Genomic DNA, 461,373 nt, shown 5'->3' with positions numbered 1-461,373 from the left:
GTCTTGTTGCGGTGCTTGAACGAAATCAACCACGTTTAGCTCAAAACCTGATAACGCATAAAACTTCATTGGCGATGATAAAAGACGCATATCACGAACACCTAAGTGACGTAATATCTGTGCACCCACACCAACGCTACGATACGGCTGTTGAGTGAGCGTTGATTGCGATTCATTATCTGCGGCTTTATCTAATGCATCCCCTAAGTCAACAGGTTGGTTACTACCAATCCAAACCAATACACCGCGATCTGAGGCGCCAATTTCCTTTAATGCCGCTTGTACGCTCCAGCCACTACGCCCAGTCATGTCATTTTTAGCCGCAAACAAATCACGTAATGGATGGAAGCCATGAACACGTACCGTACTGATGCCTTCGCTGACATCACCTTTGACTAACGCTAAATGGGTCTCATCAGCACCAAACTCACGGAAGCGATGCAAGGTGAACGGACCATGTTCAGTTTCAAAAGGATATGATTCTACTTCTTCTACTGTCTGTTCATTCGCAATACGATAGTTGATAAGATCAGCAATCGTACCTATTTTTAGATCATGCTCTTTGGCAAAGATCTCAAGATCATCACGGCGTGCCATCGTACCATCAGCATTGATGATTTCGACGAGCACAGATGCTGGCTCAAGACCTGCTAAGCGTGATAAGTCACAACCTGCTTCTGTGTGACCAGCGCGATGCAATACGCCACCATCTTGCGCAATGATAGGAAAGATATGGCCAGGCTGTACAATATCTTCAGCTTTAGCAGTAGCAGAAACCGCTGCTTGAATCGTACGAGCGCGATCGGCAGCAGAAATACCAGTCGTAACGCCTTCAGCGGCTTCAATTGATACGGTAAAGTTAGTGCTGAATTTCGCTTCGTTACGTTCAGACATCAATGGCAAAGACAGCTGATGCGCACGAGCTTGTGAGATGGTTAAGCAGACTAAGCCGCGCGCGTGGGTAATCATAAAGTTGATATCTTCAGGGCGCACATGGGTCGCTGCCATGATGATATCACCTTCGTTTTCGCGGTCTTCATCATCCATCAAGACGACCATTTTACCAGCACGAATGTCTTCGATAATCTCAGGAATCGTATTTAAACTCATAGTAAATCTCAATATTTTATTATTTATAGATAGGTGTGATTTGGAATCTAAAGCATTATCTGTCTATTAGAGCAGTAGATAATACAAAGCGCTGTTACGGTCAAGCAAAGCGCTATTACGGTCAAGCAAAGCGCGCTATAAGCAATATCATTTGATATAAAGGTGACTCACTTAATTGCTTGTATGGTTCATTATGAGGTTATTTTAACGCTTTTCAGCACAACGTGCTGTGTCATCTTCCCACTATATCGTTCAGTATGTCAAAAATAGTCATAAGTATTATCAATGACTGCTACTATTTGTGCATTAAAGCGTACATTAGATAATGAACCGAGCCGTGTCATGCATGATTAGTCATTACTTGCTGCTTGGGTTTTTAGCCAGTCCATAAATTGTTTGCTATGCTGCTCTCGTTGATTATCTGCAAATTCATAAAAGCGTGTGCCGATTAAATTTTCTGGCAAATAAGACTGCGGATAGTAATGATTGGGGTAATCGTGAGGATAGACATAGTCCTGACCATAACCTTGATTTCGCATCAGCTTGGTCACGCCATTGCGCAGATGTAGCGGTACAGGAGACGCATCTTTTTCTGCCAATGCCATCGCAGCATTGATCGCTTTATATGTGCTATTGCTTTTGGCACTGGTCGCCAGATAAACCACCACTTGTCCTAAAATTAGACGTGCCTCAGGCATACCAATGGATTGCACGCTGCGCAATGCGGCATCAGCAAGAAGTAAGGCATTAGGGTTGGCATTACCGATATCTTCACTGGCTAAGATGACCAAGCGCCGCGCGATGAAGTCAGCAGGCTCACCGCCCACCAGCATCCGTGCCATCCAATATAGTGCTGCATCAGGATCGGAGCCACGCACTGATTTTATCATTGCTGAGACGATATCGTAATGCTGCTCACCATCTTTATCGTAGCGGATCAGTGCAGTCTGTGCTACCCGACCGACCAATGCATCATCGACGATAATCGGTGATTGCTTAGGGTCAGCCGTTTGAATAGCAAGCTCTAATAAGTTCAGCGCCTTTCTAGCATCACCATGTGCCAGTTGGCTGATAGTGTCTTTTGCTTGCAAGTCGACGGTCAGTTCTTTTAGCACGTTGTCTTCCGACAGTGCTCGCTGTAATACCACACTGATTTGCTCTGGTGTCAGAGGTTCTAGACGATACACTTGACAACGTGAGAGTAGGGCATTGTTGACACTGAATGAGGGGTTTTCGGTCGTGGCACCTATCAAGGTAATATCGCCAGACTCTACTGCGCCCAGTAGTGCATCTTGCTGTGCTTTATTAAAACGATGAATCTCGTCGATGAACACCACAGGTGACTCGAATACCAGTGAGTCCTTATTGTCTAATACTTCGCGTAACTGTTTAACCCCAGTATTTAACGCGGACAGCGCATGAAAGGAACGACCAACGGCATCTGCTAGCAGCATAGCAATGGTCGTTTTGCCGATACCTGCTTCCCCATGCAAAATAATTGATGGCAAATGCCCTTGTTCTACTAACCGCCGCAGAGGTGCACCTGCTGCCAGTAAATGCTCTTGACCGATAATGGCATTGAGCGTGTTTGGGCGCATGCGTTGAGCAAGCGGAGTATCGGCATGAAAACTAGGTGGCATAGGGCTTCTCTATTATCAATTTGAACAGCGATCAATTTGTCTGTCACAGCAATGGTGGATAAATTTTTATGTGTTCATTTAAACAGCTACACACCACGCTATATTCATCATTTTTATTGAAGCTGAACATTTCTGCTTGTTTGGCATGATTTTCGCATTAATGAATATTAGACCTTAAATGAAAATTAGATCTTAGCAATAAAAATAGGCTAATTGAATCGACTATATTCGCTATGTGTCTACACGATAGGTTAACGCAATCTTATGTTAATGAAAGCTCGCTAAGTGTATCGCTTATGTCCCAGCTACTTTGGTTTTCAGACTTTATCCCTATAACGGTTCAGTCATATTGATAAGCAGTATCAATAAGCATGGCTCACCAAGCATAATTTATTAGAAGTGGTCTATCAAGCATAAGGTATTAGAGTGATGACGTCTCAATCGATATTTAAGCGTTTTTTGAATCGATGTTTATATAGCGGTACACAGCAGCAATCACGCTTACTCACTGTGAGCGAGGTGACGCTAGCACGCTCAGTATTCGGTGACAGCATTGACCTTGATGGCGTTCAGCTTAAGACTGCTTGGTGGGTGCTAAAAAATTATGCCGTTAGCCCTAATGGCAATATATATTTTAATCCTGCAGATTGGATTACAGATTTTAGCGATGCTCCTTTAGGTAAGCAAAGCTGGTTGATACATGAGCTGACCCATGTCTGGCAGTTGCAGCAAGGTTTAAAAGTCGTGCGTGGTGCGGTTATCGATCGTCGTTATGATTACGTGCTTGAGGTAGGGAAACCCTTTTTTAAGTATGGTATCGAGCAGCAAGCACGCATGGTACAGGATTACTTTATTCGTCATCGGCGCGGGCAAGACTGCCAAGCTTTGGCAGTCTGTATTCCATTTTTGGTCACAAGCTCTATCGACGAAACAAAAAATACAGATAGCTCGTTCACAATTTAATTTTCTTATAGAGACAGATAGTGACTATAGCTGGTTCAATTTAAAAGTAGTACAAGGCAACCGAGTATAGATGTATGTGTAATACTTCAAGAAGGGTTAAAGCAGTGATACTTTTATGGTGGAATGACTATATGATAAGAATTAGTATAAAGCATGCTTTATGCTTTACAAGGTCACGATAACTCTGAGAAAAGTAAATTAGCAAAGGATTGCTACGATAACTATAGCTTTTAATATTTGTGCTTTAACAAGGATATTTACACTCATGTTTAAATTTTTGCCAGTAAAGCTCGCTCTGAGTGCCAGCCATAAAGCGAATAACCGTTCGGCTTATGATAATTCTCTTAATGAGAGTGTTCAGCCACGGCGCTCGTCCCCAACACTGCTAGCAGCAACACTGACCGGCATAATTTTATTGACAGGTTGTCAGCAGCAGTCAGATGTAGTCGACGCCAGTCAGACCAGTGATCCAGAAAACTCTCAAGACAGTGAGCCAATGGCACAAAGCGATGCGGCCGCTGCTCGTATAAAGCAGTTCCAGCCCATTTACGTCACACAGATGCAAGGGTTACAGCGCCGCTTACAAGCAGAGTATGAATCACTGGAAGTTGCTGATACCTCAGAAAATGCAGACTCGCTACTCAATACTAATATCAAGACCGATAATACTGACGATATCATTGATAGTAGTGATAAAAATGCAGCCGATCCTACTTCTTCAGTCACTGCACCTACTAATTTGGTCGATACTACCGCTGTAGATAGCGATGTTGATGCTACGGCTGATATTAATACCAGTACAGAAGTGGGTGAGCGAGATTTAACTGTCTTAAAACGTATCAGTCTTGAGCCACGTAAACCTACTATGATGACCGAAGATCAAATCATTGACAGCTATCAGCAAGCGATGGATGCCCTTTATCAGCCTGTGACGTCTCCGCTTAATGCAGAAGATATCAATACTTTAATTAATATAGCGACATTGGCGCCACAGTTGTTTGAAAGCGCAGAAATTGCTGGGAGAGTCAGTGCAAAAAGTCCAGCATTGGCACGGTTGATCATTCAGCATCAAGTTTGGGAGCAAATAGAGGCCCAACAAGTCATTGATATGCAGCAGATGAAAATTGATCAACAAAAAGAGTTTGAGTCGCTTATGTCTAAGTTCAATGAGACGATTGAAGGATACGATGAACAGATTGCCAAGTACGAGCAGACATTAGAATCATTTAAATGAATATTTTCAGCAATTAAGACAATTTCTAAGCAATAAAAAATCCCGCACAATGGCGGGATTTTTTATTGAGAAAATATTATCTCTATCTATTTACGGTCTTCAACTTTAACAAAATCACGATGCGACTCGCCAGTGTATAACTGACGTGGGCGACCGATTTTGAACGGTGCGCTGTGCATCTCTAACCAATGGCTGATCCAACCAGAAGTGCGAGCTAGTGAGAAGATTACAGTAAACATTGATGTTGGGATACCGATGGCTTTTAAGATAATACCAGAGTAAAAATCAACGTTTGGATATAGGTTACGCTCAACGAAGAACGGGTCTTCTAAAGCAATCTTTTCAAGCGCCATTGCCAATTCAAGCTTAGGATCGTTGATACCAAGTGCTGCAAGTACTTCGTCACAAGTTTCTTTCATGACTTGTGCGCGTGGGTCAAAGTTTTTGTAAACACGGTGACCAAAGCCCATTAGCTTCACTTCACGGCTCTTCACTTTTTCCATGAATGCAGGTACGTTTTCAACTGAACCGATTTCGTCTAGCATCTCAAGAACAGCTTCGTTCGCGCCGCCATGTGATGGACCCCAAAGGGCTGCGATACCAGCAGCGATACAGGCATAAGGGTTTGCACCAGTAGAACCAGCCAAACGTACAGTAGACGTTGAAGCGTTTTGCTCATGGTCAGCATGCAAAGTAAAGATTTTGTCCATTGCGCGAGTGATGACGTCGTTAGTTTTATAATCAACATCAGCAGGCGTAGCAAACATCATGTACAAGAAGTTTTCTGCGTAGTTAAAGTCATTACGCGGATACATGAACGGCTCGCCTTGTGAGTATTTATAACTCATTGCAGCAAGTGTTGGCATCTTAGCGATTAGACGAATAGCAGTGATTTCACGATGCTCTTCATTGCTCACATCTAGGTTTTCATGATAGAACGCTGATAACGCACCAACGACACCGACCATAATAGCCATCGGATGCGCGTCACGGCGGAAACCTTCAAAGAACTTACGTAATTGGTCATGAACACCCGTATGTTTACGGATTTTTTCAAAGAAGTCTGCTTTTTGCTCAGCGTTTGGTAGGTCACCATGAATCAGTGCATAAGCAACTTCTAAGTATTCAGCGTTGTTTGCTAACTGATCGATAGGGTAGCCGCGGTGTAATAACTCGCCTTTGCCACCATCAATATAAGTAATCTTTGATTCCACAGGGGCTGTTACTTTAAAACCAGGGTCATAAGACCAAAAGCCTGAGTCTTGTAGAGCAGCAATATCGATAACTGGGCGCCCTAAAGTACCTTCGATGATAGGAAATTCGTACTCTTTACCATTTACGGTTAATTTGGCATTAGTGTCAGCCATAAATTGCTCTCCATTGTTTTAGCTTGTTAGAATAAAATTATTGCAGACGCATACCCTCGCGTCGTCGATTATTACAGGCACATACCCTTGCGCCATCATCAGTCAAATGCTCAAAATACATCTAACTCGTTTAATACGCAGAGTATATTAGCAGCAATTCCCTATGATTTGAAAAGACTTTTACTGTCAACACTGCCAATTAGTATGGTTTTGACGTGTTTATTCACTGTAATTTTTGTATCAAAATATGTCTGGTAAGCTATTTGTCTTTTAAACCGCTTCTTTATAGAAAGTAATGATTATCATTAACATTATAATATTAAAGTGTTTTTAGCAATATTATAAGTTTAACGGTTTAGTCATATTAACTATAAAACAGACAGAGTATGAACAAACGACCATTTGGTTTAGATTTATGGTTCGTTAGGGGTGGGTCATACTAATGAATTAATATTGCAAATAGCCAGCTTTTTGTTAATTAATCTCTAATAACCAATATTTAGGGGATAAATTTGTAATTAGCGCCCAGTCATTTTATAATTAGAGGGATTTAACTGGCACTAGCTTTGCGCATATTGAGCGATCATCTTAATGGAATAATCAGTGAAGCTTTGCTTTGCTCATATTTTGTTACGATTGGACGACCAGTTTATAGACCAAAACCTAGCTTATCGTTTGAATATTCTTGTTAACTGTTCTATTTTTAGATAGCCAACAGTGAAGTTTACCTTAATAAATTGATCGTATAGAGATGACACAATGGCGTTATCTTTTTTTGTTAATGGGAATCAGTAAAAATAGAATAGTTAATCGATTGATCCCATGCTTCGTACTTATTGTCATAACGTAAGTAGAAGGCTCGTTAATAAAAGGGTGTATCAGTTCAACGAGTCAGGTTCGACCGTCTATAATGATCGTATAAGACATATTCGCCTTTTAACTTTAGCGCAAATTAAACTACGTCAGCTAGCCCTTCCTTACTTTATTCGTCTCATGTGTTGCTCGTCGCTGTTGTATAGCATTTATACAAAGCGTGGATAGCAGATACAGGAGTATAACCGCAAAAAGGATGCCCGCTGTGAAAAGCAACCGACCTATTGATCTGCCTTTAAGCCAAGTGATTAGCGTTAATCGCTCACCGATTGCAATTGCCTCAATTTTGCATCGTATATCTGGCATTATTTTATTCTTACTTATTCCTGTCATGTTGTGGTTGTTACAGAACTCTTTGGCATCGCCTGAGAGTTTTGCAACCGTATTTGACAACGTACTCGTGCGCTTTTTGGCATGGATATTTGTTGCCGCGATCGCTTATCACTTTGTGATGGGCATCAAGCACTTATTTGCTGATATGGGCATGAACGAAGAGCTACAATCTGGACGTGCCGCTTCTAAGGTCAGTTTTGTGATCGCAGCGATTCTAATTGTCGCGTCATTTGTATGGGTGATGTTCTAATGATTAAAAACGATTCAGGAATAAAAAGTGCTACTGGTCTGACCGGCTCAGGCTCACGTGATTGGATTATCCAGCGTATCAGCGCTGTTGTTTTAGCCGTTTATAGTGTGGTGTTGCTGGGTTTCTTTTTGACCCATGGCGACGTCACTTATCTTGAGTGGTCATCATTTATGACTAGCCTGCCTATGCGTTTGTTTAGCTTAGTAGCAGTACTTGCGCTAGCAGGTCATGCTTGGGTTGGAATGTGGACAGTATTTACTGATTACATTACTACTGGCAAACTAGGCTCAAGCGCAGCAGGTTTACGTTTAGTCCTACAGTCATTGATGATTATCGCTATTTTAGTATTTCTATTTTGGGGTATCATGATTTTTTGGGGTAGTGGCTTCAGTGTTGTTGCCGTTTAACCAATAATTTATACCTTTACTATCTATAAATAATAACGGATGCACTCAGCAGCATTATTGGCTGCTGAATGACTCCAAAGCCGTCCGTTATAGCCGATAATAGTCATAGCATTGGGCAATTTCTGACTTGAGCAGTCATTTAAAGACAGCTGAGTCAAATTGAAAGTGAATGAAATTAGCCCAATATAACGATAGATATGCAAATTAAGTGGTTAAAGGTTGTTTGCGTCACCGTCTTAAATAATTGCGTTTAATGACCGAATAAATATGACATTTGGCCCTGCAATGAGGTGACGCTTGATACAGCTTTTTTATTTAATTCTAAGCATTAACAGGCATTAGGAAAACCGTAATGGCAACTAGACAAGACAATACCATTAGTAATATTAAGACCCTAAACTACGATGCAGTCATCGTCGGTGGTGGCGGCTCAGGTATGCGTGCTTCACTACATTTGGCTGAAGCAGGTATGAAGGTTGCAGTCCTTACCAAAGTATTCCCAACGCGTTCGCACACGGTTGCGGCTCAGGGCGGTATCGGTGCAAGCTTGGGTAACATGAGTAACGATAACTGGCACTTTCACTTTTATGACACCGTTAAAGGGTCAGATTGGTTAGGTGACCAAGACGCTATCGAATATATGTGCCGTGAAGCGCCAAAAGTCGTTTATGAGCTTGAGCACATGGGCATGCCTTTTGACCGTAACGAAGATGGCACGATTTATCAGCGTCCGTTTGGTGGTCATACCTCTAACTATGGCGAAAAGGCCGTTCAACGTGCTTGTGCAGCTGCTGACCGTACAGGTCATGCATTGCTACATACGCTATATCAGAAAAACTTAGAGCAAGGTACTGAGTTCTTCATCGAGTGGATTGCACTTGACTTGATTAAAGATGAAGCTGGTAACATCAACGGCGTCATCGCACTTGAGCAAGAAACCGGTACTATTGCTGTATTCCAGTCACCGATTACTGTCCTAGCGACAGGTGGTGCAGGCCGTATCTTTGCGGCTTCCACCAATGCTTATATCAATACTGGTGACGGTATTGGTATGGCGGTACGTGCAGGTATTCCATTACAAGACATGGAATTCTGGCAGTTCCACCCAACGGGCGTTCATGGTGCAGGCGTACTATTGACCGAGGGTTGCCGTGGAGAAGGTGCTATCTTACGTAATAAAGATGGCGAAGCATTCATGGAGCGTTACGCGCCAACCGTAAAAGACTTGGCACCACGTGATCTCGTATCACGCTCTATGGACCAAGAAATCAAAGAAGGCCGTGGTTGTGGTCCTAATGCTGACCATATCGTTATGGATATGACGCATTTGGGTGTTGAAACTATCATGAAGCGTCTGCCATCAGTATTCGAGATTGGCAAAAACTTTGCCAACGTAGATATTACTAAAGAGCCTATTCCAGTTATCCCAACCATTCATTATATGATGGGCGGTATTCCGACAACGATTCATGGTCAAGTAATCACGCCTGATCTAGAAGCGGGTACGGATGAAGAAGGTCTATACACGAAGGGCAATGTCGTTAAAGGTCTTTACGCTATCGGCGAATGTGCTTGTGTAAGTGTCCATGGTGCCAACCGTCTAGGTACGAATTCACTACTTGATCTATTGGTATTTGGTCGTGCTGCTGGTAAGCATATCGTTGACGAATTCCATCATGCTGACCATAACTACAAGCCACTTGATCCTCGTGTGCTTGATTACACTATGCGTCGTTTGGACAAGTTGCAACAGTCTACTGAAGGTTACAATGCTCAAGACGTAGCTGATGAGATCCGTGCAGCTATGCAGATGCATGCTAGCGTATTCCGTACCCAAGCAATGATGGACGAAGGCGTTGAGAAAATTCTAGCGCTAGGCGACAAAATCGACCAGATTCATTTGGCTGATAAATCACAAGTCTTCAACACTGCGCGTATCGAAGCTTTCGAAGTTGCCAACTTGTATGAAGTGGCCAAAGCGACGATGATCTCAGCAGCGATGCGTCATGAAAGTCGCGGCGCCCACAGTGTCTCTGACTACGATCGTCCAGAAGATGATGACTATGCACCAAACGGCCGTAATGACCACGATTGGATGAAGCATACCTTATGGTATTCTGAAGGCAACCGCATTATTTATAAGCCAGTTCGCAAAGTCCCATTGACGGTTGATTATATCGAGCCAAAAGTTCGCGTCTATTAATCTTAGATGTTGCACCTGATATACAGCAGCAGAGTTAATGTTTTATCCTTTATTAATTTATTAAAAAGGTGACCGCCAGCTACATGCACCTGACAGCGCTAGCACACTATTAATTAGTGTTTGATATTTTTTATCAGTATCGATTAATAGTTAGCGTTATCCTGCTGCAATCTTTGTATGCCCGCCATCACCTACGTGTGGAGTTTAGCATTATGAGCCGAGGTACTCGCACCATCGAAATCTATCGCTACGATCCTGATCTGGACGCAGCGCCACGCATGCAAACGTATACGGTTGAGTTGTTAGACTCAGATCGTATGTTGCTTGACGTGTTATTACGCCTAAAAAAGGAAGATGAAACACTGACCTTCCGTCGCTCTTGCCGTGAAGGCATCTGTGGCTCTGATGGCATGAACATCAATGGCAAAAATGGTCTAGCATGTCTAATCAACATGAACACTTTGCCAGAAAAAGTAACTGTTCGTCCGTTGCCTGGTCTGCCAGTTGTTCGTGATTTGGTCGTCGATATGAACCAATTCTACGAGCAATATGAAAAAGTGCATCCGTACTTAATCAATGACCAACCAGCACCGCCAACAGAGCGCCTACAATCGCCTGAGCAGCGTGAAAAACTGAATGGTTTGTACGAATGTATCCTATGTGCTTGCTGTTCAACCAGCTGCCCATCATTCTGGTGGAACCCTGACAAATTCTTAGGTCCATCAGCATTGTTGCATGCCTATCGCTTTGTCGCTGATAGCCGTGATGGTGATACTCAAGCACGTTTGGCTCGTTTGGACGATCCATTTAGCCTGTTCCGTTGCCGCGGTATCATGAACTGTGTATCAGTTTGTCCAAAAGGCCTGAATCCAACCAAAGCAATTGGTCATTTACGTAATATGTTGATTGACCAAGCCGGTTAATCGTTTATAATCGCATGGTTTTTTTGCAGATTATAGTACGAAAAACACCACCTAATATATTAGGTGGTGTTTTTTATGATTTAGACTCTGAGAGAGAGTTTAACTTTTTCTTAAGATGCAAATAAGTTGTAGCGATGAGGAAAACGACCGACAATCAAAGGTAAGGCTGTGCTAACAATACGTTGGCCGTATGTAAGAAAGCATGATATATGCACAAGCAATCTATATAATTGGCAGTAGTAAAAAGCATTCATCGAGAGATATTGGCTACGTTAAATGCTAGAATAGTGCATAGTTGTATTGTTAGGATATTGCGATGAGCAAATATCAGTTATTGATAGTTTGCGTTACTGGTAATATACCAACTAGATATCCTATTGAGACAGAATAGGGTCAATATGAAGTGCCTAAGGTGAGAATAGTTATTCATTACCTAAATACCTAGTATTGAACAAACAAACTATGGCCTAAAATATAGGCGTGCTACTCTATACAGCAGTGTATGTTTGGCTGAAAAGCTGTAATATGTCAGAATTAACAAAAAATTGTAGTGAGAATTATTAGCCAAAATGCTGATGTTTTATTGATGGTTTTTCACCAACAAATTGGTTATGGCTAATAGTAGTATATATAAATTAATTTTGTGAAACGAGCCAGATAAGAAAACTGGACGTTCACAAATAATTGTATTTATACTATGAGTATTGTAGGCAACAGCACTTAACGTACGACAGATTACACAATAATAAGCACGATTCCATTCATTTATCTATCAAATAGACGATTATTATGAATAGTATAACTAAAGAAGCAAAAGGCTCGGGACATACAGAACTGGCCGCTGATAACGCCCAGTACATAGAAGCTCTTTATGAGCAATATCTGAATGATCCTAGTAGCGTCGATACCGAGTGGCAAACGTATTTTGCACAATACAAATCGCCAAATGATGCACCGCATAACGCTATCAAAGACCAGTTTTTATTGCTTGCTCGCAATCAGACTGCAGGCAAGAGTAGCGACCAAGCGACCAGCTCAGCCTCCAATGCTTTAGTAGATGGTGGTAACCCAAAGAAAATGGGTGTACAGCAGCTGATTTCAGCCTATCGCCGCCGTGGTCATCGCCGTGCTAGTCTCGATCCATTAAATCTAGAATCACGTGCAGAAGTAGAAGATTTAACCCTCGCTTACCACAACCTTTCAGAAGCTGACCTTGATACCGTATTCCCTACTAATGATCTAAGTATCGCTAAAGATTCAGCACCTTTACGTGAAATCATTGAGATTATGGAGCGTGTTTATTGCCGCCACATTGGTGTCGAATACATGCACGTGACCACCAGTGTAGAAAAACGCTGGATGGAAAAGTATCTAGAAACTAATTTAGGTCATATCAAATTTGATACAGAAAAACGTATCTCTATTCTCAAACGTCTCACAGCAGCCGAAGGCTTAGAAAAGTATTTAGCACGTAAATATACGGGTGTGAAGCGTTTCGGTCTAGAAGGCGGTGAAAGCTTTATCCCTGCTATCAATGAAATCATCCAACGTGCTGGCAGTTATGGTACCAAAGAGATGGTCATTGGTATGGCTCACCGTGGACGCCTAAACCTGTTAGTAAACATCCTAGGCAAAAACCCTGCGGACTTGTTTGACGAGTTTGATGGTAAAGTACAGCCAGAAAAAGGCTCAGGCGATGTTAAATACCACAATGGTTTCTCATCTAATGTGATGACACCAGGTGGCGAAGCTCATTTGGCTTTGGCCTTTAACCCGTCGCATCTTGAAATCGTTGCGCCAGTATTGCAAGGTTCAGTACGTGCCCGTCAGGTGCGTCGTAATGACCAACCTCTTTTAGACAATAAAGGTGGTAATTCAGTACTACCAATCGTTATCCATGGTGATGCTGCTTTTGCTGGTCAGGGCGTGGTTCAAGAAACCTTTCAGATGTCACAAACCCGTGCTTATACCACTGGTGGTACCGTACATATTGTTATCAACAACCAAGTAGGCTTTACCACTAGCCGTCAAGAAGATGTTCGTTCAACTGAATATTGTACTGACGTGGCCAAAATGGTACATGCGCCTATCTTGCACGTGAACGGTGATGATCCAGAATCAGTCGTATTCGCAGCTCAATTGGCATTAGATTATCGTCGTGAGTTTGAGAAAGACATCATTATTGACCTATTCTGCTATCGTCGTAATGGTCATAACGAAGCTGATGAACCATCGGCTACACAGCCACTTATGTATGCTGTCATCAAAAAGTTACCAACCACTCGTACACTTTATGCACAGCAGCTTATTAAAGACGGCATCCTGAATGCCGATCAAGAAAAGCAGTATGAAGATGAGTACCGCGAATCTTTAGATCGTGGTGACTATGTTGCTAGCTCGTTGGTTAATGAGCCTAACGAAGAGCTGTTTGTAGATTGGACGCCTTATCTGGGTCATGACTTGGTTGATGATTGGGATACCAGTGTCGATATCGAAGTCCTAAAAGGCTACGGACGCCGTATGGCCGAAATGCCAGAAGGTTACAAGCTACAACGCCAAGTTCAAAAAGTAGTCGAGCAACGCTTGGCTATGCAAACTGGCGAAGAGCCATTGAACTGGGGTGCCGCTGAGACATTGGCTTATGCTTCATTGGTCGACAACGATAAAGTATTGGTACGTATTACTGGTGAAGATGTAGGCCGTGGTACTTTCTCACATCGTCATAGTGAAATCTATAATATAAATGACGGTAGCATGTATGTGCCATTGGCTCATATGAGTGAAGACCAAGCTCGTTTTGCAACTTATAACTCATTGTTATCAGAGGAAGCAGTGCTAGCCTTTGAATATGGTTACGCAACGACTGTCCCTAACGCATTGGTTGTTTGGGAAGCGCAGTTTGGTGATTTCGTCAACGGTGCACAGGTTGTTATCGACCAATTTATTTCAAGTGGCGAAACCAAGTGGCAGCGTGTTTGTGGTCTGACTATGCTGTTGCCGCATGGCTTTGAAGGTCAAGGCCCTGAGCATTCATCTGCGCGTCTTGAACGTTTCTTACAGCTATGTGCTGAAGACAACATGCAAGTCATCACACCGACGACTCCAGCACAGATCTATCACGCACTACGTCGTCAAGCGGTACGTCCTATTCGTAAGCCGTTGATCGTTATGTCACCGAAGAGCTTACTACGTCATAAATTAGCAACTTCAAATCTGGAAGAGCTTGCCAATGGTAAGTTTGAAACCGTCATTTCAGAGATGGACGATCACAACGCAGATAAAGTGACTCGTATGGTGCTATGTGGTGGCAAGGTTTATTATGACTTGCTTGAGCAGCGCCGCGCATTAGGTCTAGATCATGTGGTTATCGTTCGTATCGAACAGCTTTATCCGTTGCCAGAGCAGCGTTTGATGGCTGAGATTGAAAAATATAGCAACTTGGCTGAGATCGTATGGACGCAAGAAGAGCCGCTTAACCAAGGCGCTTGGTACTACCTAGCACCGCATATGTACCGTATTGTCGTACCGCACCCAACCAAGGCGAAAGTCATGGAGCCGGTGGCACGTCCTTCTAGTGCAGCACCTGCAACAGGTTCACCAAAATTACACGCTCAACAACAGCAAGCGTTAATCGCTGGCGGTCTTGGTATCAGTGTTGATGAGTTGTCTAAGTAACAGATTATTGAATGCAAATGAATCAGGCGATAACAGTCAGTAAGCTGTAATAAAATCTAGATAGTATTATCTAAGATGGCTATACAAGATGTCACTGACTGTTTATCACGACTTAATAACAAATATGAATATCCAAATCTAAGGAGTATATCGATGGCTGATATCAAAGCCCCCGTTTTTCCAGAATCGGTTGCCGACGGTACAATCGTTGAGTGGCATGTTACTGAAGGTCAGCAAGTTAACCGTGATGACCTATTGGCTGAAATCGAAACTGATAAAGTCGTATTAGAAGTTGTGGCGCCTGACAACGGTGTTGTGACCAAAATCGTCAAACAAGTTGATGATACTGTTTTGTCTGATGAGCTTATCGCTCAATTTGAAGCGGGTGCGAGCGCTAGTGCAGACACTGCTACAGAAGCAGCAGCGCCAGCACAAGCAGCAGACGGCGGCGAGCCAGTACAAGCAACGGCTCAAAACGACAGCAATGATGCAGATCATAAAGATCAAAGCCCAGCGGTTCGCAAAGCTGCGAAAGAAAGCGGCGTAGATCCTAAAGAAGTTGAAGGCAGTGGTCGTGGCGGTCGTGTTACCAAAACTGATATGGCAAATCCAACATTGAAATCAGACAGCAGCATCAAGTCTGACAGCGGCCGTCCAGTTGCTGAATCAACGGGTGAGCGTACTGAAAAACGTGTTCCAATGACGCGTCTACGTAAAACAGTAGCGAATCGTCTATTGTCAGCATCACAAGATACTGCGATGCTAACGACGTTCAACGAAGTGAATATGAAGCCGTTGATGGATATGCGTGCTAAGTATAAAGACCAGTTCGAGAAACGTCATGGCGTACGTTTGGGCTTTATGTCATTGTTCGTAAAAGCAGCAACAGAAGCACTCAAACGCTTCCCAGCAGTCAACGCATCACTAGACGGCGATGATATCGTTTATCATGGTTATTATGATATTGGTGTAGCAGTCTCTTCAGATCGCGGCTTGGTTGTTCCAGTATTACGTGATACAGATCGCATGAGCATGGCTGATGTCGAAAGCCGTATTCGTGAGCTTGGAGGCCTTGCTCAAAAAGGTAAACTTGGTCTGAATGACATGACTGGCGGTACTTTCACTATCTCAAACGGTGGTGTATTCGGCTCATTGATGTCTACACCTATTTTGAACCCACCTCAAACTGCTATCCTCGGTATGCATGCTATCAACGACCGCCCAATGGCTGTCGATGGTAAAGTTGAAATCTTACCAATGATGTATCTAGCCCTATCTTATGATCATCGTATGATTGATGGTAAAGAAGCAGTACAGTTCTTAGTAACCATCAAAGAATTGGTTGAAGATCCAGCCATGCTTCTACTAGACCTATAAGCTTCTAAGCTTGTATTGGCAACCGCCGATACAAGCTTTTTAACTTTAGTCTAAACAGTGGTACTAGCTGTTTATTAATAAATAAGAGTGTCTTGCTGATATGGTGTATTGACCATTAGGCAAAAACATCGCTTATTTATTAACGAGATAATCCTCAGTTAAATGATATTTACAATTAGAATGATAATTAAAAATAGGAACGTACTATGAAAGACAATTATGATTTAGTCGTCATCGGCGGCGGTCCTGGTGGTTATGAAGCCGCTATCCGTGCAGGTCAGTTAGGTATGAGCGTTGCTTGTATCGAAAAACGTGTTTATAAAGGTGAGCCAGCGCTTGGCGGTACTTGCTTGAACGTTGGTTGTATCCCATCAAAAGCATTGCTTGATAGCTCACATCGCTATGAAGCGACCAAGCACGATCTTGCTGAGCATGGTATCAGCACTAGCGATGTAGCCATCGATATCGAAAAAATGATTGCTCGTAAAGAAGGCATCGTTAAGCAATTGACTGGTGGTGTTGCCGCTTTGCTAAAAGGCAATGGTGTTGATTGGCTGCAAGGCTGGGGCACATTAGTTGATGGTAAAGGTGCTGATAAAAAGGTTAAGTTCACTGCACTTGCAGATGAAAGCGAAACCACCATCACTGCAAAAAATGTCATCCTAGCGGCAGGTTCTGTCCCTATCGATATTCCTGTGGCCAAAACTGACGGCGATCGTATCGTTGACTCTACTGGCGCACTTGATTTCACTGAAGTCCCTAAGCGTTTAGGCGTTATCGGTGCTGGTGTTATCGGTCTTGAGCTTGGTTCAGTATGGCGTCGTCTAGGTGCTGAAGTTGTTGTCTATGAAGCGCTTCCAAGTTTCTTAGCAGCTGCTGACAAAGACATCGCAAAAGAAGCTGGAAAAATGCTGAAGAAGCAGGGTCTTGATATCCGTGTTGATACCAAAGTAACCAATGCTGAAGTTAAAGGCGATCAAGTTGTTGTCACTAGTGATACTAAAGGCGAGTCAAGTGAAGAAAGCTTCGACAAACTTATCGTTTGTGTAGGCCGCCGCGCATACTCTGAAAAATTACTTGGCGATGACAGTGGTATCACGTTGACTGAACGTGGTCTTATCGACGTAAACGATCAGTGTAAAACCAACCTTGATGGCGTCTATGCTATCGGTGACTTAGTCCGTGGCCCTATGCTTGCGCATAAAGCAATGGAAGAAGGCATGATGGCTGTTGAGCGTATTCATGGCGAAAAAGCTCAGGTTAATTATGATACTATCATCAACGTAATTTACACGCATCCAGAAATCGCATGGGTTGGTTTAACTGAGCAAGAAGCTGAAGCAGCTGGCTATGAAGTTAAAACGGGTTCATTCAACCTAGCAGCTAACGGCCGTGCACTTGCTCAAAGTGAAGCGGAAGGCTCTGTGAAAGTCGTCGCTGATGCCAAAACAGATCGCTTGTTAGGTATGCATGCTATCGCTGCTGGTGCTGGCGATATCGTCCATCAAGGTATGATCGCGATGGAATTTGTCTCTAGTATCGAAGATTTGCAATTGATGACATTTGCGCATCCAACTATTTCAGAAGCTGTGCATGAAGCTGCTCTGTCTGCTGATGGCCGTGCTATTCACGCCATTCAGCGCAAAAAGCGTAAGAAATAAGTAGTTAGTTTGATAAGTACTGACTTATAACCTGACTGTAGTGTCGCTGTCACAGCTATCACTACAGTCACGAGTGCGCCAGACGGATGTCTAATATATATGCGCACTCATTTTCACTTTTTATTAATTGTAAAAAATAAAGGATACAATCAATGAATTTACATGAGTATCAAGCAAAAGAGCTGTTAAAAAGCTATGGTTTGCCGATTCAAGAAGGCATCATCGCCCATAACGGCGACGAAGCTGCTGCTGCTTTTGATAAAACGCCAACTGACATTGCGGTTATTAAAGCGCAAGTACATGCTGGTGGTCGCGGTAAAGCTGGTGGTGTAAAACTGGTTAAAACTCGTGAAGAAGCGAAGCAAGTAACTGAAGAGCTAATCGGTACCAATTTGGTTACTTTCCAAACTGACGCTGATGGTCAACCAGTTAACTTCGTATTGGTTGCAGAAGACATGTATCCAGTACAAACTGAGCTATATCTTGGTGCAGTGGTTGATCGTGCGACTCGTCGCGTAACTTTCATGGCATCAACCGAAGGTGGTGTTGATATCGAAGAAGTTGCACACAGCACCCCAGAAAAAATCTTTAAAGTGCATGTTGATCCTTTAGTTGGTCTAATGCCTTTCCAAGCGCGCGATGTTGCGTTCAAACTTGGTCTAGAAGGTAAGCAAATCAATCAGTTCGTTAAATTGATGACTGGCGCTTATAAAGCATTCGTTGAAAACGACTTTGCTCTAATGGAAATCAACCCGTTAGCTGTTCGCGAAAATGGCGAAATCGTTTGTGTTGATGGCAAAATTGGTATCGATTCAAACGCACTATATCGTCTGCCTAAAATTGCAGCACTACAAGACAAAACTCAAGAAAACGAGCGTGAGCTTAAAGCTGCTGAGTTTGACCTAAACTACGTTGCCCTAGAAGGTAACATCGGTTGTATGGTTAACGGTGCTGGTCTTGCAATGGCAACGATGGACATCATCAAATTGTATGGCGGCAAGCCTGCTAACTTCTTGGACGTTGGCGGCGGCGCAACTAAAGATCGCGTTGTTGAAGCATTCAAGATCATTCTTGAAGACAGCAGCGTTGAAGGTGTTCTAATCAATATCTTCGGTGGTATCGTACGTTGTGACATGATTGCAGAAGCGATTATCGCTGCTGTTAAAGAAGTCGATGTACAAGTACCTGTGGTTGTACGTCTAGAAGGTAATAATGCTGAAAAAGGCTTACAAATTCTAGAAGAGTCTGGTCTTAAGCTGACTACAGCTCAAGGCCTAGCCGATGCCGCTCAAAAAATTGTCGATGCGGTTAAAGCCTAAGTCTTTAATGATTGGTATTTAGCAATAAATACCAAAGCATAGTAGTCAACGCGTGATGGTGGCTTTCATATAAAAACTAACCATTAATATTGAATAAAAATGGTGTTGAGAGTCGCTATCACAAGACAACCGAATACAAGGAATAAATAATGAGTGTATTAATCGATAAAGATACCAAAGTATTGGTACAAGGTTTCACTGGTAAAAATGGTACGTTCCACTCTGAGCAAGCGATCGAATACGGTACTAAAGTAGTCGGCGGCGTAACGCCAGGTAAAGGCGGTCAAACGCACTTAGGCCTACCAGTATTTAACACTATGTCAGAAGCCATGGAAGCGACTCAAGCTGATGCTTCTGTTATCTATGTACCTGCACCATTCGTACTAGATTCTATTGTTGAAGCAATCGATGCTGGCGTTAAGTTGATCGTAGTGATCACTGAAGGCGTACCGACTATCGATATGCTAAAAGCCAAACGCTATCTTGAAGAAGCGGGCGATGTGCGTCTAGTTGGTCCTAACTGCCCAGGTGTTATCACTCCGGGTCAGTGCAAAATCGGCATCATGCCAGGCCATATCCATCAGCCAGGTAAAGTGGGCATCATCTCACGCTCTGGTACATTGACTTATGAAGCCGTTGCTCAGACAACTAAGCTTGGTTTTGGTCAGTCAACTTGTATCGGTATCGGTGGTGATCCTATCCCTGGTATGAACCAGATTGACGCACTGAAATTGTTTGAAGCTGATCCACAAACTGAAGCTATCATCTTAATCGGTGAGATCGGTGGTACTGCTGAAGAAGAAGCTGCTGCTTATATCAAAGACCATGTAACTAAGCCAGTTGTTGGTTATATCGCTGGTGTTACCGCTCCAGAAGGCAAGCGTATGGGTCATGCTGGCGCTATCATCTCTGGTGGTCAAGGTACTGCTGAAGAGAAATTCAAAGCGTTTGAAGATGCTGGCATCGCGTATACACGTGACCCATCTAAGCTTGGCGAAAAGCTAAAAGAAGTTACTGGTTGGTAATATAGACATAAGTCTATTAAGTAACTACCAAAACTACATTGAAAAAAAGTAAAGACACCCCTACAATGGGGTGTTTTTATTTGCCTCAAAGAGCTATATTCTGAATATGTTGTTTAACTATAAAGTAAATATTTATTTTAATATCTTCTATTTTTATACGATGGATGACAGTTAAGGTTTATATAGAATATTTGATGACAACGCTTGCGAAGACCAACATAAGAACCCATTGCTCCCATAGTGTTCTGAATTGATAATGAGTATTAGATGATAAAAAACAAGTTAGTCGTTGTACTAGTGTCTAATGACTGTGAATATGATAACCGTGTACAGAAAACTGTCAAAGCTTTATGCTCCAATGGATACATGGTTATATTAAATACCGTATACAAGAAGAAAAATATAAAACTATCATTTCTTGATGTAGAACAGTTTAGTATTGAAAGCAAGTTTTGGAATCCTAGTTCATCTACTGATAAATTACTTAAATTAATTCCTAAAAAGATAAAGAAAAAAGTAAAACCTAGTTTTTTGAAGTACTATCGTTATTTGAGCTATACTAATCTCTGGAAGAATGAGGCATATCCTGAACTGCTCGAAGTAATAATTGCTAATGATTTAATTACACTTCCTGTAGGAGTTTTACTTAAAAAGAAGCATCCAAATTCTAAATTAGTTTATGACTCTCATGAGTATGAGCTACACAGAATGCCTCCTTTAACTAAAATGAACAAATTATTCGTCAGGATTTTAGAAGGTTTTTGTATAAGATACTGTGATGATATTATTACTTGCAGTCATTATATTGCTGATGAAATGCAGCAGATATATGGAACTTATCCGATCTCCTGTATTTATAATAGTCCAAGCAGAGATAAATTGCCTATTGGTAAAAATCCATTAAGAGATGATTTAAAGCTTGAAAGTGATAGCATCATACTACTGCATGTTGGAAAGCTCACTTATGGTAGAGGTATCGAAGTAATCGTTCGTTACTTAAAAGATTTACCGAACGTACACTTAGTAAACCTCGGAGGATGGGATAATACTTTTAAGGCGAACATTGATAGTGTTATCGATAATTTACATGTTAAAAATCAAGTTCACTTTCTTGAGCCAGTTCCACCTAATAATGTGGTTGATTATATTAAGGGAGTAGATATTGGCATTATTAGTATCGAGAGTATGACGAAATCATATGAGTACTCTATGCCTAATAAACTTTTCGAAATGTCATTCGCTAAAATTCCTATAATGGTTAATAAAGATTTAAAATGTGCTAGTTTAGTTAAAGAATATAACTTTGGTATTGAATTTGATATATATAATTTTGATAATTTTAAAGAAACAATCAAATCAATTTTAGAAAATAAAGAAAGCTTTTACAACCAAAAATCTTTTGATGACTTTACTAGAATCTACTCATTGGAAACCCAAGAAAGTAAATTAATAAATATTGTTAATACTCTAACTTATATTAAGTAGGAACAACTATGAAGTTCAAGCATCAAAATAGTAAAGAGTTAGAACCTTACCTAGAATTATCAGAAGTTATTGAATTAAATAATGACAAGAAAACTCATATCGTATTTCAGGTATTAAACGGTGTGGTAGGGGATAGTCGCGTCATTAAAGTTGCAGAAACCGCGCAAGATTTAGGTTACAAGGTTACTATACTAGGTATGTCCAGAACTAAGGATAACATTTATACAACTATAAATGATATTAATGTAATTCTAGTTCAAAATCCTAAGTTTGATCTTTTAAAAATGGGTAAGTTTGAACGAGATTTAAATAAACGAGACTATCGTATTTTTGTTAATCAATATTTTGAGTCATCTAAAAAACTATTAATAGAGTTAGAACCCGATATTTTACATACACATGATATGTATGGTATTGAAATTGGTTATTTAATGTGTAATTACTTAAGTGCTAAAGGATTTAATATACCTTGGATTCATGATATTCACGAATATGTACTAGGCCTTGATCATTTACCAAAAAATATAATGAATCATTGCTCTGATTTTGAAGGGAAACGTATTCATGACCCAGATTGCTTATTTACAGTATCTAATGCATTAGCAGATAAGCTAGAAGAACACTACGAATTGAAGGAAAGACCTTTAATAATAAATAACTCACCTAGGTTGGACAGCTTCAGAAGTGATTACCAGCCTACATTAAGAAAAAGCATTGGTTTAGATGACGAAAAAATTTTAGGAATATATGTTGGGCGCATAGGATTGAACCGCGGAATTCTAAATATTATCGAGGTTTTAGAAATTAATACTGACCTGAATATTGCGATTATAACCAACCAGGAAGATTCCTTTAAAGAAGAATGTATTCAATTAGCTAAAGACTTAAATGTTGATAACAGACTGTATTTTCATGGATATGTCGATAATTCTGAAGTATCTTCTTTTATACAAGATGCTGATTTTGGGCTAAATCCTTTATTAAGTTATGGCAACTCTGAAGTGGCTATTCCAACTAAGGTTTCAGAGTATGTCCATGCAAACTTGCCTATTGTGACCAGTTCTACGGCAGCAATGGTTAAGTTTATGGAAAAGTATCAGGTTGGTACTACTTTTGAGCCTGGTAATACCTATGAACTTAGTAGAGCGATTAACGATTTAGTTGTAAACTATAAAATGTTTAAATCTAACATTACGGAAGACCTAAAATATAGATATTCATGGGACTTTGCTGAACACCAGCTCAAAGAAGTTTATGAAAAGAGCCTTATAGTTTATAAAAATAGAGAGTTGTTTGAATTAAAACCTAAATATAAAATCGAAGAACTAAGAGTATTACACGGATTATCAGGAGCAGCCAATCAGCCTTATACAATTACCCGTGGGTTAAGAAAGGTAGGGTTTGAAGTTGCGGATAGTGTGTGCTTTAGCAGCGGCAATAAAATGCATTATGGTAGAGATTTTGAGTTGTCTGAAGGTTCTCAGATTAGAAAGAATTTTTACTATTTGAACAGGTTGTTACCAAAATATGATTTGTTTCATTTTCATTTTAGATCTCTATACCGTATGTCTAATATGGAATTTCCAACAGGGCTAGATCTTTTAGAGTTGAAAAGTGCAGGTAAGTTAGTCGTTATGAGCTTTAGAGGAGGCGAGATTCGTCTACATTCTAAATTTAAAGAAATAAATAAATTTAATTATGTGGATGAAAATCCAAATCGAATTATCGAAAGCAATCCTGAAGAGTACCAAAAAAAGTTTATAGATTACTGTAGAGCAGTCTGTGATCAGATAATTGTTTCTGATCCAGAGATGCTTACTTATGTGCCTGATGCTAAAATTGTACCAAGATCTATTAATTTAGAGCTTTTTCAATACAATGCAGATAACTTTTCTTCTGTTGAGACATGGGATAAAGAAGGTCCTCTGATAGTACATGTTCCTTCTAGAGAAGGTGTTAAAGGTAGTCATTATATTCAACAAGCTCTAGATGAGTTGAAAGAAGAAGGTCATAAATTTAGATTTGAATTTGTAACAGGTGTTTCACACGATGAAGTTATTGAAATGTATTCAAATGCAGACATTGTGATTGATCAGCTGAGAATAGGTTGGTATGGCGTTGCAAGTGTTGAAGCTATGGCCCTTGGGAAGTGTACGGTCGCTTATATTCGAGAAGATATAGAACATCATCTTACTCCCTTTAATAAGCCAATAGTTAATGCCAATCCTGAAAATATTAAAGATGTGATAAAAGAGTTAATATATGACCGGAATAAAGTAATGGAAAAGGGACGTACTGGTCGAAAATTCGTAGAAGACTATCATTGTATGAATAAGGTTGCGATAAAATATAAAAATATTTATCGTGATGCATATAATAATCCTAAAATAATTGATTCTCTAACGCTGAACAATACTCTTCTTAAAATGATGGAAAAGGAATTAATAAAGACAGGACAACTAAAAAATCTTCAGAAGGAAAAAGATTTACTTCTAAAAAAATTAAATCATTTGACAAAGAAAAGTACTCAAAAAATTAATTCAGACAGGAGTCTGCAGAGTAAAAATTCAAGAAGTGTACCTTTAGACATAATTGATAAAATGTCTTATTTTCTTAATGATGGTACTAATAATAAGCAAATTTTTGACAATCCGATTAGTAAGGCTCCATTCAGAGTATTAAGAAAATTAGGCCTCAAAAAATAGTAATAGTAGAAGAGTTTAGTTTACCTATATTGAATTTTATTTAGAGAAGGTAGTTATGAAAAGATTTGCATTAATCGGTGCTGCTGGATATATAGCACCGCGACACATGAAAGCTATCAAAGAACTAGGCGGTACTTTAGTTGCAGCTTATGATAAATCCGATTCTGTAGGCGTGATTGATAGTATTTCACCTGATTCTGAATTTTTTACTGAGTTTGAACGTTTTTCTCATTATATATATCAGCTGCAACGAAATGGGGCTACAAAAGTAGACTACATATCTATATGCTCTCCCAATTATCTGCACTTATCGCATATAACTCTTGCATTGAGAATGGGATGTGACGTCATATGTGAGAAGCCCTTAGTTTTAAATAAAGCGGATCTTGAAGAAATACAGTTGGTAGAGCAAGAAACAGGAAAACGTCTTTATAACATTCTTCAGTTACGTTTACATGATGCTGTTATTTCTTTAAAGTCTCAAATTGATCAAGAGTTGCTGGAAAATCCTGATAAGCAGTATGATTGCGAGATACAGTACATTACGTCTCGTGGTAAATGGTATCAAGAGAGCTGGAAAGGTGACATAAATAAATCGGGCGGTATAGCGACAAATATAGGTGTGCATTTCTTTGATCTTCTGTATCACCTATTTGGTGAGCCAATTATTAATGAGAATGATTTTCAAGGTTCGCACTCTTCAAAGGGTAAGTTGAAATTTAAAAATGCGAACGTAAGCTGGTTTCTATCAGTCAATTCAGATGATTTACCTGAAGAAGTCAAAGGTAAGCAACCAACCTTCCGTGCGATACAGATTGGCGATGAGTTGGTAGAGTTCTCCAAAGGTTTTACCGATTTGCATACAATAAGTTATAAAGAAATACTTGAAGGAAGGGGTTTTGGTGGAAAAGAAGCTGTTTGTTGTATTGAAATGACAGAATCAATTAGAAAACAGTCGTTGGTTTCTTAGGTAAGCTATAGGATCACTTATGAGTAATACAATCCATCCATCTGCTGTTGTTAATGAAAATGTCGTATTAGGCGATAATATATATATAGGACCAAACTGCACTATTGGTTTTCCCGCTGAGTACAAAGCAGAATTCGGTAAAGACTCAAATTATACGGTTAAGATTGAAGATAATGTCGTCCTTACAGGTAACGTTACTGTAGATGCAGGTTCTTGCAGAGATACTGTGATTGGTGAAAGCAGCTTTTTAATGAAGGCAGCTTATATAGCTCATGATGTGATAATTGGTAAGCAGTCTATAATTTCTGCACATGTTTGTTTAGGGGGGCATGTAGCAGTTGGTGATTTTGTTAATATAGGGATGGGCGCTATCGTTCACCCCAGACAAAAAATTGGTAGCTATTCAATGATTGGAATGGGTACAGTAATAACAAAAAAAGCTAAAGTTTTGCCAGGCCGTATCTATGCAGGTAATCCATCAAAGGAAATAGGTGTCAACAAAATAGGTTTAGACCGTAATAATGTCGATGGTTCAAAGCTTGAACAGTTAACAAATGAATTTGAGAATGATAATGCAAATTAACTTTATAGACCTAGAGCGCCAGCAACAAAGAATTGAAAAAGAGATTGCCGAAGCTATATCTCGAGTTCTGAAAAAAGGCCAATATATTATGGGTCAAGAATGCGTAGATTTAGAGCAGCAACTAGCTGAATATACAGGTAGGAAATATTGTCTTGGATGCGCAAATGGTACAGATGCAATTCGTTTGGCTTTAGCTGCGCTTAATATTAAGAAAGATGATTTAGTACTTACTACTAATTTTACATTTTTTGCTACTTCTGAAGTTATAGCGGAGTTAGGTGCTATACCTATTTTTGTAGATATTGATGAGACATACAATATATGTCCTATAGATTTAGAGAGAAAAATACTAGCGTTGAAGAATAGCAATAAAAAAATAGCTGGTATTTTAAGTGTAGACCTTTTTGGACTTCCAGCTAAACATAAAGATATTGATAGATTGGCAAAATCGTATGGATTATGGCATGTGGAAGACGCAGCACAGGGCTTTGGAGGGAAGATTGGTAATGATAGTGCATGTAGTTTTGGAGATATAAGTACTACTAGCTTTTTTCCAGCTAAACCATTAGGTTGTTACGGAGATGGAGGAGCTGTATTTACAGATAGTTTAGAGGTTGCAGAATATATCAAGTCCTTACGAGTACACGGTAAGGGAACACATAAATATGAAAATATAAATATTGGATATAATAGTAGACTTGATACTATTCAAGCAGCTGTTTTGTTAGAAAAAATTAAAATATTTGATAGTGAAGTGGATGAAAAAAATAAAATAGCTGTTAGATATTCTTCAGCTCTAGATGGAATTGATGAAATTATAGTACCTAAGATTCCGTCAGGATATACTAGTAGTTGGGCACAGTATACTTTGAGAGTGGAGAGAAGAGAAGAGCTAATGGACTATCTTAAAGGTGAAGGTATTCCGACTACCATATACTATCCTAAGACAATGAGTCAAACTAAAGCCTTGAATTCATTCTCAAAATATCAACTTGGTGATCTCAAAAACTCTATAGAATTTGCTGACTCTGTCTTAAGTCTTCCAATGCATGCTTATTTGACAGACGATGAAATTACTCACATATGTAATAAAATTTTAACATTTTATAGTTTTTAGCAAAAAATAGAGTAACCAACAAAAAATTTGAATAGAGCAAATGTAACAGGCTACATATGAATGTTAATTGAAGAAATAAATCTAGATGACATTAGTCATATTTATGAAGAAACAGAAACAGCAGCAATTGTTGAAGATTTTTTTAGCTATTTAATTGATTTTAATTTAGAACGTGTATTAATTGTTACAGATGAAGATGTAAAAACTGATATACGGGTATTAAATCAATTAAAAGCATTAAAAAAACTGACTAATGATATTACCATTCTAAGGGTAAAGCCAGATAATATTTACACTGAGAGTCAAAAGAAAAAGATTCTGAAGAAATTATATTGGAAAGCTTTAAGGAATATTATATATTTTCCATGGTTTATAATATTGGTGATTATTCATCACTCTTCGTTGGCTTTTAGAAGAAAAGCAAAACAAGGAATTTGTAATGATCACAATTATTTACTATCAAAGAAAATTGATACCTCCGGTTATACCTCTGTAATTTGCAATAACTTAGTGTCTGCAAGTATTGTCAATTCTTATGATCATGTAGATTATATATATGATATTCACGAACTTGAGGTTTTTAGAAATAGGAATAAATCTTCGATTCAAAGATCTTTTTATATCTACCTTAAAGAAATGGAAGAGTTAAAAGGTAGAAAAAATATAATAACTATAAGCAAATACCTTGCTGACACCTTATCAAATATGTACCACTGTAAGTCTGATTATATACACTGTATATATAACCAAAACTTCAAAAATGTAAAAACTATACCTAGTAAGAAGACTAATATAAATAAGTGTGTACTGATATATATAGGTAATGTATCTTTAGATCGAGGCCTTGAAGACATAGCTAGACTTTCTTTCGAGTATGATGTACTGGTTATTGCTTGTAATTACAGAAAGGAGGCTATTGTATACTTGGAAGAGAATAGTGACTCTAATCGTCTTAAAATATTTAAAGGCATGAATTATCAAAGTTTTCTTTTAAAGCATATTGTACATTATCAACACCCTTTTTTTCTAATTTTAATAAATCCTACCCACCCTAGCTATAGATATGCACTACCTAATAAGTTTTTTCAAGCTCAATCATTAGGGTGTCCTATAATTGCTTACGAAAAAACTTATCTTGCAGATATTATTGAAAACTTTGGATGTGGACTGGTTTTTACCAATAAAACTGGGACCAACTTTATAAATGATGTTACTGATATAGATTATAGGAATATGAAACAATCTATGGAACTAAATATAGCACAAGCTATAGAAAATAAGCTATTGTAAAAATAACATGTAATTTTTAGTAGAAAGCAAGGGTATTAATTATACTCTTGCTTTTTCTCTCACTGGTTTATATATTTATAAACGCCAATCTGGATTTACTAATGTGCCTTTAACATCGATGATTACTTTTGGTTTAGTACAAAAACTATTTATCTTGTCGTCTTCACCAACAAACTCTGAATGGTTCACAGCTACGATAACAGCGTCGAAACTATCTTTTGCAATACTTTCATAGTCTATATGGTCAACGTTTAGATTATTCCAATCCTCCTCAGTGACCCAAGGGTCAGAGTAAGTCATTTTCACGCCATACTTTTCAAGCTCGACACCAATGTCTGTTACTTTAGTATTTCTAACATCTGGGCAATTTTCTTTGAAAGTGACGCCTAAAAGTAGAATACGTGCATCCTTGATGTTCTTACCATATGAAATAAGTTTCTTAATAGTTTGCTCGGCAACAAACTTACTCATAGAGTTATTGATTGCACGCGAGGTCAAAATTAAATTAGGGTTTAAACCTAAAGAGGAAGCTTTATGAGCGAGATAATAAGGGTCTACACCAATACAATGCCCACCTACTAAACCTGGCATTAATTTGATAAAGTTCCATTTGGTAGCAGCTGCTTCTATTACCTCATGGGTGTCTATACCGACTTCGTTGAAAATAAGAGCCAGCTCGTTTATCAAAGCAATATTGACATCACGCTGAGTATTTTCAATAACTTTAGAAGCTTCAGCAACTTTGATAGATGAAGCTTTAAATGTACCAGCAGTAATTACTGAGCTGTATAGCTCATCTACTATATCTGTATAGTAAGAATTTGAACCTGAAGTAACTTTTAATATATTCTCTACTGTACGTAGTTTATCACCAGGGTTAATACGTTCAGGAGAGTAGCCCACACCGAAATCTGTATTTAGCTCAAGTTTTGACTTTTCTAATTCAGGAATACAAACCTCTTCTGTAGCACCTGGATATACTGTCGACTCATAGATAACGATATCGTTTTTCTTGATGATCTTGCTCAACATTTGCGAAGCTTTGATCAAGGGAGTTAGGTCAGGTAAGTTATTATCATCAATTGGCGTAGGGACGGTAATAATAAATACGTTTGCTGCAGCTATTTCTTTGACATCAGAAGAAAAGGTGAGGCGAGAAGTGTTTTTTAAATATTCACTAGTTACTTCTCTGGTTTTATCAATTCCATTAGTTAATTCATCAATACGTGTTTCATTTATATCGAAACCTATAACATCATATTGCTTTGCGAAAGCGCAAGCCAGTGGTAGACCTACGTAACCTAACCCTATGATCGCGATTTTCTTAGAATTCATTAAATGACCTTTTGATACGAATTAATTAGATGATAATATTCGGTTGTTTAAGTATTAGTTATAAGATTGTAGGCATAATAGCAGATATAAAATAACTGAGAAAGTAACGGTGTGTTGGATTTTGCATCATTAATACATAAGCTTTCATAAAAAGGTCGCCCTAATACTGTGACCTTTTTACCTCTCAATAACGCCTCGAAACCACCCAATGAAGTAATTGTATAGACATGGTCTATCGTCTCTAAGGCATCAACCAAATGGATGGGCTGGGTCAATATAAGACAATCTAGCTCAGTAAGTGTGCTAACAATGGATGAATCATCGAGTGTCATTGGATGTGGTTTTACGATGATTTGTGCGTCAGGGTTTTCCTCAATAGCCTGATTGACTACATCAAGCAGTGTAATGCCCATGCCGCCACCGTATTTTAATGAATCATCATGTGGTACCTGACCTAATACCAAAATGCGTTTTTTATTCTTAACACCATATATTGGTGCAACATCGACATAAGGCTGATGATTATATTTGCTTACCCTATGCGATATATAATAATCTAGCATCTCCCGTGCCAACACCTCATCATAGCCGTCCTGCTCAAAGTCAAAGTTGGCAATTAAATCTGTCAAATCATTTGGACGAGTCGTATCGAAGTATGGGGCTTGGCTATCCATCACGATAGATAATGGCGGAACGCTACTATCATCATCAGGCCCTGAACGAATAAAACCATCTTCTAAGAAGAAAATGTCTAAATTTTGCTCTCGTATATAATCAATGAAATACTCAGGTGCTTTATAACCCCAAATATAGATGACAGGATTGACGTGTTTAATAAAGGGTTTTAACCACAGGTTGAAGTAGCGTTGATCGAAATGCCGTTGTATTTGTACATGTGCCGATTCAAACACCCATTCGCTGACGATATCTTTCCATGGCAACATACCAACCACTAGCGCCAAACGTTGATTAGGGTAGCGATGGTGTCTATAGTAACCTGATAATAGTGGTTTGAAGTAGTTATTGAATTTCATGACGTAGTCGACGGCTTGGGTTGGTAGCGGAGGATTGGATATACATTATTAATATATTTACGTTGGCAATGTATTATAGTTCCCAGTATAGTTGCATTTATGAGCAAAGACGAATAACTAATTCATAAAGTAACGGATCGATGTTATGAAAAATAAAATATTAGTTACTGGCGGTGCTGGATATATCGGTTCCCATACTTGTATAGCATTACATGAAGCAGGCTATGATGTTGTTGTGTACGATAACTTATCTAATAGTAGCCGTGAAGCGATTAACCGTGTCTCTACTCTTATTGGACAGACAGTTGAGTTTATCGAAGGGGATATTCGAGATACTGAGTTACTCAGAGAAGTCTTTGCTTCGCACGAATTCTTTGGCGTGATTCACTTTGCTGGATTAAAAGCAGTTGGGGAGTCAGTAGCAAAGCCATTGCTGTATTACAATAACAATGTCAACGGCACCATAACCTTGTTAGAAGTTATGGCAGAATATAATATTAAAAATCTAGTTTTTTCATCATCTGCCACTGTCTATGGTGATCCTGAATCCTTACCTATCGATGAGAGCTCGAAGCGCTCTTGTACCAATCCTTATGGACAAAGTAAGCTTGCAGTTGAACATATCTTAGAAGATTTAGCTGTGTCTGATGACAGTTGGAACCTGATTGCTCTTAGATATTTTAATCCAGTAGGCGCGCATACATCAGGACAGATTGGCGAAGACCCCAATGACATTCCTAACAACTTGATGCCTTATATTTCTCAAGTGGCCGTCGGCAAACTTGATAAGCTCAGTATCTTTGGTAATGACTACCCTACCGTAGATGGGACAGGTATCCGTGACTTTATTCATGTTACTGATTTGGCTCAAGGTCACGTGGCTGCACTAAATTATCTAGATAAACAAACCAGTCTAAACGAAAGTGGTACGACAAAAAAGAACTCAGTAGGCTTTTTACCTATTAATTTAGGAACTGGTAAAGGAACTTCTGTTTTAGAATTGGTATCTGCATTTTCTGACGTATCTGGACAGGTTATTCCTTATCAGTTTACAGGTCGTCGAGCAGGTGACATTGCTAGTTGTTATGCCAGTGCCGATAAAGCGAAAATGCTGTTAGAGTGGCAAACTGAATTATCGATTGCTGATATGTGTCAAGATACATGGCGTTGGCAGAGCACGAACCCGAATGGATACAATGTATCTTGATACTTGTTAATCTATCATCGTTTATCTACTACCTTATTCTAACTTAACTTTTGAAACAATCTTATCCATATGAAAAAAATCACTCACGCCGTTATTCCTGTCGCAGGCTTTGGTACACGTATGCTGCCACTGTCTAAGTCTGTACCTAAAGAGTTATTGCCTTTAGGTAATCGTCCCGCTATTCATTATGTCGTTGAAGAGGCGATTGCTGCGGGTATCAAACATATTGTTCTAGTCGGTCATGCGCAAAAAAGTGCGATAGAAAACTACTTTGATATCAATGCTGAATTGGACAATCAATTACGCCACAAAGGCAAAGAAGCGCTGGCTGATAGCTTAAACTGGCTACCAGAGGATGTGACGGTGTCGATGATACGTCAGGGTAAAGCCTTAGGCTTGGGTCATGCAGTACTCGCTGCTCGACCAATCATTGGCGAGCATGACTTTGCTGTATTGTTGCCTGATGTCGTGCTTGATCCTTTTACTGGTAATATGACGGCTGATAACTTAGCCTTTATGATGGATGCTTTTGGCGCAGACAACCACTCACAGATATTGGTCGATAATGTTGCCGATGAAGATGTGCATAAATACGGTATTGCTAAGTTGAGCGATGCCAGTAATATTAATGAGCAATCAGACATTAACATTAGCTTTAAAGTTGAAGGGTTTGTAGAAAAGCCTAACTTAGCCGATGCACCTTCTAAATTAGCAGTTGTTGGTCGTTACGTTTTTAGCAATAAGATTTTTGATTATTTGGCAAATACTAAAGCCTCCGTCGGTGGTGAGATTCAGCTGACGGATGCCATTGATGCATTGATTAGTGAATACGGAGTGAATGTCACGACGATGCGTGGTAATAGCTATGATGCAGGTGATATGCGCTCGTATATGCAGGCGTTTATCTACTTTGCCGAGCAGCAATTAGCAGAAGATGAATAGCTGATGGTTGATATCAAAGACGACATAAGCTATCACAGTGCTCGCCGTTCTGAATACTGGCAGCAACTACAAACGCTTGCCAAGCAGCCATGGTCGCTTGCACAGCTGTTTGCGCAAGATGACAGTCGTGCTGCGCGCTTTAGTATGCAAGCTGGCGCGCTGTACATGGACTATAGCAAGCAATGTATTGATGAACAGGTGCTGGCAACTCTATTTCAGCTAGCAGAGAGCTGTGAATTGTCGACACGTATTGATGCGCTTATGCAGGGCGCTTTGGTGAATACCAGTGAAGAGCGTGCGGCGCTACATACGGCGCTACGCCTGCCAGAAACAGCCACTTTACAAGTTGAAAATCAAAATATCGTTGCTGATGTACATCATAGTTTAGCGCAGGTAGCGAGACTATCTGAGCGGGTTCGTAGTGGCACATGGCGTGGTTTTTCAGGTAAGGCTATCACTGATGTCGTTAATATTGGGGTTGGTGGCTCCGATCTTGGACCGCTCATGGCGACGACTGCGCTTGATGAGTGGGCAGATACAGAGATAGAAGTACATTTTGTCTCCAACATGGATGGCACTCAGCTTGATAACTTGCTGAAACATCTAAATCCTGAGACGACTCTATTTATCATATCGTCCAAATCCTTTGGTACTGTCGATACTTTATCCAATGCTAAGACGGCATTATCTTGGCTATTTGCCACTGCTAAGCTGCGCGCGGGTACTGAAGACAGTGTATTACGTCGCCATTTTATTGGAATATCAGCCAATAGTGAAAAAATGAGTGCTTGGGGGATTCACCCTGAGCATCAGCTGCAACTTTGGGAATGGGTCGGCGGTCGGTTCTCTTTATGGTCGGCGATTGGACTGGCGATTGCTATTCGTATTGGTATGTCTGGTTTCAAAGAGTTATTGGCTGGGGCTCACAGTATGGACGAGCACTTTGCGCAAGCTGACTTTTCGGAGAACTTGCCCGTATTATTAGGGCTGCTTGCCGTTTGGAACAGTACCTTTTTACAGGTGAACGCTCACACCGTATTACCCTACGATGGTCGTCTCAGCTATTTGCCAAGCTACTTAACTCAGTTAGAGATGGAAAGTAATGGTAAGTCCGTTACTCAGCATGGCGATCATATTGACTATGATACGTGCCCAATTCTATGGGGCGAGATTGGCTCCAATGCTCAGCATGCGTTTTATCAATTGCTACATCAAGGGACACAGCAAGTCTCTTGCGACTTTATTGCTTGCGTGCGGCGCTATAGTGGCGAAATGAAAAACGCCTCATTACAACAACAGCATGAACTGTCTTTAGCCAATTGTTTGGCGCAAAGTCGCGTACTGGCGTTTGGTAATGCTGCGCTCCAAGAGTCTGAGGTTCAAGTAGCTTCTGCTGCGGACAAGTATAAATATTACCGTGGCAATCAACCATCAACCACGTTGCTGATCGATGAGCTGACGCCGCATAGTTTAGGAGCGCTGATTGCGCTTTATGAACATAAGGTCTACGTCATGGCCAGTATCTGGGATATCAACCCGTTTGATCAATGGGGCGTGGAGATGGGGAAGCAAATGGCAGAGTCCGTACATCAAGCGATGCAACACACACAGCAAGAGTCTCAAGATCAATTTGATACCTCTACTGATCAGCTGCTACAACACATTAGACAGCTGTCTTAATTCTGCTGCCGATACATTAATAACGTGAAAAGGTAAGCTTATGAGCGCTGATTCTACAAACGATCGCACACCCACACATATACAGGCATCTAAGCCACAAGGTGCTCATGGCAATCAAGTTTGTGTGCTTATTGGTCATAGTATTGAAGCTATTACCAGTGCCGTGGTGCTGGCAAGTCTAGGTCAACGCGTCCATTTGTATGCAGATATGGATTTATTAACTCAGCAGATACAGCAATATGGCTTTGAGCATCATTTGCAAGCGCTGTGGCAGATGTATGAGCAGCAGCAGATTATTACCAGCAAAGCGTTGCCAGATAGTGCCAACACGTTAATAAAGTGCTATGAATCGGCAAGTCATGACGAAGTTGATAATCAAAGCACTGTGGCACTTTACTGGTTGTTTTTAGACAGCATCAAATTAGTATGGACAGAATCCAGTTGGATTACGGCATTCAATCATAGCCATCAGCAGGTGCTACCTGTGGTTATGAGTGGTATCGAGCAGTTAGGAAAGGTCTCAGCACTGGCTCAGCATTTACAGCGTGCTTGGGTATACTATCTGCCATTTGTCTTTTTACAAGACGGCGATGCTTATAGTTCAATGTTAAATCCTTCATTATGGCTACTGGGTGAAAAAACAGCCAATAGTAGCCAACATCTAGAAGTATTAAAACCTTTAATGCAGCACGCACGTGCCGCACATCACGCTGATATTGCTACGATAGAATTTGCTCGTAGTAGTATCATGGCGATGCTTGCGACGCGAGTGAGTTTTATGAATGAGATGTCACGCTTGGCGGATAGCCAACAGGTTGATATCAAGCAAGTTAGTCGTATCATGGGTCTGGACGAGCGGGTCGGTAGCAGTTACCTACAGGCCGGCTGGGGGTTTGGTGGTAATACGCTCCCTACTGAATTGTCTAAATTACAGCAGTCAAGCCAAACGCACAGTTTAAATATGCCGCTGTTGCAGTCAGTCATGCACATCAACGAAGACCAAAAAGAGCTGATATTCCGTAAGTTTTGGCAATATTTTGATGGTTTTATCGATAATAAAACCGTGATGGTCTGGGGTGGTAGCTATAAAGCAGGATCTGGACGTACGGCAGGATCAGCTATTCATCCATTGTTGGCTTTACTGTGGTCTTATAATATTCGTACTATAGTCTATAGTGACAAAGCGCAGGCCGAACTGGCTGTGCTTTATCAGCAGCAACCATTACTTGAGTTGATTGATAATCCTTATGAGCAACTTCGTGAGGCTCAGGCAATTTTTGTCGTGAGTTGGTCGCCACGAGATCAATTAGATATTGCCAAAATTAATCAACAAGCTATGCCGGTATTTGATGCGCAAAATACGTTGACACGGATGCAAATTAATAGCCTAGTGGGTGACTATATAGGCATTGGGCGCGCTAAATAGTTCTACCCAAGATTTTCTATCATCAAAAAATCTCGCTAATAACCAGCGAGATTTTTTTTGACTTATTATCACAAACGTCTTTGGTTAATTTCATGGTTTTATGCTAGTACAGCACCTTGTGCCGCTAACCATTCCTTTATTTCTCGACTCTTATTGGCTAACAATACTTGATTGCCGCGACTTTCAATGTTTAATCTGATAAGAGGTTCGGTATTTGATGCCCGCAGATTAAAGCGCCACTCGCCAAAGTTAAGACTAAGGCCATCAAGCATCGATTTGACTGGTTGCTCGTTGCTGAATTTGGCTTCAATTGCACTAATAATCGTTGGCGCATCGTGAGTGGTGAGGTGAAAGTTTAATTCGCCTGAGCTAGGATATGCTTGAATATAGCCTGTGACCAATTCTGATAAGGTTTTACTAGTGATAGACAGTAGCTCAATGGTTAGTAACCAAGGAATCATGCCGCTATCGCAATAAAAGAAGTCACGAAAATAGTGATGGGCAGACATTTCACCACCATATACAGCACCAGAGTCACGCATGACTTGCTTAATGAATGAGTGTCCAGACTTACTGATGACAGCCTTACCATGGTGTTCTTTAATCACCGCTTCGGTATTATAGATTACTCGTGGATCGTAGACGATTGATTCACTTGGATATTTGTTCAAAAACGCTTGCGCGAGCATACCAACGATGTAGCTACCATCGATAAATTCGCCACTTTCATCGAACAAAAAGCAACGGTCAAAATCCCCATCGAAGGCAATACCAAGATCGGCTTTACATTCTAAAACGGCTTGCTGGGTAGCCACTCTATTGGCTTCGATCATAGGGTTGGGAATGCCGTTAGGGAAGCTGCCGTCAGGAGTGTGGTGTAGTTTAATCACTTCAACTGGTGCATCAGCTCGTGCAAGTTTTTCAATCAATAAATCAACCACTGGGCCAGCACTGCCATTGCCTGAGTTAATGACCAGCTTAAGAGGCTTTAACTTATCCGTATCGATAAAGGTCATGACATGATCTATATAAGCCTTTTTATCGGTCAATAATTGCAGTTTTCCTGATGGATTGTCAGTCGTGAATTTGCCAGACTCAGCGAGTGCCTGAATCTCTGCCAAACCATCATCGGCACTGATTGGCTTTGAATGTTCCTTGACCAGTTTTAAGCCATTATAATTGATGGGGTTGTGACTGGCAGTGACTTCGATACCACCCAACGCCTGATAATGACTGGTGGCAAAATACACTTCTTCAGTACCAGTCATGCCTAAATCAATCACATCAACACCAGCATCAATAATACCTGCTATGGTGGCTTGTTTAAGCTGTTCACTAGAATGACGAATGTCGCTACCGATGACAATGGCAGGTTTTAGATTTGTCATATCACTGTCATGAGTCTCACTTACTGTACTATGACGCTGATATAAAATCTGCGCAAAGGCACGCCCGATACGGTAAGCAATGTCTTCATCCAGATTAACACCAAGCTCGCCGCGAATATCATAAGCTTTGAATGAGCTGATCGTAATAGGATTGAATTCAGTTTTTGGCTGATAGCTAATGGTCGCAGAAGTAGACATAATGGTAAAAATTCCTTGCGCGTGAGCAGTGGTAAAATAATAAAATAGATAGCACAATTATAGGCCAATCAGGGTTCAATGATACACTAACCACTCAATGATGAATCAAACGCGCGCCAATAGTTATTGATTAACTTTATACTAAGCTACCGAATAAAATAACAAACAAAACGATAAGAGCCTCCTTTATGAATACTCTCGACAATAAAATCACAGTGCCTGCACCAGTACAAGGAACACCAGAAGCCACAGGACAGCTTGATGATCTTTTAGCATTGATGGCGCGGCTGCGAGTTGATTGTCCGTGGGACAAAAAGCAAAGCAATCATAGCCTGATTCCTTATGCCATCGAAGAAGCTTATGAGTTAGGCGAAGCGGTACAAAGTGATGATGATGAAGATATCAAAGGCGAGCTGGGCGATGTGCTACTGCAAATTGTGTTTCATTGTCAGATGTATGCTGAGCAAGGGCGCTTTGACATGAGTGACGTCATTACTACTCTACAAGAGAAGCTGATTCGCCGTCATCCGCACGTGTTTGAGGCCGAAACCCTAACAGACGATGCAGCAGTAAAAGTACGCTGGGATGAGATTAAAGCGGAGGAGCAGCAAGCACGCGAGGCACGCGGTAAACCAAAGCGACGTTTGGATAATACCAAAGCGGGTAGTGCGCTCATGCAAGCACAAGATGTACAGAAACAAGCCTCAAAGTTGGGGTTTGATTGGGAAGGCATCGCAGGGGCAGTGGATAAGCTAGATGAAGAGATTGCCGAGCTAAAAAGTGAATTGACAGATAAATCTAAAGAAGCTGTTAAATACGACATAAGCAAAGCCAATATCAGAGAAGTCGAAAAAGAACTGGGTGATTGTATGTTTGCCCTAGTTAATGTCGCACGCAAATTAAATCTTGATGCAGAAACAGCAACGCTGACGTGTGTGCATAAATTTAAGTCACGTTTTGGTTATATTGAAACGCAATTGGCTGAGGCTGGCAAGCGTTTGGAAGACAGCGACATAACAGAGATGGATGCATTATGGGAAGCGGCGAAACAACATGAACGCTCATCCTAAAATCTCGTTTGCTAGCGTAGTCAAGACTGCTATTTTAGGTTGTGTTTTGGCTATTTTGATACTTAATAATGCTAATGCTGCGCCCTGTTTTGATAATCCTCAAAGCGCCTATGAGTACCTGTTGTCACAAGAAAATGCCAAAACTCAAGCACGTGAGCAATATACCATGAACATCAATCGTGCCAGTGAAGGTGAATTGGTTTCACTAAACGGTATTGGTAGTAGCAAAGCCCAAGCGATTATTTTATATCGTGAGATGTTTGGTAATTTTAAGACAGTTGATGAGTTGGCAAAGGTCAAAGGTATCGGTGCAAAAACCGTTGAGAAAAATCGAGGACGTTTAAGCGTACAAGATTAAGAGCATTATTTTGCTTTAATTAACCCCGATATTGACAAAATAGCACGTAAGTAAATGTCATAACACACCTACTGCGTCCAAAATTTGTTAAACTAGTGGGTACATCCGCCTGATAAACGCTGTGTTTATCAGGGGTGGTCAAAGAATACCGGCGAGGAGTAGATGCATGGCCGAGCGTGCCGCCAAGCAGTTAGAACTGAATAAATCTGAATTACCCAATTCCATTACTGAAGTAATTGCCACTTTAACCCGAGCTGGGTTTGACGCATATATCGTCGGTGGCGGTGTGCGTGACACCTTATTGGGTCTACGTCCAAAAGACTTTGATGCGGTCACTGATGCCAAACCGCATGAAATCAAAGACGTCTTTGGTAAGCGCTGCCGTATTATAGGTCGTCGCTTTCAGTTGGCGCACGTGTATTCAGGCAGAGAACTGATTGAGGTTGCTACCTTCCGTGGTCCGCCAACGAGTGATGCTAATACCAATCAAGATGGCATGATTCTGCGTGATAATGTTTGGGGTGATATCAAACAGGATTTCTCTCGTCGTGATTTTTCTATCAACGCACTCTATTATCAACCGCTTAAAGGTGTGGTTCATGATTTTTGTGGTGCGCTTGAAGATATTGATAACAAAATCATTCGACTGCTTGGCCATGCGCCCGTTCGTATAGAAGAAGACCCCGTACGGTTATTACGTGCCTTACGTTTTAAGGCCAAGCTTGGTTTTGAATTTGATGAGGCATTATCTGATCAATTTCATGATGGTAATTGGGCGTTGCTTGAGCAAATATCACCGCATCGCCTCTATGATGAAACGCAGAAGATGTTTACGGGTGGCTATCTAGTGCCATTGCTGCCGTTATTGTTTGAATCAGGTGCAATAGACAGCTTAATTATTTATCCACCGTCTGAGCCAAGTGCGCTCGTCAAACAAGTGGCTATCAATACGGACAAACGTATTGCAGCGGGCAAGAGTATTAACCCTGCGTTCTTTTATGCCGCGCTATTGTGGGAAAACTACCTCCATCAGTTGGCAAAAGCTAAAAAACGTAATATGCCATTTGCTGAAGCACAAATGCATGCTGCTGGTAAAGTGATTGATCGTCAACGTATCAAAACGGCGATTCCTAAGTTTGCAGAGCAGTTTATCCGTGATATTTGGGTATTACAGCCGAAACTTGCAGCCCCGCGTAGTAAACAAATCGTCCAGCTCTCTGAGCATCCACGTTTCCGTGCGGGTTTTGACTTTTTATTATTGCGCGAGCAGTGCGGTGATGCTGAGCATCCGCTATCAGAGTCTACCAATGGTATGGGCGACTGGTGGCAGACGTATCAGACATTATCTGAGCAAGACCAAGAGCAGGCTGTTGATGAGTTTGATGAGAATATCCGCCGTGGTGCCTACAAGCAGCAAGGACAGCGTGGTCGCGGGCGCAATCGTCAAAAGCCAGAGTCAAACAGTGGTGATAATACAGTCTCTCATCAAAAAAATACCAAGCAAAGCAAAGCCAGTAATGGTACTGAGCAAGGTAGGAATGATCAGACAATGGTAAATGACTCGTCGAATATTCCAGCACGCCGCCGTCGCGCTGCCAGTCAATCGGCTCCTGCCAAGCATTCCGGTAGCAACAAAAATAATAGCCATGAGTTTCAACAAGCAAAGCAAGACAGTAATGAGCTTGCCCAGCTACAGCAGTTATCTCTTGCCAGTGCCAGTAGTCAAACTGCAAATAAACGCCATCATTCTAAGCCTGCACCGTTATTTGTTATAGAGCATGAGAAAGTCGTGCCACCATTACAAAAGCAACTGTCAGGTAATGATAAGTCTAAACGTTCTAATGAACCTGTGCAGCAAAAAGCAGCAACTCAGAACACGTCGGCTAAGAAGGCGGAGCGAGTAGAAGGTACACGTCCGGCTCGTTCAAATAGTGTTCCATCATCTAGCGCTAAACCATCAGAGACTCAGCCTGTATCTACAACACATATTACTCGTTCGGTGGCCAGATCGCCTGCGCTAGTAAGTATGAATAACGAGCCAATACCGCATAAGCGCCGTCGTCGCGAGCCTACTGTAGACAATGCAACGCCTCAGATAGCAGCTAATCAAGAGCAAACTGCTGCGAAGTATGCGAAAAAAGCACCTAAGCCAGCAGCTCAGTCCGCTGATAAAACAGACACTAAAGCCAAAAATCCGCCAGAGCGTAAGCAAGCAGCGAAAGTTACGGCTCCTGTAAAAGCTAGAAAATCAGCGAAAGCGACAGAAAGTCAGGCTGCTAAAACCAGTCAAGCGGCTTATAGTAAGGTTACTGCTAATAATGTGAGTGACAATAAAGGTCCTGTACCATCGAAGCGTCGCCGTCGCCAGCCAAGTATTGAAAATGCCTAATATGGATAACAATACGGATAGTGCTAGTTGGGTTACCTGCTATGTAGGCTTGGGTAGCAATCTCGCTAATGAGCTGGGTTCACCAGCAGAGCATTTGCAGCAAGCAATTGCAACGATGCGAGAGCATGAGCAGATACGTGAAATTCAAGTATCCTCATTTTATGCATCGGCTCCTATGGGACCGCAGGATCAGCCTGACTTTGTCAATGCAGTTGTTGGATTCGAGACCACGTTGACAGCGCTTGAGCTGCTTGCATTTTGCCAGCAGTTAGAGTCGCAAGCCATGCGTGCACGCATACGACACTGGGGCGAGCGTAGTCTCGATGTCGATATTTTATTGTATGGTAACGTGCACATCACAGAGCCACAATTAAGCGTACCGCATGTTGGATTGACTGAGCGTAACTTTGTACTGATACCGCTCCGAGAGTTGGCGCCAAACTTGATAATCAAAGGTGCGCCGATCGGTGATTATCCACAGAGTGCAGATTGGACAGGCTTAAAGTTACTGGCAAATAACGCATGATTTTCAAATGTTAGAATAGTCGTCGTTAGCATTGTTAATGACTGATAAACAATATTAATGAGTAGCTGCACAGCAGAATAATTGAGGGTCATATGACGACGTTATCTACTTTAAATAAATTTAAAAAAGAAGGTACTAAGTTCACTTGCTTGACGTGCTATGACTCTATGTTTGCACGGATGATGGACAAGGTAGAGATTGATACCATTTTGATTGGTGATAGTTTGGGCATGGTCGTGCAAGGTCATGACTCAACGCTGCCCGTGACAGTCAACGATATGGCTTATCATACTGCCAATGTTGCCCGTAGCAATAAACACGCTCTGATACTGGCTGATCTACCGTTCATGAGTTATGTGACACTACCAGAAGCGATTGCTAATAGCCGTAAGCTGATGCAAGCAGGCGCGCACGTGATCAAAATTGAGGGCGGTAGCGAGCTCTGTGAGTTGGTCACGACATTAGCACAAGCAGGCACACCCACTTGTGTGCATCTTGGTCTGACTCCGCAATCAGTCAATGTATTTGGCGGCTATAAAATTCAAGGTCGCGGTGATGAAGCGGCTGATAAACTGCTTGCTGATGCCAAAGCAGTGGTTGACGCTGGTGCTGCACTGCTAGTATTAGAATGTGTACCTGCTGAGCTTGCAAAAGCCGTGACAGATGCGGTTGCCGTGCCAGTCATTGGCATTGGTGCTGGTGCAGATACTGACGGTCAAGTCTTGGTTATGCATGACATGCTAGGTATGGCTCATGGCCGTGTGCCACGCTTTGTTCACGATTTTCTTACAGATGAGCGTAATACTGCGCACAGCATTGAAGGGGCATTTGCCCTTTATCAACAGTCGGTACGTGAAGGTAACTTCCCTACTGAACAGCATCAATTCAATTAATAGTTAGTTTTACGATTATAAATAGAAGAATATTTAATCATGCCTATTATCCATCATCATATCTCAGCACTGCGTGCCGCTTTACAGTCTTATCGTGGTCAAAAAAATGAGAATCAAAATAGCCAGCCACGCATCGCGTTAGTGCCGACGATGGGCAATTTGCATGATGGTCATCTTGAATTAGTGAAAATTGCCAAGCAATATGCGGATATCGTGGTGGTTAGTATTTTCGTCAATCCTACTCAGTTTGGAGAAGGAGAGGACTTTGAGAGCTATCCTCGCACGCTCGATGAGGATGTGGCTAAGCTTGCGACAGTGGGTACAGATTACGTGTTTGCTCCTAGTATCGAGGAGATGTACCCAGTATTACCGCCACCGACCTCCGTTCTTGCTGGTGCTATTACGACTCAGTTATGTGGACAATCGCGTCCAGGACATTTTGATGGCGTTGGTATTGTCGTCTCTAAATTGTTTAATATCGTACAACCAGATATTGCTGTTTTTGGACAAAAAGACTATCAGCAATTAGCAATTATTAAGCAGTTGGTACGTGATCTAAGTTACCCCATTCATATTATCGGTGCACCTATTGTGCGTGCTGTTGATGGTTTGGCACTATCATCGCGGAACCAATACTTAAGCGCTGCTGAGCGTCAAGTAGCACCTATATTACATCAAGCGTTGCAGTATTTAGCAATGCAGTTAGAGAGTGGTGAGCAGAGCCAGCAGGGCGTTCAATTATTGCTAGTAGAAACGCAGCAGCGTATTACTGACGCTGGTTTCACAATTGATTATTTAGAAATAAAAACTGACACGCTAGACTCGGTTGTTAGTGAGACTGCCATTTTTAATGTAGAAAATAAAAACTTGATTATTCTGGTTGCTGCTTGGCTAGGACGTGCGCGTTTGTTGGACAATCAATTAGTGACAGTAGGTTAACGCTGTAATTCCTTTATAGTGGATTGAGTATACAAGGCGATTTGTTAGGTGCAATGGACTAAGGTAAGCGGATTATGGATATAAATCAAGGCGAAAACAACAATCAATCTGAGTCGGTAGCAGGTAAAGTAGCCACTGACAAGCTCAGTATTTTAGTTGTATCAGGTCGTTCAGGATCAGGTAAAACCTCGGTATTGAATATCTTAGAAGATTTGGGATATTACTCTATTGATAATCTACCGTTATCGCTATTGCCTAATGCCGCGCATAAGTTGGTGAACGAAAGTGGTATTCGCCGTATTGCACTCGGTGTCGATATCCGAACGCCGCGTGCCGATCTGTCCAATTTTGCAGAGACGTACGCATCGCTAAAAGAAATATATGGAACACAAGCAGTAAAAGTCGTTTATGTGACTGCACAAGAAAGCACATTGATAGCACGTTTTAATGCGACTCGACGGGTACATCCTCTGATGTCGCAGGATATTGATAGTGATAATGCAAAGCATATCGCTTTTAATTTGCCAGCGGCTATCAAAAAAGAAGTTGAGTTATTAGAGCCAATTGCGGGTCATGCCGATATTAGAATTGATACCAGCACGCTGAATATCCATCAATTAAAAGACAGTTTGCGCGAGCATACTGGTGTCGATAATCAGATAGTCATTAATTTGCTGTCTTTCGGTTTTAAATACGGCAGTCCTATTGATGCTGATTTTGTATTCGATGTGAGAATTTTGCCGAATCCCCATTGGAGCCCTGAACTACGTACATCGACAGGTTTGGATGCTGAAGTGGCAGCGTTCTTTGCAGATTATCCAGAAGTCGCCGAGATGACCAATGATCTCGAAAAGTTCTTAACACGTTGGCTACCAGATTTTTTACACAATAACCGCCATACGGTGACAGTGGCGATTGGCTGCACTGGTGGCAAGCACCGTTCAGTATTTATCACTGATAATTTACAGCGTCGTCTTGCTGATGTTATGCCGAAAGGCGTAAAGGTGCTGGCTAAACATCGCGAAAAAAGTCGCTGGTAATAGCAGCAGACACTATTCATTTTATTATTTATTATTTTGGAAAGCTTTTATGATCGACTGGAAAGAACAGGATATGCGCGTCTCGCGCACAGAACTCAAAAAAGCCCATGAGCGCTTGCAGCAGTTATCGATACCACTTGCTAGTTTGTCAAAAAAACAGCTAAAAGCCTTGCCTGCCAGTGATTATTTTATGGCAGAGCTGATGGCACTAGCTGATATCACTAGCGCCAATGCTCGTAATCGTCAGACTAAACGAGTTGGCAAGCTTATGATTGAAGAAAATCGCCATGAGCTGATTAAGGCACTATTCGATTCATACTTTCCTAAAGAGCAAGTTTCTAAGATAGAGAGCTGGTATGAGCGTCTAAACATCAATGATGAAGGTACGCTCAAGCAGTTTGTCAAACAATACAAAGCTTCTGAGCACCATAGTATGTATCAGCTATTGCTCTGGATTGAGTATGCTAAGCATACAAATGATGATGAGCTAATGTCAGAGTCAAAAGCAGATTTGGCCAGTTATATTCGTGAAGTGGCTATACTGTCACAGCTAAAAAAATAACGAACGTATAAACTTGATAGTCAGGCTTAGTTTATAGACACTACCATGTTTATAGACCTACAGGCTAGCCAAAATATTCAAACAGCAGTACTGAAATGCAAAAAAGCCAATCATTATATGATTGGCTTTTTTGTATGGCTTAATCTCTCTTTTATCTATATATAATAGATAGAAGCTATACTATTTTTTCTTTTCAGCACGAACTTTATCGACTAAAAAGTCAACGATCTTAGGTACAGTAGCGTCTTGACCACTGATGACATATTTACCTTGTACCACAACCGTTGGTACACCTGATACTTGATAGCGTTTAGCACCAGCTTGTGAGCGACCAATTTTTGTACCAACAGCGAATGAATTATAAAGGCTGTTGAATTTTTTCTCGTCAACACCTTGTGAACCATACCATTTGCTTATTGACTGTTGGTCAAACAGTTTTTTACCATCTTTGTGGATTGCATCAAACATGGCATCATGTGTTTTGCTTTCGAATCCTAATAACTGCGCTGCATAGAAACCACGAGCATTGGTTTCCCAAACAGGATTCATTGCTGCTGGAGTTTTGAAGAAGGCAACATCTTTATCTTTGTTCTTTGCCCATTTTTCCATATGTGGATTCAACGCGTTACAATGCGGGCAACCGTACCAAAAAAACTCACGAACAATGATAGCATCACCGCTAATTTTTTCTGGATTGTCTAGCACGCGATAGTCTTTTCCAGCGACATAATCAGCGGCTTGTGCGCCTGTAGTGGCAAGACCAATAGCCATGGCTAGACCAGTCAGTGTGATGACACGTTTCATACTTTATCCTTGAGATGTAGAGACTTAGGGTTTGTTAGTAGGCTTCTATAGCTATAGTTTTGAGTGTATAAACGATATAGCGTCGAGTATAATCTAACTATAATAGCGTATCGACTATGATAATGTAAAATGTGTGTACTTGTGAATCTGATTCTTAACCAATGGTTGTAAAGCTGTGAGCTATTATTTAAGGTATATTGCTTATTGTTATATACCCTCATCATTATTGATCTTTATGGCTTTTGATCTTGTTCTTTAGAGTCTGACCGTCTGAATGGTATGCTGCTTGAGCTTATTACCAAGGATGGCTACCTAAACGATTTAAAGTAGTGATTGGCTAGAGTTTGTGATCACACTTCACAATCGGTGACGATGTCCTCACAACAAAATTGCTGCTCGCATGCTAATATTAAACGCATAATTGCGTACTGTACATGATAATGACAATAAAGGAAAAACGCTATGAGTTCAGCTCTATCTTCCCAGCCTTCTTTGAATGAGCAAACGAATACCACCGTCAATGATACCCATGCTAATGCTATCAATGTCGATCCTAGCGAAGTTGAAAAATTTAACAACTTGGCCAGTGAATGGTGGAGCAATACGGGCGCGTTTGCAACCTTACATGAAATCAATCCATTACGCTTAAATTGGATAGAAGAAAATGTTAAGCGCAGTTATCAAAGCCATGATTCTAGCAAATCAGCTGAGACTGGATTAGCGGGCAAAAAAGTGTTGGATGTCGGTTGTGGCGGCGGTATATTGTCAGAATCAATGGCACGTCGTGGCGCTGATGTGACGGGGGTTGATTTAGGTACTGAAAATTTAAAAGCAGCAGCGTTACATGCAGAGCAGAGCGGCTTAGAGGATATTCTACGATATCAACATATCCCAGTAGAGACCTTAGCACAGACGCATGCAGGTCAGTTCGATGTGGTGAGTTGTATGGAAATGCTTGAGCATGTTCCTGACCCGAATTCAATTGTGCAGGCTTGTTTTGATCTGCTAGCACCAGGTGGGGTTTGTGTGCTTTCGACCATTAACCGTAACCCCAAGTCATACTTGTTTGCTATTGTTGGAGCAGAATATGTACTGCGCTTACTCGATCGTGGTACCCATGATTATGCCAAGTTTATTACCCCAGCCGAATTAGATAAAATGGCAAGCAATGCTGGATTTGTGCGTAAAGACATCATTGGGTTGCATTATAATCCATTGACCAAGCGTTACTGGCTGGCACAGAATGTCGATGTCAATTATATGATTGCTGTGCAAAAGCCAATGGCTTAGATCTCTGATACTGTGTTCGGTTGCTTTTGTGACATCATATTTTATTAATCTTGTTATTCACCTTGAGAGTATTTGCTATGGCCCAATTTGTAAAAGCAGTGTTGTTTGACCTTGATGGGACCTTAATTGATACTGCTGCTGACTTTGTCCGTATCATCGGTAAGATGAGCCTCGAAAACAACTGGCAAGCACCACCTGAGTTGGAGATACGTGAGCAGGTTTCTGCCGGTGCCTCAGCGATGGTACAGTTGATGTTACGACATAACGAGCAACTCGATGTCAGTGAAGAAACCTTGCTTGATTTTCGTCAGCAGTTTTTGGATGATTATGAGGCAGATATATGTGTCGATAGCTGTGTATTCGCTGAGTTAGAGGAAGTACTTACAGACCTCGAAGCGAAAAGAGTGCCATGGGGTATTGTGACCAACAAGCCGCGTTATTTGGCAGAGAAACTATTAAACACAATGCAATTGGACGAACGCTGTGCTGTGTTGGTCTGTCCTGATGACGTGTCTCGCCCAAAACCTGATCCAGAACCTATGTATATGGCACTCGAAAAGCTAGGTATACCTCGTGGTGCGGCTGGCTGTGTGATTTATGTTGGCGATCATATACGCGATATCGAATCTGGCAATGCAGCTGGCATGCCGACGATTTTGGCAGCATATGGTTATATCCCGCCGCAAGATCAAAAAAATCTAAAGAAGTGGGGCGCAGACTACATTACCGAGACACCTGAGCAATTAAGTAAATTGCTGCTGTCATCTGGTAAATTTGATTATTTATAAATCATTGAGCAAAGGTATGGATGTAAATAATATCCAATAAATAACTTTGAATCAGACAATGTAAGAAAATATCCCAACCTATTAAACGATAAGCAGTGAGCAATTACATGAGCGCAAATATTGACCAATCGGCTGACCAACAAGATATGAAAAACACCAAGCAACCTTTAACTCATGATGATATTCGTTGTTTTGTGCCATCTGATAACTGCTTAGATGGTAAAACTATTTTGGTGACGGGTGCCGGTGATGGTATTGGTCGAGTCGCTGCACTAACCTACGCTCGCTATGGTGCGACGGTGCTGCTGCTTGGACGTACTAGTAGCAAGCTGGAATATGTGTATGATGAGATAGAGAGTTTTGGTGGTAAGCAACCAGCGATGTTACCGATGAATCTAGAAGGCGCAAGTTATGCTGAAATGCAGCAGCTAGAAGGGCTGATCGATAAAGAGGTCGGTCAGTTAGATGGCATCCTACATAATGCAGGTGTGCTCGGACAGCTGACCCCCCTTGAGATGTATGACATCGATACCTTTGCTCAAGTCATGAAAGTCAATTTCACCGCGACTTTTATGCTCACCCAAGCGCTACTACCACTACTTAAAGATGCGGATAATGGCTCTATTGTCTTTACCTCTAGCACAGTTGGTACACATCCTCGTGCATTCTGGGGCGCTTACGCACTTTCAAAGCAGGCGGTAGAAGGTATGAGCGATATCTTTACTCAGGAGACGCAAAACACCACGAATCTGCGTTTTAACTGTATCAATCCTGGCGGTACACGTACCAACATGCGAGCCCATGCTTATCCAGGAGAAAGTCCAATGAGTCTAAAAACACCGGAAGACATCATGGCAGGCTATGTCTGTCTAATGAGTGATGAGAGTATTGGCGTACGCGGGCAAGTGGTCGAGCTGCAACCAAAAGATTAGCAGGGTGATTTTTGCTCGGGAATGTGGTTATTTAACACTTTTATACATGACTTTTGAACCTAGTAGTAGGTTGTAATCAATTATAAACAACCCCATCTATCTGTTATTAAAGTGATTTATAATATCTAATGATAATAAATAGGATGGAGTTATGGCAGGTGGTTGGTCAAGAGATGGTGCTGAGCACGAACAGATGGATGCGACCGTTAATGATGCATTAGAACGGGCACGACGTTCGTTGCCAACGGGTGTTAGTGCAGAGCTTTGTGATGAATGTGGCAATCCCATTCCAGAGGCAAGACGGTTAGCAGTACCTGGTATCCAACACTGCGTAGGTTGTCAGACAGAACTTGAACAAGAGGCTCATGCTGCTGAGATATTCAATCGGCGTGGTAGTAAAGACAGTCAATTACGTTAGTAAAAAAGACCCTGCTATATAAAATAGCAGGGTCTTTTTTTGTATATATAATTTGATCTAATTACGTATTCTATTGCTATGAGCTATACAACCATAGCCATCAGCTCGTGATCACAGGTATCCCAATCTATAGCGGTTGCTGATAATTCAGGTTTGTATTTAATCGCTACATCTTCTCTAGCTGTATTATCATTTTCGTCTAACTGCAAAATTATTTCTATTCGACTATCAATCTGCACGCTGGCTGTGCTGGTCGTCAGACTATCAGGGGTGAAGTTGATCTGTAGCCAACCCTCAGTAGTATTGACAACTCCTTTGATACGTAGCCAGTTGGGTAACTTTAATAACCAATTATGCAAGTTATCGGCATTTAGCCTATAGTGTGCGGGTAATCGCCAACCTGCCAGTAGTATGTCTTGTTGCTTTTCATGATAGCGGTAAGGTTGATCGGTATCTATGTTGCTCTGATCTTCGTCGCTTTCGGTTGAAAGCTCAGATAACGGTGACGTCGATATAGATCCGCTACGAGGCTGCAAGCCCATAACAGATTTGGGGGGGTGAGCGATATTTATTTTACGTTGTTTCGAAATTATTTGGCTAGAATTGCTCAGTTGATCGTTCAATGCCAATAGGTAAGTATTTTTAATATCAGATGTGGCTTGCTCAGACGGTACCCAGATGATCTTTACTTGCGAATTTAGCTTGGCTATCCACTCCACTAAGGCGTGTCTGTCGCCATCCTGCAATTGATCGTAACGATTAATCACCAGTGCATCTGCATCACGGACATGCGCTTGGAAACCTTCTTGAGTACGATACTTTTCTTGTTGCCATTGGCTGCCACTGAGTACTGTTATCACGGCTTGCATTTTTAGCGCTGTTTGCCAATGTGGGGCACCGAGTTGATTGATCAGTTCACGTGGATGAGCAAGCCCTGTAGGCTCAATGAGCAAGCGCTGTGGATGGTGCTCACTGAGTAGCCGGCTGATAGCTATTTGTAAGGGCAGCTGACTGGTACAGCAAATACAGCCACCATTGACTTCACGAATGGCAATTTTTTGTTGTTCAAGATTGCTGTCTTGTGAGCTTGCTAGTAGCGCGCCATCAATACCGATACGACCAAACTCATTAATCAGCAAAGCCCAACGCTCATCGGTAGGCTTTGTAGCCAGTAATTGATTGATTACGGTCGTCTTTCCGGCACCCAAAAACCCTGTCACTAAGGTGCAGGGTATGTTTTGAAAAATAATAGGTTTTTTCACAGAGATACTCATCATATAGGCCGTGTTTATGAGTAAGCAAACACGGCCTATATTAAAAGAAAATTATGTCAGTCAAAGGTTACTCACCCTTGACGGCTTCAATGTCTGCTTCGTCAGGGACGAATACATAGCCCACACCCCAAACCGTTTGGATGTAGCGTGCTTGTGAGGGATTGTCTTCGATCAGGCGACGTAAACGTGATACTTGTACATCGATAGAACGCTCCATTGCACCCCATTCTCGGCCACGTGCAAGGTTCATCAGTTTGTCACGGGTTAATGGCTCGCGTGGATGCTGTACTAGAGCTTTTAATACCGAAAACTCACCTGTCGTTAAGGTAACAACGTTGCCGTCACGTTTGAGCGTACGAGTCGATAGATCTAGTGTCCATGGCCCAAATTCAACCACTTCAAGCTGATGGCTTGGTGCTCCAGGTAACTCACGGTTTTGGCGGCGCAATACGGCTTTGATACGAGCTAGTAGCTCTTTTGGATTAAATGGCTTAGGCAGATAATCATCAGCACCCGCTTCGAGTCCTGCAATGCGATCTGCATCGCCACCTTTAGCAGTCAGCATAATGATAGGGATGTCGCCATTGTCTTCGCGCAGACGTTGGCAGATACTAATACCGTCTTCGCCTGGTAGCATCAAATCTAACACGACTAAAGAAAACAGTTCGCGCTGCATTAATTTGTCCATCTGACTGCCATCATGAGCAGTACGAACGACAAAACCATCGTCTTCCAGAAAGCGTTGTAACAACGAGCGCAGACGTGCATCGTCATCGACGACTAAAATACGCTGAGTCAAAGTGTCGGGGCTGGTATTATCAGGCATACAGGCATCCTCTTATAAAAATTATTATTAGCAGAAAATATACATAAAAACATGTGTAAAAAATTATAGGTAAAGCAGTCTCATTATCTAACTTCTGGTCAGGAGCAATATCTTCATTTAATTGAAAACTATTGTTCAATGTGCCAGAACATACCGATATTTTAGTTATTGATACTTTAGTGTATAAGATTGCACAACTAATTGCATCACTCATAAGGACAAATGCTGTATGCGTTTGTTTAACAAGGCGACAGAACCTATGATATTAGGCGATTTCTGCTATAAAACACGTGATAAATAACGAAAAGATAAAAAGGATTTTTATTCATGCAGCTTTTGCTATAATGCAAAACTACATTTCTCAACGATTGATACGTATATGAGTAGCACTGATACCTTAACGCCATCTCAAACCTCGACAAATGCAAAGGTTTTGGATGCAACCACACACGCGAATATTCACGACAAGCTTGCTCGCGCGCTTGGCATTAAGACTGCTCAAGTCAATGCGTTTGTCAAACTTTACGATGAAGGCGCGACTGTTCCGTTTATTGCCCGTTACCGCAAAGAGAAGACTCAGGATCTTGATGATGCTCAATTGCGAGCGTTAGAGAAGTCTCTCAATTACGAGCGTGACATGGCCACTCGTCGCCTAAAAATTACTGAGCTGCTCAGCACACAAGGTAATTTAACCGACGAGTTGCAGATGCGTATCGATAATGCGACGTCTAAGCTTGAGTTAGAAGATATCTATCTACCATATCGTCCACGTCGCCGTTCACCTGCTGCTAAAGCACGTGCTGCTGGTCTCGATGTTGCTGCCCAAGCGGTGCTAACACAAGAGATTACCCCAACAGAGGCACTAGCAGACTATCAAGTACAATCTAGCATTACCGATGATAGTGGTAATGAGATTGACGTTGATTTCAGCGATATCGAAAAACAATTGGCTGGTGTACAAGCCATCATCGTTGATGAATGGACGCAAGCGCTAGATTTGCTAGACAACTTGCGCAGTGGTTTTGCCAAGACGGCCAGTATCGTGTCGAGCGTTGCTAGTGATGAAAAACGTGAAGTCGGTGAAAAATTCAAAGATTACTTTGAGCACAGCGAAAGCCTAGCTCGTCTGCCTAATCATCGCCTATTAGCGATGCTACGTGGTCGCCAAGAAAACGTCTTAGGTCTGAAAATTGAAGGCGAAGACGCCCCATTTATTGAAAAAGCTATTAGCCATTTCAATGTTGATGCTACTGCACCAGCCGCTCGCCGTGAGTTTTTAACAGAAGCGGCTAGCAGCCTATGGAAAGACAAATGGCGTCCGCATATTGAACATCGCTTATTGACTGAAAAACGTCTGACTGCTGAAGCGGATGCCATTGATGTGTTTGCAAACAACCTGCAGCACTTATTAATGTCAGCGCCTGCTGGTCGCAAAGTTATTTTAGGTGTCGATCCTGGTATTCGCCATGGTGTCAAAATGTCGATTGTCGATGCTCAAGGCCATGTCATGCTAGACAGCGAAGACAAGCCTGTTGTTTCAACCGTCTATCCATTTGCACCTGACAATAAAATGGGTGAAGCCAAAAAAGTCATTGATGAATTGTTAAGCACTTATAACGTCGATCTAGTGGCTATTGGTAATGGTACGGCAAGCCGCGAAACAGACGCGATGATTAAAGAGATTTTAGCAGCCAATTCTGAGCTAAAAGCCAAAGCAGTTATCGTTAACGAGTCGGGTGCATCTGTCTATTCAGCCAGTGAGCTGGCTAGTGATGAGCTTGGCAATATGGATGTTTCTGTACGTGGCGCGGTATCTATCGCTCGCCGCTTGCAAGATCCGTTGTCAGAGCTCGTTAAGGTTGATCCAAAAGCCATTGGTGTTGGTCAATATCAGCATGATGTGAATCAGACTCAGCTAGCAGATAGTCTAGATAAAGTGACTCAAGATAGTGTAAACGCGGTTGGTGTCGACGTGAACACTGCTAGCCCTGCTATTTTGGCCCATATCGCTGGTTTAAATCGCAATGTCGCCCAACAAATAGTCACTTATCGTAAAGAACACGGTGCCTTTGACAGTCGCGAGTCATTGAAGAATGTACCACGCTTGGGTGCTAAGACCTTTGAACAAGCAGCAGGCTTCTTACGTATCCATGATGGTAGTAATCCACTTGACGCCACTGGTGTGCATCCAGAAAGCTATGCATTGGTCGATAGCTTACTTGCGCAAACGGGCAAAGCCTTGCCAGAAATTATCGGTAATGATGGAATATTAAATACTATCGATGCTACTGCAATTGCTGCTAATGATGACAATATCAGCATAAAAGCAATTTTAGACGAACTGGCTAAACCAGCACGTGATCCACGTCCTGAGTTTAAGACGGCGAACTTCCGTGATGATGTAAATAGCATCAAAGATTTAGAAGAAGGTATGCAGCTTGAAGGTGTCGTGACCAACGTGACCGCTTTCGGTTGTTTCGTCGATGTCGGTGTTCATCAAGACGGTTTGGTTCATATTTCACAGATGGCCAATGATTTCGTCGCTGATCCCATGAACCGTGTCAAGCCGGGCGATATCGTGTCAGTACGTGTCATCTCTATTGATGAAAAACGTGGTCGTATTGGTTTCAGCATGAAGCCTGAGTCTGAAAAACCAGCACGTTCAGCAGCAAAACCTATTGTTAAAGAAACTGGCTCTGATGAGAAAGTCAGTCGTCCTCGTAGCAGTCGCCCAAATAGCAGCCGTCCAGCTGCTGACAAGCGACCAAATAAGCCACGTAGCGAACGTCAGGACAAAGGTAGTGCTAGCAATAGTCGTAGCAAAGCGCCAAGAGCTGAGAAAACTGAAGCGCCTGGCAAATTGGGTACCCTCGGTGCACTGTTGCAAGAAGCTGGTGTAACCAAAACTAAGAAATAGCCTAATGGGCAATTAAGTTTTATAAGACAAAAAAAAGGCAGCCATTAGGCTGCCTTTTTTTTGTCTATCATTTATGTCATCCGCAAAAATAAAGTATTTTAAGATTATTTAGACGAGTGGTTATTAATACATTACCGCTGTCTTTTACTTTTGGAAGCACAACATAAGATTACGGCTTTACGTAATTCGTTAGCTAATATTGCCTAACTATCTGATGATAGGTTTTTGCATGCCTGGCTGTTGCATGCCTGGCTGTTGCATGTCTGGCTGTTGCATGCTTGGTTGTTGCATGTCTGGTTGCTGCATGTCTGATTGCTGCATGTCTGGTTGTTGCATTCCTGGTTGTTGCATTTCTGGTTGTTGCATTTCTGGTTGTTGCATGTCTGGTTGCTGCATGTCTGGTTGCTGCATGTCTGGTTGCTGCATGCCTGGTTGTTGCATGTCTGGTTGTTGCATGTCTGGTTGTTGCATGCCTGGTTGTTGCATGCCTGGTTGTTGCATGTCTTCTACTTGAGTAGCCATGCCTGCATTGCTATTGGTTCGCGCAATAGAAATAGTTTGAGTTTCACTGATTTGAAATGGGCTAGATTCAGCAGCAGCGATCTCACTCTCTGCACTTTCAACATTAGCTTGCATAGCGCTATCAGCAGCCGCTTTTTGCATGTCTACTGGTTTCACATTTGCAGGTGCTGCCATTGCCAAACTTGGGAGAGTCAGCGCTGCACCAATAAGTAGCGATAGAGGTAAAGTACGTTTTTGCATGGATTAATTCCTTGAATTACAAATTTAATATGCCAGTTCGAAGTAGTCTTATTAAAAACTCTTAAACTAACCAGTGTTCAATATTATTTCGCACAACTTGTTTTGTATAACATAGATCTATTTATAATTTTAAATATATATATTTAGTATAGTTAACAAATAATATATAGGTAAAATAAAATCATGATAACCGCTACGTTGGCTATCATGATTGAGTAAGATGATATTATTAACTGACTATTGACCAGTCATAAACTCTGTAGAGGAGAATACCAATTAAGCTCACATTAATTCAGTAGTACATAAATTAATAGTCTCACAGCTTAATGTTTTCATGTGACATCGTGCAATGACTGTATTTTTGTTGTTGTAATGGGCCATGTATTGGTAGTTGCGATGTATTTTTCTCTTCTTTAAAATCGTTATAAAATTCTAAAATTAAAAAACCATACCTTGATATCAAGATACGGTTATAAGAGTGCTAAAAATAAAATTTCTTATTAGCTATCGTTATTTCAAGAGAGTTGTAAGACAAAGAGACTAGGTAAGATTGCTACAGCTACTAACTTAAGCAGGCTTCATGCTATATCTCTTCTATATAGGGTTAACGACATTAATGGTCGACGACTTCGAAACTCAATCCTGCATGCTCTTCTAAGCGAGTAAGTAACTGATCACCCATCGCAGATGCTGGTGTCCAAAAACCACCACCAACAGTCTCTTTACTGACATCTTGCGCCAAACACAGTGCCGCTTGAGCCAGCATACGTGAGGTGCTACCGTAGCCAGGATCTTTATCACCTGTGACTTTGGTGTTGACCGTGTGTTTCTTGGTGGTTTGACCAAAGAGACGAATATCAAAATAGCCATTTTTCTGCTCTTCTTTAGACGGGCCAGAACCTGATTTAGGCAATACATGTTTGGATAATAACTCACGGCTCGGCGTAATCATCATGGCCGTGGCAAATCCAAACAACCCTGCGCTCAAGGCATAGCTTGATAGCTGACCTTGCACCCCATTTTTCATCCACATCGCTTCGTCATATTTAAAACCACGACCATATTCATAGCCGAGTAGCTGATTGCTACGATGTACGATACGAGTATTTATACTTGCCATCACAAAAGGCGCCAGCCAGCGCTTATGCTCACTATCGTATTCTGGCTTGCTCACATTGTCTTGGCGCACGTTTGGCGCATCTGTATCATCATTGAGTAAATAAGGGTTTGCTACCTGCTTACGACGTGATTTGTCTTTCCCGACTTCTTCAAATATAGTCGCCATTGAGGCAATGGTACCGCCCGATAGACCACCTTTTGCCGCTTTTACACGCATGTGAATCACATCGCACGCTTCACCAAACTTCTCTTCTGCTTTTATTTGTGTAAAGTAGACACCCAAGTCTGATGGAATAGAGTCAAATCCACATGAGTTGATGATACGAGCACCACTTTGTTTTGCTGCATCTTGATACTTATCCATCATGTCTTTGATAAAGATGGCTTCACCAGTGAGGTCGACATAGTCCGTACCATTAGCGCTACAAGATTTAATCAGCGGTTCACCATACTTAAGATAGGGGCCAACGGTAGAGATGATGACTTGGGCTTGTTTGGTCATCTCATCGAGACTCGCCGAATCATTACTGTTAGCAATAATAATATCTACTTTGCTTTCCAGCTCCGACTGTAGCTCATTCAGTTTTGCTTCGTCACGACCTGCTATTGCCCACGTGACGTTAGCCCCATTTGCATCTTCAGCATTGGACAAAAACTCTGTTAAATAATGTGCGGTAATTTTCCCAACGAAGCTGGTTGCACCGTATAGAACAACCGCGTAAGGACGGCTTTCACTGCTGCTTTGTAGCGTGTTATTTGAGGTTTCCGTATTGGTATCCATATTTATTATCCTTAATAGGTTAGGTTATTTGATGAGCCATTTTAAAATGAATGGTTTCTTGATGAATGACTTAGTACAACTAAGACTAAGCCAAACTATCCATAGAAGTTAAATGTTTATCTGACTATGGCTATCATAATTGGCATTTGTGTTTTGCAAAAAACGGTCACTGGGAGTAATGATGACGAATGAAAGGTATTTGCTACTTACTGTTTATAGCAGATTATATGATGAAAGTGGTAGCGGATAAAAAGCCACTCACCCTCTCTATACACAAGTCCTATAAATCTAGGAAAAAATGCCAAAATGCTAAGGTTTGCTACAAAGATTACATAACTTGCCGTTTTTATTACCAAAGTGAACGTTTTTTGAAGAGGAATATTGCTAATCTAAGGTCGTAAGCAGTTATCACTAATACTAAAAATATCATTAATACTAAAAACAAAAAAGGGAATATCAGATATAGCAGGACGAATATGAATAATAGCTATTGATTGTACTGGTCGATATTAGCCAGTTTTAATTGATACTTATCATAGGAGTCTTATGTCTGATTTTTCAATAATTATTTAAGGAGAAGGTTATGTTTCGCTGGGCTATTATTTTTGCTGTAATCGCATTGTTGGCAAGTTTTTTAGGTTTTGGCGGTGTCGCTGGACTGTCTGCTAATTTGGCATATATTTTCTTAGCTGTGGCTGTCATTTTGTTCATCGTCGCATTCATAAGCCGCAAGATGTAATAACTGATCATAGAATATTAAATAAAAATAAATCGTTGAAAAAAAGTCCTCATATACTATGAGGACTTTTTTATTGCCAGTTTTCTTGGAACTGTTTATTTAAATATTAAAGTATTCAAATATCAAAAATTATTCACACATCACTATAGGCGTTTAGGTTGAATAATATGTTCCATACGTTTGGCCAGACGGATATCATGGCTCGTAATGCCGCCTGTATCATCTGTGGTCAATCGTACCTCTACCACGTTGTAAGTATTACGCCATTCAGGGTGATGCTCAAGTGCTTCAGCATGGAATGCCGCTTGATTCATAAAGCTCATAGCTTCAATGAAATCGCTAAAGTGATATGTTTTCACGATAGCATCGCCATCACGCTGCCAGCCCGGTAAATCTTCTAACTGCAAATCCACTTGTTTATCAGATAGACTACTCATATTAATAACCTTTATTGTTATGTTGAATTGGTTTATTAAGAATTATATTAGATAATATTTTATACAATGCAATTGACGATATAAAATAAATTTAAGAGTGACTTATTCTATCAATCATTATAAGACATAAACCGTTATTATATTTGTCATCTTGCCATATATTTAAAGATAAATATACGAGCGCAGACAACAAATAAAAAGAAGATTAGGTTGGATTCTTACTCAAAATATATATGCCAATACTGGGTTGTATAGTCAGTTTGATATGATTTCGATACAGCTAGATCAATCACGAATGACGATGTAGCAGGTTTATATAAATTTGACTACAGCAAGTCTTTATATTCAGGATGCTTATTGATGTACGACGATACAAATGAGCATTGCGGTACCACTTTCTTATCATTCTTACGTGCATAATTGAGTGCGTGCTTGACCAGTGCTGATCCGACACCGCGTCCGCCTAAAGCTTGCGGTACGATAGTGTGATCATAGACCAGTTTGCCATTTTGCTCTTGATAGCTTATATAGCCAATATGACCGTCAATAGCGGTCTCAAATCGTTTGGCTTCTATGTCGTGGCTAATTTTCATAGGTTGTTCAGCAGTTTGATTACTCATAGCTACTCTCCATTATTATTAAGTGTCATTATTGTTAGTTATCGTTTGTGTCTATATTTCTACTTCTTATTATGCGTATTTTGTTATTTAATCTATAGCTCTTTACCGTAAGGGTAGATAGGGTAAATGTTAAGAGTCATTAGAATGACTGGTTATGTATGTCTATATTGGTCATGTCTTACAAGTAAAACAATGCTTGGCGCATGACAGGTGGAAGGTATTTCCCTAATCCACGGATGACTGGAGCATCATCTTGTTTTTCTTTGGCAGCATGAGTCGATTCAGTAGCTTGCGATTGTAAATATACTTGCCATTCCTTGGCGCTCGGTTTGCTAAAGTGCCGTATGCGACCGATGACCTGACGAAGCTGGCGACCAAAACGCCCAGTGTTGTAGGGTAGGTCGTATTTTCGGCATATGTCCTGTACTTGCGGTGATATGCGAGCGTAGTGGTTGGCTGGCATATCAGGAAAGATATGATGCTCAATCTGATGTGATAAATTGCCGGTCAAAATATGGAATAACTTGCTACCTTGGATATTACTAGAGCCGAGAATTTGCCGTATATACCAGTCACCTTTGCTTTCATTGGTATCAAGCTCAGTATAAATATGTGCTTGGTCTGTGAAGTGGCCACAAAATATCACTGCCCATGTCCACAAATTGCGCGCCATGTTGGCAGTGATGTTACCGCTCAAGGTAGTCATCGCACTACGTCGACCTAACGCCAGCCCTGCTATAGTAGGAAATGCGATATGGTCTTTGCTGACCTGCCTTGCAATTTTGGCAAATAAACCACGAGACTTTGGTTGCATGATCTCTGTGAGCTGCGGCGAATCAGCATATTCATCAGCACTAATTTGAATATCATGAAAGGCGACTGCCCACTCAAACCCCAAGGCCAATACCATGGTACTGAACAGGTTATAGCGGTCACTAGGTGTCCAAGGTTGCTCGTCAGTCACGCGAATTAAGTGATAGCCGACATCATGGTCACGGCCAACAATATTGGTAAACGTGTGATGCAAATAATTGTGCGAATGCTGCCATAGTGGGGCAGGACAAACGATGTCCCAATCAAATTTTTGACTGTTGAGATACGGATGCTGCATCCAGTCATATTGCCCGTGCATGACATTATGTCCAAGCTCCATATTGTTCAAGATTTTACTGAAGCTCAGTAAAGAAGTACCAAGTAGCCAAGTAGCGACCAGACTTCGTTTCGATGGCATGCGCCCAGCCGCTGCCAGTAAGCCACGCGAGATAATTTCGCTATAGACCACGGTGGCATATACACGTTGAATATAATGAGCATCATCGCTACCCAATGAATTCATGACACTTTGATATAGCGTGTTCAATTCATCGGCTAGTGCATCGCTTTGGTCTTTTGGTAATTGTGCACCCGTTAATGTTGGATAGCGCTTTTGTTTTGATTGCATATTCGTGTCTGTCGAAAATGCAGATACGGCAGATTGTGCAGTGAACATAGGCGGTAATAAACGCATAGAAACTCCTTAACTAAGGCTATTAATATCGAATGTCATAGGGTTGGTTTCATCAAGTGTCTAGATATTATTGGACAATCTAATTCATAGTCTTCAATCATCTTAGATATCTAATACTACGTCCGTCATGGCAATATTGATACAGGTTTGAATCGACTCATAGCCATTGCTACTTATTTTTCCCGTCTCAATATTTTTGACCACGCCGCTGGCTTTATTACAGCGACATAGCTGACAAATACCTTGCCTACACCCATAACTGAGAGTTATACCTGCTTGCTCGGCACCGATGAGCAATGTCGTACTGGTATCGAATTGTCGCTGTCGACCACGCAAGTAGACCGTTTGCATTGCTATATCGTTTTTTGCATTATCATTGTTGCCAATGCTAGCAGGCTCGTGTGACAGATTGCCAAAACGCTCGAATATAATATTGTCGCGCAACGAGCGTTTATTTGCTAATGAGTCCATATCTAACGATGTTATTGTTTGAACAGCATCATATAGTCCGGCTAATAATGCCTGCGACCCACAAACAAATATCCGAGTATCTGCTAATGGCAAACTAAGTGCTAACAAGCTTTCCGCGCTTAGATGTCGCGTACCTGCCAAATAACTATCAGGGTCTTCTGTATTGATAAAGTGATAAGTAAAGTTTGGATAACTGTCTTTTAATTGCTGCCAATGCTTCAAAAAAGGCGTCTCTGCCAGTGGCATGTGACTGTAATATAACAACGTGACCGTATGGCTTTGCGATAAGGCTTGTGTGATAAGACCTAGCATTGGAGTAATGCCGCTACCTCCTGCTATGAACAGTAGCGATGAAGGTGCAAGAAGTAAGCGGTTAGCACTTTGTGTATCAAGCTTTGCCTGTGCTAAGGTGAAGGCGCCGCTGGGCAAACTACTATCGAATATGGTGCCCAGTGGTGCTTGCTGTGTTAGATAGTTGGATACCAATCCTTGAGGTTTGATGGCAATGGTAATGATAGGCGACTGTAACTGTTTATTTTCACTACTCTCACTATTGTCGATGTCCGATTGCAAATATAAGGGTTGTTTTGGTAAGCCTACTAATGAGTAATGGCGCTGATGGTAAATGGCGTCAATAACGGCCGTTAAATTGATATGTTGACCACCATGCCAACCGCCGTCTGAATCAAGTACTTGCCGTTTAAAAGCATGATTGCCTTCGAACTGAACCACAATCAAATCGTCATTGAGAGCCTGCCGTGCAATCAACCGTAATTTAGGACGGGTCAACGACCAAAACGGATGCAAACGTGACCCAATGAAGTCAACAAACGCACGTTGGATAATTTCAGGGCGATAGCTAGTGGCCATAAACTCATTACCTTGTTTGATGCTTTTTAGAGATGAATATCATATGTTTTATAATCAGGTCTAATGACTTAGGTTTAATACTTCAGGTCTAAGGCTTCAGATTTAGAGATATCGTACTGAGTGTATCTCAAATCAAATGACGTTACCTTATTAAGATAAACTAATATTCTAAAGTCTATTCATTAATTTTTCGAAAGGTTTGATGCTATTTTTTGTGGTCTTTATAAAGCAGTAATGAGTCAAAATGTTAAACAAAGCGTTCTGATAATAGGTTTCGTTGATGCTTTTAGGTAGAAAGCGTCATGCTAAATGCCAAAAGCGGCAAAACAACCGCTAAAACAATCTGTTGGCTTGCAGGGTATGCGCCACAATGCGATAATGGCTTATAATTTGTAACCCTGATTTTGAGGTGCGGCACACTTGGCATCATTGCCGAGTATGATTTGCTTGCCTCTTCTATGCAGTCTATCGGAGTGTTAATGGCTCAATATATCTACACGATGAACAACGTGTCAAAACTTGTTCCACCTAAGCGTGAAATTCTAAAAAATATTAACCTATCGTTTTTCCCAGGTGCCAAGATTGGTGTATTGGGTATCAATGGTTCAGGTAAATCGACCTTACTACGTATCATGGCGGGCGTTGACACTGAGTTCAGTGGTGAAGCACGTGCACAAGCTGGTACCAAAGTCGGTTATTTGCCGCAGGAACCACAGCTTGATGACAGCAAAGATGTACGCGGTAACGTTGAAGACGGTATGCGTGAAGCGTTAGATGCATTGGCTCGTCTAGATGCGATCTATGCTGAATACGCTGAGCCTGATGCTGATTTTGATAAGCTTGCTGAAGAGCAGGGCAAGATGGAAGACATCATCCAATCGTGGGATGCGCACAACTTAAACAATCAGCTAGAAAAAGCGGCCGATGCGCTACGTCTGCCACCATGGGATGCGGATGTTAGTAAGTTGTCTGGTGGTGAAAAACGCCGTGTGGCACTATGCCGTCTACTATTGTCACGTCCTGATATGCTATTACTTGACGAACCGACCAACCATTTGGACGCCGAGTCTGTTGCATGGTTAGAGCAGTTCTTGCAGAACTACAGCGGTACCATCGTTGCTATTACCCATGATCGCTATTTCTTGGATAATGTCGCCCAGTGGATCTTAGAGCTTGACCGTGGCCATGGCTATCCGTATGAAGGTAACTATACCGAATGGCTAGAGCAAAAGAACACGCGTCTAGAGCAGCAGAACAAACAAGAAGAATCGTTTGCTAAAGCGCTGAAAAAAGAGCTTGAGTGGATTCGTAAAAACCAAAAAGGCCAACAGGCCAAGTCTAAATCTCGTGTACAGCGTTTTGAAGAATTGAACTCAACAGAGTTCCAACAGCGTAATGAGACGGCTGAAATTTACATTCCACCTGGTCCACGTTTGGGTAATAAGGTTATTGAGATTAATGACATCTCGAAATCATTTGGCGATCGTTTGCTTTATGAAAACCTAAGCTTCAACGTACCAGCAGGTGCCATCGTAGGTATCATTGGTCCAAATGGTGCGGGTAAAACCACGCTATTTAACATGATTACTGAACGCGATACGCCAGATACTGGAACCGTGGATTTGGGTGAAAGTGTTAAAGTTGCTTATGTCGGTCAGGTACGTGATCACTTAGATGATAGCAAAACCGTTTGGGAAGAAGTATCTGACGGTCTTGATATTATTACTGTTGGTGAATACACCACGCCAAGTCGTGCTTACATTGGCCGCTTTAACTTTAAAGGCTCAGATCAGCAAAAACGCGTTGGTCAGTTGTCAGGTGGTGAGCGTAACCGTCTGCAATTAGCAAAAACCCTAAAGCAAGGCGCGAACGTACTATTACTCGATGAACCATCAAACGATTTGGATATTGAAACCTTACGTGCACTAGAGGATGCGATTCAAGTATTCCCAGGTACGGTAATGGTTGTGTCGCATGATCGCTGGTTCCTTGATCGTATCGCTACCCATATCTTGGCATTCGAAGAAGAAGGTCCAGTTTGGTTCGACGGTAACTACTCTGAGTTTGAAACTTATCGCAAAAAGACCATGGGTGATGACGCCAGTCCTAAGCGTGCTAAGTATAAGAAAATCACGAACTAGTATGAATGCTTAGTGTTTTGAAATCAAAAAAAGACCTCTAATTGTTAGAGGTCTTTTTTTGTGCTTGATCTACTAAATATAGCTAGGAGCCAATTAGCGTTTGCGCCCAAATTTACGCTGCTTTTTATTACTAATTTCAGTAATGGCATGGTTAATTTCATTCTCGTCTAAGGTAGCGACTTGCTGCAAGATTTGCATCATATCAGGTGTTAGGACGTATTTAGCATGATGGGCAATGTCATTGATACGGTGATCAAATGTCAGTACGCCAGTCTCTTCATCCTTTTGTAAATAATCAAGACGTGTCAAAGCACCAATGAAACTTGTGAATAAAGCACGGTCAAAGAAGTCAGGAATGTCGTCTGCATATAGCACAGATAATCGCTGACCCAGCAGATGACACAGATCAACCACTTCATTTTCGGTCAAATTACCTGAGCCTTGCTGAGCAAGTAGAGCAAGTGTCATAAAGTAACGCTCAAGGCTTTGGCCAACTGGAGTCGCGAGTACTTGTAGCTGCTGATAGGACTTACTATTTGATTCAGGAACGCTAAGTATGCCGTCGCCCAATTCAACGATTAGTCCATGAGAGAGTAGGCTATCGACCTTTTTATTGAGCGTATCTGCTAAGCCATGTGCTGGATAATATAAGAATAGCTCACTTTGTAGGAACGGATACAGCTGCTCTGCAATACTATCTAGACGACTGCGTTTGATGCGACCATTGCGTGCAACTAGCGCTGACAAAAATGATAGCAGAATGAAGACATGCAAAATGTTATTACGGAAATAACTGAGCAAGGCAGCTTGCTTACCGACAACCTGAATGATATCACCTAGGATATGCGGTGTGCGCTCGATCAATTTGAGCTTAATACCATAATCAATGATTTGCTGCGGGGTCATGTCCGTGATGACGGTATCATCCGAATAAGCAAGCTGCTTAGCCAAACCTTGATAAAGCTCGATTTGCTCTCGGCAGCTGTTTTCATCTAGTGCCGCTTTGGGTGCTGACAATAACACTAGCGACAACAGTGATACAGGTGTGACCACAGCGGCTTTATTGATATGCTGCATAATTTTCACGCCGATATTATCGACCATTGCACTGGCTTTCTCATCGAGCGGGGTATCGGTACGGTCAGACGGTAAGCTGTCTGCAGACACATCAAACTTTGTCATAAATTCAGTGAGATGTAGTGGCGTCCCAAAGCTTAAGTGTACGTTACCGAAGATACGCTCAATTTTGCGACCTACCTTGAGCAGACCAAGCAAAGATTCAGATTCTTTGGGCTTGCCTTTCAGCTCACCAACATACGTGCCACCTTCCATAATACGTTCGTAGCCGATGTAAGTAGGAATGAACACGACAGGTTTATTGGTTTTACGCAATTGACTGTGTACTGTCATTGCAAGCATACCCATCTTAGGCGGTAGCAGACGACCTGAGCGTGAGCGACCACCTTCGATAAAGTATTCGATAGGGGTATTGCGCGTGATTAACGTGTGCATGTATTCGCGTAATACAGAGGTGTATAGGGCATTACCACGGAAACTACGACGGATAAAGAACGCCACGGCACCGCGTAACATAGGTCCTAATACTGGCACATCAAGGTTATCACCCGCAGCCACATAAGGAATACTCAAACCGCGTTTATAAATAACATAGGACAGTAATAGGTAGTCAACGTGGCTACGATGGCACGGCACATAGATGATTTCGTAGTCAGTTGCTAGCTCTCGTACTCGTTCAAAATGGTGTACTTCTACGCCATCATACAACTGCGTCCACAACCACGTTAAGAAGCGGTCGAATACTCGAATGATAGGATAAGAGTAATCATTTACCATCTCATTGGCATAGCCTTTTGCTAAGCTTCGTGCCTCGCGGGTAGTCGTGCCTTTTTCTGCCGCTTCCGCTTCTATTGCATGCTTGATAGCTGGCGAGTACACCAGTTTATCTACCAAATTGCGTCTGTCTGACAAATCAGGGCCGAGCATGCTGGCACGTTGTTTGTCTAAATAAATCGAAAGCTGCTGCTGCAACATACGCACCAGTTCGCGATTGCTATCGGCAGTCGCTACCAACGCGTAACTTGGTGCATCGTCAGTATCTTCCTTTATAGAAGCATCTTTTACAGAGCTATCTTGTAGGTCAGTGGCTAGCGAATCAAAAATAGAAGGCCCTTCTACATCGCCTTTGAGGCTATTATCGATAAGGGCGCGCAAATCTTGCGGTGGATGAAACTGTACAAAGGTATCACGTCCCATGACCCCAATATTAAATAACTGCTTAGTAATGCTTGGGTCTTCCCAGTTATCAGTAGTCAACAGCTTAAACAGTGAATCTTCTTTTTCTGGCGCACGTCCCCATAGGATAGAGACAGGGACCAAACGCACTTTTAGCTCTGGATATTGCAGTACAGCCGATACCAAGCGCGACAGGCGCGGTGATAACTGACTGTCTTTGGCACCTGGATGATTTAAAAAGATGATAGCCGCATTTTCTTTAATATTATGCTCTGCATCGTATACCCCAACCAATGCTGGCGGTAAATTGTGCTCTTGCGTCTGCAGATCGATCAAAATACTGTTGGATCGGGAATAGTCTTGTAGAACATAAAATCTTAATGTCTGATCGTCAGCATCAAAATCAGGCAACTCACCTAATAGTTTAGGTTTGACGGCAACGTCGAGCATGTGACCCGATAACTTGCGATATAGCTGATTGATCGGAGCACCCGAATAGGACTTGGCGGCGATTGGATTGACGTCAGTATTAGAGCCGCTGTCAGTAGTGACCGGCGCTTTAAAAATCCGTTTTTTTAGGAACTTATTCTTTAAGAAACTGGGTATCATAATGGATATCAAAAGTAGTTAAATATATTGCGCTTATGATGCCATAAAAGCCATCAAAGCGATATATAGTGTCTGTATATACTACTAATATTCATACGGGCTGTTTACTATCTTGTGAGCTAGCTGCATACGAAATACACTTAATTATTTGAAAAATAAGATCTTTAGCATAATAATATTGTGGTATAAAATACGATAAATACTATTTCTCCTACTCAATAACTTCACTTAATGATATGAAAGTATTATGACCCCAGCAATCAATCTTGCCAAAAAACGTGGCCTTGACTACCAATTGCATGAATATACTCATGACAGTAATGCGGCTTCTTTTGGCTTAGAAGCTGCCGAAAAACTCGGTGTAGATGTAGCACAAGTTTTTAAAACTTTGGTAGTAGCGACCGAAGTGGGTACGCTCGCTGTTGCTATTTTGCCAGTAGACAAGACTTTAAACTTTAAAAAAATGGCCAAAGCTTTATCCTCTAATAAAGTACTGCCCTGCAAAAAGGTACAAATGGCAGATCCCAAGCAAGTAGAGCGTAGTACAGGCTATGTACTGGGCGGTGTCAGTCCACTAGGACAAAAGAAACGCTTAGCGACAATCATAGATATCTCGGCTGAAGCGCATACAACGATGTATGTGAGCGGTGGTCGCCGTGGTTTAGAAATTGAGCTGCCACCTCTACAATTAGCTACGGCTCTATCGGCACTTTTTAGTAACATTACTGATGATTAAAAAGCATTGTCGCTGATATCAAATAAGTTTATCCTTTTGAGTGTTCAACAGACTCCAATCATTTAAGTCCTACCTTCACTTATATTTTATAAGGATATATTCATGCCACATTTAACCCTGCAAGTGACTCCTAATGTCAGTGTTCCTCACGAAGAATCATTGCTTAAGTCTTTGAATAAAGCGCTATGGGATACTGGACATTTTGGTAAACCAACGGATATCAAAGCCCGCATCGTACCTCTTGAGACTTTTTTGGTAGGTGTTGAGGATGATGAGCAAGCAAATGGCATGGTTTATGCGAATCTAAAGATGATGGCTGGTCGTGATATTGCGACTCGAAATCAACTTGCTGAGCTATTGATGACAACGATAGAAGAGCAGCTAAGCGCAGAGCAGTCAGGGCGAGCAGCACTGCAAGTATGTGTAGAAGTGGAAGAGCTTAGTGCGGTATATCACAAAAAAATGCTAGGTAGCTAGAAATTGGCTATCGGTTAATTATTTTTAGTTTGAGAGCACTGATTTTCATCAACCACAAAAAAAGCGCCTATATTTAGGCGCTTTTTTATGAATGATCTATTAACTTTGTAATCTTAGTCTTAATTTTAATCTAGGAAAGCAAAGCTTTCGATTGGCATTGCCATCATGCTTTCGCTTGGTGCAACCATACCTTCGGCGTGACCTGAGGTACGTGGTAACAGTTTATCAAAGTAGAATTCTGCCGTTTGGATTTTGGCTTTATAGAACTCTGGGGCTTCTACGCCGCCATTTTTGAGTTTGTCATGAGCCACTGCTGCCATACGTGCCCAGTGGTAACCCATCATTACATAGCCTGAGTACATTAAGAAATCGTCCGATGCTGCAGAGATAATTTCGCGGTCTTTACGTGCCATTAGCATCAAGCGTACGGTCAAAGTATTCCACTCAGCACATAGCTTGGTGAGTGCCCAAACAAATTTGCGCATATCTTTGTCTAGTGCATATTCACCACACCATTTCATGATGCTTGAAGTATAGTCGCGAATAATTTTACCTTTTGACTGCAAAATCACTTTACGGCCTAATAAATCTAACGCCTGAATACCGGTTGTGCCTTCATACATGGTGGCAATACGGGCATCACGAGCAATCAGCTCCATACCCCATTCTTTAATATAGCCGTGACCACCGTAAATTTGCTGACCATGTTTGGCCGCTTCAATACCAAGCTCGGTCAAAAAGCCTTTTAGAATTGGCGTGTAGAAGCCAAGCTTGTCATCCCATTTCTCAAACTCTTCGTCATCACCATTAATGATGCCTTGCGCCATCTTGTCCGCATAGCGTGCTGAATGATAAATCATTGAGCGGCCGCCTTCGGCAAAGGCTTTTTGAGTCAATAGCATGCGGCGTACATCGGCATGATTGATGATGGCATCAGCCACTTTTTCAGGCTCTTTAGTGCCTGATAACGCACGCATAGAACGGCGATCTATCGCATAAGGTAGGGCGTTTTGGAATGACAGTTCAGTATGTGCTAGACCTTGGATACCAGTACCGATACGTGCCGTGTTCATAAAGGTGAACATAGCTTTTAGGCCTTTGTTCGGCTCACCAATCAGGTAACCGATCGCATCATCAAAGTTTAGGACACACGTTGCTGATGAGTTGATACCCATTTTGTGTTCAATAGAACCACAAGTGACACCATTACGCTCGCCAATCTCGCCTTCTGCATTTGGCAAGAATTTTGGTACGATAAATAGCGAGATACCGCGAGTACCTTCTGGTGCATTTGGTAGACGTGCTAGTACAATATGCACGATGTTTTCTGTTAAATCATGCTCACCGCTTGAGATAAAGATTTTGGTGCCGCCAAGCTTATAAGTGCCGTCTTCTTGGGGAATGGCTTTAGATTTAACCTGACCCAAATCGGTACCGCATTGCGGCTCAGTCAAGCACATGGTGCCCGCCCAAGTACCTTCAATTAGTTTATGCAAGTAGGTCTCTTTTTGCTCATCAGTACCGTACTGCAATATGGTATTGATACAACCTGTTGATAGACCAGGGTACATTGCCCATGGCCAGTTAGCCGTACCAATCATTTCAGCTTTAATTAGGTTTAACGAGGTTGGTAAGTTCATACCGCCGTATTCTTCTGGGTAAGAAATACCTTGCCAACCGCCTTCTACAAACTGGTCATAGGCATCTTTAAAACCTTTAGGCGTAGTCACCACACCATTGTCAAAATGACAGCCTTCTGCATCAGCCGGTTGATAAAGGGGGGCAAGCACGTTTTCGGCAAAGTCAGCCATACCTTGCAAAATCATATCGATTGTTTCAGGGTCAGCATTTTCGCCATTGTCCAAATCTTTATAATGCGTTTGAAAGTCAAAAACATCATTTATCAAAAACTTGATATCACGTAAAGGCGCTTTGTAAGTTAACATAGTTGCTCTCTTTAATTTGTTGATGTCGATTTATAGGTGAGATATGCGTTAAATATAAATGTGTTCAGAAATGGGTTGGTTAAGGCAGTTTCTTCGATGCTTTTATTAGCTGATATGTTCTATTTGATAACGGGCAGTGGTGTATAATTTTTCTTATTATAAATCTTTCTTGGCAACAAATACATATTGTATAAATAATATTCATGAGTATTCTGTTAATTAATAAAAATTATTTATAATTAATAGTTTTTTGCTATGAATTAATCGTCATGTATCTGCTGAAAACTTAGATTCCTTATACTTCTAGGTAAGCTTAGCTTTTTGTAAAAGTCATTCATAGAATATCATCACATACTTATTAACCGCCATTGTGTTAATAACGTTACGTTATTTCGTAAGGACAGGGTTTCATGGTTGTATCCAAACCAATGTTGTCGCTCAAGCGACGGGTTGCTACCCTCAAAACTTTTATTATAAATCTGATCAGTAATGAGCTTACGCATTTAACAGCAGTCCACAGAAGCTTTCGACCGTGGCATATTCCATTATTTTCTGCGCTAACTATTAGCTTTCCTGTCTTTGTGGGTGCTTATTTTGAGGTGCTATCGGCAGGCATTATCAGCTCGTTAGGGGCGATGGTTGTTTTGAACTTGCCCCTAGTTGGTAAGCTGCCATATCGCTTGGTCACTGTGATGGCTTGGGGATTCAGTATGTCGCTATGCTTTGCACTTGGAGTGATAACGCAGCAGATTCCTATTTTAAGATTGCCTATATTTACTTTGATGGCATTTGGTATCATTATTTTCGGCCGCTATTATCAACAGCCGCCACCGGGAGGGCTGTTTATTATGATGGCAGGTGCAGTGGCATTATTTATGCCTATTCCGCTTGCTCAACTGCCACATACCGTTGGCCTTATCATGCTTGGTAGTGCATTCGCAGTGCTGATATCATTGCCATATTCTTTGTTTTTATTGCTGACACGTGAGTGTAAACCTTCGCCTATCTATACTTATCAGGCAGATACTATTAGTGAAAGTGTGATTGTGGCAGGGTTTGTGAGTTTGTCGCTAATCGTTGCAATGACCCTAAATATATCTAATCCTTATTGGGCGGCAGTTAGCTGTTTTATTATTATTCAAGGGATACATCTGCGTACAATATGGATTAAGCAAGTACATCGTTTGCTTGGGACATTGGTGGGTGCAGGGCTGGCCAGTTGGATGCTGTCTTGGAGTCTACCGATATGGGGAGTCGCTATTGCAGTATTGATTATGATTTTATGTATTGAATCCTTGGTTGACCGTCATTATGGCTTAGCCGTGATATTTATCACACCACTGACCATATTTATTGCAGAATATGGTAGCGGCTTACCGCATACGTATCAACAAGTCACCTACGTACGTCTGGTGGATACCGCCATTGGTTGTATGGTGGCTCTGGCTGGCGGAGTAGTAATGCACTCTACCAATTTACGTGTGCCATTACGACGTATGGAAAACTGGCTATTGGCACGTTTTGGATAAAAGCTAGATAAGAACTGGATAAGAACTGGATAAGAACTGGATAAGAAAAAGGCGTATAAATTGAATTTATACGCCTTTTTTATTGGTATAGCCTGTGTCTTTTATCTTAACGACCATTTAAGGTATTTGTGGCTTGCGTCACATCAACGGTATGACCCGTCCAACGCTCAAAGCTTAAGGCCGCTTGTCCAATCAACATGCCGTAACCTTCTGATGTCTGCGCGTCACGTGCCGCAAAATGCTGTAAGAATGGTAGCGTGCGACCGTACATCATATCGTAAGCATAGTGGCAGTTTAAGTCATTATCCAGTGGCAAGGTATCGCCTGACAGACCGATAGAAGTGGCATTAATAGTGATATCAAATTGTCCGGTCAATTCACTGGTCGCACAAGTCTCAATACTGTGTTTGCCAATGGTTTCACTCGCGGTACTTAGCTCATCTACTAAATTGGTCGCCTTGCTCAGTGTGCGATTGGCAATGGTTAATGCCCCAATATCTGCTTGAATCAATGGCAATACCACGCCTCGCGCCGCACCGCCTGCACCAATGAGTGCCACACGCGCACCTTTTAATGGCCAGCCTAAGCTCGTGATATGATTGACCAGACCTTGACCGTCGGTATTGTCACCATAGAGGGCGTCAGCGATTGGTGTGCCACTCTCTAATAGTGCTTTATTCAACAGTAGCGTATTGACTGCGCCTGCGACTTTGGCATGCTCAGACAGACCGCCACGCGCCACGCAGCAGTCATAAGCGATTTGCTTAAATGGCACCGTCACGTTGGCACCGACACCGCCACCATGAAAAAACGCTTCGACCACTGCGGTAAAACTGGCAGCATCGTCAGGGCAATACTGGCGCTGGTAGCTGATATCAATAGCTGCTTGCTCTGCAAATAGCGCATGGATTTCAGGGGATTTACTGTGGGCAATAGGATTGCCAATAACGATAAAATGCTGGGTCATATATGGTCCGCGAGCTATAAGAGGCAAAAAAGCATTAATAAGAGAGTCGTTGAAGCGCTATTATCATAAGGGATAACGCGATGTTTGACAAACCGAGGCTTTCGTGAATAAATGCTTGAATAGATGGCATTTTTTTATGCGTTAGGTATTTAACAAATATGTACTCTCTAGGAGTGTTATCCGTAACGTAAAGGGTGGTCAAGTATCAAGCAGTTGGGTAAACTATATGACACGCCCTATGTAGTCATTCCACTATAAAAGTATGACAGCGTTAACCTCGCTTGAAGTATCACATATACATCTACACTCGTTTGCCTTGTATTACTTTTAAATTGAATCGACTATAGTGGTTGTTACATTATAAAAAATTGGCTTTGAAAACGTGAAGCCATAAAAAAACATTATTCATTAGCAGCGGCATATTTGCTTGCGCGCTAATATTCTTTTGAGATCAATCTGAAAGTGTGAGTAAATTGCCCATGTGGAATAATAGCCTACAGACCTTTTTGGCCAGTACGATAATGGCAGTTGGTGTGTCGTTGAGTGGCTGTAATAGCAATACAGATAATGACCAAAGCGTCGATGCAGGAGCCAGTGAGCAGGCAGTCACTGATACGACTTCAGCAGATGATAGCGCTGCAACAAATACTGAGGTAGAAGCTGGAACGGCTCAGCAAGGCACACAAGTAAAGTATGACGTCTCGGCATGGGGCAACGAAAGCGTCAAATCAATCAACGTCGGTGACTTGGATGGTATCCAGTCGACTTTTGGTAAAGTTTTGAGCACTGATGAAAACAGCTTGGACTATGCCAGTAATCCAGCTGCCAAATATCGTTTTATGGATACCGAAGCGCCTTACTTAGACGTTATTGATTCTGAAAAGTATCTGGAGATGGGTTGGTATTTTGCAAATCCTACCGACTCTGATGAAGAGAAAGAACTGAGTCAAAATCATGCCAAAAAGGCCTATCAGCTCGCACGCAAGTTGATGGGTGATGAGGGCGGTAATCTCGTGGCTGATATGCTCAATGTACAAATTATCAAAAACAAAACCATCGGCGGTCAGAAAGTAGAGCTGGCGAAATGTGAGTTCTACAGCTGTATGCTGGTCATCAATAAAGCAGATGCCCAAACAGATAATAGCTAACTCATGATAGATACGATGTCAGTGCCGAACGGCTGGGTATGTCTGTACCCACAAGACAACAGGGTAATCGAAGATAATGGGGCGATTGACCCAACGGTAATGATGTCTCTAGATAATCGCGGACTGGCATACGCTGATGGGTTCTTTACTACTATGGGCGTCATCGATGGGTTGATACTGTGGTCAGACTATCATTATCAGCGGCTTGTCTCTCATGCCAATGCGTTGCAGCTAAATATAAACAGCGAAGAGCTATTAGCAGTATTGCAACTGTACGCCCAGCAATTACAGCAAGGAATGCTCAAACTGGTAGTAACCCGCGCTACGCAGGATGTGCGCGGTTATGGTTATACACCTAGTGCAAATGGCAGCGACTGTGAGATGTGGCTAAAGGCTGCGACCATGAGAGTCACTACGGCGCTGCAATTGTCTTTGCCCGATGGGAGCTTGGTACCCATCCAACCTAGTGCCTCTGCAATATGTTTGTCCTCTCAGATTGCTTGCTTACCGCCACCGCTGGCAGGTCTCAAAAGCCTCAGTCGTTTAGATAATGTCCTCGCTAGTGGTGAGCTACAGCGTATAAAAGCTGAGCCATTGGCATCTGAACTTGCTTCAAAACTTAGTGAAGGACTGCTGCGCGATATGAGCGGGCAGTGGGTTGAGGGCACGATGAGCAATGTATTCTATCAATTGGCAGAATCACCACTATCAGAATCCGAAACCACTTCTAGCGCTCATGAAGATAATGAAAATTACCTAACCACTGGCCAGTGGTATACGCCATCTATGACGCAATCGGGTGTCGCTGGCGTTATGCGGCAAGTGATTATCGATGCACTATCTACGACGGAATATCCAGTTGTGATAAGGTCGTTACAAGATGAGGATTTGCCCAAATTGACGCAGTTATTCTTTTGTAATGCATTACGCGGCATCATGCCAATGAATAATCTGACATTATTATCTGGTGAGGTTGTGGATTTTCAATCCGTTTAACTATTATTGAAAAATATTGAATTTGGTATCGATAAAATCATCGGGATATAAAACCACTTGCTCATTTCTATACATCTTTTGCGCTTTCATCAGAGCATCTTGCTCATCTTCAGCATTTACTTCCACGATATTACTCAGCGTTTCCACAATCTCTATTTGAAATTTTTGTGCTGCTTTCTCATCTTTTTTCATCGTATTCACTTCCATTTCTCACAAATAACTTCAGTCATCAATGCCAACTAGATTAGCAAAAGCGCTCAACAGAAGTGATCGTCTTTTGTTACGTGGTCTTGTGTCTTAAAGCAAATCGATCAATGCTGCTTATCTAACAAGGAGATAAGTCAATGTATGAAGTTTATGAAGATGAAAGTATCCCGCTACAAATCCGTCGTTTGATGGTTTTTGATGAAATCTGTAAATTAGCGAAGAAAGAACCTGATGAAATTATTCATTTATCAAAATTTACTCAGTTATCGCTAGGAGTTATGTATCTAAAGGATTTCAAGAAATTTATAGCCTTTGGTGGTGTGTTTGAGTATGCACAAACACCCGAAGAAGTTATTGAGCAACGTATTCGCATTTTTCCTAACGATGAGCCAGTAAAGTGTGCGCTAACTGTTAATTTAAAGCAGTTTACTCGCCCAGTTAGTACACCTATACAATTAGTATGGTATTGGAATAAATATGTAAAGAATAGAATGCATGCTTATGTTGACTATCGTGAAGAAATTTTTTTTCGGATAAATGATGAAATTGATTCGGATTATCCACCGCATAAGTTTCATGACCGTCTAGTTGCGACAGCTCGTCTGCCACTATGGGACGATAGAGATGAGTTAATTGCAGATGTATACCGTGACAATCAAGGCGAACCTAGACCTGAACGTTATAATGAAAGGCGTCTGATATAATTCGAAATAATTACTATGTTATACGAAACTCATAATCAAGTTACCACTTATAGTTATAGCTGCTAATAAATTTTAGCGGCTGTAATATTATGATCTTGATACTGTGTTTATATGACGTATCAGCCTTCTTACATAAATCATCACTAGCCTTTGCGGCTCCGTCAATTGAAGTTAATGCACTGGTACTTTCTCAAGAAGTCTATTGAGTGATGCATATCTCCAATAACGTTCTTCATAATTGATCGTCTTTTGTTAATGAGTATTGCGTACTGATGTTAATCGATCAATGATTGCATTCTATCCAATATTATCTAACAGGGGATAATAAATGCGTACTACATATGAAGATAAACGAATTCCACTACAAATTCGTAGATTGATGATATTTAATAAAGTTTGCTGTGCAGCGAAAAGAAACCCTGATGAAATAATTCACTTACCTTGTTATTCACAGATAGCATTTAGTATTGTTTATTCTAAGAAAGATAAAAAATACACAGCATTTGGGAGTGTGTTTAAGTATGCGCATACCCGTCAAGAAGTCATCGAACAAGGTTTAGATAAGCGGTTTCATGAAGACACTATGATGTGTGCAATTACAACCGAAAAACAAGCTTTTACTAAAGCTTCTCGCACTCCGTTAGGGCTGCTAATGAGCTGGAATAAACAGGTAAAAAATCGAGCTTATACTTGTATCGATGGCAATGTGAAGAACTTTTTTAAAGTAAATGATGAGCTAGAGCTAGATTACCCTCCTCATAAATTTTATGGTCGTTTGGTTGCTGCCAAGGATTTGCCATTATGGGATGATACGTGTTCTTAGTATGATTTTCGATAGTGACCACGGCTCACAAATTCAATAATGCCTTTATCTCGTAATACTTGTAATTGCTGACGGATTTTATCTAGAATGTGATTATTCTCAGGGTGTTTGCATCTTAACTCGTCAGCAAAAGCATAAACTTGCTTTAGCGAAAAATGAGTATCGAGTCTATCGATACACTGCCAGATATCGAGTGTCCAACCACGAGAAGCAACAGACTGTTTTCGTAAAAACAAGGTTTTTTGAAATTGTTGGCTGACATCTTTGCGTGGTATGACTTGCTGATTTTTGACCAAAAATACTTTGCCTGATTCTGGTACTTGGCGTAAGTCGATATTACAGCCGACCCAACCTGCGCGTTTGGCAGTCGCTGATAACGGCTTACGCTTGATAATAATATCTGGCTTAAAGAACTGCTTAGGGATAATTAAAAAGTTATTGACGGTATATTCTTTTGAGTACGTCAGGAAGAAAAAATTGGGATTGTCTTTACTGTTGATGCGTTCAATCATCGTCTTATAAGCACCATCGTTAATAATGTTACTTAATTTAGATTTTTTACTTTTTAGCTCATATTGCTCATTACAATTTCCGCAATAAAAATCGGCGACAGGTTTGTTATTAGCGAACTCAGCTAGAGATTGGACGCTACAATTGGTGCAGTAACCGTTTTCTTTCACCCATGCTTCACTGAGTACACGAACTTTTTGAGATTCAGAGTGATAGTTTTTGGCAAGACTTTGATTAAAATGTAGGTTCATAGGATGTTTTCATTCTTGATAGATAAGCTCAGAATACTGAAAAAAGGGTATGAGTATTAAGCCATATAAATGTGTATCAATAGCAAGATAATTCACAAGCTAAGCAAATACCATTGAAAATCGCACGGTTCAGTGCTAAATTCTAGCAAACATCTGCCTCGCGAGTTGCCATGAGCACGCCTACACCTGAAACGCCTCCTGAACGTCCTAATAATGAGCCATCGAATAAAAAAGATAGCAGCGTTGAGGAGCGTGTCGATACCACACTACCAGACTCGCAGCCGGTAGTGGATAGGGTGGAGGATAAGCCCGCGACTAATGTTTCACTGATCAGCGGAGAGAGTAAACCGCGTCAGTATAGAGTGGACAATCAATCGTTCTTTATGCAGCGTGGTTATCAGGTATTGCTCGTGCTTGGGCTGATTGCTGCTTTTTTCTTGGTGATGGTCTATCAGACATTGTTTGGACGTATCGAGCAGCCTGCAAAAAAGGTTACGATTGAGCAGGGTCAGACTTATTATGGTCTACTGCCGCAGTGGCAACAGCAGATTCCGCTGTTTTCTGCCAGCGTGGCCAAGCTTTACATCAAGTCGCAAGTCGATGCGCCATTACATTCGGGCATTTACCAGTTACCAGAAAACCCTACTATTGCCGAAGCGCTACAAGTGCTCGCACAAGGTGCAAAAGCGGCGATGGTAAAGGTGCAAATTATCGAGGGTAAAACCTCTAAAGACTTGTACCAAACACTACGTGATAATGATGGTATCAAAAAAGAGGTACTGACTGCTGATAGCGACAATGCCAGTATTGCCAAAGCGTTGGAGTTAGACGGCATCTTGCCAGCGTCGGTCATCAATGACAGTGATCCTATCGTCAATCACAATCTCGAAGGTTGGTTTGCCCCTGATACTTATTATTATGGTGAGGATACCACTGATAAGCAGGTACTGACGGATTTGTATAAGCGTCAGCAGCAAGCGTTGACCGAAGCATGGGAAGGTCGTGCGCCCAACTTGCCTTATAGCACACCTTATGAAGCGTTAGTAATGGCATCTATTATCGAAAAAGAAACCAGTGTGGCAGAAGAGCGTCCATTGGTGTCGGCGGTATTTAGAAACCGTCTGAATCAAGGCATGCGTATGCAAACTGATCCGACCATTATCTACGGTATGGGCAGTCGCTATGACGGCAATATTCGCCGCAAAGACATCAATGAAAAAACGTCTTATAATACCTATCAAATTGATGGCCTGCCACCAACACCAATCGCGCTACCATCAGCGGCTTCTATCGAAGCAACTTTGCACCCTGCAGACAGCGAAGCATTATATTTTGTAGCGACTGGTACAGGTGGACACAAATTCACCAATAGTCTGGCTGCACACAATCAAGCGGTAAAAGACTATCTAAAAGTCATGCGGGAAAAGAAAGCACAAGCAGCATCACAGTAAATTAGTCCGTCTCTCTTTTAAAACCTATCATTTACTGAGTGTTATGTAATTATCTACATAACGCTCATCAATGACATAAGGTCATATCATGTCAGCACCTATGCAAGACCATCTATCTCAAACAACCTTATCCAAACAAACCCATGACACCATGCCCAATCAAGGATGTTTTATCAGTTTTGAAGGTACCGAGGGTGTGGGAAAAACGACAGCAATTGAACAACTATGCTTACGATTAGAGGACAGTGGTATCCCGTATCTGCGCACTCGTGAGCCAGGTGGCAGTCCATTTGCAGAGCGTTTACGAGAGATACTATTAGACCCTGCGACCGATATTAATGATGATACAGAGCTATTGCTACTATTTGCCGCCCGCTGTGATCACCTACAGCAAGTGATTATACCCGCACTACAACGTGGCACATGGGTGATATGTGACCGTTTTACTGATTCAACCATTGCGTATCAAGGCTTTGGTCGTGCGCATGGCGATGAGGCAGTACGAGCCAAGATTGATGCGCTCATCGAGCAGTTTGTGCCACAGCTACCCGAGCTAACACTATGGTTAGATTTACCCGTACTAGAGGGTATGGCACGCGCCAACAAGCGCAGCGCTGCAGATCGTTTTGAGCAACAAGCGACCGAGTTTTTTACTTGGGTACACACAGGTTTTGATGTACTTGCCACCCAGTATCCTGAGCGCATACAGCGTGTTGATGCATCAGGTAATGCCGATGAAGTGGGTGCGCGTATATGGTCAACGGTACAGGATAATCTAGATATTAAATAGCCGTCCGATTAAGGAAATTCTGAGCTTCCAGATTTTGACTGCTTTCGATATTTGATTACCTTCAATAATAGGATGATTGTCAAAGTCATTGCCATAAAAAGCCCCAACATTACGTTGGGGCTTTTGTTTTTTTCGAACCATTAATATAGTCGGTAAATAGCCACTCAAAAAGTGGTCGTCATGGTTTATTTACTGGCTATTTACTCTTTGTTCTCTACCTTGCTATCTAAGCTCGTTGGCTTGGTATCATTAGCAGTTTCGATGTCAGCACTTGTGGCATTGTCTTGACCAGAGTCAGGTAAGCGATTTGGATCAAGCGCGCCTTTCTTGGTCTTAGGTGCATTACCATTACCATTGGTATTGCTATTGCTATTGCTAGATACCTTAGTTTTGGAGACAGCGGTTGAGTTCGCTGACATGACCCCTTTATTAGCAGATTCGTCTTTTGGTTCGATAATTTTGTCAGTAGTCGTTGCTGGCGACGTTGGAGAGTCTTTAGACTCAGCATCGATGCTTGAATGATTTGATGAGTCACTAGCGGTGTTTTGCTCAGTGCTTTTCTGCTCAGTGCCTTTTTCTTTGTCACTATCCGTCGCTTGCTCTGCTGCATTAGCACTCTCATCGCTCGGCTCTTTCTCTTTACGCTTTTCCGGTGCTTTTGAGCTGGATTCAAAGTTGGCATCTGCCGCCATGCGAGCTTGCTCTTGCTTCGGTGTCACATCTACTGGCTTAGGTTGCACTTCATCTTCTACTACTAGCGAGATGAGCTTGCGATCGCGTGGTACGATGCCATCGAACTTATCAGTAATAACGTGCAACTTGCCTTCTTTGTCTATGGTATAGAGCGGGACAAATTGTTTGTTATCCGCTTTATATTGTTCAAAGCTGTAGCTATCAGTGATGTTTGTAATTTTGATACGTGCCTTTTTAGACAGCATGCTGGCAAGCTTGGTATAAGTTGCATCTTTGCCGAATAGCCACTGCGATTGAAAGCTCGACTGCTTGTCTTCACGTTCGCTTCTGGCCTTTTCATCGCTGAATTTGAGACGATATAATTTGCGCTCACCAAATTCATGACGATAATGAATCTCGGACAAGGTATTCATTTCTTTGTCCATACTCATGGCAAACAAACGCCCAATACCGATAAGATCAAGGTGATGATCGGCATGGTCAGAGATGGGATTACCAAAATAAGTACGCAAACCACTCATGCGTGCACGGGCAATGTTGGTATAGTTGTTGTGCGCAACGATGACATCAAAGCCTTGGTCTTTTAAAGACGTGGCTATCAGTAGTGCGATAGGGTTTGAACCGACGATAAGAATACCGTTGGTCTCAGGCTCACGGACGCCAAGCAAGTTGCCGACCACTTTTGAGCCCAAGCCCTGAATCATAACGGTACCAATGATGACCATAAATACTAAGGGTACGAGCAGCTCAACGCCTTGAATATCATACTCTTGCAAGCGAATCGCAAACAGTGATGAAATAGCTGCCGCGACGATACCACGTGGGCCAATCCAACTGATCATCAGTTTTTCGTTGGTCTTTAAGTTTGAGCCGATAGCCGATGCCCAAACAGACAGTGGACGCGCCACAAACATAACGATAGCGAGTAGCACCAAGCCTGCAAAGCCCACACTCATTAAGCTTGCCAGTTCTACACGTGCAGCGAGAATAATAAAGAGCACAGAAATCAGTAGAATAGTTAAAGACTCGTTGAACTCTAGAATGGTCTCACGTGGGAATTTTGGCCAGTTTGCTAATGCCACACCCAATACTGTAACGGTCAATAGACCAGACTCATGCTCTAAATGGTTAGATATTGAGAATAGAACCAAGACAAAGGCAAGGGTAAAGACATTGCGTAAAAACTCAGGAATCATATGGCGGCGCATGAGGAACGCGAGCAGCCAAGCGCCCGCCATACCCATTGCTGTCGCCAACACAACGATTTTAGCAAACAGTAATATACTGCTGGCTTCGCCGCCAGAGATAATATATTCATAGACCAATACCACCGCAATGGCGCCGATTGGATCGATGATGATACCTTCCCATTTTAGGATGTTAGATATCGTCTTATTCGGGCGCACACTGCGCAGTAGCGGCATAATGACCGTTGGGCCAGTCACGCAAACCAGCGCACCGAATAGCAAGGCGATTAGTGGATCGACATCAAATAGTAGATAGGTCGATAACGCGACGATAGCGATGGTAATAAGTACACCGACCGATACTAGCATTTGCACAACAGTACCGTGTTGCTTAATCTCATCGAACTCCAAGGTCAGCGAGCCTTCAAAGAGAATAATCGCTACACCCAAAGAGATAAAGGGGAACATCAGCTCCCCCAATACCAAGTCGGGATCGAAGATACCCAGTACAGGGCCGACGATAATACCAATCAGTAATAAAAATAAAATGGACGGTTGCTTTAAGTACCAAGCCAACCATTGGGCGGCGATGCCAATCCCAACCACGCCAGATAATAATAGGGCGGTATCCATAAATTGATCCTTTTATAATCTTGTCATATTTTATATCTATCAATCGCTCTTTAGCACCTATCTATAGAGGCACATTTTACAAAAGCTGAACGACAACAATGGCCAAGTGACAATAATGGTTAAGTGACAACAATGACAACCATCATGAATCATAACGTGAGCCAGATATGATATATATACTATAAAGTAATAGAGACAAACGCATTCCTAGACAAATAATGCCCATCTCAAGAAATACAATTAGCAGTGTCAACCTTGCTTGTGCTACTGGCTTGGCTTACGAGCAGTAGTACCTGCACTTGTTTTACTGTTATTCAAATTTTTAGAAATGGTATAAGCGTCTCTAGACATGCAAAAGATGAAAAATAAGGGTGATGATAGCCAATTCTATAAATATATAGTCCGTAATAATAATGGCTATTAACCTACATTTTTTATAAAGTTATTAGGCTTGCCATCATAACATGATTTTATTTCATACCTACTAAGGCTGAGCTTACCACGATACAGTTTATCCACTATGACACTGCCACATCGTCAACTATATAAAGGTATTGCTTGTACTCGACTGTCTTGTATCGATATTATAGTGGGTTGATTGTAGTATTGAGCAACCACAACAGGATATAGAACCATTATGAAATAACCAATCCTTGGGTTATCCTGAATTACTGAAATGATAGCAAACTAACGTGATGGCTTATCATAAAGTAGCGGCATTTATCATGCATGTAGTTTGTATCGTGAATCCACTCTATGAAAGAGTTGCAGCAACGGTTGCCATGCAAAGGCAATAAAATATAGATATAGCATGCAGACAAGCTAAAAAATATTAAGATGGCTTAAGCTAAAGTCACATTTTTTACCTGTCTTATAATGGCTCTAGAGAATAACCAGAACCAATTTATTAACATTGACAATAATAACAATCATGATCACTCATATGGAGGATGGTATGCGTACAGATATGTCTACAGCACAATCTAAATTGAATATGCAGCATTGGTTACAGCGTAGTGCGTTGGCGCTTGCTGTTAGTACATCTATGCTCGTTGGTATGACCGCCACGACTATGACCAGTGCTCAAGCGGCGGTCAGCACGGCAGACTTCTCTGACTTGGTACAACAAGTGACCCCAGCAGTCGCCCGTGTGAACGTCACAAAAACGATTAGTGAAGCTGAGCTTGCCAAGGCACAGACAGCTGAGCTGCTACGTCAGTTTTTTGGCGATCGTCTAAGTATTCCTGAACAGGCTACCATGCCCGCGATTGAGCATGCTTATGGCACAGCTTTTTTTGTCAGCTCTGATGGCTACATGCTGACCAACCATCACGTGGTGGAAGGCGCAGATAAAATCACGGTCACGCTGAATGATAGAACGGAGCTAGATGCGGTTTTAGTCGGTAGTGATGAGCGCTCAGATGTGGCAGTGTTGAAAGTCGTGGGTAATAAATTCCCACCTCTCCCTATCGGTGACTCGAATGCGCTGAGAGTAGGGGAGCCTGTACTAGCGATTGGTTCACCATTTGGTTTTGATTACTCGGCATCCGCGGGTATTGTCAGTGCCAAGTCGCGCAGTTTTTCGCGTGAGACCAGTGTGCCATTTATTCAAACAGATGTGGCATTGAACCCCGGTAATTCAGGTGGTCCATTATTCAACCAGCGCGGTGAAGTTATTGGTATCAACTCGCGCATCTTTAGTGGTACTGGTGGTTATATGGGGCTGTCATTCTCGATACCGATTGATGCGGCAATGGATATCTATCAGCAGCTAAAAACAGATGGCGAAGTAGTGCGTGCTTATCTCGGTATTTATCCTCAAGATATCGATCGTAATCTAGCTGAGGCTTATAAGCTAGATCGCCCTCAAGGTGCTTTATTGACACGTGTGTCACCAGACTCACCGGCACAAAAAGCTGGTCTAAAACCTGGTGATATTATTTTGCAATATAACAATGTGCAGATTATGCAGGCCTCAGATTTGTTAAATCTGCTCAATAGAGCCAAACCAAGCGATGCATTCCGTGCACAGATTCAGCGTAATGGTAAGCAGATGATGGTCAGTGGCCAGCTTGCGTATGCACCCGATGATGTAAGAGCTCAAGGCGGTGATCAACAGAATGACGATGTACAGCTGGGCTTACGTCTACGTAACTTGACTGTTGATGAGCAAGCTGAAATCGCCGTGGATCATAAAACAGGCATTTTGGTGACGACAGTTGACCCTACTGGGCTTGCTGCACGTTCAGGTATATTAGCAGGAGATGTAATTACCAATTTTCATCAAAAACCGATTAAGGAAGTGACTGACTTTTCAGATGCTATTTCATCGCTACCTGAAAAAGGCGTAGTCACGATGGAAGTTATCCGTCAAGGTATCCCTGCGATTATCGGGTTACGGATTGAGTAATCAGTAAGGTAGCGATAATCAATGCATTATGAAAGAGAGATCAAGTGCATTTCGCTTGAAGTCGCTTATATACAGCGATACTTGGTTGTCTTGGCTCTCTTTTAAATTGAATGATCGATACGAGAGATACTATTAAAAACTGTATGAGTAAACAAATTGTGACAGTGAGCGTCGATAATTGTACTTGTCTATCGTAGAGACTGACCTCTATAATGGCTGATTTTTTATCCCATGATTGAAAGTGTGTCTTTAGCGAGATAGAAGATTGTTTCGATAGATAGTCACTTTGTTGGGTTAAACGCCCCATATTATGGTTGTTATTACAATCGAAGCACGCTCTTATAAACTATTACGACCTATGATAAACGTACGCATGGGGTGATTTATTCAGCACACCATGCGCTCTAATATAGGATTGATTATAAGCTGTTTGATAGGCTCATACTGTTACATAACCATCAGGTAATTATGACTGACCATGTTTTATATATACTAGGTATCTCTACGTCAGCAGCATTGCTAGCGTACATCGTACTGTGGTCAATATTACAAACGTTCAATGCTAATCCTACCAAGCGATTTTTGCGTATTTGGGTGAAATTGATACTCTATTACGCAGCCTATACCATGCCCGTTTGGATCGTATTAATGGTAATAGGTTGGTCGCAGAATATGCTACCAGTATTGGCAGCGTTGTCCGTACCATCATTGCTGTTAGCCATATTCGCAACGGGTATGTATTTTTATACCGTGGTGGTGCAGCCTAATTGTTTACGAGTAGAGCATCATGCCGTTGATTTAAATTTATCAAAACCACTGACCGTCGCTGTGCTAGCTGACTTACGCATTGGGATATATAGCGGTAAGCCGCGACATATTCGCAAGCTTGTTGCCACTATCAATGCTTTGTCAGCGGATGCTGTACTGATTACAGGCGATTGGCTGTATTATCCAAGTGCAGATTTGGTCGGGCAGCTCATGCTGTTTAAAGCGGTCAATAAACCTGTCTATACGGTGATGAGTACGTCGGATTTGTGCTATCAATCGATTAATACGACCAAGCAAGGTCAGCCGCTATTGGAAGATACGTTGGCCAGCACCTTCGATGTACTTGATATCAGTTATATTGGTCAGCAGTGTACCTCGTTGCCGCTTAAGACTATGGATATGGACACTGCAAATAGTCAACCATTTAACCAAGATATTCTTAGACAGCAAGATAGTGATGCCAATTCAGTGGTTGCAGCGCTCTGTGGCTGGCAAGATATCCCTCAGAGACTCGCTGATATTGATGACTCAAACACGGCTGCAAAAGCAGTACTTGGTGCTGAAATCGTTAATGCTATCAATCCTGTTATTATTTTGGCTTCACGGTTTGATAGTCTCAGTGACTTGCCCAAATCTTTACAGCCGCGACCGTTATTGATTACGGGCGCTGCGAAAGCCACTCAAGAGAACAGTTGGTGGGCACAAAAAACCCAAGACGTGCAACAAAGCGATGAGCAATCGACATTGTCAAATAATAGTCGGTTGGGTAAGCAGCGAGGATTGTACCAACATGCCAGTGCGCAGATATTTGTCAGTAGCGGTATAGGTACGCGAGGACTGCCTTTTCGGTTGTATCGCCCCACTATCGATGTGTTGACAATTCGTTAATATGTGCCAAAAGCCTTATAAGTACTAAGCCATTGCGCTAAACTGAATGTTAAGTAATAATGTCAGTATTGATGTGCTTTTTTGAGCGCTATATTGGCATTATAGGACAAGAGAAGCGACATGTTATTTGCTGCATAATAACCATATTGACCGTCAATTGATTGATAGCGGTCAAATTAAAATATGCTACACTAGCAGGCGTTTTTATTATTAAATTTTTATTGCTGAATAAGCCTTATCAGTCATTGGCAAACATAACGTCAATACGGATTTGAGCACATCATTATTTATATGGCGGCTGCTTTTGCAGTAGAAAAATATTTATCTTAAAAAGATTCTTATTTTAGAAGTATATTTGTTTTAGAAAGACGTTTATTTTAGAAAGATATTTAGCACTACCATCAGGCAAGACATTGCTAATTGCGTTTATGGTTACACATACTATTATGTACCATCATAAGCATGAGAATTGGCTCTTGCAAACGACCTATCATGTGACAGCTTTGACAAAAGCTAGGATAATACAGTAAGGCACGGTTATGAGCACAGCATACGACGAGATCAAAACCCGACTACAAGGCTCAATGGTAGCTTTGGTAACGCCCATGCATCCTGACGGCAAGGTTGATTATAAACGTCTGGCAGATCTCATAGATTGGCAGATTGAACAGGGCACCCATTGCTTAGTTGCTGTTGGTACCACTGGTGAGTCAGCGACATTGTCTATGCAAGAGCATAGCGATGTGATTCGCTACTTTGTACAGCATGTCAAAGGTCGTGTACCGGTCATTGCTGGTACAGGCGCCAACAATACAATGGAAGCCATCAAGCTGACTCAAGATGCAGCCGATGCTGGTGCAGACTGCGCATTGCTCGTAGCACCTTACTATAACAAGCCACCTCAAGAAGGTTTGTTCCAACATTATAAAGCCATCGCTGAAGCAGTGAACATCCCCCAGATGCTTTACAACGTACCAGGACGCACAGTCGTTGATATCGCCCAAAATACCGTTGAGCGTTTATGCGATATCGACAATATTGTGGCCATTAAAGATGCGACCGGCTCTGTCAGCCGCGGCGAGCAATTGATTAAAGCCGTTGGTGATAGGATGGTTGTGCTGTCAGGTGACGATGGAACTGCGCTAGAGTTGATGAAATTCGGCGGTAAAGGCAACATCTCAGTGACGGCCAACGTCGCACCGAAAGCGATGAGCGAGACGTTTACGGCTGCGCTCCGTGGCGACTTTGACGCTGCTAATAAAGTACATGATATCGTCAAGCACTTACATCGTGACCTATTCATCGAATCAAGCCCTATCCCAGCTAAGTACGCCTTACATAAAATGGGCATAATCGATAAAGGCATTCGTCTGCCATTGGTTTGGCTAGCGGAGCAACATCATGCGACTATTGATGAAGCATTGGTTCGTGCTAACTTAATATAGATTCGTTTGAATTTGCTATAAAATTGAGCATTATAAATGACTAAGTCAGTCACTGATGATAGGCTTAGCAATATCTATATGACCTCATACACACGATAAGCCAAATAAGCAATTATTGCTAACTCAGAGAGATAATATGATGAACAGCTCATCAAAGACCACAAAAATATTCCCTGCGATGCTGACCTTGATACTAGGAAGTACGCTAGTATTGAGCGGCTGCCAAGCGACTAAAAACTTACTTGGTAAGCGTGACAACGGTAGCTTAGAGTATCAGCAAAGCAAAAAGCTTGCGCCAATAGAGCTGCCAGCTGCTAAAGAAACAGCACCTTTCGTACCCTTATACGCCACACCTGACGCAGGTGCAAATACGCTAAAACTAGCGAACGAATCTGGTAGCCAGTATAAATTACCACAGCCTCAGCGTGCTGTAAGCGGTCTTCCGAATTAAAACTATTTCCCTATTTTTACCGTTGGTTTTTTATACTCGTTAATTCAACTATTAATACCGTCATATAAAAACTAGCGGTAGCTGCGCGTTTTTACCACATAAGCTTGAACGAACAGGAACTCTCATAATGCAAAAGCAACAACTGCTGTATAAAGGTAAAGCCAAATCTGTCTATGAAACAGAAGACAATGATCTTTTGATTTTACATTTCCGTGATGATACATCAGCGCTTGATGGTAAGCGTATCGAACAGTTAGCACGCAAAGGTGTGGTCAATAACCGTTTCAATGCTTTTATTATGCAAAAGCTGGCTGATGCTGGCATCGAAACGCATTTTGAAAAGCAATTGTCTGAAGACGAAGTATTGGTCAAACGTCTAGATATGATTCCGGTTGAGTGTGTCGTACGTAACTTTGCTGCTGGTAGCTTGGTTCGTCGTTTGGGTCTAGAAGAAGGCCAAGCATTGACGCCATCTACTTATGAGCTGTTCTATAAAGACGATGCGCTTGGTGATCCAATGGTCAATGCGTCACTGTCTGTTTCTCTTGGTTGGGCAACTGAAGCACAATTAGCAAGAATGGAAGAGCTGACTCATCAAGTGAATGATGTATTAAAAGCACTGTTTGATGCAGGCGATTTGATACTGGTTGATTTCAAGCTAGAGTTTGGTGTATTCCATGATCGCATCGTTTTAGGTGATGAGTTCTCACCAGATGGTTGCCGGATTTGGGATAAAGTCACCAAGAAAAAATTGGATAAAGACCGTTTCCGCCAGTCATTAGGCGATGTGATTGAAGCTTATGAAGAAGTGGCCAACCGTATTGGTGTGCCATTAAGCTAAGCAAATTAACTCTGACAACATAAAATAAAAGACTGAGCTATACGCTCAGTTTTTTATGGCATCATATTAATGTCGGTTCCTAGTAAGGACTCGAATCTTTGGCTGTAGCCCAAGTGATTCCAATGGGTATAGGTTTATATATTGAATCAGTATACATCTGAGTGTACTTGATGATTACTAAGATTCACCGCTAACCGCTTAGTGACCTTTGCTGTCAAATTCGTAGAAACAAACTTGGAGAATTACTATCTTAAAATAGTCTGATTAATTAAAAGAAGAAGAATACTCCCGTTCTTTTTTCATAAGCAACTTGGAACAAATCATTGAGATTTCTAAGTAGTATATTTCTTGGATTTTTACCAAGATAACACTTCATAAAATCTTCTAAATTTTTTAGCTTATCCTCTAATATTTCTTCGGATTCGTAGTCATCGATCATCAATCCTAATTTATCATTTAGTTCAGTGAAAAATCCTATATCATATAATTCATCAAATTCCTTCTCATTCAAATTATATTCAATTAAATCATTATCTGTACATTTATCATAATCTAGTCTTTGCTCCGCCTCTTTTGAGGTTGGTACGACTATTAATCTGTCCTTCATAGCATTAACTCTCTATTTGCTAACGTTTTACCGCGACATCTGTCATCGGAACAGTCGAGGAGTTTTGTATCCTCCATTTTAGACGGTAAAAAGGTAGTGATTTAACGTCATTATGGAAGCATGTTCAGTACGCTATACAGGCATCGAGCGTCTTTTAATAATTATAAAGGTAGTACAATGAATTCTGAAAACCGAAATATCGATGTTAATGCTACTCTTCGTTCGCTTAGCTCACTTAAATCTTCTGTGTATGACAGAGACCGAGATAAAGCATTAGCTATGATTAATAATATTACCAATCAATTAACTGATGAACCTCATAGTAAGCGTTGTGAACGTTGTAACTCAGTACTTGAACACCCTCATACTGGATGCTGTATATATTGTTGGGAGAAACTTACGAGGATTAAGTAATAATTGATGCTGACCATTTATTATAAAATCCATTAAGTGAAGAAGATAGGATAATGCAAATTTTTAATTTGAATTCTATTTTCTCAGGTAGTTCCAATAAGGCATACCCCAATGGAACCAGTTATCTCACTCCTCAAACCTATTAATAGACTACTTAAAATAGACTGGATTTGTGGAACTACTCAAAACAGACTGCGATTTTTATCTGTTTATCAGTAATACTTAATGATGAAATCCTCTTTATCCATAAGTATTGATGCTTACCACGCACTATCAATATTAGCCTTTTGGACACAGGTTTATAGCTTAACTCGTATAAAAATCAAACATAGCATAAACATTGTCCTCAATACCTTATCTTAATTTCATGTTAATTTATTAATACTTGTTTATTAGTATTTGGTCGTATCAATTAGATTATAAAAATAAGAAAAGGTTTCGCTAATGTCTACTGCCTCGTCAACTGTTTTAGCACCTGACTGGTTTACGCGTCCAACTTGTGTAGTCGCTGCTGACTTGGTTGGCAAAGTGCTCTGTAGAAAATTGATAGATACCGATGGCACGGTGAAAGTATTGCGAATGCGTATCTCAGAGACCGAAGCCTATATCGGTGAAAGTGACCCTGCCTGTCATTCCCATGCAGGCACACGAACGTCACGTACTGAAATCATGTATGAGCAAGGCGGTGTGTTCTATGTCTATTTAACCTACGGCACACATCATATGCTTAACTTAATCAGCGGTACTGCAGAGTCGCCAGAGTCGGTGTTGATACGGGCTGGGTTTTTGACAGAGGATAGTGATCGTCTAGTTGACGAGCAACTACTTAGCTCAGACAAACAGCTTAGCCACCCCAAGCAATTTTCTGGTCCTGGAAAATTAACCAAGCGATTGCAAATTGATCGTGATTTATATGGCAAAGTGATTGGTCCGGCGTCAGCTGTTTGGATAGAGGATGATGGCTGCCAGCCACCAATATCGCTGCGCCCACGTATTGGTATTGACTATGCAGGTGAAGCGAAAGACTGGTTATTACGTTATGTTTGGACTTACCATCCTTCTTTATCCAAAAAATAGTATCGCCTGTAGATTAGACAGTTTATCTTGAATGTATTTCATGAGATTAATGTAGAGAGGATAGACGATATGTATAAGCTCACAGTTTTTATCCCAGAATCTGCTTTAGAGCAAGTGAAGTCTGCATTGTTTGCGGCCGGTGCAGGTACCATTGGTAATTATGAGCAATGCTGTTGGCAAGTGAAAGGTATGGGGCAGTTTATGCCATTGGCAGGTAGTAATCCGAATATCGGCGCGCACGATAGACTCGAAGCTGTTGAGGAATGGCGAGTTGAGATGGTCGTTGCTGAAGAGGTTATTGGAACTGTCATCGCTGCGTTAAAAGACGCTCATCCATATGAGACACCGGCTTACGATGTGATAAAGGTCTTAGATTTTTAATATTAGGATTGAGGGCATGTCCTATTCTTGCGTAATAAAACGAAAAAAAAGGTCAAATATACCAAGAGCTGGTTTATTTGACCACAGGCATCATTAACTTCTTGATGCCAAAAGTTTATACTCGTATCTATGTTGTAAAATACGAATGTCATAAATAGTCGTGCTATAGAAAATCAGTCTTTTTTAACTTGAATGATATTTAGATTGGGATAGCCAAGTAGTATTTCATAATCTTGTGAACCACGTTTTGCTTCGATTTCAAACACACCGCGATTATTCTTTTCTTCAAGCTCAATATCTTTTACACGGTAGCCCATTGCGCTAACTTTTCTGACGGCTTGTTGTTTGATAGCTGGATAACGTGCTTCTCTTATAATACTGTCTTCGACATCATCGTTTTTATGATGTTTACTGTTTTTATGCTTACCGTTGTCTTTATATTTGCCCTCTTTACCATTAGATGACCATGATTTTTTGTCTGAACTGATAAGCCTCAAGTCAGGATACGTATACTTAAGCTCATAGGCTTGTTTACCTTTAATAGCATAAGCAGTAAGTATTTGATTCCCTCGATAATTGCTAGCTTGAATATCTCTGACATCATAACCATTGCGGCGTAAGTCTTGACGTAGCTGCTGACTAACGCGGTTGACGTTATTGTTACTCGTATTGCTATCACGGTATACAGGGCGATTGTCATAAGGGGAAGCGATAGTGGTACAGCCGACCATCGTGCCCAACAAAGCAACTGCAAGTCCTGATGAAAGAATCGTCTTTACGGTAGAGCGTTGTAGTGTTCTCATAATGAATCTTCATATTGTTTGGTAGGGCAAAGCGACTGTGTACTTTTAACTATGTATTTTTAACTTGGTATGCTTAATTTGAAAAATTTGACATCTAATATATTGGTACTCACTAGTGTAGTGTAGAAAATACCTTACCTAGCAACTACATCCTAATGGTTCAGCTAGTAGTGAAATATTTACTTACATTATCAATCATAAGGTATAAAACTTGGTGTTAGATGTCATTTACGTTAAGAAGTTGTAAATGAGTAGAATTTGGATACATTGTTGATGGGTTCAAAGCTAAGCTGTTGAGCGATATCAGCCAAAGACAATAAATTAATAAGATACTCAACCAACAATAAGAGAAAAAGATGCCACTCAAACTTATTTTGTTTTCAGGATTTGCAGGTGCAACGGTATTTATCGGTGGACTATTGGCCAATATGTTTGACCATCATATCAAAGACAGTCCGGTCAAATCGCAGTTGGTTCACACGTTAATGTCCTTTGGCGCAGGTATTATTTTGTCTGCACTAGCATTAGTTTTGGTACCCAAAGGTATGGATGAGTTAGGTGTTTGGGGAGTGATGGGATCATTTTCATTTGGTGCTATCTTATTTATGTTGATAGACCGAAAGCTAGCATCGTCAAGCAGTCAGCAGGCAACGTTACTAGCGATGATGATGGATTTTGTGCCAGAGTCTATTGCTTTGGGTGCTGTTTTCGCTATCGAACCACAAATGGCACTGTTGTTAGCTATTTTTATTGGTTTACAGAATCTGCCTGAATCTTTTAACTCGTTTCGTGACTTAGTGCGCAGCGGTTTCAGTGTGCGAAAAACATTGGCCATATTTTTTGGTTTAAGCTTTTTTGGGGTTATATCTGCCTTAGTCGGGCATTTTTTGCTGAGTCAGCATCCTAATATTACTGCACACTTAATGACGTTTGCGAGTGGTGGCATCCTTTATTTACTGATTCAAGACATCATTCCTGAAAGTAAGTTAGATAATAATTATCTGACGTCACTGGGTGCCTCACTAGGGTTTTTGGTCGGCGTAGTCGGTGAAATGGTCATTTAGCCATACAAAAGCAAGACGAAATAGCTCATTATTAAAACGCGTGTAAGCATATGCTTACACTCAATGACGCTTATGCGACTTAACATCAGGTTAGGAATTGGGCATTATAGTCACACGGCATTAGGAAATGTGACTCAAGGATTGAGTTGACGGCATTAAGGATAATGACTGACTCATTAACATCAGGATGATAATAATGAGTGAGGTAAGGACACATAACCTTTGCTGATAGCAGCAGTTAATGCTGTAGACGTAGTAAATAGGGCAGGATGCCCAGTATCACAATATGCTGAAGACTATGCAAGGATGTATAGGAAACGGTCGTGATAGGTAACATGGATAGTTAACAATAAAACCGCATAACAATTAATTGCTATGCGGTTTTATCGTGTCTGGACATTGAGAAAACTTATTAAGCTGAAGGAGGAATGGTTTTTTATCTGTCTACTTGTACTCAATATATCTATCAAGCTCTACAGAAATCATCAGCCAATAAAAAGCCGCATAGTTTATATGCGGCTTTTTATTTTTTATAATGAAAATAAATTAATATTTATTTTCACGGCGCCAGTCATCTACTTCGCGCTCGGCGTCGTCTTTGGCATGACCATAACGCTCTTGTACACGGCCGACTAACTTGTCACGGCTGCCTTCAATATGCGTTAAATCGTCGTCAGTTAATTCAGCCCATTTTTGCTTTGCTGAGCCTTTTAGCTGATTCCATTCACCTTTTAGCGTATGTTCATTCATTATTGTATTCCTTATTTTATTGAACGTTTTTGATTACTTTTTCATTACATCGTGTTTTTAACTAATCTTATTATTGGTTATTTTTATAATTATCTAATCACAAAAGCAGTTGGTTTTTATTAGTATTGACTGCCTTGTGGTAGTAAATATAATCAGTTTTGACAGTGGTGTCTGTACATCCAATGTTTATAGTGTTGCTTAATTATAATGAATGGCATAGGTCTGTTACCTATACCATCATTGTGTCAAAATCGCGCTCACTTGTGTTTGCAATACGTAGTAGCTACCAAGCCTTTTTTTGTGAAATTATGATTTTAAAGCCGTTTAAATTTATAAAATCACTCTGCTGCATGCTACATAATTAGAAGAATGTAGATGGTAAGGCAGCTACAATGCGGTCAATCATACGAATAACTTTTAACTTTGATATTATGGCGTAGGATTTTTTAAAGTGGCCAAATATGTGTGATAGCGTTTGGTCAGCTTTTTTAATCGAATGCGATCAGCAATGAGCGAGAATATCGGCGAAGCATCGGGTTTAGGTAGCTTGCCTTTACCCATACGCTGCAGTTGGCGCTTGATCACTGCCATAGTAGCAACAGCGCTTAAGGTTTTATCGCGCCATTGCACGACTGGATTATGAGCGCTAATGGTTTCATCTTTTTTCCAATCATTGGGTAACGAAGGGTTCATTGCGAGAGCGGTGCCCATACCAACGATATCAATCCCTTGTGCGAGTACATTTTCTGCAACGGCTAAACGTCTAACGCCACCTGTGGTCATCACTGGCATGGTAGCCACTTGCGCAATCTCTTTTGCAAAATCTAAAAAATAGGCTTCTCGTTGTAGTGTTCTGCCATCTGCCGTACTACCTTGCATAGCAGGACTTTCGTAACTGCCCCCAGACAGCTCGACTAAATCTACCGCCAGTTCATTCATAGCTAAGATAACCACTTTTGCGTCGTCTGCATCAAATCCACCACGCTGAAAATCTGCTGAATTTATTTTAACCCCGACCGCAAAACTGGGTGACACTTCAGCACGAACGGCTTTAATGATTGTAAGTAATAAGCGCATACGGTTTTCAATTGAGCCGCCATATTCATCTTGGCGCATATTGGTCAGCGGTGATAAAAATTGAGAAATGAGATAACCATGCGCGGCATGAATTTGGACGCCATCAAACCCCGCCTGTTCGGCTCTGACTGCTGTGTTTACGAAGCGTTGAATGAGCTGTTCAATATCTTGCAGCGTCATGGCTCGGGGTTGGCTAAATAAGCCAGAGTGCTTTCCCAAGTCGATGGCCACATCAGAAGGCGATAATACGTCACCTCTCATTGCTGCATACACTTGGCGGCCAGGGTGGTTGAGCTGCATCCAAACGTGTGTGTTGTTTTGCTTGGCAGCCTGCGCCCATGCTGTAAAAGGAGCAATATCGCTGTATTTATCTAATACGATACCGCCAGGGCCTGTCATCGCACGGCCATCCACCATGACGTTACCAGTGATCAAAAGACCTGTGCCACCTTCAGCCCAGCGCTGATATAAAAGCAATAGATCGGTGTCAGGAATTTGTCCTTCATCCGCCATGTTTTCTTCCATAGCAGCTTTTGCTAAGCGGTTAGGAAGGGTAGCGCCACAAGGCAATGTGAAAGGGGGAAAAACAGATGATGTCATGGTGGCAACCTAAAAATTTCGTTTTGTGAAGCACGAGTTCTACTACGGATTTCACTATAGACTTATGGTTTAAATGACTATAACCTTATAGTTGAAATAATATCTATCGGCGTGTGGCCGTCATCATCACATTTTTTCGGCGTAATAGCACTCAAGGTAAATTACTGGTGTGTCGATTTAATTATTTATCGAGTAAGTAAATAAAGAAGGATGCTTTTTCATTGACTGTACTAGCGCAATATTCAGATGTACCAACAGAGTCTAAACGCGAGATGGCGAAAGCCAAAACACGCCGTGCATTACTAAAAAGTGCATTAAGACTGTACAGCTTAGAGGGCGCTCAGGGTATGAGTATGAATAAAGTGGCCAAAGGTGCTGGTATTGCGCAGCCAAGCTTTTATAACCATTTTGATAGCCTAGACGCGCTGCAAAATGAATTGAGTGCTCAGCTAAAAGACAATTATTTATCGCCCATGCGACTGGCGTGGGTCGATATGCTCAAAGATTATGATGTATTAAGTAAAGCGCAGTTCAACGAGCGCTGTCAGCAATGTTTGGTGATGATTTTTGATTCGGCCTTTCAAAACATTGCACTGTTTCAGCATTTGTTAGAGGATCGCCCGCGGTTTACTGCCAATATAGAAAACCAGTCTTCGTTAAATAACGGATTGGGCAATTTAGTCATCGAGATACAAGAAGAGTGGACAGAGATATTTATTCAAGGATTGCAGCTATCCAATCGCTCGGTTGAGCGGACGGCTATCAATCTTTGTGTCGATATGGCAGCGGCACAAGTACACGAGTTGATACTGGGCTGTCATCAGCAGCGCTACTCAAGGCAACAAGCAATTGATACATTAAGCAGCAGCTTCGATGCGCTGTTCGCCAATTTTTTGCACGGAAGCAATCAGAGCAAGTAACGATAACACAGTAGTGATAATGGGTTTTTAGGTTTAGTCATTAAACTTAATCATTAGACTTAATCATGATTTTTGGTGATGACGTCTGGTAATTATGTCCACTCATGACGGTTATCGTGAAAACTAGGATGAATAACACACAAAAGGAAGAGTGATTATGTCTACAGCAACAGCTACATTAGTTACGGCCAATGAACAAACGCATTTTAGAACTTGCACATTGTGCGAGGCGATGTGCGGTGTTGAGATAAAGCATGATGGTGAAAAAGTATTATCGATTAAAGGTGATAAAAACGACCCTTTTTCTCAAGGTTATATTTGCCCAAAAGCCACAGCTTTACAGGATTTGCATGAAGATCCTGACCGTTTGCGTCAGCCTGTAGAGAGAACGGCCGATGGCTGGAAAACCATCAGTTGGCCCGAAGCATTGGATAAAGTTGCTGCAGGTATTCAATCCATACAGCAAAAGTATGGCCAAAATGCATTGGGGGTGTATTTAGGCAACCCTAACGTGCATAACATGGGTGGCATGCTGACTATTAAGCAGTTGCTTACCAGCTTGAAAACACGCAGTCGTTTTTCTGCCACCTCAATCGATCAATTGCCACACCATATTGTCAGCATGCATCTATTTGGCCATATGCTACGGATTCCTGTGCCTGATGTGAATCACACGCAATATATGCTCATTATTGGTGGCAATCCGCTGGCTTCTAACGGCAGTATCATGACCGCCCCGAATATGCGCCAAAAGCTAAAAGACATCAAAGCTCGCGCGGGCAAAGTGGTGGTGATTGATCCAAGACGTACAGAAACTGCTGACATCGCTAGCGAGCATCACTTTATTCGCCCTGCGACAGATGTATTGCTGTTACTAGCGATGCTGAATGAAATATATGCACAAGGCTATGCTAAGTTAGACAGCAAAGTCGCTGCTTTAGCACCTGAGATTGACCGACTTGCCTTGTTTGCCAAAGAGTACACGGCTGAATCTGTAGCAGAGATTACTGGTATTACTGCATCTGAAATCAAACGTATCGTCAAAGAATTTTGCGAAGCGGAAAGCTCGGTTTGCTATGGCCGAATGGGTATTTCGGTGCAAGAGTTCGGCCTATTGAGCCAGTACCTGTCTATGGTCATTAATATCGTCACAGGACGCTTAGATGAAGTGGGCGGACTTATGTTCCCTAACCCTGCGGTGGACGTTGTGAATAGCTCTGGCCCAGGCTATTTGGGTAAACGTCACAGCCGCGTGAGCAATTTGCCTGATTTTAATGGTGAGTACCCTGTGGTCGCGATGGCAGATGAGATGTTGGTCGAGGGCGAGGAGCAGTTAAAAGGATTCGTCACCGTTGCCGGTAATCCTGTGCTGAGTACCCCAAATGGTGAAAAGCTAGACGAAGCGCTGTCAAAACTAGAGTTTATGGTGTCACTGGATTACTTTGTGACCGAGACCAGTCGTCATGCCAATATTATCTTGCCGCCTGTATCGCCACTAGAGCGTGACCACTATGATGTTACGTTTAACGGTTTTGCAGTGCACAATGTCGCCAAATACTCGCCAGCTTTGTTTGAGAGATCAGAAGAGACGAGACATGATTGGGAGATTTATTTAGAGCTGGCAGATCGTTTGGATAAAGATGCGCCAGAAGCAACGCAAAAGGAACGTGCAGCGATAAAAGCATTTGGGCCAAAATTTGTTTTAGAGCAAGGTCTAAAGTATGGGCCTTATAAAGAAGTCACACTAGATGTGCTGATGGAAAACCCGCATGGTATCGATTTAGGGCCATTGCACAGTATGTTGCCAGATGCTATCAAGCATGCAGACAAGCAGATTCATCTTCATGTCGATTTTTATCAAGCAGATTTGGTACGGGTGAGAGAGATGGTACAGCAGTATAACGATAATGAGATTTTGCTCATTGGCCGTCGTCATGTTCGTAGCAATAATTCATGGTTGCACAATAGCCATCGATTGGTAAAAGGCAAATCTCGTTGTACATTGATGCTGCATCCTGACACAGCGGCACAGCATGGTATCGTTGATGGTCAATCTGTAAAAGTCACCTCACGGATTAGTAGCGTGGTCATTGCAGCAGAAGTGACCGACGAGCTAATGCCCGGCGTAGTCAGTATTCCGCATGGTTGGGGTCACGGTCGCAAAGGCGTTAAGCAGCAAATTGCTCAAGCACATGCCGGGGTGAGTGTTAACGATTTGACTGATGACACTTTGATTGACCAGTTAAGTGGTAATGCGGCCGTTAATGGCGTACCAGTACAATTGGAAGCCCTTGAATCAGTAACAGATGACACATTGGCTACGGCATCATAAACCTTGATGGACAGTGCAACAGCTTAATAATTGTTCTAAATTAAAAAGAAGGCGCTTACTATTATAGGTAAGCGCCTTCTTTTTTTGCACAATATATTAATATGCCGATCATCTGATTAAGTACTCATACCGACAAAGTCAAAATCAACGCTAGGGGTTTCGCCCTGTATCAATAAGCTAATGGCTTTTGCAGAACCACAAGAATGGGTCCATCCCAGCGTACCATGACCAGTATTGAGCCATAAATTGTCAAAAGTCGCTGAGGCGTTATGACTACCATGTTTGACTTGACCGCAGTGTGCGCGACCAATAAGGGGCACGTTCGATGGGGTCATCGGGCGCAGTCCTGTCCAATATTGCACAGAGTTTGCAATAATTCCTTTGGGGAACAACTGCTGCACGCGGCGAGTAATGGCTTCACAGCGCGTAGCATTTAGGTCTAGGTTATAGCCATTGAATTCAGCCGTACCAGCCACTCGTAATTTGTCACCCAATCGTGAGGTGACTAGCTTAAACTCATCATCAATTAAGCTCACAAAAGGCGCTAAATGTGGAGCCCGCGGGTTGACGGTATAAGTGGCAGAATAGCCTTTTGCTGGAAATATTGGCGCGTGTATGCCCAAAGGTTTTAGCAATGACACGCTGTAGCTGCCAAGCGCCAACACATAAGTATCCGCAGTAAAGGTCTGGGCATTTTCACCTGTTGGGCGAATGGTAATACTGTGCACGTGCGGACGCGCAGAGTCTGTATCGGTATTGAGTGCTAAAATCTCGGTATCATACAAAAACTGCACACCAGCATCGATGCAGCGCTGCGCCAAACGTTGAGTAAATAAATGGGCATTGCCAGACTCATCACGACTGGTATAGGTTGCTCCAGTTAGCTTATGAGCAATTGGATAGAGCGCTGGCTCTAAATTGACGGCGTTATTAATATCAATCACGTAGCGCTCACAACCGAGCGCTTGCATGCGCTCGGTTGGTTCGATGGCAGAATCAAACTCTGCCTGATTGGTATAAAAATGCATGATGCCGCGTGTTTGCTGTTCGTAATCAATACCGATATCCGCACGCAGCTGCTGCAAAGCATCTCTAGAATATAATCCTAAGCGTACCATTTGTACAAGATTGGCATCGGCTCTATCGGCGCGGCACTCTTGCAGAAACTGCATCGCCCATTTTAGTTGTGCTTTGTCGGCGCGCAAGCGATACAGTAGCGGGGCATCTTCTTTAAACAACCATTTGAGTGCTTTCAACGGAGTCGCAGGGTTGGCCCAAGGCGTGGCATGCGACACCGATATTTGACCACCATTTGCAAATGAGGTCTGCAAGCCTGCTGCGGGTTCACGCTCAATCACAGTCACATCATAGCCTGCTTGACGAAGATACCATGCGGTGGTCACACCGACCACGCCTGCTCCAAGTACTGCAACATGTGTCATAGGGTTCTCTACTGTGATTGTCTAATGGCTTGACATCAATGGGTTAAACTTCTAACACCATGGATAGGCAAGTTTTTATTTGGCGCGGGCAACATCAGCTTGCAGCGCGGCTGGCAAGTCTAGTGGCGTTAGTGCGCTATCAACAAGGTATTCTGGACGAGTAATGACCAATGCTTCAAAACCTTCGGCATTAGCAATCGCATTGACCACTTGGATTTTATCGATTTTATCACCCGCAGATGGTAGCTCACCAACGCCTTTCACATAGTGCAAAAATGCTTTGGGTGCTGATTTAAAATAAATACGAGCGATGACTTCTTGACCCAGATAGCAGCCTTTGTCGTAGTCCATGCCGCCGCGCTGATGTAGACGCAGCTCTTGCGGTTGGAATTCACCTTGAGTGGTAGCTACGATCCAATAGTTACCAGTGGCAATACTGCATTGCGTCCAAGCTTGTGTATCCTCAGTCGTATTATGGTCGTCTTTATGGCTAAAAGTTGGTACATTATCAAGGACACAAGGATAAATTGGCGTCGGCGCGCTGGTTTCAAATTTAGAAAATGCACCATATTTTTTAAGGTGGGCTTGTAGAGCATCCGCGCAGTCGCTACTTATGACCACATCATATTGCTTTTCTGCTTGCTTCTTAATCCAAATACCAAATTCAATACGGCCCTTTAAATTACCAATGGCAGCAGCTTGATAGCTAAGCCCGAGCTTGGTGACATCACAGGTCAACTGTCCTTGAAAGAACTTTTCGGCATCCTCACCTTGAATGGTTAATTGGGCAAACTTTGGTAATATCGATGCATTTGAAATTTGAGTCATTATTATTATCCTTTTAATGTCAGTGTATTCATTAAAGATATCGGTTTGGGAGTTAATTGATAAACGTGCATGCACATAAAACTAGATGAAGCTAAGAAGAGTACCACAAAAAACACGGTCATAAAAAAGCTCGTGGTTAAGTGGTAAGTTAAGCGTTAAATTGGGCTCAGTACCCAGTTTTCAACCGTACAAATTGGTTAAAATTGTCGAGTTACGGTACAATGTTAGCTCTAGAATAAACTTAATTTACAATGGCTGCCGAGGAAATTATGAGCTTACCCAATTGCCCAAAATGTGATGCTGAATATACGTATGAAGATGGTGCGTTACTGGTATGTCCGATGTGTGCTCATGAATGGACGGCGGCAGAGTCTGATGCTGCGCAAGCTGAAGAGCAAGATGCAGTTATTCGTGATGCAGTGGGTAATGAGCTACAAGATGGCGATGCCGTGACTGTAATCAAAGACTTAAAAGTCAAAGGCTCTTCAATCGTGATTAAAGTAGGTACCAAGGCGAAAAGTATTCGTCTATTGCCAGATGCGACCGATGGTCATGATATCGACTGTAAACTTGATGGCTATGGCCCGATGAAGCTCAAGTCTTCTGTCGTTAAAAAAGCCTAGCATTTCAGATATGCTTGAAAGATTAGATAATAAACAAATATAAAATCAACGACAGTCAAAAAATACAGAAGCTATTAAGACATAGAATTTATAAAACATAGAACCTATAAGTAGAGAATAACTATGAGTACCAAAAACGAACAGCTTTTTGTACAAGCCAGCAAACATATTCCAGGCGGCGTCAACTCGCCAGTCCGCGCTTTTGCAGGGGTCGGTGGTACACCAATCTTTATGCACCGCGCCAATGGTAGCAAGATTTATGATACCGAAGACAATGCCTATATCGATTATGTTGGCTCTTGGGGCCCAATGATTTTGGGTCATGCACATCCAAAAGTTATTGATGCGGTTAAAAAAGCCGCTGATGATGGTCTTAGCTTTGGTACGCCTACACCGTTCGAGACGACAGTTGCAGATAAAATTTGCGAAATCGTTCCTAGTGTTGAAATGATTCGTATGACTAGCTCTGGTACTGAAGCAACCATGAGTGCAATTCGTCTAGCACGTGGTTATACCCAACGTGACAAAATCGTTAAATTTGAAGGCTGCTATCATGGCCATTCAGACAGTCTGCTAGTAAAAGCAGGGTCGGGCATGCTTGATATCGGTGAGCCAACGTCAAAAGGCGTGCCTGCTGATTTTGCCAAGCATACGATTACGATTCCTTATAATGATCCGCAAGCGATTAAAGATTGTTTTGAGAAATGGGGCGAAGAAGTCGCTTGCGTTATCTTAGAGCCAATCGCTGGCAACATGAACATGGTCATTCCAACACAAGAGTTCCATGATACGTTGCGTGCAGAGTGTACTGCCAATGGTGCCGTATTAATCTTTGATGAAGTCATGACTGGCTTTCGCGTTGGTCTTGGCGGCGCGCAAGCACACTTTGGTATTGACCCTGATTTAACTTGCTTTGGCAAAATCATCGGTGCAGGTTTACCTGTTGGTGCTTTCGGCGGTAAAAAAGAAGTCATGTCTTGCATCGCGCCACTTGGCGGTGTCTATCAAGCTGGCACGTTATCAGGCAATCCACTCGCGATGCGTGCTGGTATTGCGATGTTTGAAGACTTAACGGTAGAGGGCTTCTATGATGAGTTAGCCGCGAAAGTTGATCGTTTAGTAGACGGTTTCCAAGCGGCGGCTGACAAGCATGGTATTGACCTTCGTACCAATAAATTGGGCGGCATGTTTGGTATGTTCTTCGTCAGAGACAATGCGACCACTGTGCCTCAGAACTTTGATGACGTGACAGAGTGTGACATGACGGTGTTTAATGCTTTCTTTCATGGCATGCTAGATCGTGGTATTTACTTGGCACCGTCAGCTTATGAAGCAGGCTTTATGTCTATCAAGCACAGCGATGAAGATATTGATGCGTCGATTAAAGCGGCTGATGAGATATTTACTGAAATGGCCAGTGCTTAATTTATTCTGACTCAACGTCATAAGTAGCATTGATCAAAGCAATAAAAAACCAGTACCTTTTAAGGTACTGGTTTTTTATTGCCATCTATTTTTTATTGCTACTTATTTTCTAAAGTCATCTATTTACTTTTAATGTTTTTAATATCGGCGTCTAACTGCACACGTCGTTGTTCTGTATAAGTGCTCAAACAACCATTGAGCGCCATTGGATAAGCACTACCGCCACGGACAGAACTGGCAGAAAACTGACAAGCTTTGTCTCTAAAATCAATCCATGCCAATTGCACCGTTTTTAATTGTTGTTTCTCAGAGCTGTTAAGTAAGCGCTGAAAATCACGGTAAGATTGATTCAATTTTTTGTCTTCTACTGCTAGCTGAGCTGCAACACAGTTGTTAAGGTCGGCTTGAGTACGGGCCTTATCGCAGGTAGTGGTTGCTGCAGACGCTTGAGCACTGACAAATAGTCCTGTTGACAATAAAGCAAGACAGCTGACTTTTTTAATATGACTCATGATAAACATATAATCTCGTTATTTATATTATTTTTATTAAAAGGAAATGAGCATAACATGGTTACATCTCAGCTATGTCTCGAATTTATGAGGGATTTGGTAAATGTGTGTATGTGATTGCACCTATGTTTTTAGGCTGATTCAGCTAAGTTTTTGACCTATATACTGGTCATAAAAGTCGATACATATGGCCCAAAAAATACTGCTAATAACAGAGCCCATAAAGTGACTCAGCCGCTTAAAAAATCGTTATTAGAGTGTGCTATGCTGAGAAAAACATACTCAGCAAGGACGCTAACTCATGACTACCAGCACCAATGATATGCCTAGCAGTAATACGCCACCGTTATGGCAAGCCTCGTATGAGAAACACGGACTAAGAAATAATCTAGATGTGCTAGAGGGCAAGCACAACCTGCTAGATTTATTGCAACCCAAGATAGATCAGCATAGTGATTCTGTGGCTTTTAGTATGGGGCCTGCCACGCTTACCTTCGCACAATTGGATATTGCCAGTCGCCGCTTTGCTGCTTTTTTACAAGCAAAAGGAATCAACAAGGGCGATCGTGTCGCGGTACAACTACCCAATATATTGCAGTATGCAGTCGTGCTGCTTGGCTGTTTGCGCTCAGGCACCGTACTGGTAAATGTCAATCCGATGTACACCCATTATGAATTGGCACACCAACTGACGGATGCTCAAGTTAGCGTGCTGGTTGTCCTTGATGGAATGACAGCCGCTTTCGATCAATTAGACGATGCAGTGAAATCGCAGCTATCACTGGTGGTACATTGTTCTGTCAATCCGAATGCTGAACCTACTGATAACGATATTGCCTTACTTACCCAACTTGAAGCCTCAGCTGATACTACTCGTCAATCCAGCCAACCCAATCAAACCACAACCGATAATGCTACAAACGATATCTCAGAGCAGAGTATAAGCTTTGCGCATATTATAAATACATACCACGCTGAGCAATATCAGCCTGTGACTATCGAGCGTGAGGATTTGGCATTATTACAATATACGGGCGGCACGACTGGTAAGCCAAAAGGTGCCATGCTGACACACTATAATGTCATGGCTAATATCTGTCAGTGTTATGCGATGTTTGGTAGGGCGATTGAAGCAGGTCGTAATGAGCAGATCAAGATACTGAATCCTTTACCGCTTTATCATATTTTCTCATTTACCGTTTGCGGTTTGCTCGGTATGTATGGTGGGTGGGAGGATATATTGGTTACCAATCCACGTGACATCGATGGGCTAGTCAATACTATTGAGCAGCATCGTCCGCATGTCATTCCTTCTGTGAATACCTTGTTTATTGGTATGCTCAATCATCCAAAATTTGCAGACCTTGATTTTAGTCGATTGGCATTATCAATCGGTGGTGGCACCGCCATCATCAAAGCGGTATCTGATCAGTGGCAACAAGTGACGGGCATGATGATTCATGAAGGTTATGGGATGTCTGAGACCGCACCGGTTATCTCATTCAATCCACCAGGGATTACGAGTTTTAATGGTAGCGTTGGTCTGCCGTTAGCAATGATGAATATCAAAATCATTGGCGAAAATGGTGCTTCATGTGCGATCGGAACACCTGGAGAAGTCGGCATCAAAGGACCACAAGTGATGCAAGGTTATTGGCAAAAAGATAATACAGATACCTTTACTAAAGGTGGGTATTTCAAATCTGGCGATATTGGCGTCATGGATCATGATGGTTTTTTGACACTCGTCGATCGTAAAAAAGACATGATACTGGTCTCAGGATTTAACGTTTATCCTAATGAAGTAGAGGCCGCATTAACTGAGCATCCAAAAGTGCTAGAAGTGGCCGTCATTGGTGTCGAAGACAAACACAGCGGTGAAGTACCCAAAGCTTTTGTGGTTAAAAAAGATCCAAGTTTAACGGCTGATGAGCTAGTGGCTTTTGCTATTGAGCGTTTGACTGGCTATAAGCGTCCGCAGTCTTATGTGTTTATCGATGAGTTGCCTAAGACAGCAGTAGGTAAAATATTACGTAAGTCTTTGCGATAAATAAATACGTCATTTGACTGATTAGAATGAAGTAACACGAATAAAATCTTCTAAACAAACAAAAAACTGGGCTGCTATTTTTAGCAACCCAGTTTTTTAATGCGTGCTGTATACAACGATTGAACCTTATCGTGCTTTATCAAATTTGCGATCCTTCAGGCTCAAGTTACCGCGCACCACATCGCTATACATTCGGAAATCACTGACAAAACTCTTTAGAGGAGATTTAAAAGAGGCTGGTTTGTTTTTTTCAAAGAAAAAATGTCCGACCCATGCGCAAGCATATCCAGCAGCAATACCTTTGAGCAATGGTTTGGGCGAACGGGTTTTGACAGATTTGGCCAATCCTAATAATCCAAAACTGCTACCTGCGAAATGCAAGCGACGGCAAGCCATGTTTTGATGCTCATCCAAATAGAAATCATAAAATTTCTGCTCAGTTGGTGTATTGTTTTTAACTACTGCTTTCTTGGCATTGCTGTTGATCTGCGTATCAGCAGTTTTGGCCATGTTCTGTGTGGCAGTTTCTTTCATTTTTAGCTTCCTTGCTAGTGGTGTATGCCATATAAAATTAAGGCAGACTTTAACATTGGTGAGTAAGTTGCTTTCTATTTAGATGCAGATTATAGGTGATAGTCTATTTACAAACAGACACCAAGTCACTGTTATTTATTATAATATTAGTGGCTTTCAATGTAGCAAACCAATATTATTAACACAAGCAATAGATGCTAACTGTGCCTCCATTACTGTATATATGGTGTCATAACACGTTCACTGTGGTTTTGTGTCGCTTGCCAGTGTTTGGCATAAATGCTTTAATGGCAAAAATACCGTCTATTCATATGGATAGCCTTATTTATGCATCTGTATTTTTTTACAGATCATTCGCCTGATTTTTGATAAGTATTCTTTTTCCTTTATCTAACATGGTAACGACCCCTCTTATGCCTATTGACTACCTTACGAATCCACCGCTTGCTGATGACGAAATGATGGCAGCCATTGATATTGGTTCCAACAGCTTTCACCTAGCCATTGCGCGTCTCGATCATGGTGAGGTGCGAAAAGTAGTCTCTATGTCTGAAAAGGTGCAGCTGGCCGCCGGATTAGATGAAAATAAAATCCTAAGTGCGGCAGCTGAAAAACGTGGCCTTGAATGCCTAAGTCGCTTTGTGGCGCGCTTGGATTCGGTACCACCTGAGCGTATTCGTATCGTCGCGACCAATGCGCTGCGACAAGCCAAAAATGCAAACGACTTTATTGCACGTGCCAATAAGATTTTGCCCAAGCCTATTGAAATCATTGCAGGACGCGAAGAGGCTCGATTGATCTATTTGGGGGTCTCGCATACCAATGCCAGTAGCGATAAACGCTTGGTAATGGATATCGGTGGTGGTTCGACAGAGTTCATTATTGGTCAAGAGTTCGATCCACTATTGACTGAAAGCCTACAGATGGGCTGTGTGTCTTTTACGCAAAAGTATTTTTCTGACGGATTGATTACCAAAGAAGCCTTTAATAATGCCATTTTGGATGCCCGCAAAGCAGTGTTGGCGATCAATGGGCGTTATCAAAAGACGGGCTGGAGTAGCGTGGTTGGCTCTAGTGGGACGATAAAAGCGGTGCGTAACGTCCTTGTGTCCAAAGGCTGGGCTGATGAGCAAGAGTGCATCACTTATAAAGGTGTCAAAAAACTAGAAAAACTACTGCTTAAAATTGGCAACGTTGATGATATTGATTTAGAAGGTGTTAAAGAACATCGTAAAGCGGTATTCCCAGCAGGAGTAGCTGTGCTGCTTGCTATCATGGATGTGCTGGGTGTAGAGAGTATTACTTACTCAGATGGTGCACTACGTGAAGGGGTGATGTACGACATGCTCGGCCGCTTTGTGAGCGAAGATGTACGTGATCGCAGTGTGATGGCATTGATTAAACGTTATTCAGGCGACAAAAAGCAAGCCAAGCAAGTGGTCAAGACCAGCCGTCATTTATTTGAGCAAGTAAAAGATAAGCTTACGCTGACCAACGATGACTGTGACTTGCTCAGGCGTGCGGCCTTCTTGCATGAGATAGGACTAGCGATCAGTCACAGCAGCTATCATAAACACAGTGCGTATCTGCTCGAATATTCAGATATTCCAGGGTTTTCGCAAGTCGATCAAAAACGAATGGCGCAGTTGATGCTCAATCATCGTCGTAAGCTCAAGGCGGATATGCTTGAGCAGACGTGCACTATCGGTGGTGATCAGCTCGTCTATCTCTGTTTGCTATTACGTCTGGCAGTATTGGCGCATCATAGCCGCAGCGATTATGAGTTACCCGAATTAGAGTTAAAGGTCATGGATGATAACTGTTGGCAAATTACCGTTATTGATAGCAGTGAGCACTATGCTTTCTTATTGTCCGATCTCCGTACTGAAGCGGATCAGTTCGCCAAGTGGGGCGTGAAGCTGAGCGTGGTTGAAGCTTAACGCTGATAGAAATTACGGTTGTAATTATTAAGCTAAAGATTCGCGTAACAAAAGCTGCTCTGTCGGTAATGTTATGCGATTTAAGATGTGCTACTATAGCCTCTATTGAGTTTACAACTGTACTTTTATTATCTGCAAACTCATTATCTGTAAACTGATAACGATGCCATTGTTAAATATAATTATTAAAGGGAAAGGTCTATGAGCACTGTCTGGGATAGTGTGCAGCTTGCACGACACGCCAAGCGTCCATTATTTATGGACTATGTTAATCAGCTGTTTACCGAATTTGATGAGTTGCATGGTGACCGTGCTTATGCCGATGACAAAGCCATACTTGGTGGCTTGGCTCGTTTTGACGGTCAGCCTGTGATGGTAATTGGTCAGCATCGTGGTCGCAGTACTCGCGAGCGTATTGCTCATAACTTTGGTATGGCCAATCCTGAAGGTTATCGTAAAGTTATTCGTTTGGTCAAAATGGCTGAGCGTTTTAATATTCCGGTGATGACCTTTGTAGATACCCAGGGTGCATATCCTGGCATCGGTGCAGAAGAGCGTGGACAAGCGCAAGCCATTGCAGAGAGTATCGCAGTATTTTCTAGCCTAAAAGTACCTATCATTGTCACGATTATCGGTGAAGGTGGTTCAGGTGGCGCATTAGCCATCGGTGTGGGTGATAAAGTAAACATGCTGCAAAACAGTATTTACTCAGTTATCTCTCCTGAAGGGTGTGCGTCTATCTTATGGAAGACCGCTGAAAAAGCACAAGATGCTAGTGAAGCATTGAAATTAAACGCCATTAACTTATATCAAATGGGCTTAATTGATGCTGTCATTGAAGAAGGTGAGGGTGCTCACGTGCAACCGCAGCCAGTCATGACCGCATTGAAAGCACTTATTGCTGAACAGTTAGATGAGCTTAAAGATTTAGATGCGCATGATCGTTGTGAGCTACGCTATGAAAAGCTCAAAACGTTTAACTCTGAAGTGATGTTGCCTGCTTAATAAGCTAATACTGTACCAACCTAATATTAAACGTCACGAATACGTGGCTTTTCATATTAGAGTTTGAGTCTTAGTGCTAAAATAAAAACGTGTCATTTAATGGCGCGTTTTTTTGTGGCTGTTAGGGCGTGTCTTCAATTCACTCGATAGTCATCTAAATGGGCTAAAAATGGCTAAATCTTGCCAAACATCGGCAAATAGTTGGTTAATATCCCGATATTATCTGCACTATTTTTCTTGTTTGACGACAATTTATCTCATTTTTATCACCATTTTTAAAATGAAGACACGCCCTAGTATATAAAGCACCTAACGTAGTCTAGAAATTAACGTAGGTGCTAATTTATTAGTATGACTGTTAACGTATAAATATATAACCACTCAATAAATAAGGCTGACTATGACTAGTAGTGCAATCCTTTCTTACTCTATTGAGTCAATCGCTGAATTACCCGTTGATGATAAGCTAGCCGCAGCATTATTGAGCAGTTTGGCTGAGTATGGTGAACAGCTGCATGGTCGACGACTTTGGCTAGCATGTAGTGGTGGGCGTGATTCACTGGCATTAGCAGCGTTATGTGTGCAGCTCTATCAACAAGAGAAATTGCCGTTTTTACCGCAGCTCTTACATGTAAATCACGGTCTGCAAGCGGATAGTAACGCTTGGGCATCACATGTCGCTGATTGGGCAGCGGCTCAAACGATACCGTGTCATATATTACGTGCGCAAGTGAACGGTCATGACGAGCAGGCAGCACGGCAAGCTCGCTATGACGTCATGCGCGCACATATCAATCAAGGTGATGTTTTGCTACTGGGCCATCATGCTGACGACCAAGCAGAAACCGTATTGATGCGATTGATTCAAGGCGCTGGCGTGAATGGTCTATCGGGCATGCAGCCGTGGCGCGTACAAAGACAAGGCGGGCAGCACAATATACTATGGCGACCTTGGCTAACTATTCAGCGTGCCGGCATTAGCGCCTATGCTCAGCGTCTACAACTGCCCTATATTGATGATCCCACAAATGACACAGGTGATAACGTGCGTAGTGGATTACGCCGTGACATCATGCCAGTATTGGCGAGATATAATCCCAATGTCGTTGACAATATTGCTCGTAGCGCGCAGCTATTGAGTGAAGCGCAGGCAAGTATCAGTGCACAAGCAGATGCGGATTTACAGCAGACAGCAGTTGCTTCATTACAATTGCCATCTGTACAGCAAGTCCTGAGTATTGATAAATTGCACAATCTGCCACTGTATCGCCAACGTCAATTATTACATTATTGGTTGGGTCAAGATGAGCCATTACCGCCGGCTAAGCAGCTCGTAGATGATGTATTACTTCTAAGTCAACGTGATGACCACGACCATCAGACGGAACTCTTTTGGCAAGGTCGTCAGCAGTCTTATACTATCCGTCGTTATCGGCATCAGCTTTATCGTCTAAGCAATGAGTGGCTGACTTGGCTGAGATTGCCGCTTATTGAACAGAGGCGAATACTAACTCAAAGTCTTTCGCCTGATATCGCTGTTGAGCCACACGACTCCATTACTTTGCGTAGTAGTCAACGTGCTATCTGGCAGTTGCAGATTCCGACGGATGCGTTGGTGCGATTTTTACTAGACGGTGATAAAGGCGACGCAGTACACGATACAGTACTTCCTATCTTACAAATCGCCCCATTGCACCGCAACCAACGCCTGAAGACAGCGTTGGCATCGCGTCTACAATCTGGTAAGAAACTTTATCAAACACTGGGAATCCCATTATGGCTACGTGAAAGTTTGATCGTGGTTAGTATTATTTGGCCAAATGAAAAAGATGAGCTGCCTATAGAATTACCCTTGTTACTAGTCTCTCCTTTTGATAGCTGGGCATTGAGCAGTGATAACTTAAGCAATAAGTATTCGAGTATTGCAGATAAAGTTATCCAGTTGTCCAAACTGTTAAAAAGCAGTGTGAATATAAAAGAGATGCTGTAAAAATGCGACAAAACTTGTTCTAAATACGGGATGAAGGTCTTTCAATTTACTGGGTTTTTTAGAGTCTGGTTCCTATGCTGACTTGTTCAATTTATCAAACAGCCCTAGTGGCAGTATGGTAAACTGAATGTCATTTTGCATAAGCTTATGTTAGTTTGAGTATCTTTGAATTTTTGAGCAGGAGACACATATGTCAGTATTAGATAATAAAAAAATCAGCTTTATCGGCGGCGGGAACATGGCACAAGCGCTTATTAGCGGGCTTGTGGGCTGCGGCATCAAACCAAATCTAATCACAGTCGCTGATCCTAGCAGCGATGCACGTGAGCAATTATCTGCCAAAGGTCTAAACACTGTTGATCCAATGGCTGATCCTAAATCTGCTGTGATCGATGCTGATATCGTGGTACTAGCAGTAAAACCACAGATGATGAAAGTGGTCGTTAGTGCCTTCGCAGATGTATTAGACACTCAATTAGTCATTTCAGTAGCGGCAGGCTTGTCGACTGATCTTTTGTCAAATATGCTAGGCGGCTATAGCAATATCGTTCGTGCGATGCCAAACACGCCTTCTATGATTCAAATGGGTGCTACTGGCCTTTATGGTACAGATAATATCTCAGCAGAACAAAAAGCATTGGCAACTGCTGTTATGGAAGCATCAGGCTTGGTTATGTGGGTCGAAAACGAAGAGCAGATGCATGCTGTAACAGCGGTATCAGGTTCAGCGCCAGCCTACATGTTCTACTTCCTCGAATCGATGATTGATGGCGCAGTGGCGTTAGGGTTAGACAAAGAACAAGCTTCAGCACTTGCTATGCAAACCATGATAGGTGCTGCAAAGATGGCGATGGAAAGTGATGATGCGCCTGCTGAATTACGCCGCAAGGTTACCTCACCGAATGGCACGACCCAAGCTGCGGTTGAGTCAATGCAAGCCAATGAAATTGGTCGTCAAATCAGCGAAGCCATGAAAGCCTGCTCTGATCGCAGCCAAGCGCTTAGTGAAGAGATGAGTAAATAGTTAGACAACACCCAAAAATACGATTGCTGGTGTCAAAATCTTTTTAGTCTGCAAGATGTAGTATTGATATTCGTCTCACTGGCTAATTATATTTTTAGGCGTGATATTACCTATATGTCAGGTGCTTATTTTTCCAAAGTTAATAACGCACCTGACTGGTAATATAGTCGGCTCCATATAATTTGGATACAAGGAAGGCGAGTGAAAGTACTACAAGTCGTAGACTAAGCGAGTCTGACACCGTATCCAATTTATAGAAGGTTGACTATACTAAGCATCTGATAATGACATTCGTCATCCTCTAACCTGTTAATAACGCCACATTGAGTAGCACTTCATGAACAACATGTTATTTCAAATCTTTGATTTGGTCACCACCTTTGCAATGATGTTGGTGTTTATTCGCTTTATGCTACAGTTTGCAGGTATGGATGCGAGCAATCCAATGATAGCCCCTGCTTATAAAGCGACCCATATTGTCGATGTTTTTGGACGTATTTTTCCAACGGTTGGTCAAGGTCGTATCAGTATTGCAGCGATTGTACTGATGTTTTTGATTCGTCTGATTGATATCTCTGGAAAGGCAGCACTGACCCATAAAGGTATTGCGCCCGTACCGTTATTTTTCACTGGTACTGTCAGCTTGATTTTAGATTTTTTGCGTATGTGTCGCTACTTGGTTATTGGTTCAATTATCGTCAGCTGGATTGTCGTGTTTACGCAATCTCAGCATCCGATTATTGGCATAATTATGAATCTTGCAGAGCCGATATTGGAGCCGTTTCGCCGTATCACGCCAAACATGGGCATGCTTGATTTATCACCGATGATAGCCTTTGTTGCTTTTATTTTGCTAGAAATGTTTATTGGCGGTTTGGCAGCGAGCTTCCTACCTATGTTAGGCTAAGCCAAGTTTCTTAAGCTAAAAGCTACATTGTCGAAAATACAATACATAAAAAAAGGCGCTCTATAAGACATAGAGCGCCTTTTTTTGTCACTGATAAAAGTCATCAGTATATAAATACATCAATCAGTCGGAATTAGATAAAACGATTGGGTATCAGTTGGGCTTGAGCATTGTCAGGGTGCGGTACATCAGCAGCACGCAGTGTTTGGGTAATCCAGCTATCGGCTGCCTTGACTGCATTAACAAGTAAGTCTCCCATTGCTAAGCGTCCAGCGATAAAGCTAGCCAGCGAGCAGCCTGAGCCATGAAATTCGCCTTCTAAGCGTGGCAAAATGCTTTGGTGCACCATTTCACCCTTTATATATAGATACTGCTCAATATCACCGCTATCAAAGTCATGTGACGTTTTTACCAATACGGCATGGGTACCTTGCGCGCATAGTTTTTGTGCTCCGATGTGCAAGTCCTGCTCACCACTTAATGCGCGTAGCTCGTGCGTATTTGGTGTGATTAGAGTGGCGTAGGGAAGAAGCGCTTTAAATGCAGTCACTAATGTCTTCTCATCGCCTAGGCTACCACCGCTATTGGCGACCAATACTGGGTCCAATACAAAAGGTGTCTCAGCAGCGATAACCTGCTCAGCAAACAATTGGGTCAACATCGCGATATTATCAGTCGTACCAAGCATACCTGATTTGATGACGCTAACAGGCAGATCATCGAGCACCGCTGTGGCTTGGTCTTTTACCAAGCTTGCGGCACAAGCCTCAAAGCCAAATACCTGTTGCGAATTTTGTACGGTGATTGCAGTACAGGCAATGGCGGCATGAGCACCTGCTTGGCCAACGGCTTCAATATCGGCTTGTAATCCAGCACCACCGGAGGGATCCAATCCTGAAAAGCAAAGAACCACTGGTCGCATAACACTTCCTTTGATATATTTTAAAATGAATAATAAATACTATAGCCATACACTGCTAAAAAAGCCATAGTAGGTGAGAGATTGTATCGTTGAGTTCAAATAATTTCGATACAAGGAAACCGAGTGTAAGCTATACATTGGTATGGTTAGCGAGGATGACGATGTAGCAAATTTATATGGGTTTGACTGTATATTGAAAATTCATACATCGATTAAATGTACCGATAAATAGTAAATGAGCGCGTATTGATTGTCTCAGACCTCGTTTCTGCTGGTTTTTAGAGATGCTTTAGTCGTTAAAAAAGGCATAAGACGATATAAACAAATAAATATCATAAAAATTTCATTAATTAGCTAGACAATGCTTGCAATTCTTTTTGGTTTTGCTATAATCATCGCCCACGGGATAAGACGTATTATCAGCAATAATACTATTTTTTAGAACTTAAAAAGTCTTAAGTCGTTTGGTGAAGTGGGTGAGTGGCTGAAACCAGTTCCCTGCTAAGGAACCATACGTTTGCGCGTATCGAGGGTTCGAATCCCTCCTTCACCTCCATTTATAGTGTTGTTTTTAGAGTAGCATCGCAAAAATTAGTTGTTAGTCTTTATAAGTTAAAAATTAATTTTATTTTAATGAATAAAGATGTTGACACAAGCGATATTATCTATATAATGACCAACCTAATTTACTGCAATTGTTATTAACAACGCAGTGGATGATGTGCAAAATACGCGCCTGTAGCTCAGTTGGATAGAGCACTTGGCTACGAACTAAGGGGTCGGGAGTTCGAATCTCTCCAGGCGCACCATTTGCATACTAGCTTATTTTAAGCTAAAAAATTAAATCAATCGCCTGTCTTATGACAATTTGGCGGTTTTTTTATGTCTGTTACTTTTGTATTAATACTTCCTGCCTTGATTACATGCATGACCAGATAGCATCTGAGGATAATGTACGATACAACCGTGAATTACGGTACAATGGAGCCATTATTCACTGCTTGCTATGAGCTTGTACCATGTCAAAAAGTTTATCTAAACGCACACCTAAAGCAACCACCAAATCAAAGCCGCAACGTAATGCTCCTATGCAGAAAATACCTGATGAAGAGCCAACGATCGCTAAGCCCACTACGCGTGTGGTGGCGGTACTCTACGATGGCATGTTGATTTTGGCATTGTTGTTTCTAGTGGGGACGATGCTGACCGTAATTGGCACACTGCTGACCATGAATACAGGTACAGACTCTTCTCAGGCCCAGTCGTTGCCAACTTGGTATCAGAACGTCATTATGACGCCGTCTTTTGTACTGACGCTCGTGGCGTTCTATGGATTGTTTTGGCGTCGTGGTGGGCAGACACTGGGTATGCAAACTTGGCGATTAAAAACTGTGAATAACTCAGGTCACTTACTGACATGGGGACAGTCATTTAAGCGTATTTTGGCGGCATGTTTGATGCCATTGCTGTTTGGTATTATCGGTAGCTTAATCGGTGGGTCGCGTGCGATATTATTAACCAGCGCCTTATTAGGTTGGGTTTTTAATTACGCATTTTGTTTGTTTAATCGTCGCGGTTTAGCAGTGCAAGACATGTTATCCAACACCATAACTCTAAAAATGCCAAAAGTAGCACACGAAGGGTTATGGCGTGGTTTTAGAAACCGCAAGCAGTCGCAAAATAAACCGTAATATATAACCATGATATATATAGCTACGTATTACTTATTATGTATTGGTATGTGCGAGCAATCACGTCAACACTTTATAAGTTGACGGTTTGAATCAGCCATCCGGTATAGCCCACAAAAAATAGCATTAACATGGCACCAGAGGTTCGTCCAAATGGTCGATTGGTGACAAAAGCAAATCCACAAAGTACCACCAGTAATACCGTAATCAGACCCATGGCCATCACGTCACGTGAAAAGATCACTGGGTTCACGGTGATAGGGGCAATGACGGTTGCCAAGCCAACCACGGCAAGGGTATTAAAAATATTAGAACCAATAATATTGCCCAGTGCCATGTCATGTTCACCTTTACGAGCAGCAGACAAGCTAGAGACCAACTCAGGTAATGAGGTGCCGACTGCAACAATCGTCAATCCAATGATCAACTCACTCAGTCCCCAAAATGTTGCGACCTCAACTGCGCCCCAAACAATGGCTCTTGAACTGGCAACCAACATCAACATGCCTAAAAACAAACTGCCCAAGCCTCTTATAACGCTGGGTTCTTCATGTTTGGTACTCGCATCATCGTCAGCTATGACATCGTTATCATGTTCATGGTTGCCTTCTCGAATGCTCAATACGATTTGAGTGGCCAATACCAATACTAGCAATACCAATAGCACGATACCATCAGCTTGGCTGAGTGAGCCGTCACGTAACTGCCATGCTGCAACAGCCGTAATCATCAGCAATATAGGCAAGTCGCGCTTGACGATGGCCTTACGGATGATAATAGGGCTTATTATTACGGTTGCGCCCAGTACCAACGCAATATTAATAATATTAGAGCCATAAGCATTACCGAGTGCCAACTCAGGGCTGCCTTCTAATGCAGCTAGTACCGATACCACCATCTCAGGTGCTGATGTACCAATACCCAAAATAAGCACTCCAATCAGGAAACTGGGTACTCGAAACTTTTGTGCCAATGCTGTCGCGCCATCGATAAAAACATCAGCGCTCCAAACCAAAATTGCTAGACCAATCAAAATTGCAATGACTGCCAACCACATTTAGATAACTCCTTCGTTAGGGATAAAAATAGATATTGGGTTTTGAATAAGCTTACATCATATAAAATGGCATAAAAAAAAGCTGAATCACAATCTGGATTCAGCTTCGATATAAGTACAAGTATTTTAATGGGATTTTGACAACCACGGCAACTGTATGACAACGTATTTACTCATACTTTATGTAACAAGCTCTTAAGTGATTTTCTTAAGCCACTTGTACAGGAATGATGTTTGCTGTGTCTTTTACGGTGTTGTCTTCATTACAATAAACCAGTTTTGGCTGATAAGTTTCTGCTTCAACCTCATCAAAATGAGCATAAGCACAAATAATCACGATATCGCCCAAATCAGCCATATGAGCTGCAGCGCCGTTTAGTGAGATGATGCCTGAACCTGCTTCAGCACGAATCGCATAAGTGCGAAATCGTTTGCCATTGGTAACGTTATAGATGTCGATAGATTCATTTTCGCGCAGACCTGCAAGGTCTAATAAGTCGCCATCAATACCGCAAGAGCCTTCATAATGAAGCTCTGCATGTGTGACGCGGGCACGGTGCAATTTGCATTTAAGCATATTAAGTAGCATGGATTGCTTCCTTAGCGTGATGAAAGTAATAAGTTAATGAGGGCAAATCTACCCAAAAAAAAGGCAGTATCGCCAAACCCTTAGCTGAATGAGCAGTGTTGGGTAAGTTATTGATTAACTGGGCAGAATTGGGATCAAAATACATCTGCCAGAGTAGGCGGTATCATACCGTGTTATTCAGGTAGTTTGAAACCGTTTATCTGAGAACGCGCGCGTTCAATATCGCCATCTAGCAGTAAGGGTAAAGCTTCAAAAGCAGCAGTTAAGGCGCTATCGATACCAATTTGCTCATCAGGAGAAGCTTTAGAGAGGACATGTCCACTGACCTTAGACTTGTGACCAGGATGACCAATACCCACACGCAATCGATGAAAATCGCTACCAATATGCGGTGTAATATCACGCAAGCCATTGTGACCACCGTGACCACCACCTGTTTTTAATTTAATGCTGCCAGCTGGAATATCGAGCTCGTCATGAGCAATGAGCAACTGGTCGTTATCAATACCATAAAAATTGACCATCGGCACAACCGACTCACCAGACTTATTCATAAAGGTGAGAGGCATTAGTAAGCGCACATCATGCCCATGAATTTGTCCACGCCCTGTCACTCCATGGAATTTTTTATCAGGAGAGAGAGTAATATTGAACTGTTGGGCCAAATGATGGACAAACCAAAATCCTGCATTATGACGCGTAAACATATACTGCTGACCAGGATTACCAAGACCGACAATAAGCTTTATGGCCATAAAAACACCTTGCTTGAATTTAATAAATGAGTGGTAACGTCCGAACGCATAAACGTTGAATAAATAATATCCGTATTATGCTCAAATCGTACTTACAAAAACAGCAGGAGATATTCATCACCTGCTGTTTTTTGACTAAAAGAACCGAGAATTATATAGCAGATAATAGATCGCTATATAGAAGTCGATTATTACTCGCCGTCTTTGCTGTCTTCGCTTTGCTCACTAGCAGGTACGTCAGCTGCGTCAACTTCTTCAGCATCTGCATCAACTTCTTCAACTGTTGGTGGCTGCATGTTAACGATAGTACGGTCATGGCCGTCTTCTAGCTCAAGCTCATGAATTACAACGCCTTCAGGAAGTGTAATGTCTGATAAACGGAACAAATCACCGATTTCCATACCAGATACGTCTACTTCTAAATATTCAGGAAGTAGTGATGGGATACAGATGATTTCGATATCAGATACTAGTGTAGATAGAACACCAGCAGCAGCAGTACCTGGAGCATCTTCACGACCAGTGAAATGCACAGGAACATTCATGTGGATTTTTTGACCTTTTACAATGCGCTGAAAGTCAGCATGCATTGGGAAGCCTTTGGCTGGATGACGTTGCAAGTCTTTGATAACTGCTTGATGCTCTACGCCGTCAACATTGATAGTCAAAATGTGTGAGAAGAACGCTTCAAATTCAAGCGATTTTACCAACTCGTTGATTTTGATAGAGATAGAGGTAGGCTCTTCGTTGCCACCATAAATAATAGCAGGAACTAGATTCTGCTTACGTAGGCGGCGGCTCGCACCTTTACCTTGTTGTTCAGCAGAACGATCAACTGCGTTTAGCTCAAAATGGTTAATGCTCATGGATATAATCCTATAAAAAGAATGATGAAGTGTCTGGTCATAAAAAAGTGGATTTGCGACCAATCCACTAATACGTGATGATAGCTAAGCATTGTCAGTGATAGTTACTACCAAAAACTCTAAGCTTAGCCATTTGCTTGTCATAACGATTTTTATGATAGTTATTATCATGGTCGTCGTTACTTCACAGCATGATCAGCACTTTCGATAATACCAACCTGATTGAATAAAACAAACGGGCGGCACAGGCGCGCATTATACGTGATTTTGTAGTAATAATAAAGACCTACGAAAAATGGCTATGTAAAATTATTAAGCAAAAAAAAGCGCCAAGTAATGAAACTTGACGCTATTTTTATGACGAGCAACACTGTTAAGTGTTAGCCATCAAACATTGCGCTAATAGATTCTTCGTTATTAATACGGCGTAGACTTTCAGCCAGCATTGGCGCGATGCTTACTTGGCGAATTTTGCTACATGCTTTTGCCGCATCAGACAGTGGAATCGTATCAGTCACAACCAGTTCATCTAACGCAGATTCACTGATGTTTTTCAGTGCATTACCCGATAGAACAGGGTGAGTAATGTAAGCTAAGACGCGACGTGCGCCGTTGGCTTTCAGTGCTTCAGCGGCTTTACATAGTGTGCCTGCAGTATCGACCATATCATCAACGATAACGCAATCACGGTCACGAACGTCGCCGATGATATGCATCACTTGTGATTCGTTGGCACGAGCACGGCGCTTGTCAATAATTGCCATATCGGTATCACCCAACTGCTTGGCCATGGCGCGTGCACGCACAACACCACCAACATCAGGTGAAACAACCATGATGTTGTCATAATCTTGTTTTTGTAGGTCGTTCAATAGCACAGGCGTGCCGTAGATGTTGTCTACAGGAATATCAAAGAAACCTTGAATTTGATCTGAGTGCAAATCAACCGTCATTACGCGATCGATGCTAACGATGTTTAGCATATCAGCGACGACTTTAGCAGAGATAGGTACACGAGCTGAGCGTGGACGACGATCTTGACGAGCATAACCAAAGTAAGGCATGACAGCAGTGATGCGACCAGCACTAGAGCGACGCAAGGCGTCAGCCATCATCATGATTTCCATCAAGTTGTCATTGGTCGGTGCACAAGTAGGCTGCATGATAAACACGTCTTTACCGCGCACGTGCTCTTTGATTTCCACGGCAATTTCGCCATCAGAAAAACGCGTGATGTCAGCTTTACCAAGAGGTATGTGAAGATGATCGGCTACGGTTTTTGCTAATTCTGGGTGGGCATTGCCCGTAAAAATCGCCAAATAAGGCATGACAGAAGTCCTATTGATTGACTCAAGCAGAGACCGCTAAGCAGTGTCAAACTGCTCAAATTCAGAAAAGAGTGGTGAAAAGTTTTGATGACTGCTATTACAGTAAAAAATGGCAGGGGTAGCTGGACTCGAACCAACGGATGTCAGGATCAAAACCTGATGCCTTACCAACTTGGCTATACCCCTGTAATGTCTAGGCTGTGTACGTCCGATTTCTAGCAGTAACTTTTAATAATTGTCACTTCTAAAATGGCGTTACGACCTTTCAGTTATCTACAAAACGGATAAACCGTTTAATATCTAACTTTCCCCTAGCGGCGTTCATTGCGAACTATACCGAAACTGGGATGGCGTTGTCAATGGTAATACCATAAGTGACGATTTATAATTCACTTATAATGTATACATATCAAACACTTCGAACTTAAAAATGGCAGGGGTAGCTGGACTCGAACCAACGGATGTCAGGATCAAAACCTGATGCCTTACCAACTTGGCTATACCCCTATTTAGGCGACCTATTATAAGTAATTTTTCAGATTTTGCAAGTCATTTGCGCCTTTTTATGGCTTTTATTCGTAATGAGGTGATTTTGGTAAGTAAGTGCCGAAAATTGAAGTGTTAATCAAAGTGATTATAGGGTTGTGTAAATGGATTTCAGCAGGGTGAGTCTGATGCGTAATTCTTGATATATATGTACTTTTGGCGTAATGGAAATACTTTAAGGGTGTCATATATAATGTGATTTAGGAAAAATCTCTAAACTCAAGTTCTATAATTTCCAAGATAGCTTACAATAGAAAGTAACTAAATATAGTTATGTAAATAGCCAGTGAGGAATGTTTTTTTGGATATAAAACAGTGGTTTATTCAACCAACACCGAAGCAATTTTTTTATACAAGTTTAATTTACGCAATAGTGTTTCCAGTGATAGGTATTTTGAGTGCTAACTCTATAGTTTCAGCTTTTATGCTTTTCTTTTTAGCTTTATCTGCTTTAATAACGCGAAACTACCTTAAGCCTAGTATTTCGAGCAAAGGATATAACATTGTCACTATTCTTGTACCTTTTATTATAGTTATTGGACTTATTGGATCTTGCCTTACCTCCAGTATATTTTTTACAAAAATTGTTGAAGATAAAACTAGTCTAGAACAAGTGAGTGGCACTATTCCAGATGAGCCATTTGACAGTCGAGTAGGTAAACACACTTCATCATCATTACTCATTAGAGATACAAGGCTACATTGTAAACATCATGACCGTGATAATTGTAGTAAAGTTTATGATTACTCTGGACAAACTGCGGATATTCTTTATCAGCCAGGCATCTGGATCGGTAATGTTGTATATGAAATCAGTATTGATGGCAAAAAACTATACAAATACGAAAATCAGCGCGCTGATTTTAAAACAAAACAGCGCACAGATCATCGTCAATGGTTTTTAACGTTTATGTTATTTGGCATTCCTAGTTACTGGTTTTATAAGCATGATAAGCGACTCAGAAAAGCCACACCTAAAATATCTATTGAAGAAGAGCAAGCATTAAAAAAACATCAAGAATTGGCTAGTAACGAAATGGGTTGTGCAGGTGCAGTTGGTTTTTTTATATTCTTTCCTATAGTAATTTTTGCTGGCTTGGCAGGCATAATGCATTTCGCTATTCAGAAATTTGGTTTATCGATGATATACTTTGGTATAGCTGGGATGTGTTGGTATGTGATAGGTATTTTATCGAAACCAAGCTCAGAGTTGTAAATAATAACTAGCTACAAGCTCCCAACCAAGTACCCATTACAAGGTGCTTCCGCAATCCACTTGGCTAAAAGTGCTTTGTCAGTAGTCACGCTTGCATCCAAAGGTAAAAACACTGCGCTACCAGAGCCAGTCATGCGTGCTGTACCCAGTACTTGCACCTCTAACCCTTGCAAATAATTAAAAGCCTCTTCAACAGCAGTTGCGAGGCTCGTCACCACTGGCGTAAAAACATTGTGATAGGGCGCAATAAGAGCCTGCAAATAATCATTGGACTGGTTTTTAATGGTTTCAGTCGATAGGTGCGTGATGTCTCGCTGTAGTTTTGGGTGCGCGAAAAGTTTGGCGGTATTCACATGAGCAGCAGGCGTTAAGATTAAATACTGCTGCTTTGGCAAATCAATCGCTGTCAGTTCTTCACCGATACCCATCGCAATCGCATCCTGACCAAAGATAAAGATTGGTACATCTGCGCCAATAGAGGTAGCAATGTTGATAAGGTCATGCTGATTAAAATTAAGCTGCCAAATCTCATTTAATGCCAATAAGGTAGTGGCAGCATTGGAAGAGCCGCCACCTAATCCTGCGCCCATTGGTAAATGCTTATCTACAGTGACAGCTACTTGTGCCAACTGCTTGGGCAAATGATTCGACTGCATGGCAGCAGAGAGCAATGCGTGTGCTGCTTTAAAAATGAGATTGTCTTCTATGCTGGTCGTTATCGCTTCTGCGCCAGTTAATGTCAGTAGTTGATGGCAAAGCTTCGTAGCTTCTAACGCGTTATCGCTAGTATCAATGACCACATCACTGTCTACTGAAAAATGTAAATAATCGCCCCAATCGAGCAGACGAAAGACTGTTTGCAAATTATGATAGCCATCAGCACGCTTACCAGTAATGTGCAAAAATAAATTAATCTTTGCAGGTGATAAGCGGGTGATAGTAGAGGCAGACGATGCGGCTATATTTTTAATCATAATGTACAGTCATAAAGTTTTCAGCCATAAACGGCTATCTTAATAAGCAATGGTGGCTTGATGGGTAATTGCTCTCATTAGTAAGTGATTAGCGATTGATAATTTAGTGATTGATTGTCATCACGACCTTGTTACCTTGAGGCTGCACAGCGCTGATTTTACTCGGTAGTTTGTCAGTACCCTTGTAAGTGAAGCTTGCTGTCCATTCACCATTAACTGAGCTGATTAAGCGCTTTTGGGCATCCATTTCTGGTGCACTATCTGAAGGTGCTGGGTGGCCAGATATCCAATAAGGCATTTGTGAGATAGGAGCCTGCCAGCCGGTTGCTTTTTTCAATAGAGTCTCAGGATCGTTGGCTGTCAATGACCCTGTTTTTTCACTGACTAGCGTGGCGGTTTGACCATCATATTCGATATTGGTTTTACCGATACCTAGCGCGCCAATCAGCTCGATAGCAAAGCGGTCTTCTTGTTGTCCCCACGCATAAAAGGCACTGCCACCTTGAGCACCTGTGGTGTCATTAGCAGGCATCGTTACACCAATTTTGCCAGTAATATTAAAGGTTTCAAGCTTTTGTGGTTGCTCTTGTATAGTCGTAGTTGGTTGGTTGGTAGTCGCACTCGCTGTTTTTAACGACTGGCAACCAGACGTTATCACGAGCGCCGCCGCCATGGCTGTGAATAGAGTGACTTTATTAAGCTTATAAGAAGTGGCTACTGCTGACATGATGTTTCCCCAATAATGAACAAATTTACAAAGATATTAGCTTAAATGTTATTTGTTACTCAGTTATGCGTGGCTGTTAGCTTCTTATAAGTGCCTTGTAATTAAGTGCTCTGCAATCGTAGAACTGCTATGCCTACTATCAAAATGATTTGTTGACCATGCATCTAATACAGCTGTATGCGGTCATTGATATTATGCTGTCCGAATGAAAAGCGTTTCTGCAAATCTGTGAGTAGTGTCTCGACTCTGGCATTATTGCCTAGGCCTTGATACGCACGCAGCAGTAAAGCACCTGAACGTAGCGTAGGCAATACGTCATAAGGCGTTTGTAGGTAGTCGATCACTTGCTGGTAGTTTTTGTTAGCCAGCGCATTGCTTGCTAGGATATTGAGTGCTTGTAGATGTAGCTCATTATCGTAACGTGGGTCATCATAGTGAATTTTAATGATAGCTGTCGCAAGCGCAAGACCTTGCTCTGAGCTGCGTTCGTTAGCCAGTAGTAGCTGTGCATAACTGAGCTTATAAGATAGATTGCTAGGATCTAAAGCCTGTAAGTGGTTGAGTAGGGGCCGTTTTACGATATAGTCTTCTTTGTCATCGAGGAGCTGGGCGCGTGCAAACAAGAGCATTTCATTATCGGGATAATTACGCGATGCTTTAGTTAGCAGGCTCAGGGCTTCGTCAGGTTTGTTTTGCTGCCATAAGATATCGGCTTGCATCACAAACGTGTCAGGTGCAAATACTTCAAAATCTTTACGCAGCTTTTCTAAGACTGACATTGCCGCCTTAGTATTGTTATTGAGTAATTCAAATGCGACGACTTTTCTACGAGCTTCTAGCACCAAGTCTTCTTGCATGACGCCATTGAGATAGTATTTGGCTTGTTCAAATTTCTGCTGGCGCTCGGCACTGATACCAAGGTAGTAATAAGCCTGATTAAGATAAGCGGGTGTCTTTGCCAGCATATTGAGTAACTGATCGGCACTATCATATTTTTCGATATCCAAGCTTACTAATGCTGCTAGCAAGGTAATCTCGGCATCATCATTGAAATGCTTATGCGCTTCAATCAGTAACTCCCACGCTTTTTGGCTTTGCTTTAGGTCCAACAAATAGCGGATTTCATACAAGTATAAGTTCTTACTGTCTGGGTTACGCAGCCGTGCTTGGCTGACATAATTGATCACTGTCTCAGCAGTGACGATTTTGCGCAATATATCAGCCTTTAAAGTAATAAAGGGCACATAATCAGGTTGGCGTTCTAAAGCGCGATTGATATGGACAATGGCATTTTCAGGCTCATTAAACTGGTAAAGCAAGCCTGCTTTTAATACGGACAATGAGGCGTTTTGCTCACTATCTAACGGCTGTAGCGCGGCAAGTAATTCGCGCTTATCTTCATCATCGTTTGGATAGATACCGATAAGGATTTCGCTTAGGTCTGCTCGAGGATCGTAACGCAAGATACGATTCAATGTCTCGCCAGCTAGCAAATAGTCGTGTGCTCGTAGCGCCAAATGCGCCACATAAAACCAAGCAGGCACGTGATCGGGGTTTTGGTCTTGCCATGTCTTGGCAAATTGTAATGAATCCTCAACCCGCTCATTACGTAAGGACAAACTCAGTGCTCGCTCAAACACTGCCGTTGCATCTTCTTTAAAAGATTGCTGCTTGTAGATAGTAATCGCGCGTCTCTTGTCATCACGATCTGCTGCAAACTCGGCATCTAGCAGCGCATATAAACTTGGCTCTTCGAGATCAGATTGCCATAAGCTTGCTGGGGCTAAGCCATTAATATTGGCAACCTTGCCTGTGGGCTGTATGCTTGTCTGAATAGTTGTTGTAGTATGACTCGTCGCATGGTTATTCGATGCATTGTTGCTGTATGCATTGTCGTCTACGATAGCTGCTGATACGCTGGGTCCAGTAGTCTGCAATAAGACGTTAGAAGAGTTTGCGTATACAGAAGAAGATCCTAGGCACAGACAGACGGCCAACGATAATGTTAGCTTATAGTGTTGCCATAGACGTTCAATAATGTCATGCCATAAAGCATGAAGGGTAGATTGGGCGTCATGCGCAAGTTTTGATCGAAGTAATGACCCGAAAAAAATCATAGATAACCGTATTTGCCCGTTATTTATCTATATCGATAAGTAAGCTATTTTTTAATTATTTTAAACTAAATATTGGTAACGAGTACCCATAGCAAACATTATAAGAGTAGATAGCTGGTATAAACAATAGTGACCGTGTTACTCAGGTAGTGGCATTAACTATTCTATTGATAGCTATTCAGGAAAGCATGGCTCTTTGACTGTCTATGTCGATAATCCGTTATCAATATTAGTCAGAATATTATGGAAATATAACAAGTTAATACAAAGTAAGCGAATGATTTGTGAGCATTTTTTAAACATTTGCTCAAATTCAAACATTGGCTTTACCAATCGTATGAGCAGTTGATTTGTGACAGGTGTGCCCAGATACAAGCAAATAGTTATCATCGGTAGGCGAGTGTTAATTAAAGCTGGCAATAATGATATAATAAACGGTTTTCAGATTATTTCTTTTAACGCTGTCACCCAAAACTGTCTTTTACAAATAATAAGATAGAGCGGCTGGCAGATGAGCATCATTTTTATGGTCTATCAATAATGAGATTAGTGGTCATTGGGGTCAATCACAAAACTGCACCAGTCGCTCTACGAGAGCGCTTGGCGCTAGTAGGTGACGATGTGAATGTCGCGCTCAAACAGTTAGAAGCATTTACAGATGGTAGTGTGATTGTCTCTACCTGTAACCGGACTGAGATTTACGCCCTTGTACCACAAACAGCATCGCAAAATCCGATCTTACCGTCGTTAGGTTCATCATCGTCAGAATCCCAAACAGATGAACCTACTGGGCAGGAAGTGGCTAGTAATGCTTTTACCAGCAGTAGCAAGCTCTCATCTGCCGCTATCAGTGCTCATATTATCAAAATTAAAAGTTGGCTGGCTACTTTCAAGCAGCTGTCACTGTCTGAGATTGACTCGTATCTCTATGTGCATCGTGATACGCATGCTCTGACCCATTGGCTCAGGGTCGCCGCAGGGCTAGATTCTATGATATTAGGTGAGCCGCAGATACTCGGTCAAATCAAGCGCTCGGTACACCTCGCACAAGAGCAAAAAGTATTGAGTAATCAGCTCGGCTGGGTCGTCGATCAAGTATTTGCGGCTGCTAAGCGTGTGCGTAACGAGACCAAAGTAGGTGCACAAGCGGTATCGCTCAGCTTTGCAGCGGCCAAACTCGTCACGCAAATATTTGATGATTTGCCTAGCCGCACTCTATTGGTCGTGGCAGCAGGCGAGATGAATAGATTGGTCGCGACACACATTGCTGGGCTTGGGGTCGGGCGGGTTATCATTTGCAATCGTAATCCTGAACGAGCGGAAGCTTTAGCGGCTGAGCTGCGCAATCCTAATCGCCGTGTGGAAGTCAGAACATTGCAAGAGCTACCGCAAGTGTTGGCAGAGGCTGATATTGTCAGTAGCTGTAGCGGCAGTATGGATTTGTTGATTGATAAAACCATGACGTTGCAGGCGCTCAAGCGCCGCCGCTATCAGCCAATGTTGATGATTGACTTAGCAGTGCCCCGCGATATTGACTCTACCATTAGCCGCATAGATGACATCTATCTGTATTCTGTCGACGATCTGCAGCACGTGATTGCTGGTAACATCGAGCAGCGCAGACAAGCAGCGGTAGATGCGGAGCTACTGGTCAGCCAACTGGTCGTTGAGATGGATCGTAGTTTTCAAGTGCGCCAAGTCGGTAAAGACATAGAGCAGTACCGTGCACGTACTCAGGATCAAGTAGACAAACTACTGCATGACTCTATCGCTCAGCTACAGCAGAGTGATGCCAGTCCTGAAGATATCCTCACCGAGCTGTCACGCCGTCTGACCCAGAAACTCACACATGCACCATCGAAGCTGATGCGTAAAGCTGCTCGTGAAGGTGACAGCGAGCTGTTAGACTTTGTGGTAGCAGGCTTGAACGAGTCACATCGCGGCCGTCGATAGTAGCCATTCCTTTATCAAAAAATCATAGATTCGCCAGTGCACGCATTGCGCGAACATATCGTTGTCAACCTGCATTATCAGTGCTAATATCGAGCTGTCATAAGCATGTTAAGCGATGATAATCTGTCGGGATACGCTAGCCGCTATTCTATAAAAACCTTAGCGCATTTATGCTGGCTCAGTATCTATTTATGTCATTCATCATCCGAGACCACTATAATTAGTCTACCACTGCGTAGCATTTATATTGGTGCATATGTTTTGTACGGTTTTGTCTCAAGTTAATAAAATAAATGCATGCAAGACACAATCATCAACGGCAATAGCACTAGGATAAAGCGCTATATCGTCAACCCTGCGTCGTACTCCCGATTATTACTCGATATTATATCCAAATGAATATTAGCTATAGTAGTCTCTAGCAACATTGCTATTTCACTATAAAAGTATTACTGCTTTAACCTCGCTTGAAGTATTAAACATACATCTACACTCGGTTGCCTTGTACTACTTTTAAATTGAATCAACTATAGTCTCTAGCAATAGTGCTATTTCACTATAAATAGTATTTGGCTAGGGTGGCATTTAGATTTTTGCACTTAGACTTTAGTATCTGCATTCTAATATTGAGGTTTTAGTGTCTGGAGCTTGCTGTAGCTACAGCTTAAGAATTATTAAATCATCTAACAATAAACTAGGAGCGCCCTATGACTGCATTACGTCAAGATATTGATCCAAACGGCTTATTAGAATACTCAGTGGTCTATACTGACCGCGCCCTCAATCACATGTCAAAAGTCTTTCAACAAGTGATAAATGACCTATCTAGCGACCTAAAATCAGTTTATAACGCTGATGCAGTCGTGATTGTTCCGGGTGCTGGTACTTATGGTATGGAAGCGGTTGCGCGTCAGTTGGCAAACGATGAAGATTGCCTCATTATCCGTAACGGTTGGTTTAGCTATCGTTGGTCGCAAATCCTAGAAAAAGGCAAAATTGCCAAATCGACTACGGTCTTGACTGCTCATCGTGCAGAAGGCGATTCTCCAAAGCCGTTTTCACCTGTCGATATCGATGAAGCAGTGGCAAAGATTAAAGCAGAAAAACCAGCAGTGGTATTTGCTCCGCATGTCGAAACCTCATCAGGGATTATTCTATCAGCGGACTATATCAAAGCCTTGAGCGCGGCCGTGCATAGTGTTGGTGGTTTACTGGTTATTGACTGTATTGCCTCAGGTTGTGTCTGGTTGGATATGCAAGATTTGGGGATTGATGTCCTTATTAGTGCCCCGCAAAAAGGCTGGAGTAGTACGCCATGCGCTGGCCTAGTCATGCTCAGCGATGCTGCTATCAAAAAAGTAGACAGTACAGAGTCTGATAGCTTCAGCTTAGATTTGAAGCAGTGGTTAAACATCATGCGTGCCTATGAGAATGGCGGTCACGCCTATCACGCGACTATGCCAACCGACAGCTTACGCCAGTTCCGCGATACCATTCTGGAGGCTAAAAAAATCGGCTTCGATACATTGTGTGATGCACAATGGGAGCTGGGCAATCGCATCCGTCAGGTCTTTGCTGATAAAGGTATCGAGAGCGTGGCAGCTAAGGGTTTTGAAGCACCAGGTGTTGTCGTAGCTTACACCGATCGTGATGACATGCATAAAGGCAGTGCTTTTGCGGAAGCCGGTATGCAAATCGCCTCTGGTGTCCCTCTCAAAGTAGGTGAGCCGGATAACTTTAAGACCTTCCGTTTAGGGCTTTTTGGTCTAGATAAATTGACTGACGTTGATGGCGCAGTGACGCGTTTTGAGTCAGCACTCGATAAAGTATTGGCTAAATAAGCCCAAATAATACGTTGTTTTTGAGATAAGAAAAATACTGAGCCACAGAATAATACTGGGTTCAGTATTTTTTTACCTTTTTATTATATTTTATAATATAATGTATTTATGTAAAATAAATATAAGACTGGGTAATCAATATGAGTATACAAATTGACTGGCAGGCCTTTACACCAATCTCCTTAGTGGGTGGCCTAATACTAGGTCTGGCGACGGTCATACTGCTACTGGGTATTGGACGTATTGCTGGTATTAGCGGCATATTCTCAAGCCTGCTAAAGCCCAAGCGTGTTGAAATGTGGCAGGTGTTATTTATCGTTGGTCTAGTCATCTCGCCAGTACTATATAGTCTGGGAAGACCGTTACCCGATATAGACATCAGCACTTCTTTGCCGTTGTTAGTCGGCGCGGGATTGTTGGTTGGCTTTGGGACGCGTTTGGGATCAGGCTGTACCAGTGGTCACGGTATCTGTGGCAATGCACGCTTGTCTCCACGCTCTATGGCAGCGACGGCGACCTTTATGTTCTTCGGTATTGTGACGGTTTATATGGGTCGGCATGTCTTAGGTTTAATCTAGGTAGAGTCATAATTATACGTATAGGCCGTAGTATGTTGCATAGACAGCATGCTGCACAGACAGCGCTTAATAGTATTCATAAGAAATGATAGTGAGAGACAACGATGCTAAGAAACATAATTGGATTACTGGCAGGATTATTATTTGGTTTTGGACTGCTGATATCTGGTATGACCGATCCTGTGAAGGTACAAGGGTTTTTGGATGTCTTTGGTGCATGGGATATTTCCCTTGCATTAGTCATGGGTGGTGGATTAATCGTGGCAATCGTTGGTGTGCAATTGGCCAAGCGTCAGCAGGCGAGCTGGATTGGCACATTGATAGAGATGCCAAGCAAAACCGTTATTAATAAAAAACTCCTTATTGGTGCGATGTTATTTGGTATCGGTTGGGGTTTGGTGGGTATTTGCCCAGGACCAGGAATCGTACTGCTTGGAACAGGACAATGGCAAGCGTATGTATTCATCCCTGCCATGATAGTTGGCATGTTGGTTTATCAATGGGTGGAGCCAAAACTTGGCTGATATAGTTAGCTCTTTATAAATTGGATACAGTGTCAGCCGCGCTTAGCCTACTATAGTCACAGGACTTTAAAATGGGTACAAGGCAGCCGACTGCAGATTGTACAAGTAGTACATCTAAGGAGGGTAACGCCGTAGCGGTTTAGTAGTTCACCGACTATACTTGTAGTACTTTTACTCGGCTTCCTTGTCTCCAAATTACATTGAACCAACTACAGTATAAATAGGCTAGCGCTTAAAAAAGGGTCAGCCTAATATGATTAAGCTGACCCTTTTTATAAAAGACATTTTACTTATAAGAAATGTTTTACACTTTCAAAACGCTATTTCGCACTGACCGTGACTTTCGGGGTTTCGTGTGCCAATGATTTAGCCGCTTGTCGCAACTCAAATTTCTGAACTTTGCCCGTACTGGTCTTTGGTATTTCAGCAAAGATAATATATTTGGGTACTTTAAATCCCGCTAAATGCTGCCTGCAATGTGCCATTACGGTATCACGCTGCAAGGTGCTATCAGCATGAATCTCGATAAAGGCAACGGGTACTTCGCCCCATTTTTCATGTGGTGCAGCGACCACAGCGCAGCTTTGAATCTCAGGCATTTTATATAGGATGTTTTCCACCTCGATACTGGAGATGTTTTCACCGCCTGAGATGATGATGTCTTTAAGCCTGTCCATAATTTTGATATAACCATCAGCGTATTTGACGCCCAAATCACCCGTGCGAAACCAGCCATCAGCAAAGGCTTCTTCGGTGGCTTTACGACTTTTGAGATAGCCTTTCATCACCATATTACCACGTAGTGCTAGCTCGCCCATCTCTTCACCATCGGCTGCGACAGGTTCAGTCGTACCTTGTTTAAAGACCTCAAACCCAGTCATCAGGTGTGAAGTCACACCCTGTCTTGATTTCTTTTGCGCACGTACAGTGACATCTAGCTCATCCCATTCTGTTTGTTCGGCACAGACCGTCACTGGCCCATACACTTCAGTGAGACCATAAACATGAGAGATGTGAAAACCCATGGCTTCCATTGCGGCTAGCATGGTTTCAGATGGCGGCGCACCGGCGACCCAACCATTGACTTCATGAGTAATCGTCTCTTTATATTCAGACTTACCACCTGCGATCATATTGTGTACCACAGGCGCTGAGCAATAATGGCTGACTTTGTACTTGGCAATTAGTTGTAAAATCAAATCCGCATCAATATTACGCAAGCAGACGTTGATACCGGCACGCTCAGCGATGGTCCATGGAAAGCACCAACCGTTACAGTGAAATAACGGCAGCGTCCAGAGATACATAGGGTGCTTCGGTAGGTCCCAATCTAGAATATTGGACACAGCATTGAGCGTGGCACCGCGATGGTGGTAGACCACACCTTTAGGTTTGCCTGTGGTACCAGAGGTATAGTTCAGCGCAATCGCATCCCATTCGTCTGATGGTTTTTCCCAGTTGTCCAGACTGTCTGAGCTGGCAACCAATTCTTCATAGCTCATTTGCCCAAATCTATCGACTTTGAGTGCCGCATCTGTTGCATGGATGACGATTAGGTTGGGAAAGGTTTCGTCGATAATCTCGGCATATTCAGCAAACTCACTGTCCAAAACCAGAACTTTGGCTTCGGAATGTTGTAGACAGAAAGTGAGTGCATTGATATCGAGTCGGGTATTCAATGTACAGAGTACGCCACCTGACATTGGCACACCAAAGGCGCATTCAATCATCGCTGGCGTGTTCGGAATCATCACTGCCACGGTATCGTTTTTATCAATGCCCAACTTACGCAGCCCATCGGCTAACTGCCTGCAACGATTATAGGTCTGTTGCCACGTTTGGGTGAAGTTATTGTATTCTAGGTCGTCATAGATGATGGCGGTCTTGTCAGGATATACCTGCGCACTGCGAATGATAAAATCAATAGGGGTAAGCGGTTGATGGTTGGCTGCATTTTTGCCAAGACCAGTATGGAAGTCTGTCATTGTGATAATCCTTTATCGTATGTTTGAGATTTTCTGAGATAATGCCTTAGCCGATCGACTTTATCAGGGCATGTCATCAATTGAAAGTCTTTGTATTTTTGTCTACATAATCTAATCGATTAATCCAATCGATACTACGTCTTAATATCTAACTATTATAGACAGTCGCCATCGATAATTGGACTGGTTTTGTCGTGTTTTTTAACCGAATACTAGGGAGTCAGCTACTAAGCAGAGCCATTTAGTATGGTAATTAATAAATGTCCACTCATCAGTCGTTTGTCTGCGTAGCTGATGATAATAGCGGTGTGGTACGATATCAGTAACGTTAAACCCCGCAAGCCATTCATAAGGAAAATGATATGACCGCCAGCCGCACTGCCGCGCCGATTGAAACTGCCACTACCAATGAACATTACCCGCATTTATTTGAGCCACTCGATTTGGGTTTTACCACGCTCAAAAACCGTCTAGTGATGGGCTCTATGCATACGGGTCTTGAAGATCGTTTTTATAATTACGGCAAGTTGGCGGCATATTTCGAAGAGCGTGCCAAAGGCGGTGTGGCGATGATGATTACTGGCGGTATCTCGCCCAATCGTGAAGGGTGGTTGCTCCCTGCGGGTGGTACGATGAATACAAAGGCCGATGTCATCAATCACCAACGCGTGACCCGTGCTGTGCATAAACATGACAGCAAACTCATCATGCAAATCTTGCATAGTGGTCGTTACGGTTATCACCCCTTTGTACTGTCATCAAGCCCGATTAAATCGCCAATCTCACCATTTAAACCGCGCAAGATGAGTATTAAAAACATCGAGCAGACGGTAAAAGACTATGCCCGTTCAGCCAAGCTTGCTAAGCAGGCAGGATATGACGGTGTCGAAATCATGGGGTCAGAAGGATATCTGCTGAACCAGTTTTTATCGCGTCATGTCAACAAGCGTAAAGACATTTATGGTGGTGACATCGAAGGCCGTATGAAGTTCGCCGTTGACGTGGTTAAAGCGGTTCGTGCTGCTGCCGGTGAAGATTTTATTATTTTATTCCGCCTGTCAGTGATTGACTTGGTCAAAGACGGCAACGTCATGGATGAAGTCATCACGGTGGCTCAAGCGCTAGAAGAAGCGGGCGTGACCATCATGAATACTGGTATCGGCTGGCATGAAGCGCGTGTCCCAACTATTGTAACGAGTGTGCCACGGGCTGCTTTTGTTGATTTTACTGCTGAAATTAAAAAGCACATCAACATTCCAATGATGGCAGCGAACCGTATCAATATGCCAGAAACGGCTGAAGAAATCGTCGCGACTGGTCAAGCTGATATGATTCAAATGGCGCGTCCATTCTTAGCTGATGCACATTGGGTCAATAAAGCCAAAAATGGTCAAGCAGACCGTATCAATACTTGTATCGCCTGTAACCAAGCCTGCCTAGACCATACTTTTGAAAATAAACGTTCGACTTGTTTGGTCAATCCACAAGCCTGTTATGAGACTGAACTGGTCTATAAGAAAGCGAAAAAACCGAAAAAAGTAGCAGTCATCGGTGGCGGTGTCGCTGGTATGTCAGCGGCGCATGTGGCAGCACTGCGCGGTCATGAAGTGACATTGTTCGAAGCAAAAGATGTCTTAGGCGGTCAGTTCAACTATGCCAAAGTCATCCCTGGTAAAGAAGAGTTCTTTGAGACCATTCGCTACTATATCAATGAGCTTGAGCACTTGGGTGTCGACGTAAAACTGAATACCAAAGTCAATAAAGACATGCTTGAGAAAGCTAAATTTCATCATGTCATCGTTGCAACAGGTGTCGTGCCTAGAAGCTTAGAAGGAAAGCTTGAAGGTGCGGATTTGCCACAAGTGATGAGCTATGCTGAGCTGCTATCTGGTGAAAAATCAGTTGGTAATACAGTTGCCGTCATCGGTGCTGGTGGTATCGGCTTTGATGTGAGTGAGTATCTGACTGCCAACCACGGTAAATCGCTTGATGAGATCGGTCCTGATGGGCTAAAAGACCCAAGCTATCGTCCTGAACCGCAGTCCATCAGCGAGTGGCGCGAGGAGTGGGGCGTGACAAATGAGGTTGACTATCAGAGTGAGGGTGGTTTGGTTAAGCCTAAAGCCATCAAGCCAATTCGCCAAGTTTACCTCATGCAGCGTAGCAAAGGCCGTTTGGGTAGTGGTTTGAATAAAACCTCTGGTTGGGTGCATCGTGCTCATATCAAATCACATGGCGTCATCCAAGTCGCTGGTGTGCAGTATGATAGAATCACTAACGAAGGTATTTGGGTCACTAACAGTCAAGGTCAAAGCCAGCTATTACGTGTTGATAGCGTCGTGGTCTGTGCAGGTCAAGAGTCAGTCGTTGAGCTGATGCCAAATGTCGGTGATGCACCAGACGCGCAATATCACTTAATTGGCGGCGCTAAGCTCGCGGCTGAGCTAGATGCTAAACGTGCTATTCGTGATGGGGCTGAGGTTGCTGTTGGGATTTAAAGATTAGATCAAAATAAAAAGGCGGCGAGGTTTTTTACCTTGCCGTCTTTTTTGTATAAAAAATCTGCCTATTTGGAAATGTTCAGCAAAATCTGTTTTTTAATTAGAAAACCTAACTCACCTCACGTTCTAATATAATCCCGTCAAAATACCCTCGCATACCACAATGCAGCCTTCTATATTGATCATCCACATCTCTTAATAATAATTGAGTCTGGCCTTTATAAGTCGCTGGATATAAACGCAGCTCAACGTTTTTATCTGATTGATCATCATTGATGACCCAATGGTTTTCTGACCATATGGCTTTACTCTCTCCCAAATCACAGGTATGAGCATTGGTAAAAATCAAAATGCCCTCGATAATGGAAAGATAAGGCTTATTAGCGACACTATGAATCGATACGGTGTTTGTTGCCTCTCCTGAATCCTCCCAACGCTGCGTGTCTGAATTGTATATTGAGATTTGAGATTTTTGAGAAAACTCACCGAATGCATCTTTGCTCGGTAAATCAGAACGACTTAACTCATCTGAAAAATACCAAGACACACCGTAATTGGTTTGCTCTTCGATATACTCTTTATACTCACGTATCAGACATTCTTCACTTTTACAGGTATTACGTTGAAAATTTAGCCACGTGCGTTGATTGGCAATGAGCCTATCTTTAAAAGCTTTGCTGTCTTCATAGTCAGAAGAAGTGGCAAGATTGCTTTTATACTTTTTTGCCATGGTGTCATCAAGTTTAGAAAGCTCAGGACTGTCACAAACGGTTTTTTCTACCCAGCTAGCCGCTTTGTCGCAATCAAAACTTGCTGCATTTGCATAAGTGGAGAGTAGACAAGCGCCTAAAATACTGATGGTAGTGATGCGTAACTTTTTCATATTATCCTCGTTTCTAGCGCTTGATTGTATTTTAAGAAAGCTATAACTGCGATATACGTGTCATCATCACTTTCTACAAAAAATGAATCAGCCTAGCCTGCCTCACTTATCTACCAACTGCCAATATTTTCCATCGAAATCCAAGGATCAATAGGCTCTAAGTCTTCGCCACTTTGTAGCAGCTCAATCGAGATATTGTTAGGGTCTTTAACAAAAGCCATATGACCATCTCTAGGTGGTCTTAATATCTCGACCCCTGCTTGTATAAAGGTGTCACACTGCGCGTATATGTTGTCGACTCTAAAGGCAAAATGCCCAAAATTATCGCCATTGGAATACTCTTTTTCATCCCAGTTGTGCGTTACCTCAATCTCTGGCGCACCCTCATGTGTTGCTAAAAAATATAAGCTGAATCTGCCAGATTCAGAGTCTCTCTTTCTTAGCAGTTGTAAGCCCATAAGATCACAATAGAAAGATAACGTTTCTTCTAATTTGTTGGTTCTAATCATTGCATGTAAGTACTTCATAAAAATGCCTTAATGTTTTTTTCATAAAAAATGGAGTAATGGTAGGGTGCTTGTCATTGATATTTATTACAGTCAATGCTTGAAGAGTATTCAGCTTTTTTAATATCGATAGCATTATCACCACTCATCCAGTTTCTTTTATCTTTCGGTATTTGTTTGTTATTCAAATAATTTGCAAATTCTAGAAAGCTATCAATTTCAAACCTATTACCATCACATACATTAATAAAAAAATAAATGAGATCGTCGCCTGTCGATGTTTCAAAGTCTGTAGTTGATCCATAAACGTAGGGTTTTTGGATATACCAACTGTCAAGAGCCGTCACTTTACCTGCAATTTTTTCACCTTTATAAGTTAAGTAATAGTTCTGACTAGAGATATACCGCAGTTTTAACTTACCCAAGATTGGAGGTTGATAAATCTTATGATTAAGGAGCCATAAAGTAAGAGGTATAAGTATGATTAGAATGATTTTTTTTGACAATTTATAGTCTTATTATTGTATGGTTTGATATGAGTAGTATTTAGAGTGTACTGCTTTACTCCCCTAAGCTATCTTCAAGATCACCTAATGTGAGACCAGTTTCTTGGGTACTATAGATAGTGATACCAGTATCGTCGATTTTATCATTCATGACCAATCTACCAATGCGATTGCTGGCTTCTTGGTTGCCTTGATCGGCAGCCTTTTTATACCATTCAAAAGCTGTGTCATAGTCTTGCGGCACGCCATAGCCACTCTCGTAGAGACCACCCATATTAAGTTGTGCTAAGTCTAACCCTTGATCAGCGGCTTTGGTATACCACTCTAAAGCCTTATTATAGTCTTGCGTCACGCCGTAGCCGTTTTCATAAAGAGTGCCAAGATTATTTTGGGCATCAAAGTCTCCATTGTCAGCTGCCAATGCAAACCATTCAAAAGCTGCGTCATAGTCTTGCGGCACACCATAACCGTTCTCATAGAGACCACCCATATTAAGTTGTGCTACACCTACCCCTTGATCAGCAGCTTTTTTGTACCATTCAAGAGCTTTATCATAGTTCTGATCTACGCCCTTGCCAAAATAGTATAGTGAACCTATATTATTTGGAGCCTCAAAGTCTCCATTATCAGCTGCTAACAAATACCATTGCATTGCTTTTTCATAGTTTTGATCAACGCCTACTCCATTTTCGTACATAACACCAAGATTAAATTGAGCATCAGAGTACTTCTGGTTAGCAGCTTTTTGAAACAGTTCAAAAGCTTTTTCATAGTTCTGAGGAACTGAGTCGCCTTCATAGTAGGCTGCTCCAAGTTCATATATTTCAGCAGCAGTGTTTTGATTGGAGAGTAGCTCTGTATTTGATGATTCTGCTGAGCAAGCAGCAGTTATCAAACTACTGGATAGCATTGTCGCTAGTAGTAAAGACTGAATTGAAGAAGCAAATTTTCTTTGATACATCGAAGCTCTGGTAGGAAATACTATTGAATTGGCTAATTCGGACTCACTTGCTCATACGTTTTGCCTTCTGATACTGGTATGCAATCGACTTCTTTTTGAGACTCGGTAGGTTTACAGTATCTCATCGTCTTAGTATATTGATATACCCTATCATAGACATGCTCACCTTCTGCTAGTGGCGTGAGGTATACACTCCCCATATTTATTGACACTGGTATATTAATATCCAAAGCTGGCGTAGGTAAGGTCATGCCATCGACATTAAATAAGCGGCGCTGATACCCGTCGCCTTCAACCATGATATCAGCGTATTCATAAATGAATTGTAGCTGTTCTTTATTGCGCCTGTGTCTTTTATCATCTGAGACAACCATAGGTGGCAAGACAAACTTGCCTGTGCTGTCAGAAGTCGTTTGATGTTCATCCGTTAAGTAAATACTTACATCAGTAACAGGTTGCTGAGTGACACTATCTAGTAATTGGCCTGAAAGTGCTGGGGTGACGTAGTAATCAGTAGGCTCTGGTATCAAGCACGCACTTAATGGGACCGTTAGTACACCGATGAAGGCAAATAGTTTATAAGGCTTCATTTGTAACTCCATCTGGTAGTGGCATGCAATTGACATCTTTTTGAAATTCATTAGGCTGACAAAATGTCATGTCATCAATGTACTCAGTTTCCAGATCGTTAATATCCACACCTTCTGGTAGCGGCTCTAAAAACACCTTACCCAAATGAATATGATATGGTACTTCTTCGGTATACTTGACTTCTAAAAATTTGAAGCCAGAATTGCTAAAGACTTTTCTTCTATAGCCTTCTTTATATAAATCAAAACCACCTTCAGTCATGAGGTTTATCCCCCTGCCAGTATCAGAGGTGGTATAATCTTCTTTATAAGAAGGTAGTCTAAAGTACCCATTATGATCAGTCATTGTTGTATCTGCACTGGTTTGAAAAAGAGAAACGTTTTCTATAGGCTTATTGGTGGTTTTATCCAAGACTTGCCCAGTAATAATTGGGGAGGCATAGCCATAGATGTCCTGTCCTGCTGAGCAACTTAGAAGGCCTAAAGAGAAAAATGTACCGATAATTAAACCGCTCGATTTGCTAAATATGCTCATAAACGTGCTACCTTATTATAAAGTAAGTTGCGATATCGCTAATAATCCAAGTACGTCTTCTTCACTAGCGACCACTTTATCGTCATAATCCTGTGGATTCTGTTCAGCATATTTCATTAAATCATACTCACTACCTGTAGCAGTGTATGTGCCATTTACTGCTTGTAAGATAGTAGACGAGCCTTTATGAGTTTTGGAATAATGCTGCCCGCCATTGACCAGTAATATCTCATGACCTATTTCATGTGCAAATACTCTTTTGAAAATCTTATCAGCGCTACTTTTCTGCCGGAATCTCCATACTTGCTTACCGTGCGAATCAATGAGTAGCAAATATCCAACATTATAATAAGTCATCCTTGATGCTTCCCAGTATCTAGAGCGTCCAGATACACTATTGGTGTTAAAGATAATATTCATTTTAGGCATGCTATTACGATCAGTAATTTCACACTTGGTAAATACTTGAAATTTCTCTCCATGAATATCGATATCAAGTCGTTTGTTTTTAATTGTATTGTGCTGACGGCTCCAGTAGCGGCTGACTCCTTGCTTAACCAAACTCTTAACCTCACTGTTAGTCAAATAATCAGACATCTTATCCCTAGAGATTATAGATTCTTTGTTTTGATTTTGAGTGTGATTGCTAACTACCCTGTCAGGGACTATATCCCATTTCAATTCAGATATACTGACTCTGAGATTTGCAACTATGCGCTTTGCTTGTTTATCTATACTAATATCTATCCAATCTTGTTTTTTAAACTTAAAAACAACTTTTTCTATATCGCTAGCTATAGTATTGCTACTCAAATCTGTAGCAGACACTTTTAGAACGACTCCAGCTAATAGAGCCTTGCTAGCATAGATATCACCAATAAAGCCATCCCACTCTAACGTAACAATATCATCTTTGTTAAAAGTGCCAGATTTGGATGCTAGGGGCGTTGGTGTCCCTGATACATCCAGCTTGAAGTTTTTGAATGAACCACTCTGTACTTTGACTTTGATATATATTTTGTCATATTTATCAGGAGCTGCATTTCTTGATGATTGTCCATGAGGTCCTACATGGTTACGTGCTTTAATACCATAAGGAGCAAACAAGTTATGATTTAAATAGACATCCTCAATACTAAAGTAATTATCGCTATCACTCCCTTGATTCACATCACCATAAGTCGCCATGTATTGCTCAGGTTGTTCAACTCCCATTACATCAAAACCCGACTCCGAAAACGCTTGTTGACTAGCAATCAGCTTTGAGCCGCAGCTGGTCATATCGCCTGCACGAGCAACAGGCGCACCATCCACTATATAGGACGGGTCACCCGTGATAATCGTGACGACTTTTTTGCATTTTTTACAGACAACTTTGTCGCCCTTGCGAGCGATAGGAATACCATAATGAGTGGTTTGTGATGAGCCAGTTATTACTGTACCGCCATGTGTGGTCTTTGCGCCAACTGTGATATAGGCTGCCATAGTGCTACCTTGCTTGAATGACCAAAGTTTAGACTCTTATAGCGAATCTATTATTTGCATGACATTATAGATGGCTAAAGCATTTAATATCAAACTTAAGTTCATCAGGAAATGTAATGCATATAGCAAGCTTGGTCTGCGCACAGTATAGAAGCGTTTGAACGATTGACTTTGCTAAAGGTTTGAATATTTTGTCCAGCATGAAAAACGAGCAAAAATCTAACCTTCCATCTCACCAATCAACCACTCAGACACGTCATTAATTTGCGTTGCTACATCAGGATGCGCTGTGCCTAGTTCATCGAGCTTAGTTTTTACGTCATTGCGATTGTATTTGCTATCAGTCAGAGTCTCCTTTAACAGATCAATCAACTCAACATTTAGCGCATCAGAGAAGATAACGACTTCACGAATCACTGCTTGTTTTACATCAAGGTGCAAATCGATAATGCCCCAATCAAAGCGTGTCTCGATATGATGGGTAAACTCAGGAGTCTTGCCAAAACGCCAATCCCAATCCGCCATTTGCTGATAGTATTTATTCAAACTAGGCTGCTTAGATAGACTGGCTTCATCTAACGCTTCTATTGGTGCAGTGTCGCCGTAATATTCACAAAACGCCTCAATAATCGCATCAGACAGCGTGTCATGATTGATGTCTTTATTAAACTCAACCAAGTTAGCCACACGAGCACGCACGGATTTTATACCTTTGGCTTTTAGCTTAAGTGGATGCGGATTGAGATAATCGCCCAGCTTTTGCATATTGGCATTGACGAGTAATGTCCCGTGATGAAAGCTTCGATCCGCTGCATGTTTAAAGGCGCTACCTGAAATTTTCTTATCACCCACTTGCATATCATTGCGTCCAGATAAGTCTGCATCTATGCCTAATTTTTTCAGCGCATTGATGATGATGGTAAAGTTCGCTGCTTGGTCATAGTCGTTTTTAGGAGATAAAAAGGTAAAGTTGGTATTGCCCAAATCATGAAACACTGCACCGCCGCCACTCTGACGCCGCGCCAAAAATACATCATCGGCTTCCATTTTGTCGATTTTGCATTCTACCCACGGATTCTGCGAGCGTCCGATGACCACGGTCTCAGAATTACGCCATAAGAATAGCGTGTGCGAGTCGGGATTGAGGGTATTGAATATCCAATCCTCGGTTGCAAGGTTAAACCAAGGGTTGGTCACGGCAGATTTTAAGATACGCAGTTTCATTATTCATCCTTTTGAGTAGAAGATTATTTATTAGGTTTTATAAATTGGCTTTTATAAATAGCTACTGTCATTTTTACCGATGCGAATCTTTAATTCAATGGCTGTGTAGTAGATAAGATTGCTAATTAAAGCCAGTATTGCTAAAAATTAATACTCCATCTATAGGCTCTACCATATATCAGAAAATAAATATTTGTTGATACAGCAATGACTGGCATGGCTGTTTGCGTTTAGTTGTATTCACAGGCTTGATCTTCAATAAAACATCATCTAGAATATGTTTCAATGTACTAGAACGTAAATACAATAACTCTATAATTAAAAACTCATCAATAAGTGATTAAACATAACAAGGTTCAAATATGAAAACAGAACATACAGCAGCTGGTTACGGATTACATCAATCAATCCTGCCCAACGACGATGGTTTATATGGGGAGTTTGGTGGCAAAATTGGACATCCTGAGCTTGCCAAAGCCATGGCGGAAATCGAAATAGGCTTTCGTGAGATTATCAAAGATGATGACTTTATCACTGAGATGAAGCGCCTGCGTGAGACATATGTGGGTCGTCCAAGTCCTATTTATCATGCGCAGCGCTTAAGCAAACATTGCGGCGGGGCACAGATTTATTTTAAGCGCGAAGACCTCAATCACACGGGCGCGCATAAGATCAATCACTGTTTGGGTGAGGTATTATTAGCCAAGAAATTAGGCAAAACCAAAGTCATTGCTGAAACTGGTGCGGGGCAACACGGTGTAGCACTAGCAACAGCGGCTGCGCTGATGGGTCTGGAGTGCGAGATTCATATGGGTGTCGTCGATATTGAAAAGGAGCATCCCAATGTCAGCCGTATGAGAATTTTAGGAGCCAATATCGTTCCTGTATCACGCGGGGCAGGGACGTTAAAGGAAGCAGTGGATAGCGCTTTTGAAACGTATCTAAATGAGCTTGATACCAGTATGTTTGCCATTGGCTCAGCATTAGGGCCTGCACCATATCCAGAAATGGTGAGCTATTTTCAGTCCGTTGTCGGGCATGAGGCACGTGCGCAATTCATAGCAACGACAGGTCAGTTGCCTAATAAAGTGGTTGCTTGTATCGGTGGTGGTTCCAATGCTATCGGTATGTTCAGTGGGTTTTTTGATGATGCAGGTGTAGAAAAAATAGGCGTAGAACCAGCAGGAGAGGGTTTGGATACGCCTAATCATGCAGCGACCATGTCGTTAGGGGTCAAAGGTGAAATTCATGGTTTTAAATGCTATGTATTGCTCGATGAGAAAGGTGAGCCAGCCCCCGTGCATTCGATTGCATCTGGTTTAGACTATCCTGGTGTTGGCCCACAGCACTCACATTTACGAGATCTCAAATTAGCGACTTATGAGTCAGCCACAGATGCAGAGTGCCTAGAGGCATTTATGGCATTGTCTCGGCTTGAAGGTATCATTCCAGCTTTGGAGTCTGCACATGCTATTGCCTATGCGATGAAAATTGCTAAGACTATGTCAGCGGATGAGACCATTTTGGTTAATTTATCAGGTCGCGGTGATAAAGATATCGACTTCATTTTAGATAAGGTAAATTTATAAACAAAAGTGAGTGATGAGTATAGAAAAATAATCCCTTTTAAGCGATTAAAAAGTTATCATCGTGGTATTTTTTTACGATATAACCTTTTTACGACTGAGACCTTTTATAACGGTACATTTATCATAAATGACCATTTCTTATAAATAGAGAACAGCCGTTCCATGTTTGATAGGATTGTTCCATGACTAACCGCGACCTCATTATTTTCATCACGCTGTCTTTTATGTGGTCGCTGTCTTTTATATTTTATCGCGTGGGCGTGCCGGAGTTTGGCTCGTTGACCTTTGCCAGTTTACGGGTCATATTTGCTGGGTTGGTCATGCTGATTTTTGTATTAATTAGCAAGAAAAACAGAGAGGGCATCCGCGAAAATTGGAAAGTGTTGGCGCTTGTTGGATTATTCTCCGCTGCAGTGCCATTTATGCTGTTTTCTTTTTCAGCCCAATCTGTAAACGCTGGTGTGTTGGCAGTGCTCAATGCTTCTGTACCGATGCTAAGTGGATTTATCGCCAGTACGTTCTTTAAAGATAGGCTGTCAAAAAAGCAAATTCTTGGCCTAATCATTGGTGTTATCGGTGTGGTAATTTTGATGAGTGAGAGTTTGTTTGGTGGGCAGAATGCGACGTCGGGTTCGAGTCTGTTGCCGATGGGTTATGGGTTATTGGCCTGTGTTGGTTATGCGCTAGGGGCGAACATTACTAGGAATTACTTGAATGATGTCTCTCCAGTGGCGATTACCGCAGGGTCACTCATTATTGCCAGTGTGATTATGCTGCCGGTTGCAATATATGAGTTCCCTTATGGCAAGAGTATCAGTGCCCAGGCTTGGGCTTCTGTTATCTGTATTGGTGTGTTTTCTACTGCCATTGCGCTGATTTTTATGAATCAATTAATCAAAAGTATCGGCCCTATGAGAGCGACGAGCATTACGCTAGTGATTCCAATTTTTGCGATTATTTTGGGCTATTTATTACTGGGTGAAGCACTGGATACACCTGCCATTATCGGTTCGGTGGTGATATTGTTTGGGACGTATTTGTCTTTAGAGTTATCTGTTACTAGGATGATAAAGTCGTAAACTATGCATGTAATAATGTGGGTGTTTTGACTTTATTGGGCATTGTCATCCACACAAATAATGCCATTCAAACAATTTCTATTTTGAGTGTCGGTCCATGGCGACGATAGGTCTAATGCTTTATGCAATTGATAGGGTGTGATGTTTCGCTCATCTATTTCACGACCGTTTTCATCTTTGTCAGGTATAGGGTATCGCTTAAGACGTTCGGTATCGGATTGATCCATAAATATTAAAAAGTTTTGCACATTTTTAGCCAGTTTACTATCAGAGCGTTGAGTCAGCTGCACCATCAGTTGTTCGTTATCTAAGTCATAGAATTCGCGCATTTCCTCATCTGTCCACTGGGTGTTCTCTGACCCAAAAAACAGTAGATAACGATAACTATTAAACAATACGTTAGCATCGTTATAAAAGATACTCTGTGGATAATGGTGCATGAAATCTTCCCAGAAGACGGTACGCTCTACCAACTCCTCAAAAGAAAAAGCTATCGCTGCATCAAACCAAAATATTCCTTGATTGTCTTGAGCCATTCGCTGGACGAAGGCCGCTTGATCCTCTGGTAGATAGGGGCTGAATGTATCTGCCATAGCCGTTAGGTCGTGATGAAACTCATAATCACCTTCGCCCAAATAGCGCACACTGACGTCAGACCTACTCATGATTAAACTAACCAAATATCGAACATGAGGGTTCACTGCTTTTAATTGTGTCACTGAAACCTTTTTACCTTGTTCAATACTACTCATCAAGTCATAAAATGCGCTGTTATCTATATCACTATCAACGCTCAGAAAACGGGTATACATCGCCTGATATTCTGCTAACCACTCCAGTATCTCAGCGTTATTGGCCACTGGTAAGCAAGCGGTTAACTGGTGCTGAACCGCATGAATGTCTTCGATTTCATTTTTATTGTCGATTTCATTTATCGTGTCATTAAGCTTGCTACAAATCAGCCGCTCTTTTAATGTTTCTTCCGATAGCTCCACCAATGCTTTAGTGAGTTCTTTTGGCGTCTTCGCTTCTGCGACAGGCTGTGTGCTTTGGATGGTCGTTGATTGTGCTTCTGATGAGGTCGCTTTATCTGAGGGAGGCTGGCAAGCGGTAAGGGCAAACACTAAGCTTGAACCTATAATGAGCGGTAATTTTTTGTTTTGGATAAGTGATAACGACTTCATTTTTTATTTCTATACCTGTAGCAGGAAAGAGTGAGTAGGGCATGTCCCAACAGTCTAACAGACCCTAATAAAACAGCCATCTTGTATTTTATTTTAGGGCAAGCTCACAATCTTCTAAATTCTCATAAACGTTTTTGTATGCCTCTCTGTCGCTATAAATATCAATATTTGGGTTCTGGTGCCAATCAAGGCTGAGGTTGCATTCAAACTGCGAATACGCTTTTAGATTTGAAGGTTTGCAGCTTGACGCTTGCTCGATAGATTCAGTGTCGAGTTCCCAAACTTGCAAGTCGCCTTCAAGCTGCATCGCTCCCTGCATAGCAGAAGGGCAGGCATAAGCGAAATCTGATGAGACGTCTAGGCTATCAAGGTCTATCTGGTCAGTGCAAGAAATACCATTTAGGCAATCTCTATCATGCCGCACATCCCAAGGAGAGGGTATTTGTAATACTTGGTGTAATTGGTAACGCACTTTGGACCAATCATGTATTTCATAACCATCTTCATCTGTGCTGGGTACAGGATATTTAGTCTGTCGTTCGCTATCGGGTAACGCTAAGAAGCCAAGAAAAAGCTGAGCATTTTTGGCTAATATACTGTTGGGACGTCTGGCTAAATCAAGCATGATTTTTTTATAATTAGGTTCCATAAACCGATGTATAGCGTCATCTGTCCATTGTGTATTGTCTGCGCCATAGAAAAGCACATAGCGATATAAGTTCAATAAAATCTTGGCATCTTGCACAGCATAGCCATTTGGATATTGCTGTATATAATTTTCCCAAAATGTTGCACGTTCGACCAACTCCTGAAAAGTAGTAGTCACCGATGCATCCATCCAAAAACTCTCTTGATTGTCCTGTGCCATACGTTGGATAAATGCTGCTTGGTCTTTTTGTAGATAAGGTATAAATATGTTTACCATCGCTAGCATGTCATGATCAAATGAAAATAGACCTTCTCCCAAGTCACGGAATCTCACATCGCCACCACTTTGTATTAGCCCAATCAAGTATTGTGCACGTGGGCTTAGGGTTGCTAGCTGCTTTGATGTTGCACTTTCTTCATAATATAAGTCATAGACAATGCTGTTAAAGTTTTCATCGTCTATATCAATATCACCTACTAAAAACTGTTTATACATTGACTCATAACTGCTCAATAATGCCATTACTTCAGCATTGCTGGCCGTCGGTAAGCAAGCATCGAGTTGCTTTTGAATGGCGTAAATATTTTCAATTTTGCTAGTACCATCCACTGTTTGCATTGTCTGATTCAGCTGTACACAAGTTTTCGCATCTACGCCTAAGCTCTTTTTACTAGGCTCAGGTTTCTCTACGACAGTTGGTATGTTTGACTCCTCAACAGCTTGTGTTTGATCTGATGGGATATTCGAGGTTGGCTGGCATGCAGTGACAGTAACAGTGATAACAAGCAGTAAGCTTGCAACTATGATGAATGACACTTGATTCTTTTGCACAGACTACATCCTCTTAACATGCCGTAAAATATAAATATTTATAGTTTAAAATAAGTTCTCATAGACAAATAATAGAACTATTGTTTGCCTGTGGTGATTTTACCCTTTAATAGGCTGTCGAGATAGTAGGTATTGTCCTTTATTAAATAAATATAAAGCAGTGTTTCTGTTTGTAAAGTTTACTTGAATAATAACGGACACTCCCTATAAAGATAACGGTCGTTCAATATGCATCTTTGCTTAGCGAATAGGCAATAATATATTCTATTGACCCATTACTATTGATTCAATAGCTCGCAATTTTTCACAGTTCTAAGCCAGTTATTTGCGAGCACTTTAACTAATAGTTGAGAACTCTAATGAATAGTCGAGCACTTTAATTAGTAGTAATGAACCTCATAATAAAGAACACCAATTTATAACGACAAACATAATAAGGCATAACATGGCACACGATAATTTATTTGAACCCGTAAAAATGGGCACGCAAACGCTAAAAAACCGTATCATTATGGCACCGTTGACGCGCCTGCGTTCAGTTGAGCCGGGTGACGTACCGACTGTACTTGCTAGCGAGTACTATTCACAGCGTGCTAGCTCAGGGCTTGTGATTACTGAAGCGACGCAGGTTTCTTTTCAAGCAAAAGGCTATGCAGGTGCACCTGGCGTTCACACCCAAGACCAAATCACCGCATGGAAAGCCATCGTTGATAATGTCCATGCTAAAGGTGGCAAGATTGTGGTACAGCTATGGCATACCGGTCTAGTCTCGCATGAGAGCGTACAGCCGGATGGCAAAGCACCAATCTCTGCCTCTGATGTCCATGTCGGTATACGTACCTCGTTGCGTGATAGCAACAACCAAGCCATTCGTGTTGAAGCGACTACGCCACGCCCAGCCACACTTGATGAAATCAAGCAAGTCATCGCTGATTTTGCGCAAGCGACCAAAAATGCTAAAGAAGCAGGTTTTGATGGGGTTGAGATTCATGGTGCTCATGGTTATCTATTGCATCAGTTCTGGGTTGAGCAAACCAACCAGCGTACTGACGAATACGGCGGTAGCCGTGAGAACCGTGCGCGCCTAACACTAGATGTCATCGACGCCTGTGTGGATGCTTGGGATGCTGATCACGTTAGTATCCGTATCTCACCGCTTGGAACATTTAATAATGTAGAAGCTGGCTATAACGAAGATGAAAATATCTGGCTAATCGAGCAGATTAACAAACGCGGCATCATGTATTTGCATCTATCAGAGCCTGATTGGGCTGGTGGTACGCCTTATAGCGATGGATTCCGTCAACGTGTCCGCGCTGCTTTTGATAACTTGATTATCGCTGCTGGTGGTTATACTGCCGAAAAAGCAGAGAAAAATGTTAAAGCTGGCTACATCGATGCCGTTGCCTTTGGTCGCGATTATATTGCCAACCCTGATTTGGCCGAGCGTATTCGTGAAGGTGCTGCGCTAAATGAGCAGCATCCTGATAGCTTTTATGGTGGCGGTGCTGAAGGTTACACCGACTATCCGTTTTTAAACCAAGCGTAATATATAGTCGGTGAACTACTAAACGGCTACGGCGTTACCCTCCTTAGATGTACTACTTGTACAATCTGCAGTCGGCTGCCTTGTACCCATTTTAGAGTTCTTTGACTATAGTTAGTTCTATATAACTGACAATCGAAAGCCACCAGACAATTATCGTTTGGTGGCTTTTTTTGTGCATCGTGATAAATGAATTTCGGCTACTTGAGCTATTTAATAAAATTACCCGTTTGATAATCTCGAAACGTTTGGCGCAGCTCTTCTTGCGTGTTCATGACAAAAGGCCCATAACCTGCCACTGGCTCACCAATAGGCTCACCACTGAGTAGCAAAAGTTTGATAGGGTTTGGTGTCGGTTCTTCAGAGATGGTAATAGAGCAGTGCAGCTCAATGGTATCAGTATCAGGTGCTTGCTCATCTTGCATATCAGCACGATGTTGCGTGGGTGCCTCAAACTGAATCAGACTGCCTGCGCTCACAGGCATATCATTTACCCGTAGTTCGCCTTCTTGCACTAGCAGCAGCGTATTGTGCGTATTGGGTATTTGCAGCGTCGTTGAACCAGAGGCATGGAGCTCGATATTCCAAACATTAATGGGCGTAAAAGTACTGGCTGAACCTGTTACTCCTTGCCATTCGCCAGCGATGATAGCGGCTTTGCCAATAGTGGTTTGATTATTAACATCACTATCGTCGCTGTTATCTATCAAGTCAACGAGAGGTATCTCCGCCCGTTTGATGCTTTGGTATTTTGGATGGGTTAGTTTGTCTGCGCTCGGTAGATTGACCCACATTTGTACCATACTAAAGACGCCACCACGCTGCCCAAACGCTGCTGAATGGAACTCCTCATGCATAATGCCGCGTCCTGCGGTCATCCACTGCACATCACCTTCTAGGATATCACCGCACCCACCGGTCGAGTCTGCATGGCTGATTTCGCCCGAATAGGCGATGGTGACCGTCTCAAAACCTTTATGTGGATGTTCTCCAATACCATGTGGCTGTGACTTATAGTCAGGGTTTGGCTCAAAAACGGTGGGCACGCCATAATCGAATAACAAAAACGGGTCGGTATGCGTATAGTTAAAATCGGCATTGTCATCGAGGTGGTTAATTAAGGTTTTTACATAAAAGCCATCACCCACCCAATACGGTGCTTTTTTAACATGAACGTTCTCAATCGGACGCATGTATTACCTCGTAAGACGAAATATATTTTTACTACTGGTGGAGCAGTGATACCAAGCGAGAGAATTATTACCTATTTCTATTCTAGCAGTTATTGAACCTTTATTGAGTTAAAAGGAAACTTAAGTAGAATAAAAAATAAAGTCGCAATAATGCTTGCGTGTTCAGTAGGTTTTAAAAACACGCTCTAATGCATGATAAAAAATATTGAACACAACTGATTGTTAAACCGACTAATAGACAAACAGATGAGTTGTTAAAAAATGAATCGTTAGACAATCTCGCCACTGACGAAACCGCTTGCCCACGCCCATTGGAAATTATAACCACCAAGCCAGCCTGTGACATCGAGCACCTCACCGATGAAATACAGACCATCTTGCAAGTTACTCTGCATAGTCTTTGAGGATACTTCGTCTGTTTTGACACCGCCGCGCGTGACTTCAGCGGTACGATAGCCCTCGGTACCAGATGGCTTAAGTTGCCAACCATTTAGACTCGCACCAAGCTCTGCCAAACGCTCATCTTTAATATTAGCAAGCTCGGTATCTTTTATATCTTCCCACAGGTGAGTCTGTAGCGCGGTCAGTAGCTTTTTTGGTAATGCATTGTCGGTAAAGTCCGCCAACACCGTGCGAATCAGCTGCTTGGGATGTGATTTTTTATGAGCCAATAAGAGCGCTGTCGTATCTGTCTCTGGTAGCAGGTTAATACTGATGGTTTCACCTGTATGCCAATAGTTAGATAGTTGCAGCATAGAAGGACCGGACAGTCCACGATGAGTGAACAGCAGCGGTAATTTAAAGGAGATACGCTCGTTGCTAGCAATAACTGGCAAGCTAATACCTGACAATGCTCGAATCAGCTCACCTGTTTTATCAGTGAATGTAAAAGGCACGAGACTAGCATCAGTCGGTATGAGTGTATGCCCAAACTGCTGTGCCACCTCGTAGCCCAAGCCACTAGCACCCATGGTGGGGATAGATAGTCCGCCAGTAGCGACGACCAATGACTCACAGCTATAGCCTGTTTGTGGCAGCTTGGTTTGATTGGCGGTATCTTTTCTTTCTTGCTTTTCTTTCTTGCTGAGTTGCTTGGTTGTTAGCAATTGAAAACGAGCATTTTTGTCGTTTTCGACAGTTTGAACGCTTTCAATTTGAGCATTCAGTTTGACTTGGACGCCTGCTGCTGCACACTCATCAAGGAGCATGCTCAAGATATCTTGTGCAGAGTCATCACAAAACAGCTGACCGTGCTCACGCTCATGGTAAGGAATTTTATGCGCCTCAACCATACCGATAAACTCCCAACTGGGATAACGGCTGAGGGCTGATTTACAAAAATGCTGGTTGGCACCAAGGAAATGCTCAGGCTCGACGAAGTAATTGGTAAAGTTGCAGCGGCCACCGCCTGACATGAGGATTTTTTTGCCTGCTTTATTGGCATGGTCTAATACCAGTACGCGGCGACCACGGCGACCCGCAGTGAGCGCACAGTATAACCCTGACGCGCCAGCACCGATAATAATGACATCGTAGTGGGCGTATTGTGATGTATTGCGTTGATTGCTCATTGTGGTCTCATAAAATGATAGGGTCTGTACACTATAAAATCGCTACAGGTATCAACTTCGCTCACTATCTAACGATATCGTGGGCACTCAGTTTTCTTGTATCGATCATAGGGTGAATTGACTATAGATATAAAATAGTAAAAATAAAGCCGATTGCTTATATTTAATAAAATCGTGCTTTAAAAATTGTGCTTTAAAAGAGTCAGTCGCTCTTAGCGTTCGCTTTAGAGTAGCTATTGTCCATATTTTATTTAAGGTTACAAGGATTAAATAGCTTATTGCCCTGTCCATAAATTTTATCATGTATGACCAATTATACAGCTGTACAGTGATATTGTTATGAATGGCAGTCGATGCCTTGCAACCATCCGGCTTATTTGTCAAACTAACCTTACGTGTCACGCATTATGGAAGATGGCTCTTATTACCTGTACAGACGGTCATTATTGACGATTGGTACAGGTCATAATAATTAAAAAGGATGACTATTATGACTCAGAAATCATTTCCCCTTGCAGCCGAGTTCATCGCTGCTGCCAATACGACAGCTGAACAATATCGCACCGACTATCAGCAGTCTATCGAATCCCCTGAATCTCATGATGCCTTTTGGGCGAAGCGTGCAGAGCTGATTGATTGGATAAAAAAACCCACCAAAATCAGCGACGTTAATTATGATTTAGAGGATTTTCGAATCAAGTGGTTTGAAGATGGCGAGCTGAACATTTCTGTCAATTGCCTAGACCGACACCTACAAAACAACCCTTACAAGCCAGCGATTATTTGGGAAGGTGATCATCCTTCCTTACATAAAATCATTTCCTTTAAAGAGTTGCACGAATCGGTCTGCCGACTGGGTAACGCAATGCGTAAGCTTGGAGTCAAAAAAGGCGATCGCGTCACCTTATATATGCCGATGATACCGGAAGCGATGGTGGCCATGCTGGCATGTACGCGTATCGGTGCCGTGCATTCAGTGGTCTTCGGTGGATTCTCTGCTGAGAGCTTGGGTAATCGTTTGATAGACAGTCGCTCAAAACTGGTTATCACTGCTGATGAAGGTTTGCGTGGTAACAAACGTACACCGCTCAAGGCGAATGTCGACCGTGCACTCGATATGGATGGCACTGATAGCGTGACCAACGTCATTGTCGTCCATCGTACGGGCAACTCCGTACCGATGAGTGGTCGCCGCGACCTTTGGTACCATAGCTTAGTAGATGGTGAGTCGCAGTATTGTGAGCCTGAAGTGATGAATGCCGAAGATCCGCTATTTTTACTCTACACATCTGGCTCGACTGGTAAGCCTAAAGGTGTGTTGCATACGACTGGTGGCTATATCACTTATGCGCTCTCTACGTTTCGAGATGTTTTCGATATCAAAGATGACGATGTCTACTGGTGTACAGCTGATGTAGGATGGATTACAGGTCATACTTACTTAACTTATGCACCGCTCGCCAATGGCACAACGACAGTGATGTTCGAGGGTGTACCAGAATATCCAACATGGGCACGTATCGGCCATATCATTGATAAACACAATGTGACGATCTTATATACCGCGCCGACAGCGATTCGAGCGATGATGAAGGAGGGAGATGCCTTTGTCCGTGAGTCTAATCGTTCTAGCTTGCGCTTGCTCGGAACCGTTGGGGAGCCGATCAATCCAGAAGCATGGGACTGGTACTATCATGTCGTCGGTGATAGCAAATGTCCAATCGTTGATACGTGGTGGCAGACGGAGACTGGCGGTATCTTAATGGCGCCGATACCAGGGGCGGACGCACTCAAACCGGGTGCAGCGATGAACCCTCTATACGGTATAAAACCAGAAATCGTCGATAGGGATGACACTATATTAGAAGGCTCTGCTGAAGGTAACTTGCTGATTAATAGTAGCTGGCCGGGACAAATGCGTACCATTTATAATGACCATGAGCGTTTTTTAGAGACCTACTTTAGCGATTATCCAGGCTATTATTTCACCGGTGATGGTGCGCAGCGTGACGAGGACGGACATTACTGGATTACGGGGCGTGTCGATGATGTGCTCAATGTTTCAGGGCATCGTCTAGGCACAGCCGAGATTGAAAGCGCCGTGGTCGCACATCCTGCCACGGCTGAGGCTGCGATTGTCGGTATGCCACATGAGATTCGAGGCACGGGTATTTGCGCCTTTATTATTCTAAAGTCAGGTGAGAAAGAGACAGAGTCACTGAAGGCTGAATTGAATCGACACGTGCGCTCTGAGATTGGCCCCATTGCCAATTTGGATACGATTCATATCGTCAATGTGTTACCAAAAACGCGTTCGGGTAAAATCATGCGCCGTATCTTGCGTAATCTAGCGGCAGGACAGTATGTCGGTTTAGGTGACTTATCCACCCTTGCAGACAGTTCTGTAATTAATCAGTTGGTTGAGGTAGTCAAAGCTGAGCGTGAAGAATAGTCACAGCTATATCCTCGTTAGGCAATTAAAAAGAAGCCATGTTATAGAAATAGCATGGCTTTTTTACGTAGACGATATTGATATGAATAGATTTTAAAGGTTCAATGCTATTTAAAAGCTCAATGCTATTTAGCCGTGCATCGACTAACAACAAACTGTTATTTTTATAAATACTATTTTCTGAACACTTACTTTATAAGGCTTTCTGTCATTATGACTCATCATTCTTTAAATCCGACTGAGACCACTTCACCTAAAATCGCTGTCATCGGCGGTGGTTTGACTGGGCTGTTTACCGCCACATTATTGGAGCGTGCTTTTAGCCAAGGTAAAGACAAAACCTTAATACCTAACATTACTATTTTTGAAAAGTCTCGCAGTGTTGGACGTTTAGCCACTCGTTATCGTACCGACAGTCAAACTGGTAAGAACTGGCAATGGGCATTTGGGGCACAGTTTTTTACGGCTAAAACAGCTAGCTTTCAACATTTCATTGCGCCTTGGCTAGAGTCGGGTTTATTGCAACCATGGTGTGCACAAGTGGTCAATCTAACACCAGCAAACGATAGCATTGAGTCATCCGATCTCCAAAGCAAAGAGCAATGGAACATCACGCAAGCACGCTATATCAGTACCCCCAAAATGACCAGCTGGGGACGTGAATTGGCTGATGAATTGCAGCACACCACGATAAAATTTAAAACCCGCGTTGCACCGCTGGCTCAATATGACAGCTCTCTAGCAGAAAAGGTCGATAAAAAAACAGAATTATTTGACGATACTGGTGCTAGTCTCGGTTACTTTGACTGGGTGATTTGTACTGCACCTAATGGTCAGGCAGCCGAGCTGATGGCAGATAGCAACTTTGCTGCGCAATCAAAAATTACTGAGCCACAGATGCAGGCTTGTTATACGTTGATGTTGGGGTGGCGTGATATTGCCGCATTACCGAAAACGCTAAGTAATCTAGCAGCACAGCAATGGGATGTTGCTTATCTGAACAATTCTATTCTCGATAGAATATTCATCGAGCATCAAAAGCCTGCTCATGATGATCTGCTACCCAGTGTTACCATTCATGCCAGCAATCATTGGTCAGAGCAGCATGTCGATGATGATATCGAGATCGTCCAAGCACAATTGCTACAAGCCGCACAGCAAGCATTAAACTGGAATGAGGAAAGCGCACCTAGCCAAATAGACAGTCATCGCTGGCGTTATGCGGCAACGGTGGTTAATGACAACAACGATAAAGATGCGTCAGGTATTTTAGTCGATGAGACGTATCAGTGGATTGTCAGTGGTGACTGGTGTACACAGGGTAATATTGAAAGCTGTTATCAAATGGCACAACAGACGATTGAGGCTATTTATAATCTTCGTAAAGTAATATAAGAGTGAAGGAGTTGCTCATTGACCAGTGAGGTCTATCGGCATATTCAAGATATTAAATATGCATTTAAATGATCTAAACGCATTCGATAGAACTAATAGACCACCTCATGACGGGACGGGTAACGTCATAAGAGATTGATGAGTGTTGCATTACTAAAATTATGTATATTAAAATTAATCCTTAAATTAAAAATAATGCTATTAAAACCTCTAATAAACAGATATATTTACCTATGGTAATATATGGAATGGTATAAAGCTAGAGGTGAATAAAGTGCTGATAGGAAGTGATTTAACCCGCGTGATGCTCGAAAATGGTTGTCAGGATATATGGTGTGCGGTAGATGATAATAGCGATGAAGATGCTATGAGAGATCAAATCGAGAATGATTTTACAGCGAGAATTGTGTCTTGTGACAATGAAAAATTCTACTGTACGGCAGGTATGGCATGGTTATGTGCTGTGCCAATCAAAGTGTTGCCAATGACGTTAAGTGATGTGAAATTCGAAATATCGTAATGTATGCTGTATCAGCTCAACAGGTTTATAACCTGTATTAAGAACCCACCATTAAGTGGGTTTTTTAATTTAGGGCAGAAAAGATTCTGATAGGAATTTTATAACCAAAATGCTCAGATGGTTATAAAAGGGCACTGTATGGATATAAATAGTAAAAATTTCTATTAATGAATAAATGTGGACAAAAAAGAGCCCACAAAGGAGGAGCTGTGGGCTGAGGAAAACTGATCGTGTAGTAATAATTATAATCACTACAAGGGCAGTGATTGGACGTTGTTGTTATTATAAAACTTCTACTATCTATCTCTAAGATTAAAGGAATAGCAGGTAAATCAATAGGTAGGTGTAGTTGCTTATTTATTTAAGTGTACAAGTGTTTTATTGGAATGGCTATCATAGCGTAAACAGTCACTGTTTGGCTGTTTTGGTTACATGATATTACGTTTAAAAGGACATTCGGAGGAGGTATGGGATAAACCATACTGCTGATATGATGTCGAATAAAGGTAGATGCTTTTGTGATTTTATGCGCATTACTAATAAATAGTGTTAATAATTCGTAGTTATATGACGATTAAGGATGGATTTTAATATAATTAGTAACTGAGTAGCTAAAGAGATGGCATGACGACCTGCCTGAAAAATGCTAAGCTATCTGCCATTATTATGTCTATATGAAACTGGGTTTGCCATGACTGAAAATACGCATTTGCATACGCAGGAGCCATCAAGTACGCAAAATACCAAGAGTATTTTTAACTTGCCCAATAATCTGACGATTGCGCGAATATTAATGATCCCGCTATTTGTCGCCATTGCTTATTGGCCACCTTCCATGGGTATCGGCATGCCAGCCATCTCAGACAATGTGATTGCGCGAGTAGGCATGAGCGAGTTTAGCGATAGCTTAGTACGTCATTTATTATTGACGGGCGTTTTTATTATCGCTGCGATTACCGATTGGTTAGATGGCTATTTTGCGCGTAAGCTCAATGTGATGTCAGCTTTTGGGCGATTCTTGGATCCCGTCGCTGATAAACTGATGGTCGCGGTAGCGCTTATCATCTTAGTACAATGGCATCCCAATATCATAATGGCGATCGCTGCCATCGTGATTATCTCGCGTGAAATCGCGGTATCTGCATTGCGTGAGTGGATGGCAGAGTTGGGTAAAAGTACCAGTGTGGCTGTGTCTTATGTGGGTAAGCTTAAGACAACATTCCAGATGGTGGCGATTACCGTGCTATTGCTCAATTGGGAGTCACTTGAAACCATTGGCTATGTGTTGATGGTAGCAGCTGTTGTTCTAACCCTATGGTCGATGATGATTTATCTAAGAGCCGCTTGGCCATATCTCAAGCAGAGTGGTTAAGCCATATTATTGATTGTAGTAGCATAAAATTTAGATAAAAACGCCAGTCGCATTAGCCACTGGCGTTTTTTGTTATCTAGTGTTCGCTTATGGGGCGATCGATTTATTTTACTCTTTGATTGTACATACTGTTGATATATACTCAAAATTAGTAAACAAAACATAAGAAAATTGGCCGAAGTATGACGAGAGGTCATTCAAATAAGGAAATAGGCATGACATCACATCAGAAAAAGTCGGGCGCTGCCGTATTACTATTGGCATTATTGACAGGGTGCTCTTCAGGCTCAAATATGCAAGAGCAGTCCACTTCAACTATTCAGCAAGAAAAATCCATTCAAACAGACTCTGTTGCAGAACGTTCTATTCAGGATGCTGCTGAATCAGAACGCTTAGGTACCAAATGGGGCGATGATGTTAACTCAGAGGTCACTACTGTTGATTTGCGCCGTACCAATCCTGAGCCTATTGAGCAAATGCAGGTTCGTTATGCAGACAAATCCTATACTGGCCGTGCTGTAAATAGCATGTCATTACTGGCTGGTAAGGTGGAGTTTTCGGCGGCAACCGATGCTGGAAAATTATCGCTCTATCGTAATGCTGGCAACTACTACCTTCAAGGTCAGGCGGGTCAGGCCTATCGTTTGGTATATCATAACAACAGTGCCAACACTTATGAAATCGTTGCCAGTGTCGATGGTCTAAATGTACTGGATGGCAGTGCTGCCAGTCGCTATGACAGTGGCTATGTATTAGAGCCAAATGACGATTTGGTAATTGAGGGCTTCCGTAAGAGTCAGAGTTCGGTTGCTTCTTTTATATTTAGTAAGCCAGATGATGCTTATGCTGCCAATACTCAGTCAGGCTCTATCAGTAATACGGGTGTAATTGGGACGGCTATTTATGAGCTGTATGATCCTACTAAGCCAAAGCCTCAACAGCCACAAGCCTATCCAGCAGACAATGGCTATGCAAAACCGCCACAATAATTATAACTTTTATTTTACTGTGAAATAAGAGACAAACTACCAAACATAAAAAACGCCAGTCGCATTAGCCACTAGCGTTTTTGTTTTTTCTATTTATGATTTAGCCAACTTATACCATTTACAAAAGTTAGAGTAGCAAGGAAAACGAGTGCAAGTACTACACATTATAGACTAAACAAGTTTGACACCGCTAATCGTATTTTTTGGGATTGGTATTACAGCGTGACTGAGTTGTTTTCACCTAAGTTTGTCGCTTTCTTACCATCCATTACCGCAGCGGTGGTCATCTTAAACATGTTAACCACTGAGCTACCGCTTAGCCAGTATTCTGCACCATGTGGTACGACTTTAATTAATTGTATATTTGGATCCTCTTTACCTTGCTCATAAAATGCATTGTAGATCGGTGACCATAGCTCATCGAGCTTTTCTTGGTCTTCGACCAATTCTGCCTTACCATTGATAGAGACATAATTCTTAGCATCTTGACTGACGTAGGCCAAGTTGACTTGCGGATTTCTTTCGATATCTATGACCGTTTCAGTGGTCTTATCGCCGATGAACCAAATTTCTTTTGCACCGATACTAGTTTCGCTGGTTGTCATTGGGCAGGCATGTAGATGGTCTTCATGAGTGCGTGTGGTCATCATGGCAAATTTGATGTCTTTTACCAGTTCTTGCACTTTATCGATATGGTCTTGTCTACTCATAGTAAATTTCCTTTTCTTTATAGTATTTGATTAATAGTTATGAAGTTTTTGTTAGGTAGGTTTCTATTTATTAATTTTTGGCTTTTTGATAGTTCGTATTTAGAATACCGACAACCAGTAGTCTATTTATATAGGTTGCCAGTAATACGATGTGAAAGTTTGTAAGGAGTATAAGGGTTAAGTAAAAATTGTGACGTTATACTCATTTCACTATGAAAGTGTTACTGCGTTAACTTCGCTTGAGGTATTCAATGTATAGTTAATCCTTTATAAAAGAGCTACAGCGTTAACCTCGCTTGAAGTATCACATATACATCTGCACTCGGTTGCCTTGTATCTCTTTTAAACTGAATCCACTATACATCTACACTCAATTGCCTTGTACTGCTTTTAAATTGAGTCGGCTGTATGCGCTCAAGCTTTCTGCTCTAAAAAAACGGTATGCAATATGATGTCGCAGATAGAAGCCCAGAAAATAGCTCAGAGAGAAGGTCAAAGGGAAGAACAAGGCAATTATTTGCTAACCGTTTGCGAGTTCAATAAATGCGCTTTTCGGCAATTTATCTTGGTTTAGACCTGCTTATTACAGGGCTTCTTGTTATAATACGCAGACCATTTACTTAGCATGGCAGAGATGCCTTGATCTTACGGATTATGCCTTTATGATGACCATCGCCGGACAACCGTTTCTTACCGATTTTCAGACGCAGCAACTCATCAGTCAGTTCCAGCAAAAAACCGAGCTCAATGTCAGTCAAATAAGTACCCAGCAAGTGTATGTGCTATCACGCAAGCTCGAAGGTGATGAACATAAAAAGGCGTTAGACCTACTCGCTGTTGACAGTGCGACAGTGCTGACTGGCCCGCAGGACAATCAATTACAAGTCATCGTTGGTCCACGTTTTGGCACGATTTCGCCATGGGCAAGTAAAGCGACTGATATCTTTAATAACTGTGAAATTGAAATCAATCGTGTTGAACGCGTGGTTGTTTATACGTTAACAATTGATAGTGAAGCAGGCGAAAAACTACCAGTAGACGCTGAGCAATTATTGTTTGACCGTATGACGCAGAGCTTGGTCTATGATTTGAATGATTTGAACAAATTGTTTGATGATGAGCAGCCAGCATCATTGAATCATATTGACGTCATCGGACAAGGTCAGTCAGCATTAGAGTCTGCCAATACCCAGTTTGGTTTTGCATTATCAATTGAAGACATTGATTATTTGATGAATGCTTATGTCAATGAGCTAAAGCGCAATCCAACTGACGTTGAGCTGATGATGTTTGCACAGGCCAACTCAGAGCATTGCCGTCATAAGATTTTTAATGCTGAGTGGACAGTGGACGGCGAAGTACAGCCAAAATCATTGTTCCAAATGATTAAAAATACTTACCAGTCGAATCCACAAGGTATCTTGTCTGCCTATAAAGACAACGCTGCGGTGATGGCAGGGTCTGACGGCATGCGTTTTTACCCAATTCCGACTGACGCGATGGATGCAAATTCTGCCCATCCTTATGACTTCCATCAAGAAGCAATCGACATTCTGATGAAAGTCGAAACGCATAACCATCCAACGGCTATTGCCCCGTATGCGGGTGCAGCGACGGGTGCTGGTGGTGAGATTCGTGATGAAGGCGCAACAGGTCGTGGCGGTAAGCCAAAAGCAGGTTTGACAGGCTTCCACGTATCACACCTACATATCCCAGAGCTCGCTGAGAAGTGGGAGCAGTCAGGTCAATTGAGTACTCAGGCTTATGGCACGCCAGACCGTATGGCAACCAGTCTTGAGATTATGACTGAAGCACCATTGGGCTCAGCCAACTTCTCAAACGAATTTGGTCGTCCTAACCTATGCGGTTATTTCCGTAGTTTCCAATTAGATACGTCAGCGGCAAAAGATGGCAGCGAGATGCGCGGCTATCATAAGCCAATCATGCTGGCAGGTGGTTACGGCAATATCAAACGCAACCTCATTGAAAAAAATGCCATTCAGCAAGGTGATTTGTTAATCGTCCTTGGTGGCCCTGCCATGCAGATTGGTCTGGGTGGTGGTGCGGCATCTTCAGTTGATAGTGGTTCACTCGATGAAGGCTTAGATTTTGCCTCAGTTCAGCGTGACAATGCTGAGATGGAGCGTCGTTGCCAAGAAGTGATGGATCGCTGCTGGGCACTAGCGGGTAGTGATGTCGATGCGAGTAATAATGGTAAAGACGGCAACCCTATCGTGTCATTGCATGATGTGGGCGCTGGCGGTATCTCTAATGCAATGCCTGAGTTGGTCAATGACCACGAGATGGGCGCGGTACTAGATCTGCGTAAAGTTCCATCGTTAGAAGCTGGCATGTCGCCAATGGCCATTTGGTCAAACGAAGCGCAAGAGCGTTATGTCCTCGCGATTCGTCCAGAAAGCGAAGCCCAATTCGATGCGATCTGTGCACGTGAGCGTTGCCCATATGCTATCTTGGGAACGGCCACGGATGTGCGTCAGCTAGTCGTTGATGATACATTGCTCGCTGAGCAGCCTGTCGATATGCCGATGCAAGTATTGCTAGGTGGTACGCCGAAGATGAAGCGTAGCTTTGAGCGTTCTGAGCGCACGTTGCCAGCACTAGAGCTTGGCGATGTTAATTTAGCTGAATCTATTACTGATGTGCTGCGTCATCCAACCGTCGCTAGCAAATCATTCTTGATTAGTATCGGTGACCGCTCTATCACCGGTATGGTGGTGCGTGATCAGTATGTGGGTCGCTATCAAGTGCCAGTATCTGATTGTGCTGTGACAGCGTCAGGCTTGATTGCGCTAGATGATCAGGTGATGAGCGGTGAAGCGATGAGTATCGGTGAGCGTACACCAGTTGCGCTAATCAGCCCTCAAGCGTCAGCACGACTTGCAATTGGCGAAGCGATTACCAACATCGCTGGTGCGCGTATTGCTCAGTTGTCTGATATCACGATGTCAGCGAACTGGATGGCAGCATGTGGCGATGATGCAGAAGATGCTGCATTGTTTGACGCGGTCTATACAGTCGGTGAAGAGCTGTGCCCAGCACTGGGTATCGCGATTCCAGTTGGTAAAGACTCGCTATCGATGCGTGCCAACTGGACTGACAGCAGTGAAGCAGGTGAGACGGATAAATCAGTCGTATCACCAATGAGCTTGGTAATTACTGCCTTTGCTCCTGTGGTTGATGTGGCAAAAACGCTAACGCCTGAGCTAATCAATGGCGACAGCGCGTTCTACCGTATCGACTTGTCTAAAGGCAAGCTACGTTTAGGTGGTTCAATCCTTGCGCAAACGCTGAGCCAATTGGGTAATGATTGCCCAGATTTGGCGCAGCCAAGCGATTTGGTCGACTTCTTTAACTTTGTCCAAGCGGGTAATGCACAAGGCGTCATCAGCGCCTATCACGATATCGGTGATGGCGGTCTATTGGCGACCATCGCTGAGATGCAGTTCACCAGCCGTCAAGGTATCAAGCTGTCGTTAACTGATGATAACTTACTCGGTCAGCTGTTCAGTGAAGAGCTAGGCGCAGTCATCCAAGTATTGCCAGAAAACGTCGCTGCTCTCATGCAATTGGCAGAAGAGTTTAACGTTGCTGATATGCTGAGCCTCGTCGGTCAAAGCTCAGAAGAAGACAGCTTACTTATCCAAACGCCAACGCTCATGGGTGATGATACTTTACGCTTTAGCCGTACTGAATTACAGCAAGCGTGGACTCAGGTCAGCTATCAAATCGCGCGTCGCCGTGATAACCCAGCGTGCGTACAGCAAGAGTATGACTTGATTGCTGATGCTAGCCATCAAGGTCTGATCGCTGCGCCGAACTTTGATCTCAATCAAAAGGTTGAAGAGCCATATTTAGCCAGTCGTGAGAATAAACCAAGAGTCGCTATCTTGCGCGAGCAAGGCGTCAATGGTCAGACGGAAATGGCAGCAGGCTTTACGCAAGCTGGCTTTGAAGCGGTCGATGTACACATGAGTGATCTGCTCAGTGGCCGTATCAATCTACGTGACTTCGACGGTCTGGTCGCTTGTGGTGGCTTTAGTTATGGTGACGTGCTCGGCGCAGGCTCTGGTTGGGCGAACTCTATCTTGTTCCATGACGAGCTACGCATGCAGTTTGTCCGCTTCTTCGCCCGTCCTGATACCTTCTCACTAGGTGTCTGTAACGGTTGTCAGATGATGGCTCAGTTAAAAGACCTCATCCCAGGTGCAGATAACTTCCCACGCTTCATCGCCAACCAGTCAGCTCGTTTTGAAGCGCGTACGGTCAACGTAAAAGTTGAGCGTACCAAGTCTATCCTGTTCAAAGGCATGCAAGACAGCATCTTGCCAATCGCTGTGGCGCATGGCGAAGGCTATGCCACACTAGATAACAACGAAATCGACGGTATGGCAAAACACGGTCAGCTTGCGATGCGTTATGTCGATAGCCAAGGTCATCCAACTGAGACGTATCCGCTCAATCCAAATGGTTCGGTCGGCGGTGTCACGGGTCTGTGTAGCACTGATGGTCGCGTCACGATCATGATGCCGCATCCTGAGCGTAACCTAAAAGCTTATAACCACAGCTGGAAACCAGAAGAGTGGGATGAAGACGGCGCGTGGATGCGTATGTTCCGTAACGCTCGTGCTTGGTTAAGATAGGCTAGTTTGAGTTATTTTAGATAGCTGTTTTTTAGAATAAAAAGGTGGGCTTAGGCTCACCTTTTTTGTGTTTAAGATTTGAGTGTTTGGAGATAAGGGCTAGCGTTTGGCTCGTTTTTTCACAAGTATAGGTAATGACACCCATGCTAAAATTGCAGTCAATAAAGATTAGAATTAAGCAAAGTAAGGAAGATTAAAATGTCAGGAATTACAGATATCAATGAGCTATTGAATTCGATGCAGCCAGAACTGGTTGATGAGTTATTTGTGTTTTGTACCGTAAAAGGGGAACTAGCAGAATACGCAAACTTAGCACCAATCGCGACGTTTGTAGAGCCAGAAGGGTTGACTTTGGTGCTAACAAAAGACAAAGCTGATGAAGCAGGTTTACATTACGAGGGCGTGTTTCGACAAATCACCTTAACGGTGCATTCAAGCCTAGAAGCGGTAGGTCTAACCGCAGCCGTGTCAACCAAACTGACCTCAAAGGGTATCAGTGCCAATGTGATAGCTGCCTATTATCATGACCATATATTTGTATCGGATGATAAGGCAGAGCAGGCGCTATCGGCGTTAAAAGAGCTGAGTAATATATAAAATATTTTGACGTCTTAAGTTGCTTCGTTATGATCGACTAAGTTAGTTTAGAATATTGTTTTAGATAGCTGTTTGTTAAAATAAGAAGGTGAGCTTAAGGCTCACCTTTTTTGTGTTTGGGATTTAGGTTTTTATAAATAGGGAGCTAATCCTGCTTTTTGCTACTATCTTGGTCGTCCACTGGGCGGTGGCTAAGGCTAGAGGCGTTCCAACATTCGAGCGACCATCTCTAGCCAAGCCTCCGCAGCCCAGTGACCAACCAAGTATATCCGCTGCAATCAGGGCTAAAACTCGCTTCTGAATGACCATTTTATGATAAATTATTCTGAGATTTAATTTAACGGTGGATTGAGTGAACCCTACGAATTATAGGGCTAAAATGTATGCTCTAATCTTATAATTCAAATAGCTACTATAAAACTATATATGTAGTTGGCAATAATACTTAAAACTATAGTTCCAACTATGGATAGAGCCCATATTTTATTTTTATGACTGTTCAAAATCTCTTTTTTATATTCTACTGTTCTATTTGTCAAAACAACAAAAGACTTAGAAGGGTTAATGAATTCTTGTACAATATAGATAAAGGCAAAAAACAAAACTGTTATACCTACAAATACACCGAAATCCTTTATCAAAGAGGAATTTAATATATTAGAGTTAGTTGTTAAGTTATTTGCGACAAAATCTATTTTTTGATGAAGTGTGTTCATGTCTTTAGGTGCTTTCTCGAGAGTATCAAGATATTTTACATTTTGAAGACTTTCATGCTCACCTATATTAACGAGTAGCACTATCATGAATAAAGTAGCAAAAATCATTGTAAAGAAAGAACTATCAAGTCTTATAAAAGAAAATATAGATCTAGTTATTTTTTTAAAATTCGACTCTTTTATCCATATTTCGTTGAATGAATTTTCGATTATGGCTAGCATGTCATCAGCCCATGTACGCTCAGTATGATTTAACTCAACTGCTATAATTCCTGATGTATATTCTTTATTTCTAAGTGCTAAATCAAATATACTTCTAGCGTAATATCTTTTTTCATTTGTTGATGTGCTGAAATTTATATCTATTTCTTGTTTCTCTGGTATTTGTTTATTTGGAAAATGTATAAGTATTCCAAACTTAAAGTTTAAATCTGTGCTAATGAGGCTCAAACTTTCCGAAAAAGTCTTGAAGGCTTCTATTGTATTAAGTTTTCTTCTTGTATTGTCTTTATATCCTATTGTCGCTTGGAATGAAACAAGCTCATAATTATTTTGTTGATCGAGTCTTTGTTTTATCAACTCAATTAGATGAGTAAAGTAATTGTGATTAGCATCAAATGGAATAGTAAAAACTTTATCTATTGATTGAGGTTGACCTAATAGACTTGATACGAAATTACCTAATTGCTCATTCTCAACTGTTAGAACTATTTCTTGATTATTATGTTCTACCCTAAGTAAGTTACTCATTTGTCTCTCATTAATTAATTTTCATACTAAGTATATTGAATCTGACATAGAAGTGCTATATATAATCATGATATCTCATTATTATAATTGCCCTATTTTTTTCAAGAATGAAGGATATTTCGAAAAAATCACCCTAATAGAATCATCACTTCTTAAAATAAGTTTATTATATACAAAGTGTTAAGAACGATAGGTTGTCTTATAATGTTGCTTTCTATAATAGTCTCGAGCAAAATATATTTTATTTGTCTTTCCACTAGCGCTCCTCAAATTCATTTCCTAGCCTCAGCAATCAACTCATGAATCTTAGCACTTTCCTTTAGCACGCAAGCATCATAGGCAGAGAGCGGCTTCAATTCCTGCTCTTTTTCCTGATCTTGTTTGGCTTTTTCTGCTAAATACTTTTCAAGTTTTTCGGCTTCAGAATTACTCATCGTTTATCTCTCTTATCACTTTTTAATATAAAAAAAACGGCACTGAAATCAGTGCCGTTTTATCAGTCGTGACAATTTAAACCCTCACCACGACTTCTCAAGTACTGACGCACCACGTTATCAATCCCAGCTTAAAATCACCTTGCCGCATTGCCCACTTTCCATGATATCAAAGCCTTCTTGAAAGTCATCAATGTGCATGCGATGGGTAATGATTGGTGTCAAATCAATACCGCTAATCAGCATTTGCTCCATCTGATACCACGTCTCCCACATCTCACGACCATAAATACCTTTTAGGGTTAACGCCTTAAAAATAATCTTGCTCCAATCCACCGTAGTGGTGTTAGGCAAAATGCCCAAGAGCGCAATTTTAGAGCCGTTATACATATTACTAATCATTGAGTCAAAAGCCTGAGGCGAGCCTGACATCTCAAGCCCAATATCAAAGCCGTGCATTTTTAACTCAGCAATGGCGCCTTCGATGGTTTCACCTTTGGCTGGGTTGATGGTCATCGTCGCGCCCATTTTTTTGGCAAGCTCTAGGCGATAATCGCTGATATCGCTGACCACGATATTACGCGCCCCTGCGAAGCGGCAAATCGCTGTTGCCATAGAACCAATCAGTCCCGCACCCGTAATCAGTACATCCTCACCAAGGACAGGAAATGAAAGGGCAGTATGCGTGGCATTGCCAAAGGGGTCCATGATAGCTGCCATCTCATCGCTGATACGCTCATCGAGTTTGATGACATTGTCGGCAGGTATCACCAAATATTCGGCAAATGCGCCATCGCGGTCAACGCCCACGCCGATGGTGTTTTCGCACACATGGAGCTTACCACGGCGGCAGTTACGGCAATGCCCGCAAGCGATATGACCTTCACCTGTGACTCGATCACCCACTTCAAAATGCTTTACACCATCGCCCATTTCGCTAATGATACCAACGTATTCGTGTCCGATGATCATCGGCGTCTTGATGGTTCTTTCTGACCACTCATCCCACTTATAAATGTGCAAATCTGTACCACAAATAGCGGTTTTTTTAATTTTAATTTTAACGTCATTGATGCCAACCGTAGGTTCTGGCATGTCTTGCATCCAGATGCCTTTTTTGGCATGGGCTTTAACCAGTGCTTTCATACTTTTCTCTTATTTAACGGTGTTGTGCTTAATGTTTGAATTTAGATCAATACCGAACGACATTTAATCAATCACTTTCATTTGCTTAGCAACTTTGATAAAGGCGGCGATACACTGGTCTAGCTGCTCGCGAGTATGGGCGGCAGAGAGCTGGACACGAATGCGAGCTTCGTTTTTGGGTACGACAGGGTAGAAGAAGCCAATCACATAAATGCCTTCTTCAAGCAGTGCATCTGCCATTTGCTGCGAGACATTGGCGTCATAAAGCATCACCGCACAAATTGCCGATTCGGTGGGCTTGATATCGAAGCCCGCGTCTTGCATTTTTTTAACAAAATACGCGGTATTTTCATGCAATTTATCTTGTAGGGTATTGTCTTGCGAGAGCATCTCAAACGCTTTTACCCCAGCGGCAGCTACCATAGGAGGAATGGAGTTTGAAAACAGATACGGGCGTGAGCGCTGTCGCAACATCTCAACGATTTCTTTTTTACCCGTGGTAAAGCCGCCAATAGCACCGCCAAATGCCTTGCCCAAAGTACCAGTGATTAGCTCAATATCTCCACGTAGATCAAACAATTCAGTCACGCCGCCGCCAGTGCGACCGACCACGCCTGCTGAATGTGACTCGTCAATCATGACCATGGCATCATATTTTTGTGCCAACGCATAAATCTCATCCATTGGCGCTACGTTACCATCCATTGAAAACACACCGTCAGTGACAATCAAACGAAAACGCTGTGCTTGCGCCGCTTGTAATTGAGTCTCTAAATCTTGCATATCTGCATTGGCATAGCGATAACGAGCCGCTTTACACAGGCGTACACCATCAATGATTGAGGCATGATTTAGCGAATCAGAAATAATGGCATCCTCAGCGGTCAGTAGTGGCTCAAAGGCACCGCCATTGGCATCGAAACAAGCCGCATAAAGAATCGTATCTTCGGTATTAAAAAACTTAGAAATCGCCGCTTCTAATTGCTTATGCAAATCTTGCGTACCACAAATAAAACGCACAGATGACATACCATAACCTGAGTCTTCAATGGCTTGTATAGCCGCCTTTTTAATCTCAGGGTGATCAGACAATCCAAGATAATTATTGGCACAGAAGTTAAGCATCTCACGACCATCGGCAATCTTGATGAGCGCATCTTGCGGGGAGGTGATCACACGCTCGTTTTTATACAGTCCTGCTGCGCGTATGTCGCTGATTTCTTGTTGTAGGTGTTTCTGAAAGTCTTGATACATAAAGATTCCTTTTTTTAATATTATTAGCGTTTGTATTGATAATGCAGATATTAGGACTGCTGATAGAATCAAACTATTTACTTATTAGTACGGACTACCCACAAATCTCTAAATACTGACGCACGACATTATCCATGCCTTGCTCCAGCGATTCAATCGTAAATGCATGACCAATCGACACCTCAGCGATATCACTAAGCGCGAGCAGATCGGCTAAATTTTCCAAATTCAAATCATGACCCGCATTGACGCGGATACCGTTTTGATTGGCTAGGGTGATACAGTCGCTAAAGCGTTGCTTAACCTCATCGAATTCAATATTGTCATCGCTCTTACCATTACTGTAAGCGCGCGCCCATTCTTCGGTATACATCTCGATTGTCTGTACATCGCTCTCGATGACTGCTTTGATTTGTTCGATATCAGGGTCGATGAACACCGCACAGCGCGTACCGAACGCTTCCAGCTCTTTGCTCAATATTGATAAAAACTCGTGATGTTTGATAATGTCAAAGCCATGATCCGAGGTCAGCTGATCATCACTGTCTGGCACGAGCGTACATTGATGCGGTTTTACTTCACGGATAATCTTTAAAAACTGCTCGTTTGGGTTGCCTTCGATATTGAACTCAATCTCTGGATAGTCCTTTAAGAATGCACTGATATCATAGACATCTTGGTATCTGATATGACGCTCATCGGGTCTCGGGTGTACGGTAAAGCCTTTGACACCTAGGTCAATCAGCTTCTTCACGAAGTATAATAGGTTAGGGTAGTCAGTACCGCGAGAGTTACGGATCAAAGCCAATTTATTCAAATTTACGCTAAACAATGTGCTCATAGTATTTCCTTTTTCATTGTTGTTATGGATAGATTCTTGGTTATTAATGGCTAATAAAAATCGTTGGTATCAGCATACTTCTTATTCAATGCCTTTAAAATAGCATAAGTCTCTAAATCTACTTCGCCTGTTGGATTACGGGGTCGAAAGTGCAGCTGAAACGCATAGACGACATCGCGACTGGCTTTGTCCCATTCGTCATTGCTATTGATTTGATAGCCATAGTCACGAAACTGCTGCTTAATCTCAGGTATCGTAGCCGCTGCAAATGCGTCTATGTCCATAAAAGAAAATTTATCAGCATCCTCATACCAAGCGCCGATGCCATATTGCTTATACAGCTGCTGCCAAGGGAACTTGGCACCGGGGTCTATTTTGCGCGAGGGTGCCATATCAGAATGACCGATGATATTCTTTGGTGAGATGCCATATCTTGCCGTGATATCTTGCACCAGCTCCGCGACCTTTTTAATCTGTAACTCATCAAAAGCCACATAATGGTCATAAGGATGATATGCCAGCTTGCCGTCTTTTAGGGCATTCTGATACTCAGGCGCAATCCCTGCATTGACGATTTCTATGCCGATAGAGGTATCGTTCAAGATGGTTCTACCTGCAAAGCCGCCATCACCGGCATGCCAAGCGCGCTCGTTTTCTGGTACTAAATTATAAATTTTATCATCGTCATTATCTAAAATAAGATAATGGGCGCTGACCTTGCCTGTGGTCAGTGTTTTTATAGATCTGTCATTGTCTGAAACCGTATAGTGCAGCACAATGGTTTTGATACGTTCGCTTTTTCCAGTGGCTTGATAGGTTTTACTATCTACGATGTAGCTCTTAGTGGTCGCGACGGGAGAGGTCGTGGTCACGCAGCCAATCAAGGGAAGTGTTAGGCCAAATGCTAAGAAGATGTTTTTTACCATGAAATGCTCTGTGTAGGAATGATGTCTTTCCAAAGGGTAGTTCAGATTGAAGTATTTAAGATGCTATTAAATGTTTATAAGCATTTAAATAGTCCTTCCAGTTATGCAAGATATGGTCATAGCCTAGCTTTTCAGTATTACCATGAGCAGGCATATAACTTATGAATCTTTCCATATCTACAGGGTAACTAAAGTCAGCATAAACTTTATTGATTCTATCGTAATCAGCACTACTATTTTCTCTATTTTCATAGAGCCAAAGTAAGAGAATGTATCTCCATTTACTACTTACTGATTTCAGCTTACAGGCTGCCTCACTAGATATTAAACTTATAGGTTTGATGTCAGTATCTATATAAAAACTGTCTAACAACAGATTAAGAGCCAATTCTAATAAGCTCTCATCATTAGGGTACTTAATTAATGACTTATCAACAATGTCAGCTAACTCTCTTAAATCGATTAGCTCATACCCTATAGCAAATCTGATTTCTTCTGCAGATAAAATAACGCTATGTTCTTGTAAAAAAGAAAAGGGAATATTAAGGTCTTTCATAATGATTCTAATCTCTAGTTAGTATTGATTAACTCTTAACCTTCTTAGCCAAGACCTTTTTCCAACTCTCTTCCAAACACTCAATCGCGAGCCATGGCTCAATCACATTAGCATCGTATTTCTCTTTAGAATTGGCCAGTTGCCACAGTGTCTCAAGTGTCGCAAACGGATAGGGACGCTCAATTAAATAAACTGGCAAATCCGCATCAATTAGACCATCATGCACGACTTGGAAGTACCAGCCAGAGATACCTTGTTTGCTGACCCATGCTGCGATATTTGGCACTTTGGTAAACTGTCCGATCTGATCATTGATCTTGTAGCAGGGGCGTCGCGGCTGGACGATGCGTAGCTGGACACTATCGCTAGTATCAGTATCACCATACTGAAAAACGTCGCCAATACATACGGCAGATTCGGTCATTTCAGGCAGACCATTGACGGCTTCGGTCGTGAGGTTTTCGCCCAATGTACCAACGCGTACTTTTAGGCTGAACGCTGCATTGATTTTTTCATAAGTCGCAGGTGCTAGTTGATGCACCGCTTTTAGCGGGCCACCATGATGTTTGCGATCGGCTTGCTCATCAGTGGCGAGGCCCATGAAGTTGACCGCGACAGGCGCTTTAATTGGCGCTTTGTCAATGGCACTCAGTTGCTCACGGGTGAATGGCATGGACTTGCCAGCACGCACACAGGTTAGGGTGGCAATATGTAGCGGCAGGTCTTGGTTAAAGTCTTTTGGGGTTTGCTCAACTGTTGGCGTGACTGATGCTGCGCTCATAAGGTTTCCTAATATACAAAGAATTAGCAGGCGAGGACTGTCTGATATCCATTTTATTATACGGGTTCGCCACCTCAGAGGTCACACAAAAAAAGACCAGAATAATCATCTGGTCTTTTTGGTAGTACATTTTTCAATGTTGAACGATTGTCGTAATCAACAGTCTTATTTGTTTTTGTTGCGACGACCCGCAGTTTTCTTTTCACGTGGTACAGCGACCAGCTCAGCCAATTGCTCAGGTGATGACCATAGGCCTTCTAAGTCATAGAACTCACGTGCTTGTGGCGTCATCATATGGACGACAACAGCCCCCAAATCGATCAACGTCCAATCAGAGTCGATACCGCCTTCACGGCCAAGTGGCATAAAGCCCGCTTGCTTAGCTTCAGCGCCGACACTGTCAGCCATTGCGCGTACGTGGCGCTTAGACGTACCATCAGCGATGATGATGCGCTCTGTTACGTCAGTCAACTCTTCTACATTCATTACAGTGATGTTCTTTGCTTTCATATCATCTAGAGCGCTTTGTACAATGGTCAAACATTCTGTTAGGCGTTCTTCAGTCATGGTGTTGGTCATAAATTTTAATCTCTTGAATCGTAAATATTTAAAATAAAAGGGTCAATCATCAATTTGCATTGGTTGTCATTGTCCAACGGAGCATATGTAGCCAGTCACGTATACAGACATGGTGGGCAAAATGACAAAGATAAGGCGATTTTAACGGAATTGAGCAGCAGAATATAGCTGATGGGCGATAATATATTGATAAACAGCAGGATTTAGCCATTTAGCTAATGGATTAAGTTCAGTATTGCACATGATATCATTTATTGGTTGCAAAGATGTGATTTGCGTTTCGGCAGTGTGCTTTATATTTAATACGTGAGGAATTTTCTGAAGTTTTTGACGTACTTGTGTGCTTGATACGGCTGTCACAGGGCGCGGGTCTATATAAATGTGACCTTGATAGTTACTTTGTAGAGCGCTGTTATTTATCCGTGCTTGAGCGTTGGGCATTATCAATTCAGTCGGTGAGTCGATTACCAAACATTGCAGCGCCGCCGGTAGTTGTGACTGCAATTCAGCCACATCCTGCGCTATGTGATTTTCGTCTACTAAATTTTTCGTATTTTCGGCAAAACTGTTATTTTCAACATCAACATCAACATCAACATCAACATCAGACAGGCTGTCACGATTAAAAATCCACAGATTGACATAGTCGGTCAGCTCAAGTCCTTCTTTCCATTTGGTCAAACTCAGCGCACTGTCCATGCCGATGATGAATATTAAACGGTCATGCGGATAGCGTTGTCGTAACGTGCGCACGCTATCGATGGTATAAATAGGTGGTGCTTGCCAAAGCTCAAGCTCATCTATCTGTATCGGGGTATTAATTGTCGCCAGTTTTAACATGGCCAAACGATGCTTGGGATCGGTACTTTCTTGTTTAAAAGGTGAGCGAGCATTGGGCAACAATGACACATGCAGCTCGCGCTGTTGCTGCTTCGCTAGCGGTAATAAATGCTGATAGACGTACATGGCTATTTGCAAATGACCTTTATGCACAGGATCAAATGAGCCACCAAGATAAGCACGGATGGCAGGTGTAGGGTGTTGAGTCTGTTTATGGTTAGTCATATTAAGCATAAATTGTTGGTCATATTAGATATAAATAGGTCAAATGGCTGGTAAGAAAAACGTGATAGTGGATTCAAAAGAAACGATAGCGCTATTGTAGTGGGCGGGTCAGCTTCTGTCATTAAAACGGTAATAAAAAGCCGACTATCATAGTGACAGTCGGCTTAGTTGTATATTGCTAATCACCAAAATTTTAATCAGCAAATTTCTTATCAATAAACAGTGTGACGATTAAATCAAATCGCTATGCGCTTGAATAGCAGTCAGTGCGATGGTATAGACAATATCGTCGACCAATGCACCACGTGACAAATCGTTTACTGGCTTATTCAAACCTTGTAGCATCGGCCCAACACTGATGACGTTGGCACTACGCTGCACCGCTTTATACGTGGTGTTACCCGTATTGAGATCTGGGAAGATAAAGACGTTGGCTTGTCCGGCAACGGGTGAATCAGGTGCTTTTTGTTTACCGACACTCATGACCGATGCAGCGTCATACTGTAATGGGCCATCAACGGCAAGTGTTGGTTCACGTTCACGAACGATTTGGGTCGCACGAATAACTTTTTCGACATCCGCGCCTGTACCTGATGAGCCAGTAGAGTAGCTGATCATTGCCACTTTTGGTTCGATACCAAACGCTGCCGCAGACTGGGCAGATTGGATAGCGATTTCAGCCAGCTCTTCCGCCGTTGGGTCAGGGTTGATGGCGCAATCACCATACACCACGACTTGCTCAGGTAACAGCATAAAGAAGATAGAAGATACCAATGAGTACTGCGGTGCCGTCTTAATTAACTGGAATGCTGGGCGTACGGTGTTGGCAGTGGTATGTATGGCGCCAGAGACCAATCCATCCACTTCACCCATCTGTAGCATGATAGTACCTAAGAACACGGTATCTTCAAGCTGTTCAGCAGCGACCAGTTCGGTCGTTTTGCCTTTACGACGCTCAACCACAGCAGCGATATATTTGTTCATATCAAGCGTGTCAGGATCCATAATCTCAATGCCTTCTGGCAAGATTAAGTCGCGATTTTTGGCAACTTGTTCCACTTCGCTGCGTTTTGCGAGCAGTACGCAATCAGCGATGCCGCGGCTTTGACAGATACAGGCAGCTTCTACCGTACGTGGCTCAGCACCTTCTGGTAATACGATGCGTTTCTTAGCGGCTTGTGCTTTTTTGACCACTTGATGACGGAAAGCGGCAGGCGATAGGCGCGGTTGATGGTCATGGCTAAAGTATTCTTTAATCCAACTTAGATTTAAGTGTGCGGCCACATAGCGTGTGACTTCTTGTGCGCGCTCAATATCATCGTTTGGAATCTCAGCACTCATGTGCATCAAGCTTTGTACGGTCTCAAAGCTATCTGTTTCAACACTCATGACAGGAATACCTGTTTTGAGTGCAGATTGCCATAGCTCAGCGACGGTTGAATTGGGCGAGACACCACCAGTCAGTACCAGACCTGCTAGTGGAATGCCATTGATACAGGCCAGTGCTGCGGCGAGTAATAAGTCATCACGATCGCCAGGTACGACGATGAGCGTACCACGTTTGAACACTTCATCAACGCGTGCGACTGAGCGAGCTGTCAAACTAATATGATTGATACGGCGTGTCTTTGCTTCACCGACATTTAACCAAGTGGCATCCAACTCTGCAGCGATATCCCACGTACGGGGCACTGACAATGAATCACTAAAAGGTACCACACCGATTAGGCGGAATCGATCGGTATCAAAATGTGGTGACAGACGTTGCACTTCTTGCATAAAGCCAGCATCCAAGCTGACCATGGCTTCACCCGGTGCGACTGGCTGAGTGTCAAAGGTATTTGGCACATCATGCACACGCATCAAGATGCAGCCTAAAGTACGCTCATGCGCGATACCGCCAAATTCACGAGCATGCACATCGAGCTTATCGGCTAAATGGGCTGGGTTTTTGGTATCGACCGTACTAACAAAGATGATTTTGGCATCTAAAGCGTGGGCAATAGCACGGTTGATTTGTGATGCATAAGAGGCTTCAGTAGTGGGTACTAGACCTTCACAAATCACGACGTCTTGGTCATCACCGATGCTATGGAAGTTTTCGATCACTTCTTCCATCAATTCATCAAGATTGCCATCACCAATCATACGCTCAACGCGCTGACGGTTGATAGATTTAGGCGGTGTCAGACCAAATGCATGCATGGTTAATGCGCTTGAGCTGTCTAGGCTGTTTTGCTTATCGAGCGTATCATCTTGCAGAAATGGCTTCATAAAACCGGCTTTAACGCCGTTATAATCGAGCGCACGAATGAGACCGAGCGCTGCTGATGTCAGGCCGATACCGCGACTAATAGGTACAAGTAAAATGGTTTGCATAGCATATCCTACTATTTATTTTATTATATCCGTGAGAGAGGTGTTGCTGACTGGCTAAAATGATGGCTGCTGCTTTCGCTTGCAGTGATTGGTCAGTAGCGCCGTTACTTAAAGGCTTATGTCATATAAAAATATTTATACGACATAAGCCCCTAAATAAGCATCACTGTAATAGCCGGGCTATTTTCTATTTTAGACCTAATGCTTGACGCGTTTCTTTAGCGATCTGGCATTCTTCATCAGTTGGGACAACCCATAGCTCGATGCTACTACCTTCGTCTTGGAAGCTGCCTTCTGCACCACCGACTAAATCATCATTTTTTTCAGCATCAAACTTGATACCGAAGTGGCGCATAACATCTAAGATGCGAGCACGTGTGGTCGCTGAGTTTTCACCAATACCACCAGTAAAGACGATACCAGTAAAGTCAGGTAGCGCACAGCTTAGGCTGGCTAGGTATTTACCGACACGATAGCAGAACATCTCGATGGCGAGTTGAGCATCTTTATGGCCTTCATTCGCTGCTTGTTCGATCGTACGCAAGTCATTCGACAGACCTGAGATACCCAATAAGCCACTTTCACTATTGAGCATAGTATCGATTTCTTCTAGGCTCATACCCAGTTTACGCTTGAGATGAATGTGCAAGCTAGGATCGACGTCACCACTACGCGTACCCATCATCAAGCCTTCAAGTGGCGTCAGACCCATACTAGTATCCAAGCTTTCACCGTTATAGACGGCAGTCGCTGAGCAACCATTGCCTAGATGAGCGGTCAGCCAACCATGTGGACCTTTGGTATCTGTAATTTCGCTAGCACGCTCTGAGACATAAGCATGTGAGGTACCATGGAATCCATAACGACGAATTTTTTCTTCTTCGTATAGGGCTTTTGGAATTGGATAGCGATAGGCAACTGGCGGCATCGTTTGGTGAAATGCAGTATCGAAAACGACCACTTGTGGGATGTCAGGATAAATGGCTTCAACCGCTTCAATACCCAAGGCGTTTGCAGGGTTGTGTAGAGGTGCTAAGATTTTTAAACGTTTTACTTCATCAAGTACATGTTGGTCGACACGGACGGCTTTTGAGTACTCACGACCGCCGTGAACCACACGATGTCCTACAGCGACAAAATGATATTGCTCAAGCAGTGCTAGGATTTTTTGAAGAGCCAATTCATGACGACCACCAGGGATGGTAATCTCAAGTTTTTCACCGTTTAAAGTAGTATGTTTAATACGAGCGGTATCAAGCCCCAAGTTTTCGGCAAGACCGGTAATACGAGTGGATTCGTCTTCGCTGATTAGCGCATATTTTATAGAAGATGAACCACAGTTGAGAACCAAAGTAGGGTTGATAAGTTTTGATCTACCGGTATTACGATCATTAAAGATGGGGGTGCTATCGCTCATGCTCTATCCTTAGATTATGTTTTTTGACAAGGGGTGAATCATAGCGGATTAATTTCCGCCGAACAAACAAAAATCAGCAGACCTTTCATAAAAATGAAATAAGCGATATCACGCTTACAGGTCTACCAATAAATCCCTACTCGTCACTCTGTTTGGTTGCTTCTAGCAATCCATCAAAGCGATATTTTCGGAGTATAATGTAACACAATTAGTATCTTATACCACAGTAACTATAAGGTTTAAGACTGAACATCGTCAAGCATTGTTACACCTGTGCACCGAATATAGCCATCAAACAGTAAGTGCTATAAAGGCAAGATTGCCCGCAATAAAAATTGTAAGAAAGTTTTTCAAAATGTGTTTAGCCGTGTTTTGCACCATAAAACTGCGCTCCACAAACCATAATTGCCACATAAAATGCATAAATTTCTCAGAACTCACCAAATAATATGCACCAATCATTATCGTCATAAGCTGTATTTACACATGATAAAGTTAGCAAAATTATTGGTCAATCGCCCTCAAGAGGCTTACCGCCTGACTGATACAATGCTATGCTTACATAGATTATAATATTTTGAATATTTCAGTCGTAAACGTCCTGTTTTCAATCATATTCACACTGCTGCAAGGTTATTGCCCTATGCTTACTATACGCCGCGTTTCAAACACTGAGTGCAATTCTCATTTATCTATTAACACCAGTCGCCGTGCCGTCTCCGCATTGATTATCGGTAGTGCAGTCATGTTAGGATTAACGGGCTGTGGGCAAAAGGGCGACCTCTATTTAGCCGATTCCAACAGCTCAAAGGTGGCAGGGTCAGAGATGTTGTCTAATGCTGGAGAGTCACAAGGTGCTGCATCGGCAAGTAATGATGAACAGAACGCTCGCTATTTAGAGCAAGTGCTATCAGATGTGAACGAAGACCCTAACGATTATTAATTGTTTAAGAGCATCAATAATTCCGAATAAATTTACCTGATTTAATGAGAGACATAACCACAATGACTACAGTAACGACCCAAACAGAACAAGGGTTATATATTAACCCTGAAGCCTTAACTGCTCATTTGCCTGCGCTGAATTATCGCAACGACGCTCTACATATGGAGCAGGTCAGTATGACTGAGTTGGTCGATTGCTATGATACGCCATGTTATGTCTACTCAAAGCAGGCGATATTAGATGTTTATCAGGCTTACACCGATAGCTTTGCCAGTCTAAAGCATCAGGTTTGCTATGCCGTTAAAGCCAACTCTAATCTTGCTGTACTTGGCGTGTTAGCACAGGCGGGTGCAGGGTTTGATATTGTCTCACGTGGTGAGTTGATGCGAGTATTGGCGGCAGGCGGTGAAGCTGCGCGCGTTGTATTCTCAGGCGTTGGTAAAACTTATAGAGATATCGAGTATGCACTCACCCAAGGCATCGGTTGCTTTAACGTCGAGTCTATTAGCGAGCTGGCTTTAATCAATGAAGTGGCACAGCAACTCGATAAATCAGCACCTATATCTCTACGAGTCAATCCCAATGTCGATGCCAAGACTCATCCTTACATCTCAACTGGTTTAAAAGACAATAAGTTCGGTATCACGCACGAAGACGCTGTTGCTGTCTATGAGCAAGCCGCTGCGTTGTCGCATATCGATATCGTTGGTATCGACTGCCATATTGGCTCGCAGTTGACGGAAGTAGAGCCATTCGTTGCTGCGCTAGACAAAGTAATCGAGTTGATACACACCCTCCGTGAAAAAGGTATTGAGCTGCGTCATATAGATTTGGGTGGTGGTTTAGGGGTGCGCTATATCGATGAGACGCCTGTGTCTATGGACGAGTTTGCTGCTGCATTATTACCAAAACTAAGCGAGCTTGGACTGACGGTATTCTTTGAGCCGGGCCGCAGTATCGTTGCCAATGCTGGCGTACTATTAACGCGTGTCGACGTGCTAAAGCCTACCGAACACAAGAACTTCGCTATTGTCGATGCGGCAATGAACGACTTGATTCGCCCTGCACTGTATCAAGCAGAAATGGCCGTGATTCCAAGCGTGTTACCGAGCAAAGGTATCGATACGGATGGTACGCAACCGTGGGATATCGTTGGTGCAATTTGTGAGACGGGAGATTTCTTAGCAAAAGGTCGCTTGTTAGCATTGGAAGCAGGAGATACATTGGCCATCACTGGTGCTGGCGCTTATGGCTTTACCATGAGCAGCAATTATAATTCGCGTCCACGTGCTAGCGAAGTGATGGTGTCTGATAACCATCATCAATTGATTCGTCCGCGCGAAACCATTGAATCATTATATGAAAATGAAACATTGTGGCAGGCGCAGTAAGGTTATTAAAGACGAGCCAAAACTATCACCGTATTTGATGATTGAAGAGAACCCATTGTGATAATGACAATGGGTTTTTTTATGACTGGATTTTGAGGAAGTTGTTTTTTAATTAAAGCTGTCTTTTAATTGCAGGCATGCCTTTATTGGAAAGCAATACCATTCATAAAAATTAGAGTAGCAAGGAAAACGAGTGTAAGTACTACTCACTGTAGACTAAACAAATTTGACACCGCTAATCGTATTTTTTGGGATTGGTATTATTATGATTGTATCTGACAGCGTGCTAAGATAAGCCATACATAAAAATAGGATAGGATATCAAGGGTATGCTAATAGAATTTACTAAGATGCATGGTCTGGGCAATGATTTTATGGTCATCGATTTGGTGACTCAGCGCTTAGAATTAACCAAGGATTTGGTACAGTTATTGGGTGATCGTCATTTGGGTATTGGTTTTGACCAGTTGCTCGTAGTCGAGCCACCGATGCGTCCGGATGTCGACTTTAGCTATCGTATTTTTAATACCGATGGCACTGAAGTCGAGCAGTGCGGTAACGGTGCGCGTTGCTTCGCTCGCTTCGTACAGGCACGCAAACTGTCATTTAAACAGCGCCTACGTGTTGAGACGGCAAGTGGGATTATCACGCTGACCACAGACCGTTATGGCTGGGTAGAAGTCGATATGGGCAAACCCAAATTTGAGCCAGACGAGATTCCATTTAGCCCAAGAGCCACTACTAAAATCCAAAACGCCTACCATTTGGATGTTAATGGAACACCTGTACAGCTCTATGTTGCCAATATGGGCAATCCACATGCAGTTATCAAAGTCGATAATGTGCTCGATGCTGAAGTTGAAACCTTGGGTAAAGCCATCGAATCGCATCCTGCGTTTCCAGATCGCGTCAATGTCGGCTTTATGCAGGTGATGAATCAACGTCATATTCGTCTACGGGTATTCGAGCGCGGCGTTGGTGAGACTCAAGCCTGTGGTACGGGTGCATGTGCTGCAGTGGCGGTTGGCATACGTGAAGGCTGGTTGGATGAAGGCGAAGAAGTGCGCGCACAGCTGTATGGCGGCAGTATGATTATCAAATGGCAGCCGGGTTATTCAGTCATGATGACAGGTCCAACGGCCTTTGTTTATGAAGGCGTGTTTAGCCCAGATGGGCTAATGGCACAAGCGGGTATCAAGCCTAATTCTGAGGGCTAAACTCGGATGGCGAATAGGTAAATGCTATGGTCATCTCTAATAGGGCTATGTCCAATAAAAAAGGTCAGATAGAGCCAGCATCGGGTTCAGAAGTACAATCAGCAGCGTGGCTGTCAGACACACTGGCAGCCACTACAGAGTCGGACACAGCGTTACGTGAGCTGTTAGTACCAGTGCATCATTGGTTAAATACTTTATCAGTACGTAATCACTCGCCGCATACCCTAACGGCTTATTTTGCTGGCTTGAACCAGCTGGCGCTATTTTTACGTGGCAAACGGCTGACATGGACGCGTTGTGACAAGCGTCAATTAGCCCAGCATATCGGTCAGCGTATCGATGAAGACAAGCTTGCACTTGCTAGCGTCCAGCAGGAGCTGTCGGCGATTCGTCATTTTTATGGATGGCTCATTGAAGAAGGGCTAGCACGTATCAATCCAACCACTGGCTACCAGCTTAAGCGTAGTCCTAGACCATTACCGTCTATTGCAGACGTAGATTTGCTCACTCAATTACTTGACCAAGAGATTCCTGATATTCCAGAGCAAGCACGCTTATGGTTACGGGATAAAGCCATGTTTGAATTGCTCTACAGTAGTGGCTTACGTGTGGGTGAGCTAGTAGCGCTAGATATAGCGGACGTAGATTTATCCGACTTACGCGTACGTGTGACGGGTAAAGGCAATAAAACACGACTAGTACCATTAGGTATAAAAGCAGCAGAGGCAATTACGCGCTATCTGCCACATCGTAATCTATGGGTAGAGCAAATGGACACGGCATTGTTTATCAGTGAAAAGTTGGGTACCCGCTTATCAACACGGGCAGTGCAGCAACGTCTAAAAGTTGCCGCTACTCGTGCTGGTATTTCACAAAATATGTATCCACATTTATTGCGGCATTGCTTTGCATCACACATGCTGTCAGGTAGTGGTGACTTGCGCGCTGTACAAGAAATGCTGGGTCATAGTGATATCAGTACTACGCAAATTTATACCCATGTTGATTTTACCAAATTGACCCAAGTCTATGATCGTGCCCACCCGCGAGCCACTCATGCTCAACGCGACGATGACTCAAATCAAAAATAAGGTGTGTTGAATATTCAACACACCCTAATCATAATTTACGCTAAACGATGACAGTCAAAGATAGGCATTTTTTGGCGTCCTTGCTGTTGGGCGTGCTGATCTAATGATGCCAATACCATGGCGTAGTGCTTGCTGTCTTCTGGATCAGTAGCTTCATTCAATACACTATCATCGTAATGGTTGATAACTGTACCATCATAAGCGGTAATCGCCGTATGTCCCCACGTCTGACGTATATCACCATTCTTATAGATATGGTCGCCACCTTGTGCCGCCCCAATGACCATACACTGGCTGTCTAAAGCACGTGCCTGTAGCAACAGCGACCAATGGGCTTGCCCTGTTAGGTAAGTAAAAGCAGAAGGTGCGCTCAGTATGTCAGCACCTGCTTGACGTAGACGCTGTGCCAATGCAGGGAAGCGCAAATCAAAGCAAACCATCATGCCCAATTGATAGACCGTATCATTTGCTTCGATTGGTGTAATCACGGTTTGCGTTCCTGGCTCGAAAGTGGCTGCTTCGTTATAGCTACCGTGTTTATCCGCTACAGTGGCTGTAAATAGATGAATCTTGTCATAACGTGCCGCTCGCGTGCCATCAGGTGCAAACAACTGACTGACTTGGCGTAGTCTGCCATCAGGGACGACAATACCATCAGGTCGATAAGGGCAGGGTAGCGAGCCTGCTAATACATAGACACCATAAGTGCGGGCATAGTCCGCTATCATCGCTGATAGATCGTCAAAGCGCTCTGCAGTGGCAAACTGCTCACCCATGCTACAGCAGTTCTCTGGTAATACGACAAGTTGAGCCCCTTGCGCACTTGCATCAATAATTGCAGATTTTATAGTAGCTAAGTTTTGCTCAATATTTTGTTGGCTATTCATTTGAATGGCAGCAGTGGTAAATTGATTATTCTGTTTACTATTCATGGTTGCAGTCTCAGTTAATTTTTAAGTTAGTTCAGTTTAACTATTTTTCAGTCGTGTGTTTCATGACTTTTCTTATAAAATTTATATGATGATAAACCGATTTTTGATATTAATTATTTAGCAGTTAATGCTGAAATGCTAATATTTATAGGCTTTAATAAGAAAAGCGTAACAATTGTATCTGGCCAGAGTGTAAATTATCATAGCAAAATTGCGTCAAAAAATGCTATCGTCATGTCCTAATAACGTTAAACCACTGGTTTGACCAAAATATTTGTAGAATATTATCACTACCGGAGTGTAATAAGCCGCCCATGAGTATGTCGTTCGGATTGGCGACCACGCTAAGCACCTCACAGAAACTGACACCGCAGATGCAGCAAGCCATTAAATTGCTGCAGCTCTCTAGTCTTGAGCTCGCGCAAGAGGTTCAGATCAAGCTGGATAGTAATCCACTGCTTGAACGTATCGAAGATGATGACGATGAATACGAGCATAGCGGTGACGATATCATAGACGAGCTTAGCGATTCGCTGACATTGGATAGCTGGAATCAAAGTGCTGGCACTGAGTCATTTACTGCCAAATCTGACAGCAATACGACTACTTCTGACTATGATAATGAACTTAGTGATAGCTTTGATAAGTTACAGCAAGCCAATATCGATGATGGTGCCATAGACAATTATACGATGGATAGTGACGATTATAGTAGCTTTGATAATAGTGCTGATAGCAGTAACTATGCATCTGCGGCTACTAGTTCAGGGAGCAAAGGTGACGATGACTTCGATAGCTATCAAGGCGGCACGTCTGCCACTATCCAAGATCATGTGCGTTGGCAGCTGAACTTTAAACATCTATCAGAAGCAGATATGTTGATTGCCACCTATCTGATGGACTCTATGGATGATATGGGTTTTGTTCGGCTTGATATCGATGAGTTGTTGCAGAGCTTTGAGACCATGGCGAGCTTTTATCAATGGGATGAGTCTGTTGAGCAAGATGAAGTACTGGCCGTATTGCGTATTATTCAATCTTGCGACCCACTCGGTGTTGGGGCACGGAACCTCAGTGAATGTCTAGCGATTCAACTGTCCAAGCTTGATAGTAATACCGAGTCTCTAAAAGAAGCGCAAGCACTTCTATCTGCTAGCGAATATTTAGTCAGTAATAATATCAAAGCACTGACCGAGCAGACAGGGCTCGCAGCTGAGAAGATCACACCTGCATTAAATCTATTACGCAGCTTAAATCCTTCACCAGGATTATTATTCCATAGTAGTCAACCAGATTACGCACGGGAGCCAGACAGTTACGACATTCCTGATGTGCTGGTCACGCCTGTCCGTCGCCAAAGTGGTAATACCACTGCAGGGGCCGATACGCAAGAGGATGGCTGGCAGGTACGGCTCAATCCTGACACCCTGCCGAAGCTACGAGTCAATCAAGAGTATGCCAACTTAGTAAAACGCGGTGATGATAGCCCTGACAATCAGTATCTGCGTGAAAACCTCACTGATGCGCGCTTGTTTATTCGCAGTATCGAAGAGCGTAATCAAAACCTATTAAAGGTCGCCACCAGTATTGTGCGTTATCAGCAAGAGTTCTTACAACATGGTGCGACTGCCATGCAACCACTTATCTTAAAGGTCATTGCAGAAGAAGTTGATTTGCATGAATCCACCGTGTCACGTCTGACCACTAGCAAAACCATCCTGACACCCCAAGGGTTGTTTTCCTTAAAGCATTTCTTTTCATCACATGTGAGTAGTACAGATGGTGATGTTTCATCGACCGCTATTAGTGCCATGATTAAGCAACTCATCGCCGATGAAAATCCGAAAAAGCCATTATCAGACAGTCGCATAAAAGACAGTTTATTAGTTGAGGGCATCGATATTGCCAGAAGAACCGTCGCCAAATATCGCGAAGCAATGAATATCGGATCATCTACCCAGCGCAAACAAAAATATTAAACGATGGAATTCAATAAGTTATAGGCACGCTCGTATATTGATGACTATATTTCAGATGGAATATAAAAAATAAAATTTTTTGATTATATAGAAACATGATGGAAACAACAGGTATTGTTACACTTAATTACAATTTAATGGCTTGCTACTATCCTAATTTCATGACAAATTAGAGTCATACCAACAACGAAATCTAAGTGTCGATTTAGCATATTTATAGTAGCAATCAGGAGATGATGAAAGGATATATAGGCATTTTTCTGGATGTACTGCTATAAAAGATAGTAGAACGATTGTTGGTAAAGCAGGGTGATAAAAGCAGGAATGCTACTTCATCTGTTGACTGTAAGTACAATCAAAAGGACAATAATATGAATGTTTCTATCAGTGGTCACCATATCAGCGTTACCGAAGCTATGGACATGGCAGTTCGTGAAAAGCTTGAGAAAGTAGAGCGTCACTTTGATCAGATACAAAGTATTAAGGTGATATTATCGTTAGACAACAGCGGTTCTAGTGATGGCGGTAAAAAAAGCCATAAAGCTGAAGCGATACTGCGAGTCTCAGGTCAAGAAATGTTTGTTCAAGCGTGTGAAGATGATATGTATAAAGCCATCAACGAAATGGCAGACAAACTTGATAGACAAGTGCGTAAATATAAAACTCGTCAAGAGCGTAAAAAGACTCAGGGTGCTGGACGTGATGAACGCTATGAAGACTTCATGGTCGATGATGTAGCACCAGCCGTTTGATTCGATGAAGTTTGGTAGATATCGTATTTAATAAGTATCGGCTGACTAAATAATAATAAATAGTATAGATAGCCAATAGTATAGCTAGCCATATGATTTACATTTGATTCTACTAAACTGAAGTCAGAATACACAAAAAGGAAAAAGGCCTCAAACGTATCATGCGTTGAGGCCTTTTTTAGTACTAATATCAAGAAATAAGAGTATCAGTAAGTCTATTCATTAATCAAAACTACTGATAGTCTTTTTGAGAGTTTGGTCATAAGCCAAATGAAACCAGTATTTTATTCAACAAACTAAGCGAATTACACTCAGTCTATTTAATCTACGATAAGTAAACTGCAGTGACTAGCCGCCACCAACTGCTTGTACTACTTCGATGTTCATACCCTCAACGATACGTAGCTGACTCAGTTCGCTCTTTGGAATAAGTTCACCTTCTACTTCTACAGCATAGCGACCTTGGCTAAGTCCAAGCTCATTGATGACCAGTTGTACGGTCTGATGAGTGGTCTGTAGTTTTTTGCCATTGACACTAATGTTGCTCATTATATGCTCCTAAATGATGTAAAATTCTTTTGGACAGCACAAGTACCAACCGCATTACATTTGCTGCTTATATTATTTTTGAGTGTTTGTTTTGAATGCTGATAGCGCCAGACACAACCAGCCTGCAATCATTAGTACACCACCGATAGGCGTAATCGCTCCAAACCAAAGTGGTGCGCCAAGTGTCATCGCACACAGACTACCAGCAAATATTATAATGCCAATCTGTAACAGCCAAGCGGTCGTTTGAGAGACGTATTTGAGACGTATCAACAGACCCACCAGCAATAATCCGATCGCATGTACTAACAAATACAATGTTGCCGTATGCCACCACTCGAGTTGCTGAGGACTGGCTATATTTTTCAAACCATGCGCCCCAAATGCACCTAACGCAACGGCGATAGCCATATTAATCGCTGCAATACCTACCCAATTTAACATGGCACACTCATATTATTTAAAAACGGTCGCTACTACAAAATAACGGCTATTGAATATCATCCGGCAAGATAACGCTATCGATAGTCATTGCATCACGGATTTTATCCATGGCATTTTTCTCAATCTGGCGAACACGTTCTGCCGAGATAGAGTAGACGGCTGCTAACTCATGCAAGGTTGATTTTTGTTCAGAGAGCCAGCGTTGCTCAACGATATCACGCGAGCGATCGTCTAAGGTTCCCATTGCCGCTATTAATGCTGAAGAATTGTTTTCTTCCCAGTCAGCTTCTTCTAACTGTTCAGCAGGATCAATACCATCTTCTAAGAACAATTGCGGTGCATAGCGCCCATCATCGTCATCGCTCGATTGCGCTTCAAACGAGGCATCATAGGACGTAAGTCGTGACTCCATCTCTAACACTTGCTTGCGAGTGACATTTAGGTCATTTGCAATCGCATCTGCTTCTTCTAGTGTCAGCTGATTGTTGGTCTTTTTAAGACTACGCAAATTAAAGAATAATTTACGATGTGCTTTGGTAGTCGCGACTTTAACGATACGCCAGTTGCGAATCACAAACTCGTGAATCTCAGCTTTAATCCAATGCACCGCAAAGGATACCAAGCGTACGCCTTTATTAGGATCAAAGCGTTTCACCGCTTTCATTAACCCCAGATTACCTTCTTGGATTAAATCGGCTTGTGGCAAACCGTAACCTGAGTAACTGCGGGCAATGTGAATCACAAAACGCAGATGTGACATGACGAGCAGCCGTGCCGCCTCCACATCACCTTCGTCATAATAGCGATGCGCCAGCTCTTGCTCTTGTACTGGCGTCAAGATTGGAATTTGATGAACGGTATTGATATACGCACCCAGATTGACCCCAGGCGCTGAAAGATGCGTTGGCATCGCTGGTACCAAATCACGAGTACTGGTATCACCTAGCGCTTCCGCATCATAAGGTGGTCGCTGTGCCGCAGCTTTTAATGCTGCATCACGTGCTTCGTTTTTTACAGGTGCTGCATCGTCTTTTTTACTCGTTTTTGCAGCATCATTAGAAGTGTTAGCCATATTCTTGACCTTGATTAAATAGTGACGCAAATAGTAAGATAAAAATATTTATAGTTGTAATTGTAAAGGATAGCGACGCTTAGTTGCTATCAGTTTTGGTAATGATGAAGTGATATATTGTATCGAAACGCTGTGATGATATGCTATCAGCTGTTGGTTGATTGGTAACGCTATTAATGGTCAACAGCAGTCGATTGGCCGTGTCTGTTTGCTTACTTTGTCGACAGAAAGCAGCGATATCTGCTTGTGAATTGGCATCAGTGGCGACCACATACAGTGATTCACCAGTTGCGACATCGCGTAATGCTACTTTGGTTTTCAGAAGCGGCATTGGACAAGCAAGCCCACGTCCATCGACGAAACGTACAATGTTAATAGAAGATTGCTTAGCATTTGCTTCGTTATTTAAATCAATATCGTTCAACGACAATAAGGCCAACAAGTTATTGATATTTTGTTGCTCAGCACCAGAGAATTTTTCTGATAAGTTTATGAAATCAGGCGCATGGGTGATGGTGGACTGGCTATCAACAGACATAAAACAACCCTTATAAATACCAATACTTTGGTTTGTAATACTATTTGTATTCTCAATAGTTGGCTTTCAAGCATTGTTGATTTTAAGACTTTTTTATTGAATACCTTGTGCTTGATAGCGACGTAAACCTATTGTTGTAACTGTCATTATAGCAAATAGCTAGGGTGCAATTGAGTTGAATATAATCAACTCAACATTCGGTTCATTAGAATTACACAGTCATGTTGCGCAATAATGACACGCTGCTTAGTTATTGGTAGTCGTACACGCCGTAGAATTGACCTTATAGGTACAAGCTCGTATAGTCGAGAAGATGTTGTCATCACTTAACTGCATAGGATAAGCATTTGTATCACTCTAATAGACAATCGATGCTTGATAGCACAGCCATGAATCACTCAAATAAATATGTGGTCGCCACACCTTCGTTTGGGTGGGTATCGCTGTTGTGCGAGCGAAAAAAGGGCGCTCTGTCTATAGCGATATCGAGCATGTTTATATTAGGGGTTTCAACAGCATTATTGATGACCACAACGGTTGCCAATAGTAGTGAGTGGAACAGTAGTAATAATAGCAGCACCCAAACGTCACAATACAATTATAACTCATGGCAATCCACGGACTCCGAAGATTTAGACTTGCCTAACTTGAGAGGTCAGGGCTTGAGCTTCGCTGAGCAGTATCAAAATAAGCTACTAGGCGAATGGTCACTACGAAATATCAATGGTGGCGTTAAGATGGAGCATGATCCTTGGATTCAAGAAACGCTCAAAGACATGACTTGGCGTCTGAATGCTCAAGCACGGCAGCAAGCGTTAATGGGCTTGGTGCTTATTGATAATCCGAGTATCAATGCTTTTGCAGCACCAGGCGGTGTCATCGGTCTAAATACAGGCACTATATTGGCTGCCAGTAGTATGGACGAGCTTGCTAGTGTGGTAGCGCATGAAGTGGCACACATTAGCCAGCATCATTATGAAAGTGGTGTGGATGATCGAAAAAAAGCATTGCTCATGCAAGTAGGTGGCATGCTAGCAGCAATTGCTGCATCAGCAATCGATGGTGATGCGGCGACAGCCGTTTTGATGGGTAGTCAAACCGCTACGATGAACAGTAGCATGGCATTTAGCCGCAGTAATGAGCGAGAGGCTGATCGAATAGGGATGCAAATCATGACTCAAGCGGGTTATGACCCAAGAGCCATGCCGCGGTTTTTTGCCACCATGAATCAACGAAGTCAGCTCAATAAAGTTGAAAACCAGTTTTTGCCAAGTTTTATTATGTCCCATCCACTGAGTAATGAGCGTTTGAGTGATTCACAAAGTCGCGCGCAGAGTTATCCTTCATTATCATTAAACCAGCAGCAACGTCATCAGGCATTGTTTGATTTGCTCTATTGGCGTGTGCAGATTACTGGTAAGCATGCTTCTGAGACCGTATTGACGACTGCTGCAAAGAATAGTGTCGGTGCTAAATTGGCTTTGGTGCACTGGTACAGTGAACAACAACGTTTTACAGATGCTAACAAGCTACTGGCTGAAATCGATGTATTGCCAATGACACAGCGTCAACTGTTAGAGCCTTTATTGTCAATTACCCACAGCTATATGCTAACGGAACAAGGTAAGTGGTCAGAAGCGGCACAAATTTTAGAAAGCCAGCAGCGCATCTATCCTGAGCGTCGTGATCTACGACTCTACTTAGCAGAAGCACTCACCAATGGTAACCAGCCGACACAAGCACAAGCATTGCTCAAACCACTAACCGAGCAACAGCCAAGCGATCGTTATGCTTGGCAAAGTCTACAACTGGCCAATGAAAAGTTGGCAAAAACAACGACATCACCGCAGCTGGCCAATATTGCCACCATCAATGCGTTACGTTACCGCAGTCAAGATCAGCTATGGAGTAATCGCTACGAAAGTGCGCTCATATCGCTGACCCAAGCCAAGCAACTGACAGAGCGATTACAGAGTACACCACAGGCCAATAGTGCTCGGCCGCTATTAGCCAATATTAATGCAGAACTCAAAGCAGTAAAAACCGCCAAAGACTTTAAGCCTTAGGCGGTTATTTTTACAGACAGATCTACCAATAATAGGTGCTAGCCTTGTAGGGCATCTTTTACCATCTTAGAGATAAGGGCTGGATCTGCACGGCCTGCCGTTTTGTTCTTTAGTACACCCATCACGCTACCCATATCACGCATAGACGTTGCACCTTGCTCAGCGATTTCAGCATTGACTAAAGCAGCCACTTCATCATCGTTCATTTGTTTGGGCATAAACCCATTGATGATATCAATCTCAAACTGCTCTTTGGTCGCTAAGTCATCACGGTTGTTTTCTGTAAAGATAGTGAGTGACTCTTGACGCTGTTTCAATTGCTTTTGTAATACTTCTAATACTTGTGCGTCATCTAGCTCTATCCGGCGGTCAATCTCAATTTGCTTGATGACTGCTTGTACGTTACGCAATACTTTAACGCGCTCAAGCTCACGCGCTTTCATAGATACTTTGATGCTGTCTGATAAAGTTTTTTTGAGTTGACTCATTGTTATTATCCTTATTTGTTAAGAGTTATTTATTCAGATTTTGTGCAATAATAATAAAAATTGTAGCATAAAAAACGCCACTGATATCAATGGATAACAGTGGCGTTAATGTAGCACTTGTACTTAACTAATCTTATTATGGATTAGTACATACGAGTAGTACGAATAGTTTCGCGTTGTAATTTCTTTTTATAACGCTTTACGGCAGCAGCTTTCTTACGCTTGCGTACTTGCGTTGGTTTTTCATAAAACTCACGCTTACGTACGTCTGACAATACACCAGCTTTTTCACATGAACGTTTGAAACGACGGATAGCGATATCTACTGGTTCGTTTTCTTTAACCTTAACTGCAGGCATGAAGACTCCTTGATTAGGATGAGATATAAAGGCATTAGTTTGGCTGTGTATTAGTATTTAGTCGTAATATCTCAAGATTACAGACATCAGCTCAAACTAGGATAATCTTGTACATGAGCACAAGGGCAGGTATTTTAATAAAAAATAGCAAGTAAGTCAATGAATTTGTTATATTAATCCATATTTATCATTAAGTTGCACAGTTTTTTGTAGATATAGAGTCAGTTTATTAGACAGCATTAATAGTTTTAGTTAAATAAGAGTGACTATATAAGTGTGCTAGATAGCATCATTATAAATAAAAAACCCTACTGTCTATAACGGTTTAGGTGGAGTTTATGCTATGATAATTCCCATATTATAGTAAGCCTATGAACCGTTTTGTGTGTATTTTATTGAGGATGTTTGAATGAAAAAGACAGTATTAAATACAGCGTTAAGCAGCGCATTTATCGTCGCTTTTAGCTTTGGTGTTAGCGCTTGTGGCGGCGAAGAGCATGAAGAAGTAATGGCAGTAGATCGCGTTGAAGAAGCGGCTGCACTTGCGATTGAAAATGCACCGGAAGCTGAAGACATGAAGTTTCCAGAAACAGCACCGATGCCTGCGGCTGATGCAACTGCTACGGAAGCTGATGGTACGGCACCTGCTGAAGAAGGAACGGCTGCTACTGCTATGGCAGAAACAGCGACTACAGCAGAAGCAGATAGCGCCGATGCTGACGCAGCTGCTACTGACAGCGCCGAACCTGAAGCTGCTGCCGCTGAATAAGCATGGATTTAATGGTCATTTGGGCTGCCAGGAGTGATAAATAAGCTTTATAAGCAGCCACCAATATAAAATATAGTATAGAGGTGTGATCATGATGAATAAACGACAGCGTATAAGCAAGCTTACGGTCTCTGTTATCAGTATTAGCGCATTATTAGCACTGAGTGCTTGTAGTGGCGAGGATACAAGTATTGAAAAAGCATCTACTGCCAATGAATCTACCGATACTACTGTAGCGGTCGATGACACACCAGTTTCTGAATCTGAAGTGACTGAGTCTGAAATTGCTACGCCTGCACCAGAGACTGAATTAGAATCTGTCGAAGCGCCTGTTACTTCAGAAGAGTCGGTAGCAGAAGTTGCTGCTGAGCCTGAAGTATTGGCCGCGGATGCAGGCGCTAAACTATATGAATCAAACTGTCAGGTTTGTCATGCTGCAGGTTTACTCGATGCACCAAAATATGGTGATAAAGCCGCATGGGCAGCGCGCCTTACCAAAGGCAAAGATACGCTACACATGCACTCTGCGAAAGGCTTTAATAAAATGCCAGCGCAAGTCACTGATAAAGTAAGTGAAGCTCAGGTTTATGCGGCTGTAGATTACATGATTGCAGCGGTTAGCTGATATTGACCATTGAAATTTGCTAAACTGACCGTCATTGTGACTGACAATGGCGGTTTTTTTGTGCACGTTTTTTCGCACATAAGCTAAGGCGAAAAACGCTGCAAAAAATAACACGCAGACAAAAGTATAAAGGCAAATATATGAAAGTGTTGGGTTTAGAGACCTCTTGTGATGAGACTGGTCTAGCGATTTTTGATAGTGAGCAGATTTCGAGCGACAATCAAGGTTTGGTTGGTCAGGTGCTGTATTCACAAATTGAGCTACATGCCCTCTATGGTGGCGTCGTGCCTGAGCTCGCTAGTCGCGATCATATTCGCAAACTGGTGCCTTTGCTCAATGAGCTGTTAGATCAATGTGATATGAAAAAAAGCGAGATTGATGCGATTGCCTATACCAAAGGGCCTGGACTCATTGGCGCATTGATGACGGGTGCATTATTTGGGCGTAGCTTGGCTTATGGCTTGGATATCCCTGCGATTGGTATTCATCATATGGAAGGCCATTTGTTGGCACCATTAATGGGTGCAAACCCTCCTGCGTTTCCTTTTGTGTCATTGCTCGTCTCTGGTGGACATACTTTGCTCATTGCTGCACGTGGGGTCGGGCAGTATGAGATATTGGGTGAGTCGATAGACGATGCGGCGGGTGAGTGCTTTGACAAAGCCGCTAAGATGCTGGGCTTGCCATATCCTGGTGGTCCCAATATCGCCAAACTGGCCGAGACAGGCAATCAAAATGCGTATAGCTTGCCAAGACCAATGCTACATCGTGGTTTGGACTTTTCCTTTAGCGGTATGAAAACAGCCGTGCATAACCTTATCAAGGATACCCCACACTCAGGAGGCTCAGGAAATAGTGCCGAGAGTAATCCACAAGTACGCGCTGATATTGCGGCTAGCTTTCAACATGCAGTGGTTGATACGCTGGTAAAAAAATGCGTCAAAGCACTTAAGCAAGTAGATATGAGCCGCTTAGTCATTGCTGGTGGCGTCAGTGCCAACACTCATTTGCGTGAAACGTTAGAAGCTGAACTGGCCAAAATAAATGCAACGGTGCACTATGCACCGCCTGCATTATGTACCGATAATGGGGCAATGATTGCTTATGCCGGTTACGAGCGCTTGCAAGCAGGGCAGTCGGATGTTTTGGCCGTTAGCTGTGTGCCACGTTGGCCGATGACCGAATTGCCTGCGGTATAAAGATGCTATTGATTGGGCCTCATGTCCATGTTGATGCTCATGAAAATTATCTAAAGTAAGGATGAGCTATGCAGTGGATTGCGATTGGTTTGGGCGCCGCATTTGGCGCGTGTTTGCGAGGGTGGCTTGCGCGCTTTAATCCGTTGCACCATTGGATACCGCTCGGTACATTGGGCGCAAATGTCTTGGGTGGACTGCTGATAGGGCTAGCGCTAGTATGGTTCGGACGAATGGGTACTGGCTTATCTGACAACGTGAGACTGTTTGTCATCACTGGGTTTTTAGGCGGCCTGACGACCTTTAGTACCTTTAGCGCGGAGGTTTTTACCTTTGTGAATGATGGCCGTTTGCTAGCAGGATTGGCGCTTATCGGTTTACATGTTGGGTTAACATTACTGGCAACCGCGCTGGGGTTTTATTTCTTTAAGTTGGTTTTGTAGCCGTTGATAGATATTAATCGTTTAGTGGTTTGCTAGAAGCAGTTCACCAATAACAGTGTATTTTGATTGTTAATATCATTGAACTCAATCTATAAAATAACTATTTGACGACGCAACGAATCAAAGCGAGCGCTTGTTGCTTTGTCCCTGATGCCACTAAGGCGCTGACCAACTCGTCTGAGAAAAATAAAGATTTTCGTAAGACAGAGTCATGCCATACGTCCACCTCACACTCTTGTGCAGTAGTATTCAGTTGAATATCATCATCGGTTGGTTCCCATATAGAATGCGTGGGTAGTTTTGGAGCATAAGAGTTTTCTTTAACCCCTTTACTGTCTTCAGTATTTAGATAGTCACGCGTCTCTGCGATATTAATAAAGTAATAAGGCGTCTGCGATTTTAGTTCCTCTGTCTCAATATCATAAATATATACTTGACTAAAATGCGTAGCGCCTAGCGTGAACTGATTGATGATGTCATAGCACTGTTGACTAAATAGTAAATAGCCATTTATTATTTTAAACATCAACTCATCCGATTTAGGCATTTCTCTTTCAGGATAAATAAAGATTTTTTTAGGCATATTATCTTCACTGATATATTCACCCTTGTACCAATTTGTTCGAAACTCTAAACCTTCGCTAATAATTCTTTTATACTCTTGGTCTTCAGCTTTAGTCCTTACACCAGATTTTTTCTTCTTTTCAAGATTATAAAATTGCACAGCATCGAAAATAGCTGGTAACGTTGCATCGATATCATAAGTTTCTGTCACATCAAAATTGTTATAGTTGCATAACCATACTGCTTTAGTATTAAACATAATTGCTTCCTGATTGTGCATAGGATGCACACTATTAAGTACACTGTAACTATTTCAATGAATTAGACCGATGATACCATTAGCCTACAGCCTAAAATTCAAGTCCTCACTAGGGAACCATCATTTACCATAACATTCGTTACGATATGAAAAAGTGACTAATATTTTATAACTATAAGAAAGTAATCAGTAATGAACCTACAACGGCTTCACTATCCCTTCTAGTAAATTCGCAAACCCTTGCATGTATGCTGTGTCTTGGCTTGAGGTACGCGTCGCTGCATACAGCTGACAATGTACACCTACACCCAACTTCCGCGAGACGACCCAACCTTTTTTCTCATATTCCGCGACGACCCAATCAGGCAATGCAGCAACTCCGCGTTCACTAGCGACCAGCTGAATGAGCATTGCTGTTAGTTCTGTGGTACGAACATTCTCAAAGCTCACCTGTGCAGGCGTCATAAAGTTGGCGATAATATCGAGACGCTTGGCCTCTACTGGATAAGCAATTAAGGTTTCTTCAGTCAAATCACTGGGTTCAATAAATTCTTGTGCTGCCAAATCATGCGTGGGCGACAGTACCAAGCGACTCTCGTACTCAAACAGCGGCTGATAACTGATACCGTCTATCGGTAAATCACTGGTGGTAATCAATAAATCAATGTCACCTTCCATGAGCAGATGATGCGGCTCAGGTTCAAACCCTGTGGCAAAATCCAGCTCTACATCTGACCATTCACGACGATAATGATTGAGTATCGGCATGAGCCAATCAAAGCAGCTATGACACTCAGATGCTAGGCGTAGTCTACCCGCTTGACCATGTGCTAGGCGCTTAAGGTTGGATTTAGTGCGGGTAACTTGTGGCATTATACTATCTGCCAATGCCAGTACTGTCTTGCCAGCAGGGGTAAAGGTAAGCGGGCGTGTACGACGATTGACCAAGTTGATATCGTAGTAGTTCTCTAGCTCTTTCAACTGATGTGAGACCGCTGAAGCTGTGACATGCAGCTCATCGGCAGCAGCAGCGAGTGAACCATGCGCTCGTAGCGCGGTTAGGGTGTTGAGGTGACGGAGCTCTAGCATAAGATAACCTAACCGCGAAGGTGAGAAAAATTCATTATAATAGATATAGCGCTGACTTTCATTCAAAGCTTGGTATTAATAAACAGTGCCAAACTAGCGATGTCAGATTGGCAGCGGTAAACTAGCGCCTACGTAACAGCAACTGCGAGATGATAACCAAGATTAAAGAAGCAGCCAGTAGCAATGTACCGATAGCATTGACTTCTGGTTTGAGTCCTACCCGTACCATAGAATAAATTCGTAACGGTAAAATCTCATAGCTTGGACCAGTGACAAACGTTGAAACCACCACATCATCCAATGACAACGTAAAGGCGAGTAACCAGCCTGCCATCACCGCTGGTAAAATAACAGGAATGAGCACGGTACGTACCATCGTTGACTCATTGGCACCCAAGTCGCGTGCCGCTTCCATCAATCGCTCGTCTAGACTACTCAATCGCGCAAAAACGGTAATCACAACAAAGGGCAGACAAAAAGTAATGTGAGCCAATAGCAGCGAGACAAATCCTAATTGCAGACCAATTAATAAGAATAGCGCTAATAATGAGATGGCCAATACAATTTCAGGTGACATCATCAGTACGAACAGCAGCCCGTTTAGCAAGCCTTTACCACGGAAATTATAACGGTGTAGTGCCAAAGCGGTGAGCGTACCTATCAAAGTTGAGACGGTCGCAGCGACCAGCCCTAATACGATAGAATGCCAAAATGCATCTAGCATGGCTTGGTTATTAAATAGTGATTCATACCACTTTAGGCTGAAGCCGCCCCAGTTGTAGCCAATCTTTGATTTGTTAAATGACATCACCACCAAAACAATGATGGGTAGGTATAGCAGGGCATAAATCAGGCTGAGGTAGCCTTTGGCTGCGATACTGCCAATTTTCGTTGTACGCGAATGAGACATTAGGCCACCTCACTGAAATCAGTCTTGCCAATGCGGCGACTACTGGCGCGATAGGCCAGTAACAGCACGGCCATAGCGAGGGTCAATAATACGCTGGCTGCAGCGCCAAATGGCCAATCGCGCGCATCCAAAAACTGGTTTTTGATGATATTTCCGACTAATAGGTTGCGTGAACCACCCAAGATGTCGGCGACATAGAACATTCCCATTGCTGGCAGCAAGACTAAGAGCACTCCTGAAATGATGCCCGGCGTCGTCAATGGTAGTACGATATGCCAAAAAGTCTGCGTCTTGGAGGCACCCAAATCTTGTGATGCCAGTAGCATGTCCTGACGCAAGTCAGTAAACACGGCATATAACGGCAATACCATAAATGGAAATAGTAAATACGTCAGACCAGCTATCACTGCACCTTGTGTATATAGGATATCGATAGGAGTATCGATGACGCCTATCGCAAGCAGTGACTTATTGATTAAACCATTATTGGCAAACAGCAACTTGAGTGCATAAGTACGCACCAGAGAGTTGGTCCAAAACGGTAGTATTAATAGCATCATCAGCAGTGGTTGCCAACGGGTTTTTGCTCTAGATATAAGCCATGCAAAAGGGTAGCCAAGTAATAAGCAAATGATAGTCGTGATGCCTGCCATCCATAATGAATGAATAAATACGCCAAAATAGAGCGGATCAATCATGCGTGCATAGCTGTCGATACTGACGGGTAGGCTAATAAAAGCACTGCTATCGCGGGTCAAAAAACTGACCGCGATGACCAAGATATTTGGCAGTAGCGCGAATATCAGTAACCAACCCCAAATAAGCCATAGCGTTGCGGTACGAAAAGGACTTTTGCTGCCTAAGCTGTGACCTGCCATTAGCTGGCATCCTTTTGTACGCTTGTATGGTCTCCACCTTTATTTGGCTCAGTAGAGTCTTCTGGCAATACCCATTCCCAGCCGTCTACCCATGAGACTTTGACAGCTTCGTTCAGCTTATAATCAAAGCTTGGGTCATCTTCGTCAAAGAATTCAGAGGCTTTAATAATATGACCGTTTGCTAGCTCAATAATCGAGTCGAGCGTGCTGCCTTTATAGTTACTTTCAATCACTCGGCCAAACAGTCCAACATGTTCGTTATCTTGTGGATCGTAAACTCTTAAGTCTTCTGGGCGCAGGAGTAAGTTTACGATGTCGCCGACTTGCACATCATTGGCAAAATTAGGACGGCGTAAATTACGTAAGCTGGTTGGGCCATCTTGAGCTTGTGCCTCGCAAACTTCTACTTCAATACGTCCATTGGTAAGTTTGCCATCACGATCTGGCTGATTGGGATAGACACCTTTTACTTCTGCTTTAAATAGATTGGTCTCACCGATGAATTTGGCTGTGAACAAATTAGCAGGCGTTTCATAAATCTCGATAGGCGTGCCGATTTGCTGAAAGGTGCCGTCTTTCATCACTGCGATACGATCTGACATCGATAGCGCTTCTTCTTGATCGTGGGTGACAAATACAAAAGTGATGCCCAGCTCACGTTGTAGACGCTTAAGCTCAGACTGCATCTGCAGACGCAGTTTGTGATCGAGCGCAGATAATGGCTCATCGAGTAACAGCAGTTTAGGACGATTAATCACGGCACGCGCAATGGCAACGCGCTGCTGTTGACCACCCGATAAATCTTGCGGTTTACGATTGGCTAAATGTTCTAACTGCACCATTGCGAGCATCTCGCGTACACGTGTCTTAATCTCATCTTTCGGTATTTTTTTAAGTTTAAGGCTATAAGCCACGTTTTGGGCGACGGTCATATGAGGAAACAACGCATACTGTTGAAACACCGTATTGACCGGACGCTTATCCGCAGGCAACCCTGCCATCTGTACACCATCTAAATGAATGGCACCAGCGTTTGGCTGCTCAAAGCCTGCAATCAAGCGTAGCAAGGTTGTCTTACCGCAGCCTGAAGGGCCAAGCAGTGTCAAAAACTCACCATGTTGAATGTCGAGGTTGATGTCTTTTAATACTTCAGTTTGATCGTAGGTTTTTTTTAGACCAGTCAGTTGCAGCAGCACCTTGTCATCATGAGGTGATGCAGAGGTTTTGTGCGTATTGAGCAGCGGGATGGTCATAATATTTTTCCTAAGCATCTAACATCGCAGTATGGCCATTCATTTAGGATACTGTGGTCAAAGTCATTTGGTGTGGGTGTAAGCTATGGGGATAGATTTAGTCTGGTTGCCACGTATTATAACAAACCCTTGATATAAATTAATGCAAGTTCATCATAAGTTACGTGAGTGACAATACTTGAGAGACAAAGGTATAGTCAATCCACTATAAAAGAGTAATAGCGTTAACCTCGCTTAAAGTATTACATATACATCTGCACTCGGTTGCCTTGCCTCTCTTTTAGATTGAATCAACTATATGATAGGAAGGATTTTCATTATGAGCTTTTCAGTTCTAATTGCTGGCAAGCCTATTTAGGACATTTGGTAAGGAGGTTTTAGTTCTATGATTTGGGTCAGCTAGCAATAATTACGTCATATAGCGACATTAATACAAAGTTTTTTATCATTTTTTAAGCGGTATTCCTATACAATTACTCTGTGGTAGACCAATATAATTGGCCTGTCAGTACCTAATAGTGACTAGTCAGTTATTTAGTCGATTTGTGTTTGAATATAGCCAGTTAAATATGACTTGGATACTAGAGAGGTGAGCAAAATTACTACAGATAGTAGACTGAGTGAGCTTAATTCTAGATCCAATTTAAACAGCTTATAACTCTAATATTATTGATGATAAAGGATATCTTATGCCGAACAATACGCGCCCAAAAACAGGTCAAGAAGCCCTTGAGCTTTTGAAAGAAGGAAATGCACGCTACGTTGATAGCTTGAGCAATACTGATCCGATGATGCAAAGGCGTCCGGAGTTGGTCAAAGACCAAGATCCTTTGGCTATTATTTTGGGTTGCTCGGACGCACGTGTACCGGTTGAGATTGTATTTGATCAAGGCTTGGGTGATTTGTTCGTGATTCGAGTCGCTGGTAACGTAGTAGCACCATCACAGATTGGCTCGATTGAATTTGCGGCCGAAAAATTCGGTACCAAGTTGGTTGTCGTGCTTGGACATTCACATTGCGGTGCGGTTACGGCCTGCGTAGAAACCCTCATTAACCCTGAAACAAACTACTCGCCCAATTTGCAGTCCATCGTAGATCGCATCCGTCCAAGTGTTTATAACCTGCATGAATTGGCGACTGCTAATGGTCAAGACGTCGATGCCGACGAGCTAGTTGATCGCTCTATCCGTGCCAACGTACGTATGTCGGTTAGCCAACTTAAGCATGGCTCACGTGCACTAGAAGACTTGACCAATAGTGGTCAGTTACTAGTCGTTGGTGCAGAGTATGATTTAGAGACAGGCAAGGTACGGTTCTTAGACAGCTAATAAATCATCTAAATCGGCCATATCAAATAGGCACTATTACAAAATCCTCTCAATCCTTTCGTGATTTTTTATTATGATAAGAGAGTCAAGCGCGTAAAAAGCCTTTACGCGCTTGTTTTTTTAACTCTATATTTTGTCAATATTAGGATAATTATGTCTCTATCAAATAATGGCTCAGCCACCGATAATAATAACGAATCACTTATAGCTCAGCCGACTAGCAGCGTAAATACCGATGGTGTTCAGCCTATTTCAGGTCAGACGACTGGCTTTACATTCAACCATACGATGCTACGGGTAAAAGATCCTGCCAAGTCATTAGCGTTCTATACGGGCGTTCTTGGAATGACGTTGCTAGCAGTAAAAAAATTCCCTGACATGGGTTTTGATTTATACTTTTTAGCCAAGCTAACGGAGAGTGAGCGAGACAACCTGCCTGCTGGTGATGATTTAGAAATCTTTGCATTTCGTCAGCGCGGTATCTTAGAGTTGACTCATAACTACGGTACCGAAACCAAAGCTGATTTTAGCTATCATGATGGTAACCAAGATCCACAGGGTTTTGGTCATATCTGCTTTAGCGTGCCGAGTCTGGATGAAGCGGTGGCTTGGTTTGATAAAAATAACGTCGAATTCAAGAAGCGTCCAGAAGATGGCAGCATGAAAAATATAGCATTTATCAAAGATGTCGATGGCTACTGGATTGAGATTGTACAAGCTGACTTGATGGGCTAAGTTTTAAGCGTTTGAAAGCTTTGAATATTTGATAAGTATTCGTTGCGAATACTTATTAATAAATACAATGATCGATATGACCAACCAAAGGAGTGACACCTAGATGCCAACCTCTGAGGCAGAAACGATAGCAGGTACAGAGCCAACGACCGCTGCACTAACGTATCAAAGTATTATTGATTCTGCGAATGGCATATTTATTGGTTTTGTCGAGCGTATTCCGTATTTTGTCGCTTCGATTATCGTTGTCTTAATCTTTTGGTTTTTGTCGATACTCTTCAAAAAAATCGTCTATAAAATATTAGGCAGTCGCAGACGGCATCAGAACTTGGTCAAAGTATTTCAGCGAGTAGGTGGTGCTTTAATTATCTTCGTAGGCTTTATGATAGCTATGGTGATAGCTGTTCCAGAATTTACTCCTGCCAAGCTAATCGGTGCACTTGGTATCGGTTCCGTCGCTATTGGTTTTGCGTTCAAAGATATTTTTCAAAATTTGCTGTCTGGTATTTTGCTACTCATCTCAGAGCCATTTCGTATTGGTGATCAGATTGTCTCAGGAGAGTATGAAGGGACAGTTGAGGATATTAAAATCCGTGCAACCACCATAAAAACCTATGATGGTCGGCAAGTCGTTATTCCAAACTCTGACTTATATACCTCAGCGTTGACGGTCAATACCGCCTATAAGCAGCGCCGGTTACAGCTGGCAGTGGGTATTGGTTATGAAGATGATATCGAAGCGGCAAAAGCTGAGATTTTAAAAGCGTTGGATAGGGCAGATAGCGTGTCAAAGAAAGCTGAGCCGAGCGTGATTGCGACAGGTTTTGGAGATTCAACGATAGATTTGATGGTACGTTGGTTTATTGAGGATGGCACGCAAGCTCATAAAGTTGCCTCTATTCACCAAGTATTTGTAGAGATTAAACTCGCGCTAGATGCAGCAGGTGTAAATATTCCATTCCCGATTAGAACGATAGACTTGAGTGACTCATCAGTGATGACGATTGTCGATAAGCTCAATGAGCAAAAAACCATTAATGTGGAAAAGACAGCGGCAGAGTAATCAAGCTATCATTAATATACATAGACGCTAGTTCCCATAATAAAAAACCGCCATATCAAATGATGTGGCGGTTTTTTTATGCTGATCTACTGGCTATCAGTATAAAGATTTATTCATCTTTTGCTCTAAAGTCTGTATGGCATGACTTACAGCTCGCACCAACTTGACTGAATGCAGGCTTGATATCATCCATGCTAGTGGCTGTTTGAGCGGCAGCACTTAGCTCAGCAGTAACTTTTTGGAAGTTATCAGCTTCTACACGGAAACCATCAGCATTAGACCAAACGGCTTCAGTCGCATTACCCATGTCTTCTTGGTTTTCGAAATGGCTCCAAGGAGTTGTAGAGTCTTCTGCTAAAAATGCAGCTTGCTCTTTAACGACGTCAGCATCAAAGGTATCTGGTGCTTTGGCCATATCACCCATGACGCCCATTGCATCACCCCAGTTTTTCATGCTGTCTTGACGGGCTTGTATATCAGGGCTAGAGTCAGACTCGGTTGCAGTGCTACAGGCTGTTAGACCTAAGGCGGCTGCCATTAATGTAATACCGAAGATAGATTTCAATGATTTGTTAGAATGAACCTGTGCCATATAGATTACTCCTTTAAATTTGGCTAATAGTATGCGTATTTGCAAACGGTGGCTTTGATACTGTGGTCAAAATCAACTCATAATTACCTGAAAGCATGTCCGCTTATCAGTGATTTTTTAGAAATTTAATCTGTATTGTAACCATTATTTGCGTAGCTATGGTTAAAATAGTTGTTATACCATCGTAATATTCAAAGTGATGATGATAATCTAAACCATATCATTGAGTTGACTAACATGCTCTACATCGTGGTTCTAATCAACCATATTGATTTCAAATAAATGGCGGTTTGTATCTCTGTGAAGGTGATAAGCCCCATATGATAAAGGTCAGCTATAGCAGCTGACCTTTATTTAAATATACTAGACAATAATCTAGTAGACATTACTCATCTTTATTATATTCACATAAGCTATAGAGTCAACCACTCACGTGGCTTTAGATAAACGTCAGTCAACTCAAACTCCGGTGAGCCTTCCGTAGGCTCGAAGCGGTAGTGCCAACTCGCCAGTGGTGGCATACTTACTAAGATAGACTCAATACGGCCATTGCTTTGTAGTCCAAATAGCGTGCCGCGATCGTAGACAAGGTTGTACTCAACATAGCGGCCACGACGATACAGCTGAAATTCACGCTGCTGTTCAGTATAAGGCGTGTCTTTACGCTGCTCAAAGATAGGTGTGATACCGTCAAGATAGCCGTTACCCACTGCTTTCATAAAGTTAAAGCAGGTCTCAAAGTCCCAACCACGACTCTCAGTATTGACATCATCATAAAATAAGCCGCCGATACCGCGCTGCTCGTTGCGATGACGTAGGTGGAAGTACTCATCACACCATTGCTTAAAGTCAGGATAGACGCTGTCACCAAACGGTGCGCACAGATCGTGGCAGACTTGATGCCAGTGGACGCAGTCAGCCAGTACTGGGTAAAACGGTGTCAAATCAAACCCACCACCAAACCACCAAATCGGCGCTTCGCCCTCAGCTTCAGCAACGAACAAACGAACATTGGCATGGCTAGTAGGGACGTTAGGGTTTTTGGGATGCACAACCAGTGACACGCCCATGGCTTGAGCTTTGCGGCCAGCGATATCGGGATGGCGCGCCGTAGCTGAAGCTGGCAGGTTGTGTACATGAATATGGCTGAACATCACGCCAGCTTTTTCAATCACGTCGCCATCTGCTAGTACGCACGAGCGACCACCGCCACCTTCAGGGCGTTCCCAGTTATCAGGGACAAAGGTTGCATTGCCACCACCATCGCGCTCTTGCGCTTCTAGTGCTTGACAGATACGTGCCTGCAAATCGACTAAAAACTCACGCACTCGTGTGATGTCATTATTGGTCGGTGTTACCACTGATTCTGATGGTTCTGATTTATTATCTATATTTGGAATACTCATAAAATATCTATTTATTCAGGTGTATTGCAGTATTGAAATCTTTATCCAATAAATGTCCCATACGGTCACGCTTGGTCGCGAGGTATTCAGCATTCATATCATTGACCCCTACCAATAATGGCACGCGTTCCACGACATTGATGCCATGCTCAGTGAGATAAGCAATCTTGTTAGGGTTATTAGTAATGAGTCTGACCGCATCAACACCGATATGAGCGAGCATCGGCCCACACATGTCATAAATACGCGCGTCCGCAGGCAAGCCTAACATCAGGTTGGCGTCTAACGTATCATGACCTTGGTCTTGAAGGGCATAAGCACGAATCTTGTTAGTGAGACCAATACCGCGACCTTCTTGACGCAGATACAAAATAGCACCACAGCCAGCCTCTTGTATGGCTTGCATCGCCGAATTAAGCTGCGGGCCACAGTCGCACTTCAATGAGCTAAAAGCATCGCCAGTTAAGCACTCAGAGTGTATACGAATCAAGGGAGCTGGTCGCTCTGATTGCCTCGTTGTATCTGGGTCGACCACAGGCAGCCCGACGGTCAGCATGACATGCTCTTGACCGTCTTCGTTTTCAAAGATATGAATATCGAACTCGCCATAACGAGTCGGTAGTTTGGCACTAGTAATAAATTGATATGACATTAATGTCCTGCATAAGCCGGTAGTTGTGGCAGTAAGGTCTGTATTAGCAGTAATAACGCAGCGATGTCATCCTAGCTGTATTATGATAGTTAGGATGATAGCAGTATAATCTGTTCGTAAAACATGCGTGCTGATTGTCTTTATTATAAAAACACACAAAGTTCACAGACGATGCACGATGATTAAAGCGACCATTAAAAAAAAATGCTATTATGCCATACTATTTTGACGGATACAGTGACAAGTCTTTACCCTTACATTACTATGTCGTCACGAACATTCGATATTGATGCAAAATAATAAGGCATAATATCAACCCTTAGTATGGAAGCGCTATCTATTATGACGGCGTGTTTGTTGTTAGGCGCCGCGTAGGTATAGATACGTAGGCGTTGCACGAATAATTATATGGTCAGTTACATCAATAATGATGTAGATATTATTGACGTCGCTTAGCTATAGTTATCTTTATACTCTAAAGCACGTCTTGTCAGCAGATTGGTAGGTATCGTACGGTTTATGCAGCAGTCACCTCATTCCCCACAGTCTCAGTCCGTATCTGCGTCAGCCATTGAATCCGCTGCCCAGCTGTCAAATTTGCAGCAGACTTACGCTGTCATTCCGCGTGTGCGTCCAAATACGCCACTACTTGATAGTATCGATGCGCCGTCTGATCTAAACGCGTTTACAACCACTCAGCTTATTACCTTGGCGGACGAATTACGACTGTTTCTGTTGTATTCAGCCGGTCAGAGTGGTGGGCATTTTGGTGCCAATTTGGGCGTGGTTGAATTGACCATTGCGCTACATTATTTGTTAGATACACCGCAAGATCAGATCGTTTGGGACGTAGGTCATCAAGCCTATGCTCATAAAGTATTGACTGGTCGCCGCGAGCAGTTAGGTACTATTAGATCGAAAGATGGCTTAACGGCCTTTCCAGAGCGTGCAGAGTCTGTTTACGATACCTTTGGTGTTGGTCATTCATCGACTTCAATCTCAGCGGGTCTAGGCATGAGCTTAGCGCTGCGCTATCAAGGCCGTACACAAACAGTGGCCTGTATTATTGGCGATGGTGCGATGACAGGCGGCATGGCATTTGAAGCCATGAATGACGCAGTACAGCAAGACGCTGATTTGCTAGTCATCTTGAACGACAATGATATGTCGATATCTTGCTCTATTGGTGGATTTCCACGGCATTTAGCTATGCTATGGGAATCAGGATATCAGGTCGATATCTCTGAGGCAGGCGAGCCTGTTCTGCGTCTTCGTCCTGATATGCAGGGATTTGATCGCCGTAAGCGCCACAAAGAAATGCGCGATGTCCCGCAGCTAGAAGACAATTTATTTAAAGCGATTGGTTTTACCTATTTTGGTCCATTTGATGGGCACAATATCCCTGAGCTGTTGCGTGTATTGTCACTTGCCAAGCAAGTATCAGGTCCAGTACTGGTTCATATTTACACCACCAAAGGTAAAGGCTTTGCGCCAGCTGAATTAGATCCCGTCGGCTATCATGCGATTAGCAAACTGCCTGTCGAAGATGATGAAACAAATACAAAAGCAGCAGATACTTCAGTAGCAAAGGCGTCAGTAGATAAGCCAGCGCTCAAGTATTCGCAAGTTTTTGGCCAGTTTTTGTGTGATAAAGCAGCTGAAGACGACAAGCTACTTGCCATTACACCTGCTATGGAAGAAGGCTCTGGAATGATCGATTTTGCTCGTCATTTTCCAGAACGTTTTTTTGATGTGGCGATTGCGGAACAGCATGCGGTCACGTTAGCAGCGGGCATGGCAACTCAAGGTGTCAAACCGATTGTCGCGATTTATTCAACGTTTTTGCAGCGTGGCTATGATCAGCTGATTCATGATGTTGCGTTGCAGAATTTAGACGTAACATTCGCTATCGACCGAGCAGGTTTAGTTGGTGAAGACGGCGCAACGCATGCTGGTGTATTTGATTTTGCATTTTTACGTTGTGTGCCTAACATGGTGATTGCAGCGCCAAAAGATGAAAACGAATGTTACCATCTGCTCAATACTTGTTATGACTACGAAGGATGCACGGCTGTGCGCTATCCACGTGGTGTGGGTACGGGCGCGACTATCGAACAGCCAGCACAAATTTATAAAATCGGTGAAGCTGTGGTAGAGTCAGTATTAGGCCCTAATGATGCGGCGAAAAAGCTCGCATTATTGGTATTTGGTACGATGATGACCACGGCTCAGCACGCAGCAGAAGCTATCGTCAATGATGATGCAGAATTAGAGTATCAAGTGCATGTGGTGAATATGCGCTGGGTAAAACCTTTAGACACTGGATTATTAGAAGCACTATTGGCAAAAGGCATTACTCATATTGCAACTCTAGAAGAGCATGTAATTACTGGCGGCGCGGGTAGTGCGGTCAATGAGTATTTGCTCAATGAGTCAGCTGCTTTTAAGCGTACTCGTCCAGTTATTGCTAATATGGGCATTCCTGATCGCTTCATTGCGCACGGTTCCCAATCTGAGCAACTGGCTGATTGCGGTTTGAGTGTCGACGGTGTGAGTAAGCAGCTTCTTCAGTTATTGTCATAAGCCATGTTGCTATAAGCTGGGTTGTTATAAATAGTATGGTCGAAATTGATTTAAAGTTAACGATATTAGTTTGAACAGATAAAAGCTCGATAGATAGAGCTAACGCCTGCTTAGCCGTAGGTGCTGACTTTTTTACAACTTGCGCAGTTTGTGATGACCACCAAAATATGGGTTGGTTTGGCGAACGTAATGGTTTTTTCGTTTTTATCGAACAATTTTAGTATAATGCGGTTGTCGTTTATAAGTTTTCATTTATAAAAGACACGTTTTTTTAATCGCATAGATGTGGTGTGATGCGGCTAGTCTAATCGGCATGTTGTGGGCACAAAGTTAGTCTTATTTTTTATATTCATTCATCAAGCAAATAGGTTATTTATGGAACCCATGGTCGTCATCGCAGCGCGTACTGCTGAAAAAGTTGGTAAAGAGATTTTATATGCGCATCAAAACCGCCACAAAATCGAATTGGATATCGAGTCGAAAGGACTTGATGGATTGGTCACACGTATTGATCGTTTCAGTGAAGAGCTGACGATTGAGACGCTAAAAGCCAGCTATCCGAATCATTCGTTTTTGGGTGAAGAGTTTGGTATGCAAGAAGGTCGCGGCGAAGACGCTGACTGGTGCTGGATTATCGATCCGCTCGATGGCACCAAAAACTTCGTTCATGGCGTACCGCAGTTCTGCGTATCGATTGCTGTACAGCATAAAGGCGTTACTCAACATGGCGTGGTCTATGATCCAGTCCGTGATGAGATGTTCTCTGCTAGCCGCGGTAAAGGCGCGCGCTTGAACAATCGCCGTATGCAAGTGAGCGAACGAAAAACGCTTGATGGTGGCCTATTTACTACGGGTCATCCGCTTGAGCGTAAGCGCAATGGTGAAGTGATTTCTTATGCGAAAGAGCATTTTGAAAGCCTACAGAAAGTCTCTGAAGCGGGTGGTCAAATTCGTCGTTTAGGGTCTGCAGCATTGGATTTATGCTATGTAGCTGCTGGTCGTTTCGATGGTTATTTCGAGATGTCTATCAAGCCGTGGGATATCGCTGCTGGTGAGCTTATCGTCACTGAGGCACGTGGTGTGGTTGTCGATCATACAGGCGCGCACAACTCGATGACTTCAGGTTCTATTTTTGCTTGTAACATCAAACTGTTGAAGCCGTTGATGCAAGTAGTCGTTCCGAGTTGGGGCGAGGCTGTATAAGTAGCAATACTTAAAAGTATTGACAATAAAAAGCTGGTTCCGTTAAGGAGCCAGCTTTTTTGTTGTCTCATCGCTTTTACTGCCGACGGTTATACCCTGAAATTCAAGCGTCTTACTGGTCGTTTCTAACAGCGTCAATTCTTCTTCTATCAGCGCGAGCATGTCTTGTACGTGAGGCAGGGCCTTACTGCAAGCTGCAATACCGAACTCAATCTTATCTAAATAACTGGCTAAGGTAATGTTCATCGCTTGTCCGTTGAATACGATAGAAGCCGGATATAAAGATTGCAAGCGCGCACCATTCCAATATAGAGGTTTCTCAGAACCAGGTACGTGGGAGATAATGAGGTTAAAAGCCTGTTTTTTCGGGAATAGACCGGTTGCTAGATTGATACCTTCCCAAGCGTAGGCGATAACACTATAGTTGATAACTTGTGCTTGGTTCATACGGCGAAAGCGGCGCTTACCACTGTTCATACTACGATGTATGAGCTGTATCCGACGCAATGGATCGTCTAAATGAGTGCCTAGGTTGGCCAATACAAATGACAGCTGATTACCCGATACGCTGTTATCTGTACGCAGCGACATAGGTACAAAGGCAATTAGTGGCTTACTAGGTAACGCATCCATCGATATTAAATAGCGACGGATAGCACCAGCGCAAACTGCTAGAACAACATCATTTCTACTTATTTTTAATCTGTCGGCAATATCATTAAAGCGCTGAATATCATAAGACTGCGCTGCAATACGCCGTGATGCAGAGATACGCTTGTTCAAAATACTCATGGGCGCATCAAAAGTGCCGACATAGCCATCATCGCCAGAATTTTTGAGATTGTCTAGCAATTCTGTGAACACAGGCTTGATGGTAGATATCTGCTCTTTAATAATGCGTCTGATAGATCTTTTCGAAGGGAGTATGGCGTTGACGTGGTTGCGATGACGTGCCATTAAAGACCAGATTGGCAGTGTCACTGGTTCAGTGGGTGACTGCGATAAAGACTTTTGAACGAGGCGCATGGCAGCAATGCCATCTACCAAAGAATGATGAATTTTGAAATATAAAGCAAAACGTTCAGGATCCCCTTCGTTTTCTGGCTGAATGCCTTCAATCACGTGGCACTCCCATAAAGGCATCGCGCGATCCAAAAGACGTCCATGCTCTCTTGAGACATACATGAGCAGCTCGCGTACCCGTGCAGGTTTTGGTAGTGCAACATGATGAAGATGATGCTCGACATCAAAGTTTTTGTCTTTTTGCCAAAATGCCATATGCTCCAATACTTGATTAAAAGGGAAGCTTGGCGGTACATCAGAGTCTTGCATTTGTTTGACCAGCTGATAGACAAAGTCGCTATCAGCCGCATCTGGTACTTCAAATAAAAACAAACCACCCACATGCATAGGTTGTTTACGCGACTCAAGAAGCAAAAACAATTGGTCGACTGCTGTGAGAAGTCGCATAATAAATCCTTTTATGACGATGTGTTTAGTTAAATTTAAAAGTGGGACAAAGCGATTAAGCATAAGTGTATAGGTAATACTTAAAGTAAGGTTAACGCTGTCATAGTTTTATTGTGAATTGATAGTACGTTGAATGAGAAACTATCATTGGTAGGTATTCAATGAAGCCAAGTATTTAATGAAGCTAAATATTCAATGAAACAGAGATTAGGTTATGTTGAACATCTACCACTAGTCGCTGCCAATAGTAGAATGTTCAAAATCCCTAAGTGCTTATTTACGTCTGACGTCGTTTTTTCTTATTGTTTTATCATAGACTTTGAGACGTGTTGCTAGATGTTTTACTGAAAAAAGTATCCGGTTTGTGGCGAGCTAGCAGTTGCCATTTTACGTACCGGCATACGACCTGCTAAGAATGCTGCGCGACCAGCCCACATGGCATGCTTCATAGCATGTGCCATCATGACTGGGTTTTGAGCATTGGCAATCGCAGAGTTCATCAGTACACCATCACAACCAAGCTCCATCGCAAGTGCTGCATCAGAAGCAGTGCCGACGCCTGCATCTACCAGTACAGGTACCTTAGCGTTTTCAATAATCAAGCTAAGCGTATGACGATTGAGTAGACCAAGACCTGAACCAATCAAACTGCCTAGCGGCATAATAGCGACACAGCCCATGCTTTCTAATTCTTGTGCGACGATAGGGTCATCTGACGTATAGACCATCACTTCAAAACCATCATCAATCAATACTTTGGCGGCTTTTAACGTTTCCATTACGTTTGGATAAAGCGTTTTTTCATCGCCCAATACTTCAAGCTTAACCAAGTTATGCCCACCCAATAGCTCACGCGCCAGCTTGCAAGTACGAATGGCAGTTTCGGCATCAAAGCAGCCTGCAGTGTTGGGTAATATGGTGTACTTATCAGGTGAAATTACATCCAGCAAGTTCGGCTCATTACTGTTCTGACCGATATTGACTCGGCGAATAGCAACCGTGACAATCTCTGCTGCTGAAGCCGCAATAGCAGCACCAGTTTCGGTCATGTCTTTATACTTACCAGTGCCAACCAACAATCGTGAAGAGAATGTACGACTGCCTACAGTAAACGTATCTTGTGAAAGTGGTGTAGGGCTGGTAGTAGAAATAGCGGCTTGTTGTGACATAAGGATAATCCTAATAGCGGGCGAACAAAGGTAACAAACGAAGAGTTGGTTCGATAGTAAAAGTTATTCATCGTAGGCAGTAGTTTATGGCAGGCGACAGCTTCTCATCATGATGATAAAGACAAGATAGGGAGCATCCAAAGTCGGAGCCTTGCTACTCACGAAAAACAAAATGTTATTATAACAAACTCATGCGCGCTTACAGACAATCTTTACCCAGTTTAACGATTTAAGCAACCCGTGTCTTTTATCATCAACTTTATCAAGGCATACGACAATATGTACAGTGGCATCTATAGTAGGGGCGTATATAGCAGTGATATATATAGAAGTGGTACTTATGAATCATACGTTGCGACGGGCTATGTGCCGTAATACTGTTGAGTAGGGGTTAGAAGGGTGTACATGTCAGAAGGCTTCAGTGGGTATTCGATATGGGCTACAGAATGTTCTAGAAGCAGATAAGACGTTAGAGGATCTAAGTAGAGAATATTGTTGCTAGTTATATAAGTGCTAACTTCAATCAACTATTAAAACGATGCGCTATACAGATATAAAAAGTGTACAGCGCATCATATTTAATTGAGTCGGGATGCACTATTGGCTATTTAGCAGCTTCGTCATTTACCACGGGTTGACTGCTTTGCTCAGTGTCTGTTTCTGCCGGAGACTCTGTAGCAACTGCTGCAGCTTTTTCATTCGCTTTGCCTTGACGACGTGCCTCTAGCTCAGATTTGGGTATCCAAGCCCATGTCATCTCAACCACGATTGGGTCACGGTTGCTGTCAGACTCACGGTCATGAATCACGCAAGGTATAACCATTTCACCTTTTGGCGTATTTAAGATATCTAAGCGCTGCTCATCAGATAAACTGGCTACCGCAGCAATTTGACCTTTTTTAATGGGGCGATAAAAGTTAACCGAATAAGACTTAATTAATAGCACGCGGTCAGAGGGCAGGTTTAAACCCAAGATAAATCCAGTGGCCGTTTCAGCCAATAAGGTAATGGCCACTGCATGAATGGAACCAATGTGATTCTGTACAGACTTGGTGTTATTTAAACTGACAACCACCTGATTGGGATTGACCGTTTCATAATAGACGCCTGTCGTGCCGACATATGGCACGACTTTGCCAAAGGCTTTGGACAAGATGCTCGATCGTGCACCGGCAGGCAAGTATTTAGTCACTGATAACAGTTTGGTGAATTGGTTGCTGATTGGCTTGAGTGTGCTGGTTGGCTTGTCGACTGGCAATCTTGTGTTGTCAGATATTTTAGCTGGCAATTTATTGGTCAGCTTGGTGGGGAGTTTTTTTAATAAACCTGACATACAAAATTCCTTAACTTAGATGCGTTGAATGAGATTTTGAGTATTAGCGTGTATCATCATAGCGGAAAAATACAGAGTATTATGTAAGCCGCTATATCACTATGTTACATTAACTGCTGATGTCCGACCATTATTAGAATGAACTGATGCGCTTATAAAACAACACTGATATGGAGATATTTTGGACACTAGAAATAGTTTGGCTAGCAGCAGTGTTGTTGTAAATAATGCTGCTAGATGGCATGTGAAGCGTCACGCTATAATGACACCGTTTTAGCGTACTTTATTTATTTTTCTCACGTACCCCTTATATGCTGGATAACGCTATGCCCGACACATCAACTCATAAGCCAATCAATATTATTTATACAGGTGTTGCTGGTACGGGTAAAACCTATCGATTGCTACAAATTGCTAAGCAATATACAGACTACCTACCTCGAGCCAATCCTAATGATTTATTAGTACAGCTGTTACAAGCGCTCAGCTGGCGAGATGTCGTCTGTCTAATATTCTTAGATTTGCAATCCAAAAATCAAGACTTGGTCAAGGTGCCTGAAATTGTCAGTCATGAGTTTTTTGTCGCCAAGGCATCGCAGAATGAGCGAGAGAAACACTTAAACAGTACGGCTTGGTCTGTGCTGCAAATGCATACTCCTACTAGCTCAGACACCGTAAGTTATAAAAATCGTGCTGGCCAAGCTTACTTTGATAAAGACAACAGTGGCGCATGGTATTTATTACCAGAGAGTAGGGAGTTATTAACGGGTTTATCGCAGCAATTAGAAGAGTTTCAGCAGGCAAAGCGCGACAATGGCACCAGTCAAAACCAAGCTTTCAGTCAGCAGCGTTTTAGCATGGTAAGTTTTCATCAGGCTTATGGTTATGAAGAGTTCGTTGAAGGCATTCGTCCTGTGATGGTGGCTTCTGGTCAGTCAAATAATGCTAACAACAGTCCATCTCAAATGAGTTATACGATTCAAGATGGGGCATTTTTAAAGCTATGTCAACGCGCGGCAAATAATCCCAAACAGCGTTATGCCATGCTGATTGATGAAATCAACCGTGCCAACGTGTCACGAGTATTTGGCGAACTACTCAGTCTAATCGAACCCGATAAACGCACGGGTATGGCAAATGCCATGACGGTGAATCTGGCTTATTCTGGACGTACTTTTAGTGTCCCTGACAATGTCGATATTTATGCGACCATGAATACCCAAGACCACTCTTTAGCACCACTAGACATGGCGCTACGTCGTCGCTTTCGTTTTATTGACTGTCCACCACAGCCTGAGCTATTACCGATTATCAGTCTTAGTAAAAGCTCAGAAACGCTTGATACAGCAGAACATAATGAAGCCGATACCATAGACTTGGCCAGACTATTAACAGGTTTAAATCATCGCATTATTCAGACGTTAGGGGCGGATGCGCAATTGGGTCATGCGTTCTTATTTTCAGTGACGACCCTTGAGCAGCTACAAGGCGTACTAGTCGAACAAATTATTCCGCAATTGGCGCAAGCAACGGGCGGACAAATTACTATGCTGCAATATATTTTTAAAGATGAGCAGCAGCCAATAAGCACACAGTTTATTCAAGATGGCCAAGCACTGATGACAAACGAGTCAAATGCTCAGGTCGCCAATCAAAATAGTCTAGCTGCACAAAATAAGATGTTTTCAGGGCATAACTTATTTCTCGATCAGTCAGTCAATACAGGTAGCTATAGAATTAATAGCGACCTTATTGCCAAGATAGGCGAGTTTATAAAACCTGCCGTTTTCCAGCGTTTATATTAATTGGGTTTTCAGAAATTGATAAATAGCAATGGAAGAAATCAGAGCATCACAAGCAATAGTATTAATTGTAGGAGTATTGGAGCGCCTAATGCTAATGTTATCACTGTATTTGAGCATCAGCGCCTAACGGCTGATAGTTTCTTACAGATAGCTGATTTTCACTGGCTGATGGCACAAGAATTCTCGGTGTTCAGCATCAAACGTCAGCAAGGGCAGTGGCAGCTGAAAGTCGGGCACTATATCGGTATCATTCTCCTGCCTAGTGGTATGGTACTCGAGATATTGCCAAAGCTTAATCCGTCTATTCAAGACAGCAATCTCGCACAAACCCGTCAATGGGTGCAAGGCATGATGTCTGATTTGATTGGTAATAGTGATCGAACCCGCAATAAACTGCCTCATACAAAAAATTTAGGCCAGATCAGTACTCAGCTTACGTCACTACCGATAGCCGCATTGCCTTTATCAGATTGGCTGGTCACGCAGTTTTTGCAGCGATTGACACAGCACCAACCGACCAAGCATTATCAGTCGCAAACTCACAACCAAGCATCGCTACAAGGTCGACTACTCATCAAAGAGCAGCTGCGCCATAACAGCATGCAGCCGCATAAGTTCGTCTGTGAGAGCAGTGTGCTGAGTCAAGACATGCTAGGTAATCGATTGATTAAAAGTGCTTTGGTGCTATTAAGTCCACTAGTAAGTCAATCAATGGCACCTAAATCTTTGCAAGCGTGGCAACCAATACCTGTGCTCAGCCAACATGAGATGCAACGGCTCGACTCGATGTATCATCAGGCAAAGCAACAACTAGCAGTGCTGCCACTTCACATGCAAAAATTACAGACGATGCAGCAGCTGGTGGACTTGGCTTATTGGTTATTGCAACAGTCAAATACCGAAACGGGTCACATGATTGATCCCAATAAAGCATCCAAACATAAACAAGTATCACCACGATTGTGCCTATTGATTGACATGAATCAAGCCTTTGAGCAATGGGTCAGTCAGCGTGTCGCCTCAATGTTTAGCCAAGTAAGTCCGAATTATAGACCACTATATCAAGCGCAAAGCGTCTGGCTGAGTGATACAAAAGGGCAGGCCTGCTTGTCCATACGACCTGATTTACTTATATATAAGACAGCGATTGATACTGATACTCATGCCGATACCCATACCCACCAAGGTCAGGACAATACAGGAGCAGCTTCTCACATTAGCCCGTCAGGTAGCTATAGTCATGTCATCGATATTAAATGGAAGCATTTATCCCACGCAGCGAGCATTAGTGCCAGTGACGCTTATCAATTGACCAGTTATGCGCAGGCTTACCAAGCAGATCAGGTCTGGTTGGTCTATCCTGTACAAGGTGATGAGAGACAACCGATAGCACTTAGTCAACGGTCTCTGAATGATCAAGATATTGATAATAATATGAATTCTGCTCAGTTATGGATCATGCCATTTAATGTCTTTACTGGAACGATAAACGAGCGCTTGTGTTCGGCCTTGAATCGAGTATAATGGCGCTATCGATGGTTAGCGCCGTCGTAGGAAAGACTTTTTGTTTAAGCTGTTTTGATGAAAAGTAGGTGTTTTTGAAATAATTTAGAAATTTTTTAAATTAATCAAAAATAAGTGTTGACACTACCACCGTTTCCGCTTAATATGTGCACCTCGATAGCGAGGAACATTAACGAGTTAGCAGTATTTCTGATAACAAGTTAAGCAACAAACTATCGTGATAATAGAAATTTTCGGAGTGTGGCGCAGTTTGGTAGCGCATCTGGTTTGGGACCAGAGGGTCGTAGGTTCGAATCCTATCACTCCGACCATCTATTTTTAAGAGCCTTACAGGCTTTTTTTTATGTATAATGGTTTAGTTTCTGGTATATTTAGAACTGACTTTAATGTATAAAAGTCCTCTAAGAGCGCCTGTAGCTCAGCTGGATAGAGCATCTCCCTTCTAAGGAGGTGGCCGCAGGTTCGAATCCTGCCAGGCGCACCATTTAGCCTGAAAATTTTGCCTCATCAGGCAATAGTTATGGCGGTTGTAGCTCAGTTGGTAGAGCCCCGGGTTGTGATCTCGGTTGTCGTGGGTTCGAGTCCCATCAGTCGCCCCAATTTTTTTCTGCATTACTCTTCTTTAGTATTTCAAGTTCTACCTTTTTATAAACCCCATATAAATAATTAGCCTATGCCTCTTTTGGCAATTTTTTGCGTCTATAGAATTTGTTTTAATAACAAGTCTTCTGTATAAGCGACCTGTCTCTGTGCCTTTTTTATTATTCCTTAATGGCTCTTATATAAGCCAATAAAGATAAGTTTTTAAGTTGTGCATTATGATAAGGTTTTAAAGACAGCTGTTATATACGATGCGACTGATTTTATATTATAGAAGGGGTAACTGATGGATGCATTGAGTGTACTGTTACAAAATGTGCATTTGTTCGAAACCAAATATTATCGCCTGAATGGTACTGGTAATTGGTCTTACTCAATCACTCGGCAAGATACGATTTTATTTTATTTGGTCATGTCTGGTAGTTTTTGCATTGACGTTGGTAATGGTCTGCGGCAGGCACATGCTGGTGATATGATTATGATTCCTAATGCGCATAAGCATGTCAGCTACGCGTTGAACCATCATGGTGATGCTGCAGAATCGTTGGATGATTTACTACCTAATTGTAAAAGTAATACGCTTGAAATCAATGGTAACGGTGATCCCAATTCATCTTTGATATTGATTGAATGCAAATACGATAAAGAAATGATCCGTCCCTTATTATCTGTACTGCCTCCCATTTTGCCTGAAATTAATGATGCAGCCGATGGTAGGTTCGAAGTCATAGATGTCGAGATTAAGCTCTTAACACTAGAAGCTGAGAGTGAACGCATGGGCAAGACTGCGGTTATCAATCATTGGGCAAGTATTATGATGATTGAGTGCTTACGTGTGTATATTGAAAGCCTACCTGAGGCCACAGAAAACTGGCTCAAGGCAATGAAAGATCCATTTCTGACCAAAGCATTGGCCGCGATGCATGAAGACCCAAGCCAAAGTTGGACGATTCATAATCTCGCCGAAGTAGCGGGTATGTCACGCTCAAGCTTTGCACAACGTTTCAAAGATACAGTTGGGATGCCGCCGTTGACCTATCTGATCGATTATCGCCTGCGCTTGGCGGCACGCTATTTGCGCTTACAGCAAAACAGCATCAGCCGTATCAGTTCACTGGTTGGCTATGCGTCAGACTCGACCTTTAGCCAGGCATTCAAGCGCGTTTATGGGGTGTCCCCTAAAGTGTATCGTCAGCAATATCAAAAAAGAATACTGGCTTAGCTTGCGATCACTGTACTCATTTTTGTTAAAAGCGTTAAGGGCACCACTGTGCCTTTAGCGCTTTTTTTATGTTTAACCATGATGAATGAGATGTCGATAGAGAATTTTTATCTGACTGTTACGCCTGATGTTTTGACGATGTATGGCTGACAATGTGCTCATGTTCAGGTACTATGGAGTAATGAATTATCTAGGCGTACGTGCTTATTTTTAGCGTATGATATTTCACTGTATGGCAGGAATATCGTATGGTCTAGATGATGTTTATTTTTGCTGCTGATGGTATGTTATGACTGAACCGACCGCAAAGCCAAGTGCACAAGCCAATAACCAAAAAGGCTCTGCTGCCTCTGCTAAAAAACAAAGCAATATAAGTACAAGTAACGCTACGGACAAGGTTGAGGATAACCCATGCCTGGTAGAAAGTACGGAACAAGACAACATAGTCGAGCCACTTGATAAGGCAACATTACTAGCGCTGTTTACGTTACCAAATTCAGAAGAAATGGCAGCTGAAGGGTCAGAGACAGAAGTAACGTCTAAAGCTTCATCTACTGGACTTGCTCATAGCCATTCGACGACGCAAAAACCTGCTGACAGCCAGAATAATATCGCTGAACAACGAGTGGCGCTCTATCAGGCTCAGCACGAGCGTACCCGACTGCTATATATGGCTTCTGCCAGCACACGTCCGACTTATCTGGTACAAACGCTCAAGCTACAGTTTGCAGAGCATCAGCAGTATTTACTCGCTCAACAGCTTGATAAGCGTGGTCTGATGGATACGGATGGGTTAGAGCGTCTTTGGCAGCAGTTACATGTGGTTGATGATATCATCGCCGATATTATCCGTCATATGCCAGCCCAACAACCAGCAGGGTGGCAGCTGACTACCCAAGATGGTCGCAACCCGTTATGTTTTGCAACTGTAGGTAAGCTAAAATATGGTAAACCTATTCGTGATCAAGGCAGTCTTAATAGCTATGTGCTTGGCCACTTTGGTGTGAGTAGCTTTACCTACGACCGCGGCTATTATATTGGGCATGTCGTTGGTTACTTATTTAGCTGTTATTTCTGTGCTCATTTGTCTATCAGCTACGGTGTTACAGCACTCGGTCAGCAGGTCGTTGCAGATTATGATTATGCCAGTCTCGAGACCCCGCATATGGTCAGGCTGCTGCAAGGGTTGGATGGATATTGTAAAAAACGTATCTATCAACTGGCGGTTATCTGTGCGCGATTAAGTGTGTTTGCCAGTGATAAGCGCATCGAAAGAATGTTAATTGCAGAAGTAAATGATTTCGACAAAAAACTGCAACAACAGCATTTAGATGTTCTGCTATTGCAAGGCATAATGCCAGATAGTAGCGACTCTACGCCACTTCTTTAAGTTTTGACTCTCTCAAATTTATCGTTAGATATTATTATTGAGTATGGCTATATTATCCTTTGGCGCTCTACTTTAACTGAAATTGCCAAAGATTTTGACTGGTTGGAGCGAGCGTTAAGGCTGTACATTTAAGCCAATCTTTGATTATAAAATATCTACTATAGCTGCTTCTCTAAATTTTACCTTAGCTTTCTTAATATTTGCTTACTGTTGTATATTATTGACTGAGTCACATTTTTACTATGGTAAAACCAGTCATCAAGCTATAGTGGGCTTTCTTTGAACAACCATTATTATCCAAAAGTTATTGTTATAGAAATTAGCCATTATGCTACTTACTCTTATCAAGAGTATCAGCACAGAGGTATACTAGAATAATAACGTATAGACGGGACGCTTGACTATTTAAATGAGTCATCGCTCAAAATCAATCAATAAGACAATTATTGGTTGATATTTTTTATCAAGAGATAAAATAAAAGCCGTTATATAGAGTCTTTACGTTATAAAACTTTGTATGAGACAGTCATTTTCAAATAATTTGGATACAAGAAAGCCGGTCTAGGTTTTCCTCATCAGTCATTAAAAGTAGCAATCAAAGGTAGCCATTCATGTCAATCCAAACGTCAACATCAGCCGCAATACTAAAGCGTCCGGCTAACAAATCTTATTTGCTTGCATTTACCGTTATGGGTGCTTCATTAATGGCTGGATTGTCAATGACATCCATGAGTGCGCAGGCCGCTGGCTTAGGTGAGTTGTTCAGTAACAGTAATACCAAATCAAAGTTTTTGCCCGTTGATAAAGCTTTTCAAGTGGTGAGTAGTACTAAGGTGACATCTAAAGGCACGCGCTTATCGATTAATTTTGATATCACACCAGGCCATTATGTCTATAAGAATAAATTAACCTTGAATTTCCCTAAAGGCGTGAGCGCTACACCGTTTACTTTTAGTCAATCCCCTGTCTCAATTGATGATCCGACCTTTGGTAAGGTACCTGTATTTACGCAAAGAAATATGGTGGCCACTACGATGCTGACCACGAATAATGGTAAAGGTGCTAAGAATGTGCCAGTTGTGATTGGATGGCAAGGCTGTGCCACGGCAGGACTGTGTTATCCACCAGAAAAGGTAAAAACCACCGTCGATATCGCTGTTAGATAGTGAGTAAGTCGATTTAACTCTTGGTCGTAAACATAGTCATAAACATATAAATCCGCTACATCGTCATCCTCGCTAAGCATACTAACGTATAACTTGCACTCGGTTTTCTTGTATCGAAATTATTTGAATTCAACTATAGAATATTGGTCATAAATAGGTAGCCATTCATGTCGATTAAGGCAAAAGAAAACCCGTCATCGCTAACGCTAAGCCGTCCTGCTAAGAAGTCCTACCTAATAGCATTTGCGATAAGCAGTAGCTCATTATTCGCAGGTTTATTGCCTACTGGTGTAGTGGCTACTGGGTTGGCAGCGACGTCCATGACGACGCAAGCAGCTGGATTGGGTGACTTGTTTGGCAATAGTAAGAGTGCGGCGCAGCCAAAATTCCTACCAGTCGATGAAGCATTTCAAGTCATTACGGATACTACCGCCACGGGTAGTGGTACACGCTTAGCCATTAATTTCGATATCACGCCTGCGCATTATGTTTATAAAGATAAAATCAAGTTAACACTGCCTGATGGAGTGACAGCAGCACCGTTCACCTTTAGTCAGAAGCCTGTGCTGATTGATGATCCTACCTTTGGAAAAGTACCTGTATTTGATCAGATCAATATGGTCGCAACCACGACTCTGACGAATAAGAGTGGAAATAATTTAGACAATGCCGCTGTCGTTATCGGTTGGCAGGGTTGTGCTAAGGCAGGACTATGCTATCCACCTGAAAAAATTAACACGACTATTAATATCGCTGCTACAACGCCACAGTCTGTAGGAGGTAGCACTGATACTTCTAATGTTGATTTAGCAGCTGACGTTAGTCTGGCAGCTGGTTCACAGGTGTCTGAAAATGATATTGATACAGACAATGCTGAAGCAGGGCAAGCACAAGCAGATGATGAGGTTATTGATTATGCCTTGCTAGATGAAGGCTCGCTAGACAGCGAGCTGACAGCGACTAATACTATTTCCGGAGCAGATGGAGAGACCACGGCTAACAATGCTAACGCTCAAAGTAATACAGTAGCTCCCGCCAATAGTGTCGTCGATAGCGATCCTTTTGGTTTAGGAACGCATCCTGGATTGGCACTGATTTTACTGTTTTTAGCAGGGCTTGGCTTGGCTTTGACACCATGTGTATTACCTATGCTGCCTATCGTTGCCAATATTGTCGCTCGTGAAGAGAACCCAACGGTTAAACGTGGCGTTATCTTAACCACCAGTTATGCCATCGGTGTAGCGACTGCGTATGGTATTTTGGGTGCTGTCATTGCGGTGTTCGGTGAGTCATTGGGCATTATTGGTTGGCTACAAAACCCCATCATCCTAATCAGTTTTGCGATCGTCTTCGTTTTACTAGCGCTCTATATGCTAGGGGTGTTTAGTGTCCGATTGCCACGAGGCATTAGTAGCAAAATGCAAGGGTTGAGCCAAGCAGGTGATAGTAAGCTTGGTAGTACAGGTGGTAGTTTGGTCGCTGGCTTCTTGTCAGCTTTAGTCGTATCACCTTGTGTCTCTGCACCATTATTCGGTGCGCTGCTAGCGGTGTCTACTATTGGTAGTCCGTTGCTCGGTTTCGCTGCTTTATTTATGCTTGGGTTTGGTTTGTCGGCTCCGCTTATTCTAATCGGTGCAACTCAAGGTAAAATCATGCCGAAAGCTGGCGAGTGGATGAATTGGGTCAAGCAAGGTTTTGCCTTACTACTATTTGCTGTGGCGCTATTATTAATTGAACGAGTCTTTATATCGCCAGTGATGCTGATAGTGTGGGCACTATGGTTCATGGTAGTAGCAACGTGGGCATGGAGCTGGTTGGGTAAAGGTCGAATGCTCACGCAAGCATTAAGTTTGCTCGCAGGTATTTGGGCAGCTTGTTTGATGGTAGGTGCAGCGTTAGGTAACGATGATAGTCTACATCCGCTTGCGTCATTGAGTGCGGCACCGATGACACAATCAACGACGAGTCAGCCAGCTGCTAATAATGTAACGGATCAGACTGTCACTACTTTGGCTGAGTTAGATGTCATTATCGCTGCCAATCCAAAAGTCATAGTAGATGTCACCGCTGAGTGGTGCATAGAATGTCGTATTATGGACAAGAATTTGTTCCATAATCGTCCTGTACAGATGCAAGACTGGCAATTGGTCAAACTTGATATCACTGAGACTACGGCTGACTCTAAAGCTATCTTGGCACGCTATAAGTTATTTGGCCCACCTGCTTTACTGTACTATCAGGATGGTCAACTGGTCAATCAACAAGTAGGTGAAATTGGTCGTTCAGAGTTTGAGCAGACATTGACGATGCTTAATAATTGATCATTAATAGTTCATATTTAATGGCTCATACTTAACAATATGGGTAAGTCTTTTGCTAAGGCTTAATAATCCGAAAGAGCCAATATACTATGGTGATAGTATATTGGCTTTTTTAATGTGCTTAAGAATTGTCTATCATAGTGAGACTAAGCACTTGGTTTAACATCTTTTATTCATATCTACATTTGTATTATGAAGCGATAACGCTAGTATAATATCCATATTTTCATTACAATAAAGCAACAATGCTAAAGACGCATTTCCAATGAGATTTTTGGACTTTTATACCTGAATATCATTGGTCTTGTTCTATTTTAGCGATGACGCTAATGGTCATATTCATTACTTCATATACTTGCTGGCGATGATGCCAGTGAGACAAAGGATACTTATGTTTCCCCATATCACTGCACAGCGCCCATCTATGCCTCTTACCAAAGCGAGAAAAAATATCTTACTTCAAACAGAGAAACATCATCTGAATATTGCTATCGGAATAGCGTTAACTTGCTTGACAGTGCAGGTGCATGCTGCCGACAATACGCAAAATTATAATGAGTTGCCAATACCAGAGATAGCATTTGAATATGAAGATTCTGAAATACCACAAGGTATAGATGAGCAGTCAACAAAATCAGATACGGCTGAACAAAATCGCAAAGTAGTGAGCAAAGAGTTTATTGCTGAGCAGGCGAAGTTGTTTTTTGATTGTACTCAAGTGCAGAACAGTGCCGCACGTTTGGCCTGTTTCGATAAAGTGGCTGACCAAGGTAAAACACCGAGCTACACCACGACCAAACAGCCTGTAGATTTGGCAAAAACCTTTCAAAGTACGATTTCAGGCAATCCACAAGTGGTATTTGCTGAGGATGAAACGGCTATGAGTGGTACGACGGTTGAAGATGCAGATACTATTTTAGTGAGCAATCAACGACTCGCAAAAAGCAACTTGGAGAAAAACAACAGCGTAGAAACAGAAGATGACACTAATAGTGAGGCACAGATTTTATCAAATATAGGTGTCACGCAGACTGATATCGAAAGATATACACCACTGAGCTTATCTTATGATTTAGATAAAAATAGTGAGCGCGGGACTTGGACCGTAAGACCGTATCGACCGACTTATCTATTACCGCTATTTTATACTTTTGATCCTAATTTAAACCCAAGCACACCAACGCGGAACACAGAGTCTTTCACTTCTAATGATGTAAGGGAATCTGAGCTAAAGTTCCAGATATCTTTGAAATCTAAAGTTGCAGAAGATTTATTCGATAGCAATGCTGATTTATGGTTTGGTTATACACAAGAGTCGCATTGGCAGGTCTATAACGAAGATAACTCACGTCCATTCCGTGCGACTGACTATCAGCCCGAAATATTCCTGACTCAACCTGTCGCCGCCAATCTACCATTTGGCGGGCGTCTGCGTATGTTGGGTGCTGGTGCCATTCACCATTCTAATGGACAAGATGATCCTTTATCACGTTCATGGAACCGTGCTTACCTGATGGCAGGCGCAGAGTGGGGCAAGCTATCGATCGTACCGCGCTTATGGGCTCGAGTAAATAACGAGAGTAGTAGTACGGATGACAACCCAGATATTGAAGACTATATGGGCTATGGTGATATCAAGTTCTTATATGATCTGCCTGATCAACAAAGCTTGAGCGGAACCCTTCGCTATAATCCAGGCACCAATAAAGGCGCGGCTCAAATAGATTATATTTATCCATTGTCAGAAAACGTTAATGGTTATGTGCAGCTTTTCCAAGGTTATGGTGAGTCTATCATAGACTACAATCATGAAAACACCTCTATCGGTTTCGGTATTGTGCTGAATGACTGGCGCGGTTTTTAATAGCTTGTCTACTTACGGTAATTTATGCGGCGATTAGCGCCTTACCAAACTGGGCTATGGCTGGCAGAGTATTTAGATATACGTTGCCAGTTATGCCGTGTTTATCGTAGTTCACCATCGTCTCAACTGTTACAAAGCCAATCAAGGCTAAATAGTAATGATGCCCTAAATACCAATACAGTATTTAGATCTTCAAATGATAAATCTCTCTCTGCCAAGTTGATGAAACAGGCTTATCGTCTCTTAAATAGAGGGCTACTGTGTGCTCACTGTCATCATAGTATAGCGTGGTTGCCTAAGCCTTTTGAGGTTGATATTTCTGCTGACACCTCACTATCTGTTAAGGCCGCCACCTATTATGACTATCCGATTCGTCAAGCTATTAGAGCCTTTAAACATCACGAAGATATAACCAAACTGCCAATACTGCTGCATGCCATACGTCAGTTACCACGGCCGCGTGGTTGTCATCAGGGTAATAGCGTGATTGTCGCCATGCCAACGACCGATCAACGATTAGTAAAACGTGGTTTCGATCCAGTAAGTATTTTATCGGCACAACTGTCCAAGCATTGGCGGATACCATTGTGGCAAGGCGTCATGAGAGTTGACGATACTATTAGTCAGCAAGGACTGACGCGTGCTGAGCGCTTAAGTAATTTAGACAATGCCTTTATATTGATAGAAAATCCACCCGTCAAACGCTTATTACTATTCGATGATGTTGCGACCACAGGCGCCAGCTTACAAGCGTTAGGACGTGTACTGTCTGTACCAAAAGCAACCACGTTAGATAACCAAAGTCATAACAACTACCTACTGTCTGCCTATGCTTTAGCACATGGAAGTCAACCTTAACAGCTATTTTCACTACTAGAAATATACTAATATGTTGCTAATTTGTTACCTTAGCGCTATATTGTGAAAACTGTATATAGTAATTTGTTGGCTATTAACAAAATATTTCTCTTGCTACTAAATTAAGCCATATAACAAAATGACGAGTCCTAGACAGCTTGTACTGTTGACGCATCCGTTACTACTTCCTTATTAAGTAGCAACCAAGAATTATGGAATAAAAATTGCAGGTTCTATGTTCTATGAACATAAAAAGTTTGGCGAAAACGATATAAAAATACGAGTCTATGATTAACGTTTTCAGCGAAGCTTAGCATCGCCATCAGACAGACAACGGCCGTTATAAATAGGGATTTGATGTGAACGCATCTACAAATAGTCTACCAATCAGTTTACGAATGAACAGCTCCGGATTTACTCTGATTGAGCTGTTGGTAACGATTGCTGTGCTTGTCATTATTGTTAGTATTGCCGTGCCTAGTATGAATACTCAGTTTGCTAATCAGCGTGTGAAGTCTACTACTTCGACACTACTTACTGCATTGAAAGAAGCTAAGGTCGAAAGTATTATCCGCCGTCAAGATATAACGGTTATATATGATGACACTGTTAGCCCTCAGACGATTACACTGCAAGCTAATAATGTCGATATCTCTAGCTACGATATCAGTGACAGGAGTACGGTAACTCAGACGATTACACCGTCTACTGTAACCAATATCGTTTTCAAACCAAATAAGACAATAGATAATAGCGCGACAGTCCTATATACGATCTGTGATAGCGGGTCTGATAATGAGACACCTAAACAAGTAGAACTCACTACAATTGCTAATGTTAATACTATGAATGCTGGGAACTGTTGATGAATACTAAAAGCACGCAAGCAGGCGTAGGACTAATAGAAGTGATGGTGTCATTACTGTTACTAGCTGTGGCTGTTTTAGGATTTAGTGCCATGCAAATGTCAGCGATAAAAGCAACAGATGAAAGCCTAATGCGCACACGCTCTTTGACTATTATGAGAGGAGGTGCAGAGACAATGCGCCTTAATCCAAGTGGTATTAGTGCTTTTAAAACTGCCATAAATAGTTCTTCGGATTCGATAAGTATTGACGGTGTTAGCATAACTAAGGACAGCTGCATAAAAAATACAGATACTGTGCCCGTAGCAGCAGACAGTTGTACTATTGACCAGCTTGCAACGCGTGATGGACTGTTGATGAAATCTTATGCAGACCAAAATGATATTAATGTTGGTATGGTTCCAGGCGGTTGTCCAGATACATCGGGCAACCAAGAACGTCAGTGTTTTGTAGCTAGTTGGGGAGACACAACCGTTGCGTTAGATAATACTGCAGAAGATGCATGCGCCAACGCAAATGGTACTTATAAGAATGGTGCAGAGTGCTTTATTATGGAGGCTTACTGATGATATCTTCTCATAACCGTGAATATAGCCATTACAATCAGGCAGGTTTTACTTTAATAGAGCTAATGATCTCCTTAGTTCTTGGTCTAATAGTATCTGCTGCTGTTATTCAAGTTTATATAATTAATGTAAAAACCAGTAGTATCCAAGCGAGTGGCAGCGAGTTACAGGATGCAAGTGTATTTGGGCTACAGCAGCTAGAAAAACACATGCGACTAGCGAATCTTGGCAACCCCTCTACTCAGATTGATAGTACTACTGTAAACGGTGGCATTGTATTAACAGGTGCTAATCTTGGTATTACAGCAGCGACTTATAGCGATACTGGTTATTTGACGAGACGAGCTGGTGATAGCGCTAGTGGTACTAATGGTTGGACTGGAGTTTCAAACACTACTGTAGGCAGTGATCAACTAACCATTCAATATACTAATATTACAGGCAATACCTTGAGTGACTGTGAAGGATCAGATGTTGCGGTGAATGACATTGTAGTAGAACGTTATTTCTTACGTCAAGCGACAGGTGCGAGCAGTACGGGAGTTATTAGAGACTTAGTCCTAGCCTGTGATGCAGGACGTGTTAATCAATCTGGCGGCATAGATGATTCGATGGCAGGAACAGATTCACGTCAGTTCGGTCAAGCAGGTCAGGAGTTCATCGTTAATGCCGATCAGTTTAAAGTTTTATTAGGTATACAAGAAGTTAGTGGCGCTAATGCCGGACAGGTGATGTATCTACCAAGCAGCGCATATCTAGCTATCACGACAGATAAGCCAGCAATAACAGCTCTTAAGGTAGGCATTATCGTACATGGAAGCACGGCTGTATTAGGGAGTGCTGACCAAGATGAATTTATCTTATTAGGTCAAGACAACAAGCTAAAGACAGATGCTAATCGTACGAAGCAAGTACGTTCGACTTATGAGGCTACGACTTTACTACGTAATGCACGTGTAGTAAATGTCAGTACTAGCTTATCACCCTGAGTAGAGAGACCAAAAATGATTCATTACCACTATCCATCAAATTTGAAAGCAAAAAATGTCGATATCAGTTTGACATATCGAAGTACTGAGCAAGGTGCAACGCTGGTAGTGGTTCTACTATTTCTGGTTCTTATAATGTTGGCAGGGGCTATAGCGGTTAGACAAAGTAATACAGATCTTAAGATTGCGACCAGTGATCAGATTAATACTATTTTATTACAGTCATCTGATAGTGCTAACCAAAAACTAGAAGCGATGGTTAATGGTAGCACAACATCTACTGCTTATAAATCTGTAACTAGTGTATCAGGAGTATTTGGTCATTTCTTATTGAATGAAGAAAATTCAGAAAATGAGTTTATCTACTGCTTTAATCCTCGTACGAAAAAATATCTGACGGCAAATGCAACAGTGAGACAAGCTGCTGGTGGTTACTGGAGTAGTTTGAATAATGGCATATGCGATTATTCAAGTGCAGATGGATATACTAGCGCAAGACAAACTGTTGTTACGCAAGTAAGCGTAACAACAACTCCTACTGCTGATGATGCAGAAGCATTTGCACATATGGTTCTTGGCAAAGAAGTTGAGGATAAAACAAGTGAAAAACATCAGTTTGATATTCGAGTTACTTCCGCTTTGCCATCTTATAGTGAGCCTGTAGATACAGAGGGTTCTTGTTTTGCAAAAACAAGCATTAGCGCTAATGTAGCGTCAGGAAAAAACTCACTAAATGACTGCATGCTAGCGGCTACGACACCAAGCAAAATGCTATATGAGCAAGCGGATGTTCAGAACGTTTCTTCTGCTACCTTATGTATTCCATTTGGTACAGGATCAGGATCACTGGATACTCAGTGTGTTCTCTCGGTGACACCTTAGCACATCAATTATTGGCTCTAATATATACAAGGATAAAAGTCATGAAACGACTTGGCAACGTACTACCTGATTCTGAGAAACTTGAGTTACCCTTAAAGTATTTAGTCGTTATTATGGCATCGATGATGGCGATGCCTGTGTCACAGGCAGATGTAGCCGGAAAAAAAATCGGTGATTTAGAGATTTATAAAGCAGCTGAAGGTGGTAAGACTACCATTACCATGATGCTAGATACATCAGGTAGTATGAATTCCCAACTTTTCGTTTCCGCATGTGATTTACCTTCTGGTGTTTCTTCTTCTAGCAGAGGGTCAGAAACTTCTAGTACTATACCGTCATACTCAAGAAACTATTGTGAGACTGCAACCACATACTTTTATAAGAAAGATAATAAAGACCGTTGGTATCGTTGCGGAGATGATAATGGTTTAGGTAGTACAAGTACAAGTTCTTGTAAGACTCAAATAACAGCTCCATCGGTTAGCGGATATGTAGTTACAACCCAAGGGAGTAATACATATTATTCTCGAAGTAGTAAGTACTATGATCGCCTGACACGTCTTAAAGATGCTATTTTTGCTTTAATGGATAGTAGTAAGCTAGATTCAAGCAAGGTTTCTATTGGCATTGGTCAGTTCTCTGCACAAAGTGACCAGTTTAACAACTATACAGGTGCTGACGGTAGAAGTGGCAAGGTACTGGTACCTGCAGCATTAGTAAACGATGCACAGCGGACTCTGATTAAGACCTCGATAGCAGGCTTAGTAGGAGCTGGGGGTACCCCAACCGCAAATGCTTATGCAGAAGCCGGTGCCTACATGTTAGGTACTAATACCCTATATACTAGTGGTGGTGGCATTTATAGTGGTTTTGATGATTCTGTTACTACTTCTAAAACTAGCAGCAACTATATTAGTCCACTGTCATCTCCTTCTAGTTGCGATGGGCGAGGGATATACTTCCTCACAGATGGTAATCCTAATGGCGCACCATATCCTGAAACAGTAATGAGTAAAGTGTTGAACATTAGTAATCTTTCAATACCGTCAGATTCACTACCTAGTGGTAGTGAGTCTAACAATGGTATGCCGGCAGTTGGCGCATTTGCTAGAGCTCTACGCGATCCGACGATCAATCCTTTAGGTACGGATAGAGATATTTATACTGCAGTTGTTGGTTTTGGCTCAGTGTTTGATATTGATAAAACGACAGATGCAGCAAAACCGATAGCGAACCGAGTTATTAGAAATCTATCTTATACCAATCCAAAAACTGGTGTAACAGCCAATCGTGACTTTTACAACTGTGCAAATATTACAGATATTGATGCAAAGAATGCTTGTAACTGGGGTGAAAAATCTCATAATGAGTTGCCTGGTGTAGGTGGCTTCGGCGAGGGTGGTTTCTTCTCAGCACAGTCTACAGATGACATTGTCAATAGTATTATCACTTTCGTTAGTGACTTAAACCAAAATTTACCTTCTACTTCATCAGGTACTATCATTATCCCTGATGATCCATATCGTGCTGATAGCCAGCTTGCGGTTGCATATTATCCAACATTACAGCCTAAGGTCGCTGAAAACTCAGTGATCTGGAATGGCAACATGAAAAAATATAGCTTAAATGAAGGTACGCTATATGGTCAAAATAACAGAAAGCTGTTCGAAAATGTAGCAGGAGAGTTAGATCCTGACACACAAGATCTATGGTCAGATAGAGATTACTCTAATGCTAATAGCAGTGTGGAATCTGGTGGGTTTTATGCACGACTCAATACACCAACTACAGGCGTCTCTACAGTCAGATCACTGTACGTAGAAGATCTGAGTAGCACTACTGTGAATACTACTGATGCTGATGCTACGGTATTGAGAAAATTCGGTGTAAACAGTGCAGGCAAAGTCACTTTAGATAATGTTCTTTTATCTAGTACTACATTTAATGATTCAGCAACTTATTCTGAAGATACTTTAAGAAAGTTACTTAACTTTTTAGGATTTGATACTCTTCCTAGTACAGCGACGCTTGTCAAAAACATGACATTGACGACTGCTAACGCTTCAGTACCGATCAAAGTTGTTGGTGCAACAATACACTCAACACCAGCTTCGGTATCTTATTCTGCCACTTTAGATGCTGATGGCAAAGTAACAGACCAACGTGATGATTATGTGTTATTTGGTTCTACTGAAGGTGGATTGCACTTAGTAAATGCTGACGATTATAGTGCAACAGGGGATGGTGGCAGAGAGAGATTCGTTATTATCCCAAGAGAAATACTAAAAGATTCAATTAAGTCAGCTGGTCTCGTTAAAGATGCTACTAAAACTGATATAGGTACACCAAATTTCGGTATTGATGCGCCATGGTTGGTTACTACTGATTATCAATATGATTTTCCTAACTTAAGAGTTGATATTGATACTACTGGCAATAAAGGTGCCTTTGCTTATGGTGGCCTACGCTTAGGTGGTGAGGCTTTTTATGGTATTGATATTCACGATCCAGACAACCCTAGTATGCTGTTTTCTATTACTCCAGCGACGACAGGTTTTAGTAGAATGGGACAGATATGGTCAAAACCGACTGAAGCAAAAATAAAAACTAGCGAGACTGATACTGGTACGGATGTGTTGGTGTTTGGTGGTGGCTATGATACGTGTTACGAAAACGAAGGTTTTCAGGTTGGCGTCATCGATACAGCACTAGGTACTTGTTCGAATAAATCTTCAGCCAAAGGTAATGCGGTTTATATCATTAATGCCAATACAGGAGCATTGATATGGTCTGCTTCTAACGACAGTACTGCATCAAGAACAGTTAGTAGTATGAAAAACAGTATCGTCGCTGGTGTTACTACCCTAGACCGTGATAATGACGGCTTTATGGATCATATCTATTTTGCAGATTTGGGTGGACAAATATTTCGTGCAGACTTTACCAATGCAGGTGCTGTAAAACCAGTTACATCGGGGACAGCATCGCCTGAGAGCTCGTTCACTAATACGAGAGTTACCCGTGTACTGAAAAGTGCATATACAGGGACTAATACAAAATATAACTATCGTTTTTATGAACGCCCTGTTGTGAGCTTTTATCGTAACTCGGTGACCAACACATTATTTGCTTTAGTGAATGCTATCTCAGGTGATCGCAGCTCACCTTTATCTAAAATACGTGATAATACTAAATCTGACAGACTATATGGCATCATTGATGATGATGTGACCAAAGCGGACAACATCTTTTATGCAAGCGATTTTGCGACGACCAGTGGTAATCAGGATGTAGTTGACTTGAGTGACGCTCAGTTATCTGCTTTGCCATCAGCTCTCGGTACTCAGCCAACTGATGGTTATACCCTGAATCAGAAAAATGCAGCGATCAACACTATGAGAACAGGTGCAAGCCAAGGTTGGTATTATCCACTCAACCGTTTTGATGGTTATAACAACGTTAGATATACCAAAGGCATAGGTAAGTCAGAAGTCATCAGTAACTTCCTATATACCACCGTATATAATCCAGACATGAGTTATGGAACGACAGATTCTTGTACAGCACAAATCGTTGGTGGCTCAGAAAGACAGCTGTACTGCTTACCTTATGGTATTTGTACAGATGCGACATCTAATAACGGTACGGGAGGATTTGCTAGAGCAGGCCAGGGTATCCAAGAGCTAACACTAGGCCCTCGTAGTTCAACATTGTCTAATCAGCGTTTACTTATTGGTACGCAAACACTGACTGAACGTACCCAAGATAGAGTTGATTTTGGTACTGATTCGAGTAAAGGTGGTGATAGCCCTATTGATGAAAGCCAAAGTCTGACAGTCGCTGACCAAGTTACTGGTGATGGAACAGCTGGTGAGAACATCTTCAATGATCGCTTCACTCTACAGCCAAAAACGTGGTACGAAGTAGATTAATAGGGTAATCGCATGAATATAAGAACTTCAAAATACCAGTCAGGATTTACTCTTATTGAGCTTATGATAGTCATTGTAATAGTGGCTATCTTAGCATCGATCGCAATTCCATCCTACCGACAGTATGTCGTGAGGAATGCTGAATCGCAAGCTCAAGCACGTATGCAGCAGTTAGAGATAGAGCTAAACCGTTGGCGTGCTACTGCACTGACCTACAAAGGCTTTCAACCAAGGAAATTGGCAAGTGACGGGTCGATCAGTCATGGCTATGATGATACAGTTACTAATACAATAGTATATGTCCCAGAAGGCAGTGATAATCTAGACTTTGATTATCGGATTACCCTCGTAGATGGTAGTACAGGAAATAGTTTGGCACCTACGAGTACTGCCTACTCTACCGCAGGTAATTCATGGCGTATGTTAGCAGAGCCAAATGCAGCATTTGAAAACTCAAACGCTCAAATTATTATGACTACGAGTACAGGCGTACAGTGCAAAAGTACAGATAGAACGGTTACTAGCGCATCGACCGACTGTGGTACTGGAGAGGAGAGCTGGTAATGTCTGTAGTTAATAAAACATCTAAGTACTCTTTGATACAGCAGCGAGGCTTTACTTTGATCGAGCTGATGATAGTTGTTGCTATCATTGGTGTACTAGCTGCGATTGCTTATCCAAGCTACCAGCAATATGTTCTCAAAACAAAACGCACTGATATGATGAGTGAAATGCAAAATATCGCCTCAGAGATTGAGAGTCGTAAACTGGCTCAAGGCAGTTACAATGCCATTAGTGCTGATATCCGTACAGACTTTGCTATCGAATATCCTAGACAAGGCACCGCGCTATACGATGTTACTATCAACCCGGATCCTTTAACAGCCCAATGGTCAATCAATGCTACTCCAAAAGTCAATACTCAGATGGCTAACGATGGCAGTCTTAGTTTAAATAATCAGGGTATCAGATGTCGTGTGATTGGTTTAGATGCAAAATGTGGCACAGACAGTAGCTGGAACGAATAAGTAAATTGATAGCTTGTATGTTTTTATCTGATATAGATTAAATGTGTTCAAAACATGGTAAAAAGCCACTCTAGATATATCTTCTATCTAGAGTGGCTTTTTTATTAGGCTATGTATGAGAAGAAATTTACCGTCTGACAAAAAGTGTCATGCTAATTTACCTGATACACTTAAATGTCACTTAAACTGACAATTTTCAGCAATTTAACTGTAACAATAGAAAGTAGACAAAAATTGTCATTAGGCCATATAGGTAAATATCGTCAGTGTATGAGTGATTCCTCTTATCCTTGTAGACAGAATAAATACTAACCAAAGCCCTTTATCAACATTGGTTAATATACTATCAGCCAAGCCTTTATGAGATATGGGTAAGCGATATCTACATAGATAAGCGCCAGTAGAACAAACATAGTAGATATGACTAATGAGGTTTATTCAATAAAAATTCAGCATCAACTAAAAAGTTGGCATGTTACCTGCAGCATTAATAACAATACAGTTAGACGAGTGAATTACTCACTTAAACTAGCAAACCATTATTTATAATAGATAACAAATGATAATGCCAAACAGCACATCAGTCGATTTGTTATCACCTTACTCTAAAGGACATACTATGAACGCTAATATCCAAAAAGGTTTTACCTTAATCGAACTAATGATCGTTGTTGCTATTATCGGTATCCTAGCTGCTATCGCTATCCCTCAGTACCAGAATTACATTGCTAAGTCACAAGTATCACGTGTAATGGGCGAAACTTCATCTATTAAGACTTCTGTTGAAAACTGTGCATTAGCCGGTAAACAGACAGGTGCTACTGCCTCTGCTACCGTATGTGGCTTAGAAGATCTAGGCATGACTGCCTCTAACATTCAAGGCGCTGCTATTGGTGGTGTTGCTGCTTCAGGTTTACCTGAAGTAAATATTACATCTACAGGTACAGCCTCTATCGTTGCGACTTTTGGTCAAAATGCTGCCGCTAACTTGAAAACTCAAAAGCTTGCATGGCAACGTGATGTTAATGGTACTTGGACTTGTAATACTGACCTAGGTACTGATAAAGCAAAATATCTTCCAACAGGTTGTACTGGTACTAACGTAACAACTGTATCTTAATCTAAGTATTTAGTAACTAGCAATAAAGATAAGCTAAGAGAAATCTTAGCTTATTTTTTTGTAAAAAATTTAACACAAATTAAAATGGTTTAGTCATGATACTTAATAATATAAATAAAAAGCAATTTTATGCTGTATATATTTTCAAGCTTTTATTTATATTGGCCATCGTTACTCTGATCGTCTATTATTATGTGAATACATCCGCTCGTAGTCAGCTATGGCTAAAGACCTACCCAATAAGAGCCGAACTGTCTGTCGCCAATATCAACTGTAGTGATGGTAGTCCTGCATGGCTGGCTGATATGTTAAAGTATCAAACCCGCCATAATAATGCTCCCGCCAATCAGATTGCCTATATTGATTCAAGAGATAATTTATATCACTGCGAAAATGGCTATATCGGTCAGTATCCGCTACTATCAGATAGCGTCACAGAGCAGACGCGCTTTCGTTATGCTAGCATAACTAAGCTATGGACGTCAGACGCAGTGTTATCACTTATAAAGAATGGAAAGCTATCGCTAGACACTAAATTGCACACAATCATCACCGAGATTGATTCACCAAAAGATACGCGTATCAACGATATTACTATCCGTCAGTTATTGCTACATAGAGCTGGTTTCGATCGTTATAGTATGTTTGGTCAGGATATGTTTGGTATCGGCAAGGATATTTGCCCCAATCATCTAGATGGTCTGAATGATATTGAGCTTGGCTTTGAGCCTGGCCGCAAAACCAGCTATTCTAATTTAGGCTATTGTTTATTGGGTGAAGTGATTAGTCGACTAAATGATCAACCTTATACTGACGTTATCGCTCAGCAGTATAATTTTGCTGACAGCACATTGCAGTTTATATCTGATAAGCCGCTGGCTGATGAAGTCACTTATAATTATGTTGAGACAGGATTGACAGGCTACGCTGATATCTATACAGCTTTTGATTATGATGCGCTGGCATCAGCGGCAGGACTATCGGGTAATGCAGTCGACCTTGCTGAACAAGTGCGTACTATGGCACGTAGGCCTGCGCCTAATATCACATCATTAAATGCGGATGTGTCATGCGATAGCAGTCAGATAGCAGAAGAATGTTATGGCTATGCGATGCTCTCTTATAAGCCTAATCCTCAGTCTGCAGCTGTATATTATCGTGATGGTAGTTTATTAGGGCTATCAACCTTAGTTGCGATAGATGAGAGCGGTAGTGTGGTGGCATTACTGAGTAATGGCACGCCAAATAATAGAGTGGATAATAATGTTAAAATAAAGATATATGAGCATTTGAATCGCTAAAATCTAAGGCCAGAAAGACCGTAGCTTTATTTAGAAAAAGAGCTATATATTAATGGCATACGTCGTGCACTATTGGGGGTAACCCAAATAAAGTGATATAACTATTATGACTACGTCTAAAACCACCCAAAATCGTCACTCTTCGACTCAAAGTGGGTTTACACTTATTGAGCTGATGATTGTTGTGGCTATTATTGGTGTATTAGCAGCCATTGCAATACCTCAGTATCAAATTTATGTAGGTAAAACACAGGCGAGTAGAGTTATCAACGAGTTAGGATATTTGCGTCTCACTGTAGAAGAGTGCTTGCAAACGGGGGCAATAGTGATTGGGCTAGATGAAAAAGAATGCGATCCACGAGCATCAGCATCTAACCTAATAGTAGGTGGCTCACAAGTGGGCGTTATATTGCCCAGTAATATGGGCGTGGCACAGATAACGAACCCACTGACCGTAACGACTAGCATTACTGCCATTGTATCCGACCAAGTCAACCCGAAATTGGCAGGTAAAGACATTGAGTGGCTACGCACTAGTAATGGTTCTTGGAGCTGTAGCAGTAATATTGAAGCGTTATATTTACCCAATTCTTGTAGCTATAATGCTAACTTATAGTTTTTTTGATCAAGAGTTGTTATTCATCATGTAACAAAAAACCACCTAACAGCATATCGCTATTAGGTGGTTTTTTATTGCCTCAAGACAGATGAAGCTGTCTTAAAGAGTTATTCTATTTCTCTAAATACTGAATCTTACCTTCCACACCATCCCACTTTGCCGCTTCTGGCAACTGATCTTTCATCTCAGTGATATTCGGCCACTTTTGCGCCAACTCTTCATTGAGCTGGGTAAACATCTCTTGGCTTTTTGGCACTTCATCTTCTGAAAAGATGGCGTTGGCAGGACATTCTGGCTCGCATAGCGCGCAGTCGATGCACTCATCAGGATCGATGACGAGGAAGTTTGGACCTTCATAAAAGCAGTCCACAGGACAGACTTCTACACAGTCGGTGTATTTGCAAAGGATGCAGTTATCTGTAACGACAAAGGTCATAGTGATGTCTACCTGTTATTGGCTTAGGGCTAAATAGAATAGATTAAAATAAAGCGTATTTTAACGCCTTTACGCCTAATTGACAATTCCCTTTAATGACTAATGATTTTCTTTAGATAATATAGCAAATCATGAGCTTGCTTGGGGGTTAGGCTATCAGGATCAATGGCGTGCAGTTCATCTTGCAAGCTAAATAACTGATTTTGTTGTGGAATAATATCTATGCTTGGATTTTTACCATCAATACTTATGATTGCCTTGTCTGTTTCAATATCATAAACCTGTTCACGTTTATCCTTTACTGACTTAGCTAAGTCATTTTTATCATCAATAGGTCGTTCTTTTTCTGCTTTTAGATTATCTAACTTTACATTATCTGCCGTTAAGTTATCTAATAAGTAGCTTTTAGCGTCATTCAGCACTTGAGTGGGGATGCCAGCCATTTTTGCTACATGTAGTCCAAAGCTAGAGCTTGCAGCGCCTTCGCGGATTTGATGCAGTAGTAGCAACTGTCCATCGATCTCACTGGCCGCAACGTGCACATTGCGTATGCTAGCTTGATCTTTCTCATTATTTTGCGCCAACTGTGTTAGCTCAAAGTAATGAGTGGCAAAGAGTGTCAGGCAGCCAATTTCTACCAATCGATTGACACAAGCATGGGCGATGGCGAGTCCATCTGTGGTGGCCGTACCGCGTCCCACTTCATCCATTAATACCAACGACTTATCCGTTGCTTGATTGAGGATGTTAGCCGTCTCAATCATCTCCACCATGAAGGTCGACTTGCCACCTGCCAAATCATCGGCTGAACCGATACGTGTAAAGATACGATCGATATCACCGATATGAGCACTCGCTGCTGGTACAAAGCTACCGCAATGAGCGAGTAGGACTATCAGTGCGGTTTGGCGCATATAAGTAGATTTGCCACCCATATTAGGGCCAGTAATCATTAATAGCCGCTCAGCGTTTTCATTGCTGCCTACTGTTTGACCAAGAATACAATCATTGGCAACGAACTGGGTAGTGTGTTTCGCCTTACTTTGAGTAACGGTATTCGTTGGCTGTAATGCTGCTTCAACGACGACATGGCGTCCTTGTCTGATATTGATACTGGTCTGATTGCTAGTATTTATAGTGTGTTCTGAATCGTTACTCATCACTGGACGCTGCCAGTTATAATTTAACGCGAGCTGTGTCCAATTACATAGCACATCTATCTGCGCGATGGCGGCGCTAAGCTGTTGTAGGTCAGCTAAATGACTGCTCAAGACGGTTAATAGTTCTTGATACAACTGTTTTTCCCGAGTTAATGCCAATGTTTGTGCGCTTAGATATTCTGTCTCGACTTCTTTTAATTCATCCGTGATAAAACGCTCGCTGCTTTTGAGCGTTTGCCGACGGATAAAATGTGCCGGTGCATTCTTCGCCTGCATTTTGGGCAATTCAAAATAAAAGCCACTGACTTTATTAAAGCCAACTTTTAGACTCGGTAGTTGACTATCCTGACGGGCGCGCTCTACCATTTCATCCAAAGTAACTTGGATATTGTCATGTAAATGGGTCAGGCGATCAAACTCTTCATCATAGCCAGTAGCAAGCATGCCACCATCACGAATATGAGCAGGTGGTTCTATAACAATGGCTCGCTCAATCAGCTCGGCTACGAATTGTATGGCAGGTAACTGAGCTGGCAATTGCTGCATAAGCATAGGCAATAGACCAGCGTGCTCATGGCTAATGCCTGATTCATTGAGTAAGGTAGTCAGTTGATCACTACTGGCGATACCCTCGGCAAGTTTACGCAAGTCGCGGGGCTTAGCGCTCATCAGACCGATACGACTACTGATTCGCTCAACATCACCGATGGCATGTAGCGTCTCGCGTATGCTCGTGACTAGTGTATGCGCTGTTTCGTTATTTGCTAATGTTTGCTCTGAGTTATTTGGCGAATGTTCTGTATTTAAGAGATTGGTTATTGCATCCAAGCGTAAGTTGATACGCGCATGTTGACGGAGTGGGCGCTTCATTTGTTGTGCTAGCAATCGTCTACCCATTGGAGTCTGGCAGTGATTTAATACGGATATCAATGAAGTTCCATTGCTGCTAACAGGCGTAAACAGCTCAAGATTCTGTTGGCTATTGGCATCGATAATTAAGTAATCATCATTGTATTCGACGATGAGTTGATTGACTTGTGGCACGTGGCGTTGCTGCGTTTGCCACGCATAGTGAATAAGCGCTGCACAGCTAGATTGAGCCAGTGGTGCATCACTAATACCCAATCCATCGAGACGTTGTACCTCAAATTGCTGGCATAAGGTCGAGCTGGCATGCTCAGGATGAAAGTCATTGGCAGCGACTTCTATAATGGGGCAGTCAAGATTTTGACGTAACCACAGCATCCACGCTGCATCAGTGCCACCAATACTATCGCTGAGTGCTTCACTAATGATGCATTCACTAGGAGCAAAGCGTGCGAGTACCGTCAGCATTTGAGTTTGCAAACCTGCAGTATCATCGTTATCTGCACTGAGAGTTTGTGTGGTTAAAGTCCCAGCGGCCAAGTCCATTTGGCTAATAGCAGCTTGTAGAGGCTGTTTGCTATTCGCCCTAGGGATGGAAATATCAATGGCGACGACCGTAGGCGTATGGTTTGGCGCGATTAATGCATCATCTGTAATCGTCCCTGCTGTCAAAGTCTTAACCACTTCACGGCGCATGATACCGCCAGCAGCAGATTTGCTTTTGTCTTTCTTTTGCTTATCGCCCATCGCAGGGGCATTATTGCTAACATTGCCCGTGGTTGATTCGTCAATTTGCTCACAGACAACAACCGTCTGCCCAGCAGCGATTAATCGTGCCATATAGCTATCGGCAGCATGGAACGGCACACCTGCCATGGCAATCGTGTTGCCTGCTTTATCCGTACCGCGACGAGTGAGCGTGATATCTAATATTTGTGCTGCGCGCTTGGCATCGTCAAAAAACAGCTCATAAAAATCACCCATCCGGTATAGCAGCAGCGCTTGTGGATAGTTAGCTTTCATGGTTAGATATTGCACCATCATCGGCGTATGATCGGCCAAGTTATAAACGCTATCGCCTATCATTAGATGGTCAGCAGTTAATGGCTCAGAGCTATCTTGAGCGCTAACTCTTTTTGACGCGGCATCTATTGATGGGTTAGGTTTTGAGGTATTAGAGTTTTGAGCGGATGGTTTAACGGTCATGCAGAGTCTCTTATAGTTTTAAATACAAATGGTGCTTAAACATTAAATGAATTTTTATTGATGATTTTCAGTAAATGGGCATTGGATAAGCAGGGTTAAATATTAAATCTAGGTATCAGATCAAAGAATAAATGAGAAAAGTATTAGATAATGAGTTCTTATGATTTTGGTTGAATCGTACTAAAAACCTTCGTTTACAATGGGTCATAGCGGGTGAATTACACCCTAATAAATTCAATAGATTTGAGTGCGCAAGCATCATTTTAACACGTCCTACTGAGCTTTTATGTTGGCAAATATCTACTCGTTGCCCTTGTATCCATCAGCACCATAACCATATATAATGGCGTCACACTTAATTGGGCAATACTTCATTAGGCGATACTTCATTGAGTGGTATAGTCAAAGAACTACTAAATAGCTACAGCGTTACCCTCCTTAGATGTACGACTTGTACTATCTGTAGTCGGCTGCCTTGTAGCTGTTTTAGACTACTTTGACTATAGTTAGCCGGATAATGGCAAGGCAGCGAGCTAAGCGTTGGCTAATGCGCACTAATTATCGAATATTTCCATAGGTCAAAAAATTATGTTATCAAAGATTATAGGCAGTGTTGTTGGCACTAAAAACGAGCGTGAATTGAAACGCATGCGTAAAGTGGTCAGCAAAATCAACGCACGAGAGGCCGAAATACAAGCCCTGTCTGATGAGCAGTTACAGCAAAAAACCGCAGAGTTTAAAGCACGTCATCAAAACGGTGAGAGCTTAGATGCACTATTGCCAGAAGCTTTTGCCGTCTGCCGCGAAGCATCATTACGTGTTAATGGTATGCGTCACTACGATGTGCAGCTGATCGGTGGTATCACCTTGCACGAAGGTAAAATCGCTGAGATGAAGACCGGTGAAGGTAAAACCTTGATGGGTACCTTGGCTATGTACCTAAATGCGATCAGTGGTAAAGGCGTACATCTGGTCACGGTCAATGATTACTTGGCTGCGCGTGATGCTGAATTAAACCGTCCGTTGTTCGGATTTTTGGGGATGACGGTTGGCGTCATTTATTCGCAGCAGCCGCCACAAGAAAAAATTGCCGCTTACCAAGCCGATATTACTTATGGTACCAATAACGAGTATGGTTTTGATTATCTACGCGATAACATGGTCTTTAAGTTAGAAGAGAAAAAACAGCGCGCCCTAAACTTCTGTATTATCGATGAAATTGACTCTATCTTAATTGATGAAGCACGTACGCCTTTGATTATTTCAGGCCAAGCCGAAGATTCGTCACGTATGTATGCGCTGATTAATACGATTATTCCGGTCCTTATTCGTTCAAAAGATGAAGAAGCCAATAAGAATAACGAAGAAGAAGATTTCTGGATTGATGAAAAGAACCGTCAGATTGAGATTAGTGAAAAAGGCTATGAAAAAATCGAGCGCTTCTTAATCGAAGTCGGTGAACTTGGCGAAAATGAAAGCTTATATAGCCCAAGCCGTTTGCCATTATTGGCTCACGTACAGGCAGCTATTCGTGCGCATCATGTGTTTGTCAAAAACGTTCATTACATCGTTGATGAAGGCGAAGTGGTCATCGTTGATGAAAATACTGGTCGTACGATGCCTGGTCGTCGCTGGTCAGAAGGTCTGCATCAAGCAGTAGAAGCCAAAGAAAACGCCGAAATTCAAGCAGAAAACCAAACGCTTGCGACCACCACATTCCAGAACTACTTCCGTCTTTATGAAAAGCTGTCAGGCATGACTGGTACGGCTGATACCGAAGCGGCAGAATTTAAGTCTACATATGATCTAGATGTCATCGTTATTCCAACGCATGAGCCGATTGCTCGTATTGATATGGATGACCAGATTTTCTTAACCAAGTTAGGGAAATACAAAGGCATCATCCGCGAAATAAAAGAGATTCAAGCCAAAGGTGCACCAGTATTGGTTGGTACGGCGACGATTGAAGCCAGTGAAGAGTTGTCTTATTTATTGGATCAAGAAAACGTCAAGCATAACGTTTTGAATGCCAAGCAGCATGAGCGTGAAGCTGAAATTATCGCACAGGCAGGTAGCCCAAAATCTGTCACCATCGCGACCAATATGGCAGGTCGTGGTACCGATATTATCCTTGGTGGTAACTGGCAGTCGTTTATTGAAGATATTGATTCTGTCAGTCCTGAAGAAATGCAGCGCCTAAAAGCTCAGTGGCAAATCAAGCATGACCAAGTGGTAGCAGCGGGTGGCTTGCATATTATTGGTTCTGAGCGTCATGAGTCACGCCGTATTGATAATCAGCTACGTGGTCGTGCTGGTCGTCAGGGTGACCCTGGTATGTCGCGCTTTTTCTTATCGTTAGAAGATGATCTCATGCGTATCTTCGCAGGCGATCGCGTTGTGAATATGATGCGTGCGATGGGTCTCAAAGAAGACGAAGCCATCGAACATAAAATGGTCTCCAAATCGATTGAGAACGCGCAAGGTAAAGTAGAAAGCCGCGATTTTGATGCCCGTAAAAACTTGCTGAAATATGATGATGTTGCCAATGAGCAGCGTAAAGTCATCTATGGTCAGCGTGATGATTTATTGGCAGAGATGGATTTGCTCGACGCTCTTGAAGTGATGCATCGTGAAGTCTACAACGCGATGATTAATCAGTTTATACCACCGGGATCTATCGATGACCAATGGAATGTCGATGGGTTAGAGGATGAGCTAGAAGACGAGTTCAAAATCTCGATGCCGATTAATGATTGGCTTGATGAAGATCGCCGCTTAGATGAAGAAGGGTTGCGTGAAAAAATCGTCCAAACAGCATTAGAGCGTTATCATGGTCGCCGTGATCAGATGGGTGAACAAGACGCAGCTCAGCTTGAGCGCCACTTTATGCTCCAGAGTTTAGATAAGCATTGGAAAGAGCATTTGACACAGATGGATCAGCTACGTAAAGGTATTCATCTACGTGGTTATGCACAGAAAAACCCTGAGCAAGAATATAAGCGTGAGTCGTTTGAGTTATTCCAAATGATGCTTGGTGCTATTAAGTCTGAGACCGTACAAGATTTATCACGTGTACATATTCCAACCAAAGAAGAGTTAGAAGCGCTAGAGATTCAGCAACGTGAAAATGCCGCTCATATGCAAATGCAGTTCGAGCATGATGGTGTTGATAACTTAGATAGTAATGGAAATAGTAACGAAAATAGAGCCACCGGTCAGGCGCAAGCACAAAGTACTGCTTTAGGTGGCGGCGTTGCAGCAGCTGGTGTAAGTGGCGCTATAGCGGGCAATGTTGATGGTGAACCAAATCCATATGCTGGCTCAAACATCAGTCGTAACGCACTTTGTCCTTGTGGTTCAGGCCTCAAGTACAAACAATGTCATGGTAAAATCTAGTCTTCAATTATCCATAAATATATATTGAAACTGGGTATTTGAGCATTAGTAGTGATGTATTAGTCGCGTATTATGAAAGGCCCTTATCTAAAGCGGATAGGGGTTTTTTCATATTTGCTAGGGCGTGTCCTCATTTCAGAAATGGAGATAAAAATGTGATAAATCGCCGTCAAACGAGAAAAATAGTGTAGATAATATCGAGATATTGACAAACTATTTGACGCTGTTTGGCAAGATTTAGCCATTTTTAGCCCAGTTAGATGACTATCGTTTGAATTGAGGACATGCCCTAGTATCATTCTATAATTTTTCGATAGTAAGGCTGACTCGGTTAAAATTCTCAGTTATGCTGTATTGGTTGCTTACAAATTCGGCATAGGCGTGGATTTATCGAAAGGCTATAGTGTTTAACATGTTTATTTGGGAGTGTGTTATGAGTGTAGAGTTATTAAAACGGTTGCGTGGCTCAGTAGTGATGACTGCGCTACTTGCGGGCGCTCTGTCCATCAGTGCCTGTCAGCAACAGTCAGAGACAGATATCGACATGGAGCACGGTGCTGATACTGAAGAAACAGTACCAATGTCTGCCGAGCCTGCTGAACCTAATAATATAATTATCGATACATCAGATACGTCTGTAGATGAAGTCGAAGAGGGCACCGTAATTTTAGTAGATGAAGATAGCGATAGCGACGTTAACTAGACATCATCAGTGCAAAATAAGACAATCATAACTGTTATGATGCGCTGTTAGTATAAGTTTTCCCTAATTGCTGTGTATAAAGTTCGCTAAAATTTTTAATAAATGTATCCCAGAAATGCATCATGCTGTATCAAGAGCATCGACGATAGCAGTCAAAAAAAGCAACGTTATCGTTGCTTTTTTTATCTCTAATTTTTGGATAGTCACGCAGAACGTATTTATTTATTTATAAGTCGTACCAGACTCATGCTCTAAAAACCCTTCTTCTGCCACATCTAATTCTTCATGCTTAAGCGCTACTTGAATAGTATCGACATGCTTATGTATGGTCTTGCTGATATCGACTTCTTGGATAACATAAGTATCTTTGGTAATAGTGGCCACTTGGCGAGATAAGACTATTTCGATAGGTTCATCACCAATTTCAATTTGCTTACCGTTGACAGTGACGACGGCTTTGCTATCAAGTGATGGCTCAACATGACGCAGTATGTCCTGCTTATCATAATCACCAGATAATAGATCCTGACTGTCTGCATCATGGTATTCAGTACGAATAGTAATATACTCTTCTACGAGCTCAATAGGCACATCAATGGTTTTAGTGCGTGCATGCTTGGTGACGGTTACTTTGCCCACATCTAGACGTTCTTTATTAATGACAGGGCGTTCTTCTAACAGCTCTAAGTAGCCAGTTTTTTCTCCATTGATGAGATCTTTTTGGTTGCGGTCTTCATTAGATAATGTGGCTTGCTCTGGATAAGCACTATTTTTTTGAAATCCATCATTATTATTGGTAGTCATCATAATTTCCTTATAATTGGGCAGTATTTATAGTTATACAGCTAATGAAGAGTCAATATTAAGAATTTTGGTTGATTTAACGTTACCACTAACTTTATCAAACTCATTAGCAAAAAAAGACCAGAGACATGCTCTGATCTTGATTTATTAAGTAAATATCTTTAGTTGCTTATTACTATCGTATTTTGCTTTGGAGACACTTTTGGTCAGAGCCGAGCAAAGATACAATGGCTTTGCATATTACATACCGCGAGCACGGCGTACATCTTCTGCAGTGATGCCATCACGGTCTATAATGTTACCTTCGCGGTCGACTACATTACCGTCGCGGTCAACATCTAACTCTTCACGCTGAATGGTTTCAACGATGGTTTCAGTATGACGTTCAGTCGTTTTACCAACATTTACTTCTTCAGTGACATAAGTTTCTTTACCGACACGAGCACGTTCAGCCTGTAGCTCAACTTCTACGGTCTCATTGCCATTTACTTCACCGATACGGCGGTCTGTTGGACGATCCACATTGGTACGTTGGATGTTGGCGTGTTCTTCTTCTAGCTCAACATCGACATTGCGTTCTTCAGTCACGACATGCTTACCGACTTTGACTAAACCTGCAACGATGCGGTCTTTATTGACAGTTAAACGTTCTTCTAATAGTTCTAACGTATTTGGTGCATCATAAGCATGGTCTTCGATTTCCAAACGTTCAGCAACAGGAACGGTATCAGCGACAAATGCCTGACGATCTTTTTGATACTGATCTTTATAGCTGTATTGATAGTCATGGTCATACACTTCCATCGCTTCAACTTGTGCTTGCGTTAAGCTATCGAAAAATACATCATCTCCAACGATACGTGCTAAACCTGCTGGTACTAACACTTCTTTTGAGCTGAACCAACCGCCTGCATCGACGATTAAATAACGGATACGACCAGTTGTATCTTCTACTAGGGCGCCTTCGATTTTACCGATTTTTTCTTCATTGACACCATAGGCAGTTTTGCCTGTTGGGTCATAATAGTCGTCACCGATAAGATCATGGTGAGTTGCTTGGATGTCTTTTAAACGAATTAGCTGGCTCATTGTTGTATTCCTTTTTTATGAGTTAATTACTGATAGTTATTTTAGAAATATCATATTTTTGAAAAGTTATTTTTATAATAAAACGTGTACTAAGTCATTAGGAAATGCTTCTACGTTGACTTGAAACAATCCTAACATCATGATTTTTGATGAGATATATGAGCAAGGTAGCAAAGTGTGCACTTGAAGTAATTGCGTGTAATAGGCTGTAAGTGGCATAACATAGCTAGGGGTATAAGTTAACGTGACTTTACAGAGAGCAATGTTCTATGCGTGTTGAGAATTGATAGACACAAAAAAACCGCAGAGTAATAAGCGCTGCGGTTTTTGAATATTAAGAAAATTAGTAAAAATTTAAATTTATCAACCTAGGGCATGTCCTCAATTCAAACGAGTGTTCTCTAAATGGGCTAAAAATAGCTAAATTTTGCCAAACATCGTCAAATAGTTGGTCAATATCTCAATATTATCTGCACTATTTTCCTCGTTTGACGGCAATTTATCTCATTTTTATCACCATTTTTAAAATGAGGACACGCCCTAGTTTGAACCTGCTAAGTCATTAACATGCTCAAATTTCAGGTAATTTTAAATACTAGGCAAGTTCTATTGCAACAGCAACGGCTTCACCGCCACCAATACATAGCGTAGCAACGCCTTTTTTGCCGCCTGTACGCTTTAGAGAGTTAATAAGCGTGACTAAGATACGAGCGCCAGAGCAGCCTACTGGATGACCCAGTGCACAAGCACCACCTTCGACGTTGACCTTAGCATGTTCAATTTTTAGCTCGTCCATAGTAGCCATGGTCACCATTGCAAAGGCTTCGTTGATTTCCCATAGATCGACATCTGCCACTAACCAGCCAGCGCTAGCCAATACTTTTTCAATCGCACCGATTGGGGCAATTGTGAATTCGCTAGGATGACGAGAGTTAGAAGCGGTCGCAATGATACGCGCTTGGTAATCCAAACCTTCAGCTTTTGCTTGAGACTCTTTCATGACGACAACGGCAGCAGCACCATCAGATATTGAGCTGGCGTTTGCGGCAGTAATAGTACCGTCTTTTGCAAAGGCAGGACGTAAGGTTGGGATACGATCAGCATTGGCAAGTGCTGGTTGCTCATCAGTATCAACGGTTTGCTCACCTTTGCGGGTCTTAAAGGTAACGGCTTCGATCTCGTTTGCGAAGTGACCATCTTTGATAGCGGTTAGCGCACGATTCAACGATTCGATAGCAAATTCATCCATTTGCTCGCGTGTATAGCCTTTTTCATTTGCCATTTCTTGAGCAAAGTTGCCCATGAGCTTACCAGTCTCAGCATCTTCTAGACCATCTAAGAACATATGATCTTTGACTTCTTTGTGTCCCATACGATAGCCGCCACGCGACCCTGGCATAAGGTAAGGGGCATTGGTCATAGACTCCATGCCACCAGCAACGGCAACATTGAAGCTGCCTGCTTTGATACCGTCATGTGCCTGCATCACTGCTTTTAGGCCTGAGCCGCATAGCTTATTAATAGTGACAGCACCAGTAGCATCAGACAGACCAGCTTTACGCATGGCTTGACGTGCAGGACCTTGTCCCAAACCTGCTGTTAAGATACAGCCCATGATAACTTCATCAATACTATCAACACTCACACCTGAGCGATCAACCGCAGCTTTGATAGCGGCAGCGCCAAGATCAGTTGCGCTCATGTCTTGCAACGCGCCTTGGAAGCCGCCCATTGGTGTACGTGCGCCGTTTAGAATTACAATTGCATCATTTGACATTTTTATTATTCCTTTTTACGTATTTTAAATGAGAGTATCTTACGTTGAGTAAAATCAAACATTTACTAATGATCAAACGCTGATAATCTAGCAGGTTTTGGACTTGCTTACGCTAGCTCATCTAAGCGAATGCGTACTACTTTATCAGTAATAGTATCTAGCTTTTCAATTTTTTCAATTGCTAGATTCATCTGACTCTCGACCACAGGTAGCGTCAAGATAATCACGGGTACTTGACCCACTTTATGCGCAGGCTTTTGCAAAATCGCATCAATATTGATACCAGCATCACTTAAAATGCGCGTGATATCCGCGAGTACACCTGGATTATCATTAGCATGCACACGCAAGTAGTAACCAGTGGTCATCTGCTCGGCACGCAAGATCGGTGTATCTGATAGCTGCTCAGGGATAAAGGCCAAATGCGGTACATGATGGCCATGGTTATTTTGATTATTGCTACTTTGGTCGTCATTGTCTGTACTACCCAATACGCGAACCAAATCCATGACATCGGCCATGACAGCAGAAGCCGTCGCGCCAGCACCAGCACCATCACCACAATAGAGCGTCTGCCCAAGTGGGTGAGAGTTGACCAATACGGCATTTTTTACGCCATTGACGTTGGCGAGTAGCGCATCTTGTGGAATAAGTGTTGGGTGTACACGTAGCTCAATACCAGCGGCATTATTGTCACCTTGGCCATCACGGCGTACGGCAAATCCTAAATGCTTGATACGGTAGCCAAGTTCTTCCGCATAGTTCACATCTTGTAAAGTAATGCCAGTGATACCTTCACAGTAGACTTTATCAAACTGTAATGGAATACCAAAAGCAATAGAGGAGAGTAGGGCTAATTTGTGCGCCGCATCAATCCCTTCAACATCAAAAGTTGGATCTGCTTCAGCATAACCCAGCTCTTGCGCTTCGTTCAGTACGTCTGCAAACGGGCGGCCTTTGTCACGCATTTCAGTCATGATAAAGTTGCCAGTACCGTTGATGATACCTGCAAGCCAATCAATTTTATTGGCAGCGAGTGCTTCACGCATCACTTTGATGATTGGAATACCACCTGCCACGGCTGCTTCATAAGCAACATGGACGTTATTGGCTTCAGCAAAAGCAAAAATCTCATTGCCATGCTCAGCCAACAGCGCTTTGTTTGCAGTAACCACATGCTTGCCATTTTTAATAGCGTGCATGATGACATCTTTGGCTAAGGTCGTACCACCGATCACTTCGATCACGATATCGACATTTTCGCTCGCAGCAATTGCCATCAAGTCACTGTTTTGAATAATATCGGGATCAATATCATCACGCTGACGGCGCGTACCCACTTCGGTAATAATAATATTGCGTCCGCTACGGCGTTTTAGCTCATCTAAGTTATCATTAATTAGATTGATCACGCCCGTTCCGACGGTGCCCAGACCAAGTATCGCTAGTTTGATGGAATTGCTCACAGTATCCTCAAGAGGTTAAATATAATGAACCAAGTATAAAGCCATTACGAGTCAAATTTGCGAATAGTATTCAGCGGATTTTGACAGTAGTCGTATTATCACGGCGCCATTATAGTTGAATAAAAAATGCTCAAATAAAAGTATGCTGCAGATTTTTCATAGCACTTTATCGTATCATACCGACAAGCAGTTGTGACGTCTATACAATGTCGCAATCGTTATACCGTCTATTCTAGATAAGTCAGACATGTGGTTAGGTTTGTTCCATCTACTATGTGTCGTACTTTCACTCGCCTTGCCTATATCTGAATTATCTCGAAACAACGATAAGTGTCACAAATCATTAAATCATCTGATAAATTTTAGTTAGCGCCAGCTGCTTCAGCCAATTGTGCTGCAGGTAAATAGCCGCCAATTTGTTGTCCTGCTTCAGTAAAGATAGCTGGAGTACCACGTACACCAAGTTTGGTACCAAGCGCCATATGCTCTTGCACAGGATTGACACAGCTAGGCGCTTGAATATTGGCACCTATTTTTGCCTGATTCATGGCGGCGTGACGATCTTCACTACACCAAATCGCTTCCATCTTTGGCACGGACTCTTGGCTGCGTGGCCATGCTAAATAACGCACTTCGACACCGCGTGCATTGATGTCATCTATTTCTGAATGCAATTTACGGCAATAACCACAGTCGGCATCGGTAAAGGCATAAATGATAGCCTTCGTTGCGCCTTTTGCTGGATAAATAACCATGTCTTTTTTATCGACTGCTTTCAGTGCTTCTTGGGCTGTAGTAGCAACCAAGGCAGCACTAATATCGACAGGAGCACCTTGACCTACCGCGATGATTTGCCCTTGAATAATGTGCTTACCAACTTTGTCAGCAAAGAAAGGAGGTAACCCTTCTGCGGTTACCCAATAAATCCCGTCCATATCAGTTGGTACTGCTGAAATAATTTTCTCTTCAATACCAGACGCTTTCAAATTCGCTTGCAACGCATCTACCACGGTAGCATCGTTACCCGTTGATGTTTCAGTAGCGCTGACGTTGGTCTTTGTATTATTGACCACACTGGTATTGCTGGTTGCATCCGCTGCATTGTTTGAACAACCTGCGGCCACAACAACAAGCAATGCGCTCATCATAAAACGTGACAAGTTACTTTGAGGAAAGCGCTTACGGGCCAAGGTGTTTTTTACAAAGGGAAGTGGCATATGGGTGTCCTGTCGGCATCGAGCCTAGTCATAAATTTTTTTTGAGAAAGAAGAAGATGAAATTACATATATGATAGTGCATGAAAATCCCCTTAAGATTTTGAATATTAAGGAGATTTAGGGAAGCATTGGTCATGTAAGGTAAGTGGTAATGTTGTCTATATTAACATATTTATGGTAAATAACAGCCACAGGCTATTGGTCTATATCGACTATGATTATAGTGCTATTGATAAAGGCAGACTCAAAAAATCAGATACATTTGTACTATTTAATATCTATGCTTGTATCGCTAGGCTATTAATATAGGTGGTTTAAGTTAGGGCGTGTCATCAATTAGCACATAAATATATTTAGTGGCCTTAAAATGGCTAAATTTTGCTAAACATCGTCAGTAATTTTGCCAATATGTTCGTATTAACGGCAATTTCTTCCTTGTTTATCTACAATTTTTCTCATTTTAAGCCTCACAATCTAATTGATGACACGCCCTAGTTCAGATACAAGGAAGGCGAGTACAAGCATCATAAATAGTAGGTTGAGCGACCCTGATACCGTATCTGGCTTATATAAGATTAACCGTAGCAGTATTTAACATTGTTTTTATCAGACTCTATATAATAATATGCTTATAGTTGTTTACTTCACAAAATTCATAATAAGGAACACACATGGCAGGCGCCAGTTTATTACTCTTACTTGATGACATGAGCCTATTGATGGATGACGTAGCTGTCATGACCAAGGTAGCTGCTAAAAAAACAGCCGGTTTGGTTGGAGATGATTTAGCACTCAACGCTGAGCAAGTAACTGGCGTTAGACCAAGTCGTGAATTGCCTGTCATCTGGGCAGTGGCCAAAGGCTCGTTCGTCAATAAGCTTATCTTAGTACCAGCTGCACTACTCATCAGTTATTTCATTCCTTGGTTAATCACACCTTTACTCATGATAGGTGGTCTATACCTGAGTTTTGAAGGGGCTGAAAAGGTTATTCATAAATTTTGGCCAAAGCTATTACCACATGATGAAGTACATGAAGCACGACGTGCAGCAAATGCGGATGATAATGTCGATATGGTCGCGTTTGAAAAAGAGAAAATCAAAGGCGCTATTCGTACCGACTTTATTTTGTCAGCCGAAATTTTAGTTATTTCTTTAGGCGCCATAACCGCAGCAGGAGCAGGTATCTTAGAAAAAGGCATTGTGCTTTCTATCGTTGCTATTGTTGTGACCATTGGTATTTACGGTCTGGTTGCTGGTATTGTAAAAATTGATGATGCCGGTTTACATCTGATTGAAAAGCCAGATGCTAGCGATGGTACTCGCAAGCTTGGTCAGTTTATGTTGTCTGCTGCGCCAAAGCTAATGAAGTTTTTATCGATTGCTGGCACGATAGCTATGTTTTTAGTGGGTGGCGGTATTATTGCCCATGGTATTGCACCTTTAGAGCATTTTTTAGAAGGTATTGTGCATCAGATAGGGGTACTAGAAGGTTTGGTCACTATGTTGTTGCATGGCATTCTTGGATTCGTAGTTGGTGCCATTGTTTTATTTATCATCACTGCCATCAATAACGTGCGCGGTGGTAAAGAGTCTACTGCTCATTAAAGTTTATAGATTCTAGCTAGCAGGCAATAAAAAGCCCCGCATATAATATGCGGGGCTTTTTACGTTTAGAGTAACTAATGACTATTAACTGTCTGAGTTATCACTATCCAGCTGTTCTGCTTGCGTTGGCTTCTTATGATCCGTCTTAGGCTTACGAGTGCGAGCCTTTGGGACTTTAGGTGTGGTTAAGTTGAACATACCTGTCTGAGGTAATAGTTGCTCAGCCACATTTTCGATCATGTTTTTATAACTGGCTATCGTGGTTTTTGACTTTGCCGCCTGAATTTCTTCTTTAGTAGGTTCCTCTTTATTAGGTTCTTCTACTTTAGCTTCAGGTGCTGGTTCGATAGCAGTGTCAGCCGTCGCTTCATCACTTGTGACACTAGTCTCTTCGGAATCTACGTTTTCAGCAGCTGGCTGGTTGGTAGATTCTGATAAGGCTTGATCTGCCTCTAGCAGCTGTTCGCTATCAGCACTGACGTCATCCGTTTGAGCCTGACTGGCTAGCGCATTGGCCTCTACATTATGAGCATCTACTTCGTTCTCCGCTTTTTCAGAGACTGCTTGCTCGGTATGAGTATCAGCCGCTTGTTCAGTCGGTAAACTTAACACTGCTGGCTCCTGATAATCAGGGTGCTGACCACGTGGATCATTGCTAGCACGTTTGCCGATTGCGCGAGGTTCAACGTCTGTTTTACCTTGCGTGGCTGCAAACTGACTGACCGCTTGGGTCATCGTTTCGAAGCGTGCTAGATAGTCGGCTGCTAATGGCTGATAGCCGTAGTTGCTAAAGTTAAAGCTCTGAGTTGCAAGCTCGTTACTATCGATAGCGCTTACGGTTGCACTATTATCAGAGCTCGGTACTTGCGCCATATGCAAAGCAACTGTCTCGATAAAGCAGTTGATCACGCCATCTGTAGTTAAGCGAGTCTGTGCTTCTGGCAAAGTTGCACGAATAAACTCACCAACTGTACCGCGAATAGCTGGCACGCTTACGACTGCTTGCTCGTTGACTTGAGGCTCTGGCGTCACCGGTGATTGTGCCTGTTGACTAAGCACAACACGTGGATCGTTACTGGCTTGACCAAACTTTTCAGCAGTCACGTAGCGTGACGCAAACAACGCTTCATGTGTCAGCTCAAGTGCGGAGTTGCTCTTGGTGCTGTCATTATCATTGCTACTACTATTACTAGCCTCTACGCTAGGGCTAGTAGTCTGAGCGCTTAGAGCTTTCTCAGCATTGTCACCCTCATTACGGCTCTTAGTAGTTTCATCAATAGCAACTTCATCAGTAGCAGATTCATCAGGCGTATTCGCTTCCTGAGACTTATCTACTACTGGCGTGCTATTTGCTTCGGCAACTACTGGCTTCACAGTGTCAGATGCGCTGTCTGTATCACTTTTGGATACTGACTGCTCATCTACGACAGGTTTTTTAACATCAGTGTTAGCATCAGTTTTCGCAACGTTGCTTTGGATATCATGGCTATTGTCTTTAGCAGTGCTATCAACTTTAGCTTCGCTGACTTCTACAGCATTATTATCCGTCGTTTTTTCAGCCGTTACTTTAACATCAGCATCTTTTTTATCAGCGCTTCTGCTATTAGTCTGCGGTTGAGCATTAGGCGCTTTGGCTACTTCATCTTTCGCAACGTCATTTGCTGAGTTTTGCTTTTCAGCAGGTTGAGGTTTGGCCTGTGTTGACTTACTGTCATCTAACGACAGATGCACAACTTCTGATGGCTTAAGCGCAGCAGGTGCTTCGTTGACTTGTAGCACGACTTCGTTAGGGTTCTGATTACGGCGCGTATTGGCTTGGTTTCTACCGCCGTTATTACTTGCCGCTGCTTGCTGATTATGTTGTTTAACATTGTCAGCCGTTAGTGTTTCACCGCGCTCTAGCTTGCCACGTGAGCCGCGCTGGGTGTGCGATTTACGTTTGGTGCGAACTTGCTCCTCTGATGTTTCGCTTTCTTTGTCATCAGTAGCGTTACGCACGTTTGCATTGCGGTTACTGTTTTGGTTATTGCTATCTTGACGATTGTTGCGATTGCGATCATTCGTACGTCTGTTGTCATGTTGACGTTTGTCCTGATTGCTCGACTGTTTGTCATCAGCATTATTTGTAGCACTATCTGACGTGTTGCTATCAGCATCGGTGCTTACATTATTGCTAGTCTCATCTGCCTGCTCTTTCCTTTGACGCGGCTTAGAAGATCTAGATTTGCGTGGCTTACGTCTTCTTCTGTCTTCATTGTTACTTTCATCGGTGTCGCTGTCAGAGGTACGACGATCTTGCTGACGATTGGTGTCGTTGTTTGACTGCTGCGCATCATTCTTCTGATTGCTGTGCTGATGATTTGCTTGCGCAGGGTTAGGGTTAGTTGCAGTAGTCAGAGCACTGTTATCAGTTTGTCCAAATGAGCCTAAGCTTTGTGCACCAGTATTTACAAGCGCTTCAATAGCTTCCGCTGCATCACTACTGCTCACGCTAGGGGTTGTTGATGCTTGTGGCGCTTGAGCAAATAGATTTGACAACCATGCTACGGCTTGTGGCTGTGCAGCCGTCTCAACATGCGCAGGAGCTGGTACTTGAGCCGCTACTGGAGTGACAGGTGCTGCCACACTTTGGCTTTTGCTAGCTTGGGGTGCACGTGCAGATGAAACATTCGTGGCACTTTTATTGTTGCGATGATCGTTGCTATGCTCAACGGTATTGTTTGGCTTATTATTAGTAGACTTATTGTCTGCTGCTTGACGTGGCTGGCGAGTAGGCTGTTGTTCTGGACGCTCTTTTTCAGCCGTTTGCCAGTCAACTTCATAGCCCAAATCGCTATGTTCTTGGGCAGTATCTGTAATACGCTCATAGCTCGAAGGTGCAAAACCATCACGGTTGAAGTGCAGTTTGAAGTTTGGTGATTCTAAATGCGCGTGCGGTAATATCGTGATGCGAGTGCCGCTGTCTTGCTCAAGATAGACCAAGCTGTCGCGTTTTTCATTTAATAAGAATGCTGCGATGTCTGTTGGGACTTCTGCTTGTACTTCACCTTGGCGTTCTTTAAGAGCGATCTGCTCAATTTGACGCATGATAGATAGTGACAATGAGCGCAAATCACGAATCATACCGTTACCATGGCAGCGTGGGCAGATATAGCCAGTTGATTCTTCTAGTGAAGGACGTAGACGCTGACGGCTCATTTCCATGAGACCAAATTTAGAAATATCACCGAATTGAACGCGTGCACGGTCATATTTGGTGGCATCAATCAGACGTTTTTCCACTTCTTTTTGATGCTTGTTGTCATTCATGTCAATGAAATCAATGACAATCAAACCACCCATATCACGCAAACGTAGCTGACGAGCAATCTCATCGGCTGCTTCTAGGTTAGTGTGGTAAGCGGTCTCAGCAACATCTGAACCTTTGGTAGATTTTGCTGAGTTGATATCGATAGAGACCAATGCTTCCGTTTGGTCAATAACGATTGAGCCACCTGAAGGCAAACGAACTTCACGTTGATAGGCGGTTTCGATTTGTTTTTCGATGTTGAAGCGCGAAAACATCGGCTCATAATCGGTATATTTACGCAATTTTTCAGCTTGTTTTGGCATTACTGCATCGATAAAGCCTGCCGCTTCAATGTAAGCGTTTTCGTTATCGATCCAAATTTCAGCGATGTCATCACGTAGATAATCACGAACGGCACGTGTGACAACGCCCGCTTCTTGGTGAACCAAGCGCGGCGAAGGATATTTTTGGTTTTGTTCTTGGATAGCCTGCCAGATATTGAGAAGGTGGTTCAAATCGTGTTGCAAGTCTTCTTGAGTTTTACCAATACCAGCAGTGCGAATTATGACACTCATACCTTTTGGCAAATCAAGATTACTCAGCATACGCTTCATGTCTTCACGAAGTTTCCCTGAGATTTGACGTGAGATACCACCGCCGCGAGGGTTGTTTGGCATCAATACCAGATAGCGACCTGCTAATGACACATAGGTCGATAGGGCAGCGCCTTTGTTGCCACGCTCTTCTTTTTCAACTTGGACGATTAATTCATCGCCTTCTTTGATCAGTTTTTTGATATTTTCGTCACGTGGGTTACCGCTTAGATATTCAGCAGAGATTTCACGAATTGGTAAAAAACCTTGACGCTGTGAGCCATATTCGACAAACACTGCTTCTAGAGACGGCTCGACACGAGTCACATGACCTTTATAGATGTTAGATTTTTTTTGTTCACGGGTACGGTTTTCTAAGTCGAAATCGTACAGATGATTGCCTTTACATAAGGCGACACGAATTTCTTCGTTTTGAGTAGCGTTGATCAAAATGCGTTTCATATTTGTATCCTATGAGTACGCATAACAACGACGAGACGGGCTTTAGGGCGTAATGGCAAGTATGGCTAATGTGTTATTAGCATTGGTAGACGTTAGTCAACGGTAGAACGTAAATGATGTATTTTATAAAGCACTTGGGCTTTTTTAATGGCTTATTTTTACCTAAAGCATGTTAGCAGTGCTAACGTAAATATAAATCGTATAGGGTGTAAGGCTATTTATTCATATCTTATTATTGATAGGCTTGGTTTAAATATTCATGCGTTAGCATACTATTAAATCTTCATTATCAGTAAGTTCTGTTGGTAGCGATGTCAGCACGCTTTGTAAGAGCAGTCGACGGTCAGTTACGGGCTTAAAAATATTGAAAAGATATATCGCTGTTGCAGTCAATCCATCAAAGTCTAGCAATAATATCGCTGTTATGAGTACTATTATATAAAATAGTTATTCAGCAATTATCTCTCTAGGTAAAGCAATTGGTCATTCTTTATTTATCGTTCTTTCTGGTATAACGTCAATAATATCTTGGGTGTTTTAAGGTTAGGCATCGCGGCTTTGGTTATTAGCGGGGCGTACTTGGCAAACAGAATAAATGACCAGGCTATCGGCGTGGTGCTGTATTTACATTGTTATCGTCATCTGTTTGACCACCAATACTTAGGCAGCTATCGATATACTTTTCGATCCTAATGCTAAATCACCCATACTTGCTCAGCTACGCTCGCATAAAGGACTATCAAAAAATGTCATTGTTATGCAGGTTGTGAGTCAATGTAGTGTTATTAGCGATTGATAAATAGGCATTTTGCCAAATTTATTAATGCTGAATTTATTAACACAAAGGTATTTAGTGTCACTATTTAATGTTATGGCACTGCATAAAAGTCAGTGCTGTTCTTTCAATTTATGGGCTAATATCTAAAAATATCGGTAATGGATATTTTTAAACAGATAGTACACCTTAAAATTAGATGAAACGTACAATCTTGGCAGGGTATATAGCTTATACCTTGTTGCTAGCAAGTAGCAAAAATGGTGGCCAGCTATCTGAAACAACAATGATTATTGCCGCAGTCTCTGCTTAATTGTCACTCAACATGCTAAACTATAGCAAATCTTTGTGTAAATACCTAACTAAAAATGACGAACTCAAAAATGACTGAAGACGCACCTACCCCCGAAGCTCCTGCTATCTTTAATAGCAAAACACGCCCGCAAAGCGCTGACGATGAAATCAGCAACTTTGGTAAGGTTAATTATCTTGAAGTAACACGCCATCAGCACGACCAACGCTTGGATAATTTTTTGTTGAACCGTTTAAAAGGTTTGCCAAAACCGCATATCTATAAAATGATTCGCTCTGATGAAATACGTGTCAATAACAAACGCTGTAAAGCACATGATAGAGTGCAACGTGAAGACGTGGTACGTATCGCACCAGTGGTACTCGCTACTCGCGAAAAACCAATCATTAGCACTGAGTTTGCTAAGAGTTTATTAGCACGTGTGGTTTATGAAGATGAAGGGATGCTAGTGCTGAATAAGCCTTCTGGCATCGCCGTTCATGGCGGTAGTGGTTTGGACTTTGGCGTTATCGAAGCCATGCGTGAAGTGACGGGTAAAAAATACCTAGAGCTGATACATCGCATTGATAAAGATACATCAGGTCTGTTGATGATTTCTAAAAAACGTTCAGCGCTAAAAGCATTGCAACAGCATCTAGTAGACAAAACAATCCAGAAGCATTACTTGTGTATCGCAAAAGGCCAACCAGCACTAAACGAGCAACGTATTGATGCGTCATTACTACGCTATACAGTCGCTAGTGGTGAACGCCGCGTCAAAGTAGATAAGCAAGACCCACAATCTAAAGAAAGCCAGACAGATATTGTCGTTCATGGTCGTTTCATGATTGCTGATCAGCCAGTGAGCTTGATCGAAGCCAAGCCATTAACGGGTCGCACGCATCAAATTCGTGTGCATTTGGCTCATATTGGCCATGCTATTTTAGGTGATGATAAATATAACGTACATGACAAATCAGGTGTTCATCGCCTGTGCTTGCATGCATGGCGTTTAGATATCCCAGGTTATGAAACTATTACCGCACCGCTACCAGATGATATGGCAGACTGGCTACCAGAGCAGATTACATTGCCTGAGTAAGTAGCACAGCTCAATAAATGCTTTACCTGTTAAGTATCCATCCTAAACGTCACGAACTCTTATTTTTTCTAATAAGCCGCCGTGACGTTTTAGTATCTAAACTTTATTATCACTATTCGCTAAGGTCTATTCATGAGTGAACAATCTGTAGCCAGTATTATCGTCTCTGACGAAAATGCTTCGTTATCAACTAATCATCAGCTAGCAGATAAAACGCTGATTATATTTGATTGGGATGGTACATTGATGGACTCAATTGGTTTAATCGTTGAGTCAATGCATGCGGCAGGGCAGGCGCATGGCTTTCAGACGACAGATAAAGCCGTGCAGGACATCATTGGCCTTAGCTTAATGAATGGCATTGAGATTTTGTATCCGCAAGCAAGTGAGTCGCAGAAGCTAGCTATTCAACAAAGCTATGCAGATTATTATATTGCAAACAGTCACAGTACGCCGCTTTTTGCTCCTATAGAAAGTATGCTACAGATACTACAAGCGCAAGGTAAAAAACTAGCGGTTGCTACCGGTAAAAAGAGAAAAGGCTTAGATCGTGTGTTAGATGCTTCAGAGAGTCATCATTACTTTGTGGTGACGCGCTGTGCCGATGAAGCAGGCTCAAAACCTGATCCGCAGATGCTTATCGATATTTTAGAATATACACAGCAGCAAATCGCTAATGCCGTATTTATCGGGGACAGTATCTACGATATTCAAATGGCAACTCAGCTAGGCATGACTAGCATAGCGGTGGATTATGGTACAGCATCTAGTGCTGAGCTCGCCGCGCAGCACCCTACTTATCAGGTAGATACACCAGAAGCACTGGCCAAAATCTTATGTGGATAATGTCAGTTTCAGTGGTTTAGTTATTTGATAACGTAGCGATAACATAATTTCTGTGATAATAAAAAAGGGTTTATCGATAATAACGATAAACCCTTTTTTTACGGAAAACTATGATAACTATTTGCTCTCGTTTTCAGCACCTTCTTTTTCAGCATTGTCTTTTTCAATAGCGTCTTCTAGCTCTTCGCCTTCTAATAATGCAAAAGAGGACTCAATAATTTTGTCTGCATCAAGCTGGTACTCATACCAGTTGCCCATTATTCCCGCCAACTCATCAAGGCCTTCTTTTCTCAAAGCTGAAAATAGCTGAATGGTGCAATTCAGTCCCAGCTCCTTTAGCCTTTTACGCGTATTCAGTAGAGCATTCTTGGACGCGCCATATTTCAGTTTATCTGCTTTGGTCAACAAGATATGAACCGGCAGCTCGCCATCATTTGCCCAACGTAGCATTTGCTCGTCAAAGAATTTTAATGGATGACGAATATCAGTCATCAGTACCAAACCGGCAAGGCTTGAGCGTGATACCAAGTACTCTTCTAGCTCAACCTGCCACTCTTTTTTCATCTCAAGCGGCACCGCTGCATAGCCATAACCAGGTAAATCAACTAGGCGTCTATCGGCATCACCGATACTAAAAAAGTTAATCATCTGCGTACGTCCAGGTGTCTTAGACGAACGTGCCAATTGGCGCTGATTGGTCAAGGCATTGATAGCCGATGATTTGCCCGCGTTTGAACGTCCGGCAAAAGCAACTTCTAACCCCATGTCAGGTGGGCAAAGACGAAAAGTAGGTGCTGACATCATAAATTCAGTTTGTTGAATCTTCTGACGGGATTTGGTGTTGAACACCGCATGTTCGGCGGCGACATCTGTAAACGGGGTATTCATAAATGGCTCATTAATCTTAAAAAATTGGATACGGTTATAAAATTTGATTTAGCGGGTTGTGAAAGCGGTGCATTCGACAAAAGACTGAGCAACGCTGTGCGTTGCAATTTTCAGTGTCTATAGGTTGTAAAAGCAGTCGTTTCAAATTACTGACCATTCTATACTATTAGTGGTCTTACTTATTGAAATAACTGCGATTAGCATCATATAAATAGCAACATAACATTAAAGTCATGGTTACAAGTTATCGCTATACCAAATGCATTACCAAAGTGAAACTCGATTTATCTATATTTAGATGACATATATTGTTACAATATTCAATAAGATACAATAAATGGAAGACGTTTAATAGGAAGAGTGATTAAACGAATAAGATAGCAAAAGGGGTGTTATATGATTTCAATCACCACGCTTTTTAGCCAAGCTCGCCGTGTTTTAGTAGCTAGTGTTTCGACATTAGTACTAAGCACCGTCGTTATGACTAACGCAAACTCTGCTGATACCGCCACGACCTATAATAACTCATGTGCAGCCTGTCACGATAGTGGGGCGCTAAATGCGATTAAAAAAGGTGATAGTGCGAAATGGCAGCAACTTATAAAGCAAAAAAGTATGCCAACGCTGATCAATTCAGTCAAAAGCGGTATGATTCAAATGCCTGCTGGTGGTCTTTGTGATGCCTGTAGCGATGATGACTATCGTAAGCTTATTGAGTATATGAGCAAGTAATAGATGCGGGAATAAGACAAAGTCATACCAAACAAAGCGCTGGGTTTTACGACCTTTATGCGCTTTTTATTTTTTGTGAGTATCTTAGCGTGCTTTGTTAGAAAAACTGACTGATGTGACGATTAAGTAGGCAAATGCTACAAAGTCTTGCTATAATAATCGAAAATAAACCCTGATGTTAGTAAGTACTTTCAGATTGTTTGTGGCCAAGACCTTAAATCATATACTTGCCTCGCTAATTATAAGGCAGTTTGTATCAGGTATCTTATTAGTACACTCATTCTCAATAATACTTACACCGAGTTAGTAGGATTTGTATCAATGAAAAAGTTAATCGCTGCTGCCAGCTTATGCGTTGCAAGTTTCAGCGTACAAGCTGCTATTATTGTTCCTGAACACGACGTCAATGCTGGTAAGCAAATCGCAGAAACCGTATGTGCTGCCTGTCATGGTGCTACTGGTGTTAGTGTTGTCCCTGCGCAGCCTAACTTAGGTGGCCAAAACGTCAAATATCTTTATAAACAGCTGGTCAATTTTAAAGCGGGTTACCGCAAGAATGGCATCATGCAATCGCAAGTTGCAAACTTATCGCAGCAAGACTTGGCCAATGTGGCCGGTTACTATGCTAGCCAAGCACCTTGGGGTGTTGGCTTTGGTAATCCTGCAACCAATCAAGCAGCCTCTAAGTTATTCTTAGGTGGTGACAAATCACGCGGCGTTATCGGCTGTGCGGGTTGTCATGGACCAGATGCTGCTGGTAATACTTGGGCAGCATTTCCAAAGCTAGGCGGTCAGCACGCAGAATACATATCTACTCAGCTAAAACTCTTCCGTGCCGCTGGTCGTGTCGATGATATCGACAGTGATGACCAAAAGCGAGTCAACGATGCAGCGAAAGAAGGCGAGATGGGTATGATGCAGACAGTTGCGTCGAAACTATCAGATCATGATATTCGTATCTTGTCAGACTACGTCAGTGCTGTTCACTAATTTATTAATACTTTTTACGAGTACGTAGTAGATGCTTCGTAAGTGCCGCTACTGATCTCTAGACCGTATAGCCGTCATTGTTTTATTATTAAACCCCGATTTCGGGGTTTTTTTATAACTATTCATCCCTTATATTATAGGGGCAGTATATATACAGGTGCTCTTCCTTGTACCGTATAATTATAAATTATCGTTATTCACTTTACATCAAACTCAAAAAGTATGATTAGCCGTGTCAAAGTCATTTAGCCTGTACTGTATAGCGCTTGCACTCATTTTTCTTGCTACTCTAATTTTTGTGAATGATATTAGCTCGTTTGGATTTAGATTATGATGATCCGTTATGCCTCTTACTTTATCGCAGCCCTGCTACCGTTACTCTTGTTTCGTTGGTTTGCACCTGCATCTATTGGCGAGATTGATTTCTGGCTACTTTGGTTACTAGCAATGGTACTGGTATCATTGCCAGTCATTTATGCTGAAATAGCGTTGGCCTATCGTAGTGTTGAGGCACCATTAGCAGGGATGCAAAAGCTGACTCGTGAAGCAGATGCCAGTCCAATCTGGCGTAGTTTTGGCTGGTTGGCAGCATTGGTGTCTATCATCATCGCAGCATTGATCGTATCTGGTGCAAGCTCTGGCATATTAGGTGCATTGACTGACCTGAATAGTGCACCTGATGTGCCAAGCTTTGCAGTTGCTGCGGGCTTGATGGTCATCGCTCTATTGTTGAGTTTAGTTGGCGTTGCTCCTTTAGCGATTGGACTGGGGTTGATGGTTGTCGGTTTGGTACTAGGTGTGGCCAATGGTCTACCTAATATCGACTTTGCGATGACTGATATTAGCTTAAATGAATGGGCACGTGCAGTAGCCTTAGCACTGGTGAGTGTGGGTGCAGGGACAGGCTTGTACTGGTTCGGTCAAAATCTAATAACCAAACAGACGGCAACCGCAGTAGACACAGACAATTATAATGCGCAAACGCCTGCTCGCAGTCGAGTGACAGCTGAGTATCGTGCAACCAAATTGGTACTACCGATTTGGATATTGCAGTTAATCGTTGGTGTGGTTGCACTATTAATTAGCGGCGTGTCATTACCACCAATTGGACAGCTGTTATATTGGGCAGGGGTGCTGTTCGTCGCGAGTTATCTGCTACATTATAGTACGCAACAGTTGGCACATAAGTTTGGGCTACTGGTCAGTTTGGGATTGACGTTGGTGCTAGCACTCGTGTTAGTAGTATCTATTCCAACCACGTGGTTGGTCGGTATTTTAGTCATTATTAGTAGCGTGGCAGTATTGCTGTTATCGATCTTTGCAGGGTGGCAGATGAAAATCAGCCATTTGCGTAAGTCATTGAACTTTGGTAATGAAGCACTGTATAACTTATGGCGGATAGCGATACGTTTGGTTGTGCCACTCGCACTGCTATTAGCATTGATAGGTTGGGTGATGCAGTGGATAAGCTAACAGCTGATCAAGATAACGGTATTGATAATAGCGACGTGCTGCCGTCAGAACAGACCAAGTTAATGACTGTATATTTGGTATATGCTGAAGATGAAAAGCGTCAGCATTACTTAGCGTTACAAGTCAACTGTGATACCAGTTTGTATGCTGCGCTACAGCAAGCAGGCTGGTTGGTACAGTTTCCAGATTTAGCAAGGTGGTGTGATGAGGTTGCTGATATTGTTACGCCGGCTGCTAAACGTTGGCATGTAGGTATCTATGCACAAAAGCAACCGCTTAGCTATCGCTTACAGCCTTTTGACCGTATTGAAGTCTATCGAAGCTTAAGCGCTGATCCTATGTCTCAGCGCAAAAGTAAATCTCGTGGTTAAGCATTTAAGCCTGTCACTATTACGAAGCTGGAAGGCTTTCTATACCTTCGATACGACTGACCAAACCATTATCATCAAAATAAATAACTAAGTGTTGGCTAGCATTTTTGACATCAGCAATACCTTTGCGGCTGCCTTCTGTCCCTGCTTTATAGTCATAAATATAATCCCAACGCTTAGGTTCTAGAGTGTCTCTAATGGCTGGGCTACCAAGAATATAAAGTACTTGGTTTTGATTCATGCCTACTTGTAGATTTTGCGCTTGCGCCTGAGTAATAGCAGTGCCTTGTGGCAAATCAATCTTATAAACACTCAATAGTGAGCAGCCAGACATAGCGACAGTAGCGCTAAGCATACTGGTGATGACAATCTTGCGTAATGTGCTTGTACGGCTCAACGGACGAAAAGTTAATGTCTTTATCATGGTAAGATGACTCACAAGAAATGAATTAGGCGCGGCCAAAGCTGGTTGGTGTTAGTCTGACCGACAATCTTGGACAAATGATACGTCATTTACTTGCAATTTCCTACCACTTACGACATTATTTACCAAACACTACCTGAGTAGTGTTATCATTTATATTTTAAATTCATATACTTGCATAAACATTTATTGAAAAATAATAGACTAATAATTCACTCAGAATAAGTAAGTTTACTGTTCTTAAAATGCTTCATATATTATAAAAAATAATCGATAATGATTATTTATCTCATATTTTTGGTTCTTTATTTGCTAAGACTGTCACAGTCAGAAGGGATATTATGGCTTCTTTTACCAATCAAGATTTACGTAAAGCCGGATTAAAGGTGACGTTACCTCGTATCAAGATTTTAGAGCTGCTGGAAAGTGCAGCACTGCATCATATGAGTGCAGAAGAGGTTTATAAAGCGTTGATTGAGCAAGGCGAAGATGTTGGCCTAGCGACTGTTTATCGAGTGCTCACGCAATTCGAGCAAGCAGGCATCGTTGAACGTCACAACTTTGAAAACAATTTGTCAGTGTTCGAAATTACCCAAGAAGGCCATCACGATCATTTGGTTTGTGATGTTTGTGGAAAGATTGTAGAGTTCCACAATGAGGTAATCGAGGAAGAGCAGCTAAAGGTTGCAGAAAAACATGGCTTCAAGCTGTCAGGTCATTCATTGGTGCTATATGGTATCTGCGATGAACAGGAATGTCAGGATAGTATCAAATAACCATCTTTGATTTTTCATCACTCCCAAAAACCAATCGTTTCTCAGAGCTTATAAAGATCTTTGAAATAGCAAAAAGCCCTCATTATTAGTAATGAGGGCTTTTTTGTGGTAAATAGTGCATATGATCTAGCAAAGACAACGTTGCCACCTCAAGTAACTAACTAATAGCATTTAGGTGATATTCAAAGACAAACTGTCCGCACCTTCATCTAGATTACCTGTACCATTTTTGCTATTCAGCTTAATTTGAAGGCGTAAGTCGTTAGGCGAGTCAGCATGGAGAATGGCTTCTTTATACGTGATTTCTCCTTGCTCATATAAGTCAAAAAGTGCCTGATCAAAAGTCTGCATGCCGCTATCACGTGAGCGTTTCATGACATCTTTAATCTCATGAACTTCGCCTTTACGGATATAGTCACTGATGAGCTGTGAGTTCAATAGAATCTCAATAGCAGCGCGGCGTCCCTTACCATCAGGTGTTGGTATGAGTTGCTGCGCGATGATTGCTTGCAAGTTAAGTGACAAATCCATGAATAGTTGGTTGTGGCGATTTGCTTCAAAGAAGTGAATAATACGGTCAATAGCCTGGTTGGCATTGTTAGCGTGCAAGGTTGCAAAAACCAAATGACCCGTTTCTGCATATTGGATGGCGTAGCTCATGACTTCACGGTTACGAATTTCACCAATCAAGATAACATCAGGCGCTTGGCGCAAGGTATTTTTTAGACCTGCTTCAAACGAGTGAGTATCTATACCGACTTCGCGCTGAGTAATGATACATCCACGATGTTGATGGACAAACTCAATAGGGTCTTCGATGGTGATAATATGGCCGTGAGAGTGTTGATTACGATGTCCTATCATGGAGGCAAGCGTGGTGGATTTACCAGTACCCGTTGCGCCCACAAGTAAGATGATACCGCGTTTTTTCATTGCCAGCTCTTTTAGCGCTGGTGGTAAACGTAGCTCTTCGACGGTTGGAATTTTATTTTCGATTTTTCGTAAAATCATTCCTGCCATATCACGCTGTATAAAGGCACTGACACGAAAACGGGCTTGTTGTGCTTCATCGGCAATAGCAAACTGACACTCGTTGGTTTCTTCAAACTCTTTTATCTGACTGGGTGTCATGACACCTTTTACCAATCGCATGGTTTGCTCTGAGTTTAAGGGCGTTTTACCGACAGGCAGAATTTTCCCATTTACTTTCATGGAAGGTGCTACATCAGCGGTAATAAAAAGGTCAGAGCCATTTTTATTGATCATTAACTGTAATAGTTTATCAATGTCCATATCGTACCTGCATTCGATGTAACTCGATTAAGAAAATGTCTGAAATCATGATTGAAAGATCGCTAATGGTAAATAATGAAAATAATGCTACAAAAATGCATCAGGCTGTTTAGCATAAGGACGGGCAACGTCTTTACTGATTGTACCTTTTGACACTAGATTTTTAAGTGTCTGATCTAGCGTAATCATTCCATCACCTGCACCTGTTTGGATAGCAGAATACATTTGAGCGATTTTATTTTCACGTATTAAGTTACGAATGGCAGGAGTACCTAGCATGATTTCATGTGCTGCAACACGTCCACCTGCCTGACGGCGTAGCAGAGTTTGCGATATCACGGCTTGGAGTGATTCTGATAACATGGCACGAATCATGTCCTTTTCTGCTGCAGGAAATACATCGATAACGCGGTCAATCGTTTTTGCCGCCGAGCTGGTGTGCAGAGTACCAAATACTAAGTGACCGGTTTCTGCCGCAGTCAATGCCAAGCGAATGGTCTCAAGGTCACGTAGCTCACCAACCAGAATAATATCCGGATCTTCACGTAATGCAGAGCGTAGAGCAGGCTCGAAGCCTAAAGTATCACGGTGAACCTCACGTTGGTTGATCAGACTCTTTTTAGATTCGTGGACAAATTCGATAGGGTCTTCGATGGTTAAGATATGCTCTTTACGGCTTTCATTGATATAATCAATCATGGCCGCTAGTGTTGTTGATTTACCAGAACCTGTTGGACCAGTGACCAGTACCACACCACGCTTTAAGTCTGATATGCGCTTGAATACTTCGCCCATACCTAGATCTTCCATGGTTAGAACCTTGGAAGGAATGGTACGAAAGACAGCGCCAGCACCGCGATTTTGATTAAAGGCATTTACCCGAAAGCGTGCTAGATTAGGAATCTCAAAAGAGAAATCCGTCTCAAAGAATTCCTCAAAGTCTGCACGTTGCTTATCATTCATAATGTCATAAATGAGCTGATGTACGACTTGGTGAGTCATGTCTGGCATATTGATACGTGTCATTTCACCATCGACACGAATCATGGCAGGCATACCGGCTGAAATATGTAAATCCGATGCTTTATGCTTGACGGTAAAGCGCAGCAAATCTTCGATGCTTAAGTTGTTTTTTTCAGCCATAATCAGGTATTCCTATCAATCAATAAGGGTAGAACAAACGAGCATAAAGGGGTGTGGTTGATAATCGACAAAAGACCTATCTTAGGTTCACTATACGAATAAAACATAATTTAGTGCTTTTACCATTACTATTATATTCAGTAGCATATGTTAAACCATGTAACAATATAATAACAAGACTGATGACATTTAACCATCTACTACGCTAAGAAACTGTAAATTATCCATTTACCCCCGTAGTTTATAGATTTGAATTCATTTATAGTTGAATTCAAATAATTTCGATACAAGGAAACCGAGTGCAAGTTATACATTAGTATAGTTAGCGAGGATAAAAATACAGCGGGTTTATATGGATTTGGACTAGATATGAAATTATGACTGTAAAAAATGCCACCATGACCAATAATAGATATTGGTACAAGAATTAAAAATCATGGATTTAAAAACGGATCAAATTACCCTTGCGAGTGGTACATGAATAAAACTGAGAATAATATGGATAATTCAAACCTTATTGAGAACTGGCAACAAGTCAGTCAGCAGCTACAACAAGCATGTGATAATGCTAGAAGACAATCTGATAGCGTTATATTGTTAGCTGTTTCCAAAACCAAGTCAGCCGATATGGTTTCTGCTTTGGCCCAAAAAGGACAACGTCATTTTGGTGAAAACTATCTACAAGAAGCCCTAGAAAAAATTAATGTGTTGAAATCAAAACCTGAAGGTAAGGGAATTGTTTGGCATTATATTGGTAGTATCCAGCGTAACAAGACTCGCGATATTGCTGAATGTTTTGATTGGGTGCAAACGGTTGAGCGCGACATTATTGCCAAGCGTTTAAATGATCAACGTCCAACTGAACTGCCACCACTTAATATACTGATTCAATTAAATATCGATCATGAAGAGAGTAAATCAGGCTGCTTACCAGAACAGCTACCTGAATTGGTAAACACTATTAAGGCATATGAGCGTCTACAGTTACGTGGTTTGATGATCATTCCTGCGAAGTCAGATACCGATGCATTTGCTCGTACCAAGCAGTTATTTGAAGAGATTAAAGAAAAGCATCCAGAGCTAAATGGCTGGGATACACTGAGTATGGGTATGAGTGGCGATATGACGGAAGCCATAGCCAATGGTTCGACGATGGTGCGCGTTGGCACTGCCATATTTGGTGCACGAGCTTAATCTTAATTTACCCACGCTAGATAGTAGGTAGGGTATGTCATCAATCATATGACGAAAATAAAAATGCTTTGACTGATGACACTATCCTAAATTCATTAGGTGCTATTTATCAGGTGCTATTTATTAAACAATCTCATCGATTTTGGTCACGAGCATTTGAGTGATTTTGAGATTGTCGGTCGCGATAATCTCAAACCTATAATTGGCATACTCGACAGTGTCCGTTTTCTTTGGAATTTTGCGTAGCATATACATCATAAAACCACTGAGTGTCTCATAGTTTTGACTGCGGGGCAGATTAACAATATCTAGCGCACGAACCACGTCCTCAATAGGCGTCATTCCATCGATTAACCACGAGTTATCCGTCCGCTGCACAATAGGCTGCTCTTCTAGCGTTACGAGCTCACCCATGACGATGCTCATCACATCCTTGAGCGTGATGACACCTACGACTAATCCATACTCATTAACGATTACGGCAAAGTCAGCACCAGTAGATTTGAACATCTCTAACACTTCAAATAAAGATAGAGTATCGGGCACAAAGAGGGCAGGCATCAGTAGCTCTTTGCTCGTTAAGCTAACTTCTTGTCGGTTAAGCACTAACGCGAGGAAACTGCGTGATTCTACATATCCCACAATATGTTCTAAATCATCGTCATGACAAACCAAGAATTTATTGTGGGGTTGATCAATCATCACCTCGACCACTTTTTCAGTACTTGTCTTGGTATCAAAATAAACGATATTTTCGCGCGGGTTCATCACTGAAGTCACCGTACGTTCTTGCATATCAAAGATGTTCTCTATCAAATGATGTTCTTGTTTCTTAAGTACACCAGCTTCAGCACCTGCATCCATGACCGCGTAAATATCTTCTGGTGTCATGTCATCCTGACGTGTGGTTGAGACACCTAGCACTTCAAAGAGGAGGTTGGCTGCGCCATCGAATATCCAAATAACGGGTTTGAAGATGAAAATCAATAACATCATGGGTCGTACGAGTCGCACCGCAATAGTTTCAGTGTTTGACATCGCAAAACGTCTGGGCATCAAATCAGCCAATAGAGAAAACAAACTGGTGATTAAGACAAAGGCTATGACTGAAGCAACTGCCTCATTATTGAATAACATTAATAAGTAAGGACTGATGGCTGATTCACCCACCGCCCCAGCCAAAATAGCAACAGCGTTCAAAACCACCTGTACGACAGTGATAAAGCTACCAGGATTGTCCTGCATTTTAAGGACATCCAAGGCACGGACATCCCCTTCTTTTGCCATGATTTGCAGCTTAATTTTGCGACCCGCTGCGATAGCAATCTCGGCAGCAGAGACAAAGGCACTTAGAGCCAGTAATAGAATAAGAAAGACACTAGCAGTTAGCAAACTCATGACATACTCGGTAAAAAAGGATAGGGGTTAATAATAAAAGTGGTAATTGATGTTAAAAAAGAAGTGATAAATATCGAAAGGAAGTAATGGTTTATAGAAACTCAACTTATAGAACCTAAAAAAGCTGGGCAAGCACCCAGCTAATCATTAATCAATTCAGTTTTTTGTAAAAGATGAGGCTATCAGCGCCGCCTAACTCTTAGATAATAGAAGTTAGGCAAATAAAGAAGCTGAATATTGTTTAACCTTATATTGCTTAGCCTTTGATTGACCATTTATTTACTAATGGATAGCGGCGTTCACGACCAAAAGCTTTGTGGCTAATTTTAGTGCCAATCGGTGATTGCAGACGCTTGTACTCGCTATTGTCTACCATTTGAATGACCTTTGCGACCATCTCAGCATCGAAACCTTTATTAATAATATCTTGATAGCCCATGTCTTCATCGATATATGACATAAGGATACTGTCTAGAATATCGTAGTCAGGCAAGCTGTCTTGATCTTTTTGATCTGGACGCAATTCAGCAGATGGTGGACGAGTAATAACTCGCTCAGGAATGACAGGGGTATCTTCTAAGCGGTTGCGATAGCTGGCTAATTTATAGACCTGTGATTTATAAACATCTTTTAGGACGTCAAAACCGCCTGCCATATCACCGTATAACGTCGAGTAACCAACAGCCAATTCAGACTTGTTACCAGTGGTGATGACCAAGTGACCAAATTTATTAGACAGTGCCATTAGAACCACACCACGCGCACGTGCTTGGATGTTTTCTTCGGTGGTATCTGCTGGTGACTTGTTAAATAGAGGTGCTAGGGTATGACGGATACCTTCGACAGCATCAAAGATAGGACAAACGGTATAAGACACATTCAAACGACGTGCCTGTGCTTGTGCATCTTCTAAGCTGATTTGCGATGTATATTCGTAAGGCATCATCACCGCATATACCTTGTCAGCACCCAACGCGTCAACTGCGATACATAGCGTCAATGCTGAATCAATACCACCTGATAGGCCAACGATAATGCCAGAAAATCCTGAGTGGTTTACATAGTCACGTAAGCCCACGACCAATGCTTGATACATCTCTGATTCACGGCTCAATGTCAAAGGTGCTTTGGCTTGGCTATCAAACTTAGCTGTTTTGACATCTAAAGTCGCTAGCAGTAACTGATTCATAAAGCGCGGTGCTTCATGTGCGACGCTACCATCAGCTTGTACGGCCATAGAGCCACCGTCAAACACTAAGTCGTCTTGACCGCCAACGGCGTTGACATAAACGATAGGTAAATTGTTTTCACGGCTGCGTTTGGCAAGCATGGTTTTACGGTTTTCTTGTTTTTCGATCTCGAAAGGTGACGCATTTAAGCTAACAACCAGATCGGCACCTTGCTTTTTCAGCTCAGCAATTGGGCCTTTTTCCCATAGGTCTTCACAAATAAGTAGGCCGATAGTGATGCCTTTATAATCAAACAAGACTTGATTACGACCTTTATCAAAGTAACGACGCTCATCAAAAACGCCATAATTTGGCAAGATTTGCTTATGATAAAAGCCCTTCTGATGGCCATTGTGTAGGATAGCAGCAGAGTTAAACGTGCCATGATGATCGACATGTGGATAGCCGACAATCATCACGATATCGTTGATATCACTTAAGCTAGATAAGGCGCTTTTGACACGGCCTGATAAGCTTGGGCGTAGTAACAAATCTTGTGGAGGGTAGCCAAGCAAGGCTAGCTCTGGGAAGATAATGACATCTGCACCTTGCTCGCGTGCTTCTAATGCTAATGTACGCATCTTTTCGGCATTGGCAGTGATATCACCAACCAAGAAATGTGATTGGGCCAAAGCAAAAGTAACGGTGTCTTGTGGTTTCTTAGTCTTGTTGGCCTCGGTTGAGGGGTTTGTATTGGGATTATCAGTGTCTTTTGACATTTTTATTGTTCCTATCGATATATTATTTAAAATTTGATGGGTCAGTATTGATTTAAAATAAAATCAAAGTAAGTCCGAAATTAACTAAAAATAGCACTTTTTCATATCGAGTTCTAATATTGAACCTATATGATGAGCTTAAATTACGTGTAGGCTTTTATATGACGTTGGCAAAATACAGTGCTGACGAACGCTTACGCATAATATCCAAAATTATGACGCCGCTCTAAAGGTTAGATCTTATGATAGTCTATAGAAGGGCGATAAAAGAGGGTTGTGGCATATAGTTTGAAAAATACTGTGTCTGTATAACGGTCAAAATAAATAAGGCCAAACAAACTTAACTATATTGAAAAGCTTAAAATAATGACTTTAGTATAACATCAATTGTCGCGACAAATAGAACGCGCCAGTGAATTACCTTTCAAGGTATTGCTTTAAAATGTGAATGTAGAATCAGTTATTAATGTATTGTTTTTACATACTAAACCCATGTATTGGCTTCTATCTATTCGTGTCATCATCTAGTAAGCTTACGCATAGAAAGTTGTAAGCAAAGATTACAACATAGCGTTATAATAGTCATCGTATTTTGTTGCATAATAAGCGATGATAATTGCTTTGTTTTTATCTCACTTTAGTCAAAATTATAGCCAATATCTATGTTACGGTATCCTATGATCTAACGATCTCAAATTAGATTTTTACCCATATATTTATGTTGGTGATTGAAAACCCTCGCTAATGAATGCAATTTATGTACAACGTCTATAATTTGCGGTTCATCTCACATTTATAAACTCGTCAGCGAAATCATAATAGGTCTTTGCTGTCTGTACTTGGTTTATACGCTATGATTGAAAATTGGACAAAAGAGTTTATTATTCAGCGCTTACTGGCCATTACCTTATTGGTTGTGCTGTTTGTACTGTGTTTTCAGGTAATACAGTTTTTTATCGTGCCAGCACTGTGGGCAGCGATTTTAGCGTATGTGACTTTTCCTGTTTATAACTTTTTTTATGAAAAAGTAAAGCTGAGCCCTAATGTCAGCGCTACCATCATGACGATGAGTATCTCGTTAATGATAGGTGTGCCACTTGTCATTGGGGTGTTTATCCTACAGCAAGAGGCGCTCAGTTTAATTAGTAATTTGATCTATCGTATAAAGGTCGGCTATTTAGATGTGCCTGATTCTGTTAAAGATTTGCCTATCCTCGGTCAGCAAGTCAAAGATGTACTATGGAGAATCAATAAAAACCCTGAAGGGACGTTAGAGACGTTTCGCCTTTGGGTGCAGTCACATTTATATTATGGCAAAGTCGCCTTTGATGTGGTGTTTAGCGGTCTTGCCAAGTTAGGCATGGCACTGATGACGTTGTTTTTCTTTTATCGTGATGGTACCAGCTTGGTTCGCCAAATCCGTCAAGCACTGCGTAACATCATTGGCAATCGCATTGATGGTTATATTGACTCTGTGGGTACGACCACGCGTGCGGTGGTTTATGGTATTGGTTTGACAGCATTGGCGCAGGCAATACTTGCAGGTGTTGGCTATTACTTCGCCAGTGCGCCAAGTCCGATTTTATTGACTATTGTGACCTTCATTATCGCATTGATTCCATTTGGCACACCATTCGCTTGGGGCGCTGTCTCTATCTGGTTAATGAGTCAAGGTCATACGACAGAAGGTATTGGCTTGGCACTATGGGGTGTGTTAGTTATCAGCTGGGTTGATAATCTAATCCGTCCTATTGTGATTAGTGGTGCGACCAAAATTCCTTTTATTATTATTTTTATTGGTGTGCTAGGTGGTTTAACAGCTTTTGGTTTTGTTGGTCTGTTTATTGGGCCTGTGGTATTGGCTATAGGACTTGCCGTTTGGCGTGAATGGATATCGCAGCATAAAAATGAGATATTTGCGCCACAAGAGATAGAACTGTCTGATGACGACGTATTGCCACCAGTGAACGAGTCGCAATAAATAACAGCGACTCTATAAGCGAACAGTCATTATTTGACTACGTTATAAAAATGATGAAGGATAGGGTGAATACTATTAATCATATTACTATTTTGGCTGATAGCAATATCGCCAGTTTGGACAAGTTTTTTAATGCCACTACACTTGGCCAAGCATCGGAGCAAGCTGTAGATATCATCACCGTCGCGGGAAGAGATATCACTGCGTCATTACTTGCAGAACTGCAACCTGACATTTTTTTGATACGTTCTGTGACGCAGGTGAATGAGGCATTGTTAGCGAATAACGACAGTGTGCAGTTCGTTGGTTCTGCAACCATCGGTACGGATCATGTCGATCAAGATTATTTAAGGCAGCGCCATATCACTTTTGCCAATGCTGCTGGCTGTAGTAAGCATTCTGTCGCGCAGTATGTACTGACAGCAGCATTGACGTTGCGTCCGCAGTATTGGCAGCAGCCAATTACTCTGGGTATCATCGGACTGGGTAATATTGGGAGTACGCTTGCCCAGTATGCCAATGATTTAGGTTGGCAAGTATTAGGTTATGATCCATTATTACCAAAATCGAAGCTCAATAACGCCAGTTTAGAGCAAGTGCTTAGTCAAAGTGATGTAGTCAGTCTGCATGTGCCTTTAACAGATGAGAAGAATGAGGCGAATCCTAGAGGCAGCGATTATCCAACACGGCATCTCATTGATGCAGAGGCATTGGGCATGATACCTGAGGATACGATGTTGATTAATAGCGCGCGTGGGCCTGTGATTGAGGCAGATGCGCTGGCAGCAGATATTGAACGTACTGGGCGACAAGTAGTGCTCGATGTCTTCGAGCACGAGCCTCAAATATCTGAGCGACTATTATCCAAGCTTACCTTCGCCACCCCGCATATCGCTGGCTACACGGTAGAAGGTAAGCTGCGTGGTACGCAAATCATTTATGATGCGCTATGTGAGAAACTGGCCGTTATACCTACCCAAACGATGCATGCGCTATTACCGCTTAACTTATTTCTATGGTCTGAATTAAAAGCACATCCAGACAGATTGATAAAGTTCTATGATATTCAGCAAGATGATGCCTCATTGAGAAGCAAAGAAATTGATGGGCAGATAGATGGTGCTGACTTTGATGGTTTGAGACGTGATTATCATTTACGTCGTGAATGGCAGTTTTAAAAAATTCAAACACCCAATTACCAAACCGATTATTTATCAATCGCAGTAGATCAAAAATGACTCAAGCAAATAACATTTCTTCGCAGCCTATTACTTCTAAGTCTATTAGTTCTAAGCCTATTAGTTCTAAGCCTAGCTATGCACCGACCATGACATTGGCGATGGCGCAGCAGCGTGCGCAGTTTATGAGTAATATTCGTCAGTTTTTTGCCAAACGACAAGTGTTAGAGGTGCAGACACCGCTACTGTCGCAAGCGGGTAATACGGATACTTTTTTGCAATCAGTTTCTGCACAGGTCACGTATCAAGACAAACCTCAAACCTATTATTTGCATACGTCACCCGAATTCGCTATGAAGCGTTTATTGGCCAGCTGGCAAGTACCTATTTATCAGATTTGCCCTGTTTTTCGAGACAATGAAATAGGTGTGCGGCACAATATCGAATTTACGATGCTCGAATGGTATCAGCCAAACTATAGCCTAGATGATATGGCGACTGAATTGGGCGAGCTATTAGAGGTGCTTTATGGCAATGCGGTCGTCATGAGCCATTACCGTTATGTTGATGCTTTTATGGATTTTGTCGGTATCCATCCACTAACCGCTAGTCTGGCCACACTACAAGCAGTAGCAGAAGATAAAGGCTTAACAGGTTTTGACTTTAATAGTGAGTTGAGCAGTGCAGTAAATACGGAAGAAGACCGTCGCCAGAGCTGGCTAGATTTGTTATTTAGCCATGCGGTTGAGCCAAATTTAGGCCATGATCTACCAACGTTGATTATAGAATATCCGCCAGCGACCGCCGCATTGGCAAAAACAGCTTTAGACAAAGACGGTAATAAAATTGCCAAACGTTTTGAGCTCTATATTAATGGCATTGAGATTGCCAATGCTTATGATGAGTTGGCAGATGGACAAGCGTTAAGAGAACGCTTTGAGCAAGATAACCAATTGCGTCAGCGTCATAACCTGCCGCAAATGCCAATCGATGAGCATTTACTAGCGGCGTCTGATGATTTGGTACCCAGTAGCGGTATTGCAGTTGGTATAGACAGACTGCTAATGGTCATCGCAGGAGCCAGTAGTCTAGAGGAAGTGATTCCGTTCCCAAGCGGTTTGGCATAGTTTTCTACGGAAGATATTGTTACTTTCTTAATAATTTATTTTCAAACGACAGTCATAAAAAAGCGAGTAAGCCTTTCGGCTTACTCGCTTTTTTGCTTCAATAATTATAACTTTGCGATAGCTTCATCAATGGCTGTCTCACCATTTTGCATGCTAAAGACGGTCTTGATGGTATTGTCTGCCTTTAATACAGCTGCCAAAGTAGTGGCGACATCTTCAATCGAATTTTCGCCTGAACTGTCATTATTGACAGTAATTTTACCATTTGCTTCACGCTCTTTTAGCGCGCCTGCCTGTACGATGGTGTAGTCCAAAGTGCTGTTGTTGATTAACCATTGGTCAGCATAGTGTTTACAGATATAGTATTCTTTTAAATCGGCAATTTTATCCCATTTACTGGTATCTAACGAGAATACCGTGCTGAGCATAATATAGCGTTTGATACCTTTGTCTTGCGTCGCTTGAATAGTCTTAACCGCGCCATGTAAGTCTACTTCTAAGACATCTTTGCCACCTGACCCTGCAACAAAATAAACAGCATCAATATCTTTATCAATTTGCTTTTGAATCGCGTCTTTCTCAGCTGTAATGTCTAAGTCTAGCTGGCTATAATTATCATCTTTGAATAGCTTTTCTTCCTGACGGGTAGTACCAATCACTTGATGGTCGTCAGCCAATAACTGCTTAACCAAATCAGTACCGACTCGACCGCTTGCGCCAATTACTAAAATCTTCATAATCATTCCTATTATTATTTACGTTATTTTTGTTCAAAAACTGATGTTTAAAAGCTAAATATAGAGTAACAAAAAAATCGGCACGCTTCGTTATGAAGCGTGCCGATTTAATAGTGTTTGGTTATCAATGTATACGGTTTGCAAGATATAGCTATTCCACTATGAGTATTACGGCGTTAGCCTCGCTTAAAGTATTAGATATACCTCTACACTTGGTTGCCTTGACTCTCTTTTAAACTGAATCAACTAGGCTTTTAAATTGAATCGACTATAGCTAAAAACGTATAACCGAAGAGTAGGATGTCTTAAGATTAACGCACCAATTTATTTAATCCATCAGCAAACGCTTTTTTATCGCGGTCACCATAAGGTTTTTGTCCGCTCATCTCTTGTAGTTCTAATACGCCAGTACCACGCATGGTATCCATAAAATCGCGCATATTGAGCTTTTGCTTGATATTATTTTTATCGTAGACCACACCGCGAGTGGTCAAAACCATGCCGCCCTTGTCCAAAATATCATTGGCTAAGGGTATATCGCTGGTAATGGCCAAGTCACCTGGCTGTATTTGCTCAACGATATAATCGTCCGCTTTATCGAACCCTGACGGCACCACTGTCATAGTGAGCAGTGGTGACTTGCGCAGTTTAATCGACTGGTTGGCGACGAATATCGCCATGGTTTGTGTGCGTTCAGCCGTTTTGATAATCAAATCTTTGGCAATTAGTGGTACTGAATCCGCATCCACCCAAATCTGCATTATTTCTTAGCCTTTTCTGTTTTCGACTTAGCGTTGATAGCTTTATTTGACTTACTATCTTCAATAGCCAATTCTTTACTTTCTACAGTATTGTCAGGGTCAGCCGTGGTTAGACTCGATTCCACTTTTGGCTGGCTATCAATCGGAGAGGGTTTTTTCTCAAGTCCCATCTTATTAGGTAGAGTGGCAACGAGCTTGGCTAAAGCAGGCTCTAAATTGGCCACATCATTTGGCATCAAAGTAATATGCGCAATTTTACGATCGTCACGTTCTTCTTTGTGGTAGCTATGATAGTGCGCACCATCTATATTTAGCACGGCGCTGATATCAGGGTATTGACCCAAGATATTGAGCATAATCGCTGGGTGTACATTATCCGTATCACCCAGTGGTAGGTTGACGACTGCGCGAATATGGTTTTCAAACTGACTGGTAATGGCGCCTTCAATACTCCAATGCCCAGAGTTGTGTACGCGTGGCGCAATTTCATTAGCAAGTAACGCATCATTACCACGCGCGTCTTTGGTCACAAATAACTCCAGTGCCATGACACCAACATAGTCTAAATGGTTCATAAGGGTGGTAATAGCATCGTTCGCTTGCTTAAGCAAATGGCTAGTCCCAACGGCAGGGGCTTGGGTTTTGGCTAAAATACCATGGTGATGATGGTTTTCGACCAAGTCATAGCAACGAACTTGACCGTTTTGCGCACGTGTCGCAATCATAGATACTTCACGGCTAAAGTTAATAAATCCTTCGGCAATCAATGGTGCTGGCGTTGGCGTGAGTGAGCCTTTTCCAGTGACTGCGTCTTTGAGATCTTGCCAAGCAGCTTTAATATCACTGTCTTGTTTGATAACGAACTGACCTTTACCATCATAACCGCCGCGGCTAGTTTTTAAGACGATAGGCAGCCCTAGTTCATCACAAGCTTGCTTTAATTCGGCTTCAGAATTGACAGCCATAAAGGGTACGGTGGCAATATCAAGCGAGTTGAACATCTGCTTTTCTTTTAAGCGATCTTGCGCAATATCAAGCGCAATCAATGGTGGAAACATGCCTTGCTTGCTACCAGACTTCGATAAGGCAGTAAGCTGTTCGACAGTTGCTGTAGGCGTGTTTTCAAACTCGAGCGTAAAAACATCAGCGGCTTCGATAAATGCTTCTAATTGCTCACTGTGAAACACGCGACCATAGAGGCTAGCAGGGCAGTCAGCACTGTCTTCTAAAAACACACATTGGTAGCCTAGGGGCATGGCTGCTTCGGCAAGCATCATACCAAGCTGACCACCGCCTAAAATACCGATGGTACGAATGGTTTGGGTAACAGGATAAGCATTTGCTGTAGTCATGGCAGGCTCTTTGAATAAAAGTGAATAAGGTTTGTGTATATTAAAGTTTAAAAATCAATGGGTAAAAATAGGAAAAGGTGCACTGTATGCACCTTATATCTAGTAAGATTTTCTTGAAAATACAATGTGATAGCTTTTATTTTTGGGCTACCAATATTAAAGACTCTGCTATAAAAGCCAGTCAGTCTATACGCAACTAGGCATTGATAATACCTGGCGTTGGACTAGCAAGAATGGTTTCAGTTTGAGACTGTCGCATCTGATCTAGCTTAATAGCAATCGTGTCATCATGCAAGGCCAAGACTTGAATCGCAAGTAGAGCGGCATTATAAGCACCTGCTGAGCCAATCGCTAATGTTCCAACGGCGACACCTTTCGGCATTTGCACGATAGACAGTAAGCTATCCCAACCGCTGAGCATAGATGACTTTACAGGAACACCAAAGACAGGTAGCGGCGTTTGGCTGGCACACATACCAGGGAGGTGCGCCGCGCCGCCTGCACCAGCGATGATAACTTGTAAGCCGTTACCCTTTGCATTTTTGGCATAATCAAACAGTCTATCAGGCGTACGGTGTGCCGAAACCACTTCGCACTCAAAAGCGATATCAAAATCTGCCAGTAATTGTGCAGCGGCGCTCATGGTCGCCCAATCAGACTGTGAGCCCATGATAATACCAACTTTCGGTTGACCAGCAGGAGAGGTGATAGGTCCGTTTTGCTCAACAGTGTTAACAGTTGCCGATGTGGTGCTCATGCGTTGATATCCTCAAAAAGACCATCATACAAAAATTTAGTCGCCTTCGTAAAGCCAAGTTTACGGTTTAATACGATAGAGGTATCAATATCGCTAATATTACGGGTTTATATGGATATTTTCATCATGGCGATACTGTATGAAGTTGCTGGCTCGTAATGGTAGCGGCTGCTCGGTATCGAGCTGATAGCAGGTAAGATAGCCACTGTCTACTGCCGCCGAATAGTCGGTACAGGCGACTTGTTGGCTCAGTGGTTCGGGCATACCAGTTAACCAATAATGTCCGACAAATACAGGTTTATGCGTCTTTAGGGCAAAGTCGATGTTTTCGGCCATTGCATCTTTTGGTATTTGAGCCATTGCTGATGAAGGCGCACGAGAAATCTCATGCAGTGTGCGCGACTCTAACTCATCAAGCCACCACCGTACCCGCACACGTGAGCGTTCAGTACCTTCCTTATCGACCATGACCAAACCATCAGGCAGAGGGGTTTCTACACCTTTTAATACGCGCTCTAATGCGTCGAATGGAGCAGTGTTTTCTTTGGCGGTGGCGATTAAGCCGTGTGGCGTTAGGCAGTTATTATCGGTCAATGATGGTTTTAGCATCGCCATACTATCTACATCCCAACAGGCATGCACAAAACAAGCGTAGTCAGTTTCAATCCACAATGGAATTTCATATAACCGCTGTAGCCAATATTGATGGCTCTCTGAGCCAAATGGTAGTTCGGCTAAGAATGCTTCATGTTGGCGTGTATGCACCTCATTGTGCGAGCGCAGATATTGAGTAGGACTATCAGGATCAGGTGTGGCAAAAGCCAGCGCATTGTATTCATGGTTGCCCATTACCGCATCAGCCACATCGGCATCTAGCATGGCAAAGACAATCTCTAATGTCGCGACTTGCTGCGACCCGCGGTCGATTAAATCACCGATGAACAGGGCTCGACGACCTGCTGGCGGTATAAAGCACTCACCATTATGAACATACCCTAACTGTAGCAGCAGGCCGACCAGTTTATCTGCATAGCCGTGAATATCACCGATAACATCTATAATCATAATTAACTATCAAATCTTAATATATATAAAGTCGAAGAATACGAAACTGATAAGGCTAGGATAACTACTTTCTACAATGATTTCAGAAAGCTACTATCGTTAAGAGCTATTGTCTTCAAAAGCTATTATCTTTAAAAGCTATGGTAGTTAAAAGTAGTCTTGTGTCATTGGTTATGATCTCCAATCAAAAAGCTATTTATTTAGAAACTAGGAGACAATAGCGCATTGATAAAGTGTGATAATACCCGTGGCTCTAGTACAATCGTCGCTATTACTCCAAATGCTCCACCCCACAAATGTGCCATGTGATTGATATTGGAGCCACCGCGTTTGTCTGCATATATACTATAGGCGACATAAGCGACTGCAAATAAGATAGCAGGGATAGGAATGACCGCAAACAGATAGATTTTTTCCCAAGGTGCTAGCAAAATAAAGGCGAACAATACGGCGGATACACCACCCGAAGCACCAAGACTTAAGTAGCTGGCATTTTTTTTATTCTTAAGGTAGCTTGGAATCATCGCAATGATAATGGCCAATATGTAGAACACCACAAAACCGTAACCGAATAAGAATGACCGATACAATCCTTCAATCGCGCGACCAAAAAAGTACAAGGTAAACATGTTGAAGAGCAGGTGCATGCTATCGGCATGAATAAAACCATGCGTCACAAAACGATCCCATTGACCATTATTTACCGCTGGTGGATAAAAAATAAGTCGATTGAATAACGCTTTATTTTGCCATGCTAATAAGCTGATAATAACGGTAATTATAATGATAAGGGTCGTATGATTGAACAAAGGAAAATCCTTAGGCCGCGCCTGATGTATGACAATGTTATAAATGGCAGTATTATAAATGCTGGCAATGTTCAAAGCCTAAGCGTTACGGCTGAGTAAAAACCTACATATGACCAATAATTAATGATTAAATGTCGAATATTAATAATGAAGTCATACTAACAGTAGTTATGATGATACGAAAACTTATTGTGTGACAAAACAATGCATTTTCAGGCTGTTATAGTGAATAATATAACAATGTATCAGGCAGAATCAGTAATGCTTCGTATAATGACAGTAACTAGTGCTAACAATGATGACTGATAATAAATAAGACTGATGGTGACAGTGCCATCAATGATAGAAGTATGCTAAAAATGACGTCAGTCAGCAGACAAAACCAACACAAAAACTCAATTCTTTTACACGTATAAAGCGAAGGCCGAAAGAGGCAATAATCTATGAGTATTATCGACCAGTTAGAAAAAACCGTTACCCCAGCTGTACTAGGTCAGAGTGATAGCAAAGATAGTGTGGCGCATGTCAGTCTACTTGAGCAGTTTTATGCCATTTTAGCCGCGCGTCTCGCCTTGCCTCAGGTTTACTCGCAATTACTTCGCACGGATCAATTGCTATCGACCAACAATGGCACAGAAACGACATTGTTTAAGCAGCTATGGCAAGATCATGAGATACAGCAGACTATCATCCAAGAGCTCGCCGCTACGCATCATATTGATGAGGCTATGACAGCAGAGTTACTTATCAATTCATCACCACTGGCTTATCGTGAGCTAAAAATATTGGCCAATGGGCAGTTTTTACCAGCATTTTTGCAGGGTGAGCAGGCGGCGCTGCGTCAGTACTTACCGATATGGTCAGCACCTATTATCACCGCCAGTTCAGGTCTGAACAACGAGTCAGGTTCAAAAACAATAGCGGAAGTAAGTCCTGTATTAGAGATTGATACTGTTTTAGATAAATTTGATAAGCCCGATGTAGAGACAAGCGCAACAAGTGCAGTGACAGCAGCTGATATAGATAGCACTGAGACAGAAAGAGCAAATGATGATCTTAGCGCTAACTTGGGTGCCATCCATGCCAACCCGTCAGCACATCATTTGGCAGAAAATAGTAGCATCAAGCAAGCCAAAGTTCGTACCCGTAACCAACGCAATGATTTACTGGTAAAGGTGTTTTTATTAGTCCTAGCCATTGCTGCTATGGCGCTGGCCGCTTGGGCGTTATTAATCAAGCCTAACAACGTACCACCTGTAGAGCCCATTGCGACAGTACCTGTTGTCGCAGCGCCTGCACCACCTGTAGAAGTATTGACGCCAGTTGAGCTAACTGTGGGAATGGATAATAGCGGAGGACTCACTAGCTGTAGCGCCGTCGTTGGTGATGAAGCGCTACAGAATGCATTGCAACAAGCATTTAATACCAGTTTTGGTCAGCAAGCGAGCACTTGTGAGTTGACAGTGCGGGCAGGCGTCGCCAATAGTGTGGCGAATCTACCGACGGAGATGCTGCCTAATATTTTAAACATGCTCAGAGCGGTACCATTTGCACGTCTAGAATTACAGAATGATCGCCTCACGTTAGCAGCGCCAGATAGTACTTTATTACAACGGCTGGTCACGGACATCCGCACATTAGCACCAGCGATGCTAATAGAAAGCAAGGAGCCACTGCCATTACCTGACAATGGCAATAATGGCAACAATGACAGCGTGAACGGTATGTCAGGAATGAATGAGATGGGTGATCAGTTTGTAAACGGTGAGGCTGCTTTAAATAATCAGTATGGTAACGGTGATAGCAATGGCGGTTTTGGAGAGTTCCAAGCAGCAGATGACAACACTGGCGATCGTATGTTGCCAGCCCCTAATAGTGGTATGAACAATAATGCTATGAATGAGTCTGTTAATAATACTCGTAATATTCCTAGCAATACGCCTACGAATAGCCGACCATCAGGTCCTTTTTCAGAATCAGAAGTAGACGAGATGGCAAGTACGATTATCATGGCTGAGCCTGCCCAAGTTAGGAACTAAGGGGTTTGATAATAAGCGGTGTTTGATTGTTCTCATTCTATGATTAACAATTTAGGTGGATGAGCAATATGTGGTGGTATGAGTTTCTCGTACCACCATTTTTTTATCTAAGGTGCTGTGTGATACTGGATATTGTGTGATATAGGTTTATATGTGACAGTGGCGACCTTACCTAACGTATCATTCGCACAACAACGTGTTGATTGTTAAAGCTGATTTAATACTTTTATAATAATGAAAAACTGAATCTACTCATCAAATTAGGATGATGCTAACTATAGTTGATTCAGCTTAAAAGAGAGACAAGGCGGCCGAGTGCAGATGTATATGTAATACTTCAAGCGAAGTGAACGCTGTGACCCTTTTATAGAGAATTAACTATATTGTGGTTTCTATCTATCATCAAAATCTTATCTAACAATATTTTTAAGTATTTTAAGCCTATAATCAGGTATTAATAAATAGGGAGTTATATTATGGATATTACCAGTCATTTGACCCGAACAGTAAGTCCAGCAGTATTGGAGGATGATCGTAGCCCAGCTAAAAAAAATCTACTTGAGCAGTTCTACGCTATTTTTGCTGCCCGCCTAGCGGATAATGCTACCTATGACCGTTTTGCCAATGAGAGTATTACTCGTGATGATCAAGAGTTCTATGATCGTGTGTGGACAGACAGCTCGCAACGTGATCAAATCGCTCGTGAGCTAGCAGGTAAGCACAATGTCGATGCGACAGCCTCTCGCGGACTCATTGCTATGGCCGCGCCACTTGCTTTTCATGAAATAAAAAGCTTGGCAGGTACCACGCCTGTACCACAATTTTTACATGATAATCTAGACAGCTATCAGCACCACATTCCTACATGGGCAAGCGCTGTCTTACCAGTCAGTACCTTGGCCGCTGAGCCTGCGGTTGAAGTGCCTGTTTCTAATACAGCTACTACAGAACCATTGCCACGTGAAGACGAGCCAAAAGACAGCTTTTTGAAAGCGCTACTACCAATTATTGGCTTGATTATTTTGGGTGCATTGGCTTGGGCCTTACTACGTGGTTGCCAAGAAAACCCCGAGCCTGTCGCTACACCAGCGATGGCGCAGCAAGTTGCTGGTGTCAGCAATGTAGAGCTTGCTTCATTGCGTATTGCCACTGATGAAAACAGCGAATTGTACGCTTGCCGGATGAGCGTGGGTGATGAGACGTTGCAGACCAACATGATGAATGCACTCACGGCTGCATTTGGTGATGAAGCCAATAAATGCCGTGCTGATGTCGATGATAAATTTGCGATAGATATGCCGGCCACAGCTCAGCTGACGACCATTTTGCCTATTCTCAAAAATGTTCCAAATGCGAGCATGCTGATCGAAGGCGATACTATCACCGTTAATACGTCTGATGTACTAGCACTGGACCAGCTGATCGCTGACTTAAAAGCAGCTGCTCCAGCCATGAAGGTACAAGCAGAAAGACCGTTAGACTTAAAAAATGAGATAGAAAGTAGTTTGTTTGCTGCAAATAATGCTATGAAAAATCTTGGTGACAATCCCGATCCAAGTGATGTGGCTCGTGCGCTAAGTATTCAGGTTATCAATTTTACTGTAGATGACGCGACACTTCCTGAGGTCAATAAAGAGTTGCTTGACCGTGCTGCTAAAATTATTAGCGAAGCACCGGATATAAAACTGATGATTGTCGGTCATACAGATGGTCAAGCATCAGATGACTATAATAACCAGTTGTCTCTTGCACGTGCTGAATCTGTCAAACAGTACTTGGTTTCTAAAGGTGTTGATGCCAATAAACTCACAGTAAAAGGCATGGGCGAATCAGAACCTATCGCTGATAACTCAACCGAACAGGGTCGTTTTCACAACCGCCGTATTGAGTTTGTCGTTGATGATCAGTCTACTGGTGCAAACGATGGAATGATTATTGGTAATGATGCGCTTGACCCAGACTTGAATCCACTGGATAGTGATAACGATGACTTATTGCCTGACGGTGATGATGCGACTCAAGGTACGGCAGTAGATCCAGCCAATTAATTGATATCAGTTCGATTAAAACGCTATTGATGATAAAAAACCGCACCTTGATAAGGTGCGGTTTTTTAATTGGTTGTTTATAAATTATAGATAGCTATTTATAGTCAGTAGGATCTTTTGGCTCATTGGTATTATTAGATGTTTGCTCATCAGCTTGAGGATTAAAAAAGGCCTGAGTCACATTTTGCTTGGCCTGTTGCCAATACTCAAACTGCTGGCAAGTAGATTCCAGATCCCCTTGCCATACTGGTATGTCACCACACATGGTTTTGATGCGGTTTTGATTGGGATAAGGTAGGTCTTGAGCTGCTTGAGCCGCTTCATGTGCTGCGACTCGATCATTGCAAACCAGTGCAATGTCACACCCTGCCTCAATCGCCGCCTTTACACGTGCACTGATATCGCCTGCTGCTTGGGCACCTGCCATGCATAGATCGTCAGAGAACAAAACACCATCAAAATCAAGCTGATTACGAATGATGTCTTTTAGCCAAATTTTAGAAAATCCTGCTGGCTTATCATCGACTTGTGAAAAAATAACATGGGCAGGCATTAACGCATCAAGCGATGTGAGCGTTTGCGCAAAAGGCTGCATATCACTATTCATAATCTCGTCAAGACTACGTGTATCGATGGCCTCAGCCACGTGTGAATCAGGCGCAACTGCACCGTGTCCTGGGAAATGCTTGCCTGTGGTTGCCATACCTGCCGTTTTCATGCCGCGCATAAACTGTGTCGCTAGGGCAGTGATCGCTTGTGGTTCATTGTGAAAGCTGCGATCACCAATAACTTGACTGATACCATCTCTATCAAGCACTGGTGCAAAACTGAGGTCGATACCCACGGCCAATACTTCTGTCGCCATTAGATAGCCACAATCATAAGCAAGGCTCAGCGCAAGGCTAGGGTCTTGGTTGAATAATTCACCAAGCTTGCCCATCGCTGGCAAAGGGGTGAAGCCATGGCGCAGACGCGCGACCCGACCGCCTTCTTGGTCGACACCGATTAATATATCAGGGTTGTGATAGCGTATGTCATCGCACAAGGATCGCACTTGCGCAGCATCGGCCACGTTTCGAGCAAATAAAATTACTCCGCCAACTTGTGCCTGTTTGAGTAAACTAACATCTTCAGCAGTCAGTGCGGTACTATCGATATCAATCATTAAGACGCCGTACATTGCGTAATCCTTATGGTGTTATATATTGTTATATGATGGGTAGCGCTAAAAGTAGCAAGTGATGAATCAGAACTGTCTTATTATGACAGCTATTATTAATTGAGCATAATGTGGCACAGGTATCGACTCAAATAAATTTTTGGATAGCCATTAGAGCAGTACCAACATGTCCAAATAATGATGCACAACAAATATCATAGAAAGTTTGGTATGTGCAGGTGTAGCGTGTAATATTGCTTATACAGTTTGAGACAGTCGAACCATAATGCTCATGATAATATTGATTGATTTTGAACACTATTTGAACATTGTATTGGCAGTTTTTGACAAAGTTTAGAGGCTATTATTAGGACGCTGTAATCGTAAGATGTCTACCAAGCATTATCAGTAACAAATATTTTAACGTACAGAAGAGATGAAATTTATAGGTAGCGAGATATTTAAGCACTTTTGATCTTTATAAAACAAATAATATTATTAACGCAAAATAACTAGGGATATATGATGAAAAAACAACCAGCACAGTGGTTACTCAGTGCAGCGTCAGTGGGCATCGCTGGTATTATTCTTACCCAGAGCTATGGCACGGCAGTCGCCGATACCAACACTGAAAGCTTCGTACAAACTCCCGAACAAAAAGTCACCACTCGCCAAGTAGCGGCATTGCTGGACCGTAGTCATTATCTGAATCAGCCGCTCGACAGCAAAACGGGTAGCGAGATTCTGTCCATGTATATTGATAGCCTTGATCCAAACCATACGCTATTTCTACAGTCTGATGTCGACGAGTTTAAGAAAAAATATGCCGATGACTTCGGTGCTCGTCTCAAACAGGGTGATTTATCTGCAGGCGTATATGTTTTCGAGCGATATCGCAAACGTTCAAATGAGTATTTTGCGATGGCAAGTAAAATGCTAAAAACGAAGATCGACTTGACTGGCAATGACACCATTGTGCTCGACCGTGAAAAACTCAATCATTTCAAAACCAAGAAAGAGCAGCGTGATTATTGGGCGCGCCAGTTAAAGTTTAGTTTAATGAGTATCACACTGGGTCAAGAAGACGAAAAAGCTAAAGAAGAAGTGTTTTTGAGTAATCCAGATATTACGCGTGGACAAGATCTGGTTCGCAATGATCAGCGTACCCCGAGCGAAATTTTACAAAACCGTTTATCGCGTCAGCAAGAGCAGTCAAAACGCCTTACCAACGATGAAATCATGGAAACGGTCCTAAATACAGCAATGCTGACTTACGATCCACACAGTAATTACTATGCACCTATTCAGGCGACTGAGCTACAGATTCAATCTAGTTTACAACTAGAAGGGATTGGCGTTTCTATCCGTCCAGACCGTAAAAATCCAGATTATACCCGTATTGTCACTTTAGTAGATGGCGGTCCAGCGGCTAAATCTGGACAAATCAAGCCTAATGATTTGATCGTTGGTATCGCAAAAGACGGTGAAACCATGACCGATGTGGTTGGCTGGTCAACGCGTGAGATTGTGAGTTTAATTCGTGGTAAGCGCGGAACCTCAGTGACTATCAAAGTACGACAGCCTAATACTCCTGATGCTAGCGCCCGTAACGTCACGGTCGTCCGTGATATTATTAAACAAGAAGAGTCAGGTGTTACCCATCGCGTTGTAGAAGTACAGCGTCCTAATATTGATAAAACACCAAAACGCATTGGTGTTCTTGAGATTCCAAGTTTTTATCTGAATTATCAAGCCCGCCGTAACGGTGAAGATTATCGTAGCGTTAGTATTGATACTGAAAAAGCATTAAAAGAGCTCAATAAAGAAAACATTGATGGTTTGGTTGTTGATCTACGTAATAACCCAGGTGGCTCATTAGATGAAGTTGCTAGAATGCTTGGCTTCTTTATTAAGAGCGGGCCGATGGTACAAATTCGTGACAATCGCGGCAATATTCAAGTCTACCGTGACGATGATGGTGGCGAGCAACTTTATAGTGGCAACATGACGGTCATTACCAACTTAGCATCTGCATCAGCCAGTGAGATATTTGCGGCTGCTATTCAAGATTATGGTCGTGGTCTGGTCGTCGGTAGTACGACGACAGGTAAAGGCTCTGCCCAAATTCAATTGGATAGTTTGGCGCTAGGCTCAGCCACTTTAACGCAGCGTAAATTTTACCGTATTACTGGTGGTAGTACGCAGAATAAAGGCGTGGTGCCTGATGTTGAACTGGTCAATATCTATGATGATGCTACCTTTGGTGAGCGCGCACAGAAAAAAGCCTTACCGTGGGATACTATCAAAACAGCCCCTTATAAGCCTGAAGGCAAGTTTACCAACGATACATTAGCGACACTCAATCAACAATCCAAAATCCGTCAAGAGCAAAATCCACAGTTTGTTTATTTATCAGCGCTAAATGATATTCGTGATATGGAAGATGAGAAAAAACCTATTCAGCTAGATATCAATAGTCGCCGCGCCAAAATGCAACTGATTGAAAAACGTTCGTTGGAAGCTGAGAACAAACGTCTTATCGCAACTGGTGAGCGTCCTTATGCCAATTGGAATACTTATCAAGCGGCAATGGATGCAAAATTTGAAGAACGCAGTCGCATGAAGGCTAGTGAACGTCCAGAGTTACCTGAAGACGAAGCCTTCATCGATGAAGCTGCTTATGTCATGCTGAGCGCTGAACCGAAAGCGTTGCTTAGTCCTCAAGAGAAGCTATAAATAACAGTGCTGTGAATGACAAAAATGTATGATTCAATCCATGTAAGCATATGCTTACATGGATTGACGTTTATACCTCTTACTAACCATGGGTCAATCTGCGATTATAACTGTACGGCACGGCTGAACGAAAAGGTTCATTGGTACTAGGGATTGGTATCTTACAAGTCGCATCAAGGATAGGTGGTTTGCTGGTTAGGGATGATAGGGCTGGATGCCCGAATAGTTACAAGATGCCCCGGGATTAGGTATCTTATAACGATGACATGGATGGTTAGTGATAAAAGCCGCATAACGCTTGTCGTTATGCGGCTTTGTTACGTTTGGAGGATAGTAATCGATAGATTTTGGCTGAAGACCTATTGTACGGTATACAGTCTCAGCAGTATTTATTATAAATTGTGGGTATAAAAACAATCAAAAAAAAGGGTCAGTAGCGATGGCTACTGACCCTTTTTAAATGAAACGATAGTCACATTGGTAACTTATCGCCTCATCCTTTCTTACTTTTCTCTAGAAGAGATTAGTGCTCAACGCCACCAGCACCATGTACATGGCCATGGTTTAGCTCGTCTTCAGTTGCTGCACGTACTTCTTGGATTTCAACATCAAACGTCAAACGCTTACCAGCCAATGGATGGTTTGCATCAACGGTTACTTCTTCGTCGTTTACAGCAGTAACGGTAACTAGCATTACTTGGCCACCAGCTTCTGACTGAAACTGCATACCAGGCTGGATATCTTCAACGCCTTGGAAGTTGTCACGTGGTACGTGCTGTACAGCTTGCTCTTGATACTCGCCGTAACCATCAGCAGGTTCAACAACTGCATTGACTTGTTCGCCAGCAGACTTACCTTCTAGCTGTTGCTCTAGGCCTGGGATGATGTTGCTATGGCCATGCAAATAAGCAAGTGGTTGACCTTCTGGTGATTGGTCAAGAATGTTGCCTTCGTCGTCTTTTAGTGTGTAATTGAATTTGACGGCGGTATCTTTTGCGATAGTAGTCATAAATTATCCTAAATATATCTGTGTAAAAAATTAAATACGGTTGCAATAAACCTAAAAAATCCAATTAGCAGGCCAAATAGCCACGTCATGAGTCAATTATCATCAGTTTATTAAAGTAACTTTAGCAGTTAGCATCTTTAATTGAGATGGCACATATAACTTTCAAGGTAAAAATAAGAAAAAATGCCATTTAATCTTAATAAATATCGCATTTTATCTAAATAAACGCTGTTTTAAGCAGTTTAGGGTGAGCTATCGGGTATTCGTAGTTTGGCGGTTGCGTTTTTGGGTAAGGGCTTCTAACATAATGATAAAAACAAGGATGAAAAAAACGATGACTTCTGTTACCAATACTGCAAATAACCAATTCATAGATAGTAATACCAACAATAATGATGTGAACAATACCAACGTAATCGCTGATATCAGTTATCGCTTCAATTTTGATCGTTTCTTTGAGCATTTGATCGATGTGTCGCTGAGCTTTACAGCAACGGCTAATTCTCCTCAACTTTGGTTGCCAGCGTGGATACCGGGTAGTTATCTGATGCGTGAGTTTGCACGTAACATTACCACCGTGCACTATCAGGTGTTAGATAGTCAAGCAACGGATAGTGGCATACCACTTGAGACCTATCGTGCGCAGAAAATAGACAAACATACTTGGCAGCTACCACAAGTGCAGGCAGGGCAGACAGTAGAGGTTCACTATGAAGTGTACTGTTATGATCTATCGGTACGTACTGCCTATGTTGATCAGCAGCGCTTATACGGCAATTTTACCTCGCTTGCACTAGCAGTTGAGGGGCAAGAGCATACGCCTGTCAATGTGAGCTTACTCATTCCGGCCACGTTTTTTACAGATAAAGAAGAAGCGCGTGTCGTTCTAGCATCTGGTTTGAACTTTACCCATCTAAAACTCGACGGTCAGCATGCTTACGGGCTACAAGCAGATAGCTATCACGAGCTGATTGATTATCCTTTTGAAATCGCAGAACAAGATAAGTTTGATTTTATTATTCAAGATAACGAACATCAGACGCTACACCATAGTTTTTACCTCGCTGGTAAGCATAACGCCAATATGGGCAGATTGCAGCAAGATATTACTCAGATTTGCCAGACGTATTTAGGCTGGCTAGGTGATGCACCTTTCCATGATTACACATTTATGACGTTTGCCAGTGGTCAAGATTACGGTGGCCTTGAGCATATCAATTCTACCAGCTTGATCACCCCGCGCCGTGACTTGCCAAGTATCAATGAGCCAAAAATACCCAATACAGATTATCAGCGCTTTTTGGGTTTATGCAGCCATGAATATTTTCATTCATGGTGGGTTAAGACCGTACGTCCTGATGTCATGCTTGAGGTTGATTTGCGCCGTGAGGCTTTCACGCCGTTACTTTGGGTGTTTGAGGGTTTTACGTCCTATATCGATGACTTTATGTTGCAAGCATCAGGTGTGATTGACAAAACAAGCTATCTCAAGCTATTGGCTGAGCAAATCAATCGCTACTATCAAACCGATGGCCGTGCGTATCAAAGTGTCGCAGAGTCGAGCTTTGATGCTTGGATTAAGTTATATCGCAATGACGAAAATACGGGTAATGCAGGTATCAGCTATTATAATAAAGGGGCACTGGTTGCGTTATGTTTGGATTTGACGCTGCTACAAAAGAGCGATGGTCGCTATCGTTTGTTTGATGTGGTCAAGGCCTTTTATACTCAAGCCAAGCAAAACGATAACCAACGTGTTGGCATCAGTAGTGCTGATATGGGTGCGGTCATTGGGCAGTTTATGCCATTAGCGGATTGGGAGGATTTTGAGCATCGCTATGTCAACGGTGTTGAAGAGTTACCGATTGAAGCGCTGTTGGCTGCCAATGGTACTAAGATGCGTACTAATACCAAAGAGACTTCTGATAAGCATGTACCGTGGGGTATGCGTTGTACTGAAACACCCGCCGGATTAAAGGTCAATCGCGTGCAGCGTGATAGCGTGGCTGCCAGAGCTGGGATTTCAGCGCACGATATCATTGTGGCGATTGATGGCATCAAAGCCGATAGTAGACAGTTGGCATCGTTTAGTAGTGCTGCACAGAATGTTGAATGTTACTTGTTTCGCCGTGATGAGTTGATGTGTGTCAACGTACTGCCAAAAGCAGCTATGGAAGTAACACCGTCAGCCAGTGCTGATGGTAGTACGAATAATATTACTGAAAAAGCATTCCCGCATAAAGTAAGCTTGCACTTAGCAAAAAATGATACATCGTCAAGAGCCAGTGATGAGCATTCTTCAGATAATGCGGGCTGGCAAGCGTGGCTAAATGCGATAGAGCGTTATCAGAATCAAGGGCATTGAGTTGAGTGCATTAATTTAAGGTTATTGATTTTAGCCACTCTGCCTAAGTATTCAGTTTGAGAATTCATAGAAAATAAAAACCTCTGCTAAATGATTATATTTAGCAGAGGTTTTGCGTCATACATTATCAGTATATTTTGAGGTTTTCTTAAAATATCAGAAGTAACTCAGTCTCTAAGAGTCAGGTGCTTCGGCTTTTACATCTACTTCCTCTTCACCAAGTTCATCTTCCGTACTTTCATCAGCCTGAGAGTCTGCAATCCAATTTTGCATCCGTTTGATTTCAGGTTGCTGAATGTCGATGATATCTTGCGCCAGTTGACGCATTTCTTCATCAGTACCATATTTCAGCTGGATGTTCGCCATTTCTACTGCGCCCAGATGATGTGGTAGCATGCCGCGTGTGAATGCCATGTCAGGGACGGGATCGGCAATACCCAATACCATTTCACCATTCAAGACATCCATACTTCTAGCATAGGCCTGTTGCATCGCTTCGGTATTGGGTTTAGGTTTTGCTGTATCAGGGTGGCTGGCAAGCCATTTATTCAAAATATCGATTTCAACTTGTTGAGCGTCAATAATTTCCTGAGCAAGCTGACGTACTTTTGCATCAGTACCGTATTTCAGCTGAATTTTTGCCATGTCTATCGCCCCACGGTGGTGCCCAAGCATGCTTTTAGCGAATGCAGTGTCAGGGTCGTTGTAACCCATACCGATCATCATTTCATCATGCATTCTAGTCATTGATTTTGTATAGTCTTTAAGCACATCAGTCATTTGGCTTTCGTCAATGATGTCTTCATTTTCTGCTAAATCATTAGCTTCGGTTTCATCTTGAGTCTCTGCTATATCAGTCACTGGCGTGGTGACTTCTTCGTCAGTGGCTGCTTCATTGTTTTCAGTTGTCGGCTGACAGGCACTCAGTATGAGCGCAGCAGAAATACTGGTGGCCAACAATAAAAAACGATGAGAAGCAATCATAATGTATTCCTAGAATAAAAATTTAATAATAAATGAATGAAACCTAATAAATGAATGAAACCTATTACAGACAACCACTCATGTTTCGAAGCTTAGCAGATAAACCTTACCCGTTCGAGACGCTATGTTTAATGGGTCGTAAGCTAACTAATTTATAAACAAAAAACGCTATATAGTTGATTCAGTTTAAAAGCGAGTCAAGGCAACCGAGTGTAGATGTATATGGGATACTTCAAGCGAGGTTGACGCTGTCACTCTTTTATAGAGGATTAACTATAGGTTAACCGAATATCCCCAACTGCTTACAGCGCTCACTATCCAAATGAACTCGTATAGACTCACCAACTGCCAAATCGCTCAACTCAAACCCTGCCACTGACCAGCGTATCAAACGTAAGCAAGGTAGCCCAACGTGCGCAGTCATGCGTCTTACTTGACGATTTTTACCTTCATAAATAGTCAACATCAGCCATGAGTCTGGCACACTTTTACGCTCACGTATCGGTGGGTCACGTTGCCAGAGCAGCATCGGCAATTCATCTTCACTGACATGTTTAATCTCAGCAGGTAAGGTTTTGCCATCTTTGAGAATTACACCTTTTTGGAGCTTACTAAGCTGCTCAGGCGTAGGGATACCTTCAACTTGTACTAAGTACGTCTTGCCTTGTTTGCGACCAGCATTTGCTTTGGGTGGATGGGTAATCGCTTTGTTAACTCGACCATCATCAGTCAGAATCAGCAAACCTTCTGAGGTCGCATCAAGCCTACCAGCCACCCGCAATGATTTGTCCGTAAAGTATTCCGATAGCGTGGCATGGTTGTTATTACTGTCATCTCTGAACTGACTTTGCACGCCATAAGGTTTATTGAATATTACGAGACTAGAGGTCGACATAAACAGCTATTTCCTAAATATAAATGAGTCAGTATTACTTACTATTCAAATGATGATACACCTTAACATTCAAAATAAAAATGAGCACACACCCTAGGTATAATGTGTCCCGCTGAAAAATAAGACGGTACGAGCTAAAGGCTTCCATTTCATCTATATTCTGATAGGTTTGTCATGTTTTTTTGAATACTATATATTTTTCTAATTAAGATAAGCGTCTATTATAAAGTGTTTTTCTATTGTTCACAGGGCCACTCATGTTTTTTGCTGAGGTGATTGAGGGCGTAGGCTGTACGACGGTAACCAGAAAAGGGCTCTACAATATAATCGTTCCAATACAACTTGGATATGCTATGAAAGACCATAAAAAACACCTCAACGCCTTAAGGCAGTTGAGGTGTTTTATTTACTAAGACTTAAACTTGCTTAATCACTTCTAGATATAAAACCCAAAAGCGATTGAGCTTAACTGTCTAAGTGCAATCGCTTAAAATTACAGCGATGCCAGTGTTTCGTTGAACAAAGCACTTGGACGCATGGCTTTCTTAGCCAATTCTTCATCGGCATAGTAGTAGCCTTTGATGTCTACAGGCTTGCCTTGAGCTTGGTTAAGCTCTTTAACGATAGCCTCTTCGCTGTCTTTAAGCTTTTGCGAAAATGGTGTAAATTGTGCTTTTAGCTCGCTATCTTGATCTTGCGCTGCCAGCTCTTCAGCCCAGTACATGGCCAGATAGAAGTGACTACCGCGGTTGTCTAATTCACCTGTTTTACGTGATGGTGATTTGTCATTCAACAGCAGTTTTTCGGTCGCTGTATCTAGTGTGTCAGCCAATATTTTGGCTTTAGCATTGTTGTCGTTCTCTGCTAAATGTTCCAAAGATACGGTCAAGGCTAAAAACTCACCCAATGAATCCCAACGTAAATGGTTTTCTTCTACGAGCTGCTCAACGTGTTTCGGAGCTGAACCACCTGCACCTGTTTCAAACAGACCACCACCTTTCATTAGTGGTACGACTGATAGCATTTTGGCACTGGTACCTAGCTCTAGAATTGGGAACAAGTCAGTTAGGTAATCACGTAAAATGTTACCAGTGGCAGAGATAGTATCAAGACCACGAGCAACGCGCTCTAGGGTATAACGCATGGCACGAACTTGTGACATGATTTCGATGTGTAGACCTGTAGTGTCATGATCCTTCAAGTATGTCTGAACTTTTTTGATAAGCTCATTCTCATGTGGACGATATGGGTCTAACCAGAAGATAACAGGCGTGTCTGATTCGCGCGCACGGCGAACAGCCAGTTTCACCCAATCTTGGATAGGGTCGTCTTTAACCTGACACATGCGCCAGATATCGCCTTTTTCAACACGTTTTTCGAGTAATACTTCATCAGTATCTACGTCAACAATACGTGCGATACCAGCATTGCTCGACTCAAAAGTCTTGTCGTGTGAGCCGTACTCTTCTGCTTTTTGCGCCATCAAGCCAACGTTAGGGACCGTACCCATCGTCGTTGGATCAAAGTTACCATGCCATTTGCAGAAGTTGATCATTTCTTGATAAATACGGGCAAAGGTAGATTCAGGCATAACGGCTTTGCAATCATATAGTTTGCCATCAGCGCCCCACATCTTACCGCCATTACGAATCATAGCAGGCATTGATGCATCTACGATAATGTCGCTTGGTGAATGGAAGTTGGTGATGCCTTTTGAAGAATCAACCATGGCCAGACGTGGGCGATGCTCTTGGCAAGCATGCAAGTCTTGCTCAATCTCTTCACGCTTTGAGGCTGGCAAAGTTGCAATTTTGTCGAACAAATCAGCCATACCGTTGTTGACGTTAATGCCTAGTTCGTCAAACGTAGCGCCATGCTTTGCAAAGGCTTCTTTGTAGTAGATACGAACCGCGTGACCAAATACGATAGGATGTGACACCTTCATCATAGTGGCTTTTACGTGTAATGAGAACAGAATACCGGCTTCGCGGCAATCTTCCATTTCACGCTCATAAAAGTCTAGCAATGCCTGCTTGCTCATGACCATTAAATCAATTACTTCTTTATCAAGCAAAGCAATCTTAGGTTTCAAGATTTTATTGGTGCCGTCATCAAGTAACAACTCCATACGTACGGTACGAGCTTTATCTAAAGTGATAGATTGCTCGCCATCATAGAAGTCACCGCCATGCATGTGTGACACGTGCGTGCTTGACCACTGTTTCCACTCACCCATAGAATGCGGATGCTTGCGAGCATAGTTCTTGACGGCTTTAGGGGCGCGGCGATCTGAGTTACCTTCACGTAATACAGGGTTGACCGAGCTACCTAAGCTTTTACCATAACGGCGACGCAGTTCTATTTCTTCGTCAGTCTGTGGATCTTCTGGGAAATTAGGTAACGCAAAGCCTTTGCTTTGCAACTCTTTGATACAGGCTTTAAGCTGCTGTACAGAAGCACTGATGTTTGGCAGTTTAATGATATTGGTGTTTGGATCTTGTGTCAGACGACCAAGTTCAGCCAAATTGTTTGGTACGCGTTGCTCTTCTGTCAAATATTCTGGGAATTCAGCCAATACTCGCGCTGCAACAGAGATATCAGTTGTCTCAACAGCAATCCCTGCTGTTTTAGTAAACGCTTCGACAATAGGTAAGAATGAAAGGGTTGCTAGAGCAGGCGCCTCATCAGTTTTTGTATAAATAATTTTTGACATTGTAATCGGGTATCCCTTTAGTTGTCGTTAAAAATAATACGTACACATAAATTCGAATATCGTTGGATCATACTATGCAATAACGAATTATGTGGTTAGATCAAGTACATCATATGTAGTCTCAGAAATGTTGGAGACCATTTAAATTTTTCTTTTACGCACGGCTATTAGCGTTCATCAAACAGGCCTCTTAAAACAGTACGGTGCTTTGATTGTCTGTCTGAAATGGTCTGAAGGGTGAACTGCTGACTTCATATTATAGTTAATCCACTATAAATCGGCTATGATGTCAATCTTGTATAATGAACTAAGTATACTGTTTTCGCTCATATCCTATGTATCTGAATTATATTAAGCTAATAACAACCTTATTCTACCAGTCATCAGCTTCGATATCATCTTTTCCATGCAACTACTGTCTTTTCATTGGCTTTTATAATGAGATGAAGGATAAGATATCAGCACCATTATAAAACATAGCCACCTCTATTATAGTAGGTGGTTTTTTATTGCATATAGATGAAATTTTGCAAATTGTGACAGCAAACTATCAAAAATTTGCTAGGCTAGGTCACTAACCAATCGGTTATCGATAAATATATAGCGACTATAATAATGACAAAGAGTATGAGTTTAGAATACGCGCTGATTAATGATACCAGTTGGCAGAGCCAAGCAGACTGGCAAATACCAGATACACCCTTTATGTCATTTGCCTTTTGGCAAGCGCTGGCAGACACGGGTGCGATAGGTGAGCAGGCAGGTTGGTTGCCAATATTTATTTTGGTGCACCGTGTTGCCAATTATGCTGATAGTGAAAATAGCGCAGATAGTCTAATAGACAGCACCGCGGAAAACGTATTGCAACCAGTGGCGGTATTACCTGTATTTATAAAGGGTCATCATCGCGGCGAGTTCGTGTTTGATCATGCATGGGCGGAAGCCTACGCACGCTACGGCATTGATTATTATCCGCGATTGGTCAGTAGCGTCCCTTATACACCGATTACGGGTCAGCGCTTATGGTTGGCCACAGGCGTAACCTTAAGTGAAGAAGTGATAAAAACAGCTATCGCAGGTGTTGATGATATTGCTCAACAAGTAGGCGCATCCAGCTGGCATGGACTGTTTGTTACGCCTGAACTCGCCTCTATCGCGACTGCAGCGCTGCCGACAGATATCGATATAGAGCAGGCGTTAGCCGCTCAAGATAATTGCTTAGAGCCAACCGCAATTGAGATGCCTATATTAGAGCGTCAAGGCTGTCAGTTCTTGTGGCAAAATAAAGACTTGCTGCAAGACAGTCAGCCATTCGCAGATTTTGATGCATTTCTAATGACGCTAAAAGCCAAAAAACGTAAAACCATCCGTGCTGAGCGTCGCAAAGTTGCTGAGCAAAGTATCAGCTGTCAGCGTAAGTGTGGAGCGGATATTACCGATGCCGATTGGAAAGCATTTTATCACTGTTATGTGATGACGTATGCGGTGCGTGGTCAACAGCCTTATCTGACGATAGATTTTTTTATGGCATTAGTACGGAGCATGCCTGAGCATTTGATGCTCGCCCAAGCATTAAATGCTGATGGCGAAATCATTGCTAGCAGTCTGTTCTTGTACGATAGTGCTGACAGCGACAAGGCTGATGGTGATGTTGATAATAATGCAACCTTATATGGTCGTTACTGGGGTGCGCTGGGTGAGTACGACAGTTTGCACTTTGAGCTGTGCTACTATCAGGGTATCGAGTTTGCCATTGAGCAAGGTCTGACGTATTTTGATCCAGGTACGCAAGGGGAGCATAAACTGATTCGTGGTTTTATCCCGACAACGACGCACTCGCTGCACCGTATTTATGATCCACGTTTTGTACCAGCGATTGCAGATTTTTGCCGCAAAGACCGTGAGCATATGGCGCAGTATCGTCAGCAGGCATTTGAGGCCTTGCCTTTTAATGCGGACAATATGCCAGAGTTTGATACGGACGATTAGCGTTAGCCCTTCTTATTTAATACTTCACAATTAGCCGTTAACTATGTCCAGTACTCAAACGTCTTGTTTTAGCAATCCGTCACCTCCTAGTGAGCTACTACCGTGGCTCAACGCCAAAGGCTCTCTCACTGCCATGTTGGAAGTAAAAGCAGGGCAGCCTTTGCGTGTAGAGCGCAGTTTTGAGGGCTATCGTCAGCTGTCTCTGATACAAAAGCAACAATTGGGTCTGCAAGGGTCAGCGCTTAATCGTCCGATGTTGGCTTGGGTGCGTGAGGTGCAGCTTTATGGCAATGATGAATTACCATGGGTAGATGCACAAAGTATCTTTCCGCTATCCAGTCTAAAAGGCCGCGCACGCCGTCTACAACAGCTCAAAGGTACACCTATTGGTTATGTGCTATTCAAGCGCAGCCGAACACTACCTAATCAGCGATTTATTCAGCAAACGGCCACAGGTTGGCAACGGCAAACCCGTTATGATTGGTATGGCCGCACGCTAATGATCAGTGAAACGTTCCTGCCTGCATTTTCATCTAGCCACGCTTAAAAATATTTTATGCTTATATACGTGTAAAACGGCCTGTTGCCAGTAATCCATAGGAGGTAAATCCTTTATTTTATTGGCTATTTATCTGTGTTATATGGTCATTTAATTCCCTCATCTTAAGGTGAGGTTTTTTTGCGTTCGCAGCACAAATTTTCATGTTACACTTAATCTTTAGCGATGATATCGATGCATACGTGTATCGAATTTATTGCCGAATTGGACAGCTTCATGGCGGGCCACTTGCCTGCATTTATTCTTATTTTAATCTCTGCTAATAGACCCCATTCACAATAATGGTCATACCATAAAACAGATTGCCGAAAAACAACAGACTGCTGAAAAACAGTGCAGAGGTATCACGCGTACTTCTAGCGGCATTGACGCAGTAGTTGTTTTATTGTGGGCAGGCTATAAGCTTTTTTCAAATGACGTTTTTTCAATGACAGTCACTACTTAGGACATTAAATATGTTTAAAAATATCTCTCTTCAAAGTTTTGATCCAGTACTTGCTGAAGCGATGGCCGCAGAAAGCGTTCGTCAAGAAAACCACATTGAGCTTATCGCTTCTGAAAACTACTGCTCACAAGCAGTGATGGAAGCGCAAGGTACTGATCTAACCAACAAATACGCTGAAGGCTATCCTGGCAAGCGTTATTACGGTGGTTGTGAGCATGTGGACGTTGTAGAGCAACTAGCCATTGACCGTGCGAAAGAGTTGTTCGGTGCAGAGTATGTGAACGTTCAGCCACATTCTGGTAGCCAAGCAAACTCAGCGGTATTTTTAGCATTGCTAGAAGCCAATGACACAGTATTGGGCATGAGCCTAGATGCTGGTGGTCACTTGACTCATGGCGCACACATCAACTTTTCAGGCCTGAACTATAATGCTGTACAGTATGGCTTGGTAGATGGCACAGGCTTGATTGATTATGATCAAGTAGACGCTCTAGCACGTGAGCACAAGCCTAAAATGATCATCGCTGGCTTTTCGGCATACTCACAAGTGGTCGATTGGCAGCGTTTCCGTGACATCGCAGACGAAGTAGGTGCTTACCTGTTAGTTGATATGGCTCACGTTGCAGGCCTAGTTGCTGGCGGTGTTTATCCAAGCCCAGTACCATTCGCTGATGTCGTAACTACTACCACGCATAAAACCCTACGTGGCCCACGCTCAGGTATGATTTTGTCTCGTGATGAAGTACTTGCCAAGAAACTAAACTCAGCTGTATTCCCGGGCAACCAAGGTGGCCCATTGATGCATGTTATCGCAGCGAAAGCAGTTTGTTTCAAAGAAGCATTGGAAGACAACTTCTCTACTTATCAGCAGCAAGTGGTGAAAAACGCACAAGCGATGGCAAAAGTGGTTCAAGAGCGCGGCTATGAAGTCATCTCTGGCGGTACTGAAAACCATCTAATGCTGATCAGCCTCGTTAAGCAAGAAATGACGGGTAAAGAAGCGGACAAATGGCTTGGCGAAGCTCACATCACTGTGAACAAAAATGCCGTACCAAACGATCCAAAATCTCCGTTCGTAACGTCTGGTATCCGTATCGGCACGCCAGCGATTACTACTCGCGGCTTCAACGAAGCACAAGCAGGCGAGTTGGCAGGTTGGATTTGTGACGTACTAGACAGCCGCGGTGATGAAGCGGTCGCTACTGAAGTACGTGGTAAAGTAGAAGCGATCTGTGCAGAGTTACCAGTTTACGAAAAAAACCAGTAAGCTTAACTCTGTACTGATTTAGACAGCGCTTATTAAGCGTTGTATGATAAAAAACCGCTTAGCTTTTGCTAGGCGGTTTTTCTTTTTTAATAAAAGGATAATTCAATGACGCTACGTATTCATGCCCTGTACCATGTTGATTTTGAAGAACTTAGCTATATTAAACAGTGGGCAGATAATCAAGGTCATAGCATTACTGTCACTCGTTTCTACGAAAATGATTCATTGCCTTCTCAAGACAGTTTTGATTGGTTGATTATTATGGGCGGGCCAATGAGCATTCATGATGAAGCTGACATTGAATGGCTAGCGGATGAGAAGGCCTTCATTCAGCAAAGTATCGAAGAGGGAAAAACAGTAATTGGTGTTTGCTTGGGGGCGCAGTTAATAGCGGATAGTTTGGGGGCAAAAGTTGCTCCATCAGGTATAAAAGAGGTTGGTTGGATGCCAATTCAATTAACCAAACAAGGGCTAGAGCATCAGCTACTAAAAGATTTACCAAAGCACGAATTTACGGTTTTTCATTGGCATGGCGATGGTTTTGAGTGTCCTCGAGGTGCGACTGCAATTGCAAAGTCAAACGCTTGGGACAATCAAGGTTTTATCTATCAAATGCCAAAACATAAAGAGTTAGGTACGTGGGTGCTTGGTTGGCAATGTCATTTTGAAGTGACTAAAAAGAGCATGGTGGACATGGTGTTGCATGGGCAGGATTATATCCAAGATGCCCTGACTGACTATCCTCACACAGTTCAAGCTAGTGATGAAATCATCGCGCTAGGGGACACGCATATTGCATATAACAATGCATGGCTTTCTACAATGCTAGATAATCTAGTGAAGTGTGGTTAAGGGTTTGTAGACGATAGAAGTTCAGTATAAGTGAAAGGACTGAAATTTCAGAAAAGTAAGATGCTGAACCTTTTAGTTACCAGCTGTACCACTGAATCTACTACCGACATTTTTCGATAATTATCGTGAGTTTGACTGAGTTCGGCTGTCAGCTTTAAAGCGCTAAGTTGATGTTTAATTGAGAAAAATATGCAAATGTTTTTGTTTATATAAAATTATTAGTATATAGTCGACATTGAACATTTAGTAATAATACTGATACAAAGTATAATAAATAATTACACTTTGTATCCGTATCGCTGTAAATGATTATATAAATATTATTTTCACTGAAGGAATTTATATGAAAAAACAATATTTAGTCGCAACGATTCTATTACTTAGTACTACTCTTGCGCAAGCTGCAGAACAATCAGGTCTAGCAGCATTTGGTGCTGGCCTCGATGCCTTTATGGCCAATATATTTGGCTGGTTCGTCGATCTTATTTTCTTTTCAGTACCTCTTGGCGACGTAAGCTTTCCGCTAATTGTAGGTTGGTTGTTAGTTGCCGCATTAGTCTTTACCTTTTACTTTGGCTTTATTCAGTTCCGTCATATAGGCTTGTCTTTAGATATTGTCAGAGGCAAATATACTGATCCAAACCCTGCTGTCAAAGAAGAAGGTGAGGTTAGCCATTTTCAAGCACTAGCTACTGCTTTGTCAGGTACGGTTGGTCTTGGTAATATTGCAGGTGTCGGTGCAGCACTCGCTATTGGTGGACCTGGTGCTACCTTTTGGATGATTATGGTAGGTCTGTTCGGCATGGCGACCAAGTTTGTAGAGTGTACGCTAGGTGTTAAATACCGTACGGTACTACCATCTGGCGTCGTATCAGGTGGACCTATGTACTACTTAAGCCGCGGTATGGCTGAACGTGGTATGGGTGGGTTTGGTAAGGTGTTAGCCGTCGGTTTTGCCCTTATGTGTATATTGGCCACTTTTGGTGCTGGTAACATGTTTCAGGGTAACCAAGCCTTTGCAGTCATGAGCTCTACTTTTAGCATTCCAACGGATTACAGTATATTCTTTGGTATTGGTTTAGCGTTTTTAGTCGGTATGGTTATCATTGGTGGCATGCCGCGCATTGCAACCGTTACCGAAAAAGTCGTACCTTTTATGGCTTTATTGTACATCACGATGAGTGTCATCGTACTGGTAGCAAACTTTAATCATATCGGCGCCGCATTTGGCGAGATTTTCACGGGTGCCTTCACGGGTGCTGGCGTGGCTGGTGGCTTTATTGGCGCGTTAATTCAAGGTTTAAAACGTGCAACTTTCTCTAACGAAGCGGGTGTTGGTTCAGCCGCTATTGCTCACTCAGCGGTAAAAACCAAAGAGCCTGCTACAGAAGGTTTAGTAGCGCTATTAGAGCCTTTCATTGATACGGTTGTTATCTGTACTATGACGGCGCTCGTTATTACTATCTCTGGGGTGAACACTGTCGCAAACTTGCAAACCCAAGCGCTCACTGGTGTGGATCTAACCCGTGCTGCCTTTATGGAAACGGCGCCTATCTTCCAGTATTTCCTAGCTGTCGCGGTATTATTGTTTGCTTTTTCAACGATGATCTCATGGTCATATTACGGTCTAAAAGCTTGGACTTACCTCTTTGGTGAAGGTAAAGGCGGCGAGATGATATACAAACTTATCTTCTTAGTCTTCGTTGTTATTGGTACCATCGTACAGTTTAGCTTTGTTATCGACTTCTCAGATGCGGCTCTGTTCGCTATGGCGATCTTTAACATCATCGGTCTATACTTCTTGATGCCAATTGTGAAAAGAGAGGTTAATTCTTTCATAGCTCGTGTGAAAAGTGGTGAAATTAAAAAGTATAAATAATGGGTTTGATTGAACATTCTATTGTAACTTGATAATTAAAAAAGCCCGCCAAGATTAGTCTTGGCGGGCTTTTCGATGGCGAGTATTGGTTAAATTTTCATTAGTGGCTAGATAGAGGCGTTACACTATTAAATACCTGAAGATGCGTTGTATTCAATCTCAACTCTAAACGAGAGTTTGCCTATAATCTACCCAATAAAAAATAAGCCTATCGTAAATTAATCGTTATAAAAAAGCGTACTACTTGCTCACTTCTTTTCAGCGAATGCGCGTTCTGTATCAATATAAAATTGATTACCGTCTTTTTTTATTAGGATAATGCCTTTATTGAAAGGTTTTATAGCACCTTGGTTCTGCGGAATAATAGCGATATTATTATCGAGATATCCTAATTGCGCGTCTTGTTTCACCCTGGTAATGTCTTCTGTAAAAGACCATACACTATCCTCTGAAAATTTTGCTTTGTTGTCTGCTACAGCTATAAGGTTACCTTGCTCATCTTCTAATTTAAGCGTAATAGCAACATCTGTATCGATATCCAAAAAATTAATATACGTTAAATCTAGAAACTTAAGATCATTAAACTGTACTGGCACAACCTCTTTACCCAGTTTATCTACCAAGCCTACCTGAGTATTTTTGGTGACGACAGCTACACCATTGATAAAAGGCTCAACCTTATCGTATTTAAAGGGGACAACGGTTTTATTTTCAGTATCAATAAAGCCCTATAATCCTTCTTTTTGGGCTGGAGCCAAACCTTCTTTAAATGTATCAATATTATCGTATTCGAAGGGAACTATCACTTGGCCTAATGTGTTAATAAGTCCGATCTTATTTTCTTTGACGACTTGTGCTACATCTTTATTAAAATGCCAAGCATCATCGTACTGTAGAGGGATTATGATAGCTCCTGTAGTATCTATAACACCTGATTTACCGTTTTTGGTAACCGCAGCAAGGCCTTCATTAAAGTCTAAGGCACCCTCGTATTGCAAAGGAATAACAGCGTTGCCAGTTCTATCAATAAAGCCATATTTGCCGTCTTTTTTAACCCGTGCTAAACCATCAATAAATACACTGGCCTCATCGTACTGTAAGGGTGAAATAACAGTACCTGATCTATCGATGAATCCATGTTTATCTGCTTGAGAGACATGTATGATACCGTCGGCAGTGTAGGAAATATGGTCAAACTGCACGGGCACAATGACTTTTCCTGTATTATCTATAACACCTTCTTTTTCTTCTCTAGTGACGATGACTAATCCTTGATCGAAGCTCTCCATATAATCGTATTCTGTAGGTATAACCTCATATCCTGATCTATTGATAAGGCCAAATCTATCATCCTTCTCAACGCGTGCTAGCCCTTCATTAAAATTTTCAATAGCACTGTATTTTGTAGAAGTGACTCTATTGCCACTTGGGTCGATTAGACTCCATTTGTCTCCTTTGACCACCCGAGCTACACCGTTATCAAAGGAATAAGCATGATCATACTTCTCTGGAATGACAAAATCTCCTTTCTTATCAATAAATCCATAGTTATCCTCTGAGGACGGATAGTATTCTATCATTGATACGCTGGCTAAACCCTCGCTAAAAGAGGTTGCATAACCATATTTTAGAGGGATGATTTCATCACCCTGTTTATTGATAAAGCCATATTTTCCAGCTTTTTCGACGAGGGCTAACCCTTCAGAAAAAGAGTTTGCATAGTCATACTGGATAGGGATAACAATCTCTCCAGTTCTATTAATAAAACCCCATTTATCACCTTTTTGAACGCTTGCCACGCCTTCAGAAAAAGAGCTAGCTTGACTATATTGTAGTGAGACGACTTCCTCTCCAGTTTTATTGATAAACCCGCTGTTACTGTTTTTCTCAACCATGGCTAAGCCTTCAGAAAAAGACTCAACATTTTCATATTGTAATGAAGCAATAAGTACGCCATTTTTATTGATAAAGCCCCATTTATATACCGTGGCAACATTTGCTAATGGGCGAGACGTCGCAACAGCTGCGAGTCCTTCTTGAAAAGATCTAGCCTTATCATATTGTAGTGGCACAACGATTTGACCTGAGGTATCAATATAACCATGTTTGTGATAAAAATATGGACGTTCAAAGGTAGAGCGTATAACGACAGCAAGTCCTTCGCTTAAGCAATCAACACTATCGTAGCCTGCTACAGGAGGTTTCTGACATATCTCTATAGATGAGTCATCTGCCCACGTTGGCACTGCGCAGAACACTGTCGTTAGAGCGAGAACGATAGATGGTTTGGATAAGGTAAGGTGTAAGCTCATAAAAATATATAATAGTCGTCATTAGTTTGATAATAGGTGAGTGGCTAAATTAAGTCTAGAGAAATGTATAGGCGTATCTAAGTCAGTTGCATGTTTTTTACTGCAATTTATCACCATTTTTAAATGAATAGGTGCCATAGAGCTTGAGCTGGGTATAAGTTTTGATAAATAACATCAAAATATAGAAAATAAAAACCCCGATTATAAAAATATAATCGGGGCTTATTTATATCAACTCAGTCTAATCTTCTACTAAGTAGCCTACATAAACGGCAATTTAGTAAATATCTGCAATACCGTCGCATTAACAATATCGACGAAGAAAGCACCAACCATCGGCACAATCAAAAATGCTTTAGGCGAGGGCAGATATCGATCCGTAACTGCCTGCATATTGGCAATCGCTGTTGGCGTTGCACCCATACCGAAGCCGCAATGACCTGCCGATAGCACTGCAGCATCATAGTTTTTACCCATCACTTTAAAGGTGACAAAGTAAACGTATAGAATCATCACAAACGTCTGTACTAGCAATATAATCAGTACAGGGCCTGCCAAGTCTGTTAATTCCCATAGCTTTAATGACAGCAACGCCATGGCTAAGAATAGGCTTAATGACGCATTACCAATCACATCGATAGCACGATCGAACATATCAAAGTTAAAAATCATCGTTAATGAATTACGAAGAATCACACCGCCTGCCAGTGCCCATACAAAGGTAGGTAGCTCAAATGAGGTACCTTCAGCAACGATGGTCATTAAATCAGCAAATGCTAGAGCACCAGCAAATAGTGCTAAAGTTTCGATGGTCGATGATGCGGTAATCAGGCGAATGTTATCGGGCTTTTCAAACATCTCCTGATTATCGCCAGCTTCTTTTTCACTGTGTTTGGTACTGTATAAGGACTGTGCACCTGCCACTTTTTCAACATCACTTGGGTTAGCATTTGCGGGTGCGGGTTTTAGACCAAGTTTATTAATCAATCGACGTGCCACAGGACCACCAACGATACCACCTGCTACCAAGCCATAGGTAGCCACTGCAATGCCGAGGGTAGTTGCGCCCACCACACCATACTCTTGCTCTAATACAGCACCCCATGCACCTGCCGTACCGTGACCGCCTGTCAGTGCGATAGAGCCTGTGACGAGTCCGAGCAATGGATCCAGCCCTAAAGCGCTTGCCATTGTCACGCCAACCACGTCTTGCAATATAATAAATACCGACACCACGATAGTGAAAATTAGTAACGGTGTACCACCTGCTTTCAATCGACCAAAATCAGCACTCAGACCGATAGAGGCAAAGAACATCAGCATGGTCGCTGTTTGTAACCCTTGATGAAAATTAAAACTGTAGCCCCAAATAAAGTTAAGAGTATACACAATGACCGCAGCAATCAAACCACCTGCTACTGGTTCTGGAATATTAAAATCTTCTAAAAACTTGACTTTTTTGACCAAAAATCGTCCAAGCAATAGTACCAAGGTGGCAAAGATTAGGGTGTAATAGCCATTTAAAGTAATTTCCATAGGTTAATCCTTTCTATAAAACTAAATTAACCTGAATTTGGGATAAATATGGCTTTATCTCGAATTCAGGCTTGTTTGATGATTTATCGGCTAGGCGTCATCCGTAGACGGCATGATCACCCACAATTGCGGCTTGCCAAAATCTGTGTAGGCATCTTCTATGATGCTTTTGAAGACATTAAAATCTTCCGTGTCTATTTTTTTCACCGATGTTAGATCTAACATTAGGTGTGTCACGTCGCTGTCTGTTAAGCAATCCCACGCACTATCCCAATTGTGTGAAAAATAACTGGGAAAATCACAGGCATTGGCTAGATTTGTTAATAATGTGGTTTTATTTAGTACTTCGTCCGCCGCTATGGTAACAGCCTGTGTCGGAATGCTAGCATCTAGTGCTGTAGCGTTTTGGTTACTATTCTTGTCTATATAATGGATGGCGTGGCTCATATTATTTTACGTCCAGTTTGCGAAAGCTATCATAGTGGTCAACGGTTAAGTAATAGACAGTTGGTGGATTGCCACCCGTGACGATACGTCTTGCACCGCGATGGGAGATGCCAGGGGTCGGCACGGTATATTCACGATAGTAGCCTGTTGATTGTGTTGGTAGCTGTCCCTCACGATTATAAAACGTCGTGCCATCTTTGTTAGGATAAGGAAATGGTCCGCCTTGCTTGATAAGCGTGATGGTCTGATCTATTTGCGCATCACCTGTTACCGCAGAGCTAGATGCTGGATTTGAGTTGTCAGAGTACGTTTGAGGTATCGTTGTAGGTTCTGTGCTATCCGCAAATAAAGTGGACTGTAAGTCATCAAAGAAGTAAAAGGCGACCGCGATAATGGCGATGAGACTAAATAGCGTAGACAGCGGGCTTTTTTTATTTTGACGCTGGTTTCTAGTATTGCGACCAGTATTTTTTCGGCTATTATTGTTCTTAATAGAGTTGTTCTGCCTAGAATCGTTCTGATTGGCATTGTATGACGTGCTTCTAGTGTTATCTGTATTTCCACTTTCTTGAATGCTGAGCGAAGCAGGGGTTACTTCGGTTGCTCTCAACTGATTTTTGTCATTACGTTCACTATTGAAGTAGACTCTTTGTCCGACCGTTATCGGCTGCGGCATTCGCGCTTTGCTAATATGAAAAAATACGTCTTCACTTTGATCGTCGACATCAATAAAGCCATAGCCTTTATCTGAATTCCAGTGTTTGATTTCACCACTCTGCATGAGTCTACTTTCCTATCGCATGTTTGTATTATGGTGCAAAATTACGATTGCGCCGCCTGTATAACCTATTCATCCCTAATAAAAAAACGTCAGCAATAGAGCTGACGTTTTTTGTTAATTATACGGTAAGTAAGCAGATAAGTGCTAGGTTGAGACGCTATCCGTTAAGCGCGCGTCTCACCGTGGCCATACACGATCCATTTTTGTGAGGTCAGACCTTCTAAACCTACAGGACCACGAGCATGAATTTTATCCGTTGAGATACCAATTTCGGCACCCAACCCATATTCAAAACCATCTGCAAAACGGCTAGAGGCATTAATCATAACGCTCGCCGAGTCGACTTCACGAATAAAACGTTGCGACTTGGTATAGTTATCCGTAATGATGACATCGGTATGATGACTGCCATGGGTATTGATATGTTCGATAGCTTCGTCAATACCTGACAGGACTTTTACCGCTAAGATAGGGGCTAAGTATTCGGTATCCCAGTCTTCGGCAGTCGCTGCAGATAGATGACCTTTGAGCGTAGCATTATCATTTAGGATGGCTTGCGATTTGTCATCAAGACGCAGTTGCATGGCATCGTCAGCAGCGATGATAGCTTCAGCAATTTTTGGCAATAGCTCATCGGCGACTGACTCATCGACTAGTAGTGTCTCCATGGTATTACACGTACCATAGCGATGCGTTTTTGCATTGACGCTGACTTTGATAGCGATTTCAGCATCTGCATCGCTATCGATAAATGTGTGGCAATTGCCGTCTAAATGCTTAATCACAGGCACACGGGCATCACGGCTGATACGTTCAATCAGTCCTTTGCCACCACGTGGTACGATGACATCGACATAGTCAGTCATGGTGATGAGCTCACCGACAGCGGCGCGATCAGTGGTTTGTAGAACCTGCACACTATGCCCAGATAGATTGACCTTTTCTAGACCTTCCAAGATACATTTGGCGATGGCTTGGTTAGATTCAAAAGCTTCAGAGCCACCGCGTAGAATAATGGCATTTCCTGACTTTAACGCCAGTGATGCTGCTTCTAGCGTTACGTTAGGACGAGATTCATAAATCATACCGACCACACCGAGAGGCACACGCATCTTACCCAAATGAATACCTGATGGCTGATAGGTCATATCTGTGACTTCACCGATAGGGTCTGGTAGTGAGGCCACATCTTTTAGACCTTGTAGCATGCCATCAAAGCGCGCATCATTTAGCTCAAGACGGTCAAGCAATGCAGCGTCCAAATCGTTGTTTCGACCATTGTCCATATCGATCTTATTGGCCGCTAAAATATCTGGCTTGGCGGTTTTTAATACATCATGAATCGCCATAAGAGCGGCGTTCTTATCACCAGTATTGGCAGCAGCAAGGGCACGAGAGGCTGCGCGTGCTTGTTTGCCGACAGATTGCATATATGCAGTAATGTCTGTGGTATTCGATTGACTCATAAATTATTTTCCTTATGGTTATAAATGTTTTAAGCAGATAAAAGCGCCCAAAAAGGCGAAAATTTGGCAAAAAGTGACATTTGAATGCTTATCCAGCATTATGCTATTTAACATAGAGCAGATGAGGTCGATAGTAAAGTTGATTTTGTGAACAGCGCCCGTTTTATAAAGCGTTTATGAGCATTACCTCAGTGTTATGCTGCTCGTTTTACGTACGTACATTCATAACATGAGTACTGTTAAAGGTTGGTTAAAAATCAAATGCATCGTTACATGTTTTTAACAGAACTGCGTTGTAAGTACTAAGGTAGCGACGATCGATCGTCAGTATAGTGAGTGCTAAGACTAGAGTTTTTAAGAATATCCATATAAAGCGATCGATCAGATGGTTTTTATCGATAGCTAAGCATGAACTATAACGGAAGGAGCATTGATATGACTACTACAAATGATAATATCGAAAAAAACGGAACGGCTAAAAGTTGGCTAACGATAGGGTTGGTGGCAGCTGCACTGACGTTGAGTGCCTGTGGCAAAAAAGATGAGGCACCTATGGAAACTGAGCCAGCGGCTGATGCACAGACGGCAGTAGAGGATGATGCGGCTAGTGTAGGCAATGGCGATGATATTGCAGTTGCTAGCGCTGATGATGGTATGGCAATGGACAGTAATGACGACGTAGCAGTAGCGACAGCAGATGATACAGAGATGTTGGATGGTACTGAAAGCGAAGAGCATGTTTCGACATACTGATTTTTAACGTGCTAAGTTTTGGTGTACTAAGTTCGGGCATATTGATTTATGACATACTAAGCAGCTATCACTTATTGACATCAGATATTGAAAGTGGGTAAACAGATAACACAACGCCTAGTACGTGAAAGTGATAAAATAAGGCTCAGTACTGCAAAGGCAGGCTGGGCTTTTTTATGTCAGCTATTCAGTGGTTTATAAATGCTGAGTGGCGTGCTGGTTAAACGCAGGATTTGCCTTTTTACTGTATAATAAGAGACAATGTGTCAATTTTTCTCTTTGTATAACGAGTTATAAGCTTATCATGACCTTATTAAGGTTTAATGTTTATACTCCACACCACGATTTGTTATGTATTTTCATTCATATTTATTGGAAGTCTGCTGAACCATGCTTGATATTGAAAAAAATCCGACTCGGCCTATCGCCTTAGATTTACAAGACATCCATAAAAGCTATGGCTCATTGGCAGTGCTAAAAGGGGTCTCTCTTACCGCATATGATGGTGATGTTATCTCAATTTTGGGCTCATCTGGCTCAGGTAAATCCACCTTATTGCGCTGCATTAACTTGCTCGAAAAGCCCAATCAAGGTCGCATCATTATTGGTAATGACGAGCTCATGCTAAAGCCTGCCAAATCAGGTGAGTTGCAGGCGGCAGAAATCAAGCAATTAGAACGTTTGCGTGCGCGTGTGGGCTTCGTCTTCCAGAACTTTAACTTGTGGCCTCACAAAACGATTTTGCAAAATATTATCGAAGGGCCCACACAGGTCTTAAAAATCAAAAAAGACCAAGCGATTAGTGATGCTGAAAAGCTGCTAGATAAAGTAGGTCTACTTGATAAAAAAGACGCTTACCCAGCGAACTTGTCTGGTGGTCAGCGTCAGCGTGTGGCTATCGCACGTGCACTGGCTATGCAGCCGCAAGTGTTATTGTTCGATGAGCCAACCTCTGCTCTAGATCCTGAATTGGTCAATGAAGTGCTCGCTGTGATGCGTGAGCTGGCAGAAGAAGGTCGCACGATGCTCATCGTCACGCATGAGATGCGCTTTGCCCGTGAAGTATCAAGCAAAGTAGTGTTTTTACATCAAGGTGTGATTGAAGAGATTGGCACTCCTGAGCAAGTCTTTGACAATCCTACTTCTGAGCGTGTTAAAGACTTTATGGCGTCACATCGTCAGAACTAGGCATTCATCGGAGCTAAGTATTCATCAAAACTAAGTGCTAGACAGTCATTAAGTGAGTGTCCTTGTAAAAGCTCTAACAATCAGTTGCGTATATTTGTGACTATCTGAGAAGCCATGATTCTTTACTCAAAACAATAGGATGGTAAGCCTCTTACCATCCTATTGTCGTTTTAAATATAAAATTACGGATTGGTAAGTATCGTTGACCGTTTATTACTCGTTAATGACAGTCGGTATGCAAAACGTTTGTTTTTGATATTTTACTCAGGTATTATCAAAAGGCGTACGAGTGGCTATCTATGACGGCTGCTTGTCTATATTGCTTGTCTGACAGGGACGTCAGAGAACAGAATATCAGAACCCTACATTAAAACCCCATCAGAATTTAAGGAATGTATGATGTCGAATTCTCGCCTATTGTGGTCGTCGATGACCGTTACTGCAGCATTGATGTTGAGCGCTTGTGGTCAATCCTCTAACGAAGCCGCCGATACCAATGCTGACGCCCCTGCAGCAGAAACGGCTGGCAAGCCCATTCGTATCGCTACCGAAGGTGCTTATCCTCCTTTTAACTATACCAACGCTGACGGCACTTTATCAGGTTTTGATATCGATGTTGCCAATGCCTTGTGTGATCAAATGCAAGCCAAGTGTGAAATCGTGGCTCAGGATTGGGATGGAATTATTCCAGGTCTATTGGCACAGAAATATGATGCCGTTATCGCAGGTATGTCGATTACGCCTGAGCGTCAAGAAAAGGTGGACTTCAGCGAGCCTTACTTTGCCAACACCATGGTATGGCTGACGGATAGTGCTGGTGGTTTCGACCCTATGTCGATCAAAGATTTAACCCTTGGTGGTCAACGTTCAACCACGCCTGGCGCTTATCTACAAGATAATTATGAAGGCAAAGACGGCAATACCGTGCAGTTATATGACAACTATGACAATGCTTACTTGGATCTAAAATCTGGTCGTAGTGATGCGGTATTGGCTGAAAAAGTTTCTGCCAAAGCATGGTTAACGGATAATGCTGAAGGCTTCGGTATTGTTGGCGATGAAATTGATAACAATGACAATATTGCCATTGCTGTCCGTAAAGGTGATGCACTCAAAGCTGATTTTGACAAAGCCTTAAGTGAAATCCGTAGCAACGGTGAACTGGCTCGTCTTGAGCAGGCGAACTTTGGTCAATAAGCTTTAATGAATGAGCTTTCATACATCAGTCATGAGTGACTACCGGCTAGTAACTATATTAAGGAACAACGAGAATGACAAATTCAATGACATCATTAATGGGTAAAAAAGCATTGTGGCTGGCTCCACTAAGCGCTGCAATGCTTATGCTGGCAGGTTGTAACAATAGCTCAGCACCAGCAGAAAGCGCTGAAACTGATACGGCTAGCGATGCACCTTTGAATATCAAAATTGCGACAGAATCAAGCTATAAGCCATTTAGCTATACCGATGCTGATGGCAAACTGATCGGCTATGAGATTGAGCTAGTCGATGCGTTATGTGCGCAAATGAAAGCTGAGTGTGAAGTTATTTCTCAAGATTGGGATGGTCTAATCCCTGGCCTAAATGCACAGAAATTTGATGCAATCATCGCTGGTATGTCCATCACGCCTGAGCGTAAAGAAGTTGTCGATTTCAGTGACCCGTATTTCCATAGCGGTATCATCCTTATTGGTAAAAAAGGTGATGATTTAAGCGTTGAGTCGCTAAAAGGTCTACCAATCGCTTCACAGCGCTCAACCGTGGCGTCGCAGTATCTACAAGACGAGCATGCAGATGCTGATATCAAGCTATATGACACTCAAGACAATGCCTATCTAGACCTGACTTCGGGTCGAGTACGCGGCATGATGTCTGATAAAGTGACAGGTATCGACTGGCTAAAAACAGACGCTGGTAAAGACTATGAAGTCAAAGGTCAAGAAATCAGTACCGATGATGATGCGATGGGTATCGCGTTCCGTAAGGGCGATCCATTAGTCGCAAAATTCAATGCGGCATTGGCTGAGCTAAAAGACAATGGTACCTATGATCAGATCACTGGTAGCTATTTCGGTACTAGCTCAACGGCTGCAGCGCAAAAAGCAGTAGCAACAACTGATAGTGTCGAAGAAGCGCCAGCTGATGCGATGGCTGCTGCAGAAAAATAATTACTGAAGAAAAGTGATTGCTAAAGAAAAACAGCCGCAAGCGACTACTGATGTGTCTCACCGTTTATCACTATCCTTAGCTGATATAAGGGTGAGGTCATAGTACTGCGAACAATAGTATCGTGAGCAAATACAGTACCGTGAACAAATACAGTACCGTGAACAATAGCGCCGTGAATCGGTAGCGGTGAGCAATATTTCTATTAACAAACTCCAAGGATGATCATGAACAACCATTTTGACCAACACAATGCAGTCACGAATGCATCAGTTATCAATGGTATAAAGGCACGACGATTTTCAGTGCCTTTAGTGACGATGGCTGCGCTTTTAGCTTTGGCAGGCTGTAGTAATGGTCAAGATGATGCGAGTGATGATGCCACTCAAGTGACTGCTGATGCAGAAACGACGGGTGAGGTGCTACGTATTGGTACTGAGGGTGCTTATGCTCCTTTTAACTATACCAATACGGATGGTACCCTTGGTGGTTTTGATGTAGATATTGCCAATGCTCTCTGTGCCGATATGAAAATGACTTGTGAAATTACGGCGCAAGATTGGGACGGTATTATTCCTGGTCTAAAAGCGGGTAAGTATGATGCGATTGTGGCGGCTATGTCAGTTACCCCTGAGCGTGAGCAACAAGTCAGTTTTACCGAGCCATACTTTAGCAATACGTTGGTTTTTTTAGCCAAAAAAGACAGCAATTTTGATCCTAGTAATAATAGTGATATCAATGCAAACTCTATCGCTGCTCAGCGCTCGACTATCTCTTCGCAGTGGTTTGAGAAAGCGTATCCAGACGCTGATATGAAGCTGTATGATACGCTCAGTAATGCGTTTTTGGATTTGGGTTCAAACCGTGTTGATGCAATGGTGTCTGATAAATTGCCAGCGCTAGAGTGGCTTGGTTCAACATCAGGCAGTCAGTATGCGCTCAAAGGTGAAGAGATTGATATCAATGACAACTTTGCCATCGCGGTTCGTCCAGGTGATGAGCTACAAGCGAAGATAAATCAGGCGTTGGCCAATATCAAAGCAAACGGCACTTATGATGATATCAATAACAAGTATTTTGCGCTGCCAGAGACTAGCGCTACAAAAGCAACTGAGACTGATACGGTAGCGGAACCTGCTGAGCAAACTAAGTAGCTTGTTCAGTGATTTGTTCAGTGACTTATTGACTTATTGACTTATTGACTTATTCAGTAATTCGCTAAATACTCTATTGAGCGCGTAGCTATAATCTGATGTAATAGCCGTTTGAATGGTCATGTCTCATAAACTAGCGTTTGATTTAATCAGCAAGAAGGGTATTGCCTTAATGGTAGTGCCCTTCTTTTTTTCTAAAAAATAGTTGGATATTCGCTATATTGACTGCTTGGTTTATAAAAGCAGTCCTGATTTGACTCGTTTTTAAGAAGATAAGTGCCTATTTAGGCACTGCTTTTACCTGTGAGTATTAACATAGCTTGCAGTGAATATGATAAAATCAGCCCTCATTTCTACCGTGTCAATTTTCGCAGTAATTTTCGTATCATTTTGACGTCAATATATGACGCAAAGTGCCCATACCTAATTTGGTATAAAATACGATTATTAGCAGCGCTCAGCTATTGATGCTGATTCTTTTAACTCATATTTTGCAAATTGCTAATATAAAGAGACAGAGTGGATAATTGTGTTTGATTTACAAGGATTTGGCGCGCTACTACTGAGCGGCGCTACCGTCACCATCAAGCTTGCCGTGACCAGTTTAATTATTGGTATGGCTTTGGGCTTGCTTGGTGCGACCGCTAAGCTGTCTAATGTCTGGCTGCTACGTAAGCTCGCGACGGTATATACGGCGACGATGCGTGGTATCCCTGAGTTGCTATTGGTGCTGTTCATCTATTATGGCGGCTCGATACTGCTGATGACGATTCTCAAAAAATTCGGCTATAACGAATATGTTGAGATTAGTGCTTTTTGGGGTGGCGTCATGGCGCTATCGATTGCTTTTGGCGCTTATGCGACTGAAATCTTTCGTATGTCGATTCAAGAGATACCCATCGGACAACGTGAAGCGGCGCAAGCGATTGGTATGCGTCCTTTTCAGACGTTTTATCGCATCACTTTGCCACAAGTTTGGCAGATTGCGTTGCCAGGATTGGGCAATTTGTTTTTGGTCTTACTCAAAGATACCGCATTGGTATCGGTCGTGGGTCTCAAAGACATTATGTATCAATCATCACGTGCCGCTCAATCAACGCAGCAGCCTTTTACTTTTTATATGGCAGCAGCGATTATTTATTTGGGTCTGACCATGCTGATTACTGGCTTTATGATGTGGCTTGAATGGCGCGCCAATCCAGCAGCACGCTATGCTAAAAAGCTGAGCCGTCAGTCCACTCATCGTCAATCGACCATAGGATAAGGGGAGAGATACTATGGATTGGAATTGGCAGGTCATTTTTGATAATATTCCTGAGCTATTAGAGGGCGCTGTGTTGACCGCACAGCTGGTCGTTGTCTCCGGTATTATTGGCCTATTTTTTGGTTTAATTTTAGCGCAGCTACGCTTGTCAAAGAGCTGGCTAGTACAAATATTACCCTTTTCTTATATCTTCTTTTTCCGTGGCACGCCGCTACTGGTACAGATATTTTTGATTTATTATGGTTTGGGTCAGTTCGAGGCAGTACGTGAGTCATTTTTATGGGAACCCGTACTTAGCCAAGCGTATTGGTGTGCCATTATTGCTTTCACACTAAATACCAGTGCTTATTTGGCAGAAATCATTCGCGGTGCCATTCAGACCATTCCTGTTGGTGAGTTGGAAGCGGCTGATGCGATTGGCATGTCAAAGTGGCAGAAGCTGACGCGTATTACGTTGCCTCGTGCCTTTGGTATTGTGATTCCAGCCTACAGTAACGAAGTCATCTTTATGCTCAAGGGCAGTGCATTGGCATCTACCATTGCCTTGATGGATATCACAGGGGTTGCGCGTACGATTAGTGCACGTACTTATACCTTGATGGAGTTGTTCTTCGCCGCTGGTATTGTGTATCTGCTGTTGTCATGGGTGATTTTGTTTAGCTTTAGATTGTTTGAAAAAAGAATGAATCGCCACACAAGTTATGTACCACCAGATGTGATGACCAGTACGATTCCATAGGTTCTAAAGTAAACTCTATATTTACTGTTTTTTGCACGTAATGGCTATTGATATCTTTGTGTGAAAGGCTTATAACTGTCAACAATAATAATCATTGTGAGAGCTATTATGAGTCAGTCATCTACTGCGATTGGTAAAGTGGTTTGCGTTGGCCGAAACTATGCCGCGCATGCCCACGAACTGGGCAACGAAGTGCCTAAAACACCTATATTATTTATGAAGCCTGCTTCATCAGTGGTGACCATTGCTCATCACTCGACCAACCAAACCGTTCTGCGTCCAAACTCCGAAACCTATGGTGATACACACTATGAGGCAGAGCTGTGTATTCAGTTATCAGCAGATCTATCTGCGGCTACTATTGAGCAAGCCAAGCAAGCGATTGGTGGTTTGACAATTGGGTTGGATTTAACGTTACGCGATTTGCAAAGTAAACTTAAAGAAAAAGGCCAGCCGTGGGAGCGCTCAAAATGCTTTGATGGTGCGTGTGTGTTAGCAGATTGGATCGACCCAGAGGCCTTTGGTGATTTCAGTCACGTAGAGTACCAGTTGTATATCAACGATACGCTGACGCAGGATGGTGACAGTGCCTTGATGCTGTTTCCTGTATATGATTTACTGGTCGAAATCAGTCATGCTTTTAGCCTACAAGCAGGCGATGTGATTATGACTGGTACCCCAAGCGGTGTTGGCATATTGCACGCAGGTGATGCATTAAAACTTAAGCTAGGCGCTCATGAGTGGCAAGCAGTAGTAGAGTAACTGCCTCTTTACAACGCAACCTTTCAATACACCCCTGCTATTAAAAAATCCTAAGTCATGACTTGGGATTTTTTGTTTTATATCATGGACAAAATATACTATCAAATGAGATTACCGAAAATACATGGTTTATTAATAAAATTTTTTCTTCACTTTTTATTATTAAATGTTTGTGATTAGAGTCATACCATTATGACGGTGTCATCAAACCGTCATCTAATATTCAACGTATTGTCATAAATGCTGAGTAAGATAGCGGCTACTTCATATTTTTTTGGTACCACTAACCACGGTACCACTACTCTTTTTATGACAATCCAGCCGAATAGCAAGGTGACTGATAATGACTCTATCAAACAACAATCAAATAAATGATAAGCAAAATCTCGCTCATGAAGTCGTTGAAGATTCTAATCCTACCAATAATATGGATTTTCAAACCATTATCAGTCGTCGCTTAAACCGCCGCAGTTTATTGAAAGGTGGTACAGGATTAACCGCTGCCGCCTTTTTTGGTACATTGCCACTAGTTGGTCATACTAAAGACGCCAATAGCACCATGACTATCCGTAGTGGCGATGATGCCGCTGTACCAGCACACGGTGATCGAAGCCGCCCAGAAACATTAAAGTTCACCGCCGTGGCGCATTCGACCGCAGCAGAAATGAGCGTGGCTGAAGGATACAAGGCAGAAATGATATTGCCACTGGGCACACCGCTCATGTCGGGTATCGAGGATTGGAAAGACAACCGTGAGCAATCTGCTGAATCATTTGATTGGCGCATGGGTGACAATCATGATGGCATGTGGTTTTTTGGCAAAACAGGTAATAATTACGATGTCAAAGCCTCTGAAAGCGGCTTGCTAGTCATGAATCATGAATACGTGAACAGCGCCGAATTAAGTCCGTTTGGCTATGATGTAAAAAAAGACAGCAATGCTGAGCCTATTTTTCAAGAAGTTCGCCGTGCTACTGATGTGCGCCGCGAGGTAAATTGTCATGGGGTGGCGGTGGTTGAGATGAAGCGCCGCGTTAGTGGTAAGGGTTACGAGATGGTTCGAGACTCTAAATATAACCGCCGCATCACTAGTAGTACTCCATCACAGCTCACTGGCCCTGTTGCAGGATCTGATTTGGTCAAGACTAAATTTGACCCTACTGGCCTGAAGACACGTGGTATCAATAACAACTGCGGGGCAGGATTGTCGCCTTGGGGTACTTATTTGACCACCGAGGAGAATTTCTTAGGGGTGTTTGCACGCGGTAAAGATGCCAGCCAACTAAGTGCTGCCCAAAATTATGGCCGCGAGCGTTATGGCGCAAAAGAAGACCATGCTACGTGGGGTTACTTGTGGCATACACCAAAAGCAGCAGACGCTACCATGGCAGATGAATTCGCACGCTGGAATATGACCGTTGCAGGTAAAACAGCCATTGATGATTACCGTAATGCGTTTAATACCTTTGGCTATATCACCGAAATTGACCCGTTTGATAAAAATGCCATGCCGCAAAAGCGTACAGCTTTGGGTCGTTTCGCTCATGAAAACTGTGCGTTTGCACCTGTTAAGCAAGGTCGCCCTGTTGTGTTTTATATGGGTGATGACTCACGTGGTGAGTATATTTATAAGTTCGTGTCAAAAGCTAAGTGGTCTAAAAGCGATATCGGTGGTGGCCTAAAAGCGGGTGACAAATACATGAACGAAGGCACGCTGTACACGGCAATCTTTAATGAAGATGGTAGTGGTACATGGCAGCCGTTGATTTATGGTCAAAATGGATTGGACAATACCAACAGTGTATTGCCGTTTAATGGTCAAGATGACGTACTAGTCTTTGCACGTGCAGCTGCCGATGTGTTGGGTGCTACTAAGATGGATCGTCCTGAATGGGTATCTGTTAGCCCCATTACTGGCGAAGTATATGTGACTTTGACCAATAATAAAAACCGCGGCGTCGATGACGATCAGCCTGTATCAGCCAGTAATCCTCGCAGTTATAATGTGAACGGTAAAGCCGCTGGTAATGATAATGGTCATATCATCCGCTGGGCCGAAACAAATGGCGACCATGCTGCGACCAGTTTTGAGTGGGATATCTACCTATTTGCATCCCCTAGTGACAAGTCTGCAGAAAACTTATCTGGATTGAATGCCAATAATGATTTGTCTTCGCCAGACGGTTTGTTTTTTGATCCACGCGGCGTATTGTGGATTCAAACAGATGATGGTGCATATACAGACACGACCAACTGCATGCTTTTGGCTGCACTGCCTGGTAAAGTGAATGATGGAACGATAAAGTCAGCCTCGACAGGGCAAGAGACCCGTATGGGCTTGGCAGCGACTGATGACACTCTTAAGCGGTTTTTTGTGGGTCCTGAAGGCTGTGAAGTGACTGGTATTACCATGACACCAGATTTTAAAACCTTATTTATTAATATTCAACATCCTGGTAATGCTTGGGGTGCGGTCAAAGGTGGTAGCACGCCGAGATCTGCTACGGTCATGATTACTAAGAATGATGGTGATGTGATACTGGCAGAATCGTTCTCGTAAATCATTCGTGCCATATCGAGCTGGTAACAGACCCTAAGCGTTTTACCAAAAAAAATCTCAAGCGATGGCTTGAGATTTTTGTGTTTGGGCACGGCATAGTCAAAGAACTCTAAAGTGGGTACAAGGCAGCCGACTGCAGATTGTACAAGTAGAACATCTAGAGAAGGTAACACCGTAGCGGTTTAGCAGTTCGCGGGCTACATTAAAAAAACAAGCAACATCAACTGTCTATCAATCCTTTCCAACAATATTTCCTAACAATTAATACACTTCAAAATCCAATGATTTCTTCTATTTACGCTGTTTAAAGATTAGTATAGAAAACTATCCTTTTCGCTAAATGTGCCAACACAATGAACGCTATGAGCAACATGATGAACCCTCCAAATTTGCGTTATAAAGATCGTGTAAGCGATAGCATTGGTCGTGACAACAGTGATACTATCCGACACGAACTTGAAGCACATTTTATACCAGACAACAGCGAGCCACTGCACAGTGATTTGTACGAGCAGATAGACCAACTTGAAGCCATTGACGTGGATGAGTTGGTCAAACTATTGGCCGATGGTAGTCAAGAAACGGTAACGAAACCCGTGTCTTTGACGGATTTTTTTGAAGGCTTAGCACAGCTTGCAACGGTTGGTGTGGTAGAGGTGACTGATATTGTAGAAGCCATTCACCGCGAAGTGATTTTGCGCCCTCTAGGTCGTTTTAACGAAAACCATCTAAACAAGTGGCAGCGCGGTATCACTGGCCGCATTTATGGCACGATACGTCATGTCATGCTGATGGTGGGTAATAATCTGGCATCGGTGCTCAGAGTATATAAAAACATCATTATGCAAAAGACATCTCAGCCATTGCCTGAGTCCTTAAAAAAACTGGTCAATGTATTAAATGGCGTCATGGGCGATCATTTGGTCAATAGCCAAAACCCGCTCGCCATCCCGATGGTGTTGTACGATAAAGACGGCAACCCGCAATGTGAATTACTGTCAGAACATGGAAAACTGCCAGAACGTGAAAAACTATCAGGGCGCGTGGTCATCCTATGTCATGGTCTATGCATGAGCCATTTGAGTTGGCAATCACAAGAGGGTAATGGTCTTGGTAGTGCGATTAGTCTTAGCCAGCCTGATACCACGGTGCTATATCTTGATTATAATACGGGTCGGCGTATCTCACGCAGCGGTCGTAAGTTTTGCCGAATATTGCAAGAGTTGGTCGATGATAACCCTAATATCAGTCAGATGGATTTGGTTGGTCATAGTATGGGCGGTTTGGTCTCTCGCAGTGCGCTGTTTTATGGTGAACAAGATCATTTAGATTGGGTGAAGCGAGTCGGTAATCTCATCACCTTAGGCTCGCCACACCATGGTGCCGTGCTCGAACGTATTGGTAATTATGTGCAAGAAATCATCGCTAAACTACCGTTTGCAGGTTCGCTTGCAAAGCTAGGTGACATGCGCAGTGCTGGCATTATCGATTTGCGCCACGGTAGTATTCGTGATGTTGATTGGAAGTCTTTAGAAGGTCGCAGTGTTTTGCCGCAAGATTTTCGCCATCCTACCGGTTTGCCCAGTGGTATCAAAACCTACTTTGTCGCCAGTGCTTTAGTCGAGACGCATTACGATTCTAAGATGACAGACTTGTTAGGTGATGGTCTTGTATCAGTAGCCTCTGCGCTAGGTGAAGATGATACTGAGCATACGCTGTTTGTGCCAGATGGTCATAAAGCAGTGTTTTATGGTGTGAGCCATATGAATTTAATCAATAGCAGAAGAGTGCGTGAGCAAGTGGTTGCGTGGTTATTAGATAATGGTCAACGTGACTATACCGGTGAAGATCGGATATATTCTTATCCTAGGAGTTGGGATGTGGCGGTGTAGAGAACTATGGGTATTATTTCGAGTTATCTACGCTATCTGTACTGCGCAATGACGTTTTTGTCTTTTAAGAAAGTACTACAGAGAAATTTGTCTTTACTGTTAGGCGGCGCACTCATAATCACTAGTTGTGCTAAGCCAAATGTACACGACCCTAACGCTCAAATTAAAGTAGATGTAAATGGTGATAATTATGTCATTCCCTTAAACCATATTGTCAGACCAGATACAGGTAGTTATGCTAGTTTTGAGACGGATATGGGTCTTAGCTATTTTTTCTGGCCTAGTGGTCGAGGGCTAAACAACAATGACAAAGACCCAAACGTTTTGGAACATGACGACGATATCATAAGATTTAACTGGACAGCGATAGGTTCAGGAATTGTAGGCAACGATATGCCTACGAGAGTTGAAATTATAAAGGAATCGAATCATAGAGATATTACCCAAGATAAATTCAACTTAGAAGCCTATGTCGATATTAGTGATGATTCAACCTTATCTTATACAGGACATGTTTATCCAAATTCTCCTTCTACTTTTCGATGTTGGATAGCGGAAAATGAAGACCAGAACAGTCTTTGTCAAATGGAGTACCTACATCCTGTTTATAACAATAATATTCTGATCCACTTTGACGCAAAAAATCTTTCAAACTGGAAGGCAATCAACACCATGGCGATTGATTACATGGAAAAATGGCATCAAGATTAAAGACAGTTCAACATCAAAATAGTTATCTCTCTTTATGATTTAAAAACAAAAAACCCCTTAAGCATTACACTTGAGGGGTTTTTGTATTTCTATAAAGGCTAATTTATAGTAAGTAAGAAAACTTATTCAGCAAATATTGCTGCCACATCACTCTTATTGAATTTGTAGACCTCACCGCAGAATCCACAATCCATCTCAAACGTGCCGCCTTGCTCTTCGACGATATCTAATGCCTCTGCTTCGCCAACTTGCTCAATGGCCATCTCACATTTTTCGCGTGAGCAGGTACAACCAAATGATAACGGGGCAGGTTCAGGTGCCACGATGTTTTCTTCATGATACAAGCGATAGAGAATCTCGTTAGCATCGAGGGTTGTCAGCTCTTCGGCCTTGACCGTACGCGTTAATACAGACAGACGTATCCACAAATCATCATCGATACCAGCATCTTCGTTTTGCTCGACTTCATAAGTCTCTGCGGCAGTACGAGGCAGCATCTGTACCAATATACCACCCGCTTGTAGGCCATCAGACGCCAAATTAATCAACGTTGGAATCTGTGCCGATTGCTTTTGATAATGTGCCAAGCAGTCAGCCAAATTGTCATGGCTGCGCTCAACGATGCCTTGATACGGCTCGCCACCTTCAGGCTGAATATTGATAAACAATACGCCTTGTCCCGGTTCACCTAGTTCAGCAAAGGCTTCTTTGGCATGGATCATATTGTCCCACGCTTGTACTTGCTCATCCGTCTCAGCTTTCCAGCTGGCAAGCGCACGGATGACACCGTTTTGATCGCACTCTGCCATTGCCCAGTTGAGCAAGCTGTCGCTGTCTGATGATTGCAACTGAATGGACAAACGACCATTTATTTTAACGGTACTGATGAGCAAACTGGCAGCGGTCAACATTTCACCCAATAAGCGTTTGATGGCTTCGGGATAAGGCTTTTGCGCAATCGTGCTCGCGTAGCTGCGTGATAGGCGCACCACATCACCACGTACGGGAGAGTCTTCGATAAAGAAGCGTTGGCGCACGTCGTTGTCATGGTGGTTGCTAGCAGCTTGGCTGTCCGTATTTGGGGCTTGAGTGTCTTGTGTCATAGGTCATGTGTAGTATTAAGAAGTTGTTTGCTTTATGGGGATTCATCGTGATTTATCAATCATTTCTCTCATACAGTTTGCACATATTTATGGTTTATCGTCAGTTTAAATATGACCAAATATACATAATTTTGATATAAGAAAACCACTCGTAGGTATTATCTGTATAGCATAACGTTAGGATGAATCTATAAAAATTAATCGTCTTGACCGACATGCCTATAGGTATATGACAGTGATGAGATTTCATGCACCTACTGAAACATGCATATGTGAAAAAATGAATCCTTTATTAAAAAAGTTTACTACCAGCATTAAATTTGTTGTACAGTAACATTCAGTTGCATTGTGATAAACAACAGCAACAACTGTATGGATACATGGTAACTAGGTTAGGCAATAAGCACTATGTTGTCCAACACTCATTAAATCTCGTAATAATGTGATAAAGGATGTTCTTCATGACTTACTTCTTCTCTAAACCGTTGACTTTAGCTGCTCTAGTGGCATTAGGCCTAACAGGCTGTAATAACAGCAGCGACACTAGCACTGACGCGCCAGCAGATGATGCAGCAGCGACAGAAACCATGAATGGTACGCTACAAAAAATTAAAGACTCTGGCACCATCGTTGTCGGCTATCGTGATTCTTCTATTCCTTTTTCATATGTTGCCGATGATCCTAATCAGCCTATGGGCTATGCACATGATCTAGAGATGAAAGTGGTTGAGGGTATTAAAGAAAAACTCAACATGCCAGATCTAGAAGTTCGTTATAACCTAATCACCTCACAAACTCGTATTCCTTTGGTCCAAAATGGTACGGTCGACTTTGAGTGTGGTTCAACGACCAATAACGTCGAACGTCAAGAGCAAGTGGCTTTCTCTAATGGTTTCTTTGAGATTGGCACCCGTCTATTGACCAAAGCAGATTCTGGTATCAATGACTTTGAAGACCTAAAAGGTAAGCGACTAGTGACTACCGCTGGTACGACATCAGAGCGTTATATTCGTCAGTACAACGACGAGAAGAAAATGGATACCGATATCATCTCTGCTAAAGATCATGGCGAAGGTTTCTTGATGTTAGAAAGTGGTCGCGCTGATGCGTTTATGATGGATGATGTATTGCTAGCAGGCGAAAAAGCCAAAGCTAAAAATCCTGATGAATGGGTTATCGTTGGTACGCCGCAATCGTTTGAGATTTATGGTTGTATGATGCGTAAAGACGATCCTGAATTCAAAACAGTTGTAAACGATGCGCTGAACAAAACCTTTAGCTCAGGCGAAATCAATAGCATCTATGACAAGTGGTTCTTAAACCCAATTCCACCAAAGAACGTCAACTTGAACTTTGAGATGTCAGACAACCTAAAAGCACTTATCGCCAATCCGCATGATAGCGATCAGCCAAAAGTAGCAGCAGCACAGTAGTATTTGTCCTTCAATCTAGCTTGCTTACGTGTTCAGATCGAACTTATCGCTCATCTGACACGTAAGTTTTTCAATCGCTGTTCGGAGAGACAATCATGAATTATAGCTGGAACTGGGGTGTGCTCTTTGAGCATACGGGTATTGGCAACGAGCTGTATATCCACTGGATGATTACTGGTCTTGGCTGGTTATTACTGATTGGTAGTATTGCTTGGACCATTGCGATGGTCGTCGGTACTGTCTTCGGTATTATGCGTACCTTACCTAACAAAACAGCTCGTCGCATTGGCACCGCTTATGTGACCTTTTTTCGTAATATTCCGCTGCTTGTGCAGCTATTTTTTTGGTTTTATGTGGCACCTGGTTGGTTGACACCAGCGCTACAAGAATGGTGGTTTAGAGATCTGTCACCGAATACATCCGCGATGCTCTCAGCCAGTATTGGTTTAGGATTGTTTACAGCAGCTCGTATCGTAGAGCAAGTACGTACGGGTATCGAGTCGCTACCAAAAGGACAGATAAACGCAGCGTATGCACTAGGCTTTACTATTCCGCAAGCTTATAAGCAAGTACTGCTACCACAAGCATTCCGTATTATCTTACCGCCGCTTAGCTCTGAGCTGACCAACTGTTTTAAGAACGCCTCTGTCGCCTCATTAGTCGGCGTCATGGAGCTCATCAGTCAAACCAAAACTATCAGCGAATACACACAGAATAGCCTTGAGATTTATACTTATGCGACGATTATCTACCTCGTCTTCAATCTCTCACTCATCGCTATTATGGGTCTGATCGAGCGTAAATTAAGAGTACCAGGGCTTATCGCAGGGAGTCAGAAATGAATATGATGACCGAACTTGCGACCGCGTATCCAGGCTTAATGGGTGGCATGATTACCACGCTAAAAGTCCTGTTTTTGGCTATTATCGGTGGTATCAGCTTAGGTACTGTATTAGCGCTCATGCGCTTGTCAGGTATCAAAGTGTTAGAGATTCCCGCCAAGCTGTATGTTAATTATTTTAGATCCGTGCCGTTACTGTTGGTGCTACTGTGGTTTTACTTTGCCGTCCCGATGATTTATTTTTGGGTAGCGGGTAAGTATCTACAACTAGATGCTGCCTTTGCCTCTTGTGTTGTCGCCTTTATGATGTTCGAAGCGGCTTACTTCTCAGAAGTCGTCCGTGCGGGTATTCAATCTATCGGTAGTGGTCAAGTTAATGCAGCTAAAGCGCTAGGCATGACTTATGGGCAGACGATGCGTCTGGTGATTTTGCCACAAGCCTTTCGCAAGATGCTGCCATTAATTTTGCAGCAGTGTATTATCTTATTCCAAGATACGACCTTAGTATTCGCTATTGGTCTGACCGACTTCTTCCGAGCGGCATACGTACGTGGTGAGCTAATGGGTCTATTGACGCCTTATATCTTGGGCGCTGGTGCCGTGTATTTTGTCTTGAGCTTGGCAGCTTCGGTAGGCGTACAACGCGTACAGAAAAGGTTAAGGTTTTAATAAAGGACTTTTAAGCGTTAGAGTCGATCAATGCATCATTATTTGATTGGCTCTAATGCTTTCAAAATTTAACTGCATTTGTCATTAATGTATCGTTGATTCAGTTTAAAAGAGAGACAAGGCAACCGAGTGCAGATGTATATGTAATACTTCAAGCGAGGTTAACGCGGTCACTCTTTTATAGAGGATTGACTATATTTTGATTGAATGCAATTTGGCAAGATTAAGAACAAGGCTAGGAGCCAACGATGAATAATGCTAAAACGTTTATAAATGACTTTGGTGGACTGGTCACAGACAGTGGTCATGCTAGCAATGAGATGGTCGTTGAGATAGATAGCGTTAGCAAGTGGTATGGCGACTTTCAGGTATTGACTGACTGTACCGCTCATGTCCATAAAGGTGATGTCGTCGTAGTCTGTGGTCCATCGGGTAGTGGTAAATCGACCTTGATCAAGACCGTGAATGGGCTAGAGCCCTTTCAAAAAGGTAATATCATGGTCAACGGTATTTCTGTCGGTGATCCAAAAACCAACTTACCTAAGCTACGTAGCCGTGTCGGCATGGTGTTTCAGCATTTTGAGCTATTCCCTCATTTGACTATCATTGATAATTTAATGGTTGCGCAAATCAAAGTATTGGGCCGCAAAGAAGCGGAAGCCAAGCAAAAAGGCATGGCTTATTTAGATCGAGTAGGATTGACCGTTCAAGCCAATAAATATCCTGCTGAGCTATCAGGTGGTCAACAGCAGCGAGTCGCCATTGCGCGTGCGCTTGCGATGGATCCCATAGCAATGTTGTTCGATGAGCCAACCTCAGCACTCGATCCTGAAATGATTCAAGAAGTGCTCGATGTGATGGTAGAGCTGACTCGTGATGGTATGACGATGATGTGTGTGACGCATGAAATGGGTTTTGCCAGTCAGGTAGCCAATCGTATTATCTTTATGGATGAAGGTCATATCGTTGAGAACTGTAGTAAGGATGAGTTTTTTGAAGGCGCGAAAAGTGAGCGTGCACAGCAGTTCTTATCGAAGATTTTGAATCATTAAATAGATTCTGATTTACGATTATTTATAGCTCTGTTTCTAACATAAAGACATGTTCTAAAACTTATTTTTCTTTCCACTGCTAATGGTTATACAAAGCGCCCTATTAAAGACAGTTAAACACTATCTTTAATGGGGCGCTTTGTATTCAGTTTCTTTTGTATAGCTATTTGAAAAACGACTTGGAGCCTATGATGTTCACCCCCAAAGCATTTAAAGAGGAAGACTTTGAGGCTATAAAAGCCTTTATCAAAGAGCAGCCTCAGGCGACTGTCATTGTAAAAACGAATACAGGACTAGATGCTTGCCATATTCCGATGTACTGGCAAGATGATGGCAGTCAATACGGTTGTCTATATGGGCACATTGCCAAAATAAATACTTTGAACAATAATGACAATATTGATGCACCATGGCTGGTTATATTTCAAGATGCTGGTCATTATATCAGTCCCAATTGGTATCCAAGTAAATCAATAACTCATAAAGAAGTACCCACATGGAACTATCGTAGCGTGCATATCACAGGATTAGTTCACCTGATAACTGAGCCTGAAATGCTGATTGAAATCTTAACGAAGCTAACCACAGATTTTGAAGCCAATCAACCTATTCCATGGTCACTTGATGATGCGCCAGAAAACTACATTCAAGCACTTTGTCGAGCGATTGTTGGTATTCGCATCAATATCACGGATGTTCAAGCACAGTTTAAACTTAGTCAAAATAAGACTGCTGAAAATAGAGCAGGCATAATCGCAGGACTAGGGCGACTGCAAACAGAAAAGGCAGATGAAATGGCTAAGCTCATTGGATAGACAAGTTTGAGAAGATAGTGTTTATGATATTGACGGATTTAATTTTACTTAATGATATCAACTTAATTAGGATTGACTATGATGTTAAAGCGAACTGTTGGCATACTACTGTTTAATGAAGTAGAAGTATTAGACTTTGCAGGACCTTTTGAGGTGTTTTCGTTAGCTAAAAATGCTGCTAACAGTAAGTATTTTGACGTTATCACTATAGCTGAGAACCAAGCGCCAATATCTGCTAGGAATGGTCTACAAGTTATTCCTGATTATGATTTTATCAACCATCCAGACATTGATGTATTAATAGTCCCTGGTGGTTATGGTGCTGAAAAAATAGAAATACTTAATAAAGTAGTGATTGATTGGATCAAGACTCAAGCAAACTTGGCAGAGCTTACACTTTCAGTGTGTACTGGAGCTTTACTATTGGCAGAAGCAGGTTTACTGGCTGGTAGGTCAGCAACCACGCACTGGATGGATCTGGATAATTTAGCATCCTATCCTGATATCGATGTGATCTCTCATATTCGTTTTGTAGATGCCAGTGATGATACATGTAATATTGTCACATCAGCGGGAATAAGTGCAGGCATCCATGCAAGTCTATACTGTATCGAAAAACTAATAGATAGTGAAACCATGCGTGCAACAGCACATCGCATGGAATTCGATATTAACTAATTAAGTGAGTTTTGGATAGATGAGTGCATGGCTGTTTACTGATACAATAGCGGTCAATGTTTTTGATAATTAAAATAATTCATAAACCGTATTGGAGTTCATATGAGTGTAGAAAATCCATCAGTAGCATCATCTAAAGGTATCGTCATTATTGGTGCAGGTTTGGCAGGCTGGCATGTGATTGATGCCATTCGTGCAAAAGACAAAGACATTCCAATTACGTTGGTAACTGCTGACAGTGGCGATCGTTATCATAAACCAATGCTGACTATGGCGATTAGCCAAAAGAAAAGTGCGGCAGATTTGGTCAGAGCCACTGGTGTTGATGCTGCAGAAGCTGCAAACGTTAAGCTACTTGCCAACACGCAGGTTACGGATGTTGATACGACCACTCAACAGTTGCAATTGATCTCTGCACTGCGCTCAGATCCAGCCAACACGGATTATGCCACGATCAGTTATGGTAAGTTGGTACTGGCGATGGGTGCGCATCCTATCTTTCCAAAAAGCTTGCCAGAGGATTTAGTCTGGCATGTTAATCATATTGAGCGCTTTGGACAGCTGCAAGAAAAGCTAGCCACTGGCAGTCAGCACGTCGCTATCGTCGGTGCGGGTATGGTCGGTACGGAGATTGCAGAAGATCTACTTAAAGCTGGTCATCAGGTGACGCTCATTGATTTAAACGATGCGCCACTATCACAAATGCTACCGCCAAAAGCGACGGCTCGTATCGCCCAAGCGGTCAAGTCGCAAGGGATTAACTTTTTAGGGGGTTATCAAGTATCTGGTATTACTCGTATCAGTGATGATAGTGATGGAAAACTACAAGTCACTTATGAGGCCCTAGCATCAGCATCAAACAGTATGAATGCTGAGCCAATTGAACCGCTCATCGTAGATCATGTGATTGCCAGTACAGGTCTGACGGTCGATGATAAGCTGCCTGCTGCTGCTGGCGTCGAGTTCAATCGCCGTACTGGTATCGTGGTAGATGCGCCAACATTGCGTACCAGTACAGCCAATATTTATGCGATTGGTGACTGCATGTCTATCGATGGCGTGCCGTGTCGTTACGTCGCTCCATTACGCGCGCAGGCTGCTACCATTGCCGATGATGTATTGGGTCTAGAGCATAATGGCTATGAGCATAAACCGCCCATGATTCGCCTGAAAAACAAAGCAATCTCTGTCATGGTGACAGGTGTGCCACAAGCGACTGGCAACTGGCAGGTCAAGACGGAAAGTGATGAAGAGCTGGTCATGGACTTGCTTAATGATAGTGATGAAGTTAGCGCTACGTTGACCATTAAGTTACCGCCGAGCGTTAGAGCTTAGAAGATTAAACCCCTGCCGTTCAAATATTCAATACGGTCATGTTGAGTCAACCTTAACACCTAAGTCTTTTAATGTTGCGCTGACTCTTCATTTGAATCATTAAGCCAATGGTACTAGCCATAGTATGATTGGCTTTTTTGTGTCAACAATTTGCCATATTTTTATGATAGTTTTAGTGAAGTACCTATCTTTTATAAGATAAAGGTTTAATTAAATGATACGCATTGTATTACTATGATTGACAGCTGTTTGTTTACAACGGTATAGTAGTGACAATCTATATAAGACCTATTCAAGGAAGAATAACGGGTCTACAGGCTATCAATACGTACTATTTATAAATGACCAATACGATAAAAAGTAAAACGAAAGGACTCGTTATGACGCAAACTCCTGATTTTTATGCGACTCACATTGATTTTGATACTATTTTAAATAGCATTCCTAGTATTAATATGGGCGCACGCTCAGCAAATGCACCGCTTACCCAAAGCTATGATAAAGGCCCTGATGTGCCGCTCATTGAAGCGACCATCGGTGACTTTTTTGATGCTATCGTATCCAAGTATCCAGAGCGCGAAGCTTTGGTTTCTTGCCATCAAAATATCCGCTGGACCTACCGCGAGCTACAACAGCAAGTCAATCAGCTGGCCAGTAGTATGATTGAGATGGGGCTTGAGATTGGCGATCGTATCGGTATCTGGTCACACAACAATGCTGAATGGTTGCTCATGCAATTAGCCACGGCGAAAGTCGGTGTTATTCTTGTCAATATCAATCCCGCCTACCGTACCTTTGAGCTGCAATATGCCTTGAATAAATTGGGTTGCTCAGCGCTTGTGCTTATGCGTCATTTCAAAACCAGTGATTACGCCAGCTTAATCCGAGAACTATGCCCTGAGATTTACCATAAAGATTATACTCAACTTGATTTGGTCGAGATTCCGACGATTGAGCGTATCATTTGGATTGATGAGCCTGACAGTGAAGAAACCTTTGGCTTTATGCAGAAATTCTCTGCATGGATGGCGGAAGGCGATGCCAGTGATCCACGGGTTGCAGAGCGTCAAGCCCAGCTCAAGAACACTGATGCCATCAATGTGCAGTTCACCAGTGGCACGACTGGCACGCCAAAAGGGGCAACTTTAAGCCATCGCAATATTCTTAACAACGGCTATTTCATCGGTGAGGCTATGAACCTTACGGAGGAGGACAGGCTGTGTATTCCAGTACCCCTATATCATTGCTTTGGTATGGTGCTTGGTAACCTAGCGATTCTCACGCATGGTGGCTGTATTGTTTATCCGAACGATGGCTTTGAGTCGCTGACCGTATTGCAAGCAGTCGAAGAAGAAAAATGTACAGGTCTACATGGCGTGCCAACGATGTTTATCGCTGAGCTTGACCATCCGGAGTTTAAAAACTTTGATTTATCGACTTTGCGCACTGGCATCATGGCAGGCTCTAGTTGTCCGATCGAAGTCATGCGCCGTGTCATCGATGAGATGCACATGAGTGAGGTTACCATTGCGTACGGCATGACAGAGACCAGTCCAGTATCTTGCCAGACCAATGAACACACGCCGCTTGATAAGCAAGTATCGACTGTTGGCCTAGTGCAGCCTGCGCTTGAAGTGAAAGTTGTCAATACGGAAACGGGTGAGACTGTAGCCCTGGGCGAGACTGGTGAGCTACTCACACGCGGTTATTCAGTGATGAAAGGCTACTGGGGCAGCCGATTTAAAACTCGCGCGGCTATCCAAGATGGTTGGATGCATACGGGTGATTTGGCAACGATGGATGAAGATGGCTACGTAAAAATCGTTGGTCGTAGCAAAGACATGGTGATTCGCGGTGGAGAGAACATCTATCCTGTCGAAATCGAAAATTATCTTTATCGTCATCCGAAGATTCGTGATGTGCAAATCGTCGGTATTCCCGATAAAAAGTATGGTGAAGTACTCGCGGCTTGGATTATCCCTAAAGAAGCAGACAGCTTGACGGAAGAGGAAGTTCGCGAGTTCTGTAGTGAGCATATTGCCCATTACAAGGTGCCGACTTACTATCGTTTCGTGACTGAATATCCGATGACCATCACTGGAAAAATTCAGAAATATAAAATCATTGAACAAATGAAAGAAGAGTTGGGTTTATAGAAATTTAACCATTCTTATCTGTTATTTTATGAATAAGATATATGAGTAAAAGCTAAAATAAAGCATAAAATAAAAAAGCCACTCGCATTTACGCATTAAAGAAAAGGGATGTCATGAGCGCTATCATAACCAGTAAACTGAGTCCAAACGCCGCTGAATTTCAGCAAAACAGTGCCGCCATGCAAGTGGTGGTCGATGACTTATATGGTCACCTGCGTAAAGTCGTGCAAGGCGGTTCAGAGCGTGCACGTGCCAAGCATTTAGCCCGTGGCAAACTCTTGCCTCGTGAGCGTGTCGAGCGTTTGCTCGATGTAGGTACGCCGTTTTTAGAAGTGGCACCGATGGCAGCGCACGATATGTATGGCGAAGAGATTCCAGCGGCGGGCGTGATTGCGGGTATCGGTCGTATCAATGGTACCGAGTGTATGATCGTTTGTAATGATGCCACGGTAAAAGGCGGCACGTACTATCCAATGACGGTCAAAAAACATCTGCGTGCGCAAGAAATCGCGAAAGAAAATAACTTGCCTTGTGTCTATTTGGTAGATTCAGGTGGGGCTAATTTACCCAACCAAGATGACGTATTTCCCGATAAAGAACACTTTGGTCGCATCTTCTTTAATCAGGCTAATATGAGTGCCGCAGGTATTCCACAGATTGCTGTGGTCATGGGCAGCTGTACGGCTGGCGGGGCTTATGTGCCAGCGATGAGTGACGAGTCTGTTATCGTCAAAGAACAAGGTACGATCTTTTTGGGTGGTCCGCCATTGGTCAAAGCAGCAACGGGTGAAGAGGTCAGCGCAGAAGACTTGGGCGGCGGTGATGTGCATACCCGTCTGTCAGGGGTCGTCGATCACTTAGCACAGAGCGATACTCATGCGTTGTCAATTGCGCGCAACATCGTTAGCCATCTAAATCGTCCTGCGAAGCAAGTGACTAATCAAATCAAACCGCGTCCACCACGCTATGATGCCAAAGAGCTATATGGCGTCATTCCAACGGATAAACGTAAGCCATTTGATATCAAAGAAATCATTGCTCGTATCGTCGATGACAGTGCTTTTGATGAATTCAAATCACGCTTTGGCACGACGCTAGTCTGTGGCTTCGCTCATATTGAAGGGATGCCAGTCGGTATCATCGCCAACAACGGTATCTTATTTAGTGAATCAGCGCAAAAAGGTACGCACTTCATTGAGCTATGTTGCAAGCGCAAAATTCCATTGGTATTTTTGCAAAATATCACAGGCTTTATGGTTGGTCGCAAATATGAAAACGAAGGCATTGCCCGTCATGGTGCCAAAATGGTCATGGCAGTCGCCAATGCAAAAGTGCCAAAGTTCACGGTCATTGTCGGTGGCTCATTTGGCGCTGGTAACTATGGCATGTGTGGCCGCGCTTATAGCCCGCGCTTCTTATGGATGTGGCCAAATGCGCGCATCTCGGTGATGGGCGGCGAGCAAGCAGCATCGGTATTGGCAACGGTTAAGCGTGACAATTTTGACCGTAAAGGCGAGGTGTGGAGTGATGAGGATGAAGCTGCATTTAAAGCACCAATTCTCGATATGTATGAAAAGCAAGGTCACCCATATTATGCCACTGCACGTCTATGGGACGATGGTGTGATTGACCCTGCTGATACCCGTCATGTATTGGCATTAGGGTTAAGCGCTGCCTATAACGCACCTATTGAAGAGACGACTTTTGGTGTCTTTAGAATGTAAACGTTCTAAAGTCTTCCCATAATAAGCTACTACTGCGTTAACCTCATTTGAAGTACGGTTTGTACATCTACATTCGGTTTCCTTGTATTAACATTATTATGGATTGACCAAGAGTTTATTTAAGTATTTACATAAAAAATATAGAGAAAGTTATGCAGAAAGATAGTGATAAAAATTATAAAAGCTTATTGGTTAAAGTCGAACAGCACGTTGCTACGGTGACGTTAAACCGTCCTGAGATACGTAATGCCTTTAACGATGAAATGATTGCTGAGCTGACTGATGCATTCAATAAGCTTGGCACTGATGATAGTGTGCGCGTCATTGTCTTAGCCGCTGCCGGCAAGGCATTCTGTGCAGGTGCTGATTTGAATTGGATGCGTGCTATGGCAGATTATAGCTATGAGGAAAATCTAGCGGATGCCGATAAATTGGCGCAAATGCTTAAGACTATTTACGAGTGCCCTAAGCCAACAGTTGCGGCTGTTCAAGGCGATGTTTATGCCGGTGGCATGGGATTAGTGGCTGTTTGTGATGTGGCCATCGCTGTCAAAATTGCTAACTTCTGCTTAAGTGAAGTGCGTTTGGGATTAGCCCCTGCGACTATCAGCCCTTATGTCATACGAGCACTAGGTGCTAGAGCGTCGCAGCGTTACTTCTTAAGTGCTGAAGTATTTGATGCCAAAAAGGCACGTCAGCTTGGTTTTATCCATGAGCGTGTTAGCGAAGAATGGCTGGCTGATGAGGTATCCATATTTTGTAGCAAAGTTGTCAAAAACAGTCCTGATGCAGTCAAAACCTGCAAGCAGCTATTACACGATGTCACTGGTGCGCCCATCACTGATGAGCTGATTGCTGATACGGTCAAAGGTATCGCTGATATCCGCTCATCCGAGCAAGGTAAAGAGGGCGTGCAAGCCTTTTTGCAAAAGCGTAAGCCCAATTGGTTGACGGCAGATGAATAATGCACGAGAGATAAATGAGTAAATAGATAAGACATCAAATAAAAACGATAACACACAGGGATAGTTATGTTTTCTAAAATTCTAATTGCCAACCGTGGTGAAATTGCCTGCCGAGTAGCCGCGACTGCCAAGCGTCTGGGTGTCAGCACCGTCGCTGTCTACTCTGATGCGGATCGTGAGGCTAAGCATGTGGCTGTCTGTGATGAAGCCATCTATTTGGGCGGTTCGGCGCCGAAAGACAGCTATCTTAAAGGCGATGCGATTATTGCGATAGCGCTTGAAACTGGCGCACAAGCGATCCATCCGGGTTATGGGTTTTTAAGCGAAAACGCTGATTTTGCGCAAGCCTGTCAAGATGCAGGTTTGGTATTTATCGGTCCATCAGCTGATGCTATCCGTGCTATGGGCGGCAAGTCTGAGTCCAAGCGTTTGATGGAAACAGCTGGCGTGCCATTAATACCGGGCTATCACGGTGACAATCAAGATGCAGAATTTTTGCAGCAGCAAGCCGATAGTATTGGCTATCCTGTCTTGATCAAAGCCAGTGCAGGTGGTGGCGGTAAAGGTATGCGTATCGTGGAGCAAAGTAGCAATTTTATTGACTTGCTAGACTCATGTCGCCGTGAAGCCATTATCAGCTTTGGTGATGATAAAGTGTTGGTTGAAAAATACGCCTTAAAACCGCGCCATATCGAAATCCAAGTATTTGGTGACACGCATGGCAACTATGTGCATTTGTTTGAGCGTGATTGTTCCGTACAGCGCCGCCACCAAAAAGTATTAGAAGAAGCGCCCGCACCGGGTGTTGATATTGCGATGCGTGAAGCGATGGGCACCGCTGCCATCGAAGCGGCTCGCGCGGTCGATTATGTTGGCGCAGGCACGGTCGAGTTTATCGTTGAGCAGCGCGAAGATTCTATGAATTTTTATTTTATGGAAATGAATACGCGGTTGCAGGTTGAGCATCCAGTCAGTGAAGCGATTACTGGTGTCGATTTGGTCGAATGGCAGCTGTTGGTAGCCGCAGGTCAGCCATTGCCAAAAACCCAAGCCGACCTAACTATCAACGGTCATGCAGTTGAGGCACGTATCTGTGCTGAAAATCCTGACAATAGCTTCTTGCCCGCGACAGGTACATTGTTTACGTATCAAAAACCTGAACACAGCACCTTTATGATTGATAAAAATGGTACTGGCGTGCGTATCGATGATGGCGTGCGCGCAGGTGATGTGATTAGCCCATTCTATGACTCTATGATTGCCAAGCTCATCGTTCATGCGCCGACTCGAGAGCAAGCGTTAGCCAAGCTCGATCGAGCACTTGCCCAAACGCGTATTGTAGGTTTGCCGAATAACGCGGCATTTTTGCGCTATATTTTAAATACAGAATCTTTTAGCAAAGCCAATCTCGATACTGCATTGATTGAGCACGAGCGTGATGCGATTTTTAATCAGCAGCCTTTAGCTTTATCGACGCTGGTTGTGACCGCCATTACTCAAAAGCTTGCGAGCGAGATGGCAACGCAAGAGTCAGATATCGATCCATTTAGCAAACCTACTGGCTTCCGTGCTTATAATGATTACACTCGCTCATTTAGCTTGGTTTATGATAAGAGTGCTTATACGGCCCGCCTGAGTAATTGGCACAATGCAAATTGTTCTGATAGTAAAAAGGGCAGCGATAACCTCAGCAGCTTTACGCTCGTTATTGAAAAAGAAGTCGCGAATACACAGGATAATAGCAATATCAATGTAGCTGCTCAGACTGAAACGGTTTATGAAGGTCAAGTGGGCTATGTCAGTAGTGACGAACACAATCATACGTTATGGTTAGATGGTGCACGTACTAGCGCGCAAAGCTGGGTGCATAATGAGACCGTTTATGTGTTCACAGACAGTGGCCGTGACGAAATTACGCTTGTTGATATCATGGTGCACGTAGGCGAAGAGTCCGCAGCGGTCGGTAGCTTAAAATCACCGATGCCAGGACAGGTTGTTGCCTTTAAAGTAGCGGTTGGCGATACCGTGAAAAAAGGTGAGCCACTGGCTGTTATTGAAGCCATGAAAATCGAACACACAATTACTGCACCAACGGATGGTGTAGTGGCAGAATTGTTATTTGGCGCAGGTGATTTGGTCGCTGATGGTGACGAGCTATTACGCATCGATAGTGAAAGCGAATAGCTGACCAAGCCTAATAAAAAAGCCTCACAGAAAGGCGAATAATAAAAAGGATGATAAGTATGAGCCATTCGTATCCAAGCCATGTCACCATCGTTGATGTCAGCCCGCGTGATGGACTACAAAATGAGTCAACGACGGTACCGACTGAGGTTAAGCAAACGCTTATCAATGATTTGATTGCGGCAGGTGTCAAAAAGCTGGAAGCGACCAGTTTTGTTTCGCCAAAGTGGGTGCCACAAATGGGCGATAACAGCGAGTTGCTCGACGCACTAGCGCCGACACGGCAGACGGAGGTTTGCTACTCGGTACTGGTACCCAATATGCGCGGTTTTGAAAATGCCATTTTGCACCGTCCTGACGAAATCGTTATTTTCGGCTCAGCCAGCGAAACCTTTAGCCAAAAAAACATCAATTGTAGTATTGATGAGAGTATCGAGCGTTTTGCGCCAGTGGCAGCGGCTGCAAAAGCGCAGGGTATCAAAGTACGCGGCGTTATCTCTTGTACAGTCGGCTGTCCTTATGAAGGTGACATTGACCCAAGCCAAGTAGCGTATGTGACAAAGCGTCTAGTAGAGATTGGTGCTGAGCAGATTGGTATTGCCGATACTATTGGAGTTGGTACACCGCTCAAAGTGCAACGAGCATTACAAGCTGCATTAGAATATGCTGATATCTCTATGCTATCAGGGCACTTTCACGATACTTATGGTCAAGCATTGAGCAATACGCTAGCCGCACTACAAATGGGCGTCAGTGAGTTTGATACCTCGGTGGCTGGACTGGGCGGCTGTCCTTATGCCAAAGGCGCAACTGGTAATGTCGCAACTGAAGACGTGGTTTATATGTTGCACGGTATGGGTATCAGAACCGGTATCGATTTAGATAAATTGGTCGTCGCAGGCGAGCGTATCAGTGCGTTCTTAAAGCGTCCAAATGGTTCAAACGTGGCACGTGCCTTAATCAATAAACGCCATCAATAAACGTCAGTCTTAAACAGCATAGTCAATCCACTATAAAAGTATGACAGTATTAACCTCGCGTGAAGTATTCAATATACATCGACACTCGGTTGCCTTGTCATACTTTCACATTGAATTGACTACGACTTCAAAAATGACATTATAAATACAGTTACAGTGGTTTTAAAAAACAGATTGAAATTCGAAATTTAAAAATATCAAAACACAAGGAATGGTTATGAGTTTACCTGGATTGAATTTTCAGCTTGGCGAAGATATTGATGCCCTACGCGATATGGTACAGCAGTTTGCAACCAATGAAATCGCTCCACGTGCAAGCGAAATCGACAGTAGCGATGAATTCCCAATGGATCTATGGCAGAAGATGGGTGACATCGGTCTACATGGCATTACCGTTCCTGAAGAGTACGGCGGCTCTAACATGGGCTACGTCGCACATATGGTTGCGATGGAAGAGATTAGCCGTGCTTCGGCATCGGTGGCGCTGAGCTATGGTGCGCACTCAAACCTATGTATCAATCAAATCAAACGTAATGGTAGTGAAGCGCAAAAACAAAAGTATTTGCCAAAGCTGGTCAGCGGTGAGTTCATCGGTGCATTGGCAATGAGTGAGACGGGCGCTGGCTCAGACGTCGTTAGTATGAAGCTCAGAGCTGAAGAAAAAGACGACAGCTATGTGTTGAACGGCACTAAAATGTGGATCACGAATGGACCAGATGCGGATGTGATGGTGGTCTACGCGAAGACCAATCCGGAGCTAGGCGGCAAGGGCATGACGGCCTTTATCGTTGAAAAAGGTATGGAAGGTTTTGGCACAGCGCAAAAGCTTGATAAGCTTGGCATGCGTGGTAGTCATACGGGCGAGATGACCTTTAACAATGTGACCGTACCAAGTGAAAATATCTTAGGTGGTCTCAATGAAGGCGTTAAGGTATTGATGAGTGGCCTAGATTATGAGCGTGCCGTATTGGCCGCAGGTCCTATTGGTATCATGCAAGCCGTGATGGACAATGTGGTGCCTTATATCCATGATCGTAAGCAGTTTGGTCAAGCGATCGGTGAGTTCCAGCTTATCCAAGGCAAAGTCGCAGACATGTATACGATACTGCAAGCAGGTCGTAGCTTCTTATATACGGTCGGGAAAAACCTCGATATGTTGGATGCGCGCGGTGCCGGTCATAGTCGCGAAGTGCGTAAAGATTGCGCCAGTGTGATCTTATGGTGTGCCGAAAAATCCACCTGGATGGCAGGCGAGGGCATCCAAATATTTGGCGGTAACGGCTATACCAATGAGTATCCACTTGGTCGCTACTGGCGTGATGCTAAGCTGTATGAGATTGGCGCAGGCACCAGTGAAATCCGCCGTATGCTAGTTGGTCGTGAGCTATTTAACGAGACCAAATAAAGCGAGACTAAATAAAATGTAACCACGACTTAAAAGTTAACTTTTATCGAATAATTTTATTTTAAAATCTAAAAATGTGCTACGTTATATGTCTTATAGCGTGGCACTTTTTAATGACTGAAATAAAAGAATTTTACAATGACCCATACATCACATACCAAGCTAGCCTTTAATAACATAGCTTCCAACAAGACAGCTTCTCATTTTCTCACCAATATAAAATCTATCGGTATTTATAGTCTATTAGTCACTATGTTTGGATTGTTTACGATGACAGCGAGTATAACGCCTGCACAGGCAGAGCTGGTTGATTTGTCTAGTCCTGAACCCGTTATTCAGTTTGCTGGTCAAGATGCTAGCTGGTTGAGACCACCAAATTTTGATCAAGTTGTTCGTTCTATGGATAAACGCTTAATTAATTGTACGTATTATATCGATGGGGACGATTTAAAGCCTTGTGGAGGAAGGGTTTTCAAAATGGTTTTTTCCTTAAGCATTGTTAAGCAAGGTAGTATCAGAAGCGTAAAAGTGATTGAGAGTAGTGGTATGAAAACTATAGATGCTGCTTTTGCTAGAGAGCTTAAGAGGGCTCGTTTCAAGCCTTTCTTAATAAAAGGAAAGGCTGTAGCGGCAAACATTAAGCTACCGATTGTATTTACAGCACCATAACTATCGTATTTAAGTCAAAAAAAGCAGGACGACTAAGATGTACTGCTTTTTGATCATAACTTATGAAGGCTAATAACACATACCACTAGCTACTTAATACGATCAAAATAATGCGTGAGACTACTTATATCATGACCCGTAAATCACATACCAAGCTAGCCTTTAATAGAGATTCTCAATTATTAACCAACATAAAATTTATCGGTGCTAATAGCCTATTAGTCACTATGTTTGCATTATTTACGATGATAGTAAGCACCACGCCTGCACAAGCAGAGATAGTTGATTGGTCTGAATTAGAGCCAGTTACTCAAGTCTCTATTAATAATGCATCTTGGGTGAAAATGCCTATGTTTAGAATCGAACCTCATTGTATAAATACTATGAGTACGGGCACCAAACTCAACCTTTTGTTAGATGTATCGGTTGATAAGCAAGGCAAAATTACTAGTATGAAAATCATAAAAAGCAGTGGTAATCGATGCTTGGATAGAAGTGCTATCCAACAGGCAAAAAGGGGCCGAATGAAGCCATTTATGATTAAGGGGAAAGCAGTAAGAGCAAGGTTTAGATTACCTATTGAATATACAGCACCATAGGCAGTAATAGAGAATTCAGATTTTTTTAAACCAAAAAAAGCAGTACGCCTAAGACGTACTGCTTTTTCTATTCTAACTTTATAAAATACGACAATGCATGTCAGTTATTTACTATGATCGAAATATCGTGCCAGACCATTTAATAATAGATCATCACGCAGACGTACCGGACGGTTGACGTGCTGCGAGATAATGGCTGCATCACCACCCGTCATGATAACTTCAAAGTTGGGATGGCGATGGCTAATCTCATTGATGGCACCGACGATTGATAATAGTATGCCGCGATGTACCGCATCTTGTGTGGTCACACCTTGGCTGACACTGTCGAAAGTCCCGTTAGAGATGGTGATTTGCTTGGTACCAGAAAACAATGACTCACGTTGCAGGTAGATACTGGGAAAGATATAACCGCCCAAATGCTCAGCATGATCGATCAAATCAATGGTCACTGCTGTACCGCAACCAATCACACATTGACGCTTTTTCTTATCGACTGCGCCTAGCATTTGTAGCCAGCGATCACAGCCGAGCTGCTCATCGTTATATTGACTCTTCATTAGCGGGTGAGCGGCGTCGACATGGACGAATTCAAACGGAATATTAAGCCGGCTTAAGGTCTCTGATACCTTGGCATTCAGCTCGTCACCTAGTACAGATGAGATACCAATAAAGTCAGGGGCAAAACGCTCAAAGCGATCCGTCAGACCCATTAGCAATTCGGCTGGTGCCTGCAAATGTTGTTTGGCATCATGTGTGACTATCTGACCGATATCATCGGTGAGCCAGTATTTCAGGCGGGTATTTCCAAGATCAAGCCAGAGCATAAAATTCCCTTTATATACAGTGAAGCAATTATCAACATCCTATCCTGATAGCTACTGCACTTTAGTGCTCGTTGATTAAACGATTAAGTCGTTTGAATAACGTCAATGCGTCCGGTGAAAAGTGCAGAAATCTTACCGTTATCTTGGCGCAATTGCAAACATCCATGTGTATCGATACCACAAGCGTAACCCGTGAGTATATTGGTTTGACCGTTATGCTCTTGGGTCACACGTAATCGCAGTTCGCTTAGTGCATCCATCGAGTCAAACTGCTTTAAAAAGCTGTCCAGATAATAACGATGTCCCGTTGGTTTTTCTATACTTAGGTGCTCAAAGCGCGTCATCGCAGCCATTAGCGCTTTACTCATTTGCTGATAAAGCACACGTAAGCTCGGTAGACTGGCAGCCTGCGCTTTTGGCTGTAGTGTCTCAACAATATCTTGTAAGCTAATCGCTTGATAACTCATGCCTTCAGAGGTTTGCGCAGTTAGCTTTGGCGTGGATTGGACATTGAGACCCACACCTATCACCAAACCAACCAGTTTGCCTGCTTGCGATACGGGTTCAATCAAAATCCCAGCAAGCTTATTAAACGGCAGTGTCTGCTGGTTTAATTCCGTGTTATGCACATCAGCGCTATCTAAGGCAGATTGGCTTTGAGACTGATTTTGACTTTGACTTTGACCTTGGTAAAAGCCCAAATCATTTGCCCACTTCACGCCGATTGGCGTCAGTCCTTGCATTTGTAATTGCTCGTTTAGCACTTGGATGACGGGCATTTTTGCCAGCTCTACACCGATAATTAGTGACAGTAAGCCACTAACGGGTATGTGAACAGGATGATAGAGCGATAGGTAGGCATTGCCACGCGGTGATTGCCATGAGCGCCCGTGTTGTCCGCGACCAGCGCTTTGGGTTTCAGCGGTTAGCAAGTGCATCTCGGCCGCATTTAATGTGCCATTCTGTACATCAGCTATTAGCTCGCTATTGGTAGAGGCGCTACTGGTAAGATGGCGATGATTCAGCTCAGGTAAATGCTCAAGTGTTAATGACTCTGATGCAGAATCAGAGGATTGGCTATATGTCGGCATAAGTTTATTCTATTTGAGTAATGTCGCTGGGATAATTTTTGATATACTGGGCGGTTTTCGATAGAAATGAAAGTTGGTTAGGTTAGATAGCATAAAGATCGGGTTGCGATTTGGCAAATGCAATTAATAGTATTGATAAGCAAGATAGAAAATAAAATTTGAAAAACAAGCGTGATAAAAGGTTAATTCGATGATGCTATATGTGTGGTTTGTGATTGCAGGGGCGTTTGCTGGCGTGAGTGCTGGATTGTTTGGTGTTGGCGGCGGCATGATTATCGTTCCGGCACTGGTATGGATTTTTACCGCATATGATTTTTCGCCAGAAGTCGTCACACATTTGGCGATTGGTACGTCACTGGCGACCATCGTTGTGACCTCGATTAGCTCACTTACTGCTCATAATAAGCGCGGCGGTGTACGCTGGGAAGTATGGCGAAAAATGGCACTGGGTCTGATCGTTGGTAGTCTGGTGGGCGCGGGTGTTGCGGATATGATTGACGGCAAGGTACTACAAGCCATTATCGGTATTGGTGCGCTTTTGGTTGCGATAAAGATGCTGTTTTTCTCTAATAAAGAACAGTTGGGCAAGCCGTTACCTTCTGCTGGTGTCCAGTTTGGTGCTGGTACAGGCATTGGTATGGCATCGTCTATCTTCGGTATTGGCGGTGGTAGTTTGACCGTGCCGTTTTTGAACTGGGCGGGATTACCGATGAAACAGTCAGTTGGCACTTCAGCAGCGTGCGGTCTACCAATTGCACTGGCTGGCGCAGCGGGGTTTGCATGGTTCGGTCAAGACGTGGTCAATCTGCCTGAGGGCACGATAGGATTTGTGCATATCACGGGATTTTTATGCATCTCAGTGGCTAGCTTTGCGATGGCAAAAGTCGGTGCCAAGCTTGCTCACGTATTGCCTGCGCTGATGCTTAAGCGTGCGTTTGGCGTGTTGTTAGTGTTTGCTGGTGGACAGTTGTTATTGAGTGGGATTGGGGTGATTTAGAGATACCAATTGTTCGATTATTTCAGATGATATTATTTTAGGGAATATGAGTGGATGCATTAATAGCGGGTGTTATCGGTGTGATAGCTGGAGGAGGAGTTTCGTTCGTAGCAAATTACTTTTTGAATGTTCAAAGGTATAAGCAGGATACTAAAAGACAAAGCTCTGACCATAATCATAATCTTGCTAAGCAAAAAACTGAGTATGATTACGAGCGACAAATTTTCCTAAGACAAAAGTATGAAGATTTGGTGTTTAGGCTTATTGATTTTACTAATATTCTGAAGACTATTAGTTCGCAATTATCTCAATTAGAAAGTGGAGCTAATATAGATACTGCTGAGTTCGATGAAAAAGGTGCAAAAATTGAGATAATCACTGTTTTATATTTTCCAGAACTAACTATTGATTGTGAATGTTTTTTAGCGGTTTCACGTAAGCTTTTTTGGGCTCATGGTTATAATGGTAGTTCTGAAGATGTTGATAGTAGAGAAGTATTGCAAGTAAGTTTTAATAAAGCCTTTGATACACTATACGATAAGATTAAGAACCATATTTCAGAATATACTTAACAATGTATATACCCTAAAAAATCACCCCAACTTCAGGTAGAATAGCCGCCTATTTTTGCTGCGTTTATTGATCCTTTATGCGTCTAAAACCTCTAAAGCCAACAAGGCTTTAAATATCTTAGATAAACTTGGCATGTTGTATAGTCGATTCAATTTAAAAGTAGTACAAGGCAACCGAGTGTAGACGTATATGTGATACTTCAAGCGAGGTTAACGCTGTCATACTTTATAGTAGAATGACTATAGCAATGACAAACCTTTATAAAGCTAGTGTGTAAACCATGAGACATGATTAGTATGAAAGCTGCAGAAAAATACCGCCGTGTTTTCGGCTCAATGAGTCATCTAAAAGACCAGATATCATGGACGACTGGCCTCTCTAATATGGTAGAGTTTTTGGCATGGGAGCCAAAGCAGGTTCTTGGTATCACTAAAAAGCAATATGTGCGCCAAATCATTGAATGGGCAACCCATCCTGAGCTTACGGGCAAAAATATAGAAGAAATTGAGCAATCAATCATTAAAAAGCTCAATACAAAAATGACTGAGTCTGAGCAGTTAGAGACCTATTCAACGCAAACGATGGGCATCTGTAATGTAAGAGAAGCCGTTCGCCGCGTAAAATTCTTTTCTGAAGACTATCTCAATAAAGAATTCGATATATTTTTGAGCTTGTGTAGTGATGTCTACTTAGATTTATTTTATCAGCAATTTATCAACTTTGAGCCAAGTGGATCATGGTCGACACATGGTAACAGCGGCATGTTTGAAAACAGTACAGAGCTAAAAGCGATGTATATGGATAACTTAGCCTATAACAATCAAGCGAACGTGCTGGTAGCAAATGAGTTAAAGCTCACTGGTCAGAAAAACCCAGACCAAATCCTAAAGTACTGCCTAATGTATGAGCATCTATTAGAAAAAGGCTTTATTGAGCAGGGTACAAAGTTTCTACTGTTATTTATCGGTGGTGACGCGCTAAAGCAAAACAAGCAAACGCTCGTAGACCGAGAGCTGGCGTTATGTCATAAAAGACCGAGGAAGTATCAGCATCTACTAAGAACAGAGCTGTTAGAAATAGTCGAGCATTTAGAAGTGGCAAGTATCTCTTGGTCCGCTCTTATTGAGTTTAACAATCGATATTTAGTAGAAAATGACACCTGCCAAGTGGAACAAAAACTGCTGAAGGGGTTTCATCAAAGCCTTGAATCAAAATCGTTTATGCAGTTAGCTGTTTAACCCTAAAAACCCACCACAATTTAAGGTAGAATAGCCGCCTGTTTTTGCTAAGTTTACTGATTCTTCATGCGTCTAAAATCCCTAAAGCTGGCAGGCTTCAAATCCTTTGCCAATCCAACGACTTTTACCTTCCGTCATGGCATCACCGCCATTGTCGGGCCAAACGGCTGTGGCAAATCCAACGTGATTGATGCCATTCGCTGGGTGCTGGGTGAGACCTCTGCCAAGCAGTTACGCGGTGGCGCGATGAGTGATGTCATCTTTGCTGGTACGCAAGACAAGGCTGCCAAAAGTGTCGCCAGTGTCGAGCTGACGTTTGAGCATACGCAAGATGAGCATACCGGCATTCGTCATGAGTTTAACCTGTACCAAGAGCTGTCCGTTCGTCGTCAGGTCAATAAGGATGGCCGCTCGGATTATTTCATCAATGGCACGCGCTGTCGTCGCCGTGATGTGGTCGATGTGTTTTTGGGTACGGGACTTGGTGCGCGTAGTTATGCGGTGATTGAGCAAGGCATGATTGGACGTATTGTCGAATCTAGCCCCATGCAGCTGCGTGAGTTTATTGAAGAGGCAGCAGGCGTCTCACGCTACCAAGCACGCCGTGAAGAAACACAAAAAAAACTAGAGAAAACACAAGAAAACCTAGCACGTCTGCATGATATGCAAAGCGAACTGGTTAGCCAACAGAAACGCTTGTCTAAGCAAGCCGCCAGTGCGCAACGTTATGAAGAGCTGGCGTTGACGCTGGCTGATATCAAGCAACAACTGGCCATTCAGCAGTTGTATCAAGCCAAGCATACGCAGCAGCAGCAAAAGATCGCTCATGAGCGCAGCACTGCCGAAGTCGCTACATTGCAAGCCGACTATGAGACGTTAAAAGCCCAACAAGATAAGCTCGCCACCCACATTAACCAAGAGCAATGGCTCAAGGATGATGCCCAAAGCGATCACTATCAGCAGCAGCTAGGCTACCAACAAGCTGAGCACGAGCTGAGCGATGCCAAATCACAATTGACCGTGATTAATCAGCAACTCGCGAGCTTGGATCAGCAGCGTGCGCAAGCAGTGGGTGAGATAGATCGATTAAAAGCCGAGCAAGCCGAGCAGCAGAGTATATTAGAGTCGTTACGCCCACAGCTCACTGAGTTGACGGGTAGACGTGATACGCATAAGCGCAATGAGCAACCGTTACAACGCGCATGGCATGACGCGCAAAACCAGCTATCACGCTTGCAAGATAATTCGCGCATGCTTGAACAGCAGCAAGCCATTAATAGCCAAGCACAAAAACGTCATCAGCAAAACCATGACAAATGGCAGCGCCGCCAGCAAAACTGGCAAAATCTATGGCAGCAATTACAGCAGTCATTATCAGCATCTAGCAATAATAAGGGTTTTGATAAAGAATTTGATAAACGCTCTGATGAACAAGCGTCAGCGGATGCACAAAACCTACAGCAGACATTAGAGACGCAAGTTGCAGAGCTGAATAAACAGTTGCAGCAGATAGAGCGTCAACAAGACAGCATCGATGAGCGTCTGTCGGAACTACAACCGCAAGCGCATGATTTACAGCAGCGCTTGAATACGCAGCAGCGTGAGTTGAGTGAGCATGAGAAGCGTCACGCGGTATTGGCCAGTGAATATGATACCCTGCATCAGATATTGCATCCAAAACCTACGCTGCAAAACCAACAGCAAGCCTCTGTCTCTACAGCAGGTAATCTAGAAGCTAGTTCGGAAAGCAATGTTGTCAATCGCTATAACGAATTGGCTATCACCACCTTGCGTGAGCAGATTGAGCTGAGTGAAAAAGGGCAGCAGCACGCCGCGCTACTCGATAGTGTCTTGGCATTATGGCTAGACAGTCATGTACTGTTCTCTAACCAATCCAATCAATTAAACGTTGACAATACGAGCGGTGATATTGAGAAAGCGAACAGCTTATGGCACGTGCTTGAGAGTGACCTAGCGGATATCGTTACTTATCAAACAGCACAAAATGAGCAGGCTAATACAGAACATAAGTCTTCAATAGAGAGTGGTCATAGCTTGTGGTTACCTGCTAAAAATGAGGCAGCTACAACGCCATTTATCAACCATTTACCAGACAGCTTAATTGATAGAGTAATGCCATTATCACAGCTGATTAAGCAGCCAGTATTGGCGCTTTGGCAGCAGTGCTATGTATATATTGCGCAATCAGAAGCAACCAGTCAGCAGACGCTTGAAGACTTTGCCAATATCTTAAAAGCGTTGCCATCGTCAGCTATTTTGTTAACCGCAGACGGTTGGCTGATCAGTCGTCAGGGTACAATTAATCTGAGTAAGTTTATAGGTGAGCAAGATAGTCAAGGTGAGAGCAATAGCCAGTTTTTAACACAGCGATTGCAGCAGCGTAGCCGTTTGCAAGCACTAGAAGATTTGCTAGATGAGTTTGAAACCAAAATACAAGCTACGCAAAAGACCATTGCAAAGAATCAACGTGACTATGATGCGTTAACGGTCAATATAGAAGAAACCCGTGCACAAGCAGATCAGCTCACCCGTGATAAACATAAATATCAGCAGCAGCTAACGACTCAGCGTGCCAATGCTGATCGTCTACAAGCAGACAGCCAGCGTCTCATGGCGGACAAATCTGCCCTTGAGCAAGAGCAGTTAGAGTTAGAACAAGAGTTAAAAACGCTCACTCATGAGCAGCAAGATATTCAAAGTCAGATAGTAGCGTTAACGCCGCAAATATCTGATGCCCGTGCGACCAGTCAGCAACTACAGGCTGAGCGCAGTGAGCTAAATCGTACACGTCAAGCCGATGATGATGCATGGCAAGCATTGCAGCTGCGTATCCAACAGAGCGAGATGCGCTTAGAGCACAGTGTCAGTAGCCTTGCGCGCGCGACGGCGCAATATGACCAATCGCTACAGAGCGAACAGCAGCTAAAAGCAAGTCATCAGAAGCAGCAGGATAAGCTACCAGACTTGCAAGCAGCATTACAGACGGCGCAGACAGCACGAGATAAGCAGCAGGTGCTGTTGACCGAGCGTGATACCGCATTGGCTGCGCTAAAGCAAGACTATGCTCAGCAGCAGACAGCGTTGGATAGCGTGCAAAATACGCTACAAGTTCAGCAGGGTAAGCTTGCGAATCATGCCACCGAGTTGGCACTAAGCATGGCGCGTTTGGACGATGCGAGCACTCATACTCATGACGCTTTAGAAGCATACTATAAGGTGAGCCATAAATATAAAGCGGTATCAGAGCTAGCCCAGCAGCAACAAGTGATGAGCGTCTCAAATCTACTTGCTGATTTTATCGCGCATGATCGTCGTGTGCGTCCAGATAAAATCGCTGAATTAGAATCTGAACGCGCCACGCTTGAGCAGCAGCTTAGCAAAATCGGCCCTGTCAATTTGGCAGCAGTGGCAGAGTTGGATGAGGTCAATGAACGTCTAGAGCCATTGGCGCAGCAGACAGCAGATATTGCGGCTAGTATGCAGACGCTGACAGCAGCGATTGAGTCTATTGATGAGACGACTAAAACCCTGTTTATGCAGACGCTAGATGCCGTTAATACCGAGCTTGCCAATTTATTTGCCAAAGTCTTCGGCGGTGGTCAAGCCAGTTTGACGTTGAACACAGACGATATGCCAGCCAACATCCCTGCTGACAAGCACAAGTCAGAACAGTGGCGGGCAGGGCTGACCTTAATGGCACAACCAAAAGGCAAGCGTAATAGTCGCCTAGCTGTGCTGTCAGGTGGTGAAAAAACCCTCACCGCGTTGAGCTTGATTTTTGCGATATTCAAGCAGCATCCCGCACCTTTCTGTGTGCTCGATGAAGTCGATGCGCCACTTGATGATGCCAACGTCGAACGCTTTACCAGTTTGATTCATGAGCTAGCAGATGATTTGCAGTTTATTTTTATCAGTCATAACAAACTGACGATGCAGATTGCTGACGAGCTAAAAGGCATTACCATGCCAAGCGCAGGTGTTTCTACGTTAGTCAGTGTCTCGTTAGATGAAGCCGAACGCTATATTACCGAGTAGCTCAAATAACTGATATAGTCAAATCTATATAGATCCGCTACATCGTTATCCTCGCTAAGCATACTAATGTATAACTTGCACTTGGTTTCCTTGTATCGAAATTATTTAAATTCAACTATAACTGGCAGGCCACTGCTAGTGGTATAGTTGAAGTTGAGATGGTAACGTTACGCAAGTATGTCGGGCTGACGGTAAACGATGACTATATGGTGACGAGCTTAATTAGCCATGCTAGACTATTGCCATTTGTCGCCTCTTGTGTATTCCCTTTTGTCATATATTAGGATGTATTTCTCATGACCGCTATTCAGTTTATATTGATCGCCATTGCCGCATTTATCATGCTTGCAGGGCTGTTTATGGTCATTCGTAGTTTTAAGCGCCGCAACAGCGCTGAAGCCATGGCGGTCAACTATGATAAAAACGGTATTCCCATCATACCGCGACATGAGCGTAATCTCGTGGACCAGCCAGATCTTGATGACACCGTCGCAGGCGAGACCAGTATTGCACCTGATCGCAGCTATCTCAATGCAGTCGTCGAAGAAGAGACGTTGACTCAACCGCATGCCCATTTCGATGTGAATGTCGATGCACAGCAGATGGCTGGACATAACGATATCATCAGTGAATTAAATGATGATCACAGAGATATGGTTGAAGATGACAGCTATGCACGCTGGCAGGATGAGCAGCAGAATACTGAGTTTGCAGCAGCATCTGAGCAGATAAATGCCGAGCAAGAGCCTGATGCATTTTCTAGCTTGATGTCGGCGACAGACAGTCTGATGCCATCAATTGATACGGTAGAAGAGCCGAGTTTTGATGACAATAGCCCGATTCTCGATCAGCATTTATCAGAGCCTGTTGACGAAGCGCAAAATGGTCCATTGATTAATGCTAAAGACAACATCAACATCACTATCTTGCCGCACCAATATCGTGATCGCCCAACCGCGATTATCCGTGGCCGTGATTTATTGAAGTTAATTGATAAATACGGTCTGCGCTATGGCGCGATGAATATGTTCCATCGCTATGAGAAAAAAGACGGCACAGGTATGCTGTGGTTTAGCATGATGGGTATCACCGATAGTGGTATCGCGCCTTTTGATCCGCATAGCGTGGCGACCAATACCTATCATGGCGTGGTGGTATTCTTATCTTTACCACATCCGCAAGCGCTGCGTAGCTTCGATAGTATGATGAGTATTGCTTATATGATGGCCAGTGATTTAGACGCGATTATGCTAGATGAAGAGAACGAACCAATCACCTCTGAGTATAAGCAACAACTACGTAATCAAGTTCGCGACTATGAAGGTTAGAAGCTTGAAGGCTAAAGGTTACAGAAAGTAAGAGCTGGTTAATAGTAGAAGTCATATAAAAGGCAAATAGCGATTGACGTTATTTGCCTTTTTTAATGCGCTTTCATTTCTGCAAAATGCTAGAGTCGGTTCAAGATATAGTTGATTCCAAATATTTTCGATACAAGGAAGCCGAGTGCAAGCTATACATTAGTATGGTTAGTGAGGATGACGATGTAGCGGATTTATATGGATTTGACTATAATTTAGATACAAGGAAGGTGAGTGAAAGTACTACACATAGTAGACTGAGCGAGCCTGACACAGTATCTGATTTATATGGGACTGACTATACCGAGTCTCTCACAAACTTGTTATCATATTGGCATCTTGAATTGCAAAGAAAAGACGCTGACTATGACTGATTCTATCGTACCGACCGCTGCTCAAACTGAAACTACTCAAAATGCTACTGCGCAAATCGTTGCCCAAATGCGCACACTTATCGACGCCATTAAAACACACAACTATGCCTACTATGTACTCGACAATCCTATCTTAGAAGACAGCGAGTACGATCAGTTGCGTCGCTCTTTGGTTACATTAGAAGAGTCACATCCAGAGCTGATACAGCCAGACAGCCCCATCAATCAAGTCGGTGATATGCCGCTATCTGCCTTTACCCAAGTGACTCATGACATCCCCATGCTGTCACTGGGCAACGTTTTTGACTATGACGAATTACATACGTTTATGCGCCGCGTCAACGACCGTCTAAATGATGCGCAAAAAAATCCTGAGTATGAGATGGAGCTAAAGCTCGATGGATTGGCCGTGTCGCTAAAATATGAGCATGGAAAATTTGTACAGGCGGTCACGCGCGGTGATGGGCAAACGGGCGAGGATATCACCCAAAATACCAAGACCATTCGCAACTTGCCACTTTGGCTCGCGGATGCTGCTGACATCGAGTTGCTAGAAGTGCGCGGTGAAGTATTGATGCCAAAGGCAGGGTTTGAGCGTCTCAATCGCTTAGCAGAAGAGAGCGAAAATAAAACCTTTGCCAATCCACGCAATGCCGCCGCTGGTAGCTTGCGCCAGCTCGATCCCAGTGTGGCAGCCAGTCGTCCACTCGCATTCTATGCTTACTCTATCAATCAAGGATTACCTGAAATTATCGAAACGCAGTCAGCAGGCTTGGCGTGGCTAAAAACCATTGGCTTTACCGTTAGTGCGGTAGAAGTGGTCGCAAACCCACGTGCGGCACAGACTTACTATGAGTCAGTGATTGAAGCTCGTGCCGATTTGCCGTTTGAAATCGATGGTATGGTGATTAAGGTAAATAATCTGTCATTGCAGCAGCAACTTGGGTTTCTATCACGCGAGCCACGCTGGGCGACTGCTTATAAATTCCCTGCCGAAACGGTCATGACACGTCTAAACGATATCGAATGGCAAGTCGGTCGTACTGGGCAAATTACGCCAGTCGGTAAGCTCGAACCTGTCAAAGTCGGCGGCGTCACCGTCAGTAATGTCACTCTACATAACTTTGGTGAGATTCAGCGTTTAGATGTGCGTGCAGGCGACATGGTCAGCGTCCATCGTGCTGGTGATGTCATCCCCAAAGTCACTCGCGTTTGGCACGACCAGCGCTCAGCAGACTCAAAACCAGTGACACTGCCGTCTACCTGTCCTGTCTGCGACTCTCCTGTGATCCTACCAGAAGACGAAGCATTGGCACGCTGTACTGGCGGCCTATTTTGCCCCGCGCAGCAGCAAGAAGCCTTGATTCACTTTGTCTCGCGTCGTGCGATGGATATCGATGGGCTTGGCGCGAGTTGGCTCATTAGCTTCTTTGAGCATGGCTTGGTCAAGACAGTGGCAGACATTTATCAATTGCACACTCATACAGACGAGCTCGTCACGCTAGAAAAATTGGGCGAAAAATCAGTACAAAATATCATCAGTGCTATCGAAGCCAGTAAGCACACGACATTGGCTCGCTTTATTTATGCACTTGGTATTCGCGGTGTGGGTGAAGGAACCGCACAAAACTTTGCACAGCAATTTAAGGATCTCGATAGCCTGATGGCTGCGAGTATCGAAACCCTGATTAAAACCCCTGACGTTGGCACTATCACTGCCGAGCTGGCTTACGAGTTTTTCCGTGCACCGCATAATATTGAAGTGATTAATTCATTGCTTGAAGCAGGTGTCTATTGGGATAAGGTCGAGCAAAAAGCTGCTGGAGACTTGCCACTTGATGGGCAGACGTGGGTGATTACGGGTGCGCTTGAAAAAATGGCACGTGATGAGGCCAAGGCCAAACTGCAAGCGTTAGGTGCAAAAGTATCAGGCAGCATCTCGGCAAAAACCACTGCGCTACTAGCAGGAGATAAGGCTGGCTCGAAGCTCACCAAAGCAGAAAAGCTAGGCGTTAAGATAGTGGGTGAGGAAGAGTTTTTAGAGTTGGTTGGGGAGTAGGGTATGAATATTGATGATTTTAAAAAACTAAAATTAAGTAACACTGATATAGAAGAAATAGAAGGACTATTGCAAGTTACACGCGAAAATCCTAGCGGTGAAATTTATGCTAAAGCACAGACTGTAATTGGGGTTTTATTATTAAAAAATAAATATAATCAAGAGGCTGTTAATTATTGGGATAGTATAAAGTTAGCTGATAGCGCAGAATTATATGCTAAAGCAAAGTTTAATATTGGCTTAGAGTATAAAAAGAAAAACTTATATCAGCGGGCAATAGGGAGTTTTGAAGAGATAAATCAAGAATATAGTAAACTATATTTTTCGGCGGCTTCTTATCAAAAAGGAATTATACTTAATTATATTTATAATAATTTTGAAGATGCTTTGAAGCTATGGAATAATATAAAAATAGAAGATACTAAAGAAGGCTTTGCGGCTGCTCAATACCATATAGCTAAAGTATATGAAACAAAAAAAGATAATTATATAAAGGCATTAGAGTATCTTAATAAAATAAATAAAGATGATTTCTTAAATTTTTATAATTTAGCAGTTTTAAATATAGCTAATATAAAAGCGTATAAATTTAATGAATATAAAGAAGCAATTATTGTATTAAGTACCCTTAGTGAGAAAACAGAAGATGATATACGTATCAAAGCAGATTACTTATTAGGAAAATTGCACTTTGAATTAGAAAAATATGAAGAAGCAGAAAAGTATTTTCAATTATCAAAGAAAGGAATTCCTTATGAGTCTTTATGTTTCATAAGTATTTGTAGATTATTGATGAACGAGGATACGTTAAGCTTTGGAGTAAAGTTGACTGAGCTATTTTGCTATACAAGAGACATCATAACTTTGCTGAAAATCGAGTTTGACACTAAAGTAAATAATTTAAAGTCATTAGAACGAAAGTTAGCACATTATACAAGTACGGATATTTGTAATAAGTTAATGAATGATAGCCTTGAAGAAACTTCACCAAGCAGCTTTCGGTTAAATACGATTAGTAACGTTAATGACCCAAGTGAAGGACAGGTTTTGCGTAGATATTTAAGTAATTACGACCAAGAATCTCCTTACAATTTAAAATTAGATGATAATTTGCATGCCTTTATTGGCTGTTTTACTTTTAATCACGATAGCCTCAATCAATTTAGATTATACGGAAAAACAGATGATAAGGAAGCTTCAGGTCTTAGCTTAGTCTTTTCCAAAAGATTTTTTCAAACTGAGGAAGATTTAAGTTACGAGGAAATATTATCTTCTCAAATTAATAATAAAGGAGAGAGTTTCAGTACCAAGGATATAGATAGTGAAACTAGTAGATTTAAAGCTATAAGATGTATTTATATAGATCCGAAATCTGGGTTTGTTCAGATAGCTCATCGCAGTCGAATTACTTTTTATCGTGAATTTGAAGAAAAAGATAGTCCTGAACAAAAGTGGGTGGAATATAAAAAAATAATTGATGATAAAAATGATAAACTTTCGAAGTTATTAGAATCCTTAAGAAAATGTTATAAAAATACAAAGCAAAACTTTAGGGAAGATTATATAGAAAATTTAGAGCTAGTCGAAGATATATTGCTGCCTTTAAATTATATTATAAAGCATTCAGCCTTTCAGGAAGAGCAGGAATGTCGAATGATATACATAACATCGCTTAAAGACCCAAAAGTTCAAATGAGTTTTGGGAAGTTTCTATATGTTAATTATGAAATAAATGTAAAAGATAACTTAGATAAAATATATATCGCTCCTGCTGCTGGTCAATTTCAGCCCTACTTAGCAAAGTTACTTTGTGACACCGAAGTTAAAATCGAACTCTCAAATAACCCTTACCGTCAGACTTAATATCTTTTAGTAGCGTGTGTGATATAGGCTAAAACACACGCTATTAACTTTTACTCTACCATCTCACTATGCGCCTTAACATCACCTTTCTTACCATCTGGCACAATCACGATAGGTAGCACCAGCCCTTTCGCAAAATCATCAGAAAATACATAATCGTAACTACTGGCAGCGATGTCGGGCGTGGTATGAATGATAAGTGTCATGTCTTTGCTATCAGTTAGCTCATGCGAGACATAGGTCTCGCTCAGCTGATCCAAGGCTTTTGATAATGCCTCATTGCTTGCCATACTCACCGTCAGATTATGCTGCGCCGTAGTATTATCCACTTTGAAGTAATCCGCATAATCCTGCACATTTTGACTATCGAGCGCAAACGGATACTGATAATTGGTGATATCAGCAGGTGCTTCACCGCTCGCGACTAGAGACCAGTCGACAGTATTCTCCGCTACTTCTGAACTTTCTGCGGTCGTGACGGCAGCTTCAGAGGTTTGGTCAGTCGTCTCAGCACTGTTGCCACAACCTGATAACGCCCACATACTGGCCGTCGTAATTATCAATGTACTCATTAAGCGCTTAACCATCGACGTATCCTCTTGATTGATCATCATCGTATTGTATATATGCGCTATTTTGACAGCTTTCGTTATGGTTCTCTAGAGAAATGCGGTAAACAAACAATTGTTATACCAACATCCATAAGACAGGCAGGTTATATAAATAGCCAGATTATATAAATAGCCAGGTTATATAAAAATGCGCCTAAAAAAACAGCCACCTTATGATGACTGTTTAATGTGTATTATCACTTTCTACTTATGATTATTTTACTAGATTTGGCAGCTGACGTTATACTCTGTACCATCTGCCCATTTGATAGCGAAGATACCTTTGTCTTCTTTCATGTGCCATGCATAGACCGCGTCTGGGCTTGAATCATTGACATAGCTTGCGACATGATCTTGCGCATCACCATTTAAGATAACTGGCTGTGACGCCCATTTTACTTTAGGCAATGTCACGTTTAGCATGACTTGTTTCTTATTAATAGATTGTTTTGCTGTGATGATGCTGTCATCAGTACAAGTATAAGGCGCTGGTGCCATACGATCGTAAGCGGCACTAGGCATGGTCTCTGATGCAGTTGTGTCTGAATCAGGCACGTCTGATGTATTTGGAGTAGTCGGAGCAGTAGTCGCACAAGCGCTTAATAGGGCGAGGGCAGGTAGGGCTGCGACAATTTTGGTAAGGGTGTTCATGGTTTTCTCCAAAGATATAGACGGTATCATGTAATTATATTTAAGTATGCGTTAAGCTTATAGCCATATAGTACCCAAAACGAACTCAGGTAAATGTTAGAAATTGTTTGTTACATGTTTGCTTTGTCACACAATTGCTGACTAATGTAATGTCTCATTTTCAGTGTGTCGGAAGACAATTAAAGCAGTAGATGATACGGGCTAAAACCAATCTCACACGCATAAAAAAGCGCCTATCGATATATGAATCGATAGACGCTTTTTTGTTTTACTTAACATGCTCTGAATTGAGCATGCATTTCTATATCATGAACGCTACTTGGCTTTGCGCGGTGGCAGACCCGTATGCTGGGTTTGGAAGTTGCCCTTGCTGACCCGCTTTTTGGTATTTTTGCTGGCTGTGGTTTTACCCGCAGCGCCTTGAGCTGATGAGGCATTGCTATTTGATGAGTTACTGCTACGCTTCACCGAGTCATTGCCAACACGACTGTTCTTTTTACGCGCTGATTGATAGCTGTCTTGCGCTGCATCGCGACCTTCTAAACTGGCGTTAAACGGTGGAATCAAGCAACCACGGTTTTTACCAATCAAGTCACTACGTCCCATGTCTTGTAGTGCTTTACGCAGCATTACCCAGTTTTTTGGATCATGATAGCGCAAGAACGCTTTATGCAATTTGCGCTGCTTGCCAGATTTGACGATATCCATGTCACCTTCATCACGACTGACCTTATGTAGCGGATCTTTGTGCGTGTGATACATGGTGGTCGCCGTCGCCATCGGGCTAGGATAAAATGCCTGTACTTGGTCAGCACGGTAGCCATGACTCTTGAGCCAAATAGCAAGATTCATCATGTCTTCATCTTTGGTGCCTGGATGCGCCGCGATGAAATAAGGAATCAGATATTGCTCTTTGCCTGCTTCTTGGCTGTACTGCTCAAACATGGCTTTGAACTTATCGTAGCTGCCCATGCCTGGTTTCATCATTTTTGATAGCACGCCTTCTTCAGAATGCTCAGGGGCGATTTTTAGATAGCCACCGACATGATGACTGACCAATTCTTTGACGTATTCAGGGTCTTTAACGGCCAAATCATAACGTAAACCAGATGCGATCAGGATTTTTTTCACACCTTTAATGTCACGCGCTTTGCGGTATAGTTTGGTCAGATTGCTGTGATCGGTGATTAGGTTTTCGCAGACGTCAGGGTATACACAAGACGGCTTACGGCAATTCTTCTCAATCGTCTCGTCTTTACAGCTAAGGCGGTACATGTTTGCCGTTGGGCCACCAAGATCCGATATCACACCCGTAAAGTTAGGTGCCGTATCACGAATGGCTTCTACTTCGCGCAAGATAGAATCTTCTGAGCGGCTTTGAATAATGCGGCCTTCGTGCTCAGTGATCGAGCAGAACGTACAACCACCGAAACAACCGCGCATGATATTGACCGAAAACTTAATCATGTCATAAGCAGGGATACGCGCATCGCCATAGCTTGGGTGTGGCAGACGTGCATACGGCAAGTCAAAGACGTAATCCATCTCTTCAGTTGAAAGTGGCACTGGTGGCGGATTCAACCACACGTCGATAGAAGTATGCGAATTACCTGCACCGCTGCTGTGACGCTGTACTAGCGCACGGGCATTACCCGGATTGGTCTCAAGATGCAAGATACGGCTAGCATGCGCATAAAGCACTGGGTCAGATTTGACGTGCTCATAATCAGGCAGACGAATGACGGTTTTTTCACGTGGCGGCATTTTTAGCTTATGCTTGCGCGCCGTCATCGGCTTATTGTTTCTGCCCTCTGCAGTATCAAAGCCACGCATTTGTACCACTTGCGTCTCTTCATCCACTTGGTCAGCATTGATGATTTTATTGGTGACAGGTTCAGCGACGAAACCCTGATACTGCGATGACATTGAAGACATGGCTTGGCCAACAGGCGAGTCGCTCGGTTTTTCTTGCTCGATAGAGCATTGATCGACGTCTTCGGTCATGACGTAAGGGTTGATAATCGGATCAACACGACCGACGGTATCGACATCATTACTGGCGACTTCGGTCATATCATCTTGCCAATGGCGGCGTGTTGGCGTCAATAGATATGATGTACCACGCAGCTTGCTCATTTGCTCAAAGCTATAGCCTTTAGACAAACCATGTACCACATCGACGATGGCGCGCTCAGCATTACCGTACAATAAAACATCGGCACGGGCATCCATCAAGATACTACGACGGACTTTATCTGACCAGTAATCATAATGAGCGATGCGGCGTAGACTGCCTTCGATACCGCCTAGGATAATGGGCACATCAGGATACGCTTCACGGCAGCGCTGGCTGTAAACGATAGCGGCACGGTCAGGGCGTTTATTGGCCACGTTGCCTGGTGAGTAAGCGTCATCGCTACGGATTTTACGGTCAGCGGTATAGCGGTTAATCATGCTATCCATGTTGCCTGCGGTCACGCCGTAAGCATAGACAGGTTTGCCCAGTTCCATAAAGGCGTCTTTGCTCTTCCAATCTGGCTGAGCAATGATACCGACGCGAAACCCTTGCGACTCTAATAGACGACCAATGATCGCCATACCAAAGCTTGGGTGATCGACATAAGCATCACCTGAAATGATGATGACATCACAGGCATCCCAGCCCAAATCATCCATCTCTTTGCGACTCATAGGCAGATAGGGCGCAGGCTCGTAGCAGCTCGCCCAGTGTTTGTCGTAATCGAAAAGAGGTTTTGTGCCTTGTTTAAAGGCGGTGCGGGCGATGGTATCGGCAGACATGGGCGGACCTGTTGAATAGAAAAATGGCACTAAAAAAAGCCGTTATTCATTAAAAATATTAACGGCTCATTTAAAAGCGCTCATTTTAACATGAATCCAACTCACTATGCGACCTATTCTATGATGGGCGATTAATGATAAGTTATTGATAGTGTGGAATAATCTATAAGTAAAAGGTTCCTAAATTATTAGAAACCTTTTTGATTTAACCCTTTATTCTTGATTTACCCTGTCATAAGTACAGAAAACTGATTACTCTAATAGCTGAAACGGAAAGGTAACCACGTCGAATGCTAGGGCAAAGGGTAGCAGTACAAGCTTCTGCGCTGTATTTGCACCGCTACTAGATACGTGGCTCTGCATGGTTTTTGAATAAAAACTCACCATATAAGGCTTAGATAAAGGACGGTAATTTGACTGGATCATGCTTAGATTACTAACCTGCGGATAGATAGCGCCTTTGACAGGGACGCTGAAGCAAAAGCGCTGGGCATTGATGCGCTGATCACTGGCTGAGGTACATTCTTTACCACTGTTTTGCAAAAAGAACTGATAGTCAGAGCGCTTAAATTCGTCTTTTAACTTGGCATAAGAAAGCTTCATCTCTCCCTGAAAATACCCATCATTATTTGGCACATAAAAATTCATGTCGTTATCGACTTGGATGTTTTTAGGTGTCAAGCTACTTAGCAAGCTGATCATTTCTGTCCCACCTTGGGTCAGTACATAGCTGTTCTTTTCACCGACGATAACCATGGACGCGTTTGGCATTTTTGGCAACGCTTGAGCAGGACGTCCAAAAGCAATGATTTGATCTTCAGATAACACATTCTTGGTGGTGCTCGTGCTGGTATGACTGTCACTGTCTAATAATGAGCTAGTGGCACAGCCTGAGGTCGCTAGCAACGCCGCCAGTGAGGCACCCATAACCACTGCTTTTGAGTTGAATTTGGCTGGTAATGCAGTGTGATGCTTATCGCTGTTACTGGTGCTTTCTAGTTTGTCTGCAGGTGTGCCTTTATGCTGAGTCATACTCTATTTCCTTGTCTATGATGATTGACTATCGACTATTAATATTGGTTCTTTGTTTGATGGTTATTATCAAACTTTCGTTGATATGGTACATGGTTTAGACATGCCTTATCTACTCATTATTCATATTCTATTGAACAAAATACTTTGGCTACTGCTAATGAAGTAGAACAGAAACTAAGTATCAACTTCGTACTAGGCATCTTATTTTTATCAGTCCACATCTCGGCGTTTATTTGATGCTAGATGAACAATTACAGGTCTGTTTCGATTAAAGGGTGCTCTTTTTTTAGAGTAGCTATTTTATTTTCCCAATGCCCAAAGTACGTTTTGGCATGCGCTTTGCTTTCTCTTTCGTAGAGTCTATTGATTTAGATAGGCTCATAAAAACAATACATATATAAATACCATAAAATCGATAATTGTTTGGAGAGATAAAGTGAAAGCATCCTATTTGAGTTTGGATAAGGTATCTGTTTTATGTAAATCCTTTTGCTCTAAAGTACTGTTGATGAGCGCGGTACTGTTTGGGATTATGTCTAGCGCAGCGGCTGCTGAAGAAGCGACTCTGACAGTGGCGCAGTTACTTGAGTATCAGAATATTGCATGGATTATTTGGGGCGGAGTGCTAGTGTTCTTTATGCAGGCAGGATTTGCATTGCTAGAGAGCGGATCGGTACGTGCGAAGAACACTGTCAATGTCATGATGAAAAATTATACCGATATGTGTATCGGTGGTTTGGCCTTTTATTTGGTTGGTTTTGGGTTGATGATGGGCACCAATGACTCAGGATTCTTCGGTACAGATCACTTTATGCCAGTGAATTTGTCCAATATGGACTGGGCATTGATGTTTTTCCAAATGATGTTTGCTGCCACAGCCGTTACGGTAGCGAGTGGGGCAATGGCGGAGCGAGTATCCTTTGTGGGCTACGCGGTAGCTGCATGTATTATTTGCTTGTTCATTTACCCTGTCTTCGCTAGTTGGGTATGGGGTGGTTATTTCGGTGGTACGGGCTGGCTAGCTGAGCTTGGGTTCATTGATTTTGCTGGCTCTACGGTTGTCCATTCTATCGGTGGCTGGCTGGCACTGGCAGGTATATTGGTCATTGGCCCAAGATTAGGTCGTTTCGCACCTGATGGTACACCGCGATTGATAGCAGGTCATAATATGACATTAGTTGCACTTGGTGGTTTTATATTGTGGTTTGGTTGGTTTGGGTTCAATGCTGGTTCCACACTATCTATCACTGGTAATATCGGTTTAATCGCCGTCAATACATTCGTAGCAGCGATCAGTGCGGTAGTGAGTTATATGCTCATCTCAAAAGCATTGAACAAAGCCATTTTACTCAGTGATAGTGTCAACGCCAGTTTGATTGGTTTGGTATCCATTACCGCAGGCTGTGCGACAACGACGCCTATCTTCGCCGTTATCATCGGTGCAGCTGCCTCCGTGATATACATCTTATCGACACAAGCGTTATTGAAATTAAAGATCGATGATGTGGTCTCAGCCGTTGCGGTTCATGGTTTTGGCGGTGCATGGGGCACGCTCGCGGCTGGATTGTTTTATTCAGACGACTTATTTAATTTATCACGTGTGGGTGTGCAATTACTTGGTGTGGGTGTGGCGCTAGTCTGGGGCTTGGGACTGGGACTCATCATGTATAAGTTGATTGATGTCAGCTTTGGATTAAAAGCCAGTCGCTTGCATGAGCAGCGTGGCCTAGATTACACCGAGCATGCAGAGATTGGCTATCCAGAGTTTCAAAAGCAAATGTTTGATGCCAAAAACTTAACAGAGCGACATCTATAGGAGAAAGCTGATGAATATCGACACTCAATCAGTAAATCAAACCGTGTCCGCGATGGCAGTTGTACTGGCAAGATATCTACACCCCGAAGAGGTAAAATTACTGACAACTCAGTGGCAACAGTATTCGACGGTATCTGTAAAGATGATGCAGCAGTGCGTTTTAGATGCGACGCGACGCTATCCTGAGCTACAAGAATACAAGTCTGATATTCGTAAAGGGTTTTGGAATACGATGCAGACAGACCATCAGCAGATGGCCGAAGAGAGGGGTAGTAGAGTAGTAATTGATGAACAAAAATCTGTTTCTGAGTTGCTTCAAGCATTTTATACGGTGATGGAAGCAATTGGCCATCAGTTAGCCGAGTCAGACAAGCGCAGTTTTTTCCATATCATGCACCAAACTGTCTCGAAAGAACGCACCTTTAAAGGGCATTCTATCGACATTAATCAGTTCTTGGAAGGTGCACAGCCAGTCGTACCTGACAATGAGCATATTTTGAATAATCTGATTCAGCTTGCTTATATTTGTTTGTGCGATATTGCTGGTCCTGTAGAAGCAGATGAAATACTATTTCAGGTCGCAGAAACTGCCAAGCAAAGTCATCCAAGGGCAGTGGTCGAAAAGCTTTTTTAATATTTTTCAATATGCATTTAATGTTTTTTCAATATGAGATTGGGGCGTGTCTTTAGTCGCTTGATTCGATCTACAATCATGACATCTATTTATTAATTATGACTGATCAACCATAATTAATAAGTCATGAGCAATCAGTCATGACACGCCTTGAAATTAATCTAACGTAATCTTCGTGCCACTCTTAGTGAAGTTCATCACAAACTGACTTTTAAAGTGGCGGACGTTATTTTCATAAGTTAGCAAGCCTGTGGTGAAACGATGGTATTCGCTCATGTTTTTGGCATTGACCATCAACATAAAATCCGCATCCCCTGATACCTCATAGCAGCTCATGACCTGTGGCTGTGAATGCATTAAGCGCTCAAATCGATGCTGCATCGACGTGTTGGAGCGCGCCATTTCTATCATTACCACCGCCGTCAGTCCATAGCCGACCTTATTAGGATCGACAATAGCGACCTGCTTGGTAATCACGCCATTATTCGTTAACGCTTGGATACGGCGCTGCGCCGTAGCGATAGACACATGGACACGCTCTGAGACAGTTTTTAAAGGTAGCGTGGCATCCTCTTGTAGCAAATTCAAAATGGCTTTATCAATATCATCTAGAACGTGGCTCACGGTATTTTCTCCAAAAATTCTACAAAGAACACTGCTAAAAATCTGTTATTAAACCTATTATCACTATAATTCAAAAACCGATAAATAATTGAATTATTAATAAATTTTTAGATAATTTTACTCATATAAAGATAATTATAGACATAATATCTCGTAAGGCATAAGTAAAATAGAACCTATCAACCAGTAGTTAGCCACGGACCATCACTGTGCTGACCATTGATTTGTTTAACGACTATTGTTTTACGGTGCTGCTCATGTCTATTTCTATATTATCTAATGCGTTCGCTAATACATTGACAACCACAGTGTCGCGCATACCTTTACCTGCGATTTGGACAGCGGGGAGCACTCAGCAACGTACGTTAATATCGGGTGTGGTGTTGGCCGTATTGTCCAATGTGTTATTCGGTATTCTTTACGCCTATAGTAGCTTTTTAGCGCCATTGTCAGGGACGCAAGTTTTTATCTGGCGGATGCTTGGGATGTGGGTGGCACTGGTTGGTTATTTGATTATCAGTGGTCGTTTAGGGTTACACATTGATAAGTTAAAAGCATTACGTACGGCAAAGCAGTGGGCTTGGCTGTTATTACCGACGCCTATATTTCTCAGTCAATTTTGGCTATTTATGTGGGCACCAGTCAATGGTCAAGGTGTACAAACGGCCATGGGGTACTTCTTATTTCCGCTTACGATGGTGTTATTTGGTTGCCTATTGTTTGGCGAAAAGTTGAGTCGATTACAGTGGTTGGCAGTAGGCTTTGCGGCATTGGGAGTCGGTAGCGAGATTGTACGTACGCAGAGCATATCGTGGGCGACGCTTTGGGTCTGTGGCACGTATCCGGTCTATTATATTTTACGTCGTCTACAGGGTATCGGTGCGGTGACTGGACTGTTGGTAGATTTAACCATTTGCGCGCCGTTTGCATTGGCTTACTTATTGCTTTTTGCGCCGAGTAGTTTGGGGTTGGTGAGTGGTTCTGCTTTCTTTATCATGATGATTGCTGGGCTAGGTGTACTGAGTGTGTGGGCTATGAAAACCAACGTCGATGCCAGTCAAATGCTACCTGTAAATGTCTATGGCATGATGAGTTATCTGGAGCCTGCGCTATTATTTGTCTTAGCGATCACTGTATTGGGCAACTCATTTGAGTCAGCGATGATTTACAGCTATGGTTTGATTTGGGTCGGCATTGCTTGCTTGATTACACATGGCATTCGTCAATTGCGCCAAGCTCGTAGAAATATCCAATCTTTGGCAAAAGAGCCGATCACGTAAGAAAGTGAGTCATTTACTAATTAAACAATAGATAAATAAAAAATGGACGATTCAACATAACGCTGAATCGTCCATTTTTGTATTAGATTAAACTGACTTCGTTTAAGGAGGCTATCGTTAATTCAATGTAGAGGTGGTACAAGGCAACTGAAAGCAGATGTATATTAAATACATCAAACGCTGTTAACGCTGTAACACCTCTATAGTGGATTTGACTGTATTAATCTAAATGTTGTTTAAAGCCACGTTGCTTATCACGTTCCCAGTCACGATCTTTCAACGTTTTACGCTTGTCATGTTGTTTCTTACCGATGGCAAGACCAATCTGACATTTCACCAGTGAGTTCTTCCAGTAGCAAGACAACGGTACGCAAGCATAACCTTTTTGGTTGATTGCCCCAGCTAGTTTTTCGATTTCACGGCGATTGAGGAGCAGCTTACGAGTACGAATGCTATCTGGGCTAACGTGCGTTGAGCTCGACAGTAGCGGCTGAATGTGCGCACCAAACAGGAAAGCTTCGTTATTGCGAAATATCACATACGCTTCAGTAATGGTCATCTTACCTGCGCGAATGGCTTTGACTTCCCACCCTTGTAGGGCAAGACCTGCCTCAAATGATTCTTCAATAAAGTATTCATGGCGTGCCTTTTTATTGGCACAAATCTGATTATCAGGTTTTTTTGATTTCTTTGACATGGTTTCCTCGTAAGGATTTCTAAGAACAACATCGTGTCCTCACCTATAATTCCTCATCCTGATCCGCTTGTTTTACATGTTTTTTATGTAAAAAATAAGCAGGATGAGTCGAACCAACCATTGTAGCAAAGCCTCTGATAAAAATGTAAGTCAGCTGTTAGGACAAATGTAGCAGATAAGTATTAAGTTTGAGCAAAATTTGCTAGCATATAGTCCAATATTACCGACTATGTTAGCCATGTTATGAGCCTTCCTGATTCTCCCAATTCCTCAAAGTTACACACCAAAATTTTATATCCAGGTACTTTTGACCCTATTACTAACGGTCATGTGGATTTAGTCACACGTGCTACCAAACTGTTTGATGAGGTCGTTATTGCGGTTGCCTCAGGGCATCATAAAAAGCCATTGTTCAACTTTGAAGAACGTGTCGCTTTAGTTGAGACCGTATTTGCTGACTTGCCACAAGTATCCGTGGTTGGCTTTGAGGGTTTACTCGTCGACTTTATGCGTGTTCAAGGAGCTGCTGCTGTCTTGCGCGGTTTGCGAGCCATGTCAGATTTTGAATACGAATTTCAGTTAGCCAATATGAACCGTGAGCTTGATGAAAATTTTGAAGCGGTATTTTTGACGCCAGCACCGAATTATTCATTCATTTCATCAACCATGATTCGTGAAATTGCCAAGCTTGGTGGCGACGTCACTAAATTTGTACCTACTTGTGTGTCTGATGCCTTTACAAAAAAACTGGTGATTCAATACAGCTAGCCTTTTAATAGGCCGACAGCTGCAGCATATAGGCTAAAAACCAACCGTAAGGAGCCGTTCATGGCACTACTGATTACTGATGAGTGCATCAACTGTGATGTGTGCGAGCCTGCGTGCCCCAATGAAGCGATATCAGAAGGGGATGATATTTATGTTATCGACCCTGACTTATGTACCGAGTGCGTCGGGCATTTTGATGAACCGCAGTGCGTGGTTATTTGTCCGGTTGACTGCATCCCTCATGATCCTAATCATGTTGAGACAGAAAGCGATTTGTTGTCTAAATACAAACGCATTACTGGTCAATAAATAGCCCATACATTATTGATGGTATTTGGGTTCGAAGCGCTTTAGGGACAATATAATGACGATAAAAGCAAACCAGATAACGAGTGATTTTGATCAACAACACCTCTGGCATCCATATGCTAGTCTGCCACCTACTTATCCAAATATCGTTATTGATCGTGCCGAAGGTATTTATATCATTACCGAAGACGGCACGCGCCTTATCGATGGCATGTCGTCATGGTGGGCAAGCGTTCATGGCTATAATCATCCCAAATTGAACGATGCTATTATCAAGCAATTGGGTAAAATGGCGCATGTGATGTTCGGCGGTTTGACCCATCAGCCTGCCATCGATTTGGGCAAAAAATTACTGGCTATTGTACCGACTGGACTGGATGCAATTTTTTATGCCGATAGCGGCAGTATTGCGGTGGAAGTGGCTCTAAAAATGGCGTTGCAATATCAAGTGGCTGCCAAGCGCCCAGCCAAGCAGCAGTTTGCCTCTACACATTCTGGTTATTATGGTGACACGTGGCATGCCATGAGTATTTGTGATCCTATTAACGGTATGCATAGCCTATATGGGAAGCAATTACCAACGCAGCATTTTGTCGCAGCACCACCGTTGGGGTTTGAGCGGGCTTTAACGGAATCTGATCGCGTTGCCCTCACAGCATTTTTTGATGAGCACAGCGATAAGCTGGCAGGTTTTATTATCGAGCCGATTATTCAGGGCGCAGGCGGCATGCGTTTTTATAGTCCTGAGTATCTGCAACTGCTGCGTCAACTGTGCGATAAGCACGATGTACTATTGATTGCTGACGAAATTGCCACTGGTTTTGGTCGTAGTGGTAAGTTATTTGCGTGTGAACATGCGGCTATTAGCCCTGATATCATGACCATTGGCAAGGCGCTGACGGGTGGCTATATGACTTTTGCCGCAACGTTATGTACCCGAAAAATTGCCGATACCATTCATAATAGTGACTATCCCGCATTGATGCATGGCCCAACCTTTATGGGCAACCCACTTGCTTGTGCGGTTGCGTGTGCCTCGATTGATTTGATTATGTCTTATGATATTGAAGCGCGTACTGCAAACATGCAACGCACGATGGAGCAGCAGCTAGCACCAGTTGCGTTATTAGAAGGTGTTGCTGAAGTACGTTGTTTGGGTGCCGTCGCAGTCATTGAGTTACGTGACGCTGTTGATATGCCTATTTTTCAGGCTTTGTTGATTGAGAATGGTATCTGGGTCAGACCATTCGGTAAGTTGGTGTATATCATGCCGCCTTATGTCATTATTAATACTGAGCTTGTGACTTTATGCCAATCGTTACTACATGTATTGACAATTTATCTGGCACAAGTTTCGGGTTCCGCTTCAAATATTGAAGTTTAATAATAAAACCCTGTTTTATATGCTAGTCAATTTTTTATAAGGTGAGCTATGAGTGTTCTATTTGTCTCAGGTATCGATACCGATATCGGTAAAACTTATGCCACTGGCATCATTGCCAAATCGTTAATTCAGCAAGGCGTCAACGTCATCACTCAGAAGCTGGTGCAAACTGGCGTGACGCTGGATGCCAATACTGGCGAGATGGGTATTGCTGACGACATCATTACGCATCGCCAACTAATGGATATTCCGCTACAGCCATGTGACCTTGATTTTACCACTTGCGCTCATCGCTATGAGAAGCCTGCATCACCGCACTTAGCCACTCGTTTATCAGGGGAAGTGCTAGATCCTGAACTGATTACTAATGCCACCAAACGATTGCAAGCTGAGTATGACTTGGTATTATTAGAAGGTGCTGGTGGATTGCTCGTGCCAATCACGGAGCAGTTATTGATTTTGGATTATATTGCTACTCAAGGTTATCCCATTATTTTAGTCACTTCTGGTCGTTTAGGTAGTATCAATCATACGTTGCTGAGTTTAGAAGCAATAAAAGCACGCGGGTTGTCTGTACATAGCGTTGTTTATAATCATATCCATGATAATGCTGACAATACGGATGCTGAGATTGCGAATAGCACCATGGATTTTTTGCAAAATTATTTAGCTGCGAATTATACCAAGGCTCATTGGGTACAGATACCGTCTCTAAAAAACAAAGTGTCTGTTAATACAGAGACGCTTAATACTGAAATGCTTAATACCGAAACGCTGTCAGAAAATGACTGTTTATCTTTGCCCAAAGGTTTTATTTGACCTATTTGTGCTGAGGCTAAAAATAAATCCAAAAGACGTTCGCACTCTGCCATAAGTTTGTTATACTAGCGCGCTTGGTAGACTAGGCAATCGCCGCTGCACACTGGCAACAGACATGCAGGGGAGGAAAGTCCGGGCTACATAGGGCAGCGTGCCAGCTAACGGCTGGGCAGGGTAACTTGACGACCAGTGCAGCAGAGAGTAGACCGCCTTTGGCTTATATGAGTATCGCAAGATGTTCATGTCATCGGTAAGGGTGAAAGGGTGCGGTAAGAGCGCACCGCGTGGCTGGCAACAGTTCACGGCATGGTAAACTCCACGCGTAGCAAGACCAAATAGGCATCGGCATGGCGCGGCCCGCGTTCGATGCGGGTAGGTTGCTTGAGCGTACGAGCGATTGTACGCCTAGAGGAATGATTGTCCACGACAGAACCCGGCTTATCGGTTTACCAAACCTTTTTCAATGGTTCAAATAATATTAAAAAGCTCACTATTGATTGTTAATGATGGTTTCTTAATATTCGGCCAATTTTTTTGGAAAAAATGCTTATTAGGGGTTGACGATAGTCATCTGCTTAGGCATAATAGCCAACCTAAAATGGCGATGTAGCTCAGCTGGTTAGAGCGCATGACTCATAATCGTGAGGTCAAGAGTTCAAGTCTCTTCATCGCCACCATTTATAGATACTTTAGTTAGTGTCAACTAAAAAACCAATCTTTCGAGATTGGTTTTTTTTTGCCTAAAATAAACGATGGAAGTATGCCTCGATGGTTATGTAAACTTAGTGTTTGGTTATTATTACTTACTGATTTATTACTAAATCATAGGCTTATCTGTTTAGAAACAGATTAATTGTTGTAACTTATGTCATGCTTAATTATCATAGGGGCTGTTTTCGGTAAAGTCCTGTAACGCTATGTCTGTACAACTGCCCCCTTATCGTCCTATTAAGCATCGCAGTGGCCTCAAAGTCATGGGTGCTGCATTTCATGCATTGCTCATGCGTGAGCTACAAACACGCTTTGGTGGCTATCGTTTGGGGTATCTTTGGGCACCGCTTGAAGTACTGTTTCAGGTGCTTATATTTTTAGTGATTTTTGGTGCTATTCGTGAGCGCTTAGTACCAGGAATGGATTTCTCCCTGTTTTTAGTAGCGGGTATGGTTCCTTTCCGTATGTTTCAAAAAATAGCAACAAGAGCACTGGGGGCTGTTGATGCGAACAAAGGTTTATTGATGTACCGATCAATTAAGCATATTGATGTAATTATTGCCCGTTCATTTTTAGAATTAGTCATCTATTTTTTCACTTCTATATTACTACTCGCAGGCCTAGCTTTCTTTGATATATATGCCAATTTAGAAAATTTGCATATTGTTTTGTTCTGTTGGATAACACTTTTTATATTTAGTTTTGGTGTTGCTCTAATCATGATGGTGATTGGTTACTATGGTGGTGAAATTAGTAAAGTGATTACAATATTCTTCACAATACTGTATTTCACCTCAGGGATTATTTATCCGATTCATATTATTCCCGAACCTTATTTTAGTTATTTGCTTTACAACCCCTTTATACATAATATTGAACTGATAAGACATGCGCTCGCACCTAACTATCCAGTCTCGCATATTGATATTGGCTACTTCTTGAAATGGATGTTTGCAGTGAATTTTTTAGGGTTATTACTTTATAAGTATGCTGAACGCGATATGATTCGCTCTCGTTAAATGTCATTATGTAAGTTATATAAAAAGGTAAATAAATGATTGAAATTAGAAATGTTTCTAAGTCATTTATGACCAAGAAAGGTCGGCACTATCTGTTTAAAGATTTAAATCTGACCATTGGTGATAAACAGAGCGTTGGCTTATTAGGCCGTAATGGTGCTGGTAAATCAACGCTACTGCGTATTATTTGTGGTCTTGATGAGCCAGATCATGGAGAAATTATCACTGATTCGTCGATCTCGTGGCCAGTGGGTGTGGCAGGTGGTTTTCAAGGAAGTTTGACTGGTCGTCAAAACGTACGCTTTGTTTGCCGTCTATATTCAAGTGGTCCTTATATTGACGAAAAAATCCGTTTTGTCGAAGAATTTGCCGACATTGGTAGTTACTTTGATATGCCCGTTAAAAGCTATTCGTCAGGTATGCGTGCTCGCTTAACGTTTGGCTTGAGCTTGGCCTTTGATTTTGACTATTATATGCTTGATGAAGCGGGTGCCGTCGGTGATGCTGCTTTTCGAAAGCGTAGTGAAGAGATATTAGCTGCACGTCGTGCACAGGCAGGATTTTTAATAGTGTCGCATAATATCGGTGATATCAAGCGAAACTGTGATATTGGTATTGTGTTAATGGATCAAACAGCACACGTCTTTGATGATACAACAGAAGCGATAGAAGTTTATGAAAAGCATATCCACAAAGCAAAAAAGTAAGATCGTTAGCTTCTCGCTGTTTATTGGCCTAGTGATTCTCCCTTGGGTGCTCGTGATTTTTTATGTCATGACGTTTGCCCATCCACGATTCACTTCGACCGCTAATGTAGTAGTCAAACAAGTTAGTGATGCGAATGTATCTTCTGCTGGAGGAATTTCAGCCCTGTTAGGTGTGAACAGCACAAGTAAAGAAGACGCGACTTATTTAACAGAGTACATTCTGTCTAATGATATGGTGAAGCGTCTTGATAAAAAATTCAAGTTCCGTGAGGCTTATCACGTTGACGGTTCAGATCCTCTTAATGAGATAAAACCTGATGCCACGCAAGAAGAATTGCTTGAGTATTTCAAAAAGCGGGTTCATATCGATTTAGACGAACAAAGTTACATTCTCTCAGTATCGACAGAAGCGTTTGATGCAAAGTATGCTTTTGAGCTTAACAAGACAATCCTGAGTGAGTCTGAGCAGTTTGTAAACCGTATTTCACAGGAAGTGGCACGTGACCAACTGGTATTTGCAGAAACACAATTAGATGAGTCACAAGATCGTTTGAATGAAACGAAAGAGCAGCTATTAAACTATCAAAATGACAATGAAATTTACGATCCACAAGCCAATGCACAAATTGTTAATCAGCTGATTGGTAGTTTACAAGGGCAGCTGAGTTCATTACGTACGGAAGAGCGTCAATTGCTCAGCTATTTGAACCCAGATGCACCGCAGGTTGTGTCATTAAGAAGTCAAATAAAAGCTGTGACAGAGCAGATTACGCAAGAGCAAACCAAATTGACGTCACCAAATACCACCAAGTTGAACCGTCAAGCCATACAGTTTGAAACCATCAAGGCTGATGTTGAGTTTGCGACTGAGCTGTACAAATTGTCGTTATCGTCACTTGAAAAAGCTCGTTTAGAAGCCTTCAAAAAGATGAAAAATTTGATTGTGATTTCAACGCCATATGAAGCTGAAGAAGCATTGTATCCACGCCGTGGCTATATTATTTGGACATCGCTAGCATTGCTATTAATATTCTATGGTTTTGTGCGCTTAGTAATGGCAGTTGTCCGTGACCATCGCAGCTAAATTTGATCAAGGCAATTTTGACAAACCAGATATCAGTAATGATCGATAGATCAGCAAAGGAATACAACGCATGAATACGAAACCACGTTTTATCGTGATAATGATTAGTTTGGCGATGGCCGCGACGAGCCTGCCAGTCATGGCGGCAGATAGCGCTGCTAGTCAGATAGCTGGATCTAGCTTTGGTACGAGCAATAACACTAGCAACGCCTCAACACAAGCATTCTCTGGTAGTGTGCCTGCTCAGGCAACGATGCAAGAGGCAGTGAATGCAGCGAGCTTGCCAAGTCAGTCAGTTATCAATACCACGCGTCCTTATCAAGATATTAATACTCAAGATATGATGTTTGGTGAGCAGCTGTTTCGCGGTGCATTCTCGACCACTTCTGGCTCTACTTTTAATGACAGCTATGTGATAAACCCCGGTGACAACGTTCAAGTAAGGATGTGGGGTGCCTATCAATATGCAGCTACTACCACGGTTGATCCACAAGGTAATATATTCTTGCCCAATGTTGGTCCAGTACGCATCTCTGGTGTACAAAATGGTAATTTGCAAAACGTAGTCAAAAGCGCTGTCAGTCGTATTTACCGCTCTAACGTCGGTGTCTATGCTTCACTAGAGCAAGCACAGCCAGTGAAAGTATTCGTTACTGGCTTTGTCAAACAACCTGGTTATTATGGCGGTTTGGCAGCAGATTCAGTATTGTCTTACTTAGATAGAGCAGGCGGTGTTGATCCAACACGTGGTAGTTATATCGATATTCAAATAAAGCGTAATGGTCAGATGTTACAGCAAGTCAATTTATATGATTTCCTATTGGCGGGTAAACTACATTCATTCTCATTTCGAGATGGTGATGTGATAACGGTCTCTCCGCAAAAGAAAACCTTTGCAGTTAGTGGCCAAGTTCAGAACGAATACACTTTTGAGTTTGATGTAAACGATTTGACCGTAGGTGATGTGTTACAAGTGGCTAGTCCAGCAGCGAATGCCACCAATGTTAGTATTACCCGCAGCGCAGGCCGTGCGCAGACAGCAGAATATTACTCATTAGCTGATGCTCAAAACGTGCCTGTTTATAATGGGGATCAGATGGTAGTCACGTCAGATCGTTATGCGGGTACCATTGCTGTTCAAGTTAAGGGCGCGCATACGGGGAACGGTGCGATGGTGGTACCCTATGGTGCTCGCCTAAAAGATATTATTCCACAGTTGCAGCCCAGTCCACTAGCGAAGCTACCAAGTTTGACTATATATCGCGAATCTGTGGCTGAGCAACAAAAACGTATGATTAATGAGTCGCTGGATCGCTTAGAAGAGCTAACGCTTGCGACGCAGTCGACCACTCGAGAAGAAGCGGCCTTGCGTCAAGATGATGCTGCTTTGGTGAAAGAGTTTGTGGCCAAAGCACGTAAAGTACAACCTGATGGTCAGATAGTCGTTGTACCAAACTCGTGGCAAGACATCATTCTGCAGCAAGGTGATATCATTGAAATACCTGCACAAACATCAGTGATTACTGTCAATGGTCAAGTACGAGCACAAGGTGCGCTAACTTTCAATCCAGATTATACCGTTGGTGATTATGTTGCTAATTCGGGTGGTTTCTCTGATAACGCTGATGCTAAAGATATTCTAATTATTCATCAAAATGGTGCCAGTGAAGTTGTCAATACAGCTTACCGTATCCAACAAAGTGATGAAATTATGGTATTACCGAAAGTCAAAACTAAGCGTGTGGAAATTGCACGTGGGTTGTCGCAAATTGTTTATCAACTAGCCATTGCGGCTAAAGTTGTCCTAGACCTATAACGGCAAAAGCTAGTTGTATTGGTCGATGTAAAATAATGACTAAAGGTATCAAAGATGGTAAAGAGCGCAGAAGATAAAGTCAGGACATCAGTTGTATCTGCCTCTGATACCACATTGTATTTGTCATCAGCCCAGTATCAGCTGCCAAAGCAACTGGCTGTTGTGGGAAAGGGCATACGTCATAACAATGTGTTGTTGCCACATATGCTACAAGCCGATATTCAACGATGGTACCCGTGGTCGGGCGTGAAATATGTATTAAATGCTCGGCTATCCCAATGGTTACCTGCTCAAAAAAATCATCTATTATCGCCGTTACCGCAAGCATTTGTGGGCTGGGGCCATAAGAAAAGTTATCAGCGGGCCGACAAAGCTGCGAAAAAGCAGCAGCTTTTAACCCTCAGTATTGAAGATGGTTTTTTACGCTCATTAGATTCGGGTACTAGTAGCCGTCATGGTTTGAGTGTGGTCGTTGATGATGTTGGTATCTACTGTGACCTGACACAGAATTCACGCCTCGAGCAGCTGATAATTGAGCGTACTAAAAACGCTACTATCGATAATAGTGGAACAGAGGAAGCGCGTGCTCAGCAATTGATGGCACGTATTTGTAATGAAAAAATCAGTAAGTATAATGCAGTTATTGATTGCCCTTTATTAGACGACTTGGTTAGTCAAGAAAATACAAACACGCTAAAAGCACCTCTAAAGTCGCATATCTTATTGATTGACCAAGTGGCTGGTGATGCTTCTGTTAGAGGGGCTGGTGCTAACAAACGTCAATTTAAGCGAATGCTGAAAGCCGCTTGCCGCAATCATCCTGATTCTCATATCTGGATAAAGGCTCATCCCGCATCAAAATCAGGATACCTGACCAGTCTCAAATTATCCAAAAACGTTCGTCTATTAACGCAATCGCTTAATCCAATTGCACTGATTGCACAAGTAGATCATGTCTATACCGTCAGCTCACACATGGGTTTTGAGGCATTGATGTTAGGGAGGAAAGTGCATTGTTTTGGGGTCAACTGGTACAGTGGTTGGGGTCTCACCGACGATAGCGGAGCCCCCAAGCATTTGCTTAAAGAGGTTGAGCGACGCCGTGGAATGCTTGCCAGAGCATCAGTGAATACTAGGAAAAAACCAGGCTTATCATTATTTTCTACAGCGTCTAGTAAGAGATGTAATACAACGTTAGAAATGCTTTTTAATAGCGCTTATATTGATTATAGCCACTATGTAGATCCAGCGACAAAACAGGCTTGCACCATCGATGCAGCGATTGATTGGTTGGTGACCAATCGTCATTGGCAATTACGTCTGGAAGGTGATTTGACAGTATATGAGTTTAGCCGCTGGAAATTACCTTTTGTTAAAGATTTTATTAATCTGCCACGTACAGCATTATTCATCAAACCAAAGCCACGACTGAAGAATCTACTGCATCCAGATCATTTTCGTGTCAATTATCAACGACCTTTACTGGTATGGGGCTTAGCCAAACGCCAGCAAGTACAACGGAAGCGACAGAAAAAGTTAGCAGTGCAACCTTCTGAAATGTCTTCTATTTACTGTATGGAAGATGGGTTTATTCGCTCAAATGGTCTAGGTGCCACACTACTCGCGCCATTGTCGGTAGTCATAGATAAGCAGGGTATCTATTATGATGCGACTCAGCCATCAGATTTAGAAACATTATTACGTAACTGCGAAACGCTAAATCCATACCAAAACACACGAGTAAAACTGTTGCAAGAGAAGCTACTTACTCAGCGCGTGAGTAAGTACAATGTTGGCGCTGATGCTAACCACTCTGATAGCCAGCATAGCTTATGGATGCAGGAAGCAAAGTTATCGGGCAAACACCGAATTCTCATTATTGGTCAAGTAGAGGATGATTTATCGGTTCAATATTGTGGTTCAACAATCAAGACTAATAGTGGTTTGATAGATCGAGTATGCCAAGACAATCCTGATGCTTATCTGATTTATAAGCCGCATCCTGACGTTGAAGCAGGGCTGCGAGCAGGCAAAGTAGCGGAAGCAGGTTTACGTCAAGTAAATGCGATCGCCTATGATACGGCCATGCCTGACTGCTTAGAATGTATCGATGAAGTGCACACTATTAGCTCGTTGACGGGTTTTGAGGCATTGCTGCGTGGTTTACAGGTTACCTGTTATGGTTTGCCGTTTTATGCAGGATGGGGTTTAACGACGGATATTGATGCCAAGTTATCACCCAAGTCTGAATACTTAGAAAGGCGCAAAAGAGACACAGTACTGACGCTCGAGCAATTGCTGCATTGCGTGCTCATCTGTTATCCATTATATCGTCTGCCGAATGGCTATGGGCTTGCGCAAGTAGAGCAGGTTATTGACTATCTATATCCACCTAAAAACGAACATCGGCTAGAAGATAGTTGTAGTCAAGGTTCTCAGACTACAACGCCTAGCAATATAGATCGTTCAATTCAGACCTCTAACTCAGTGGTATCGACTTTGACCACACAAATCAAACGTCATGCAGCCACACGGTTTATGCAGCAGCGTCATCGATTTCAGCAGCTCGTGCGTAAAGTATTACGTTGATTGGCTTTGGCATCGTGGCATAATTCCGCTGCGACAAGCAGATCGTTTTTCGGTATAATCTCTTATTGCCCACGTGCTTTCATACAGTTTAACGATCACTCTCGTTTTGTTTCTTACTCTTTCACTTAATGGTAGCCCAATACTATGGCAGCTTCGATGTCTCACTTGCTTACTCATCGACATGTATTGCTGTTACAAGGAAAAATGGGCGGATTTTTCAATCGCTTTTCAACATTTTTGCAAACCCAAGGCATTAAAGTTAGCAAAATCAATTTTAACGCAGGTGATGCTTTCTTCTATCATCATGATAATACCCATGAATACACTGGAACATTAGCGCATTTCTCTTCTTGGTTGCAGCAATTCATTAAAGAAAATGCTATTGATGCGATTGTGTGTTTTGGTGATTGTCGCCCACATCATACGCAGGCTGCCTGTATCAGTGAGCAGTTAGAGACCTCATTTTTCGTATTTGAAGAAGGGTATCTGCGTCCTGACTATATCACCTTGCAAGAACATGGAATCAATGGCTATTCACGCTTAAATATAGAAGATATCAAAGCACTAAAAAAGGCCAATGATCAGCCGTTATACACACACAATCGTTTTTATCGGCTGAGTATCGCTGCTATTGTTTATTATATTATTGCTTGGATGTACAAAAGCCGCTATCCACACTATTCGCACTACCGTGGCATGACAGCATGGCAAGAAGCGATTGCTTGGCTGAGAGCACCATGGCGTAAGTTGCGAGATTACGTACCTGATAAAAAACTGCAACATAGATTGACTAAGAATGAAAGCAATAATTACTTTTTGATTAGTTTGCAAGTGCATAATGACTCACAGATTACGCATCATAGTGATTATCGAGATGTGGTACAGTTCATTGATGAGTCTATTGCAAGTTTTTCAACTTATGCTGATAAGCAGCAGTTGCTGGTACTTAAACATCATCCGTTAGATCGTGGTCATCGAGACTATCGTGAGTTAGTATCTAGCTTGGCAGTGCGTTATCAAGTAGCTGACCGTGTTTTTTATGGTTGTGATATGCACTTACCAACTTTGATGAAACATAGTATTGGTATGTTGACTATCAACAGTACTACGGGTTTGCAGTCGGTATATCATAAAAAACCAACCAAGATCATGGGACGTGCGATTTATAATACGCCTAAGCTGACTGATCAAAAACCACTTAGCGATTTTTGGCAACGGCCTAAAAGCCCGGACAACGAATTTTATCTAAGATTTCGTGAATATTTGATAGAACAAACTCAGATAAACGGTGCTTTTTATGGTAAATCACCATGGATGTATAAATATTTGGGCCAAGCGGAAATTCAACCTGTAGAGAAGAGCCACCCTAAATCCAATATATCTCAATAGCCTTTACTTTCGATTGATTGCGAGTCGTTTGGTAGATTGTTATCACCACAGAAGACAATATAGTCCTAATAAGTACCATACTTTCTCTCTGTATGGTTATCAGCTCGTAACTTCACTTGTAAATCATCTCTCTACTCACAAAATCGCCTTACTTTGTAGTGGAAAACTGCTAGAATACTCTTTTACATCTGCACGTAAGTAATAGCCTATTTGGCTATTGATTTGAGATAGCAGTTTTAGTGTATGAGCTGATTTAAGCTATTTTCAGCAATACGCAATTATGATATCGCTTGCGTTCAACAGTATTTATTCTTTTAGTTTCATTATTCTATCACCCTTAATCTAGTAGGCGCTTTGTGACTGCATTAGCCAATATTCGTAACTTTTCAATCATTGCCCACATTGATCATGGCAAGTCGACACTTGCTGATCGTTTTATTCAGATGTGCGGTGCCTTGCAAGATCGCGAGATGCAGGCGCAAGTACTTGACTCCATGGATATTGAGCGTGAGCGCGGTATCACTATTAAGGCGCAATCGGTAACGTTGTTCTACGATCATCCTAATGGAGAGCGTTATCAGCTTAACTTTATTGATACACCAGGACACGTCGACTTTTCTTATGAGGTATCGCGCTCATTAGCGGCTTGTGAAGGTGCTCTTTTGGTCGTTGATGCCGCTCAAGGCGTAGAAGCGCAGTCAGTAGCCAACTGCTATACGGCAGTTGATCAAGGCCTAGAAGTCATGGCTGTACTGAATAAAATTGATTTGCCACAAGTTGAGCCTGAACGCGTTATTCAAGAGATTGAAGACATCATTGGTATTGATGCGGTTGATGCACCGCGTGTATCAGCCAAGTCAGGTTTAGGCGTCGATAAGCTGCTCGAAGCATTGGTTGCGTTTATTCCAGCACCGACTGGTGATCGTGAAGCTCCGCTACAAGCCTTAATCATTGATTCGTGGTTTGATAACTATTTGGGTGTGGTGTCATTGGTTCGTGTGCGCGAAGGAACCATACGCAAAGGTGATAAGCTCTATATTAAATCAACTCAAGAGGCGCATTTAGTGGGTTCTATTGGTGTGTTTACGCCAAAGCCTGTAGATACGGGTATTCTCGAAGCGGGTGAAGTTGGTTTCATTATTGCTGGTATTAAAGACATTGCCGGCGCGCCTGTTGGTGATACGATTACCCACGCTAAAACGCCTGATGTCGATCGTATTCCGGGTTTCAAGCAAGTAACCCCGCAAGTCTATGCTGGTATGTTCCCAGTGGAGTCTACAGACTTCGAAAAATTCCGTGAAGCCTTACAAAAACTGCAAATTAATGATGCATCGCTATTTTTTGAGCCAGATACTTCAGATGCGCTTGGTTTTGGTTTCCGCTGTGGCTTCTTGGGTATGCTACACATGGAGATTATCCAAGAGCGTTTAGAGCGTGAATACGACTTGGATTTGATCACTACCGCGCCTTCAGTAATCTACGAAATTGAGAAAAAGAACGGTGATGTTATCTATGTAGATAACCCCTCACATTTGCCTGAGCCAAATAACATTGAAGAGTTTCGTGAGCCAATTGCTCGCTGTCAGATCTTAGTGCCGCAAGAGTACTTGGGTAATGTGATGACTTTGTGTATTGAGCGTCGTGGCGTTCAGGTTGATATGCGTTTTATGGGTCGACAGGTACAGCTGATATTTGACATTCCAATGGGCGAAGTGGTCATGGATTTCTTTGATCGCCTAAAGTCGGTTTCACGTGGTTTTGCCTCGCTTGATTATAACTTTGAGCGTTATCAAGTCGACAAACTGGTCAGAGTGGACGTGTTGATTAACGGTGATAAAGTCGATGCCTTAGCGATGATTGTTCACGAAACTCAGTCACGTTATCGTGGTAACGCATTGGTTACTAAGATGAAAGAGCTGATTCCACGTCAGATGTTTGATGTGGCCATTCAAGCGGCTATTGGTAGTCAGATCATCGGTCGTAGCACGGTGAAAGCCATGCGTAAAGACGTACTAGCTAAGTGTTATGGTGGCGATGTTTCGCGTAAGAAAAAGCTACTATCTAAACAGAAAGCTGGTAAAAAACGCATGAAGCAAGTGGGTAATGTGGAAATTCCACAAGAAGCTTTCTTGGCTGTATTGCAAGTAGAGTAAGTATTGAATATTCATTGTTAGTATAAAACTTACAGTGATTATTACAATTAACTGATAAATAGCAACCGTTAAAGCAGCAGCTCGTTAATAGGCAAACTAGTATGGATTTTGATTTCAATTTAATTTTAGTGCCGTTAACCGTAGTCTTGGGTATAGTTTGGCTATTAGACAAATTGGCACTCAAACAACGCAAAACTCGTGGGCGTGGTCAAGAAGGTTTGCTAGTACGCTGGGCTTATGATTTTTTCCCCGTATTAGCAGTGGTGTTAATTGTGCGCTCATTTTTGATTGAGCCTTTTAATATTCCATCATCTTCTATGGTACCGACGTTATATACGGGCGACTTTATTGCTGTAAACAAGTATTCTTATGGTGTGAGACTACCGCTAACTTATAATAAAATATTAGATACAGGCTCGCCTGAGCATGGTGATGTCGCTGTATTTCGTTACCCTGAAAATCCTAGTATTTATTATATTAAGCGTGTAATTGGGTTGCCTGGTGATACTGTCAGCTACAATCAAGGGATACTTGCGATTAACGATGTTCCCATTGACACTCAGCCAGTAGATTTTTCGGCAAGTGCTGAATTGACTTCACAGCTTTATCTGCCAGGACAAATTGCTCCAGGACAAGAACTGACCGAAGAAAGTGCAGCTGCAATGGGTCAGCAAGAAGAAGGTGAGGCGCAGTACTTTGAAGAGACGCCAGGTAAGAACAAGCATCTTGTTCGCTACTTGACTGGTATGAACAGTGCTCAGTACGCACCATTTCTACAGCAGCAGTCACCAGAAGTGGTTAGCTCAGAAGGGACGGAATGGCGTATCAATGTGCCAGAAGGTCATTATTTTGTAATGGGTGATAACCGTGACCGTAGTGCGGATGGTCGGTTTTGGGGATTTGTACCTGATGAGAACTTAGCGGGCAAAGCAGTTTATATTTGGATGCATAAGCCACCAGGACTTAACTTACCAACTTTCCAACGCAATGGTGCTATTAATTAGGATGGTAAGAATCTCTATTGGTTGATTTTTCGATAATAGTTTTGTGCTAATATTGTTGCTATCTAATAAACAGATACCTAATGTTTAGGTATTCACTATAATAGCAACTTATCGTTAGAGGAATACAATAATGCAGCAATTATCTGGATTGGCCGCGCAGCGAGGCGCTAGTGTGACAAGCATCGTGTTCATCATTATGGTGTTAGGCATTGCTGCTAAATTGACCGTTGCTATCGTGCCAGCTCAGATTGGTGATTATCAATTGACCAAAACCTTAAGCGCACAGCTCCTAGAGTCAAATAATAACAATGAAACTGCTAAACAGTTTGTTGAACGCGTTAATAGACAGTTATCTATTAATGCTGACTATAACACTACAGCAGAAGAGGTTTTTACTTTTACTGATAAGAAAACTGGTCAGTTAGCCATCTACAAGCAATATGCAATAACCAATAATTTCTTTAGCAATATTGATATCGTCAATCGTTTTGAAGGTGATATTGAGATGGCAGCAGCAGAGTAATTGAAAGAGGTGTTAATATCCTCTGAAACTTTCCTTATAACCTTAGTCGATAAATATTATGACTAAATCCGTAAAACAGAAGGGATAACCACAAGCCACGCATGAAACCAACTTCGCAGCATTCCCAAGCGGTTCCTACTCCTCAACAAAATAGCACGTCTGTCGACACGCTTGTTGTTAGCTCTGAATTTATTCAGCGGCTAGCGGTATTAACGCGTAAGTTGGGCTATGTGTTCAACGACTTGAGCCTTCCGAAACTTGCATTGACGCATCGCTCATTTGATAGCAAGAAAAACTATGAGCGTTTAGAGTTTTTAGGCGATGCCTTGTTAGGTATGATTGTCGGTGAGGCTTTGTATCATCGCTATCCTAGCCAAAATGAAGGTCGATTAACTCGTATGCGTGCAACGTTGGTACGCCAAGAGTCACTGGTCATCATTGCGCAAAACTTAGAGCTCTCTAATCATCTCATACTAGGAGTGGGCGAGAGGAAGGGCGGTGGTCGTAATCGTGCTTCTATATTGGCTGATGCGGTAGAGTCCCTAATAGGTGCTATATATTTAGACAGTAAAGATATGGACATTACACGAGATTGCGTGCTTTCTTGGTACGGAGATTTAATTGATAATGTCAATGATCGAAAAGCATTGAAAGATGCAAAAAGCCGTTTGCAAGAGTGGCTTCAATCTAAGCAGTTTGACTTGCCCCATTATGAACTAATGGAAACGCGTGGTAATGCACCGTATCAGATCTTTGTTGTACGTTGCCATGTTAATATTAATAATTGTCCTGACATTACTGAATCTGGTGAGAGCCGCCGTATCGCTGAACAAAAAGCAGCAGAACTTATGATTAATCAGCTGCACAAACTTCCAGGCTCAGTTAAAAAGCGTACATAATGCATATTTAGAGATTTTCTACTAACTTAACTCTAAAAGAACAACTCATACTAAGTGACGTTTTAAAAATTGCTGATTTGCTATCTTTTAAACGTCACATACTTTCAAACCTCAAATATTTCCCAACCGACAACGGTTTCCCTTTTTTAGTGCTGATAAAATCACTTCACCATTAACTGCCGTTTGACAGGTTATAAAACTTACAGGATCACTCTATGAGCAATCATGCTGATTTGCCATTAACTAATGAAGATAACGCTGAAAATATGACTGAAAAAAAAGACATCAACTTAAACCAAGACAATACTGATATAACCGATAATGGTATCGATCACTCAGAAGATGTTACATCAGAAAATGATACGGCAATTGAAGAGTTCTTTTCGCCTAGTCGTCATGAAGGTATGGCTGATAACTTTAAGACAGGTTATGTTGCTATTGTTGGACGTCCAAATGTCGGTAAATCGACACTAATGAATCATTTGTTGGGTCAAAAGCTGTCTATCACATCGCGTAAACCGCAAACGACTCGTCATCGTATTCATGGCATTCTGTCAAATCACGAGATGCAGGCCGTATTCGTCGATACACCAGGTATTCATCGTAATGAAGTGCGTGCTATCAATGAGCGTATGAACAAAGCCGCCGTATCTGCATTAGTAGATGTTGATTTGGTACTATTCGTTGTTGATTCAGACCAGTGGCGTGACGATGACTTATTGACTTTGCAGAAGCTCGGTGAGACTGATTTAACTGTGGTATTGGTCATTAATAAATCAGATACCTTAAAAGATAAAGGTAGTGTATTGCCACTTATCGAGACTTTTAATGCCAGTTTTGATTTTGCTGACATTGTTCCTGTATCTGCTCTAAAAAATCAGAATCTAGACCGCTTAGAAGAAGTGATTGCGTCACATCTACCAGTTGCGGCACCTATTTATGATACTGAACAAATTACCGATCGATCAGAGCGTTTTTTAGCCAGTGAGATTATCCGCGAAAAAATCATGCGTAGTTCGGGCGACGAAGTACCATATGATTTAACGGTACAGATTGATGCATTTAAAGATGAGCCTGCACATACTGATCCAAAAACAGGTCGCCCACGTAAAGCTTGTACTTTTATCGATGCGACTATTTATGTTGAGCGTACTGGTCAAAAAGCGATTGTCATTGGCGACAAAGGACAACGTATCAAGCAGGTTGGTATGGATGCTCGTAAAGATATGGAACAGCTTTTCGACAAAAAAATTATGCTCACACTATGGGTGAAAGTGAAGCGTGGTTGGTCTGATGATGAACGAGCATTAACCAGTTTGGGATATTAATTAGACATTAGCACTATAAAGGTTTCTGTATGTGTTAGATGCTGAGGTAATAAAAAATGCGTAACGAAGCACTAGTTGGTTACTTATTACATCAGCGTCCCTATCAGGAAAAGCGCGCTTTATACTATTTGTTTTCTCAGCAGCATGGTGTGATACATGGTATTGGGAAAAAAGGCGCGCCATTATTTATGCCGCTACAACTTTTTGCTACCGGCAAACGTGACTTAAAGACGTTCAGTCAAATCAATATCACATCACAAATTACCACTTCAAGAAGTATAGAAGATAAGGGTAATATCGCTGCTACCCTAGAGTCAGTCCCTTATGGAAATATCACTGGCCAGCAGCAATACTCTGCACTGTACCTAAATGAAATATTGTGGCGGTTGTTACCTACTGAAGATCCTATGCCTATATTGTGGCAGCATTATCAAGACAGTCTACATCAGCTTAGACAGCCTTTAGGTACCGATGAATTACGATTGTGTCTGCGCCAATTTGAGTCTCACTTATTTAACGAGTTGGGCTTTAGCTTAATTTTGACCCACGATAGTGTCCAAGATATTATCGAACCGAATTGTTCTTATCGCTTTTTACCTGATGTGGGGTTTATGCCTGTCTTACAGAATGAATCACAGTCTGAACATTTAGAAAGCACCACTATGAAAACTGTATTCATGGGTGCTGAATTGATAAAAATGGCAGAGTTGGGTATTACTAAAGCGACTTTGAGTTATTGGTCAAAGCTATATCGACACCTCATCGATCACTTGCTCGATTATCAACCGTTGCAGAGTCGTTTATTATGGCAGCAGCAGCGACGTTATCAATAGTTAAGATGCTCTTTGCGTCATATTATCTATAAAAGTTGTTTCCCTCAAAACACAGGCTATCTCACATATTGTTTTAGAACTGTGATTAGGGAATGACTTACCCTTTGTTTTAAGTATATCTCTGTTGCCGATAGTATACTATTCCTTTAAAAGTCCCTATTCAACTTAATCATTCACTATCAAATTGTTGTAGATGAGCTATACGTCAAAACCACTAAAAAGCGTCGTATGCCTGTTTGGCTAACTTTCGCATTTGGTAGGGTGGTTTTCATTAAGTTTTTGCTTTATATGGCCTGTTTGACTAAACGATATGAGGTATGTGGTCTTATTATAGTCAACGGTTGGACAATATTTGATATGACCAAAGTGCCCTCGAGGCTTACCACTATCACCCCAAAATTTAGTGTAATGGCGTCTGGCGCCCACTCTTAAACTTAGCTTACTGTATTTAGGGTTTAAGGGTTGCTGAGAGAGTAGGGAATCTATTTGGTTATCAAAATGCTTGTTATTATTTTCGTCTATAAAGAGCAATAATGTTGTGTCGCTATCCCGGTTACAGCGACCTCCACTATCAGACAAACAGACAATCACATTCTGCCTTCTAATATAACTCTCAGCCTTCGCTAGGGTCAGCGAGCTTTCTAACTGACTCTTAATACGCTTGGCTTCCATATGTGCTAATTGTGTTTGTATGAATGGCACGGCAATCGCCACCAGAATCCCTAAAATAACGATGGTAAAAATAAGCTCGACAAGCGTAAAACCTTGTCTATCTTTAAAGATGTTTGTCTTTGTTGTGACTTTATCAAACGTAGATTTGTCAGAAAATGACATGTGAAGTCGCATTACGAAAAAGATAAATCCCTTATGGACGTACTTATACTGAATTAATATCAACAAAAGTGATAAAAACGCAAATAGCTTTCTATAACTTGATAATATTCTATATAGCAGTGTCATAAGGTCTTATTACCTATAGTGAGTAACTTATTTCAATAAAACAATCTCGCTTTTTATCATTGGCTGTTCAAGTATTTTAGAAAGACCTTATAAGAGCATATAGCTTCAGTATTTTGATCGCATAAAGACTTAAAAATAGGTTGGGATTTAACATAGACAGAATAATGTTGGCTATCCTAATATATACAGAATATATGTCTACTGTCAAAATTTGTTTCAATTAGTGAATGACAGGTTTTAATAATAGAGAAAAATTACTTACCGTATTAAAATATGCTCAGGCAATAGGTGCTATTAGGTTTACTATCTATGGGAAACTGACATACAAAAGATAGAATGCGTAAGGCGTGTTAGTTCTAGGTAACTCCAGCAAGCTATTGTGTTTTAGTTACAACATTATCGTGTAATAATGTGTAGCTCCTTAACGAAAAAAGTTGTAAACTGAATCGATAATCGCTAAGCTACTCCTTAATTGGTTTTGCTTTGTCACTTGAAATTCGTAAAAGATGTCTATTTGAAGCATCTTGAGAAACGGTTTTGCTTAATGCATCACTAAAATTATCCTTTGGAGGAAGTCCATGAAATTGAATAAAATAGCTCTAGCATTGGTTGCAGTAGCAGCAGCACCTTTAGCTGCTAACGCTGGTGTAACGATTAGCCCATTATTACTAGGTTACCATGTTACTGATGATATCAGTGATACAGCTGACAAGCAGCGTGATATCCTTCGTACCGGCAAAAACTTGCAAGAAAACACGGATCGTGATGGCAACTCTAACGGCGGCGTAGCTAAAGAAAGTAGCCTATATACTGGTGCTGCTCTAGGTATCGAGCTTACTCCTTCTACTCAGTTCCAAGTTGAGTATGGTGTATCAAACGCTAATGGCGAAGCTTCTGAAGATTCAGCTAAATCTGGTGCTAACCGTTTTGATGTTGAACAAACCATGCTTTCTGGTAACTTCTTAATCGGTACTGAAGAGTTTACTGGTTATACTGATAGCGCATTCAAGCCATATGTATTGGTTGGTGCTGGTCAATCTAAGATCAAAGTAGAAAACCAAGAAACTTATGTTTCTGATGTAACTGGCGAAACAGTTACTGCTGGTACTGAAGTATCAAGCTCTAAAGATACTATCGGTAACCTAGGTCTAGGTGCTATGTATCGTATCAACGATGCTTTAAGCCTACGTGGTGAAGCTCGTGCGATTCATAACTTTGATAACAACTGGTGGGAAGGCATGGCTTTGGCCGGTCTAGAAGTTGTACTTGGTGGCCATCTAGCACCTACAGTAGCAGTACCGCCAATGCAAGAGCCAATGGTTGACACTACTCCAGTAGTAGTAGTTGAATCTGATCTTGATTCTGACGGTGATGGCGTACCTGATAGCATCGATGCATGCCCAGGCACTCCAATGAACGTTGTAGTTGATGAGCGCGGTTGCCCAGTACCAGTAGACATTACTGATGAACTGAAAATGGAACTACGTGTATTCTTTGATAACGATAAATCAGCTATCAAAACTCAGTACCAGCCAGAAATTGCTAAAGTAGCAGAGAAGATGCGTGAGTATCCTAATTCTACAGCACGTGTAGAAGGTCATGCTTCTAAAACTGGTCCTTCAGCACGTTATAACCAACGTCTGTCTGAAGCTCGTGCCGTTGCAGTTAAATCTATGCTAACCAACGAATTCGGTATCGCTCCAAACCGTTTATCAACTGTTGGTTATGGCTATGACAACCCAATCGCTCCAAACGATACTGAAGAAGGTCGTGCTATGAACCGTCGTGTTTATGCCATCATCACTGGTGACAAAACAATGACTGTTGAACAAACTAAAGATATGGTTGTTCAATAAGTAATAGCCAATTGGTTATGTGATTAAATATATAGTTACAAAAAAAGCTGCCCACTGGGTGGCTTTTTTTTATTTATGTATTGAGAAAAGTGAGTTATTACATAAATTTATGAATCAATAATGTTATACTAGCTGCCCAAACATTCTGTAAATTGACAGAATGTACATTAGCATAGCTATCTGTATGATGAATTTATCAGTGTAGATTCTTGATTATATTGAAATTATTTGACTAACAGCACTTATAGTGCAGTCGTCTAAAAGTAAGTATTCAATATCTATCTGGTTGATGATAAAGGTTTATCCGGCGGCGCTTACTGCTACTGCATTTTTTAAGACGAAACGAGCATTTTATATGGCGAACGATATCAAACACCTGCGTAACATTGCAATTATTGCCCACGTTGACCACGGTAAAACAACTTTGGTTGATAAGTTATTACATCAGTCTGGTACTTTTGGCGACCGTGCAAACATTGCTGAACGTGCAATGGATTCAGGCGATATTGAGCAAGAACGTGGTATTACTATTTTGGCTAAAAACACAGCTATCCGCTGGACAGATCAAACTGTAGATACCGAATACCGTATCAACATCGTTGACACCCCAGGTCACGCCGATTTCGGTGGTGAAGTTGAGCGTGTTATGTCAATGGTTGACTGCGTATTGCTAGTTGTTGACGCTGTTGATGGTCCAATGCCTCAGACTCGTTTTGTAACGCAAAAAGCGTTCGAGCAAGGTCTAAAGCCTATTGTTGTTATCAATAAAATTGACCGTCCTGGTTCGCGTCCTGATTGGGTAATGGATCAAATCTTTGATTTGTTTGATAACCTAGGTGCGACTGATGAACAGCTTGATTTCCCAGTTGTTTATGCTTCAGCATTGAACGGTATTGCAGGTCTAGATGCTGATGATTTGGCTGATGACATGACGCCACTATTCAAAACTATCGTTGATGTTGTACAGGCTCCACAGGTTGATGCAGATGCACCATTCCGCATGCAAATCTCAAGCCTTGACTACAACAGCTTTGTTGGTGTTATCGGTATTGGTCGTATTCAGCGTGGTAAAGTTAAACTTAACACGCAAGTAACTGTCATTGATAAGCATGGCAACACGCGCAATGGCCGTATTCTAAAAATCATGGGCTATCACGGTCTTGATCGTATTGACGTTGAAGATGCACAAGCTGGTGATATCGTTTGTATCACTGGTATTGATGCACTTAATATCTCAGATACGATTTGTGATCCAGCTAACGTTGAAGCATTACCAGCGCTAACAGTTGATGAACCTACCGTATCAATGAACTTCCAAGTAAACAACTCACCGTTCGCTGGTCGTGATGGTAAGTTTGTGACGTCACGTAATATTCGTGAGCGTCTTGATCGTGAATTGATTCATAACGTAGCACTACGTGTAGAAGACACGGAGTCTCCTGATAAATTTAAAGTATCAGGTCGCGGTGAGCTTCACTTATCTGTACTTATCGAAAACATGCGCCGTGAAGGTTTTGAGATGGGTGTTTCAGGCCCAGAAGTTATCGTTAAAGAAGTTGACGGTAAGCTACAAGAGCCGTATGAAAACGTTGTGTTCGATATTGAAGACGAGCATCAAGGTTCTATCATGGAACAAGTTGGTCTACGCAAAGGCGAGATGACTAACATGGAACTTGATGGTAAAGGTCGTATGCGTATTGAAGCGACTATGCCTGCTCGTGGTCTGATTGGTTTCCGTTCTGAGTTCTTAACACTGACTTCAGGTAGCGGTATCATGACTTCTAGCTTCTCACATTACGGTCCACAAAAGATCGGTGATGTTGGTGGTCGCTCTAACGGTGTATTGGTTTCTATGACTAAAGGTGTTTGCCTAGGCTTTGCACTATTTAACCTTCAAAAACGTGGTAAGTTATTTGCTGAGCCACAGCTTGAAGTTTACGAAGGTATGATTGTCGGTCTAAACTCTCGTAACGATGATATGACAGTTAACCCAACAACTGGTAAACAGTTAACCAACGTACGTGCTAGTGGTACTGATGAAGCATTGACATTGACACCAGCGGTTAAGTTTACGCTTGAGCAAGCACTTGAATTCATTCAAGATGATGAATTGGTTGAAGTGACACCTAAAGCGATTCGTATCCGTAAGCGCTATCTGACTGAAAGTGAGCGTAAGCGTCACGGCCGTGGTAAAAAAGGTGCTTAATATCAATAAGTGAGTTACTTAGTAATTCATATCATTGATGTTTGACACTGAAACTCAATGTTAGTGAAAATTTTCTGGCATTGAAGCAGTTAAAAGATCAGCAGTATAAGGTGAGCGATTAGTGCTTCACTTTATACTGCTTTTTTTTGTGTTGTAATTTTGCAAAAATAGAGACAGAATAACAAACAGTAGCAAAATATTCATTTTTTGTTATAAAAGCTAAAGTTGAAGTAATTTTTAGACAGTGGTCTATTGGTAAATAAATTTTTAGGAGAAAACAATGAGTATGGTATCGGAGTTTAAAGAGTTTGCGTTAAAAGGTAATGTGATGGATCTAGCAGTTGGCGTCATCATTGGTGGTGCTTTCGCAACCATCACAACTTCTCTCGTGGCAGACATTATCATGCCTATCGTCGCCTTTATATTCGGTGGCGAAATTGACTTCAAAAACATGTTCTTAGTATTAGGGGACGCACCTGAAGGTATTGCGATGACCTATGATGCACTTAAAGAAGCGGGTGTTCCAGTATTAGCATATGGTAACTTCGTTACGGTGCTTATTAACTTCCTGATTTTAGCGTTTATTATCTTTATGATGGTTAGAACGGTAAATAAAATGCGCCGTGCTGAAGAAGTAGAGGAAGTGGTAGAAGCCATTGTGGAACCTTCAGAAGAAGTGCTATTACTTCGTGAAATTAGTGCCAAGTTAAGTAGTACTGATATCTCAAAATAAAGTCATTTAATAGGGCAGTTAAAACAAAAAAAGGCTAACGTTACGTTAGCCTTTTTTATTGTCCATTTACAAACACATTATCTGTAACATTTATATATGGTTAAAAATGTTTGAGAATAACTATTTATGGATTAACGATTACATAGTCGTTTGTATTAATCAAAATTTCTGATGGTTGGTCGACGACGATACGTACGAGGTTATTATCATTTGCTTGTGACTTATAGTAGTTGTCTTCAGCAACAGAGCAACCTAAGCAACGGCCCATCGCGTCCCAAGGCTCGACGAATAGCTTCTGCTGCGCTTGATCTGCGTTACCACCGATTAGTGAGAAAGGTAAGCTAACGAGATAGAGTGCAGTACCAGTAACTGCACCTATCAGTTGTAGAGGCTTACCTACAGTAGCATCCGCCACCATGGTTCCGTAGGAAGGCCCAAAGTCAGTTTCATCAATCTCTATTGCGGCCAAGGCTGGCTGCATGCTAGCGACCAACAGACTTAAGCTGGTAGCAACAGTAAAAGCTTTTTGCTTAACTGTGCGTTGTTTCTTGGCTTTAACAGTCATAACGATATCCTAAAGTTCACAATTGGTATGATTAGTGGCTGCTGATATTTCGATAAGAAAACATCTTGGCAGCGATAGGTAAGCTAAATATTACAGATAAATAAACCGTATGCACTATTTATGTAAGTGTTATTACTATTAAAGCAAGATGTACGCTAATAAGCAACAAAAATGCGCATGATATAACGGCCTTAATGAAAAAATATGAGACATTCAAATGAAAATACTACGCTGTTGATTGTAGATCGAAACGGGTAGGTAAAATTACTGAAAATTATGGTTAACCCATTGGTTGACAATTAGAACAGAACACACTGGCTCGGCCATTAAGCTTGATATTCTCAAGTGTTGTCTGACAATGTGGACACGCTTCACCTTGTCTGCCATAAACATTTAATGTCTGCTGAAAGTAACCTGTTTGACCGCTAGCAACGGTAAAGTCTCGTAGTGTCGAACCGCCAAGTGCTATCGCTTTTTTTAGGATAACTTTAATGTGATCAACTAAAATGACAATCTGATCATACGATAATTGATGAGAAGGTGTGGCCGGGTGAATACTTGATAAATATAAGCTTTCTGTGGCATATATATTCCCTACACCGACTACGACTTGCTGCTCCATAATGATTGACTTGATAGGGCGGGAGATAGGCTGCTTTTTTGATTTGGCTTTATTTTTGACTGTGGACTCGGCGTTTTCACTAGATACGTTTGTACGTTGAATCAAGTGGTATAGATAGTCCGCAGTAAATTCATCTGAAAGGGGCTCAGGACCTAGGTGGTCCAATAGCTTGGCGCTATAATCTTGGTACCACAATACCGAGCCAAATCGTCTTGGGTCATAATAGTGTAGCTGAGATTTGGTATTATCAGCATTACTGAACACTATTACTAAATGGTCGTGCTTGCGTTTATCCGTGCCATAACTATGCTGCTGTAAGCTACCTGACATGCCTAAATGAATTAAAAGCTGTCGAGGTGCTAGCTTATCAGATTGCACCACTGAGCTACTATCATTAGATGACGCAGGTAAAAAGTTCAATATTAAATACTTTGCTCGGCGCTCGACACTATCTAGTGTGAAATTAACCAAAATATCTAAGTCATCGGGCATCGCCCAGCGTAGCTTCGGCTGGAATATTTTTACATCGATAACCTGTTGCCCTAGTAATGGCGCTAGGCTAGTTTTGGTTGTTTCTACTTCAGGCAATTCAGGCATGATATTTCTATAACAACTTTATGATTAAGTGAATATGTATAGTTAGGCTTGTATTTAAACGACGGCGCGGCGAGCATGTAAGATGCCATGCTGTTGCTCTAATTTAGCCAAGAGCTTAGACAAATGAGCCAGTCCCGAAACTTCAATATGAAATTTCAAAAAGGCAATATTATCGTCATTACTAAGTGTCTGAACCTGACGAATATTGACGTTTTCTTTATCAATAATTTGTGTCAAGTCACGCAATAGCCCTCGTCTATCATAAGCCTCTACATGGATATCAACGGGCTGATAACGACCAGACTGCACTCGCCAAGCGGCTTCTATCGCACGCTCAGGGTCTCGCTCGATGAGACGCGAATACTCAGGGCAGCCACGATTATGAACACTGACCCCTCGTGACAAAGTAATGTAACCAGCAATTGGCTCACCGTGAACAGGGTGGCAGCAACCTGCTAAATTAACTTCAATATTATCCAGACCGTCAATGTGAATCTTATAGGCATCAAGTTTGCCAGTGTCTCTATTATCTACACTAGGTATAAAGTCTTCAGGAGGCCTTTCAGGCTCTAGATGTAGCTGTCGCGAGATATGGCTGGTTAACTGGTTTAGACCGATATCACCGGTGACCAGTCCGACGATAATATCGTCGGTAGTATTGGCATTGAAATGCTGAAGATAATCGTTCAAATCGATACTATTTGGATGTACCGATAGTCGTTCCAGCTCTTTGCTGAGCATTTGACGACCAATCTCAATATTCTTATCACGGTCTTGTTTGTTAAACCATTGTCTTAGTTTTGAGCGTGCACGGTTGGTGTGAATATAACCGAGCGAGGCAACCAGCCAATCGCGATTGGGTTCACGTGATGCCTTAGTGATGATTTCAACTTGTTCACCCGTTTTGAGCTGATAGGTGAGCGGTACATAGCGTTGATTGACTCGAGCAGCTTGCGCACGATTGCCAACTTGAGTATGCACGTAGTAAGCAAAATCAAGAACGGTCGCACCTTTTGGTAATTCGGTAATATCACCATCACGGCTGAAGATATAAATACGTTCTAGCTCATCAAAATCAACGAGTTGTTCTTCTTCGTCGAGTTCTATCTCATCTAGATCCTCACCTGTTAACGACGATGACCGTAGCTGATTGCGTGTTTCATTATTAATAGATAAAAGCTGACGCAGAGAGCTGATTCTTTGATTAAGGTAATTATCCTTTTTATTCTTCAAACCTTCTTTGTAGTTAACATGCGCGCACATGCCAAGCTCTGCTTCAAAATGCATCTCATGTGTACGAATCTGTACTTCGAGAGATTTATTTTTCGCAATCACGGCAGTATGTAGCGAGCGATACCCGTTAGATTTTGGATTGGTAATATAGTCATCAAACTGTTCAGGGATATAACGCCATAATCCATGGACCAAACCTAAGACGTGGTAGCAGTCTGAAGGGTTGGTAACCAGTACTCGCAATGCACGAATATCATAAAGCTGATCAAAGGATAGGCCTTTGAGCTTCATTTTTCGGTAAATCGAATAGATGTGTTTAACCCTTCCAGAAACCTCACCTTCGATGTTGGCTTCTGCCAACGCTTCATTAAGTTTGTCTTGCACGCGCTGAATATAGGATTCACGCTCACTGCGTTTTTCGGATAGTAGCTTAGCAATCTCTTTGTAGCGATCAGGCGCGAGATAACGAAAAGCTAAATCCTCAAGTTCCCATTTTAGTTGTGCGATACCCAGTCGATGCGCCAATGGAGCATAGATGGTCATGACTTCACGTGCCACACGACTTTGTCTGTCTACACTAGAAAAAGTCAGCTCACGCATGGCAAAGGTACGCTCAGACAGCTTAATCAGTACGACGCGTACATCATTGGTGACAGAGATGAGCATGCTATAAATATTGGATAGTTGATCACGCTGGTTATTGACGAAGTGATCTTCTAAGCGTTTATTGCTCTCGATAATTTCAGACAGCTTACCCATTGCCAAGGCATCTTTGACTAAGGTGGATATATCAGAGCCAAAGTTTTTTTCTATCTCAGCGAGGCTAATGATAGATTTACGTGCACTACGATAGAGCATGGCAGCAACAAGCGCATCTTCATCTTGATAAAGATAGGTCAATATGTCGGTCATGCCAATACCAGTGACATAAGCGCCCGAGCGTTCAGACTCGCTAGTATTCATATGATTGCGAATAAATTCACAAGCAGCGTGCAGGTTAGGTACAGAGTCTTGACCAATACGTTTGGCTACATTGTCCAGCCAAGTAGGTACGTCGATATTCACCTGATCCAAGTCAATAGCTTCAAGCTCTTCTTCAGAAAGTGTCGTATTTTCATCTAACAGCGGGTTATCAGAATACTCGTTCTCAAGCTTTGGATCATGGCTGTGAAAAGCATGTAAGGCCGAACGATCAAAAGTGGTATGTAGCTTATGAGTTGCTAGCTGGTATTTGATATCGAGCGGGATTTGGGCATAGCTATTGGCAGACTGATGAGAGCGTTGGCTCGCAACCAGCTGGGCTGCAAGCGTTGCACTATCGGCTTGTGTGGTCTGTCCATCCACTAGCGGTAATCCTTCACGAATTTTTACCATAGCCGACTCCTCTTAGCTATTTTGAATTGAGTATAACCCCGTCTACTGTACACACATTTCAAATTTGTATTTTCATAAAGTATTAGATATAAACCAATACGACTGCTAAAAGGCGATTTTTAGCAGCTATAAAATGCGTGTAAAATATATAAAGCTATGAGTATGAACGTTTACTAAGTTCTGATTTTCTAAACATAGAAAAGTTGTTTACTATTATCCCATTTTGAGATGACAAATCAAGCAAGGCTATGTAATGTCTGCTGTTAATCAGGGTAAATAGCTCGATTAAAAAGAGAAGATTAAACGGCTACTTTTTCAAAGCGAGCGATTGATTCAACATGACCAGTATGGCAGAACATATCCATCACGCCAGCATGTGTCAGACGATAGCCTTGTTCTAGCAGCGCTTTGGTATCACGGGCGAGGGTCGCAGGATTACAAGAAACGTAAACGATTCGCTCAGCATTAAATTTAGGCAAATACTGCATAATCTCCCACGCACCAGAGCGCGGTGGATCAATTAGTAGCGCATCAAAGCCTTGGTTGGCCCAAGGCTTATCAGTGCAGTCATGTGTCAAATCTTGGCTATAAAACTCAGTATTGTTGATGCCATTGCGACGTGCGTTATCTGCTGCGCGTGCGGTCATGGCTTCGCTTCCTTCCACACCAACCACTGAACCTGTCTCACCAACGAGTCGCGCTAGCGGTAAGCTAAAGTTACCCAAGCCACTAAATAAATCCAGTACGCGTTCACCTGCTTTTAGGTCTAATAAATCGCAAGCGAGCTTGGTCATTTGACGATTCACAGATAGGTTAACTTGAGTGAAGTCAGTCGGGATAAATTCAAAGGTCAAATCGTACTCTGGCAGTTGGTAATACAGACGGCCAAACTGTTGGCTCATGTCATCAGCATCCGTCAAGGCAATGCGTTGGATACTATCAGCCCCTTTAGACTGTAGATATAGCTGCCAATTACGTGCCGCAAAAAATGCTTTTAGCTTTTCTACATCATCGTCTGATAATGGCTCTAAGTTGCGCACGATAAGGGCAACTGGCTGATTGCCATCTGGCAACTCAGGTATCTGCTCACCCATGGCCAATTCGAGCTGAGCAATCTTATTACGACTCTCTAATGTGCTGATCAACGCTTTTAAGTTTTCAATCTCAAAACCAATTCGTGGGTCTAAGATATGACACTCATTTAACTCTGCTAAAAAGTTGCTTGAGCGCTCACGGAAGCCAACCAAAGCCGTTTCTTTTTTGGTGACATAACGCACACCTAGACGTGCTTTGGTACGATAGCCGAGTCGATCACCAACGATTGGTGCAAGCCAGTTATCAGGCTCTACATTGGCTTGGTGCATTAGCATTTCAGCCAGTACAGATTGCTTAAAGTTGATTTGTTTTTCTGGCTGCCAATGCTGCAAGTTACAGCCACCGCAAACGCCAAAATGTGGGCACGGTGGTACGGCACGTTCAGGATTTGGGTTGGCAGTGATGCTGATTGCATCGCCTTCCTCAAAACTGGCACGGCTATTGGTTATTTTGACCAATGCGCTTTCACCTGGCAGCGCAAAACTGACAAAGATTGTTTTGCCATGCTTGTCTTCAGCATGACCATCGTCAACCCCAAAACCATTGCCATAGATAGCAACACCGCGACCATCATGCGACAATCTATCGATGGTAAAAGGAATCGGTTCTGCATCTTTTAGGCGACGACGTGTTTTTGATGATGGCTTAGATTTTTTCTTATTTGGTGGAACGACGATGGTTTGTCTATCGTTAGTTTGTGGCGCTGCGTCAGATGCTGCTATAGACGTTTTTGAATCGGTGGGTTGCATAAACCTGCCTTAATAATAAATGATAAATAACAAAGAAATAAGAGTAAAAGCGACTGCTTAGAATGCGGTGTTTTTATGATACGGGTGCAGATGACCAGTCTGCTATGAAGGCTTGATGACGTACGCTGCCATCTGCTGGGGCATATTGTACTAAATAATCATAGCTCTGCTGCTGCCAAGTATCAAAGTCTTGTGAGGATAATTGCCCTGTTAAACGCAACCAGCGCAGATAGATGAGCCACGTATTCATGACGTCAGACTCGCAATAGGTAGATAGCGCTTGCCAATTCCCATTAGTGACCAGGTCACCAACCATGCTGCCATCAATATCAGTTTTGCCGGGTAGGCCATAAAGGCTTGCGACGATGTCCATGGCTTCGCGATGGCTAGCACCGTACTGACTGAACCTATCCATCAAATCAAGATGACGAGTGTGGAAGCGGTTAGTGTAATTATCAAAGCGCATGTTTTTGATACGATCGCCTTCTTCAAATAACCATGGTGCTGACAAGTCATACTGCATGGCACGATATATCAGTACAGGGATATCAAAACCTGAACCGTTCCAACTGATCAGTTGCGGCAGTTTTTTAAGATCACTAAATGCTCGAAAGAATTTAGTGAGAATCTCTTCTTCGCTGAATTTATCTGCGGTCAACGAAAATAAAGAGAAATTACCGTCTTTGATATATAAAGCAGAAATACAGACAATACGCTGTAACGGCAGGCGCATAAAATCGTGCCCAGCTTCTTGCATGCGAAGAGCTGTCAAAGCACTTAGCGTATCTGCATCATTGAGCTCAGCCAACTGTGGATAGATACGGCGCGCCGCATCGGTATCGGCGACAGTCTCGATATTAAAGACTAGTATAGGGTCGGAAGGTCGGGCTTGTGACATAGATAATCCTGACTATTTATCAATGTATCGTTAATCCACTGTAGAAGAGGGATAGTATTAACCTCTCTTAAACTGAATCAACTATATTGAGTAGCGTTGTCTATTCGCTACTTAACTTCTAGGCTGTTATCGACATTGCTAACATCAACATCGCTGTCAACAACATTGTACAAACCCGTCGATAAGTAACGATCGCCACGATCGCATACGATAAAGGCAATAACAGCATCAGGATTTTCTTTGGCGACTTGTACCGCTGCCCATGCTGCTGCCCCTGAAGAAACACCTGCGAAGATGCCTTCGGTTTTGGCCAGTTTGCGCATATAAATCTCTGCGACACGCTGATTAATATCCATGACTTCGTCGACTAAGTCCGCATCGAAAATACCAGGCATGTAAGCAGCAGGCCAACGACGGATACCTGCAATCGCAGCTTCTTCATCAGGCTGTAAGCCAATGATTCTGATATCAGGATTTTGTTCTTTCAGGTATCGTGAGACACCTGTAATAGTACCAGTGGTGCCCATTGAGCTAATAAAATGCGTGATTTTACCCTCAGTTTGCGCCCACAGTTCAGGTCCTGTAGTGAGGTAATGCGCCTGACTATTATCAGGATTATTGAACTGATCCAATACAATGCCTTCACCCGCTGTTTGCATTTGCAGTGCTAAATCACGCGCCGCTTCTATCCCTTCATCAACCTCGATTAACGTTGCACCATAGGCAATCATTGCATCTTTACGTTCTTGGGTTGAGTTGGTTGGCATCAGTAGTGTTATTGGATAGCCACGCATCGCCGCGACCATGGCCAATGCAATACCAGTATTGCCGCTAGTCGCTTCAATCAGCATGTCACCAGGCTTGATTTCACCACGCTGTTCTGCTTGATAAATCATGTTAAAAGCAGGACGGTCTTTGACAGAGCCAGCAGGGTTATTACCCTCAAGCTTGGCCAATAACGTAGCGCCATTGGTTAGTTGCTCTGTCTCAGGTAGGCGTTGCAACTTAACCAACGGCGTTTGACCGACGCAATCAGCAAGTGTCGTCACTTGAGTAATATAGTTAGCCTTTAACATAGCCGGAGCGGACATAAAGTATCCTTATTAATTTTAAAATTGATTTTTGAATAACAATGTATTTCTTAAATATAATTTTAGTTTTTGAGTCAAGATGTTAATACGGTTACTATCAAGGTAAGCTAATGATTTAGTAGTTGATTGCATTGTGACAATCACAAAAAAATGGCAACCGGTAGAAAGTTGCGTCATTATATCATTTTGTTTTTGGCTACGCTGATGGCATCAACAGATTTTGGTAAATGAGTGGTGTCTAAAAATAGCTAGACAGCTAAAAGAGAGTTACACCATAACTATAGTCATTCCACTATAAAAGTATTACTGCGTTAACCTCGCTTGAAGTATTTAATATACATCTACACTCGGTTGCCTTGTACTACTTTTAAATTGAATCGACTATATCCGTAATTAGCCATATCACCTTCATCGATTAGAATCTATAAATGCTGTTAAAATAGCTGAAATATTTATAAAGTTTATTCTTAGGCAAAATAGCTTGCCGCTGCTATTGATATAGTCGGTTCAATATAATTTGGATACCAGGAAGCCGAGTGAAAGTACTACAAGTCGTAGACTAAGCGAGACTGACACCGTATCCAGCTTATAGAGAATTGGCGATACATAGCAAAAACCCCCCAGTAGAGAGTGACGATAGCATGGCATACAAAAAACGTTTTGATACTAGCAGTGCGTATGACCAATTAATCATATTGGTGTTTTTACCAATTTGTGTGTTGGCAGCCGTCGGCGGTATTTTGGTGTTTTATGAAACCATGCGTGCCAGTAATTCAGAGCAAGGTGTCTTGGCTGAGGCCGTGCTTATTCGTTATACACCAGTAATTGCAGATCTCATTCCTGAGTTATTAGAGCAAGAGCGAAATCAAGATATTAGCGAAATTTACGTAGGTAACACGCCGCAAACCGTCATCACAAAGCTTGAGGATATCCAAGATAAATTGGGTCGTATGCAGTCCGAGCAGCACGTACAGCGCATTGCTATTATTGATGAAAACAATCAAGTACTCGCAGCAGTCGGTTATGGATTAAATGAAGCGTGGCCTGCAATAGATACCAAAGCAAAGTTTTTATCACAAGAGTTAACACCTATTGGTACGGCTTATGGCAGTGTGCTGGGTGAGTTCGAAGGGCAAAGACTGTGGTTGCTCGTCGATATGGACAATGAGCCGCTGTATATTGCGCGTTATCGTATTGCAATGGCGCTAGTGATTACAGGTTTGTTCACTATTTTAATTCTGTTGCTCAGTTTAAATATTTATTCAAAGCGCTGGATAGCACCTATCTACGAGCTGCGATTACAGCTACAGCGCACCCATGTCGACAATCTGTATTATCCTATTCCGGTTGAATCAGATGGGGAGCTAAATCTGTTACAGCAAGATTTGGTTAGGACGTTGCGCCGCTTGCATATGAGCTTTCAGGAGCTTAAGGACCATGCTGAGCAAACCGAAGACGATTTGCGTCTAGCATTTGATGAGATGGAGATGCAAAACATCTCTATTCGTAATGCGCGTGATGCGGCCATCTCAACCAGCCAAGCCAAGTCAGCATTTCTAGCTAATATCAGCCATGAGTTGCGTACCCCCCTTAATAGTATCGATGGTTTTATCAATCTGCTGGCACGTCATGGTGAGCTGAACCCTGAGCAAGACTTGTATGTGCAAACCATACGTAAGTCTTCTGCGCATTTGCTTGCATTGGTAAATGATGTTTTGGATTTCTCCAAAATTGAAGCGGGTAAACTGGTCCTCGATCGACATGAGTTCGATCTCTATGACACCATCTATGATGTGGTTGATATGCTCTCGCCAGTCTCAGCAGAGAAAGGCTTACGCATGGCCGTGCTCTTTTATAATGATGTGCCGATGCGTATCAACGGGGACGCCCTGCGTCTCAAGCAAGTATTGACCAATATCGTGGGTAATGCGATTAAGTTCACCGATAGTGGTGATGTGGTCGTACGCGTCAGCTTGGACGATCACCGCGACAACTACTTAATGATTAGCGTACAAGACAGTGGCAAAGGCATTTCTTTAGAAGATCAGAAAATGCTGTTCCAGAGCTTTAGCCAAGGCGATCCATCCATCACTCGTCAATACGGCGGTACAGGATTGGGACTGGTCATATCTAAGCAGCTGACACGATTGATGGGCGGCGATATTGGTTTTCATGATAATGCACAAGAAAACATTGCCAATCAAGGCGCAACGTTTTGGTTTCGTATGCCAGCACATGTTGATGTGTTAGAAGCCGCTACTGGTCAGACAATTGAGCTACCAGTGTTGGCACCGCTGGCAAGTGAGACCGATGAGTTTAATGTGTTGGTATGGATCAATCATACGGCGTCTATCCAAGTCCTCAAGGCTAGCTTACAGTATTTACCGATTACCCTTACTCAAGCTAACTCATTGCCGGGTGTACTTGAATCATTAAAAGAACGCGGCAACTATTGGGATTGGGTCATCGTAGATGATGATACACAAGACGATATGATGGCGCTGCTAAAACAAATTCGCCTACATTATCAGGGCAAGCTTGCCGTGTTTGGTTATCAAGTGGCGGCTGACCAAGCATTATTAAATCGCTATCATGCCAATATACTTTATGAGCCGTTAGATAAAAGACAGCTCTATGCCATGCTAGATACGCAGAAACGCAGTGTTCCAAAAAACCTGCAAGAGCCACGTTGGAAAGGGGTGACGGTACTGGCAGTCGACGATCATCTACCTAACTTACTGGTGCTAGATGCTTTGTTGAGCGAGCTTGGTATTCAGGTGGTGACAGCGAGTAGTGGTTTTGATGCCATAGAAATTATCAGTAAGCAACAAACCAAACATACCAAATCATCGAAAAATGATAAGCAAAGCTTGTCAAATAAAACGCAGATATCTAAAGCAGAAGCTCGCGATGAGGTGAACAAAAAATCAAACAGTGCGCTTTATGAAGAAGCAAATACTGAAGATAAAGCGGCTACTCAGGATAAAGGCAGTATTGATTTAATCTTTATGGATATTCAAATGCCGCGCATGTCAGGGCATGAGGCAGCACGCCAAATTCGTAATATTGAGAGTGATGATAACCGTATTCCTATCATTGCTCTGACGGCACATGGATTGGCTGATGAGCGTGACAAGCTCATTGCCAGCGGCATCAATGACTATGTTGGTAAGCCTATTAGCCAACCGCAGTTACTGCAAGTGCTACAGAAATGGCTTGGGCGTACAACAACATCAGAATCGATGCTGCTACCTGACACCGATTTACAAAGTATTGGTTTGAATGAAAGCGATTTGTCAGAACAGGGCTTAGGCGCTATCGATCCGGTAATCGGTCACTCGATAAGCAATAATGCTCAATCTAGCGATTGGCAAAATAGGGAGATTGAAAACCAGTCAACTTGGCCTGCTGATTCGACCGTTATGACTGGTCCCATGTCAAAAAGTCATGAGATTACTAGAGATGGCGTATCTGATAGCATAAATCCGCAAAAGATTACGCGTCCTTTATCATTGAAGAAAATTCGTGATGACTACCTGCGAGATAGTCAGCCTCGTGACGATCATAGACGAGAACCACCGCGTGAGACTCAGCCTCGTTATGAAGGATTACACTTAAACAAACATGGACAAGTACCACTACTATCTGCACCAAATAAACTGACAGGTAGTTCCCATGATGAAGTAAGCGCTCGTACAGATTCGGCAGCATATGAACAAAGCAGAAAGGGTCTAGACGGCAGTAATTATCCCAGTAAACATAACCTACATGATGGTCATGTTGGGGCTAACGATATTGACGCTTCAAATATTCTAGATTGGCAAGACGCGCTCAATCGCTCAGCGAATAAACCTGATTTGGCTGCCAAGCTCATTATTATGATGCTTGACACCATAAATGATGAAAGGCAGGCATTAACTCAGGCATGGGAAACAGGGGATCGCAACATGCTGGCGCAAATTGCCCATCGCATATTAGGTGGCAGTCGTTATACAGGGGTACCGCAGTTACGTCAGGCTAGTCAAGATCTAGAAGATAAATGCTTATTAAATGTACAGCATACCACTCCCGCCCAGTTTGCTATGCTTGAGCCGTATTATGAGGCGTTAATAACAGCGTTAAATAATTTGCAGATGTTAGATTTATCTGGCTATCCTCAGCTTAATTATCATCGTTTAAGTGAAAATGATATGACGTGGAAGATGATTTAATCAAATAATAAGATAGGTCATTAATTATAAAGTCTGTGGTTTTTTGATGAATGATTTGTTGATAGCTCCTGAGCGTTTTCTATATGACTCTTTACATATATAGTCGGTTTAATATAGTTTGGCTACCAGGAAAGCGAGTGAAAGTGCTACAAGTAGCAGACTAAACGAGACTGTTATCGTATCTAATATATGGAGGATTGAATATAGTACCGTCGCAGTCAGTTATTGCTGCGGTAGGGTAGAGATAAGCCTGTTAATATTGAGATCTGTTGAACATTAAAATATTAGCGCTATATTTTATTCATTAATAAGGATTGTTATGAGCCCAATTGCAACTGATCAATATGAGACCTTAAAAGTTGATATCACTGATAATATAGTCACGGTGACTCTGAATCGCCCACACAAAAAAAACGCCATGAGCTTCAAAGTTGTCAGTGAATTGATAGCATTGGCAGACCGTATTAGCAAAGATAAAATAATACGAGCGGTTATTTTAAATGGTGCAGAAGGCACATTCTGTGCAGGTATAGATTTAGGTGATTTAAACCATCCGAAAAACAAAGCATTTGCATTTTGGGAACTCATAAAACCATGGCAAAGTTCCTTCCAACGCGTTTGTCTTGCTTGGCGCGATGTGCCCGTACCAGTGATTGCCGTATTAGAAGGTTATTGTATTGGTGCAGGGCTGCAATTGGCGCTGGCTTGTGATGTGCGCATCAGCCATCCTGATTGTCAGCTGTCTATTATGGAAGCTAAGTGGGGCTTAGTTCCAGATATGGGCTTGACCCAATCAGCGTTTGGCGTGGTAAGAGAGGATGTACTTAAAGAGTTGGCCATGAGTGCCCGTGTTATCGATGCTAATGAAGGCAAAACATTAGGGCTTGTCAGTCATTGTAGCGAGACACCACTTGAGCAGGCTCAGCAGCTTGCCGCTGAATTTGCAGAGCGCTCTCCTGATGCCGTACTAGCCAGTAAGCGCATTATTAATGCTATGCATCAGCAGCCAGCGACAACTTTATATAAAGAAAAAGTATGGCAGCTCAAAATGATGCTCGGCCAAAACCGCAAACTTGCGCTCAGAAAAGCTAAGCAAGCCAGTACTGCATTTGGCAAACGTCAGTTTCGCTAAACGATTTTTTATTGAATAAATCATTGTTTATATTTTAGGTATTCATTATATAGTCGATTCAATTTAAAAGTAGTACTAGGCAACCAAGTGTAGAGGTATATTAAATACGTCAAGCGAGGTTAATGCAGTAACACTTTTATAGTGGAATGATTATAGTGATTAGCGATTGTTTTATTAACATTATACTACTATTGAAATACAAGCAGATGGTGCGATATAGCACTGTCTGTTTGTACAGTTGTATGTAACTATACACTATTGTTGTTAATGGTCTTTGCTGTCAGTATTAAGTAAGGGCTAAAACAGTGGAAGTATGAATAATAAAATAAAAATCACTATATAAAATGGCCTAAATATGTCTGCTCAAAAATCTTCCCTGCCTAACAAACCTATCGCTTCTGAGCGCGTACGCTCTGCTGATTTGCCCGTGGCATGGATTATGATGCTCGGACTTATCGTCGCGGTAGGGCCACTGTCTATCGATATGTATCTGCCAGCACTACCGTCAATGGCAGATGACTTCGGTGTTTCCACTGCCTTTATGGCCAACTCTGTCCCAGCCTATTTTTTGGGTTTGGTGTTTGGTCAGCTGTTTTACGGGCCGTTTAGTGATCGTGTTGGTCGAGTAAAGCCGTTATATATAGGCATGACGTTATATGTCATCGCCTCAATCGTCTGTGCGACCACTGATAATGAGTATGTATTATTTGTTGGGCGTACGATGCAGGCACTTGGTGCTTGCGTTGGAGCGGTGGTTACTCGTGCAGCGATTCGTGACCGTCTGACGGCCAAACAAACAGCAAAAGCATTTTCTATTATGATTTTGGTGATGGGGTTGGCGCCAATATTAGCACCATCGCTAGGGGCATTATTTTTACAGTTTTTTAGCTGGCACTCTATTTTTTGGTTTTTGGCAGCTTTTGGCACGCTGAATTTACTACTCACTAAGTTTTTCTTTTTTGAAACACTGACTGAAGAAAATCGAAATGTACGCCCTGCAAAAGAAGTGCTTAGTCAGTACTGGGACTTATTAAAAGACAAAACATTTAATTATCCAGCGATTGGTGGTGGTTTGCTGATGGGAGCCATGTTTGTCTACATTAGCTCAGCTTCTGAGTTGATTATGGATACTTATGGCGTATCAGCGACGCATTTTGGTTGGTTGTTTGGTATGAATGCGGCGGGCTTTGTGGGTCTTACCCAGCTGAACCAATGGTTGACCAATCGCTTTCGCATTCTAAGTATTTTACGCTTTGGTGCGATGATGCAGGTTATTTCTGCGGGCGTGCTTTTCGTCATAGGACTATTCTTAGGGACAGATGCTTGGTTGCCATTAGTGCTGGCCTGTATTTTCTTCTGTATCTCAGGGTTAGGTTTGACGCAGCCAAATGCCTCTGCTATTGCACTTGCTTTCCAAAAGCGCCGTGCTGGTATGGCAAGTGCACTGCAAGGCTCATTGATGTTCTCAGTTGGTATTTTTGGCGGATTACTATTAAATTTATTTCCGGTCAATCCAGTCCTGAAAATCGGTATTGCCATGTTTGCATTAATGGGTCTTGGTTGTTTCTTGATTTGGCAAATCGATCGTAACTTAAACTTGGATGATGCTGAGTAAGCTAAAAGTTTAAATTTTTTGCGTTATATCTCAAAAAGCACTGATATAGATATCCTATATCAGTGCTTTTTTTTGTTTATTTTACTGCTTGAGCAAAAAATATTTAATATTTGTAATTAGACAATGAGAAAGTTTAATGAGTTTATTTATAATATATTTACATTTTGTTATATATAACAAATTATTAACAATTTCTAAACATAGTTATTGCAATCATAAATTTAGATAAGTATTATCAGTACGTAAGTTTCTGTAAGTAAATATTACGAATATATTGTATAACCTTGCTAAATTATTTTTCACTGAAATGTATAACAACGTTAAGCGTAAAGGGTAGATTATGATGCAGTTATATCGAGTGTTACCAGTTGTATTGAGTGTCGGCCTATTTGGCTGTGGTAACTCTTCCACTCAAGAAAATACTAATTCTACTGGTACACCAGTAACGGAAAGTAAGGATAACTTTGTTAGTAGTCTGCCTGATACAGCGCCAACATTAAAGGTTGCGATGACTGGTGATTTACCACCTTTCTCATTTCAAGATGATTATGGAAATATGCAAGGCACTGACGTTGACTCTATTAGAGCTATTGGGGAAGAGCAAGGCTTTAAAGTCGAGTTTTATAAAGAAACTTGGCAAGATATGTTCGACAGTGTCGAGTCAGGAAAGCGTGACCTAGCGATCTCAGGCATCTCTTATAAAGATGATCGCGCAGTAAGATATGGATTATCAACGCCTTATTTCTTCAATCCAGCGACTATTATGTATTTAGAAGGTAAGTTTGATATCAAGGGTTTAGACGATATCAAAGGCTTGAAGACAGGTACGCTAGAAGGATCTAAAGAAGAAGATACTCTAAAAGAAATGGGTAGCTCAGTTGAGCTAGTCTCAAGATCTACGGCATTTTTGGCTTACCAAGATTTGATACAGGGTAATACTGATGTTTTCTTATACGACATGCCAGTCTTACAATATATTGTAAAAGGTTATCCAGAGCACAAAGTTACGATCGTACCTTACGAAGCTGCAGATGCGCCTTCAGCACAGCAAGTAGTGTTAATGGCAAAAGAAAATACTAAGCTCATTAAGACCGTGAACGAAGGTATTGCCAAGCTTAAAGAAAAAGGAACATTTAAAGAGATTGAAGAGCGCTGGTTAGGTGAAGCCGACCCTGCTGATAAAGACACCTCTGACATCACTAATAAGCAATTGAACTAAGGAATTTTGAAGATGGCAACTATCTCGAATGTTGACAACAAGCGCTATCAAGGTCTGATTGTTTCGATTGCACTGTTTTTATCTCTAATCGGTGCTTTGTTAGCCTTTACTTTTTATACTTCAAGTTTATTAGAAAGAAACACCGCTCTAATTGATCAAACCAACCAAGTTGCTAATAGTGCACAGGCGGTAATTAAAGATCTTTTTGATTTAGATAACAGTTATGGTGAGGATACCAATTCTCCACATATACAACGTTCCCTAAGCCGTTTGGAGCAAAATACTGCGTTAATTACTGGCTCTTTGTCTGCTATCGAGCAAGGTGGAACGATTACTGACGCTGATGGCAAAAGCTATGATTTGCCAAATATTGACAGCAATGCACAAGTAAATATTGCAGCAGCTGATGAGCAGTGGAAAGCATTAGAGCCTAAGATTCAGACATACCTAAAAGATGCTGATAATATCATGGTGTCCTCAGAAGATGATCTGGCTCAAGCAGTTGAGCAAGCAAAAACGTCAAGTTTATTTATCAATGACTCTTTAGATAATCTAACCAAAGACGTGTTTAATAGTGCAGAACGCCAAGCAACGACGATTCGATTGATTCAGCTACTTGGTGTTGCTGCTATTTTCACATACTTCTTAATCTTCGTATTCTTCTTTGTACGTCGTTTGCGTGAAACGGATGCTGAAGCATTCGCTGCTCGTCGCGAAACGCAAGAAATTATGGAAACGGTAAGTACAGGTCTATTCTTGCTTGATAAAGATCTGAATATTGGTCAACAGCATTCTAAAGCATTAAATGACATTATCGGTTCTGATCAGTTATCAGGAGAGAACTTTACGAATGTCTTGCGTGGCCGTATTTCTGATAAAGATTTGAAGACCACACAGCAATTCATTGAGCAGCTCTATAATCCACGAGTCAAAGAAAAGCTGGTGAATTCTCTCAATCCTTTGCATAAGGTGATGTTGCATAATGCGTCTGGAAGTAAAGCACAGAATAATCGTTTCTTAGATTTTAAGTTTTCACGTGTTTATGACGATAAAGACATTGCCCGTATTTTGGTCAACGTCAATGATGTATCAGATGCCGTTTACTTAGAGCAGCGTCTAGAGAAAGAGCGCTCACAAAATGATATGCAAATTGAGATGTTAACCACTATCTTGAATGTAAATCCGAAGATTATTAATGAGTTCATTGTTAATACTCAGATGCATATCGACAAAATGAATAATATCTTGAAAAACCCTGGTAGCTCACAATACGAGCTTGAAGGAAAATTAAAAGCTATCTATCGCGAAATGCATAGTTTAAAAGGTGAGGCGTCTGCGTTAAAACTACACAGCTTTACGAAGATTGCGTCTGATGCGGAAGATAAACTGCACGCATTACAGAACCAAGGCCAGCTTTCTGGTAATGATTTCTTACCATTGGCAGTACATTTAGATGACTTATTAAGCCTGTCAAATACCATCGCGACGTTAGGTGAGCGTATCAACCGCTCAGCACCGAAGACGTCACAGCCTGTAGAAGAAGCACCTGTATTAGGTGATGATATTGCAAAAAATAGCACACCAAAAACAGTCATGGTTGAGACGTCAATAATATCAAACGATTCAATCGGTAATGTAGATATCGATGGTGGTCAGGATATCGATCTAGATAGTGACGAGGATGATAGTCTTTTGTCTTTTTATGAAGCGTTCGTAAAAGATATTGCCGAAAGACAAGGTAAGCAAGTGCAAATAAAGAGTAGTACACTGGCGCAAGTGCACATACCAGAACGTATAGCAAAGCCATTCAAAGAAATGAGTATTCAGCTACTACGTAATGCTGTGGTGCATGGCATCGAAGCACCAACGGTTCGTCATTCGACTGGTAAGGCTGAAGTAGGAACCATTGATCTAGAAGTACAAAATAATGATTCGAACTTCATGCTGATTGTACAAGATGATGGTCAAGGTATTGATTATGATAGCATTCGTACTAAATTGAGCGCAGAGGGTCGTTTCAGTGTTGAAGACGCCAATAAGTTGACTAAGGGTCAGTTGCTTAAGCAGCTATTTTCTTCGGGATTTTCTACCAAAGATGATGCAGATGAAGATGGCGGGCGCGGTGTCGGTCTTGATATTATCAAAGCGAAAGTAAAAGATTACGATGGTAAGCTTAATGTGAATAGTGAACTGGGTCAGATGACGCGGTTTGTTATTACATTGCCTAAAGCTTAATTAAAAACAGCAGGTTCTATTGTCAGGGACGACAAGCACTTCATTAAAGGTAATAGATTAGTTATGCATAAGTTAATGATTGTTGATGATTCAAATATTATTAGAAATCGTATTCAGCGCGCATACGATTCAGGGCAGTTTATGCTGGTTGCTACAGCGACCAGTGGTGTACAAGCCATAGAGAAGTTTAATATTCATCGTCCTGATGTAATCACGATGGACTTGACCATGCCACAAATGGATGGACTCGAATGCATTGAAAAAATTATTGAGATTGATCCGGATGTACGTATTTTGGTAGTGTCAGCACTATCTGACAAAGCCACTGGTATTGAAGCATTGTCGTTGGGTGCCAGTGGGTTTTTGTGCAAGCCTTTTTCCGAAGAAGAGCTTGTAGAGTCTTTGTATGAATTGATGCAAGACTAAACCCTTTAACGACTTAAGTAGATGTTATTATGAAAGAACAAAAGCTACAGATTTTTCTAAGTATTATTACTAACTATTTTAATCAGTTTGGGGGCGATGATCTTATCGCTGATACCCCATATTTATTAGAGAACAAACAACCAAAAGTTCATGATTATACGGGCGTCATCGGTATATCAGGTGGGCAAAAAGGCGTGGTGTATTTTTCGGCAACCCGTCAGTTATTGTCCTCGATATTGGATAGTATGGGTGAAACGGACAAAAGCGATGAGAATTATATAGATTTGGCTGGCGAAGTGGCCAATACTATCGCAGGTAATGCGCGCAAAGAGTTTGGCTCAGAGTTTCATATCTCTGTACCACTTGTGTTTAAAGGCTCTCCGCAAAGTATTGTGTTGCCAAGCAACGAGCGTTCCTTTATTATCCCCATCACTTGGCACTCACAAGTTGGCGAGATTGTGGTTTGTTTGCAAGATTAACGACACTGCCGCGTAATAAAGACGGATATTAATATATTATGGTTAAAGTAGAAAAACTAGGTGTGTTTCTTAGCTCGATCAATGCGTTTTTTGCACAGATTGATGGCTCGGAAGTATCTATTGATACCCCTTATTTAAATCATAACAGAAGTGCTATTGGTTATGATTATAGTGGTGTGATTGAAATATCTGGCCCTCTCGAAGGCTGCGTGTACGTGAGTGCGCCAAGCGTAATGTTGCGAGAGGTGTTAAAAGTGATGGAAGAGCCTGATTCCTCAATCGCGATGATGAAAGATTTGCTAGGTGAAATGGCCAATACAATTTCAGGTAATGCTCGTACAGAGTTTGGTGCGGAGTTTATTATTTCTCCACCCCATATTGTAGAAAGTGCGCCTAGCGTGTCTTATTTACCTAAAGACCGTCAAAGCTATGTGACGCCATTTACTTGGCGTGGTCATAAAGCTGTGATAGGTATTTGTATTGCATAACTTAATGTAGCGCAAATCATATACAACCAAAATAATAATTAAAAATCGACACATCTGTGTCGCTTTTTTTGTCTATTAATATGGTGATATCTCACTTTTACTTTACGGGGTTATAATGATAAATTACTGGCGATTACAGTAAGTTATATGATAAAATACTGCGCAGCTATTTTATAATTTGATTTATAGTTTAGGTTTGAGGGTATTTCTGAAATCTGATCATAGCTTCTTTTTTAAACCAACCAATGACACACACATCATGGCAAAGAATTGCTGGGTGTTTGGCGACTTGATTAATTTGCAAAAAAGTTAGTGTTGTCTCAATAAGCATTAACCGTTAGCAGATGCGTATCGCTAAATAGGCAGTTTTTGTGATGTGGAGGCATAACCCAACCAATAGGAATTTCACATGGCTACAAAGAATCCAACCAAAATCGAAATGCGCGACTTACTACAAGCCGGCGCTCACTTTGGTCACCAAACACGTTTTTGGAACCCAAAAATGGGACCATACATCTTTGGTGCACGTAACAAGATTCACATCATCAACTTAGAGCACACAGTAAAAGCGTTTAACGAAGCATTGACTTACGTAAACGGCCTAGCTGCTAAGAAAAACAAAGTATTGTTTGTTGGTACTAAACGCGCTGCAAGCGGCATCATCCGTGAGCAAGCTGCTCGCGCTGGCATGCCATACGTTGACCATCGCTGGTTAGGTGGTATGTTGACTAACTGGAAAACTCTACGCCAGTCAATCAATCGTCTAAAAGAGCTTGAGAAGCAAGCAGAAGACGGTACTTTCGCTAAGTTAACTAAGCGTGAAGCGTTAGAGCGTACTCGCGATATGGAAAAACTTGAGCGTTCACTAGGCGGTATTAAAGACATGGGCGGCCTACCTGACGCAATCTTTGTTGTAGACGTAGATCATGAAGCGATCGCTATCAAAGAAGCTAAAAACCTAGGTATCCCAGTTATCGGTATCGTTGATACTAACTCTAGCCCAGATAACGTTGATTACATCATTCCAGCTAACGATGATGCTATCCGTGCTGTGACTTTGTATGTTACTTCTATGGCTGACTCTATCATTGCTGGTAAAGAATACGCACAAACTCAAGCTGGCGGCAAAGCTGAGCAAGAAGCACCTGCTGCTACTGAAGAAGCTCCAGCTGCAGAAGAAGCTGCTACTCCAGCAGAATAAATAGCTGACCCGAAGGGTTTAATGTTGTAAGGATAACTTGATAGTACCGCTATCAGCATCCATATAATGTTATTAACAGCGTACAAGCTTACAATAGGCATGATGTAGTTTTACTCGTCATGCCTTGTTGTTGATGGATAGCTCATTAATAGACGAGTATTATCGTCTATACCTTCTGTCGCTATATACAGTTCCTGTGATAACGACATAACGAACGCTTTCCTCACGACAAGAGCGACATCGTACAACTTGATTGTATAGTTAGATAGTAAAGCAACATCAGCAAAAGTTAAGCACGATAGTTGAATTCAAATAATTCTGATACAACGATGTAGCGGGTTTATATGGACTTAACTGTACCTCACATAACAATACTAAGGTGACTCTTATGTCAGAAGTAAAAGTATCTGCCAAAATGGTAAAAGAATTGCGTGACCGTACTGGTCTTGGCATGATGGAATGTAAAAAAGCGTTAGAAGAATCAAACGGCGATGTTGAAACTGCCATTGATAACTTGCGTAAATCTGGTCAAGCTAAAGCAGCTAAAAAAGCGGGTAACATCGCAGCTGACGGCGCAATCATCATCGCTCAAGGCGAAAACAAAGCATTCTTGTTAGAAGTTAACTGTCAGACTGACTTCGTTGCAAAAGACGAAAACTTCAATGCATTTGCAGAGCAAGTAGCTAGCATCGCTCTAGAAAACAACGAGACTAATGTTGCTGCTATCGCTGAATTACCATATGGTAATGGCCAAAGCGTTGAAGAAGCACGTGTATCACTAGTACAAAAAATCGGTGAGAACATTCAGATCCGCCGTGTTGAAGTACTTGAAGGTGCAAACATCGCTGCATACCGTCATGGTCTACGTATCGGTGTAGTGGTTTCTTTCGAAGGCGGCGCTGCAGACACTGGTAAGAACCTTGCCATGCATATCGCTGCATTCAACCCTGTTGCGGTTGATGACGAAGACGTTGCTGCTGATTTGTTAGCACGTGAAAAAGACATCATCGAAGCGAAAGCTCGTGAGTCTGGCAAGCCTGACAACATCGTTGAAAAAATGATCGAAGGTGGCTTACGTAAGTACCTAGAAGAAGTTACTTTATTGCGTCAGCCGTACGTTATGGACAACGATAAAAAAGTTGGTGACGTATTAAAAGCTGAAGGCGTAAAAGTACTTGGTTTCAAACGTCTAGAAGTTGGCGAAGGCATCGAGAAGAAGCAAGAGGATTTTGCTGCTGAAGTTGCGGCTACCCAAGCAGCTAACAAGTAAGTTTTTACATTGGGAATGACTATGTATGTGGAGTAAAATTTTACTCAGCATTCGTAGTCTGACTCTATCACCTATATTATAAGAGGTATAGCCAAATCCATATAAATCCGCTACATCGTCATCCTCGCTAACCATACTAATGTATAGCTTGCACTCGGTTTCCTTGTATCGAAATTATTTGAATTCAACTATAAGATAGAGTCTCCAAGTATAAAAAAGCCCGTTAATCAATTAACGGGCTTTTTTATGTCTGACTCTTTGTACATCATATTTATCGTTTAACGTAAGGCAGCATAAGCAGAATTGGTATAACTGGCATTGTTACTACTGGTGCCATAACTGACATTTTTTAGACCCCCGCTCGTATTATTATTTTGGTTGCTAGCGCTCATACTCGCACCAGACAGCCCTGAGTCATTTTTATATAAGCTATGGTAGCGACTCATGACTTTTTTAACATAGTTCTGTGTTTCTTTAAAAGGAGGGATGCCACCATATTTATCGACGTTTCCTTCACCCGCATTATAGCCTGCGACTGCATACTCAATTCTATTGTCAAAACGGCGCATGAGCCAAGCGATATATTTGGCTGAGCCTTCAATATTATCAGCAGGGTTCCAAGGGTTACTCACTTTGAAACGGCGAGCTGTCGCTGGCATAAGCTGCATCAGACCTTGGGCACCGACTGGTGAACGCGCGTTTGGATTAAAAGCTGATTCTGTATGCATCATTGCTTTCATGAGGGCAGGATCTACGCCATGACGTTGGGCAGAGTCACGAATATAGCTATCATAAGCGTTGCGGGTGCCACTGTTGCTAGCAGCGCTGCTACCGTAATCATTATTGCTGCTATAACCGTTATTACTGCCATCATACAACTTAGAGCTTTTGTAGTAATTAACCTGCACTTTTTTAGTAAATTGATCAAAATTACCACTGGGATTGACGTTAGTCATTAATACTTTCCCACTTTTATCCTTATAAATCGTTATGTTCTCAGCTTGAGCATGAACGGATAAAGTTGATAGAACAACAGTGGTCAAAAAAATAGGAGACAAGCAGCGAGTCACTAAGGTTGCAACGTTTATCATAGGGTTATCACTTTTTATCGAGTAATAGCAAATTACTTTGCCTATAGGCGCTTCGTTTTTCGCATTTAAGCGGTTATTGGGCTTGTCGGATTTTATAGCTATAAGGAATATAGCAACCTAGAAAAACCACGTTTAACTAGAAACCACTCGTAATAGATACAAAAAATAATAGTTGTTTACTATAGCATACAATAACTTTTCAACGCATAGGATTGTCAAAATAAGATGTAAAAATAGAGGTTATATCTTGGGATAACTTTAGAAAAATCAATATGCTATGATTTTTTATTTTAAGCAAGTAGGTCAGTATTTATATCGCTTTATACCCATGAAAAATTGGCCCTAAAAGACCGCTCAGATAATTTGAGCAATGGACTGCTGAGCAAGAGACTGCTGAGCAAGAGACTTTTGAGAAAGGAGCTATAGTCATTCCACTATAAAGGTATTACTGCATTAACCTCGCTTGAAATACTAGATATAGATCTACAGTTGGTTGCTTTGTACTACTTTTGAATTGAATCAATTGTATTTAAATACTGGAAAACAGTAGGGGCTGTCCTAAATAACTAGTTCAGCCCCTATTATATTATTGAGGATTTAACTGATGAGTGCGCTGATGAAAATAGGTACCCAGATGGCTGTTACCAGACCGTTTACTGCCAACCCAAATGCAGCATAACGCCCAGCAGTATGACTGATTTGCCAAGCTTCTACAGTACCAAAGGCATGAGCAGCTAAGCCAAGCGCTAGGCCTTTGGCACGGTCATCATCGATACCACGAAACAAAAAGCGCGCTAAAGCCCCACCGATAAGCCCTGAAACAATAATAATTAAGTTCGCTAAGGCAAGGGGAGCTCCAATCAAATCGGCGACACTGAGACCAATCGGCGTGGTGACTGAACGTGTCGCAAAAGCGAGTATGGTGTCGTGGCTTAACGAAAACAGATACGCCAATGACATGGGTAATAATGCACCCACGAGACTCGCAATAGTGACGATTAACATGAGTTTTTTGACAGGTAACCCTTTAAAGCTCATCGCTGCCAAAGGCACTGCCAATAATACGGTGACATACCCTAACAGACGATCAAATACGGGCTTAGCCGCACTATAGTAATCGTTGTAATCCCATTGCAAAAGGAACAAGAATAAAAGAACAAGTGCTAATGCGGTAATCACCATTGGCAGCCATGAAATCTTACGTGCCAGTAATCGAGCAATGACATGCGCTGCCAAGGTTAGTACGATGGCTGCTAGGGTCGTCACAAATAAACTGTCAAAACTCATACCTTTTCCTTGTTCATATTGCTCACAGCTATTATTTGTGCTCTTCAACAGAGGTAGTGTTAGTACTAACATTGTCGTTTAGCCAGCGATTGGAAAGAATCGCCAAGCCCCACAGTGGAATCAGTACACTGATAATCATCGTTGCCATCACGCCCCATAACTCATCACCTAAGGCAAAGAGTAGCAATCCTGCACCAGCAGAGACGGGCAAAAAAGCAAAACCACTATCGACCAATAGGGTATTACTGGCTTGCGTTAGCCAGCTTGGTAAGCCTTTGAGTAATCGCCAGGCCATCAAAATACAAAACATAGCGACCAGCCCGACAATATTGGCGGCTTTTTCGATGCCTGCCCATTGGCAGAGGATAACGGCTGATTCACGGACAAGGATAACCATCGCTAAAGTCAGGATGATTGCGAGCCATAGAGGCATATTAGAGAGATGAGTAGATTTCATAAGAACTACTGGCCAAGTCAGAGATAAATAGAATGAGCGCAAAGTTAGTACAGGTGATAACGCCGTAACTAAGCGTGTCCTATCTATCAATGTTTGTTGAATGTATAACAGGCGATTATATACAGAGTAGACAAACTAATAAAGTCTATAAGGTAATACGGCGCTTTGTTGTTTGGACTGAATATAGTCTGCCCACTATAAAATTGCTAGGGCATCAACTTTTATTAGTCTACAAACTGCCTCAGCCGTATATGAAATTTAAATATATACGCCATAAAAAAGGATGATACCAATGGATATCATCCTCTTATTGTCTATAACTTAAATGCTTAAAACATTGTTTTAGAATTTAGCTATTTCGATAGATTTTCTGCTTCAGGATTCAGCGCATCAAATTCGTCAAACGCTTTTTCTTCTGCTTCAGTCATTGTCTGCTCTTCAACATCATCAGACTGCTCAAACTCTTCAAGTACAGGCATCAGTAGCGTTGCTTGGGCAAGCGGCAGCACGTCTACTGGATCTAGATCCGCTTGACCAAGTAGTTGTCTCAATCTATCGCTTGGCAAGCGAATCGTTAAGCACTCATGACCACTGTCATCATAGGTTTCTTCTTGAATCACGCCGAGCTCGTACAAGGTGTTTTTTAATTGCCCTGCATGATAAGGGAGCGTCAAATCAAACGTGGTCAGTGTACCCGTGAGTAACTGCTGCACGGCTAATGATAATTCTTCCATGCCCAAGTTCTCTCTAGAAGAAACATAGACGCGGTTAGGTTCACCTTCGCTAGCATAGCCGATACGTGCAGGCTCTTCAGTTAAATCGATTTTGTTGTAGACATTGAGTACTGGCACATCATTATCAATTTCAGCTAATACGTCTTTGACCGCCTGAATTTGTTCATGCATGTCCTCGCTAGAAGAATCGATGACGTGTAATAATAAATCTGCTTCTAGCGTCTCTTCTAATGTAGCATGAAAAGATTCGACCAACTCATGTGGTAAATGACGGACAAAACCTACCGTATCGACCAATACCACACGGCCCACACCTTGCCAATCTAAGCGGCGTAGCGTTGGGTCGAGCGTTGCAAACAGCTTATCAGCAGCATAGATGTTTTCATCGACCAAACGATTAAACAAAGTGGACTTGCCGGCATTGGTATAACCGACAAGCGAAATGGTCGGCACGTCTGATTTTTGGCGACGGGCTCGACCTTGCGCACGTGTCTGTCTGACTTTCTCAATTCTACTCTTAAGCTGCATGACGCGCACTTGTAGCAAGCGACGATCCGTTTCAAGCTGAGTCTCACCTGGTCCACGCAGACCGATACCACCTTTTTGACGTTCCAAATGCGTCCAACCACGGACCAAACGTGTCGATAAATGATTCAATTGCGCCAGCTCAACCTGTAGCTTACCTTCATAAGTACGGGCACGCTGAGCAAAAATATCCAAAATCAGACCAGTACGGTCTAACACACGGCATTTGACCAACGCTTCGATATTACGCTCTTGTGAGGGCGATAAACTGTGGTTAAAAAGCACGATATCTGCATCATGCTCGCGCACCAATTCTGCTATCTCTTCTGCTTTACCGCTACCAACGAAATATCTGGCATCGGGACGTGCACGCGAACCTGTGACCAGTGCCAAGCGATCTGCACCGGCTGAGTCTGCCAATAGCTCAAATTCACCCAGATCGTCAGGATCTTGAATTTGGCGGATGTCTAAATGTACTATAATGGCGCGTTCGCCACCTTCATGTCTTTCAAAATAATCCAAAGAGTGTCACCTATTTAATAAAGTAGATATATCGCTATTATCAATTTAATAAACGTTTTAACAAACGTCGAAATAGCTTTTGTATGACCTTCTATATGTGGTCTTATCACTTGATGTTAAAGCGTATTCGTCTAAATATCGATATTTTTATGTTACAGAGTAGGTGGCTGAATAAAATACCAACAAAAGCGCTTGATAACTCAGTGAACAAATCATCACTGAGTTCATAAATTTTGTTATACTCACTGCGTTTATTTAAGATATACAATCATATATTTTTAACCACGAGGGATACAGATGAGCCAATCTAAGTCAGGCTTTTCACTCAGACAGCAATTCGGTCGCGGTAAACAAATCGCTGGCATGACCACCACTATCGCTGGCGGACTGCGTGCTGCTCAACGTATCGGTGCTTTTAGACAGCCACCACGCGAAACGCTACCGCGCTATATCCAGACCTTTTGCCGAAAAATGGCAGGCTCTTTTGGTGTAAAAGTCATAGCAGTCGAGCGAGTAGAGCAGCATCATGGTCTGTGGGTATCTAATCACGTGTCGTGGATGGATATTCCTGTAGTAGGGACGTTGAGTCCAGCCTTTTTCTTATCCAAAGCAGAAATCGGTGATTGGCCAGTATTTGGTAAGTTGGCGCATGCAGCAGGTACGGTGTTTATTGAGCGTGGCTCCGGTGATTCAGGATCAGTTGCGGCACAAATTGCCAACTTCCTAAGCAAGGGGTTTTCGGTTATCTTTTTTCCGGAGGCAACCACTACCGATGGCAAAAAAATCAAGCGTATCCATGGCACACTATTGCAGGCAGCGATAGATGCTGATGTTCCTGTGCGTCCTCTCGTAATTGCTTATGTCAATAAAGATGGTACGTTGAGTGAAGAGTTGCCTTATTATGGCAAACTGACGATGAAAGACAGCTTAAAAAAGGTGCTCGATAGTAAGGACGTGACGGCTTATGTACTGCCACTTGAACCGATAGATCCTAAAGGCTTGAATAAGAGTGAGCTCACCAATATATTGCAAGCACGTATGCAAGAAGGCTTGGCTGAACTACATTCGCGAGTACTGACAAAAGCATCTCAAGAAAAACTGGCTCAAGAAAAAGTATCTAAAGTATAAGTTTTCTTAAGTATCAGGCTTGCTTGAATTGATAAGTGAGCAGACACAAAAAAGGCGCAAATAGCAGTGATAGTTCTCGCGATTTGCGCCTTTTTCTTTTATATAGCTATAAATCAGACTAAGTTAAGGTGATGGATTAGGATGCTGAGTATGTACCGCCTCAATCGCTTTTAATACATCTGAGCTTAGCGTCAGATTGGCACTATCGATATTAGATTTAAGCTGATCGAGCGTAGTTGCCCCAATGATATTACTAGTGACAAACGAGCGTGAGTTAACGAAAGCCAAGGCCATTTGCGCCATATCTAAATCGGCATCAGCAGCTATTTTGGCGTATTGCTCAGTGGCTGATATTGCCTCTTCATTGGTATAGCGGGCAAAGCGATCATACATGGTCAGACGAGCACCTGCTGGGCGCTTACCATCAAGATATTTACCTGACAATACACCAAAGCCGAGGGGAGAATAGGCAAGTAAACCAACATTCTCACGATGAGCAATCTCCGCCATATTGATTTCATACAAGCGGTTTAATAGACTGTAAGGGTTTTGGACGGTAAGAGGTGGTATTAAACCATTTTTGTCCGCTTCCCAGAGATAGCGCATAAGTCCCCATGCAGTATCGTTCGATAGACCATAAGCACGAATGCGACCTTTTTTAATCTCATCGTTCAATGCTTGAATGGTCTCTAAAAAAGGCGTCAAATCATCTAGCGGTTGCGCTGCCATCTCTTCAGTATAGCCAAGCTGACTAAAAAAGTTCGTTTGGCGTTCAGGCCAATGCAGCTGGTAAATATCGATATAGTCTGTTTGAAGACGTTTAAGATTGTCATCAATAGCGCCACTGATCTGCTCGGCGTTAAAACGTGTTTGCCCATCACGTAAAAACCCCATAGGAGATATTTTGCTGGCAAGAACGACTTTGTCACGTTGTTTGGTTTTATTAAACCAAGTACCCATAAAGCGCTCTGTGTCGCCTTGCTTGTCTTTATCTGGTGGTGATGGATACATTTCCGCCGTATCCCAAAAGTTCACACCTTCGCTCAATGCCATGTCCATTTGCTCATGCGCTTCGGACTCAGTGTTTTGCTGTCCCCATGTCATCGTACCTAGACAGATTTTAGATACTTTTTCATCGATTTGTGGCAGTTTTTGATATTGCATGTTGTGTCCTTATTATTGTATTAGATGAGCTTTATGCCAGTCACACCAGGTGGTGTCACTTTAAATATTTTTACTTTAAACAGCAGCGATTGCCCGGCAAGTGGGTGATTGAAGTCCACTTCTACTTGGTCGTCGTCGATGGCGCTAATTGTACCAGGCAAAGTATTTTTGCCTTTGTCTTCAAACTCAACCATCATGCCAATCTCAGGATTGTCAGCGATCAGTGCAAATTGAGTACGGCTAAAGTGCTGAATATTATCAGGATTCCAATCGCTAAATGCTTGCTCTGGCTCAAGATGAGCGGAGCGTGTATCGCCAGCGCGTAGATTCATCAGTACTTGCTCAAAGCCTGGTAACAAGCTTTCATCACCAATGGTCAAAGTTACAGGGGCATCGCGGCTAAAAGTAGAGTCAATCACCGTACCGTTTTCTAGTGATACTTCAAAATGCAGCTTTACAAGACTGCCGTGAGTGATACGGGTGTCTTCATTGGGATTGATAAATTGTGAGTCGGTCATAGTTAGCAGCCATCTATTGCGGAATTGGGATATTAAATCAAAAAATAATATGAGAAATGATAAGTCATCTGACAGATTATGTAAGCGTAAAAAGTGTAACGCAAATAGTGTACTATAGTCGGTTAAGGACGTTTTAAATACCAGAAAGGCGAGTGAAATTACTACAACTCGTTGGATGAGCAAGTATGAAAGCGTATCTGATTTATATGAGATTGACTACGTATTTAACGCATTTAAGAGAGAGCGGGCATAGCGATGGCTAGTAAACAGCAGGGGCAAGTTAAAAAGTGGCAAGACGATAAAGGCTTTGGTTTTATCCAAACGGAGAATGGTGACTCTGTATTCTTTCATATCAATGAGTTCAAGGCGCGTCGTCGTCCTGAGATTGGTGAGCAAGTAGTTTTTACGCTTGGGCAAGACAATCAAGGACGCATGCAAGCAAAGGATGTGCAAGAGCTTGATTTCGTACAGCAGACAATGGCAAAAAAGAATAAGCAAATCCGTCAGCGCAATCATAAGCGCAGTGCCCAAGCTGATTTTGAAGCAGGGCAAAAGAAACGATTGTTTTTAGGTGTCGGGTTTTACGGTGTCTTAATCTTATTGGCCATAATGGATAAACTGAATTGGTTGGTGGTTGGCTGGTATGCCGCATTGGGCATTATCACCTATGCGATGTATGCCAAAGATAAAGCAGCAGCCCAAAGTGGCAACTGGCGTACACCTGAGTCGACGCTGCATCTACTCAGTGCGCTTGGCGGCTGGGTAGGGGCAATGGTTGCGCAGACTTATCTACGCCATAAGTCACAAAAGGCCGAATTTCGTGCCGTGTATTATTTGACTGTCGTCATTAATATGGCAGGATTGTTATTTATGTTGGCAGGTGGAGATATATCATTCTTGAAAGACTTGCTAGATTCGTTAATATAAAAGGACAGCAGCTTGCTAAGAAAGAGTAAGCCAAAGAAAAGGTGGGTTACGAATGCGTAACCCACCTTTTTTATTTATAAACCTAATTAGGTTTGTACAATTATTTGAAATTATACTCGTGGCATTTCACGCTTCTTTTCTAAGAACAGCATATCAATGACAATCATTGCAACACCGATACTGATGCCCATATCTGCAATATTAAAGATAGGGTAATGCCAGACATCGGCGTTATGTACATGGATGAAGTCGATGACGTGACCATGTAGCAGACGATCGATTAGATTACCAACTGCGCCGCCTAGTACCAATGCTAAGCCTGTAGATAGCAACTTGGCTGTGCGTGGCGCTTTAATCAAATAGCCGATTAAGAACAGTGACATCAATAATGCCAATCCTGAAAAAAACCACTTCTGCCAACCGCCAGCATCCGCCAAAAAGCTAAAAGCAGCGCCATAGTTGTATGCCAACGTCCAGTTAAGAAATGGCTCAATCACCGGTACTGGCTCATGAAAAGTCAGCTTGGTTTCAGCCAGCCATTTCGTCCACTGATCAATGATAACCACGACCAATGATAGTAAATACCACGTAAAGGCGCGACTACCATTAGCGAGAACTTTTGGTGTTTTCGTCAGTCGACCCTTGGGCGTTGATGAGCTACCCGTCGTCGCATGAGCTGGCTCAGGCGACTTATTGGTTTTAGTATTTGGCTGCTTATTTTCCGCTGGTTCTGTTGAGTTAGGCATAATGACGTACCTCGCCATCACCGCTGACGTTGGTCACGCAGCGTGCGCATAACTCAGGGTGCGTGCTATCTGTACCGATGTCATCACGGATATGCCAACAGCGTACGCATTTGGTACCAGCGGCGGCACTGATATCTACCACTAAATCTGTAGATTCTTCTGAATTACCTTCAGTTTGAGCTTCTGCATTTACTTTTTCAGCAGGTGCCTCGCTCATTGGTTTTAGGGTGGCGCTACTGGTAATGAGTACAAAGCGCAGCTCTTCGCCAAGTTTGGCTAAGCTCTCATGCATCGCACCATCAGCATATAAGTTCACATCAGCAGATAGATTGGCATTGATGATTTTCTCACCACGTGCGGTTTCGATGTTTTTATTCACCATATCTTTAGCGCGCATAATGCGTTGCCAGTCATCAAGACTAATAGCACTTAGCTCAAGAGCTGGGAACCCATACCAGCCTTCGGTAAAGACATAGCTATCAGCACCGTGCAACACTTCCCACGCTTCTTGGGCAGTAAATGACAAGATTGGTGTAATCCAGCGAATAAGCGCTTGAACGATATGATAGATAGCCGTTTGCGCAGAGCGGCGCGGCTGACCATTAGTCTGTGTCGTATATTGACGATCTTTGATGATGTCTAAGTAGAAGCTACCCAAATCTTGCGAGCAAAACGCGGTGATATGTTGAGTGACTTGGTGAAAGTCCATTGCATCATAAGCGCTGATGATTTGTGCTTGTACTGTCTGTGCGCGCTCAATGATGAATTTATCAAGGCTAACCAGTTCATTGATATCAACACTGTTGGTCGCTGGATCAAAGTCATCGGTGTTGGCAAGCAAGAAACGTAGGGTATTACGGATACGGCGATACATATCGATCGCACCTTTAAAGACTGTTTTACCTGCGCTCATCTCATAACGATAATCACTAGAAGCAATCCACAAACGCAACATATCCGCGCCTGTTTTATTGATTTCTTCTTGCGGGGTGATGATGTTGCCAAGTGACTTACTCATCTTACGCCCGTTTTCATCGACCACAAAACCATGCGTCAATACTTGCTTGAATGGTGGGCGCTCGTACATGGCTTCTGAGGTTAGTAATGACGTCTGGAACCAACCGCGATGTTGGTCAGAGCCTTCTAGATACATATCAGCTGGATTGGTCAACTCATCACGCTGATCGAGTACCGCAAAATGCGTCGTGCCTGAGTCAAACCATACGTCTAAGGTATCAGTCGCTTTGTCATAGTCAGCCGCTTCTGCGCCTAAGAAATCTTCACAGCTCGCATCGAACCAAGCTTCAACGCCACCTTCATTGATTTTTTGTGCCGCGACTTCCATCAGCTCAAGCGTGTTTGGATGCAACTCGCCTGTTTCTTTGTGAGTAAAGAAGGTAATTGGCACGCCCCATGTACGCTGGCGTGAGATACACCAATCTGGACGACCATTCATCATAGATTCGATGCGGTTCTGGCCCCATGCTGGCGTCCAGTTGACTGAAGGAATGTCAGCAAGCGCACGATCACGTAGGCCTTTAGCTTCCATACTGATAAACCATTGAGGCGTTGCACGGAAGATAATCGGTGACTTATGACGCCAGCAATGTGGATAGCTGTGTTCAATTTTGGTATGGCTGATTAAGTGACCATTATCTTGTAAAGCGGCAATGATTTGTGGATTGGCCTTATAGATGTGCTCGCCAGCGAATACAGCTGCGCTTTCTAAATAAACACCAGTACCGCTCACTGGGTTTTCAACTGGTAAATTATATTTAAGACCAACGATATAGTCGTCTAGACCATGACCAGGAGCCGTATGGACTAAGCCAGTACCACTATCAGTGGTCACGTGATCACCTAAGATAAGCGGTACTTGGCGGTCTTCAATCAATGGATGCTGGGCACGTAGGCCTTCAAGCTCGCTTCCTGATACCGTCGCTAAGATGCCTTTATTTTCTAACTTAAGCTCCAGGACTGCCGTTTCGACAAGGTCGGTGGCCAATAAAAAGTTGCCTTTTTCAGTCGCGACGACACTATAGTCGCTGTCAGGGCTGACGGCGATTGCTTGGTTGGCAGGTAACGTCCAAGGGGTCGTTGTCCAAATGATGGCGGCGATATTGCCTAAGTTAGCCAATGCAGCCACTTTGTCAGTATCGAGTACATCAAAGCTTACGTAAATAGCATCTGATACTTTATCTTGGTATTCGACTTCTGCTTCTGCAAGCGCAGAGCTACAGTCCAAGCACCAGTTGACGGGTTTCATACCGCGAGTGACGTGACCATTGTCATAGATTTTGGCCAATGCGCGTACGATATTGGCTTCTTGATGGAAGTTCATGGTCAGATAAGGATTGTCCCAATCACCAAAGATACCCAAACGTTTGAAGTCTGTTTTTTGTAATTCAATTTGAGTGCTCGCATACTCACGGCACAGACCACGAAACTCTGTTGCTGAGACCTTTTTGCCGACTTTACCGACCTTGGCTTCAACTTTTTGCTCGATTGGCAGTCCATGACAGTCCCAACCGGGTACGTAAGGCGCATCAAAGCCTGATAACGTTTTTGATTTTACGATAATGTCTTTTAGTACTTTGTTAACCGCATGACCTAAGTGAATCTGACCATTAGCGTATGGAGGGCCATCGTGCAAAATATATTTAGGCGCACCGATACGTGCTTGGCGAATTTTGCCATACACATCGTCTGCTTCCCAAGCTGCCAGCCAATCTGGCTCACGTTTGGCAAGGTTTGCGCGCATCGCAAACGGTGTATCTGCGAGGTTTAACGTGTCTTTGTAGTCGATAGATTCGGTCATAAGTAGTGTCTTTATCTAGTTATATAGTAAAAAGATGGTCATACAATTCAATATGTAAAACGACGATTTTTAAATCTGTCAGGACGACTAACGCAATCAAAGCCATCTATTATAGGGTAAATCACTGATTAAAAATAGGGCGTATGAGGGTCTACTTTGAGCAGGAAAAGGTGTGTTTGAAATTTAAAAACCCTGTTTGATATGCATAAGTGGTCGCATTTTGTATCAACGTGCTGCAATTGATTCAAAATGCTTAAGATATTCAAGGCACAAAGTGAGTAATCACAGAACAAAGCACGGCTAAGTTGTAGCAATCGTCAACTGCTCTGCCAATGTGGAAAAAGTGTTTGTTGCATGTTTAAAGTTAAGACTAGACTGCAAATGATAAAGATGCTCATCAATTAACAAAATAAGTCTTTGTTCGTCTCTCGCTTCAATCGCTTTTACAATACCTAAATGCTCATCTTCTGCACAATTAGAAGAACCAGCTTCATTATATAAACCAATAATCAAAGTAGTGCGTAATGTTAGCTCGGTTAAAAACTTTTCTAGCACGTGGTTCTTCGCAATAGTCGCTAACTGCATGTGAAACTCTCGTGATAAGCGCAGTTCTACAGGTTTGTTTCCTTGAGATCGTGCTTCAGCCTCAGCTGCGATAATACGGCGCATATTAGTAATATCTTGTGAATTAGCGTTTTTGAGCACACTGCAAGCTAGAGTGCGCTCAATAGTACGACGAGCTTCGAAAACATCTTCCGCTTCCTTAGGAGAGGGTGTTGCAATGAATGCGCCTTTATTAGGTTGTAGTTGTACGACATGCATAGTAGCAAGGGTCGAGAGTGCACGTCTAACATTTGCCCTATTGCAGTTGAACAAGTTGCTCAGTATCTGCTCACCAAGTTTCGTTCCGGCAGGCAGGCGCTGTTCTGATACTGCAGACGTGATTGAGTTAATGATCGCCTGTTCTGGCATCTCATCAATTTGAGTTGTTAAGTTTTTGGTTTTTGATGTATTCATAGCCGGAATTATAGTGTGCTCTCTTCTTTTTAACAACAATAATGAAGTTACCTATTGTATTGTTAACAAAAATAATTAACAATAATAGTTAACAATGTTTTGTCTTTTAATATTAAACACAATAAAAAAGTGAGTATTTATGAAAATTCTAGTAATGAACCCAAATTCAACAGCCTCTATGACTGAAAAGATTGTGGCTAGTGCTCGTGGAAAAGTAAGCACTGGCACCGTTATTATTGGTGCTTCTGGAACGGATGCACCTGCCTCTATTCAAGGTCACTATGACGAAGCGATGTCAGTGCCAGGTTTGTTGTCTCGCTTACAACAAGCTGAGTCTGATGGCGTCGATGGCGTCGTAGTAGCTTGTTTTGATGATCCGGGCATTGGTGCATGCCGCGAGGTTTTTTCAGGACCGGTCTTAGGTATTTGTGAAGCGGCGGTAAAGGCGGCAAGTATGATTTCCACTTCGTTCAGTGTAGTGACGACACTGCCACGTTCTGTGCCTGTAATCGAAGCGTTGATTCATGGATATGGGTTGTCTCACCGATGCAGACGCGTACGTTCTGCTGCCATACCGGTTCTTGCACTAGAAGAAACTAATTCAGGCGCCCGCGAAAAAGTTCGTGATGAGATTCTCCGTGCTGTAGAAGAAGACAATTGCGAAGCGGTGGTATTAGGCTGTGCGGGAATGGCTGATTTAACAGAGTGGTTGACGAAAGAGACAGGAATTCCTGTTATTGATGGAGTAACGGTTGCAGTACGTATGGTTGAGGCCTTAGTCGGCTGTGGTCTGAAAACTAGCAAGGTTGGTGCTTATGCGCAACCCATCAAAAGTTAAATTAAGGATAACCGAGTATGTATTAAGTCATTAACAACTCGAAGCTAAGAAACTTGTAACCGAACTATAGATTTTTTCAATAAACTTTTTAGGGAAGGAGAAGGTAATGGAAAATATAAAAGGTAATACAGTAACGCCAGGCGTAGACTCTGTTGAACATAAGGCCATTGGTCAAGAGAGTCTAGCACCTCAAACCACTCGTATCATGGGCCCATGGTCTTATTTATTTGCATGGCTGGGTGGTTGTGTGTCTATTGGTACGTTTACCGTCGGATCAGGTCTGGTCGGTACGTTAAACTTATTACAAGTTGTCTTAGCTATTGCGATTGGTTGTACAGTCATTGGCGCTGCATTAATGATTAATGGTCGCGCTGGCCATAAATATGGCATCCCATTCATGGTGCAGTGTCGTTCGGCTTTTGGTTTTTCTGGTAGCCGTATTCCAGCCTTAGTACGTTCAGTTCCAGCTATTGTGTGGTTTGGTTTTCAAAGTTGGATTGGCGCAGGTGCACTGAACTTAGTGTCCGATGCTTTGTTTGGTTATAGTAATCTTGTCGCATTCTTTATTGGTTTTCAGTTTTTACAAATTGGTTTATCCGTTCTTGGCTTCCATGGTATTAAATGGCTTGAAAATATTGGGTCGGTCTTTATTATCGGCTCATTGATTTACATGTTTGTTAGTGTTATTAACAAATATGGTGATGCGATATCGAGTAATCTTATTAATGTGGAAGGAACATGGGGGGCACCGTTTTGGGGTGCAACGATGCTATTCTTGGGTGTTTACAGCACAATGATGCTAAACGTGTCAGATTACTCTCGAGAGTTAAGAGAAGATGTTGGTTTATTTCGTCAAGTGGCAATTTATGCAAACTCGATATTACCAGCAACACTTTTCATGGGCCTAATTGGATTAATGGTGACCAGTGCCACGGGTGAGGTTGACCCTATCAAAGTATTTTCTAGTGCGGTAGACAATAAGCCATTACTCATTATTACCATGCTATTTATTGCTTTTGCACAGGTGACTACCAATATCTTGAATAATGTGGTGCCACCAGCTTATGCTTTGATGGATATTTTTAAAATTAAATATAAAACCGCTGCTGTACTTGTAGGACTAATGGCCTTTGGTACGTTTCCTTGGGAGCTTGTAAAAGATGAATCCGCAGCAGGTTTGAACTTATTTATTCAGACTTACTCAGCATTTTTAGGCCCTTTATTTGCTATTTTAGTGGTTGATTACTATTTCCTTCGCAAGCAAAAACTGGATCTTGATAAGCTCTATGATGAAAATGGTCCTTACAGAGGGGTAAATATGGCTGCAGTCATTGCTATGGCTGTAGGTATAGTCGTCGCCTTAACTTTTTCTAGTGTCTCTTGGTATGCGAGTTTGATTCCAGCTGGGGCTATCTATTGGATACTAATGTTAAAAATGCCTGCCGCACAACGTTTTATGTCGTAAGAAATATAGGTTTGGTGCAATAAAGTATTGATAAGAGCCTGTTTATCTGTGAGATAGGCAGGCTTTTATTGGTAAGTATGGATATATGCTAATGAATGCGAAGCGGCTTAATCCTATTAAGCATTAAAAAATAGACGATAACCACAGTCGTAACTTCAATGACCAAAGTGGCTGAATCCCTGTCAGTCCTTGCGTCATCTCACCATCTTTTAGAATGACATACGAAGGCGTGACTTGTCCTTGCCAATCATTAAAGATATAACCTTCTTGGTCGTTTACCGTTGTAAAGTTAAAGTTTTTTTCAGTCAGGTAACTCTGCAACTCTTGGTTAGACCCTGATTGAACGGCGATAGCAACAACAGGATAGTTATTTGCGGCGGCCAGCTTGTTTATCGTTGGAGAGGTGAAGCTACAGACTGAACACCACGTACCCCAAAAGTATACCAGTGTCGGCTGCTCGTGACTCAGCGCGGCTAAATCAACCGCTTGTCCCTGATAGTCCATCAATTGCAACTGCGGATTGGCTGGCATAACGGGTTGTCGCCACCAGTTGACCGCTGTATAAATCACGACAAACATTAGACTATATAACAGCACCGTTTTAACGATGGACAGTATTTTTTGCTTTGGTGTTTTTTTAGCAATATCTTTCTTTAAGGTATCAGTCGTCATAGTGGCGGCTTTTTTTGTCCTATGTATTTTTGGTAGATAAAAATAAACGGCTGAGAGGTCAGCCGTATTATTCACAAATTTGATTACATAGTTGTTAATAAGTGGTTTCTCTCATCCACTTGATTAAGGCTTTTGTGCGCGATCCTGTAATGGATTGCCTATAAGTACGCTGCCTGAGTTTTCGCGGCGTTCTTCATCAGTCAGTTTGCTGGTTGGAATTTTGGCTTTCTTCTTCCATTTTAGACTAAATAAATCGTCACGGCGGTCAATCAGGTTATGAACTGAGCCTTCGTTACGCACATGGGTTAGTTTGTCTAAGTTCACATCAGAGAAAAACACCATTTCGGTATTGGCCGTGGTTTCCGCCATGATCGCATCATGCGGGAATGCAAAATCTGATGGTGAAAAAATAGATGACTGAGCATACTGAATATCTAGACTTTCTACCTGCGGTAAGTTACCAACTGAACCACAAATCATCACATAGCATTCGTTTTCAATAGCGCGTGCTTGGGCGCAATGACGCACACGTAAGTAGCCGTTTTTCGTATCTGTCCAAAAAGGCACAAACAAAATATCCATGTCATCAAGTGCTAAGAGACGAGCAAGTTCTGGGAACTCAACATCATAACAAACCAAGATGCCAATGCGCCCAGCATCAGTATCGAACACCTTAACTTCATCACCGCCTTCGATGACCCAAGCGCTGCGCTCATGTGGCGTGATATGGATTTTGCGCTGTTCTTCAACCGTACCATCACGGCGGCACAGGTAGCTGACGTTATACAAGGTGTCATCTTCATCTAGTAAAGGCATAGAGCCACAGATGACGTTTACGTTGTAGCTGACTGCTAGATGCGATATCTCGTTTTTGAACCACTCGGTATATTCTGCCAAAAAGCGAATGGCGATGTTCTGATCTGTTGACTCGCATAGACCCATCAATGGCGCATTGAAAAACTCTGGCAAGCAGGCAAAATCTGAGTTGTAATCAGCCATGATATCGACGAAGAACTCGACTTGTTGTAGTAGCTCTTCTGGTGACTCTACTTCACGCATCTGCCACTGGATACCACCGATACGTACTTCAGACTTACGGGTGTTTGGCTTGTAGTCTTTTGGCTCATAATAAATATTGGCCCACTCAAGCAGGGTAGCAAAACCTTTAGACTGAGCATCATCTGGCAGATAAGCAGTTAGGATACGCTTGACGATAAAGCCATTCGATAATTGGAATGACAGCGCAGAGTCATGGATTTCACGAGCTGCGACGGCATCGATATAGTCGCCAGGGGTGAGGTCTTGATGATTATGATAGTTAGGAATACGACCACCGGCCAAAATCGCGCGGAAGTTCAGCTGACGACACAGCTCTTTGCGCGCATCATATAATCTACGTCCTAAGCGATAGCCACGATATTCTGGATCAATCAAGGCATCTAGACCATAGATAGCGTCGCCTTCTGGGTTGTCTCTAATAATCTCTTTTTGACCAATCAAATCGTCATAAGTATGTGGGTTAGAAAACTTGGCATAATCCACGCGCATAGAGAGAACGATACCGATCAGCTGATCATGATCAAACATTGCAATCTGCCCTTCAGGAAAGGCATCAATCAACGTATGGATAGTGGTTTTTGACCATGCGCCGCCTAAGTTGACATAGACACGGTCCATCAATTCTTTTAATTGAGGGTAATCTTTTTTCTTGATCTCAGCAATCGTTAGGTGAAGGTCATCTAGTTTTTCTATCTTGCTCATAATGTTCCTGTTTTGAATATTTATGGGTATTAGTCATAGCTAATAGGGCAGCGTAAATTCTGTATTAACCTGATACGTGGTCAGTCTGGCCGAGTGTGCTATTTGTCATATTTTAACTCGCCTTCCTTATATATGGATTATCTTAATCGAGTTTAGCAGTCACGTTGGCAAGTTTTTATATAAAAAAGTGATAAAAACATTCCAATCGCAAAACATTACCGTTACAATAATTTATCATTGTATTTACAATAAGTTATGCGTGTATTTTATCTTATTTTGCCTGTTAAATTCAGCGTTGCCACAATGGTTTTTAAAGTTGATAGCGCTTAAAAATGATTGTTTGAAAATGACGATAGGAAGTCGCAAAATTTGTATGTGACTATTTTCACTATCGTTTATTACTATTTTCAGGTAATACGTATGAAGAAAACCTCATATTAATTCGATATCATTTTTATATAGTATTTCTTACTTGGTAGCTTAGTCGCTTTATGTCGCTCGTTATCATAGCAAGCTACACAAGCAATGACAGTCTAACGTGGTAACTATTTGCTACGTTTTTGTGAGTCAGTATCTTTTTATTCGGGCATCGTTTTCTTTTGCTTGTTTTGTTTAGCCGTATTTAAACGGCTTTTTAGGATTTTTTTATTATGCCCTTAAGTCACACCGATAAAGTCAGTACGTGGGACGAGATAGAAGACTCAACTCTGGTCCAATTGGTTTATGTCAGTAGCCTGACGATTGCCTCACGCTTAAGCGCCTCTATATTTGACGAAGTAGAAAGCCATGCACGTGACTATAATCAGCAGCATGGCATCACCGGTACGCTATGTTATGGTAGTGGCCACTTTTTGCAATGCATCGAAGGTGAGAAGGCTCATGTATATGCACTAAAGCAACGCATTTTTGCAGATAGCCGCCATAAAGATGTTGAGGTGCTGCTCTTACAGACCATAGAACATCGTAGTTTTGCTGACTGGCGTATGCGTTTGCTGTTTTTGGAACGTTGGTTATGGTCACCAGCAACCAAAAATCAGGCCACGCAATTGTCACCATATCTGCCATTCGCACCGCATGGCTGGTCCCCTGTCCGTACTGAGCAATTTCTGCATATTATAAAAACTTTTGATAGCCCGCCACATGTGAAAGCCGCAGGTATTACTTATAATGCACTTGGTAATATGTTTCGCCATATCGCAGCGCCGCATCAAGCCTTTTTGATCATTCAAGGGTTTTTAAGTGTATTACTCGTGGTGGCGCTGATACTACTATATCTATAAATTATCGCTTTTATAAGCCAAAAAAAGACGCTAACCTTCATGGGTTGGCGTCTTTTTTATTGAGGATAGGTTAAACGTTCAGCATGCCCTCACTCACTCACTCAGGCAAGCAGCCCACTACATATCAAAAATCTTACCGCGGTTCATGATATTGTTAGGATCAAAGACTTTTTTGACCTCTCGTAAATAATCAATCTCGGTCTCGCTGCGACTATAACTCAGATACGGTTTCTTTGTCATGCCTACGCCATGTTCAGCAGATACCGAACCACCATATTTTTGTACAGTCTCAAATACATACTTATTGACAACCTGACACTCTGCAAAGAAATCATCTTTGCTCATATTCTCAGGCTTTAAGATGTTGAGATGCAAGTTGCCATCACCAATATGACCGAACCAGCACACCTCAAAGTCAGGATAGTTACTGCTGACAATGTCATCAATCTCAACAATGAACTCAGGCACATAGCCTATAAGGACAGAGACGTCATTCTTATAAGGGGTGAATACTGAAATGGTCTCAGAGATGTATTCGCGAAGCTTCCACAGCTCTTCAGCCTGTGCAAGGCTCTGGCTCATGACACCATCGACGACCCAACCTTGCTCCATGCAGTGCTCAAATATGGCCATGGCCTTGTCCATAATTGGCTCATAAGGCGCTTCGAACTCTAGTAGCGTATAAAACTTGGTACGCGACTCGAATGGCTCTTGTACTTGACCATGTGCCATCAGTTTATCAATCGCCACATCGTCAAAGAACTCAAACGCGGTCAAGTCAATCTTCGCTTGGAATGCAGATAGCACGTTCATGACATCGTTAAAGCTGTCCATGCCTAGCACCATGACGTTTAAGTCTTGTGGCTGACGCTCCAGCTTGATCTGGGCATGGGTAACTAGACCTAGCGTGCCTTCGCTACCAACAAACAATTGGCGCAGATCATAACCAGTCGCGTTCTTCACCATACCGCGATTAAGCTGCAAGATGTCACCTTTACCAGTGACAACAGTCAGTCCCATAATCCATTGACGGGTCATGCCATAGCGAATGACTTTGATACCACCTGCGTTGGTACCGATATTGCCACCGATTTGACTGGAGCCTGCTGAAGCAAAGTCGACAGGGTAGTACAAGTCTTTAGACTCTGCGAACTGCTGCAACTGCTGAGTGATGACGCCGGCTTCGACTTCAACTATCCGATCGGCTGGATAGAACTGTCCGATACGGTTCATCTTATCCATACTGACGACAATCTCACCATTAGCGGCGACTGCGCCAGCTGATAGACCAGTACGACCACCACTTGGCGTTAGGACGACGTTGTGCTCATTGGCAAGTAGGACGATAGATTGCACTTGCTCGGTAGTTTTCGGAAAGACGATGGCGGCAGCGGCAGGCGCAAAATGCTTGGTCCAGTCTTTGCCCCAATGCTCTAAACTCTCAGCGTCAGTTTTGATTTGGCTGGCATCAAACTGATGAGTCTCAATCAGAGTACTTAAAATAGTTTGGACAGCTGCGGTATGGGTTTCAGGTGTGCTTTGGCTAGATAAAGAAGTCATGGTCAAATCTCGGTATAAACAAGCGCTATGTATAAAGGGGATTATTATATCGCTAAATTGATAGAAATATACTTATCATAATTGTAGTGACTTACGCATTGTTGTGACATCCGCACCTTTAGGTAAGTGTGTTCAACTCAGTAGGCGTTGGTGATTGTGGTAATTATAGAGTGATATGATGGCATGTGCATGCACAAGCGTAAATAGTATAGTAAAGAAACTATTCGCTAATGTTCAATACATACTAATAAACACTGAAGGATATAATTCACTATAGCATAAAAAAAATTCAGGATAGATAATCAATAATTCATCTAATCTGCTAACATCGGCGTCGAATTTTGTGTAAGATATCTAGACTGTTTTCGTTTCATCCATCATAGATTATCGCGCAGATAATTTTAAGACAATTATAGGACAGTTCCCACATGGCGTTATCACTACAAAAAGACAAAATCCGGTTTTTATTGCTTGAAGGTCTACATGCTAATGCTCTAAAAGTATTGGAAGGCGCTGGCTATCATAACATCGAAAATATCAGCCAAGCTTTAGATCAAGATGAGCTCATTGAAAAAATTAAAGATGCTCACTTCATTGGTATCCGTTCGCGCACTCAACTGACACGTGAAGTGCTGGAGCATGCACACAAGCTGATCGGCATTGGGTGCTTCTGTATCGGTACCAACCAAGTAGATTTGGAAGCGGCTCGCGACCTAGGTATTCCTGTCTTTAACGCGCCATACTCAAACACCCGTTCGGTGGCTGAACTGGTATTGGCTGAAGCTATTATGCTGTATCGCGGTATCCCTGAAAAGAACGCCACCGTACATCGTGGCGGCTGGGGCAAGTCTGCAACCAACTCACATGAAGTACGTGGTAAGACCATCGGTATCGTTGGCTACGGCTCTATCGGCTCACAGCTGTCTGTATTGGCAGAAAGCTTCGGCATGAAAGTCATTTATCATGATGCCGTGACCAAATTACCACTAGGTAATGCCGTGCAAGTAAGTAACTTAGAAGAGTTACTATCAACTGCCGACATCGTGACATTGCATGTGCCTGATGTACCAAGCACGCGCTATATGATGAAAGCTGAGCAGTTCGCCCAAATGAAAGAAGGCAGCTACTTCATCAATGCCGCACGCGGTACTTGTGTAGAGATTGATGACTTAGCCGCTGTACTTGAGTCTGGTAAAGTATTGGGCGCCGCGATTGACGTGTTCCCGAAAGAGCCAAAATCTGCTGACGAAGAGTTCGAATCACCACTGCGTAAGTTTGACAATGTTATCTTGACGCCGCACATCGGTGGTTCAACGCAAGAAGCACAGGCTAACATCGGGCTAGAAGTGGCAGATAAGTTTGTTCGATATTCTGATCAAGGTGATACGGCGACGGCTGTTAACTTCCCAGAAGTATCTGTTCCGTTCAAAGAAAACTCGCATCGTCTGCTGCACATTCACAAAAACGTACCGGGCGTATTGTCACAAATCAACCGTCTGTTCGCTGAAGCAAACATCAACATTCTAGCGCAAAGCTTAATGACTGAAGGTGATGTTGGTTATCTGGTGATGGATGTGGATTATAACGATTCAAGTGCCGCTCTAGATCAGCTAAAAGACGTGGAAGAGACTATCCGCGTACGTATCTTATTCTAGTATAGTTAATCCACTATAAAAGAGTTACAGCGTTAACCTCGCTTGAAGTATTACATATACATCTGCACTCGGTTGCCTTGTAACACTGATAATTTGTTATAAAAAAAGAGAGGCTCTAATAAATAGAGCCTCTCTTTTTTGTTTAGCCTGAAGTAAGACTGTTTATTTCTTTTTGGCTTGATTTGCTGCATCGGCTAAACGTTGTGCTTCAACCTTAGCGGCTTTGCGTTTCTCTATCACATCTATCACGTCGCTACCGATGTGTGCTTCACCACGTTTTTTGGCCAATTGCATTTGGTGTTCACGTTCACGAAAGCGGGCTTTTTGCTCTTCAGTCGCTTTATCGATACAATGCGGGCATGACTCGCCTTTAATGTAAGCACTGCTTTGCATCTCTTCTTGAGTGATAGGCATGCGGCATGCGAAACATTGCTCGTAGCTGCCTTTTTCTAAGTTGTGATTGACCGATACACGGTTGTCAAAGACAAAGCAGTCGCCTTCCCACATAGAATCGCTAGCAGGTACTTCTTCTAAATACTTTAGGATGCCGCCTTCTAAGTGATAAACCTCTTCAAACCCTTGCTCACGCATATAGGCAGTGGATTTTTCGCAGCGAATACCACCTGTGCAAAACATAGCGACTTTTTTATGCTTAGCTGGATCCATCTCTTTTGCTACGTATTCTGGGAACTCACGGAAGGTCTCCGTATTTGGATTGACAGCATTTTTAAAGGTACCGATTTGCACTTCATAATCGTTACGAGTATCGATCAGAATGACATCAGGATCAGAGATTAGCGCATTCCACTCGCTTGGTTTTACATAACGACCAACCGATTGCAAAGGATCAATGTTTTCGACGCCCATAGTGACGATTTCTTTTTTGAGCTTCACCTTAGTACGATAAAACGGCTGCTCATTGGTATACGATTCTTTAAAAGTAAACGTGCCAATCGCTTCGATACTACGCAGATACTCGAGGACGTTATCAATACTTTGGCGCGTGCCAGAAATCGTACCGTTAATACCTTCAGCGGCAATTAACAAAGTGCCTTTGACGTCGTTATCGAGCATGGTATTTAAGATCGGCTCACGGTATTGCTCAAAGTCAGCAAAGCGTGTGAACTTGTAGAGTGCTGCAACTACGATATTGTTAGTGACACTGTCGTAGGCGGGTGCTGCTTTGTTATCAGTTACAGTGCTGTCTTGGGTATTACTCATGTTTTTCTCCTGCTGGCTAGGTCGTAAACCTAGTGCGTTGGGTTAACAGTCTGATTCAAATAAACACGCTATTGTGTCATCCTCGCTTGATGTACTCTGGGTACAATCTGCACTCGGCTTTATTATATCGCATTCATTTGAAATAGACTTTGTCAGTTCAAAATGGGTTATAACACTAGCCTAATTGTGGAATTGTCTAATGCGCGCGTAGTGTAGCAAATTTTGGTAAGATTTTGAATAGTTTAAGAGTTGCTAGCATCGTTAAGTGTATACATAACCCATTGAGTGATTTACTTTAAGCAGTGATAGTTTTTAAGCGTTTATCTTATGAGTAGAGCTTGCTATATTAGACGTTTGCTCATCATTTTGGTTTACTTTATTTTCCTGTGAAAGCAATTAAGGGTCTTTACTCTAGCCGTCATTATCGAAAATAGATTAATAAAATTCATCGTTCATAGAGCTATAAATTGTGCAAAATTTGTGACGAGTAGAGAATAAGAGATTGCATGCCAAAAACAAAACCTAATAAAGTTTTAAACCTAATTTGTCCTCATGAAAGTTGTCATGAGTCGTTTGCTGTCCCTTTAATCGAAAAAGGAATACTATTTTGTCCACATTGTAATCACAGTCTTTTGACGGAGAAACCAGTTGATGTAGATCAAATCAACAAAGTAAGTATCGTTGAAAATAGAAAATCTAAATCATTTTTACATCACTGGCCCTATTTCGCATGGCTGTCGCTATACGCAATTCTTTTAATTATGGCAAAAATATATAGTTGGACGGATATCATGGACTTATATCTGATTGCGATATTTCTTGTAGGTTCCATAATATTTGAGAGGTATAAATCTCATTATAACAGTGTGTTATACCGCCTAAAACATAATGAAGTTGAGTTCAAGGCTGGTGTTGATACCTTATTTAACATTAAAAGGTTTTCTGAAATTAATACTGATTATGTAAATAATGAGGGTGTATTAAACCATAGTAAGTGCCGATTCAATAAAGTAGAAATGCCAGTTCTAAAAAACTGTCCCCATTGTAAGTCGCAAATGGTTGTAAAATTGAAGCAGATGGTTGATTGGCAGAAAAACCTTTACTCTAAATACGATATTTATCGCCCAAAAGGAGTTCCAGATAGTGAGTACTGCAGTGTCACAAAGCGTTATGTATCGAGGGATACCACACTGTCTAATATATTCCTATGCTTAAATTGTCACACTCATTATAGTTGGCTATATATTTCAAATGAGCATTCAACCATAGATGAGGAAGATGCACGACAATTATGCAAAATGTAGGCGTAAAATCCAAGATTTAAAGGTGGCTATCAAATAGACGTTATCGTTCTTCATTATTGTGGAATGTAGAATAGTAAGTCTTGTCCTAATCTACCTTCCGATCGGTATGAGCATGGCGGTAGAATATATCGATAAAACCAAAGCCAGCACACCGGTGAGACTAATAATGAGTGTTAAAGCTGACAAAAGCTTTGATGGGCGTTGTAGTGTAATAACCGCAAGTATTAAACACACAACAGGAACTATCGACCACCATTCAATGGTACTAAAAACAAACTTAGTATAAGCTGTTTGTTCGACATCAAAGCTTATCCAAAGTGAGGTAAAACGTTCAATGAATTGCGGTTGTGCTATGAAGTAGATAAAAAATGACTGTATTGTGATACAAGTCATGATAAAAATCCAAAAAATTACTTTTTTCATAATATGGTTCAGTACTGTTGAGAAGTAATATTAAAGGGTGTAATGCCTTAAATATAAAAAATCCAGCTCAAAGGCTGGATTTTTTATTGCTAAAATAAATAGCTATAGATTTACTTACTCTGGAACCAAGTATCCGCTTTGCTACGGGCACTAGCAATGTCTGAGCTTGATAAGTTCAATGCCAACTGACCAATCTTACCGCGAGCTTTGTTGCGTACTTTTTCATCTAGCATGCCATCACGGGCAGCCAAGTCATACCATTTATAAGCATCGACCAAATTCTTTTGCTTTTCATCTAACAAAGCAAGCGTATAGCTGGCACGGTTATCACCACGCATGGCGGCTTTTTCTAACCAGCCACGGGCTTGTTGTAGGTTAGGCTGTACACCTTCGCCACGCAAATACATGATAGCAAGGTTCAACTGAGCAGGAGCAACGCCTTGCTGAGCTGCTTTGGTATACCACTGAACGGCTTGTTGGGTGTTTTGTGCAACACCTTCACCTTTCTGTAAGCGCTTGGCTAAATAGAACTGAGCATGGTCATTACCTTGGGCAGCACGACTAGATAGCTCGCTGATTGGCATTAGCTCAAAACGTGACGTATCAAGTGGTACGTTTGATATTAACTCAGCGTTGGCAAGACCTGCACAAGAGAACAATGCAGTAAACAACGCAGCTTTTAATAATTTCATAGCAGCTCCAAAATTAGGCAGTTAATAAGCAAAAGAGTTGCACCGCTAAAGAGGTTTAGACGGCGATAACAATTAGGTGACATCCAGCGAGACTAACTGACCTAATTATTAGCAATATATTTAATGTTTGAGGGTTGGTTAACCTTAACTGACATGATAAACGGTCGGAATTAGGGCGTGGCCAACATTGTTTTGCTAGCTTAACACCCAAGTTTACGAAACTCAAATACTAATTACCTAAGTTAACGGTAGTTTACCCAATATTGTTTGTAACAAAATCATACAGTTACTCAGATATCAATATTTTGAGGCTAAGAGGCAAACGTCTGCATCGTTAATATTAACCTGATGTACGTTTAGTTACTCTGTAAATAGCGACGTCTGCTAACAGGTTGGGAGCTTGTCGAATCAATGCTTTCATCAGTGGCGTATGGCCTTTTTCAGAGTCACTGACGGCAAAGCGATTGACAATATGAATGTCATGCTTGGCACAGAGCTGCTCAAAATCTTTAAACGTACACAGATGAATGTTTGGGGTGTTATACCATTCGTAAGGTAGTGCCTCTGACACAGGCATCATACCTTTCAGCCCTAGATGCAGGCGGTTTTGCCAGTGGGCAAAGTTAGGGAAGGTGATGACGGCTTCGCGGGCAACACGTAGCATATCAAGCAATAGCACATCAGGCGATTTCACGGCTTGCAGCGCACGGGCCATGACGACGGTGTCGAAACTGTTATCAGCGAAGCGCGATAGCCCATCATTGAGGTCTTGCTCGATAATAGACAAGCCTTTTGCGATGCCATCGTTGATTTTTTCTTCGTCAATCTCAAGTCCGTAGCCAGTCACACCGCGATTTTGTTGTAGGTGAGCGAGTAGTTCGCCATTACCACAGCCCAAATCTAGTACATGCGAGTGCGGGGCAATCCAACGCTCAGCCAGTTGATGATCCATTCTCATGAGCGGTCTCCTTTGGCGGTATTTTTGCCAGAAATAAACGGTGCAGTCAAAAACCCTCTAACCGCACCCATATAACGTGGAATATCGAATAAGAAAGAATCATGGCCATGCGGCGCATCAACATTGATATAGTTGACGGGTTTGCCAGTGGCCATTAGCGCATCGACAATCTCTTGTGAGCGCTCCGGTGCAAAGCGCCAATCAGTGGTAAATGAGACCACTAGGTATTGGCATTGAGTATGAGCAAAGGCCGCTTTGAGTGCAGACAGCTCTTGCTGACGATCATTTTCGATTTCATCTAGCGTCGCTACTGCATCTTCTAGCTCAACTTGCGTACTGTTCTTACTAGATTCGACGGAAGCCGCGATTGAGTCTTCAATGTGCGCTGCTGACCCTGTATGGTCTTGTGCTACGGCTGATGGATAGTCACGCGTCGGATCAAAATAATCTAAGGTTTTAGTCATGAGCAAATAAGTATTGGCATCGAAATTTTCGCTAAAACGTTCGCCTTGATAGCGTAAATAGCTTTCGACTTGGAACTCGACATCGTAGCCATACATAAACTTGCCGGATTTTAGATCACGACCAAATTTTGCCTTCATTGCATCATCGGTCAAATAGGTAATATGACCAACCATGCGCGCCAATATTAGCCCGCGACGAGGGTAGGTGCCTGCTTGTAAGTAGCGACCATCTTTGAAATCAGGGTCAGACAATATAGACTGACGTGCTACTTCGTTAAAGGCGATATTCTGTGCGGAGAGCTTTGGCGTACTAGCAATGACGACACAGCGTTTGAGTCTCTCTGGATAGTCGACTGACCATTGCAGTGCTTGCATGCCGCCCATCGAGCCGCCAACAATGGCGTGCCACACCTCAATACCGAGACGATCTGAGAGCATGGCTTGAGTTTTCACCCAGTCTTTAATGGTGACGAGTGGAAAGTCAGGACCATAAACAGGTGGTTCGCTGTCGTGACTATTAGTACTGCTACTATCTGACTTGACACTTTCTGGATTAATAGAGGTCGGGCCTGTCGAGCCGAAACAGCTGCCGATGTTATTCACGCAGACCACATAAAATCGATTGGTATCGATGGCTTTATTAGGGCCAATCATATTGTCCCACCATCCTGCCTTCTTATCATCGGCACTATGCAGTCCTGCCGCATGGTGACTGCCAGATAAGGCGTGGCAGATAAGTATGGCGTTTGATTTATCGCTATTGAGCGTGCCGTAAGTCTCGATGATTAAATCGAATGAGGGTAAGGTGCGATTGCACTCTAAAGTCAATGGCTCAGAAAAATGAAAAATCTGGGGCGTCACAATTCCGACTGAGCCCACCGTGCCAGCTGCACTGGTTGAGTCAATTGAATCAGATGTATCTGTGGGGAACTGGTCACTGGTATTATCAGGGCGTGCGTTCAAAGCTACCTCGCAAGACAACAATCATCAATAAAATAAAAATGGCAACACATCGACAGACTGTTGTGCCGATATTGTCTTACCTACACTGTGTTTATAATGCGCCTGCCTATTGTATGGTGATGCGCATATGAGTACAACCTTCGATCTAGGTCTTTCGCACTCGGCTGCCTTATCTTTCATTTAAACTGAATCAACTATAGGTGCGTAATAGCTGGATAACAAACAAATAGCAACTGAGTATCAAATTGTATAAGTACCCTTTTACCCTGCGTTATTAATGGATAAAATGCTACACTAATAAGGCATTTATTTAATAATGACTTAATAATCTTTCACCTGAACTCTTTTTAATTAACCTAATAAAATAGTGCTGCTATGAAACCTAAACTGCCACCACGTATTGCCGTCCTATTAGTGAACCTAGGTACCCCAGATGAGCCAACAGCACCTGCTGTACGTCGTTACCTAAAACAGTTTTTGTCAGACCCACGTGTGATTGAGATTCCCAAATTTTTATGGGCGATTATTCTCAACTTGTTTGTATTACCCAGCCGTCCTAAACGTGTGGCAAAAGCATACGCCAGTATCTGGGAAGGCGACTCGCCGATTCGTAAGATTTTAAAAAGCCAAGTTGAGATGTTAGAGCCACGACTAGCCAATACTGCTGCGCCGTTTCGTGTGTCTGTGCATCCTGCGATGAGTTATGGCAATCCTGGTTTGCCTGATGTCATGGATGCGCTACGTGGTGAAGGGGTTGATCATTTTGTTATTTTGCCATTATTTCCGCAGTATTCAGCCTCTTCAGGCGGCGCGGTTTATGATGCACTGACGAAGTGGACACTGAAGCAACGTAACTTGCCGAATTACACGATTGTCAAAGATTACTTTGCGCATCCGCTTTATATCCAAGCATTGGCAGATTCTATTCGTCGTTTTCAAGCTGTACATGGTAAGCCTGAAAAGCTGATGTTTAGCTTTCATGGTATTCCGCAGCCTTATGCTGACAAAGGTGATCCGTATCCCAAGCGTTGTAAATGTACTGCAGCACAAGTCGCTCATGCGCTTGGTCTGACAGAGGATGAATGGATTATTAGTTTCCAGTCGCGTTTTGGTAAGCAAGAGTGGGTCAAGCCGTATACTGATGTGGTACTAGAAGATTGGGGCAAGTCTGGCGTGCGCTCAGTACAAGTGATTAGTCCGGCATTTTCAGCAGATTGCTTAGAGACATTAGAAGAGCTGGCGATTGAGAATCGTGAGAACTTTCTCCATGCGGGCGGGCAAGAGTATCATTATATTCCAGCCTTGAATCTTGATGATGCGCATATTGATTTGCTTGAAGCGCTTAGTGCGCCATTGGTTAAAGGTTGGGCAGGCACACTGGATGGTTGGGCTTAGTCTTTAAATTTGACGGCTAGATGTCGTTGATATAACGGCTATAATGAATAAGTCATAAAAAATACCGGACATGATGTTCGGTATTTTTTTGTATGTGTCATATCAATAGAATAAAGTTGAGATTTTTTGTTACTGGTATGTAACAATGTGCCAAGCAGATTTTTGTTTTGTGCTGTTTGCTATTTTTACATAGTTGCTTAATTTTATATTTGTACCACTTTATTTTTGAGGATAAGCATGTCTAGCTTGAACGATTCACTGAACCCTATATCATTGCAAAAACCTAACGGCCAACCACCGAACTTACCGCCAATGGATGAATATGGTAATTTGTTGCCACAGTTATTAGCAGAACCACGAGTTTGCCAAGCAGGATGGGGTGTAAACTGGATTACCAAGGCATTTGCAATATTTAAAGATCAATTCTTATTGTGGTTAGCGATTGGTGTTGCTTACCTAATCATCGCTGTCATTGGTAGTAGTGTCCCTGTGATAAACTTTATTTTCCCTTTCATATCTTTTGTATTTGTTGGTGGAATCATAAAGGGCTGTGCTGACCAAGCTACGGGCAGAGAGTTAAAATTTGATCATCTCTTTTCGGCCTTCAATACTCATCTTATGCCATTAATTGTTTTATTTGTACTGTATCTAGTGGCTATGATTGTCATGATGATACCGATGCTGATCGTATTCGGCAGTATGTTTGCATCCTTAGCTCAAGAGTCAAGTGATGTTGCGATTGTAGGCATGGCGATAGGGACTTTATTGGTTTTTTTACTGTTATTCCCTGTATTAATGGCCATTTGGTTTGCACCTGCTTTAATTGTACTTCACGACATTGAACCTGTTCGAGCGATGAAAATGAGCTTTAAAGGCTGTTTAAAAAACATTCTACCGTTTTTGGTTTTTTGGATAGTTGCTCCCATAATTATGATATTAGCCGTCATCTTTACATTGGGACTGGGTATTCTAATACTGCTCCCAATAGGTATGATTACTTATTACACCAGTTATCGCGATGTGTGGACCGATCAGCCGTTATCAGCGGCGTAAGTCATGTTTAGTGAAGGTGGTTTTTAGCAAAATCTAATCTATTTTATGATCGATAAAAAAGCACGCTTAATATAATTAAGCGTGCTTTTTTTTGACCAAAGTGTTGTATTAACAGCCGTATTAATTGCTAAAAATCATCATCGTTGCTACGTTCAGCCGCTTCTCTATCAGCGATATCCATCGCATCTGGATAATCGCTGTCATCAAGATTGTCTTGGACTAAGATCTCATCGACACGCGATTCATCAATATTTTGACGATGCACAGGTGTCAGTCCTTGGGTCGCACCACTGCCTGCTTCGGAGTTATTAAAACCTACACTGTTATCAATCGCATCATCGTTGTCGGTGGTATGCAACATCGGATTGTCTAAATCAATTTCTTGGCTGTTGTCATTGAGGTTTGTATCGCCTTCTATATGATCCATTTCTTCTGGTAATGGGCTTTTAATGTTATCCATAGTGCTTTCCTTATTATTATTGATCATTGTGATTTGTCTTATTTATCATGATCAGTGTGACGCGTTATGGGTATCACTGATAGTATTAAGGTGTCACAGGATGTTCAGAAAATGTAAGGCACAATTTATAACATAAGGCGCAATTTATAAAATGAGGACACGCCCTAGTAAGCAAAAAGGCCACCGAAATTCGGTAGCCATTTTTTATACTTTAATGAGCGTAGTGTTGCTAGCTTGATGAGCTACTATGCACCCACTTTAGTATTTACCCAACGTATCAACGAGTCAGGGGCCACTTGTGCTAGTGTCTGGAACAACTTAGCTGGCAGGCCGACAGAGTAATGCGTGCTTCTAAGCTTGCGATTAGGACTTGTGGTGAGTTTGCATAGGGTTTTTGCGACATCATTGACGTCTAGATTGATGCCCAGGCGATCAATACTGGTTACTTCGATGTCCGCTGTCATGTCAGATTTGACCCATAGCGGCATGACATCGATAACCTTGATGCCCAACTTTTCATACTCGATATTAAGTCCTTCCGTAAGACCTCGTACAAAGAACTTACTGGCAGCATAATTCGCAACTTCAGGCTGACCATAAATAGCAGACGCAGACGATACATTAATGATTTTGCCGTTTTTATTATCGGCTAAATAAGGTGCCAGTTTATGACAGCCAATGAGTACGCCTTTACAGTTGACGTCAATGAGAGCCAGTTGCTCATCTAGGTTAGTCGTCGGTAATGCGCCAGTGACCAGTACACCAGCATTATTAACCAACGCATCGATACTGCCAAAATTATCGATCATCTGAGTAATAGCATTGTCCCATGAGTCAGGCTGAGTAACATCAAGCTGACCCGTTATCACACGCTTTTGTTTCAGCGATTTTTTAAATGCTTTATCGGTAATCGCCTGTTCAAGCGTAGTGGTGTTAGTAGCAAATAGCCCAACATTATGGCCTTTTGCCGCCAGCTTTTTTGCTGTTGCCAGACCAATGCCTCGTGATGCGCCTGTAATCAATATGTTCATAGTCATTCACTCAATAGTTATTCAGATGCTGTAAATTAAAAGTTAATGCCAGACGTCAATACTGAGCGACAACACTAACAGGATGGCCACAATTGTCATTGTTTTTGGTGTTTGCATTTCAGTATAGCAAACTATAGCTCAAACACTACAGCAGTACTGATTTGATACTCTGCGATGGACATATGGCAATACTCACATGATGAGAACTATATCGTGATGACTTCTAATAGAATTTAATTGCATCACAAATTAATAGGTATTATTTGCCGCTATTGTCGATTCAGCACGGTAAATTTTTGCTGATTGCTTGATATGCTGTCAAACGTCGATAATTTGAATCGCCACAAGTAAATCAGCGCAATCATATAGATGACGTTCTCTGACAGCTCTTCGACGACCTCGCCAAACTCATGTGGGAACATAATCGCGTTTTCACCCATGTACTGCAGCACAGCTAATACAGCAACACCCAAATATAACGATTTTGGGACATTTTTCAGAACACTCCAAAAATAATGCCGCGCACGGACTAGCAATATAAGCGTCGCCACAATGATGACCAGTAATACCCTGTCTTCCCACCAGTCGTAAGAATAGCCGAGCAGTATAAAGTCTTCTGGTACCAATAAATCAGACAAATAACTCAGCTCTCTACGAATAACACTGAAGAAAACTAAAACAGAGGCAAGCCAAAAACGGCGGCCCTGTAGGACGCGGCTTTGTACTGAATATTGTAAGCAGCGTAGCAAACATAAAGTTAAGATAATGGCTTCACCAATTTCGATAATACTATTTTCAGTGATAATGGTGGTCTCCTGATTCATAAAATACAAAAAGTGAGCCCATGGGCTCACTTTAGAACGAAAATTATTTGGCTATATATAACTCAATAGGCCGCTACTATAACGCCAAATTTGACCTGATGTTGTTAATTAATATAACTAATCGGTCATAATGCATTGTTAATTTAGGTAGCCTAATGCTCTTAAATTTAAATATAACTAGCAATTGTTGTTATTGATTATGGTTCAGAAAACTTGACTGGTAGTAGGGTTAGAACAAAGCTTCCATGCGTAGTAAGGCAGAAGGGTAATGGTCTTTATCTTCGTCTTTATCATTGTAGTAATTTAGCTCTGTCTGTACATAAAGCCACTCGCGCCAGATAGGTTGGCGGTAGCTAACAGCAGGACCATAACTGTTTATCCCTGACTTATCACTCTCAAAATAACCGCTGGCAGAGACACCATAGGACAATTGTTTTTCATGGCCTAAATAATGGACTTGTCTGAGATCATTATTCCAATCTTTACGCTCGTCATCATCTTCATTGCGATAGCGAACGGTAGTGCGGTTGTTGATAAATCGATTATCGCTTTTGCCATATTGTAGTTCTAGTGCGCCTTTGGCATAGTGTTCACTATCGAGCCCGTAGCGATAAAAGCTATCGGTGCTGATGTCCAGCTTTTTACCTTCGTACCAGTCTTTGTCGATACTTACTTTGACATAAGGATCATCGATTGAGCGAACCCCGACATCGACATCTGTTTTGACGCCTAACTGTTCTTCGATTTCATCATTAAAACGTGACCAACGCAGTGCAATAGAGGCGTTGTCTTCTCGAGTTTTTCGAGAGTCGATAAGTCGGTCTCCATTGTTGATAGCTTGATAAGTGTCACCAGTCGTGCTTTGTTTTAAAAAAGTATCGTCATCCAAATCTTCATCACCGATAATCAGGCTTAACCGTCTTTCTAGCACAGGTAACTGCAAGCGGCCACGAATCCTAGGTTCAACGGTGACATAGCTACCTGTTTTGGGGTCATTAGCCCAACGTGTATCTAGCACTACTCGTAAGCTGGCTTTGGCAGGCTTTTTTGGATCGGGCTCTCCAAACCAGCCGTCCATTTTATGTGCCCATTCATGCAATTGGTCTTGAACATCTTCACGGCGTTCATCTGTCCAACCTGGCTCTTCTTGTACTGATGGAAAAGGTTGCTCGACAAGTTCTTCAGTAGGTTGATAGCCAAGTTGATTAAGAGTCTCATCGCGATTGGGATCGTTATCATTAGATGACGAAGCCGTTTCTGTATTTACAGACGCTAGCAATTCTGAATCTGTAATGGGCGTAGCATCCGCCCATACTGGCGTGCATAAACCTAAACTGGCAATTATATAAACGGTACAGGTGTTAAAGTTTGCTGGTTTCGTCATGAAGGGTTTCAATTGTTTTGGTCTCTGAAAATGGTAAACAAAAGTATTATGCCATAGGTCGTTAATTATAGGGAGGTTGTGGCTAGGAATGTTCTACTTCTGATGAGCGAGGGATGACTTTTACTTATAGCTGCATAGCAAGGGAGTTTATATTTCGTGATGAAGAAAGGAGCTATTGCTGATATCAAAGCATTACTCAATAGGTCTTCGAATGTAAAAAAGGCTAAGCAAAATGCCTAACCTTTTTTATTAAAGAGTACGTAGAATAAATTCTATGCTGCAATTATTAATGCGCCTCATCCCAGTTCTGACCACTATCCGTCTCAACCAATAATGGCACTGCAAAGTCCACATTCCAGCCTTTTTCAACCGCAGTAACTGTCAATACATCTTGCATCGCATCAGTAATCAACTGGCTAATCTCATCGACCTTATCACCATCGACTTCGAACACCAATTCATCGTGGACTTGTAGCAGCATCTTGGCTTGATCTTTTGGCAATACCTTATCCACGGCAATCATAGCAAGCTTGATTAAATCTGCTGCTGAGCCTTGAAGTGGCGCATTAATCGCAGCACGTTCAGCACCTTGCTTGACCATTCGGTTACTGTGGGTGATATCAGGCGTATAGAGTTTACGGCCTAATATTGTCTCGACATAGCCTTGTTCGTGAGCGCTGGCACGAGTATTGATCATATAATTTTTGACACCCGGATAGCGATCAAAGTACATGTCGATATAGTCTTGCGCCTCGTTGCGGCTCATTTGCAATTGCTTGGCAAGTCCAAAAGCACTCATACCGTACAGTAATCCAAAGTTAATGGCTTTGGCATTACGGCGCTCAGTTGACGTGACGTCTGCAACATCTTTGCCAAGCACTTCAGCGGCAGTTGCAGCGTGAATATCCAACCCTTCGTTAAAGGCATGCGTTAAGTTATTATCGCCTGAAAAATGCGCCATGAGACGCAATTCAATTTGTGAATAATCCGCTGCGAGAATCATGCGGCCTTCTGGAGCGATAAAGGCTTGACGAATTAAGCGCCCAGTTGCGGTACGAATAGGAATGTTTTGCAAGTTGGGATCAGTCGAAGACAAGCGTCCAGTGCTGGTCAGTGCTTGATGATAGCTGGTATGCACACGATCAGTTTCGCTATCTGCCACATTATCGAGCGCGTCGGTATAGGTGCTTTTTAGTTTAGACAGCCCGCGATATTCCAACGTGATATCGACCAATGGGTGATCGATTTTTGACAATACCGCTTCACCAGTAGAGTACTGGCCTGATTTGGTTTTTTTACCACCAGCAACGCCAAGCTTTTCAAACAACATCTCACCTAATTGCTTTGGTGAGCCAAGATTAAACTCTTCGCCAGCGATTTCATAAGCCTGTTTTTCAAGTGCGATAATTTCTTCATCAAAGCGCTTTGATAACTCATTTAAGAATGGACGCTTGATTAAGATACCGTTTGCTTCCATTTGGCACAGTATCTCTGCCGTTGGAATCTCTAACTCATGTAGCAACTTGGCATTATTGGCATCGTTCGCTAGCTCGACGCTAAATACCTCAAATAATTGATAAGTAATGTCGGCATCTTCACAAGCATAGTCACTGGCGATATCAATGGCGACTTGATCAAAAGTAACTTGTTTAGCGCCTTTACCAGCGACGTCTTCATAGCTGATGGTCTGCGTTTGTAGATAATGACGTGCCAAATCGTCCATGCCATGACGAGTAGCGGCAGCGTTAATCACATAGCTGGCAAGCATGGTGTCCATGGCCCAGTTATTGGGTTGCTCATGAATGGCACCGAGCAGATCGATATCATAATGACTAAGAATATGGGCATCGTATTTTAGGTGTTGCCCAATTTTACCGATATTTGGGTTTTCCAAAATGGGCTTTAAGCGTGTCAAAACGGTATCACGGTCGAGCTGTTTGGCCGTTAGCTCGTCACCTTCTAGACTATGAGTAAGCGGAATATAATACGCTTCATGTGCTTGCACAGCAAAGGATAGACCGACGATTTCAGCTTGACGCCAATAGATGCTAGTGGTCTCAGTATCAATGACAAAATGCGGTACAGACTCTAATAGCTTAACCAGACTCTCAAAAGCTGGTTCGTCGAGCACTGTATGCCATGCTCTATCATGCACTTTGCTATCTTGGATATTCTCAATACTGCTTGATTGTAGTGACTTGGCTACTTGCGCTTGTGATTCGGCATTCGCTTGACTGTCAGCGACGCTTTGCGAGCCGTTGCCATTGGCGGGGTGGTTTGGGTGGTCAAGAGACGCTAGCTCGTTTCTAAACTCAAGCTCATTATACAGTTCGCGTAATTCGTCTATATGAGCACAAGGATCGGTATTGATTTTCAAATCATTCCAGTCTTGACCGATACCCAAGTCTGTCACGATGGTGGCAAGCTTTCTATTAAACGGAATGTCATCGGCGTGTTCAATCAAACCTTTGGCACCGCGACCTTTGATAAAACCAATATGCTTTAACATATTGCCGATATCGCCATACTCAACGAGTAGGTCTTTTGCCGTTTTTTTACCGATACCAGGCACGCCTTTGATACCGTCTGAGGCATCGCCCATTAGCGTCAAAAAATCAATCATCTGGTTTGGGTTAATGCCAAATTTATCAATCACGGCTTCTGTATCAGTAATTTTACCAGTGAAGCTGTCTTCTAAAATAACGCAGTCATTGACCAGTTGCATCATGTCTTTATCGCCAGTTGAGATGACGACATGATGACCTTCAGCGACAGCACGGTGCGCAAGTGTACCGATGATATCATCGGCTTCTGCACCCTCGATACGCAACAGGGGAAGACCTAAGGCGGTGACCAAACGATGGATATAAGGAATCTGCTCTACTAGCTCTACGTCGATGGGCGGGCGAGCTGCTTTGTAGTCAGCAGACATATGGTGACGGAAAGTCGGTGACTTGGTATCGAAACAGACGGCCATATGCGTAGGGTGATAACGGCGCATCAGCTTGAGCAGCGCATTGAGCGTGCCACGGATGGCATTGGTTATCAGGCCTTGCGAGTTTTGCATGGTCTTTGGTAAGGCATGATAAGTGCGAAACAGATAATAAGAGCCATCAACCAAGATAAAAGGTGGTTGGTTTTTATCGACGTGACTGGTGTCCATCGTCGCTACATTGGGCATGGTCTCAAAGTTTGGTAATGCGGCAGGATCAATCGCTTGATGGGAGTTGTGGTCACTGTCGGTGATGGAGTCGGTCATAGGATCAGTCATAAAGGTCACTTATCAGCTATTAGATAGAAATATGTGCTTATTATAACGATAAAATCAGTGTGTGCCGAACTGCTTAACCGTTACGAGATGTTCAATATCACCTATTGATATGAATGATGCGCGTGGTACGACAATTGGTTTGGCCATAAAAAAAGAACCCAGCGTGAACTGAGTTCTTTATTTCGTAGCTTATCTAACAGTCTAACAGTCAAACAGTTTCAACAATCAAGCTGATTAACCGTCGAGCTTGTATTATTTTACTTCTGAAGTCAATTCTACATCGATGTTGCCACGTGTTGCTTTTGAATACGGGCATACCTGATGTGCTTTTTCAACCAGTTGCTGAAACTCATCAGCAGACAGTTCAGTGTTTTCACCAATGACATGGATTCTAGCTGCTAGCTTATAATCATGTCCTTCGCCTTGTAGTAAGTCAACTTCGATCGACGTCTTTGAATCAAACTTTGCTTTTTCCATTTGCTTAACAGCACCAAGTGCACCATCAAAGCAAGCGCTATAACCTATCGCAAACATCTGCTCTGGGTTATTACCTTCCTTTCCAGAGCCTGGTGACACCATGTTGATGCTGAGATCGCTATCGCTCAAGCTGGCTGAACCTGCACGGCCGCCAGTAACAGTTGCTTTAGTAGAATATAAAGTTTTCATAATGCATCCTTTTTTGTTATCAATTTTTATAATTAAACAGTAAGTTTTAATTTGTCATTTAGCATAACAAACCATTGACCTAGCTATATAGGTCAGTCGTAAGTATATACTGTGAATTTGTAATTTTGATGACTATTGATTGAATTTAAGACACGCACTAATTATTTTTTATCGTTAAAGCGTATTCAATGGAAAATAAGACGTAGCGATTATCACTTGCTAGATAGCAATCGACTGCTCGGTTGTGCAAATCAGTTGAGTCAATAAGTTGTTCAAATCTTACGTGATTATATGACGTTAAAAGTTTTCCCATATGCTTTATTTGACGGTTCGGCAGTATTTTTTGTGCGCTAATTCTGCACCCTGACGCTAAATCCGCTACAATATGCCCATTATTTATTCTATTTATTCAGATTACTGTCTAAAAGACAGCCTTTTTGAAGTTAAGGTTGAAGCCAAAAATTATGAGCGTAGATCCAAAGAAACTAAACAAAGAAGTCGCCAAACGTCGTACCTTTGCCATTATCTCGCATCCCGATGCTGGTAAAACCACCATGACTGAAAAACTGCTATTGTGGGGGCAGGCGATTCAGGTAGTAGGCGAAGTAAAAGGCCGTAAGACGGATCGCCATGCTACCTCAGATTGGATGAGTATGGAGCAAGAGCGTGGTATTTCTATTACCACTTCAGTCATGCAGTTTCCGTATCAAGATCATATGGTCAACCTACTAGATACACCAGGTCATGCTGACTTTAGTGAAGATACTTATCGTACTTTGACCGCTGTAGACAGTGCGTTGATGATGGTTGATGGGGCAAAGGGTGTCGAAGAGCGAACCATCAAGCTGATGGACGTGTGCCGTATGCGTGATACGCCAATTATCTCATTCGTTAATAAGCTCGATCGCCAAATTCGTGAGCCGCTTGAGCTGCTGAGCGAAATCGAGTCGGTTCTGAAAATCAAATGTATTCCAGTGACTTGGCCTATTGGTATGGGACAGGATTTCGTTGGTGTGTATCACTTGACTGAAAACAAAACCTACTTTTACCAAAAAGGTAATGGCGGCAAGATGACGGTCTCTGAGACCCGAGAAGGTTATGATTATCCTGATATCCGTGAGCGTCTAGGGACGTTGATGTTTGATGCCTTTGAGGAGTCGCTTGAGCTGGTACAAATGGCGCTAGAAGAGTTTAGTGTTGAAGCATTCTTGGCAGGCGAGATGACACCAGTATTATTTGGTACAGCGCTGGGTAACTTTGGTGTCAATATGGTACTTGATACTTTGGTTAAATATGCACCACCACCCAAAGCGCATCCGACCAATGAGCGTGAAGTCGCCGCGACTGAGACCGACTTTAGTGGTTTTGTCTTTAAGATACAGGCCAATATGGATCCACGTCACCGTGACCGCATTGCATTCTTGCGAGTTTGTTCAGGCAAGTACGAAAAAGGCATGAAGCTAAAGCATGTGCGTTTGGGCAAAGACGTACGTATTGCTGATGCCTTGACCTTTCTAGCAGGAGACCGTGAAGCGTTAGAAGAAGCGTATCCAGGTGATATTATCGGCTTGCATAACCACGGAACCATCTCGATCGGTGATAGCTTCACAGAAGGTGAAGAGCTGAACTTTACCGGTATTCCGCATTTTGCGCCTGAATTGTTCCGCCGTGTGATACTCAAAGACCCGCTAAAATCTAAAGCGCTACAAAAAGGTCTTCAGCAGTTAAGTGAAGAGGGCGCAACACAGGTCTTTATGCCGCAGATTAACAACGATTTAGTCTTGGGTGCAGTTGGTGTGCTACAGTTTGAAGTGGTGGCGCATCGTCTCAAAGAAGAGTATAAAGTTCAATGTATCTTTGAGCCTGTATCTATTGCAACGGTACGCTGGATTCACTGTGATGATGAAGTGGCACTGGCCAAGTTTAAGAAAAAAGCCCATGACCAGTTATCGCTCGATGGTGGTGGCTATCTGACGTATCTTGCACCGTCACGGGTTAACTTGCAATTGATGCAAGATCGCTATCCAGAAATCACTTTTAGTAATACTCGTGAGCATTAAAATCCATTATCCCTCGATATGATTCATCTCTAAAGACACGCTAGCCGTGTCTTTTTTATTATCTATAGTTTATGTACCAGGCGTTCAAAAACTGGTAATTTTTTAAAACACAAACAGTGTTCCTACAATAACTCATTATTGTTACGGTAAAATGTTAAGCAATATTGTATGTTTATGAAAGAGGCTATATGAACGCTACGAATCCGTTTAATATTAATCATTCATCATTATGTCTGCGCTCATCGATGAAAGCGAGTCATGCACGTCTGATGGGTCTATTGGCTAGTGGTTTTTTGCTAGGGGTCGTCGCTATACCTGCAAATGCAGGTAATCTCATTAGCAGTACCGATTATTTGAATTATGAGCTGCCAGAAAACATACAAGCACAATGTGTAGAGCGTGATAACTGTCCAGAGATTGATATTAAATATTTGAATACCAATCATCGCTGGATAAATGATACGACGAATGAGCGTATCAATGCGTTAGTCGTCAATAGTAAACCTACTGAGTCAGTACCCATCGAAACGAAAGGCAATCAGGCAGCGGTAAACGCAGCGATTGATGACTTTGCTGGCTCACAATTTATAGATATTCCTGAAGGCAGTTCATGGGCTTACAGCTTGATGGTTACGCCTGAATATTTAGGTCACGTGAGTGATTTTGAATTGTTCGAAATTGACTCCTATGTCTTTACTGGTGGTGCTCATGGCATGCCTTATAGTGAATATTTAGTATTTGATCTAAGCACCAAAAAACAAATTAAACTTGATGATATGCTTCAATCAGGTAAAAAATCAAAGTTCGAAGCACTTGCATACGATTCTTATAAAACGTGGGTTAAAACGGTGGACGACGATGTCAGCAGTTATGAAAAAAACTGGCCGTTTACATTGAGTGATAATATAACGCTGACGGATGAAGGTATCGACATTCGGTATCAGCATTATTCTATTGGTCCATATGCTTATGGTATGCCCGTATTAAGTATTCCATATAGCAAGCTTGACGGTATTATCAAGCCTCGTTTTATCATTAAATAGCGCAAATAGATACGGTATTATTTATAACGGTTAACATCAAAATCGCTTTAAAAATTGGCAATAATTTAGCTAAAATCATTTGAAATTTAATAGAAAAATAAGGAATAGCATCATGACAAACAATATAGACAGCGGAAACCCGACACCATCAGCGAGCACTTGGCAGCTTAATGCATTAACAGAAGCGCTTGGAGAATTGACCCTGACGGTCGATGACAGCCTATCTATCGGACGTGGCAGTGACAATGATGTGGTACTCGGCAGCAAGCAAGTATCGCGCAATCATGCCGTGCTCAGCGTATTAGATGGTCAGTTATATGTAAAAGACTTGAACTCATCAAACGGTACGTTTATCAATGAGCAGCGTATCGAAGGCAACCAGTCAAGCCTATTGCAAGTAGATGACACGATTGGCTTTGCCAGCTTTAGCTTTCTAGTAAATGCGCCTGTGACTGCTGTAGAAGAAGAGTCGTTAGCACCTGTAGCGGCAGAGGATGCAATGGATAGCATGAATACTGCTGATGACAGTAATACTGAAGCTGATATCGTTGAGGCTACTGCCAAAGCAGATGAGTTCGAAGAGTACATTATTGAACACCCAACCATCGATGAACCTGTGGTGAAAGAAACAGGTATTGAAGCTATGCTGCCTGCTACAGACGAAAGTGTTAAGACAGTAGCTGTCGATACAGCGTCAGAGGTAGCAGTAGAATCAACAAATGAAACTCCTGATGCTAGCGTGCCTACAGAGAATGCCATCGAAACAGTTGAATCAGCCCCACAAGAGCCAATTGTCAAAGAAACAGGTATTGAGGAAGTCTTGTCTGCCGCAGAAAGTGTAGAGTCTGCACCAATTGAAGATACCCCAGAGCTTATAGTAGAAGCAGCACTAGAAGAGCCAGTAGTCGCAGAAGAACCCGTGATGGCAGAAGAAGTGGCTGAGCAAGAAGTAGTAGTGACAGAGCCTGAATCGCCAGTAGTGGACGAGAGTGAGCCATTAGTAGAGCAGTCGGCTGTACATGAAGAAGTGGTAAAAGAAGAGGCCATATCTGAAGCGCCAGTGAATGAAGAGTCAGTAGTCGAATCAGAGCATGATAAAACGACGACGACTGAGCTGCAAGAAGAAGCTGATCCTGATGTGTTGCGTGCTAAGCAAGCAGCCACTGCACAGTTTTCCGGTACAGCCAATCTAGGGCAGTCTCGTGATCTTGGTACCGAAGGCAATAATGCAGCAGATCAGGCAGTCAACAATCCAGCCAATGCAGGACACATAGAGAAGAAACCAAGTGGTGGTTGGTTTATATGGGTATTTGTTGCCATTCTCATTATTGGGTTAGCGTTATGGTTGTTTAATAAAGGCGTCGTATAACTAACAGTCGCTTATACAACACTAGCCAGATAGCTCATATCTGTCGCGGTTAAGCTGTAAAAGCGAGTTTCTATAGCGTCAGCATTCAGTAGAGTGTTGACGCTATATTTTATCTATAGTCAATCCTCTATAAATTGGATACGGTATTAGGCTCGCTTAGTCTGCTACTTGTAGCACTTTCACTCGGCCTCCTTGTATCCAAATGACATTGAACCGACTATACCTTTTTATTGTTTCTATTCTTTTTATCTTTTGCCAATATGTTGCTAAGAGAGCCTTACTATGATGACCTTTGAAGAATATCAGTCTTTTAAAGACCGTGGCTTTAGTCATGCACCACTGGTAAAAAAACGCCTAATGGATTCGCAGACGCCAGTATCTGTATTTTCTAAAGTACGCGATCTGAATGGTTCAGCATATTTGTTTGAGTCAGTTGTAGGCGGTGAGCGCTGGGCACGATATTCGATGATTGGTTTGGGTAGCGATCTGATTTTGCAATATACAGATGGCAATATGACGGTCAAAAGAAACGATCAGACTGATGTAAATGTAGTAGATGATCCATTTGATTATATTCGTCAGCTGATGGCTCAGTATAATATGCCAACGGCAGCCGATATTGCTATGCTACCGAGCTTTAGCGGTGGTTTGGTAGGTTACTTTGGCTATGACATGGTACGCGTCATTGAGCCAAGCGTAGGCCTTTCTGACGCACCCAACCCCATGTCGATGCCAGACATGTGGTTGATGCTTTCGATGAGTGTGATAGTTTTTGATAGTTTAGAAAATACGTTATCTATCATCGTCTATGCTAATTGCAATAGTGAAGATGGCTACAGTAACGCTATCCGTGAACTAGAAAAAATTGAAGAGAAGTTAGCAGAGATGCCAAACTTAAGCGCACCAGTGATGCCGACGCCAACGTTTACCTCACAAACAGGCGCAGAGAAGTACTGTAGTGACGTCGATAAGATTAAAGACTATATCTTAGCAGGTGATGTTATGCAGGTGGTTCCTGCGCAGCGTTTGACGGCTGACTATACAGGCGACTCACTGGCTATCTATCGTGCTCTACGGTTTTTGAATCCATCACCTTATCTGTTTTTGGTGCATGGCTACACCTTAGACGATCACAAGCGTTTTGATATTATAGGGGCCTCACCTGAGATATTATCACGTATCGAAAATGGTAAAGTGACGGTGCGACCATTAGCAGGCACTCGTAAACGTGGGAAAAACCAAGTAGAAGATGAAGCGCTCGAGCAAGAACTGCTCAATGATAAAAAAGAAATTGCTGAGCATTTGATGCTTATTGATTTGGGTCGCAATGATATTGGCCGCGTTTGTGAATACGGCAGTGTTAAGGTGACCGAAAAGATGTTTATTGAGCGCTACTCACAAGTGATGCATATTGCTTCTAACGTTGAGGGGACGATATTGCCTGACAAAGACGCACTGGATGTCTTTTGTGCGACATTCCCAGCGGGTACCTTGACAGGGGCGCCCAAAATCCGCGCCATGCAAATCATTGATGAGCTAGAGCCAGTACGTCGAACGGTCTTTGGTGGTGCAGTAGGGTATTTGGGCTGGCATGGCAACATGGATACCGCTATTGCTATCCGAACGGCTGTTATGCGTCGTGGCAAAATCCATATCCAAGCAGGTGCGGGTGTCGTCGCTGATTCTATTCCAGAAGCTGAATGGGATGAGACTAATAAAAAAGCACTCGCCTTGTTAAAAGCGGTAAAAATGGCGTGTAATGGTTTGCACATTCGCTAGTTAAATAGCCATCTGTTTGGCAAAAACAAATGCTTTGAATAAAAAGCCAATTTAATGCCATATCTTTATTTATAAAAATACTAATTTAATCAATAGCTTAAATATTTTTATTAAAATAATTGAAAAAAAGATGAAAAAGAGCTTGCGCATCTCAAAATATTTGATAGAATAGCCACCACTTTAAGAGAACAAGCCGACTTAGCTCAGTTGGTAGAGCAACTGACTTGTAATCAGTAGGTCGCCAGTTCGATCCCGGCAGTCGGCACCATCTCTCTTAAAGTAGCTTTTTATGAATATGTCTTAAACTAAAGCCATTTTTGTTTAAAGCAACCTAAGGTGGGATTGGGGAGCGGTCAAACCCAACAGACTGTAAATCTGTCGCGAAAGCTTCGAAGGTTCGAATCCTTCTCCCACCACCATATTTTCTAAGTTTGTCATAGCGCCAAGCATACTCTATATATTTAGAGACTCTCGATTAGAGTCATTTAGAATAAGAGTAAATGCGGGTGTGGTATAATGGTAACACCTTAGCCTTCCAAGCTAATGACGCGGGTTCGATTCCCGCCACCCGCTCCATATATACACCATCGCAAAAATTATCAATAATAAATCACGATAATCAGTTTATGATAACTGTGTCGTGATATTTTTTTAGTAAATCTACAATATTATTTTTACTGTAGTTATTAAAAACATGCTCATATAGCTCAGCGGTAGAGCACTCCCTTGGTAAGGGAGAGGTCTCGAGTTCAATTCTCGATATGAGCTCCATTTATTGTTTAAGCTTTTTGTGTTTGCTTTGCTATTTTAAACAGCGTTGCATCGATATCGAAAGCATAGGATATTGAACATTATAAATACAGTACAGCAATTAATGATTTAAGGGTGACACTGAGGTGTTGCCCTTTAGTGCTGTCAATTTATTAATAAATACTAAGTTTATTTGTAGATGAGCTACAGTAAGATAAATTAGTGCAACAGCGATGTTATATAATAGCTAGCAATGTTCAATAGATTGAAAAGTAAGTATAATATTTATCTGTATGAAGTTGAAGCGCATAGATTTTAGCAAGATTACAGAATAGTTTTAGTAGATAAACCATAGCGTCAACGGTTTGATGGTCTTACCTGCATCATGAGCCGTCAAACAGCTATTCACTGATCTTTGATTGATAAAGATTCACCAAAAAAAAGAGGAAATACCCATGGCAAAGGCCAAGTTTGAACGTCTAAAACCGCATGTCAACGTTGGTACCATCGGAC

Annotated in this window: 366 protein-coding genes, 12 tRNA genes, 1 other RNA gene and 1 pseudogene (1 of these 380 only partly in view); 227 read left to right on the top strand and 153 right to left on the bottom strand. The window is 42.3% G+C overall.

The genetic code is table 11. The features are described from left to right. A protein-coding gene (gene ribBA / locus IPZ60_RS01905) for a bifunctional 3,4-dihydroxy-2-butanone-4-phosphate synthase/GTP cyclohydrolase II (protein WP_194196181.1) crosses the window boundary here: on the bottom strand, positions 1-1,110 show its 5' portion. It extends 3 nt beyond the left edge of the window; the window shows 1,110 of its 1,113 coding nt (coding positions 1-1,110); its start codon is at positions 1,108-1,110; its stop codon lies off the left edge, out of view. A gap of 350 nt (positions 1,111-1,460) precedes the next feature. Beyond that, on the bottom strand, positions 1,461-2,750 hold the full coding sequence (locus IPZ60_RS01900) for a replication-associated recombination protein A (RefSeq protein WP_194196180.1): 1,290 nt from the start codon (positions 2,748-2,750) through the stop codon (positions 1,461-1,463). A gap of 429 nt (positions 2,751-3,179) precedes the next feature. Here IPZ60_RS01900 and IPZ60_RS01895 point away from each other — a divergent pair, with 429 nt between their 5' ends. Together IPZ60_RS01895 and IPZ60_RS01890 are read left to right on the top strand one after the other, a co-directional pair. Continuing rightward, entirely contained in the window at positions 3,180-3,713 is a 534-nt protein-coding gene (locus IPZ60_RS01895) for a type IV secretion protein Rhs (protein ID WP_227669195.1), read from the top strand. 265 nt (positions 3,714-3,978) lie between these two features. Continuing rightward, positions 3,979-4,947 (top strand): hypothetical protein, encoded by a 969-nt coding sequence (locus tag IPZ60_RS01890; RefSeq protein WP_227669174.1) that lies wholly within the window; start codon positions 3,979-3,981, stop codon positions 4,945-4,947. An 86-nt stretch (positions 4,948-5,033) separates the two neighbouring features. Here the strand turns inward: IPZ60_RS01890 and gltA are convergent, their stop codons facing one another. Beyond that, positions 5,034-6,314 carry a citrate synthase gene (gene gltA, locus IPZ60_RS01885; RefSeq protein WP_110922036.1) on the bottom strand — a complete coding sequence of 427 codons (1,281 nt, stop codon included), beginning with the start codon at positions 6,312-6,314 and terminating at the stop codon, positions 5,034-5,036. Between the two features lie 1,069 nt (positions 6,315-7,383). On the opposite strand from gltA, the gene sdhC reads away from it, so the two are divergent. The 15 genes from sdhC (at position 7,384) to IPZ60_RS01810 (ending at position 28,510) form a co-directional block, all read left to right on the top strand. After that, the gene (sdhC, locus tag IPZ60_RS01880; RefSeq protein WP_194196179.1) at positions 7,384-7,770 is read left to right on the top strand and encodes a succinate dehydrogenase, cytochrome b556 subunit; all 387 of its coding nucleotides are present in this window, start codon (positions 7,384-7,386) and stop codon (positions 7,768-7,770) included. Between the two features lie 20 nt (positions 7,771-7,790). Further along, positions 7,791-8,177, top strand: a complete 387-nt coding sequence (gene sdhD / locus IPZ60_RS01875) for a succinate dehydrogenase, hydrophobic membrane anchor protein (RefSeq protein ID WP_227686587.1) — start codon at positions 7,791-7,793, stop codon at positions 8,175-8,177. A gap of 352 nt (positions 8,178-8,529) precedes the next feature. Further along, entirely contained in the window at positions 8,530-10,380 is a 1,851-nt protein-coding gene (gene sdhA / locus IPZ60_RS01870; protein WP_194196178.1) for a succinate dehydrogenase flavoprotein subunit, read from the top strand. Positions 10,381-10,592: 212 nt separating this feature from the next. Then, the gene (locus IPZ60_RS01865; protein WP_194196177.1) at positions 10,593-11,303 is read left to right on the top strand and encodes a succinate dehydrogenase iron-sulfur subunit; all 711 of its coding nucleotides are present in this window, start codon (positions 10,593-10,595) and stop codon (positions 11,301-11,303) included. A 789-nt stretch (positions 11,304-12,092) separates the two neighbouring features. Then, entirely contained in the window at positions 12,093-14,978 is a 2,886-nt protein-coding gene (locus IPZ60_RS01860; protein WP_194196176.1) for a 2-oxoglutarate dehydrogenase E1 component, read from the top strand. A gap of 153 nt (positions 14,979-15,131) precedes the next feature. After that, entirely contained in the window at positions 15,132-16,355 is a 1,224-nt protein-coding gene (odhB, locus tag IPZ60_RS01855) for a 2-oxoglutarate dehydrogenase complex dihydrolipoyllysine-residue succinyltransferase (protein WP_194196175.1), read from the top strand. 206 nt (positions 16,356-16,561) lie between these two features. Further along, positions 16,562-18,016: a dihydrolipoyl dehydrogenase gene (lpdA, locus tag IPZ60_RS01850; RefSeq protein ID WP_194196174.1), complete on the top strand. Its 1,455-nt coding sequence runs from the start codon at positions 16,562-16,564 to the stop codon at positions 18,014-18,016. A gap of 152 nt (positions 18,017-18,168) precedes the next feature. Continuing rightward, positions 18,169-19,335 (top strand): ADP-forming succinate--CoA ligase subunit beta, encoded by a 1,167-nt coding sequence (sucC, locus tag IPZ60_RS01845; protein ID WP_194196173.1) that lies wholly within the window; start codon positions 18,169-18,171, stop codon positions 19,333-19,335. Positions 19,336-19,484: 149 nt separating this feature from the next. Continuing rightward, the gene (gene sucD / locus IPZ60_RS01840; protein WP_194196172.1) at positions 19,485-20,360 is read left to right on the top strand and encodes a succinate--CoA ligase subunit alpha; all 876 of its coding nucleotides are present in this window, start codon (positions 19,485-19,487) and stop codon (positions 20,358-20,360) included. A gap of 267 nt (positions 20,361-20,627) precedes the next feature. Beyond that, positions 20,628-21,845 carry a glycosyltransferase gene (locus IPZ60_RS01835; protein ID WP_194196171.1) on the top strand — a complete coding sequence of 406 codons (1,218 nt, stop codon included), beginning with the start codon at positions 20,628-20,630 and terminating at the stop codon, positions 21,843-21,845. An 8-nt stretch (positions 21,846-21,853) separates the two neighbouring features. Next, positions 21,854-24,550 carry a glycosyltransferase gene (locus IPZ60_RS01830; RefSeq protein WP_194196170.1) on the top strand — a complete coding sequence of 899 codons (2,697 nt, stop codon included), beginning with the start codon at positions 21,854-21,856 and terminating at the stop codon, positions 24,548-24,550. Between the two features lie 55 nt (positions 24,551-24,605). After that, on the top strand, positions 24,606-25,520 hold the full coding sequence (locus IPZ60_RS01825; protein ID WP_194196169.1) for a Gfo/Idh/MocA family oxidoreductase: 915 nt from the start codon (positions 24,606-24,608) through the stop codon (positions 25,518-25,520). Positions 25,521-25,539: 19 nt separating this feature from the next. After that, positions 25,540-26,103 (top strand): hypothetical protein, encoded by a 564-nt coding sequence (locus IPZ60_RS01820; RefSeq protein WP_194196168.1) that lies wholly within the window; start codon positions 25,540-25,542, stop codon positions 26,101-26,103. Then, complete coding sequence (locus IPZ60_RS01815; RefSeq protein WP_227669173.1) at positions 26,087-27,220, top strand: DegT/DnrJ/EryC1/StrS aminotransferase family protein; 1,134 nt, start codon at positions 26,087-26,089, stop codon at positions 27,218-27,220. Before IPZ60_RS01820 ends, IPZ60_RS01815 begins: the two co-directional genes overlap by 17 nt. Before the next feature lie 60 nt (positions 27,221-27,280). After that, positions 27,281-28,510 carry a hypothetical protein gene (locus tag IPZ60_RS01810; protein ID WP_194196167.1) on the top strand — a complete coding sequence of 410 codons (1,230 nt, stop codon included), beginning with the start codon at positions 27,281-27,283 and terminating at the stop codon, positions 28,508-28,510. Between the two features lie 75 nt (positions 28,511-28,585). On the opposite strand, the gene IPZ60_RS01805 is transcribed toward IPZ60_RS01810, so the two are convergent. Beyond that, positions 28,586-29,845, bottom strand: coding sequence for a nucleotide sugar dehydrogenase (locus IPZ60_RS01805; protein WP_194196166.1), 1,260 nt, complete (start codon positions 29,843-29,845; stop codon positions 28,586-28,588). A 47-nt stretch (positions 29,846-29,892) separates the two neighbouring features. After that, positions 29,893-30,879 (bottom strand): capsular polysaccharide biosynthesis protein, encoded by a 987-nt coding sequence (locus tag IPZ60_RS01800; RefSeq protein WP_194196165.1) that lies wholly within the window; start codon positions 30,877-30,879, stop codon positions 29,893-29,895. A 145-nt stretch (positions 30,880-31,024) separates the two neighbouring features. Between IPZ60_RS01800 and galE the strand changes: the two genes are divergently transcribed. From galE to IPZ60_RS01780, 4 genes are all read left to right on the top strand, one after another. Next, positions 31,025-32,086 (top strand): UDP-glucose 4-epimerase GalE, encoded by a 1,062-nt coding sequence (gene galE / locus IPZ60_RS01795; RefSeq protein ID WP_194196164.1) that lies wholly within the window; start codon positions 31,025-31,027, stop codon positions 32,084-32,086. Positions 32,087-32,155: 69 nt separating this feature from the next. Next, positions 32,156-33,028: a UTP--glucose-1-phosphate uridylyltransferase gene (locus IPZ60_RS01790; RefSeq protein ID WP_194196163.1), complete on the top strand. Its 873-nt coding sequence runs from the start codon at positions 32,156-32,158 to the stop codon at positions 33,026-33,028. Positions 33,029-33,031: 3 nt separating this feature from the next. Next, positions 33,032-34,708 carry a glucose-6-phosphate isomerase gene (pgi, locus tag IPZ60_RS01785; protein ID WP_194196162.1) on the top strand — a complete coding sequence of 559 codons (1,677 nt, stop codon included), beginning with the start codon at positions 33,032-33,034 and terminating at the stop codon, positions 34,706-34,708. A gap of 40 nt (positions 34,709-34,748) precedes the next feature. Further along, positions 34,749-36,134: a UDP-glucose/GDP-mannose dehydrogenase family protein gene (locus tag IPZ60_RS01780; protein ID WP_194196161.1), complete on the top strand. Its 1,386-nt coding sequence runs from the start codon at positions 34,749-34,751 to the stop codon at positions 36,132-36,134. A 98-nt stretch (positions 36,135-36,232) separates the two neighbouring features. Here IPZ60_RS01780 and IPZ60_RS01775 read toward each other — a convergent pair whose 3' ends face one another. Continuing rightward, positions 36,233-37,720, bottom strand: a complete 1,488-nt coding sequence (locus IPZ60_RS01775) for a phosphomannomutase CpsG (RefSeq protein ID WP_194196160.1) — start codon at positions 37,718-37,720, stop codon at positions 36,233-36,235. A 188-nt stretch (positions 37,721-37,908) separates the two neighbouring features. On the opposite strand from IPZ60_RS01775, the gene mazG reads away from it, so the two are divergent. The 8 genes from mazG (at position 37,909) to yjgA (ending at position 45,497) form a co-directional block, all read left to right on the top strand. Continuing rightward, positions 37,909-38,790 carry a nucleoside triphosphate pyrophosphohydrolase gene (mazG, locus tag IPZ60_RS01770; RefSeq protein WP_194196159.1) on the top strand — a complete coding sequence of 294 codons (882 nt, stop codon included), beginning with the start codon at positions 37,909-37,911 and terminating at the stop codon, positions 38,788-38,790. Next, positions 38,774-39,148, top strand: a complete 375-nt coding sequence (locus IPZ60_RS01765; RefSeq protein ID WP_194196158.1) for a ComEA family DNA-binding protein — start codon at positions 38,774-38,776, stop codon at positions 39,146-39,148. Before mazG ends, IPZ60_RS01765 begins: the two co-directional genes overlap by 17 nt. A 166-nt stretch (positions 39,149-39,314) precedes the next feature. Continuing rightward, positions 39,315-41,537, top strand: coding sequence for a polynucleotide adenylyltransferase PcnB (gene pcnB / locus IPZ60_RS01760; RefSeq protein WP_194196157.1), 2,223 nt, complete (start codon positions 39,315-39,317; stop codon positions 41,535-41,537). Continuing rightward, on the top strand, positions 41,530-42,063 hold the full coding sequence (gene folK / locus IPZ60_RS01755) for a 2-amino-4-hydroxy-6-hydroxymethyldihydropteridine diphosphokinase (RefSeq protein WP_194196156.1): 534 nt from the start codon (positions 41,530-41,532) through the stop codon (positions 42,061-42,063). The genes pcnB and folK overlap by 8 nt, the downstream gene beginning before the upstream one ends. A gap of 92 nt (positions 42,064-42,155) precedes the next feature. Continuing rightward, on the top strand, positions 42,156-42,956 hold the full coding sequence (gene panB / locus IPZ60_RS01750; RefSeq protein ID WP_194196155.1) for a 3-methyl-2-oxobutanoate hydroxymethyltransferase: 801 nt from the start codon (positions 42,156-42,158) through the stop codon (positions 42,954-42,956). Positions 42,957-42,995: 39 nt separating this feature from the next. After that, positions 42,996-43,895 (top strand): pantoate--beta-alanine ligase, encoded by a 900-nt coding sequence (gene panC / locus IPZ60_RS01745; RefSeq protein WP_194196154.1) that lies wholly within the window; start codon positions 42,996-42,998, stop codon positions 43,893-43,895. Between the two features lie 74 nt (positions 43,896-43,969). Next, the gene (gene rapZ, locus IPZ60_RS01740) at positions 43,970-44,935 is read left to right on the top strand and encodes an RNase adapter RapZ (protein ID WP_194196153.1); all 966 of its coding nucleotides are present in this window, start codon (positions 43,970-43,972) and stop codon (positions 44,933-44,935) included. Positions 44,936-44,984: 49 nt separating this feature from the next. Continuing rightward, positions 44,985-45,497, top strand: a complete 513-nt coding sequence (gene yjgA, locus IPZ60_RS01735; protein ID WP_110922009.1) for a ribosome biogenesis factor YjgA — start codon at positions 44,985-44,987, stop codon at positions 45,495-45,497. A 180-nt stretch (positions 45,498-45,677) separates the two neighbouring features. Here the strand turns inward: yjgA and IPZ60_RS01730 are convergent, their stop codons facing one another. Continuing rightward, positions 45,678-46,301 carry a thiol:disulfide interchange protein DsbA/DsbL gene (locus IPZ60_RS01730; protein ID WP_194196152.1) on the bottom strand — a complete coding sequence of 208 codons (624 nt, stop codon included), beginning with the start codon at positions 46,299-46,301 and terminating at the stop codon, positions 45,678-45,680. A gap of 462 nt (positions 46,302-46,763) precedes the next feature. Between IPZ60_RS01730 and ubiG the strand changes: the two genes are divergently transcribed. From ubiG to IPZ60_RS01710, 4 genes are all read left to right on the top strand, one after another. Next, positions 46,764-47,591: a bifunctional 2-polyprenyl-6-hydroxyphenol methylase/3-demethylubiquinol 3-O-methyltransferase UbiG gene (ubiG, locus tag IPZ60_RS01725; protein WP_194196151.1), complete on the top strand. Its 828-nt coding sequence runs from the start codon at positions 46,764-46,766 to the stop codon at positions 47,589-47,591. A gap of 77 nt (positions 47,592-47,668) precedes the next feature. Then, positions 47,669-48,379: an HAD family hydrolase gene (locus tag IPZ60_RS01720; RefSeq protein ID WP_194196150.1), complete on the top strand. Its 711-nt coding sequence runs from the start codon at positions 47,669-47,671 to the stop codon at positions 48,377-48,379. A 146-nt stretch (positions 48,380-48,525) separates the two neighbouring features. Further along, the gene (locus IPZ60_RS01715) at positions 48,526-49,311 is read left to right on the top strand and encodes a YciK family oxidoreductase (RefSeq protein ID WP_194196351.1); all 786 of its coding nucleotides are present in this window, start codon (positions 48,526-48,528) and stop codon (positions 49,309-49,311) included. Positions 49,312-49,462: 151 nt separating this feature from the next. Continuing rightward, the gene (locus tag IPZ60_RS01710; protein ID WP_194196149.1) at positions 49,463-49,729 is read left to right on the top strand and encodes a DksA/TraR family C4-type zinc finger protein; all 267 of its coding nucleotides are present in this window, start codon (positions 49,463-49,465) and stop codon (positions 49,727-49,729) included. Between the two features lie 83 nt (positions 49,730-49,812). On the opposite strand, the gene IPZ60_RS01705 is transcribed toward IPZ60_RS01710, so the two are convergent. Next, positions 49,813-50,991 (bottom strand): CobW family GTP-binding protein, encoded by a 1,179-nt coding sequence (locus IPZ60_RS01705; RefSeq protein ID WP_320108706.1) that lies wholly within the window; start codon positions 50,989-50,991, stop codon positions 49,813-49,815. A gap of 79 nt (positions 50,992-51,070) precedes the next feature. Next, positions 51,071-51,829 (bottom strand): two-component system response regulator OmpR, encoded by a 759-nt coding sequence (gene ompR, locus IPZ60_RS01700; protein WP_194196147.1) that lies wholly within the window; start codon positions 51,827-51,829, stop codon positions 51,071-51,073. Positions 51,830-52,208: 379 nt separating this feature from the next. Here ompR and IPZ60_RS01695 point away from each other — a divergent pair, with 379 nt between their 5' ends. Then, positions 52,209-54,746, top strand: coding sequence for a Tex family protein (locus IPZ60_RS01695; protein WP_194196146.1), 2,538 nt, complete (start codon positions 52,209-52,211; stop codon positions 54,744-54,746). Positions 54,747-54,960: 214 nt separating this feature from the next. Beyond that, positions 54,961-55,260 carry a pentapeptide repeat-containing protein gene (locus tag IPZ60_RS14340; protein ID WP_369074413.1) on the top strand — a complete coding sequence of 100 codons (300 nt, stop codon included), beginning with the start codon at positions 54,961-54,963 and terminating at the stop codon, positions 55,258-55,260. 861 nt (positions 55,261-56,121) lie between these two features. On the opposite strand, the gene IPZ60_RS01680 is transcribed toward IPZ60_RS14340, so the two are convergent. Next, positions 56,122-57,408: a trans-acting enoyl reductase family protein gene (locus IPZ60_RS01680; protein ID WP_194196143.1), complete on the bottom strand. Its 1,287-nt coding sequence runs from the start codon at positions 57,406-57,408 to the stop codon at positions 56,122-56,124. A 583-nt stretch (positions 57,409-57,991) separates the two neighbouring features. Between IPZ60_RS01680 and IPZ60_RS01675 the strand changes: the two genes are divergently transcribed. Further along, complete coding sequence (locus tag IPZ60_RS01675) at positions 57,992-58,147, top strand: DUF1328 domain-containing protein (RefSeq protein WP_194196142.1); 156 nt, start codon at positions 57,992-57,994, stop codon at positions 58,145-58,147. A gap of 143 nt (positions 58,148-58,290) precedes the next feature. On the opposite strand, the gene IPZ60_RS01670 is transcribed toward IPZ60_RS01675, so the two are convergent. The 4 genes from IPZ60_RS01670 to IPZ60_RS01655 form a co-directional block, all read right to left on the bottom strand. Next, entirely contained in the window at positions 58,291-58,584 is a 294-nt protein-coding gene (locus IPZ60_RS01670; RefSeq protein ID WP_194196141.1) for a 4a-hydroxytetrahydrobiopterin dehydratase, read from the bottom strand. A 326-nt stretch (positions 58,585-58,910) separates the two neighbouring features. Further along, positions 58,911-59,204 carry a GNAT family N-acetyltransferase gene (locus IPZ60_RS01665; RefSeq protein ID WP_194196140.1) on the bottom strand — a complete coding sequence of 98 codons (294 nt, stop codon included), beginning with the start codon at positions 59,202-59,204 and terminating at the stop codon, positions 58,911-58,913. Positions 59,205-59,382: 178 nt separating this feature from the next. After that, positions 59,383-60,711 carry an acyl-CoA desaturase gene (locus tag IPZ60_RS01660; protein ID WP_194196139.1) on the bottom strand — a complete coding sequence of 443 codons (1,329 nt, stop codon included), beginning with the start codon at positions 60,709-60,711 and terminating at the stop codon, positions 59,383-59,385. A 102-nt stretch (positions 60,712-60,813) separates the two neighbouring features. Continuing rightward, on the bottom strand, positions 60,814-62,052 hold the full coding sequence (locus tag IPZ60_RS01655; protein WP_194196138.1) for a flavin reductase family protein: 1,239 nt from the start codon (positions 62,050-62,052) through the stop codon (positions 60,814-60,816). A 479-nt stretch (positions 62,053-62,531) separates the two neighbouring features. Here IPZ60_RS01655 and ettA point away from each other — a divergent pair, with 479 nt between their 5' ends. Continuing rightward, on the top strand, positions 62,532-64,193 hold the full coding sequence (ettA, locus tag IPZ60_RS01650; protein WP_110921994.1) for an energy-dependent translational throttle protein EttA: 1,662 nt from the start codon (positions 62,532-62,534) through the stop codon (positions 64,191-64,193). A gap of 93 nt (positions 64,194-64,286) precedes the next feature. Here the strand turns inward: ettA and plsB are convergent, their stop codons facing one another. Further along, complete coding sequence (gene plsB / locus IPZ60_RS01645) at positions 64,287-67,055, bottom strand: glycerol-3-phosphate 1-O-acyltransferase PlsB (protein WP_194196137.1); 2,769 nt, start codon at positions 67,053-67,055, stop codon at positions 64,287-64,289. 247 nt (positions 67,056-67,302) lie between these two features. On the opposite strand from plsB, the gene ybaK reads away from it, so the two are divergent. Next, positions 67,303-67,791: a Cys-tRNA(Pro) deacylase gene (gene ybaK / locus IPZ60_RS01640; RefSeq protein WP_194196136.1), complete on the top strand. Its 489-nt coding sequence runs from the start codon at positions 67,303-67,305 to the stop codon at positions 67,789-67,791. 102 nt (positions 67,792-67,893) lie between these two features. After that, positions 67,894-68,268, top strand: coding sequence for a 5-carboxymethyl-2-hydroxymuconate Delta-isomerase (locus tag IPZ60_RS01635; protein ID WP_194196135.1), 375 nt, complete (start codon positions 67,894-67,896; stop codon positions 68,266-68,268). Between the two features lie 125 nt (positions 68,269-68,393). Here the strand turns inward: IPZ60_RS01635 and IPZ60_RS01630 are convergent, their stop codons facing one another. Further along, entirely contained in the window at positions 68,394-70,214 is a 1,821-nt protein-coding gene (locus IPZ60_RS01630) for an acyl-CoA dehydrogenase C-terminal domain-containing protein (protein ID WP_194196134.1), read from the bottom strand. Between the two features lie 410 nt (positions 70,215-70,624). Here IPZ60_RS01630 and IPZ60_RS01625 point away from each other — a divergent pair, with 410 nt between their 5' ends. Then, positions 70,625-71,743, top strand: a complete 1,119-nt coding sequence (locus tag IPZ60_RS01625; RefSeq protein ID WP_194196133.1) for an FUSC family protein — start codon at positions 70,625-70,627, stop codon at positions 71,741-71,743. 106 nt (positions 71,744-71,849) lie between these two features. Here the strand turns inward: IPZ60_RS01625 and aroE are convergent, their stop codons facing one another. Continuing rightward, complete coding sequence (aroE, locus tag IPZ60_RS01620; protein ID WP_194196132.1) at positions 71,850-72,710, bottom strand: shikimate dehydrogenase; 861 nt, start codon at positions 72,708-72,710, stop codon at positions 71,850-71,852. Positions 72,711-73,189: 479 nt separating this feature from the next. Between aroE and IPZ60_RS01615 the strand changes: the two genes are divergently transcribed. Both IPZ60_RS01615 and IPZ60_RS01610 read left to right on the top strand, forming a co-directional pair. After that, entirely contained in the window at positions 73,190-73,858 is a 669-nt protein-coding gene (locus IPZ60_RS01615; RefSeq protein ID WP_194196131.1) for a hypothetical protein, read from the top strand. Between the two features lie 3 nt (positions 73,859-73,861). Further along, on the top strand, positions 73,862-74,854 hold the full coding sequence (locus tag IPZ60_RS01610; RefSeq protein WP_227669172.1) for an aminotransferase class IV: 993 nt from the start codon (positions 73,862-73,864) through the stop codon (positions 74,852-74,854). Between the two features lie 3 nt (positions 74,855-74,857). Here IPZ60_RS01610 and IPZ60_RS01605 read toward each other — a convergent pair whose 3' ends face one another. Beyond that, positions 74,858-75,046, bottom strand: coding sequence for a DpnD/PcfM family protein (locus IPZ60_RS01605; protein WP_194196130.1), 189 nt, complete (start codon positions 75,044-75,046; stop codon positions 74,858-74,860). A 152-nt stretch (positions 75,047-75,198) separates the two neighbouring features. Here IPZ60_RS01605 and IPZ60_RS01600 point away from each other — a divergent pair, with 152 nt between their 5' ends. Continuing rightward, the gene (locus IPZ60_RS01600) at positions 75,199-75,765 is read left to right on the top strand and encodes a hypothetical protein (RefSeq protein WP_194196129.1); all 567 of its coding nucleotides are present in this window, start codon (positions 75,199-75,201) and stop codon (positions 75,763-75,765) included. Positions 75,766-76,093: 328 nt separating this feature from the next. Further along, positions 76,094-76,588: a hypothetical protein gene (locus tag IPZ60_RS01595; RefSeq protein ID WP_194196128.1), complete on the top strand. Its 495-nt coding sequence runs from the start codon at positions 76,094-76,096 to the stop codon at positions 76,586-76,588. Here IPZ60_RS01595 and IPZ60_RS01590 read toward each other — a convergent pair. After that, positions 76,585-77,349, bottom strand: coding sequence for a DpnI domain-containing protein (locus IPZ60_RS01590; RefSeq protein ID WP_194196127.1), 765 nt, complete (start codon positions 77,347-77,349; stop codon positions 76,585-76,587). The genes IPZ60_RS01595 and IPZ60_RS01590 overlap by 4 nt on opposite strands. Before the next feature lie 170 nt (positions 77,350-77,519). Between IPZ60_RS01590 and mltG the strand changes: the two genes are divergently transcribed. Next, positions 77,520-78,800, top strand: a complete 1,281-nt coding sequence (mltG, locus tag IPZ60_RS01585) for an endolytic transglycosylase MltG (protein ID WP_194196126.1) — start codon at positions 77,520-77,522, stop codon at positions 78,798-78,800. An 88-nt stretch (positions 78,801-78,888) separates the two neighbouring features. Beyond that, complete coding sequence (tmk, locus tag IPZ60_RS01580; protein WP_194196125.1) at positions 78,889-79,590, top strand: dTMP kinase; 702 nt, start codon at positions 78,889-78,891, stop codon at positions 79,588-79,590. A gap of 200 nt (positions 79,591-79,790) precedes the next feature. Here tmk and IPZ60_RS01575 read toward each other — a convergent pair whose 3' ends face one another. Next, positions 79,791-82,103, bottom strand: a complete 2,313-nt coding sequence (locus IPZ60_RS01575) for a cation:proton antiporter (RefSeq protein ID WP_194196124.1) — start codon at positions 82,101-82,103, stop codon at positions 79,791-79,793. Positions 82,104-83,097: 994 nt separating this feature from the next. Between IPZ60_RS01575 and IPZ60_RS01570 the strand changes: the two genes are divergently transcribed. From IPZ60_RS01570 to purC, 5 genes are all read left to right on the top strand, one after another. Continuing rightward, a complete protein-coding gene (locus tag IPZ60_RS01570) occupies positions 83,098-84,513 on the top strand; it encodes a Do family serine endopeptidase (RefSeq protein WP_370463016.1) in 1,416 nt (471 codons plus the stop codon). 468 nt (positions 84,514-84,981) lie between these two features. Further along, complete coding sequence (locus IPZ60_RS01565; protein ID WP_194196122.1) at positions 84,982-86,169, top strand: hypothetical protein; 1,188 nt, start codon at positions 84,982-84,984, stop codon at positions 86,167-86,169. A 539-nt stretch (positions 86,170-86,708) separates the two neighbouring features. Beyond that, positions 86,709-87,614, top strand: coding sequence for a 4-hydroxy-tetrahydrodipicolinate synthase (dapA, locus tag IPZ60_RS01560; RefSeq protein WP_110921977.1), 906 nt, complete (start codon positions 86,709-86,711; stop codon positions 87,612-87,614). 136 nt (positions 87,615-87,750) lie between these two features. Beyond that, a complete protein-coding gene (locus IPZ60_RS01555; protein WP_370463014.1) occupies positions 87,751-88,065 on the top strand; it encodes a hypothetical protein in 315 nt (104 codons plus the stop codon). A gap of 127 nt (positions 88,066-88,192) precedes the next feature. Continuing rightward, a complete protein-coding gene (gene purC, locus IPZ60_RS01550; protein WP_194196120.1) occupies positions 88,193-88,906 on the top strand; it encodes a phosphoribosylaminoimidazolesuccinocarboxamide synthase in 714 nt (237 codons plus the stop codon). A gap of 268 nt (positions 88,907-89,174) precedes the next feature. Here the strand turns inward: purC and IPZ60_RS01545 are convergent, their stop codons facing one another. Next, on the bottom strand, positions 89,175-89,513 hold the full coding sequence (locus tag IPZ60_RS01545) for a hypothetical protein (RefSeq protein ID WP_194196119.1): 339 nt from the start codon (positions 89,511-89,513) through the stop codon (positions 89,175-89,177). Positions 89,514-90,371: 858 nt separating this feature from the next. Here IPZ60_RS01545 and IPZ60_RS01540 point away from each other — a divergent pair. Together IPZ60_RS01540 and IPZ60_RS01535 are read left to right on the top strand one after the other, a co-directional pair. Next, a complete protein-coding gene (locus IPZ60_RS01540) occupies positions 90,372-91,004 on the top strand; it encodes a DNA-3-methyladenine glycosylase (RefSeq protein WP_194196118.1) in 633 nt (210 codons plus the stop codon). Positions 91,005-91,073: 69 nt separating this feature from the next. Continuing rightward, positions 91,074-91,385: an NGG1p interacting factor NIF3 gene (locus tag IPZ60_RS01535; RefSeq protein ID WP_194196117.1), complete on the top strand. Its 312-nt coding sequence runs from the start codon at positions 91,074-91,076 to the stop codon at positions 91,383-91,385. Positions 91,386-91,558: 173 nt separating this feature from the next. Here IPZ60_RS01535 and IPZ60_RS01530 read toward each other — a convergent pair whose 3' ends face one another. Beyond that, positions 91,559-92,188: a hypothetical protein gene (locus tag IPZ60_RS01530; protein ID WP_194196116.1), complete on the bottom strand. Its 630-nt coding sequence runs from the start codon at positions 92,186-92,188 to the stop codon at positions 91,559-91,561. A 356-nt stretch (positions 92,189-92,544) separates the two neighbouring features. On the opposite strand from IPZ60_RS01530, the gene IPZ60_RS01525 reads away from it, so the two are divergent. Continuing rightward, entirely contained in the window at positions 92,545-93,252 is a 708-nt protein-coding gene (locus IPZ60_RS01525; protein WP_194196115.1) for a ZIP family metal transporter, read from the top strand. Positions 93,253-93,798: 546 nt separating this feature from the next. Here IPZ60_RS01525 and IPZ60_RS01520 read toward each other — a convergent pair. Next, a complete protein-coding gene (locus tag IPZ60_RS01520; RefSeq protein ID WP_194196114.1) occupies positions 93,799-94,002 on the bottom strand; it encodes a CsbD family protein in 204 nt (67 codons plus the stop codon). Between the two features lie 429 nt (positions 94,003-94,431). Beyond that, positions 94,432-95,679, bottom strand: coding sequence for an NADH:flavin oxidoreductase/NADH oxidase family protein (locus IPZ60_RS01515; protein WP_194196113.1), 1,248 nt, complete (start codon positions 95,677-95,679; stop codon positions 94,432-94,434). Between the two features lie 221 nt (positions 95,680-95,900). Here IPZ60_RS01515 and IPZ60_RS01510 point away from each other — a divergent pair, with 221 nt between their 5' ends. Together IPZ60_RS01510 and IPZ60_RS01505 are read left to right on the top strand one after the other, a co-directional pair. Next, positions 95,901-96,599 (top strand): TetR/AcrR family transcriptional regulator, encoded by a 699-nt coding sequence (locus IPZ60_RS01510; RefSeq protein WP_194196112.1) that lies wholly within the window; start codon positions 95,901-95,903, stop codon positions 96,597-96,599. 157 nt (positions 96,600-96,756) lie between these two features. Beyond that, on the top strand, positions 96,757-98,931 hold the full coding sequence (locus IPZ60_RS01505) for a molybdopterin oxidoreductase family protein (protein WP_194196111.1): 2,175 nt from the start codon (positions 96,757-96,759) through the stop codon (positions 98,929-98,931). Between the two features lie 116 nt (positions 98,932-99,047). On the opposite strand, the gene IPZ60_RS01500 is transcribed toward IPZ60_RS01505, so the two are convergent. Both IPZ60_RS01500 and IPZ60_RS01495 read right to left on the bottom strand, forming a co-directional pair. Further along, a complete protein-coding gene (locus tag IPZ60_RS01500) occupies positions 99,048-100,373 on the bottom strand; it encodes a D-amino acid dehydrogenase (protein ID WP_194196110.1) in 1,326 nt (441 codons plus the stop codon). Between the two features lie 75 nt (positions 100,374-100,448). Continuing rightward, entirely contained in the window at positions 100,449-101,201 is a 753-nt protein-coding gene (locus tag IPZ60_RS01495) for a folate-binding protein YgfZ (protein WP_194196109.1), read from the bottom strand. 269 nt (positions 101,202-101,470) lie between these two features. Between IPZ60_RS01495 and IPZ60_RS01490 the strand changes: the two genes are divergently transcribed. Both IPZ60_RS01490 and hemL read left to right on the top strand, forming a co-directional pair. Next, positions 101,471-101,824, top strand: coding sequence for a zinc ribbon domain-containing protein YjdM (locus IPZ60_RS01490; protein ID WP_227669171.1), 354 nt, complete (start codon positions 101,471-101,473; stop codon positions 101,822-101,824). A gap of 123 nt (positions 101,825-101,947) precedes the next feature. Then, positions 101,948-103,249, top strand: a complete 1,302-nt coding sequence (gene hemL / locus IPZ60_RS01485) for a glutamate-1-semialdehyde 2,1-aminomutase (RefSeq protein WP_194196108.1) — start codon at positions 101,948-101,950, stop codon at positions 103,247-103,249. Positions 103,250-103,368: 119 nt separating this feature from the next. On the opposite strand, the gene IPZ60_RS01480 is transcribed toward hemL, so the two are convergent. Next, positions 103,369-103,770 (bottom strand): lysozyme inhibitor LprI family protein, encoded by a 402-nt coding sequence (locus IPZ60_RS01480; RefSeq protein ID WP_194196107.1) that lies wholly within the window; start codon positions 103,768-103,770, stop codon positions 103,369-103,371. A 292-nt stretch (positions 103,771-104,062) separates the two neighbouring features. Here IPZ60_RS01480 and IPZ60_RS01475 point away from each other — a divergent pair, with 292 nt between their 5' ends. Further along, positions 104,063-105,811, top strand: coding sequence for an AMP-binding protein (locus IPZ60_RS01475; protein WP_194196106.1), 1,749 nt, complete (start codon positions 104,063-104,065; stop codon positions 105,809-105,811). A 126-nt stretch (positions 105,812-105,937) separates the two neighbouring features. Here the strand turns inward: IPZ60_RS01475 and IPZ60_RS01470 are convergent, their stop codons facing one another. Next, positions 105,938-106,345 carry a DUF962 domain-containing protein gene (locus tag IPZ60_RS01470; RefSeq protein ID WP_194196105.1) on the bottom strand — a complete coding sequence of 136 codons (408 nt, stop codon included), beginning with the start codon at positions 106,343-106,345 and terminating at the stop codon, positions 105,938-105,940. A gap of 413 nt (positions 106,346-106,758) precedes the next feature. Between IPZ60_RS01470 and ppx the strand changes: the two genes are divergently transcribed. The 5 genes from ppx (at position 106,759) to IPZ60_RS01445 (ending at position 113,211) form a co-directional block, all read left to right on the top strand. Beyond that, positions 106,759-108,285 carry an exopolyphosphatase gene (ppx, locus tag IPZ60_RS01465; protein ID WP_194196104.1) on the top strand — a complete coding sequence of 509 codons (1,527 nt, stop codon included), beginning with the start codon at positions 106,759-106,761 and terminating at the stop codon, positions 108,283-108,285. Between the two features lie 201 nt (positions 108,286-108,486). Next, positions 108,487-109,290 carry an acetyl-CoA carboxylase carboxyltransferase subunit alpha gene (locus IPZ60_RS01460; RefSeq protein WP_194196103.1) on the top strand — a complete coding sequence of 268 codons (804 nt, stop codon included), beginning with the start codon at positions 108,487-108,489 and terminating at the stop codon, positions 109,288-109,290. Between the two features lie 400 nt (positions 109,291-109,690). After that, a complete protein-coding gene (tilS, locus tag IPZ60_RS01455; RefSeq protein WP_194196102.1) occupies positions 109,691-111,280 on the top strand; it encodes a tRNA lysidine(34) synthetase TilS in 1,590 nt (529 codons plus the stop codon). Between the two features lie 190 nt (positions 111,281-111,470). Further along, positions 111,471-112,304, top strand: coding sequence for a pyrroline-5-carboxylate reductase (proC, locus tag IPZ60_RS01450; RefSeq protein ID WP_194196101.1), 834 nt, complete (start codon positions 111,471-111,473; stop codon positions 112,302-112,304). Positions 112,305-112,641: 337 nt separating this feature from the next. Then, positions 112,642-113,211 (top strand): YggT family protein, encoded by a 570-nt coding sequence (locus tag IPZ60_RS01445; protein WP_110921955.1) that lies wholly within the window; start codon positions 112,642-112,644, stop codon positions 113,209-113,211. A 133-nt stretch (positions 113,212-113,344) separates the two neighbouring features. Here IPZ60_RS01445 and IPZ60_RS01440 read toward each other — a convergent pair whose 3' ends face one another. Then, complete coding sequence (locus IPZ60_RS01440) at positions 113,345-114,133, bottom strand: hydroxymethylpyrimidine/phosphomethylpyrimidine kinase (RefSeq protein ID WP_194196100.1); 789 nt, start codon at positions 114,131-114,133, stop codon at positions 113,345-113,347. Between the two features lie 466 nt (positions 114,134-114,599). Between IPZ60_RS01440 and IPZ60_RS01435 the strand changes: the two genes are divergently transcribed. From IPZ60_RS01435 to IPZ60_RS01425, 3 genes are all read left to right on the top strand, one after another. After that, positions 114,600-114,689 (top strand) — tRNA-Ser (locus IPZ60_RS01435). A 176-nt stretch (positions 114,690-114,865) separates the two neighbouring features. Beyond that, a tRNA-Arg gene (locus IPZ60_RS01430) sits at positions 114,866-114,942 on the top strand. A gap of 210 nt (positions 114,943-115,152) precedes the next feature. Then, positions 115,153-115,824, top strand: a complete 672-nt coding sequence (locus IPZ60_RS01425) for an RDD family protein (protein ID WP_194196099.1) — start codon at positions 115,153-115,155, stop codon at positions 115,822-115,824. A gap of 73 nt (positions 115,825-115,897) precedes the next feature. On the opposite strand, the gene IPZ60_RS01420 is transcribed toward IPZ60_RS01425, so the two are convergent. From IPZ60_RS01420 to IPZ60_RS01390, 7 genes are all read right to left on the bottom strand, one after another. Next, positions 115,898-116,881, bottom strand: coding sequence for a calcium/sodium antiporter (locus IPZ60_RS01420; RefSeq protein WP_194196098.1), 984 nt, complete (start codon positions 116,879-116,881; stop codon positions 115,898-115,900). Positions 116,882-117,089: 208 nt separating this feature from the next. Continuing rightward, the gene (panD, locus tag IPZ60_RS01415) at positions 117,090-117,470 is read right to left on the bottom strand and encodes an aspartate 1-decarboxylase (protein WP_025651868.1); all 381 of its coding nucleotides are present in this window, start codon (positions 117,468-117,470) and stop codon (positions 117,090-117,092) included. Between the two features lie 173 nt (positions 117,471-117,643). Continuing rightward, a complete protein-coding gene (pth, locus tag IPZ60_RS01410; RefSeq protein WP_194196097.1) occupies positions 117,644-118,225 on the bottom strand; it encodes an aminoacyl-tRNA hydrolase in 582 nt (193 codons plus the stop codon). A gap of 191 nt (positions 118,226-118,416) precedes the next feature. Beyond that, positions 118,417-119,091, bottom strand: coding sequence for a 50S ribosomal protein L25/general stress protein Ctc (locus tag IPZ60_RS01405; RefSeq protein ID WP_194196096.1), 675 nt, complete (start codon positions 119,089-119,091; stop codon positions 118,417-118,419). A 380-nt stretch (positions 119,092-119,471) separates the two neighbouring features. Continuing rightward, entirely contained in the window at positions 119,472-120,419 is a 948-nt protein-coding gene (locus IPZ60_RS01400) for a ribose-phosphate pyrophosphokinase (protein WP_110921948.1), read from the bottom strand. Positions 120,420-120,529: 110 nt separating this feature from the next. Further along, positions 120,530-120,605 (bottom strand) — tRNA-Gln (locus tag IPZ60_RS01395). Positions 120,606-120,850: 245 nt separating this feature from the next. After that, positions 120,851-120,926 (bottom strand) — tRNA-Gln (locus tag IPZ60_RS01390). A gap of 340 nt (positions 120,927-121,266) precedes the next feature. Here IPZ60_RS01390 and IPZ60_RS01385 point away from each other — a divergent pair. Beyond that, positions 121,267-122,181, top strand: coding sequence for a hypothetical protein (locus IPZ60_RS01385; RefSeq protein WP_194196095.1), 915 nt, complete (start codon positions 121,267-121,269; stop codon positions 122,179-122,181). A gap of 11 nt (positions 122,182-122,192) precedes the next feature. Here the strand turns inward: IPZ60_RS01385 and ispE are convergent, their stop codons facing one another. From ispE to IPZ60_RS01370, 3 genes are all read right to left on the bottom strand, one after another. After that, positions 122,193-123,155: a 4-(cytidine 5'-diphospho)-2-C-methyl-D-erythritol kinase gene (gene ispE / locus IPZ60_RS01380; RefSeq protein WP_194196094.1), complete on the bottom strand. Its 963-nt coding sequence runs from the start codon at positions 123,153-123,155 to the stop codon at positions 122,193-122,195. 103 nt (positions 123,156-123,258) lie between these two features. Next, positions 123,259-123,882, bottom strand: coding sequence for a lipoprotein insertase outer membrane protein LolB (gene lolB / locus IPZ60_RS01375; RefSeq protein WP_194196093.1), 624 nt, complete (start codon positions 123,880-123,882; stop codon positions 123,259-123,261). 164 nt (positions 123,883-124,046) lie between these two features. Next, positions 124,047-125,999, bottom strand: coding sequence for a tetratricopeptide repeat protein (locus tag IPZ60_RS01370; RefSeq protein ID WP_194196092.1), 1,953 nt, complete (start codon positions 125,997-125,999; stop codon positions 124,047-124,049). 540 nt (positions 126,000-126,539) lie between these two features. Between IPZ60_RS01370 and hemA the strand changes: the two genes are divergently transcribed. The 4 genes from hemA (at position 126,540) to IPZ60_RS01350 (ending at position 130,895) form a co-directional block, all read left to right on the top strand. Continuing rightward, positions 126,540-127,952: a glutamyl-tRNA reductase gene (gene hemA / locus IPZ60_RS01365; RefSeq protein WP_194196091.1), complete on the top strand. Its 1,413-nt coding sequence runs from the start codon at positions 126,540-126,542 to the stop codon at positions 127,950-127,952. Between the two features lie 707 nt (positions 127,953-128,659). Beyond that, positions 128,660-129,793 (top strand): aminotransferase class V-fold PLP-dependent enzyme, encoded by a 1,134-nt coding sequence (locus tag IPZ60_RS01360; protein WP_194196090.1) that lies wholly within the window; start codon positions 128,660-128,662, stop codon positions 129,791-129,793. A gap of 140 nt (positions 129,794-129,933) precedes the next feature. Beyond that, a complete protein-coding gene (locus IPZ60_RS01355; RefSeq protein ID WP_194196089.1) occupies positions 129,934-130,371 on the top strand; it encodes a YeeE/YedE family protein in 438 nt (145 codons plus the stop codon). Positions 130,372-130,475: 104 nt separating this feature from the next. Next, positions 130,476-130,895, top strand: coding sequence for a DUF6691 family protein (locus IPZ60_RS01350; protein WP_194196088.1), 420 nt, complete (start codon positions 130,476-130,478; stop codon positions 130,893-130,895). 320 nt (positions 130,896-131,215) lie between these two features. Here the strand turns inward: IPZ60_RS01350 and IPZ60_RS01345 are convergent, their stop codons facing one another. Further along, positions 131,216-132,880, bottom strand: coding sequence for an AMP-binding protein (locus IPZ60_RS01345; protein WP_194196087.1), 1,665 nt, complete (start codon positions 132,878-132,880; stop codon positions 131,216-131,218). Positions 132,881-133,242: 362 nt separating this feature from the next. Here IPZ60_RS01345 and IPZ60_RS01340 point away from each other — a divergent pair, with 362 nt between their 5' ends. Next, complete coding sequence (locus tag IPZ60_RS01340) at positions 133,243-135,378, top strand: NADPH-dependent 2,4-dienoyl-CoA reductase (RefSeq protein ID WP_194196086.1); 2,136 nt, start codon at positions 133,243-133,245, stop codon at positions 135,376-135,378. Positions 135,379-135,490: 112 nt separating this feature from the next. On the opposite strand, the gene IPZ60_RS01335 is transcribed toward IPZ60_RS01340, so the two are convergent. The 8 genes from IPZ60_RS01335 to IPZ60_RS01300 all read right to left on the bottom strand — a co-directional run bounded on the left by IPZ60_RS01335 (position 135,491) and on the right by IPZ60_RS01300 (position 142,071). Then, positions 135,491-136,264 carry a lysozyme inhibitor LprI family protein gene (locus tag IPZ60_RS01335; protein WP_194196085.1) on the bottom strand — a complete coding sequence of 258 codons (774 nt, stop codon included), beginning with the start codon at positions 136,262-136,264 and terminating at the stop codon, positions 135,491-135,493. Positions 136,265-136,374: 110 nt separating this feature from the next. Further along, positions 136,375-136,791, bottom strand: a complete 417-nt coding sequence (locus IPZ60_RS01330; RefSeq protein ID WP_194196084.1) for a VOC family protein — start codon at positions 136,789-136,791, stop codon at positions 136,375-136,377. Positions 136,792-136,844: 53 nt separating this feature from the next. Continuing rightward, positions 136,845-137,276, bottom strand: a complete 432-nt coding sequence (locus tag IPZ60_RS01325) for a hypothetical protein (RefSeq protein WP_194196083.1) — start codon at positions 137,274-137,276, stop codon at positions 136,845-136,847. Positions 137,277-137,331: 55 nt separating this feature from the next. Then, on the bottom strand, positions 137,332-138,237 hold the full coding sequence (locus IPZ60_RS01320) for a tetratricopeptide repeat protein (RefSeq protein ID WP_194196082.1): 906 nt from the start codon (positions 138,235-138,237) through the stop codon (positions 137,332-137,334). Between the two features lie 32 nt (positions 138,238-138,269). Further along, positions 138,270-138,827 carry a hypothetical protein gene (locus IPZ60_RS01315; protein WP_194196081.1) on the bottom strand — a complete coding sequence of 186 codons (558 nt, stop codon included), beginning with the start codon at positions 138,825-138,827 and terminating at the stop codon, positions 138,270-138,272. Further along, the gene (locus IPZ60_RS01310) at positions 138,814-139,362 is read right to left on the bottom strand and encodes a hypothetical protein (RefSeq protein ID WP_194196080.1); all 549 of its coding nucleotides are present in this window, start codon (positions 139,360-139,362) and stop codon (positions 138,814-138,816) included. The genes IPZ60_RS01315 and IPZ60_RS01310 overlap by 14 nt, the downstream gene beginning before the upstream one ends. Positions 139,363-139,377: 15 nt before the next feature. Continuing rightward, entirely contained in the window at positions 139,378-140,847 is a 1,470-nt protein-coding gene (locus IPZ60_RS01305) for a PAAR domain-containing protein (protein WP_194196079.1), read from the bottom strand. A 219-nt stretch (positions 140,848-141,066) separates the two neighbouring features. Next, entirely contained in the window at positions 141,067-142,071 is a 1,005-nt protein-coding gene (locus IPZ60_RS01300) for a lipoate--protein ligase (protein WP_194196078.1), read from the bottom strand. A gap of 362 nt (positions 142,072-142,433) precedes the next feature. Here IPZ60_RS01300 and trpB point away from each other — a divergent pair, with 362 nt between their 5' ends. Both trpB and IPZ60_RS01290 read left to right on the top strand, forming a co-directional pair. Beyond that, on the top strand, positions 142,434-143,660 hold the full coding sequence (gene trpB / locus IPZ60_RS01295) for a tryptophan synthase subunit beta (protein ID WP_194196077.1): 1,227 nt from the start codon (positions 142,434-142,436) through the stop codon (positions 143,658-143,660). A 182-nt stretch (positions 143,661-143,842) separates the two neighbouring features. Further along, positions 143,843-144,739, top strand: coding sequence for a DMT family transporter (locus IPZ60_RS01290; protein ID WP_194196076.1), 897 nt, complete (start codon positions 143,843-143,845; stop codon positions 144,737-144,739). Between the two features lie 32 nt (positions 144,740-144,771). Here the strand turns inward: IPZ60_RS01290 and IPZ60_RS01285 are convergent, their stop codons facing one another. Both IPZ60_RS01285 and IPZ60_RS01280 read right to left on the bottom strand, forming a co-directional pair. Beyond that, positions 144,772-145,923: a hypothetical protein gene (locus IPZ60_RS01285; protein WP_194196075.1), complete on the bottom strand. Its 1,152-nt coding sequence runs from the start codon at positions 145,921-145,923 to the stop codon at positions 144,772-144,774. An 88-nt stretch (positions 145,924-146,011) separates the two neighbouring features. Further along, positions 146,012-147,403, bottom strand: coding sequence for a hypothetical protein (locus tag IPZ60_RS01280; protein WP_194196074.1), 1,392 nt, complete (start codon positions 147,401-147,403; stop codon positions 146,012-146,014). Between the two features lie 445 nt (positions 147,404-147,848). On the opposite strand from IPZ60_RS01280, the gene IPZ60_RS01275 reads away from it, so the two are divergent. Next, positions 147,849-148,952: an alkene reductase gene (locus IPZ60_RS01275; RefSeq protein ID WP_194196073.1), complete on the top strand. Its 1,104-nt coding sequence runs from the start codon at positions 147,849-147,851 to the stop codon at positions 148,950-148,952. Positions 148,953-149,158: 206 nt separating this feature from the next. On the opposite strand, the gene IPZ60_RS01270 is transcribed toward IPZ60_RS01275, so the two are convergent. Both IPZ60_RS01270 and IPZ60_RS01265 read right to left on the bottom strand, forming a co-directional pair. Continuing rightward, positions 149,159-150,142, bottom strand: coding sequence for a pirin family protein (locus IPZ60_RS01270; protein WP_194196072.1), 984 nt, complete (start codon positions 150,140-150,142; stop codon positions 149,159-149,161). 269 nt (positions 150,143-150,411) lie between these two features. Continuing rightward, the gene (locus IPZ60_RS01265; protein WP_194196071.1) at positions 150,412-151,713 is read right to left on the bottom strand and encodes an NAD(P)/FAD-dependent oxidoreductase; all 1,302 of its coding nucleotides are present in this window, start codon (positions 151,711-151,713) and stop codon (positions 150,412-150,414) included. Positions 151,714-152,203: 490 nt separating this feature from the next. On the opposite strand from IPZ60_RS01265, the gene acs reads away from it, so the two are divergent. The 5 genes from acs to IPZ60_RS01240 all read left to right on the top strand — a co-directional run bounded on the left by acs (position 152,204) and on the right by IPZ60_RS01240 (position 158,441). Next, positions 152,204-154,165 carry an acetate--CoA ligase gene (acs, locus tag IPZ60_RS01260; protein WP_194196070.1) on the top strand — a complete coding sequence of 654 codons (1,962 nt, stop codon included), beginning with the start codon at positions 152,204-152,206 and terminating at the stop codon, positions 154,163-154,165. Positions 154,166-154,378: 213 nt separating this feature from the next. After that, positions 154,379-155,560, top strand: a complete 1,182-nt coding sequence (locus IPZ60_RS01255) for an NAD(P)/FAD-dependent oxidoreductase (RefSeq protein ID WP_194196069.1) — start codon at positions 154,379-154,381, stop codon at positions 155,558-155,560. 274 nt (positions 155,561-155,834) lie between these two features. Beyond that, positions 155,835-156,080 carry a hypothetical protein gene (locus IPZ60_RS01250; protein ID WP_320108705.1) on the top strand — a complete coding sequence of 82 codons (246 nt, stop codon included), beginning with the start codon at positions 155,835-155,837 and terminating at the stop codon, positions 156,078-156,080. 691 nt (positions 156,081-156,771) lie between these two features. Beyond that, positions 156,772-157,452 carry a CDP-diacylglycerol--glycerol-3-phosphate 3-phosphatidyltransferase gene (pgsA, locus tag IPZ60_RS01245; RefSeq protein ID WP_110922213.1) on the top strand — a complete coding sequence of 227 codons (681 nt, stop codon included), beginning with the start codon at positions 156,772-156,774 and terminating at the stop codon, positions 157,450-157,452. A 215-nt stretch (positions 157,453-157,667) separates the two neighbouring features. After that, positions 157,668-158,441, top strand: coding sequence for a hypothetical protein (locus IPZ60_RS01240; protein WP_194196067.1), 774 nt, complete (start codon positions 157,668-157,670; stop codon positions 158,439-158,441). A 215-nt stretch (positions 158,442-158,656) separates the two neighbouring features. Here IPZ60_RS01240 and IPZ60_RS01235 read toward each other — a convergent pair whose 3' ends face one another. Further along, positions 158,657-159,151 (bottom strand): pyridoxamine 5'-phosphate oxidase family protein, encoded by a 495-nt coding sequence (locus IPZ60_RS01235; protein WP_194196066.1) that lies wholly within the window; start codon positions 159,149-159,151, stop codon positions 158,657-158,659. A 662-nt stretch (positions 159,152-159,813) separates the two neighbouring features. On the opposite strand from IPZ60_RS01235, the gene purL reads away from it, so the two are divergent. After that, the gene (gene purL / locus IPZ60_RS01230; protein ID WP_194196065.1) at positions 159,814-163,812 is read left to right on the top strand and encodes a phosphoribosylformylglycinamidine synthase; all 3,999 of its coding nucleotides are present in this window, start codon (positions 159,814-159,816) and stop codon (positions 163,810-163,812) included. Positions 163,813-164,010: 198 nt separating this feature from the next. Then, positions 164,011-164,409, top strand: coding sequence for an ACT domain-containing protein (locus IPZ60_RS01225; RefSeq protein WP_194196064.1), 399 nt, complete (start codon positions 164,011-164,013; stop codon positions 164,407-164,409). 401 nt (positions 164,410-164,810) lie between these two features. Here the strand turns inward: IPZ60_RS01225 and IPZ60_RS01220 are convergent, their stop codons facing one another. The 12 genes from IPZ60_RS01220 to IPZ60_RS01165 all read right to left on the bottom strand — a co-directional run bounded on the left by IPZ60_RS01220 (position 164,811) and on the right by IPZ60_RS01165 (position 177,253). Then, complete coding sequence (locus IPZ60_RS01220; RefSeq protein WP_194196063.1) at positions 164,811-165,875, bottom strand: hypothetical protein; 1,065 nt, start codon at positions 165,873-165,875, stop codon at positions 164,811-164,813. Positions 165,876-166,147: 272 nt separating this feature from the next. Continuing rightward, on the bottom strand, positions 166,148-166,309 hold the full coding sequence (locus tag IPZ60_RS01215) for a hypothetical protein (RefSeq protein WP_194196062.1): 162 nt from the start codon (positions 166,307-166,309) through the stop codon (positions 166,148-166,150). A gap of 120 nt (positions 166,310-166,429) precedes the next feature. Beyond that, positions 166,430-167,455 carry an L-threonine 3-dehydrogenase gene (tdh, locus tag IPZ60_RS01210; RefSeq protein WP_194196061.1) on the bottom strand — a complete coding sequence of 342 codons (1,026 nt, stop codon included), beginning with the start codon at positions 167,453-167,455 and terminating at the stop codon, positions 166,430-166,432. A 63-nt stretch (positions 167,456-167,518) separates the two neighbouring features. Further along, a complete protein-coding gene (kbl, locus tag IPZ60_RS01205) occupies positions 167,519-168,709 on the bottom strand; it encodes a glycine C-acetyltransferase (protein ID WP_194196060.1) in 1,191 nt (396 codons plus the stop codon). A 94-nt stretch (positions 168,710-168,803) separates the two neighbouring features. Next, positions 168,804-169,550, bottom strand: a complete 747-nt coding sequence (locus IPZ60_RS01200) for a pyridoxine 5'-phosphate synthase (RefSeq protein ID WP_194196059.1) — start codon at positions 169,548-169,550, stop codon at positions 168,804-168,806. Positions 169,551-169,600: 50 nt separating this feature from the next. Then, positions 169,601-170,476 (bottom strand): N-acetylmuramoyl-L-alanine amidase, encoded by an 876-nt coding sequence (locus IPZ60_RS01195; RefSeq protein WP_194196058.1) that lies wholly within the window; start codon positions 170,474-170,476, stop codon positions 169,601-169,603. Positions 170,477-170,531: 55 nt separating this feature from the next. After that, positions 170,532-171,032 carry a DUF2247 family protein gene (locus IPZ60_RS01190; RefSeq protein ID WP_194196057.1) on the bottom strand — a complete coding sequence of 167 codons (501 nt, stop codon included), beginning with the start codon at positions 171,030-171,032 and terminating at the stop codon, positions 170,532-170,534. 28 nt (positions 171,033-171,060) lie between these two features. Further along, positions 171,061-171,813 (bottom strand): MOSC domain-containing protein, encoded by a 753-nt coding sequence (locus IPZ60_RS01185; RefSeq protein ID WP_194196056.1) that lies wholly within the window; start codon positions 171,811-171,813, stop codon positions 171,061-171,063. A 165-nt stretch (positions 171,814-171,978) separates the two neighbouring features. Beyond that, complete coding sequence (gene rsfS / locus IPZ60_RS01180; protein WP_194196055.1) at positions 171,979-172,392, bottom strand: ribosome silencing factor; 414 nt, start codon at positions 172,390-172,392, stop codon at positions 171,979-171,981. Between the two features lie 141 nt (positions 172,393-172,533). Continuing rightward, positions 172,534-173,457: a nicotinate-nicotinamide nucleotide adenylyltransferase gene (locus IPZ60_RS01175; RefSeq protein ID WP_227669170.1), complete on the bottom strand. Its 924-nt coding sequence runs from the start codon at positions 173,455-173,457 to the stop codon at positions 172,534-172,536. 231 nt (positions 173,458-173,688) lie between these two features. After that, positions 173,689-175,836 carry a phosphate acetyltransferase gene (gene pta / locus IPZ60_RS01170; protein WP_194196053.1) on the bottom strand — a complete coding sequence of 716 codons (2,148 nt, stop codon included), beginning with the start codon at positions 175,834-175,836 and terminating at the stop codon, positions 173,689-173,691. 187 nt (positions 175,837-176,023) lie between these two features. Beyond that, entirely contained in the window at positions 176,024-177,253 is a 1,230-nt protein-coding gene (locus IPZ60_RS01165; RefSeq protein ID WP_194196052.1) for an acetate/propionate family kinase, read from the bottom strand. Between the two features lie 643 nt (positions 177,254-177,896). Between IPZ60_RS01165 and IPZ60_RS01160 the strand changes: the two genes are divergently transcribed. The 4 genes from IPZ60_RS01160 (at position 177,897) to IPZ60_RS01145 (ending at position 181,898) form a co-directional block, all read left to right on the top strand. Continuing rightward, positions 177,897-178,196 (top strand): lipoprotein, encoded by a 300-nt coding sequence (locus IPZ60_RS01160; protein WP_194196051.1) that lies wholly within the window; start codon positions 177,897-177,899, stop codon positions 178,194-178,196. A gap of 62 nt (positions 178,197-178,258) precedes the next feature. After that, the gene (gene lysA / locus IPZ60_RS01155; RefSeq protein ID WP_194196050.1) at positions 178,259-179,590 is read left to right on the top strand and encodes a diaminopimelate decarboxylase; all 1,332 of its coding nucleotides are present in this window, start codon (positions 178,259-178,261) and stop codon (positions 179,588-179,590) included. A gap of 329 nt (positions 179,591-179,919) precedes the next feature. Beyond that, entirely contained in the window at positions 179,920-180,807 is an 888-nt protein-coding gene (dapF, locus tag IPZ60_RS01150) for a diaminopimelate epimerase (protein ID WP_110921895.1), read from the top strand. A gap of 47 nt (positions 180,808-180,854) precedes the next feature. Continuing rightward, complete coding sequence (locus IPZ60_RS01145; RefSeq protein ID WP_194196049.1) at positions 180,855-181,898, top strand: tyrosine recombinase XerC; 1,044 nt, start codon at positions 180,855-180,857, stop codon at positions 181,896-181,898. A 35-nt stretch (positions 181,899-181,933) separates the two neighbouring features. Here the strand turns inward: IPZ60_RS01145 and IPZ60_RS01140 are convergent, their stop codons facing one another. Continuing rightward, positions 181,934-182,830, bottom strand: coding sequence for a nitrilase-related carbon-nitrogen hydrolase (locus IPZ60_RS01140; protein ID WP_194196048.1), 897 nt, complete (start codon positions 182,828-182,830; stop codon positions 181,934-181,936). Between the two features lie 314 nt (positions 182,831-183,144). Here IPZ60_RS01140 and rpoN point away from each other — a divergent pair, with 314 nt between their 5' ends. Together rpoN and hpf are read left to right on the top strand one after the other, a co-directional pair. Continuing rightward, entirely contained in the window at positions 183,145-184,809 is a 1,665-nt protein-coding gene (gene rpoN, locus IPZ60_RS01135) for an RNA polymerase factor sigma-54 (RefSeq protein ID WP_194196047.1), read from the top strand. Positions 184,810-185,180: 371 nt separating this feature from the next. Beyond that, entirely contained in the window at positions 185,181-185,561 is a 381-nt protein-coding gene (gene hpf, locus IPZ60_RS01130) for a ribosome hibernation-promoting factor, HPF/YfiA family (RefSeq protein ID WP_194196046.1), read from the top strand. Between the two features lie 348 nt (positions 185,562-185,909). Here hpf and thiS read toward each other — a convergent pair whose 3' ends face one another. From thiS to IPZ60_RS01110, 4 genes are all read right to left on the bottom strand, one after another. Continuing rightward, positions 185,910-186,110, bottom strand: a complete 201-nt coding sequence (thiS, locus tag IPZ60_RS01125) for a sulfur carrier protein ThiS (protein ID WP_194196045.1) — start codon at positions 186,108-186,110, stop codon at positions 185,910-185,912. A gap of 72 nt (positions 186,111-186,182) precedes the next feature. Continuing rightward, the gene (locus IPZ60_RS01120) at positions 186,183-186,554 is read right to left on the bottom strand and encodes a DUF423 domain-containing protein (RefSeq protein WP_194196044.1); all 372 of its coding nucleotides are present in this window, start codon (positions 186,552-186,554) and stop codon (positions 186,183-186,185) included. A 46-nt stretch (positions 186,555-186,600) separates the two neighbouring features. Further along, positions 186,601-187,464, bottom strand: coding sequence for an RNA polymerase sigma factor RpoH (gene rpoH, locus IPZ60_RS01115; protein ID WP_197099889.1), 864 nt, complete (start codon positions 187,462-187,464; stop codon positions 186,601-186,603). Between the two features lie 241 nt (positions 187,465-187,705). Continuing rightward, positions 187,706-188,164 carry a sulfurtransferase TusA family protein gene (locus IPZ60_RS01110; RefSeq protein ID WP_194196042.1) on the bottom strand — a complete coding sequence of 153 codons (459 nt, stop codon included), beginning with the start codon at positions 188,162-188,164 and terminating at the stop codon, positions 187,706-187,708. Positions 188,165-188,535: 371 nt separating this feature from the next. On the opposite strand from IPZ60_RS01110, the gene IPZ60_RS01105 reads away from it, so the two are divergent. Continuing rightward, entirely contained in the window at positions 188,536-190,230 is a 1,695-nt protein-coding gene (locus tag IPZ60_RS01105; protein ID WP_227669169.1) for a M48 family metalloprotease, read from the top strand. A gap of 38 nt (positions 190,231-190,268) precedes the next feature. Here IPZ60_RS01105 and IPZ60_RS01100 read toward each other — a convergent pair whose 3' ends face one another. Together IPZ60_RS01100 and rpsU are read right to left on the bottom strand one after the other, a co-directional pair. After that, positions 190,269-190,718: a GatB/YqeY domain-containing protein gene (locus IPZ60_RS01100; RefSeq protein WP_194196041.1), complete on the bottom strand. Its 450-nt coding sequence runs from the start codon at positions 190,716-190,718 to the stop codon at positions 190,269-190,271. 143 nt (positions 190,719-190,861) lie between these two features. Beyond that, on the bottom strand, positions 190,862-191,077 hold the full coding sequence (gene rpsU / locus IPZ60_RS01095) for a 30S ribosomal protein S21 (protein WP_110921885.1): 216 nt from the start codon (positions 191,075-191,077) through the stop codon (positions 190,862-190,864). Positions 191,078-191,486: 409 nt separating this feature from the next. Here rpsU and IPZ60_RS01090 point away from each other — a divergent pair, with 409 nt between their 5' ends. The 4 genes from IPZ60_RS01090 to IPZ60_RS01075 all read left to right on the top strand — a co-directional run bounded on the left by IPZ60_RS01090 (position 191,487) and on the right by IPZ60_RS01075 (position 194,110). Then, on the top strand, positions 191,487-191,846 hold the full coding sequence (locus IPZ60_RS01090) for a hypothetical protein (protein ID WP_227669168.1): 360 nt from the start codon (positions 191,487-191,489) through the stop codon (positions 191,844-191,846). A gap of 91 nt (positions 191,847-191,937) precedes the next feature. Beyond that, positions 191,938-192,471: a cytochrome c5 family protein gene (locus IPZ60_RS01085; RefSeq protein WP_194196040.1), complete on the top strand. Its 534-nt coding sequence runs from the start codon at positions 191,938-191,940 to the stop codon at positions 192,469-192,471. 140 nt (positions 192,472-192,611) lie between these two features. Beyond that, complete coding sequence (tsaD, locus tag IPZ60_RS01080) at positions 192,612-193,670, top strand: tRNA (adenosine(37)-N6)-threonylcarbamoyltransferase complex transferase subunit TsaD (protein ID WP_194196039.1); 1,059 nt, start codon at positions 192,612-192,614, stop codon at positions 193,668-193,670. A 68-nt stretch (positions 193,671-193,738) separates the two neighbouring features. Next, positions 193,739-194,110, top strand: coding sequence for a CrcB family protein (locus tag IPZ60_RS01075; RefSeq protein ID WP_025651934.1), 372 nt, complete (start codon positions 193,739-193,741; stop codon positions 194,108-194,110). A gap of 100 nt (positions 194,111-194,210) precedes the next feature. Here IPZ60_RS01075 and IPZ60_RS01070 read toward each other — a convergent pair whose 3' ends face one another. The 5 genes from IPZ60_RS01070 to potA form a co-directional block, all read right to left on the bottom strand. After that, a complete protein-coding gene (locus IPZ60_RS01070; protein ID WP_194196038.1) occupies positions 194,211-194,933 on the bottom strand; it encodes a hypothetical protein in 723 nt (240 codons plus the stop codon). Between the two features lie 198 nt (positions 194,934-195,131). Beyond that, positions 195,132-196,022 carry a LysR family transcriptional regulator gene (locus tag IPZ60_RS01065; protein WP_194196037.1) on the bottom strand — a complete coding sequence of 297 codons (891 nt, stop codon included), beginning with the start codon at positions 196,020-196,022 and terminating at the stop codon, positions 195,132-195,134. A 121-nt stretch (positions 196,023-196,143) separates the two neighbouring features. Beyond that, positions 196,144-196,932 carry a spermidine/putrescine ABC transporter permease PotC gene (gene potC, locus IPZ60_RS01060; RefSeq protein WP_194196036.1) on the bottom strand — a complete coding sequence of 263 codons (789 nt, stop codon included), beginning with the start codon at positions 196,930-196,932 and terminating at the stop codon, positions 196,144-196,146. Further along, the gene (potB, locus tag IPZ60_RS01055; protein ID WP_194196035.1) at positions 196,932-197,810 is read right to left on the bottom strand and encodes a spermidine/putrescine ABC transporter permease PotB; all 879 of its coding nucleotides are present in this window, start codon (positions 197,808-197,810) and stop codon (positions 196,932-196,934) included. Before potB ends, potC begins: the two co-directional genes overlap by 1 nt. Further along, positions 197,810-199,063 (bottom strand): spermidine/putrescine ABC transporter ATP-binding protein PotA, encoded by a 1,254-nt coding sequence (gene potA, locus IPZ60_RS01050; RefSeq protein ID WP_194196034.1) that lies wholly within the window; start codon positions 199,061-199,063, stop codon positions 197,810-197,812. Before potA ends, potB begins: the two co-directional genes overlap by 1 nt. Positions 199,064-199,752: 689 nt before the next feature. On the opposite strand from potA, the gene IPZ60_RS01045 reads away from it, so the two are divergent. From IPZ60_RS01045 to IPZ60_RS01035, 3 genes are all read left to right on the top strand, one after another. After that, complete coding sequence (locus IPZ60_RS01045; protein WP_110921876.1) at positions 199,753-200,391, top strand: carbonic anhydrase; 639 nt, start codon at positions 199,753-199,755, stop codon at positions 200,389-200,391. 153 nt (positions 200,392-200,544) lie between these two features. Further along, positions 200,545-201,126: a lactoylglutathione lyase gene (gloA, locus tag IPZ60_RS01040; RefSeq protein ID WP_194196033.1), complete on the top strand. Its 582-nt coding sequence runs from the start codon at positions 200,545-200,547 to the stop codon at positions 201,124-201,126. 103 nt (positions 201,127-201,229) lie between these two features. Beyond that, positions 201,230-202,189 (top strand): mechanosensitive ion channel family protein, encoded by a 960-nt coding sequence (locus tag IPZ60_RS01035; RefSeq protein WP_194196032.1) that lies wholly within the window; start codon positions 201,230-201,232, stop codon positions 202,187-202,189. Positions 202,190-202,298: 109 nt separating this feature from the next. Here IPZ60_RS01035 and IPZ60_RS01030 read toward each other — a convergent pair whose 3' ends face one another. From IPZ60_RS01030 to ribA, 3 genes are all read right to left on the bottom strand, one after another. Then, positions 202,299-202,781, bottom strand: a complete 483-nt coding sequence (locus IPZ60_RS01030; protein ID WP_194196031.1) for a cytochrome c — start codon at positions 202,779-202,781, stop codon at positions 202,299-202,301. Between the two features lie 413 nt (positions 202,782-203,194). Beyond that, positions 203,195-204,187, bottom strand: a complete 993-nt coding sequence (hemF, locus tag IPZ60_RS01025; RefSeq protein ID WP_227669167.1) for an oxygen-dependent coproporphyrinogen oxidase — start codon at positions 204,185-204,187, stop codon at positions 203,195-203,197. A 7-nt stretch (positions 204,188-204,194) separates the two neighbouring features. After that, positions 204,195-204,839, bottom strand: a complete 645-nt coding sequence (gene ribA / locus IPZ60_RS01020) for a GTP cyclohydrolase II (protein WP_194196030.1) — start codon at positions 204,837-204,839, stop codon at positions 204,195-204,197. Positions 204,840-205,358: 519 nt separating this feature from the next. Between ribA and dxs the strand changes: the two genes are divergently transcribed. Continuing rightward, the gene (dxs, locus tag IPZ60_RS01015; RefSeq protein ID WP_194196029.1) at positions 205,359-207,422 is read left to right on the top strand and encodes a 1-deoxy-D-xylulose-5-phosphate synthase; all 2,064 of its coding nucleotides are present in this window, start codon (positions 205,359-205,361) and stop codon (positions 207,420-207,422) included. A gap of 375 nt (positions 207,423-207,797) precedes the next feature. Next, positions 207,798-208,625: an inositol monophosphatase family protein gene (locus tag IPZ60_RS01010; RefSeq protein ID WP_110921870.1), complete on the top strand. Its 828-nt coding sequence runs from the start codon at positions 207,798-207,800 to the stop codon at positions 208,623-208,625. 42 nt (positions 208,626-208,667) lie between these two features. Here the strand turns inward: IPZ60_RS01010 and IPZ60_RS01005 are convergent, their stop codons facing one another. From IPZ60_RS01005 to IPZ60_RS00995, 3 genes are all read right to left on the bottom strand, one after another. Further along, positions 208,668-210,095: a wax ester/triacylglycerol synthase family O-acyltransferase gene (locus IPZ60_RS01005; RefSeq protein WP_194196028.1), complete on the bottom strand. Its 1,428-nt coding sequence runs from the start codon at positions 210,093-210,095 to the stop codon at positions 208,668-208,670. A 341-nt stretch (positions 210,096-210,436) separates the two neighbouring features. Next, entirely contained in the window at positions 210,437-211,264 is an 828-nt protein-coding gene (locus IPZ60_RS01000) for a thiazole synthase (RefSeq protein ID WP_194196027.1), read from the bottom strand. 604 nt (positions 211,265-211,868) lie between these two features. Then, a complete protein-coding gene (locus IPZ60_RS00995; RefSeq protein WP_194196026.1) occupies positions 211,869-212,597 on the bottom strand; it encodes a DUF4442 domain-containing protein in 729 nt (242 codons plus the stop codon). Between the two features lie 326 nt (positions 212,598-212,923). On the opposite strand from IPZ60_RS00995, the gene IPZ60_RS00990 reads away from it, so the two are divergent. From IPZ60_RS00990 to IPZ60_RS00890, 21 genes are all read left to right on the top strand, one after another. After that, positions 212,924-214,402, top strand: coding sequence for an McrB family protein (locus IPZ60_RS00990; protein ID WP_194196025.1), 1,479 nt, complete (start codon positions 212,924-212,926; stop codon positions 214,400-214,402). Between the two features lie 15 nt (positions 214,403-214,417). Next, positions 214,418-215,926 (top strand): McrC family protein, encoded by a 1,509-nt coding sequence (locus IPZ60_RS00985; protein ID WP_227669166.1) that lies wholly within the window; start codon positions 214,418-214,420, stop codon positions 215,924-215,926. 234 nt (positions 215,927-216,160) lie between these two features. Continuing rightward, a tRNA-Pro gene (locus IPZ60_RS00980) sits at positions 216,161-216,237 on the top strand. A gap of 96 nt (positions 216,238-216,333) precedes the next feature. Next, positions 216,334-216,410: transfer RNA gene (locus IPZ60_RS00975), tRNA-Arg, on the top strand. A gap of 39 nt (positions 216,411-216,449) precedes the next feature. Next, a tRNA-His gene (locus IPZ60_RS00970) sits at positions 216,450-216,525 on the top strand. Positions 216,526-216,812: 287 nt separating this feature from the next. After that, the gene (locus tag IPZ60_RS00965) at positions 216,813-217,748 is read left to right on the top strand and encodes an AraC family transcriptional regulator (RefSeq protein ID WP_194196024.1); all 936 of its coding nucleotides are present in this window, start codon (positions 216,813-216,815) and stop codon (positions 217,746-217,748) included. A gap of 289 nt (positions 217,749-218,037) precedes the next feature. Further along, positions 218,038-219,138 (top strand): hypothetical protein, encoded by a 1,101-nt coding sequence (locus tag IPZ60_RS00960; protein WP_194196023.1) that lies wholly within the window; start codon positions 218,038-218,040, stop codon positions 219,136-219,138. 611 nt (positions 219,139-219,749) lie between these two features. Beyond that, on the top strand, positions 219,750-220,304 hold the full coding sequence (locus tag IPZ60_RS00955; protein WP_194196022.1) for a protein-disulfide reductase DsbD N-terminal domain-containing protein: 555 nt from the start codon (positions 219,750-219,752) through the stop codon (positions 220,302-220,304). Between the two features lie 167 nt (positions 220,305-220,471). Next, positions 220,472-222,625, top strand: coding sequence for a protein-disulfide reductase DsbD (dsbD, locus tag IPZ60_RS00950; RefSeq protein ID WP_194196021.1), 2,154 nt, complete (start codon positions 220,472-220,474; stop codon positions 222,623-222,625). A 391-nt stretch (positions 222,626-223,016) separates the two neighbouring features. Then, entirely contained in the window at positions 223,017-224,489 is a 1,473-nt protein-coding gene (locus IPZ60_RS00945; RefSeq protein ID WP_194196020.1) for a phospholipase A, read from the top strand. A gap of 24 nt (positions 224,490-224,513) precedes the next feature. Beyond that, complete coding sequence (locus IPZ60_RS00940) at positions 224,514-225,347, top strand: ComF family protein (RefSeq protein WP_194196019.1); 834 nt, start codon at positions 224,514-224,516, stop codon at positions 225,345-225,347. Between the two features lie 359 nt (positions 225,348-225,706). Further along, complete coding sequence (locus IPZ60_RS00935; protein ID WP_320108704.1) at positions 225,707-226,213, top strand: prepilin-type N-terminal cleavage/methylation domain-containing protein; 507 nt, start codon at positions 225,707-225,709, stop codon at positions 226,211-226,213. After that, positions 226,213-226,779: a type IV pilus modification protein PilV gene (gene pilV / locus IPZ60_RS00930; protein ID WP_194196018.1), complete on the top strand. Its 567-nt coding sequence runs from the start codon at positions 226,213-226,215 to the stop codon at positions 226,777-226,779. The genes IPZ60_RS00935 and pilV overlap by 1 nt, the downstream gene beginning before the upstream one ends. Next, positions 226,779-227,768 carry a PilW family protein gene (locus IPZ60_RS00925; RefSeq protein ID WP_194196017.1) on the top strand — a complete coding sequence of 330 codons (990 nt, stop codon included), beginning with the start codon at positions 226,779-226,781 and terminating at the stop codon, positions 227,766-227,768. Before pilV ends, IPZ60_RS00925 begins: the two co-directional genes overlap by 1 nt. Before the next feature lie 15 nt (positions 227,769-227,783). Then, on the top strand, positions 227,784-228,650 hold the full coding sequence (locus tag IPZ60_RS00920) for a pilus assembly protein PilX (RefSeq protein WP_194196016.1): 867 nt from the start codon (positions 227,784-227,786) through the stop codon (positions 228,648-228,650). Positions 228,651-228,691: 41 nt separating this feature from the next. Continuing rightward, entirely contained in the window at positions 228,692-232,582 is a 3,891-nt protein-coding gene (locus IPZ60_RS00915) for a pilus assembly protein PilY (RefSeq protein WP_194196015.1), read from the top strand. A 12-nt stretch (positions 232,583-232,594) separates the two neighbouring features. Further along, positions 232,595-233,146: a type IV pilin protein gene (locus tag IPZ60_RS00910; protein WP_194196014.1), complete on the top strand. Its 552-nt coding sequence runs from the start codon at positions 232,595-232,597 to the stop codon at positions 233,144-233,146. Then, positions 233,146-233,610: a type IV pilin protein gene (locus tag IPZ60_RS00905; protein WP_320108703.1), complete on the top strand. Its 465-nt coding sequence runs from the start codon at positions 233,146-233,148 to the stop codon at positions 233,608-233,610. The genes IPZ60_RS00910 and IPZ60_RS00905 overlap by 1 nt, the downstream gene beginning before the upstream one ends. Positions 233,611-234,229: 619 nt before the next feature. Beyond that, positions 234,230-234,730: a pilin gene (locus IPZ60_RS00900; protein WP_194196013.1), complete on the top strand. Its 501-nt coding sequence runs from the start codon at positions 234,230-234,232 to the stop codon at positions 234,728-234,730. Positions 234,731-234,924: 194 nt separating this feature from the next. Continuing rightward, complete coding sequence (locus IPZ60_RS00895) at positions 234,925-236,031, top strand: serine hydrolase domain-containing protein (RefSeq protein WP_320108702.1); 1,107 nt, start codon at positions 234,925-234,927, stop codon at positions 236,029-236,031. A gap of 106 nt (positions 236,032-236,137) precedes the next feature. Further along, positions 236,138-236,647: a pilin gene (locus IPZ60_RS00890; protein WP_194196011.1), complete on the top strand. Its 510-nt coding sequence runs from the start codon at positions 236,138-236,140 to the stop codon at positions 236,645-236,647. Positions 236,648-236,762: 115 nt separating this feature from the next. Here the strand turns inward: IPZ60_RS00890 and fdxA are convergent, their stop codons facing one another. Beyond that, the gene (gene fdxA / locus IPZ60_RS00885) at positions 236,763-237,086 is read right to left on the bottom strand and encodes a ferredoxin FdxA (protein ID WP_110921842.1); all 324 of its coding nucleotides are present in this window, start codon (positions 237,084-237,086) and stop codon (positions 236,763-236,765) included. A 92-nt stretch (positions 237,087-237,178) separates the two neighbouring features. Continuing rightward, complete coding sequence (mutS, locus tag IPZ60_RS00880) at positions 237,179-240,319, bottom strand: DNA mismatch repair protein MutS (protein WP_194196010.1); 3,141 nt, start codon at positions 240,317-240,319, stop codon at positions 237,179-237,181. A 588-nt stretch (positions 240,320-240,907) separates the two neighbouring features. On the opposite strand from mutS, the gene secA reads away from it, so the two are divergent. Then, the gene (gene secA, locus IPZ60_RS00875; protein ID WP_194196009.1) at positions 240,908-243,715 is read left to right on the top strand and encodes a preprotein translocase subunit SecA; all 2,808 of its coding nucleotides are present in this window, start codon (positions 240,908-240,910) and stop codon (positions 243,713-243,715) included. A 433-nt stretch (positions 243,716-244,148) separates the two neighbouring features. Beyond that, positions 244,149-244,418: a hypothetical protein gene (locus tag IPZ60_RS00870; protein ID WP_194196008.1), complete on the top strand. Its 270-nt coding sequence runs from the start codon at positions 244,149-244,151 to the stop codon at positions 244,416-244,418. 222 nt (positions 244,419-244,640) lie between these two features. On the opposite strand, the gene IPZ60_RS00865 is transcribed toward IPZ60_RS00870, so the two are convergent. The 5 genes from IPZ60_RS00865 to IPZ60_RS00845 all read right to left on the bottom strand — a co-directional run bounded on the left by IPZ60_RS00865 (position 244,641) and on the right by IPZ60_RS00845 (position 250,771). Further along, positions 244,641-245,222 (bottom strand): YsnF/AvaK domain-containing protein, encoded by a 582-nt coding sequence (locus tag IPZ60_RS00865; protein WP_194196007.1) that lies wholly within the window; start codon positions 245,220-245,222, stop codon positions 244,641-244,643. Between the two features lie 240 nt (positions 245,223-245,462). After that, positions 245,463-246,311 carry a DUF2382 domain-containing protein gene (locus IPZ60_RS00860; protein ID WP_194196006.1) on the bottom strand — a complete coding sequence of 283 codons (849 nt, stop codon included), beginning with the start codon at positions 246,309-246,311 and terminating at the stop codon, positions 245,463-245,465. 595 nt (positions 246,312-246,906) lie between these two features. After that, complete coding sequence (locus IPZ60_RS00855; protein ID WP_194196005.1) at positions 246,907-248,088, bottom strand: acetyl-CoA C-acyltransferase; 1,182 nt, start codon at positions 248,086-248,088, stop codon at positions 246,907-246,909. A 107-nt stretch (positions 248,089-248,195) separates the two neighbouring features. After that, on the bottom strand, positions 248,196-249,554 hold the full coding sequence (locus tag IPZ60_RS00850; RefSeq protein WP_194196004.1) for a homoserine dehydrogenase: 1,359 nt from the start codon (positions 249,552-249,554) through the stop codon (positions 248,196-248,198). A gap of 362 nt (positions 249,555-249,916) precedes the next feature. Further along, complete coding sequence (locus tag IPZ60_RS00845) at positions 249,917-250,771, bottom strand: DsbC family protein (protein ID WP_194196003.1); 855 nt, start codon at positions 250,769-250,771, stop codon at positions 249,917-249,919. A 671-nt stretch (positions 250,772-251,442) separates the two neighbouring features. Here IPZ60_RS00845 and IPZ60_RS00840 point away from each other — a divergent pair. Then, positions 251,443-252,378 (top strand): DUF808 domain-containing protein, encoded by a 936-nt coding sequence (locus tag IPZ60_RS00840; RefSeq protein ID WP_194196002.1) that lies wholly within the window; start codon positions 251,443-251,445, stop codon positions 252,376-252,378. Positions 252,379-252,462: 84 nt separating this feature from the next. Here IPZ60_RS00840 and IPZ60_RS00835 read toward each other — a convergent pair whose 3' ends face one another. Next, positions 252,463-256,722 (bottom strand): Rne/Rng family ribonuclease, encoded by a 4,260-nt coding sequence (locus IPZ60_RS00835; protein WP_194196001.1) that lies wholly within the window; start codon positions 256,720-256,722, stop codon positions 252,463-252,465. A gap of 1,158 nt (positions 256,723-257,880) precedes the next feature. Here IPZ60_RS00835 and IPZ60_RS00830 point away from each other — a divergent pair. After that, positions 257,881-258,891 (top strand): RluA family pseudouridine synthase, encoded by a 1,011-nt coding sequence (locus tag IPZ60_RS00830; RefSeq protein WP_194196000.1) that lies wholly within the window; start codon positions 257,881-257,883, stop codon positions 258,889-258,891. Positions 258,892-259,023: 132 nt separating this feature from the next. Next, positions 259,024-259,737 carry an HAD-IA family hydrolase gene (locus tag IPZ60_RS00825; protein WP_194195999.1) on the top strand — a complete coding sequence of 238 codons (714 nt, stop codon included), beginning with the start codon at positions 259,024-259,026 and terminating at the stop codon, positions 259,735-259,737. A 117-nt stretch (positions 259,738-259,854) separates the two neighbouring features. On the opposite strand, the gene yihA is transcribed toward IPZ60_RS00825, so the two are convergent. Beyond that, entirely contained in the window at positions 259,855-260,625 is a 771-nt protein-coding gene (yihA, locus tag IPZ60_RS00820) for a ribosome biogenesis GTP-binding protein YihA/YsxC (RefSeq protein WP_194195998.1), read from the bottom strand. Positions 260,626-261,021: 396 nt separating this feature from the next. Here yihA and IPZ60_RS00815 point away from each other — a divergent pair, with 396 nt between their 5' ends. From IPZ60_RS00815 to IPZ60_RS00800, 4 genes are all read left to right on the top strand, one after another. Next, entirely contained in the window at positions 261,022-261,357 is a 336-nt protein-coding gene (locus tag IPZ60_RS00815; protein ID WP_194195997.1) for a cytochrome c5 family protein, read from the top strand. A gap of 321 nt (positions 261,358-261,678) precedes the next feature. Beyond that, on the top strand, positions 261,679-262,347 hold the full coding sequence (locus IPZ60_RS00810) for a cytochrome c (RefSeq protein ID WP_194195996.1): 669 nt from the start codon (positions 261,679-261,681) through the stop codon (positions 262,345-262,347). A 330-nt stretch (positions 262,348-262,677) separates the two neighbouring features. Beyond that, positions 262,678-263,820: a hypothetical protein gene (locus tag IPZ60_RS00805; RefSeq protein WP_194195995.1), complete on the top strand. Its 1,143-nt coding sequence runs from the start codon at positions 262,678-262,680 to the stop codon at positions 263,818-263,820. Continuing rightward, positions 263,808-264,191: an RnfH family protein gene (locus IPZ60_RS00800; RefSeq protein ID WP_320108701.1), complete on the top strand. Its 384-nt coding sequence runs from the start codon at positions 263,808-263,810 to the stop codon at positions 264,189-264,191. Before IPZ60_RS00805 ends, IPZ60_RS00800 begins: the two co-directional genes overlap by 13 nt. A gap of 19 nt (positions 264,192-264,210) precedes the next feature. On the opposite strand, the gene IPZ60_RS00795 is transcribed toward IPZ60_RS00800, so the two are convergent. Beyond that, positions 264,211-264,630, bottom strand: coding sequence for an outer membrane protein assembly factor BamE (locus IPZ60_RS00795; protein WP_194195994.1), 420 nt, complete (start codon positions 264,628-264,630; stop codon positions 264,211-264,213). 326 nt (positions 264,631-264,956) lie between these two features. Between IPZ60_RS00795 and fur the strand changes: the two genes are divergently transcribed. Then, entirely contained in the window at positions 264,957-265,391 is a 435-nt protein-coding gene (fur, locus tag IPZ60_RS00790) for a ferric iron uptake transcriptional regulator (RefSeq protein ID WP_110921825.1), read from the top strand. A 171-nt stretch (positions 265,392-265,562) separates the two neighbouring features. On the opposite strand, the gene IPZ60_RS00785 is transcribed toward fur, so the two are convergent. Together IPZ60_RS00785 and IPZ60_RS00780 are read right to left on the bottom strand one after the other, a co-directional pair. Further along, positions 265,563-266,684 (bottom strand): PilT/PilU family type 4a pilus ATPase, encoded by a 1,122-nt coding sequence (locus IPZ60_RS00785; RefSeq protein WP_194195993.1) that lies wholly within the window; start codon positions 266,682-266,684, stop codon positions 265,563-265,565. Positions 266,685-266,771: 87 nt separating this feature from the next. After that, positions 266,772-267,827: a type IV pilus twitching motility protein PilT gene (locus IPZ60_RS00780; protein WP_110921823.1), complete on the bottom strand. Its 1,056-nt coding sequence runs from the start codon at positions 267,825-267,827 to the stop codon at positions 266,772-266,774. A gap of 477 nt (positions 267,828-268,304) precedes the next feature. Between IPZ60_RS00780 and IPZ60_RS00775 the strand changes: the two genes are divergently transcribed. Next, entirely contained in the window at positions 268,305-269,021 is a 717-nt protein-coding gene (locus tag IPZ60_RS00775; RefSeq protein ID WP_194195992.1) for a YggS family pyridoxal phosphate-dependent enzyme, read from the top strand. Positions 269,022-269,144: 123 nt separating this feature from the next. Here the strand turns inward: IPZ60_RS00775 and IPZ60_RS00770 are convergent, their stop codons facing one another. After that, positions 269,145-270,419, bottom strand: coding sequence for a hemolysin family protein (locus IPZ60_RS00770; protein ID WP_194195991.1), 1,275 nt, complete (start codon positions 270,417-270,419; stop codon positions 269,145-269,147). 256 nt (positions 270,420-270,675) lie between these two features. Beyond that, entirely contained in the window at positions 270,676-272,367 is a 1,692-nt protein-coding gene (locus IPZ60_RS00765) for an NAD+ synthase (RefSeq protein WP_194195990.1), read from the bottom strand. Positions 272,368-273,220: 853 nt separating this feature from the next. Here IPZ60_RS00765 and IPZ60_RS00760 point away from each other — a divergent pair. Genes IPZ60_RS00760 through epmA form a run of 3 tightly spaced genes read left to right on the top strand, consistent with a single transcriptional unit; the run spans position 273,221 to position 276,653 of the window. After that, complete coding sequence (locus IPZ60_RS00760; protein ID WP_194195989.1) at positions 273,221-274,348, top strand: AI-2E family transporter; 1,128 nt, start codon at positions 273,221-273,223, stop codon at positions 274,346-274,348. A gap of 53 nt (positions 274,349-274,401) precedes the next feature. Then, entirely contained in the window at positions 274,402-275,526 is a 1,125-nt protein-coding gene (locus tag IPZ60_RS00755; protein WP_227669186.1) for a 4-phosphoerythronate dehydrogenase, read from the top strand. A gap of 56 nt (positions 275,527-275,582) precedes the next feature. Beyond that, entirely contained in the window at positions 275,583-276,653 is a 1,071-nt protein-coding gene (gene epmA, locus IPZ60_RS00750; RefSeq protein WP_194195988.1) for an EF-P lysine aminoacylase EpmA, read from the top strand. A 104-nt stretch (positions 276,654-276,757) separates the two neighbouring features. On the opposite strand, the gene IPZ60_RS00745 is transcribed toward epmA, so the two are convergent. From IPZ60_RS00745 to IPZ60_RS00720, 6 genes are all read right to left on the bottom strand, one after another. Beyond that, positions 276,758-277,390: an NAD(P)H-binding protein gene (locus IPZ60_RS00745; RefSeq protein WP_194195987.1), complete on the bottom strand. Its 633-nt coding sequence runs from the start codon at positions 277,388-277,390 to the stop codon at positions 276,758-276,760. A gap of 311 nt (positions 277,391-277,701) precedes the next feature. Beyond that, positions 277,702-278,151: a YaiI/YqxD family protein gene (locus IPZ60_RS00740; RefSeq protein WP_194195986.1), complete on the bottom strand. Its 450-nt coding sequence runs from the start codon at positions 278,149-278,151 to the stop codon at positions 277,702-277,704. Continuing rightward, positions 278,151-279,503 (bottom strand): 5-(carboxyamino)imidazole ribonucleotide synthase, encoded by a 1,353-nt coding sequence (locus tag IPZ60_RS00735; protein WP_194195985.1) that lies wholly within the window; start codon positions 279,501-279,503, stop codon positions 278,151-278,153. The genes IPZ60_RS00740 and IPZ60_RS00735 overlap by 1 nt, the downstream gene beginning before the upstream one ends. Before the next feature lie 196 nt (positions 279,504-279,699). Next, a complete protein-coding gene (purE, locus tag IPZ60_RS00730; RefSeq protein WP_194195984.1) occupies positions 279,700-280,260 on the bottom strand; it encodes a 5-(carboxyamino)imidazole ribonucleotide mutase in 561 nt (186 codons plus the stop codon). 99 nt (positions 280,261-280,359) lie between these two features. Continuing rightward, complete coding sequence (locus tag IPZ60_RS00725; protein ID WP_194195983.1) at positions 280,360-281,325, bottom strand: metallophosphoesterase; 966 nt, start codon at positions 281,323-281,325, stop codon at positions 280,360-280,362. Between the two features lie 200 nt (positions 281,326-281,525). Then, a complete protein-coding gene (locus IPZ60_RS00720; protein ID WP_194195982.1) occupies positions 281,526-282,134 on the bottom strand; it encodes a rhomboid family intramembrane serine protease in 609 nt (202 codons plus the stop codon). Between the two features lie 443 nt (positions 282,135-282,577). On the opposite strand from IPZ60_RS00720, the gene IPZ60_RS00715 reads away from it, so the two are divergent. Together IPZ60_RS00715 and IPZ60_RS00710 are read left to right on the top strand one after the other, a co-directional pair. Beyond that, a complete protein-coding gene (locus tag IPZ60_RS00715; protein WP_194195981.1) occupies positions 282,578-284,173 on the top strand; it encodes a hypothetical protein in 1,596 nt (531 codons plus the stop codon). A 476-nt stretch (positions 284,174-284,649) separates the two neighbouring features. Beyond that, positions 284,650-286,221, top strand: coding sequence for an OmpA family protein (locus tag IPZ60_RS00710; RefSeq protein WP_194195980.1), 1,572 nt, complete (start codon positions 284,650-284,652; stop codon positions 286,219-286,221). Between the two features lie 94 nt (positions 286,222-286,315). Here the strand turns inward: IPZ60_RS00710 and nagZ are convergent, their stop codons facing one another. Beyond that, entirely contained in the window at positions 286,316-287,401 is a 1,086-nt protein-coding gene (nagZ, locus tag IPZ60_RS00705; protein ID WP_194195979.1) for a beta-N-acetylhexosaminidase, read from the bottom strand. 504 nt (positions 287,402-287,905) lie between these two features. Between nagZ and IPZ60_RS00700 the strand changes: the two genes are divergently transcribed. Continuing rightward, positions 287,906-290,116: a carboxy terminal-processing peptidase gene (locus IPZ60_RS00700; protein ID WP_194195978.1), complete on the top strand. Its 2,211-nt coding sequence runs from the start codon at positions 287,906-287,908 to the stop codon at positions 290,114-290,116. Between the two features lie 523 nt (positions 290,117-290,639). Here the strand turns inward: IPZ60_RS00700 and IPZ60_RS00695 are convergent. Next, positions 290,640-291,125 carry a peptidylprolyl isomerase gene (locus IPZ60_RS00695; protein ID WP_194195977.1) on the bottom strand — a complete coding sequence of 162 codons (486 nt, stop codon included), beginning with the start codon at positions 291,123-291,125 and terminating at the stop codon, positions 290,640-290,642. Between the two features lie 334 nt (positions 291,126-291,459). Between IPZ60_RS00695 and IPZ60_RS00690 the strand changes: the two genes are divergently transcribed. Next, positions 291,460-293,490, top strand: coding sequence for a M61 family metallopeptidase (locus tag IPZ60_RS00690; protein ID WP_194195976.1), 2,031 nt, complete (start codon positions 291,460-291,462; stop codon positions 293,488-293,490). A gap of 174 nt (positions 293,491-293,664) precedes the next feature. Here the strand turns inward: IPZ60_RS00690 and IPZ60_RS00685 are convergent, their stop codons facing one another. From IPZ60_RS00685 to IPZ60_RS00675, 3 genes are all read right to left on the bottom strand, one after another. Further along, on the bottom strand, positions 293,665-294,474 hold the full coding sequence (locus tag IPZ60_RS00685) for a DUF305 domain-containing protein (protein WP_194195975.1): 810 nt from the start codon (positions 294,472-294,474) through the stop codon (positions 293,665-293,667). Between the two features lie 280 nt (positions 294,475-294,754). Beyond that, positions 294,755-295,369, bottom strand: a complete 615-nt coding sequence (locus IPZ60_RS00680) for a pseudouridine synthase (RefSeq protein ID WP_194195974.1) — start codon at positions 295,367-295,369, stop codon at positions 294,755-294,757. A 493-nt stretch (positions 295,370-295,862) separates the two neighbouring features. Further along, positions 295,863-298,082, bottom strand: a complete 2,220-nt coding sequence (locus IPZ60_RS00675; protein ID WP_194195973.1) for an NADP-dependent isocitrate dehydrogenase — start codon at positions 298,080-298,082, stop codon at positions 295,863-295,865. Between the two features lie 627 nt (positions 298,083-298,709). On the opposite strand from IPZ60_RS00675, the gene IPZ60_RS00670 reads away from it, so the two are divergent. The 5 genes from IPZ60_RS00670 to IPZ60_RS00650 all read left to right on the top strand — a co-directional run bounded on the left by IPZ60_RS00670 (position 298,710) and on the right by IPZ60_RS00650 (position 305,073). Next, positions 298,710-300,071: a GNAT family N-acetyltransferase gene (locus IPZ60_RS00670; RefSeq protein ID WP_194195972.1), complete on the top strand. Its 1,362-nt coding sequence runs from the start codon at positions 298,710-298,712 to the stop codon at positions 300,069-300,071. A 43-nt stretch (positions 300,072-300,114) separates the two neighbouring features. Further along, positions 300,115-300,618: a chorismate lyase gene (locus IPZ60_RS00665; protein WP_194195971.1), complete on the top strand. Its 504-nt coding sequence runs from the start codon at positions 300,115-300,117 to the stop codon at positions 300,616-300,618. Between the two features lie 467 nt (positions 300,619-301,085). Further along, positions 301,086-302,342, top strand: a complete 1,257-nt coding sequence (glyA, locus tag IPZ60_RS00660) for a serine hydroxymethyltransferase (RefSeq protein ID WP_194195970.1) — start codon at positions 301,086-301,088, stop codon at positions 302,340-302,342. Between the two features lie 105 nt (positions 302,343-302,447). After that, positions 302,448-303,194 (top strand): type 1 glutamine amidotransferase, encoded by a 747-nt coding sequence (locus IPZ60_RS00655; RefSeq protein ID WP_194195969.1) that lies wholly within the window; start codon positions 302,448-302,450, stop codon positions 303,192-303,194. 343 nt (positions 303,195-303,537) lie between these two features. Next, positions 303,538-305,073, top strand: a complete 1,536-nt coding sequence (locus IPZ60_RS00650; RefSeq protein ID WP_194195968.1) for a sodium:alanine symporter family protein — start codon at positions 303,538-303,540, stop codon at positions 305,071-305,073. A gap of 248 nt (positions 305,074-305,321) precedes the next feature. On the opposite strand, the gene IPZ60_RS00645 is transcribed toward IPZ60_RS00650, so the two are convergent. From IPZ60_RS00645 to IPZ60_RS00615, 7 genes and pseudogenes are all read right to left on the bottom strand, one after another. Then, positions 305,322-305,696, bottom strand: a complete 375-nt coding sequence (locus IPZ60_RS00645) for a WG repeat-containing protein (protein WP_194195967.1) — start codon at positions 305,694-305,696, stop codon at positions 305,322-305,324. A gap of 24 nt (positions 305,697-305,720) precedes the next feature. Then, positions 305,721-305,795 (bottom strand): annotated as a pseudogene (locus IPZ60_RS14335) (WG repeat-containing protein); the annotation flags it as partial. A 6-nt stretch (positions 305,796-305,801) separates the two neighbouring features. After that, entirely contained in the window at positions 305,802-307,319 is a 1,518-nt protein-coding gene (locus tag IPZ60_RS00635) for a WG repeat-containing protein (protein WP_194195966.1), read from the bottom strand. Between the two features lie 327 nt (positions 307,320-307,646). Beyond that, a complete protein-coding gene (locus IPZ60_RS00630; RefSeq protein WP_194195965.1) occupies positions 307,647-308,921 on the bottom strand; it encodes a sodium/glutamate symporter in 1,275 nt (424 codons plus the stop codon). Between the two features lie 90 nt (positions 308,922-309,011). Further along, positions 309,012-309,368 carry a barstar family protein gene (locus IPZ60_RS00625; protein ID WP_194195964.1) on the bottom strand — a complete coding sequence of 119 codons (357 nt, stop codon included), beginning with the start codon at positions 309,366-309,368 and terminating at the stop codon, positions 309,012-309,014. A 1-nt stretch (position 309,369) separates the two neighbouring features. After that, entirely contained in the window at positions 309,370-310,149 is a 780-nt protein-coding gene (locus IPZ60_RS14255; protein ID WP_194195963.1) for a ribonuclease domain-containing protein, read from the bottom strand. A 164-nt stretch (positions 310,150-310,313) separates the two neighbouring features. Beyond that, on the bottom strand, positions 310,314-311,615 hold the full coding sequence (locus IPZ60_RS00615) for a glutamate-5-semialdehyde dehydrogenase (RefSeq protein WP_194195962.1): 1,302 nt from the start codon (positions 311,613-311,615) through the stop codon (positions 310,314-310,316). A 435-nt stretch (positions 311,616-312,050) separates the two neighbouring features. On the opposite strand from IPZ60_RS00615, the gene IPZ60_RS00610 reads away from it, so the two are divergent. From IPZ60_RS00610 to IPZ60_RS00560, 11 genes are all read left to right on the top strand, one after another. Then, positions 312,051-312,368 carry a hypothetical protein gene (locus tag IPZ60_RS00610; RefSeq protein WP_194195961.1) on the top strand — a complete coding sequence of 106 codons (318 nt, stop codon included), beginning with the start codon at positions 312,051-312,053 and terminating at the stop codon, positions 312,366-312,368. 390 nt (positions 312,369-312,758) lie between these two features. Next, positions 312,759-313,556: an ABC transporter ATP-binding protein gene (locus IPZ60_RS00605; protein WP_110921791.1), complete on the top strand. Its 798-nt coding sequence runs from the start codon at positions 312,759-312,761 to the stop codon at positions 313,554-313,556. Between the two features lie 396 nt (positions 313,557-313,952). Further along, positions 313,953-314,753, top strand: a complete 801-nt coding sequence (locus IPZ60_RS00600; protein WP_194195960.1) for a transporter substrate-binding domain-containing protein — start codon at positions 313,953-313,955, stop codon at positions 314,751-314,753. Between the two features lie 74 nt (positions 314,754-314,827). After that, a complete protein-coding gene (locus IPZ60_RS00595; RefSeq protein WP_194195959.1) occupies positions 314,828-315,724 on the top strand; it encodes a transporter substrate-binding domain-containing protein in 897 nt (298 codons plus the stop codon). 282 nt (positions 315,725-316,006) lie between these two features. Then, entirely contained in the window at positions 316,007-316,876 is an 870-nt protein-coding gene (locus IPZ60_RS00590; RefSeq protein ID WP_370463015.1) for an ABC transporter substrate-binding protein, read from the top strand. 529 nt (positions 316,877-317,405) lie between these two features. Then, positions 317,406-318,140, top strand: coding sequence for an ABC transporter permease (locus IPZ60_RS00585; protein WP_194195957.1), 735 nt, complete (start codon positions 317,406-317,408; stop codon positions 318,138-318,140). A 13-nt stretch (positions 318,141-318,153) separates the two neighbouring features. Continuing rightward, entirely contained in the window at positions 318,154-318,879 is a 726-nt protein-coding gene (locus IPZ60_RS00580) for an ABC transporter permease (protein ID WP_194195956.1), read from the top strand. A 108-nt stretch (positions 318,880-318,987) separates the two neighbouring features. After that, a complete protein-coding gene (locus IPZ60_RS00575; RefSeq protein WP_194195955.1) occupies positions 318,988-319,641 on the top strand; it encodes a fumarylacetoacetate hydrolase family protein in 654 nt (217 codons plus the stop codon). A 343-nt stretch (positions 319,642-319,984) separates the two neighbouring features. Further along, entirely contained in the window at positions 319,985-322,201 is a 2,217-nt protein-coding gene (locus IPZ60_RS00570) for a PhoX family phosphatase (RefSeq protein WP_194195954.1), read from the top strand. Between the two features lie 371 nt (positions 322,202-322,572). Further along, the gene (locus tag IPZ60_RS00565) at positions 322,573-324,093 is read left to right on the top strand and encodes a GPI inositol-deacylase (RefSeq protein WP_227669163.1); all 1,521 of its coding nucleotides are present in this window, start codon (positions 322,573-322,575) and stop codon (positions 324,091-324,093) included. Between the two features lie 6 nt (positions 324,094-324,099). Further along, positions 324,100-324,804 (top strand): hypothetical protein, encoded by a 705-nt coding sequence (locus IPZ60_RS00560; RefSeq protein ID WP_194195953.1) that lies wholly within the window; start codon positions 324,100-324,102, stop codon positions 324,802-324,804. 122 nt (positions 324,805-324,926) lie between these two features. Here the strand turns inward: IPZ60_RS00560 and IPZ60_RS00555 are convergent, their stop codons facing one another. Beyond that, entirely contained in the window at positions 324,927-325,907 is a 981-nt protein-coding gene (locus IPZ60_RS00555) for an Hsp33 family molecular chaperone HslO (RefSeq protein WP_194195952.1), read from the bottom strand. 461 nt (positions 325,908-326,368) lie between these two features. Here IPZ60_RS00555 and IPZ60_RS00550 point away from each other — a divergent pair, with 461 nt between their 5' ends. The 15 genes from IPZ60_RS00550 (at position 326,369) to IPZ60_RS00480 (ending at position 343,412) form a co-directional block, all read left to right on the top strand. Then, the gene (locus IPZ60_RS00550) at positions 326,369-327,340 is read left to right on the top strand and encodes a glutamate/aspartate ABC transporter substrate-binding protein (protein ID WP_110921781.1); all 972 of its coding nucleotides are present in this window, start codon (positions 326,369-326,371) and stop codon (positions 327,338-327,340) included. 95 nt (positions 327,341-327,435) lie between these two features. Next, on the top strand, positions 327,436-328,182 hold the full coding sequence (locus IPZ60_RS00545; protein ID WP_189582821.1) for an amino acid ABC transporter permease: 747 nt from the start codon (positions 327,436-327,438) through the stop codon (positions 328,180-328,182). After that, positions 328,179-328,850: an ABC transporter permease subunit gene (locus IPZ60_RS00540; RefSeq protein ID WP_194195951.1), complete on the top strand. Its 672-nt coding sequence runs from the start codon at positions 328,179-328,181 to the stop codon at positions 328,848-328,850. The genes IPZ60_RS00545 and IPZ60_RS00540 overlap by 4 nt, the downstream gene beginning before the upstream one ends. Before the next feature lie 320 nt (positions 328,851-329,170). Then, entirely contained in the window at positions 329,171-329,902 is a 732-nt protein-coding gene (locus IPZ60_RS00535) for an amino acid ABC transporter ATP-binding protein (RefSeq protein ID WP_194196339.1), read from the top strand. Positions 329,903-330,090: 188 nt separating this feature from the next. Next, a complete protein-coding gene (locus IPZ60_RS00530) occupies positions 330,091-330,717 on the top strand; it encodes an FMN-binding negative transcriptional regulator (protein WP_194195950.1) in 627 nt (208 codons plus the stop codon). A gap of 78 nt (positions 330,718-330,795) precedes the next feature. Beyond that, the gene (locus IPZ60_RS00525) at positions 330,796-331,395 is read left to right on the top strand and encodes a DJ-1/PfpI family protein (protein WP_194195949.1); all 600 of its coding nucleotides are present in this window, start codon (positions 330,796-330,798) and stop codon (positions 331,393-331,395) included. 102 nt (positions 331,396-331,497) lie between these two features. Further along, positions 331,498-332,730: an FAD-dependent oxidoreductase gene (locus tag IPZ60_RS00520; protein ID WP_194195948.1), complete on the top strand. Its 1,233-nt coding sequence runs from the start codon at positions 331,498-331,500 to the stop codon at positions 332,728-332,730. A gap of 380 nt (positions 332,731-333,110) precedes the next feature. After that, positions 333,111-334,886, top strand: coding sequence for an AMP-binding protein (locus tag IPZ60_RS00515; protein ID WP_194195947.1), 1,776 nt, complete (start codon positions 333,111-333,113; stop codon positions 334,884-334,886). Positions 334,887-334,999: 113 nt separating this feature from the next. Then, positions 335,000-336,610: a carboxyl transferase domain-containing protein gene (locus IPZ60_RS00510; RefSeq protein WP_194195946.1), complete on the top strand. Its 1,611-nt coding sequence runs from the start codon at positions 335,000-335,002 to the stop codon at positions 336,608-336,610. Positions 336,611-336,762: 152 nt separating this feature from the next. Then, positions 336,763-337,575, top strand: coding sequence for an enoyl-CoA hydratase/isomerase family protein (locus IPZ60_RS00505; protein ID WP_194195945.1), 813 nt, complete (start codon positions 336,763-336,765; stop codon positions 337,573-337,575). A 66-nt stretch (positions 337,576-337,641) separates the two neighbouring features. Continuing rightward, complete coding sequence (locus IPZ60_RS00500) at positions 337,642-339,759, top strand: acetyl/propionyl/methylcrotonyl-CoA carboxylase subunit alpha (protein WP_194195944.1); 2,118 nt, start codon at positions 337,642-337,644, stop codon at positions 339,757-339,759. A 59-nt stretch (positions 339,760-339,818) separates the two neighbouring features. After that, positions 339,819-340,739 (top strand): hydroxymethylglutaryl-CoA lyase, encoded by a 921-nt coding sequence (locus IPZ60_RS00495; RefSeq protein ID WP_194195943.1) that lies wholly within the window; start codon positions 339,819-339,821, stop codon positions 340,737-340,739. A gap of 217 nt (positions 340,740-340,956) precedes the next feature. After that, positions 340,957-342,144: an isovaleryl-CoA dehydrogenase gene (locus IPZ60_RS00490; protein WP_194195942.1), complete on the top strand. Its 1,188-nt coding sequence runs from the start codon at positions 340,957-340,959 to the stop codon at positions 342,142-342,144. A 138-nt stretch (positions 342,145-342,282) separates the two neighbouring features. Then, the gene (locus IPZ60_RS00485; RefSeq protein ID WP_194195941.1) at positions 342,283-342,813 is read left to right on the top strand and encodes an energy transducer TonB; all 531 of its coding nucleotides are present in this window, start codon (positions 342,283-342,285) and stop codon (positions 342,811-342,813) included. A gap of 110 nt (positions 342,814-342,923) precedes the next feature. Continuing rightward, entirely contained in the window at positions 342,924-343,412 is a 489-nt protein-coding gene (locus tag IPZ60_RS00480; protein WP_194195940.1) for an energy transducer TonB, read from the top strand. Positions 343,413-343,516: 104 nt separating this feature from the next. On the opposite strand, the gene IPZ60_RS00475 is transcribed toward IPZ60_RS00480, so the two are convergent. Next, positions 343,517-344,239 (bottom strand): pantothenate kinase, encoded by a 723-nt coding sequence (locus tag IPZ60_RS00475; protein ID WP_194195939.1) that lies wholly within the window; start codon positions 344,237-344,239, stop codon positions 343,517-343,519. A gap of 83 nt (positions 344,240-344,322) precedes the next feature. After that, complete coding sequence (locus tag IPZ60_RS00470; RefSeq protein WP_194195938.1) at positions 344,323-345,330, bottom strand: biotin--[acetyl-CoA-carboxylase] ligase; 1,008 nt, start codon at positions 345,328-345,330, stop codon at positions 344,323-344,325. A 193-nt stretch (positions 345,331-345,523) separates the two neighbouring features. On the opposite strand from IPZ60_RS00470, the gene IPZ60_RS00465 reads away from it, so the two are divergent. The 7 genes from IPZ60_RS00465 (at position 345,524) to IPZ60_RS00435 (ending at position 357,848) form a co-directional block, all read left to right on the top strand. Beyond that, positions 345,524-346,327 (top strand): sulfite exporter TauE/SafE family protein, encoded by an 804-nt coding sequence (locus IPZ60_RS00465; protein WP_194196338.1) that lies wholly within the window; start codon positions 345,524-345,526, stop codon positions 346,325-346,327. Between the two features lie 50 nt (positions 346,328-346,377). Then, the gene (locus tag IPZ60_RS00460; protein WP_194195937.1) at positions 346,378-346,899 is read left to right on the top strand and encodes a hypothetical protein; all 522 of its coding nucleotides are present in this window, start codon (positions 346,378-346,380) and stop codon (positions 346,897-346,899) included. Positions 346,900-347,196: 297 nt separating this feature from the next. After that, positions 347,197-348,138 (top strand): hypothetical protein, encoded by a 942-nt coding sequence (locus IPZ60_RS00455; RefSeq protein ID WP_194195936.1) that lies wholly within the window; start codon positions 347,197-347,199, stop codon positions 348,136-348,138. A gap of 66 nt (positions 348,139-348,204) precedes the next feature. After that, the gene (locus IPZ60_RS00450; RefSeq protein WP_194195935.1) at positions 348,205-352,194 is read left to right on the top strand and encodes an AAA family ATPase; all 3,990 of its coding nucleotides are present in this window, start codon (positions 348,205-348,207) and stop codon (positions 352,192-352,194) included. Positions 352,195-352,490: 296 nt separating this feature from the next. Next, positions 352,491-353,522, top strand: a complete 1,032-nt coding sequence (locus tag IPZ60_RS00445) for a cell division protein ZipA C-terminal FtsZ-binding domain-containing protein (RefSeq protein ID WP_194195934.1) — start codon at positions 352,491-352,493, stop codon at positions 353,520-353,522. A 396-nt stretch (positions 353,523-353,918) separates the two neighbouring features. Further along, positions 353,919-355,985 (top strand): NAD-dependent DNA ligase LigA, encoded by a 2,067-nt coding sequence (gene ligA, locus IPZ60_RS00440; RefSeq protein WP_194195933.1) that lies wholly within the window; start codon positions 353,919-353,921, stop codon positions 355,983-355,985. 3 nt (positions 355,986-355,988) lie between these two features. Then, positions 355,989-357,848, top strand: a complete 1,860-nt coding sequence (locus IPZ60_RS00435) for a lipopolysaccharide assembly protein LapB (protein ID WP_194195932.1) — start codon at positions 355,989-355,991, stop codon at positions 357,846-357,848. 50 nt (positions 357,849-357,898) lie between these two features. Here the strand turns inward: IPZ60_RS00435 and IPZ60_RS00430 are convergent, their stop codons facing one another. The 4 genes from IPZ60_RS00430 to IPZ60_RS00415 all read right to left on the bottom strand — a co-directional run bounded on the left by IPZ60_RS00430 (position 357,899) and on the right by IPZ60_RS00415 (position 362,941). After that, complete coding sequence (locus IPZ60_RS00430; protein ID WP_194195931.1) at positions 357,899-358,435, bottom strand: hypothetical protein; 537 nt, start codon at positions 358,433-358,435, stop codon at positions 357,899-357,901. A gap of 246 nt (positions 358,436-358,681) precedes the next feature. Beyond that, positions 358,682-359,110 carry a hypothetical protein gene (locus IPZ60_RS00425; protein WP_194195930.1) on the bottom strand — a complete coding sequence of 143 codons (429 nt, stop codon included), beginning with the start codon at positions 359,108-359,110 and terminating at the stop codon, positions 358,682-358,684. Between the two features lie 315 nt (positions 359,111-359,425). Beyond that, positions 359,426-361,909 carry a YgiQ family radical SAM protein gene (locus tag IPZ60_RS00420; RefSeq protein ID WP_194195929.1) on the bottom strand — a complete coding sequence of 828 codons (2,484 nt, stop codon included), beginning with the start codon at positions 361,907-361,909 and terminating at the stop codon, positions 359,426-359,428. A 252-nt stretch (positions 361,910-362,161) separates the two neighbouring features. After that, positions 362,162-362,941, bottom strand: coding sequence for a hypothetical protein (locus tag IPZ60_RS00415; protein WP_370463013.1), 780 nt, complete (start codon positions 362,939-362,941; stop codon positions 362,162-362,164). Positions 362,942-363,452: 511 nt separating this feature from the next. Between IPZ60_RS00415 and IPZ60_RS00410 the strand changes: the two genes are divergently transcribed. Both IPZ60_RS00410 and IPZ60_RS00405 read left to right on the top strand, forming a co-directional pair. Further along, the gene (locus tag IPZ60_RS00410) at positions 363,453-364,760 is read left to right on the top strand and encodes an ammonium transporter (RefSeq protein WP_194196336.1); all 1,308 of its coding nucleotides are present in this window, start codon (positions 363,453-363,455) and stop codon (positions 364,758-364,760) included. A gap of 10 nt (positions 364,761-364,770) precedes the next feature. After that, positions 364,771-365,394 (top strand): hypothetical protein, encoded by a 624-nt coding sequence (locus tag IPZ60_RS00405; protein ID WP_194195928.1) that lies wholly within the window; start codon positions 364,771-364,773, stop codon positions 365,392-365,394. Between the two features lie 156 nt (positions 365,395-365,550). Here IPZ60_RS00405 and IPZ60_RS14305 read toward each other — a convergent pair whose 3' ends face one another. Continuing rightward, the gene (locus IPZ60_RS14305; protein WP_110921756.1) at positions 365,551-366,018 is read right to left on the bottom strand and encodes an Lrp/AsnC family transcriptional regulator; all 468 of its coding nucleotides are present in this window, start codon (positions 366,016-366,018) and stop codon (positions 365,551-365,553) included. A gap of 257 nt (positions 366,019-366,275) precedes the next feature. Here IPZ60_RS14305 and rarD point away from each other — a divergent pair, with 257 nt between their 5' ends. Beyond that, positions 366,276-367,298: an EamA family transporter RarD gene (gene rarD / locus IPZ60_RS00395; RefSeq protein ID WP_194195927.1), complete on the top strand. Its 1,023-nt coding sequence runs from the start codon at positions 366,276-366,278 to the stop codon at positions 367,296-367,298. Between the two features lie 220 nt (positions 367,299-367,518). Here rarD and smpB read toward each other — a convergent pair whose 3' ends face one another. Further along, positions 367,519-367,995, bottom strand: coding sequence for an SsrA-binding protein SmpB (gene smpB, locus IPZ60_RS00390; protein ID WP_194195926.1), 477 nt, complete (start codon positions 367,993-367,995; stop codon positions 367,519-367,521). Between the two features lie 243 nt (positions 367,996-368,238). Between smpB and coaD the strand changes: the two genes are divergently transcribed. The 18 genes from coaD (at position 368,239) to IPZ60_RS00300 (ending at position 387,330) form a co-directional block, all read left to right on the top strand. Further along, positions 368,239-368,763: a pantetheine-phosphate adenylyltransferase gene (coaD, locus tag IPZ60_RS00385; protein WP_194195925.1), complete on the top strand. Its 525-nt coding sequence runs from the start codon at positions 368,239-368,241 to the stop codon at positions 368,761-368,763. 60 nt (positions 368,764-368,823) lie between these two features. Next, positions 368,824-369,072, top strand: coding sequence for a YfhL family 4Fe-4S dicluster ferredoxin (locus tag IPZ60_RS00380; RefSeq protein WP_021814308.1), 249 nt, complete (start codon positions 368,824-368,826; stop codon positions 369,070-369,072). Positions 369,073-369,127: 55 nt separating this feature from the next. Further along, a complete protein-coding gene (gene bioA, locus IPZ60_RS00375) occupies positions 369,128-370,456 on the top strand; it encodes an adenosylmethionine--8-amino-7-oxononanoate transaminase (RefSeq protein ID WP_194195924.1) in 1,329 nt (442 codons plus the stop codon). A 48-nt stretch (positions 370,457-370,504) separates the two neighbouring features. Further along, a complete protein-coding gene (gene bioD / locus IPZ60_RS00370) occupies positions 370,505-371,275 on the top strand; it encodes a dethiobiotin synthase (RefSeq protein WP_194195923.1) in 771 nt (256 codons plus the stop codon). 74 nt (positions 371,276-371,349) lie between these two features. Then, positions 371,350-371,732: RNase P RNA component class A (gene rnpB / locus IPZ60_RS00365), an RNA gene on the top strand. Between the two features lie 143 nt (positions 371,733-371,875). Continuing rightward, positions 371,876-371,952: transfer RNA gene (locus IPZ60_RS00360), tRNA-Met, on the top strand. A gap of 240 nt (positions 371,953-372,192) precedes the next feature. Beyond that, on the top strand, positions 372,193-373,005 hold the full coding sequence (locus IPZ60_RS00355; RefSeq protein WP_194195922.1) for an ABC transporter permease: 813 nt from the start codon (positions 372,193-372,195) through the stop codon (positions 373,003-373,005). 35 nt (positions 373,006-373,040) lie between these two features. Beyond that, complete coding sequence (locus tag IPZ60_RS00350; protein ID WP_194195921.1) at positions 373,041-373,712, top strand: ABC transporter ATP-binding protein; 672 nt, start codon at positions 373,041-373,043, stop codon at positions 373,710-373,712. Continuing rightward, on the top strand, positions 373,681-374,796 hold the full coding sequence (locus tag IPZ60_RS00345; protein ID WP_194195920.1) for a capsule biosynthesis protein: 1,116 nt from the start codon (positions 373,681-373,683) through the stop codon (positions 374,794-374,796). The genes IPZ60_RS00350 and IPZ60_RS00345 overlap by 32 nt, the downstream gene beginning before the upstream one ends. 70 nt (positions 374,797-374,866) lie before the next feature. Next, complete coding sequence (locus IPZ60_RS00340) at positions 374,867-376,612, top strand: polysaccharide biosynthesis/export family protein (protein ID WP_194195919.1); 1,746 nt, start codon at positions 374,867-374,869, stop codon at positions 376,610-376,612. A gap of 54 nt (positions 376,613-376,666) precedes the next feature. Continuing rightward, the gene (locus IPZ60_RS00335) at positions 376,667-379,201 is read left to right on the top strand and encodes a capsular polysaccharide biosynthesis protein (protein WP_227669162.1); all 2,535 of its coding nucleotides are present in this window, start codon (positions 376,667-376,669) and stop codon (positions 379,199-379,201) included. A 144-nt stretch (positions 379,202-379,345) separates the two neighbouring features. After that, complete coding sequence (locus IPZ60_RS00330) at positions 379,346-380,590, top strand: capsule biosynthesis protein (RefSeq protein ID WP_194195918.1); 1,245 nt, start codon at positions 379,346-379,348, stop codon at positions 380,588-380,590. Between the two features lie 356 nt (positions 380,591-380,946). Further along, positions 380,947-382,743 carry a translation elongation factor 4 gene (gene lepA, locus IPZ60_RS00325; RefSeq protein ID WP_194195917.1) on the top strand — a complete coding sequence of 599 codons (1,797 nt, stop codon included), beginning with the start codon at positions 380,947-380,949 and terminating at the stop codon, positions 382,741-382,743. Between the two features lie 101 nt (positions 382,744-382,844). Next, a complete protein-coding gene (gene lepB, locus IPZ60_RS00320; RefSeq protein ID WP_194195916.1) occupies positions 382,845-383,747 on the top strand; it encodes a signal peptidase I in 903 nt (300 codons plus the stop codon). A 130-nt stretch (positions 383,748-383,877) separates the two neighbouring features. Continuing rightward, positions 383,878-384,270 (top strand): DUF4845 domain-containing protein, encoded by a 393-nt coding sequence (locus IPZ60_RS00315; RefSeq protein WP_227669161.1) that lies wholly within the window; start codon positions 383,878-383,880, stop codon positions 384,268-384,270. 101 nt (positions 384,271-384,371) lie between these two features. Then, positions 384,372-385,169, top strand: a complete 798-nt coding sequence (rnc, locus tag IPZ60_RS00310; RefSeq protein ID WP_194195915.1) for a ribonuclease III — start codon at positions 384,372-384,374, stop codon at positions 385,167-385,169. A gap of 311 nt (positions 385,170-385,480) precedes the next feature. Next, positions 385,481-386,497, top strand: coding sequence for a GTPase Era (gene era, locus IPZ60_RS00305; RefSeq protein ID WP_194196333.1), 1,017 nt, complete (start codon positions 385,481-385,483; stop codon positions 386,495-386,497). A 56-nt stretch (positions 386,498-386,553) separates the two neighbouring features. Beyond that, positions 386,554-387,330 carry a DNA repair protein RecO gene (locus IPZ60_RS00300; protein ID WP_194195914.1) on the top strand — a complete coding sequence of 259 codons (777 nt, stop codon included), beginning with the start codon at positions 386,554-386,556 and terminating at the stop codon, positions 387,328-387,330. A 240-nt stretch (positions 387,331-387,570) separates the two neighbouring features. Here IPZ60_RS00300 and IPZ60_RS00295 read toward each other — a convergent pair whose 3' ends face one another. Next, the gene (locus IPZ60_RS00295; protein WP_194195913.1) at positions 387,571-388,164 is read right to left on the bottom strand and encodes a GspH/FimT family pseudopilin; all 594 of its coding nucleotides are present in this window, start codon (positions 388,162-388,164) and stop codon (positions 387,571-387,573) included. 704 nt (positions 388,165-388,868) lie between these two features. Here IPZ60_RS00295 and IPZ60_RS00290 point away from each other — a divergent pair. The 3 genes from IPZ60_RS00290 to mscL all read left to right on the top strand — a co-directional run bounded on the left by IPZ60_RS00290 (position 388,869) and on the right by mscL (position 393,085). Further along, complete coding sequence (locus IPZ60_RS00290) at positions 388,869-390,146, top strand: OmpA family protein (protein WP_194195912.1); 1,278 nt, start codon at positions 388,869-388,871, stop codon at positions 390,144-390,146. Between the two features lie 355 nt (positions 390,147-390,501). After that, positions 390,502-392,352: a translational GTPase TypA gene (typA, locus tag IPZ60_RS00285; RefSeq protein ID WP_194195911.1), complete on the top strand. Its 1,851-nt coding sequence runs from the start codon at positions 390,502-390,504 to the stop codon at positions 392,350-392,352. 280 nt (positions 392,353-392,632) lie between these two features. Then, entirely contained in the window at positions 392,633-393,085 is a 453-nt protein-coding gene (gene mscL, locus IPZ60_RS00280; RefSeq protein WP_194195910.1) for a large conductance mechanosensitive channel protein MscL, read from the top strand. A gap of 124 nt (positions 393,086-393,209) precedes the next feature. On the opposite strand, the gene IPZ60_RS00275 is transcribed toward mscL, so the two are convergent. The 6 genes from IPZ60_RS00275 to cysM form a co-directional block, all read right to left on the bottom strand. Further along, a complete protein-coding gene (locus IPZ60_RS00275; protein WP_194195909.1) occupies positions 393,210-393,650 on the bottom strand; it encodes a hypothetical protein in 441 nt (146 codons plus the stop codon). Positions 393,651-393,930: 280 nt separating this feature from the next. Continuing rightward, positions 393,931-394,869 carry a bifunctional DNA-formamidopyrimidine glycosylase/DNA-(apurinic or apyrimidinic site) lyase gene (gene mutM, locus IPZ60_RS00270; protein ID WP_194195908.1) on the bottom strand — a complete coding sequence of 313 codons (939 nt, stop codon included), beginning with the start codon at positions 394,867-394,869 and terminating at the stop codon, positions 393,931-393,933. Between the two features lie 54 nt (positions 394,870-394,923). After that, complete coding sequence (locus IPZ60_RS00265; protein WP_194195907.1) at positions 394,924-397,476, bottom strand: bifunctional (p)ppGpp synthetase/guanosine-3',5'-bis(diphosphate) 3'-pyrophosphohydrolase; 2,553 nt, start codon at positions 397,474-397,476, stop codon at positions 394,924-394,926. A 299-nt stretch (positions 397,477-397,775) separates the two neighbouring features. Then, positions 397,776-399,320 carry a 23S rRNA (uracil(1939)-C(5))-methyltransferase RlmD gene (gene rlmD, locus IPZ60_RS00260; RefSeq protein WP_194195906.1) on the bottom strand — a complete coding sequence of 515 codons (1,545 nt, stop codon included), beginning with the start codon at positions 399,318-399,320 and terminating at the stop codon, positions 397,776-397,778. A gap of 73 nt (positions 399,321-399,393) precedes the next feature. Beyond that, on the bottom strand, positions 399,394-400,218 hold the full coding sequence (locus IPZ60_RS00255) for a 3'-5' exonuclease (protein ID WP_194195905.1): 825 nt from the start codon (positions 400,216-400,218) through the stop codon (positions 399,394-399,396). 107 nt (positions 400,219-400,325) lie between these two features. Further along, positions 400,326-401,309, bottom strand: a complete 984-nt coding sequence (cysM, locus tag IPZ60_RS00250; RefSeq protein WP_370463012.1) for a cysteine synthase CysM — start codon at positions 401,307-401,309, stop codon at positions 400,326-400,328. A 641-nt stretch (positions 401,310-401,950) separates the two neighbouring features. On the opposite strand from cysM, the gene IPZ60_RS00245 reads away from it, so the two are divergent. The 10 genes from IPZ60_RS00245 (at position 401,951) to tsf (ending at position 415,585) form a co-directional block, all read left to right on the top strand. Then, on the top strand, positions 401,951-405,520 hold the full coding sequence (locus tag IPZ60_RS00245; protein WP_194195904.1) for a hybrid sensor histidine kinase/response regulator: 3,570 nt from the start codon (positions 401,951-401,953) through the stop codon (positions 405,518-405,520). A 319-nt stretch (positions 405,521-405,839) separates the two neighbouring features. Further along, the gene (locus IPZ60_RS00240; protein ID WP_194195903.1) at positions 405,840-406,652 is read left to right on the top strand and encodes a crotonase/enoyl-CoA hydratase family protein; all 813 of its coding nucleotides are present in this window, start codon (positions 405,840-405,842) and stop codon (positions 406,650-406,652) included. Between the two features lie 355 nt (positions 406,653-407,007). Beyond that, on the top strand, positions 407,008-408,267 hold the full coding sequence (locus IPZ60_RS00235; protein WP_194195902.1) for a multidrug effflux MFS transporter: 1,260 nt from the start codon (positions 407,008-407,010) through the stop codon (positions 408,265-408,267). A gap of 340 nt (positions 408,268-408,607) precedes the next feature. Next, positions 408,608-409,486: a transporter substrate-binding domain-containing protein gene (locus IPZ60_RS00230; RefSeq protein ID WP_194195901.1), complete on the top strand. Its 879-nt coding sequence runs from the start codon at positions 408,608-408,610 to the stop codon at positions 409,484-409,486. A gap of 12 nt (positions 409,487-409,498) precedes the next feature. Further along, positions 409,499-411,721: an ATP-binding protein gene (locus IPZ60_RS00225; protein WP_194195900.1), complete on the top strand. Its 2,223-nt coding sequence runs from the start codon at positions 409,499-409,501 to the stop codon at positions 411,719-411,721. 63 nt (positions 411,722-411,784) lie between these two features. Beyond that, complete coding sequence (locus tag IPZ60_RS00220) at positions 411,785-412,147, top strand: response regulator (protein ID WP_194195899.1); 363 nt, start codon at positions 411,785-411,787, stop codon at positions 412,145-412,147. A 29-nt stretch (positions 412,148-412,176) separates the two neighbouring features. Continuing rightward, positions 412,177-412,626 (top strand): chemotaxis protein CheX, encoded by a 450-nt coding sequence (locus IPZ60_RS00215; protein WP_194195898.1) that lies wholly within the window; start codon positions 412,177-412,179, stop codon positions 412,624-412,626. 38 nt (positions 412,627-412,664) lie between these two features. After that, positions 412,665-413,114: a chemotaxis protein CheX gene (locus IPZ60_RS00210; RefSeq protein ID WP_194195897.1), complete on the top strand. Its 450-nt coding sequence runs from the start codon at positions 412,665-412,667 to the stop codon at positions 413,112-413,114. A gap of 409 nt (positions 413,115-413,523) precedes the next feature. Beyond that, the gene (rpsB, locus tag IPZ60_RS00205; RefSeq protein WP_110921724.1) at positions 413,524-414,315 is read left to right on the top strand and encodes a 30S ribosomal protein S2; all 792 of its coding nucleotides are present in this window, start codon (positions 413,524-413,526) and stop codon (positions 414,313-414,315) included. Positions 414,316-414,703: 388 nt separating this feature from the next. Then, positions 414,704-415,585, top strand: coding sequence for a translation elongation factor Ts (gene tsf, locus IPZ60_RS00200; protein ID WP_194195896.1), 882 nt, complete (start codon positions 414,704-414,706; stop codon positions 415,583-415,585). A 278-nt stretch (positions 415,586-415,863) separates the two neighbouring features. Here tsf and IPZ60_RS00195 read toward each other — a convergent pair whose 3' ends face one another. From IPZ60_RS00195 to hflX, 4 genes are all read right to left on the bottom strand, one after another. Further along, positions 415,864-416,676 (bottom strand): lytic transglycosylase domain-containing protein, encoded by an 813-nt coding sequence (locus IPZ60_RS00195; RefSeq protein WP_194195895.1) that lies wholly within the window; start codon positions 416,674-416,676, stop codon positions 415,864-415,866. 597 nt (positions 416,677-417,273) lie between these two features. Then, positions 417,274-417,963 carry an LrgB family protein gene (locus IPZ60_RS00190; protein WP_194195894.1) on the bottom strand — a complete coding sequence of 230 codons (690 nt, stop codon included), beginning with the start codon at positions 417,961-417,963 and terminating at the stop codon, positions 417,274-417,276. Between the two features lie 31 nt (positions 417,964-417,994). Then, positions 417,995-418,420 carry a CidA/LrgA family protein gene (locus tag IPZ60_RS00185; protein ID WP_194195893.1) on the bottom strand — a complete coding sequence of 142 codons (426 nt, stop codon included), beginning with the start codon at positions 418,418-418,420 and terminating at the stop codon, positions 417,995-417,997. 353 nt (positions 418,421-418,773) lie between these two features. After that, entirely contained in the window at positions 418,774-420,201 is a 1,428-nt protein-coding gene (gene hflX / locus IPZ60_RS00180; protein ID WP_194195892.1) for a ribosome rescue GTPase HflX, read from the bottom strand. Positions 420,202-420,498: 297 nt separating this feature from the next. Between hflX and IPZ60_RS00175 the strand changes: the two genes are divergently transcribed. Beyond that, the gene (locus IPZ60_RS00175; protein WP_194195891.1) at positions 420,499-421,329 is read left to right on the top strand and encodes a 1-acyl-sn-glycerol-3-phosphate acyltransferase; all 831 of its coding nucleotides are present in this window, start codon (positions 420,499-420,501) and stop codon (positions 421,327-421,329) included. 123 nt (positions 421,330-421,452) lie between these two features. On the opposite strand, the gene IPZ60_RS00170 is transcribed toward IPZ60_RS00175, so the two are convergent. Together IPZ60_RS00170 and IPZ60_RS00165 are read right to left on the bottom strand one after the other, a co-directional pair. After that, positions 421,453-422,493 carry an aldo/keto reductase gene (locus tag IPZ60_RS00170; protein ID WP_194195890.1) on the bottom strand — a complete coding sequence of 347 codons (1,041 nt, stop codon included), beginning with the start codon at positions 422,491-422,493 and terminating at the stop codon, positions 421,453-421,455. A gap of 20 nt (positions 422,494-422,513) precedes the next feature. After that, a complete protein-coding gene (locus IPZ60_RS00165) occupies positions 422,514-423,011 on the bottom strand; it encodes a peptidylprolyl isomerase (protein WP_110921717.1) in 498 nt (165 codons plus the stop codon). Between the two features lie 255 nt (positions 423,012-423,266). Between IPZ60_RS00165 and IPZ60_RS00160 the strand changes: the two genes are divergently transcribed. Next, complete coding sequence (locus IPZ60_RS00160; protein ID WP_194195889.1) at positions 423,267-423,938, top strand: cold shock and DUF1294 domain-containing protein; 672 nt, start codon at positions 423,267-423,269, stop codon at positions 423,936-423,938. 110 nt (positions 423,939-424,048) lie between these two features. Here the strand turns inward: IPZ60_RS00160 and lspA are convergent, their stop codons facing one another. From lspA to IPZ60_RS00145, 3 genes are all read right to left on the bottom strand, one after another. Further along, positions 424,049-424,684, bottom strand: coding sequence for a signal peptidase II (lspA, locus tag IPZ60_RS00155; protein ID WP_194195888.1), 636 nt, complete (start codon positions 424,682-424,684; stop codon positions 424,049-424,051). Then, the gene (gene ileS / locus IPZ60_RS00150) at positions 424,677-427,502 is read right to left on the bottom strand and encodes an isoleucine--tRNA ligase (RefSeq protein WP_194195887.1); all 2,826 of its coding nucleotides are present in this window, start codon (positions 427,500-427,502) and stop codon (positions 424,677-424,679) included. Before ileS ends, lspA begins: the two co-directional genes overlap by 8 nt. Positions 427,503-427,802: 300 nt before the next feature. Next, complete coding sequence (locus IPZ60_RS00145; RefSeq protein WP_194195886.1) at positions 427,803-428,519, bottom strand: GntR family transcriptional regulator; 717 nt, start codon at positions 428,517-428,519, stop codon at positions 427,803-427,805. A gap of 139 nt (positions 428,520-428,658) precedes the next feature. On the opposite strand from IPZ60_RS00145, the gene IPZ60_RS00140 reads away from it, so the two are divergent. Together IPZ60_RS00140 and IPZ60_RS00135 are read left to right on the top strand one after the other, a co-directional pair. Beyond that, positions 428,659-429,357 (top strand): aspartate/glutamate racemase family protein, encoded by a 699-nt coding sequence (locus IPZ60_RS00140; protein WP_194195885.1) that lies wholly within the window; start codon positions 428,659-428,661, stop codon positions 429,355-429,357. A gap of 106 nt (positions 429,358-429,463) precedes the next feature. Next, positions 429,464-430,822 carry an NCS1 family transporter gene (locus tag IPZ60_RS00135; RefSeq protein WP_194195884.1) on the top strand — a complete coding sequence of 453 codons (1,359 nt, stop codon included), beginning with the start codon at positions 429,464-429,466 and terminating at the stop codon, positions 430,820-430,822. 123 nt (positions 430,823-430,945) lie between these two features. Here IPZ60_RS00135 and IPZ60_RS00130 read toward each other — a convergent pair whose 3' ends face one another. Both IPZ60_RS00130 and IPZ60_RS00125 read right to left on the bottom strand, forming a co-directional pair. After that, positions 430,946-431,494 (bottom strand): protein disulfide oxidoreductase, encoded by a 549-nt coding sequence (locus IPZ60_RS00130; RefSeq protein WP_194195883.1) that lies wholly within the window; start codon positions 431,492-431,494, stop codon positions 430,946-430,948. Positions 431,495-431,617: 123 nt separating this feature from the next. Next, positions 431,618-433,255 carry a carbon-nitrogen hydrolase family protein gene (locus IPZ60_RS00125; protein ID WP_194195882.1) on the bottom strand — a complete coding sequence of 546 codons (1,638 nt, stop codon included), beginning with the start codon at positions 433,253-433,255 and terminating at the stop codon, positions 431,618-431,620. Between the two features lie 650 nt (positions 433,256-433,905). On the opposite strand from IPZ60_RS00125, the gene IPZ60_RS00120 reads away from it, so the two are divergent. Beyond that, positions 433,906-434,535, top strand: coding sequence for a BLUF domain-containing protein (locus IPZ60_RS00120; RefSeq protein WP_194195881.1), 630 nt, complete (start codon positions 433,906-433,908; stop codon positions 434,533-434,535). Between the two features lie 117 nt (positions 434,536-434,652). Here the strand turns inward: IPZ60_RS00120 and IPZ60_RS00115 are convergent, their stop codons facing one another. Further along, positions 434,653-436,095, bottom strand: coding sequence for an FAD-binding oxidoreductase (locus tag IPZ60_RS00115; protein WP_194195880.1), 1,443 nt, complete (start codon positions 436,093-436,095; stop codon positions 434,653-434,655). A gap of 428 nt (positions 436,096-436,523) precedes the next feature. On the opposite strand from IPZ60_RS00115, the gene serA reads away from it, so the two are divergent. Further along, the gene (gene serA, locus IPZ60_RS00110) at positions 436,524-437,750 is read left to right on the top strand and encodes a phosphoglycerate dehydrogenase (protein ID WP_194195879.1); all 1,227 of its coding nucleotides are present in this window, start codon (positions 436,524-436,526) and stop codon (positions 437,748-437,750) included. A gap of 162 nt (positions 437,751-437,912) precedes the next feature. On the opposite strand, the gene IPZ60_RS00105 is transcribed toward serA, so the two are convergent. Beyond that, positions 437,913-438,971, bottom strand: coding sequence for a rhodanese-related sulfurtransferase (locus IPZ60_RS00105; RefSeq protein ID WP_227669159.1), 1,059 nt, complete (start codon positions 438,969-438,971; stop codon positions 437,913-437,915). Between the two features lie 506 nt (positions 438,972-439,477). Between IPZ60_RS00105 and IPZ60_RS00100 the strand changes: the two genes are divergently transcribed. After that, on the top strand, positions 439,478-440,275 hold the full coding sequence (locus tag IPZ60_RS00100) for a hypothetical protein (RefSeq protein WP_194195878.1): 798 nt from the start codon (positions 439,478-439,480) through the stop codon (positions 440,273-440,275). Positions 440,276-440,808: 533 nt separating this feature from the next. Here the strand turns inward: IPZ60_RS00100 and IPZ60_RS00095 are convergent. The 3 genes from IPZ60_RS00095 to IPZ60_RS00085 form a co-directional block, all read right to left on the bottom strand. Beyond that, positions 440,809-441,390: a tetratricopeptide repeat protein gene (locus tag IPZ60_RS00095; protein WP_194195877.1), complete on the bottom strand. Its 582-nt coding sequence runs from the start codon at positions 441,388-441,390 to the stop codon at positions 440,809-440,811. Between the two features lie 340 nt (positions 441,391-441,730). Next, complete coding sequence (gene metW / locus IPZ60_RS00090) at positions 441,731-442,348, bottom strand: methionine biosynthesis protein MetW (protein WP_194195876.1); 618 nt, start codon at positions 442,346-442,348, stop codon at positions 441,731-441,733. Then, entirely contained in the window at positions 442,345-443,691 is a 1,347-nt protein-coding gene (locus tag IPZ60_RS00085; RefSeq protein ID WP_194196330.1) for a homoserine O-acetyltransferase, read from the bottom strand. The genes metW and IPZ60_RS00085 overlap by 4 nt, the downstream gene beginning before the upstream one ends. A 459-nt stretch (positions 443,692-444,150) precedes the next feature. Here IPZ60_RS00085 and hemH point away from each other — a divergent pair, with 459 nt between their 5' ends. Then, the gene (gene hemH / locus IPZ60_RS00080; RefSeq protein ID WP_194195875.1) at positions 444,151-445,170 is read left to right on the top strand and encodes a ferrochelatase; all 1,020 of its coding nucleotides are present in this window, start codon (positions 444,151-444,153) and stop codon (positions 445,168-445,170) included. Positions 445,171-445,407: 237 nt separating this feature from the next. Continuing rightward, entirely contained in the window at positions 445,408-446,223 is an 816-nt protein-coding gene (locus IPZ60_RS00075; protein ID WP_110921704.1) for a BPSS1780 family membrane protein, read from the top strand. A 127-nt stretch (positions 446,224-446,350) separates the two neighbouring features. Here IPZ60_RS00075 and IPZ60_RS00070 read toward each other — a convergent pair whose 3' ends face one another. From IPZ60_RS00070 to IPZ60_RS00045, 6 genes are all read right to left on the bottom strand, one after another. Next, positions 446,351-446,683 (bottom strand): hypothetical protein, encoded by a 333-nt coding sequence (locus IPZ60_RS00070; RefSeq protein ID WP_194195874.1) that lies wholly within the window; start codon positions 446,681-446,683, stop codon positions 446,351-446,353. Positions 446,684-446,928: 245 nt separating this feature from the next. Beyond that, entirely contained in the window at positions 446,929-447,714 is a 786-nt protein-coding gene (locus tag IPZ60_RS00065; protein WP_194195873.1) for an SDR family NAD(P)-dependent oxidoreductase, read from the bottom strand. Between the two features lie 269 nt (positions 447,715-447,983). Then, entirely contained in the window at positions 447,984-448,538 is a 555-nt protein-coding gene (locus IPZ60_RS00060; RefSeq protein ID WP_194195872.1) for a hypothetical protein, read from the bottom strand. A gap of 229 nt (positions 448,539-448,767) precedes the next feature. After that, positions 448,768-449,922 (bottom strand): hypothetical protein, encoded by a 1,155-nt coding sequence (locus tag IPZ60_RS00055; RefSeq protein WP_194195871.1) that lies wholly within the window; start codon positions 449,920-449,922, stop codon positions 448,768-448,770. A gap of 286 nt (positions 449,923-450,208) precedes the next feature. Continuing rightward, positions 450,209-453,193 carry a DNA polymerase I gene (gene polA, locus IPZ60_RS00050; protein WP_370463011.1) on the bottom strand — a complete coding sequence of 995 codons (2,985 nt, stop codon included), beginning with the start codon at positions 453,191-453,193 and terminating at the stop codon, positions 450,209-450,211. Positions 453,194-453,445: 252 nt separating this feature from the next. Beyond that, positions 453,446-453,859 (bottom strand): Ohr family peroxiredoxin, encoded by a 414-nt coding sequence (locus IPZ60_RS00045; protein ID WP_194195870.1) that lies wholly within the window; start codon positions 453,857-453,859, stop codon positions 453,446-453,448. Positions 453,860-454,323: 464 nt separating this feature from the next. On the opposite strand from IPZ60_RS00045, the gene IPZ60_RS00040 reads away from it, so the two are divergent. The 8 genes from IPZ60_RS00040 to IPZ60_RS00005 all read left to right on the top strand — a co-directional run bounded on the left by IPZ60_RS00040 (position 454,324) and on the right by IPZ60_RS00005 (position 460,881). After that, positions 454,324-455,919 (top strand): peptide chain release factor 3, encoded by a 1,596-nt coding sequence (locus IPZ60_RS00040; protein WP_194195869.1) that lies wholly within the window; start codon positions 454,324-454,326, stop codon positions 455,917-455,919. A 188-nt stretch (positions 455,920-456,107) separates the two neighbouring features. Beyond that, positions 456,108-456,962, top strand: coding sequence for an RsiV family protein (locus IPZ60_RS00035; RefSeq protein ID WP_194195868.1), 855 nt, complete (start codon positions 456,108-456,110; stop codon positions 456,960-456,962). A gap of 112 nt (positions 456,963-457,074) precedes the next feature. Next, positions 457,075-458,331, top strand: coding sequence for an FHA domain-containing protein (locus tag IPZ60_RS00030; protein WP_194195867.1), 1,257 nt, complete (start codon positions 457,075-457,077; stop codon positions 458,329-458,331). Between the two features lie 282 nt (positions 458,332-458,613). Next, the gene (gene trpE, locus IPZ60_RS00025) at positions 458,614-460,110 is read left to right on the top strand and encodes an anthranilate synthase component I (RefSeq protein ID WP_194195866.1); all 1,497 of its coding nucleotides are present in this window, start codon (positions 458,614-458,616) and stop codon (positions 460,108-460,110) included. 192 nt (positions 460,111-460,302) lie between these two features. Beyond that, positions 460,303-460,378: transfer RNA gene (locus IPZ60_RS00020), tRNA-Thr, on the top strand. A 67-nt stretch (positions 460,379-460,445) separates the two neighbouring features. Beyond that, positions 460,446-460,529: transfer RNA gene (locus IPZ60_RS00015), tRNA-Tyr, on the top strand. An 83-nt stretch (positions 460,530-460,612) separates the two neighbouring features. Further along, positions 460,613-460,686, top strand: a tRNA-Gly gene (locus IPZ60_RS00010). Between the two features lie 120 nt (positions 460,687-460,806). Then, positions 460,807-460,881: transfer RNA gene (locus IPZ60_RS00005), tRNA-Thr, on the top strand. The last annotated feature ends 492 nt before the right edge of the window (positions 460,882-461,373 follow it).

It is taken from the genome of Psychrobacter sp. NG25 (assembly GCF_015234355.1).
In the GTDB taxonomy this organism is placed as follows: domain Bacteria; phylum Pseudomonadota; class Gammaproteobacteria; order Pseudomonadales; family Moraxellaceae; genus Psychrobacter.
The sequence above is the reverse complement of the archived record's forward strand: the minus strand, read 5'-3'. Positions and strand labels throughout refer to the sequence as shown.

Excerpts from the sequence above, each read along its gene's own strand:
- IPZ60_RS01900 (WP_194196180.1), bottom strand. The coding sequence starts at position 2,750 with ATGCCACCTAGTTTTCATGCCGATACTCCGCTTGCTCAACGCATGCGC.
- IPZ60_RS01895 (WP_227669195.1), top strand. The coding sequence starts at position 3,180 with ATGACGTCTCAATCGATATTTAAGCGTTTTTTGAATCGATGTTTATAT.
- IPZ60_RS01890 (WP_227669174.1), top strand. The coding sequence starts at position 3,979 with ATGTTTAAATTTTTGCCAGTAAAGCTCGCTCTGAGTGCCAGCCATAAA.
- gltA (WP_110922036.1), bottom strand. The coding sequence starts at position 6,314 with ATGGCTGACACTAATGCCAAATTAACCGTAAATGGTAAAGAGTACGAA.
- sdhC (WP_194196179.1), top strand. The coding sequence starts at position 7,384 with ATGCCCGCTGTGAAAAGCAACCGACCTATTGATCTGCCTTTAAGCCAA.
- sdhA (WP_194196178.1), top strand. The coding sequence starts at position 8,530 with ATGGCAACTAGACAAGACAATACCATTAGTAATATTAAGACCCTAAAC.
- IPZ60_RS01865 (WP_194196177.1), top strand. The coding sequence starts at position 10,593 with ATGAGCCGAGGTACTCGCACCATCGAAATCTATCGCTACGATCCTGAT.
- IPZ60_RS01860 (WP_194196176.1), top strand. The coding sequence starts at position 12,093 with ATGAATAGTATAACTAAAGAAGCAAAAGGCTCGGGACATACAGAACTG.
- odhB (WP_194196175.1), top strand. The coding sequence starts at position 15,132 with ATGGCTGATATCAAAGCCCCCGTTTTTCCAGAATCGGTTGCCGACGGT.
- lpdA (WP_194196174.1), top strand. The coding sequence starts at position 16,562 with ATGAAAGACAATTATGATTTAGTCGTCATCGGCGGCGGTCCTGGTGGT.
- sucC (WP_194196173.1), top strand. The coding sequence starts at position 18,169 with ATGAATTTACATGAGTATCAAGCAAAAGAGCTGTTAAAAAGCTATGGT.
- sucD (WP_194196172.1), top strand. The coding sequence starts at position 19,485 with ATGAGTGTATTAATCGATAAAGATACCAAAGTATTGGTACAAGGTTTC.
- IPZ60_RS01835 (WP_194196171.1), top strand. The coding sequence starts at position 20,628 with ATGATAAAAAACAAGTTAGTCGTTGTACTAGTGTCTAATGACTGTGAA.
- IPZ60_RS01830 (WP_194196170.1), top strand. The coding sequence starts at position 21,854 with ATGAAGTTCAAGCATCAAAATAGTAAAGAGTTAGAACCTTACCTAGAA.
- IPZ60_RS01825 (WP_194196169.1), top strand. The coding sequence starts at position 24,606 with ATGAAAAGATTTGCATTAATCGGTGCTGCTGGATATATAGCACCGCGA.
- IPZ60_RS01820 (WP_194196168.1), top strand. The coding sequence starts at position 25,540 with ATGAGTAATACAATCCATCCATCTGCTGTTGTTAATGAAAATGTCGTA.
- IPZ60_RS01815 (WP_227669173.1), top strand. The coding sequence starts at position 26,087 with ATGATAATGCAAATTAACTTTATAGACCTAGAGCGCCAGCAACAAAGA.
- IPZ60_RS01810 (WP_194196167.1), top strand. The coding sequence starts at position 27,281 with ATGTTAATTGAAGAAATAAATCTAGATGACATTAGTCATATTTATGAA.
- IPZ60_RS01805 (WP_194196166.1), bottom strand. The coding sequence starts at position 29,845 with ATGAATTCTAAGAAAATCGCGATCATAGGGTTAGGTTACGTAGGTCTA.
- IPZ60_RS01800 (WP_194196165.1), bottom strand. The coding sequence starts at position 30,879 with ATGAAATTCAATAACTACTTCAAACCACTATTATCAGGTTACTATAGA.
- galE (WP_194196164.1), top strand. The coding sequence starts at position 31,025 with ATGAAAAATAAAATATTAGTTACTGGCGGTGCTGGATATATCGGTTCC.
- IPZ60_RS01790 (WP_194196163.1), top strand. The coding sequence starts at position 32,156 with ATGAAAAAAATCACTCACGCCGTTATTCCTGTCGCAGGCTTTGGTACA.
- pgi (WP_194196162.1), top strand. The coding sequence starts at position 33,032 with ATGGTTGATATCAAAGACGACATAAGCTATCACAGTGCTCGCCGTTCT.
- IPZ60_RS01780 (WP_194196161.1), top strand. The coding sequence starts at position 34,749 with ATGAGCGCTGATTCTACAAACGATCGCACACCCACACATATACAGGCA.
- IPZ60_RS01775 (WP_194196160.1), bottom strand. The coding sequence starts at position 37,720 with ATGTCTACTTCTGCGACCATTAGCTATCAGCCAAAAACTGAATTCAAT.
- mazG (WP_194196159.1), top strand. The coding sequence starts at position 37,909 with ATGAATACTCTCGACAATAAAATCACAGTGCCTGCACCAGTACAAGGA.
- IPZ60_RS01765 (WP_194196158.1), top strand. The coding sequence starts at position 38,774 with ATGAACGCTCATCCTAAAATCTCGTTTGCTAGCGTAGTCAAGACTGCT.
- pcnB (WP_194196157.1), top strand. The coding sequence starts at position 39,315 with ATGGCCGAGCGTGCCGCCAAGCAGTTAGAACTGAATAAATCTGAATTA.
- folK (WP_194196156.1), top strand. The coding sequence starts at position 41,530 with ATGCCTAATATGGATAACAATACGGATAGTGCTAGTTGGGTTACCTGC.
- panB (WP_194196155.1), top strand. The coding sequence starts at position 42,156 with ATGACGACGTTATCTACTTTAAATAAATTTAAAAAAGAAGGTACTAAG.
- panC (WP_194196154.1), top strand. The coding sequence starts at position 42,996 with ATGCCTATTATCCATCATCATATCTCAGCACTGCGTGCCGCTTTACAG.
- rapZ (WP_194196153.1), top strand. The coding sequence starts at position 43,970 with ATGGATATAAATCAAGGCGAAAACAACAATCAATCTGAGTCGGTAGCA.
- yjgA (WP_110922009.1), top strand. The coding sequence starts at position 44,985 with ATGATCGACTGGAAAGAACAGGATATGCGCGTCTCGCGCACAGAACTC.
- IPZ60_RS01730 (WP_194196152.1), bottom strand. The coding sequence starts at position 46,301 with ATGAAACGTGTCATCACACTGACTGGTCTAGCCATGGCTATTGGTCTT.
- ubiG (WP_194196151.1), top strand. The coding sequence starts at position 46,764 with ATGAGTTCAGCTCTATCTTCCCAGCCTTCTTTGAATGAGCAAACGAAT.
- IPZ60_RS01720 (WP_194196150.1), top strand. The coding sequence starts at position 47,669 with ATGGCCCAATTTGTAAAAGCAGTGTTGTTTGACCTTGATGGGACCTTA.
- IPZ60_RS01715 (WP_194196351.1), top strand. The coding sequence starts at position 48,526 with ATGAAAAACACCAAGCAACCTTTAACTCATGATGATATTCGTTGTTTT.
- IPZ60_RS01710 (WP_194196149.1), top strand. The coding sequence starts at position 49,463 with ATGGCAGGTGGTTGGTCAAGAGATGGTGCTGAGCACGAACAGATGGAT.
- ompR (WP_194196147.1), bottom strand. The coding sequence starts at position 51,829 with ATGCCTGATAATACCAGCCCCGACACTTTGACTCAGCGTATTTTAGTC.
- IPZ60_RS01695 (WP_194196146.1), top strand. The coding sequence starts at position 52,209 with ATGAGTAGCACTGATACCTTAACGCCATCTCAAACCTCGACAAATGCA.
- IPZ60_RS14340 (WP_369074413.1), top strand. The coding sequence starts at position 54,961 with ATGATAGGTTTTTGCATGCCTGGCTGTTGCATGCCTGGCTGTTGCATG.
- IPZ60_RS01680 (WP_194196143.1), bottom strand. The coding sequence starts at position 57,408 with ATGGATACCAATACGGAAACCTCAAATAACACGCTACAAAGCAGCAGT.
- IPZ60_RS01675 (WP_194196142.1), top strand. The coding sequence starts at position 57,992 with ATGTTTCGCTGGGCTATTATTTTTGCTGTAATCGCATTGTTGGCAAGT.
- IPZ60_RS01670 (WP_194196141.1), bottom strand. The coding sequence starts at position 58,584 with ATGAGTAGTCTATCTGATAAACAAGTGGATTTGCAGTTAGAAGATTTA.
- IPZ60_RS01665 (WP_194196140.1), bottom strand. The coding sequence starts at position 59,204 with ATGAGTAATCAAACTGCTGAACAACCTATGAAAATTAGCCACGACATA.
- IPZ60_RS01660 (WP_194196139.1), bottom strand. The coding sequence starts at position 60,711 with ATGCGTTTATTACCGCCTATGTTCACTGCACAATCTGCCGTATCTGCA.
- IPZ60_RS01655 (WP_194196138.1), bottom strand. The coding sequence starts at position 62,052 with ATGGCCACTAGCTATCGCCCTGAAATTATCCAACGTGCGTTTGTTGAC.
- ettA (WP_110921994.1), top strand. The coding sequence starts at position 62,532 with ATGGCTCAATATATCTACACGATGAACAACGTGTCAAAACTTGTTCCA.
- plsB (WP_194196137.1), bottom strand. The coding sequence starts at position 67,055 with ATGATACCCAGTTTCTTAAAGAATAAGTTCCTAAAAAAACGGATTTTT.
- ybaK (WP_194196136.1), top strand. The coding sequence starts at position 67,303 with ATGACCCCAGCAATCAATCTTGCCAAAAAACGTGGCCTTGACTACCAA.
- IPZ60_RS01635 (WP_194196135.1), top strand. The coding sequence starts at position 67,894 with ATGCCACATTTAACCCTGCAAGTGACTCCTAATGTCAGTGTTCCTCAC.
- IPZ60_RS01630 (WP_194196134.1), bottom strand. The coding sequence starts at position 70,214 with ATGTTAACTTACAAAGCGCCTTTACGTGATATCAAGTTTTTGATAAAT.
- IPZ60_RS01625 (WP_194196133.1), top strand. The coding sequence starts at position 70,625 with ATGGTTGTATCCAAACCAATGTTGTCGCTCAAGCGACGGGTTGCTACC.
- aroE (WP_194196132.1), bottom strand. The coding sequence starts at position 72,710 with ATGACCCAGCATTTTATCGTTATTGGCAATCCTATTGCCCACAGTAAA.
- IPZ60_RS01615 (WP_194196131.1), top strand. The coding sequence starts at position 73,190 with ATGTGGAATAATAGCCTACAGACCTTTTTGGCCAGTACGATAATGGCA.
- IPZ60_RS01610 (WP_227669172.1), top strand. The coding sequence starts at position 73,862 with ATGATAGATACGATGTCAGTGCCGAACGGCTGGGTATGTCTGTACCCA.
- IPZ60_RS01605 (WP_194196130.1), bottom strand. The coding sequence starts at position 75,046 with ATGAAAAAAGATGAGAAAGCAGCACAAAAATTTCAAATAGAGATTGTG.
- IPZ60_RS01600 (WP_194196129.1), top strand. The coding sequence starts at position 75,199 with ATGTATGAAGTTTATGAAGATGAAAGTATCCCGCTACAAATCCGTCGT.
- IPZ60_RS01595 (WP_194196128.1), top strand. The coding sequence starts at position 76,094 with ATGCGTACTACATATGAAGATAAACGAATTCCACTACAAATTCGTAGA.
- IPZ60_RS01590 (WP_194196127.1), bottom strand. The coding sequence starts at position 77,349 with ATGAACCTACATTTTAATCAAAGTCTTGCCAAAAACTATCACTCTGAA.
- mltG (WP_194196126.1), top strand. The coding sequence starts at position 77,520 with ATGAGCACGCCTACACCTGAAACGCCTCCTGAACGTCCTAATAATGAG.
- tmk (WP_194196125.1), top strand. The coding sequence starts at position 78,889 with ATGTCAGCACCTATGCAAGACCATCTATCTCAAACAACCTTATCCAAA.
- IPZ60_RS01575 (WP_194196124.1), bottom strand. The coding sequence starts at position 82,103 with ATGGATACCGCCCTATTATTATCTGGCGTGGTTGGGATTGGCATCGCC.
- IPZ60_RS01570 (WP_370463016.1), top strand. The coding sequence starts at position 83,098 with ATGCAGCATTGGTTACAGCGTAGTGCGTTGGCGCTTGCTGTTAGTACA.
- IPZ60_RS01565 (WP_194196122.1), top strand. The coding sequence starts at position 84,982 with ATGACTGACCATGTTTTATATATACTAGGTATCTCTACGTCAGCAGCA.
- dapA (WP_110921977.1), top strand. The coding sequence starts at position 86,709 with ATGAGCACAGCATACGACGAGATCAAAACCCGACTACAAGGCTCAATG.
- IPZ60_RS01555 (WP_370463014.1), top strand. The coding sequence starts at position 87,751 with ATGATGAACAGCTCATCAAAGACCACAAAAATATTCCCTGCGATGCTG.
- purC (WP_194196120.1), top strand. The coding sequence starts at position 88,193 with ATGCAAAAGCAACAACTGCTGTATAAAGGTAAAGCCAAATCTGTCTAT.
- IPZ60_RS01545 (WP_194196119.1), bottom strand. The coding sequence starts at position 89,513 with ATGAAGGACAGATTAATAGTCGTACCAACCTCAAAAGAGGCGGAGCAA.
- IPZ60_RS01540 (WP_194196118.1), top strand. The coding sequence starts at position 90,372 with ATGTCTACTGCCTCGTCAACTGTTTTAGCACCTGACTGGTTTACGCGT.
- IPZ60_RS01535 (WP_194196117.1), top strand. The coding sequence starts at position 91,074 with ATGTATAAGCTCACAGTTTTTATCCCAGAATCTGCTTTAGAGCAAGTG.
- IPZ60_RS01530 (WP_194196116.1), bottom strand. The coding sequence starts at position 92,188 with ATGAGAACACTACAACGCTCTACCGTAAAGACGATTCTTTCATCAGGA.
- IPZ60_RS01525 (WP_194196115.1), top strand. The coding sequence starts at position 92,545 with ATGCCACTCAAACTTATTTTGTTTTCAGGATTTGCAGGTGCAACGGTA.
- IPZ60_RS01520 (WP_194196114.1), bottom strand. The coding sequence starts at position 94,002 with ATGAATGAACATACGCTAAAAGGTGAATGGAATCAGCTAAAAGGCTCA.
- IPZ60_RS01515 (WP_194196113.1), bottom strand. The coding sequence starts at position 95,679 with ATGACATCATCTGTTTTTCCCCCTTTCACATTGCCTTGTGGCGCTACC.
- IPZ60_RS01505 (WP_194196111.1), top strand. The coding sequence starts at position 96,757 with ATGTCTACAGCAACAGCTACATTAGTTACGGCCAATGAACAAACGCAT.
- IPZ60_RS01500 (WP_194196110.1), bottom strand. The coding sequence starts at position 100,373 with ATGACACATGTTGCAGTACTTGGAGCAGGCGTGGTCGGTGTGACCACC.
- IPZ60_RS01495 (WP_194196109.1), bottom strand. The coding sequence starts at position 101,201 with ATGACTCAAATTTCAAATGCATCGATATTACCAAAGTTTGCCCAATTA.
- IPZ60_RS01490 (WP_227669171.1), top strand. The coding sequence starts at position 101,471 with ATGAGCTTACCCAATTGCCCAAAATGTGATGCTGAATATACGTATGAA.
- hemL (WP_194196108.1), top strand. The coding sequence starts at position 101,948 with ATGAGTACCAAAAACGAACAGCTTTTTGTACAAGCCAGCAAACATATT.
- IPZ60_RS01480 (WP_194196107.1), bottom strand. The coding sequence starts at position 103,770 with ATGTTTATCATGAGTCATATTAAAAAAGTCAGCTGTCTTGCTTTATTG.
- IPZ60_RS01475 (WP_194196106.1), top strand. The coding sequence starts at position 104,063 with ATGACTACCAGCACCAATGATATGCCTAGCAGTAATACGCCACCGTTA.
- IPZ60_RS01470 (WP_194196105.1), bottom strand. The coding sequence starts at position 106,345 with ATGAAAGAAACTGCCACACAGAACATGGCCAAAACTGCTGATACGCAG.
- ppx (WP_194196104.1), top strand. The coding sequence starts at position 106,759 with ATGCCTATTGACTACCTTACGAATCCACCGCTTGCTGATGACGAAATG.
- IPZ60_RS01460 (WP_194196103.1), top strand. The coding sequence starts at position 108,487 with ATGAGCACTGTCTGGGATAGTGTGCAGCTTGCACGACACGCCAAGCGT.
- tilS (WP_194196102.1), top strand. The coding sequence starts at position 109,691 with ATGACTAGTAGTGCAATCCTTTCTTACTCTATTGAGTCAATCGCTGAA.
- proC (WP_194196101.1), top strand. The coding sequence starts at position 111,471 with ATGTCAGTATTAGATAATAAAAAAATCAGCTTTATCGGCGGCGGGAAC.
- IPZ60_RS01445 (WP_110921955.1), top strand. The coding sequence starts at position 112,642 with ATGAACAACATGTTATTTCAAATCTTTGATTTGGTCACCACCTTTGCA.
- IPZ60_RS01440 (WP_194196100.1), bottom strand. The coding sequence starts at position 114,133 with ATGCGACCAGTGGTTCTTTGCTTTTCAGGATTGGATCCCTCCGGTGGT.
- IPZ60_RS01425 (WP_194196099.1), top strand. The coding sequence starts at position 115,153 with ATGTCAAAAAGTTTATCTAAACGCACACCTAAAGCAACCACCAAATCA.
- IPZ60_RS01420 (WP_194196098.1), bottom strand. The coding sequence starts at position 116,881 with ATGTGGTTGGCAGTCATTGCAATTTTGATTGGTCTAGCAATTTTGGTT.
- panD (WP_025651868.1), bottom strand. The coding sequence starts at position 117,470 with ATGCTACTTAATATGCTTAAATGCAAATTGCACCGTGCCCGCGTCACA.
- pth (WP_194196097.1), bottom strand. The coding sequence starts at position 118,225 with ATGGCCATAAAGCTTATTGTCGGTCTTGGTAATCCTGGTCAGCAGTAT.
- IPZ60_RS01405 (WP_194196096.1), bottom strand. The coding sequence starts at position 119,091 with ATGAGCATTAACCATTTTGAGCTAAACGCAGTTGATCGTTCTGCTGAA.
- IPZ60_RS01400 (WP_110921948.1), bottom strand. The coding sequence starts at position 120,419 with ATGCCTTATTTGGCGATTTTTACGGGCAATGCCCACCCAGAATTAGCA.
- ispE (WP_194196094.1), bottom strand. The coding sequence starts at position 123,155 with ATGATTAAAAATATAGCCGCATCGTCTGCCTCTACTATCACCCGCTTA.
- lolB (WP_194196093.1), bottom strand. The coding sequence starts at position 123,882 with ATGTCAGCAGTAGCCACTTCTTATAAGCTTAATAAAGTCACTCTATTC.
- IPZ60_RS01370 (WP_194196092.1), bottom strand. The coding sequence starts at position 125,999 with ATGATTTTTTTCGGGTCATTACTTCGATCAAAACTTGCGCATGACGCC.
- hemA (WP_194196091.1), top strand. The coding sequence starts at position 126,540 with ATGAGATTAGTGGTCATTGGGGTCAATCACAAAACTGCACCAGTCGCT.
- IPZ60_RS01360 (WP_194196090.1), top strand. The coding sequence starts at position 128,660 with ATGACTGCATTACGTCAAGATATTGATCCAAACGGCTTATTAGAATAC.
- IPZ60_RS01355 (WP_194196089.1), top strand. The coding sequence starts at position 129,934 with ATGAGTATACAAATTGACTGGCAGGCCTTTACACCAATCTCCTTAGTG.
- IPZ60_RS01350 (WP_194196088.1), top strand. The coding sequence starts at position 130,476 with ATGCTAAGAAACATAATTGGATTACTGGCAGGATTATTATTTGGTTTT.
- IPZ60_RS01345 (WP_194196087.1), bottom strand. The coding sequence starts at position 132,880 with ATGACAGACTTCCATACTGGTCTTGGCAAAAATGCAGCCAACCATCAA.
- IPZ60_RS01340 (WP_194196086.1), top strand. The coding sequence starts at position 133,243 with ATGACCGCCAGCCGCACTGCCGCGCCGATTGAAACTGCCACTACCAAT.
- IPZ60_RS01335 (WP_194196085.1), bottom strand. The coding sequence starts at position 136,264 with ATGAAAAAGTTACGCATCACTACCATCAGTATTTTAGGCGCTTGTCTA.
- IPZ60_RS01330 (WP_194196084.1), bottom strand. The coding sequence starts at position 136,791 with ATGAAGTACTTACATGCAATGATTAGAACCAACAAATTAGAAGAAACG.
- IPZ60_RS01320 (WP_194196082.1), bottom strand. The coding sequence starts at position 138,237 with ATGTATCAAAGAAAATTTGCTTCTTCAATTCAGTCTTTACTACTAGCG.
- IPZ60_RS01315 (WP_194196081.1), bottom strand. The coding sequence starts at position 138,827 with ATGAAGCCTTATAAACTATTTGCCTTCATCGGTGTACTAACGGTCCCA.
- IPZ60_RS01310 (WP_194196080.1), bottom strand. The coding sequence starts at position 139,362 with ATGAGCATATTTAGCAAATCGAGCGGTTTAATTATCGGTACATTTTTC.
- IPZ60_RS01305 (WP_194196079.1), bottom strand. The coding sequence starts at position 140,847 with ATGGCAGCCTATATCACAGTTGGCGCAAAGACCACACATGGCGGTACA.
- IPZ60_RS01300 (WP_194196078.1), bottom strand. The coding sequence starts at position 142,071 with ATGAAACTGCGTATCTTAAAATCTGCCGTGACCAACCCTTGGTTTAAC.
- trpB (WP_194196077.1), top strand. The coding sequence starts at position 142,434 with ATGAAAACAGAACATACAGCAGCTGGTTACGGATTACATCAATCAATC.
- IPZ60_RS01290 (WP_194196076.1), top strand. The coding sequence starts at position 143,843 with ATGACTAACCGCGACCTCATTATTTTCATCACGCTGTCTTTTATGTGG.
- IPZ60_RS01285 (WP_194196075.1), bottom strand. The coding sequence starts at position 145,923 with ATGAAGTCGTTATCACTTATCCAAAACAAAAAATTACCGCTCATTATA.
- IPZ60_RS01275 (WP_194196073.1), top strand. The coding sequence starts at position 147,849 with ATGGCACACGATAATTTATTTGAACCCGTAAAAATGGGCACGCAAACG.
- IPZ60_RS01270 (WP_194196072.1), bottom strand. The coding sequence starts at position 150,142 with ATGCGTCCGATTGAGAACGTTCATGTTAAAAAAGCACCGTATTGGGTG.
- IPZ60_RS01265 (WP_194196071.1), bottom strand. The coding sequence starts at position 151,713 with ATGAGCAATCAACGCAATACATCACAATACGCCCACTACGATGTCATT.
- acs (WP_194196070.1), top strand. The coding sequence starts at position 152,204 with ATGACTCAGAAATCATTTCCCCTTGCAGCCGAGTTCATCGCTGCTGCC.
- IPZ60_RS01255 (WP_194196069.1), top strand. The coding sequence starts at position 154,379 with ATGACTCATCATTCTTTAAATCCGACTGAGACCACTTCACCTAAAATC.
- pgsA (WP_110922213.1), top strand. The coding sequence starts at position 156,772 with ATGACTGAAAATACGCATTTGCATACGCAGGAGCCATCAAGTACGCAA.
- IPZ60_RS01240 (WP_194196067.1), top strand. The coding sequence starts at position 157,668 with ATGACATCACATCAGAAAAAGTCGGGCGCTGCCGTATTACTATTGGCA.
- IPZ60_RS01235 (WP_194196066.1), bottom strand. The coding sequence starts at position 159,151 with ATGAGTAGACAAGACCATATCGATAAAGTGCAAGAACTGGTAAAAGAC.
- purL (WP_194196065.1), top strand. The coding sequence starts at position 159,814 with ATGATGACCATCGCCGGACAACCGTTTCTTACCGATTTTCAGACGCAG.
- IPZ60_RS01225 (WP_194196064.1), top strand. The coding sequence starts at position 164,011 with ATGTCAGGAATTACAGATATCAATGAGCTATTGAATTCGATGCAGCCA.
- IPZ60_RS01220 (WP_194196063.1), bottom strand. The coding sequence starts at position 165,875 with ATGAGTAACTTACTTAGGGTAGAACATAATAATCAAGAAATAGTTCTA.
- IPZ60_RS01215 (WP_194196062.1), bottom strand. The coding sequence starts at position 166,309 with ATGAGTAATTCTGAAGCCGAAAAACTTGAAAAGTATTTAGCAGAAAAA.
- tdh (WP_194196061.1), bottom strand. The coding sequence starts at position 167,455 with ATGAAAGCACTGGTTAAAGCCCATGCCAAAAAAGGCATCTGGATGCAA.
- kbl (WP_194196060.1), bottom strand. The coding sequence starts at position 168,709 with ATGTATCAAGACTTTCAGAAACACCTACAACAAGAAATCAGCGACATA.
- IPZ60_RS01200 (WP_194196059.1), bottom strand. The coding sequence starts at position 169,550 with ATGAGCACATTGTTTAGCGTAAATTTGAATAAATTGGCTTTGATCCGT.
- IPZ60_RS01195 (WP_194196058.1), bottom strand. The coding sequence starts at position 170,476 with ATGGTAAAAAACATCTTCTTAGCATTTGGCCTAACACTTCCCTTGATT.
- IPZ60_RS01190 (WP_194196057.1), bottom strand. The coding sequence starts at position 171,032 with ATGAAAGACCTTAATATTCCCTTTTCTTTTTTACAAGAACATAGCGTT.
- IPZ60_RS01185 (WP_194196056.1), bottom strand. The coding sequence starts at position 171,813 with ATGAGCGCAGCATCAGTCACGCCAACAGTTGAGCAAACCCCAAAAGAC.
- rsfS (WP_194196055.1), bottom strand. The coding sequence starts at position 172,392 with ATGACCAACACCATGACTGAAGAACGCCTAACAGAATGTTTGACCATT.
- IPZ60_RS01175 (WP_227669170.1), bottom strand. The coding sequence starts at position 173,457 with ATGACTAACCATAAACAGACTCAACACCCTACACCTGCCATCCGTGCT.
- pta (WP_194196053.1), bottom strand. The coding sequence starts at position 175,836 with ATGCAAACCATTTTACTTGTACCTATTAGTCGCGGTATCGGCCTGACA.
- IPZ60_RS01165 (WP_194196052.1), bottom strand. The coding sequence starts at position 177,253 with ATGAGCGATAGCACCCCCATCTTTAATGATCGTAATACCGGTAGATCA.
- IPZ60_RS01160 (WP_194196051.1), top strand. The coding sequence starts at position 177,897 with ATGCTTACTATACGCCGCGTTTCAAACACTGAGTGCAATTCTCATTTA.
- lysA (WP_194196050.1), top strand. The coding sequence starts at position 178,259 with ATGACTACAGTAACGACCCAAACAGAACAAGGGTTATATATTAACCCT.
- dapF (WP_110921895.1), top strand. The coding sequence starts at position 179,920 with ATGCTAATAGAATTTACTAAGATGCATGGTCTGGGCAATGATTTTATG.
- IPZ60_RS01145 (WP_194196049.1), top strand. The coding sequence starts at position 180,855 with ATGTCCAATAAAAAAGGTCAGATAGAGCCAGCATCGGGTTCAGAAGTA.
- IPZ60_RS01140 (WP_194196048.1), bottom strand. The coding sequence starts at position 182,830 with ATGAATAGTAAACAGAATAATCAATTTACCACTGCTGCCATTCAAATG.
- rpoN (WP_194196047.1), top strand. The coding sequence starts at position 183,145 with ATGAGTATGTCGTTCGGATTGGCGACCACGCTAAGCACCTCACAGAAA.
- hpf (WP_194196046.1), top strand. The coding sequence starts at position 185,181 with ATGAATGTTTCTATCAGTGGTCACCATATCAGCGTTACCGAAGCTATG.
- thiS (WP_194196045.1), bottom strand. The coding sequence starts at position 186,110 with ATGAGCAACATTAGTGTCAATGGCAAAAAACTACAGACCACTCATCAG.
- IPZ60_RS01120 (WP_194196044.1), bottom strand. The coding sequence starts at position 186,554 with ATGTTAAATTGGGTAGGTATTGCAGCGATTAATATGGCTATCGCCGTT.
- rpoH (WP_197099889.1), bottom strand. The coding sequence starts at position 187,464 with ATGCCAACGCATCTTTCAGCGCCTGGGGTCAATCTGGGTGCGTATATC.
- IPZ60_RS01110 (WP_194196042.1), bottom strand. The coding sequence starts at position 188,164 with ATGTCTGTTGATAGCCAGTCCACCATCACCCATGCGCCTGATTTCATA.
- IPZ60_RS01105 (WP_227669169.1), top strand. The coding sequence starts at position 188,536 with ATGCTTGATAGCACAGCCATGAATCACTCAAATAAATATGTGGTCGCC.
- IPZ60_RS01100 (WP_194196041.1), bottom strand. The coding sequence starts at position 190,718 with ATGAGTCAACTCAAAAAAACTTTATCAGACAGCATCAAAGTATCTATG.
- rpsU (WP_110921885.1), bottom strand. The coding sequence starts at position 191,077 with ATGCCTGCAGTTAAGGTTAAAGAAAACGAACCAGTAGATATCGCTATC.
- IPZ60_RS01090 (WP_227669168.1), top strand. The coding sequence starts at position 191,487 with ATGAAAAAGACAGTATTAAATACAGCGTTAAGCAGCGCATTTATCGTC.
- IPZ60_RS01085 (WP_194196040.1), top strand. The coding sequence starts at position 191,938 with ATGATGAATAAACGACAGCGTATAAGCAAGCTTACGGTCTCTGTTATC.
- tsaD (WP_194196039.1), top strand. The coding sequence starts at position 192,612 with ATGAAAGTGTTGGGTTTAGAGACCTCTTGTGATGAGACTGGTCTAGCG.
- IPZ60_RS01075 (WP_025651934.1), top strand. The coding sequence starts at position 193,739 with ATGCAGTGGATTGCGATTGGTTTGGGCGCCGCATTTGGCGCGTGTTTG.
- IPZ60_RS01070 (WP_194196038.1), bottom strand. The coding sequence starts at position 194,933 with ATGTTTAATACTAAAGCAGTATGGTTATGCAACTATAACAATTTTGAT.
- IPZ60_RS01065 (WP_194196037.1), bottom strand. The coding sequence starts at position 196,022 with ATGCTAGAGCTCCGTCACCTCAACACCCTAACCGCGCTACGAGCGCAT.
- potC (WP_194196036.1), bottom strand. The coding sequence starts at position 196,932 with ATGTCTCATTCGCGTACAACGAAAATTGGCAGTATCGCAGCCAAAGGC.
- potB (WP_194196035.1), bottom strand. The coding sequence starts at position 197,810 with ATGGCAGGTCACAGCTTAGGCAGCAAAAGTCCTTTTCGTACCGCAACG.
- potA (WP_194196034.1), bottom strand. The coding sequence starts at position 199,063 with ATGACCATCCCGCTGCTCAATACGCACAAAACCTCTGCATCACCTCAT.
- IPZ60_RS01045 (WP_110921876.1), top strand. The coding sequence starts at position 199,753 with ATGCCGAACAATACGCGCCCAAAAACAGGTCAAGAAGCCCTTGAGCTT.
- gloA (WP_194196033.1), top strand. The coding sequence starts at position 200,545 with ATGTCTCTATCAAATAATGGCTCAGCCACCGATAATAATAACGAATCA.
- IPZ60_RS01035 (WP_194196032.1), top strand. The coding sequence starts at position 201,230 with ATGCCAACCTCTGAGGCAGAAACGATAGCAGGTACAGAGCCAACGACC.
- IPZ60_RS01030 (WP_194196031.1), bottom strand. The coding sequence starts at position 202,781 with ATGGCACAGGTTCATTCTAACAAATCATTGAAATCTATCTTCGGTATT.
- hemF (WP_227669167.1), bottom strand. The coding sequence starts at position 204,187 with ATGAGTATTCCAAATATAGATAATAAATCAGAACCATCAGAATCAGTG.
- ribA (WP_194196030.1), bottom strand. The coding sequence starts at position 204,839 with ATGTCATATCAATTTATTACTAGTGCCAAACTACCGACTCGTTATGGC.
- dxs (WP_194196029.1), top strand. The coding sequence starts at position 205,359 with ATGCAGCAGTCACCTCATTCCCCACAGTCTCAGTCCGTATCTGCGTCA.
- IPZ60_RS01010 (WP_110921870.1), top strand. The coding sequence starts at position 207,798 with ATGGAACCCATGGTCGTCATCGCAGCGCGTACTGCTGAAAAAGTTGGT.
- IPZ60_RS01005 (WP_194196028.1), bottom strand. The coding sequence starts at position 210,095 with ATGCGACTTCTCACAGCAGTCGACCAATTGTTTTTGCTTCTTGAGTCG.
- IPZ60_RS01000 (WP_194196027.1), bottom strand. The coding sequence starts at position 211,264 with ATGTCACAACAAGCCGCTATTTCTACTACCAGCCCTACACCACTTTCA.
- IPZ60_RS00995 (WP_194196026.1), bottom strand. The coding sequence starts at position 212,597 with ATGTCAGGTTTATTAAAAAAACTCCCCACCAAGCTGACCAATAAATTG.
- IPZ60_RS00990 (WP_194196025.1), top strand. The coding sequence starts at position 212,924 with ATGCCCGACACATCAACTCATAAGCCAATCAATATTATTTATACAGGT.
- IPZ60_RS00965 (WP_194196024.1), top strand. The coding sequence starts at position 216,813 with ATGGATGCATTGAGTGTACTGTTACAAAATGTGCATTTGTTCGAAACC.
- IPZ60_RS00960 (WP_194196023.1), top strand. The coding sequence starts at position 218,038 with ATGACTGAACCGACCGCAAAGCCAAGTGCACAAGCCAATAACCAAAAA.
- IPZ60_RS00955 (WP_194196022.1), top strand. The coding sequence starts at position 219,750 with ATGTCAATCCAAACGTCAACATCAGCCGCAATACTAAAGCGTCCGGCT.
- dsbD (WP_194196021.1), top strand. The coding sequence starts at position 220,472 with ATGTCGATTAAGGCAAAAGAAAACCCGTCATCGCTAACGCTAAGCCGT.
- IPZ60_RS00945 (WP_194196020.1), top strand. The coding sequence starts at position 223,017 with ATGTTTCCCCATATCACTGCACAGCGCCCATCTATGCCTCTTACCAAA.
- IPZ60_RS00940 (WP_194196019.1), top strand. The coding sequence starts at position 224,514 with ATGCGGCGATTAGCGCCTTACCAAACTGGGCTATGGCTGGCAGAGTAT.
- pilV (WP_194196018.1), top strand. The coding sequence starts at position 226,213 with ATGAATACTAAAAGCACGCAAGCAGGCGTAGGACTAATAGAAGTGATG.
- IPZ60_RS00925 (WP_194196017.1), top strand. The coding sequence starts at position 226,779 with ATGATATCTTCTCATAACCGTGAATATAGCCATTACAATCAGGCAGGT.
- IPZ60_RS00920 (WP_194196016.1), top strand. The coding sequence starts at position 227,784 with ATGATTCATTACCACTATCCATCAAATTTGAAAGCAAAAAATGTCGAT.
- IPZ60_RS00915 (WP_194196015.1), top strand. The coding sequence starts at position 228,692 with ATGAAACGACTTGGCAACGTACTACCTGATTCTGAGAAACTTGAGTTA.
- IPZ60_RS00910 (WP_194196014.1), top strand. The coding sequence starts at position 232,595 with ATGAATATAAGAACTTCAAAATACCAGTCAGGATTTACTCTTATTGAG.
- IPZ60_RS00905 (WP_320108703.1), top strand. The coding sequence starts at position 233,146 with ATGTCTGTAGTTAATAAAACATCTAAGTACTCTTTGATACAGCAGCGA.
- IPZ60_RS00900 (WP_194196013.1), top strand. The coding sequence starts at position 234,230 with ATGAACGCTAATATCCAAAAAGGTTTTACCTTAATCGAACTAATGATC.
- IPZ60_RS00890 (WP_194196011.1), top strand. The coding sequence starts at position 236,138 with ATGACTACGTCTAAAACCACCCAAAATCGTCACTCTTCGACTCAAAGT.
- fdxA (WP_110921842.1), bottom strand. The coding sequence starts at position 237,086 with ATGACCTTTGTCGTTACAGATAACTGCATCCTTTGCAAATACACCGAC.
- mutS (WP_194196010.1), bottom strand. The coding sequence starts at position 240,319 with ATGACCGTTAAACCATCCGCTCAAAACTCTAATACCTCAAAACCTAAC.
- secA (WP_194196009.1), top strand. The coding sequence starts at position 240,908 with ATGTTATCAAAGATTATAGGCAGTGTTGTTGGCACTAAAAACGAGCGT.
- IPZ60_RS00870 (WP_194196008.1), top strand. The coding sequence starts at position 244,149 with ATGAGTGTAGAGTTATTAAAACGGTTGCGTGGCTCAGTAGTGATGACT.
- IPZ60_RS00865 (WP_194196007.1), bottom strand. The coding sequence starts at position 245,222 with ATGACTACCAATAATAATGATGGATTTCAAAAAAATAGTGCTTATCCA.
- IPZ60_RS00860 (WP_194196006.1), bottom strand. The coding sequence starts at position 246,311 with ATGAGCCAGCTAATTCGTTTAAAAGACATCCAAGCAACTCACCATGAT.
- IPZ60_RS00855 (WP_194196005.1), bottom strand. The coding sequence starts at position 248,088 with ATGTCAAATGATGCAATTGTAATTCTAAACGGCGCACGTACACCAATG.
- IPZ60_RS00845 (WP_194196003.1), bottom strand. The coding sequence starts at position 250,771 with ATGCCACTTCCCTTTGTAAAAAACACCTTGGCCCGTAAGCGCTTTCCT.
- IPZ60_RS00840 (WP_194196002.1), top strand. The coding sequence starts at position 251,443 with ATGGCAGGCGCCAGTTTATTACTCTTACTTGATGACATGAGCCTATTG.
- IPZ60_RS00835 (WP_194196001.1), bottom strand. The coding sequence starts at position 256,722 with ATGAAACGCATTTTGATCAACGCTACTCAAAACGAAGAAATTCGTGTC.
- IPZ60_RS00830 (WP_194196000.1), top strand. The coding sequence starts at position 257,881 with ATGACTGAAGACGCACCTACCCCCGAAGCTCCTGCTATCTTTAATAGC.
- IPZ60_RS00825 (WP_194195999.1), top strand. The coding sequence starts at position 259,024 with ATGAGTGAACAATCTGTAGCCAGTATTATCGTCTCTGACGAAAATGCT.
- yihA (WP_194195998.1), bottom strand. The coding sequence starts at position 260,625 with ATGAATACCCCGTTTACAGATGTCGCCGCCGAACATGCGGTGTTCAAC.
- IPZ60_RS00815 (WP_194195997.1), top strand. The coding sequence starts at position 261,022 with ATGATTTCAATCACCACGCTTTTTAGCCAAGCTCGCCGTGTTTTAGTA.
- IPZ60_RS00810 (WP_194195996.1), top strand. The coding sequence starts at position 261,679 with ATGAAAAAGTTAATCGCTGCTGCCAGCTTATGCGTTGCAAGTTTCAGC.
- IPZ60_RS00805 (WP_194195995.1), top strand. The coding sequence starts at position 262,678 with ATGATGATCCGTTATGCCTCTTACTTTATCGCAGCCCTGCTACCGTTA.
- fur (WP_110921825.1), top strand. The coding sequence starts at position 264,957 with ATGGCTTCTTTTACCAATCAAGATTTACGTAAAGCCGGATTAAAGGTG.
- IPZ60_RS00785 (WP_194195993.1), bottom strand. The coding sequence starts at position 266,684 with ATGGACATTGATAAACTATTACAGTTAATGATCAATAAAAATGGCTCT.
- IPZ60_RS00780 (WP_110921823.1), bottom strand. The coding sequence starts at position 267,827 with ATGGCTGAAAAAAACAACTTAAGCATCGAAGATTTGCTGCGCTTTACC.
- IPZ60_RS00775 (WP_194195992.1), top strand. The coding sequence starts at position 268,305 with ATGAATAAAACTGAGAATAATATGGATAATTCAAACCTTATTGAGAAC.
- IPZ60_RS00770 (WP_194195991.1), bottom strand. The coding sequence starts at position 270,419 with ATGAGTTTGCTAACTGCTAGTGTCTTTCTTATTCTATTACTGGCTCTA.
- IPZ60_RS00765 (WP_194195990.1), bottom strand. The coding sequence starts at position 272,367 with ATGTCAAAAGACACTGATAATCCCAATACAAACCCCTCAACCGAGGCC.
- IPZ60_RS00760 (WP_194195989.1), top strand. The coding sequence starts at position 273,221 with ATGATTGAAAATTGGACAAAAGAGTTTATTATTCAGCGCTTACTGGCC.
- IPZ60_RS00755 (WP_227669186.1), top strand. The coding sequence starts at position 274,402 with ATGAAGGATAGGGTGAATACTATTAATCATATTACTATTTTGGCTGAT.
- epmA (WP_194195988.1), top strand. The coding sequence starts at position 275,583 with ATGACTCAAGCAAATAACATTTCTTCGCAGCCTATTACTTCTAAGTCT.
- IPZ60_RS00745 (WP_194195987.1), bottom strand. The coding sequence starts at position 277,390 with ATGAAGATTTTAGTAATTGGCGCAAGCGGTCGAGTCGGTACTGATTTG.
- IPZ60_RS00740 (WP_194195986.1), bottom strand. The coding sequence starts at position 278,151 with ATGCAGATTTGGGTGGATGCGGATTCAGTACCACTAATTGCCAAAGAT.
- IPZ60_RS00735 (WP_194195985.1), bottom strand. The coding sequence starts at position 279,503 with ATGACTACAGCAAATGCTTATCCTGTTACCCAAACCATTCGTACCATC.
- purE (WP_194195984.1), bottom strand. The coding sequence starts at position 280,260 with ATGAGCACCACATCGGCAACTGTTAACACTGTTGAGCAAAACGGACCT.
- IPZ60_RS00725 (WP_194195983.1), bottom strand. The coding sequence starts at position 281,325 with ATGATTATAGATGTTATCGGTGATATTCACGGCTATGCAGATAAACTG.
- IPZ60_RS00715 (WP_194195981.1), top strand. The coding sequence starts at position 282,578 with ATGAGTATTATCGACCAGTTAGAAAAAACCGTTACCCCAGCTGTACTA.
- IPZ60_RS00710 (WP_194195980.1), top strand. The coding sequence starts at position 284,650 with ATGGATATTACCAGTCATTTGACCCGAACAGTAAGTCCAGCAGTATTG.
- nagZ (WP_194195979.1), bottom strand. The coding sequence starts at position 287,401 with ATGTACGGCGTCTTAATGATTGATATCGATAGTACCGCACTGACTGCT.
- IPZ60_RS00700 (WP_194195978.1), top strand. The coding sequence starts at position 287,906 with ATGAAAAAACAACCAGCACAGTGGTTACTCAGTGCAGCGTCAGTGGGC.
- IPZ60_RS00695 (WP_194195977.1), bottom strand. The coding sequence starts at position 291,125 with ATGACTACTATCGCAAAAGATACCGCCGTCAAATTCAATTACACACTA.
- IPZ60_RS00690 (WP_194195976.1), top strand. The coding sequence starts at position 291,460 with ATGACTTCTGTTACCAATACTGCAAATAACCAATTCATAGATAGTAAT.
- IPZ60_RS00685 (WP_194195975.1), bottom strand. The coding sequence starts at position 294,474 with ATGATTGCTTCTCATCGTTTTTTATTGTTGGCCACCAGTATTTCTGCT.
- IPZ60_RS00680 (WP_194195974.1), bottom strand. The coding sequence starts at position 295,369 with ATGTCGACCTCTAGTCTCGTAATATTCAATAAACCTTATGGCGTGCAA.
- IPZ60_RS00675 (WP_194195973.1), bottom strand. The coding sequence starts at position 298,082 with ATGTCAAAAATTATTTATACAAAAACTGATGAGGCGCCTGCTCTAGCA.
- IPZ60_RS00670 (WP_194195972.1), top strand. The coding sequence starts at position 298,710 with ATGAGTTTAGAATACGCGCTGATTAATGATACCAGTTGGCAGAGCCAA.
- IPZ60_RS00665 (WP_194195971.1), top strand. The coding sequence starts at position 300,115 with ATGTCCAGTACTCAAACGTCTTGTTTTAGCAATCCGTCACCTCCTAGT.
- glyA (WP_194195970.1), top strand. The coding sequence starts at position 301,086 with ATGTTTAAAAATATCTCTCTTCAAAGTTTTGATCCAGTACTTGCTGAA.
- IPZ60_RS00655 (WP_194195969.1), top strand. The coding sequence starts at position 302,448 with ATGACGCTACGTATTCATGCCCTGTACCATGTTGATTTTGAAGAACTT.
- IPZ60_RS00650 (WP_194195968.1), top strand. The coding sequence starts at position 303,538 with ATGAAAAAACAATATTTAGTCGCAACGATTCTATTACTTAGTACTACT.
- IPZ60_RS00630 (WP_194195965.1), bottom strand. The coding sequence starts at position 308,921 with ATGGAAATTACTTTAAATGGCTATTACACCCTAATCTTTGCCACCTTG.
- IPZ60_RS00625 (WP_194195964.1), bottom strand. The coding sequence starts at position 309,368 with ATGAGCCACGCCATCCATTATATAGACAAGAATAGTAACCAAAACGCT.
- IPZ60_RS14255 (WP_194195963.1), bottom strand. The coding sequence starts at position 310,149 with ATGCAGAGTGGTGAAATCAAACACTGGAATTCAGATAAAGGCTATGGC.
- IPZ60_RS00615 (WP_194195962.1), bottom strand. The coding sequence starts at position 311,615 with ATGAGTCAATCGAATACCACAGACATTACTGCATATATGCAATCTGTC.
- IPZ60_RS00610 (WP_194195961.1), top strand. The coding sequence starts at position 312,051 with ATGACTACTACAAATGATAATATCGAAAAAAACGGAACGGCTAAAAGT.
- IPZ60_RS00605 (WP_110921791.1), top strand. The coding sequence starts at position 312,759 with ATGCTTGATATTGAAAAAAATCCGACTCGGCCTATCGCCTTAGATTTA.
- IPZ60_RS00600 (WP_194195960.1), top strand. The coding sequence starts at position 313,953 with ATGATGTCGAATTCTCGCCTATTGTGGTCGTCGATGACCGTTACTGCA.
- IPZ60_RS00595 (WP_194195959.1), top strand. The coding sequence starts at position 314,828 with ATGACAAATTCAATGACATCATTAATGGGTAAAAAAGCATTGTGGCTG.
- IPZ60_RS00580 (WP_194195956.1), top strand. The coding sequence starts at position 318,154 with ATGGATTGGAATTGGCAGGTCATTTTTGATAATATTCCTGAGCTATTA.
- IPZ60_RS00575 (WP_194195955.1), top strand. The coding sequence starts at position 318,988 with ATGAGTCAGTCATCTACTGCGATTGGTAAAGTGGTTTGCGTTGGCCGA.
- IPZ60_RS00570 (WP_194195954.1), top strand. The coding sequence starts at position 319,985 with ATGACTCTATCAAACAACAATCAAATAAATGATAAGCAAAATCTCGCT.
- IPZ60_RS00565 (WP_227669163.1), top strand. The coding sequence starts at position 322,573 with ATGATGAACCCTCCAAATTTGCGTTATAAAGATCGTGTAAGCGATAGC.
- IPZ60_RS00560 (WP_194195953.1), top strand. The coding sequence starts at position 324,100 with ATGGGTATTATTTCGAGTTATCTACGCTATCTGTACTGCGCAATGACG.
- IPZ60_RS00555 (WP_194195952.1), bottom strand. The coding sequence starts at position 325,907 with ATGACACAAGACACTCAAGCCCCAAATACGGACAGCCAAGCTGCTAGC.
- IPZ60_RS00550 (WP_110921781.1), top strand. The coding sequence starts at position 326,369 with ATGACTTACTTCTTCTCTAAACCGTTGACTTTAGCTGCTCTAGTGGCA.
- IPZ60_RS00545 (WP_189582821.1), top strand. The coding sequence starts at position 327,436 with ATGAATTATAGCTGGAACTGGGGTGTGCTCTTTGAGCATACGGGTATT.
- IPZ60_RS00540 (WP_194195951.1), top strand. The coding sequence starts at position 328,179 with ATGAATATGATGACCGAACTTGCGACCGCGTATCCAGGCTTAATGGGT.
- IPZ60_RS00535 (WP_194196339.1), top strand. The coding sequence starts at position 329,171 with ATGGTCGTTGAGATAGATAGCGTTAGCAAGTGGTATGGCGACTTTCAG.
- IPZ60_RS00530 (WP_194195950.1), top strand. The coding sequence starts at position 330,091 with ATGATGTTCACCCCCAAAGCATTTAAAGAGGAAGACTTTGAGGCTATA.
- IPZ60_RS00525 (WP_194195949.1), top strand. The coding sequence starts at position 330,796 with ATGATGTTAAAGCGAACTGTTGGCATACTACTGTTTAATGAAGTAGAA.
- IPZ60_RS00520 (WP_194195948.1), top strand. The coding sequence starts at position 331,498 with ATGAGTGTAGAAAATCCATCAGTAGCATCATCTAAAGGTATCGTCATT.
- IPZ60_RS00515 (WP_194195947.1), top strand. The coding sequence starts at position 333,111 with ATGACGCAAACTCCTGATTTTTATGCGACTCACATTGATTTTGATACT.
- IPZ60_RS00510 (WP_194195946.1), top strand. The coding sequence starts at position 335,000 with ATGAGCGCTATCATAACCAGTAAACTGAGTCCAAACGCCGCTGAATTT.
- IPZ60_RS00505 (WP_194195945.1), top strand. The coding sequence starts at position 336,763 with ATGCAGAAAGATAGTGATAAAAATTATAAAAGCTTATTGGTTAAAGTC.
- IPZ60_RS00500 (WP_194195944.1), top strand. The coding sequence starts at position 337,642 with ATGTTTTCTAAAATTCTAATTGCCAACCGTGGTGAAATTGCCTGCCGA.
- IPZ60_RS00495 (WP_194195943.1), top strand. The coding sequence starts at position 339,819 with ATGAGCCATTCGTATCCAAGCCATGTCACCATCGTTGATGTCAGCCCG.
- IPZ60_RS00490 (WP_194195942.1), top strand. The coding sequence starts at position 340,957 with ATGAGTTTACCTGGATTGAATTTTCAGCTTGGCGAAGATATTGATGCC.
- IPZ60_RS00485 (WP_194195941.1), top strand. The coding sequence starts at position 342,283 with ATGACCCATACATCACATACCAAGCTAGCCTTTAATAACATAGCTTCC.
- IPZ60_RS00480 (WP_194195940.1), top strand. The coding sequence starts at position 342,924 with ATGCGTGAGACTACTTATATCATGACCCGTAAATCACATACCAAGCTA.
- IPZ60_RS00475 (WP_194195939.1), bottom strand. The coding sequence starts at position 344,239 with ATGCTCTGGCTTGATCTTGGAAATACCCGCCTGAAATACTGGCTCACC.
- IPZ60_RS00470 (WP_194195938.1), bottom strand. The coding sequence starts at position 345,330 with ATGCCGACATATAGCCAATCCTCTGATTCTGCATCAGAGTCATTAACA.
- IPZ60_RS00465 (WP_194196338.1), top strand. The coding sequence starts at position 345,524 with ATGCTATATGTGTGGTTTGTGATTGCAGGGGCGTTTGCTGGCGTGAGT.
- IPZ60_RS00455 (WP_194195936.1), top strand. The coding sequence starts at position 347,197 with ATGAAAGCTGCAGAAAAATACCGCCGTGTTTTCGGCTCAATGAGTCAT.
- IPZ60_RS00450 (WP_194195935.1), top strand. The coding sequence starts at position 348,205 with ATGCGTCTAAAATCCCTAAAGCTGGCAGGCTTCAAATCCTTTGCCAAT.
- IPZ60_RS00445 (WP_194195934.1), top strand. The coding sequence starts at position 352,491 with ATGACCGCTATTCAGTTTATATTGATCGCCATTGCCGCATTTATCATG.
- ligA (WP_194195933.1), top strand. The coding sequence starts at position 353,919 with ATGACTGATTCTATCGTACCGACCGCTGCTCAAACTGAAACTACTCAA.
- IPZ60_RS00435 (WP_194195932.1), top strand. The coding sequence starts at position 355,989 with ATGAATATTGATGATTTTAAAAAACTAAAATTAAGTAACACTGATATA.
- IPZ60_RS00430 (WP_194195931.1), bottom strand. The coding sequence starts at position 358,435 with ATGGTTAAGCGCTTAATGAGTACATTGATAATTACGACGGCCAGTATG.
- IPZ60_RS00425 (WP_194195930.1), bottom strand. The coding sequence starts at position 359,110 with ATGAACACCCTTACCAAAATTGTCGCAGCCCTACCTGCCCTCGCCCTA.
- IPZ60_RS00420 (WP_194195929.1), bottom strand. The coding sequence starts at position 361,909 with ATGTCTGCCGATACCATCGCCCGCACCGCCTTTAAACAAGGCACAAAA.
- IPZ60_RS00415 (WP_370463013.1), bottom strand. The coding sequence starts at position 362,941 with ATGACTCAGCATAAAGGCACACCTGCAGACAAACTAGAAAGCACCAGT.
- IPZ60_RS00410 (WP_194196336.1), top strand. The coding sequence starts at position 363,453 with ATGAGCGCGGTACTGTTTGGGATTATGTCTAGCGCAGCGGCTGCTGAA.
- IPZ60_RS00405 (WP_194195928.1), top strand. The coding sequence starts at position 364,771 with ATGAATATCGACACTCAATCAGTAAATCAAACCGTGTCCGCGATGGCA.
- rarD (WP_194195927.1), top strand. The coding sequence starts at position 366,276 with ATGTCTATTTCTATATTATCTAATGCGTTCGCTAATACATTGACAACC.
- smpB (WP_194195926.1), bottom strand. The coding sequence starts at position 367,995 with ATGTCAAAGAAATCAAAAAAACCTGATAATCAGATTTGTGCCAATAAA.
- coaD (WP_194195925.1), top strand. The coding sequence starts at position 368,239 with ATGAGCCTTCCTGATTCTCCCAATTCCTCAAAGTTACACACCAAAATT.
- IPZ60_RS00380 (WP_021814308.1), top strand. The coding sequence starts at position 368,824 with ATGGCACTACTGATTACTGATGAGTGCATCAACTGTGATGTGTGCGAG.
- bioA (WP_194195924.1), top strand. The coding sequence starts at position 369,128 with ATGACGATAAAAGCAAACCAGATAACGAGTGATTTTGATCAACAACAC.
- bioD (WP_194195923.1), top strand. The coding sequence starts at position 370,505 with ATGAGTGTTCTATTTGTCTCAGGTATCGATACCGATATCGGTAAAACT.
- IPZ60_RS00355 (WP_194195922.1), top strand. The coding sequence starts at position 372,193 with ATGTCTGTACAACTGCCCCCTTATCGTCCTATTAAGCATCGCAGTGGC.
- IPZ60_RS00350 (WP_194195921.1), top strand. The coding sequence starts at position 373,041 with ATGATTGAAATTAGAAATGTTTCTAAGTCATTTATGACCAAGAAAGGT.
- IPZ60_RS00345 (WP_194195920.1), top strand. The coding sequence starts at position 373,681 with ATGAAAAGCATATCCACAAAGCAAAAAAGTAAGATCGTTAGCTTCTCG.
- IPZ60_RS00340 (WP_194195919.1), top strand. The coding sequence starts at position 374,867 with ATGAATACGAAACCACGTTTTATCGTGATAATGATTAGTTTGGCGATG.
- IPZ60_RS00335 (WP_227669162.1), top strand. The coding sequence starts at position 376,667 with ATGGTAAAGAGCGCAGAAGATAAAGTCAGGACATCAGTTGTATCTGCC.
- IPZ60_RS00330 (WP_194195918.1), top strand. The coding sequence starts at position 379,346 with ATGGCAGCTTCGATGTCTCACTTGCTTACTCATCGACATGTATTGCTG.
- lepB (WP_194195916.1), top strand. The coding sequence starts at position 382,845 with ATGGATTTTGATTTCAATTTAATTTTAGTGCCGTTAACCGTAGTCTTG.
- IPZ60_RS00315 (WP_227669161.1), top strand. The coding sequence starts at position 383,878 with ATGCAGCAATTATCTGGATTGGCCGCGCAGCGAGGCGCTAGTGTGACA.
- rnc (WP_194195915.1), top strand. The coding sequence starts at position 384,372 with ATGAAACCAACTTCGCAGCATTCCCAAGCGGTTCCTACTCCTCAACAA.
- IPZ60_RS00300 (WP_194195914.1), top strand. The coding sequence starts at position 386,554 with ATGCGTAACGAAGCACTAGTTGGTTACTTATTACATCAGCGTCCCTAT.
- IPZ60_RS00295 (WP_194195913.1), bottom strand. The coding sequence starts at position 388,164 with ATGTCATTTTCTGACAAATCTACGTTTGATAAAGTCACAACAAAGACA.
- IPZ60_RS00290 (WP_194195912.1), top strand. The coding sequence starts at position 388,869 with ATGAAATTGAATAAAATAGCTCTAGCATTGGTTGCAGTAGCAGCAGCA.
- typA (WP_194195911.1), top strand. The coding sequence starts at position 390,502 with ATGGCGAACGATATCAAACACCTGCGTAACATTGCAATTATTGCCCAC.
- mscL (WP_194195910.1), top strand. The coding sequence starts at position 392,633 with ATGAGTATGGTATCGGAGTTTAAAGAGTTTGCGTTAAAAGGTAATGTG.
- IPZ60_RS00275 (WP_194195909.1), bottom strand. The coding sequence starts at position 393,650 with ATGACTGTTAAAGCCAAGAAACAACGCACAGTTAAGCAAAAAGCTTTT.
- mutM (WP_194195908.1), bottom strand. The coding sequence starts at position 394,869 with ATGCCTGAATTGCCTGAAGTAGAAACAACCAAAACTAGCCTAGCGCCA.
- IPZ60_RS00265 (WP_194195907.1), bottom strand. The coding sequence starts at position 397,476 with ATGGTAAAAATTCGTGAAGGATTACCGCTAGTGGATGGACAGACCACA.
- rlmD (WP_194195906.1), bottom strand. The coding sequence starts at position 399,320 with ATGCAACCCACCGATTCAAAAACGTCTATAGCAGCATCTGACGCAGCG.
- IPZ60_RS00255 (WP_194195905.1), bottom strand. The coding sequence starts at position 400,218 with ATGTCACAAGCCCGACCTTCCGACCCTATACTAGTCTTTAATATCGAG.
- cysM (WP_370463012.1), bottom strand. The coding sequence starts at position 401,309 with ATGTCCGCTCCGGCTATGTTAAAGGCTAACTATATTACTCAAGTGACG.
- IPZ60_RS00245 (WP_194195904.1), top strand. The coding sequence starts at position 401,951 with ATGGCATACAAAAAACGTTTTGATACTAGCAGTGCGTATGACCAATTA.
- IPZ60_RS00240 (WP_194195903.1), top strand. The coding sequence starts at position 405,840 with ATGAGCCCAATTGCAACTGATCAATATGAGACCTTAAAAGTTGATATC.
- IPZ60_RS00235 (WP_194195902.1), top strand. The coding sequence starts at position 407,008 with ATGTCTGCTCAAAAATCTTCCCTGCCTAACAAACCTATCGCTTCTGAG.
- IPZ60_RS00230 (WP_194195901.1), top strand. The coding sequence starts at position 408,608 with ATGATGCAGTTATATCGAGTGTTACCAGTTGTATTGAGTGTCGGCCTA.
- IPZ60_RS00225 (WP_194195900.1), top strand. The coding sequence starts at position 409,499 with ATGGCAACTATCTCGAATGTTGACAACAAGCGCTATCAAGGTCTGATT.
- IPZ60_RS00220 (WP_194195899.1), top strand. The coding sequence starts at position 411,785 with ATGCATAAGTTAATGATTGTTGATGATTCAAATATTATTAGAAATCGT.
- IPZ60_RS00215 (WP_194195898.1), top strand. The coding sequence starts at position 412,177 with ATGAAAGAACAAAAGCTACAGATTTTTCTAAGTATTATTACTAACTAT.
- IPZ60_RS00210 (WP_194195897.1), top strand. The coding sequence starts at position 412,665 with ATGGTTAAAGTAGAAAAACTAGGTGTGTTTCTTAGCTCGATCAATGCG.
- rpsB (WP_110921724.1), top strand. The coding sequence starts at position 413,524 with ATGGCTACAAAGAATCCAACCAAAATCGAAATGCGCGACTTACTACAA.
- tsf (WP_194195896.1), top strand. The coding sequence starts at position 414,704 with ATGTCAGAAGTAAAAGTATCTGCCAAAATGGTAAAAGAATTGCGTGAC.
- IPZ60_RS00195 (WP_194195895.1), bottom strand. The coding sequence starts at position 416,676 with ATGATAAACGTTGCAACCTTAGTGACTCGCTGCTTGTCTCCTATTTTT.
- IPZ60_RS00190 (WP_194195894.1), bottom strand. The coding sequence starts at position 417,963 with ATGAGTTTTGACAGTTTATTTGTGACGACCCTAGCAGCCATCGTACTA.
- IPZ60_RS00185 (WP_194195893.1), bottom strand. The coding sequence starts at position 418,420 with ATGAAATCTACTCATCTCTCTAATATGCCTCTATGGCTCGCAATCATC.
- IPZ60_RS00175 (WP_194195891.1), top strand. The coding sequence starts at position 420,499 with ATGAGCCAATCTAAGTCAGGCTTTTCACTCAGACAGCAATTCGGTCGC.
- IPZ60_RS00170 (WP_194195890.1), bottom strand. The coding sequence starts at position 422,493 with ATGCAATATCAAAAACTGCCACAAATCGATGAAAAAGTATCTAAAATC.
- IPZ60_RS00165 (WP_110921717.1), bottom strand. The coding sequence starts at position 423,011 with ATGACCGACTCACAATTTATCAATCCCAATGAAGACACCCGTATCACT.
- IPZ60_RS00160 (WP_194195889.1), top strand. The coding sequence starts at position 423,267 with ATGGCTAGTAAACAGCAGGGGCAAGTTAAAAAGTGGCAAGACGATAAA.
- lspA (WP_194195888.1), bottom strand. The coding sequence starts at position 424,684 with ATGCCTAACTCAACAGAACCAGCGGAAAATAAGCAGCCAAATACTAAA.
- ileS (WP_194195887.1), bottom strand. The coding sequence starts at position 427,502 with ATGACCGAATCTATCGACTACAAAGACACGTTAAACCTCGCAGATACA.
- IPZ60_RS00145 (WP_194195886.1), bottom strand. The coding sequence starts at position 428,519 with ATGAATACATCAAAAACCAAAAACTTAACAACTCAAATTGATGAGATG.
- IPZ60_RS00140 (WP_194195885.1), top strand. The coding sequence starts at position 428,659 with ATGAAAATTCTAGTAATGAACCCAAATTCAACAGCCTCTATGACTGAA.
- IPZ60_RS00135 (WP_194195884.1), top strand. The coding sequence starts at position 429,464 with ATGGAAAATATAAAAGGTAATACAGTAACGCCAGGCGTAGACTCTGTT.
- IPZ60_RS00130 (WP_194195883.1), bottom strand. The coding sequence starts at position 431,494 with ATGACGACTGATACCTTAAAGAAAGATATTGCTAAAAAAACACCAAAG.
- IPZ60_RS00125 (WP_194195882.1), bottom strand. The coding sequence starts at position 433,255 with ATGAGCAAGATAGAAAAACTAGATGACCTTCACCTAACGATTGCTGAG.
- IPZ60_RS00120 (WP_194195881.1), top strand. The coding sequence starts at position 433,906 with ATGCCCTTAAGTCACACCGATAAAGTCAGTACGTGGGACGAGATAGAA.
- IPZ60_RS00115 (WP_194195880.1), bottom strand. The coding sequence starts at position 436,095 with ATGACTTCTTTATCTAGCCAAAGCACACCTGAAACCCATACCGCAGCT.
- serA (WP_194195879.1), top strand. The coding sequence starts at position 436,524 with ATGGCGTTATCACTACAAAAAGACAAAATCCGGTTTTTATTGCTTGAA.
- IPZ60_RS00105 (WP_227669159.1), bottom strand. The coding sequence starts at position 438,971 with ATGAGTAATACCCAAGACAGCACTGTAACTGATAACAAAGCAGCACCC.
- IPZ60_RS00100 (WP_194195878.1), top strand. The coding sequence starts at position 439,478 with ATGCCAAAAACAAAACCTAATAAAGTTTTAAACCTAATTTGTCCTCAT.
- IPZ60_RS00095 (WP_194195877.1), bottom strand. The coding sequence starts at position 441,390 with ATGAAATTATTAAAAGCTGCGTTGTTTACTGCATTGTTCTCTTGTGCA.
- metW (WP_194195876.1), bottom strand. The coding sequence starts at position 442,348 with ATGAGAATGGATCATCAACTGGCTGAGCGTTGGATTGCCCCGCACTCG.
- hemH (WP_194195875.1), top strand. The coding sequence starts at position 444,151 with ATGAAACCTAAACTGCCACCACGTATTGCCGTCCTATTAGTGAACCTA.
- IPZ60_RS00075 (WP_110921704.1), top strand. The coding sequence starts at position 445,408 with ATGTCTAGCTTGAACGATTCACTGAACCCTATATCATTGCAAAAACCT.
- IPZ60_RS00070 (WP_194195874.1), bottom strand. The coding sequence starts at position 446,683 with ATGGATAACATTAAAAGCCCATTACCAGAAGAAATGGATCATATAGAA.
- IPZ60_RS00065 (WP_194195873.1), bottom strand. The coding sequence starts at position 447,714 with ATGAACATATTGATTACAGGCGCATCACGAGGCATTGGTCTGGCAACA.
- IPZ60_RS00060 (WP_194195872.1), bottom strand. The coding sequence starts at position 448,538 with ATGAATCAGGAGACCACCATTATCACTGAAAATAGTATTATCGAAATT.
- IPZ60_RS00055 (WP_194195871.1), bottom strand. The coding sequence starts at position 449,922 with ATGACGAAACCAGCAAACTTTAACACCTGTACCGTTTATATAATTGCC.
- polA (WP_370463011.1), bottom strand. The coding sequence starts at position 453,193 with ATGACTGATCCTATGACCGACTCCATCACCGACAGTGACCACAACTCC.
- IPZ60_RS00045 (WP_194195870.1), bottom strand. The coding sequence starts at position 453,859 with ATGAAAACTTTATATTCTACTAAAGCAACTGTTACTGGCGGCCGTGCA.
- IPZ60_RS00040 (WP_194195869.1), top strand. The coding sequence starts at position 454,324 with ATGAGCGTAGATCCAAAGAAACTAAACAAAGAAGTCGCCAAACGTCGT.
- IPZ60_RS00035 (WP_194195868.1), top strand. The coding sequence starts at position 456,108 with ATGAACGCTACGAATCCGTTTAATATTAATCATTCATCATTATGTCTG.
- IPZ60_RS00030 (WP_194195867.1), top strand. The coding sequence starts at position 457,075 with ATGACAAACAATATAGACAGCGGAAACCCGACACCATCAGCGAGCACT.
- trpE (WP_194195866.1), top strand. The coding sequence starts at position 458,614 with ATGATGACCTTTGAAGAATATCAGTCTTTTAAAGACCGTGGCTTTAGT.